Here is a 461,373-nt window from a genome sequence, read left to right as displayed (position 1 = left end):
GCTGAGCGGACGGCTGCACGAACTCCCGTACCAGTACGAGCATCTTCACAAGTATCGGCAGAATGCCTACGCCACCCCTGCTGGAATGTCCATTTTCTCTTCTGAGCGAGAAGATAGAAATGCTGGGCCCACGGCGAACGTCGTCAAGGAGATTCCTGGAACTTTTGTCGTCGATATGCACACGGGGCCAGACGGGGCCAAGATCGGCAAGGACGCGCTGACCGCTGATGAAGTGGGCGAACTCATCCTCGCCAACCCGGACTGGAAGAAGCCCACGCCGATCACCCTGTTCGGCTGTGATTCAGGCGCGTTGCCCGATGGTTTCGCCGCCCAGTTGTCCGCGAAGATCGGCGTCGAGGTGCACGCCCCCACGACTGGAATGTGGGTGGATAACAACGGAAACGCCTTTGCCACTTCCGGTCATAAAACCTACGATGGTGGTTACACGGCGGGGTGGCCGCCAAACGGGGATTGGCGCACTTTCAGTCCGGACGGCACCGTTGTGGAACGGCCAGGTCCTTATCCGCCGGGGCACACTCCGTCGTGGGGCGACAGCGTGCCTGGCAGCGCTCCGAAAACAGCCGTCTATCGTGGGTTCGAGCATGGTCCGGCTCCGGAGGACGGCATCGATATCCGTGCCGCCAAGCCCGACGGCCACACTCGACCCTCCGGCGAATCCGACCCGGACGCCCTGCCCCAGGGCCCATCGGCGCGGGCGCTCGACCACCAGGACGCGGGCACGCGGCGCTCACTCGCACGGGATAATGAGTCAGCGGCGATTCTGGCGCAGGCCGGATATCGCGTCGAGCAGAGCGCGGTCTTGGCCGGTCCGAAGAATCCGGATCTACTCATCGAAGGCAAGGCCTTCGACAATTACGCGCCCAGCGGAGACAAGCCGGCGAACATCGCCTCGGAAATCCAGCGGAAGGTCGAGCGCGGCCAGGCCGACCGCGTCGTCCTCAATGTGAGCGATAGCGCCGTCGACCTCGACAAGATGCGCGCCCAGCTCAACGACTGGCCGATCGCCGGGCTCAAGGAAGTCCTCGTCATCGACAAGAATGGCGAGATAACCGAGTTCTACTCGTCGGAAACGGCTGAATCGGCCCCTGCGACGGATGAGTCCGCCGACCCGGACCGGTCGGACGACTCGCAGCCGGAGGGCTACCTCGACGATCGCCCGGATGCCGACAGCGGCCCCGCGCCGGAGGACGACGAGCAGGCAGGCGACGAGCCGCAGGCAGGCCCGGACAGCCTGCCCGACGATCTCCGCCAGATTTACGACCACAGCACAGAGACCCCGGCGGGCCGTGCCTTCTACGGCCCGGACGACTCCGGGATGCGGTGGGCGGCGAACACGGTCATCCCCGACCCCGACCGGTACACCGTCGACGTCCACGCGAACGCGAACCACGCCGTGGTCGACGGCAAGCAGGTCACGCCGTCGCAGTTGGCGGCCATGGTCATGGCCGACCCGAATTACCAGCGCGGGCAGGCCGTTCGCCTGGTCGCCTGCGAGGCGGGACGCGACCCGGACGGTTTCGCCGCGCGGCTGGCCAGGGAACTCGGCGCGGACGTGCTCGCGTCCGACAAAAAGGTGTCCACCGGCTCCAACGCCAGGCCGCTGGCCACCGACACCTACATCGACCGGGACGGCAAGCCCCGCAGGACGGCGCCGCCCAATGGCCGTTGGCACACGTTCCATCCCGACGGCACGCGCACCGAATCCACCGGCGCTGACGGCTATCCGCCCCAGACGTCCACCCCGCACACCCCGCCCTCGGACGCCGCCGGGGAACGCCGAGACAGCCCCCACTTGCGACGCGACCCCGAAGCCGTCGACGTCCGGTCCACCACCGACGATCCGAACAGAGCCGACGAAACCACCCCCCAGTCCGACGACGACCGCCCCCCGTCGTCGGATGAGGACCCGGCCAACCGGCCACGCCCCGCGAACACCCTCGGCGACCTCCCGACAGCCGACGAGATCAAGGACTACCTGAGGCGCGAGAGCGTCCAGGACACCATCGCGCGGGCGAACGAGATCCAAACCACGGTCAAGGTCGACGGCCAGGAAATCCGGGTCGGCGACGCCATCGCCAAGATGCTGCCCCGGCACCCCGAAATGGTCCGGATGCTGCGCGAGGTCGGCTTCCTGGAAAACTCGCTGCTGACCCGCCCCGAAGCCCTGTGCAACCTCCTACGACACCCCAAGGCAATCGACGTCCTGGAAGACTGCGTCAACGAGGTCCGCAGCCACCCCGACGGCCCCCTGGCCCTCGCCGAAAAATACGAGAGCGACCCGAAACCCCCACCCGCCGTTCTCGAACCGAGCCAGGCGGAACTCTCGACCCGGACACGCGATCTAGTAAAGACGCTTGACGACGGCAGTTATCTGCAGCCCGCGTTCGATGACCTACCGGTGGATCATCCCGATTACCGAGATGAGTACCTGAACAAGTTGTATCGGGACTGGGAAACGAAGCAGGCGATGCTTCATGAGTTCGCCGCCGCGGTGGCAGCGGCGACCGGAGGAGACGCGTACTCCCGAAAAGAGCCAAAGAGTAAGATTCGCGCGAAAGACAAGCTTGGCGGTAAGGATCCCAGCAAGCTGGTCGACTTGGTTGGGTCGAAGATCCAATACGATTCTGTTGGTGAAGCTTATCGTGGGCTGTCCGCGGTAGTCGAAATGTCCGAACGTGACGACTCCAAAATCAAGGTCGTCGCGTTCGATGATCGGTTTGCCGCCCCACAGTCCAGCGGGTATCGTGACCTGCAGATGAGTGTTATTCTTAATTTGGGCAACGGTGAGCGTCATGTCGCCGAACTGAGGCTCCACTTGAAGTCCATTGATGAGGTCGCCGATTACGAGCACGCGCTGTTTGAAGTCCGCCGTGACTTCAAAGCGTTGGCCGCAGCCGAGGGGCGCGCGAACACAGCCGATGAGCGCGCCTTGATCGGTGCCATCCTGAATGTCGAACGGCTGCGGTTCGGGTACGCGTTCAAGGTCGGAAAAGGAAGTGTGCCGCAATGAGTGACGATATCGGACTTCCCATGTACTGGGAGTACCACGGCACTGCCTTCAAGCTGGAAGCCGGGCCGGAAGGGGAATGGGTGGGCTCGCTTCTCAACCCGGAAACGGGGTTGTTTGACAGGGACGACCGCCCGACTCTTGATTGTCTGTTCGCCACCACCACCAGTTACATCACCACGAAGCCGTTCGAGGAGTTCGTGTGGACATCTGAAAGGGTGAGATCGTACCACCTGACGGGTGATGGGCCGATATTCGCGCTGTATGACACGATCAAAGCCATCAGAGGGCAAGCCGAGGCCGAGAATCGGCGGTTGACCGGCGAAGAATTGGCCATGGTCAAATCTATCTATCGTCGGACGTTCACGATGTGGGAAGAGGAGCAGAAGCGACGCGAGGCTGGAGAGCCGCCGTCGTTCGAGGTGCGTCAGCTTCGGCCGTTTTGAAAGGATGAGTGCCGACCCCGGTGGGGGAGAGGCGCGAAGGTGGTCATGGAACGCCAGGAACCGTTGGATTCGCTCCAGCAACAGAATGTTCAGCAGCAGATCGCGGCGCTGCTGGTGGCCGGGCTGCCCGAGGGGTGGGAGCGGCTCGATGTGGAGTTTCGGGCGGTGGGGAACCACAGCGAGCTGAGTTGGCAGGCGTACGGGGCCAATGGTGTGCTGCTTTCCTGGAAGCCGCCCGCCCAGCTCGGCGCGGCGTTCGCCCGGCTTCGGGAGGCCATGCGGGCCCCGGGGGCGGGCAGCTGGTTCTCCGTGCTGTTCCGGCTCAAGCCGCCCGGTGACTACGAATCGTCGTTCAACTACAACGACGTGCCGCGCTGGCGCGATGAGCCCAGTGCCGCTGATTACGCGCTCGACCGGGACCTTTTTCCCCGGGACGCGGCGCGGACGCCGGAGTGGTTCAGCAGGCGAATCGAGGTGCTGCGCCGCAGGCAGTTCCGGGAAGCGCGGGTGTTCGACGCGCTGCCCACGGACATGCGGCCGGTGGTCGACCGGGCGCCGGTGCCCGCGGACGAGATCACGCCGGTTCTCAACTATCTTGAGAACGCGCCTTTCGTCCTTGTCGAACGTGGGTTCGAGGTGGACCTGATCGACGGCTCGCAAGGCCCTCCGGCCGCGCTCCGCACCGATGGGACCTGGATTTGGTCGACGGACGTGGCGTATTACCTGCGCAAGCACGGTATCCCCCCGGAACCGGACCTCGTCGCGCATATCCGACAGCAGGACTTCACCGTTCCCGCTGTCGATGAGGAAACCGTGCTGCACGCGGAAGCCGCCGTCACCGGGGTGGAGAAGGTCCAGCAGCTTGTCGAGTTTCGTTTCGACTACCAGGATGAGGTCCAGCTCGACAACCTGCGTCGGCGGCTCAACGAATACGGTGTCTCGCCCAACGCCTACCTGATCCGCAAACACGCCGACCTCTTCTGGTGCTTGGAACGCGTCGAGGCAGGTTGGCAAGTCGCCTACTACAAAGACGGGCAGCCAGTCGACCCGGTCGTCCACGAGAAATTCGCCACCGCGGCGGAGCACCTTCTCGGCAAGTTGCTCATCGACCCGGAGCGGGCCAGGGCCCGGGCCCCGAAGATCCGCCAGACCCAGGCCGTGCTGGACGACTGGCCGATCCAGCCCAGCGGTGGCGAGCCTCCGCTCACGCTGTACGCGGACAAGCGCATGATCGTGCTCGTCCCCGGCACCTACCTGGTGCGTTACGGTTCGCCTGCCGGAAACCTGACTTTCGCCGAGGGCACCGAGTTTCCCGCCACGTCCCTGCGCCAGGACTGGGCGGCCAGAGGACCCCGGAAGTACCGGGTGCAGCGGCCGCTGCAGGTGCTCACCGGCACCACGGTGCCCTGGCACGACCAGCCCGGCGGCGGAACCGCCTACCTGCTCCCACGTTCGGTCGACCAGCACCTGGGCGCGGGCAGCCTCGCCGAAGCCCAGTAGCCCGAGGATCACCATGGCCATCTCTTACAGTCTCGACATCGCCGCGACCGGGACGGCTGACGAGGTCGCGCGGGAGTTCCGCGACATGCTGAGCGAAGAAGACCACATGTCAATCGAGTCCAATGAGTGGTGGACCCGACACGCGCTCAAGATTCAGGTGCTGCCGGACAACCCTCCCGCCTGGAATCCCATTGTGACCGACCTGGGTTTTACCCCGTCGGTGTCGGTCGGGTTCCGGATGGCCAAGATGATCGATATCGCGCCGCAGCAGGACGACATGGTTCGCCTGGCGATCGGACTCCTGGGCCGCGTTCCCGGCGACGCCGTTCTGCATTCCGAGTTCGACCAGATCTGGCTGCTGCGCCGAGGCCGGGAACTGCTCCTGAGCGACCGGGACGACATCTGGCCACTGCACCGGCTCGCCCTGGCGCCGAGACCGTGTCGCAGAGCCGCACTGACTTTCGCAGACTGACGTGGACGGGACTGACATGACGACGAACATCGCGGTGTACGGCGACCAGGCCTACCCGTTCGAGCACGGCCCCGGCACGACCGCGTACCTGCCCCACGACCCCGCGGCCCCGCTGCACCCGGCCAACCCGGTGGTGGAACTGCCGGACGGCCGCCTGGTGGAACAGTTCCCGCTCTCGAAGCTGGAGTCGGTCTTCACGCTGGAAGTCTTCCAGCTTATGGATAAGCCGCTGAAACCTGATGAGCCGTTCCGGCGGGTTGTCCCACCGGAAATGGTGGACACGGGGGACCCGCAGACCGGCTACCTGGCTCCGGACGCGGAGACCAAGCTGGTCCAGGTCCGAAAGGCACCTCCGCCAGAGCGCAGGCGTCCGCACCTGTTCCCGCATGGCCTTCGCGGGGACGACACCATGCGGTGCGACCCGCAACCGGTGATTGATGCCGCCCACGCGGCGATCACCGCTCTGGCCCCGCCCAATTGGACGGCGCTGACGCTCGAGTGCGTGGCGACGATGCGGCGCATTGAAGTGGCAGCCACAGTCGCCTTTGTCAATGGCGAGGTCCGGTCGTGGGTGCCGCCTGCCATGGTGAGCCAGTGGCTGCACCGTATGCGGATGCGCGAATACAAGACCACCGTTGGCGTGTGGACCAGGTTGGCCTTGGAGTTCACCCCCGACGTCCCAGTGGTCACGCTCACCCGGGGATCAGCGGAAAAACTCGAATTTCTGCTGTCCTCGACTGTTCCCGACTACCACGACCGTTTGGAACTGGTCTGGGACGAGCTTCGCCTTTTGCCGACTATGCCACAGTGCATACATCCGAGGATGCTCGAAGATGTCATGCAGCTCGCCAGTATGCGCAACGCGGGTCAGATGTACGCGGCCGCTCATGACGAGGTGCCGCCGCCGGACCCAGGTGGGCGAACCGAAGCCGTGCGGCTCTTCGACGGAGTGGACTCCGCTGGCAAGCCGGTGTGGTACCGGCCGCGGGTGGGCTACAAGGAGCAGGACGCCGTCGTGCACTACCTTGAGCAGGCGCCGTTGGTTCTGTGGTCGCGTGGGATGACGAACGACGTGATCGCCGAGCAGGATGAGCCGACTGTCCCCTTGGGATTTCACACCGACGGCCGGTGGGTGTGGCCCAGCGCGGTGGCCTATTACCTGCGTGAGCACGGCATCCCGCCGGTGCTGGAACTGGTCGACCATATTCGGCAGAACCGCTACCAGCTTCCCGACGAGATCCCGCGGATCGCGCTGAGCCGGGCGGACGCGGTGGCGAAGGGGATTCCCTGGGACGAGTCCAGTGTGGACCAGGAGTTCGCCGATGCCATGAACCCGGTGTACGACACGATCGCGCGCTGCCAGACCAGTCCGCGGTTCTACTCGCTGGGGGAGCACAAGAACCCGGCGTGGTGTCTGGTGCGTGACGGAGACTGGTATTCCGTCTACTGGGCCGACGCGGAAGGCCTGGTGTACTCGCGGATGCGGTTCGGCGATGTCCGCAACGCCGCCGCGTACCTGATCGGGCAGTTGGAGTCCGGGAAGAGTTCTCTGGGGTGGGGGGCCGACGAGGAGATCCCGTGGTGGCAGTCGCCGACGGCGTCGCTGTCGGACGTGGACCCGCCGCTTTCCGACTTCCCCACGGTCATGTCGACGCGGGTGACGGATCTTGCCGTGTCGCGGTATGGCGCGATGGACGGCAATATGGTTTTCGCTCTCGACACGCCGCCCGAGCAGTGCGGGTATTCCTCTGAACAGGGGGAATTGGCGCACCACCGATACGTGCTCACGGGCGAGTGGTGGGTGATGACCGGCGTGTCGGCCGCTGGTGGGCGGATGTATCTGCTTCCCGGGTCGGTCATCGACCACCTGAGGTCAGGATTCCTGGAGGAAATCGCCGACGAGCGTGCCCCGGGCGTCGGAATCGGGCAGCCCGCCGCGGGCGATGGACAGTTCACCCCGGGGAACGGTCGGCCCGTGGCCGCAGCGCCCGAAGCAGGCGGCAGCCAGTCCACCCCGGGGAACGCGGGGCCAGTTCCGGACAATCCGGCCGCGGAAGGGGAGACCGGCCCGAACGCCGAGCCGCCCCTTCCGGAAGGGCACCCGGGGCTGCCGCCGGTCACCGACGCCGCGCGGGCAGAGGCGCGCAGGTTCGCCGGTGGCTGGCTGTGGTGCGCCGACCCGGACATCCACCCCGGATACATCGACGGCGCGCCGGACTTCACCCTGCTCGGCGCCTACAAGGTCGACGACGAGGGCAACCTGACCGGGGAGAAGTTCATCAACGATACCTACCGGCCTGGTCCGACGGCGCGGGGTTTCCCCGAGGCGCACTCGGAGTTCGAGTTCGTGCTCAACTACATCGCCGCCGGGTGGCTGCCGCAGGAGCGGATTCTTTCCACCGTCCTGGAAAACGACGTCATCGTGGAAACCGACGGCACCGGCGGCCTGCGCGTCGGAGTCCACCAGAATGGCACCCGGTTCCTGGTCGTCTGGTCGTCGCCGCAGCTTGTGCCGCAGTCCGCGCAGGCGCCGAGGGCGGTTCCGGGGCGCTCGCTGCTCCCGGTGCTGGCAGGCACGACCGTCGTGGTCAATCCGGACGCCGTGATGGGCATCGAAATCCCGGGCGACGACCTCATCGCCGCCGCCCGCTGACACGTCCGCTTTCCGTCGCCCGGATATCGCCGCGCCGCGATATCCGGGCGATTTGGCGTCGAGGCGCCGCCAATGATCATGATCGCGCACCACCTGGTGTTGTCGGCGGTCGGCGGACCAAGATCGAGATATCTGGTGGCGTGGAGACCCGCTTGCTGCCAATGGGTGAAAATGCCGCTGTCGCCTTCGCTGTGAGCTGCGATTTTGCCCTAAAGAGCGTCACCCTGTGCGATGTGTCACCTTCCAGCCGTCCGGACTCGCAGGTAGTTTCCAAAGCGGTAACGGGGGCTCTCTGCCGCTGCCCGGCCGCTGTCGATGGGGTTCGACGGCGCGTGTAGTCCGGGGTGGGGATTCAGGGATATCAAAGGGGGAACAGCCATGTCCGGGTGTGTCGCCGTGTCCTAGCGGTGTGGGGAAGAGCGATGCCGAATCGGTTTGTTCGCCGAATCGTGGCCAAGGCGCAACGCGCAGGTATAGGGGTATTAACTTGTCGGAAAACCAGGCGCTGCACGACTTGGGCAGCCTGATCGACCTCGCCCGCTCGCGGCGGGTCGACGTGTGGGAGCCGTGGCTGGCCAGGGAAGAGGACGACGGGCGGACGCGCGCCCACGCGCTCCTGCGCCTTCTGCACCACGGTGAGTCCGTGCCTGCCGCATCGGTCGACGGCGCGACGGTGCTCTCGCTGGTCCAGGCTGGTGTCTGCGAGGTGAACGGCGCCTTGTTGACACCGGCCAGGTTCCGCGTCACCGCCTTCCGCGGCCTGGTCGTCGCGGCGGACCGCGACTACGGGACCGGCGGGGACGACGTGCACGTCGGCAACGACTCGCTCCGCTACACCGCCGCGGTGCTGAACGCCGCGCCGCGCGGGCGGGTGCTCGACATCGGGTGCGGCTCGGGAATCGCCATGCTGGCCGCGGCCCGCACCGCGGACGAAGTGCTCGGAGTGGACATTCTGGACAGTGCGATGGCGGCGACCCGGGCCTCGGTCGCGCTCACCGGCCCGGCTGTCGGATGCCAGGCGATGCCGGGGAAGTTCCAGGATCTGGATATCGACGGCATCGACTGCGTCACGGCCAATCTGCCCGGCGTGCCGGTTCCGCCCGGCCTGGCCTATCCCGCCGCGGGCGCGGCGGGGGCGGATGGTCTGGACCTCATCCGCGCGTTCTGGGAGTGGTTCGCGGCGCGGTCCTCCGCGCGGCGGCTGGTGATGCGGTTCCAGTCTCTGGGCAGCGCGGCCGCGCCATCGGCGCTGCGGGAACTCGACCACATCCTGCCCAGCGGCGCCGATGTCACCGTCGTGACAGACTCGTCCGTGCCGGTGGTGGTGCGCAACGCCATCACCGCTGTGCGCGCCGCCCAACTCAACCCGGGGCGCACACTGTCCGAGGTGCTCGGTCTCCTGCAACGGGAATGCCTCGACCGGGGCGAAAACTATTACCACTGCTCGACTCTGTACGTGACGCGCGCGGGTTCCGGGGCCAGGAACCATCTTCCGTGCGGGGTTGACCACAAGCCGGACAGCCGCTACCGGGCGGGCACGGAGACGATCTCGGACGCGGGGGTCATGCTGGCTGCGGCGAACCGCCTGCGCGAGATGCCGGACGAGTTCTGGTCGGTGGACGGCGAGCGGACCATGAAATTGCTGGCGGACGACCTGGCCGAGGTGCGCGCGGAGTTGCGGAGCGGGACCAGTCCGGCGGAACTGGCCGAGAAGATGGGCGGCCCGGAGTCCCCGCTGCGGCAGGCCGCGCTGTGTCTGGCGGTGTCGCTGGTCGCCAGCGTCCTGCGCGAACGGAATGTGTTGGAACTTCGAGACGACGAGCCGACGGCGTCCGCCGGGTTCGGCTCGGTGTGGAAGTCGGTGCGCAAGCCATGACGGGAGCCTGGGAAGTGGTCGACTCGATCGACCAGGTGGCCGCCGCCGAATGGAACCGGGTGGTCTCCGGGGCGGGCGGGTCGGTTTTCCACAGCCACGAATGGCTCAGCTCCTATGAGAAGGCACCGCCCGCGCCGATGTTCGCCGCACGGCACCTGCTCTGGCGGCGCGACGGGGAAATCCGGGCGGTGGCGCCGATGTACGAGGTGGCCGAGGACCCGCACTACACCGGTTACGGTCCCGACTACGGGTTTGACCACGACATCCTCCGCACGCGGATGCTGGTGGGGCACTCCTGGTACTCGTACTTCAACGGGATCTGCTCGCTGGACCCGGCGGATATGGTCGCGCCCGGCCTGGTGGAGACCATGAGCGAGGTCGCGGAAGACCTGGGCAGCCCGCTCTACGGGTTTCCCGGCATCCCCGAAGGCGACCCGCTGTGCGGGGAACTCGCGGCGCGCGGGTTCACGCCGATGTACACCGAGGCCACCAGCGGCGTCGACTTCGTCGGCTCGGCGGACGAGCACGTGGCCGGGCTGCGGCCCAAGGTGCGCCGCGAGTTCGGCAGGCTGGTGCGCAAGGCCGAGTCGCTGGGCGTGCGGGTGAGCTTCGACATCGAGCCGGACCACCTCACGCGGTTCGCCAAGCTGGTGGAGGACGTCTGCGCCCGGCACGGCGTGCCGTCGATCAACCCGCCGGAGAGCCTGCGGAGCATCTTCACGCACCTGCGTGACCAGGTGCACTTCGCCACGGTGTGGAAGGACGACACGCTGCTCGGCGGTTTCGTGCTGCTGCACCACGATTCGACGCTCTACGCCTGGATCGCTGGCCTGAACTACGAGCACCACAAGGAATACGGCACCTACTACCTGCTCTACGCCCACACGCTGCGCCTGGCCGAGCGGCTGGGCGCGCGCCGGATCGAGATGGGCCGCAGCATGTACGGATTCAAGGTGCGCATGGGTTTCCATCCGCGTCTGCTGGTGTCCTGGTTCCGGGCGGGCACCGAGGCTGGGGCGGCGATCCTGGGTGAGGGCGCGGTCGTGCTGGGCCGCGCGGCCCGCACCCGGGAGCGGATCGCCGAGGCGTACCAGGCGAACAAGGACGTTCCGCCCGACGATGTCCTCGGCGCGCCCCGGTTCGCCGCGGCCGCGGCGGTGCTCGGGTGAGCGCTTGGTGGCGGCGGTGGCGGACCGCGCTGCTGGCCGGACTCGTGCTCGGCGTGCTTTTCGGCGTGGTGGAAGGCTTTTCCATCTTCTACACCGCGTTCGTGGTCGACCTGCGGCTGGACGCGGCCGACGCGTCCGGCATGTACGCGACCTATTTGCTGGCCAGCCTCGTGGCCGCGCCCGCGGCGGGCCGGGTGGTCGCGCGGGTCGGCGCGCGGCGGGTCATCGCGGTCATGTTCCCCGCCTTCGCGGTGGCGGTCTCCGCGTGCGCGGTGCTGGAAAGCCTGTGGCAGTTCTACCTGATCTACGTGCTGGTGCTGGCCACCGCGACGACCATGCTCGTGGTCGCGAGCCAGGTCCTGATCACCGCTTCCTACGACCGGGACCGAGGCAAGGCGACCGGGATCGCGTACGCCTGCCTCGGCATCGGTGACTTCGTGCTGTTCACCGTCTTGGGTTCGGTGGTGCAGGAGTTCGGCTGGCGCTCCGGCTATCTGGTCGGCGGGGGGTTCGCGCTGCTGGGCGCCGCGGTGTTCGTCTGGATGAGCCGGGGCGTCGGCGAGGCCGCGCCGGAGCGGGCGGCCGAGCCCGCGGTGGAGGCCGAGGAGCGGCCGCGCAAGCTGCCGTTGGCCAATCCCGTGCTGTGGCTGGCTTGCGCCGCCGCGTTGACAGCCAGCGTGACCGACTTCTTCACCTTCCAGACGATCGTTCCTTACCTGGCTTCGGAAGGCTGGGGGACGTCGTTGTCCGGCTTCCTGCTCGGGCTGACCGGGTTGAGCTACGCGGCCGGGCAGCTGGCGGGCGGGGCCATTTCCGACCGCTGGTCGCGGGAGCTGGTCGCGGCGGGCGGCGCCGCGGTGTTCGTGGTCGGGCTGGTCGTGCTGTGGGTGCTGCCCGCCCTGCCGCTGCTGGTGGGCACGATCGTGCTGCTCGGGTTCGCGGTGGGCGCGATCGTCGGCTGCCGTGTCGCCGCGGTGGGCGACCTGTTCGCGGGCCCGGGACTGAGCCGGGTGACCGGTCTCGTGCAGGTCGCCAGCGCGATCGGCTCGGCGTTCGCGACCTGGCTCGGCGGCCTGAGCTATTCGCTCAACGGCGACTACGCGCTGAGCTTCGTCGTCGCGGGCTGCTGCGCGGGCGTGTGGGTCGTGACGCTCACGCTGGCCGCGCCGCGCCGAGCCCGGCGGGAAAGTCTCAGGAGGACAGAGCCTGCCGTCGTCTAGCTACCGAGTCGGCAAACCTGAGGGGATCGCGCGTGGAAGTCGAACGGGATCACGGGCTCCACACCGGACGGATCGGTGTCGCGGAAGCCGTCGGCACGGACTGGGCGGCCTGGCGGGGCGCGGCCGACCTGGTGCGGGTCGTGGACCCGGCGCCGGAGTCGTGGCCCGCGCTGCTGCGGGCGGGGTTCGTCGTCAAGCCGGCCTGGATCACCTGGCTCGCGCCGGTCGGCGAGTCCGAGGCTGCGTTCCTGGACCGGCTTTCGGTCAACGAACGCCGAAACGTCCGCCTGGGCCTGCGGTTCGTCGCCGACCGCTGCATCGAACTGCGGACGGCCGCGCCGCTGGACGCCGAGTCCTTCGACGCCTTCCTGGGGCTGTACGACCGGCAGATCGCCGCGATGGCCCACGGCGTCCCGTTCGCCCGGCGGCAGCGGGCCGACCTGCTGGCCCGCGGCGAGGACTACGTGCTGGTGCAGGCGTTCGACGGAAACGTTCTCATCGGCTGCTGCGTGTGCTGGAAGCGGCCGGATGTGGCCACGCTGCAGATCCGGTTCGTCACCACCGCGCCGGACGGCAGGCAGAACCGGGTCGTGCGGGCCATGTACCTGCGGGTGTTCCAGATCGCCCGCGACCTCGGCTACCGCGACGTCTCCCTGGGCACCGACCCGGCCCTCTACGGGCACATCGCCAAGCCCGGGCTGTTCGGCTTCAAGAGCAGGCTGGGGTTCAGTCCCGTGCCCGCCCGGATGTTCGCCTCGGACGACGACCCCGACGAAGCGGTCCGGGTGCTGCGCCTGGGCACGCTGACCGATCCGTCGCTCGTGGTCTCCTATCACCTGTCCGAGGATCACGTCGAGCCCGTCGACGAGAAGACACCGCTGCGTCTGGAAGTCTTCACCGGAGATCCAGAAGTCGACACCACTCCGTTCCGCGCTGCTTTCCTTTCCGGGATAGGTGTGCGCCACCTGGTACGGCAAACCGGTGAATGATGCGTCACACCCCGAGGTTTCGTTCTTGTTTCTGATATTGTGGTTTCGCGAGTGTCGGGGATGGCACCATCAGGTAATCGCACTCGGCGGGTGGATCGGCGAAGTCCGGCGCTGAGTTTGCATCCAATTTTCTTTTCCTTCAGGGGGATTGCTGCGTCATGCGTACTGATTCGAGTGTCAAGCCCAGGGTGGAGACCGACGCCACCCACCCGTTCTGGCATCGGGACCAGCCCACGACCCGCGCGTTCCGGGTGGACCCCGACCACGCCGGGCTGCGCGCGGCGTTTCCGGGATCGTGGCGGCAGCTGGTCGAGGTCAAGGCGTTGCTGGACTGCTACGCGATGGTCGACTCCGGAATGCGCCATTCGGAAAGCGACAGCCGCGACAGCGTGCGGCTGGAGTTCGCCCGGCGCGTCGCGGGCCTGCTGTGGGCGGTCGCGGACATCGAGCGGCGGGCAGACCGGCCGGGACTAGCCGAGACGGTCGCCGACACCGCGGAGCTGTTCGCGATGTACGCCGCGACCGGCGAGTGGAAGCCGTTCGTCATCGAGCCGCCTGCGAGCGGGCAGCCGTGGTTCTACTGCGGTCGGCTCAGCACTTGGAGCCCACGGTCCACTTCGGACCCGCTGAGCCTGCTCATCGTGGTTCCCGACGACGCGCGCCAGCAGGTGCTCAGCCGCGCAGACCTGGCCTTCGACACCATGCACGCGGCCGCGGCGCAGGCGCTGGGCGGCCCGGCCGAACTCGCCGACGAGAAGCCGGACATGCACGTCGGGCAGTTGGTCCTCGCCGGTGGCGAGTCGGCGTTCGGGCACAAGAACTTCGCCCACTTCTTCCCGCTGGAGACCCCGGGCGCCTCGGTGCTAGGCACGGACTTCACCGTCGTGTTCGACAATGTGTTCCAGGAGCGGGTCAGCCAGTGCTCGCTGCCGCTGCTGCGCAAGGTGCTCGGCCAGGACTCCGGGCTTGCCGAGCACTCGCCCACCGCGCTGGTCGACAGCCTGCTGGTGTGGTTCCGGGGGCACGACCTCGGGCACTTCTGGCGCCGCGGCGCGCGTGTCGAGGACACCGGCGTCCGCGAGGAACTCGGCCCGTTCCTGGGGATGGCGCTGGAGGAGACCTACGCCGACTGCCACGGCCTCCTCGCCGCGGCCGAGCTGGTCGACCACACCACGCTCGGCGTGGCGTTCTGCGCCGAGCAGATCAGGTACCTGTCGCGGCGGGAAAGCGACTTCGCCGACAGCGTGGCCGCGACCCTGGAACTGGGCTGGCTCGCGCGGCGCGGGATCACGGTCCCGTCGGCGTCCGGGGCCTGGGTCGCCGAGGCGCTGCCCGCCCTCGCCGAACTCGTCCGCGTTCTCCACGCGACATTGTGGGAAGGGGACCGCAGCGGTCTCGACGAGATTTACGCCGCGATTTCCGCGGGCCGAGAGGCGGCGGCGCGGTTCGAATCCGACCTCGACTGCTACCCGACGGATCTCTCCTACGTTTTCGCCTGATTCGGCCTGAGTCGACCCGCGTGCCCTGGGGCGCGCGGGTCGATTCGCCGCGCCCGTGGGGTTTATGTGCCCAGGGCGGTGACTGCCGACGGCCAACGCTGTCACGCCCACACCGCGGGCGCCACGTCACGCACGAACAGCACGACCGCGAGCCCCGCGAACACCAGCGCGGAGACCCCGGTCAGCACAGCCTGCCCGCGAGCGCCGACGCGCTTGCCGGAGCGGGCCACCCCGTAGGCGATGGCGGCCTCCAGTCCCGAGGCGACCACGAACCAGGTCACGGTGAACACCGCCAGTCCCGGCCAGCCACCCAGTTCCTGCGCGCGCAGCATGGTGGGGGTGCCGGTCGCGACCCAGAACGTCCAGGTCAGCGGGTTCGCCAGGTTGCTGGCCACGCCCTTCCAGAACGCCCAGCCCTCGACCGGCTTCGGCGCGCCGCCGCGCCAGAGCATCCGGCTGTCGAACAGCGCCTGCGCGGCGAAGACGACGAACAGCAGCACACCGGCCAGGCCCACCCACATCCGGGCCGCCATGATCGCCGACAGCACCCACGCGAACGCCAGGGCTGGCAGCAGCAGGACCAGGTCGGCGGTCGCGGAGCCGAGGATGACCCGCAGGCTCGCGCCGAACCCGCGGGCAGCGGCCTCTTGGAGGATGGTGACGAAGATCGGCCCGACGGAGAGCGCCGCCCCCACACCGAGCAGCAGGCCCAGGCCCAGGATCTCGCCCATCACGCCTCGCTCTTCGACCCGGGTGCGGACGGCTCGGCCAGATGCGCGCCCCCGCGGATCTCCTTCACCGTCTGCAGGACGATCGACGACACCGTCCGGCTCACCCCGGGCAGCGCCCTGATCTCGGCGAGAAGAACCCGCAACTCTTGCGGCGAGCCGACGCGCACCTTCACCACGTAGCTGTCCTCGCCGTCCACGTCGTGGCATTCCAGGACCGCCCCGCTGCGCTCCACATAGGACTCGAACGGCTCCTGCTCGTCCGGCGAGGCCATGGTGCCCACCCGGATGAAGGCGACCAGTGCCTGCCCGAGGCTCTCGGGGGCGAGGATCGCGCTGTAGCCCTGGATCACCCCTTCGCTCTCCAGCCGCTTGATCCGCGCGTACACCGAGGGCCCGCTCAGCCCGACGGCCTTGGCCAGGGCAGCCTGCGTGCTGCGCCCATCCTCCTGGAGGAGCGTCAGAAGCCGCAGGTCGACATCGTCCAGCTGTGCCATGTAATCGTAAGTCCTTGCTTCTTGTAGCCTAACTATCGTAGTTAGAGATTCTACGGAACTTACAGGTTGTCGTGTCAAGGCTGTCTAGCTCACAGCAGTCGCGCCCAGGCCGCCGCGCGGCCTGGCGGCGACGCCCCGGAGCGCGGCGGCGTCCGACGGGGGTGGGCCGGGCAGGGGAACGATTGATGATCCGATGCAATCAGAGGGTGATCAATGAAAAGTCGACAATCGTTCGCGCCACGACAATGCGCTCATCTCCCAATGCCGCCCGTCAGTGAATGGCGGCGCCGAGGATGGATGACACGTCGGGGTGAAACCAGGCCGGTGGACCTTAGCGCGGTGTCGGGAACAGGCGTGGGGCGGTACCGTCCACCAGGGATGAAGGTCGGGATCACGACGTGGTGGGCCGACTCGACCGCGCGGTCCTTTATCGATGGCGTTCGCTGGCGAAGAGGGGGGCGAAAGGTGATGTCTATGTCCCGGACCTGGCCGGTATGGGCTCGCACGATGGTCTCACGCGGAATCTACTCTCGCCCCAGAACCAGCCAGGAGCGACTGCGTCGCGCGGTCGAGGGCAAGACAGTGCTGATAACCGGGGCGTCCCAGGGAATAGGCCGGGCGACGGCGTCCCGATTGGCCGCCGCCGGGGCTCAGGTCGTGCTCACCGCGCGGAACGAGTCGAATCTCCGGGAATTGGAGGAAGAGATCCGGGCCGCGGGCGGCGAGGCGGCCGCCTATCCTGTCGATCTTTCCCAGCCGGAGCTCATCGACGAGATGGTCGACAAGGTGTTGGCCAAACACGCCAAGGTCGACATCCTTGTCAACAACGCGGGGCACTCGATTCGCCGGTCCATCGACCTGTGTTACGACCGCTATCACGACTTTCACCGTATGACGGCGGTGAACTACCTGGGCCCGGTGAAGCTCACCCTGCGACTGCTGCCGGTCATGCGGGCCGCGGGCGCGGGCAAGATCGTCAACGTGTCGACGTTCGCGATCCGGACACCGCCTTTCCCCCGATGGGGCGGCTATCACGCCTCCAAGGCCGCGTTTGACGTGTGGCTGCGCGCGATCGGCCCGGAGATCCGCGCGGACGGTGTCCGGATCTGCTCGGTCTACATGGGCATGGTCGACACCGCGATGACCGCGCACACGCCCAGCCTGCACCGCCTGCCCACGCTCACTGTGGCCGACGCCGCCGGAATAGTGTGCGACGGGGCGGCGGGAAACCGGCGCGCGCTCGGCCCGTGGTGGTGTGCCCCGCTGGAGGCGGGATCGGTATTCGTCGGCCGCCCGCTCGACGCCGTGTTCAGCCGGTTGTACCAGCGCAGCAGTGACACCGACGCGGCTCGCCGCGCCATTCTCTGATTCCACCGCGGTGACGGAAACCGTGCGACGGACGTGCGCGGTGTGGCCAGACGCAGGCCTGAATGATTTCGCGAACAGCGCCGGGCATGGCGTGGGAAGAGGTGCCGATGAGTGAACCAGTCGCCATTGTGGGGTTTTCCTGCCGATTCCCGGGTGGTGTCACCAGTCTGGAGGCGCTGTGGTCGGCGTTGCGGGCGGCGCAGGACCTGGTCACCGAGGTGCCGCCGGACCGGTTCGACGCCGCGTACTTTCTGGACAAGAGCCCGCAGCGCCCGGGAAAGACGTACTCCGCGTTCGGTGGGTTCCTGCACGATATCGGTGAGTTCGACGCCGACTTCTTCCGGATTTCTCCTCGGGAAGCCAGTCGAATGGACCCACAGCAGCGGCTGGTGCTCGAAATGGCGGTGGAGGCCCTTGACGACGCCGCCATCGATCCTGACAGCGTCGCCGGTTCCGAGACCGGCGTGTTCATCGGCACCAGCGCCCCGGACTACGGCGGATTCCAGGGCTGCAAACCGGAGACCATCGACGCCTACAGCCCCAGCGGGATCGCGCTGAGCATCACCGCGAACCGGCTGTCGCACTTCCTGGACGCGCGCGGCCCCAGCATGGTGGTGGACACCGCCTGCTCGTCGTCCTCGGTCGCGCTGCACCAGGCGTGCGAGAGCCTGCGCCGGGGCGAGAGCGAGATGGCCCTTGCGGGCGGCATCCACCTGCTGCTCAGCCCGTTCAACTTCATCGGCTTCGCCAAGGCGCAGATGCTCTCGCCCACCGGCCGCTGCCAGACGTTCTCGGCCAACGCCGACGGGTACGTGCGCGCGGAAGGCGGCGGCGTGGCGGTCCTCAAGCCGCTGTCGGCGGCGCTGGCCGCCGGGGACCGCGTCCACGCGGTGCTGCGCGGCACCGCCATGAACAACGACGGCCGCACGATGGGGATCGCGCTGCCCAACGCCGAGGCGCAGGAGGCGCTGCTGCGCCGGTTGTACGACCGGTGCGAGATCGACCCGGGCCAGGTGGCCTACTTCGAGGCGCACGGCACCGGCACGCTGGTCGGCGACCCCGCCGAGTGCCAGGCGATCGGCCGGGCGCTGGGGGTGCGCCGCACGGCCGGGCCGCTGCCGGTCGGGTCGGTGAAGAGCAACCTCGGCCACCTCGAACCGGCGTCGGGGATGGCCGGGCTGGCCAAGGCGATGCTGGTGCTGCGCCACCGCGCGATTCCGGCGTCGCTGCACGCGACGCCGCTCAACCCCGAGATCGACTTCGCCGGGCTGGGCCTGGAGCCGGTCACCGACCTGCGCCCGCTGCCGGAGGCCGCCGATCCGGTGGTGGGGGTCAACTCGTTCGGGTTCGGCGGGGTCAACGTCCACGCGATCTTGTCCCCGCCGCCGTCCGCCGGTCCCGAGCCCGACCGGTCCCGCCCGCGCCACGAGATCGAGAGCGGCACGGGCGGGCAGGCGCTGCCGTTCATCGTGTCCGCGCGCGGCGCGGCGGCGCTGGCCGAGGCCGCGCGGCTGGCGGCCAAACGCCTCGCGGGCGCGGACGCCGCCGAGTTCCCCGATTTGTGCCACACCGCGGCCCGCCGGGCGCGGCACGAGCACCGCATGGTGGCGCTGGCGGCCACCCCCGCCGACGCGGCGGCCCAACTGGAGTCGCTGGCCGAGGGCGAGCCGGTGGCAGGCGCGGCCATGGCGCGCGGCGCGCACCACGGCAACGTGGCGTTCGCCTTCTCCGGCAACGGCTCGCAGTGGCCGGGGATGGGCGCGGCCCTGTGCGCGGAGAACCCGGTGTTCCGCGCCGCGGTCGAGGAGATCGACGCGGTGTTCGCGCCGCTGCTGGGCTGGTCGGTGCTCGCCGAACTGGGCGCGGCCGAGGGCACCAGGCGGGCGACGCTCACCGAGTTCGCCCAGCCGATGCTCTTCGTCCTCCAGGCCGGGCTGGTGCGGGTGCTCGCGGCCGAGGGCGTGGTCCCCGCCGCGGTGATCGGCTACAGCGTCGGGGAGGTCGCCGCGGCGTGGGCGGCGGGCGCGCTGGACCTCGCCGACGCGGCCCAGGTCCTCCTCGGTCGCAGCCGCGCCCAGGCGGCCACCGCGGCGGGCCAGGGCGCGATGGCCGCGGTCGGCCTGCCGCCCGCCGACGCGCGGGCCGTCCTGGCCAGGTACGGGGGCCTGCTGGAGATCGCCGCGATCAACGGCGACCGCGACGTCACCGTCTCCGGGGACACCGCCGCCCTGGCCGACCTCGAACGCGACCTCGCCGCAGACGAGGTCTTCGTCCGGCGGCTGGACATCGATTACGCCTTCCACAGTTGGCAGATGGACGCCGCCGAGCAGCCGCTGCGGGCGGCGCTGGCCGGGCTGCGGCCGACCGCGACCCGCATCCCGATGATCTCGACCGTGACCGGGCAGCGGGTCCACGGCACTGAACTCGACGGCGACTACTGGTGGCGCAACACGCGGCTGCCCGTCCTGTTCGGCGCGGGCGCCACAGCCCTGGCCGAGGAGCGCTTCGACGTCGTGGTCGAGATCAGCCCGCACCCGGTGCTCGGCAGCTACCTGCGCCGAGTGGCCACAGCCGAGGGGCACTCGGTGGTCCCGATCGCGGCCATGACCCGGCAGGGCGACGCGGCGAGCGTGGGCGCGACCGTCAGCGCCGCGGTGCTCGCCGCGTCTCCCCGGGCGGTCGTGGCCGAGCACTTCCCCCGGCTCGGCCGGGTGGTCGACCTGCCCGCGTACCCGTGGCAGCGGGAACGGCACTGGCACGGCGACCCCGCCTGGTGGCCCGGCGGCAGCGCCGAGCACCCGCTGCTCGGCCGCCGCGCGTCGGTGGCCGAGCCCACCTGGGAGGGCGAGATCGGGTCGACCCCGAGCGCGTGGCTGACCGACCACCGCATCGGCGAGGCCGTGGTGGTGCCCGCCACCGCGTACGTGGAGATGGCGCTGGCCGCGGGCCGCCGCGCGCTGGGCGCCTCGGTCGAGGTCGCGGACCTGCAGATCACGTCCGCGTTCGTGCTGCCCGGCGAGGAAGACGAGCCGCTGCCAAGGGTGCAGACCTCGGTGTCCGACGAGGACGGCGTCGTGCGGGTGGCCAGCAAACCGGTGGGCGACGGGCAGTGGCGGGTCCACGCCCGCGGCCGGGTGCGGCACCGGGGCGGGCCCGCGCCCGCGCCGGTAGACCTGCAGGCCGTGCGCGACCGGCTCGGCCACCGGCTGCCCGTCGCGGAGCACTACGACTACGCCGCCCGCGCCGGACTGAACTACGGGCCCGCTTTCCGGGTCGTCGATGACCTTCCCTACGACCCGGCGACCGGCGAGGTGCTGTCCGCCTACACCTATCCCGGCCCGGTCGACGGGTTCGAGGCGCACCCGGCCATCCTCGACGGCGCGCTGCAGGCGGTGCTGCCGCTGCTGCGCGAGGCCGCGCACGGGCAGGCGTTCATCCCGATCGGCGTCGGACAGGCCCGGGTCTGGGCCGCGCCGACCGCGGAGGGGTTCGCCCACGCCCGACTGCGCAGCCTGGGCGAGGTGGAGGCCGTCTTCGACGTCGACGTCCTCGACCAGGACGGCGCGGTCGCCGCGGAACTGCGCGAGTGCAGGCTGCGGCGGTTCCCGGTCGACAGCGCGGTGTCGGTCGAGCACGTCAGCACAACCCTGCGCGCCGCGTCGAGGGCGGACGACACCGCCCCCGCGCCGTTGCCGGGCACGCCCAGCGAACTCGTCCGCGCGGCGGGTCCGGAGCTGACCGCGTTGATCGGCTCGGACCCCGAGCCGGGAGACCACGTGGGTCTGGGCGAACTCGGTTGTCGGGTCAGCGCGCTTTTCGCCGTGGCGGCGTTTGTTCGGATTCTCGGGGAGGAGACGGTCGTCAGCGTGCGGACGCTGACCGAGAACGGGGTGTCGGCAGAGCACGCCCGCTTGGTGGCCTTCCTGGCCGGGTTCGCGGAGGACCACGGCCTGCTGCGGCGGCTCCCGGGGGAGGCGCAGGACCCGAGGTGGGTGGTCATCGAGCGGCCAGACCCCCTGGCCCTGTTCCGCGCCCGGCACGTCGAGCAAGGGGGTATGCTCGCCGACCTGACCCTGCGTGGCCGCAGCGGGTCGCACCTGGCCGACGTGCTCACCGGGAAACGCGATTCGCTGGAGATGCTGTTCTCCGGCACCGGCATCGACACCCTGGAGCACTACTACTCCGATTTCCCCCCGATGTCCGATGTGAACCACCGGGCCGCGATCCTGGTCCGCCACCTGGTGAGCGCCGCGCCGCCGGACCGGGTGCTGCGGGTGCTGGAACTGGGCGCGGGCACCGGCGGGACGACAGCCGCGGTGCTGCCGGTGCTGCCGCCGGACCGGACCCACTACGTGTTCACCGACATCTCGCCGGTGTTCTTCCCCCGCGCGCAGCACCGGTTCGCCGCCTACGACTTCATCGACTACCGCGCCCTGGAATTGAACCGCGACCTCGATGAGCAGGGGTTCGGCGCAGGCGCGTTCGACCTGGTCATCGCGAGCAACGTGCTGCACGCCACCAGCGACCTGCGCGAAGCCCTCGGGCAGATCCGGTCGCTGCTCGCGCCGGGCGGGTATCTCCTGGCGGCCGAAACGCACCGCCCGGACTTCCTCCTGCCGGTCTTCGGCCTGCTGCCGAGCGCGTGGCAGTTCACCGACACCGACCTGCGGCCCGACACGGCTTTCCTTCCGCACGACCGGTGGCCCGCGGTGATCGCCGACGCCGGGTTCGCCGACGTGATCCGGCTCGGCGCCGTGCAGCACTCCCACCCCGACGACATGTCGGTGCTGCTCGCCCAGCGCCCGCCCGGTCCGTCGCCCGTGCCCGACCTGCCTGAGGCGCCCGACCTCGGCTGGCTGATTCTCACCGAGGGCCCCGGCGAGGCGGACCTCGCCCAGGCGCTCGCGGCCAAGCTCGGCGCGACGGGGTCGCCCGTCATCGTGCAGCGGGCGCCTGACGACCCGGAGGACTGGACGCCGCTGCTGCCGGAGACAAGGAAGACGGTGTGTTACGTCGTCATCCTCGACGCCGACAGCGCCGAGGACGCGCCTGCCGCGACCGAGGCGACCGTCCGCAGGGCCATGACGCTCAAGGCCGTGAGCCGACGCTGCGCCGACCTGCCCGAGGGCCGCGACGCGCACCTGTACCTGGTGACCCATCCCAGTGGGGCGCTGCCGCACCCGGAGCGGCCGCACGCGCCGCTGCACGCCGCCGCGTGGGGCGTGGCCCGCACCCTCGCGAACGAGCTGCCCGACGTCGGAAACACCCGGATCTCGCTGCATCGCTCCGCGGACCCGGCCGCCGACGCCCACCGGCTCGCCGGGGAGCTGCTGGCCCCGCACGGCCAAGACGGCGAAACAGAAGACGAGATCGTGCTGGGCGAAGGCGGGCGGTTCGTGCCCCGGTTCGTGCCCACCGCGCCGCCCACCCGGGTGGTGGCCCCCGGGGACGATGTGCCGTACCGGATGGTGGTGCGCGACCACGGCATGGGGTTCGACGTCGGGTTCGCCGCGACGGTCCACCCCGATCTCGGGCCGGACGAGGTGCGTGTCGAGGTCCGCGCCGCCGCCCTGAACTACCGCGACGTGCTGTGGGCGCTGGGGATCGTGCCCGTGGACGCGCTGGAAGCCGGGTACACCGGGTCGATCGCGGGCGGGTCGCTGGGCATCGAGTGCGCGGGCGTCGTGGTCGAGGTGGGCAGTGCGGTGACGGAGGTCGTCCCCGGCGAGCGGGTGCTGGCCATCGCGCCCGCCGCGTTCGCCTCGCACCCGGTCACCAAGGCGGCCCTGGTGAAACGCATTCCGCCGCACCTGGGCTTCACCGAGGCAGCCACCTTGCCGGTCGCGTTCGCCACCGTCCACCACAGCCTCGGCACGATCGCCCGGCTCAGCGCGGGGGAGACGGTGCTCATCCACGGCGCGGCCGGGGGCGTCGGGCTGGCCGCCATCCAGCACGCCCGGCACGTCGGGGCGCGGATCATCGCCACCGCGGGCAGCGAGGAGAAACGGGACTACCTGCGGCTGATCGGCGTCGAGCACGTGCTGGACTCCCGCAGCCTGGAGTTCGTCCACCAGGTCCTGGACATCACCGACGGGGCCGGGGTCGACGTGGTGCTCAACTCCCTCGCTGGCGAGTACCTGCGGCGCAGCCTCGACCTGGTGCGTCCCTACGGCCGGTTCATCGAACTGGGCAAACGCGACCTCTACGAGAACAAGCGGCTGCAGATGCGCCCGCTGCGCAACAACGTCATGTTCGTCGGCGTCGACCTCGACCAGGCGCTGCTGACCCACACGGAGTTGGCATCCAACACGCTCGACCAGATCGTTCAGCGGATCGATGACGACGTCTACCATCCGCTGCCGCGGCGCGTCTTCCCCGCGAACCGGATCGCCGAGGCCTACCAGCTGATGCGCCATTCCCGGCACATCGGCAAGATCGTCATCGATTTCGCCCATCCGGTCACCGTCGAATGCCCGCCGCGGCCACCGCGCCTGTCGGCCGAGGGCACCTATGTGGTCACCGGCGGAACGGGCGGGTTCGGCGCGGCCGCGGCCGAGTGGCTGGCCGAGCGGGGAGCCAGGAAGATCGCCCTGGTCAGCCGCCGCGGCGCGCGGGCACCGGAGGCCGAGGAGACCATCGCCCGGCTCGCCGCCCGCGGCGTGGCCGCCCAGGCCCACGCGGTCGACGCCACCGACCCGGCCGCGGTCGCCGACCTGTTGTCCACTTTGGACAGCAGTGGCCATCCGGTGCGCGGCGTGCTGCACGCGGCCATGGTCCTCGACGACGACTTGCTGTGCGAACTGGACTCCAGCCGTTTCGCGGCGGCGTTGGCGCCGAAGCTCACCGCGGGGTGGGTTCTCGACGCTCTCACCCGCGACCGCGAGTTGGACCTGTTCCTGTCCTTCTCGTCGGTCGCGGCCGAAGTCGGCAACCTCCGGCAGGCCAACTATGTCGCGGGCAACGTGTTCCTGTCCGCGCTGGCCCGGCGCCGCCGTTCCCACGGCCTTCGCGGCTCCGCCGTGGCCTGGGGCGCCATCGGCGAGGTCGGCTCGGTGTCCCGCGACGCGGAGCTGAGCCGTTTCCTCGACCAGTTGGGGTTCCTGGCCATCAGCCCCGCCGACGCCCACGCGGCCCTGGACGCATTGGCCGAGGACCGGGACGCCGCGCCGATGGCGGTGCGCGCCGAATGGAACCGCGTCGCGCGGCTGATTCCCTGCCTGGAGACCTCGCCGCGGTTCCGGTATTTCAACTTCGGCGCCGTCACCGAGAACGACGAGCGGATCGAGGAGTTCCGCCGCGCCCTGTCCGGCGTGGGCAGCGCGGAGGAGGCGGCCGAACTGATCGAGAACGCGATCATCGCCCTCGTCTCCATGGTGTTGCAGATCCCCGCCGAGCGCGTCGACCGGGAACGCAGGCTCGACCAGTTGGGCATCGACTCGCTGATGGCCGCGGAATTGCTGGGAAAGTTCCGCGCGCACTTCGGCAACCAGCTCTCCCCGATGGACCTCATCGGCGGCGGCAACATCAGCAGCCTGAGCAGGCTGATCGTTCGCCGTCTCGGCAACGGCCTCGCCGCCCCGGTGGAAGGGGGTGCCAAGACCGGAGAATCCAGTGACAGCACCGATATCTCTGCTGTCTCTGAGATCACTGTCGTTTCACAGCCAGGTCCACTCGCGATTGCCCGGAACGCGGAAGTCGAACCGCGAAAGCCCGCGGCGACCGTGTCGGCGGAGGGATGAACTCCGCCCAGTCGTCACCTGGACCAATCCCACATTTTTCAGGAGGTAGTGATGAACCAAGCCGATGACCAACCGGGCGGCCTCAGGGTCAGAACAGCCCTGCTGGCCGCCGCGTTGGCCGCGGGAGCCGTGCTGGCCGGGGCCGCCACCGTGATCGGGTTTCCCGACCGGGCGCAGGCCGCCGCCGAGGCGACGAAGCCGAGGCTGGTGTGCAGCGGAACCGTGCAAGCCCAGTTCAGCCCCGCGGTCACCTCGATGCCCACGCAGGTCAGGGGCTCGGGCGTCGGGACGCTGGACAACTGCTATTCGCCCGACCATTCCGCGGACGGCCTGCGGTCGGCCAAGGTGGAGTTCACCGGTTCCGGGCGGGCAAGCTGCGTCCAACAGCGCGTCGACTCCGGTCAGGTGCGCATCACCTGGTACGCGAAAACCCAGCAGCACGGCCAGGTCGTGGGCACGACCGTGATCGAGAACATCGGCGAGCAGTCGGTGGACAACGACAACCAGGCCGCCCGGTACGTTTTCGCCGAGGCGAACGGCCAGGCGACCGAGGACAGCGCGGTCTTTCCCGGCGAGTTCGCCCGGGTCAGCGGAAACGCGCCCAACACCGGTCTGTGCCCGCTTTTCGGGATCAGCGAAGGAACGGGAACCGTGACCGCGGTTTTCGGGGCCTCGGCGTCCTGAGGGTGGTCTGATCTGTGCGAATGGTAAAAGGCGGTCCCCGGTTCCCGGGCGGTGTCCACGCCATGGTGCGCGCGCTCGGGACCGGGTCTGCCCGCCGCCCGAAACTGGTCGTCGGCCTGTGGGCCGCCGCGGTGCTGCTGTCGCTGACTCTGCTGCCCCACCTGTTCGGCGCCCTGGGCACGCTGCCGCTGCGGGTCGCCGACTCGGATTCGGCGGCGACCGGCCAGGTGCTCTCCCGGACCTTCCCGGAACTGGGCGACGAGCAGATGATCGTGGTTTTCCATTCGGAGGAAATCACGGCCCAGGACCCCGTTTTCCAGCTCGCGGTGTCGGCGGGCTCGGCCATGCTCCGCACGCAGCCCGGGGTCAGCGCCGTCCAGACCGACCCTCCGATGACCCGAGGGCACCTCGACCCGCGCACCGCATACGCGTTGGCAGGCCTCACCGGTGACGACAACGCGCGCGCGGCGGCGGTGCCCGCGCAGCAAGCGGCGCTGCGGCAAGCCACGGCGGAGGCGTCCCAGGGGAGGGTCCACGCGTCGCTGGTCGGCGTGTCATCGATCTTCGTGGACCTGCGCGACACCGACATGGCCGACCTGCGCCGGGCGGAAAGCGTCGCGCTCCCGATCGTCGCGGTGATCCTGCTGCTTGGCCTGGGCGCGGTCGGCGCGACGGCGCTGCCCCTGGTGTTCGGCGGCATGGTCGTCGCGGTCGGCGTAGGCCTGCTCTCGCTCGTGTCGTTCGCTGCGCCCACCAACACCCTGGTCCTCACCCTCGCCGTGATGACGGGCTGGGCGCTTGGCCTGGACTACGCCATTCTCATGCTGCTGCGCTACCGGCAGGAGATCAGAGCCCGCCGGACCCACGACGTGGCCATCGGCACCGCGACGGCCACCGCCGGGGTCACCGCGTGCATCTCCAGCCTGGCGATCGCCCTGTGCTCGTGCAGCCTGCTGTTCGTCAGCTCGGACATCTTCCGCGACTGCTTCATCGGCGTCATCATCGTCGCCGCGGTCACGGTGGCCGCGGCGCTGACCTTGATGCCCGCGTTGCTCGGGTTGGCGGGCCGCTGGCTGGACCTGGGAACACTGCCGTGGCGGCGGAAAAACCCGACAGGCGCGGGAGCGCGGTGGACGCGCTGGGCGCAGCACCTGATGCGGCACCCGTGGCGCTACCTCACCGCCGCGACCGCGGCGCTGGCGCTGGCCGCGGCGCCCGCGCTGGACTTCCGGCTGGGACTGGACCTCGACCGCCCGGCGATGGCCGCGACCGACTCGGGGCAGGGTTTCCTGCACATCGAAGAAGACTCACTGCCCGGACTCACCGCGGCGTCGCAGATCATGCTGCCGCGGCCCACTGGCACCCCCGCCCCGGACACCGCGCCGCTCACCGCCGCCCTGCTCGCCGACCCCCGCGTCGTCGACGTCCTGGTCCTGGACAACGGCGAGGACGCCACCTTGGTCAACGTGGTGCCGACCCTCCCCGTCGACTCACCGGACACGGCCGCGTTCGTCTCCTGGCTGCGAACCGTGGCACCCGCCCATGTGCCGCCCGATCAGCCGGTGGGCGTCACCGGCCCAGCGGCCACCGTGGCCGACCTCATCACCGAGGTCACCGGGAAAACGTGGTGGATCATCGGCTTCGTGCTGGTCATCTCGGCGCTCTTCCTGTTCCTCTGCTTCCGCAGCCTGGTGATCCCGCTCAAAGCCATCATGATGAACTTCCTGTCCGCCGCGGCCACCTTCGGCCTGCTGACCCAGGTCTACGAAGTCGACTCGACCGGAGTGCTCAACTTCTACCTGCCCGTGGTCACCTTCGTGACCCTGTTCGCGATCTCCATGGACTACGAGATGTTCCTCATGCGCCGCATCCAGGAGCACCACCGCGAACACGGCGACAACCGGACCGCGGTGGCCGAGGGTATGCGGCAGACGGCCCTGCCCATCACCCTGGCCGCGAGCGCCATGGTGACCGTCTTCGCCGCCCTGCTCACCGCCGACCGCATCGAGATCCGCCAGATCGGCTTCGCCCTCGCGGTGGCCGTCGCGATTGACGCGACGGTGGTCCGGTTGGTCCTGGTTCCGGTGATGCTGCGGCTGTTCGGGCGGTACAACTGGTGGCTTCCCCGGCCGTTGGCCCGGTTGTTCCGTGAGCCGGTGGCTGCGGAGTCTCTTGATGAGGTTCGGGATGTGCCTGTGCTGGGGGCTCGTTGATCTGTGACGGCTTCTGTGGTTCGTGGCTGCGGGGGCGTGGCTCTGTTGGGTTGGCTCGATGGGGTGGAGTGGTTTCTTTGGGGGTGAAGGAAGATCCCTGAACTCGCCGTGGTCGTGGGGCCGAAGGGTCCCCACCCGTCTTTCCCCGCGACGGGATCTTCCTTCGTAGGGGCCCCAAGGAACCACTCCACCCAATCGAGCACTTGGCGGGGCAGGCTCGGTTGGCAGGAGGCCCGGTGCTCTGCTCCACCCAATCGAGCACTGAGCGAGCCTAGGTTCGGCCTGGCGGGTGCTCTAAGGCATTCGGGGGTTATCGGGTGCGTGGGCCCAGGATGGGTTCGGACTCGGTCAGGCCGATTTCGCTGGGGGATTGGCGGTCGCCGAAGACGCGTTGGTGTTGTTTGGCGCGTAGGTCCAGGTGGGCTTCGGTGGGTTTGGGGAAGCCGTGGCGGGTGCGGGCCTCGGCGGGGGTGAGGGTTTCCTGGGGCGTTGGCGGGATGCCTAGTAGGACCGGGGCTAGGACGGGGACGGTTGAGGGGGACAACAGGTGCTGCGGCCAAGTTGAGCGGTGGGCTGCGGCGAAGGCCGCCGTTCATGCGCTGCCCGGGGCTCCGAACCAGTGGCGGGCGGCCGCGCGCAGCGCGTCCTGGTCGGGGTGGGCGTCGCTCGACGCCCACGCCACATGGGAGTCCGGGCGGAGCAGGAGCGCGGTGACGTCGGTGGCTTCGGTGACGTCCACGGTGTCGCTGTCCACGGTGGCGCGGACGACCTCGACGCCGTCGGCGCGCAGGCCGCCGGTTCCGGTGAGGTCGATCAGCAGCGGCCGCGCCTTCCTGGCCAGGTCGGCGAGGCGGACCACGCCGTCCGGGGTGCGCAGGTCGAGGTCGGGGGCGAGCAGGCCTGCGAGCGGGTGCGCGTCCTCGGCGACCGGGTAGCGGACGTCCGCGCCCGCGACCAGGTCGGCGATGGCCCGCGTGACGCCCGGCTGGGCCAGTAGCTCGCCGAACAGCAGGCGCAGGCCGGTGACGTCGTCGCCGGGGGCGAGCAGCGCCGCCTGGGCCCGCGCGTAGGTGACGGCCCGGTCGGCGGCCGGGCGGCGCTCGGCCTCGTAGGTGTCGAGGACGTCGGCTCCGCCGTTGACCGCCGCCGCGAGCTTCCACCCCAGGTTGACCGCGTCCTGCATACCGATGTTGAGGCCGGTGCCGCCGGCGGCGAAGACGTGCGCGGCGTCGCCGACGAGGAACACCCGGCCGTCCCGGTACCGGTCGGCGACCCGGGTGTTGCCGCCGTTGATCCTGCGCAGCGCGTGCGGGCAGGCACCGGGCGGCGGGCCGAGTGGGACGTCGGCGCGCAGCACCCGGCTGACGCTGGCCCGCATCTCGGCGAGCGTCATCGGCCCGTCGGTTTCCGGGGCGTCCCACTCGACGGTGGTGACCAGGGGCGGGTGGCCGGGGAGCGGCGCGTAGGAGAAACCGCCGTGCGCGGTGCGGATGGGGAGGAACGGCCGGATCGGGCCGTGGCCGGGCACGGTCAGCGCGCCGGTCGCCGGGTCGATCCAGTCCGCGGGCAGGGCGACGTGCGCGGTGCGGCTGGTGGTCCGGTCGTGGGTGACCCCAGGGAAGCCGATGCCTACCGCCTTGCGGACGGGGCTGTGCGCGCTGTCGGCGCCGACGACGTATCGGGCGCGTAGCTCGTAGGTTCCGGCGGGGGAGTCGACGGTGAGGGTGACGCCGTCCTCGTCCTGGGCGAGACCGGTGAACTCGTGCCCGCGGCGGATGTCGGCGCCGAGATCGTTCGCGCGTCGTTCCAGGACCCGCACGGTGGTCAGTTCGGGCACCGGGAGGGTGTGGACCGGGCTGTCCGCGACCATGCTGAGGTCGAGGGGCAGCGCGGCGAACATGAAGTAGCCGTTGTTGGGCCGCGGCGGGCCGGGTCGGCCGCTGAGCGCCTCGTGCAGCCCGCGCCGGTCGACCACGCGGACGACCTGCCCGACGAGGCCGTTCGACCGGGGCTCGTCGCTGGGTTCGGCGCGCCGCTCCAGCACGACCGGCCGGACGCCGCCCAGCGCGAGTTCGCAGGCGAGCATCAGCCCGTTGGGCCCGCCGCCGACGACCACCACGTCCACGGTGTTCCTCCTCGCGGCTCCGCTGGTCATCGCGGCCGGATCTGGTCGAAGACCGCGCGGAGCAGCGGCCCGAGCGGCTGGGCTGGGTCGCGCGACCAGTGGGTCAGCGCCGTGCCGAGCCCGGCGCTGACCATGGCGGCGACGACCTGCGGGTACAGGTCTTCCGCCGCGGTGCCCGTGCGGTCGGCGACGGCGACGGTCAACTCGTCCCGCGCCGCGGCGTGGGCGCGGAACACCTCGTGCTGGACCGCGGGCTCGGCGAGCAGTTTCCGCAGTGCCGCTGGATACCGGTCATCCGGTGGCGGCGTGGCCGCGCCCGGCGCCTGCTCGAACTGGCCGACGACCGCGTGGGTGAGCGCGTCCCAGAGCGGTTCGTCGGCGGGCCGTTCGCGCAGTGTCTCGGCGATGCGCTGCCCGCGCACGACATGCGTGGCGACGACGGCCTCCGCCTTGCTGGCGAAGTAGTTGCGGAACGTGCGCTCGGAGACGTTCGCCGCCGCGGCGATGTCCGCGACCGACACGGCGTCCAGCCCGCGTTCCAGTGCGAGCCGGATCGCCGCCTGACTCAACGCGAACCGGGTTTCCCGCTTCTTGCGTTCGCGCAAGCCGTCGTCGTCTGCCGCCATGCCGCCAGGCTAGCCGAACTTGCCGACCTTGCAAAGTTTCCTATTCGGAAAGTTTCAGCCCTGGCGGGACACCCGGACCATCTCCGGCCGCTCCACGACCTTGACGCGCTCGCGGCCGTGCGGCTCGCCGAGCGCGCGCTCGTAGGCGTCGAGGTTCTTCCAGCCCTGCCAGGTGGTGAACTCGATGCCGCGCTGGCGCAGAAACGTCACCACCGCGCTCGGGTCGGGCTGGGGCGCCGGGTGCAGGGTCGGGGCGTCGGCCAGCAGGGACGCCACCGTCTCCGACGAGCAGCCCTTGGTGTGGCCGATGAGGCCGATCGGGCCGCGCTTGATCCAGCCGGACACGTAGGCGCCGGGGACCAGGTCGTCGTCCATGTCCAGGACGCGGCCCTTGCTGTGCGGGACGGTGCCGGAGACGTGGTCGAACGGCAGGTCCGCCAGGTGCATGGACAGGTATCCGACCGCCCGGTACACCGCCTGGACGTCCCAGTCGTGGAACACCCCGGTGCCGCGCACGGAGCCGTCGCCGGTCAGTTCGGTGCGCTCGGTGCGCAGACCGGTGACCTTGCCGTCGGCGCCGAGAATGGCGGCCGGGGCGTGGAAGAAGTGCAGGTGCAGCCTGCGCGGGCGGTCGCCCACGTCGCGGATGGCCCACTCCTGCAGGGTCTTGACCACCATGTCGACCTGCTTGGAGCCGCGGATGGCGGCGAGCGAGCCCGCGTCGAACTCGATGTCGGCCGGGTCGACGATCACCTCGACCGTCGGCGAGTGGTCCAGTTCCCGCAGTTCCAGCGGCGTGAACTTGGCCTGGGCGGGCCCGCGCCTGCCGAACACGTGCACGTCGGTGACCGCGTTGGCGGCCAGGCCTGCGTGGACGTTGTCCGGGATCTCGGTGACCAGCATCTCCTCTGCGGACTTGGCCAGCACCCGGGCCACGTCCAGGGCCACGTTGCCCGCGCCGAGGACGGCGACCGAGCGGGCGGTGAGCGGCCAGTCGCGCGGGACGTCGGGGTGGCCGTCGTACCAGGAGACGAACTCGGCCGCGCCGTGGCTGCCGTCCAGGTCGACGCCCGGGATGTCGAGGGGCCGGTCGTCCACCGCGCCGGTGGCGAACACGACGGCGTCGTAGAACTGGCGCAGCTCGTCCAGTTTGAGGTCCGTGCCGTAGTCGATGTTGCCGAACAGGCGCACGCCCGGCTTCTCCAGCACGCGGTGCAGCGCGTCCACGATGCCCTTGATCCGCGGGTGGTCGGGCGCGACCCCGTACCGGATGAGGCCGAAGGGCGCGGGCATCCGCTCGAAGAGGTCGACGCTGACCTCGGCCCCGGACTTGACCAGAGCGTCGACGGTGTAGATCCCGGCGGGACCCGCGCCGACCACGGCGACGCGCAGGGGACGGCTCACCGGGCGCTCCTGGGGTTCTGGTGGAAGGAGGTCACGAAGGAAGGTTAAGGTAAGGCTAGCCTTAGTTGATACGTGATCCCGCTTACCAGGCCGCGCCAGGTGAGTCAGGCCGCCGCGGCGGTGACGTGCCGCAGGGTCGGCACACACGTCTCGAAGAGCGTGCCCGCCCAGTCCCGGGACAGGCGTTCCCCGACGCCGATCACGGACATGCCCGCGGCCTTGGCGGACGTGGCGCCCACGATCGTGTCCTCGATGGCGATCGCGTCGTCCGGGTGGATGTCGAGCAGGCGCAGGGCGGCCCGGTAGGGCTCCGGGGCCGGTTTGCCCGCGGTGACGTCGTCGGCGCTGATGAGAATGTTCGGGTCGGGAATCCCCAGCGAGCGCAGGCGGCGGGTGACGACGTGGCGGCTGCCGGAGGTGACGATCGCCGTGGCCCGCTTGGGGACGCTGCGGTAGAGCTCCAGCGCGCCGGGCATCGGCGGGGTGTCGGCGGCCAGTTCGTACTCGATGCGCTGGATCTCGCCCGCCTCGGTCTCCGGGTCCAGATGCGGCGCGGCCATCCGGACGAACTCGACGTCGGTGAGGGAGCGGGAGGCTTCGGCCAGGTTGTCCATGCCGATCCGCCTGCTGGCCGCCCAGTGGGTGACGGCCCGGTCGATGTGGTCGTGCGAGTCGGCGAGCACGCCGTCGAGGTCGAAGCAGACCGCGCGGCAGCGCAGTTCCAATGTGCCGATCCGGAGCAGGATGCCGGTGCGCTCGGAGGTCCCCAGGTTGTTGTTCATTCGACAGTCACACTCTTGGCCAGGTTGCGCGGGCGGTCGACGTCGCGGTCGAGAATGGTCGCGGTGTGGTAGGCGAACAGTTGCAGCGCCACGCCCATCACGATGTGGTCGAGCAGCGGGTGGATGGCGGGCAGCCGGATGGTGGTCGCGCCGAACTCGCAGGTCTGGTGCTGGGAGAACACGACGACGTTCCCGGCACGGGCCTGGATCTGCGAGACCAGGGTCGCGTCCTGGTTCCCGCTGTCGTCGTTGGCCGCCACCACCACTGAGACGTGCTCGGGGTCGACCAGCGCGAGCGGCCCGTGTTTGAGCTCGGAGGACTGGTAGGCCTCGGCGTGGATGTAGGAGATTTCCTTGATCTTCTGCGCGCCCTCGCGGGCGACCGGCCACGACGCTCCCCGGCCGAGGTAGTACATGCTCCGGTACGCGTGCACGGATTCCGCCGCCGCCCGGATCTCGGCGTCCTTGCCCGCCAGCAGGTCGGCGAGGATCGTGGGCAGGATCGGCAGCGCCAGGTCCAGTTCCAGCAATTCCGCTGATCTCGCGCCGTAGTCGGCGCGGGCCAGCCACGCCGCCAGGGCCAGCCCGGCGATCTGCATGTTGGTCACCACTTTGGTCGAGGCCACCGACACCTCCTTGTCCGCGCGCAGGTGGATCGACGCGCCGCTGTCGCGGTCGAGGCTGGAGCCGACGACGTTGACGAACGACAGCGTCTGCACCGGGTGGCGCCGCAGGTACCGGTGCGCGTGCAGGGTGTCCAGCGTTTCCCCGGACTGGCTGATGAGCACGTACAGGCAGTCCGGCTCGACCACCGGGCGCCGCTGGATGAACTCGGCCGCGGGTTCGGCCGCGGCCGGGACGCGCGCGAGTTGCTCCACAAAGGACGCTGAGACCTCGCCTGCGTAGTACGACGACCCGCACCCGAGGAAGCGGACTCGCTTGATGGACGGGCGGTCGAGCGTGGCGCTCCAGTCCGCGGGCGAGCCCGGGGCGATCGGCGAGAACAGCGCGGAGATCGCCGCCCGGGTAGTCCGCGGCTGGTCGTTGATCTCCTTGAGCAGGAAGTTGGGGTAGGAGCCCTTGCCCTGCCAGCCGGATTCGCGGCTCGCGGGCTTCCAGTCCCGCCCGGCGGGAACGGCGGTGGTGATGGTGACGACTTCGCCGTCGAGGACGTGCGAGTAGTGCGTGCACTCGCTCGCCAGCGCGGCGCGGTCGGAGGCGATGTGCACCGCGCGGCCGTCGACGCCGATCAGCAGCGGGCTGCCGTCCGCTGCGGCCACCAGCGTGCCGGGACGGTCCGCGGCGATGACCAGCACCGCGTAGTCCCCGTCGACGCGGGCGAGGGCCAGGCGCAGGGCCGTCTCGGTGTCCGCGCCCTGGCCGCGGTGCCAGGCGACCAGGTGGGCGAGGACTTCGCTGTCGGTGTCCGAGACGGCGCTGACCCCGAGGTCGTCGAGTTCGCCCCGCAGTTCGGCGATATTGCGGATGGTTCCGTTGTGGACGATCGCGATGGACGCGTCGTAGCTCAGGTGCGGGTGCGCGTTGCGGGTCGACGGCGCGCCGTGCGTGGCCCACCGGGTGTGCGCGATCCCGGACCCCGGAACGGGTTCCGGCGGCAGCGTGGCCGCCAGTGTGGCCACCGAGCCGACGGACTTGCGCACGTCGATCCCGCCTGCCGAGTGGATGGCCATCCCGGCCGAGTCGTATCCCCGGTACTCCAGCCGCTCAAGCGCCGTGGTCAGTGCCTGCCGGATGTCGTGGATTCCTGCTATTCCTGCGATTCCGCACATGTTCTCACTCGTTCTCGTGGTCAGGCCGGGAGTTCGGGAAGTGTCGATGCCGCGTGGTTGATCGGGAAGTACTCGGGGACCCGGAACGCCTCCGCGGCCGCGGTGCCGCACTGGAGGCCGCGGAGCCTGGCCTGTTTGACGACGTAGTCGAGGTAGTCCGTGCCGTCCGTGCACCGCAGCCAGTCGTTCTGGCTGCGGTGCGCGCGAAGCATGTCGAGCTTGGTGTCCAAGGTTTCCGAGATGTCGACCCAGCGCCGCGGGGTGGCGCCGACGAGCGCCAGAGTGTCCATATAGAACACAGCCGGGAGCGATTCGATCGCCGCGCTTTCGGTCCGTTGCAGTGGGGAAGCGGCGAGCTGGAGGCTGTTGAGCGCGATGGCCGACGCGGCCCGGTGGTCGGGGTGGTAGTCGTGGGGATCGGGGATGAACAGGATGTCGGGCCGGAACGCCCGCAGCACCTCGGCGAAGGCGATGCGGGTTTCGGGGCTGTCGAACAGGAATCCGTCCGGCTCCCCGAGCAGGAACAGGCGGGCGTCGAGCACGTCGGCGGAACGCCGGGCTTCCCGCGCCCGCACCGCCGCGATCTCCACCTTCTCTCCGTCAGGCGCGCCGAGGTCGCCGTTGGTCAGCACGCAGATTCCGACAGCGTGGCCGGTTCGCCGGTAGCGCGCGAGCGTGCCCGCGCAGAGGATTTCCACGTCGTCGGGGTGCGCGCCGACGGCCAGCACGTTCACGCGGGCACCGCCAGGCCGACCAGTTCGCCGAGGAAGCGCAGTTCGGCGTGGAAGTGCGAGTCCGGAAGGAAGTGGGCGCGAATCCGTTCCCGCGCCGAGGCGCCGATGGCTCGGCTCGTCTCGGGGGAGGTGATCAGCTCCGTGATGGACAGTCCAAAGTGGTCGTCGGGGTCGGGCAGGGCGACGGCGCGGCCGTATCGGGCATCGGGGATCTGCGTGGTGATGCCGCCCACGCGGGTCGCGACGACGGGTCTGGCCTTCCACAGCGCTTCGGTGACGGTCAAACCGAATCCCTCCGATCGGCTCTTCTGGGTCACGACCGCGGCGTGCCGCTGGGCCGCGTTGACCACCCGGGCGTTCGCCGCCGAATCCGCCGTCGGCAGGCAGCACAGCTGGACCCGGGACCGCACGGGATCGGGCAGCCGGTTCCAGTGCTCCAGGCACCGCCGGAAGTACTCGGCCGCTTCCGGGTCGTCGGCCACCCCGTCGACCTGCGGCCCGATGAGACTCAGGTAGGCGTCCGTCGCGGGCGCCACCGTCCGCGCGAAGCTGTCCATGACCCCGGCCATGTCCTTCACCGAGTCCCACCGGGACACCTGGACGACCATCGGGACCTCCGGCGCGGGCGCGGCGCCCTCCCGCACGACCAGGAGGCCCGGGACCCGGCCGGGGTCCCGCGCCCCGGTTCCCGCCAGCAGGCCCCACCCCGCCAGGAGAGACCGCGCCTGGCTCTGCGACAGCGCGTTGTTCTTCGCCGACATCGGATCGATGAACGGGGTGATGGCCGCGCTGGGCACGCCGCCCCCGCCCGCGAGCACCACGTCGCGGAAGTGCGGCTGGGTGGTGACGAGCCCACGTGCCCGGCGCAGGAACGGGGCGAGGAACGCGCTGGAGCGCACGGTGTGCTCGTTGGGCCGGTCCGCGCCGTTGTGCGCCCGCCACACGGGAATGGCGCCCAGGTCGGCGACGTGCTCGCACAGGCCCGCCGTCTGCGGGTCGTGCAGGACCACCACGTCCCCGGGCCGGACGTGCCGCCCCAGGTCGGCCGCGGCGTCCCGGCTGACCCGGCGGAACTGCTCGGCCTGCGCGACGCCGAGCGGCCCCCGGTCGCCCGCGACGCCGGAGATCCCGTTGTCGATGCGTTTGGTGGTGGTGAAGAAGCCGGTGTCCGCCTCGATGACGAGCCACCGGACGTCGATGCCCAGCGCGTGCCCGTAGCCCAGGATCGGCCTGAGCATCTCGGCGACCCCGCCGCCGTCCGAAGTGGAGTTGACGTGCCACACGGTGGGCATCGCGGCCGCCCACCTGGCTCCCGTGGCGTCCAGGCGGTCCGCGCGCTCACCGGTCAGGCAGGCGCGCAATCCGTCGAGCGAGTACTGCCCGACTGGCACTTCACGCAGGCGTGCCGAACTCATCGTTGCCCTCCTTGTCGCCTGCCGTCGGCAGGGTGGCTCACGTGCGCGCCGAGATGCCGGGTGGCCAGCGCGGTGGTCGCGGCGGCGGCCAGCCCGATGATCGCCAGGGTGGTCGTGAGGCCCGCTTCCTCGGCCACCACGCCGACGAGCGGCGGGCCCGCGAGGTAGGCGAGGTAGCCGACCGCGCTCACACTCGCGGTGGCGGTGGCGACCGCGTGCGGCATCCGCTCGGCGGCCGTGGCCATCGACAGCGGGAAGACCGGGCCGAGAGCCAGCCCGATGACCGACACCGCCGCGAACGCGCCGAGCGCGCTGGACTGGGTGAGTCCGACCGCCAGCGCGGTCGCGGTCGCCGCCGCCGACCAGTACAAGACGGTCCGCGCTCCGAAGCGGGCCACCACGGCGTCGCCGAAGGACCGGGACACGAACATGGCGACGCTGAACGCGACGACGGCCGCTGAGCCGAGGTCCACCCCGCCCGCGAAGTCGCGGGCGACCAGCAGCGCCGACCAGTCCGTGACCATGCCCTCCACGAGTAGCCCGCTGACGGCGATGGCCGCCACCGCGAGGGGGAGCGCCGCGATGCCCCGCAGGGGTGATGTGGCCGCGGCCGCGGTGTGCTCGCCTGCTCGGGGAGAGGTGCGCGGGAGCGTCGGCGCGGCGACGGCCAGGAGCACCAGGAGGATCACGGCCACCGTGGCGAAGTGGGCGAGGACGCCCGCGTCCAGGTTCGTGGCGAGCGTGCCGCCCGCGGCTCCGAAAAGGACACCGAGGCTGTAACCGCCGTGCAGCCGCGAGATCACCGACGGCCGGTCCGGGGTCTGCCGCTGGAACTCGATGCCCGCGGTGTTCATCGCGACGTCCAGGCACCCGCTGGCCGCCCCGAGCAGCATCAGCACGACGCCGAGGGACACCACGTCCCTGGCCGCCGCGATCAGCGGCAGGAGCCCGGCGAACAGCAGGCTGGAGATGACGCACAGCCGGCGGACGCTGACGAACCGCATCAGCCACCCGGTGCCCAGCAGAGCCGGGACCGAACCGGCGGCCACGCCGAACAGCGCGACACCGAGCGCGGCGTCCGACAACCCCAGGGCCGCCTTGACCTCGGGGATGCGCGGCGCCCAGCTGGCCAGCACCGCGCCGTTGAGGAAGAACACCAGCCACAAACTGGTGACGTGGTAGGTCGAGCGGGAAGTTTTCACCATCGGAGCGCCTCGCGGCCGCCCTGACGAGAATGTTCGACGGCCCCCGGACGGTCAGGAACCGCTGCGGCCCGAACCCGGGCCGCCCCTTCCTGCATTGATCACAACACACTTATTTCGCGTCCGCAAGCACTGTCCACTGGTGAACTGAGTCACCGCGGCGCCAGTGGTGAGAGCATAAAATAAGCGGCAAAGATGAACGGTGAGTTAACCACTGTGGACGGTGTGCGGCAATTCTCTCAGCTTGGAACGTTTGTCCGGATTTCCATGAACCCGGGTATGCTGGGGCACTTTTTTCCATGGCGGTTGAATATGGCGGCGCGCACGGGAGCCGCTGGTCCGGCGCGCGCCGCTGGGGTCTCGGCCGGTCTGGCGGATTCCGCTAAAGCAGTCCCAAATGGACATCGGCCGCCGGACTGGTGTTTTCAGTTTCTCGACATCGAACTCGACCGGTCCAGGCGGCCTGCCGCGCACGCGGGCGCGGTGCGGATGGTCTCACCGGAAACACCCCACCAGGAGGATGCTGTGGCCTGAATGCCCGCTCGCCGACACACGAAATCGCAACCAATTCGTACGGGTGATTCATCGTGCGGTTCCGAATGCGTTCACCGTCCGCGAAGGGATCGGGCGAGCGCCGCCGCGGCACGTGCCCCTCAGCCTGCCGCCAGCGTGGCGAGCCCAGGCCCGCCAAGCTCGTCCAGCGCCACGCGCCGCCCGGAGACGGCCAACAGCAGTGCCAGCGCCGCCCCGGTCACCGCCGGACCGTCCCCGATGGACAGGTCGGCGTCCGTCGCCGTCAGCCGGACGCGGGTGGTCAGTTCCTTGGCTCCGCCGAACGCGGCCGGGGTGCGGGCCTGCAGGCGCAGGGACCTGACCACGGCTTCCCGCGGGTAGGGGCGGGTGAGTCCCAGGGGCCTGCGGATGTCCTCGCCGTGGACGACCTCCTCGACCAGTCGGCTGTCCAGCGGCGCGGGCGGGGTCGACGTCCGCGCCGCCACCTCGCGCAGCCGCGCCAACGTCTCCCGGGGCGAGGCGCCGCGTTCGCGTGCCACCCCGCGCGTGTTCTGGCGGTCGAAGTCGAACCGCGCCCCGGCGAGGCCGAGCACGAACCCCAGGCGCGTCGTCCGGGCGGTGTCGACCAGGTGGGCGGCCACGTCGTGCACGGTCCATCCGGCGCACAGCGACGGCCGCTCCCACTGCTCGTCATCGAGACGGGCGAGGTCATCGATCAGCGCGGCGCGCTCCGCGTGCACCATCGGCCAGACATCTCCGCGCACGGCTTCCCCTTCGCTCGCCCGCGGGTTCGGTCAGCGGCGGCTCGCGGCGCGAGCCACCCGTCCGGGCGGGTGGGAACAGTGTTCACCGTGGATCGATGCGGCACGGCCTGTGGGGTCCCGAGCGGACTCGGGACCCCACAGGCCTGCTTGTCATTTCGGGTCGAGCACGAACACCGGGATCTGCCGGTCGGTCTTCTCCTGGTACTCGGCGTAGGGCGGGTAGGCCGCCACGGCCCGCTCCCACCACTGGGCGCGCTCGGCGCCGTCGACCTCGCGGGCGGCGTACTCCTTCGTCACGGTGCCGTCCTGCAGCGAGAACTCGGGGTGCGCCTTGATGTTGTAGTACCAGGTCGGGTGTCCGGCGGAGCCGCCGTTGGACGCCACCACCGCATACCTGCCCTCGTGCTCCACCCGCATCACCGGGGTGTAGCGCAGCTTGCCGGTTCTCGCGCCGCGCAGCGTGAGCAGCACGACCGGCGACCCGAAGACCTCGATCCCCTCGGTGGTCCCGGTCGCCAGGATCTTCTTGGTCTGGTCCTGCACCCAACTCGTCGGGCTGAACTCCACGGCTTGCTCAGACATGCTCACCCCCAACGCTTCCCGCGTCGCCGTTATTCCCGGGTGGACGTCGGAAGCCGCCGGTCGCCCTGGACGACCTCGGCCACGAAGCCCGCGATCTCGTCGAGGGCGGCGCGGCTCTCCGGCAGGACATGACCGAGCACCGGGAAGGCGTGGACCTGTCCCTGCCATACCTGCAGCCGGTACGTGACGCCCGCGGCTTCGAGCCGTTCGGCCATCAGCTCGGCGTCGCAGCGAAGGACCTCGTCCTCCGCGCACTGGATGAGCACCGGGGGAAGGCAAGCCAGGTTCCCGTTGACCGGTGACCGGAGCGGATCGATGTCCCCGGCGGGCGTCGCGGTGCACAGCCGGGCCACCCGGGAAAGCCGTCTGGCCGGGATGAACACGTCCGTGCGGGAGTTCGGATGGGCCTGCTTGACCTGGCAGTCGAAGTCCAGCCACGGCGACAGGCCGACCACACCGGCCGGGCGGTCCAGTCCGGCCCGCTCCGCCGCGAGGGCCAGCGCGAAGGCGAGGTGCCCGCCCGCCGAGTCGCCGACGCAGACGATCGAGCCGCCGTCGAACCCGCGGCCGACCAGCCAGCGGAACGCCTCGGTCGCGTCGGCCAGCGACTCGTCCAGGCATCCCTTCGGCAGGTGCCGGTATCGCACCGACAGCACCGGCAACCCGGTGCGCAGGGCCAGCCGTTCCACCACGCGCCGATGCGTGGCGAGCCCGCAGAAGACGAAGGCCCCGCCATGCAGGTACAGCAGCGCGGCCGAGGCGTTCGCGCTCCCGCGCGGCCGCACGAGCTCCGCCCGCCAGTGGCCACCGGCGACCCGCTCCACTTCGGTGGCGCGCAGCCGGGGAGTCGCCCGCAGGACCAGGTCCACCAGCGGCATCAGCTTCGACAGCGGGCCGCGCAGCGGCCACCAGGACATGGTCGGCCAGACGAAGACCCGGCACAGGACACGGATGAGCCTGGCCCGAAACCCCTGGCCACCGGGGCGGTACTCGTGCAACTCTCGGCCTCCCGCCAGTCCGGCGACCCGCGCGCCCGGCTCAACTCGGTGCACAAGTGTGCACTGACTGAAGTGAAGCACGCGTTCACCCGCCCGGACAACCGTGGAGAGCCCCGGCGAAGTCCGCCCGAAAAAAGTTCCGGCGGGATGTCGAGAACCCGGAAGCGGCGTCGTCCCTGGACCGAACGCGGCCATAATGGGCCCGCACCGCACCGAGGAGAACACCATGGCCAAGTACCTGCTGCTCAAGCACTACCGGGGCGCGCCCGCGGCGGTCAACGACGTGCCGATGGACCAGTGGACGCCGGAAGAGGTCTCCGCTCACATGCGGTACATGCAGGATTTCGCCGCCCGGCTCGAGAGCACCGGCGAGTTCGTCGACGGACAGGCGCTCTCCCCGGAGGGCACGTTCGTCCGCTACGACGGCGAGGGGCGGCCGCCGGTCACCGACGGCCCGTTCGCCGAGACCAAGGACCTGATCGCGGGCTGGATGGTGATCGACGTCGAGACCTACCAGCGGGCGATCGAGCTGGCGGGCGAGCTGTCCGCGGCTCCTGGCGCGGGTGGGAAGCCGATCCACGAGTGGCTCGAGGTGCGCCCGTTCTACGGCGTGACGTCGACCATCACGGAGTGACGCATGGTGGATGAGGCCCTGCTGCGGACCCTCACCCCCACTGTGATCGGTGTCCTCGGCCGCCGCGGAGCCGACTTCGCCGCGGCCGAGGACGCCGTGCAGGACGCGCTGGTCGAGGCCGTGCGGGTGTGGCCGGACGACCCGCCGCGCGACCCCAAGGGCTGGCTGGTCACGGTGGCCTGGCGCAAGTTCCTCGACGCGACCCGCGCGGACGCCTCCCGGCGGCAGCGCGAGGAACGCGTCGAGGCCGAGCCGGAGCCCGGCCAGGGGGAGGAGGCGGACGACACGCTCCAGCTGTACTTCCTGTGCGCGCACCCGTCGCTGACCCCGGCTTCGGCCGTCGCGCTCACGCTGCGCGCGGTCGGCGGCCTGACCACCCGGCAGATCGCGCGGGCCTACCTGGTGCCCGAGGCGACCATGGCCCAGCGGATCAGCCGGGCCAAGCGGACCGTCACCGGCGCCCGGTTCACCCAGGCCGGTGACGTCGGCACGGTGCTGCGCGTGCTCTACCTGGTCTTCAACGAGGGCTACTCCGGCGACGTCGACCTCGCCGCCGAGGCGATCCGGCTCACCCGCCAGCTCGCGGCCAAGATCGACCATGACGAGGTCGCGGGCCTGCTCGCGCTCATGCTGCTCCACCACGCCCGCCGCCCGGCCCGCACCGACGCCGAGGGCAGGCTCGTGCCGCTCGCCGAGCAGGACCGGAGCCGGTGGGACACCCGCCTGATCGCCGAGGGCGTCGACGTGCTCCAGGCCGCCCTCGCCCGCGACCGCCTGGGCGAGTTCCAGGCCCAGGCCGCCATCGCCGCGCTGCACGCCGACGCCCAGACCGCAGCGGAAACCGACTGGGTGCAGATCGTCGAGTGGTACGACGAACTGGTGCGCCTCACCGACAGCCCGGTGGCCCGCCTCAACCGGGCCGTCGCCGTCGGCGAGGCCGACGGCCCGCGAGCGGGTCTGGCCGCCCTCGCCGACCTCGACCCCGCCCTGCCCCGCTACACCGCCGTCGCCGCGTACCTGCGCGAACGCGACGGCGACGCGGCCACAGCGGCCCGGCTCTACGCCGAAGCCGCCCGAGCGGCCCCCAGCCTTCCCGAACGGGACCACCTCACGCGGCAGGCCGCCCGCCTCAACGCGCGACTCCGCGGCTGAGCGCGGCCGCGCCGGTCAGCGGTTCGGCGCGCCGGCGGTCGAATCCGAGGTGGCCGCGTCCGTCCGGTCCCGCAGGAGCCGCCAGCACAGATAGGCGCACAGGCCCATCGCGGGGGCACCGCCCAGCAGGGTGGCGGCGATGCCGAGCGGGGTCAGGTGTCCGGCGAGGTACAGCGGCGCCAGCACAGCGGTGGCGACGGCGTACTTCGCCAGGAAGATCGCCGTGCACAGCTGGTACCGCCGTCGCCGCGCGGGATCGCGGCGCCAGCCGGACCGTTCACCGCCTGCCGCCCCCAGCACCAACCCGATCACGGGCAACCGCACCAGCATGGACACCAGGAACACCGTGCCGCCGACCACCTGCGTGAGCACGGTCGGAAGATAGAAGTCGACCGCCTGCCCGGTGCTCCCGGCCAGCACCGCGGAGACCCCCACGACGACCAGCCCGACCGCCGCCTGCCAGTACTTCCGGTCGGTGCGCATCCTGGCCACCGCGAACACCGCCACACCGCCGACCGCCACCAGCGCGGACGTCAGCACCTGACCGGTCAGCAGATAGGCGACCAGGAACAGCACCCGGGACGCGACTCCCTCGGCGACCGTGCGCCAGCCACCCACCGCGGCGAACAGGGACAACGACTTCCGGGTCAGCACATCGAGGCTCACCGGACCACCGCCCGCTGCGTCGGTGCTCCGCTTGCCGACCTGCTCATGCGCCCGCCTTCGCCGCGACCGGGGGAAAGCTGGTCCGGCGCATCCAGTCCTCGTACGCGCCGATCGCGTCGAGCAGGTCACGTCTGCCCTGGTGCGCGTCGATCAGTGCGGCGCAGAGGTCGTGCGCGTCCCGCATCGCCAGGTTGCCGCCGAAGCCCGGGGCCGCGTGGATGGCGTCGCCGATGACCGTCACCGGACTGGGCCGCCACGCGGGCATCGGCGGGATCATCCCGATCCGCAGCGCGACCGTGACCTCCGGCCACGCCCCGGCGACGACCGACCGCAGAGCGGACGGCAGATCCCCGGCCAACTCCTGGGCCTGCCGCCACGCAGAACCAGGCCGCTCCCGCGTGCTGGGCAAGGCCCACATCACGTAGTCCTCGACGTCGGCGACCGCGCTGGGACACAGGGCGGGCAGCCACCGCCGCCGCGCGGCCGCCGGGGGCTCGGTGAACCGCAGCACGCCCAGCGCCATCACCGTGTCCCGCACCCGCACGCTCGCGGGGCTGTCGCCGATCAACTCGGGCAACCCGGTGTCGGCCACCGCCCGCAGCGGGGTCGCGCCCATCAGTATGCGCCGACCGGTGTCGACCACCCGCACGTGCGGCAGGTACTGGCGGCGGACCGCCGACCCGATCCCGTCCGCGCCGACCAAGACGTCCGCGGTGTCCATGCGGCCGTCGGCGAACCACGCCCGGACCGTGCCGTCGGCGCGCTCCTCGAACCGCGTGAACTCCGCCCCGAACCGGACCACGTCCGCCAGTCCGGTCAGCAACACCGCGCGCAGCAGCGGACGGTGGACCTGCCGACCAGGCCGCGTCCGATCCGCCACGCCGTCGCACATCCGAGCGCCTGCGACGGCGAGCGTCCCGTCCACCTCGGACAGTGTCAGCGTCCGCTCGCGCTGTCCGCCCATGGTGGCCTCGACCATCGCGGCGTGCGCGGGCGGCAGGCACGCCCGCAGCGCCGAGGCGCCCCGGTCGTCGACATGCAGGCTGACTCCCTGCGGGCGGCCCAGCGGCTCGTCTCGCTCGTGCACGACGACGTCGATTCCCGCTCCGCGCAGCCTGTGCGCCAGCGTCAGCCCGCCCAGGCCCGCGCCGACCACCATCACCCTCATCCCGCCAACCCCTTTCTTCATCACCCGATGAAGAACACTGTACGGCAAAACTCCACCAGGCGATGAAGTAAGCGGTGCTAGACTTCGGCGGCCATGACGGAACACGACGACCACCGCCGCCCCGGCCGCTGGCGGTCCGGCGCGGAGAGCAAACAGCGGATACTCCAGACCGCCCGCGACCTGTTCGGCCAGCACGGCTACCGCGGCACGACCGTGCGCGCGATCGCTGCCGCGGCGGGGGTCGACCCGGCGATGGTGTTCTACTTCTTCGGCACCAAACAGGGCCTGTTCGCCGCCGCCGTCGAGATGTCCGACACCGTCCCGCCCGCCATCGAGTCGATCTTCACCGCGGGCCTGGACGCCATCGGCGAGCGCATCGTCCGCACGCTCCTGGAGAACCTCGACAAGTCCGACCGCACCCCGCTGGTGATGCTCACCCGGTCGGCCCCCACCGACGACCGCTCGGAAACGCTGCTGCGCGAGTTCATCGACCGCGAGATCACCGACCGCGTCGCGGCGATGCTCGACGCGCCCGACGCCGCCCTGCGCGCGGGCATGGTCAACGTCCAGATCCTCGGCCTCGCCGTGGCGCGCTACATCGTGCGGATCGAGCCGATCGCGTCATCGCCCGTCGAGGACCTGGTCAGCCGGTTCGGCCCGCTCGTGCAGCACTGCCTGACCGGGCCGACACCACAGCCGGTCCCGACACCGACCCCTGTCGGCGCCTAGCGCGCGGTCGCTGCTTCACCTGCCGCGCTCAGCGGTGCGCCGCAGAGCGCGGTGGGTGAGTTCCTCGACAATGCGCCGCCAAGCCGGTGACGCCTCGGAGATCCGGGAAACGGCACGGCGCGCGGGTCCAGCGCGCGCAGCAGAATCCACGCGTCGCGTTCGAGCAGCACCCGGCGCTCGCTGATGCCGAGGCCGCGCATCCGGTCCAGGATGGCGACCACTTCGGGCGGCAGGAAAGCCGTTCGCCGCCCGCCAAATCGGCGATCCGGCGGCGGTATTCGGTGAGCTGGCCGATCCTGCGCCGCAGTTCGGCGTCGATGTCGGCGATGGCGGAGGCGAACTCGGTGGGCTGGGCGTGCAGCAGCGCGTCGATCCTGGCCAGCGGAACACCGGCGTCGGCGAGGGTCTTGATCCGGATGAGGTCCACCGCGGCCCGCGCGGGGTAGCGGCGGTAGCCGGAGGCGTCGCGCTCGGGCTCGGGCAGCAGGCCGACCTGGTGGTAGTGGCGGACGGCGCGCACGGTCACGCCCGCGGTCGCCGCGAGTTGACTGATCGTGAGCACCGTCCGCCTCTGGTCATGGGAAAGCCTGGCCGCCCCCGAGTCTAGGGATTGGCCACCCAGGTCAAGACGTCGCGGACCGCCTGGACAACGGCGTCGGGGCGGTCGAAGCAGAGCCGGTGGTGGAGAGTGTCGGAGAGAACGCGCTGCTCTCCGCGCGAGACCGCGTTCACCATGGCCGCGTCCATTCTCGTCCGGCCGTCCCGCATCTCCCGCGACGTCAGGGCCTCTTGGCCGGGGGCGACGCCCACCACGGTGAGAGCGACCAGCGGGACGTCCGGAATATCCGGCCCCGCCCGCAGTTCGGCGGCGAGGTCGGCCACCATCCCGCGCTCGGCGATCCCAGCGCGGATCCAGTCGTCACCGTCATGGGCGTCGATCAGGGGTTGCCGCACGTGCTCCGGATAGTCGGCGAGCAGTTCGCGGCGCATCTCGTGCAGGGCCGGGCGCATCTGCTGCAACCGCGCCACATCAGGCGACATCCGCTCGACCGCGTCAAGCCGCAGCGCGGGCGGCACGAACTCGTCCCAGTCGCGGTGGAGGCCGTCCAGCCAGACCAGCCCCGCCACATCCTCCGGATACAACTGCGCGAACCGGTGCGCGTAGCAGGCGCCGAGCGAATGCGGCGCGAGAACGTAGGGGGCGGCGATGTCCTGCGCCCGCAACACCTCGCGCAGTTCCGTGGCGACCGCGGCCGCAGTGCGCGGCGGCCGGAGGGGATCGCTGTAGCCCGTGCCACCGCGGTCGTACACCACCGCGGTGGTGAACTCCGAAACCCGTTGCTGCACACCGAAATAGTCCAGGCCGACCGCACCGGCCCCCGGCAGAAACACCACGGCAGGCCCGCCGCTGCCCACCTTGTGCGCGAAAACACGGCGGCCGCCGATCTCCTGAAACCCGCCGACCGGCGGCGTGAGCCGAGTCGGGGAAGCACTGTTGTCCATCACCCGCCCAGGTTCCACCCCTGACGCAGGGTCAGGGTCAACCAGCACAGCCCCCGGGTCTGGCATCCGACCACGGCGACACGCAGGCCCTGACCGGCGTCGACTCACCCACCACGACTGCCTCTACGAGAAAGCCTGTCGCCCCCCCGGTTCATCGCCGAGGGCAGCACCTGGTCGTATGTGCGGCTCAACCTCGCCGGTGCGCGGGAAACCACGGTGATGGCCGACGACTGCTTCGTCGACGTCGCCCGGGCCAACTTCCGGCGGACGCCAGGCGGCGTGATCCTCGGCACCGTCGGCCGAGGCCAGGGCTTCCACACCTACGACCAGCTCGATGACTGGTACCGGGGCGACCTGTGGGGCGGCGAGCGGGGGGTGTGGATGCACTGGTCCGTGCTCGGCCCGCCCTGCGGCGACTGACACACGGTCTCGCTGATCTGACTGGTTCGACGGCGGGCACGGCCGAGTGATCGACGGGCCCTCCGGCATCGGGGGGTGGAGGGACCCGTTTCTCGACCCACGTCGAAATACTCGCGCACCCGCACGGAAATCATAAGCCAGTCGATTCACCTGAATTGACCCGCGCTGCCGAGTGTCGGCGCGACGCCAATTGTGAGCGATGCTCGATTTCCTCTCGTGGACCCATGGTGGTCAAGTTCACCCGGTTGTCGGTGACGGCTACTGCGTTCGCGTGCCAAGGTGATCTGCTGCCCACCCGAGGCCTGGTGGGCGAGATCCATCGGTTTGGCCTGGGGGAGGGGCGGAAACGGTGCCGCACAGAACGCAGCCCGCTCGCGTGTCGGTCGGTGATTTGTCGGAAAAGCTGGCCAGGATCGCCGAGGACTGTGATTGGACGGCGCTTGAAGCCCTGTGCGACCAGCACATCCTCGCGGTGGAGGGCGAACTCGCCAATCGGCTGCTTTTCGTGCTCAGCCAGGTTCCGGACGAGGAGTTGCGCGCCCGCCCGCGCCTGATGTTCTCGTGGATCGGCGCCTACCACGCGATAAAACAGCCGCACGTCAGCGAACTCAGGCCATATCTGCGCCACTACACCGAGTTGGGCGCCCGCCTGGCGGCGACCATGGACATCGCGGGCGAGACGTCGGCGGCGACACTCGTCACGGTCGGCACCGCGGCGATGATCGGGCTGCGGATGCGCGGGGCGAGCGCCGAGGCCGAGGAACTGGGCGAGCGCCTGACGGCCCGCGCGGCCCGGCTCGGCGCGCTACCCGGCGCGGACGCGGAACCGCGCCCTGGATGGCTTGCCATGCAGCGCGGTCTGACGCGTTCGCTGATGGACGACTTCCCCGGCGCGGTGGAGCTGTACCGCCAGGCGTACGAGCGCGCGACGGCCGAGCCGGAAACAGCGGCCACCGCCCTCAACGCCGCCGCGAACCTCGCCATGATCTTCGGGCATCTCGGGCACGGCGACCTCGCCCGCCAGTGGCTGGACCGGATGCGCGGCTTCGAGTCGCCCTCGGAGCGGGTCCGGTTCCTGCTCACCGTGGGCGGGACGATCGCGCGGGGCTGGGACGCGCTGGACCGCTACGACGAGGCGAGCCTCGCGGACTGCCTGGCGACCACCGGGGACGGCACCAGGCAGCTGGAGGTCTGGCCGTTCGTGGCGGCGTTGTCGTTCGCGCACGGGCTGTGCTTCGGCGACACGGCGCTGTCGCTGGCCCAGTTGGGCACGCTCCCGCTCAGTCACGCGCCCGAACTTGTCGGGCAGGGCACCGCTTTCCGGGTGATCCGACGCGCCCACGTCGACCTGCTGATCGCCACCGGCCAGGCCACCCGGGCGCTGCGGCTGATCAAGGAGACCGACCCGAAGGGGTCCTGGCTCACCCTGCCCGCCGCCCGGCTCCGCCTGCTCAACGGCGAATACGAGGCGGTCCGCGCGATGGCGGCGCGCACGTCCTGGCACGAGACCACATCGCGCCGCGACGCCCGGCCGATGCTGCTGCTCAAGGCGGTCGCCGCGCTGCGGATGGGCGACGATGCGGAGGCCCGCAAGTCGCTCGTGCTGGTCCGCCGCGTGCGCCCGCCGGACGAGGTGCTCTCGCTCGCCGCGCTGCCGCCCGCCGACCGCGACGAGGTGATCCGGCTGGGCGAGCTTCCCCTGACCGACGCGGCGGCGCGGCGCCTGGCGCGGGCCCGGCCGGTGTTCCCCGACCGCGTCGAGCTCGTGGAGCTGACCAACCGGGAGCAGGTGGTCCTCGCCGAACTGGACGCGGGGCTGACCATCGGGGAGGTCGCGCGCAAACTCGTCGTGTCCGTCAACACCGTGCGCACACAGGTGAAAAGCGCCTACCGCAAGCTCAACGCGTCCAGCCGCGAGGGCGCTCTGATGCGGGCGTACGAACTTGGCGTGCTCTAACGGAAAAGTGTGGCGCCGAGGGGGCGCTGGTCGTCGAACCCCGGGAGTATCAGGAAACTGGCGCTGGCGGTGGTGGTGGTGAACGGCAGCAGCGCGTCGCCGTTGTCCATGCGGGTGAGGGTGCTGGTGAACGTCCGGATGTCGTTCTGGAAGCTGATGAAGAGCAGGCCGGGCGCGGGTTCGTCGATGCTGTAGGAGCGGCGCAGCATGAGGCCGACGCCGACCGTGGTGGGATGCGCCCGGCGGAGGTGGGCGTCCGCCGGGATGAGGTAGCGCCCGTCCGGCGTCTTGGCGCCGAGGTCGGGATCGGCGGCGATGGCGCCGCCGGAGAGGGGAGCGCCGGTGTCCCGGCGTCGGCCGAAAACCGCTTCCTGGGCGGCTACCGGCAAAGCGGCGAACCGCGGCAGGTCGAGTTCCATGCGGCGGAGCACGGCGATGGCGCCGCCCGCGACCGGGGCGGGCCCGGCCAGCCACAGGTCTCGTTGCCGCTGCTCGGTTGTGTGCGGGCCCACGATGCCGTCGATGAAGCCGAACACGTTCCGCGGCGCGGTGATGCCCTGGTCCACCGGAACGGTCGAGCCGCGGCGCGCGGACTGCCGCCAGCGTTCGCGTGCCCGGTCGCCTGCCTGGCCGAGCAGCGCGGCGGCGGCGATCGGGAGGACGACCGGGTCGCAGGCGCAGACCTGCACCAGCAGGTCGCCGCCGCGGGCGTGCGGAGCGATCCGCTCGCGGGAGAACTCCGGGAGATCCGTTGCGCCGGGCAGGGAAGGGTCCGCCATGCGCACCAGTCGGGGACCGATCCCGATCGTCACGGTGAGATCAGCTGGCGGCAAGCCCAGCAGCCGGGCGTCGGTCCCGGCGGTGAGCGTGCGGATGGCCGCGCCGAGTTCGGCCAACAGCGGGCCGACAGCCACGCCGTCGGCGAGGTCCGCCACCACGGCCAGCAGGTTGGGCTGGGCTTCCTGGGGGAGAATGATTCCCGCCTGATGCGGCCCGGTCGGCGGCACCGGCGCGATGGTCGCGGGGGCTTCGCCCCCCGGCTGGGCGGAACCCGGTTCGCACCCGGCGGTGAGGCCCGCGGCCAGCACGGCGGCGCCCGCACCGAGAAACGCGCGGCGGGACGGGTGGTCTTCGGCTCGGCGCACGGGTGGAGAGTGCCAGATTCGGTCTGCCGCAGGCGAATCCGGCGGCCATGCCAGACTGGGCCCATGCGTCGTTTCGGTCTTGCCATGATCGTGGCCTTGCAGGCGTTGGTAGTGGCCGGTTGCGGCGCGGACGACGCCGGATCGGGCAACGGCACTCGACCGGCGGGCGCGAACGTGACGATCCGGGTGCCCGCCGACGCCCCGACGATCTCCGCCGCGGTGTCCCTCGCCCAGCCCGGCGACCTCGTCCTGGTCGCGCCGGGCGAGTACCACGAGTCGGTCAAGGTCGACAAGGCTCAGATCACCCTGCGCGGCGAGTCCCGGGAGACGGTCGTCATCGACGGGCGGCTGCGGCAGCCCAACGGCGTCGTCGTCACCGCGCCCGGGGTGGCCGTGGAGAACCTGACCGTGCGGAACAACACGCAGAACGGCGTTCTGGTGACCGGTTCGGCGAAGGCGGCGACCGGAACCCCGGGGCAAGGCGGCTACGACACCGGCGACGAGCCGGTCACCTTCCTGCGGTCGTTCCTGGTCTCGCATGTGACGGCGACCCGCAACGGGCTGTATGGCATCTACGCGTTCTCCGCCCAGGACGGTGTCATCGAGCACTCGTACGCGTCCGGTTCGGCCGACTCGGGAATCTATGTCGGGCAGTGCAAGCCGTGTCGCATCGTGGTTCGGGACAACATCGCCGAACTCAACGCGGTCGGCTACGAGGGCACCAACGCCAGCGGGGACATGTACGTGGTCGGCAACCGCTTCGTCGGCAACCGGGTCGGGCTCACCACCAACTCCGACCACCAGGAGAAACTGCTTCCGCAGCAAGGCTCCCACGTCGTCGGCAACCTGATCGCGGCCAACCAGCAGGCATCGACCCCGGAACAGGCCGACGGCGGGTGGGGGATCGGCGTCGGCATCGACGGCGGCAGCGACAACCAGGTCGTCCGCAACCGGATCGACGGCAACGCCAACGCCGGTCTGGTGGTCACCGCGACCGCCGACATCCCGCCGAACGGCAACCAGATCGTGGACAACACCTTCACCGCCAACGGCGTCGACGTCGGCTGGACGTTCCCCACCGCCACCCAGGGAAGGGGAAACTGCCTGCGCGGCAACGATCTCGCGACGACGGCGCCCGCCCAACTCGCGACGACCGCGGCCTGCCCGGCCGCCGACCAGTCGCCATCGGGCACGTGGGCGAGCCCGAAGCCGCCGCGCGGCATCCCGTTCACCGAAGTCGCCGCGCCCGCCGCACAGCCCGGATTCCCGAATACCACCACCGGCGCCACCGCTGTTCCGGCCGTTCCCGCCCTGCCGGACCCCGCGAAGATCCCGCTGCCGTCGGCGTCGCTGCTGGCCGGTGGCGCGCTGGTGCGGGCTACCGCGTCGGGGTGACCCCGGGCGCCTGCTGGACCGGAACGTAGTCGTGGGTGTCGAAATCGATGACCACCGGTTCCGGCTCGGAGGCCACGTCGGCCTGAACCCGGTGCATGGCGCCGTCCGAGTCGACCCAGTAGCGGACGTTTCCCGCCGTGTCGGGCCTGGCGCTGGCGCCCGGCCCGGCCATGACGTCCACTTGGCGGCCGCGCACCTCGTCCTGGCCGATCCAGGCGGCGCCGTTCTGCGGCAGGAGTTCGGCGTTGTCCGGGCGGTCGCTGCCGAGACTGAGCGCGATGAGCAGGGAACTGTCCAGCGAACTGCCGGTGGTGCGCAGCGGACGGCGATGCCAGTCGGATTCGGGCGGTGTCGCGGGCAGTTCCGCTGGGGCGTCCGCCATCGGATGGACGAACACGGTGGTGGTGTTCCACTGGATCAGCCCGTCGCTGGACGTGTCGCGCCCAGTGCCGCGCACCAGCGCGTAGCCGAGTTTGGCCCGGTAGTCGACGGACCCGGTGATGACCAGTCCGCCAGAGGTGGTCGGCACGGTGATCGTCACCGCGCGGCCGCCCGCCTCGTGGTTGCGGAACCGCGCGATCGCCAGCCGGTTCACCTCGTCCGAGGTCAGCGCGCGCGGACCCGTGGGCCCGGCAAAGGGATCGATGACCAGGAGCGCGGTCACCGCGACCGCCGCGGCGGCGACCATGCCGATGACGACCGTCGCCCATCGCGGCCGCGACCATCGTGGAAGGCGTTGCCGCGCTTGCGTTCTCCGCACGCGGCGGAACGCTAACAGGGGCACGGATTCACCCCATGATTCACCCGGCCTTCCGGCCCAACCGGCGACGCCATTCTGGTTGTCTGTGACGGTTCACCACGACTTTCACAAGGGGACTGCGATGAGCCGGACAACCCGGACGCGGATGGGTCGACTGGCTTGGGTGGGTTTGGCCGGTCTGTTGCTGGCGGGCAGCGGCATGAGCGGGGCGACCGCGGGGACGGCCGCGGCGGCGGAGGCCGACGGCACGCTGACGGTCCAGGTGCTGCGGGACTTCTTCGGCACCGGCGTGATCAACACGACGATGGACGTGCCGCAGCAGGGAATGCGCGTCGATGTCTCCGATCCGGAAGGCAGACAGGTCACCGGAACCACGGATGCCACCGGAAAAGTCGTGGTGCCGCCGTCCACCGAGCTGACCGGCGGTCACTACCGCGTCGATGTCACTGTCCCAGCGCCCTACCGCGATTATCTGCGAGCGGCGCCCGCTTCGACGGCGGCCAACCACTTCGACAGCTTCACCACCTTCGTGGACGTGTCGGCGGGCAAGGACGACTCGGTGATCACCGGGGTCTGGAACCCCGCCCACTACGCGCTGCCGGATTCCCGATACTTCGTGCCGGTCCAGAACGGCGCGGGCGGGACGGACACCCGGGCTCTGGTGGCGTTCGGCGTGAACACCCGCGGCACGTGTCCCAACGATGTCGCCTGCCCGACCACGCTCGCCACCCAGGCGCAGGTGGGCACGACGTTCGGGCTGGCCTATGACAAGGACCAGCGCAGGCTGTTCCAGAGCGCGTTCGCCCGGCGGCACGCGTTGTACGGCCCGGAGGGCGGGGACGCGATCTACACCGTGCCGGTCGACGGCGGCGGCGCGCCCACCCTGTTCGCGAAGGTGCCGGGCGCGGCGGTCACGGCCCACGACACCACCAACATGATCAAAGACGCCGGGTTCACCAGCGCGCCCGGCAAGGAAAGCATCGGCGGCCTGGCCCTGTCGGAGGACGGCGCCACGCTGTACGCGCTGAACCTGCTGACCCGAACCCTGGTCAGCTTCGACGCCACCGGCGCCACCGCGTCGGAGCCCGCCGCCACGGTGCCGGTCCCGGACCCGGGCTGCGCCGCGCCCACCGACTGGCGGCCGTTCTCGGTCACCGCGCACGACGGCGCCCTGTACGTCGGTGGCGTGTGCAGCGCGGAAAGCACGCAGAACCGCGCGGACCTGAAAGCCGTCGTCTACACCTACGACGGCACGCAGTTCACCACAGTGCTGACCCAGACGCTGACCAATCTGCGCGGCGAAGTCCTCGCGGGCCGCACCAGCGACCAGACCCACCACTGGAACCCGTGGAACACCGACCTGGCGACCTGGGACAAACACGACACGGGCGGCGGCGCGGTGATCGATCCGCAGCCGCAGGTGGCCAGCCTGGCCTTCACCCGGGACGGGTCGATGATCCTCGGCTTCCGCGACCGGCTGATGGACGTAGTGGGCTGGGGCGGGCTGGACCCGCGGGCGGGTGACAACTCCACCGAGAACGGCTTCTCCGGTGGAGACATCACCATGGCCTGCGTCAATCCCGCGGGCGGATACTCCTGGGAGGGCACCGGAAACTGCCCCGACCACGACGAACTCAACGACGGCAGGCAAAACAGCGGCGTGGTCGAGTACTTCCCGGGCGACTACTTCTCCCAGCAGGGCCCCGCCGGGCTCGCCGCGCACCAGGAAGCCGCGCAGGGGTCGGTCGCCTACATTCCGCAGCAGCAGTGGGTCGTCAGCACGCAGATGGACCCGACCATCCACGTCGCGGCCGGTGGGGCGGGCTTCTACCACGTCGCCACCGGTGAGGGGCCGGGCAACAACCCGTCGGCCAACGCCTACGAGTTCGTCGGCCCGAACCAGAACGGCTTCGGCAAGGCCGGTGGGCTCGGCGCGATCGCGTACCAGGCGGCGAACGCGCCCATCCAGATCGGCAACCTGGTGTGGTTCGACGGCGACCGCAACGGCGTCCAGGACCCGGCCGACGTGCGGCTGCCCGGGGCGACGATCTCCCTGTTGGACTCCACCGGGAAGCAGGTCGCCACGACCAAGACCGACGCGGCGGGCGAGTACTACTTCGGCGGTGTCGGCGCGGCGTACGAACTCACGCCCGGCGCGAAATACACGTTGCGGTTCAACGTCTGCACCGCGGACACCAGCAAGGTCGCGGGCCAGCCGCCCGCTTCCGATCTCCGGTTCACGCTCTCGCTGACCGGCGGCGACCGGGTGCACGACTCGAATGTGGTCCCCCCGACCACCGGTGAACTGTGCGACGGGCAAGCACCCGTCACGGCCCCGGCCAACCCCGGAGAAGTCGACCACACGATCGACGCGGGTGTGCACATCCCAGCGCCGCCGACCACCACGCCGCCGCCCACGACCTCCGTGCCACCGACGACGACACCGCCGACGACCGCCGTCCCGACCACCCCGGCCCCGGCGGCCAAACCCCCGGGTTCGCTGGCCACCACCGGTGTTTCCGGCCTGCCGTGGGTGACCCTCCTCGGTGTCCTGGTCCTCACCGCGGGCGCGGCACTCGCCTTCGTGAGCAGGCAACGCCGAGCCAAGCAGGACTGAGCCACCCTCTGCCCGCCCGCGATTCCCAGCCTCGCGGGCGGGCAGACCCATGTCCCAGGCTGAACACATCCGCGTGGGGCTATTCGTCTGATTCCGCTGCCATCCGGCGGATGACGAGAGCGGCGCCGATGCGCTGCAGGTGCGCGGGATCCGCCGGGTCCAGGGCGGTCAGCGCGGTGGCCTTGCGCACCCGGTAGTCGACGGTGTTCGGGTGCACGTGGAGCCGGAGGGCCGTCTGCCGCCGATTGAGCCCGAGCCGCAGGTATGTCTCCAGGGTCACCAGCAGATCCGGGTGTTCGTCCAGTGGCGCGAGCAGGGCGCGCAGCGCGCCGCTCGCCGCGGTCGGCCTGGTCAACTGGTACTCCAGGAGAACGTCCGCCATCCGGTAGAAACCGGGGCCCCGGCCGAACACGCTCGCCAGTTCCAGGATCTCGCCGCCTTGGCGGACGGCTTCGGCGACGCCCGCGGGTTCGGCGAGGACCCCGGCCGCGGTCACCTCGACGCCGATGGCGCGGCTGAGCCGGGCGACGATCCGGGCGGCCGCGGGCCAGTCGTCGCCCGCGAGCAGCGCGGTCCCGCCGGTCGCGTCGAGGAGTGCGAGCACCGGCTCTCCGACCGCGTCCGCCAGCTCCTGGTCCGCCCGGTAGACCTTGCGCTGCGCGGCCATCGTGGCGTCCACGCCGGGCTCCGTCTCGTCATCGTGCGCGGCGAAAGCCAAGCGCAGCACCAGGTAGCGCGGCGCGAGCCGGAAACCGGCGCGGCGCGCGGGCTCCTCCAGGGGGTCGCCGCGCACCAGCGCGGACATCAAGGTGTGCCTGCGCTGCTGTTCGCCGCTGTCCATCCGGCGGCGCTCTTCGAGGTAGGCGGCCGCGGCGGCGGTGCTCGCGCCGTGCACGTAGCCCAGCACGAGTTCGGTGAACGCCAGCACGTGGTCGAGGTCGTCCGGCCGCGCGCCCGCCACCACCGCGCGCCACGCTTCGAGCATCCCCATGCTGTACGCGCCCATGACACCGTCCAGCGCCACGCCCTCTCCCGCGCGCCGGGCGGCGGACTCGGTGATGGGCCCGGACAGCTCCGCGGGCGACGGAGAGGCCCTGTCCCGCACGGATTCGGCGAATATCCGCAGGTTCTCCTCGGTGACCGCGGTGATGGTCTCGAACAGCTCCGCGCTCGAAAGCCGTTGGTAGGCGCCGATTTCCCGGCTGAACCGCTCCACCAGCCTGCGCGCCATCCGGCGCCGCTCGGCGAACAGCCACTGGTAGACCACCCGGCCGCCGATCGTGAGTGCCCCTTTGTCATCGATCACAACACTCGTCTACCACCATTGGCACGGCGACCAATATTCCGGGGGCCGGGCGCGGGTGGAGGATCAGCCGGACAGAGCGGTCAAGCAGGTCGTCCAAGGGGGACAAACCATGTCAATCAGGAACAAACGGCTGCTGCGGACACTGATCGCCGCGGCGATCACAGTGGCCTCGGTCACCTCGGTCGCGGTCGTGTCGCTGGGGAGCCAGGCGTCCGCGGCGGGCGGGCGGGACGAGCGGGCGACGTTCGTCGACGGGTGGGGGCAGCGCCTCGACTACGAGGTCCACCTTCCGCCGTCCCACCGCCCGGGCACGTCGCTGCCGGTGGTCGTCGCCCTCCACGGGTGCGGCATGACCGGGTACGAGGACAACTCGATGAAGGCCATGACCCGGTTCAACGACCTCGCCGACGCTCGCGGGTTCATCGTCGTCTACCCGACGCAGAACCGGTTCTGGAACGCCAAGGGCTGTTGGAACGGACTGGTCCCGGGCAACCAGAAACGCGGCAGCGGCGAACCGTCGCTGCTGGCGGGCGTGACCCAGGCCGTCGTCGCGAACTATGGCGCCGACGCCAAGCGGGTCTACGCCGTCGGCGCGTCCGCGGGCGCCGCGATGACCGTGGTCCTCGGGGTCACGTACCCGGACGTCTACGCCGCCATCGGCAGCCTCGCGGGCGGCGAGTACGCGGCCGACCGCGTCCTGCTGGCCGGGGTGGACAACGTGAGCCCGGTCGACACCGCCAAACTCGCCTACGCCCAAATGGGCCCGCGGGCCCGGCAGGTGCCCACCTTCGTCATGCACGGCACCGAGGACACCACCGTCAAACCGATCTTCGGCGACCGCCTGGTCACCCACTGGGCGGCCATTGACGACCTGGCGAACGACGGGCGGCTTGACGGCGACGTCGACGACGTCCCCGACTCCGTGCAGCGCGTGGCGAACCCCGGCGAGCACCCCTACGTCAAGACGGTCTACACCGACGCAACCACCCAGGACCGGCTGATCGAGAAGTACGTGGTCGAGGGACTGGCGCACAAGTGGCCCGGCGGCGGCGAAGGCGACTACGTCGACCAGGTCGGCCCCAACCTGAGCACCCTGGTGTGGGACTTCTTCAGCGGCCGCTCGCTGCCGTAGCTTCAGCCTTCGGCACTGGTCGACGTGTTCGGGGCGGACGACTTGGCGGCCGGACCAGGTCCCGATCCGCTCGACCGTGAGGCTCCCCCGGGGGAAGGGAACCGCGCCCCCGGCATCCAGCCACCGCTGGGTGCCGGGGGCGCGTGCGTGGTGCGAGACGACAAAACACCGGCCGGTCAAGCCACGCGAACCCTTCTTCGGGGCTGGAGCCCGCCGTTCGGAACGGCCGCGTACTACCTGAAATGGGCGGCGCATTCGCCCACGTCCCGATGTGATCCTTCGAGTCCACCCGTTCATGTGATTACCGGTCAGTACGCCGCTCTCGTCGCGAATGGTTCGGCAATGTCGGGTATTGACGGGTGTCAACGTGAGGGGGTCCCATGTTTGTCGTTCGATTCCACACGAACGAGTTCGTTCCGGATGATGTGGTCGCTTTGCGCAGCGCGGTCGACGGGTGGACCGTCGATGTGCCGGGGGTGTACCAGGACGGCGCGTGGACCTTCCGGCTTGACGAGGCGCGGTATGGGCCGGTGCTGGAGTTCAAGTTCGTGCTGGACGGCGCCACCTGGATGGACGGGCCGAATCTGGTCGTGCGGCCGGTCGCCGACGGGGCGGTGGAGTTCGGCGACGGGCAGGTGAGGTTCGTGCCGTTTCCCGCGGTGGTGACGGAGAACGGTGAGGTGCAGCAGCGGTTTTTCCGGCCGAATCATGACGGGCAGCGGGTGTACGACGTGATCGTGGTGGGGTCCGGCGTCGGCGGCGGGCTGCTCGCAGATCAGCTTGCCGACGCGGGAGCGGACGTGTTGGTGCTGGAGGCCGGGTCCTTGTTGTTCCCGACCCATGTGGCGAACCTGCCGCGGCGGCTGCGGGTGGGGAAGTTCGACAAGAGTGTGTGGGGGTTGTTTCCGGATTTCAGTATCAAGAACTACGACAACGTCGACGGCTCGGACTTCCAGGGCGCCCAGGCGTTCAACCTCGGCGGCCGGTCGCTGTTCTGGGGTGGGCTGATTCCGCGGATGGGCGCCTGGGAGTTGGCGGGCTGGCCGACCGCGGTCCGCGATTACCTGCTGGCCACCGGGTACCGCCTGGCTGAGGACGCGCTCAACCGCAACGGCCCGATCGGCTCGGCCTACCAGGAGAGCACCAGGCAGGCGCTGGCCCGCCTGCTGCCGGACTTCGACCACCTGGACGCCCCGGTCGCGGTGCAGTACCAGGGCTACACGCCGCTGTCGATTCCCGCCGGGATGTTCTCCACCGCGGACCTGCTGTGTGAGGACCGGCTGGTCGAGGACCCCGGGCAGCGGATTCCGACGATCAACCTCAACCACGCCGTGCACCGTGTGCTCACCGAAGGCGACCGGGCGGTCGGCGTCAGCGCCTACGACCTGCTGGCGCGCCAACAGCGGGAATACCGCGCGAACACCGTCGTGCTCAGTGCCGGAACCATCGAGTCGGCCAAGATCGCGCTGCTGTCCCAACTGGACGACCCGGCGGGCATGATCGGCCGAGGCATCACCGACCATCCCATCTGGTTCACCCACTTCTCGTTGCCCGCGGGCTCCCCGCACGCGGCCACCGACGCGTCGGCGAAGCTGTGGTCGCGGCACCGGGACACCAGCGTCGAGCAGCACCCGTACAACGTGGTCGTCGAACTCGGCGCGGATTTCAACCAGGGCCGCTACGTCGACCCGGACAACCTCGCCCGCCACCGGCAGCAGAAAGGCGACTCGACTCTCGGCGAGATCGTGTTCCTGTTCAACGCGCCACTCGTGGAGACCAACCGCCTGCGAGTCGTCGGGCCCCCGTCCGCGCCGGTGCGGGTCGACGTTCAACCGTGTCCCCTGGCCGCGGAACTGCTTGACGAGGTGCGAGCGATCGCGGCCACCGTGCTGAAGGGGATCGGCGCCGAACCGATCATGGGCGAGACCCTGGACCTGACCCAAGCCAAGCTTGGTGGTGTGGCCCACGAGGTCGGCACCCTGCGGATGGGCGAGAACGGCGACGGGGTGGTCGACGCCGACCTCAAGTTCCTCGGCTACGACAACCTCTACGCCTGCGACAACTCGGTGCTGCCGAGTTCCCCCGCCGCCAACCCCACGCTCACCCTGGCGGCGCTGAGCCTGCGACTCGCCCGCCACCTCTCGCGAGCGCGAGACTAGCAATTTCTGTGTTGGATGCGCTGGCAGACGGCACGTATGCTGTCGTATATGGAGTCGTCAACCTCCGTGTAGGCATATGCGTTCGCGTCACTGATCGGGCATTCGCCGTGACAGAAACTGTTTGCCCGCAGGTAATCGGAGTTGGCCTTCTCTCGTATGGTCGAGGTCAGCTGTTTCCGCAGATCGACGGGCAGGCTGTCGGAAATCACTATGACCGCGCCGGGAATGAGATCGGATTTCCACACGATGTCGACCTGGCCGGGTTGCAGCTGACCCCGTTCGATCATTTGCCTGTCGACCATCGTGTCGTAGGCGAAGCCCGCATCGCACTGATCGGCCACGACCGCGTTCACCACTGCTTCGTGGTCCACCTTGAAGATCGGCACGGTGTCTTCGAGCGGCCTGATGCCGATCTCGAGCAGTGCGGCGCTCGGGTACACATAGCCGGAGGTGGAATCGTCGTCGACGAAGCAGATCCGCCGCCCCCGGAAATCCGCGAGGTTTCTGATCCGCGAGCCGGTGCGGACAATGCCGTATGCGCGATACCCGGGTTTGCCTCCCTTCTCCGTTGTCTGCGCGGCGACCGGGATGATCGCTGGATTCTGCTGTTTGGCGCGCACGTAGGAAAACGGTGAGAGAGCGCCGATGTCGATGGTTCCCGCGCTCATCGCGTTGATCACCGCGTCGTAGTCGGTGCCCACCTGGGCGCGGATCGTCCTGCCGGTCTCCTTGCTCAGCATTTTGAGGACCGCTTGCGAGGGCACGAGCGGGACGTCCGCGAAACCACTCGGGGTCTCCGAGAAGATCAGCGGCTCCGGATAGGTGACCGGCGTTTCGTCCTCGGGGCCGCCTACGCACCCGGACACGGCGACAGTCAGCGCGATCAGGACTACGGTGCGGCGCGCGGGCCATTTCATGATCGATCGCTCCCCGGTCAGCAGGTCTCCCGATAAGGCAGTTCAGAAATATGGCGGGCCCACTCTTCGGGAGTCAGTCCTCCGTCGGCGATGGAACAGGCGTGCTCGGCCGCGTTGCCGAGGAGCGTGAGGTCCCACAGAATGGCTTTGTTGTCGGCGCCGCCGGTCGCCAGAATGTTCCCGTCCGATGAAAAGGCGAGCGACTTCACCGACATCCCGTGGCCTGCCAGCGGCTGCCCGAGCCGATAGGATCTGCCCGGATCCTGGATATCCCAGAGGATGACCGTGCCATCACCGCTACCGGCCGCCACCGTGTTCCCGTCCTCGGAAAGGGCCAGCGAGCTGATCGGCCTGCGATGTCCGGACAGGGGCTGCCCGAGGCGCCGCGGCTGGCTGGTGTCCCGGACATCCCAGAGCACCACCACGCCGTCGGCGCCACCGGTGGCGAGGATGTCCCCGCTCTTGGCGAACACCGCTGACGACACCAGGCCACTGTGGGCGACGAGCGGTTTCCCGAGTTGACGCGGCTGCCGAGGGTTGGTGATATCCCAGAGAATCACATCGTTGTCGGGGCCCGCGGTGGCGTCGATGTGCCCGGCTGGGGAGGTGGCAAGGGACATCAGCTGGCCGCGCACCTCCAGCGGTGCCTCGCCGACCGACTGCGGTTGGCGTGGATCGGTGATGTCCCAGTGGATCTCCTTGTCACTCGGACTGCTGGTGGTCAGGATGTTTCCGTTGAATCGGACCGATGTCACCGGGTTGTCGTGGCCGGTGAGTGGTTGCCCGAGTTGCCGGGGCCGGTTGGTGAGATCCCAGAGGATGGCGGTGCCGTCGTCGCTGCCGGTGATTACGGTGTTCCCGTCCGGGGCGAATGCCACCGAGGACACGCGGCTGTCATGGCCCATCAGGGGCTGCCCGATCCGCTCTGGCGCCGTCGGGTCGGTGACATCCCAGAGAATCGCTGTTCGGTCATGGCTACCGGTGATCAATCTGTCGCCGCTTTCGGCGAACGCCACCGACGACACCAGATCGTTGTGCCCGCTCAGCCGATCCCCGAGCCGGGTGGCCGCCGCCGGGTCGGTGACGTCCCACAATGCCGTCACGCCAATCGAACTGCCGATGGCGACAGTACGGCCGCTGGGCGCGAATGCCACCGACGTCACGGTGCCGGTGTCGTCGTTCAAGGGCTGCCCGAGCTGGACGGGATGGTCCCGCCGGGTGATGTCCCAGAGGATGGCGGTGCCGTCGTCGCTGCCGGTGACCACGGTGTTCCCGCTCGGAGCGAACACCACAGAAGACACCCTGCTGTGGTGCCCGTGGAGAGGTTCGCCGATCCGCCGAGGCACATCGAATGGATCGGTGACGTCCCACATCGTCGCGGTTCCGCTGGAACTGCCGACGGCCAGCACTTTCCCGTCAGGGGAAAACGCCACCGAGGTCACCGCGTCCTCAGTGGCATCGTCCCGAGCTTGGCCGAGACGGTTCGCCCGTTCCGGGTCCGTGACGTCCCATATCGTCACGGTGCCACTGGAACTGCCGATGGCCAGCACGCTCCCGTCACTGGAGAACGCCACCGAGGTCACCGCGTTCTGCGTGCGGTCGTCCAAGGGCTGGCCAAGCCGACGCGGATAGTGCGGATCGGTGACGCTCCAGAGGATCGTCGCGCCGTTGTTGCTTCCGGTGGCGACGATGTTCCCGCGTGGCGCGAACGCCACCGCGAGCGCGCCACCTTCGTCGCTTCCCGAGATAGCGCCCGCGTAGCGGGTGGTGAGCAGGGTCGTGACCAGGCTCGCGTTGGTCTCGGCGCTGGGATAGAGGTGTTGAGCGGCAACACCCAACCGCAACGCCAGTTGCGGTGAGCGGTCCCGGACCCCTTCAGCGAGTACCACAAGCCCGCGTGCGCTGGCACTGTCGCGCTGGTCTGTGGCGATGACGTACTGCCTGACGGCGAAGACGCTGGCGGCCACCGCCACCACCGAGAGAACGCCCAGTGAGGCGACACCGAGCCGACGGCGGAACCTTTCCCGTGCCCGTTTGGCCCTGCTCTGCCGCACGAACTCCTTTTCCGTCTGGTCGAACGCGACTTCCGAGCTGTGTTCCTGCTCCCAGGAGTTGACCTCGGCGAGTCTGCCGGGCGGATACAAGAGGTCGGGGTCTCGCTTGCCTTCCGCCCATCTCTGTGTGGCCGCGGTGAGCCGCTGGCGGATGAGCAGACCGGCGCGATCGGCGTCGGTCCACTGGCGAAGTAGCGGCCACTCCCGCAACAGTGCTTCATGGGTGATTTCGGCGTTGCTCTTGTCTGTTGTGATCAGGCGGGCCTGCTCCAACGCGGCCAGAACCGTTTTCGCGGCAGCCGAATCGCCGGACTCGTCGATCAACCTGTCCACCGCGACGCGCCGACGGGCAGGCGGTTCGGCGTCCTCGCCGATTTTCACCAGGCTGAGCAGGATTCCCCGGGCCACCCGCTGCTCGGCCGGGCTGAGGTTTTGGTATGTGGTGTCGGCGGTGGTGCGAATCGCGCCGCTGATGCCGCCGGCTTCCTCGTAGCCGGCGATTGTGAGTATGCCGTCGCGGCGTTGTTCCCAGGTGGCGTGCAACGCGTGGGAAAGCAGCGGCAGCTTCGCCGGGTTGTACACGGCTTCGTCAGCTCTGGCTTCTTTGTCGTCGAACTCGCCGACAATGCGGTCGACCAGGCCGGGTTCGAGGGCAAGACCCACGGCATGGCCGGGTTTCTCGATGACATCGCGGAGTTCGGCGGTGGTCATCGCCCCGAGCATGACCTGGCCGAACCGCAGGGCATCCACCAGCTCCGGGTATCTCGCGCAGTTGCCGAGCAGGTCCGCGCGCAGGCCCACCACCACCAACGCGGGCGCAGGGCGCTCGTCGCTGCTCGTCGACGCCGCGCAGAGGGCGTTGATGAACGTCTGACGGCGGCGTTCCTCCGCGCACAGCGTGAAGGTCTCCTCGAACTGGTCGACCACGATCAGCACTCTGGCCAGATCGCCGGGCGGCGTGTCGACCTCCCCGTTCTCACCGGCCAGGTCCGTGTGCAGCATGTCGGCCAGGGATGCGGGGTCGGACCTCAGGCGTTCGAGCACGCTGTCGGGTTCGTCCCCGATCCGGCCCGCGACCAGGTCGGCCAGCTTCTGGTCGGGCTGCGCGGTGGGGGTGAGCAGCAGGCGGGGCCAGCCGCGGGACCCTGGAACCGGAAACTTCCCCCGCCGGAACGCGGGCAGCAAACCCGCGCGCAGCAGCGAGGACTTTCCCGCTCCGGAGGGACCGGCCACGACGAGCGGCCCGATTCCGTCCATGCGCTCGACGAGACGGTGGAGCAATTCCCGTGTCGCTCTTTCCCGGCCGAAGAACCACTGTGCTTGGTCTTCCCGGAACGACGCGAGGCCGGGATAAGGGCAGTCCCCGCCGATAGCCTTCGCTGGCGGCGCCGCCATGGGCTGGTCGGCGCCCTGATGCGCCGGGTTCACGGCCAGCACGAGGTCCTCGGCGCCCTCACGGGCTTCGTAGCGGGGCTTCGGCAGTCCCTTCGCGGGAAGTACCCGTCGCAGATAGCGGGACACGTCGCGGAGGGTCAGTTCCCTCGGTTCCAGTGGCGCGCCGTTGCTGAGCAGGTTGATCAGTTCACCAGTGAAGGCCGTGTACGCCGCGCCCGGCGGGGCCAGCGCGATTTCGTCACGGCCCGCGGACGTGAGCACATACGTGCCGCTGATGTGGGCCATCGCGGTGACGTCCGCCATCGGGTCCCCCAGCGCGCCAACAGCCCTGCCGGAGAAGCAGCAGTCCAGGATCACCACGGAGGCGCGGGCGCGACTCTCCAGCACGCAGTTGCGGACCTGCGAATAGGGCAACGCGGTGATGCCGAGCCTGCTCGGGCGGCGGTCGGTGATCCGGGTGGCCAGATGCAGTTCCCCGCTGAGGCTGACCAAGCCGTGCCCCACGTAGTAGACGAGCAGCAGGTCTTCGGCCTGTTCGGCCTGTTCGGCCAGCGCGCTTCCCATCTCGGCAGGCGTCGCCTCGTCTATCACCATCCGCAGGTTCTGCTCGTCGAGACCACAGCACTCCACCAGCACCCGCCCGAGTTGGCGCACCGTCGTCTTGACGGCGTCGACGTTCGGGAGGTCCGTGTCCTGATCGTGGGTGCCCGTGCCCATGAGCACCACCCGGGTGCCCTGGGTGCTCAACGCGGTCACCCGTCCCCCTCGACGCTTCTGGCCGTGATCGTCACGTCCACCAGCCAGCACCCCCCCACATTCATCGCTGACTCAAGATTATGGCGGAAGCCGATGTGCGGTGCCGTTTCGCGCGGTCCGCGACCCAGACGCGCCGCGGCCGCCGGTCTGGCGCTCCAGCCAGATTTCGTGATCTTGGCTGGTCAGGGGCAGGTGGGGCTGACAACTTCGCGCCGACCTTCCGGTGCGAACTGCTATCACGGGCCGCGGTCAGCAGAAGGACATCGGATCGAGACTCCGCGCCTGATTTCGATCGGTTGTCACGGGTTCGCCAAGATACGAGGGGCTAGGCTTCTTGATGATTTTGTTGGTTTCCGGTCGGAGGGCTGCGGTGGAGCTGAGGATCAGGGTGTCGGGCGCGGATGCCGACGGGGTGCGGTCGCTGCGGGAGAGTTTGAGCTGGGAGGATGAGCTGCGTGGCCGCGTCGAGCTGGTCGAGGCGGCGCCGCGTCGGGGTGAGCTCGGTGTGGTTCCGGACGCGCTCGTGGTGGCGTTGGGCCCGGGGGTGGTGACCGCGGTGGTCAGTGTGGTGATCACGTGGATCAGGCATCGCAGCTATGACGTGGATGTCGAGATGACCCGGGCGGACGGGGCCAAGGTGGCGGTCTCGGCCAAGCGGGTGCGGGGCGCCAACTCCGACAGCCTTCGCGAACTTGTCACCGAGGCGGCCGCGACGCTGGATGGAGTCGCGGCGGAGGTGGACGGGTCTGCTCGCAGGCCTGCGGAAGACGTGGACCAGTGACGCCGGGCTGAACGGCTGGTGCGGATGGGCGTCCGGCGGCCCGGCATCCCATTCACGACTTCGGCAAGAACGCCTGCGCGGCTCGAACTGGCCTGCGCTCATGGAATTGTCCACTAAGGACTTCGTCGGCGCGGGTCTCGGCGGCCCGGTCCATGACCGAGCGGACTGTGCGACCGGGTGGTAAGCAGAATGTCCGAATCGGTTTCATGAAAGCTTTCGCGAGACGATGTGCGGGAAAACGCAGGCATGTGGATGAACATCACCCGAAATCTCGATCGGGGCTGAGGCCGTGCCGTGGCTTGTCTGCCGCCAGATGGCCGAACCTGCCCGCCCTTGTCGAAATCGCCCACTGTCGCTCTGTCGGAAAATTTCTGAAATGACCACGTCATAGTCTGCGGTTGGTTCACGCCAGTCTCCTATCGTGCGATCGGAGTGACGGTCGCAAGAGGACTACCTGTGTTGGGTTCGAGCAGGATAACTCCGACATGCCCGACGCACGCAGCCGGAGGTTGCGCATGTGTTCTGCCATCCTTGACCTCACCGAGGACACGTCATCCGTCGACCCGGACGAATATATCTCCGCGTTGATGAAGTGGCATTTCAGCGCCGAAACCGGGAGTCCGTACTGGCTGCGCCGCGCGCGGAGTCTCGATTTCGACCCCATCGTGGATGTGCGAACGTTCGCTGACCTCAGCCTGTTCCCCAACGTCATCAACGAATTCCGGGAAGTCCCGGTCGAAGACCTGATTCCGCGCGGCCTCCACGGCGTCGACCGGGAGGTCGCCGGGATCTTCGAAAGCGGCGGCACGACCGGAGCGCCGAAACGGTTCGTGATGTTCGACCGCTGGATGGACTTCGCGCTCGGCTGGGACGAGTTCCACTACGCCGATCTCGGCACCATGAACACCCTCGCCATCGCCCCCAGCGGGCCGCACATGTTCGGCGAGTTCGCGAGCAGGCGGGCCCGGCGCCACAACGGGGTGAAATTCACCGTCGACCTCGATCCCCGCTGGATCAAGCACCTCATCGCGCGCGGTGACACCGATGAAGCCGACCGCTACGCCGAGCATCTCATCGACCAGGCGGCGCACATCCTGACCACGCAGTCCGTCGGCATCCTGATCACCACACCGCCCCTTCTCGAACGCGTCGCGCGCCGCGACGACCTCGTCGAACTGGTTCGCGAGCACATCAGGTTCATCTGCTGGAGCGGCGCGCACATGGACGCCGATTCGCGCGACATCGTCAAGCAGGAGATCTTCCCGGGAATTCCGCTCAAGGGCCTGTACGGGAGCACCACGATCCTCGGGATGTCCCGCGAGCGGCCCGAGGAACGGCCGGACGGGTTGGCCGTGTTCGATCCGCCCAGCCCGTACATCGTGTTCCGGGTCGTGCGTCCCGAGACCGGCGCCGACGTCGAGTTCGGCGAGCGCGGGCAGGTCGTGATGAACCACCTCACCAAATACGCGCTGCTGCCCAACAACCTGGAGCGGGACACGGCGCTGAAGGTCGAGCCGCTGCCCGGCGCGCTGGGGTGCGCGGTCGCCCACGTCCGGCCGGTCACCACGTTCGACGACACCGCGGTCATCGAGGGGGTCTACTGATGGGCTCGCCCGTCTACATCGACGCGCTCGGACCGACCGGGCCGTACCGGTCGCGCGAACGCCTGCCGCTGACCTCGCTGTCCGGCGCGCGGATCGGCGAGATCAGCCAGGTGCCCGCGCTCTATGTGCGACGAACGCTCGCCGCGATGCGTGGCGCCCCGGTCGTGCCCGCCGCAGATCGGTTCGCCGCGCTGGAGAAGGCGGCGGACCTGTTCTTGACCGCGACCATCGGCGGTCTCGACCCCGAGGAATACATCCGACTGGTGTCGACCGCGTCCGGTGTTCCGCTCGGCGTTGTCCGGCAGTCGGTCGACTGGGTCGCGGACGTGCTTCGGTCCCAGCGCGACACGGTGGAGCTGGCGATGCCCCGCGGCGCGGTCGGCGACTGGCGGGATTCGCGGACGCTCGACGGGTCGGCGGTGTGGACCCGCCGCGGCGACCTGTTCGCGGTGCACGCGGCGGGCAACACGCCTGCCGTCCACGGGCTGTGGCCCGAGGCCCTCGCCTTGGGCTACAAGGTGGCGCTGCGTCCATCGACCCGAGAGCCGTTCACCGCGTACCGACTGGTCAGCGCCCTGCGCGAAGCGGGTTTCCCGCCGCTGGCGCTGACCCTGCTGCCGACCGACTACGCCGCCGCCGACGTGATCATCGCCGAGGCGGACTACGCGATGGTGTACGGCGGCCAGGACGTCATCGACAAGTACGCCGCCAACCCGCACGTGCTCCCGCAGGGCCCCGGCCGGTCGAAGATCCTGGTCACCGCGGATGTCGACTGGCGCGAGAAGATCGACATCATCGCGGGATCGGTCAGCCACCTTGGCGGCACCGCCTGCACCTGCGCCACCGCCGTGCTTGTCGAAGGCGATCCGGAACCCCTCGCCCGGGCGCTCGCGGAGAAGCTTCACGAGATCCCGAGCCTGCCCGCCGACCACCCCGACGCGATCCTGACCGTCCAGCCGACCGAGTCCGTCGTGGAGGTCGACCGCTACCTGCGCAAGGTGTCCGCGGACGCGCGGCCGTTCCTCGGCGGCGGCACCATCGTCGACGAGCTGCCCTCCGGCGGCTCGGTGCTGCGCCCGGCCGTGCATCTCGTTGATTCGAGCACGGCGCCGCAGCTCGACGTCGAACTCCCGTTCCCGTGCGTGTGGGTCGGCCCATGGCGCCCGGAGGACGGAATCGCGCCGCTGCGGGACACCCTGGTGCTCACCGCGATGACCACCCGCACGGACCTGGTCGACGCGTTGCTGGACGAGCCGTCGATCACCAACGTGTACCTGGGTGACAACCCGACGACCTGGCTCCGCCCGGGAATCCCGCACGACGGTTACCTGGGCGAGTTTCTCATGCGCACGAAGGGAGTCATCCGCACCGGCGTGTGACCACCCCGGTCCGTCGAGGTCGGTGTCCGGCCGCGTCGTGGCCCGCTGACTCGCGCTGTCGTCATGGGCCAGGTGGGGAGGGGAGCGGGTTACTCGCCCACGGAACGGCTCGAAGCCGCCTGGCGGGTTGACTCCTTGGTCAGGCGCCAGGCCAGGAAGGCGACCGTCGAGCGAACCACGACGTTCACCAGTGCGCCGGTGCCGCGAACGATGGGGGTGAAAGACGCCTTCCAGGACAGGGTGGTGCCGCCCTGTGCGTTCTCGGTGAAGGTGATGGTCGCCTGGTAGTCGCGGACCGGCACGATGCGGCCGACGAAGCGGTAGGAGAGGCGTTGCGCGGGGTCGAAAGCGGTGATCTCCTCGCGGATCAGGACCGGCCAGGTCCCGGTGGAGCGGATCGCGCCGACTCCGCCCGGGTTTGTGCCGGGGGAGCGTTCCCAGCGCGAGGACAGGATGAGCGGTCGCGCCCAGGTCTTCCACGTGGGGGCGTCGGCGAGGATGGCGAACACCACCGCCGGGGGCGCCGAATACCTCCGCCGAATGTGGTACCCGCACCGCTTCGTGCTTGTCATAGGGGCATCAGAACACGTTGTCGACCTTTAAGCCAGGGTGGGGCAGGGCTCCGGCGAAGTCGCTCACCGTGGATATGAGGGCACGGCTCGCATTGCTCAAGTGAGTGCGTAAAAGGGTGTCCCACGCGGGTCGGCCATGGCCTGGGTCTGGGTTTCCGGGGGCGTGCCACGGTGGTGGCGTCGGTCGAGTTCGATGAGGCCGACCGGGTTCTGGTGGCCGCGGCGACGATCATGCTCCGGGCCTCACGGGCGAGGCCGTCTATCGCTATCCCAGCGTTCAGTGGTGCGGTTCCGCTCTGGTGTGGCGAAGGTCCCTGCTTGTTCGGGACCTGCGCCAGGCTCGGGCAGGGCTTTCCACGGCATAGCGTCGGAAACGTGAAGCCAGGGAAGGGGAAAATCATGCTGGACTGCCAGATTGTGTCCCGGGCGGTGGTGACCGTCGGCGCGCGCGGCCTCGTGAGGCGCGGCGGAGTCCGCTGTGAACAGGAGATTTCAGCATGAATGACGTCACTGAGTCGAGTGTGGAGCGTTCGGTGTTCGTCGGGGTCGATGGTTCGGAGTCGGCTGGGCGGGTGTTGCGGTGGGCGGTTGCTGAGGCGGGCAGGCGGGGGACCGGGTTGGTGGTGGTCTCCGTGTACGCGTGGCCGGTGAGTGGGTATCCGGATGGGCTTGTCGTCGCTCAGGAGTTGCGTCGGGGGTTGCGGGCTCAGGCGGAGGAGACCGTGCGGGCGGCGGTGGCTGTGGTGGCCGGGGAGGCTCCGGGGTTGGCGGTGCGGGGTGAGGTGCGGGAGGGGGCTGTCGCGGCCCAGTTGATCGCCTGTTCCCGTGACGCCGGGGTGTTGGTGCTCGGGTCTCGTGGGCTGGGTGGGTTTTCGGGGCTGTTGCTGGGGTCTGTGGCGGTTGCCCTTGCCGCGCATGGGCATTGTCCGGTTGTGGTGGTGCGTGCTGAGAGTCGGGTGCCGTTGTCGGGTCGGGTGGTGGTGGGGGTGGATGGCGGGCCGGGGGATGACGATGTGTTGGCGTTCGCGTTCGCGCACGCGGCGGGGGCTGGGGCTGCGGTGGTCGCGGTGCACGCGTGGAGTGACACGACGATCGAGGTGGCGCATGTGGTGGAGCGGGCGGCGTTCGATTGGGGTGTGTTGGCGCGGCAGGCGCGGGACGCGCTTGTGGAGCGGTTGGGGCGGTGGCGGGCGAAGTATCCGGATGTGCCGGTCGAGTCGGTCGTTGCTCGGGAGCGGCCGGTGTGTTTGTTGTTGGATCAGGCGGTGGACGCGAGTCTGGTGGTGGTCGGCTCGCGGGGGCGGGGTGGGTTCGCGGGGTTGGTGCTGGGCTCGGTGAGCCAGGCCGTGGTCCGGCACGCGCCCTGCCCGGTCGCCGTCGTGCGGACCGAGCGGACCCGGGGAGACCAGTGATGCGCGTGAAGGCGGCGGCTCCGCAACCGGGTTCCCCGGGTGGCGGTGGGCGTTCGGACATGGTCACCGGGGCGCGGTGGGTGTTGCGCGGTGACGGCGGTGCTGTCGCGGTTCGGGAGCTGACCGGCGCGGACCGTGACGTGGTGGCCGCTCTGCACGCGGCGTTGCCGCCGGAGGACGACTACCTGCGGTTCTTCACTGTGTCCCGGTCTGTCGGCAGGCGGTATGCCGACAGTGTGCTGCCCGCCGACGACCGGCACCGCACGCTCGGCGCGTTCGCCGATGGCGAGTTGGTGGGCTGCGCGGGGTATGTGCTCCAGCCGGACGGGACCGCGGAGTTCGCCTTGGTCGTCGGGCACGGCGATCAGGCGCACGGGGTGGGGACGCTGCCGGTGGAGCAGTTGGTCGCGCTGGCCCGCGCGCACGGTGTGGCGACCTTCGTCGCCGACGTGCTCGCGACGGCAGGCGACGCGCCCGCTCGGGCGGGTGGCCGCGCGTGTCGGGCCGTGTCCACAGGGGAGCGCCGAGGTGGGACGAAGGTCCCTGGCGGATGGGGGCCGCGGCCGGTGTGCGCGCCGCGGGTGGTGGGGGAGTGTGGTGGGGAACTCCCGGAGGAGGAAACCATGCAGTCCGACTTTTCCCTTTCCCAGATCGATCCGTTGGTGGCTCAGGCATTGCGGGCCGCGGTGCGGGCGCCGTCGGTGCACAACACGCAGCCGTGGCGGTTCGTCGTGCGGGCTGACCGGGTCGATGTGCGGCTCGACCGGGACCGGGTGCTCGCGGTGGCCGACCCGGACGCCCACGAGGCTCGGCTGTCCTGTGGGGCGGCGGTGCTGAACATGCGCCTGGCCATCGCCGCGCGCGGCCGTGCCGCGGAGGTGGCGGTGCTGCCCGACCGGCTCGATCCGGACCTGCTCGCCGTGGTGCGTGTCGGCCTGCCGCGCCGGGCCACGGCAGCGGAGTCGGCGCTGGCTGGGGCGATCGAGCGCAGGCACACCAACCGCAGGCCGTTCCTGGACCGGGCCGTGCCGTTTCCGGTGCGCTCGGCCCTGGTCGCCGCCGCGTCCGCCGAGGGCGCGGGGTTGCGCGTCTTCGACCGGCCCGCGGACCTGGCCGCGGTCGCCGACATCGTCCGCCGGGCCGACCACGCGCAGAGCGAGGACGCCGCGCACGGGCGGGAGCTTCGGGCCTGGATCGCGGACGAGGGCCGCGCCGACGGTGTGCCGAGGTCGGCGATCGGGCGCGTGCCGTCGCGGGACAGCGTCTTGACGGTGCGGGACTTCGCGCCCCGGGACGCGGCCGGGGTCGTGTTCGAGTCCCGGCCGCTGGTCGCGGTGCTGACCACGGTCGGGGACACCCCAGGCGACCACGTGGTGGCGGGGCAGGCCCTGCAGCGGGTGCTGCTCGCGGCCGAGGCCGCCGGGCTGGCGGCCGCGCCGCTGTCGCAGCCGATCGAGGTGCCCGCGGCGCGCGCCGCGCTGCGGGCGGTGGTGGGCGCGGCGCCGCATGTCGTGCTGCGGCTGGGTTTCGGGTATCCGGGCGTGCCCACGCCGCGGCGTCCGCTCGCCGCCGTGGTGACCATTGTGGACGAAGCGCCGACCGATGTTCCCTTGGCGTAGGGGCCGTTCGGTCCGCGAGATCGGGTCCGTCGTCCCGGGCGGGGCGGCGCCAAGGGTGCGAGGCTGACCGGGTGGATGTGAACGAGGTGCTGCTGCCCGGTGTCGGGCTGCGCTATGAGTTCGTCAACCGGGACGGCGACCGGGTGGGCGTGGTCGCCCGCCGCGGCGGTGATTTCGAGGTCTTCGTCTACGCCGAGAGCGACCTCGACGAGGCGCTGCCGGTGTTCCGGCTCACCGGGGAGGAGGCCGAGGCGCTGGCGCAGATCCTGGGCGCCCCGCGGATCGCCGAGCGGTTCGCCGACCTCACCCGGGAGGTGCCGGGGCTCGCGGCGGGGCAGGTGGAGGTCGCCGCGGACAGCCCCTACGCCGGGCGGCCGCTGGGGGACACCCGGGCGCGGACCCGCACGGGGGCCTCGATCGTGGCGATCGTGCGCGCCGACGACGTGATCGCCTCACCCGGCCCGGCCGAGGTGCTGCGCGCCGGGGACGTCCTGGTCGTGATCGGCACGGACACGGGCATCGCGGGCGTGGCCACGCTGATCGCCCGGGGGTGAGCGGTGCAGGTCTCCGTCGCGCTGCTGCTGGAACTCGGCCTGGTCCTGCTCGCGCTGACCGTGCTCGGCGGCGTGGCCCGGTCCTTCGCGCTCACCCCGGTCCCGCTGTACCTGCTCGCGGGGCTCGCGCTCGGCGAGGGCGGCATCGCCCCGGTGCCCGCCGCGAACGGGTTCATCGACGCGGGCGCCTCGATCGGCGTCGTCCTGTTGCTGCTGACCCTGGGCTTGGAGTTCTCCCTGACGGAGTTCCGCTCCGGCGTGCGCAGGCACCGGCTTTCCGCCGCGGTAGACCTCGGGCTCAACGCGGTCCCGGGCGCGGTGGCCGGGTGGCTGCTCGGCCTGGACGGCGTCGGCGTCCTGGCGCTGGCAGGCGCCACGTACGTCTCATCGTCGGGGATCATCGCCCGGCTGCTGGCCGATCTGCGGCGGCTCGGCAACCGGGAGACCCCGGCCGTGCTGTCGGTGCTGGTCATGGAGGACTTCGCGATGGCCGTCTACTTGCCGCTGCTGGCGGTCCTGGCCGCGGGCGGCACCTGGTGGCAGGCCGCGGCGGGCGTGGCCGTGGCGGTCGGCGCCCTCGCGGTGGCCTTCGCCGCGTCCCAGCGCTGGGGCCACCACCTCGGGCGGCTGATCGCCCACCCGGACCCCGAGCAGTTGCTGCTGCGCGTCCTCGGCGTGACCCTGGTGGTGGCGGCGCTGGCCGAACTCGTCCACGCCTCGGCCGCGGTGGGCGCGTTCCTGGTCGGCCTGACCCTCACCGGCGAGACCGCCGACCGCGCCCGGATCGTGCTCGCCCCGCTGCGCGACCTGTTCGCCGCGGTCTTCTTCCTCGCCATCGGCTTGTCGATCGGCCTGGCCGACCTGCTGCCCGTGCTGCCCGTCGCGGCGGCGCTGGCCGCGGTCACCGCCGCCACCAAGGTGCTCACCGGCCGCTTCGCCGCCGCCCGCGAGGGCGTGGGCAGGCGCGGCCGGGTCCGGGCCGGGACCGCGCTCGTGGCCCGCGGCGAGTTCTCCATCGTGATCGTCGGCCTCGTCGGGGCCGGTCACGACGTGCTCGGCCCCGTGGTGACCGCCTACGTCCTCATCCTCGCCGTCGCGGGTCCGCTCCTGACCCGTTTCGCCGATTCGGGCAGGCGTCCGGCTCCGCCGGTCGCGCGTCGCAGGGCCCGACCGGAAGGGCACGCCCCAACGGGGGCATAAGCCGCCGAAGTGACTGTCCTGTTGGCAAACGCTTGTTGTCCTTTGTGGACAAAGGTCGAAAGTCCCTGCCCACACGGGGCGTCGGACGGTGTGTCGCGGGCGCGCGCGACGGGCACTCTGGGCACGGGTGGAAGCGGCGCTCGCCGCCGGACGCCGACTCGATCGAGGAGGAGCTGACCGATGAGCCACGACCACTGGGAGCCCGGCGAGGTCGCCGTCATCGCCGCGGCGATGAGCCGCGCGCCGTCGGTGCACAACAGCCAACCGTGGGCGCTGGAGTTGCGCGAGCGTGCCGCCGAGGTGCACGAGCGGGTCGACCTCGCCCTGCCCCGGCACGACCCGCTCGGCCGGGACCGGTTGATCTCCTGCGGCGCCGCCCTGACCAATGTGCGCCTGGCCGTGCGCAGGCTCGGCTACCGGGCGGAGGTGACCGAGTTCCCCGATCCGGGCAGGCCCGGCGAGGTGGGCCGGGTCGTCGCGGGTGCGCGCGCCGAGCCCACCGGCCGTGAACTCGCCCTCTACCGGGCCATCCGGGCCAGGCACAGCCACCGCGCCCGCTTCGGGCCGGAGCGCGTCGCCCCCGCCGTGCTGGGCGAGGTGGTCGACACCGTCGACGTCCCCGGAGTGGGCGTGCGGGCCGTGCGCCCCGAGGACGTGCCCGCGCTGGCGCACGTGCTGGTCTACAGCGCGTCCGTGGTCCAGCACGACCGCGCCTACCAGCGGGAGTTGGCCGCGTGGACCGCCAAGGGACACCAGACGGACGACGGGCTGGTCCCCGCGGCGGCCGGGACCCTGCCCTGGGCCGGGCTGGTCGACGAGCGCACCGCGCTGCCCGACGAGGACGTGCTTGGGCGGCGGCTGAGCGCGGAGACCGAGGTGCTGATCACCACGGTGGACGACGGTCCCGTCGACCACCTGCGCGCGGGCATCGCCCTGGAAGAGCTGTGGCTGGCCGCGACCGCGGCGGGCCTGGCCGCGTCCGTGATCACCCAGCCGCTGCACCTGCCCGAGGCCCGCGCGGGCCTGATCGAGCGCCTCGACCTGGCGGGCTACCCGCAGGCGCTGCTGCGCGTCGGACAGCGGACGGAGATCGCCGCGCCCAGTGCCCGCAGGCCGTTCACCGCCCTCATCAGCGGCCGGACGACGGCGGGCGCGCGATGAGCCGCGCGCACCCGGTGCGGCCGCCGGCCCTGGTCGCCGTGGACGGGTCCGACTCGGCGCTGGCCGCGGTCCGCTGGGCCGCGGCCGCCGCCCGGCGGCGCGGGCTGCCGCTGCGCCTGACGCACGCGGGCGGCGGCCATCTGTCGGCGGACCCGGGGGACCCGGGACTGCGGTCGGACTACCTGGACGCCCTGTCCTCGCGGGGCAGGCACGCGTTGCGGGAGGCGCAGGCCGCGGCCGAGCGGGCCGAGCCCGGTGTGGCTGTCACGCAGTCGCTGCGGCTCGGTGCGGCCGTGGAGGTCTTGGTCGAGGAGTCCGAGCAGGCCGCCATGGTGGTGCTGGGCTCCCGCGGCCTCACTGGCGCGAGTTCGGCAGCCCTGGGATCGGTGTCCGCCGCGGTGGCCGAGCGCGCCGACTGCCCCGTGGTCGTGGTCCGCGGCCCGGCACGGACCGAGGGGCCGATCGTGGTCGGGGTCGACGGGTCGCGCACGAGCGAGGCCGCCGTGGCGTGGGCCTTCGAGCAGGCGTCGCTGACCGGCGCCCCGCTGGTGGCCCTGCACACCTACAGCGACGTCGCGTTCCCCGGCCTGTGGGTCACGGTGCCGCTGAGTGTCGACTGGCACGCGGTGACCGGTCTCGAACAGCACCTGCTCGACGAGCGCATGGCCGGGTGGCAGGAGAAGCACCCCGATGTCGAGGTCCACCGGGTGGTCGAGCGCGACCGCCCGGTCCGGGCCCTGTTGGCGCGGGGCACGGCCGCCCGGCTGCTCGTCGTCGGCGCGCGGGGGCAGCACGCGCCCGCAGGGATGGGGCTGGGCTCGACCAGCCAGGCGCTGCTGCGCTGCGCGGACTGCCCGGTCGCGGTCGTCCACCCGCGGCCGCGATGAAAGCCCGGGGTGAGTCGCCTCCCCCAAGCGGCCCACCCGGCAGGCGCGAAAGTCCCGGCCGACTGGGGACCTGCGACCGCGTCGGCCGGGCGGTCGCGGGGCCTAGCGTGAAACTCGAAGAAAGGGGACCGCGATGCGAGCCCGTCAGATCATGTCCAGCCCCGTGGTCGCCGTCGGCCCGGAGGACACCGTCAAACACGCCGCGGCGCTGCTGGCCGAGCACGGCTTCACCGCGCTGCCGGTGACCGAGGACGACCGGCTCGTCGGCATGGTCACCGAGGCCGACATCGTGCGCGACCGCATCCCGGCCGACGCCCGGCGCGGGGCGGCCGGCCCGGTGGCCGCGCCGCGCACCGTCGCCGAGGTCATGACCACCCCCGCTGTCGCGCTCAGCGGCGGCGCCGATGTCGCCATGGTGGCGCGGGTGATGCTCGACGACCGGCACCGCAGTATGCCCATCGTCGACGGCGGGCGGGTCGTCGGCGTCATCACCCGGCGCGACCTGGTCCGCGTGCTCGCCCGCTCCGACGCGGAAATCGCCGCCGACGTGCGCAGGCACCTCGCCCGCTACGGCGGCCCCGGCCGCTACACCGTCGAGGTCCGCGACGGCGCCGCCACCGTCCTCGACCCCTACGACGACCCCACCGACCGCCACGTCGCCCGGGTGCTGGCCGAGGCCGTCCCCGGCGTCGTGCGCGCCGAAGTCCGAACCGAACTGGAGAATCCCGCATGACCGAGCAGCCCACCCCCACGTCCGCGCCCGTCCAGCGACCCGCCGCCGAGCCCACCGCCGACGTGACCGAGGAGCGCGCGCCGGAGACCGCCGGAGCACACGCCGCGGGCGAACCGGCCGGTCCGCTGCCGGTGCTTGTCGCCGTGGACGGCTCCGAGTCCGCGGCCCGCGCGCTGCGGTGGGCAGCCGCCGAGGCCGACCGCCGCGGCGCCTGGCTGCGCGTAATCACCGTCTACCCCTGGCCGATCACCGGCTACCCCGGCGGCCTCGTCACCGGGGGCGAACTGCACCGGGGACTTCGCTCCCAGGCCGAGGACACCCTGCACGCGGCCCTCGCCGCGGTCCGCGACCAGGCTCCCGGTCTCACCGTGCGCGGCGAGGTCCGCTCCGGGGACGTCACGCCCATCCTGGTCGCGGCCTCCCGCGAGGCCGCCCTGACCGTGCTCGGCTCGCGTGGGCTCGGCGGGTTCTCCGGCCTGCTGCTCGGTTCCACAGCCTCGGCGGTCATCGCGCACGGGCACAACCCGGTCGTCGTGGTGCGCGGCGAGGGGCCGGTCCCGGCCTCGGGCAAGATCGTCGTCGGGGTCGATGGCGGCCCCGGCGACGAGGCGGTGCTGGCCTTCGCCTTCGAGCACGCCGTCGAGACGGGCGCCGGTGTCGTCGCCGCGCACGCCTGGAGCGACAGCCTGCTCGACGCCGCCTACACGGCCGGGTACGCCGCCCTCGACTGGGGCGTGCTCGCCCAAGAGGCCCGCGACCTGCTGACCGAGGCGCTGGCCCCGTGGCGGGCCAAGTACCCCGACGTGCCGGTGGAGCCGGTCGTCGCCCGGTCCCGTCCGGCGCGGCTGCTGCTGGAGCAGGCCGCCGACGCCGCCCTGGTGGTGGTCGGCTCGCGCGGGCGCGGCGGGTTCACCGGGTTGGTGCTCGGCTCGGTCAGCCAGGCCCTCACCCGGCACGCGCCCTGCCCGGTCGCCGTCGTGCGCGTCGACCGGCGGGACTGACCAGCCGTTGTTTGGCATCGCTCGGATCGGGAAGACGCTGCTGGGGAAGATGACGGAGGATCTGGGATGTCCGAGGCACCACCGAGTTCGGCGCTGCGCGAGCTGTCGGAAGACGACCTGCTGGGCGACCGGCTGCGAGACGACGGGCTGAGCGGGGTGGACGCCTACTGGCGGGCGGCGAACTACCTGTCCGCGGGCCAGATCTACCTGCTCGCCAACCCGCTGCTGCGGGAGCCGCTGCGGCCAGAGCACATCAAGCCCCGGCTGCTGGGCCACTGGGGCACCACCCCCGGCCTGAACTTCGTCTACGCGCACCTCAACCGCGTGATCCGCGCGGGCGACCGGGACGTCATCCACGTGACCGGTCCCGGCCACGGCGGGCCGGGGACGCTGGCGAACACCTGGCTGGAAGGCTCCTACAGCGAGGCCTACCCCGAGGTGAGCCAGGACGAGCACGGGATGCGCGAGCTGTTCCGGCAGTTCTCCTTCCCCGGCGGGGTGCCCAGCCACGTGGCCCCGGAGGTCCCCGGGTCCATCCACGAGGGCGGCGAGCTGGGCTACTCCCTGGCCCACGCCTACGGGGCCGCGCTGGACAACCCGGACTTGCTGGTGGCGTGCGTCGTGGGCGACGGCGAGGCCGAGACGGGGCCGCTGGCGGCGAGCTGGCACCTGAACAAGTTCCTCGACCCGGCGCACGACGGGGCCGTCCTGCCGATCCTGCACCTGAACGGGTACAAGATCGCCAACCCGACGCTGCTGGCCCGCATTCCTCAGTCCGAGTTGGACTCGCTGCTGCGCGGCTACGGCTACGCGCCCCGCTATGTCTCGGGCAGCGACCCCGCGACGATGCACCGCGCCATGGCCGCGGCCATGGACTCGGCTCTGGCCGAGATCGACGACATCCAGCGGCGTGCCAGGTCTGGCCTCGACCGGCGGCGCCCGGTCTGGCCGATGATCGTGCTGCGCAGCCCCAAGGGCTGGACCGGTCCATCCGTTGTGGACGGTGTGCCGGTCGAGGGGACGTGGCGGGCGCACCAGGTGCCGCTGTCCGGGGTGCGGGAGCGGCCGGACCACTTGGCCGCGCTGGAGAAATGGCTGCGCTCCTACCGGCCCGAGGAGCTGTTCGACGCCTCCGGCGCTCCGGTCGAGCGGGTGCGCGCGATGGCGCCGACTGGCACGCGGCGGATGGGGGCGAACCCGCACGCCAACGGAGGGCTGCTGCTGCGGCCGCTGCGGCTGCCCGACTTCCGGGAATGCGCGGCCGAGGTCGCCGAGCCTGGCGGCACGACCGCGGAGCCCACCCGCCTGCTGGGCCGGTGGCTGCGCGAGGTCGCCCGGGAAAACGCCGGCTATCGCAACTTCCGCGTGTTCGGGCCGGACGAGACCGCGTCCAACCGCCTGGACGCGGTCTACGACGTCACCGACAAGCAGTGGCAGGCCGAGATCATCGACACCGACGAGCACCTCGCCGGGGACGGCCGGGTCATCGAGGTGCTGTCCGAGCACCTGTGCCAGGGCCTGCTGGAGGGTTACCTGCTCACCGGCAGGCACGGCTTGTTCAACTGCTACGAGGCGTTCATCCACATTGTCGACTCCATGTTCAACCAGCACGCCAAGTGGCTCAAGACCAGCGGGCGGCTGCCGTGGCGGCGCCCGGTGGCCTCGCTGAACTACCTGCTCACCTCGCATGTGTGGCGGCAGGACCACAACGGCTTCTCCCACCAGGACCCGGGTTTCATCGACCACGCCCTGAACAAGAAGGCGGAAGTCATCCGGGTCTACCTGCCGCCGGACGCCAACACGCTGCTGTCGGTGGCCGACCACTGCCTGCGCAGCCGCGACTACGTCAACATCGTCGTCGCGGGAAAGAACGAGACCCCCAACTGGCTGTCCATTGAGGACGCCGTGCTGCACTGCGCGCGGGGCGCGGGCATCTGGGACTGGGCGAGCTCCGACACCGGCGGCGAACCGGACGTTGTCCTGGCGTGCGCGGGCGACGCGCCCACCCTGGAAGTCCTCGCCGCCGTGTCGCTGCTGCGCGAGCACCTGCCGCGGCTGAAGGTCCGCGTCGTCAACGTCGTGGACCTGATGCGCCTGCAGCCCGCCACCGAGCACCCGCACGGGCTCACCGATCCTGAGTTCGACGCCCTGTTCACCACCGACAAGCCGATCATCTTCGCCTACCACGGCTACCCATGGCTCATCCACCGCCTGACCTACCGCCGCGCCAACCACGGCAACCTCCACGTGCGCGGCTACAAGGAGGAAGGGACCACCACCACGCCGTTCGACATGCTGGTGCTCAACGACATGGACCGCTTCCGCCTGGTCATCGACGTGCTCGACCGCGTTCCCGGCCTCGGCGTCGGCACCGCGAGCCTGCGGCAGGCCATGGTGGACAAGCGAAACCGCCACCACGCCTGGATCAGGGCGCACGGGGAAGACCTGCCCGAGGTCCGCCACTGGGCCTGGGTGAACTGAGCCCGCCATGGCCGAGCCCAACGCCGTGCTGGTCGTCAACGCGGGCTCGTCCAGCCTGAAAGTGCGCCTGCTCGACGGTGACAACGTGGTCGACTCGCTGGATCTGACCGACTGGTCCGGCACCGAGGACACCGCGGAACTGGAACGGTTTGTCGCGGCGCAGTCGGCCGTCGACGCCGTGGGGCACCGGATCGTCCACGGTGGACCGGATCTCACCGAACCGACGGTCCTCGACCAGAAGACGCGGGCGGCAATCGAGGCGCTGACCGAGCTCGCGCCGCTGCACCAGCCCCGCGGCGTGGCGGGCATCGACGCCGTGGCCAGGGTGCTGCCCGACACCCCGGCGGTCGCCTGCTTCGACACCGCCTTCCACACCACGATCCCCGCCGCGGCCGCCACCTACGCCCTGCCCCGGGAGTGGAACCAGCGGTGGGCCCTGCGCCGCTACGGCTTCCACGGCCTGTCCCACTCCTACGCCGCCCGCCGGACCGCGGAACTGCTCGGCAAACCCCTGGGAGAGCTGCGGATCGTCACCTGCCACCTCGGCGCGGGCGCCTCCCTGGCCGCCGTCGACGCGGGCCGGTCGGTGGACACCACCATGGGCTTCACCCCGTTGGCGGGCCTGGTGATGGCCACCCGCACCGGCAGCGTCGACCCCGGCCTGGTCCTGTGGCTGCTCAAGCACACCGGCCTGGACCTCGACGCGCTCACCCACACCCTGGAGTCCGAATCCGGCCTCGCGGGCCTCGGCGGCTCCGCCGACCTGCGCGAGATCCTGCGCCGCGCCGACACCGGCGACCCGGCCGCAACCCTCGCCTTCGACGTCTACCTCCACCGCCTCACCCGCGAGATCGCCGCCATGACCGCGAGCCTGCGCGGCCTCGACGCCCTCGCCTTCACCGGCGGCGTCGGCGAACACAGCCCCCGCGTCCGCGGCGCCGCGACAGAGGGACTGGCCTACCTCGGCATCCACGTGGACGCCTCGCGCAACACGGCCACCTCCGACGCCGACATCAGCACCCCGGACGCACCGGTCCGCACCGTGGTCGTCACCGCCCGCGAAGACATCGAAATCGCCCGCCACACCCGCGCCGCCCTGTCAGTCTGACGGTCGCACCCAGCGGAACTCTCGACCGACCCGATCAGGGCGTGATCCGGGCGTCCAGTGTCGTGGACAGCGTGCCGTCGCGGTGCAGCAGGAGCCGGGCCGCGTCGATCGCCTCCGGGGTGGTGGCGAAGACGCGGCCTTCCTCGGTCAGCCGGGTGATCACGTCCAGCGCCTCCAGCGGCTGGTGGTGCCCGTCGCGGATGCCCGAGAGGTAGACGGCGACGCCGCGGTGCTCAAGGCGCTCGATGACGTCCTTGAGCACCAGCGCGCCGGTCGCGTCGATGGTGGTGACCCGGGACATGCGCAGGATGAGCGCGGAAACCTGGGCGATGTCGGGCAGTTCGAGCAGGGCGCGGTGCGCCGCCGCGAAGAACAGCGGCCCGTCGATGCGGTAGGCGACGATGTGCTCGGCCAGCAGGGCGTGCTCCTCGTCGTGGGCGGTTTCCGCCAGGTCCGCGCCGAGGTCCACCTGGTCGAGGCCTGCCTGCCGCGCGACCGATCGCAGGGCCAGCGTGCCCGCGACGACCAGCCCGAGGATCACCGCGTAGACCAGGTCGAACACAACCGTGGCCACCGCGGTGAGGACCAGGACCGTCGCGTCGGCGCGGGTGGCCCGGGCCATCGCGCGGAGGCTGTTGAGCTCGACCATGCGGATCGCGGTGGCCAGCAGCACACCCGCCAGCGCGGCCACCGGGATGCGGGCCACCAGGGGAGCGGCGGCGTAGACGACGGCCATGAGGACGGCGGCGTGGGTGAGCGCGGCCAGCCGGGAATGCGCGCCCGCGCGCACGTTGACCGCGGTGCGGGCGATCGCGCCGGTCGCGGGCACCCCGCCGAACAGCGGGGCGACCAGGTTGGCCAGCCCCTGCCCGACCAGCTCCCGATCAGGGTCGTGTCGCTGGCCGATCGTCAGCCCGTCGGCCACCGCCGCGGACAGCAGCGACTCCAGGGCGGCGAGCGCCGCGACGGCCACCGCGGCGGGCAGCAGCGCGGAAAGCGCGGACGCGTCGAAGAAGGCGAACGACGGCGCGGGCAAGCCCGCGGGCAGGCTCCCGATCACCGCCGCCGAGTCCACCCGCAGGAGGTGGACGGCGACGGTCGCGGCGATCACCGCGAGAATCGAGAACGGAACGGTCGGCCGCCACCGGGCCCCGACCAGCATGGCCACCGCGACGGCCGCGGCCACTGCGAGCGCCGCCCAGTTCGGGGCGAGCGCGAACTGGCGCGCGGCAGTCCAGGCGACGGCCAGGACGTGGCCGCCGTCGTGGGCCGCCACGCCCAAGGCGTTCGGAATCTGCTGCAGGCCGATGACAGCGGCGATCCCGAGCGTGAACCCCTCCACCACCGGCGCGGGGAGATAGCGCATGTGCCGCCCCACCCTGGCGACGGCGAAGACCAGCAGCAGAAAGCCCGCGATGAGCCCGACGGTCAGCACGCCACTGGGGCCGTGGGCGGCGACGATCGGGACGAGGACGACAGTCATCGCACCGGTCGGCCCGGTCACCTGCAGCCGGGAGCCGCCGAAGAGCGCGGCCAGCGCGCCCGCGACCACGGCGGTCGCCAGCCCCGCCTGCGCGCCGAGCCCCGAGGCGACCCCGAACCCCAGGGCCAGCGGCAGGGCCACCACCGCGACGGTCAGGCCCGCCAGGAGATCGTGCCGGGGACGCTGCCGCATGGCGGCCAGGTCGGCCCGGGTCGGCAGCAGGGCGCGCAGCCGCCCGCCCGGCCAGCTCACGCCTTCGACTCCGCGTCGCGCAACTCGTCGAGCAGGGCGTACTGCCCGGCGAGCATTTCGGTGAGAATCCGTCGGGCCGCGCGCATGAGGTCGGCCACGTCGCCACCTGCCAGCGCGTACACCACGGTGGCGCCCTGCCGGGTCGCGCTGACGATGCCCGACCGGCGCAGCACCGCGAGCTGCTGGGACAGGCCCGGCGCGTCGATCCCGATCGCCGAGCGCAAGTCCCGCACGGCCATCGGACCGTCCTGCAGCAACTCCAGCACCCGGATGCGCACCGGATGGCCCAGCATCCGGAAGAACTCGGCTTTGGCCTGGTAAAGCGGGACCGGCACGGCATTCCTCGCACTCGCGTTCAGCGGCGAGTACCACCCCGCCGCACCCGCCGCCCACTGTGTAGGAAGTTGCGAAATTATGCAACTCCGTGTGACTTGGTGAGGCGGGAAGGCGGCGTCAGCCTCGTCGCCGCGTGACCGCGACCACCAGGGCGGGGACGGCGGCGACGGCGGTCACCGCGAGCACGTCGCTTCCGGTGAGGGGAGTGGTTCCCAGCAGGGCGGCCAACGGTGGGAACCACACGCCTGCCAGGTGCAGCGCGGCGGCCCCGGCCACGGCGAGGTCCAGGAAGCGCGGGCGGGTGCCGCGGGCGCGCAGGGCGACGGCGACGCCGAGTTGGGCCAGGCCGAGGCACACGAACACCATGCTCTGCCATGGCCTGCCGGTGTCCGCGGCCCACCAGCCCACCGCCAGGGTGGCCGCGGCGATCAGCGCCCCGGTCCAGCCCACCCGCCACCACAGTCCATTCAGGATCGACTCGCCCGGCGGGCGGGGTGGACGGCGCATCAGCCCCGGGTTGGCGGGTTCGGCGCCGATGGCGACGCCGGGCAGGCCGTGGGTGACCAGGTTGATCCACAGGATCTGCGCGGGCAGCAGCGGGACCGCCAGGCCCAGCAGCGGGCCGAGCAGCATCACCGCGATCTCGGCCGCGCCGCCCGCGAGCGCGTAGCGCAGGAAGGTGCGGACGTTGGCGTGGATGCGCCTGCCCTCTTCGATGGCCCCGGCGACCGTGCGCAGGTTGTCGTCGGTGAGCACGAGGTCGGCGGCCTGCCGGGCGACCTCGGTGCCGTCGCCGCCCATGGCGACGCCGATGTCGGCGCGGCGCAGCGCGGGGGCGTCGTTGACGCCGTCGCCGGTCATGGCCACGATGTGGCCGCGGCGCTGCCAGTCCTCGACAACGGCGAGCTTCTGCTCGGGCCGGATGCGGGCGTAGACCTGCGTCGCGTCCGTGCCGTCGCCCAGGTCGTCGCCGGTGGTCACCTCGGCGTCTGGTGCGGCGATGCCGACCCGGGCGGCGATGGCCCGGGCGGTGTCCGGATGGTCCCCGGTGATCATCAGCAGGTGCACGCCCGCCGCGCGGAAGGTCTCGACGACCTCGGCGGCGTCCGCGCGCGGCGGGTCGGTGATCGCCACCAGTCCGGCGAGCCGGGGAACGGCGGCGCCGACCTGGTCGGTCACGGCGAGCACCCGGTAGCCCGCCGCGGCCCACCGCCGGACCACCGCCCGCGCCGGGTCCTCGGGCGCCAGCAGGACTTCTGGCGCGCCCTTGGTCACCGCCAGCACGCCGCCGTCGGGGGTGGTGTGCGTGGTCGTCATGCGCTTGGCCGTGCTGTCGAACGGCACCTCCGCCACCCGGGGGTGCGCCGCCCGGATGTCGGCGACCGCCATGCCGTCCTTCGCGGCGACCACCAGCAGCGCCACCTCGGTCGGGTCGCCGACCGGCCGCCACTTTCCTTCGCCGTCCGGGGGCAGCAGATCGCCGTCGTTGCACAGCACCACGTCCCGCAGCAGGTCGGTCCGGCTTTCCCGCCCGCCGTCGCCCTGGACGGCGCCCACCGGGTCGTACCCGCTGCCGGTGGCGGTCGCCTCGCCGCCAGCGGGCGTCCACAGCCGTTCCACCTGCATCCGGTTCTGGGTCAGGGTGCCGGTCTTGTCGGCGGCCAGCACCGTGACCGAGCCCAGCGTCTCCACCGCGGGCAGCGCCCGCACCACCGCGGCCCGCCGCGCCATCCGGTGCGCGCCCAGCGCCAGCGCGAGCGTCACCACGGCGGGCAGCGACTCGGGCACCGCCGCCACCGCGAGGCTGATACCGGTCAGCGCGACCTCGGCGAGCGGTCGGCCCTGGAGCAGGCCCAGGGCGGCGACCAGGGCCGAGAGCACGACGGCGGTCAGGGCCAGCACCCGGCCCAAGGCGGCCAGTCTGCGCTGCAACGGGGTCGGACGCGGGCGCTGCGCGCCGATCAGGGCCGCGATCCGGCCGAGGGCGCTATCCGAGCCGGTGCGCGTGACCCGCGCCGCGCCGCGGCCGCGGGTCACCACGGTGCCAGCGGAAACCTGCCCGTCCGCCTTCTCCACCGGCACGGACTCGCCGGTGAGCGCGGCCTCGTCGACCTGCAACCGGTGCGCCGAGAGCAGGTCGCCGTCGGCGGGCACGATGTCGCCCGCCTCCAGCAGCACCACATCGCCGGGCACGACCTCGGCCGCGGGCAGCGTCACCGCTGCCCCGTCGCGCAGCACCCGCGCCGCGGGCGCCGAGAGCTGCCGCAGGGCCGCGAGGGCGCGTTCGGCCCGCAGCTCCTGCACCACGCCCACGGTGGTGTTCAGCACGATCACCAGCGCGATCACGGCCGTGTCGGTCAGGTCCCCGAGCGCAACCGCCAGCGCCATCGCGGCGAGCAGCAGCATGATCATCGGGTCGCGCAGCTGCGCGGCCACCCGGGTCAGCGCGCCGGGGCGGCGGGGCTCGGGAATGGTGTTGGCCCCGTGTCGGGCCAGCGCGGACTCGGCCTCGCCCGAAGTCAGGCCGACCGCGTCGTTCTCCAGTGTCGGATGCACGAATCCAGCATCGGTCGGCGCGCGCGGCGGCGACAGGATGCGAAAGGCGGCCGTGATCCGGCGATGGTCCCGGGCCACCGCCGCCGAAAGTCCCGAGCGCCTCGGTTTCCGGCCGCAGGTGCTCAGCCGTCGGGTTCCCGGTCGGGGACGAGCACCGCGGCGCCGTGCACCCGGTCGGCGGCGAGGTCGGCGAGCGCCTGGTTCGCCGCGCCGAGCGGGTAGGGCGTGGTGACCACGCGCAGGTGGTGTGTGCCCGCGAAGGCGAGGAAGTCGCGGGCGTCGGCGCGGGTGTTGGCGGTGACGCTGCGGATCTGGCGTTCCCGGAACAGATGCCGCTGGTAGTCCAGCGTCGGGATGTCGCTCAGGTGGATACCGGCGATGGCCAGGGTGCCGCCGCTGTCGAGGGCCGCCAGCGCGGGCGGGACCAGCTCCCCGGCGGGCGCGAACAGGATGGCCGAGTCCAGTGGCTCCGGCGGCATCTCCGCCGCGCCCGCCGCTGAGGCGGCGCCGAGGTCCATGGCCAGTTCGCGCGCTCGCTGGTCGCGGGTCAGCACGTGCACGACCGCGCCGCGGGCCAGGGCCACCTGGGCGGCCAGGTGGGCGCTCGCGCCGAATCCGTAGATCCCCAGCCTGCCGCCGGGCGGCAGTTCGGCGCGTTGCAGCGCCCGGTAGCCGATGATTCCGGCGCATAGCAGCGGCGCAAGTTCCTCGTTCGAGTACCCGTCGGGCAGCCGGTGGGCGAGCGCGGCCGGGACCGTGGCGTACTCGGCGTAGCCGCCGTCGGCGTCCCAGCCGGTGTAGGCCGAGGCGGGACACAGGTTCTCGGCGCCGCGCAGGCAGTAGCGGCAGTGCCCGCAGGTTCCGCGCAGCCAGGCCGCTCCCACCCGGTCGCCCACGGCGAAGAACCGTCCCGCTCCGGGGCCCGCCGCGACGACCTCTCCGACGATCTCGTGCCCGGGGACCACGTTCGGCCGGTGCACCGGCAGGTCGCCCTCGGCGACGTGCAGGTCGGTGCGGCACACGCCGCAGGCCAGGACCCGCAGCAGCACCTCGCCCCCGGCCGGGGCGGGCACCGGCTCGACGGACTCGGCGAGCGGACCGGACGTGATCGGTCGGGGCGCGCGCACCCGCCACGCGCACGTCCGGGGACGGTGGCTGCCCGCCGGATCAGTGGTCATGGCCGCCCGCCGTCAGGTGAACCGGGACGCTGCCCGAGCGCGGTCTCGCCGCCGCTGCCCGCTGTCCTCCCGCGACGGCCACGTGGGTGGCCGACGTGCTCTCACCGCGCTGTCTCCCGCGGCCGCAGCAGGTCGCGGACGTCGTGCGGGAGGTGGCCGAGCGCCTTGTCCACCTGTCCCGGGCTCATGCGCGCGGCCAGTCCGGCGCTGACCACCGCGGCGGTTCTCGGGACGTCCTGGGCGGAGACGCCCGCGTGCTGGGCGAACGAGGCGACGAAGCCCGCGGCGTCCAACCGGTGCGGCACGTGGTCGATGTTCCAGCCCTCGTAGAACACCCCGCGCAGCAGATCCGGCAGCTGCGCGCCGAAGTGGACGGCGGCCTGCGGGGTCAGCTGGTCGCGCACGGCGTGCAGCCACGCCCGAAGCGCTCGGTAGGCGAACTGCTCGTCTTCGGTGGGGAAGCCGTGCGCGACCTCTCGCAGCCACAGGTGCGCGGTCCGGGCGGCGTTGTCGAGCGTGGTGGCTTTGGATGCCGACATAGGTCCTCCTTGGTTCGGCGAATGTCGTGCCATGGTCGGGTTCGCGCGCCGCGAACACGGGCGCCGCCGCCGAAAGCCCCCGGGGAATCGGGACTTTCGCGGCTGCCCGGTGGCCAGAGTCATTCGGGATGGGCGCGGCCGACCTCGCTGGCGTCGCCTCCGCCCGGCTCTGCCCGGATGCCCGAAAGCACGACGACCGAAACCGGGGATGAGCCCAACATGATCGACAAGCCGGCCCCCAGGCCGCGGACCAGGTGGTGATAGTGCGCGGCCCGGTTGGTCAGCGCGCCCACTCCTGCCCGGGGTGGCGTTTGCCCGGTGGATTCCGCCGTGGGAGCCTCGGTTGCGGTGTGTCGCGGGTCGAGGGATGGAGTGTCGTGGAGGGTGTGGAGGCGGTGGGTCCGGGCGCTCGGGGGTTGTTGTCGGGGCTTCGTCTGGACGAGTTGCTGGGTGAGTTGCATGAGCGTCTTGGTGAGCTGATGGACACCCGGGACAGCTTGCAGGGCTTGTTGGACGCGGTGATGGCGGTCGGCGCGGGTTTGGAGTTGGATTCGACTTTGCGGCGGATCGTGGCGGCGGCGGTGAATCTGGTCGACGCCCGATACGGGGCGTTGGGGGTGTTGGGGGAGACCGGTGGGTTGGCCCGGTTCGTGAATGTGGGTATCGATGAGGAGCGTCGGGCGGTGATGGGGCATCTGCCCGAGGGTCGGGGCCTGTTGGGGTTGTTGATCGAGCATCCGGAGCCGATCCGGTTGGCGGATTTGACGAAGCATCCGGCGTCGGTGGGGTTCCCGCCGAATCATCCGCCGATGGGCAGTTTCCTGGGTGTGCCGGTGGTGATCCGGGACGAGGTGTTCGGCAATCTGTATTTGACCGAGAAGCGTGGTGGGGCGGAGTTCACCGAGGACGACGAGGCTGTGGTGCGGGCGTTGGCGTCGGCGGCGAGTGTGGCGGTGGAGAACGCGCGGTTGTTCGAGCGGTCGCGGGAGCGTGAGCGGTGGCTTTCGGCGGCGGCGGAGGTCAATGAGCGGTTGTTGGGTGGGGCGTCGCAGCGGGAGTCGCTGGATTTGATCGCGCGGCGGGTGCTGGAGCTGACCGCGGCGGATTGTGTGCTGATTCTGCTGGCCGAGGGGAGCACCGGTGAGCTGCTGCGGGTGGGGGCGGCGACCGGTGAGTTGGGGGAGCGGTTGACCGATGTGGAGGTCTCGGCCTTGGGGCCGTTGATCGGTGAGGCGACCGCGGCGCAGAAACCTCTGTTGGTGGGGGATTTGGGGTCGGAGGCGGTGGGGGGTCGGGTGGCGGATCTGTTGGGGCCGTGTGTGGTGGTTCCGCTGGCGGGCACGGGTGGGGTGTTGGTGGTGGCGCGGGAGAAGGGGGCGCCGCCGTTCCCGGCCGACCGGGCGCCATTGCTCGGCTCGTTCGCGGGGCAGGCGGCGGTGGCGTTGGAGTTGGCGGAGAAGCAGCGCGCGCAGCGGTTGTTGGATGTGTTGGCCGACCGGGACCGGATCGCCCAGGATCTGCATGACCATGTGATTCAGCGGTTGTATGCGACGGGGATGAGTCTGCAGGGGACGTTGCGGCGGATCGATGACCCGGAGGTGCGGTCGCGGGTGCACCGGTCGGTGGAGCAGCTGGACCAGACGGTGCGGGAGATCCGGACGTCGATCTTCGATTTGCAGGCGGTGGACGACTCGACGTCGTTGCGCAGGCGGATGCTGGACGCGGTGGCCGAGATCGGGGCGGATCACCCGGTGAGTCCGTCGGTGAGCATGTCCGGGGCGGTGGACACCTTGGTGCCCGCCGAGATCGGCGAGCACGCGTTGGCGGTTGTGCGTGAGGCGGTGAGCAACGCGGTGCGCCATTCGGGGGCGCGGGTGATCACGGTGTCGGTGTCGGCGGGCGACGAGCTGGTGGTGGAGGTGGCCGACGACGGTGTCGGTGTCGGCGAGCCCGCCCGGCGCAGCGGTTTGGACAACCTGGCCCGCCGCGCCGCCCAGTGCCAGGGAAGCAGCGAGATCGGCCCAGGGCCGGACGGTGTCGGCACCCGGGTCCGCTGGCGGGTGCCGCTCGGCTAGGACGGGCGCAGGGGCCTAGCGGTCGCGGCGGAGTTCGGCGGCGAGGACGGCGGCCTGGGTGCGGCGCTGCATCTTGAGTTTGGCGAGCAGGTGGGAGACGTAGTTCTTGACGGTTTTCTCGGCGAGGAACATGCGTTCGCCGATCTCGCGGTTGGTCAGTCCTTCGCCGATCAGCTCGAAGACGGTGCGTTCCTGGTCGGTCAGGGCGTGCAGGGGGTCGTCTTGGGTGCGTTCGCGGCGGATGCGGTCGAGCAGCGCGGAGGTGGTCTTGGGGTCGAGCAGGGAGCCGCCGGAGCCGACGGTGCGGACCGCGGCGACCAGGTCGGTGCCCAGGACCTGTTTGAGGACGAACCCGGAGGCTCCGGCGAGGATCGCGTCGAACAGGGCTTCGTCGTCGGCGTAGGAGGTGAGCATCAGGCAGCGCAGGTCGGGCATGGTCGAGCGCAGTTCGCGGCAGAGTTCGACTCCGGTGCCGTCGGGCAGGCGCACGTCGAGCACGGCCACGTCCGGTTTCGCGGCGGGCACCCGCACCAGCGCCTCGGCGACGGAGGCGGCTTCGCCGACGATGTCGATGTCGGGTCCGTCGAGCAGGTCGGCCACGCCGCGTCGCACGATCTCGTGGTCGTCGACCAGGAACACCCGGATACCCATCACGCCTCCCGCTCGCTGCTCACCCCGCCCACTCTAGGCCGGGCGCGCCGAGCGCGCGTGCGACCACCGGCCCGTCGGGCAGGGACCAAAGTCCTCAGCACGGGCGCGGTGTCCAGGCGAGCAGGTCGAAGACCTCGCGCAGGGGGCGGCGCGGGGTCACGGGCAGTGGCGGCGCGTCGGGCGCGGGCGTGCCCACCCGCAGGATCATCTGGGGCACGAGGTCGTCGAGGACGGTGGTGCGCAGCAGTTCGCGGGTGGCGGGGACCTCCAGCGCCTGGGTGATCGGGCAGGTGGCCAGCCGCAGGCCGGTGGCGGTGAGAAGCAGGGCGCTGGTGGCCTCGCCCGCCCGCAGCCGCGCGAGCGGGTCGTCCGCCGCCGTGCCCAGGACGAGCAGGGTGCCCGCGCCGTCCTTCGCGGCGCCGGAGAGCGACGGTGGCTGTTCCAGCTCAGGGGCGGAGAAGCGCCGGGTGATCAGGTCGCCGTAGCGGACCTGCCGGGGGGTGTGGCCTGCGGGCACACCGTCGGTGGACCCGGCGGGCCTGCCGGTCCACAGGGCCAGTTCGGTGGCGTATTCCGGGCGGGCGCGCTGGGCGCGGTCGGCGTCGGCGATCAGGGCCAGCAGCCTGCCGCGCGGTCCGGGGTCGGTGACCGCCCGGGTCACGGCGCCCTCGGCCGCGGCCGCCGCGCGCAGCACGGCGATGTGGCTGGTGGGCAGCGGCCCGGGGGTGTAGGCGCGGCGGTCGCTGCGCCTGCGGGTGATGGCCGCGGCGCGCACGATGTCGTCGTGGTCGGGTTCGCTCGGGGCGAGGTCGACCGTGGCGAGGTGGGTGGGGTCGCGGTCGGGCAGGTAGCGCACGGTGGGCGCCCAGCCGAACGCGGTGAACGCCACCCGCAGGTGGTGCAGGGCGATCCCGCAGCTGAGCATCAGGTCGCGGCCGTCGGGGTCGGTGGCGGGCAGCGCGCGGGCGGGGTCGGCGAACAGGTGCACCGACCCGCCGCCGATCCGCCACCGCCAGGGTTGGGTGTTGTGCACCGAGGGCGCGCACACGGCCAGCCGCAACGCGGCCAGCACCGTGTCCCGGTCCGGGAATCCCCCCGTCACTTCTTCGGGAACGTCGAACATCACGCACTTCCTCACTGCTTCCACACTTGCCGCTTCGCTCTGTCGCCTTACCAGCTTCCGTCGGCCACCAGGGCCGGTCACAGAGCGGAAGGTCCCGCAGAGCAGGGTCTCCGAAAGGGACCGGGTCCTTCGCCTTGTCAGCTCGGGCGGCGCGGGGCGAAGCCGGGCAGATAGGCCGTGACCTCATCGACCGGCCTGCGCGGGCTCGGCGGCAGCGGCTCGGCCGAGGTCGGCGCGTAGCCGACCCGCAGCACCAACTGCGGCACGCCCTGCCCGCCGAGAACCCGTTCCTGGATCAGCGCGCGGCTTTCCGGCACCTCCAGCGGCTGCGACAGCGGGCAGGTCGCCAGCCGCAGGCCGGTGGCCGCGAGCAGGATCGCGCTGGCCGCCTGGCCCGCGCGCAGCCGGGAGACGACGCTGTCGTCGGCGGTGGCCAGCACGAGCAGTTGGGCGGCGTCGGTTTCACCGGTCGGCGCGACCGTGAGTGTGCCGCCGGGGAACTCGCGCATCCGGATGCCGTCGTGCGTGACCGGCCAGCGGGGTGTGTCCGCCGCGGGCACGCCCTCGTGGCTTCCCCTGCCGCGCCCGGCCCACACCGCGAGTTCGGCGCGGTACGCCGGGTCGTCTTCCTGGGCGATCGCCGCCATGGCGATGGCCTGGGCCAGCCGGTGCCGGTCGAACGGGTCGGTCACCGGCACCGCCACCACGTCGTGGGCCGCGGCGTGCTCGACGAGCAGGTCGATGTGCCCGTCGGGAACCGGCCAGGACGAGTACCGCCGCCGGTCGGTGCGCCTACGGGTGACCGCCGCCGCCAGCGCCACCTCATCGTCGTCCGGGGTGTGCCGGTGTGGCTCGACCGCGGCCAAGTGGTCGGGGTCGGCGGGGTTGGGCGCCAGGACCGTTTCCGTGTCCCAGCCCAGGGCGGCGAAGGCCACCCGCAGGTGGTGCAGCGCGGCGCCGCAGCTGACCAGCAGGTCGCGGCCGTCCGGGTCGGTCGCCGGGACCTGCCGAGTCCAGTCGGCCATCAGGTGGACCGAGCGGTCCCCGAGCAGCCACCGCCACGGCTGCGTGTTGTGCACCGACGGAGCCCGGCAGGCCAGGCCCACCGCGTCGAGAACGGTCTGGTGGTCAGGATGTGAGCGGCCCATGACAGCCTTCCTTTCGATCGCGTCACCCCAGGCTGCCCCCAGCGGCCAAGACCGCGGCAGAGTCCAAGGAACGCGCCGGACAGGACCGAGGACCCCACGGCAGATGGCGTGTGCCGCGTCCGCCCAGGCTTTCGGTCCGGTCCACGGTGATGGTCACCCGGGCCGCCAGGCGCGAATCTCGTCCCAGTCGGGGAGCGGCGGGTCAGGACCCGGTGGCCATGGCTGGTCGAGCCTGCCCCCGAACACCGTCGGCCACGGCGCGCCCACCCGGGCCGCAACCACCCGCCGCGGGTGCCGCCCTGCCCAGCCGCTCTCGAAGAGTCAGACAGCGCGCCGCACCAGGTCCGCGGTCCAGTCGTGGACGAACCGCTTCGCCTTCGGCCGCCGCCGCGCGGCGGACCGGGCTGCGCCCCCGGAGGCCGTCGCCGTGCGGCTCGCGGGGATTGACTCAGGCGTGCAGGGTGGGCCGGTAGATGAGCTCTTGGATGTGACCGTCGAGCGTCCGGCTCTCGATCAGCTCGAGGTCGAAGTCCGCCGCATCCTTGAAGACCGGCTCCACCCCGGTGAGACCGGTGATCACGGGGAAGATTGTCAGCTGGACGCGATCGACCAGACCAGCGGCCATCAGCGCCCGGTTCATCGACAGGCTGCCGTGCGAGCGCAGCGGCACATCGGATTCCTCCTTGAGCCGGGCGACGACGTCGAGGGCGTCACCGCTCACCAGAGTGGCGTCCGGCCAGTCAAGGGGTCCTTCGAGCGTCGTCGACACCACTGTTGTCGGCATGTTCCTCATCTGCGTGTTCACCGGGTCGAGTTCCTTCAGTTCCCCGGTGCGCGGGCCCAGCATCTGCACGAACTGCCGAAAGGTGTTGGCCCCGAGGACCATCCGCTGCTTCTCGCGGTACAAAGCGAGGCGGTGGTCGAGAAACTCGGGACCTTGCTTGCCCCAGTAGCCGCCCCAGTCCCCGTCGCTGTTGTAGGAGGCGTAGCCGTCGAGGCTGGAGAAGACGTCGAAGGTGTAGGTAGCGGTCATGGTGCTCCTCGAAGGCGGAAGACAGGGCCAGCGATCGGCCGACCTATCCGACGAACGCTCTCGGTGCCGATCACCACGGCCACAAAATAGCCTGGAGGCGCACCCGCCCCTGCCGCCCGGGCTTGACCACGGGCACGACGGTCGCGGCGGGTCGGTGAGCCCACCAGAAGATCGAGTCCCACATCGAGGCGCGCCAGCACATCAGGCCGAACCGGCCGACACCACGGCTGGCGGCGCGGAGCCCGGTGATCAGGGGTTGGGCCGGTCGCGCGGTGGCTGGACGGCAAGCTGCACTTGGCGTGCGAGCAGGGCCGCAAACCGCTGTCGTTCCACCGCCGCGGCAAAGGTCGCGGCGGCGGGCGTCCACCGGTCTTCGACCGCGACGCCTGCGAGCAGCGCCACGCGGTGGAATGCGGCATCGACCAGCTCACACAACACCGAGCCGTCGCCACCCGATACGACAAGCTCGCCGTGCGCTACACCGCCACCATCCACAACGCCGCCATCCACATCGCCGCCATCACCATCTGGCTACGACAACTTTGAGACACGGCCCTAGGAGATCCGATGCGGCCACCCTTGGCCGAGCTGTTCCGCACGCCTGGGAGTGTGGACTGTCCCGAGGTAAGTGACTTCCGGTCACAGCGCTGAGGCGCGGCCTAGGACGATCGCGGCCCGGACGGCGGTTTCGGTGATGTCGCGGACGCGGCCGCCGTTTTCGACGGTGCTGGCGATCAGTTCGCGCAGGCCGCCGAGCAGGATTATCGCCATCTCGCGGGATGGGGGGTCGCCGTGGGCGGCGCGCCATTCGTCGGTGTCGGCGAGCGTGCGGACCATGGTGATGAACGCTTCCATGGTGTCGTGCTGCAGTTGGCGGGCCACGTCGCCGAGTGTGGGCACGTCGCGGATCCAGCTCACGATCAGTTCCGGTTCGCTCTCCACCCGGGTGATCCAGGCTTCGATGGCCTGCCGCACCTGGTGTTCCCAGGGCCGGGTCGGGTCGACGGCGGCCACGATCTGCCCGATGGTCTGGGCGGTGCTGTCCGCGACCAGTGCGAGCAGGCAGGCTTCGCGGCTGGCGAAGTGCTCGTAGAACGTGCGCCGGGACGTGCGGGCGCGGCGCACGATGTCGGCGACGGTCGTGTTGCGGTAGCCGACCGCCGCGATGGACTCGGCCAGCCCGTCGAGCAGGCGCCTGCGGAACGCGCTCGCCTCGCCGGACGAGGCGGGTTCGGCCTGCCCACGCCGCGTCGCTGTCACGGCCACCACCATATACCGGCCGGGGCGCGAGATCATTGCGCCGCTTGGTATGTCGGCGTACCATCCGGCGGTACATCGACGTACCAAAGGCGAGAAGGGTAACTGCTCAATGGCGACGACGACGCTTCCGCCCGGACCATCCGTCCCCAATCTCATCCAGGGCATGGCCGTGATGGCGGGCGGGCGCCGCACGATGCGCCGCCTGCGCGACCGCTACGGCGACGCGTTCACCCTCTGGATGCCGATCCTCGGCCCCACGGTGGTCGTCAGCGCACCGGCCGAGGTCCGGCAGCTTTTCCAGACACCCGCTGACGTCGCGGACTACCACGACGTGATGAATCTCGGACGCGTGCTCGGCCCCGGCTCGCTGTTCGCCCTTTCCGGCGCCGAGCACCGCGCGCAGCGCAAGCTGCTGGTCCCGCCGTTTCACGGCAGGCGGCTGCGCGCGTACGAGGCGATCGTCGAGGAGGAAACCCTCCGCGAACTGGCGTCCTGGCCGGAAAACGTCGCGTTCGCGTCCCAGCCGTCGATGATGCGGATCACCCTCAACATCATCCTGCGGGCGGTGTTCGGCGCGGACGGGGCCGAGTTCGCCCACCTGCGCGAACTGCTGCCGCGGGCGGTGACCTTGGGGTCCCGGCTGGCGCTGCTGCCCAGGCCCTCGGTCAACCTGGGCCGGTGGTCGCCCTGGGCGCGGTTGGACGCGTTGCGCTGCGAGTACGGCGAGATCATCGACCGGATGATCACCCGAGCCGAGGCCGACCAGCGGCTGGACGAGCGCGACGACGTGCTCGCGCTGCTGGTGCGGAGCCGCTACGAGGACGGCTCGGCCATGACGCGCGGCGACATCGCCGACGAGCTGATCACCATGCTGGCCGCGGGCCACGAGACGACCGCGACGACCCTGGCCTGGGTCGTCGAGCGGCTGCGTCGCCATCCCACCGTGCTGCGCGACCTGGTGGACGAGGTCGACGCGGGCGGCAGCACGCTGCGGGAGGCAACCCTGCTGGAGGTGCTGCGGACCCGGCCGGTGATCACGCAGACGCTGCGCCAGGTGAAGGCCGACAGCATGACGCTGGGGCGGTGGACGGTGCCCAAGGGGCACTCGGTGTTCGCCAGCATCGCGCTCATCCACGAGGACGACGCCGTCTTCCCGGACGCCCACCGCTTCGACCCCACCCGCTTCGTCGGCACGAAACCCGATCTGTACCAATGGGTTCCGTTCGGCGGCGGCCATCGGCGGTGCATCGGCGCCGCGTTCGCCACCATGGAGATGAACATCGTGCTGCGCACCATCTTGCGCGAGGTGACCCTGGTGCCGACCGCCGATCGAGACGAGCGCTGGCAGTTCCGCGGCATCGCGTACGCGCCGGGCCGGGGCGGGCGGGCGGTCGTGCGCAGGCGGACCGGCAGGCAGGCGCCTCAGTCGGTCGCGGCGACCGGAGGCCGGGCATGACCGAGCAGATCACCGATGTCGGGCCGGGCATCGCGCTGTGTTGGGAACGGATCGGCGACCCTGGAGCCGACCCGCTGCTGCTCGTCGCCGGGCTGGGCCAGCGACTGCACGCGTGGCCGACCGGCTTCCGCGCGGGATTGGCCGACCGCGGCTACCAGGTGATCCGGTTCGACAACCGCGACGTGGGCCGGTCGACCCACGCGGCATTCCCGCCGCCTTGGCCCGCCGCCACCTGGCCAGGCGCTGGTCGCCGGGGTAATACGACCTGACCGACATGGCGGGTGACACCGTGGGCCTGATCGACGCGCTCGGCTTCGCCGACGTCCACCTGGTCGGCGTGTCCATGGGCGGCATGATCGCGCAGACCGTCGCCGCGCTGACTCCGGCGCGAGTGCGGACGCTGACGTCGATCATGTCGACCACCGGGGCCCGCCGGGTCGGCAGGCCCGCCTGGTCGGCTTTGCGGCGCATGGGCGGTCGGCCACCGGCGACCCGGCAGGCTCACGCCGATCGGTTGGTGGGGATGTACCGGCACATCGGCTCGCACGGGTTCCCGGCGGTCCGCGCCTGCGCCGAACTGGCCTGGGAACGCGATCCCTCGGGCCAGGGGGTGGCCCGCCAGCTCGCCGCGATCGTCAAGTCCGGTGACCGGACCGCACGACTGGCCGCGATCGCCGCGCCGACCTTGGTGATCCACGGCGACCGCGACCGGATGGTCAACCCGACCGGTGGTGGCGCCACCGCCCGCGCGAATCCCGGCTCCTCATCGACCGCCACGTCCGCGGAGCCCACTCAGTCAAGGAGCGACGATGCCCCAACCGTCCCGTGAGATCGGCGGCAGGCCGGTCGTGGTCACCGGCGCCGCGTCCGGCATCGGCCGCGGCTTGGCCCAGCGCCTGTCGAAGTCGGGCTCGCCGGTGGCGATCGCCGACATCGACCGGTCGGCCTGAAGGAGACCGCCGAATCGTTGCGAGGCCCGGTGCTCACGCGGGTCCTCGACGTCCGCGACGCCGACGACCAACTCCGGTTCGCCGCCGAAGTCCGCGACTGGCTGCCCGCGCCGCTGGCCGCGGTCTTCAACAACGCGGGCGTCGCGGTCGCCTCGACCGTGCTCAACGCCGTGCCGGAGGACGACCAGTGGCTGTGGGACATCAACTTCCACGGCGTGGTCAACGGCACCCGCGCGTTCCTGCCGATCCTCGCCGCCCAGGGCAGCGGCGCGATCGTCAACACCTCCAGCGTGTTCGGCCTGGTCGGTATGCCTTACCAGAGTGCCTACTGCGCCGCGAAATTCGCCGTCCGCGGCTTCACCGACGCGCTGCGGCAGGAACTACGCGGCACCGGTGTCCGCGCCATCACCGTCCACCCCGGCGGCATCACCACCAACATCGTCCGCAACGCTCGTATGCGCGAAGACCCCGAGGGCCTCGGCCGGACCAGGGAACAGATGGCCGCCCAATTCGAGGCGGTCACGCTGACCTCGCCGGACAAAGCCGCGCGAATCATCGTGGCGGGCGTCGAACGCGGCAAGGCCCGCATTCTCGTCGGCCCGGACGCGTATCTGTTCGACGCGCTCTCCCGGATTTCCCCCACGCATTACTACGCCGTGCTTGGCCTGCTGCGGAATCGGTTGCGCGACCGCGCCGGGAAGGTGAACTGATGACCACGACCGAGCACGTCGACGTCCTGATCGTCGGGGCCGGGCTGTCCGGCATCGGCGCGGCGCGCCATATCCAGGAGGCGTTTCCCCGCCGTAGCTACACGATCCTGGAGGCCCGTGCGGCGATCGGCGGCACCTGGGACCTGTTCCGCTACCCGGGCATCCGGTCCGACTCGGACATGAACACCCTCGGCTACCGGTTCCGGCCGTGGACGAATCCGAAGTCGATCGCCGACGGGCCGTCCATCCTGCGGTACGTGCGCGACACCGCCGCCGAGGAAGGCATCGACCGGCACATCCGCTGCGGCCACCGGGTGATCCGCGCCGAATGGTCCACTCAGGACGCCCGATGGACGGTGGACGCCGTCCACGACGGCGTTCCGGTCACTTTCACCTGCCACTTCAAACAAACCAAAACCCCCACCAAGGACGGCAAGCCGGCCCCCGCCTACCTCAACCAGGAACCGTTCACCACGATCGTCGCGATCAACAAAACGGGCAACCAAGCCGACGACTGGGTGCAACGCGCCGTCAACGACATTCGTCGCGGACCATGGAGCCTGGTCGTCCTGCACGATCTGCCGACCGGAGCCATGCGCCACCTGCCGGAACAATGGGCGGATCGCGGTCAGCCGTTGCTCGGTGCGACCAGGGTTGTCAGCAGGCGGGGGAGCACCTGCGTGAGGTAGCGGTTGTCGGCCGTGTTGGGTAGTTCGTCGAGGATCGCCTGTTCGAGCATGGTCTCGTGCAGCCTGACGATCGTGACCACGCCGTGTGTGGTTCGACGGTCGGCCGCATGTCCAGCCTGGCGAGCATGTCGTTCAGGATCTCGGCGAGCGTGCCGTGAAAACGGCGCTCGGCGGCCTACTTGAAGGCATACTTCTCCACTGCGGTCTCTCTGGTTAGTGCGCCTTGGTGTGGGTCGACCCGAGTATGCCGAGCGCCGCCCACGCGCGTGGTGGACCGGCGGAAATGGGTAGTCTGCCCTTTCCTGGCGCGGGCACGGCTGCCATAGTCGGCGCGTGCCGGATGTGCGGGGATCGTTGACGCGGCAGTCGCTGCTGGTGGCTGGGGTGTGTCTGGTCGCGGACTCGGCGCTGTATCTGGCCCTGCGCGCCTCCGTCGACTGGGGCTGGCAGGGGTGGGCGCTGCACGGCGCGATCGTGCTGGCGGATCTGGCGCTGGTCGCGTCGGTGCGCCACAGCGGCGCGGTCGCGATCGGCCAGGCCACGCTGGGGCTGCTGGAGGCCCTGCTCTGGGCGCATGGCGCCGGGACGCGGGTGGCGGGCAGTTTCGGGTTCGCCGTGGCGACCTACCAGGCGGGCGCGTGGCTGCGGGGCAGGTGGGCGGTCGCGGTGTTCGCCACGCTGATTCTCGGCGAGCTGGGCAGGCACCTGGTCGCCGGGGACTGGGTGGTCCACCGGTGGCCCGCGTTGCTGGGGCTCGCGCTGGGTCTGGTGGTGCTGCCGTGGCTGGTCGGCCGGGCCACCACGACCAGGCAGACGTACCTGGCGGGCCTGGCGGCCGAGGCGGAGCTGGCCCGGCGGGACGAGCGCGCGGCGGTGCGGCGGGCGGTCGCCGAGGAGCGCGGCGCGGTGGCCCGCGACCTGCACGACGTGATCTCGCACTACGTCAGCGCCATCGCCATGCACGCCGGGGTGGCCAGGATGAGCCTGAACGGCACCGGCCCGACGCAGGCGGGGCAGTCGCTGAGCGAGGTCGAGTCGGCCAGCCGCGCGGCGATGGTGGAGTTGCGCCGGATGCTCGACCTGCTGCACGGTCAGGACATCGACGACTCGCAGCGCCAGCCGGGCCTGCACGGCATCGGGGACCTGGTGGACCGGGTCCGCGCGGCCGGGGTCGCCGCCCGCCTGACCCTGCGGGGCACACCGCCGCGGTTGCCGGAATCGCTGGACGTCGCGCTGTACCGAATCGCGCAAGCGAACCCGCATTTAGTTACTGTCTCGTGACCTGGGGATTCTCGCCCGAACCGCTCCCGGCCGCGTCGAGCGGGGAGCGGTTCGCGGCTGCTTGCGGCCCGGACACACGAGCGACGGGCTAGAGATCCGCCATGCTGTATAGCTCGGGAATGACGGTCGTTCGGTGAGGCGTGGTGAACCACTCTTGGCTGACGTGCACACCCATCACGTCTCCCAACAGGGCCAGGTACGGCGCTCGGGTCTCGTCCTGCGACCAGTCAACACGGTTGACCCACTCCGGCACGATCCCATCCCCGTCGCCGCCGAGCGAGACCGACAGCGCGTCGAACTGGGCTTCGATCTTGTGGCCGACCACGTAAAGGATGTAGTCGCCCCCCGTGGAACTCCACTTGACGCTGATGAACCGCCCGGATTCCCCGGTCACCTTCCGGGCGATCCGGGAATCACTTCCGTGAAACCCGTTGTTTTCGACAGCCACAACGAACTGGCCAGTCGTGAAGGTCTGCACATGGAACGGCTGACCGTCGTCAAACGAGTTGAAGGACTCGTCAAACGTCGCTATCTCCGATGTTTCAGGGGTGCCACCGTATGCGCGGATAACGTCATCCTCGGCAGTCCCGGCGACAATCGCCAGTGTGATAGCCGAGTACCGTTCATCGTTGATCCACTGGTAGGTCGCAGTGTCAAGCATGGTCATCCTTCGTATGGCCCGGTCGCTATGGACGCTGGATTTATGATGACGACCAGGTACTTATCGCCGTCAACCATCTTGTGTTTCTGATAGAATGAGCTGATCGTGCCGCCTTGTATGTTCTGCTCTCCGGTCGGGACTTCTTCGATCCGCGAACCCGTCCCGCCTTCTTCGGTTGATTTGAAGGGGAACTCGTCGCACGACCCAGCCTTTTTCGGGTCGTCGGACCGGATGGTTCGGGCGAACCTTCCGCATCCCGAAGCGCGGTAGTTCTGACGCTCCTTGTAGGACGCCTTCGTAAGCGCGGCCGTTTCCGGCCTGGATTCCCAGGCGAGTGTGATATTTCGGGCTATATAGGGCATCTTTGCCGCATCTATAGGTAGAACCTTGTCGTCGCCACAACGCTTATCGGCGGCAAGTTGTACCGCCGTGCAGGACTTCACTCGGCCGTGGAACTCAGGTGGCACCGCTACGCCTTGCGGTTCGCCGCCAGGGCTGGCGAAAATGTCCCCGATCTTGCTTCCAAGATCGGTCTCCGTCACGACGAAATACCCGCCGACCACTAGTAGGATTGGTAAGAGTATTCCGCCCTTGGTGCGCGTGGACATCCAGTACCCCCTCGCAGACTCTGGCTAGCCGACTATGTTCTTGACGACGGACGGGCCGGGAAAGTCGGCCGGTATGGCGTCCATCAGTACATGGTCCACGATTTCGCCGAACCAGTGACCAGAGTTGCGCCGCCGACCTATGACCTTGAATCCTGCTTTTTCGTATGCGCGGATTCCTGCGAAATTCGATGCGACTACGGACAAGTAGACGTTCCGTAGCGCTGTGACGTGAAAGCCGTAATCGAGAGTCAACCGGGTTGCTTCCGTGCCGATTCCTTTTCCGCGCCCTTCCTCGCCAATGAGGATGATGAACTCGCCGGTTCGGGTGCGGTTGTCCACAATAAGCTGACTCATGCCGACGGGGATTGGCTCGGAACCGGTCGTATCGTAGATCGTGAAATACGGGCTCCCGTCGCGTGACTGAGCATCGAACACACCCGCCCTGGTTTGTACGGTTTCGGCGTACTGCTGGCCGAATCCGAGCAAGGAACGGGGGTCGGTCTCCCAACGCCAGTAAAGGGGCACAAGATCGCGTAGGAACGGACCTAGGGCCGCTTTCTCGCCGCGTAGCCATAGGGTCGGCTCGCGGTCTGCGCTGGTGTCCGGGGTTGCGTCGCTAATTTTGACCATCTCCTGTGAGTTGTGCCGGGATAGTGCGTAGTGCGGTGTATCGGTGAGTTGATTCCGGTTCGGCTACGGGCTGGTCGTCAGTCTCTACCCATGCGTGTAGGCATATCGGATCAGCCGCCACACCGTGACACCAGGTCACCCGTTGGCGGGATACGGCGAGCATGAGCGCCACGGCGGCCGATTCTTCTAGGCAGGCGACCCGGCCCGGTGTCAACAGGCCGACTCGGCGGACCGCGTGGACGGCACGGCGTGCCTGATCGGTGCTGGCACAGGTGACCGTGCGTCGGGTGGCCCGGCTGAGTAGGTGCGTGATTCGGGCCATGCGGAACCGTGCGGGGCCGATGTGTTCAACGGCCAGGACGACGGCCAAGGCCAGCGCTGCCAGCGGTAGGGCGCGGTACGGCACGGACGGGATCGGGGTCCGTCCGGCGTTGACGGTCTGCGTTCCCCAACTCGGCGTGAGCGGCCGACCGGCCACGGGAGCGGGCCAGGGCCGGGGCCGGTCAGCCGCCGTCAGTAGACCCGCCCCGTGGAGCTGCCCGAGCAACGCCCGCGCGGACGCCCGGTCCATCGTCGTTGGGGTGTCGGGTTCGCCGGTCGTCGCCAGCTCGACCCACCATCGCGCGGCTTGACCGGTTAGCACCTTGACCGCCCCCGTCCGGTAGTCCAACAGCACTGTTGCCGGGCCTAGGTCGCACGCTGCGACGTGATCCGGCGCGCGGACGTATCGCGGAGTCACGCGGCCTCCCGAATGCTCTTGGCAGCTTCCCACGGCACGGCCGGGGCCGTGTCGATCGCCCGTAGCCAGACCTCAGCCGAGATGGCCGTTTCAAGCGCTCCGTACGCGGCCGGGACGCCGGCCGCCGCAAGCGGGATGATGCGCCGCAACACGGCCGGACTTGCTAGCCGTAGTTCGGCCAACCGTCCGTCTGCCATGTCCGTAACGGCGGCCAGGTTGGCGCGCAACCCTTGGTAGTAGTCCGGGGTCATGTCCCCTTTGGACACACGCCGTTTCAACGGTTCCGGGAACAGATCATCGAACGCGGCCCGCATGAGCGGCTTGTACTCGGCCGGGCCGCGTCGGTCGGCCAGCGGCACCGACAAACAGACGTCGATCAGCCGGGAGTCTAGAAACGGGTTGTGCAACGGAACGCCGGACCAGGCGGCCAACTCCACGTCCGCGCGGGCCGTGCGGCCCGTGGTCGCCATGACGGACGCCATGTGTTGTGTCGTGAAGTCCGGCCAATCGTCCCCGTCCGTCGAGCGGCCCGCGTTGATCGCCGACGACGCCAAGGCGGCCACCCGTTCCCGGAGTCCGTCCGTGGCCCACGACGGCGGGGACGCGGCCGGAAACCATGCCACGTCGCCGATAGCCGCCTGGCTGCCAAACTCGGCCAGGGATGTCAACACGGTGTCCAGCGCGTCCGTCCGCGTGGTGCGTGCGGTCCGCACGGCCGCGCCGAGCAACGGGAACACGGACCGCCGGGCCAGTCGCGCCCAACGCATCACGTCGGCCAGCGCCCGGCCGTATCGGCGGGTACGCACAAGATCAGCCAGGAACAGCGCCGGGGTACAGATCAAGGCGTCCCCGCCGTCGCCGGTCATGTGGCAGTCTGACGCGCGCCGCTCTCGCAACCATTCAAGCTGCGCACGGAACGAGGCGTAGCCGAGCGCGGACGGTGCCGGTTCGTCGGTGACCGGCACCCGGTCCAGTTCACCGAACGGCCGATGTTCGGCACCCAGCGGTAGCCATTGGTGGTCAATGCCCGGCATTCGACCCGCTAGGCGCGCATACGAGGCGTCACCCCCGGTCGTGATGCCGTCAGGGTGCAGGGTCACGCCGGTTACCGCGCGGCCGGGGTGCAACCGTTCGGCGGCCAACAGGACAAGGCTTGTCGAGTCGTACCCGCCGGACAGGTCGGCCGTAGGTGACTCGGCCACGTCCACCCGGAGAGCTACGGCCGCCGTCAGTTCGTGCCGTAGCCGGGCCACGTGGTCGGCGTGCCGGGGCCGGGGCCACCACACCCGTTGAGCGTCAACGGTTCCGTTGGCCGACACCGACACCCGGTGACCGGCTGGCAGGGCGGCAACGTTGGTGAAGGCGGATCGTCCGTCCACCAACGGAGACACGCCCCGTGCCGCCAACCATGCTGCCAACCAGTCCGGGTCAATGTGGTTGCCGGTCAACCCGGCCAGCGCGCGGGAACTGGACGACCAGTACACCCCGCCGTCCACGGTCAGCGTGTAGATCGGGCAGGCCCCGCCCACGTCGGTCCATATCGTCGTTCGGCCGTCGTCGTCGGCCGCCACGACGGTGTAACTGCCGGGCCAACGCCACGCCACGTCATCGGGCACCCCGTGAACCGCCAGCCGTGCCAGTTCGTCAGACGTCATGCCGCACGGGCCGAGCACGGCAAGAGAACGGCGACCGGTGCGTTTGGTGCGTACCTCGTGCGTAGGCCACCCCCCATGCAACCAACCGCCGCCCGGAACCGTTGGCCACAGATTCCGAACGCCGACCGGTACCCGTGGCGGCCCGGTCTTCCCGCTGAATCCTCCGAACCACAACACCCGTTCGTCTCCCTCGTATGAGAGCGGGCAACGGTGCCCGCCCCTGTGTGCGAGGCGGGCACCGTTGCGTCAGCTTCGGTCAGTTGTAGATGTGTCGCTTGGCTTCCTGCGTGGACCTTCCGCTGCCGAGGGTCAGCGCCGCCATGTCGCCCAGGTCCACGAGTTGACCCGAGCCCACCATTTCGGCCGATTCCATGTCAGGCACTATTACCTACCCTTCTCGATTTCGCGGCCGTAGCCGCCTGTACTTCCACACCCCAACGATGCCGAGTGTCGGGGCGAGTCTGCGGGTTCAACGTCAAGCCGGTTCATTTCCGCTCATTGCCTGTCCCACCGTCGGACGCCGAGATAGGGACGTACGCGGGGCACAAAGCGCGCTGTCTGCTCCGGGTCATCGTCTCGGATACGAGGTATTCGCGTGGTGGGGTAGTCATCCTCCGTGCGCGAAGGGGGTTGGGCGGGACGGTTAGCCGGATCATCGGCGTTTCCCTGTCGAACCTTGTCACGGATTTGCTGAACACTGAGCTTGCCAGACGGGACGTCCGAACGGGTGCGGCGTGTCTTGATTTCGGTTACGTCGTTTTGAAGTTCCAACCATTTGGCTCGCTTCTCCCGATGCCGCCGAATCCACAAGATCAGCCCGAGGATTCCGGCCACGACGAACAGGACACCAGCGCTACCCACCACTGACAATTGTAGCCACATCGGGTCATGGGTCGTCATTGGTTGGCCGTGTCGTGCTCATATGCCGCATCCCTAGCTAGCGGGCGGACGAGTTAATCCGGTCCCGACACGCCACGGCCAAAGCCTCATAAAGCACGGCGACGTCAGGCAGTCGCCAATTTACGGATTCAGGCGTGGACCACCACCGAACATTCACGCCGTTACCGGTCCGGGTCGGCGGGGCCGCTACCCACTTGCCGGGCGCAATGTTGGCCACTTCGCCAGGCGCAATGTCGAGGTCGTCAAACTGGATCGGCCCCGGCTGGAGGAGAAAATACGCCCGACCTTCGTCCGGCCGGTACATGACCGGCCCGGCGTTGTCGAGAAACGCCGTCGTTGCGAGCACATCTTGCGCCAGCTCGAATGCGACCGATACGAGGTTGAAAGCCTCACCGGTTAGCAACAGGACGGACGGCGCAAGGCGTGTGTCTGCGCTCCACCACCGAGTAACCGTGGCAACGTCCGCGCTGGCGAGGTTTCGCGCCACCCACGGACGCAAGCCGTTCGTGACTTTGAGCGTCGCCGGTACCACATAGCGACGACCATTCCACGTCGAGCCGGGCAGTACTGGCCATCCGTGCGCCGCGTACAGAACGGCGGCCTTCTCCTGCTCACTCAGCCTCTCCGTGGTCTGCTCGTTCAACCCGTGGTTTTCAACCGCCGTCGCGCTCATGGTGAGGCCCTTTCGCTCGGTCATGGGTGGCTGGTGACCAGCCCCAAGGGGAACGACACGTAAGAAACCGTGTCGGGGCTGGTCACCAGCCCGGCCTAAGACCGAGCGTCGGGGGATCTCGCGTCGGTATCAGGCCCTCAGCCGCACCACTGCGACTAGAACCAATCTCCTACAAACGCGAACGGATAGGCGAGAGGTGAACGATATAGCCAATCGGGATGACTTCACCGATAGGCACCGCATGATCAGAAGGCGCTATATGCTCGGCGTATCAGGCAGAGCGAAGCTCGGTGATGCGCTCGGCAAGCTCGCGCGCTTCTCCGCTACTCGGATGAAGGTTTGTGGCCTGCCGTACCCACGTGAGGCGATCCATGAGCCGAGTCGACCGCACGCTGTCGAGTCGCGGAAGAACGTCGGAAGCGGCACGAATCCCCTCCGTGACGTTGCCCGCGCGGAGGTTGTTTGCCGCTATCGCGATGAGGTCGGATGCGCGGGACCGGGCGTCCGACTCGTCGCGCATCTCGAAAGAACGGGAAGCGTGCTGTATTCCGAGGTCGGCAAATGACCTGTCATGGCCTGATAGTGCCGTGTAGGCCATACCGGAAATACCTTCAATCTCGGCGACACCCATAAAGTTTAGCCAAGTAGGGATGTCTTGTCCGTTGTCGCGCGATAGTTCGCCGGACGCATGTGCAAGCAAACTCTTAGTCTGCTCCGCATTGCCCATCTCCGCGTGAGCCCAAGCGGACACGGCAAGGTTCAAAGCCACAGCCCGATGAGAGTTGGCGTCCTGTGCCGACATTTGCCCGAGTTGAAAAATCTTCAGGGCGTTTTCTGGCTCCTTCTGGTGGAGATAAACCCGCCCCATTTGAAACAACACCTTTGAGGCTAGCGCGTGCTCTTTGCTCTCTTTGGCAAGAACGAGCGCGTTTGCAAAGTGGCGATTTGCCTGCTCATGCGCTCCCAGGTCAAAAGATACCCAGCCTGCTAGTGAGTGCATATCCGCAAGCGCAATGCGCAAGCGGTTTCGTACGTCATCGGCGGCCGGGGATTCCAGCATTCCCGTCGCCCATTCAAGGTGGCCGACCACGGCTGATTTGACAGCGCCCCCGCCGAATTGGTCGTCTTGCGCACGGAAGAACTGGACTGTCGTTTCAAGGTTGCTCACGTCGGCGTGCCCGATCCGGCCGGGCATCGGGGTTGCCTGGTGAAGAACCCGGATGCTGTCCAGCTCCGCGCCACTGAGACCCACTACGGCCGCCTTGGCGACCAGGCCGATAAAGCCCCTGCGTTCCACGTCGGATTCTCCTTCCGTCGGTCCCGCACAGGAAGCCACACGAGGGCTGTCGTACGCCAGTCCCATGAGCCCACGGGGGACGCCGAGTCCGTCAGCGATCCGGGACAGCACCTCGTACGCCATCACCTGACGGCCCCGCATGATCTCCGAGACTTCCGGTTGCGACTGTCCGGTGAGTGCCGCTATCCGCCGTTGGGAGACGCCATGCCGCTTGAGCTGCCGATATACGGTCCCGATGTCGCGGACGCGCAGCGCCGCGCGGGTCTCCGGTTCCTGCCACACCGAAGGATCAATGATCATTCGGGGGTCGTCCCCGGCCGTGTTCATGTGGGCTCCTTCACGCGCGATTGCTGCTCACGGTAGCCGATAGGGAACCCGGTGTGGCGACTATCAGGCGGGGGTGATAGGCGAAGCAGATCACCTAGGCATGTCGGTTTCACCGCATGGCCCCACTTGGCCGCTGGCGAATAGTCCATTTGGGGTGACCGTCAGCTACGGTACGTGTTCGGTTGTGCCGACCCGAGAGGGGCGAGCACTGGAGTCCCGCACCAGGCAGGTCAATAGATTTGTGACTCAGATCACATAACTATTGACTTGTGTTCTGTCGGTTCGGGCGTACCTTGGATGGTCCTAGATGGGTCGCTGGGTCGTGCTCCACTGCTGGAAGGGAGGTCTTCCGGGGCGCGGCGTGGTTGTTCATGTGGGCTCCGCTGGTTGTGTACCGGCTCGTGAAGGTTCCCGAAAGGGCCACGAGTGCCTGTGTCCCGGCGGTGCGCGGTACGACAGGGCACAACGCGCGATGCGTGCGAGTAGGGCGCATCGCAGACCGAGGTTGGGCGTGTGGCTCCGGCAGTGGGCTGGGCAGCGCTGGGTTGCCTCTTGGCGTGTGCCGTGGGCGGCTGTTGATCCCTTTCAGGTCGGCGTTGTCCGGCCGGATTCCCCTTGTGTTCTCCAACCGAATAGCGCACCGGGTGATGTGCGCCGACAGGTGACCTGTCGTCCGGTGAAACCACTACCAGATTTTTGCCGGTCAGGTCGGGTTTCGATGATGTTTGGTTTCCGATGGCGTGGTCATGGTGAGGCGGTCCCGTCTCGCCAGGATGAAAGGTGTCCTGATGACGGCTGTTGACGTGTGGGACGGCACCGATGGTGCCGATGATGGCGGGGAGATCGAGGATTTCACGCGGATTCCCTACCCGGATGCGTGGAACCGCGACCCCGAGGACGGCACGGACGGCACGTCCGGGTTGGAGGTGGACGGCGACGGGTTCGCGCGGGAGCTGCTGGACGCGGCGAACGCCTGGTATCGGGTGGTGGAGCTGCTGATCGATCAGGGTTTCGCGCCGGAGGACTGCGAGGCCGAGGTGGTGCGGCGGTGCGCGAAGGTGTCACGCGGTCAGCGCGCGCTGATGCGTGGGATAGCGCAAGAGGAAGCCGAGTACGGGCAGTTGGCGGCCGACGAGTCGGCGTGTGATTTTCCGTGGGGTCGGTTGTGCCCGGAACACGGTAAGACCCTGCGGGAAGGTCGCCGGGGCTGCTATTGCGCGTATGAGGGTTGCGAGCGGCGGTGGCCGGTCGGGTATTCGCGCGGTCATTGTGACCAACCGGCGGCCGTGCTTGTGGTGAGCGCGTTCAAGAACGGTGAATGGCGGTTGTGTGCCGAGCATCGGCGTTTGCACCCCGCCGGCCGGACCCCGCGCACGTTCCAGGCTTCCGCGCTCATGGTGGCCGGGCCGCCGGACGCGGCGTCCCCGGCGGTCGAGTCGGACAGCGACCGGCGCGACGGCTGATCAGCCCTGACCGGTGCCCGGCCCCGGCCCGGTGTGTCCGGGGCCGGGCACCGACCCAACCACGGCAAGGAGTTTCGACCATGAGCAACTACGCGGGCAGTGATGTTCGGCGGGACGCGGCGATGCCGCGCGGGTTCGCCCCGGAGGACGGTATGCCGGACGAGATCCGGCGTACGGAACGGTTGCGTGGCCGGGAAGTCGGCTACCGGCTGGCCGAGTCGCTGATCATCCACGGTGCCCCGGCTGAGGTGGCCGCGCTGCTGATCGCGGTCCCGCACGACGAACCCGACGCGGAGCGGAAGTGGGCCGTTCGTGTGGAGGATGCCGAACTGTGCGGCGACCGGCGGCGGTGCTCGATGCCGGTTCGCGGGTGCCGTCACCACGGTGACACGGTGGCGTGGCGGTACGGGGAATGGGTGTGCCGGGTGCCGAAGTGCCGGGGCCGGGTGGCCCGGCGGCTACAGCGTCGGCACTGCGACCTGTTGACCGTGGCGGTGATCGACTACCCGTCCGGCCATCAGCGGCGGGTGTGTGCCGGTCACCTGGCATCCGAACAGGCGGTGTGGGCTGAGGCCCCGGCGGAAACGCCCACCATCCGCGTGACGCCAGTGCCGACCGGCCCGGCCGCCGAGGCGGATACGGCCAGCACGGCCGGGGCCGCCGAGGTGCCGGGGCCGTCCCGGCTGACCGTGGTGGACGGCGGCCGGTGAGCACGCCGACGTTCGAGCCGTGGCGGTCAGCGGTCGGTGCCGGGTGGCGTCGATGGGTTCAGCGCGCGTCGGCGGCCGTGGTCGCCGGGGTGGCCGCGTACGCCTCCTACGACCATCAGGAGCTGTTCGCCCGCACGCACGGCGCGGATGGTGTCGCGGCTGCCGTGTGGCCGTTGTCGGTGGACGGGCTGGTGGTGCTGGCGTGCGTGGCGTTGCTGGACCCGGCGGTGGGCCGGGCGCGGCCGTGGTTGCGGTTGGTCGTGCGGGCCGCGTTCGTCGCCGGGGTCGGTATGTCGATGCTGGCCAACATCGCGGCGGGCACCACGGCCGGGGCGGGTGGCCGGTGGGACTGGGCCGGGGTCGCCGTGTCCGGGTGGCCGCCGGTCGCGCTGCTGCTGGCCGTGGAAATCCTCATGCACTCGCTGACCCGAGACGTCCCGGCCGAGACGAACGCCACGGCCGAGACGACACCCGGTGAGACCGAGACCGCGCCGAATGGTCCCGTTGCTCTCGTCTCGGTCGACGGGCCGCCGGTCGCGGCCGGGCGTGCGCGGGGCGACTCGGCGCGCGTCATGTGGGCGCACTACCAGGCCGCGCGCGCGGCCGGCCGCACCCCGACCGGCGCGGAACTGGACCGGATCGCGGGCACCCGTGACTACGGCCGCGCCGTGCTCGCGCGGTGGCGTCGAACCGGCCGCATCCCCGCCGATGCCCCGGCCGTCACGGCGACTGTCCCGGTTGACGACGAGACGACCACCTCAGATGTTTCGTCTCTTGTGGACGTTCGCAGTGCGGAGGGTGGGGGTGATTCCCAAGCCGCCGCCTGATCCCGGCGTGATTGTCACGCTTGCCTGACACCCGTCCCGCGAGACAAGAGCGGGACAACCCGAGACCTTCCGGGACGTCCCGAGCTGATCGTCTCTCGTGGACTTCGCGTGCCCGCTGGAAGGGCCTGTCTCGTGATTCGCGCCGCGCTGATCCCTGTCGGATCGCCGTCACACTGAAGGATTTCCCATTGTATCACAACAACGTTAGCATGGCCGCGGTGGCTCCGCGGGGCGCTCCCGGTGCGCCGGGCTCGTCCTGTTCGGACGTTCACGGCGTGGCCGCCTACCTGTGCGACCCGAGCGGGCCGTTCGGGTTCCTGTCGGCGGTGTCGTTCACGCTGTGGCGGTGGCTGCAAGTCTGGTGGCCGCTGCTGACGGTGGCCGCCGCGCTCGCCCTGGCCGCCGGGGCGCTGCTGGCCCGCGCGGTGCGCCTGGCCCGACGCAACGCGGCCGATGCCGCCCGGTGGGTGGAGATCACTCCGCCCGCGTCGCTGCCGCGCGATGGTGCCCCGGCCTGGTGGCGGTCACTGGCCGGGATGCTGCACCGCACCGCCCGGCGCGGCATCGACCCGCGTCACCTCGCGGTGGAGTTCGTCGCGGACGCGGACGGGGTGCGCGCCGGGGTGTGGGTGCCGCCTGAGTTGCCGGTACGACGGGTGGCCGAACTGGTCGGCCACGTCTGGCCCGGCGCGCGGGCACAGGTCACCGACCCTCCCCGCTGGACTGACACGGCCGGACCGGGCCGGGTCAGCGCGGCCGAGGTCTACCCGGCGGGTGGGCAGTGGGTGCCGCTGGCCGAACCGGCTACGCGGACGTCCCGGCCGGTGGAGGTCGGCACCGATGACGTGTTGCGCGGCCTGTTCTCCGCGTTGTCCGACTGCGGGCCGGGGGAACAGCGGTGCGTGCAACTGATCGTCACGCCGGAGTTCGCGACCGGTCGTCCTGGTGCGGCTGACCGGCCGTGGTGGCTGCGGGCCATCGCAGGCGGGTTCCGGTTGCTCGGGCGCGGCGTGCTCGGAGTGCTGGACCTGTTCACGTCCTCCCGTCCCAGCGGCGCCCCGACGGTGCGGACCGACCGGCCCGCACCCGACCCTGATCCGGTGATCGAGGCGGGGCGCCGCGCGATCACCGCCAAGAAGGCGCACGGCCCGCACCTGCGGGTGAGCGTGCGCGTCGTCCACCACACCGCCGCGCGGGGCTCCCGGCGTACTCGGCAGGGGCAGCGCCGGGTGGTGGCCGGGCTGGCGGGCGGGTTCGACCTGGCCGCGCCGCTGGCGACGTTCCGGCTGCACCGGGTCGGTGGCGGTGTCGGTGGTGCCCGGCGGGTGCTGGCGCTGGTCGATCAGCGGCGACCGGCCCGGCGGCGGTACCGGTTCGCGGTCACCATCACCGAACTGGCCGGGCTGTGGCACCTTCCCGCCGAACCGACCCAGTACGGCATGGCGGATGCGGTCGGCCGTGTCCGGCGGCCGTCCCGAGGACTGCCGCGCGTCACCCGGCGACGGCCCGGCGGCCGGGCGGATCAACGGCGGCCCGACGACGGGCGCGGCGGTCAGGGGGCGCGTCGTGACGCGGCCTGACCCGTACCGGCCCGCGCGGCGAGCTGCCCGCCCGGCACCCGGTGACCGTCCCGACCGGGCGGGTGACGCGGCGGCCGGACGGCCGGGCAGGTTGCGGCTGCCCCCGGCCGACCACCCCGCCCGGATGACGGCGAAACCGTTGGGGGTGGCCAACGACGGCCCGCCGGACGTAATCGGGCTGGCCGTCCCCGACGCCCGGCACCATCTCCACGTCCAGGGCGTGACCGGCACCGGGAAATCCACGTGGCTGGCCAACCTGGCGCTGTCCGAGGCCGACGCCGGGCGCGGCGTGGTGCTGCTGGACTGCCAGGGCGACCTGGCGCGGAACGTGCTGGACCGGCTCCCGGCCCGCTGCGGTGACCGACTGGTCATCCTCGATCCCGCCGAGACCGACGCACCGCCCGCGTGGAACGTCCTCGCCCCCGTGGGCACGGCGGGGGCGGATGACCTGGCGGGGCGGGAATGGGCCGCTGAGAACGTCGTCGGCGTGTTCCGGCGGCTGTACGCGGCATGGTGGGGACCGCGCATGGACGACGTGATGCGCGCGGCCTGTTTGACGCTGGCGCGGCGGCCGGGCTCCACCCTGGCCGACGTGCCGACGCTGCTCACCCATGCCGGGTTCCGGCGCGGTGTGCTGGACAAGCACGGCGAACCGGAGGGCATCGACGGGTTCTGGTCCGGGTTCGACCTGCTCTCTGATGGGCAGCGCGCCCAGGTGTGCGGGCCGATCCTGTCCCGGCTGCGCGGGCTGCTCGCCCGCCGGTTCGCCCGCGACCTGTTGGGGTCGGCTCGCTCGACCGTGAATCTCACCGATGTGTTGAACGGCGGGATTCTCATAGCCCGACTGGCGAAAGGAGAAATCGGGGAAGACACCGCCCGGATCGTCGGGTCGCTCCTGTTGTCCGGTCTGTGGGCGCACACCGTCCGCCGGTCCGCACTCCCGCCCGATGAACGGCCGGACGCGACCATCATTGTGGACGAATGCCACAATTTCCTGCACCTGCCCATCGGCGTGGACGACACATTGGCCGAAGCGCGCGGCTATCGCGTGTCATTGGTGCTGGCTCACCAGCATTTGGCACAGCTACCCAGTGACGTGCGGGAAGCGGTGGACGCCAACGCCCGGAACAAGGTAATTTTCACGGTGTCGCCCGACGACGCGGCCAAACTCGCCCGGCACGTCACCCCCTATTTCGAGGCAACCGACCTGGCGCGGCGACCAGGTTTCGAGGTCGTCGCACGGGTCGTCCACCACGGCCGCGACGTGCCGCCGTTCACTCTGGCCACCGAACCCCTACCGCCCGCCATCAGTGGCCGGGCCGATCGGCTCCGCGCGGCGGCCCGCACCCGGACCGGCCTGTCCCGCACCGAACGCGACGCCACGGCCGCATCCCGCAAGGTGGCCAGCAAACCCGGCGTAGCCGATCTGCGCGCCGATCTCCAACACCCGGCCGGTGCCCGTCCTCCTGGTCGCGGTGGCGGCGGTTCGGGCCGGGGCAGTTCCCCCGGCATCCCCGGTAGCAGCTTGCCCGGCATCTCCGGTGGCACCTTAAGACCTGCCGGGGGAACTGCCACCCCTGGCCGGGGCCTTTCCGCTGGTCACGACGACATGGAGGAACCATGGGGCGAACCCGACTGGCTACCGTAGCCACACCAAACAACCACACGGCAACACGGTCCACCATCACCATCACGACGGGCAGCGTGGCCGATGCGATCGACGCGGGCCGCCACCTCACCGACCGAGACCGGCGAGTCCTCGCCCTGCTCGCCGCACACCGCGTCCTGACCACCGAACAGATCACCCGCGTGGCCTTCACCAGCCACATCACCGCACAGCACCGCCTCGCCACGCTCACCAAGCGCGGCGTGCTGGCCCGGTTCCGCCGCTGCCTGCCGTCCGGCTCCCAGTCCTGGCGCTACACGCTCGGCGTGCTCGGCGTCATGATGAACGCTGCCCGCGCCGGTCGCTCCATTCCGCGACCGTCCCGCATCACCGAAACCATTCTTGCGCTCGCAGAATCACCCAAACTCGATCACCTGCTGGGCATCAACGACTTCTTCACCCGACTGCACAACCAGGCGAACAGGCGCGACGGATGCGCGTTGGTGGAATGGTGGTCCGAACGCAAGGTGGCTAAATCCGTGGGGGAACTGGTCCGCCCGGACGGCTACGGAGAATGGCAGGAATCCGGGCGTAACGTGCGTTTCTTTGTCGAATACGACAACGGAACCGAAACGCTGGAAAGGCTGGCAGGGAAGTTCGAGGGATACCGAAACCTCGCTATGGCCGGAATCAGTCACCCGATTCTGTTCATTTTCGCCGGCGTGACCCGGCAGAACAACTTTCACCGCATGGCGTCGGCCCGGTCCCGCGACCTGGCCGGGCTCAGCGTCGCCAGTACCGCCGTCACCGACATGACCACCGACACCGCCGGGGACGGCCCGGCCGGGCCGGTGTGGCTGCCGGTCCCGTCCAGCACGCGGCGACGCCTGATCGACCTACCCGCCCCGGCCACCCGGCCCCGCGCGGCGGCCTGACCACACCATGACACCCATACAAGGCGGGGCAGCACGCCGGGCACCGTGCCGCCGGACTCGCCACCGACCGTGCCCGGAAGGGAGCCGCCAGACGAACCGATCAGGCCCACCCACCCGCCGTCCAGCACAGGGGAGCCGCCATGCCGCCCCGGCCACGCCACACCAGCCCTGAGACCCGCTCTCGCCGCACACCGACCGCCCGCCGACACCTTCACCCACTACCCGATCCCACCCGCGCACAAGGCGCGTCACGACCGCCCACCCGGCCACCGGCCGCTACCCCGGCCGCCGGTCCGGGCACGTTCTCACGCGGACGCCTGCGCGCCTACCGCGACCTTGCCGGGCTCACCCGTGACCAACTGGCCACGAACACCCACCTACCCGTCGCGGTGATCATCGCTTACGAGGAAGGAACCGCCCAACCGACCGATGCCCACCTGTCCACGCTGGCCGATGCGCTGACCGTCACCACGGCCGAGTTCACCGGCCCGCCCGACGCTGACGACTCTTGGGAGTATTGGGGGCTGATCTGTGCCGCCATGCCACCGATGACCAGCGAGCAAATCGCGTCCGTCGCCGTCGTACTCCGCCGCATCGACCAGCAACGCCAGAACGCCGACACCAGACCGGACACAGCCCGGCCGGAAGCCGCGTAGAACCCGCCCCACACGAGTGAGGGGTGTTCCCGCCATGGTTGCGGGAACACCCCTCACTCGTGCTCGGGCGGGGCCGTTTGGCGTGGACCGGCGCGCGGTGGTCACTCGGCGTCGGCCGGGTTGTTCTCGTTTTCCTCCAAGCGCACGCGGGCCTTGTCGAACACGATCTTTCCGCGTGGCCCCGTGTAGCGGTCGATCACCAACCGGTCACGACCGAGCGCGTTCACGAACATGGCGCGCTTGTCCGGGACAAGGCCCGCGTTCCACTGGGCTATCAGGCTTTCCTTGCTCTGCGCTTCGGTCGGCCCGTCCGGGTTCCCACCGGACAGCGAGTCACGCTCAGCGTACAGACGGGCAAGGTCGGACACGAGCGGTTCGTTTGCCTCATCGAAAGCGTCCAGCGTCATCTTTCGCTTACCCAATCGTTCCGAAAGTCCGCGCTGCAATGCCTCACAGTCCGCGATTTCGGCGTTCACTTCGGCCAAGCGTTCCGCGACCTGCGATCGGGCCGCCGACACGGCTTGTGCGTGCCGCTTGTCCGATAGACGCGACACCACAAAGACCTTGATTTCCTCGTCAACGTGGCCAACGTCAATGAATACCTTCCCGCACCCGTACCGGTAGGTGGGGCAGTAGTAACGCGCACGCTGGGTGCCGTCCTTGTAGAACTTGCCCGTCTCCGGCCCGGCGGCCATCTTCGCGCCACAATTCCCGCACCGCAACAGGCCACTGCCGATATAGACCTGTCCGGGCTTACGGCCGCGCTTGCGTCCGGCGAACAACGCGCGCAACCGCTCATAGGTTCGCTGGTCCAAAATCGCGTCACCGGCCAGCCGCCCGGCTGTTTCCCCGTGATGCTCGATAACACCACCCAACGTCGGCCGCTGCATCGTGTCCCGAACGGTATTCGGCACCCAATCCCGACCGGCCGCCGTCAACAACCCGGCCGCGTTCCACTCCCGCGCGATCTTGGAATAATTGACCTCGGTCAACAGGTCCGCCGCCGCGTCCCTGATCGCTTGCCGTTCCCGCTCCACCAATTCAGCCGACACGTCCGGCTGATCGGCTTTCGTCTGGCCGGGGCCGGGCTTCCACGTCTGATCCTTGCCGGGGAACCCGAACCTGCGTGGACCGCCGGTCACCTTTCCCTGTTCCCGATAGGTGGAGAACCGGCGTTTGATCCGCCGAGACATGTCATCCGACGACTTGGCGGCCTGCGCAACCTCGATCCGCAAAATGAACCGGTCATCCGCGTTGGCAAGGTCACGCTCACCGTGCGCGGAAAACACCTTGAACCCGCGTTCGCCCAACTCGATCAGCTTTTCCAGGTCACGCGGCTGACGAAACAGGCGGTCGGTGTGCCACACCACGATCCCGTCAGATGCGCCGGACTCCACCCGCTCCAACAACTGTTCCCACCCCGGACGGCGCACCGTGCGCTTCCACGCCGACAGACCATCCTTCAGTTCCTCACCCAGCACCGCCCCCACCCGATCGATCACCTTCCGGTTGTCCGCCCACTGAGTCTCGATCTTCTCAATCTCACCGGTCTCCGGGACACGCGACAACCGGCCGTACGAGTCCAGAACCAACGGCCTGTCAGCGTCCTGACCAGCAGTAACCTTGCGTCGTGGTGTGCTCATGACTCCAGTATGTACATAAAAGTGGGGTCGCTCAGGAGACGCTGACCAACGCTCTGCGGCATGGCAGTTCGGGCGTCGTGGAAGTGGATTTGCTTTACCAGCCGGATCGGGTGGAATTGACCGTGAGCAACAACGCGACCGACAACGTCGTCGCCGCGTCGTCCGGCGCTCACCGCGGCCTGCGCGGCATCCGCGAGCGGGTCGCCCTGTATGGCGGTGACGTCACTTATGGGTCAGGCGCGGACGGCACGTCGTGGCAGACCCGAGTGCGCGTTCCGGTGGAGGCGTCATGACCATTCGCGTCCTGCTGGCCGACGACCACGCCATGTACCGCTCCGGGGTGCGCGCTCTCGTGGACGCGCAGCCCGGCCTGGAGTGCGTCGCCGAGGCCGCCGACGGGGAAGCCGCGGTCGCCGAGGCCGTGCGCAGCGCCCCTGACCTCGCCGTTCTCGACATCCGGATGCCGCGGCTGGACGGCATCGCGGCCACCGAGGCGATCCGCGCCGCGCTCGGGGAGCGCACCCGGGTCCTGGTGCTGACCACGCATGACCTGGACGAGTACGTCCACTTGGCACTGTGCGCGGGCGCGAGCGGTTTCCTGCTCAAGAGCGTCTCGCCGGAGGAGTTGGCCGCCGGGATGCGGGTGGTGGCCCGCGGTGACGCCCTCATCGACCCGTCGGTGACCCGCAGGCTCATCAGCCGGTTCGCCGCGGGCATCAAGTCCACCCCGGCGCCACCGGTGGAACTGGGCCAGCTCACCGCCCGGGAACGGCAGGTGCTCCTGCTCGTCGCGGAGGCGCTGAGCAACGTCGAAATCGCGGACCGGCTTTTCATCGGCGAGGAAACGGTGAAAACCCATGTTTCGCGCATTCTTGCCAAACTAGGGCTGCGCGACCGGGTGCACGCTGTGGTCTACGCCTATCGCGCGGGGCTGATGACCGAAAGCAACCGCACTTAAGTCCCTCTTGGGAGGGAGTGCCGTTCCCTCCGCGCGGGGACGTATTCGCCGATCCGGGCCGCTAGTTTTCCGGCTTATGGCGATCGAAGCGGCTCCTCGCAAGATGGGTTCTTGGCCTGCCATCAGATTGTTGTTGCTGCGGACTCATTTTTTGGCAGGTGTCTTCGTCGCCCCGCTGCTTATTGTCATCTTTGTGAGCGGTGTGCTGTGCGCGTTCGCTCCGCAGGTGGAGAACCTGGTGTACCACCGCGAACTGGTCGTTGACAACACCGGCGGCGTGGCCCGACCGCTGGCCGAGCAGCTGGCCGCCGCGCGGCAGGCGCATCCGACGGGAGCGCCTGCCACGGTCCGCACCCCGGATGCCCCGGACGGCACCACCGCGTTCGTGTTCCGCGTCGATGACCGGGTCGCCGACATCGTCTATGTCGATCCGTACACCGCGCAGGTCCGCGGCGAACTGGCGACCGTCGATGGCCGCACCCCGCTGGAGCAGTGGCTGCGCGACCTGCACGGCAGCCTGCACTTGGGCACTGTCGGCCGGGTGCTGGTCGAGGCGGCGAGCCTGTGGCTGGTCGTGCTGCTCGGCGGTGGCCTGGCGCTGTGGTTGGCCCGCCGTCGCCGGGAGCGCCGCGCCACCGGCGGGCGGTCGCGGCTGCGGGGATGGCACTGCAAGGTCGGCGTGGCGGTGAGCCTCGGCCTGCTGGCGCTGGTCGTCACCGGTGTCATCCGCTCGCCGTTCACCGGCGCCCGCACCGCGGGCCTGCTGGCCGAGCATCCGCCGGTTCCCCCGGTCGCCGCGTCCGGCCCGCCCGCTGTCACGCTGGACCAGGCGGTGGCCGCTGCGGGACTCACCGGCCCGCTCACCATCGACCTGCCCGCCGACGACCGCCCCTATGTGATCACCGAGCGCACCCACACCTGGCCGGTGCGCACGGACCGGGCCGTCGTCCATCCCGCCAGCGGCGACCTGCTCGCCGTCGACCGCCGCGCCGACCTCCCGCCCGCCACCGCCCTGGCCACGCTCGGCGTCCTCGCCCACAGCGGAGCCCTGTTCGGCCTGGCCAACCAGATCGTGGCGGCGGCACTGATGGTCGGCACTCTGTGCGTGATCGTGTGGGGATACCGGATGTGGTGGCGCCGCGGAGCCCGGCGCGGCGCGCCGGTCCGCCGGGGCGTGCTGCGCGCGATGCCCCCGCGCCCGCGCCTGATCACCGTGGCCGTGACCGCGGCTGTGTGCGTGGCGCTGCCCGCCTTCGGGCTCAGCCTGCTGGCCTTCCTGATCATCGACAGCGCTGTCGAGAGGGCCCGCCATCGGGCCCAGCCACCTGACCTCGCACGACAAACGGAAAAGGAAAGAAAATCAGATGCGCGCACGAATGCTCGCCTGCACAGCGGCCGCTGTGCTGACAGCCGCGGGCCTGGTGGCGTCGGGGGTGGCCAGCGACCCGCCCGAGGCGCAGGCGTCCGCCACACCGGAGGACTACAAGTCCGCCCAGCTCGTCAACACCTCCGTGGTGGACCGGAAGACCCTGCCTGACGGCCAGATCCAGGCCACCGTCCGGATCGGCCCGATCAAGGTCAAGCCGCACGACCCCGACGACGGCCACGACGACGGAGGCGGCCACGACCACGGCGGCATGGTCACCCCGATGCACGGGGGCATGGAACCCATGCACGGGGCCATGACGATCGCGTTCACCGCCGATCTGGTGAGCCTGTGTCCCCTCGGGTGCTACCTCACCAGCTTCGCGCCCGACCTGGTGTACCCGGACGGCAAGCGGGCGGACATGGACACCGGCGTGATGCTGCACCACTCGGTGTTCGGCCAGTGGGGCGGTCGGGACACGACCTGCGCGGGCACCCCGATCGGCAAGCTGTTCGGCAAGCGCTACTTCGCCTCCGGCAACGAGCGCTCCAGCGGCGCCATGGCGAAGGGCTACGGCGTCTTCAACCCGCCGCTCACGCTCAACATGGCCGAGATCGAGCTGATGAACATGACCGATCAGCCGAAGACCGTCTACCACACGGTCACCGTCACCTATGTTCCCTTGCTGGGGTCCCACATCAAGCCGGTCACTCCGGTGTGGATGGACCAGGACCTCTGCGGCGACTCGGAGTTCGAGGTGCCCGCGGGCGAGTCCCACCACACCACCGAGTGGACCTCGACCATCAGCGGCACCGTCAAGGCCGTCGGCGGGCACCTGCACGACGGCGGCGACAAGATCACCGTCTCCAACGGCACCACCAGCCAGGTCTGGTGCGGCATGACCGCCCAGTACGGCACCAAGCCCAGCTCCATGGGCCACCTCGACGCCATCACCCCCTGCGTCGGCCAGGACCTAGGCACCATCAAAAAGGGTGAGAAGATCCGCCTGGACAGCAGCTACCACATCAAGTACGCCGACAAAGGCGCGATGGCCATCTCCCTGGTCTACATCGCCGAGTCCTGACCTCCGCTGATCGCGCCGCCGCCGGGTGCGGAGTCAGAACCCGGTGGCGGCGTAGCGGCCGAACTCGGCGGGCGGGGCCACGTCGACGGCGCGGTCGGCGCAGATGTTCTCGGCGCTGAGCCGCTCGCCATTGCGTCAGGTAGAGCACCCTGCGGCCGGTCTCGCCGATGGCACGGGCAGGTGTCAACTGTCGACCGCCTCGGCCAGCGGATCTGTCGCTCTCACCCTCGGATGTTCGCTTCGCGAAGGCACCTTTTGCTGTGCTGGTGCTTGGCCGCTCCAAGGAGCAGGTCGGTGCAAGGCGCTACGGTGACCGGATGGGTTTCGTCGGCGGCATCGGCGAGACCTGGCTCGCCCTGACCTGGGCCCATCGCAACTTGCACCGTCTTCCCGACGGACAACTCGCCGTCGACTCGCGCGGCTTCAGCCCCGGCGAGCCCGCCACGCCGCGGACGTGCTCGTCCTCGCTGTCGACCGCGACCACCAACCCGCCTGCCTCGACGCCCATGCGACCGGACTACAAGGCCATCCTGTTGGTCCTGCAAGGATTCGCCGCCTTCCACCGCGGCGCGCCCAACGCCGCGATCGGACTCTTTCGCAGTGCACTGGGCATCGCCGAATCACCGGACCTGCGCGCCAGACTCGACGATCCTCGGCGCGTCGCTATGGCCCGGCTGCACCTGTCCCTAGTGGCCCCAGCACAAGAAGCGATTCACCTCGCAGCCGATGCCCTCGCCTGGTTCGCGGAGCGGGAATCGGTCAACAGCGCCAATCCCATTTGAGTCTGGGCCGCGCACTGACCGCGGCGCACCGCCGCACCGAAGCCGTCGGGCGACTGACTGTCGCCGTCGACAGGCTGCACGATGTGGGACGGCCCTTCGATGAGATCCATGCGCTGATAGCGCTGAGCGACTCGCTCGCGGGCGCGCTCACGTCGTCGCTGGCACCCACGGTCAGGCGGCGGTCGTCTCGGCCGGCCTGGCCGCCGGATCCGGTGGCGCCACCTCGGTCCACGCCGTGGCGCGGGCCGCCTGCTTTGGATCTGCGAGGAAATGGCGACCCCACCGCACCGCGACAACCTCGTGCCCCGCCTCTACCGGACTGCCCGCGCGAGCGACATCACCGCCCCCGAGCGGCCGCCGGGCCGCACCCCTCCGCGACAAAGCGAGCTGGACGACATCCAGTACCGGCTGCTGCTGGACGAGCGCGCGACCAACACGAGCTTCGTCGAGTCCGCGGACAGCGTCGGCCTCACCAGGACCGCCCCCACCACATTGGCCCTGTGGCGCGGGTCCTACTACATCGCGACCCGACACGCCCTCGACGGCGATTATCCATTCCCCGCTGGCCCACCTCACGCTCCACAAGGCGCTACTGGGTTCACCCGTCGCGGCGACCACCGCTCGACAGGCTGGCTGTCCGCCTACAACGAACTGCCATGACCAGCGCGTAGGGCCCGGACGAGCGACCCATGTGACATGGCGATCATGATCTTTTGGCTGCGAGTAGGGCAGTTGGCGGCGACTCATGCGACTACGTTCACACCCTGTCGGTTGAACGGGCGCCGCTCTTTTCGTGCACCGGTCCGGCCTTTGAACCCGTCGGGGGCTGTTCGCGAGGCGTGGTCGACGTCGTCAGGGTGAGCGCGATTCCCGCCGCCCCGACGCACAGCGCCGCCGCCGAGTAGCCCATCGCGTCGTAGCTCCCCAGGCTGTCCCGGAGCATCCCCGCGACCAGGGCCATCGCGCCCGCGCCGAGCTGGTGGGCGGCGTTGACCCAGCCGAACACCACCGGGCTGTCGTTGCCGTAGAGTTGGCGGCAGATGTGGATGGTCGGGGGCACGGTGGCGACGTCGATGAGCCCGTAGACCACGACCCACACGACCATCGAGGGGGCGACGGTCGGAGCCAGGGTCGACGGCAGCAGGAACAGCGCGATCGCGCGCAGCGCGTAGTACCCGAACAGCAGCAGCCGCGCGTCGACCCGGTCGGTGAGCCAGCCGGAGATGACGGTGCCGGTGGCCGAGCAGACGCCGATCGCGGTCAGCAGCCCGGCGGCGACGGTCATCGGCATGCCGTGGTCGTGCGCGGCGGGGGCGAAATGCGACCACATGATCCCGTTGGTCGAAGCCCCGCAGATGGCGAACGTGGCCGCGATGAGCCAGAACCGGCCGCCGCGCGCGGAACGGCCGAGCACGGTGACCGCCCGGCCCGCAGAACCCCGCGCGGGCGGCGGCTTGGGCTCGAACTCCTCGGCCCCATAGGGCTTGCGTCCCAGGTCGGCCGGGTGGTCGCGCAGCAGCAGCCACACCAGGGCCAGCACCACCGCCGCGGCCAGGCACAGCACGATCGGGGCCAGCCGCCAGCCCTTGTCCTCCACCACCCAGGCCAGCACCGGGAGGAAAGCCAGTTGACCCAGGTGGCTCGCGCCGGTCAGCGCGCCGGTGACCAGCCCGCGCCGCTTGACGAACCACGCGTTGGTGACGGTGACGGCGAAGGTCATGGTCAGCGACCCGCAGCCGAGCCCGACGAGCAGTCCCCAATAAAGGGTCAGCTGCCAGGCGGCGGTCATCACCGTGGTCAGCCCGGCCCCGAGCGCGATCAGCGCCAGCGCGGCGGTCACCACACGGCGGATGCCGAACCGGTCCATCAGGGCGGCGGCGAATGGGGCGGTCACCCCGTAGAGCACCATGTTCACCGCCACGGCGACCGAGATCGACGACCGGGACCAGCCGAAGTCCCGGTTGAGCGGGTCGACGAGCAGCCCAGGCACTGTGGTGAACGCCCCAGCCGCGACGATGGTCACCCCGGCGACGGCGGCCACCCACCACGCGCGGGCCGCGACAGGCGCGGCTTGGACGCGCTGTGCGGTCATCTCTCCTCCTTCTGCTTTGTCCTGTCCCACCCTGGTCGGCGCCGCGCGGACAGCCGAGTAGCCTGAAGGCCATCATGCGCGCAGATCGGGCCACACCGGCGTTCGCGGGGACCGCTCCGCACCGGGTCGCCGTCCTGGCCCGGCCCGGTTTGCTGCCGATGGAGCTCGGGATCGTTCTGCGCCTGTTCGGCCAGGCCCGATCGGCCGACGGCATGCGCCTGTACCAGGTGGCGACGTGCGCGCTGGAGCCCGGCGAGCTGCGCACCGACACCGACATCACGGTGAACGTCCACCATGGCCCGGAGGCGTTGGCCCTGGCTGACACGGTCGTGCTGCCCGCGTCCGACGAGGACTACGCACCCACCGAGGACTTGGCCCCGCGGATGGCGGAGGCCCTGTCCCGCATCCGCCCGGACGCCCGCATCGCCTCGATCTGCACGGGCTCGTTCGTCCTCGCGGCGGCGGGCCTGCTCGACGGTTTGCGCGCCACGACGCACTGGCGCTCCAGCGCCCTTTTCCGGGCCCTGTACCCGGGCGTGCGCTTGGACCCGGACGTGCTGTACACCGACGAGGGCCGGATCTTGACCGCGGCAGGTGTGGCGTCGGGGATCGACCTGTGCCTGCACATGATCCGCACCGACCACGGCGCGGCGGTGGCGAACGACGTGGCGCGCGGGACAGTGGTCCCGCCGCACCGGCCAGGCGGGCAGGCGCAGTACATCCAGCGGCCGATCCCGGACGAGGGGGAGTCCTCGACGGGGTCCACGCGGGCGTGGGCGGTGCAGCGCTTGGACCAGCCGTTGCGATTGCGCGACCTGGCAGAGCGGGCGGCGATGAGCGTGCGGACGTTCACCCGCCGTTTTCGGGACGAGGTCGGGCTTTCGCCCGCGGAGTGGCTGCTCCAGCAGCGGGTGGACCGGGCCCGCGCGCTGCTGGAGGAGACCAGCCACACGATCGACCGCATCGCGGCGGAGTGCGGCTTCGGTGCCGCGAGCTCCTTGCGCCGCCACTTCCACGCCGCGTTGGGCGTGTCCCCGGCGGCCTACCGGACCACATTCCGCGGTCCGGGCCCAAAGTAGGTCGCGGCAGCCGCGCTCGAAGTTCGTCAAAAGCCGCTACTCCGGCACGAAGTAGGAGACCGCCACCACCCTGCGCGGGAACGGGGCGTTGCTGGCGCCCGACCCCAGCACCAACGCGCAGTCCAGCACGAACGCGGTGACCGCGGGCCCCTCCAGGTCTGCGCGGCGCTGCCGGCGTGGGGTCAACTCCGTTTCGGCGCACCGTTTCACGTGGGCGTAGTAGCCCGAGGCCGACACGCCCAGCAGACGTGCCATGCGCCGGACCGCGACGCGTTCGCCCTCGGGCACGGCGATGCCGGTCACGCCGGCGATGTCGTCGGGGATGACGTACTCGGCCATCAGAGCGAATCGGGCCGGTTCTTCTGCATCGCGGCAAAGTACGCCGAGGCTTTTACCAGGAACGCGTTGTCCTTCTCCAGTTCGGCGACCCGCCTGCGCAACCGCTGCAACTCGACCCGCTCGGCCGCCTCCAGCGGCGCGTCCCTGTGGACCTCGGCCGCGGCGATCCGGCGCCGCTCGTCCTTGACCCAGACACTCAACATCCCGCTTCGATCCCCAACTCGCGGGCGACCTCACTGATCGTCCGACCGGAATCGATCACACGATGCGCAGCCTCGACCCTGTATTCAGCCGTGTACGACCGGCGCTTCGAGGAGGCATAAGCACATCCTTCCAGCAGAACTTTCGGTCCTGCTAACTCGATGCCCACAGCCTGGGGTGAACCTCAGTTGTCGGATCTGCCCCGCCGGTGCCCCAACGAACCGGCGCTGCACCCGCAGTGCTCGGCCTACACCACCGCGGCGTGCCCGATGGTCGGCGGGTGCCTCGACAGGTACCGGTCGGTTCCACTGCGGCTGGACGCCACCATGGCGCGCGGGCCGAGCCGTGGTTCGCGGTCTGGTTGCGCGAGTACCGGGTTGTCACTGACCACGGCAACCTCGCCGCCTCCTACGCCGGAACGTCTTCCGTTGCGGATTCGACCGGGCGTTGGGTAAATCCGTGGTCCTGTATGGAATTGTGTGTGAGCGGTCCGAGGTAGTGTTATTCTGCGGCTTTGGTCAGTCCGGAGCAGTCGAATCCACGTTGTTGCGGTTCTCTGAACTGAAGCTCTGGGGCCGCCCCCGGTTCCGATGAATGCTCGGTCAGCGGCCTGCGGGACGGCCGTCCGGGTCGACTATCTTGATGGTGCCGTCCTGCTCTCGCAGGGTCACGTCTGCGCGGTATTCACCTTCAGCTAGCGCGCCGACTTGACCCAGGCTGACCATGCGCACGATCTCGCCGTCGCGTTGGAAAACGAGGAGGTCGCCGTCCTGAATGTAGTCGCCGTCGTAGGTGCCGTCGCCTGTGATCTCGACGGGCCGACCCAACTTTTTTTCGATCGCATCGCCGGTCGCGGGGCCGATGAGGACGTGCACTGAGGTCCAGTCGCCGGGGGCCAGTTCCTTGAGCGGTCGGGAGCCGCCGGTTCGGGCCAGTTCGACGATCGCGGTTTCGAGTTCCACGTCGAATTCCACTGTCACTCCCGAGGTGTTCGCGCCGCATCCCGCCAGCAGTGCTAGCAGTGCGAGCAGAGACAATATCAAGCGCATGTCAGTATTGGTCCGGTTTCGCTGACGGTTTGCCGGGATCGCGGTCGTCGCCGCGCCCCGGGTTGTCCGTGGGCCATCGGTTGTTACTGGTGTCGCGGGTCTCGCCCGGGTTCACTTCGTTGGAGGGAACCAGGGTGTCGTTCTGGTCGATGACCACCATTTTGCCGTCCTTGACCGCTTGCTCGACCAGGGACGCCAACTCCTCGGGGCTGGCGTCGGGGTTGGCGCGCGCGATCTCGCGGCCGACCTCGTTGTTGTGCAGGTCCATGCCCACCGGGACGTGGTGGCTGGAGGGGTTCCGTTCGTGCGCGGTGGCGAACTCGCTCGCCCATTGCTCGCCGTAGCGCTGCGTCATCAGCGCATTCCAGTAGGCGTGCCGGAAGGCGTCCGCGTGCCCGTCGGTCAGGCCTTTGCCCTCGAACTTGCCCTGCGCGACATGCAGCGCGTCCTGCCGGATGTCGCCGAACTCCTTGAGCCCCATGAGTCCTTTGCGCGCCTGCAGGTCGTCGAGCATCGCCGCCTCGGACACGGTGAGCCGTTCCTGGGAGATGCCTCTCCGTTCCGCGATCCAGCGGGCCAGTCCGGTTGGCCACATGGTCGTTTCGTCGGTCTTGACCTGGTATTTGGCCAGCAGATCACGATGTCGCTGCTCATTGACGACGCGGTCTTCGCCCGCGTCCGCCGCTGCCGCCAGCGTCGTGGCTCCCGCGTCGTTGATCTCACCGGAGAGAATGCGCTGGAGCACGGAGTTCAACTCGGTGTCGATCGTGGCTGCTTGGCCTAAAATGTTCTGCACCTCTGCCTGCAAAGAAACGAAGGTGAAGAAGTCGCCTGCGTCCGTGGTTTCGACGACTTCTCCGTTGTCGATTCGATAGCCGTTTCTGGCAGCGTGTTCCTCGGTCGCCTCGACGCTGCGAATCAGGTCTCGCACAGACTGCTCGGTGTCATCAATGACCTTCACCGCAGCACCCAACCGGGCGGCGAGATCCTCAAGCGCTTGGCGACGGACACGGAGATCGCTCTCTGCGGCGTCCGCAGCATCCCCGGTCCACTCGGTCGGCTTGGCTCCGTCCAACTCATCCTGCAAGCCGACGACAACTTTGTTCTGCGCGGAAAGGTGGTCGCCCACCTGAGCGACCATGTCCGCCCGCCACTGCCTGATCTCCGACCACGTGGCCATCAGCGATTTCCCATCCCGCCGAAACCATGCGCGGTGGCGTCCTCTCGCGCCTGGTAATCATCAGCGGCCGAGGTCAGCGTGCTCGCATAGGAAGTCATGCCGTCGGCCCACGTCTTCGTGCTTGCGTCCCACTGCGGGCCAAGTTGGCCGGCGGTCCCAGCGGACTCCGTCCCCGGCAACGCCGCGGCAAGCTCCGCCACCCGGCCCAACTGCAACTCGCGCACGACATCCGCGGCCTGCCGCGCGGCCGCGGCCGCAGCGCGCAATGCCTCAGGATCAACCCCGAACCCCGTCATCTTCTTCCCCCTTCTTGCCGAGGGTATCAGCGTCACCACGAGTTGTAACCGTGATCGCCAGGACGCACCTCCGTGTCGATCCTCAACCGGTAGGGCCAGACGTGCTCGGTTGCTGGGCGACGCGACCCCTCTCACGAAGTCGTCACCCCTGTGACGGATCGGTCGGACACCGACCGACCTGCCGAAGGTCGGCGCATCGATCATCAAAACCACCACCGATGTACAGACCACCATGGTGGATCGTGGTAGCTGGATCGCTGTAGAGCACCAAGTCGCCGGGCAGCCTGGTCGACCCTCGTCGTCGCCAGACACTGCATATGCGCCGTTCGCGGGATTTCGATACCCGCCGCCGCATATGCCGCCTTCGTCAAACCCGAACAGTCGAGGCCACCCGTGACCTTGGTTTCCCCATTCGGTAGTTCAGCCAACTTGGCACCGTTGCCACCCCACACGTAGGGGAGGCCGAGTTGTCCATGAGCGTAGTTGATGGCGTGTAGTGCTGCGGGGCTGGTGGTTGTGTCGCCGCTGGTTTCTTGGGTGCTGCGGTATTGCTCGGCTGTGGTGAGGACTTTCGTCACGTACTACTCGGCATGGTTGTAGGCGAAGAGGTAACGGCGGCTGCATGGATCGCGTCCTGTGGGTTGTACCGGGAAAACGAAAGCGTGCCGTCTTGTTCAACGCAATGGAATACGCTATGGGGCGGGTTCACCACGATGCGCTTGTCAATCGCCTTCACTGGCTTGGGAACGACTCAAGCCACACGACTCCTTGATGCGGTACGTGTCCAAAAGACCAGTGGTGTGCGGTTGGTAGCCTTTTTCGCCGCCATGTACTACTCAGGAGCGCGGCCCGGTGAGGCGGTCAATCTGCGTGAGTCGGACCTGTTGATTCCCGCCGCCCGTTGGAACGAGAAGGAGCAGCTGTGGCTGCTACCGGTCGGGGTGGACGAGGACGGGGGAGAGTTGCCGCTGTCGGAGTCGGCCCCGGAGACCGGCGCGGCATGGAGTGAAGCCGGCGCCCGCCGCGATCGTCGTCAGCTCAAGCACCGTGAGAAGGGCGACACCCGTTCTGTGTCGTGTCCTCGCCCGCAAGGGGGCCCTGACCGAGGAGGAGTACGCCTCGCCCCTGGCTCGACGTGCCTGCCAGCTGCGCCACGCGGCCGTGTCGACCTGGCTCAACGCGGGAGTGTCGCCGCAGCAGGTGGCCGAGTGGGCAGGTCACTCGCTGGATGTGCTGTTCAAGATCTACGCGAAGCGCCTGTCCGGGCAGGAGGAGATCGCGCGCAAGCGTCTCAGGGAGGCCTACGAGACCGGCTGACAGGCTCCTGCCGAACTTGGGCACCCATTCGGCACAACCAGCCGTAGACAACCGGACACTGCCGGACACAACAAGAGCAGCCCCTGACCTGTTGTCGCAGGTCAGGGGCTGATCTCGTGTGATCACGAGGGGTGCCCCCGGTCAGAGTCGAACTGACACTGGACGGATTTTGAGTCCGCTGCCTCTGCCGGTTGGGCTACGGGGGCGTCGGGGCGACACTCTACGCGATCACGGTGGCGGGGTGTGCGGAGGTGTCCGCGTTGTGCGCGAGTGGGTGATGTCAGCGCGATCACGTCGGGAGATCGGTGGTGGGGGGCTACGCGGCGGTACGCTGCAAGCTCCTATTTCGCTGTACTACCCCTATAGGAGGACCCCGGTGACCGACCTGGCTACCGAGGCCCAGCCCGGCCCCCCTCCCCGTCGCGTCTTGGTCGCCGAGGACGAGGCGTTGATCAGGCTTGATCTGGTCGAGATGCTCCGGGAAGAGGGGTATGAGGTCGCGGGTGAGGCCGGTGACGGTGAAGAGGCTGTGCGGCTGGCCGGTGAGTTGCGGCCCGACCTGGTGATTCTCGACGTGAAGATGCCCAAGATGGATGGGATCGACGCGGCGACGACCATCGCGGGGGAGCGGATCGCGCCGGTGGTGATGTTGACCGCGTTCAGTCAGCGTGACCTGGTGGAGCGGGCTCGGGACGCGGGTGCCATGGCGTACCTGGTGAAGCCGTTCGCCAAGCATGATCTGGTGCCTGCCATCGAGTTGGCGGTCAGCCGCTTCTCCGAGTTGCAGGCGCTGGAGAGCGAGGTCGCCGGGCTGAACGAGCGGCTGGAGACCCGCAAGGTGATCGAGCGCGCCAAGGGGCTGCTCATGACCAAGCAGGGCCTCTCCGAGCCCGAGGCGTTCCGCTGGATCCAGCGCACCGCCATGGACCGCCGCACCACGATGAAGGCCGTCGCCGAGGCCGTGGTGGAGAACATCACCTAGGGCCGTGGCCGGAACGTCCCCCACCCGCCTGACAGCACCGCCGAGAAGACCCCGTACGAGCGTCTTCCCGCCTGCGCGACCAGACCACAGCGACGTTTCCGGCTCCAGCGCTAGACCACGGTGAACCGCGCCAGCACCGACGCCTTGGCTCCGTGCACGCCGAACACGCGCAGCTCGAGGGTGTGCTGGCCCGAAGCCAGGCTGGTCAGCGACATCGGCAAGGCGTACCGGCCCGCGGGCGCGCCCGAGGTGGGCAGGCCTGCGACGATGCGGCCGTCCAGCCACAGTTGGAACCCCTGCACGCCCTCAAGCCCGCCGGTGTCCCACTGCGGCGCGGCTCCGTCGAGGGCGACCGTCACCACGAGGCGGCCCTGGGCGGCGACCGTCGCCGTGGTCAGCGGCTTGCCCGCGGAGTCGCCGAGCTCGACGGCCGCCGTCGGCAGCGCGGGTGTGTCCGGGCGCTGGCGGCCGGTCCGGGCAGGCTGCGTCGTGGCGGGCGGGCCAGGGGCCGCGCTGGCGACGATCTCCAGGTAGCTCTCCTGGACCTGCGCGCCGTCGCCCGCGCCGGGCACGCGGACGACGAACGGGCTCAGCGAGTCCGGGCCGAGGGTGCCCAGCAGGGTCGGCGGCACATCCGCGACCACCGTCACCGCCGACCCGGCCGCCACCGGTGGGCCGGGCGCGGCGAGCCGGGCGGGCAACCGCCGCGCGCCCAGCTGCACCACCGCCCGCGCGGCGTCCATACCCGCGGACGTCGCCATCGTGACCACGACGCGCGCGGCCTGCGCGTCGGTCAGCGGGCGCCGCGAGATGCCCGACGCCGGGGCGGGCGCCTCGGGGGTCAGCACCTGGCGGGTGGCCACGTTGACCGGGACCTCGACCACCGGCGGCACCGCCGCGGGCGCGCCGCTGAACCCCGCCGCGGCCAGGTGCACCCGGGACCGCCGCCCGTCCGGGCCGCGGACGCCGACCAGGGCCGAGGCCTCCCGCCAGCGGGGCGCGACCGCCGCGGCGGCGACGACCCGGCCGTCCTGGGAGACCGTCACCCCGGCCACCGTGACCCGAAGCTCGAACAGGTGCAGCACGCCCGCGCCCCGGCGCGGCGGGGGAGCGGCCGCCGGAGCGGGCGGAGTCGGGTCCAGGTCCGCGCCGAAGTTGACCCTGGCCCCGGCGTCGTCCACGACCGCGCGGACCGTCCCGGCGGGCAGCGTCTGGTCGGGCCCCGCCGTCGCCGCGCCCCGCGCCGCGCCGACCCGGTCGGCAGGGCCGGGCACCAGGTCGAGAGTCAGCCGCCCGCCCGGGCCCGCGGCGTCGGTCAGTACCGCGAACCGGGCCAGCTCGCCGTTGTCCACCTCGGGTTCGAGCAGCCGCACGGGCTGGCGCGCGCGCAGCACCGCCTCGTCGGCGCCGCAGCCGAGGTCGACCGGCAGCCCGGTCTCCGCGACCCCTCGGCTGCCCAGGTCGACGCACCCCCGGTACCCGGACAGGTGCCACAGCGACCCCGGGACGTCCGCGCGCAGGCTCGTGTCGTCGCGGAACTCGTCGAACAGGCCGGTCAGGCCGTTCCGCCAGGCCGAGTCCCGCCGACCGGGGGCCTGCCGGGCGGTCGCGGGGGCGGAGCGGCGGCCGAACGGGTCGACCGAGCGCACCTCGATCCGGTACTCCTGTCCGTCGACCAACCCGTCGAGCTGGGTGTCCGGGGACGTGACCAGCCGGGTCGCCGCGGGCTGGCCGCCGCCTTCCCAGCGCACCTCGTAGCCTGCGGCGCCGCGCGCGGGGACGCCGCCGGGCACGCCGTCGGCCCACGAGAGCCGCAGTCGGCCGACTGCCGGAACGGCGATGAGGTCACGCGGAGTATCGGGCACTGCTGCGCCTGGCTCCGGCAGCACAATGTTGTCGGCGGCGAAACTGGTCACTCGTTCAGGCGGTGAAATCCGATCCGGCTCGGTATCGGGCCCGGCGGGTTCATTACCCGGAGTGCGCATGAGCGCGACCGTCACCGAGACGAGGAGCGCGGCCAACATCAAGGCCAGGACACCTTTCCGGTGGCCCGCGCTCAGCGGCGTCCAGCGCATCCGTGACTCACTGTAATCACCTGCTGCAAATGGCGTATCGCCTGGTCAGCGGTTTCGTTCGGCCTGTGAACACTATCGCGCACTTTCGTTGCAGTCTGGTCACGAGCAGCCCAGGCGCGTGACTGCGTCGCATTCGGTCACTACGTTCCGGCGCAACCCTCCAACAGGTATGAGGGCGAGGTTCGGCATGCTTACCGGCATTGTCCGGACAGAAGCGGAGAAGGGACATCACGTGCGAAACCAGACGGTGAAGGCCGCGGTGCTGGTCGCCGGCGCGTTGTTGCTCGCAGCCTGTGGCACCAACAAGACCGAGTCGGGCGCGGGCGGCGGCAACCAGGCCTGCGACGTGAGCAAGGGCAAGCTGGTCGTCGGCGTCATCGCTCCGCTCAGTGGTGAGTTGTCGGCGCTCGGCCTCGGCATCAAGAACGCCGCCGACCTCGCGGTGCGCGAAGCCAACAAGAAGTGCACCGTCAAGGGTTACCAGCTCGTCCTCGACGCCCAAGACGACCAGAAGAACCCGCAGCTCGGCGCGCAGGCGGCCACCAAGCTGTCGCAGGACCCCAACATCGTCGGCATCGTCGGCACCCTGAACTCCTCGGTCGCCCAAAGCGTCCAGCCGATCCTGCAGCCGAAGCGGATCGTGCAGGTCTCGCCCGCGAACACCAGCGACGCGCTGACCAAGGGCGACGCGTTCGCCACCGCGCCCGCGCGCAAGTTCGACAACTACTTCCGCACCTGCACCGTCGACTCGCTGCAGGGCCCGTTCGCCGCCAACTACATGGTGGAGAAGCTGGGCAAGAAGAACATCGCGATCGTCACCGACGGCCTCACCTACGGCGAGGGCCTCGCGGACGCGTTCACCAAGCAGGCGGAAAAGCTCGGCGCGAAGATCGTCACCCGGCAGAAGATCGGCGAGAAGGACAGCGAGTTCTCCGGCGCGATCGGCGTGATCAGCCCGTTCAAGCCGGACGCGGTGTTCTTCGGCGGCCAGTACCCGCAGGCAGGCCCGCTGTCCAAGCAGCTCAAGGACGCCGGTCTGGACGTCCCGGTGATGGGCGGCGACGGCATCTATGACGACAAGTTCATGGCACTCGGCGGCAAGGAGGGCGACCTGGCCACCTCCGTCGGCGCCCCGACCGAGTCGCTGGAGAGCGCCAAGACCTTCGTCGAAGCCTACAAGGCCGAGGGCTACAAGGAGCCGTTCAGCGCGTACGGCGCGTTCTCCTACGACGCGGCCAACGCGATCATCAACTCGCTGGAAACCGCCCTGAAGGGCGGCGACTGGAGCGAGAGCAAGCGCGAGGACCTGATCAAGGCCGTGGGCGCCTACCAGGCCCAGGGCGCGACCGGCGAGATCGCGTTCGACGAGTTCGGCGACAGCCGCAACAAGGTGCTCACCGTCTACCGCGTCTCGGGCGGCAAGTGGGACCCGGCTGAGACCGGAACCTTCTCGGGCTGACATCGTTAGGCGCTGTTGATCGACACGGCGGGGGTGGGCTACAGCCCGCCCCCGCCGCGTATGGAGGGTGGATAGTGACGACGCTGTTGCAACAGATCGCCAACGGCATCGCCTTGGGAGCCACGATCGGGCTGATCGCCCTTGGCTACACGATGGTCTACGGCATCATCCAACTGATCAACTTCGCGCACGGCGAAGTGTTCATGGTCGGCGCCTTCGGCGGCCTCGCCACCTACCGGTGGCTGCTGCCGGAGGGCATTCGAGGCGACTGGTACCTGTCGCTGCCCCTGATGCTGCTCGGCGGTGTCGTCGTCGCGGTGACGGTGGCCCTGCTCATGGAGAGATTCGCCTACCGCCCGCTGCGCAACGCGCCGAGACTGGCGCCGCTGATCACCGCCCTCGGCGTGTCGATCGTGCTGCAGGAGGCGATCCGGCTGTGGTTCCCCGACGCCGACGCCGCGCAGCCGTTCCCCAAGGCGTTCCTCGACGCGCAGATCAAGATCGGCCCGATCAGCCTGCGGGCGACGCAGCTGCTGCTGATCGCGGTCTCCATCGTGCTCTCGGTGCTGTTGCAGACCTACGTCAACCGGTCGAAGATGGGCCGCGCCATGCGGGCGACCGCGCAGGACCCGGACACCGCCCGGCTCATGGGCATCAACCCCAACCGGGTGATCGTGCTGACCTTCGCCATCGGCGCCGCGCTCGCGGGCGTCGCGGGCGTGCTCTACGGCATCGACATCACCAACGTCGACAACGCGATCGGGTTCCAGAACGGGATCTTCGCCTTCACCGCCGCGGTGCTCGGCGGCATCGGCAGCCTGCGCGGCGCGGTGATCGGCGCGTTCGTCATCGGCCTGATCAAGACGCTCGGCGGGCAGTACATGCCCGGCGGCACACAGTACGACTACGTGTGGATCTTCGTGGTGCTGATCCTGGTCCTGGTGTTCCGGCCGCAGGGCCTGTTCGGTGAGGCCGAAAGGGTGCGGGCATGAACATGGTCTCCTCGGTCCAGACCGCGAAGAAGCTGAGCGGCAGCCTGGTCCCCAGCCCGGCGGCGGCCAAGCCGCTGGCCGTGGTCGGCGGCGTCCTGGCGATCGTCGCCGCCCTGCTGCCCTGGGTCACTTTCCGGTTCAACGACGGTCCCTACCCGGAACTGGCCACCCTCCAGTTCTTCGACGCGCCGCTACAGGTGACCGGCTTCCGACTGCACCTGCTGCTCTTCGGGGTGGCCGCGGTCGCGGTCGCTCTCGTCCCGAAGGTCCCCGGCCGCGGCCGCGTGCTGCGCGCGCTCGGCTGGGGCGTGTTCGCGGTCTCCCTGGTCACCACCGTCTTCATCGTCGGCCTGGGCGGCGGTCTCGGCGCGGCCACCGCCGCGGACGGCGCGAGCGCGTTCGGCGGGATCGTCGGCGTCCTCGCGGGCCTGCTGCTGGTCCTGAGCGCGGCCGCGACGGGCGTCGGCGAGGTGCCGCGCTGGTCGACCGACGTGCCCAAGCCGGTCGCCTGGCTGGCGCTGCTGCTCGCCTTCGCCTGCGTGCTCTACCTGGTCTCGCTCACCCTCACCGCGGGCGGCCTCGGCGGCGCGTCCAACCCGTACGCCGGGCCGGTGTTCCTGGCCTTCCTCGGCATGGCGGGCGGGCTGCTCGGCGCGCTGAACGGCGTCGGCCTGGTCAAGTGGATCTCGGTGCTGTCCGAGCGGCACCGCGGGTTCTCCATCGTGGTGCTGCTGCTGTGCGCGCTGGCGCTGCCGCTGACCGAGGCGGGCACCGACTACTGGATGACCGTCGCGACGACCATCGGCGTGTACGCCGCGACCGCGATCGGCCTGAACGTCGTCGTCGGCCTCGCGGGCCTGCTCGACCTCGGGTACGTGGCGTTCATGGGCGTCGGCGCGTTCGTCGGCGCCAACCTCTCCGGCGCGGCGGCGGCCAAGCTCGGCATCACCCTGCCGTTCCCGGTGGCGGCGCTGGTCGCCGCGGTCATCGCGGGCATCATCGGCGCGATCGTGGGCTCCCCGACGCTGCGGGTCCGCGGCGACTACCTGGCCATCGTCACGCTCGCCTTCGGTGAGATCTTCACCCGGTCCGCGCAGAACGACATCGGCGGGCTGACCGGCGGGCCCAACGCCATCCCGGGCATCCCCGCGGTGTCCATCGGCGGCACCGCGTTCAACCAGCCGCTGGAGGTCGGCGGACTCGAACTGCCCGGCGGGGTGCTGTACTACTTCATGATCGTGCTGGTCGTCGGCGCGGTGATGGCGATCTTCGCCAACCTCAAGAACAGCCGGATCGGCCGGGCCTGGATCGCCATCCGGGAGGACGAGGACGCCGCCCGCGCCATGGGGATCAAGACCGGCCGGGCCAAGATCCTCGCCTTCCTCACCGGCGCGACCCTGGCCGGGCTCGCGGGCGCGATCTTCGCGCACAAACTCGGCACCGCCTCGTATGACAGCTTCAAGTTCCTGGAGTCGGTCACCCTGCTCGCCGCGGTCATCCTCGGCGGCATGGGCACCATTCCCGGCGCGGTCCTCGGCGCGGCGCTGCTGTTCGTGCTGCCGGAGAAGCTGCGCGAGTTCAGCGACTACCGGCTGCTGATCTTCGGGCTGGCGCTGGTGTTCATCATGCGGTTCCGACCCCAGGGCCTGGTGCCCGACCGGGTGCGCAGGGCCGAATTGGCGGGCGAGACCGCCGAGGGCAAATCCATCCAACAGGTCGAGGAAGCGCTGGTCGCCGAACAGGAATCCGTCGACCACGCGCCGGAGCGGGACGCCAAGGGAGACAGGTCATGACCGCGCTCGCGCAGGACACCGCGCACCCCGTGCTGGAGGCCCGCGGCGTCACCATGGTCTTCGGCGGCCTCACGGCGCTGAACGACGTGTCGCTGCGGCTGGACCGAGGCAAGATCGTCGGCCTGATCGGCCCGAACGGCGCGGGGAAGACGACGTTCTTCAACTGCCTCACCGGCCTCTACACGCCGACCAAGGGCACGGTGCTGCTGTCCGGCAGGCGGTTGGCGCCCGACCCGTCCGAGGTGACCATCGCCGGGGTGGCGCGCACCTTCCAGAACATCCGCCTGTTCCCCAACATGACCGTGTTGGAGAACGTCCTGGTCGGCAGGCACTGCCGGATGCGGCAGGGGCCGATCGCCTCGCTGCTGCACGGACCGTCGTTCCGCCGCGAGGAAAACGCCGCCAAGCAGCGCTCCCGGGAATTGCTGGCTTTCGTCGGCCTGGCCAGCGCCGAGGACGAGATCGCCCGCAACCTCCCCTACGGCGACCAACGCAGGCTGGAAATCGCCCGCGCCCTGGCCACCGACCCCAAGGTGCTGCTCCTCGACGAGCCGACCGCCGGAATGAACCCCCAGGAAACCGAAGCGGCCCGCCAGCTCATCTTCGCGATCCGCGACACCGGCGTGTCGGTCGTGGTGATCGAGCACGACATCAAGTTCATCTTCGGCCTCTGCGACTCGGTCTCGGTGCTGGTCCAGGGCGAACTCCTGGTCGAGGGCAGGCCCGAGGTCGTCCGCGCCGACCCCAGGGTCATCGAGGCTTATCTCGGCAAACCCCCGGAGGAAATCGAGTCCGAGACACGCGGGGCGGCCGAACAGGACAAGAGGGAAAAGCCATGAGCGAGCCTGCGAAGTGCGGCGAGTGGAGCCACCGACCTGGTGAGGTGGCCGCATGAGCCGGTTGTTGACGGTAAACGGCCTCAGCGTCGCCTACGGCGCCATCGAGGCCGTGCGCGACGTGTCTTTCGTCGTGGAGGAAGGCCAGATCGTCAGCCTGATCGGAGCCAACGGCGCGGGCAAGACCACCACCCTGCGCACCATCTCCGGCCTGCTGCGCCCGCGCGCAGGAGAGATCCGCTTCGACGGACAGCGCATCGACTCCCTGCCCGCGCACACCATCCTGGCGAAGGGCATCGCCCAATGCCCGGAAGGCAGGCGCACCTTCGGCAGGATGACCGTCGAGGAAAACCTGCAACTGGGCGCCTACACCCGCTCCGACGACAAGGTGGAAGCCGACATCCGCCGCGTCTACGAGCTTTTCCCGGTACTTGGTGAACGTCGCCAACAAAAGGCAGGCCTCTTCTCCGGCGGCGAACAACAAATGCTCGCCATCGGCCGGGCGATGATGTCGCGCCCCCGCCTGCTCATGCTCGATGAGCCTTCCATGGGCCTGTCGCCGATCATGACCCAGCGAATCTTCGACACCATCCGCGAACTGCAGGCCCAGGGCACCACCATCCTGCTGGTAGAGCAGAACGCCCTGGCCGCCCTGGCCCTATCCGACCGCGGATACGTCATCGACCTGGGCGCCACAACCCTCGAAGGCCCCGGCCCGGAACTCCTGGCCGACACCCGAGTCCGAGAGGCCTACCTCGGCGAAGGCTAGTTGGCAGGTCTGCCGTGTCCCCCAGACGATATTCGGGACACGGCAGACCTCCCAAGCGAAAACGTGCCTCTGTCCAACCGGCACAAACCTCAAGCCCCGGGTGCCCGATCCACGGCCACACAAGTCAGCCGAGCAGTACAGGTCCGCTTCTCATTCTCATCGGTGATCACGATGTCGAACGTCGAAGCGGTACGCCCCACATGCGACGGCGTGCACACAGCCGTCACCAGCCCGGCACGTGCGGCCCGGTGATGGGTACAGGACAACTCCAACCCCACCACCAGCTTCCCCTCCGGCGCGTTCAGCGCCGCCGCGATAGACCCCAAAGTCTCGGCAAGCACCGCGTTGGCCCCACCATGCAGCAGCCCATAAGGCTGCAAGTTCCCCTTGACCGGCATGGTCGCGACCATCCGCTCCGGCGACCAGTCGATGATCTCGATGCCCAGCTTGTCCGCCAGCAGTTGGTCGGCGATCTCCGGACTGATGCCGGGGAACCTGGCCGGATCGACAGTGCTCATGGGCCCTCCGTTGAGTGTCGGTGCTCCACCCTAGACTCGGACCGTGCCTGCGAAGACTGAGACCCGAGCCACAACCGCGACCGCGACCGCCACCCGCCGGTTGCTGCTCATCGACGGCCACTCCATGGCGTACCGGGCGTTCTTCGCGCTGCCCAAGGACAACTTCCAGACCGGCACCGGCCAGCACACCAACGCCGTCTACGGCTTCACCTCGATGCTGATCAACCTGCTGCGCGACGAGGCGCCCACCCACCTCGCGGTGTGCTTCGACGTCTCCCGGCAGACGTTCCGCAGTGAGGCGTACTCGGAGTACAAGGCCAACCGCAGTTCCAGCCCGGACGAGTTCAAGGGCCAGGTCAGCCTCATCGAAGAGGTCCTGGCCGCGCTGAACATCCCGAAGCTGGCCAAGGAGAACTACGAGGCCGACGACCTCATCGCCACCCTGACCACGATGGCCACCGCCGAGGGCTTCGACGTCGCCATCTGCACCGGCGACCGTGACGCGCTCCAGCTGGTCAACGGCAACGTCACGGTCCTCTACCCGGTCAAGGGCGTCTCCGAGCTGGCCCGGTTCACCCCGGAGGCGGTGCTGGAGAAGTACGGCGTCACCGCCGAGCAGTACCCCGACTTCGCCGCCCTGCGCGGGGACCCGAGCGACAACCTGCCCAAGATCCCCGGGGTGGGCGAGAAGACGATCACCAAGTGGATCCAGCAGTTCGGCTCGCTGGCCGAGCTGATCGACCGGGTGGACGAGGTCAAGGGCAAGGTCGGCGACTCGCTGCGCGCGCACCTGTCCGCGGTGATGCTCAACCGCCAGCTCACCGAGCTGGTGCGCGACGTGCCGCTGGGGGTCGAGCCGGACGAGCTGGCCGTGCGCGACTGGGACCGCGACGCCGTGCACCGGCTGTTCGACGAGCTGGAGTTCCGCGTCCTGCGCGACCGGCTGTTCGCCACGCTGTCCACCGCGCAGCCCGAGGCCGAGGAGGGCTTCGAGGTCACCGGCGGCGCCGTGGCGCCGGGGGAGCTGCCGAACTGGCTGGCCACGCACGCGCCGAAGGGCTCCCGGATCGGGCTGTCCTTCGGCGAGGTCCAGGTCGGCGTGTCCGGGCAGGCCGTCGAGCTGCGCTCGGTCGCGTTGGCCACCGCCGGGGGCGACGGCGTCTACGTCGACGTGACGACGCTGACCGAGGACGACGAGAAGGTCTTCCGCGCCTGGCTGGCCGACCCGGAGGTGACCAAGCTCGCCCACGACGTCAAGCGGTCCCTGCACGCGATCCGGCACCGGGGCTGGGAGCTGGGCGGCCTGACCATGGACACCGCGCTCGCCGCGTACCTGGTCCGCCCCGGCCAGCGCACCTTCACCCTGGACGACCTCGTGCTGCGCTACCTGCAGCGCGAGCTGCGCGTCGAGGACCAGGAGGGCGAGCAGCAGCTTTCCCTGTTGGACGAAGAGGGCGAGGACGACCGCAAGCTCGCCGCCGGGCAGATCCTGCGCGCCCGCGCGATCGCCGAGCTGGCCGACGCCCTGGAGAAGGCGCTGGACAACACCGGGCAGGCCCCGCTGCTGGCCGACATGGAGCTGCCGCTGCTGCGGGTGCTCGCCGAGCTGGAGGCCGTGGGCATCGCGGTCGACACCGAGCGGCTGGAGATCCTGGAGTCCGAGTTCGCCGCCCGCGTCCGCGACGCCGAGCGCGCCGCGTTCGACGTGATCGGCAAGGAGATCAACCTCGGCTCGCCCAAGCAGTTGCAGGTCGTGCTGTTCGACGAGCTGCAGATGCCCAAGACCAAGCGCACCAAGACCGGCTACACGACCGACGCCGAGGCGCTGACGACGCTGTACGAGCAGACACAGCACCCGTTCCTCGCGCACATGCTCGAACACCGCGACGCCACCCGGCTGCGGGTCACCGTCGAGGGCCTGATCAAGTCGGTGTCCGACGACGGCCGCATCCACACCACGTTCAACCAGACCATCGCCGCCACCGGCAGGCTGTCCTCGACCGAGCCCAACCTGCAGAACATCCCGATCCGCACCGAGGCGGGCCGCACCATCCGCGACGCCTTCGTCGTCGGCCAGGGTTTCGCGGAACTCCTCACCGCCGACTACAGCCAGATCGAGATGCGCATCATGGCCCACCTCTCCGGCGACGAGGCCCTGATCGAGGCGTTCAACAGCGGTTTCGACTTCCACGCCGCCACCGCCGCCCGCGTGTTCTCCGTCGCCCCGACCGAGGTCACCGGCGAACAGCGAGCCAAGATCAAGGCGATGAACTACGGCCTGGCCTACGGCCTCTCCGCCTACGGCCTGTCCCAGCAGCTGCGCATCACCACAGAAGAGGCCCGTGGCCTCATGACCGACTACTTCGAGGGCTTCGGCGGCGTCCGCGACTACCTCCAGGAGGTCGTGGCCCGCGCCCGCAAGGACGGCTACACCGAGACCATCTTCGGCCGCCGCCGCTACCTCCCCGACCTCACCAGCGACAACCGCCAACGCCGCGAGATGGCCGAACGCATGGCCCTCAACGCCCCCATCCAGGGCAGCGCCGCCGACATCATCAAGGTCGCCATGCTCGGCGTCCACCGGGAACTCAAAGCGGCCGACCTCCGCAGCCGGATGCTCCTCCAAGTCCACGACGAACTAGTCCTGGACATCGCCCCCGGCGAGCGCGACGAGGTGGAAACCCTCGTCCGCACCCAAATGGGCAGCGCCTTCCACCTCCGCGTCCCCCTGGACGTCTCAGTCGGCTTCGGCCGCTCCTGGAACGAAGCCGCCCACTGACAGACCGACGGCGGCGGCCCGCCGCGCGCTGTCGATGGTCATCGGGGCAGCACCGCCTGGCTGGTCATGGCCGCCGACATCGTGGTGAGCGCGCGGAGCACGGTGCCGATCCCGGCGTGGGTGTGCGGGGTGCGTCCGGCGGCGACGCGGTGGAACTGGGCGTTGTGGATGGCGAGTTGGAGGTAGCCGTCCAGCGGCCGGTAGCCGATCGGCCGCGGCCCCTGGGGCAGGAGGGGTTCGGGTTCCCCGGCGAGGATGCGGGCCGGGTAGTCGGGGACGAACGCCATGGGCCGGGCGATGCCGACCAGGTCGACCGCGCCGCCGCGGACGAGGTGTTCCATGGTGTCGCGGGTGCGCAGGCCGCCGGTGAGCATGAGCGGCACCTGGGTAAGTTCGCGGACTTTCGTGGCGTAGTCGGCGAAGTACGCTTCGCGGCCGGTGTGGTGGACGCCTTCCATGGCGGGTCCGGCGTAGTTGCCGCCGGTGATCTCCAGCAGGTCGATTCCGGCGTCGGCCAGCGCGGTGGCGACGTCGAGGGATTCGGCCTCGGTGAGACCGCCGTGCTGGAAGTCCGCGGAGTTGAGTTTGACCGAGATCGGTGTGCGCGGGCCGACGGCCGCGCGTACGGCGGTCACGGTGTCGAGCAGGGCGCGGCGGCGGCCCACGGCGTCGCGGCCGTAGCGGTCGTCGCGGGTGTTGGCCAGCGGCGACAGGAACTGGGAGAGCAGGTAGCCGTGCGCGGCGTGGATCTGCACGCCGTCGAAGCCCGCGGCGACGGCGAGTTCGGCGGTCCGGGCGTAGGAGCGGATCAGCGTCTCGATCCGGGTCGCCGTGAGTTCGCGGGGTTTGCGCAGGTTGTAGCCCGGGACGGGTTCGCGGCTGGCCGAGGGCGCGACGGGGCGGCGGGTGAACGGGACGGTGGCGACCCGGCCGGGATGGTTGATCTGCATCCACACCACGGCGCCGGGCAAGCGCCCCTACGCGCCGCGCATGGCGCCGGACCAGCGCCGGGAGCAACTGCTCGACACCGCCCTGGAAATCATCAACACCGCGGGCGTGGCCGCCGTGTCCGTCGACGCCGTCGCCAAGGCGGCAGGCGTGACCCGCCCCGTCGTCTACGGCCAGTTCACCGACGCCAACCACATCTTGCGCGACCTGCTGCGACGCGAAGGCGACCGCGCACTCGCCGAGGTCAACGCCACCCTGCCCGCGGACATCACCGACGCCGACCCCGTCGACACCTTCACCCACGTCGCCCACGGGTTCTTCACCGCCGTGGTCGCCAACCCCCAGCGCTGGCGCTCCATCCTGCTACCCGTCGACGGGATACCGCCCCCGGTCCGCACGCACAAACAACGGGCCGAAGCCACCATCCGGACCCGGTTCGCAGAGATCACCCGCTGGTTCCTCCGCGACCACCCCGACGCCGACACCATCGACGTCGACCTGCTCGCCCACCTGCTACTCAACGCCATGGAAGAAGGCGGCAGACTCGCCCTCAACGACCCCGACACCTACCCACCCGACCGCCTCACCGCCATGGCCCGATTCCTGGTGGAAACCTTCTTCCACCGCTTCCGCTGAAACAGCAGCCAGCACCACGATGAGCGTTCATAGGCAGTTAGGCAGGGAGCGGGGAGAGCAGGTAGGCAGGCAGGACACCCGTCCCCCACAAAGCCGCACCTGACCCCATCGAGCAGACCAGCCCAAGCACCCCCCACGGCCAGCCAGCAAACAAGTGCCCAAAGCCGGAATCTAGGCTGACCCGGTGGATGTCTACGAGGTCATCGGCCGCCGTCGCGACGTGCGGGCCGAGTTCACCGGCGCCGGGATCGACGACGACGTGCTCCAGCGGGTCCTGTCCGCTGCGCACGCCGCCCCCAGCGTCGGCATGTCGCAGCCCTGGGACTTCGTGCTGGTCCGCGACCCCGGCACCCGCGCCGAGTTCCACCGCCACGTCCACACCGAACGGGCCCGGTTCGCCGCAGGGCTCACCGGGGAACGCGCCACCACCTTCGACCGCATCAAGATCGACGGCATCCTTGAGTCCACCCTGTCCGTCGTCGTCACCTACGACCCCGAGCGCGGGTCGCCCGCCGTTCTCGGCAGGCACGCCATCGCGGACGCGGGCCTGTACTCGGTGTGCCTGGCCATCCAGAACCTGTGGCTGGCCGCGACCGCGGAGGGGCTTGGCGTTGGCTGGGTGAGTTTCTATCGTGAAGAGTATTTGCGTGACCTGTTGGGTATTCCGGCGCATATCCGCCCGGTCGCCTGGCTTTGTCTCGGCCCGGTCGAGCGGCTGCATGAGGTGCCGGATCTCGAACGGCACGGTTGGCGGAGCCGGATGCCGCTTGAGCAGGTCGTGCACCACGAGCGCTACACCCCGAGAGACGCGTGAGGCCGGGGCTGCCTGGCTGATCGGAAGTGGAGGCGGGCATGGCGACCAAACGGGCCCTGGTTCTCGGTGGCACCGGCATGTTGGCCGGGTGCACCGCCGCCCTGGTGGCAGACGGGTGGCACGTCGTCCTTCCCAGCCGCCGCTACGAACCGCTGACCACCGACCTCCCGGCTGACGACGACATCGGCCGCGCCCGGTGGGTGGAGGCCGACTGGTCCAGGCCGGACGACCTCGCCCGCCGCGCCGCCCGGGCGCTCGGCGGGCCCGCCGACCTGCTGGTCGCCTGGATGCACGGCCCCTGCCGGGTCCCGATGCTGCGCGCCGTGGAGCCGCTGCTGCGCCCGGACGCCCCGGTGATCGAGGTGCACGGCATCGGCGACCAGCGCGGCGCCCCGGACACGGTGCTCGCCAACCATCCCACCCAGCATGTCGTCCTGGGAGTGCGGCGGTACGCGGGCCGCACCCGCTGGCTCACCGCAGACGAGATCACCGACGGGGTGCTCGCCGGTCTGCGTCGGGCCCTCGCAGGCCGCGCGCCCGCCATCCAGCACGTCGGCGAGGCCCGCGCGCACGCCTCCTGACCCCGGCCGCACACTGGTGCGGTGTCCACGGGGGAGTACGCCACGGAGTTCGACGGCAGGCGCCGCAGGCTGTTCGGCCTCGCTTACCGCCTGCTCGGTTCGGCCGAGGAGGCCGAGGACGTCGTCCAGGACGCGTTCCTGCGGTGGCGCACGGCGGACCACGCGGGCGCGGTGGTCCGGTCGGTCAGGGTCAGGCCGCGGACACCGCCGCGATGGTCGCGTCCACCCAGTCGGTGACCGACTTCGGGGTCTTGGGGTCGAGGATGGTGGCGTGGTCGGCCTCGACCAGGAACGCGCGCGTCTTCTCCTCCCAGGCGAAGCCCGCGCACCGGACACCGGAGCCGACGGCGAAGACCATCGCGTGCATACGCAGGCCGAGCACCCCCGCCGCGCGCCCGACCACGGCCTTGGCCAGGGCGGGCGGAAGCTGCGGGCCGAGCACCGGCAGCGGGGCGCCGAGCCGGTCGGCCAGCTCGGCCGCGAGGGCGGCGTCCCGGCGGGCGAGACCAAGCCCGTGGTCGGCGTGGGTCGACAGGGCCAGCGCGGCCACGCTTCCGCCGTGCTCGCGCCAGCGGCGGGCGGCCAGCAGGCACGAGTCCGCCAGCGCGGCCATCTTCGCGGGGTCCGGCACTGCCTTGAGGGACAACAGGAGCAGCGGGGTCGAGGTGTCCACGCCCGCGCAGGCCAGCGCGCGGGCGGCGTGCTCGGGCGGCTCGGGGCGCAGCCGCAGCGCCAGGTCGCCGACATTCGGCACGTTCGCGCCAAGCGTCTCGGCGGACAGCCGGTCGCGCACGGTGACCCGGCCCAGTTCGCGCGCGGCGGCCCGCAGCCGTCGCGCGACCGCGGGCGGCATCCCCGGGTACGCGCCGATCGCCAGGTAGACGGTGTCCCGGCCCGCCGCCTTGGCCGCGTCGACCACCCAGGGCAGCAGCCGGACCAGCGGCGGCAGCCCGGCGCCGAACATGCCGCCGCCGACCACGAGCACCGCGTCGGACCAGCGCAGGCCACCGGCGAACGACAGCGCGGTCATCGGCCGGGACGGCACGCCGTGGGTCCACTCGACCAGCCGCGGGTTGCGCGAGAGCACGCTCACTTCGGTGCCGCGCGGCAGTTCCCCCAGCGCGCGGGCGAGCAGCGCCTCGTCGCCGGTGTCGCCGTTGCCGAAGTCGCCGACGACCAACACCCGGGCCGCCCGCCTGCCGCGGGCGCGTCGGTTGCCGAGTCCGGCCAGCTGGGCGCGCACGATCGCGCCCGGGTCGGTCAGCACTCGGGTGCTCCTTTCCTGGCCCTGCGCCAGTTTTTGGTGTGTCCGATGTGGATCGCCTGGTGCCCGCCGCTGGGTGAACTGGAGTATCCAGGCCGTTCTCGGCCGCTCGCCGCGGTTGGGGTGGGCGCTGTGCGCGGTCTCGAACAGGTGCGCCGCCGCACGCGGCAGCACCCCGGCGAGGTGGCTGCGCGGAAGATACCGCATACAGCAGGCGACGCTGGCAGGTGCGGTGGGAATCATATATTCAGCCGCGAGTCGACCTTATGACACTCCCGGGCGAATCCAAGAGGCTCGGAGTAAATCTTCTGTTACGTGCGGGCGGAATGATGTCCGGTCGAGAAAATGAACCATCCTTCATTTATTCGCACGGTTGACATAAACCTTCGGAACGCGTTGCGCGGGTGGCAAGACTTTGTTCAAAACCTCCTTGCGGGTGGCCGAAGTCTGGTAGTGGGCAGCGGTCCGCGGCGTGTTCGGTTCGCGGAGAGCGCTCCCAGACGGTCGCCGACAGCGCTGGCGAAGCGGGAGGTGGGAGCGGCGCGGGACAAGATCGAATTCTCTGGCCCGGCCCGAAACATGTCGGATGGTGAGCCTGCGTCACGGCGTGGATTGTCACGGACGGCTGTATGCGCATTCGTTGAATTCCGGTAAGTTGTGCCACCTTGGGCCGGGGGCATCTGGGAAAAGGTGGCACAGTGGAAACAAGACCCGACGAAGTCATGAGCGATATCGAGACTTTGATGTGGCGAGTCTACGGATACGTCCGGGAACGCGGCGTCCCGGTCCACGAAGGCGGCGCCAGCGTCGCGCAGGCGCTGTATCTGCGGGAACTCGCCCGGATGTCGAAGTCGCGGGTCGTCGCCGAAATCGGTTTCAACGTCGGTTTCTCCAGCCTGGCATTCCTGGAAAGCTCACCGGATGCCCGGGTGGTGTCCTTCGAGTTGGACAACCGCCGTTCGGTCGAACTCGCCAAGGAGTTCATCGACGCGAACTACCCGGGCAGACATGACTTAGTGGTCGGGAACTCCGTCGAGACCCTGCCCCGCTATCTGGAGACAATGCGCGAAGCCGCGGACCTCGTGTTCATCGACGGCGGCCACGACTACGAGGTCGCCGCGGCCGACACCCGCAACGCCCGCCGCATCGCCAAAGCGGGCGCGATCGTCGTCACCGACGACCTGATCCCCTGGTACCCCTGGGGCGTCGGCCCGTACCAGGCCTGGCAGGAGGCGGTCGACCTCGGCCTGATCGAGCCCGTCGAGTACTACGTCGACGGCGTGGCCGTCGCCGAGGTCACGGAACCGGGGGACCGGGCCTGGGGCGTCGGCCGCTTCCTCGGCGACCCCACAGCGTGATTTCGCAGGCTGAGACCACGGCCTGAAAGAACCTGAATCCGCGGCCTGGTTCGGCGGCCTGACCGCGGCCCGCGAGCGCACTCACGCGCGGCTTGGTCTACTCAACCGGCCCAGTCTCGGACGCCCGCGCTACGCGCCGCCGCCGCGCAGACCGCGCACCAGCATCAGCACCGAGTCGCGGACCTCGGCGCGGGTCTGCTCCGGGTGGAACACCTGCCAGTCCAGCGCGACCACGAGCACCGTGCCGAACAGCGCCGCCGACGCGGTCGGCACCGGCACGCCCTCGGGCAGCAGGCCCGCGTCGGCGAGCCGCCGAACCTGGGCGCGGATGATCATGGTGACCTGCTCCCGCAGCAGCGCCAGCGTTTGCTGCCACTGCCCCGGGGTCCGCCACAGCTCGCTGACCAGCAGTTGCGCGAACGCCGGGTACTCGGCGAAGAACCCGAGCATCCCGTCCACCAGCGCGGCCAGCGTGTCCGCGGCGTCGCCAGCGTCCTCGGCCGCGCGCAGCCGGTCGGCGAGCAGGTCGACCCCGTGCCGCAGCAGCGCGTCGATCAGGCCGTCCTTGCTGCCGAAGTTGTAGTACACGGTGCCCTTGGCCACCCCGGCCGCCGCGGCGATCTCGTCGACGGTGAGCCCGGCCATGCCGCGGGTGCCCGCGAGCCGCAGCGTCGCGTCGAACAGCTTCTGCTTGGCGCCGCCGGACTTCCCGGTCCGGGGGCTCACAGGACCAGTTCCGGCTTCAGCCGGGCCGGGGTCCACACCCGCTGTCTGCGCGCCGCGACCGTCGACACCACGAGCCCCCCGATCAGGTAAGCGACCAGCACGCCGATGTCGACGCCCAGCCCCGAAAGTGACCCACCGTAGAGCAGATGCCGCAGACCGTCGACCACGTAGCCCATCGGCAGCGCCTGGTGCAGCGGGATCAACGCGTCCGGCAGAGTCTGCCAGGGGAACGTGCCGCCCGCGCTGATGAGCTGCAGGATCAGCACGATCAGCGCGACGAACTTCCCGGCCGGGCCGAGGGCGGCGTTGAGCGCGTGCACGATCGCCACGAACGCCAGCGACGTCAGCACCAGGAAGCCCAGCGCGGCCACCGGCCGCGCCGGGTGGATGCCGATCAGCGTCGTCACCGCCGCGTACATCACCACGACCTGCGCGACGCCGAGCAGCGCCGGGGTCAGCCAGCCCGCGAGCGCGGTGCGCACCGCCGGGTGCCCGGCGGCCAGCGCCCGCGCCGACAGCGGCCGGACCAGCAGGAACAGCACGAACGCGCCGATCCAGGCGGCCAGGCCGAGGAAGAACGGGGCGAGCCCGGCGCCGTAGCTGCCCGCGCTGTTCTCCCCGACGGTCCGCACCGCCACCGGGTCGCCGATCGTGCGGGCGGTGGCGTCCCGCGTCGCGTCGTCGGGGTGCGGAATCTGGTTCAGGCCCGAGGTGAGGCCGTCGCGGAGCGAAACGCTGCCATCGGCGAGCGTCTTCGCGCCTGCCGCCAGCTTGTCGGTCCCCTCGACGGCGGCGCGCTCGCCGTCGCGCACCTCGATCGCCCCGTCGCGCAGCCGGACCGTGCCCGCGGCCAGTTCGCGGCCGCCGTCGGCGGCCTTGGCGATGCCGTCGGTGAGCGCGGGCGTCGCCGCGGCCAGCGTGCTCGCGCCGTCCGCCACCTTCTCCGCGCCGTCGGCCAAGGCGCGCAGCTGGGTCGCGGCCTCGCGCACCCGCGTGTTGGCCTGGTCGACCGGGGCGCGCAGGCCGCGCAGCTCGCCCTGGATCGCGGCGATCTGGTCCTCGGGCACGCCCGCCGCCCGCAGCCGGGCCGCGACCTGCTCGTCCACGGTGTCCAACCGGTCGACCAGGCCCTGCGCCGCGCCCGCCACCTCTTCGCCGGTCTTGGCCACCCGCTCGTTGCCGTCGGCGACTTGCCGCGCGCCCTCGGCCAGCGCGGCGGTCTGCCCGGGCAGGCCCGCGGTCTTCTCACGCAATGTGCCCAGGCCGGTGGACAGCTCGCCCGCGCCGGTCGCCGCCGTCGCGGCGCCATCGGCGAGCCGGGTCGCGCCGTCGAGCAGCCTGCGCTGGCCGCCCGCGAGTTCGGCCGCGCCCGCGTTCGCCTGGCCCGCGCCGTCCGCGAGCCGGGTCGCGCCGTCCGCGGCCTGGCGGGTGCGCTCGTAGACGGTGCCGAACCCGATCAGGAACTTCTCCGCCGCCTCGGCGCCCACCTCAGCCGCGACCGCCTTGCGGACCTCGCTGACCACCCGGTCGGCGATGGTGCCGACCAGGTAGTTGTTCGCGTCGTTGGTGGTCACGGTGATGAATCCCTGGCGCGGGGCGAACTCCCCGCTGGAGGACAGGGCGGCCGAGAAGTCCTCGGGCAGCGTCATGGAGAAGGTGTAGCGGCCGTCCCGCACGCCCGCCTCGGCATCGGCGGCGTCGACCTCGTGCCAGTCGAACGCCCCGGAGTCCCGAAGGTTGTCCGCGACCTCGCGGCCCGCGTCGAGCCGGGTCCCGTCGGCGGTGGTGACGCCGGTGTCCGCCACGACCAGCGCCGCCGGAATCCGGTCGAGCCGGTCGTAGGGGTCGGCGTTGGCGTAGAGGTACATCGATCCGTAGAGCAGTGGCACCAGGACCATGGCCAGCACCGCGAGCTTGGGCAGCGTGCCGGAGCTGATCCGGCGGAACTCGTTGCGGGCCAGGCGCAGCACGGTCATGTCAGGTTCTCCAACGGCAGGGTTTCCAGCGGGGCGGGCTGATCCGACTCGCCGAGCCGGGCCGGGGTCAGCGGGAGCCGGTGCGCCGCCGCGGTGCCGCACAGCACGACGACCGCGCGGCCCGCCTCGGCCTGGGCGAGCGCGGTCGGCCACCAGTCCCCGGGGTCGCCGCTGTGCCGATCGGGGGTGTCGAGCACCAGCAGCGCCACGCCCGGCCGCGCGGCGGCGAGCCCGGTCAGCAGGGCGACCCGGGCGGCGGCGGGCACCGTTTCGAACCGGGCGTCCGGGCTCAGCCCGTGCGTCTCGAGCACCCGGGCGACGGCGGCGCGCCGCGGCCGCGCGCCCGCCAACGCCAACTCCTCGGCCACCACGTCGGCGGTCCGCAGGTTCGGTTCGGGCGCGGTCACCGCGGGGGAGTCGACCAGGACCGCGTGCGCGCGCAGCGTCGCGGCGTCCGGGCTGACCGACCCGGCGGACGGCGAGATCCGGCCGGTCAGCGCCAACCCGAAGGCGGTGTGCCCGTCGTTCGGCTCACCCGCGACGACCGCGAGCCCGCCCGAGCCCACCCGCAGCGAGGTCGCAGCCAAGAGCGGGCCGTGCGCGCCCATGACCGCCACCCGGTCCGCGTGGACCTCCATACGCCACCTCCTTTGAACTGACCAGTCAGTACAAAAATGCGCCGGATGGTTGTCTTACGCAACCGGAGATGGAGTGATCTCGATGACCCGATGGAGGGAACTGTCCCGCGACCACCACCATCAGATGCCCGTGAACAGACAGGTGAAACTGTTGGTCGCGGGCCTCGTGTGCGCGCTGCTTCCCTACGCGCTCTTCCTCGGCATCACCCAGACCGTGGTCGTCAACGGCCAGGTCACCGTGGACAACCGCCTCGACATCGGCGGCGTCGTCGCGGGCGTGGCCGCGATCGCGATCGGGTGGGCGATGGCGATGAAGTGGGAGACCGAGGCCGACCGGGCGACGCACTGGCGGATCGCCGCGGCCGTCGTCGCCGCGCTGGGGGCGCTGCAAGTGCTGATCAGCGCGGACCTGCTCTAAGCGGTGGCTTAGCGCAGGGCGCCCGCCGGGCGGATCTCCCAGACCGTCCACAGCGGGCGGTAGCCCTGCCGCGCCCAGAACACCGGGGAAAGCGGGTTCGGCGGGTTGTAATAGAGGAACGAGCCCGCCGCGCCCACCAGTTCCGCGTGCACGACGTCCATCAGCGCCCGGCCGACGCCGGTGCCACGCGCCGATGGCGTCACCGACAGGCAGTTCACATAGCCCCAGCGGCCGTGCCGCACCCGGGTCTCTGCCCACGACCCGGGCGTCGAGTCGGTGTGCCAGCCCTCCGCGTGGCCGACGACCTCGCCGCCGCGCTCGGCCAGCCACACCGGGTCGCCCTGCTCCACATGCCGCAGCAGCGCCTCGCGCTTGATCTCCGCCGCCCCCGCCCGCAGGATCGCGCCGCCGACCCGCGAGGAGTACTCGACCTCGGCCATCGCCGAGGCCACCAGCGCGTCCAGGTCCGCGGGCCCCGCCGTCCGGACCTCGACGCCCGCCGAGCGGAACGGCCGCTCGGCCGGGCGGGGTGGCCGCACCGCCAGCACCGACAGCGGGACCATGCCGTGCGCCAGCAGCGCAGCGGTGGCCTCGGTGTCCCGGCTGGGCCAGTGGACCACGCAGGATGAGTCCCGGCCGGGAAAGACCCTGGCCAGCACCGTGGGCCAGCGGCGCAGCAGCGCGTCCATGCCCGCGCCGCCCACGGCGCCGAGCAGCGGGTGCAGTTCCCACACCTCCGTCGCCGACCACAGCGTCTGCGGGGTCCCCGGCGCCAGCGCCGTGCGGGTGAGCACGCCCGCGACCCGGCCGCCGTCGGGGAGGTCGGCGGCCAGCAGGTCGCCGGGCGGGGGCTCGACCGCGGCGGGCAGCAGCGGGTCGAGCCCGGCGAACCGGGCCGTCTGCGCGCGCAGCAGCCCGGCGGTCACCGGCGGCAGCGGAAGATCGCGGTTCCGGGGAACAGCGCGCCGCGCAACGGGCTCCACTGGCCCCACTCCTGGGTGTGCCCCTCCGGCCACTCGGGCTCGACCAGGTCGAACAGGTCGAAGCCCGCCGCGCTCAGCGCCCGCACGTAGTCGCCCAGCGTGCGGTGGTGCTCGACGTAGGTCGGCGTGCCCGCCGCGTCCACCTCCACATACGGGGTCCGGTCGAAATAGGACGAGGACACGCGCAGCCCGTCGGGGCCCGGGTCGTCCGGGAAAATCCACCGCATCGGGTGAGTGACGGCGAATGTCCACGTGCCGCCCGGCCGCAGCACCCGCGCCACCTCCCGGAACACCGCGCCGACGTCGGCCACGAACGGCACCGCGCCGAATGCCGAGCAGGCCAGGTCGAACGACTCGGCCGCGAACGGCAGCCGCTCGGCGTTGGCCCGCACCAGCGGCACGGCCACCCCGGTCGCCTGGTTGGCCGCCGCCGCGTAGCGCAGCATCCCGGTCGACAGGTCGAGCCCGACCACCCGCGCGCCGCGCTCGGCCAGCCACCGCGCGCACGGCGCCGACCCGCAGCCGACCTCCAGGATCTCGCGGCCCGCGACGTCGCCGAGCAGACCGGCCTCCGCTTCCCGCAGCCGCTCCGGGCACCACACGAAGTCGCTCACGCCGAGGAAGTCGCCGTGCTCGGCGTGGTAGTCGTCCGCGTCGGCGTCCCACCAGGCGATATTCGCCGCGACGGACTCCCGCGACCCCACCTCGACCCGCGCCACGGCCGTGGTTCCGAGAATCTTCTCCGCGCTGGTGCTGCTCGACACGCCGTCATCCTGTCAGCCGAACCGCCGCGGCGGCAGCGGGAGGTACCCCCGGGTTTGCCCGGTTCTCGCGGGGCCGCGTAGGATACATCCGCGCAGTGGTATCGCGCCGACCTGGGTTTCTGACCGCTGGGAATCGCCACAGGTCGCGCGGCGTTGGCGGTGTCTGGGTTTCCTGTTCTTCTGGGTGTCCGTCGGCGAGAAGATTCTGCCGCGCCCAGAACTGGATAAGCCCAACGACCCCAATCCGTACCGGAGCCACCTACCTAATGTCCACCGACACCACCATTGTCCCGGCTGCGTCCGCGCCGAAGCAGCAGGTCGCCATCAACGACATCGGGACGGAGGAGGAGTTCTTCGCCGCGATCGACGCGACGATCAAGTACTTCAACGACGGCGACATCGTTGAGGGCACGATCGTCAAGGTCGACCGGGACGAGGTCCTGCTCGACATCGGCTACAAGACCGAGGGCGTCATCCCCTCGCGCGAGTTGTCGATCAAGCATGATGTCGACCCCGCCGATGTCGTCAAGGTCGGCGACGAGGTCGAGGCCCTCGTTCTCCAGAAGGAGGACAAGGAGGGCCGCCTGATCCTGTCCAAGAAGCGCGCTCAGTACGAGCGGGCCTGGGGCACGATCGAGGCGCTCAAGGAGTCGGACGAGCCGGTCAAGGGCACGGTCATCGAGGTCGTCAAGGGCGGTCTCATCCTCGACATCGGTCTGCGTGGCTTCCTCCCCGCGTCCCTCGTGGAGATGCGCCGCGTGCGCGACCTGCAGCCGTACGTGGGCCGCGAGCTCGAGGCGAAGATCATCGAGCTGGACAAGAACCGCAACAACGTGGTGCTTTCCCGGCGCGCGTGGCTGGAGCAGACCCAGTCCGAGGTCCGCAGCGAGTTCCTCAACCAGCTCCAGAAGGGGCAGGTCCGCAAGGGCGTCGTGTCCTCGATCGTCAACTTCGGCGCCTTCGTCGACCTTGGCGGCGTGGACGGCCTCGTGCACGTCTCCGAGCTGTCCTGGAAGCACATCGACCACCCGTCCGAGGTTGTCGAGGTCGGCCAGGAGGTCACCGTCGAGGTCCTCGACGTCGACATGGAGCGCGAGCGCGTGTCGCTCTCGCTCAAGGCGACGCAGGAAGACCCGTGGCGCCAGTTCGCCCGCACCCACGCGATCGGCCAGATCGTGCCGGGCAAGGTCACCAAGCTGGTTCCGTTCGGCGCGTTCGTCCGGGTGGACGAGGGCATCGAGGGCCTGGTCCACATCTCCGAGCTGGCCGAGCGCCACGTGGAGATCCCGGAGCAGGTCGTGCAGGTCGGCAACGACGTCATGGTCAAGGTCATCGACATCGACCTGGAGCGTCGCCGGATCTCGCTGTCGCTGAAGCAGGCCAACGAGGGCTTCACCCCCGACACCGAGTTCGACCCGACCCAGTACGGCATGGCCGCCGAGTACGACGCCGAGGGGAACTACATCTACCCCGAGGGCTTCGACCCGGACACCCAGGAGTGGCAGGACGGCTTCGAGAAGCAGCGCGAGGAGTGGGAGCGCCAGTACGCCGAGGCGCACACCCGCTACGAGCAGCACATGAAGCAGATCGTCAAGGCCGCGGAGGCGGACGCCGCCGCCGAGGCCGAGGGCGCTGTCCCGGGTGCGACCACCGGTGCCGGTGGCGAGCAGAGCTACTCCTCCGCCGGAGCCGAGAAGCCCGCCCAGAGCGGCGGCACCCTCGCCAGCGACGAGCAGCTTGCCGCGCTCCGCGAGAAGCTGTCGGGCGGCGTGTGAGCTAGCCCCAGCGAGAACATCCGAAGGCCCCGCACTCCGGTGCGGGGCCTTCGGCCTGTCCAGGGCTCGGTTCCGGGGACAGGTGTTTCCTCGACGGCTTGATGGGGACGCAGGTCGTCGCGCACGGCAAAAACCATGGCGGTGTCTCGCCGGGTCAGCACACACCAACGCTGGGCGTGTCCCGTCGACACAACCCAGTAAGAGTCGCCTGCTTCGCGCTTACCGCGCGGCGATAGCCGGAAAGTGCGCTGTGGTCAGCCCGCGGTGGCGACGCGGCGCACCGTCGGAGCCCACGCGCGTTCTGCCGCGGCAGCGGCGGCGCGCCTGCGCAGGCCCGCCAGGCTGTGCCGGGCGGGCACCAGGATGGCGGACCACCAGGTTCGGCGGTACTCGGCGAGCGCGTCGGCCACCGGCCGATGCTCGATGCAGTGCACCAGGCCCGGCGAACCGAGCCGGTGCCTTCCCTGGTGCCGAATGTCGTGCATCGATTCCTCCGCTTGGGTGGTTGGCTGGCGACACCGTAGCCACTAAAGGCGAGAAAGCCGCGGAACGTCGCGGCGTGTCATCACCCACAAGAGGTAACTGTTCGGTCGCGATCGGACGATGGCTGGAAGAATGCCGATCATGTTGCGCATCGGCCTCACGGGCGGGATCGGCTCGGGAAAGTCCACAGTGGCCACACGGCTGGCCGAGCACGGCGCATTGGTCATCGACGCCGACCTGATCGCCCGCCAAGTCGTGGAACCCGGGACCGAGGGGCTGGCCGAACTCGTCGAGGCGTTCGGGGTGGGCATCCTCGCCGACCGGGCGCTTGACCGGGCCAAGCTCGCCGCGATCGCCTTCTCCGACGAGGCTTCGCGGCTGCGGCTCAACTCGATCGTGCACCCGCGAGTCGCCGCGCGGACCGCGGAACTGCTGGCCGAGGCGCCCGAGGACGCGGTGGTGGTGCACGACGTGCCGCTGCTGGTGGAGAACAAGATGGCCGCGCTGTATCACCTGGTGATCGTGGTCGACGCGCCCGTCGAGACCCGGGTCCACCGGCTGGTGCACTCCCGCGGGCTGTCCGAGGAAGACGCCCGCGCCCGGATCGCCGCGCAGGCCACCGACGAGCAGCGCCGCGCCGCGGCCGATGTCTGGCTGGACAACAGCGGTCCGCGCGACCAGGTGCAGGCCGCGGTCGACAAGCTGTGGGCCGACCGGCTCGTCCGGTTCGAGTCCAACGTCCGCCTGCACCGGCACTGCGACCGCGGCGCCCCCCGCATCGTCGCGCCCGACCCGGCTTGGCCCGCGCAGGCCGAGCGGATCCTCGCCCGACTGCGGCTGGTCACCGGCGACAAGGCGCTGCGCATCGACCATGTCGGCTCGACGGCGGTCCCGTGGCTGGCCGCGAAGGACGTCCTCGACTTCCAGATCGTGGTCCCGACCCTGGACTTCTCCCTCGACGGACCACTCGCCGCCGCCGGTTTCCCGCACCTGCCCGGTTTCGACGAGGACGCCCCGCATCCGCCGGACATCAAGCCGTACCTCAAGCGCACCCACGTCAGCGCCGACCCGGGGCGGTGGGCCAACGTCCACATCCGCAGGCAGGACTCGCCGTTCGCCCGGCTCACCCTGCTGTTCCGGGACTGGCTGCGCGGCGACTCGGTCGCCCGGCAGGAGTACGAGCGGGTCAAGCGCGGGCTCGCGGGCGACTTCGCGAACATCCCCGAGTACGGCACGGCCAAGGAACCGTGGTTCGCGGGCGCCGTCCCGCGCGCCGAGCAGTGGGCGGCGGGAACCGGCTGGCGGCTCTAGTCCTATCTAGTAGGGCGGCCAGACCTCGAAGATGTGCTTGAAGGCCAGCCACGACGACAGGTCGTGCCGGAACCGGCTGAGTTCTTCGAGGGTCTGGTGCACCGTGCACAGCGCGAGGTCCGCGTCGCCGACGCGCAGCACCTGGCCCGCGACGGCGGCGGCGAACTCCTCCGACCGCACGATCCGCGCGGCGGCCCCACCGGGCGCGGCCAGCCCGAGCAACAGGTCGGTCGTGCGCCAGTACCGCCCGTCCCGCATCACCCTGGCGGCGCTGAGCACGCTCGGGCCGCCCCTGGCGTGCCGCGAGCGCGGCTTCTGCTGGGTGAGCCGCAGGTTGAGGTGCGGCAACAGCCAGGTGACCTCGGTGTCGTAGAACGGGTCCTCCGGCGTGGGGCACTCCATGCGGAGACCCCAGCGCTCGACCTGGCAAACGCGGAGCGACCGGGTCATCCCGGAGGAGAAGCTGCGTACCGCTGTGACCGTGTCGACGATGTCGACCAGCTGCGGCGTAATGGCCGTGCCCACCGGGCTGAGGGTAGTCGCGGACGTGCTCTCAGTGATCATCAGGACCGATTCGTTATGTCACGAATCGTCACCGCCAAGATATCTTTCAGGTGAATTTACTCACCTTGGCGAGACCTGCGGTTGAGTTGATCCCGCACATTCCGCTAACGAATCCGCCACGGCGCGGGGATTCCGAGGCCCGCCAGCCACCGGTCGACGTCGTAGGCGGCGCGCGCGATCCCGTCGACGGCGTGGTGCGCGCGCTCCATCGCCCGCTGCGTCGTGGCGAGGTCGATCAGCCCGGCGCGGAACGCGGCCAGCAACTCGTCGGAGTCCTCGACCCACAGGTCGCGGCCGGTGCGCACGAGCACGTCGAGGTAGAGGTCCACGGTGCGCCACACCGGGCCGCCGGTCACGTCCACGACGTCGACGTAGAAGTCGTGGCCGAGGTCGACGCCCGGCCGCCCGCGCCACTTGGACACCCGCAGTCCCGGCTCGGGCAGCAGCAGCGACTCGAAGTAGGCGATCCGCTGGTGGCCCTTGACCGGCCGGGCCATGTAGAGCCCGTGCTCGGTCTCCCGGTACCGGTCGACCTTGCGCACGTATCCCTTCGGGTCGGTGTTGGTCATCGCGGCGACGTCGAACACCTCCACCTTGGGTGGGTGCACCTCGTGGTGCGCGTCGTCGCGGCGGGCGATCGGGACGGGTACCGGGAAGTTCGCGGCCATGCCGACATCGTGCCCACTCACCCCGACATCAGCCCAGCCTTTGTGGCGTGTTTTCGTCAACTGAACGGGTGAATCCCGCTAGGCTCCGGCGCCGACCCGGCGCGCCTGCCGTGGCCGGTTGTCCGGTCCTTCTGGACAGTCGCGGTCGGACACCACGGCCAGGACGGGCAGGCGCGTTGTCCCCACGGCCGCGGATGTGTGACTGCTGAGATGTTCGGAATACTTCGTCCCTGCCGCCACCGCCTGCGCGCCGACCTGGCGACGACCTGGCTGGCGCACCTGTGTGGGCTGTGCCTGGCGCTGCGCGACGACCACGGTCAGTTCGCCAGGACGGTGACCAACTACGACGGCCTGGCGATCTCGGCCCTGGTCGAGGCCCAGACCCCGGTCGCGGACCGGCGGATGGCGGGACCGTGCGCCCTGCGCGGGCTGCGGTCGGCCTCGGTCGCCGACGGCGCTGGCGCGCGCCTGGCCGCCGCGGTCTCGCTGGTGCTGGCCTCGGCCAAGGTGGGCGACCACGTCGAGGACCGCGACGGCGTCCTCGGCAGGCGCCCGGTCGCGGGGGCGGCCCGGCGGGTCGCCACCCGGTGGGCCCGCCAGGGCGCGGCGTCCGGCGACCGGGTCGGCTTCGCCACCGCCGTGCTGCTCGACGCCGTCGGCAGGCAGGGCGAGGTGGAGGCCGCGGTCCGGACCGGGATGTCGGTGCTCACCGCGACCGAGCCGACCGAGACGGCGACCGCGGCCGCGTTCGCCCACACGGCCACGCTCGCTGGACTGCCCGGCAACGAGGCCCCGCTGCGCGAGGCGGGGCGGCTGTTCGGTCGGGTCGCGCACCTGCTGGACGCGGTCGAGGACCTGGCCGAGGACGCCGCGACCGGCGCGTGGAACCCGCTGGCGGCCACCAGGACGTCGCTGGCCGAGGCCCGGCGGCTCTGCGACGACGCGGTCATGGGCGTGCGGCTGGCGCTGTCCGAGGCGAGGTTCCACGACGGCGCGCTGGTCCACGCGCTCCTGGTCCACGAGCTGGGCGCGGCGGTGCACCGCACTTTCCGGGCGCACGGTGGCCACCAGACTCCGCCGCCGGGCTGGCAGCGGCCAGCGCCGCCGCACCCGCCGGGGAGCCAGCCGACCCAGCCCCCTCCGCACGGTTACCCGCAGCCCGGTTACCCGCCCCACCAGGGACCGGGCTACCCGCCGCCCGGATATCCGCCGCCGGGGAACCAGCCGCCGGGTTACCAGTCACCCGGTAATCAGCCGCCTGGACCGCCACCTCCGCCGCACGACCACGGCGGGCGCGGCGGCGGTGGGCCGCACAAACCGTCCGGCTGCCTGTGCTACCGCTGGCCCAAGCTCGAAACGCCGCCCAAGAAGCGCAACATCATCCTCGGCTGCTTCGCGTGCCTCTACGAGTGCGGCACCTGCCAGGTGTGCTGCCGCGACCCGTACCCGGGCGCGTGGAGCGGGAAACCGCGCAGCTCATGGGACTGCGACTGCGGCGACTGCGGCTGCTGTGACTGCGGCTGCTGACCGCGCCCCCGGCCCGGTCGGAATTGTCGGTGGGCGGGCGTAGCCTCGTTTCGTGGCCTTCCCGACCGAGCACCCAGTACTGGCGCACTCCGAGCACCGACCCGTCAGCGACATCCCGCGCGCGGACGGGAAGTTCCGCATGGTCGCGGACTACCAGCCCGCGGGCGACCAGCCCGCCGCGATCGACGAGCTGGAGAAGCGCATTCGCGGGGGCGAGCAGGACGTCGTGCTGCTCGGCGCCACCGGCACGGGCAAGTCGGCGACCACGGCCTGGCTGATCGAGCGCGTGCAGCGCCCGACGCTGGTCATGGCGCCGAACAAGACGCTGGCCGCGCAGCTCGCCAACGAGCTGCGGGACTTCTTCCCGGACAACGCGGTCGAGTACTTCGTCAGCTACTACGACTACTACCAGCCCGAGGCGTACATCCCGCAGACGGACACCTACATCGAGAAGGACTCCTCGATCAACGACGACGTCGAGCGGCTGCGGCACTCGGCGACGATGAGCCTGCTGTCGCGGCGGGACGTGATCGTGGTGGCCTCGGTGTCGTGCATCTACGGTCTCGGCACGCCGCAGTCCTACCTCGACCGCTCGGTGGGGCTCAAGGTCGGCGGAGAGGTCGAGCGCGACCTGTTCCTGCGCGCGCTGGTCGACGTGCAGTACACCCGCAACGACATCGCGTTCGCCCGCGGCACTTTCCGGGTGCGCGGCGACACGGTGGAGATCATCCCGGCGTACGAGGAGCTGGCCATCCGGGTCGAGTTCTTCGGCGACGAGATCGACAAGCTGTACTACCTGCACCCGCTGACCGGCGAGATCGTCCGCGAGTGCGACGAGCTGCGCATCTTCCCGGCCACCCACTACGTCGCGGGCCCCGAGCGGATGGAACGCGCGATCGCGGGCATCGAGGCCGAGCTGGAAGAGCGGCTGGCCACCCTGGAGCGGCAGGGCAAGCTGCTGGAGGCGCAGCGGCTGCGGATGCGCACCAGCTACGACATCGAGATGATGCGCCAGGTCGGGTTCTGCTCGGGCATCGAGAACTACTCCCGGCACATCGACGGCCGCGGCGCGGGCACAGCGCCCGCCACCCTGATCGACTACTTCCCGGACGACTTCCTGCTGGTCATCGATGAGTCGCACGTGACGGTGCCGCAGATCGGCGGCATGTACGAGGGCGACATGTCCCGCAAGCGCAACCTGGTCGAGCACGGGTTCCGGCTGCCCAGCGCCGTCGACAACCGGCCGCTTACCTGGGAGGAGTTCACCCAGCGCATCGGGCAGACGGTGTACCTGTCGGCGACGCCCGGCCCGTACGAGATGGGCCAGGCGGGCGGCGAGTTCGTGGAGCAGGTCATCCGCCCGACCGGCCTGATCGACCCGGAGGTCGTCATCAAGCCGACCGAGGGCCAGATCGACGACCTGGTCCACGAGATCCGGGTGCGCGCGGAGAAGGACGAGCGGGTCCTGGTCACCACGCTGACCAAGAAGATGGCCGAGGACCTGACCGACTACCTGCTGGAGTTGGGCATCCGCGTCCGCTACCTGCACTCCGAGGTCGACACCCTGCGCCGCGTGGAACTCCTGCGCCAGCTTCGGCTCGGCGAGTTCGACGTGCTGATCGGCATCAACCTGCTGCGCGAAGGCCTCGACCTGCCCGAGGTGTCCCTGGTGGCCATCCTCGACGCGGACAAGGAAGGCTTCCTGCGCAGCGGCACCTCCCTGATCCAGACCATCGGCCGCGCCGCCCGCAACGTCTCCGGCCAGGTCCACATGTACGCCGACAAGATCACCGACTCGATGCGGCACGCCATCGATGAGACCAACCGCAGGCGCGCCAAGCAGATCGCCTACAACACCGAACGCGGCCTGGACCCCCAGCCGCTGCGCAAGAAGATCGCCGACATCCTCGATCGCGTGTTCACCGAGGCCGAGGACGACAACGCCCCCGTCCCCGTCGGCGGCTCCGGCCGCAACACCTCCCGCGGCAAACGCGCCGCGGGGGAGCCGGGCAACGCCCGCAGCGCGGGCATCGTCGGCGACAAGGACGTCAAGTCCATGCCCCGCGCCGAACTGGCCGACCTGGTCCAGCAGTTGACCGACCAGATGATGAACGCCGCCCGCGACCTCCAGTTCGAACTCGCCGCCCGCCTCCGCGACGAGATCCACGACCTCAAACGCGAACTCCGCGGCATGGACGCCGCGGGCATCCGCTGACCACCGAGCCCCCGGTTTGAAGCAGGCGGCGGCGCTTCGGGGGCCGCGAAGCCCCGGCCGCGGTGATCGCTCGGGCACACGCGGGCGATGCCGGTCATCCATGCCCGACCGGCCCATGCGGCCTTGTGTCGGTGATCCGCCGGGAGCCGGGTCTCCCTCAGGGCCGAGGGCCGCTCAGCCGTGCCCTGATCGAGTCGCGTCAGGCGCGGTGACCATGGTCGCGCGCCGCACCTGGACGCGGATGCTAATTCTATCCACGTAGAATTATTTCGTCAAACACCGGCGAACAGGGCCGTGACCGTGCCAACCTGAGATCAGGCCGGGCGCCCGCGAGCGGGTGGAAAGCAGGGGCCCAGGTAATACGAGATCGGTACAACCAGTGAGGGGTTGACATGCCGGGGTTCGAGGTTCAGCTTGAGCAGTTGCGGCGTGCAGGCAGGCACATCGCGGCCGCGGCGGAGAAGGCGGACACCGCGACGACCGGGGCGGGCGAGGCGGAAGTGCCCGCCGGGGAGCCCCGGCTCGGGTTCTTCGATGTGGGGGACTGGATCACCGGCGGCGGCCCGGCGCACGCGTTCGGGGACAACCTGGGGTTCGACGGCATCGCGTGGGCCTACCAGCAGCACGTCAGCGCTGTGCGCGACCAGTTGAGGCGGTTGCGCGAAAGCGCGACCGCGACGAGTGACGCGCTCGCCGCGGTGGTCAAGACCTATGAGAGCGCCGACCTCCGAGACGACTGACGGGCAGGACCCAAGTGGGACTATTCGACGACTTTCTGGCCGCCCAGGAGCGGGAGGCGTTGCTGGAGGGCATCCACGACGACCTGATCGAGCCCGCGAACCGAGCTCTCGACGCGTGCGACTACCTCCTGTACGCGACCATGCCCACCGTGGGGGTATTCGGGGAATTGCTCGATGAGCGCAAGCCCCGGGTCGCCGCGGTGTTCCGGCTCTTCTCGGAGACCGACATCGGCGGGCTGCAAGACCTCATCGACCAACTGGACCGGACCTGGCGGGAACTCGACCAAGGCACCCGGGTCGAGTTGGAAGAGGCGCAGCGGCTGCTCACCGACTGGAACGGGTCCGCGGCAGAGGAGACGAAGTACTATCTCGCTCGGTTGACCGAGGCGTTCGACCTCAGCGTGACCAACATCAGCGAGGTGGAGGGTGGCGTCGTCGCGGCACGGGAACTGATCGCGACCGCCCGCAACGACCTGACAACCCTGGCCGAGTCCTTCCACGACGCGGCCAAGCAGTACCACGAGAGCCAGAACCCGCCGGACGACAACCTCTTCGGCCGGGTGCTTGTCGCCGCGTTCGCCGGAGCCATCACCGGGTTGCTCACCGCCGGGGTCGGGGTCGGGGTCGCCGGAGCCGCCACGATCTCCTACGGCGCCGCCGCGGCGTCCTCGGCGGCGGGGGCGGCGATCACCACGGGACTGGAGGCGTCGATCACCGGCTCGGTCTCGGGCGACGACCCGCTGGCGATTCTGGAGTCGTTCCTGACCGAGGCGGACAAGCTCAAGTCCGGCACTCGCGACGCCGCCGACGAGCTCACCAGGGAGATCCAGCGCTACAGCGCCTCGCTGCCGGTGATCCCCGCGCCGCCGGATGTCAGCCCCGGCCCCACGTTCGACCCCGACCTGTTTCGCACCGACAACCTCACCGCGGGTCTGGAGGAATCGGTGCGTCGCGCCCAAGTGGACATTCCGCGGCGGGAAATCGTTGGCACCCAAGATGGTCAAGCCCAGCCGGGTGGTTCGGGGACGGTCGCCGATCGTCTCGATGGCGGCCCCGCCGAACCAACCGACGATCCCGATGAGGTCAACAGCCCTGACAGCGACAGCCCTGACAACGACAGCGCGGCGGCCGACAAGGCCGAGCAGCCGGAGGTGGTCGGCTGATCCAGGGCGACCCGGGGTCGCCTCAGGCCGAGCGCCAGGCAGCGAGATGGGCGTGCGTCTCGCGCAGAGCGTCGTGCGAAGAACGGTAAGCGGCGTAGAGGGAATCCAGGCGGTCGGCGTCGGGGGAGGGGTGGAACACGCGGTCGGCGGTGACTGTCGCCGCTGCTGCCGCCTCGACATCGGGGTAGATCCCGGCGGCGACCGCCCCCAGGAGGGCCGCGCCCAGGGCAGCGCTGTCGCGCACGCGCAGCCGTCCGACGGGGCGGCGCAGGATGTCCGCGTGGATCTGGGTCCACAGGTCGCTTCTGGCGCCGCCGCCGGAGAAAGCGACCGACGGCAGCGGCACACCGCACGCCCGTTCCACGCCCTCCAGGACGTGCCGGGCGGACATGGCCACGCCGGTGAGGACCGCGCGGGACAGGTCCGCCCGGGTCGTCGCCGTGTCGAGGCCGAGAAAGCTGCCGCGAACGTCGGGGTCCCATAGCGGCGCCCGTTCACCCTGAAGGTGCGGGGTGAAGACGACACCCGGCGCGCCCTCGGCCGCCGAGGCGAACACGTCGGTGACGCTCAGGCCCGTCACGCGGCTCCACCAGCGCACGGCATCGCCCGCCGCCTGGGTCGGTCCCGCGTGGACAGTGAGCCCGTCGCGGGGTGGGAAGCTGACAATTCCCGGCTCCCGGGCGGATTCCCGCGACGCGCCCGCCACGACGAGCGAGGTCCCGCAGGACACCATGGCCCGGCCCGGCTCGGTCGTGCGGGTGCCGAAGACCGCGCCGAACGCGTCCATCGTTCCCACGACCACAACCGCGGGAGCGAGTCCGAGCCCCGCGGCCTGACCCAGCGGCGCCTCCGGTTCCCTGATCTCCGGCAGTCTCTCCGCCAGCCCGTCCACGAGCCGGACGGCTTCGGGGAGATAGCCCGACGCCCCGGCCACCCGCACCCCCGACAGCCGGTCCGTCGCGATTCGCCCGGTCAGCTTCGCCGCGACGAAGTCCTTCGGGCTCAGCACCCACCTGGCGCGCGCCCACAGATCCGGTTCCATTCGGGCGAACCAGGCCGCCCGCGCCCCGACGAACGAGGCGTCGAGGACGATCGGGCCGCCCCAGATCCGGGTCTTCTCCTCGGCGGTGAACCGGGCGTCGAGGTCGCGGGCGAGGTCGGCGCAGCGCTGGTCCTGCCAGATGATCGCGGGTGCCAGCGGTGCCAGCTGCTCGTCCACGAAGACGTGGGTGTTCACCTGGCTCACGATCCCGACCGACCGCACCGCCCCCGGCGCCTGCCCGGCGAGGACCGCCCGGACGCCTGCGGCGCAGCCGTGCCACCAGTCCATCGGGTCCTGCTCCGCCCAGCCCGGCCGCGGGCGGCTGATCGGGTAGTCGGTCGAATGGGCGGCGACCGGACGTCCGTCCACAGTGAACACCGCGACCTTGACCGCCGTCGTCCCGACATCGATGCCCAGCAGCAGGGGGGAAGCCGTCACGGGTAACACCTATCAGGTGCGCGCGTGCGGTGTGAGCGGGTCCAGTGCGGCGATGGCGCCACCGGAGGTCACGGGACCGCCGGGGCCAGCCCGCCGGTGGTCGCGTCGCCGTGGACGAGGGCGCGGATGCTCGGGGTGACGACCGCGCCGACGATCGCGGCGACCACGAGCGCGGCCAGCCCGGTCAGCGTGGCCGCTGCGCCGAAGTGGGCGGCGAGCGGGCCGACCGCGATCTCGCCGAGCGGGATCGCGACGAACGAGCCCACCGCGTCGTAGGAGTACACCCGGGCCAACCGGTCCTGCGGCACGTTCTCCTGCAGCGACACGTCCCAGGCGATGCTGAACTGCTCCACGGCCATCCCGCCGACGAACATGGCCGCCAGCAGCGGGATGACCATCGGGGCGTGCGCGAGCACGAGCAGCGGCACCGCCTCGACCGCGATCAGCGCCGTGCCGAACAGCAGCGCGCGCCGGGGCTGCCACCGGCTCGCCACCATCCCGCCCACCAGGGCGCCGACGGTCTGCGCGCCGAGCACGAATCCCCAGGCGAGCCGCCCGATGGTGGCGTCGGCGATGGCCGGGCCGAGCACCTGGACGGCGCCGATCACCGCGGCGTTGACCACCATGAGCGCCACCACGACCGACCAGACCCAGGTGCGCGCGGTGAACTCGGCCCAGCCCACCCGCAGGTCGTGCCACGGCCGCGTCGGCTCGCTCTCGGCGACCTCCGGGGCCTTCACCCGCGCGTAGAAGAACGACGCGGCCAGGAACACCGCGGCCGTGCCCAGGATCGCCCAGCCCGGCCCGGCCAGCGCGGCCACCATGCCGCCGACCGACGCGCCCGCGATCATGGCGGTGTTGACGCCCATCCGCACGACCGCGTTGGCCTGCCGGATCATCCCCTCGGGCACGGTCTGCGGTGTCAGCGCCGACGCCGCGGGCAGCGACGCCGCGGACACGGCGCCGTTGACCACGCTCAGCACCACCAGCAGCCACACCGAGGCGAAGCCCAGCAGGACCGCGAGCCCGGTGAGCGCCTGCGACACCGCGGCTGCCAGGCTCGCGCCCTGCAGGATCACCCCGCGCGGCAGCCGGTCGGCCAGCACGCCGCCCATGAGCAGCAGCACCACGTTCGCGATGGACCGCGCGCCGACCACCAGGCCCAGCGCCACGACCGACCCGGTGAGGTCGAGCACCGCGAACGCGAGCGCCACCGGGGCCACCGCGTTGCCGATGTAGGTGGTTGTCCGGCCGATGGCCAGCCGCCGGAACATCGGCTCGCGCAGCGGCGCGAACATCCCCACCGTCGTCATCGGCGCCCGGTTCTCCTCACTCCGTGGTGTGCGTGTCTCCCGTTGCCTGCGTCGGGATGTCCATCTGGACCATCGAGATCGTGGTGCTCACCCGGACGGTCCCGGGCGTGCGCGGCGGCCGGGCCGCGTCCCGCAGCTGGTGGCTCAGGTCGCGGCCGCGGGCCACCAGGTCCTGCCAGACCTGCGGGTCGACCCACAGTTCCGCGTCGGTGAGCGCGGCCTCCGCGCCCGGCGCGGCACGCCTGCCGGGCACCGAGTCGTCCCCGGGGCCGCGCGGCGCGGCGACCGCGGGCGGGTAGTGCCGGTAGCGCTTGGCGAGTCCACCGCGGATGGGAACCTCCTCGACGATCTCGACCAGTCCCGCGTCGGCGAGCTTGCGCAGGTGGTAGCTGATGTTGGGCTGGCTGTCCTTGAGTTCCCTCGCCACTTCCGCCGCGCTCATGGCGCGGTCGCCGACCAGGCCCAGAATGCGCATCCGCAGCGGGTGCGCGAGCGCGCGCATCCCATGCAAAGTATTGCGTGAATCCCCCATGTCCATGATCCGAGTCTCTGAATCGGACCCGACCGTGTCAAATGACTATTGCGCGGTCACGGCGGAGTCGCCGGAATCGACCGCGTGGCGCGCGTCGAGGAAGCGGGCGATGTGCGCGGTCAGCCGCGCGGGCCGCAGGCGCAGCTCCACCGGGCTCTCCGCCTCGACGAACTCGGCGTCGACCAGTTCGCCCGCGAGCATGTGCGCGTCGCCGAACGGGTGGATGGGGTCGCGGCGGTGGCCGATGACCAGGCCGGGCACCTCGATCGCGGTCCGCAGCGACTTCGGCGGCGCGATCCGGCCGAAGAAGATGCCGTGCACCGCGGCCGCCATCGCGGCGGGCTCCTGGCGCAGGGTCTCGGCGACGACGTCGACCCACTGGTTGCCGCGCGGCACCCGGCCCGCCGCCCAGGCCACCGCGCGCACGGCCGAGGGCAGGAAGCGGGCGGTGAACAGCAGCGGGGTGAAGGCGAGCAGGCCCGCCACGATCGCGTTGTCCAGCACCGGCATCTCCACGACCATGCCGCGCAGCCGCCGCGGGGCGGCGACGGCGACCTCCAGGGTCACGTTCGCGCCGAGCGAGGTCCCGCCGACGACCGCGCGCTCCACGCCGAGGTGGTCGAGCAGGGCGACGACCTGCTCGGCCCAGATGCTCATCGAGTACCGCCAGGACTCGACCGGGCGGTCGGACTCGCCGTGGCCGAGCAGGTCGAGGGTGACCACCCGGTATCCGGCCGCGGCCAGCGAGCGGGCCAGCGGCGCGTGCATCCGCCGGGTCATCAGCTGGCCGTGGGTGAGGACGAGCAGGCGGTCGCCGCCGCCGAAGTCGGTGTAGCGCAGCGTGTGGCCCTCGAAGGTGAACGAGCCGGGGCGCTCCTGCGTCATGCTCGCGAGATTACCCGCGGCCACGCTTGGGAATCACGACGAGCGGTGCCTGCGCCGCCCGCTCGCCTCGGTCTGCTGGCCCGCCGGTTCAGCGGTGTCCTCCGCCGGTTCCTCGGCCGCGGCGCTCGCGCTCATCTCGCGCAAGAGCTCGTCGAAGATCGGCGTGGACATCACGCTCTGGCTTGCCATCCGGGGACTCCCATCGCTTCCGGGCTCAACGGTTCGGAACCTACCGCCCGCCACCGTCAAGCCAGCCCAACTTGGGCGCACACGTTCGGGGGAAACACCGTGTGCGGCGGTGACAGCTCGGGTAAAGGTCAGTGCTGACAAGATGTTACCGGTGGGTAATACTAGGCGAATGACCGAGAACCTGGTGTCCATGAAAGTCGACGTGGCCGACCACGTTGCGGAGGTGACACTGCTGGGGCCGGGCAAGGGCAACGCCATGGGCCCGGACTTCTGGCGCGAGCTTCCGGACGTGTTCAAGCGGATCGACGCCGACCCCGAGGCCCGGGCCGTCGTGCTCACCGGCGGCGGCGCGCACTTCTCCTATGGCCTCGACCTGCCCGCCATGATGCCCGAGTGGGGCGGGCTGCTCGGCGCCGACTCCCTCGCGGGCCCGCGTACCCGCTTCCTCGACGATATCCGCCGGATGCAGGACGGGATCACCGCGGTCGCCGCGTGCCGCAAGCCGGTGATCGCCGCGGTCAGCGGCTGGTGCATCGGCGGCGGGGTCGACCTGATCACCGCAGCGGACGTCCGGCTGGCAGGCGCGGACGCGAAGTTCAGCGTCCGCGAGGTCAAAGTCGCCATCGTGGCCGACATGGGCAGCCTGCAGCGGCTCGTCGGCATCGTCGGCGAGGGCCACCTGCGCGAACTCGCCCTGACCGGCAAGGACATCGACGCCGAGCGCGCCCTGCGCATCGGCCTGGTCAACGGCGTTTACCCGGACCAGGCGGCCCTGGTCGACGCGGCGCGCGCCATGGCGGCCGAGATCGCCGCGAACCCGCCGCTGGTCGTGCAGGGCACCAAGGACGTGCTCAACCTCGAACGCGAGCGCCGCGTCGCCGACGGGCTGCGCTATGTCTCGACCTGGAACGCCGCGTTCCTGCCCAGCCGCGACCTCGGTGAAGCCGTCGGCGCGTTCCTGGAGCGCAGGCCGCCGAAGTTCAAGGGGGAGTAGCGGCTGATTGGAACCCGCGTCGGTGGGCAATCCCCGGGTTGTACCCGAGTGGAAGGAACCGACATGGCAGTGCTCACCGACCGGAAGGTGGCGTTCCTGGTCGCCCCGGAGGGCATCGAGCAGGTGGAGCTGACCGAGCCGTGGAAGGCGATCCAGGAGGCAGGCGGCACGCCCGAGCTGGTGTCCACCGGTCCGGGGACCGTCCAGGCGTTCAACCACCTCGACAAGGCCGACACCTTCCCCGTGGACAGGACCGCGGCCGACGTCACCGCGGACGACTACGACGCGCTCGTGCTGCCCGGCGGCGTGGCGAACCCGGACTTCCTGCGCTCGGACTCCGACGCGGTCGCCTTCGCCAAGTCCTTCTTCGACACCGGCAAGCCCGTCGCCGCGATCTGCCACGCGCCGTGGACGCTGGTCGAGGCGGGCGTCCTGCGCGGCAGGCGGGTCACCTCGTGGCCGAGCCTGCGGACCGATCTGCGCAACGCGGGCGCGGAGTGGGTGGACGAGCAGGTCGTGGTGGACACCTCGGCGGACGCCCCGCTGGTCACCAGCCGCAAACCCGACGACCTGCCCGCGTTCTGCGCGACGATGGTGGAGACCTTCGCCGCGGAAAAAGTCGCTCCGTAACACCGTTTCGACAGGAGTGTGACAGCCGTGTGGCCCCCGCCGCCGCTGTGTGAACAGTGGTTGTCCACCGGTCAAGATTGGGCCAAAGGGGCTAACGCGACCGGCTTCAAGGCCGACACTGTTGTCGAGAGGGGATCACGAGATGAGCGACGACAACACCTGCCTGAGACCACTGTCCGCCCGGACGCTGCCCCGGCCGCACCTGCTTCCGACCGTGCCGTGCAGCGTGGTGTGGAGCGGCGGACACGCTTTCGTCCTGGAGCACACCGGGGGCGGCGCCCGCTGGGTCGGGCTCGACGCGTTCGGCAGGCCGTGCTCGATGAGCCCGGCCGCCCTCGAGCGCCAGGGCTGGTCGCGGCACCGCGACGACTGAGCCATAACCTTCCCCGCATGGCCGAAGCCGCGCGGGACCTGAGCCCACCACCGGATCGCATTTGGACGATCCCGAATCTGCTCAGCGTCCTGCGCCTCGCGGGCGTGCCGGTGTTCCTCTACCTGCTGCTCGGCCCTCGGGCCGACGGCTGGGCCATCGCCGTGCTGGGGTTCAGCGGGCTCACCGACTGGCTCGACGGCAAGATCGCCCGCTGGCTCAACCAGGCGAGCAGGCTCGGCGCCCTGCTCGACCCGGCCGCCGACCGGCTCTACACACTGGCCACGATCGTGGCGTTCGTGCTGCGCGACATCGTCCCGTGGTGGGTCGCGGCCGTCCTGGTCGGCCGCGACCTGCTGGTCGGCGCGTGCGTCCTGGTGCTGCGCCGCAACGGGTTCGCCCCGCCGGAGGTCACCTACATCGGCAAGGCCGCGACGTTCAACCTCATGTACGCCTTCCCGCTGCTGCTGCTCGCCCAGGGCGGCTCCGCGTTCGCGACCGCGGCGCGGCCGGTGGCCTACGCGTTCGCCCTCTGGGGCGTCCTGCTGTTCCTGTGGTCCGGGCTGCTCTACGTCGTGCAGACGCGGGCGGCCTTGCTGCGGCGGAACCAGGCGACCGCCGTTTAAGCTCTGCCCACCGCATCGGACACGTCCTCGAGAGGCGACCAGGTGATTCCCGAAGAACTCCGCTACACCGACGAACACGAATGGGTGGCGACCAAAACCGACGTCCTGGTGCGCGTCGGGATCACCGACTACGCCCAGCAGCAGTTGGGCGACGTGGTCTTCGTGCAGCTTCCCGAGGTCGGCGAGCGGATCGAGCAGGGCGGCCCGGCCGGGGAGGTCGAGTCGACCAAGAGCGTGTCGGAGATCTTCGCCCCGGTCGGCGGCGAGGTCACGGCCGTGAACGACGCCGTGGTCAACCAGCCGGAGCTGCTCAACGAGGACCCCTACGGCGAGGGCTGGCTGTTCGAGATCACCGTGGACGAGCCGGACGCCGTCGACGCGCTGCTCGACGCGGACGCCTATCAGGCGCTCACCGAGCCGTGAGACGATCTTGGCTCGGCACGCGCGGCCAAGGTGGGACCACCATCCCGGCTCCTGATCGCGCACGGTACGTTGGCACTGTTCAACGCAATTGACCAGCAGGAGGAGAGCTCAGGTGAGCACGAACGACGGGCCCGGCGTCCCGCCGGAGCAGTCTCCGGAGCGGACTTCGGTCTTCCGGGCCGACTTCCTCACCGAGGCTGAGGGCCGCGAGGCGGCTCCGGCCCCGGAGCCCGCGGTCGCGGGAGTCGACGCACTTCCGGCCGGATCGGCCCTGCTGGTGGTCAAGCGTGGCCCCAACGCGGGCTCGCGCTTCCTGCTGGACCGCGACACGACCAGCGCGGGTCGGCACCCCGACAGCGACATTTTCCTCGACGACGTCACCGTCTCCCGGCGGCACGCGGAGTTCCGCCGCGAGGGCGGGGAGTTTGTGGTGATCGACGTGGGCAGCCTCAACGGGACCTACGTCAACCGGGAGCCGGTCGACCAGGCCGTGCTCGCGGGCGGCGACGAGGTGCAGATCGGCAAGTTCCGCCTGGTGTTCCTCACCGGCCCCGGCGCGGGGGCCTAGGGATCACCGTGACGGCGGCCGGGCGGCCCGCGCGTGAGGGACTGAGTATCGGCGCGGTGCTGTCGCACCTGCGGCCGGACTTCCCGGACGTGACCATCTCCAAGATTCGCTTTCTGGAATCGGAGGGGCTGGTCAGCCCGGACCGCACGCCGTCGGGATACCGGCGGTTCACCGAGGCGGATGTGGCGCGGCTGCGCTTCGTGCTCGCGGCGCAGCGCGACCACTACCTGCCGTTGAAGGTGATCAGGGAGCAGTTGGCCCGGGCCGACAGCGGCGCTCCGGCGCCCCGGCTCGCGTCGGTGCCGGAGCCGGTCGCCGCTCCGGAGACCTTCGCGATGGCCGAGCGGGCCGCTGTGCGGCTGTCGCGGGACGAGTTGATGGCCCAGGCGGGCATCGACGCGCCCGCGCTGCTCGGCCTGGAGCAGTACGGCCTGGTCAAGGCCGATGCCGAGGGCCGCTTCCACGCGGACGCCGCGCCCATCGCCCGGACCGTGGCCGCCCTGGCCGAGTACGGCATCGAGCCCCGGCACCTGCGCGCGTTCCGCGCGTCGGCCGACCGCGAGGTCGGTCTGCTGGAACAGGTCGTCGCGCCGATGTATCTGCAACGCGATCCGGCGGCACGCGCCCGCGTCGACGAGATCGCCCACGATCTCGCGGCGTTGTCGGTGACCCTGCACTCGCTGTTGGTGAAAGCGAGCCTGCGCAGGGTGACGGGGAAATAGAATCCGCCCCATCGCGTTGCTCATTGTGATCTGATCAGCGTGGAATAGTCAGGCGTGGGGTCCGGATGGCGGGTAGCGTCGAAGCAGGCGATGAGCGATCCTCGATAGGACGGGACGCCGATGCCCCAGCGAGCGGAGGGAGGCGAGCCCGATGAGCGAGATGCGCGTCGTGGGTGTGCGGGTGGAGTTGCCCGCCAACCAGCCGATCTTGTTGCTGCGTGAGACCGAAGGAGAGCGGTACCTGCCGATCTGGATCGGATCGGTCGAGGCCACCGCGATCGCCCTCGAGCAGCAGGGGGTGCGGCCCGCGCGGCCGCTGACCCACGACCTGCTCAAGGACGTGATCGGCGCACTGGGCCGGGAGCTTGAACAGGTCAGAATCACCGACCTGCGCGAGGGCACCTTCTTCGCCGAACTGGTCTTCGACGGCGATGTGCGGGTCTCCGCGCGCCCCAGTGACTCGGTCGCGCTGGCGCTGCGGATCGGCGTGCCGATCCACGCGGAGGACTCGGTCCTGCAGGAGGCCGGGCTGATCATCCCGGACGAGCAGGAGGACGAGGTCGAGAAGTTCCGGGAGTTCCTGGACTCGGTCTCGCCGGAGGACTTTCGCGGCGCGGACACCTGAGTCACGCCGAGCGCGCCCGGCCGAGCCATCGGCCCGGGTTCGGCGCGCGAGTGCGACGCGCTCCCGCGCGTCGCGTTGACCTCCCCGCGCGCCCGTCTTACCGTCAGGGACGAGCGAATCGCGTCGGTGTGGTTCGGTTGCCGCACACACCGGCCGGTTTGCCCGGCCGACGGTTCCACAGCGGAACGGGCGGTCTCGTTCGCCGGTCATCGGTGGCCGGTCGAGGGGAGGCAGGCGTGTTCGAGGAAAGTCCCGTCGGGGCTGACGCCGGAGAGCAGGGCGAGCTGTTCCCGGACGCCTCACTGCCGGACGAGCTCGTCGGCTACCGGGGGCCCGCCGCGTGCCAGATAGCCGGGATCACTTACCGGCAGCTGGACTACTGGGCCCGCACCGGCTTGGTCGTCCCGACCGTGCGCAGCGCGCACGGCTCCGGATCGCAACGGCTGTACTCGTTCAAGGACGTCCTGGTCCTCAAAGTCGTCAAGCGCCTGCTCGACACGGGCGTGTCGCTGCAGAACATCCGCGTCGCCGTCGAGCACCTGCGCCGCAGGGGCGTGCGCGACCTGGCCAGGATCACGCTGTTCAGCGACGGCACGACGGTTTACGAGTGCACGTCGCCGGAGGAGGTCGTCGACCTGCTCCAAGGCGGCCAGGGGGTGTTCGGCATCGCCGTCAGCGGCGCCATCCGCGAGATCAGCGGGACCATTCACGATTTCCCCGCCGAGCGCGCGGACGGCTTGGAGATCGAGCAGCCGACCGAGGACGAGCTCACCCAGCGCCGCAAGGCCCGCAACGCGGGCTGACGACTAGGTCCGCCCTGGTTCGGGCAGGGTGTACGGGGTCGTCGTGGTGACCTGGGTGAATCCGACGCGTTCAAGGATCGGTCGGCTGGTCGGCAGGGCGTCCACCTGGAGGTAGCGCGCGCCACGAGCCTGGGCGCGGCGCGCGCGGTGGCTTACCAGCGCCCGGTAGACGCCTTTTCCGCGCCACTGGGGAATCGTGCCGCCGCCCCACAGGCCCGCGAAGTCGGTGCCCGGGTAGTACTCGGTGCGGGCCGCGCTTACCGGCGTGCCGTCAGCGGCCACGGCCAGCACGACGTCCATCGATCCGGTCGTGAGCGCGTCGCGCATCCGCGCCCCCAGCCAGGCGAAGTCCCCGCCGAACGACATCTCGTGCACCCGGACAGCGGCGGCGATTCCGTCCTCGTCGGACACCGCGACCAACGTGACGCCCGGGGGCGGCGCGAAGTCGGGCACCGCGGCCGCCTCCGCGACCATCACCGCCTCGTCGGGACCGGGTGCCAAGCCCGCCGCGACCAGCCGCCTCGGGAGGTCGGCGGGACGGTCGTGGTGGTAGTGCTTCCACTCGGCCGGACCGGCACTGGCCCGAAACCAGGCGACCACCTCGGCGATCACCTGGTCGGCGTGGGCGCTGTCCAGGTGATCACTGTCCAGGTGATCGCTGTCCAGGTCGGACCACAGCACCCCGGACCACCCGTGCGGTGTGCCCGCCACGTGCCGGGTCAGCCTGGCGGTGCGGACGACGGTCGTCCGGGCGTCCGCGGGCAGGTCGCGGCGCAGCTGCCGGTCGAGGGCGGCGAGCACGGTTTCCACGTTCAGCGGACTTTGTGTGGTCATGAACGCAGTCCACCGCGTGCCTGGACACGGGGGCAACCGAGATAGACTCGTCAGGTCGTCGCGAAACCCCACGCGGGAGAGTCCGAGCGGTCCACCGGCCGACTCGGCGCCGAAGGAGCAAATCCTCCCCGGAACCTCTCAGGCAAACGGACCGCGTGGTCGAGACGCCTCTGGAAAGCGAGTCTTCCGGCCACCGCCGGGCGACTCCGCCGAAGGTGCAAGTCCGGACAGGCCGGACGAAGCTCTCAGGCGCCTGTTCGCGGGCACGGACAGAGGGGGAGGGCCACGCGGGCGCCGTCGCCCGCCGTCAGGCCCGACCCCGAACGCCGGAGGACCCGCACCGATGACGACTGACCGGATTCCGCTCGCCGCGCTGGAACACGGCACCCCGTTCGCCGACCGGCACGTCGGCCCCCGGCCCGCCGAGCTGGCCCGGATCCTCGACGTCGTCGGCGTCGGGTCGCTGGAGGAACTGGCCCAGCACGCGGTGCCGGACTCCATCCGCGAGAGCGACCTGACCATCGACCTGCCCGATCCGGCCACCGAGGTCGGCGCGCTGGCCGAGCTGCGCGACCTCGCCGGGCGCAACCGGGTCCTGACCCAGATGATCGGCCTGGGCTACTACGGCACCGTGACCCCGCCGGTGATCCGGCGCAACGTGCTGGAGAGCCCCGCCTGGTACACCGCCTACACCCCGTACCAGCCGGAGATCAGCCAGGGCAGGCTGGAGGCGCTGCTCAACTTCCAGACCATGGTCGCCGACCTGACCGGGCTGCCGACGGCCAACGCGTCCATGCTGGACGAGGCGACCGCGGCGGCCGAGGCGATGACCCTGCTGCGCCGCGCGGGCCGGTCGAAGTCGAACCGGTTCGTGGTGGACGCCGACACGTTCCCGCAGACGATCGCGGTCGTCGAGACCCGCGCCGAGCCGCTGGGCATCGAGGTCGTGGTGGCCGACCTGGCCGAGGGGCTGCCGGTGGGCGACTTCTTCGGCGTCCTGCTGTCCTACCCGGGCGCGAGCGGCGCCGTGCGCGACCACGCCGCGCTCGTCACCGAGGCGCACGGGCGCGGCGCCAAGGTCGCCGTGGCCGCGGACCTGCTGGCGCTGACCCTGCTGCGCCCGCCCGGCGAGATCGGCGCGGACGTCGTGGTGGGCACCACCCAGCGCTTCGGCGTGCCGATGGGCTTCGGCGGTCCGCACGCGGGCTACATGGCCGTGACCAAGGGCCTGGAGCGCCAGCTTCCCGGCCGCCTCGTCGGGGTCAGCACCGACGCCGACGGCAAGCTCGCCTACCGGCTCGCGTTGCAGACCCGCGAGCAGCACATCCGCCGCGAGAAGGCCACCTCGAACATCTGCACCGCGCAGGTGCTGCTCGCGGTCGTCGCCTCGATGTACGCGGTCTACCACGGCCCCGAGGGGCTGCGCGCCATCGCGACCCGCGCCCACCGGATGGCCGCCGTCCTGGCGGCCGGGCTGCGCGCGGGCGGCGTCGATGTCGTGCACGGGGAGTTCTTCGACACCGTGCGCGTCAGCGTGCCGGGCCGCGCGGCCGCGATCGCCACGGCCGCCCGCGAGCAGGGCGTCAACGTGCACCTGGTCGACGCCGACCACATCGGCGTCGCCACCGACGAGACCACGACCCGCGACCACCTGCGCGCGGTGTGGACGGCGTTCGGCGTCTCCGACGGCCTCGATCCGGCCGACGCGGTCGACGCGCTCGACGCCGAGACCGCCGACGCCCTCCCCGGCGCGCTGCTGCGCAGGTCGGACTACCTGACGCACCCGGTGTTCGCGACGCACCGCTCCGAGACCGCGCTGCTGCGCTACCTGCGGTCCCTCTCGGACAAGGACGTCGCGCTCGACCGCAGCATGATCCCGCTGGGCTCGTGCACGATGAAGCTCAACGCGACCGCGGAGATGGAGCCCATCACCTGGCCCGCCTTCGCCGACCTGCACCCGTTCGCGCCAGCCGAGGACGCCGAGGGCCTGCTGCGGATCGTCGCCGACCTGGAGACCTGGCTGGCCCGGCTCACCGGCTACGACGCGGTCAGCCTCCAGCCCAACGCGGGCAGCCAGGGCGAGTTCGCGGGCCTGCTCGCGATCCGCGCCTACCACCGCGCCCAGGGCCACGGCGAGCGCGACGTGTGCCTGATCCCGTCGAGCGCGCACGGCACCAACGCCGCGAGCGCGGTCATGGCCGGGATGCGCGTCGCGGTCGTCAAGTGCGACGACTCCGGCAACATCGACATGGACCACCTGCGCGCCACCGTCGCGGAGCACAGCGCCGACCTGGCCGCGATCATGATCACCTACCCGTCCACGCACGGGGTGTACGAGGACACCGTGCGCGAGGTGTGCGCGCTGGTGCACGACGCGGGCGGCCAGGTCTATGTGGACGGCGCGAACCTCAACGCGCTCATCGGGCTCGCCCGCTACGGCCGGTTCGGCGCGGACGTCTCGCACCTGAACCTGCACAAGACCTTCTGCATCCCGCACGGCGGCGGCGGCCCCGGCGTCGGTTCGATCGGCGTGCGCGCGCACCTGGCGCCGTTCCTGCCCAACCATCCGATGCAGCCTGCCGCCGGTCCGGCCACCGGGGTCGGCCCGATCAGCGCCGCGCCCTGGGGCAGCGCGTCGATCCTGCCTATCTCCTGGGCGTATGTGCGGATGATGGGCGCCGACGGCCTGCGCCGCGCGACCCTGACCGCGGTCGCGGCGGCCAACTACGTCGCCCGGCGGCTCGACGAGCACTTCCCGGTCCTCTACACCGGCGCGGGCGGGTTCGTCGCCCACGAGTGCATCCTCGACCTGCGGCCCATCACCAAGGCCACCGGCATCACCGTGGACGACGTGGCCAAGCGGCTGGCCGACTACGGCCTGCACGCGCCCACGATGTCGTTCCCGGTCGCGGGCACGCTGATGGTCGAGCCGACCGAGAGCGAGGACCTGGCCGAGCTCGACCGCTTCTGCGACGCCATGATCGCGATCAAGGGCGAGATCGGGCGGGTCGCGGCGGGGGAGTGGCCGCTGGCGGACAACCCGCTGGCCAACGCCCCGCACACGGCCGCGTCGATCGCGGGGGAGTGGGACCACCCGTACACCCGCGCGGAGGCCGTGTTCCCGGCCGGGCAGGACGCGCGCAAGATCTGGCCCCCGGTGCGCCGCATCGACGGCGCCAAGGGCGACCGCAACCTGGTCTGCTCCTGCCCTCCGATCGACGCGTACAGCGGCTGACCTGGGCGTGCGGTCCCGCCAACGGGGACGGTGAGGGGCCGCGCGCCGTATCGGGAAGAAACCTGGGTACTCCGAGGTTGCCGCACATGACGAATCGATCCAGTGACCGGAGGAATCCGCTTCATGCCGAACGTCCCCAACGTCGCCCTCAACGACGGCACGACCATTCCGCAGATCGGGTTCGGGGTCTGGCAGGTGCCCGACGACGAGGTGACCGCCGCGGTGGCCACCGCGATCGAGGCCGGGTACCGCAGCATCGACACGGCCGCGATCTACGGCAACGAGGCGGGCACCGGCGCGGCCGTCGCCGCGTCCGGCCTGCCGAGGGAAGACCTGTACATCACCACCAAGCTGTGGAACTCCGAGCAGGGCTACGACTCGACCCTGCGCGCGTTCGACGAGAGCCTGGCCAAGCTCAAGCTCGACTACGTGGACCTGTACCTGATCCACTGGGCCGCCCCCGGCCGGGACGCCTACCTGGACACCTGGCGCGCGTTCGAGAAGATCCGCGCCGAGGGCCGCGCCCGCTCCATCGGCGTGTCCAACTTCCACGTGCCGCACCTGGAGCGGCTGCTGGCCGAGACCGGCACCGTGCCGGTGGTCAACCAGATCGAGCTGCACCCCAACCTGCCGCAGGCCGAGCTGCGTGCCTTCCACGCCGCCAACGGCATCGCGACCGAGGCGTGGAGCCCGCTGGCCCAGGGCAACCTGATCGCCGACCCGACGGTCACCGCCCTCGCCGACAAGTACGGCAAGTCGACCGCGCAGGTGCTGCTCCGCTGGCACATCCAGCTCGGCAACGTGGTCATCCCGAAGTCGGTCACCCCGGAGCGCATCCGGGCCAACATCGACATCTTCGACTTCGAGCTGGCTCCAGACGACATGGACGTCCTGGCCGGGCTGGAGAACGGCAAGCGCGTCGGCCCCAACCCGGACACGTTCAACGGCTGAGGCCCGACCGTCTCGGCGAGATCCCGGAACGCACACCGGGATCTCGCCGCGGTCGCGCTTCCCGCGTCAGCTCCGCCGGTAGCCGCGGTGGGCGGCGCAGGGGCCGCCGCCGGTCGCGATCGCGCACGGCTCGCCGTTCTTCTTCGGCGCGCCGCACTGGACCTCATGGTCGTGGACATGGCAGAGGCCCGACGGGCGCGCCGAGACGGCACACCGCCTTCCCTGCCGGGTGGTCGCACGGCACTGTCCACTGTCACCTGCCATGCCGCTGTCACTCGGCTGAGTGAACGACCGGGGCGGTCGAACCGCCTGCCGCTCCGGTGGCGGCTCGATGCCCGCCGTCCGCAGCGCGGCGTGCATCCCCGCTAGGGCGAGCCGGTCGGCGCGCTCGTTCTCGGGGTGGCCGCTGTGGCCCTTCACCCAGTGCCACTCGACCTCGTGCCGGGCCGCGGCCGCGGCCAGGCGCTGCCACAGGTCCACGTTGGCGACCGGCTTCTTCTCGCTGGTGAGCCAGCCGTTCGCCTTCCACTTCGTCACCCAGCCGGTGATGCCGCCGCGGACGTAGGTGCTGTCGGTGTAGACGTCCACCCGCGCCGGGCGGGTGAGCGTCTCCAGCGCCTGGATCGGGGCCATCAGCTCCATCCGGTTGTTGGTGGTCCGCTCCACCTCGCCGCCGCTGAGTTCCCGCTCGTGGCCGCCGTAGCGCAGCACAGCGCCCCAGCCGCCGGGACCGGGGTTGGGCACGCACGCGCCGTCGGTGTAGATCTCCACGACGCCCGGGTTCTCCCCAGCCACAAGCCGTCTCCCTACTCGCCGGTGATGTCCTCGGCCAGCCGCTTGGCCTCCTGCTCGGTGAAGTCGCCCGCGATCTGCACCGTCCCGCCGGTGATCGGCGACATGATCGTCGGCGCCGAGATGAGCTTGTCACCCACGACGATCGCGAGCCGCTCGTCCACGTGCGCGGAGGTCCAGTCGGCGAAGACCCGCGCGCTGTCGGATGGCAGCCGGATGGTCACGACCCACCCGCCGCCGTTCTCCCGCATGTCCTCGGCGACCACGTTCTCCAAGCGGGTGAAGTCGCCGATGGACGGGGCGAGCGTGTAGACCGCGCCGTCCGGGCCGACCAGCACGTCCGGCTTCGGCGCCGTGGAGACGCCCGGCTCGGGCTCGGCCACCGACAGGACCGGGCGTAACTCGACCGCGACCCGGGCCTGGACGGGCCCGCTGCCCAACCCGGGCGCATCGCCGGGCGCGCTGTCGCCACTGGTCTGCCCGGAGCATCCGGCCAGCACGACCAGGAACACCGTGACCAGGGCGCGGGCAAGGGGGTTTCGCTGCATGACGCGATCCTAGGAGGCAGGCGTCCCCGCCAGCAGCGACTCGCACACCCCGATCAGCGCCGCCCGCAGCGGCTCCGCCCGCCGCGCGAACTCCGACTGGGCGCGCACGTACTCCGCCCGCCCCCGCTCGGTCTCGATCGGCACCGGCGCGTACCCCAGGGCGCTGAGGTCGTACGGGCTGGCGCGCATGTCCAGCGCCCGCACGTCCACCGCCAGCGCGAAGCAGTCGGCGACCAGCTCGGACGGCGTGTACGGGTCGAGCTTGTAGGCGTGCTTGAACAGGTCCATGGTCGCGTGCAGACACCCCGGCTGCTCCAGCGCGATCTGCCCCTCCCGGGTGGGCCGCAGCGTGTTCAGCGGCCGCGCGGGCTCGGTGAAGAACCGGAACGCGTCGAAGTGGCTGCACTTGATGGTCTGCGACTCCACCACCGCGTCCGTGCCCGCCTGCCCAAGCCGCAGCGGCCAGTCAGCGTGCCGGATCTCGTCCTCGCTCAGCCGGTAGACCATCGCCCACTCGTGCAGCCCGAAACACCCCAGCCGAGGCGCCCGCGCCGCGGTGGCCGCCAGCAGGTCGCGCACGAACGCCGCCGTGCGCCGCCGCGCCTCGGGCATCCCCGCGACGTCGACGGTCACCCCGTCCTCAGTCTCGGTGTAGGCCTTCCACTTCAGGTACTCGCGCGCGGACGGCCCCGCCAGCGCCACCCCCGCCCCCGGGTGCCACCGCTCCAGGTGCGCGGGCCGGTGGCTGTAGTAGGTGAACAGGAAGTCGAGAACCGGATGCTTCTCCCCCCGCGACCGCCGAGCCTGGTGCGGTCCGGTCCACACCCGCACCCGCCTGCCATGCGCGTCCCGCCGCACATGCCACTCGGCCTCGCCCAGAACCTCAAGCCCCATCGCCGATGTGCGTCCCGTCGCGCACCGTGCCCACGTACTCCTCCACCAGGTCTTCCAGCGCCACCACTCCCAGCACCGTACGGTCAGCCGACACGGCCTTGGCGAGGTGGCTCTGCGCCCGCCGCAACGCGGCCAGCGCCTCATCGAGCCGGGAGTCGGCGGGCAACTCCGGCAGCCCCCGCACCCGCGACCACGGCACCCGGGCCCGGGGGTCCCCGTCAACCTGGTCAAGCACATCCTTGACGTGCACATACCCGTTGAGCGACCCATCAGGCATCCGCACCGGGAACCGCGAGAACCCGGTCTCACCCACCGCGGCCTCGACATCCCCCACGGTAGGCGGATGCGGCACGGTCTTGAGCTTCTTCAACGGCACCACCACCTCGGCAACCGTCCGCTCAGCGGACGAGAGCGTATTGGCCAGCCGCCGGTGCTCGGAGTCGTCGAGCAACCCCTCCCGCCGCGACTCGGCGATCAACGTCGCCAATTCATCCGGCGTGTACGCGCTTTCCAGCTCGTCCTTGGGTGTGACGTGAAACAGCCGCAGCACAGCGGTGGATACGGTGGTGAACAACCCCAACAACGGCCGCACCAACCGGCAAAACGCGAAATGAACCGGAACCAACGCCATCGCCGCTCCCTCGGGCCCCGCGATAGCCAGGTTCTTCGGCACCATCTCCCCAACCACCGTATGCAGCGTCACCACAACCCCGAGCGCGATCGCGAACGCCACCCCATGCACCACAGCGCCCGGCAGACCAAGCCCGCCAAGCGGCTGCTCCAGCAAACTCGCGATCACCGGCTCGGCAAGCGCCCCCAACCCCAGCGAGCACACGGTGATCCCCAGTTGCGCCCCCGCGATCAACAACGGCAGTTGCCGCCCCGCCTCAATCGCGACAACAGCCCGCCCCTTCCCCTCCCGAGCCAACGCCTCCAACCGATCCCGCCGAGCCGTGATAACAGCGAACTCCGCCCCAACAAAGAACGCGTTCCCCAACAACAACAGCACAGTGGCGACCAGAGCAAGGAAATCACTCACCGAGACACCCCCGCCCCGGACACACCAGGTGCCCACTGAGCCCCCACCCATGATCGCAAGTTATCCACAGCCCCGGCGCGCTCTCTTCCCCGCGCTGACCTGCGACGATAGGATGGATCAGGGACGGTCCCCCAGGGAGGGTGGGCTTTGCGGTGGGGGCTGCGGGGCGGCGAGAGGACCGAAACAGGACCTGTCCGCCAGGCCGCGCCACCCCATCGAGCCAACCCCCGAGAGCCAGCCCCCGCAGAAGCCCCCATCGAGCAAACCCCCACCCAAGTCCCCGAAAACCGAGTCCCACAGCTCACCGGACAGCCTCCTGCCAAGCAGGAACCCGAGCAACCCGCAACTCGGCAACCCGATGCCGGTCCATCCGCATGACAGTGACCCGCCACCCATCAACCCGGATCTCGTCATTCACCTCAGGAATCCGCCCCAACTGAGTCAGCACCAGCCCGGCCACCGTCTCGTACTCCCCGTCAGGCATCCGAAAACCGGTGGCCTCGGCAAGCTCATCCCCCCGCAGCAGCCCGGACACCATCCAACTGTCCCGCCCCAACGGCCGCACCGGATTGACCTCACGATCGTGTTCGTCGCGGACGTCCCCCACGATCTCCTCGATCAAGTCCTCCAGCGTGACCAGCCCAGCGGTGCCGCCGTACTCGTCCACCACCACCGCCACCTGTAGCCCTGACCCACGCAGCCGCTCCAGCAGCACGTCCCCGTCCAGCGTCTCCGGCACCGTCGGCACCGGCCGCACCAGCGACGAGACCCGAGTCGTGGCCCGCATCCCGGCGGGTACGTTGAACACCTGTTTCACGTGCACCACCCCGCGCACCTCGTCAAGATCGCCCCCGTGCACGGGGAACCGCGAGTGCCCGCTGGCCCGAGCCAGGGCCACCAGGTCCGCCACGGTCGCGTCCGCGCGCAGCGCCTGCACCTGCACCCTCGGGGTCATCAGGTCCTCGGCCGTGCGGTCGCCGAAGCGCAGTGACCGGCTGAGCAGGTTCGCGGTGCCCTTGTCGAGGGTGCCCAGCGCCTCGCTTGAGCGCACCAGGCTGCCTAGCTCCTGCGGCGAGCGGGCCGAGCGCAGTTCTTCCTGCGGTTCGACGCCCAGCCTGCGCACGGTCCAGTTCGCCGAGCCGTTGAGGGCGTGGATCAGCCAGCGGAACACCCGGGAGAACACCGCCTGGGGCCCGGCCACGGCGCGCGCGGTCGGCAGCGGCCGGGCGATCGCCAGGTTCTTCGGCACCAGTTCGCCGAAGACCATCGACAGCGAGGTGGCCACCAGCAGCGCGATCACCAGCGCGACCACGCCCGCCGCGCCCGAGGGCAGCCCGGTCCAGCCCAGCACGGGCTCGATCAGGTTGGCCAGGGCGGGCTCGGCGATGTAGCCGGTGATCAGGGTGGTGATGGTGATGCCGAGCTGGGCGCCGGAAAGCTGGAACGACAGCGTCCGGTGCGCCCGCTGGATCGCCAGCGCCCGCCGGTCGCCCACCTGCTCGGCGTGGTGGTCGACCTGGCTGCGTTCCAAAGTGGTCAGGGAGAACTCGGCGGCGACGAACAGCGCCGTGCCGAGGGTCAGCGCGATCACGGCCAGCAGGCCGAGAAGGCTGAGCAGGGGACCGGTCACCGAGCACCCCGCTCGGTTTCCGGGCCGATATGGTCGCCGGGACTCTCTCCCGGCCCGCTACTGCGCCCCGGGGACTGCGCCTTGCGCACGGACGGTGTGCTCCTCGAACTCCGGTGGACGTCCTCGAACCGGCCCAGTCTAGAGGGAGCCGAGCTCACCTGGGACCGGATGCGGGGCGTGCCACGCCGCACACCGACCCGGGTGAGCCGTCTGATGTGGGCGGGGGCAAGGAAAGCGCAATCGGACAATGCGGACTAACCGTCGCGGGTGTCCGGTTCGTCCCAGCGGGTCAGGCGGGCGGGGCCCAGTCCGGGTCGCGGCCGAGCAGGGCCACCAGCCGGGTCTGCGGGTCGGCGTCGGCAGGCACCTCCACCTCGTCGGCGAACAACGTGCCGCGCCACAGCGGGATCTGGTCGGTGAACTCGTCGAGCAGGGCGGTGGCCAGGGCGTCGCCGAGGTCGGGGGCCGCGCCTGCCGCCTTGGCCAGGTCCCAGCCGTGGGCGCTGAGGTCGAGGGTCAACTGCCAGCGGTACTCGCTCGCCGGGACGGTGGCGTAGCTCAGGTGCACCGGGCGCTCGTCGGGCACGTCCCGCCAGGCGCGCTGCGCCGCGGCCGACGCCGAGACCCACGCCGCGGCCGGGTCGGGTCCCAGGACGTCGCCGTCGTAGCGGTCGCCGACCTGCTCGACGGTCTCGCCCGCGACGGTGTGCGGCACCCAGAGCTGCTCGGACACCAAGTGGTTGACCAGGTCCCGCGTTGTCCACTTCGGACACGGTGTCGGCGCGTCCCACGCCTGCCCGACCTGGTGCACGGCCCGGTCGAAGACGTCGTGGGCGCGCGTGTAGGCCTCTCGCGGTTCCATGGCCCCAGTCCAGCAAAACCGCGGGCGCGCGGCCACTGGAACACCGGGGTTTCCGGCCGGTGGCGCGAACCCGCTAGTGCGTGCGGCGGTGGCGGCGGACGGTCTCCTCGACCAGGTCCAGCACCGGGTCCATGTCGTCGGCGGGCAGGCCCATGGCCAGGTGCGAGACGAGCCCTTCGAGCACCAGTTCCAGGAATCCGGTCAGGACGTCCACGTCCACGTCGTCGCGCAGGTTCCCGGCCTCGCGCTGGCGCAGCAGCCGCTCGCGGGTGGCGATGGTGAGCTGCTCGGAGCGCTCGGCCCAGCGGGCGCGGAACTCCGGGTCGGTGCGCAGCCTGCGCGAGACCTCCAGCCGCGTGCCCAGCCAGTCGGCCGGGTTCAGCGTCTCCCCGCCGCTGCCCGCCGGGGTCGACAGCAGGTCGCGCATCACCTGGACGAGACCCTGCTCGGCGACCACCTCGGTCATCCGCAGCACGTCGTCCTCGGCCAGGGCGAGAAACAGCGACTCCTTGTCGCGGAAGTGGTGGAAGATCGCCCCCCGGGACAATCCGGTAGCCTCTTCCAACCGGCGCACGGTCGCGCCCTCGTAGCCGTGACGTGCGAAACAAGACCGCGCGCCGTCGAGGATCTGGCGTCTGCGCGCGTCAAGATGGTCCTGGCTTACCCGTGGCACCCGACGATAGTCGCAGCAGGCATCGCGGGAAGCAATCCGTACGTACGTATTGGTTATCACTCCCCCCGGTGGCGGGCGGCCGCCGATTCACTCTGGTGCGGCTGTCGGTACCCGCGTGTAGCGTCGATTCGAGGCCATGAACCGGCATGGGAAGGGGTACTCCGCGGTGACTGCCCTGTTCGAGTCGGAAACGATGGAACCGGACCGCAGACGTTTGCGGGCCAGGGTGGAGGCCGAGGCCTATGTCGCCTCGGTGTGCTTCAAGCACGGCCCGCCGGAACTGCTCGGCGTCGAGTTGGAATGGACCGTCCACCACCGTGACGATCCCCGGCGGCCCCTCGACCCCGACCACATCGCCGCCGCGCTCGGTCCCCACACCCCGCGCACACTGCGCCCAGACAGTCCGCACCTGCCCCTCCCGTCCGGCTCCCCACTCACCCTTGAGCCCGGCGGCCAGGTGGAAATCTCCTCTCTCCCAGCGCCCGCGGTCGGCTCCTTGATCGACGCCGTTGCCACCGACCAGCGCTACCTCACCGACCTGCTGGCCCGCTCCGGGCTCGTCCTGGGCACCCAGGGCATCGACCCGCACCGCGCGCCGCGCCGCGTGCTGGACACCCCGCGCTACGCCGCGATGGAGCGCGCGTTCGCCCCCATCGGCCTGGACGGCATCACGATGATGTGCGCCACCGCCGGGCTCCAGGTGTGCGTCGACGTGGGGGAGCGGGGCGACGTCGTGGCCAGGTGGGCCGCGGTCAACTCGCTCGGCCCGGTTCTGGTGGCGCTGTTCGCCAACTCGCCGCGGCCGGGCTGGGCCTCGCAGCGCACCCGGACGGTCCTGGGCATCGACCCGTCCCGCGCCCGCCCGGTCCCGATCACCGACGATCCGGCGCTGACCTGGGCCAGACACGTGCTCGACACCCCATTGCTGTGCGTGCGAAGACCGCACGGCCCGTGGGACGCCCCCGCCGGGGTCACCTTCGCCGACTGGATCGCCGGGGCGCTGCCCCAGCCGCCCACCCTCGACGACCTCGACTACCACATCTCCACGCTGTTCCCGCCCGTCCGCCCGCACGGCTACTTCGAGGTGCGCTACCTCGACGCCCAGGACGGCATGGACTGGATCACCCCGACCGCACTGCTCGCCGGGCTCATGGCCGAGCCGGGCACGGTCGACGCGGTGGTCGAGGTCTGCGCCCCGGTCGCCGACCGGTGGCTCGACGCGGCGCGCCTCGGCCTCGCCGACGCGCCCATCGCGCTCGCCGCCCGGCGGGTGCTCGACCTGGGGGTCCCGGCCGTGGCACGGCTGGGGCTGCCACCGCAATCGCACGCCGCCGTCACCGACCACCTGACGCGGCTCATCGCGAAGACCACGACGAATGGGAGGAAGTCGTGACCAGCACCGAGGACCGGCTCTTGGGGCCGGAGCAAGTGCGTGCGCGGGTCGCCGAGCAGTTGCGCCGCTCCCGGGAGCGCAGCGACGCGCTCACCGACGCGGTGGACGACGACGACCTGGTCCGCCAGCACTCCAAGCTGATGTCGCCGCTGGTGTGGGACCTGGCGCACATCGGCAACCAGGAGGAGTTGTGGCTGGTGCGCGACGTCGGCGGGCGCGAGCCGGTTCGCGGCGACATCGATGAGCTGTACGACGCGTTCCAGCATCCCCGCGCGAACCGGCCCGCGCTGCCGCTGCTGCCGCCCGCCGAGGCCCGCGCCTACGTGCGCGAGGTCCGGGACAAGGTGTTCGACGTGCTCGACCGCAGCCCGCTGGAGGGCCGCAGGCTGGTCGAGCAGGGCTTCGCGTTCGGCATGATCGTCCAGCACGAGCAGCAGCACGACGAGACCATGCTGGCCACCCACCAGCTTCGGGTCGGCGCGCCGGTGCTGCACGCCCCGGACCCGGCGCCAGCCACCCCGCCCGCGCGGCGCGAGGTGCTGGTCCCCGCCGGGGAGTTCACCATGGGCACCTCCACGGAGCCGTGGGCGCTGGACAACGAGCGGCCCGCTTTCCGCACCCACGTCGACGCGTTCTTCATCGACACGGTGCCGGTCAGCAACGGCGACTACCTGGCGTTCATCGACGCGGGCGGCTACGACGACCCGCGCTGGTGGAGCGCGGCCGGGTGGGCGCACCGGCAGCGGGCGAACCTGGCCGCGCCCCGCTTCTGGTCCCGCGACGGCGACGGCTGGTCGCGGACCCGGTTCGGCGTCGTGGAGCCGGTCCCGCTGGACGAGCCGGTGGTGCACGTGTGCTTCCACGAGGCGGCGGCGTACGCGGCCTGGGCGGGCAAGCGCCTGCCCACCGAGCCGGAGTGGGAGAAGGCCGCCCGGTTCGACCCGGCCACCGGGCGCTCTCGCCGCTACCCCTGGGGCGACGACGACCCCGGGGCGGAGCACGCCAACCTGGGCCAGCGGCACCTGCGGCCCGCCCCGGTCGGCGCCTATCCCAAGGGCGAGTCGCCGCTAGGGGTGCGCCAGCTCATCGGCGACGTCTGGGAGTGGGTCGACTCCGGCTTCCAGCCGTATCCGGGGTTCGCGGCGTTCCCGTACCGGGAGTACTCGGAGGTGTTCTTCGGCGGCGACTACAAGATGCTGCGCGGCGGCTCGTTCGGCACCGACGCCTCGGCCGTGCGCGGCACTTTCCGCAACTGGGACCACCCCATCCGGCGGCAGATCTTCGCCGGGTTCCGCTGCGCGCGGGACGCGACGCCAGCCGAGGTGCGCTGAGGTATGTGCCGCCACTTGGGCTACCTCGGCCCAGCCGTGCCCCTGGCCGGGCTGATCCTCGACCGGCCGCACGCGCTGCTGCGCCAGAGTTGGGCCCCCGCCGACATGCGCGGCGGGGGCGCGGTCAACGCCGACGGCTTCGGCGTCGGCTGGTACACCGACGACGTCTCGCCCCCGGCCCGCTACCGCCGGGCGGTTCCACTGTGGACGGACGCGTCGTTCGCCTCGGTCGCGGCGGCGACGTCGAGCCACGCCGTCCTCGCGGCGGTTCGCTCGGCGACGGTGGGGATGCCGGTCACCGAGACCGCGTGCGCGCCGTTCACCGAGGGGCGGTGGCTGTTCAGCCACAACGGCGTGGTGCGCGGGTGGCCGGAGAGCGTGGCGGGCCTGGCCGCCGAACTGCCCACTGTCGACTTGATGACCCTCGACGCGCCGACCGACAGCGCCCTGCTGTGGGCGCTGGTGCGCCACCGGCTCCGCGCGGGCGCCGCTCCGGCGGACGCGCTGGCCGACGTGGTGCGCGCGGTCGCCGCGGTCGCCCCCGACTCCCGGCTCACCATGCTGCTCACCGACGGAACGACGCTCGCGGCGGTCACCTGGTGGCACTCGCTGAGCGTGCTCGAAGGCGCCGACTTCGTCGTCCTGGCCTCGGAACCGTGGGACGACGATCCACAGTGGACTTCCCTCGGAGACCGCCTCCTGGTCACCGCCACCCTGAACCCGGCCCCGGACGTGCGCGTGCGCGCCCTGCCGCCGGACCCCGACACTCCGAAAAGGACACCGATGACCGACCCCGTGGTGGAAGTGCACCTGCCCGAGGACCACGCGGCCCGCTCCCTGGCCGCCGACGCCAGGGCAGGCCTGTCCGCCTCCCCGAAGACACTGCCGCCCAAGTGGTTCTACGACGCCCGAGGCAGCGACCTCTTCGAGCAGATCACCCGCCTACCCGAGTACTACCCGACCCGCGCCGAACGCGAGATCCTGGCCGCCCGCGCCCCGGAAATCGCCACCGTGACCGGCGCGCACACCCTGGTCGAACTGGGCTCCGGCTCGTCGGAGAAGACCCGGCTGCTGCTGGATGCCTTGCGCGACAACGGGAGCCTGTCCCAGATCGTCGCCCTGGACGTGTCGGAGACGGCTCTGCGCGAGGCTGTTGGGGCGTTGGCGTCGGAATACGCTGATGTTCAGGTCACCGGTGTGGTCGGTGACTTCACCCAGCACCTTGGTCTGCTTCCCGGCGAACCGGCGCGGGTGGTCGCGTTCCTGGGTGGCACTATCGGCAATTTCCTTCCCGAGGAACGCGCTCAATTTCTCGCTGCTACCCGGGAGGTGCTGAAACCGGGGGAGTGGTTGCTGCTGGGGACCGATCTCGTGAAGGACGAGACCACTCTGGTTCAGGCGTACGACGACGCCGCTGGTGTCACCGCTGAGTTCAACCGCAATGTTCTGCATGTTCTCAACCGGGAGCTTGGCGCTGACTTCGATCCCGCTGACTTCGAGCACGTCGCGTGCTGGGACGCTGAGAACGAGTGGATTGAGATGCGGCTGCGAGCCAAGAAGGCGCTTACGGCCACCATCGCGGCTCTGGAGCTTGGTGTTGCCTTCGCTGAGGGCGAAGAGATGCGCACTGAGATCTCCGCCAAGTTCCGCCGGGATGGCGTGAGCGGGGAACTTGCCGCCGCAGGCTTCACGCTCGAACACTGGTGGACTGATGAGGCGGGGCGCTTCGCGCTGTCCTTGTCCCGGGCTGATTGATCGGTTGCGTTCGCGGGGCTGTCTTCGGGGTTTCCGAAGGCGGCCCCGTGGGGGTTGGCTGTGTTGGTTGGCTCGATGGGGTGGAGTGGTTTCTTCGGGGCCCCTACGAAGGAAGATCCCGTCGCGGGAAAGACGGGTGGGAAGCCTTCGGCCCCACGACCACGGCGAGTTCAGGGATCTTCCTTCACCCCCGAAGAAGCCACTTTACCCCATCGAGCACTGGGCGGGCGCGCGCTGGGTTGGCAGGGGGTCGGGTGCGTTGTTCCACATGAAGCGGGGGCCGTCCTGTGCCGGACGGCCCCCGCTTCATGTGTGGTGATGGTGGGTTAGCTGTTGACCATCTTTCGCAGGACGTACTGCATGATGCCGCCGTTGCGGTAGTAGTCGGCTTCGCCGGGGGTGTCGATTCGGACGACCGCGTCGAAGTCCACAGTGGAGCCGTCGGTGCGGGTGGCGGTGACCTTGACCGTGCGGGGGGTGGCGCCCTCGTTGAGGGTGGTGACGCCGGTGAGGTCGAAGGTTTCCGTGCCGTCCAGGCCCAGGGACGACGCCGTCTCGCCCTCGGGGAACTGGAGGGGGAGGACGCCCATGCCGATCAGGTTGGAGCGGTGGATGCGCTCGAAGGACTCCGCGATCACCGCGCGGACACCCAGCAGGGAGGTGCCCTTGGCGGCCCAGTCTCGGGATGAGCCGGAGCCGTATTCCTTGCCCGCCAGGACGACCAGGGGGATGCCTGCGGCGGCGTAGTTCTGGGCGGCGTCGTAGATGAACGCCTGTTCGCCGTTCGCGGTGAAGTCGCGGGTGTAGCCGCCCTGCACGTCGTCCAGGAGGAGGTTGCGCAGGCGGATGTTCGCGAAGGTGCCGCGGATCATCACCTCGTGGTTGCCTCGGCGGGAGCCGTAGGAGTTGAAGTCCTTGCGGTCGACGCCGTGCTCGGTCAGGTACTTGCCCGCGGGGGTGTCCGCCTTGATCGCGCCTGCGGGGGAGATGTGGTCGGTGGTGACCGAGTCGCCGAGCAGGGCCAGCACACGGGCGCCGGTGATGTCGGTGACCGGGGTCGTGGACATCTCCATGCCCTCGAAGTACGGGGGCTTGCGGACGTAGGTGGACTCCGGGTCCCACTCGAAGGTCTTGCCGGTCGGGGTGGGCAGCGACTGCCAGCGCTCGTCACCGGCGAACACGTCCGAGTAGCTGCTCGCGAAGCTCTCCGCGGACAGCGCGGCGGTGATCGTGTCCGAGATCTCCTGCGGGGTGGGCCAGATGTCGGACAGGTGCACCGGCTGCCCGTCGGACCCGATGCCCAGTGGCTCGGTGGTGATGTCGATGTCCATCGACCCGGCCAGCGCGTAAGCGACCACCAGCGGCGGGGACGCCAGGTAGTTCATCTTGATGTCCGGGTTGATCCGGCCCTCGAAGTTGCGGTTGCCCGAGAGCACCGACACCACGGCGAGGTCGGATTCCTGCACCGCGGCGGAGATCTCCTCCTGCAGCGGGCCGGAGTTGCCGATGCACGTGGTGCAGCCGTAGCCGACCAGGTTGAAGCCCAGCTTGTCCAGGTACGGGGTCAGGCCCGCGCGGTCGTAGTAGTCCATGACGACCTTCGACCCGGGCGCCAGGGTGGTCTTCACCCACGGCTTGCGCTCAAGGCCGCGCTCGACGGCCTTCTTCGCCAGCAGCGCCGCGCCGATCATGACCGACGGGTTCGAGGTGTTGGTGCACGAGGTGATCGCGGCGATGGCGACCGCGCCGTGGTCGATCTCGAACTCGGCGCCGTCCACGGTGACCTTGGTCGGCTTGCTCGTGCGGCCCTTGGCTCCCCGGGCGGCCGAGTGGTAGTCGTAGGGGGCGCCGTCACCGTTGCCACCCGCGCTGTAGGTGGGGGAGTCGCTGGCGGGGAAGCTCTCCTCGCTCGACTCGTCCACCGCGGACTTCGGCGCATCGGTGGCGTAGCTGCCCAGCGCCGCGCGGAACGCGCTCTTGGCGTCGGTCAGCTCGATGCGGTCCTGCGGGCGCTTCGGGCCCGCGATGGACGGCACGACGCTGGCCAGGTCGAGCTCCAGGGTCTCGGAGAAGACCGGCTCGACGGACGGGTCGTGCCAGAGCCCCTGCTCCTTGGCGTACGCCTCGACCAGGGCCACCTGCGCGGCAGAGCGGCCGGTGAACTTCAGGTAGTCGATGGTCTCCGCGTCGACCGGGAAGATCGCGGCGGTGGAGCCGAACTCGGGGCTCATGTTGCCGATGGTGGCGCGGTTGGCCAGCGGCACCGCCGACACGCCCGAGCCGTAGAACTCCACGAACTTGCCGACCACGCCCTGCTTGCGCAGCATCTCGGTGATGGTCAGCACCAGGTCGGTCGCGGTGGCGCCCGCGGGCAGCTCGCCGTGCAGCTTGAAGCCGACGACGCGCGGGATCAGCATCGACACCGGCTGGCCGAGCATCGCGGCCTCGGCCTCGATGCCGCCGACGCCCCAGCCGAGCACGCCCAGGCCGTTGACCATGGTGGTGTGCGAGTCGGTGCCGACCAGGGTGTCCGGGTAAGCTTGGCCGTTGCGGGTCATGACGACGCGCGCGAGGTGCTCGATGTTGACCTGGTGCACGATGCCGGTGCCCGGCGGGACGACCTTGAACTCGTCGAAGGCGGTCTGGCCCCAGCGCAGGAACTGGTAGCGCTCCCGGTTGCGCTCGTACTCGAAGTCGACGTTGCGCTCGAAGGCGTCCGGGCGGCCGAAGATGTCGGCGATGACCGAGTGGTCGATGACGAGCTCGGCCGGGGCGAGCGGGTTGACCTTCGCCGGGTCGCCGCCCAGCTGGGTCACCGCCTCGCGCATGGTGGCGAGGTCGACGATGCAGGGCACGCCGGTGAAGTCCTGCATCACCACGCGGCCGGGGGTGAACTGGATCTCCGTCGACGGCTCGGCCGCCGGGTCCCAGCTCGCCAGCGCGCGCACGTGGTCGGCGGTGATGTTCGCGCCGTCCTCGGTGCGGAGCAGGTTCTCCAGCAGGATCTTCAGGCTGTACGGCAGGCGCTCGGAACCCTCCACCGCGTCCAGCCGGAACACCTCGTACGAGGCGTCGCCGACGTTCAGCGTGGCACGGGCGCCGAAGCTGTCCTTACTCGGTGTGGTCACGTCCAACTCCAGTGGCGGCGCATGTCGGTTCGGGTAAGTCAGGTTCTCGCTGTGAGTCTCGCGCACGCCGCTGGGGAGCGCGTCAACGGCCTCACAGTCTAACAGTACGCTTGTCCTGTATAGCCCGACAAGACGCCACGCCGCATCGGAAATGTGATCCACCCCGTACCGGATCGCCCGCCCGCGCCCTGAAAACGCGTGTGTCCCGCCCTCCAGGTGCTCGGAGGGCGGGACACACGTGGGGCTGGTGCGCCTTACTTGGCCATCTTGACCAGGGCCTTCACGTCGGCCGCGTCGAGGCTCTTGAGCGCGGTGACCGCGACGTCGGTGACCGACCGGATGGGGCTGACGTACCACTTGCCGTCGACCTGGGTGGTGACCACGCCGGTGTTGGTCATCATGCCCTTGACCAGGTTGGTCAGCGCCTTCTTCGCGTCCGACTTCATCCGCGAGCCGCCGATCTCCTTGGCGAGGTCGTCGGCGCAGAACTGCTGCCGGTCGCCCTGGAACTCGGCGGCGTAGCACTCGCCGTCCTTGGTGACGCGGACCGTCTCGCCCTCTGCCTCGGCCACGACCTCGGTGAGCAGGACCTTGGTGGCGCCCTCGACGTCCTGGGTCTCGGTCTCCAGCTTGGTGATCTTCACGCCGCTGGGCCGCTCATTGCCGAGCATGTCCACCAGCACCGGGCCGACGTCGTGCAGCACGGCCATCTCGTCCGGCGGCAGCACCTCGATGACCTTGGTCAGGTCGGCGTCCAGCGCGGCGTCGGCGAGCTTGCGGACGGCAGCGCCGGGAGAGTCGGCGCCGTTGGCCGGAATCGACTGCTTCGGCCACTCCAGGTCCTCTTCGGCCAGGGCGTAGTCGGCGATCGTGTAGAACAGGCTCGGGTACCACTCGTCGTCGACCTTGACGGTCGCGATCCGGATCGGGTCGCCGCCGTTCTTCTTGACCTGCTCGGCGATGTCCACCGTCTCGGTCTGCCGCTCGCTGGGCAGGCCGCGCGGGAACGCCAGGTCGACGAACTCCTCGGTCAGCGGGAGCTTGCTCGTGTCCGAGCTGACTGTGACCTTGCCGCCGACCAGTTTGGTGATGGTCAGGTGGTCGTTGACCTTCTCCGCGCCCGCCTCGTCGAACTGAAGGTTCTCGGCCTTGAGCTCGAAGCCCTGGATCTTGTTCGGGTCGACGTCGGACTTGTAGACGTTCAGGTTCTGCAACTCCTTGGTGACCTCGGAGTTCAGCACCGTCATCAGGTCGCGCTCCGCCGGGGCCAGCCCGGTGAGCAGGCCAGCGACGTCGCCCTGGCCGATGGCGTTGACCAGGCTGGTGGCCGCCGCCGTCGGGCTCTCCGCGCCCGCCTGGGTGGAGCCGCGGTTGAGCGCCCACACGGTCACGCCCGCGCCCGCCGCGACGGCCAGCACCGCCACGACCGTGCCGATGATCAGGCCCTTGCGCTTCTTCGACGGCGCCTGCTCGGGCGGCATCGGGTAGCCGTATCCCTGGCCGCCGTATTGCTGCTGCTGGCCGTACTGCTGCTGGCCATAGCCCTGCTGGGCATATTCCGGCTGGGCGTATTCCGGCTGGCCCGGCGCCTGCTGTCCCCACTGCTGGGTGGGCTGCGGGCCGGTCTGCGGGTAGCCCTGCTGGGGCTGGCCCGGCTGCGGCTGAGCCGGGAAGGGGCCGCTACCCGGACCACCTTGCTGCTGATACGGGTCGTTCGGCTGCCACTGGCCGCCAGAACCTGGTGGATAGGTCACGGTTCCCCTCCTGCGATCCTGCTTGCGCTCCTGCGCCCGCTTACGACGATGCCCACGGCCCCCAGCACGACCAGCGCCGATCCGATCAACGTGACGATCGGTCCGGCGCCCGCGATGCCGAGCGGGCTGTTTCCGTCACCACGTTCGACGGTCGCACCACCGGAAACGGTTCCGGTGATTATCGCCGAGAGGACCCCGATCGTTGCGGCGATTCGGCAACAACCCAGGGCGTACGCGACGACACTGAGCGTGATCGCCGGGATGATCCCGAGCCAGGCGTAGAGCAGCAGCTCCAGCACGTCGCCCTCCAGGAAGCCGAGGGTCTTGATCACACCGACGACCTGGAAGCTGTCGCGCAGCACCGCCCCCGAGCGGAACCAGGGCAGGAACATCCCGGCGACCGTCAGCGCGACGCCGAGCACGGCCACCGCTGCGGGCGCCGCGACGCGCAGTCGTGAGCTTCGGGCGGGCACCGGACCATGCTCGCAGCCCCTCACGCAGGGCAGCACAGCGCCCTCGTCCGGGATGGCTAAACGTCCTTTATCGACACTTTCGGGTCGGCTCGCATACGCACAGTGTGCCGTTGGGCGAGTCGCGACACTGGTGCCGGTGTTTCCCTTGTTACGACTGGTAATTGGAGTGTCCTAAGTGGCACGCTCGCACCGTGGGAATTCCTGTGTCGACACGGAGGTGGGCGTCGTGACCGCTCGCGGATGGGCCCGGCTCGCGACCACGCTGGCCCTGGTCTGCGCGCTGGCGACCACCGGCGTCCCGGGCGTCGTGGCCGTCCCGCCACCACCGCCCAACCCCAGCGACGCCGAACTGGACGCGGGCCGCGCGGCCGCCAAGACCAAGGCGGGCGAGGTCGGCAGGCTGACCAGCAGGCTCGCCGAGGCCGAGGCCCGGCTGCTGCGGCTGCAGGCCGAGGTCGAGGCCGCGATGGAGGACGCCAACAAGGCGCTGGTGGACTTCGAGACCGCCCGCGCCGCCGCCGACGCGGCCAAGGCCGATGCCGACGCCGCCCACCGCGAAGCCGACGCCGCGGGCCAGACCATCGAGGAAGTCCGCGGGCAGCTCGACGAGTTCGCCGCGGGCAGCTACAAGCAGGGCACCACGGTCGGCTCCGTGTCCGCCTATATCGGGGCCAAGAGCCCGGAAGACCTGCTCGCCCGCGCGCAGCTGCTCAACGCCGTCAGCGGCAGCGAACTCGACGCCCTCGCGGCCATGGAGCGCGCCCGCACCGAGAAGGCCAACAAGGACTCCCGCGCCCGCGCCGCCCTCACCGAGGCCACCGAGCGCCAAGCCGAGGCCGAAGCGGCCAAGCGCGCCGCCGACGCGGCCACCGCAGCCGCGCACCGGGCCCGCCAAGGCCAGGTCGAGCAGACCCACGCCCTGGAGAGCACCCGCGCGGACTACGAGCGCCAGCTTGCCGCCGCCCAAGCCGCTGTCGGCGGCCTGGAGAACCAGCGGGAGCGCTACCAGCAGTGGCTCGCCGCCAAGCAGCGCGAGGACGAGCAGAACGCGCTGCTCGCCGCCCAGAACAGCGCCGCCAACTCCGCTCCGGCCGGGGCCGCTTCTGCCCCGCCGGGCGCCCGCCCCCCGAACTCGCGCCCCGGCAACCGCGCCCAGGTCGTGATCAACCGGGCGCTGTCCCAACTGGGCGTCCCCTACGCCTGGGGCGGCGGCAACGCCAACGGTCCCACCCGAGGCATCCGCGACGGCGGCATAGCCGACACCTTCGGCGACTTCGCCAAGGTCGGCTTCGACTGCTCCGGCCTGATGATCTACGCCTTCGCGGGCGTCGGCGTCCGCCTCCCGCACTACAGCGGCTACCAGTCCGCCGCGGGCCGCCGCGTTCCCCTGAACCAGATGGCCCCCGGCGACATGCTGTTCTGGTCCACCGGCGGCCGCATCCACCACGTCGCCCTCTACATCGGCAACGGCCAGATGGTCGAGGCCCCCTACTCCGGCTCCCGCGTCCGCATCGCCCCCGTCCGCTACGGCGGCATCGTCCCCCAGGTGACCCGAGTGCTCTGAGACCTGCCACCGCTCTTGGCCCGGATCTCATCGCGGTCGGCCTGTTTGGCCGTCTGCCGGACATCGACCACGTTCTGAACCGGCGCCAAGGTCTGGCCGGGATCAGGCGATAAGCAGGTGAAGGCCAAGCTCCGCGGTGTCAAGATCGGCGAGGTCGCGGTTGCGTTCTGCCCACTGTCCTGAGGCAAGGTCGGCACGGAGGCCGCGCACTACCCTCTGCTCGATATCCGGCCCGACTCTGGCCCAGATCGACAGCCCGCGACGGACGTTCTCATCCAAGTACGCCTCGGGCCTGCGCCAGTAGGCCTCCAAGAAGCCGTCGGCGCAGTCCCAGGGGATGGGCACCGGCTCCAGACGGGCTCCGATCGCGCAGGCCAACTCGGTCAGCGAAGGCCTGCGGACAAGGAGGTCCGCGACTTCGGGCAGATAGTCGCGAGTAAGCCAGAATCGCCGATGCCATCCGGTGTCAGTGGTGTCGTGCGTGAACACCACCACGCTGCGGGCCACGCGCCGCATCTCGCGCAAGCCCACGATCGGGTCCTGCCAGTGATGAATGGTGGAAATAGCCATCGCCGCGTCGAAGGACTGGTCATCGAACGGCAGGCTCTCGGCAGATCCGACCAGGCACGGCGCCGCGTCCGGGAGGCGCTGCGAGCGCATGAGCGCCGACGGCTCCACCGCAAGGACGTGGCGATCGGCGGGCTCGTACGAGCCGGTGCCTGCCCCCACATTCAAAACCGTCCGCGCATCGCCGAGAGCGGCCCAGATTCGCGCGGCGATCCGCGGCTCGGTGCGCCGCGTCGTGGTGTAAGTGGCTCCGATGGTGTCGTACAACCGCGTGCTGGACATGTCGCTGCCTCCCGTTGATCCGGTGTCATCTCGCCAAGTCCAGGATGCCGAATCGCTGGTCGCGCCAGATCTTGTGCGAGCGCTTTTCGGGGTATCCGGTGACTGTGGGAGCGGTGTCGTAGACGCGGGTGGCTTGTCCGCGCGGTCTGTAGCGCGCCCAGCCGGGGTTTCCCGTCGCGGCGAAGGACAGGTGTTCGGACCGCATCAGCGCGGACAGCCGCGAGGCCTGAGCCATGGCGGCCGGGCCCGCTTCTGTGAGTCCGGTGTCGATGTGGGCGGTGCCGAACACGAGCAGGGTGTCCAGGGCGTGGGAGGCGCCCGCTGGCCCGAATCCCCACCGGAGCTCGGAGAACCACACCCGCGCCCCGCCCGCGTGCGCTGCCTCGGCGACGTGGAGGGTGGGCATCCGGAACAGCCAGTCCGACAGAGCCGTCTCCCGCAGCTTCCGGGGAGGAAGGGACGGGTAGGCGGTCCGATAACGGCGTGCGCCCGGGGTCGGTGTCAGCCCGTCGACGAGTACGTCGACCTCGGCGTCGCCGATGTCGTCTAGCCGGTTGGCGAGCAGGCTGAACTCGTCGCGGGTGTGGCCGATGAGCAGGTCGACGTCGCGGGCCGCGCCATCGCCGAGACCGGCCCAGGGGGCCACGGGCAGGATGTCGCCGTCCACGACCGGGGAGAAGGGCGTGGGCGTGTGCGCGACGGCGCCCCACCGGCGGGCGCTCCGTGGGAGTCGGGCGGTCACCGTCGAGGCGGCTTGGACGAGATCATCAGGCGGTGTTTCGGCGAGGTCGCCGATTCGTGGTGGGCGGCCGAGTTCGGCACTGATCTCGGTAGCGATATCGGTGGCGAGAGCGGGAGAGAAATAGGTCCCCGGGATGCTCTGCAAGATGGCGCGGCGGAAGAGCCCGGTCGCCGCGGGCATCACCAGCAGGGCGGCTATCGAGCCCGCTCCGGCGGACTCGCCGAAAACGGTGACGTTCGCGGGGTCGCCGCCGAAGGCGGTGATGTTGTCCCGGACCCAGCGCAGCGCGGCGACCTGGTCGAGCAGCCCGCGGTTGTCGGGTGCGCCGTGGACGCGGGCGAAGCCCTCGAACCCGCTTCGATAGTGGGCACTGACCACGACCACGCCCGCCCTGGCCAGGGTCGCGCCGTCGAAGTGCGGATTGGCCGTGTCGCAGTGCAGGTATTTGCCGCCGCTGATCCACACGACGACCGGAAGCCCGGTTCGGCCGGGAGAAGGAGTCCAGACGGCGAGGTTCAGCCAGTCATCACCCGCGGTCGGGCGACCGGGCTGTGGTGGTGGCGGGCCGAACTCGGCGACCTCGCGGACACCGTCCCACGGAACGGGAGGGCAAGGGGCGGCGAACCGACGCGGCCCGACCGGTGGCGCGGCGAAGGGCACACCGCGGAACACGGCTACCCCGTCTTCCCAGGCGCCTCGGACTGTTCCGGCGGAGGTGTGCACCTGACTGGTCATGATCCACACCTTCGCATCGGCCGGGTGGACCCGACAACGCAGGTGCGGCGGGGCGAAGACAGCGATCAGAGAATGTCCCTGGCTGAAGCGGGAATCGAAGCGCTCCGGACATCGTCGGGTTTCGCGGACAGCTTCCACAGGCCAGCGTCCTGCTCGGGGCGATCGCGTAGTCGCGGACGCCTGCGGGCCGGAGCCCGGCGATGTCGCAGTCTTCGCGGTAGGCCCCGCCATGCCCGTCATTCCGGGTGAGGTCCCCGCCCGCACCTGGGTCGCCGCGCCCTGCTCTACGTCTTGATGCCGCCGAGGATGTTGCCTGCCTCGTCACGTTCGCCACGAGGCTGCCTACCGACGGTCGGAGCGGTCGCGGGATGTGTCTCCCCGCGGTGAGTTATCCCGGTGTCTGGGTGAGGTCGTCCGCCCCCGCGGGGCACACGCCCGCGGCCAGCCATCTCTCCCGCAGGTCCGCCGGAATGGTCAGCGCGGTCGACTGGCCGTTGGTGAGGGTGCGGACGCTGCCGCCGAGCAGGATGCTGCCCGCCTTGTCCAGGATTACCCGGGCGACCCGGTTGTTATCCTCCGAGCGCTCCAGGAACCGCACGATCCGGGTTCCCGCGCGCACCGCCCGGCCCCAGGCAAGGGAATGCGGCACGCCGAGCGAGTCCGCGACCTCCGGATTCACGACTTGGCGGACCATGGCGGCTGCCACGCCGTCGAAGGCCTTGCCCGGAATCATCTTCTCGTACAGGTCGAGCAGTTCCCTGGTGAGTTCGATCCCTTCGGACGAGCCCGCGTAAGTGGTCTCGACCAAGTCGGTGCTGATCCGCTGGGCCTCGGCCAGCGTCTCGGGCATGATCTCGGCGGGAATGCCGAGCATCGCGCCGGTCACCCGCCACACGTAGTAGTAGTTCTCGGCTTCCCGGTCCGTCACCGAGATACCCATTCTGCGCATTCCCTCGATCACCTGGACCGAGAAGATGAGCAGCGCGGCCAGCATGTCCAACTGGCAGATCGGCACGCCGTCCGCCTCGTCGTCCCACTGGGCCGACTCATCGATGAAATAGCGGACGGCGGCGTGGATCAGCCGCGTCTTCTGAATGGTGGGCACGAACGCCCCGCCGGAGCCGAACGGGTCGCGGCCCATCATGTTCAACACGAACTGCGAGGTCTCCGACAGCCGTCGGTGCGGCTGGTGCAGCCCGTGGGTCAGGGCCAGCACCCGCGACGACCTCGGCTGGGCGTAGCAGTTCACCATCGCGCCGTACGACAGCACCGAGGCCACGTGCACCCCGTCGTCCACGAAGAACTCGTACGCTTCGGCGATCCGGTCGAGATCGGCCCACGCAGGCGGGGCGTCGGTGGCGACGAGATAGGAGCGCACCGATTCGGGCAGGTTCTCCGGAATGGGTTGGTCGTTGTCGCGGAAATGGGCCAGGACGTCGTTCACGGCGCCGATCCGGCCGGAGGCGACCAGATCGGAGATCACCGCGTCGGCGAGCGGGTCCCCGACGAACTTCAGCGCCTCCAGCGCGTGGATGTCGTACATGTCATCGCCGCCCTTCCGCTGTCCCGTCGGGGACATTCCCTCCGGACGTGTCAGTCCAGCGTGTTTCGCGGCGGCGCACCACTCCGCGATCGGGTGATGAAGGAGCGGCCCGGTTCACCGTTCAGTGACGTGGCGAGACCGCGCGGGCGGTGAAAATCGGCGATCGGGGTAGACGCGCCATCTGGAACGTGGGGAAGCTGGGTCAAGGACGTGCCCCGCGCCGCCCCGGACACTGGGGGAGGCGGTGCCGGACGCCTGCGAGAGGGAGCACCCATGCCATCCACGCCGAACCCGGGTCCCGAGCTGATCAGCGACGAGGACCTGCGGAAGCTCACCGTCACCGAACTGACCCCGCACAACGCCACCATCACCCTGGTCGACTACGACCCGCGCTGGCCGGAGCTGTTCGCCCGGGAGGCCGACCGGATCACCGCCGCGCTGGGGCAGGCCGCGCTGCGCGTCGAGCACGTCGGGTCGACCTCGGTGCCGGGGCTGGTCGCCAAGCCGATCATCGACATCCTACTGGTCGTGCCCGACTCCGGCGACGAGTCCGGGTATGTGCCCGTGCTGGCGGAGGCCGGGTACGTGCTGCGCATCCGCGAGCCGGACTGGTTCGAGCACCGCTTGCTCAAAGGCCCCGACACCGACGTCAACCTGCACGTGTTCAGCGACGGCGCGGCCGAGATCGCCCGAATGGTGCGCTTCCGCGACTGGCTGCGGACCAACCCCGCCGACCGCGACCGCTACGCCCGCCGCAAACGGGAACTGGCCAAGAACACCTGGCGGCACGTGCAGCACTACGCCGACGCGAAGACCGCCGTGGTCACCGAGATCATGCGCCGGGCGGACGCTGCGGCGGAGTAAATCGCAGGCGGCGAGCGAGTGGAACGCCCTATCGTCGCTGCCGTGCTGGAACTCGGAAGCCGGGAGCGCAGGCAACCCGCCCCCACCCACGTCGTGTGGGAGTCGTTGACCGAGCCGCGCAGGCCATCGGCGCGCCCGTGGCTCGACCTGCTTCCCGATGAAACCGAACCGAACGTCCTCGACAGCGCCCACCCGCACCTGGTCGTGTGGTCGTCGCTGTGGCCAGACCGCCCGGACGACCGCATCCGCTTCGACCTGCGCCCCGTCGGCCAGGATTGCGGCCTGCGCTGGACCCTCACGACCACCGGCGAGCCGCCGAGCACCAGCAGGCTCGGACACCTGCGGTACCGCCTGAACCTGCTGGTCAACGACCGTCTGCGGCGGTCTTACGGGCAGTAGACGCTTGCGTGTGGTCCCGGGGTGGCCCTTCTGTCGAAGGTCCGTCGGAGGCGGGCCGGGGGCAGTTGCGGTTGACCGGGTGCCGGTGGGGTGGTCCGGGCGGCGATCAGGTGTCTAGTCGGGCAGGAGCGGCACCGACACGCCCGGGTCGTGGCCGAGCAGGGCTGCGCGGGTGACCGCTGCCGAGCCGAAGCGCTCGCGCAGGGTGTCCAGGGTCGCGTCGAGGTCGCCTGACGCGCGGCTGGGGAGCCGCTGCTGCATGTGGTGACGCGGTGTGCGGTTCGGGGAATGCGGCGGGTGCTGTTCTGGCTGGCGCTGCTGCCGACCCGGGGACTTTGGAGATCGCTGTCGCGGACGTTGCTGATCGACGGGTTGGCGTTGCTGAGATCCCGGCTGGGCGTCGAACTGGCCGACGAGGCCATCGCTCGTCCTCTACAAACTGGCAGGCTTGCTCTAGCGAAAGTCCGCCTTATGGCCCCGCGCGCGAGAATGGCGAACCGATGACCGACTCCCGTTTCTGGGACGCCCAAGCCGCCACGTTCGACGCCGAACCCGACCATGGCCTGCTCGACGCGGAAGTCCGCGCGGCGTGGGCCGAGGTGCTGCTGCCCGCGTTGCCACCCGCGCCCGCGCGGATCGCCGACCTGGGTTGCGGCACCGGAAGTGTGGCGCTGCTGTTCGCCGAGGCGGGTCACGACGTGTCCGGTGTGGACTATTCGGCGCGCATGATCGATGCGGCGATGGCGAAAACCGGCGCGGTCGCGTTCCACCAGGGCGACGCGGCCGACCCGCCGCTGCCATCGTCCACTTTCGACGTCGTGTTCGCCCGGCACGTGCTGTGGGCGCTGTCCGATCCGGACCGGGCGCTGGCCAGGTGGTGCGACCTCCTGCGGCCGGGGGGACGGCTCGTGCTCGTGGAAGGCCGGTGGCACACCGGGGCCGGGATCTCGGCCGCGGACTGCCGCGCTCTGGCTCTCCGGCACCGGAAACACGTGACGGTCCGGCAGTTGGACGATCCCCGGCTGTGGGGGAAGCCCATCTCCGACGAACGGTATCTGCTCGTCGGCCGTAGGCTCGCCGCATGACTGCATGGGCGGCGATCTTGCTCGCGGGCGGGCGTGGGGCCCGGCTCGGTGGGGCGGACAAGCCGGGACTGGTGATCGGTGGGCGCACCCTGCTGGACCGGGCCATCGCCGCCGTCGACGGGGCTGCGGCGGTGGTCGTGGTCGGTCCCCGGCGGCCGACCGCCGCGCCCGTGCGGTGGACGCGGGAGCGGGTGCCCGGCTCCGGGCCGGTCGCCGCGCTCGCCGCCGGGCTGGACGCGGTCGACGAGGTCGGACTGCCCGATGACGCGGTCGTCGTGGTGCTCGCCGCCGACCTGCCCTCGGTGTCCGCGGCGACCGTCGGGCGGCTCAGGGCGGCGGTCGCGAAGTCCGGCGCCGTCCTGATCGACGACGACGGCCGCGACCAGTGGCTGCTCAGCGCGTGGCGCCGGGACGCGCTGCGCGCGGTCCTTCCGGAGCACCCGGAAAACGCGGCGCTGGGCCAGGTGCTGTGCCTGCTTGGGCCTGCCCGGGTGGCCGACACCGACGGCTCTTCCGCCGACATCGACACGCCCGCCGATCTCGACGCGCACTCAAGTTCACAGGGCTCACACCGTCTCTGAGGTTGTCTATACCCCGGTGGATTGACCTTTTGATGAGGAGGATGCCGGTGACCGAGCCTGGGCAGGCCGAACTCGCGAGCGAGACGCCAACGACCACTCCGGCGCGGGACGCGCAGCTGCTCGAACGCACCGTGTTCGAGGTCAAGCGGGTGATCGTCGGGCAGGACCGCCTGGTCGAGCGGATGCTGGTCGGGCTGCTGGCTAAGGGGCACCTGCTGCTGGAGGGCGTGCCCGGCGTGGCGAAGACCCTCGCGGTGGAGACCTTCGCGCGGGTCGTCGGCGGATCGTTCTCCCGCGTGCAGTTCACCCCCGACCTGGTGCCTGCCGACATCCTCGGCACCCGCATCTACCGGCAGGGCAGCGAGCGCTTCGACGTCGAACTCGGCCCGGTGGTGGCCAACTTCGTGCTCGCGGACGAGATCAACCGCGCGCCCGCGAAGGTGCAGTCGGCGATGCTGGAGGTCATGGCCGAGCGGCACGTGTCGATCGGCGGGCAGACCTTCCCGATGCCCGACCCGTTCCTGGTGCTCGCCACGCAGAACCCGATCGAGAACGAGGGCGTCTACCCGCTGCCGGAAGCGCAGCGCGACCGGTTCCTGTTCAAGATCATCGTCGAGTACCCGACGGTGGAGGAGGAACGGGAGATCGTCTACCGGATGGGCGTCACCCCGCCGGAGCCGAGCCAGGTCCTCACCCCGGAAGAGCTCAAGCGCCTGCAGGGCGTCGCGTCGACGGTCTTCGTCCACCACGCCCTGGTCGACTACACCGTCCGGCTCGTGCTGGCCACCCGCACGCCTGCCGAGCACGGCCTCTCCGACGTCGCGGGCTGGATCGCCTACGGCGCCTCGCCGCGCGCCAGCCTCGGCATCGTCGCCGCGTCCCGCGCGCTCGCGCTGGTCCGCGGCCGCGACTACGTGCTGCCCCAGGACGTGGTCGACGTCGTCCCCGACGTCCTGCGCCACCGGCTCGTGCTCTCCTACGACGCGCTCGCCGACGGCGTGCCCATCGACCACATGATCTCCCGGGTGCTGCAGACCGTGCCGCTGCCGCAGGTCTCCGCGCGCCCGCAGGCCGCCGCGGGCCACGCGGCCCCCGCCGGGGTGAGCGGCAGGCCGTGAGCAGGCACAAGGCCGCCGAGGGCGAGCGCCCGAACTGGGCGCCGCCCGTGCTGCGCGGCGACCGGATGGAAGCGGGGCTGCGGCTGCTGGAGATCGACGTCCGGCGCAGGCTCGACGGCCTGTTGCAGGGCAACCACCTCGGCCTGGTCCCCGGGCCCGGCTCCGAGCCCGGCGAGGCGCGCCCGTACCAGCCCGGCGACGACGTGCGCCGGATGGACTGGGCCGTCACCGCGCGCACCACGGTCCCGCACATCCGCGAGACCGTCGCCGACCGGGAGCTGGAGACCTGGGTCGTGGTCGACCTGTCCGCGAGCCTGGACTTCGGCACCGCGGCCTGCGAGAAACGCGACCTGGCCGTCGCCGCTGTCGCCGCGATCGCGCACCTCACCCGGGGCGGCGGAAACCGGATCGGCGCGCTGATCGCCAACGGCGAGAAGATGATCCGCATCCCGGCCCGCGGCGGGCTCGCGCACGCGCGCGGCCTCGTCCGCAAGGTCGCCGAGACCCCGCGCGCCAGCGAGGGCGTGCGGGGCGACCTGGCGAACGCGGTCGAGCAGCTGCGCAGGCCGCCCCGCAGGCGCGGGCTGGCCGTGGTGGTCTCCGACTTCCTCGGCGAGACCGAGTGGCAGCGCCCGCTGCGCGCGCTGTCGCTGCGCCACGAGCTGATCGCCGTCGAGGTCGTCGACCCGCGTGACATCGACCTGCCCGACGTCGGCACCGTCGTCCTGGCCGACCCGGAGACCGGCAGGCAGCGCGAGGTGACCGCGTCGCCGCTGCTGCGCAAGGAGTTCCACGCGGCGGCCGCCGAGCACCGCGCCGAGGTCGCCAGCGGCATCCGGCGGGCGGGCAGCGGACACCTGGTCCTGCGCACCGACTCGGACTGGATCGCCGACATGGTGCGCTTCGTCGTCGCCCGCAAGCGCCGCTGGTCGGGGGGAGCGGCATGAGCTTCCGGAACTTCGCCGCGCCGTGGTGGTTCCTGCTGCTGATCGCGGTCGCCGCGCTGGCGGCGGGCTATCTGCTGGCCCAGCGCGCGCGGCGCAAGCGGACCCTGCGGTTCACCAACCTGGAACTGCTGGAAAAGGTCGCCCCGAAGCGCCAGACCTGGCTGCGGCACCTGCCCGCGGTGGTCATGGTGCTGGGCCTGCTGCTGCTGACCACCGCCATGGCGGGCCCGACAGCCGAGCAGAAGGTGCCCCGCAACCGCGCCACGGTCATCCTGGTCATCGACGTCTCCCTGTCGATGGAAGCCACCGACGTCGAGCCCACCCGGCTCAAGGCGGCCCAGGTCGCGGCGAAGTCCTTCGCCGAGGGGCTCACCCCGGGAGTGAACCTCGGCCTGATCACCTTCGCGGGCACCGCCACCGTCCTGGTCGCCCCCACCACCGACCGCGAGGGCGTGGGCAAGGCCATCGACAACCTCAAACTGGCCCAGTCCACCGCCACCGGCGAGGCCATCTTCGCCGCCTTGCAGTCGATCGAGGGCTTCTCCCAGGTGGTCGGCGGCCCGGAAGGCCCGCCCCCGGCCCGCATCGTGCTGATGTCGGACGGCAAGCAGACCATCCCCACCGAACAAGAGGACGACCCCAGAGGCTCCTTCACCGCGGCCAAGGCGGCGGCGGACAAGAAGGTCCCCATCACCACGATCTCGTTCGGCACCGCCGACGGCACCGTCGAGATCGAGGGCCGAGTCCAGTCGGTCGCCGTCGACGACGACGCCATGGAGGAAATCGCCGACCTCTCCGGCGGCGAGTTCCACAAGGCCGCCACCGCGGGCGAACTACGCCGGGTCTACGACACCCTGGGCGAGCAGATCGGCTACGAGATCAAGGAAACCGACGCCAGCAGACCCTGGCTGATGCTCGGCACCCTGGCGGTCTTCCTGGCGGGCGCGGCCTCCCTGACCGTCGGCCAACGCCTGCCGTAGCCGCCGCGGCGGCGGCCGACGTCCCGGCGGAAGCGGACGCCATCGTGCTACGGCCCAGTAGCAGGGGCAGCTAAGGGGGATGTCAGCGCAGACCGATAGCCTCGTCGCCGACGGCTTGGCGGGTAGATGGGACGGCGAATGGGACGGTCGGTACTGGTCACTGGCGGCAACCGGGGTATCGGGTTGGCCATCGCGCGGGCGTTCTCGGCGCAGGGGGACAAGGTGGCCGTCACCCACCGGGGAACCGCGGCGCCGGAGGGGTTGTTCGGGGTGCGGTGCGATGTCACCGACTCGGCTGCGGTGGACGCGGCGTTCACCGAGGTGGAGAACGCGCACGGGCCGGTGGAGGTCCTGGTGGCCAACGCCGGGATCACCGACGACACGCTGCTCATGCGGATGGACGAGGAGCAGTTCACCCGGGTGCTCGACGCGAACCTGACCGGGGCGTGGCGGGTCACCAAGCGGGCGACCCGCAACATGCTCAAGGCCCGCTTCGGCCGCATCGTCTACATTTCCTCCGTGGTGGGCCTGCTCGGCTCGCCCGGGCAGGTCAACTACGCGGCCAGCAAGGCCGGGCTGGTCGGCATGGCCCGGTCCATCGCCAGGGAACTCGGCTCGCGCGCCATCACCGCCAACGTGGTGGCGCCCGGGTTCGTGGCCACCGACATGACCGAATCCCTCACCGAGGACCGCAAGAAGCAGATCCTCGCCTCGGTCCCGGCAGGCCGCTACGCCACCCCGGAGGAGGTCGCCGCCGCGGTGACCTTCCTGGCCTCCGACAGCGCGGCCTACATCACCGGCGCGATCATCCCGGTCGACGGCGGTCTCGGCATGGGCCACTAGCAACACCACTCACCAACCACACGGAGGACACCCCAGCGATGACCGGACTGCTCGAAGGCAAGCGCCTGCTGATCACCGGCGTGATCACCGACTCGTCCATCGCCTTCCACGTCGCCAAGGCAGCGCAGGAGCAGGGCGCGCAGGTCGTGCTGACCGGCTTCGGGCGGCTGAGCCTGGTCGAGCGGATCGCCAAGCGGCTGCCCGAGCCCGCGCCGGTCATCGAACTCGACGTGCAGAACGACGAGCACCTGGCCACCCTCGCCGACCGCGTGCGCGAGCACGTCGACGGGCTCGACGGCGTCGTCCACGCGATCGGGTTCGCCCCGCAGTCCTGCCTGGGCGCGCCGTTCCTCGACGCGCCGTGGAAGGACGTCGCCGTGGCGCTGGAGGTGTCGGCGTACTCGCTGAAGTCGCTGGCCACCGCGACGCTGCCGCTGCTGTCGCCGGGAAGCTCGATCGTCGGCCTCGACTTCGACGCCCGGGTCGCGTGGCCCGCCTACAACTGGATGGGCGTGGCGAAGGCGGCCTTCGAGTCGACCAACCGCTACCTCGCCCGCGAGCTTGGCCCGAAGGGCGTGCGGGTCAACCTGGTCGCCGCTGGTCCGGTGCGCACCATGGCCGCGAAGTCGATCCCCGGGTTCGCCCAGCTCGAAGAGGCCTGGGGCGAGCGCGCGCCGCTCGGCTGGGACGTCAACGACGCCACCCCGGTCGCCAAGTCCGTCTGCGCGCTGCTGTCCGACTGGCTGCCCGCGACCACCGGGTCGATGGTCTGGGTCGACGGCGGCGTGCACGCCCTCGGAATGTGAGTTAGATCAGCGGTATGACCGATGCGTTGCTGTGGCTGTCCTTCGGCGGCCCCGAGTCCCCTGCCGACGTCCGGCCGTTCCTGGAGAACGTCACCCGGGGACGCGGGGTCCCGCCGGAGCGGCTGGACGAGGTGGAGAAGCACTACCAGCACTTCGGTGGCGTCTCCCCGATCAACCGGCTCAACCGGGAGGCCATCGACGCGGTGCGGGCCGAGTTGGCCCGCCAGGGGATGGACCTGCCGGTGTACTTCGGCAACCGCAACTGGCACCCGATGGCCGAGGACACCGTGGCCACGATGGCCGCCGACGGCGTCCGCAGGGCGCTGGTGTTCCCGACGAGCGCCTACGGCGGGTACTCGGCGTGCAGGCAGTACCACGAGGACATCGTCCGGGCCCGCGCCGCGACCGGCGACGGCGCGCCGGATCTGGTGAAGCTGCGGCAGTTCTTCGACCACCCGCTGTTCGTCGCGGCGTTCGCCGACGCCGTCCGCGCGGCCGCGGCGGACATGCCGCAGGACTACCGGCTGGTGTTCACCGCGCATTCCGTGCCGGACTCGGCCGATGTCGCGGCAGGTCCGCCGGACGAGGGCGGGCGCCGCTACTCCCGCCAGGTCGCCGAGGCCGCGCGGCTGGTGGCCCGGGAGGTCGGCGTCGCTGAGCACGACGTGGTGTGGCAGTCGCGGTCCGGGCCGCCGCATATCCCCTGGCTGGAGCCGGACATCGTCGACCACATCGAGGCGCTGCACGGGCGCGGCGTGCGCGCGGTCGTGGTGTGCCCGGTCGGGTTCGTCAGCGACCACCTGGAGGTGGTCTGGGACCTCGACACCGAGGCCGCCGAGAAGGCGGCGGAGCTGGGCATGTCCTTCGCCCGCGCCGCAACGCCCAACGGCGACCCCCGGTTCGCCGAACTGGTGGTGGAGCTGATCCGCGAGCACATCGACGGCGCCGAGCCCCGCAAGCTGTCGGACTTCCCGCTGGCGGGCTGCACGGCGAACGGCGCCCCGTGCGCGGTCGCCTGCTGCGAGGCGCCCAAGCGGCCCGTCCGGGCCTGACCGACTGTGACCGAACCGCCTGCCGAGCGCGGCGCGTACCACCACGGCGCGCTGCGCGCCGCGCTCACCGAGGCCGCCCTCGACATGCTGGACGAGGGCGGCCTGGCGCGGGTCACGGTCCGTGAGGTCGCGCGCCGGGTCGGGGTCTCGCCGGGCGCGCCGTTCCGGCATTTCGCCGACCGCCAGGCGTTGCTCACCGCGGTGGCCGAGCGCGTGCTGGCCGACTTCGGCGACTGGCAGCGGGCCGCCGTCGCGGGCACCGACCATTCCGCGTTCTACGCCTTCGGGCTCGCGTTCGTCCGCTACGCGGCGACTTATCCGCATCGGTTCGAGCTGCTCCGGTCGGCGGTTTATGGCCGGGAGCTGCCGGAGGCGCTGCGCCCGGGCATGGCCCAGGTCGGCGATCTCGCCACGGAGCTCATCGTGGCGGGCCAGCGGGCGGGGGAGCTGCGGCCGGGTGACCCGGACATGGTTCGGCTCGCCGCGCACGCGCTTGTCTACGGGCTTTCGCAGATGATCGTCGACGGTTTCCTGCCCGCCGAGAACGCCGAGCGGTTGGTCGAGGGCGCGTTGACGATCTTCGGCCAGGGCATCAAGGGCACGTCGGACTGAAATCGGCGGTTGTCAAGATCTTGACGGGAGGCCCGTACACCGATGTAATCGGCGCTTACATGGTGCGTGTGAGAGGGGTGTCCGTGAAGCTGTACGAGAAGCCGCTCGCTACCGGTGAGGTGATCGTCGACGCCGGAGCCGACGAGGTCTACCGGGTGATCAGCGATCCACCGGTGATGGCCAGGCTGGGAGAGGAGATCGCCGACGCGCAGTGGCTGGACGGGGCGGGGTCGGCGGCGGTGGGGGTCAAGTTCAAGGGGATCAACCGGAATGGTCGGCGGCGGTGGGACACCATCTGTGAGATCACTGACGCCGATCACGGGCGGCGGTTCGCCTATGAGGTGCGGACGTCGTTTCGGGTGCCGATCTCGCGGTGGCAGTACGACATCGAGCCGGTGGGGGACGGGTGCCGGGTGACGGAGACGAACTGGCTGCGGGCGCCGTTATGGTTTCTGCCGATCGCGATTCTGGTCACGGGGGTGCTGAATCGGATCGAGCATAACAGGGCGAATATCGCTACTACGTTGAATCGGTTGAAACAGCATCTGGAGTAGGTTGCTGGCTCTCCTGGGGCTGGCTGCTCTGGGCTGGCTTGATGGGGTGGAGTGCTGTTGGCAGGGGCGGGTGCGCTGCCTCGCCCGCATCGGGCGCCTGGCAGGGTCGGGTTCGGTCTGGCAGGAGCGGTTGACCTTGCTGCTCCACCCCATCGGGCATCTGGCGGCTTGAGGTGTGAGATTGGCAGGGGTTTGGGCTTGGAACGACCCAACGCCCCGGTGGGGGCCGGGGCGTTGAGGTGGGGAAGGGGTTGGGGGACAAGGGGTCAGGCCCGTAATCGGATGTCGTGGTGGTGGGTGGGGGCGATCGCTCGGGCGGGGAAAACCGCTGCTATGTAGGCGATCGCGCATTCCGGGCAGATCATGCGTTCGCTGGGGCGGTCGCGGTAGCGGGTGTCCACCGGCATGGCGCACAGGGCCACCCGGTAGTTCAGGAGGACCAGGTGTGTCCTGCCGCCGTAGGCATCGCTTATTCCCCAACATACTTCGCCGCGGGGGTCTTCTGTGGGGTTCATTCGATCACCTGTGGCCTGATTGGGAATGGTCCAGTCGGGTGTGCAGGCGCCTGCCGGATTCGCTCAAGATCACCATTCGGCAGTTGCGCAGGCGGGTCGAGCCGACGACTAGGTGGCCCGCGGAGACCAGTTCCCGCAACCTGGCCGCCAGCCTGCTCTCGACCGGTGCGCCGCGGTCGGTGACCTCATTGGTATCGGTCATCGCCAGGTCGCCGCGTTGGGCGCAGCGCAGGAGCACGAACCAGTCCCGGGTGCGCGCGGCCTCGTCTGGGGAGTGCCTGCCGCGGCGGAGCCAGATGTCCAGGAGGCGTTCGCCCGCTGAGGTGAGGCAGGCCCGGATCCAACCGTCGTGGGGGTCTGGCTCCGCGCAGCCGAAACCGATGAAACCGTCGCGGCGCAAGGTGAACAGGGCACTGACCATGAGCACGCCGAGATCGTCCGTGCGGTGCCGCAGGGCTGCGCCCGCGCCGTAGGCTCCGACCTCGCCGCGCGCCACCATCTGCAGTGCGTCCAGGTGGTTGGTGTCCAGGGCATGCGGTCGACCGGCGTGGTTCTGGTCGATGAGGTGAGCGGTCATGGTGTGACTCCGGTTACAGCGGTTGGTCCAGTGCGAACACTATGGGCCATACCAGGGCGCCGCCGCTATGCCGAACAGCCATAATGTCGTAATATGACAGGACCGAGCCGGTAACTTTGTTGCGGACATCCAGGTTTTTCATTCATCCGCCGATGCCGCCGCTTCGGATCGGAGCACTTTATCCTGCTGTCCGAGCACAAAAAATTCATCTCAGTATTTGGCACATTCGCACATGTCCGGTTCCCGCGGCCGAGTGGGCCGAGCGGTGCGCGGACAGCCTATCCCTGCCCCCGGGCCAGTTTCCCGCGGACATCGTCCTCCACCGCGTCGAGGTGCCGCAGCACCAGGGACAGGTAGTTCTCCAGGTCGGTGTCGGCCGCGACCCCGTCGGCGACGTCGGCGAGGCGCTGCGCGCCCAGTTCCATCGCCGTCAACGCCCGGGCGACCGCTTCCGGGGAGCGGCCCGGCTCCGCTCGGGCCACCAGGCACGCCAACCGGTAGACCGTGTCGACTATGCGTGCCGTGCACGCGACGACCGGATCGGCGTCCGGCGTGGCGATCGACCGGATGCGGATCGTGACCGCGGCCTCGCAGGTGCGCGCCAGCGCCGCCGCCTCGGGCGGGTCAGGTGGGTCGGGCGGTGGTGGCGGGCCATCGGGCTCCGGCTCGCTGGTGGGCTTCCGGGTTCTGCTCAGCATTGTCACCAGGGCGTTGGTCGTCACCACCAGCGCGGCGATCCCCGCCCCGACGCCCACTGCGAGCAGGCCGTTGTCGGTCTCGGCGAGGGTGACCGCGGCCATCAGCGGGCCGAGGACGGCCCCGACGGCGAGCCCGGTCGGCTCGCGCAGGTGCTTCCAGAGCCTCATGCGGTTCACAGTGTCATGTCGTCGGTGTGCGTTTCGTCTGGGGCGCTTCACAGATTGCTGAACGCGCTGACGAACACCTTCTCGATATCCGAGGTGTTCTGCTTCGCGTCATAGGACACCGCCCGCGAGTTCTCCGCGATCAGCCGCATCGTCTCGATATCCGCTTTCCGCCCGTAGGGGATGGTGAACACGCGCACGGAAGTCTCCTGCCTGCTCGCGTCGACCTTGGCCAGCAGCTCGGCCCGTGCCTGGTCGTTTCTCGGGGTGTTCTCCCCGTCGGACAGCAGCACGATGGCGTTGATTTTGGCCGGGTCCTGGGCGTCGGTCATCGCCTGGTGCGCGGCGGAGACGGTGTCGTACAGAGCGGTCTCCCCCTTGGCCGCCAAACCGTTGATCGTGTCGATAACCTGCTGCCGCACGTCCCCGACGCGGCCGATCGGGATTCGCTCGGTGTAGCCGGGGGAGGAGAAGGTCCACAGCCCGACTTCGTCCTCGATCCCCAACTGGGCGAGCCCTTTGACCGCCGCGGGCTTCATCCGTTCCAGCTTGCTCTGGGGCTTGTTTTCCAGGCTCTTGTTCGCCGGGTCGTCGGCGTCGTTCATCGAGCCGGACACGTCGAGGACCAGCAGCACTCTTGCCTTTTTCCGGGTCTCCTGGAACCCGGCCACCATCGCCTCCACCACGTCAGGGGCCGGGTTGGGGATCGGGGTGAGCGACTGGCGCGGGTCCACGCCGAGGTGGCGGCTGAGTTCGTCGGTCGGGTTCCGCGCGGCCGTGCCGTCGCGGAAGCCCGCCTTCCGGAGCGTGGCCCGCTGCGCCTCTTCGCCGAGGAACAGCCGGAAGTCCTCGGCGGCGGCCCGCTGTTCCTCGGTGGCCGAGGCCAGCACGATGTACGGGTGGTCGAACACGACCGTCCCGTCCTTCGGGTAGATCGTGGTGAGCTTGTTTTTCGGCAGCGCGCCCGGGTTGTCGAGCTTGTGCGGGTCGCCGTCGGGCACGCCCCGGTTGTACAGGTACGCCAATTGCTCCTGCAGCACGATCGCGCTGATGTAGGGGACGGGCTCCTGCTTGGCGTCTTCGGCGTAGAGAGTCTCCATGAACTTCGCCGCGTCGTCGCCGTAGCGCTCGACCGAGCTTTCGATGTTGTGGACGAAGGAGCGGACCCGGGCGTCGCGCACCGTGTCGACGGTGAGGCCGTTCTGCCCGGCGGCCACCGCCGCGCCGTGGAACGTCGCGATCGTCGCGCCGAGGCCGGACGAGGACAGCTCAGGGTTGTCCCGGCCGAGCTTGAACTTCCCCCATTCCGGGTGGCCCAGCGAACTCCAGCCGTCCGGGGCGGTGGCGAGGGTGAGCAGGTCCGCCCAGCCCGGGGCCGGGTTCTTCGCCCGCAGCGCGTCGGCCATCATCGACGGCATCGCCACCACGACCGGGCTGGACATCAGCGACGGGTTCGTCTGGGAGCGCACCACCGGGGACTTCGTCCGCGCCGCGAGCCTGCCCACCCACAGCGACGTGCTCGGCACCCACACCTGCGGCACCGGCGCCTTGGTGGTGTCCGCGTCCCAGGTGGTGGCCAGCGAGTCCATCGCGAGCCCGGAGGTCAGCCCGTGCACGGAGACCTTGGCGCAGCGGTTGCCCAGGATCAGCCTGCCCGTCCCGTTGTAGCGCTCGGCCATCTCGGCGAGCAGCTTGTCCTTCTCGGTGGACGAGCTCAACTCGACCGCCACGCACTCGCCCACCGCCTTCGGGGCGCTGTCCTCGGCGTCGTCCAGCGCGAAATACACGACCACGCTGGCCACGAGTCCCACGATGAGGCTCACGACCAGCGGGTTCGCGCCGCGTCGCGCCGGGGCCGGGTCGACCACGTGTCCTCCAAGAACCGTCGGTGGAAACAGCTGCCAGGATGTGCCGGACTAGTCACTCTCCGATGACTGATCGTCGGATTCGACCAAATCGTCAGTATCGAAGCTGAATCGAGACACGGTGCCCGCCCATCGGCGGTACGTGCCCGCGTCCGTTCGCAGGACGACCGCGCCGCCGATCCGCCGGAGCAGGTCCACCAGCGGGTCCCACGCGGGGTCGTCGGCGGCCAGGGCGGCGAGCACGTCGGTGATCGCCTGGTCGTCGGGGGTCTCGCGCAGCGCCAGCATCAGGGTCCGTGCCCGGTGCGGCGCCGTCACCGTCACCGCCAGCAGCACCAGCACCGCCTGATAGGCGCCCGCGCCGTGGCCCAGGTCGTCGCCGACGAACTCGTCCAACGCGTCCTCGGCGACGTCCGTGCGCACCAGCCGGTACAGGTTGACCAGCTTCTTCACCGCGCGCGGGGTGTCCAGCAGCGGGCGCAACCGCTTGACGAACGCGCGCTCCGCGTCGCGCAGCCGCAGCCGGTCCGGTGGGAGGCCATGCTGGGTCACCGGACCGCGCGGTGGCGCGGGCGCCTCCGGCTCGGGAGCGCGCTCGGGCGCGGCGGACACGCGGGCGGCGGCGGGTTCGCCGGTCCGCCGCGTGCTCGGCGCTTGCCGGTGGACGGTCAGCGTGCTCGACGGCGGCAGCAGCGCGTCGATCAGGGCGTCGGCCCCAGAACCCATGGGGCGCAACGCGAACGGGATCTGAAAGATCTTGTCCAGGTAATCCAGCGGCCGCGCGTCGTTGTCCTCGGCGTCGGCTCCCGGGAACAGCTCCCGCTGGTGCTGGGCGAGCGCCCGGCGCAGCCAGCGCGGGTCGACCGCGACGACCACGACGAACAGCGGCAGCGCGAGCAGCAGGTGCACGGCGGCCAGCACGTCGACCACCCGGTGCGGCGGGCAGCGGTCCAGGTCATCGATGTGCAGCACGATCCGCTCCAGCGGCCCGTCCGCCCGCTCGCCCGGCCGCCACTCGGCCAGCGCCTTGCGCATGTCGTCGCTGAGCGCGCGCAGATGCTCGTGCGCCTGACCCAGCACGCCCCGGTATTGCTCGAACCGCCCGGCCCGCACCGAGCGGATCAGCTCGTCCAGCCGCTCCGCCGGGTCCACCGCCGCCAACTCGGCCTGCGCCTTGGCGATCTCGGCGTCGAGGAGTTCCTTGCGCGCGGCGACCTTCTCGGTCAGCGAGCCGCGCGCGTCGGCCGCTGTCCGCCACGCTTCGGCCACCCACTTGACCACCGGCACGGCGGCGGCCACCACCGCGATCCCGGTCGCGACGAACGCCGCGAGCGCAGGCCCCCACAGGACCCAGGAGACAACGGCCGCGACGATCGCGACCGGCGGAATCCCCAACGCGACGGCGAGGCCGCCCCGGTCGCGGAGAACGGTGCGCTCACGCCACAGCAACCGCAGCAGCGCCGGGGAACGCAGCGTCGCCGCCAGGCCTTCGGTCCGCTTGACACGATCGAGTTCGGCCCCCAACTCGTCGCTGCGGCCGCGTAACTCCGTGAGCCGGGTCTTGGCGGCGGCGCGGGCCGCCGCGTCCGGCGAGTCGGCGGGCCGGTGGGCCAGGTTGGCGAAGAGGTGCTCCACCAGTCCGACCCACAGGTGGTCGTCGCTGTACTGCCAGGCGTTGAACGTCACTTGATGGACGTTCCCGACGTACGCGCCGTGCTCGGGGTTGTTGCGTGAAAGCTGGGCGAGAGTGTCCACCCGGCGGCGCAACTGGTGCAGGAAGCTGGACTTGCCCGACCCCCACGGCCCGAGCAGCGCGATCGACAGCGGCGGCACCGTCGCGCGGTCGGCGATGAGCGCGGCGAGCGTGTCGACGTCGCCCGCGAACCCGAGCAGGTCGTGCGCGCTGGCCTCGTCGTTGGTGACCCCGGCGCGCGGGCGCTCACGCGGCGGCCGGGTGAAGCCGGTCCCGGCGACCTGGTGTCCGGTGGCCAGGTCCCAGATCCGGATCGTGCCGTCGTCGCCGCCGCTGACCAGCCGCCGGTCGTCCGGGGCGACGAGCAGTGCCCGCACCCGGTCGACGTGCCCCTCCAGCACCATCGGCGCGTCCGGCTCGGCCATCGTCCAGACCCGGATGCCGCCGTCGGCGGCGCCAGCCGCGATCCGGCCGTCCGCGGTCGCGGTCACCGCATGAACGCTCGCGCCGTGCCCGGTCAGCGACTGTGGGACCGCCCCGTCCTCAGCGGCGAACACCCGGACGACTCCATCGGCGCACCCCGCGATGACCGACCCGTTCGGGGCGAAGGCGAGCGAGAGCGCCACCGCGTCGAGGGTGATCGCGGCGTCGGGGACGTACTGGCCGCCCACCCACCGCAGCACCCGCACCGCGCGGTCACGTCCGCTGGAGGCCAGCCGGTCGGCCTGGGGGCTGATCGCGACCGCCTGCACCCAGTCGTGTCGGCCGACTTCGCGGATCTCGCCTGTCCGCCCGGCCCGGATGGTGTCGTCCACACAGCCGATGACCAGCTGCCCATGGGCGGCATAGGCGGCGGTGTCCGCGTGCGGCAGGCGGCTTTCCTCCCGTGCGCCCTGCTCGACACCCGGCCGCCAGCGCCACTGCGTGCCGTCGGTGCAGAACCCGACGACGCCGTCATCGTCGCTGTCCAGCGCGCGGATCGCCGCCACCGGGCCGGTCAGCGTCGCCAGCGGCCTGCCGTCCTCGACGTTCCACACCCGCACCGCCAGGTCGTCCCCGCCGGTCACGAGCCGGCCGCCGTCGAGCAGCAGCGACCGGACGCCGCCCCCGTGCCCGGTCAGGGTGAGGGTGCGCGCGCCGGTGGCCACGTCGATGATCCCGACCCTGCGGTTCCCGCCCGCCGCCGCGATCCGCGTGGCGTCCATGGCCAGGGCGTGGATCCCGCCGGGTTCCACGGCGATGTCGACGGCTGTGTTCTCGGCGGGCCGCCAGTGCAGAAGCCTGCCGTCCTCGCCGGGGAAGACGACGAGTGACCCATCGGCGGACAACGCCACCGCCCGCACCGGCCCGGCCGTGCCCTGGAAGGTGTGCGTGACCTGGTTCCGTTCGGCGTTCCACACCCGGACCGCCCCGTCCGCCCCCGCCGAGGCCACGGTCCCGCCGTCAGCGCTGACCGCGACGGCGAGAACGCCGCCCGGATGGTCCGCGACCTTGTGCCGTGCTCCGACGGCGACGACCTCGCCGTTCTCCCCGCCAACGACAACTAGTCCACGCCCTGCCGACAGGGCGGTCGCCCCGCTGACGAGCCGGTTGGCATAGATGACTTGGTCATCGCTCCAGCCCCGGACTTCGCCGTTCGACTCGGCGAACCACACCTCGTCACCCCGGACGGCCGCGGCCGCCACCGGTTTCGACCACGGCTTGCGGACCAGCGTGCCGCCTGCGGTCCACGCACGCAGGCCGTCGACCCCGGCGGACACGATGTGCTCGCCCAGGAACGCGACCGCGCGCACGCCACCCGGGTGGGCGGCGATCACCAGCGGCGGCTCGTCCTCGGCCAGCGGCCAGACGCGCACCGTGCCGTCGTCGCCCCCGGTCACGGCACGAGTGCCGTCCGGGGACAGGGCGACGGCGCGGACGAGCCCCGGGTGGCCCGCGAACGGCTCGGCGTTGATCACCCGAGGCAGTATGCCGCGTCGGTCAGTGCTTGTCGGCGTGGTCGGAGAAGACGCGCACCGCTTCGTCCACCGCGGCCAGGCGCGCGACCCGGACCGCGTCGAACAGCGGGCGCAGCGCCTCGGCGCGCCTGCGGGCCGCCGACGAGGACAGGGCATTGCCCGGGGCGTCCTCGCCCGCCAGGTCCAGGATCGCGGAGACCTCGTTGGCGCGCTGCAGGACCCGCAGCGCGCGCGGCGGGGTGCCCTCCGGCCACGGCGCGGCCGAGCGGTGCGCGACGCGCGCGGTGATCTCCTCCCGCACCCCCGCCCGGTGCTTGGCCACCCCAAGCTCGGTCAGCACGCCCGCGGCGACCCGCATCGCGCCGGTCAGCTCGTGCTCGGCCTCGCCGAGGGGCACGTGCTCGGCTGCGGGCGCGTCGCCGATGTCGAAGACGGTCCACCGCAGCACACCGTCGGCGACCGGCTCCGGCACCAGCCCCAGCGGCGCGCCGTGCAGCACCACCGCCTCACCGGCGTGCAGGGCCGTCCCCGCGAACTCGCTGCGCCCGCCCAGCCCGCGCACGTCACCGGGGACGGGGAGCACCAGCCTGCCCCCGGTCACCTCGGCCCGGCGCACGGCCCCCAGCAGCGCGGCCACCTGGCCGCCAGCTTGCCCGCGCATCGGCACGTCGAGGGATTCGGCGGTCGCGGCGTCCACAGCGACCACATCGTGCAGTTCCGCCCAGTGGAGCAGTGCGTCCAGGACGTCGTCGGCGGCGGCGGATCCGTGCAACCAAGCCGAAACCCACACCGCGAATGTCGCACTCGGAGTTGACACGGGGACCGAGCGTACGCGACCCCCGCAAACCCGGTCGGGTCAGCTCCTGCCCGCGGGCCCCAGGGCGCGTTCGAGCAGGTCGCGGAACCGGTCGATGTCCTCGGTGCTGTCGAAGGCCCGACCGGGGATCGGGTGGAAGGCTCCGGAGTCGGCGCGCAGCACGAAGTTGCGCGGCGTCTCCGCCCAGCCCGCGAGATCGGCGAGGGTGATCTCGCTGTAGGCGGTGCCGTCGGCGGTCATCATCCTGACCATGCGTTCGTCCACGTCGGCGGTGACTGTCCGACCTGCCACGGGGTTGCGGCGGAAGGACAGGCGCACTCCTGCCGCTGGGAGCGCGGCGATCACCAGGGCGCAGGTGAGGCCGAAGATGCCCGGGGCGGTGAAGTCGAGGACCAGCAGGGCGGCGGAGAAGGCGCCGAAGGCGGCTGCGAACCAGGGAACCCAGCGGGCGAAGGGGACGGTTGCCCGGATTCCGTCCGCCCAGTCTGCTGGGGCTGGGTCCCAGCGCAGTCGGAGAGCCATGCTGCTCAACTTATCCGGTGGCTGGCTGTGGGGTCTGCTCGATGGGGTGGAGTGGTGTCGTCGGGCCCCTGCGAAGGAAGAACGCCGTGTGCAAGACGGGTGGGAAGCCTCGAACTCCGAGGAGTTGCAGCCGATGCATGATCCGGTTGCTCCTCGACGGCGACCCGATGCTCGGCCCGGCCGACACTTTCGAGCAGCGCGAATCGGTCTCCCTGGCCGTGCTGACCCTCATGGAGCGCCTGTCACCCCTCGAACGGGCCGTCTACCTCCTGCGCGAAGCGTTCTCCCACAGTCACGCCGAAATCGCCGAGATCCTCGACATCACCGAGTCCGCAAGCCAGCAGCACCTCCACCGGGCCCGGCACCGCATCGCCGCCGCGCGCCGCCGCGGCGAAGTCGACCCGGCATCCGCCCGCAGGATCGCCGAGGAATTCCTCGCCGCCGCCTCATCTGGCCGCACCGAACGGCTGGTGGCGCTGCTCACCGACGACGCGACCGCGATCTCCGACGGCGCAGGCCTGACCGAGGTGTTGCTGCGGTACGACGCTCCGCAGCGCATCGCCGCCGTGGCACGGGCCGGCCTCACACCCACACCCGCGAAACGGCGATTCATCGGCGGCACGCCGGCCGTCCACTACGCGCTCGTCAACCGCGGTCCCGCCATCCTCTTCGTGCTCGGCGACCGGGTCGTCGGCGCCGTGACGTTCGACATCGCAGGCGGCAAGATCGCATTCGTGCGCGGCATCGCCGCCCCCACCCGCTTGACCCGCCTCGCCGAAGCCTGGCGGCGGCACGAACCGGACGCACCCCTCATCACCCAGTGGTGACCCGCGGCCGACCGCGGCCAGGCGCAGTGCCCGTGCCGCGATGAACCCGCTCCCGGGTTTCGCACGCGCCACCAGTCGCGTGCGGACAGCGCAGCGGCTCACTGCCGTCACGCGCTGAGAGTCCTGCCAGTCACCAAGCCCGCACCTGCGGAGTGATCTGTCCTACACGCTGTCAGAACGTCCGTTCATGCGGTGTCTTGTGGTCGACCTTCCGGAAACGAGGGGAGACACCATGAGCAAGAACACCGAGGTGGTCGTGATCGGCGGTGGATACGCCGGTGTGATGGCGGCCAACCGTCTCACCCAGCGTCACGACGTGACCGTAACCCTGATCAACCCGCGCCCCACCTTCGTCCACCGAATCCGCCTGCACCAACTGGCGGCCGGGTCCGGCGACGCGGTCGTCGACTACCGAGATGTCCTGGCCGAGCGCGTCCGGCTGGTCGTCGACACCGCGACACGGATCGACGTGGCCGAGCGCGGCGTGGCGTTGGCGTCGGGCGGCACGGTTGGCTACGACTACCTGATCTACGCGGTCGGCAGTGGCAGCGCTGAACCGGGAGTGCCCGGAGGGACGGAGTTCGCCTACCCGATCGCCACCCTGGAGGAGGTGCGGCGGCTGCGTCCGGTCCTGGGCGCCGCACCCGCGACGGCCATGGTGACGGTTGTCGGTGCCGGGATGCTCGGCATCGAGGTCGCCGCTGAGTTGGCGGAGGCGGGCCGCACCGTGACGCTGGTATGCGGCGGGGTGCTCGGCCCGTACCTGCATCCTCGGGTTCGACGCTCGGTTGTGAAACGACTAGCCAAGCTCGGGGTGACGGTGCTCGGCGGCCCGGACGCGAAGGTGACGGCCCTGGCGCGCGATACCGTGCGGCTCGGTGGCGGCCGCGAGTTGCCGAGCGCGGTGACCATCTGGACCGCCGGGTTCGGTGTGCCGGACCTGGCCGTGCGTAGCGGGTTGAGCACCGACGCCGCCGGTCGCCTGCTCACCGACGAGACCTTGACCAGCGTGGACGACGAGCGCATCGTCGCGGCTGGGGACTCGGCGGCGCCGTCGGACCTGCCACTGCGGATGAGTTGCCAGGCCGCGAATCCGCTGGGCGCGCACGCCGCCGACACGGTGCTGGCCCGGATCGCCGGTGAGCAACCGGGACTGATCGAGGTGGGGTTCTTCGGCCTGTGCGTCAGCCTGGGGCGGCGCGTCGCCATCGTGCAGCTGGCCGCCAAGGACGACACCGCGAACAGGTTCTCCCTCGGTGGCCGCCTGGGCGGGAAGGTCAAGGAGAGCAGCTACACGGGCTTGATCGAACATCTGGCCCACGAAGCGCGCACGCCCGGTTGGTACACCTGGAAGTTCCGGGATGCCAAGCGCTGGCAGCGGCTGCAGACCGAGCGCGACAAGGCGCAGGCTCCGCGCTGAACGGGTACGTATCGATGGCCCGATCCGGTCGATCGTGAGCGGATCGGGGCTGTGTGCCGTGCGGCGAGAGGTGTCTCATTCTCGATCGCACCAAACCCGGCGGCTCGGCTCGGACGGCTACCAGTGAATGAGGACGTTGTGAATGTAAAGCGTGAAGGCGGCGGGCAACCGGGGGCCGGTCGTGACGGAGAGCATCCGGCTAGGGGCGACCACGCCACGGACCGGTCGACTGAGGTGTTCGTCGCCCACCGCAACCTGCTGTTCACCGTCGCCTACGAGATGCTCGGCTCGGCGGCCGACGCCGAGGACGTCCTGCAGGAGACCTGGCTGCGGTGGGTCGAGGCCGACGCGGGGCGGGTGCGCGACCAGCGCGCCTACCTGGTCCGGATCACGACCCGCCTGTCGCTCAACCGGCTGCGCACGCTGAAACGCCGCAGGGAGGCCTATGTCGGATCCTGGCTGCCGGAGCCGCTACTGACCGCGCCGGACGTGGCCGAGGACATCGAGCTCGCCGAGAGCGTATCGATGGCGCTCATGCTCGTCCTGGAGACACTGACGCCGACCGAGCGGGCCGTGTTCGTGCTGCGCGAGGCCTTCGGCATCGGCTACGACGAGATCGCGGCCGCCGTCGGCAAGACCCCCGCGGCCATCCACCAGATCGCCCACCGCGCCCGCCGCCACGTCGAAGCCCGCCAGCCGCGCCATGTGGTCACCCAGAGCCAGACCCGGGCCGCTCTGGCGGCGTTCCAGCGGGCGCTGGAAACCCGGGACCTTCAGGGTCTGCTCGATGTGCTCGCCCCCGAGGTCGTCGCCATCAGCGACGGCGGCGGCATCAAGCAGGCCGCGCCGCGGCCGATCACCGGCGCGGACAAGGTCGCCCGCTTCATCGTCGGCGGTCTCACCAAGACCGATGCCACGCTCACCGTTGGCCCGGCCGTGGTCAACGGCAGCCCGGCACTCGTTCTCCGCGTGAACGGCGAACTCGACGGTGTCATCGCGGTTCGCGTCGAGGACGCCCGCATCACCGGTCTCTACCACGTCCGCAACCCGGAGAAGCTGACCCGCGTCGAATCCGAAACCCCACTCACCCTGCGATGACACCGGTCGCGGACTGGCGCCCCTCAACCACGTCCGCGACCCGCAGAAGCTGACCCGCGCCGAATCCGAGGCCCCTCCGTTCACCCTGTGATGACCATCGGTGACGAAATGACACCGCGGCTCAGGCGGTGATGCGGGCAGTTCCTGTACCCGGCTGTGCACGTCAGCCCGCACCGCGACAACGGGTCTGGGCGTCTTTGTCGGGCTCCTGCCGAAGAGTCAGGGAGCCCGGCGCGCGGGATCGATCCTGGTGATGGTGCCGGTGGTCTTCAGAACTCGCCTGCGGGGGCAGGTGCGGACGGCAGGAGGCTCGGGTGGCCTTCGGGTGCGGCCGGCGGGTGGGGGATGACCTGCTTTGCGGGGCGTGGAGAGGGGTGGAGCGTGTCAGGATGCGGGTGTGAGCAAGCCCGCATGGTCCCGGTCCAGGTTGGAGCGGGTCGCGGAGAGTTCCACGGCTACGACACTGGAGTTGTTCTTCGACCTGGTGTTCGTGTTCGCGTTGACGCAGGTTACGGCGTTGATGGCGGACGATCCGACGCGGAGCAGTTTGGCGCGTGGCGCGTTGCTGCTGGCGGTCGTGTGGTGGTGTTGGGTTGGGTATTCGTGGTTGTCCAACCTTGTCAAAGCCGATGAGGGTCGTGCGCGCACGGCGATGTTGGGTGCGATGGCGGCCATGTTCCTCATCGCGATCGCTATTCCTGAGGCGTTTCACGACCTTGACGGTGGGTTGTCGGGGCCGGTGGTGTTCGCGTTCTGCTATTTCGTGGTGCGGGCGGTGCACCTGCTGTTGTTCTGGATCGCGGCGGCGCGTGATCCTGGGTTGCGGGTGCAGTTGGTGAAGTTCGGGGTGACGATGCTCGGCGACGCTGTTGCTCCTGGTCGCCTCCCAGACCAGTGGGACCGCGCAGACGTTGCTGTGGGTCGCGGCGGTGGTGGCTGACTACGGGGGGACGTTCGCCATCGGGGCGCGGGGTGGCGGCTCAACTCGGCTCGGCACTTCGCGGAGCGGCATGGGTTGATTGTGATCATCGCGCTGGGGGAGTCGATCGTGGCCATCGGGGTCGGGGTGCATCACCTGGCGATTTCCTGGCCGATCATTGTGGCGGCTGTTTTGGGGCTTACCGTTTCCGCGTGCTTGTGGTGGCGTATTTCGACACCCATGCGCTCATCGCTGAACGGGCGCTTGCCCGGGCCACTGGGGTCGCGCGGACGCGGTTGGCGCGGTCGGCGTTCTCGTTTCTGCATCTGCCGCTGATCGTGGGGGTGGTGATGCTGGCGCTGGGGCTCAAGAAGGTGCTCGGGTATGTCGGCGGCGCTGACGGGCACACCGCCGCCGACCATCTGCACGGGCCGCCCTTGTGGGAGCTGTTCGGGGGCACGGCGCTCTATCTGGTCGCCCACGCCGCCATCTCCTGGCGGTGCGCCCGCACCGTCAAGGTTCAGCGACTGGTGCTCGGGGCTGTTCTGGTCGCGATCACCCCGCTGATGGCGCTGGTGTCCGCGCTCGCCGCCGAGGAGCACGAAGAGCCAGCCGAGGGCAGCCACCGGCTGGCGTGAGGGCCCCTGGAGTCCACTCCACATCGACCGGTCGCCGGAATCTGCGTAACGTCGAGGAGTGACCGTTGTGAACATGCCCCCCGCCACCGCGCCCCGCACCGTCGGTGAGCTTCGCGCCCAAGGCCACGCGCCCAAGGCCGTCAAGGCCGAGATTCGGGACAACCTGCTGGCCGCCCTGCGCGCGGGGCGCGATCCGTGGCCGGGGATCGTGGGGTTCGGGCAGACCGTGCTGCCCCAGCTGGAGCGGGCGCTGCTCGCCGGGCACGACATCGTGTTGTTGGGGGAGCGCGGGCAGGGCAAGACCCGGCTGCTGCGGACCCTGGTGGGTCTGCTGGACGAGTGGAGCCCGGTCATCGAGGGCTCCGAGCTTGGGGAGCACCCGCTGGAGCCGATCACGCCGCGCTCGCTGCGGCTGGCCGAGGAACTGGGGGACGCGCTGCCGGTGGCCTGGCGGCACCGGTCCGAGCGCTACAGCGAGAAGCTGGCCACCCCGGACACCTCCGTCGGCGACCTGATCGGCGACGTCGACCCGGTGAAGGTCGCAGAGGGCCGCGCCCTTGGCGACCCTGAGACCATCCACTTCGGACTCGTCCCGCGCGCGCACCGGGGCATCGTCGCGGTCAACGAGCTGCCTGACCTCGCCGAGCGCATCCAGGTCGCGCTGCTCAACGTGATGGAGGAACGCGACATCCAGGTGCGCGGCTACACGTTGCGGCTGCCGCTGGAAGTGTTGCTGGTGGCCACAGCCAACCCCGAGGACTACACCAACCGCGGCCGGATCATCACCCCGCTCAAGGACCGCTTCGGCGCCGAGATCCGCACGCACTACCCGCGCAGCGTCGCCGCGGAGGTCGACGTGGTGCGGCAGGAGGCGGACCTGGTGGCCGAGGTCGGCGACCCGCTGCTGGAGGTGCTGGCCCGATTCGTGCGCAACCTGCGTGACTCATCGGCGATCGACCAGCGCTCCGGTGTGTCCGCCCGCTTCGCCGTGGCCGCGGCGGAGACCGTCGGCGCGGCCGCGCTGCGGCGCGCTGCGCTGATCGGCGAGGACCCGGCGGTGGCCCGGCCCATCGACCTGGAGTCGGTGCCCGCGGTGCTGCGCGGCAAGCTGGAGTTCGAGTCCGGCGAGGAAGGCCGGGAGACCGAGCACCTGACCCACCTGCTGCGCCGCGCGGTCGCCGAGACCGCCCGCGACCGGTTCGCCGGGCTCGACCTGGGGCCGCTGGTCGACGCGGTGGTCGACGGCCACCTGGTCGCCACCGGTGAGCGGGTGCCCGGCGCGGAGGTGCTGGCGGCGCTGCCGGAACTGCCGGTGCTGCACGAGGTCGCCGCCCGCCTGGACGTGAAGGCCACCGACTCGCCCGGCCGGATCGCCGCCGCGGTCGAACTGGCCCTGGAGTACCTGTACCTGAGCCGCAAACTCGCCAAGGACTCGTCCGACACCGCGGGAACGGCGGTGTACGGGCCATGACCGCGGACCGGTACCGCTACGGGCCCTGGCACGACGGCCCCGACCCGCTCGCGCCGCCGATCGACCTGCGCGAGGCGTTGGAGGCGCTGGGCCGGGACGTGATGGAGGGCTCGTCGCCGCGCGCGGCGCTGGAGGAACTGCTGCGCCGCGGCACCCGGGGCACGGCCGGGCTCGACGAGCTGACCCGGCGGCTGTGGGAGCGGCGGTCCCGCATCCAGCGCAGGCACAACCTCGACGGCACCCTCGGCGAGGTCCGCGAGCTGCTCGACCGCGCGCTGGCGGCCGAGCGGACCGCGCTGTTCCCCGACCCGTCCGACGACGCCCGGTTCCGCGAGGCCCAGCTCGACGCGCTGCCGCCCGGCACGGCCGCGGCGGTGCGGGAGCTCGCCGAGTACGACTGGCGTTCCCCGGAGGCCAGGGCGGCCTACGAAGAGATCCGCGACAAGCTCGGCCAAGAGCTGATGGAGTCCCGGTTCCAGGGCATGAAGCAGGCCCTGAACCAGATGCGGCCAGAGGACACCGAGCGCATCCGCGCGATGATGGCCGACCTCAACGAGTTGCTGCTCGCGCACCTGCGCGGCGACGACACGAAAGACCGGTTCGACCGCTTCATGCGCAAGCACGGCGAGTTCTTCCCGGAGAACCCCCGCACGGTCGAGGAGCTGATCGACGCGCTGGCCGCCCGCGCGGCCGCGGCGCAGCGGATGATGAACTCGATGAGCGCCCAGCAGCGCGCCGAGCTTTCCGAGCTGATGGCCAACGCGTTCGGCGATCCCCGGCTGGCCGAGCAGGTCGCCACCCTGGACGCGAACCTGCGGGCGCTGCGGCCGGGGGAGGACTGGACGTCCTCGGCCCGGTTCCGCGGCCAGGACCCGCTCGGCCTCGGCGAGGGCGCGCAGGCCATGGCCGACCTGGCCGAGCTGGACGCCCTGGCAGAGCAGCTGGCCCAGTCCTACCCGGGCGCCCGGCTGGAGGACATCGATCTCGAGGCGCTGCAACGCCAACTCGGCGACGAGGCGACCGTCGACGCCCGCAGGCTGGCCGAGCTGGAGCGCGAGCTGCGCGCGCAGAACCTGCTCGAACGCGGCCCTGACGGCTCGCTGCACCTGTCGCCCAAGGCTTTGCGCCGCCTCGGCGAGAACGCTCTGTCCGATGTGGTCGGCGCCCTGCGCTCCCGCCGGGGCGAACGCGACACCGCCCACGCGGGCGCCGCCGGGGAGCCGACGGGGGCCACCCGCGCCTGGGCCTTCGGCGACACCGAGCCATGGGACGTCTCCCGCACCGTGCGCAACGCGGTGCTGCGCACGGCTTCCGCGGGCGCAGGCGCGGTGCGCATCGACGTGTCCGATGTGGAGGTCGTGGAGACCGAGCGGCGGGCGCGGGCCGCGGTGGCCCTGTGCGTCGACACCTCCTGGTCGATGGTCCAGGATGACCGCTGGGTCCCGATGAAGCGCACGGCGCTGGCCCTGCACCACCTGATCAGCACCCGCTTCCGCACCGACGAGCTGGCGCTCATCACCTTCGGCAGGCACGCGTCCACAGTGGACATCGAGCGGCTGACCGCGCTGGAGGGCGTCTGGGAGCAGGGCACCAACCTGCACCACGCCCTGCTGCTGGCGGGCAGGCACCTGCGGCGCAACCCCGACGCCCGCCCCGTCGTCCTGATCGTCACCGACGGCGAGCCCACCGCCCACCTGGAACCAGACGGCGAGGCCGTCTTCAACTACCCCCCGACCCACCGCACCCTGCGCAAAACCCTGGCCGAAGTCGACGCCCTGGCCAAACTCGGCGCCTCGGTGACGGTTTTCATGCTCGGCGACAACCCCAGCCTGGCCGCCTTCGTCGACCTCGTCGCCAAACGCGGCGGCGGCCGAGTCGTCGCCCCCGACCTCGACGGCCTCGGCAGCGCCGTGGTCGGCGACTACCTCCGCACCAGGAGATCGCGCTAGGCGGCGGTCTGTCGATTGGCAGGGCACCATCTCGCCCTACGTGCTGTGGCCTGCCCGCCTCCAGCGCGCCGTAGCGGACTGTCGGCAGGCCACGGGGTCGGAAGCGGGCTCTGCCGTCGCTCCCACAGACCGCAGGGCAGCCGCTGGCCGGATCATCGCGCGGGTGAGCACACCCGCCACTGCCCGGCCTCCAGGACCAGCGGGTAAGTCCGCCGGTCGGTGCGGCTGGTGGAGCTGCTGGTGGCCAGCACCGTGAACGTGGGCGGGTCGGTGTTCTCCTCCACCCGTTCCAGGGTCATGCGGGGGTCGCCGCGCAGGTACAGCTCCCGTTCGCGGCCCTGGTCGCGTTCGCACAGGACGTGGCTCAGGGCGGCGGTGTCGGCGACGTTCACCGCGTCCACGAACTCGCGCACCGTCAGGCCCGGGGCGTCGGATTCCATGCGGAAGAACAGGTATCCGCCGACCGCGGCCGCCGCGACGAGGGCGGCCGCGGCCGTGAGGGCCTGCCACCGGCGTCGCCGGGGACGGGGGACGGGGCGGGTCGTGGGGGTGGGGCGGGCGCGCACCAGGCCCTGGTCGCCCGGCCAGGTCGCTTCCGGGGGTGGGACGCGGCGCTCGTTGAACTCCCGGCCCTCGTGGCGGACCAGGGTCGTCCACGCCTGCCCGTCCCAGTAGCGCTTCTCCACGCGCCGCTCCGGGTCGGGCTGCCAGCCCGGGGCGAGCACCTTCTCCACCTCGGCCAGCAGCGACGGCGGCAAGCCGGGGCGCGCCCGCAGCCGCACCAGCAGCCCCCACACGGCGGGCCGCTCGTGCTCGTCGCGCAGCCTGCCGCGCAACTCGTCGAAGATCTCCCGCAGGTCGGTCTGGTCGAGCCCGGGGTCGGCCAGCCGCTCGCGCAGCGGGTCGAGGTAGGGGACCGGCGGGTCCGGGGGCAGCGGATCGGGCAGCGGCGGCGCGGCGGGCAGCGACATCAGCGCTCGCCGCAGCTTCGTCAGCCGCTCCGGCCCGGCCAGGCCCGCCGGGTCGAACACCGGGGCGTCCTCCGCGTCCGGTGGCAGCGGCGCGGGCCGCACCGGGACCAGCAGCACCGGCCTGCGCAGTGCCCGCGCGTACCGGAGTTGGGCCAGGCAGCCGGGGGAGCGCACCGACGACGGGGAGACCAGCAGCACGAACACCGCGCAGCGCTGGAGGCGCTGGAGCACGCTTTCCCACCACCGGGGGCCGACCGGCTCGCCGCGGTCGAGCACCACCTGCCTGCCCAACTGCGCCAGGTCGGCGCGCAGCCGGGCCGCGGCGTCGCGATCAGGCACCGAGTGGCTGACGAACACGTGCATGGTTCAACTCCGCGGTCAGCGGCCGACGGCGCCCGCACCGATGTCGCGCACTCGCCACCCGCCATCCTCGTCGGTGGTCGGGAACCACAACAGTACAGATCGACTGCCCGCCGTGTGTGCCGCCGAAACCGTGAATCCGGATCACCGGACCTGCGTCGACAGCGCAGGCGCGCGGCGTGTCCGCCCGCGTCCGTTTCCGAAGTGCAGGCCGGTGGCTCGATCATGCCGCCAGGTTGCTCAGTCGCACAAGGTTTTTCGCCGCGTGGTCGCGAGCGCCGGACAGCTTTCCGACCCGCCCGTCGGAAAGCGGACCGCGCGGGCCGTAGGATCGCCTGCCTGGAAGCGTGCTCGCGTCGGGCTATCGCACCTGGTCGCCCGGCGAGCGGCGTCGCCTCGCCGAACGGCCCGTCGAGGTGGGGCGCCGCCTGCCCGGAGGGCGGCTCTGTCCGAAGTGGACTCAGCGTCGTGCGCGGCGGACAGTGGTTCCAGGACCGCGGTTTCATGAACCTCGGTGACAAAGAACAGTCCTGACCAGACCGGTGGAGGTGAGCCCGTGGACGACGCGGTCGCCGAGTTGCGCGAACAGTTCCGCGGCCCGCTGCCCGCCGCCGTCGAGTCGCTCGACCCGGCCGCGGCCCGCGATCTCGCCGCGGCGCTGCGGTCCGCGCGCCGCCGCCAGCGCGCCGAGTTGACCTCGGCCACCGACGAGTCCCTGCGCGCGCTGCCCCGGCCCTTGCGCGTCCTGGTGCGCCGGGTGATCGGCCTGTGAGCCCGCGCGCGGAGATCGCCAAGCTGGCCCGGCTGCTCGGCGAGGACCCCGAGCGGTTCGGCTACCTGGCGGACGTGCCCGAGGCCGATCTGCGCCGCGTCCGCGAACGGGCAACCGACGTGCTGTTCGGCGCCGACCGGGCGGTGTTCGAGCGGATCGCGGCGGCCAGCAGGCTCGTGCCCGCCGCGCTCACCGCGGCCATCGCGCAGCGGTCGTTCGGGCCGACGCTGTGCGCGCGGGTCGCGGCTGTGCTCGAGCCCGACCGCGCGCTCGACCTCGCGGGCAGGCTGTCGACCGGGTTCCTCGCCGACGTCGCCGCCCGGCTCGACCCCCGGCGGGTGGGCGCGGTGCTGACCCGGCTGCCCCCGGAGATGATCACCGAGGTCGCCCGCGAGTTGGCAGGCCGCGGCGACCACATCGCCATGGGCCAGTTCGTCGACAAGCTCTCCGCCGAGGCGCTGCGGGTGGTCGTCGCCACGCTGGACGAGGAGAACCTGTTGCGCGGCGCGGTGTTCAGCGAAAGCCAGGACCGCTTTCCCGCCCTGTTCGCCCAGATCGCCGACGACCGGCTGCCCGCGGTGGCGTCCGCGATGGCCACCGCGGACGACGAGTTCGCCCACGAGATCCTGCCGCTGCTCGCCTGCCTCGACACCGCGGGCATGACCCGCCTGGCGGCCGCCGTCGGCGACCTACCCGGCCCACCGCGCGCCCGGCTCGCCGCGGTGGCCGCCGCCACGGGTGTCCTGGACCGCCTCGGCCCGCTGTCCGCCGCGCTGGCCGACCGCTGATCACGCCGCGCCGAGGTGGCCCGCCAGGAAGTCCAGGGCGGCCGGGAGGCCGCTGGTCCAGTACGACCACTCGTGCGCGCCCTCCCGGGACAGGAACCGGTGCGGCACGCCCTTGCGGGTCAGCGCCAGGTGCAGGTCGACGTTGCCCTCGAAGAGGTCGTCGTAGGCGCCGCAGTCGAGGAAGTACGGGGCGCGGGACAGGTCCGCCGCCGGAGCGCGGTTGACGGTGTCGACCAGGTTCCAGTGGCGATAGCGCTCGTTGAGCCGGTCCGCGCCGACCAGGTTCGCGCCGATCATGCGCGAGTAGCGCCAGTTGTACCCGGCCATGTCGAGCGCGACGAGTTGCTCGTCGGTGCGGTGCCCGACGCTGAAGGCGAAGGCGGCGGCGAACATGCCGGGATTGCGGAAAGCGAAGGACAGCGCCCCGAACCCGCCCATCGACAGCCCGCCGATCGCGCGCGGGGCCGCGCCGCCCACCTGGTGCGCGGACTCGATGTTCGGGACGAACTCCTTGACGAACATGTCCGCGTAGGGGAAGGACCCCGTGGCGTCGTTGACGTAGTACCCCAGCGGCTGGTTCACCGACGGCTTGGACGTGTCCGGCCGCGCGTCGGGCATCACCACCGCCATCGGCGGGAGTCTGCGGCGCACGATGGCGCGGTCGAGGATGTCGGCGGCCCGGCCCGCCCGCAGCCACTCGGTGTTGTCCCCGCTCGCGCCGTGCAGCAGGTAGAGGACGGGCAGGCCGCGCGCCGAGATGTGGCCGGGCGGGAGATAGAGCGAGTAGAGCACGTCCGTGCCGAGCAGCTGGCTGCGCATCCGCAGGTTCTCCCGGACCCGCCCGCCCGCGGTCGCCCGCGCGGGGCTCACGCCCAACAGGACGGCCGACGCGGCGGTGGCGGCCGACAGCAGGGTCCGGCGGTTCATCGGCGCTCCCTCGGTGCGGATCACGGCACGCCGTGGCGTCGGGCGATGACGCCACGGTACCGTTGTTCGGCAATGCCGAACAACGGTCACGGGCAGTTCTCTCGATCAGGTGATACCCGCACAGAGCGGAACCATCAGGATCGTGAGCGCACCGGGCTTGCTCGCCGATCACCAGCGGCCGCGCGCGGTCAGGCCGCGTCGGCCTCGCGGACGACGCGGGCGCGAACGGCGCGCAGGACGTGGTGGTCGACGGTGGCGCAGTCGACCGACAGCCAGTCGCCCATGTCGCGCACGAAGTCCTCGGGCACCATCGCCGAGACGCCGAGGCCGGGTGTGTCGTCGGTGGTCACCTCGCCGTCGCGGCTGGGGTAGACCAGCAGCGCGCCGCGCACCTCAACACCGGGCAGGTGCTCGGCGAACGCGGCCACCGCGCCGAACAACTCCGTCGTGCCGCCGCGGAAGGGGTGGCCGTTGCGCCACAGCGAGCCGTCGTCGTCGATCTCGTAGTGGCCGGGCAGCCAGAGCTTCGACTCGACCAGCACCAGGCGGTGCCCGCACAGCACCGCGTGCTCGACGTCGGCGAACACCGACCCCGGCCGCGACAGGCCGTGGAAGACCCGCGCGCCAGGCAGTCGAGCCAGATAGTTGACCAGCAACTCGGCCGTCAGCCGTTCCCCGACCGGTTCTTCGTCAGCGACGCCGAACACGGTCCGCTCGCCGAACTCCGCCTCCGCGTCCCGGTGCGCCCGCACGGCCGACAGGTAGGACCGGGCCAGTCGGACCACCGCGGCGATCGCGGCCGCCAGCAGGGCCAGCCAGCAGACCAGCACCGCGGACGACAGGAAACCGGGCAGCAGCAACGGAACGCTCAACAGCACCCCGCCGAGCACGGCCGCCGCCGCGGGCGCGTGCCCAGGCGTGCGGACGTATCCGATGCGCGGCTGGTGCTTGGTCAGATGCCACCACGGCAGCGACGACGGCGGCACATCGCAGCCCGCGGGCACGAACGCGGGCTCGTCGCGGAACATCCGCCGCCTCGGCCTCGGCCGGGGCCGGGGGACCTCGACGGGGGCCGCGATCGGGCCCCGGTCGTACTCGGCGCGCTTCGCGCCGTCCGACAGCGTCTCGTAGGCCGATTTGAGCAACCGGAACGTGCCCGACGTGCCGCCCGCGTCCGGGTGCATGACCTTCGCCAGCGCCCGGAAAGCGGACTTGATCTCACCTGCCGAGGCGTCCCGGCGAACGCCCAGCAGCTCGTAGTAGTCGACGTCGTCCACCGGTCCCGTGCACCTCCTTGTCGCGCCGGACAACGGTAGCGAACCATGCCCCGGTCATGATCATCTACCGGGGCGGGCCAACGCGCGAGGGCCGCCCCCGCGCTGCGGGAGCGGCCCTCGGAGCGCCGTCTTCGGTTGGCTCTGACTCAGCCGTGCTGTCTTAGCTGGTGATGTCCTTGGTGCGGAAGCGGCGGGCGGCCAGGAGACCGAAGATCGCCGCGTAGGTGATCGCGGAGAACGCGCCGCGGGTCATGTTCGCCCAGTCGATGTCGGTGGCGATCAGGTCCGACCACGCGAAGCCGAAATGGGTCGGCAGGTAGTCCCGCAGCCCGCCCAGCGCCGTGATCTGGTCGAGGATCTGCGACAGGATCGCCACCAGCACCGTCCCGCCCACCGCGCCCAGCGGCGCGTCGGTCGACACCGACAGGAACACCGCCAGCCCGGCCACCCACAGCAGGTTGACCGAGATGTAGACGACCGCGAACAGCATGGCCACCAACGAGTCCGAGAACGCGATCGCATCCCCGGTCGGGCTCACCGCCTCGCCGGAGCCGTAGAAGACCACCCCGACGAGCAGCGCCACCGCGGGCAGCAGCGCCAGCGCGAACACCGACAGCAGGCCCGACGCGATCGCCTTCTGCCGCAGCAGCCGCTGCCGGGGGACCGGCATGGCCAGCAGGTACTTCAGGCTCGACCAGGACGCCTCCGAGGCGATCGTGTCGCCGAAGAACAGCGCCACGATCATCGGCAGCAGGAAGCTGCCCGCCGCGAACAGGACGAACACCACGAAGTTCGGCGCGCTGGCGGTGGCCAGGTCGACGAAGCCGCCCGAGCGCCGCCCGCTGGTGTCGGCGCCGAACTCGAACGCGCCCCACAGGATGAACGGCAGCAGCACCAGGAAGCCCAGCAGCAGCTGCGTCCGCCTGCGCCGCAGCTGCCGGACCAGCTCGACCCGCACCGGCAGCGTCCGGCCCGGCCGGAAGCCCGCCACCGAGCCGTCCGGCTCGAACGCGGTGGACTCCCGGCTGGCCGCGACCGCCATCTCATCGATCGCGGCCGGGTCGGTGTGGACCGTGCTCACCGATTCGCCCACCCGCACCGTGTCCGACGCCTTGTGCCCGTTCTCCGACTGTCGTGCCGATGACTTGCTCACGGCGCGGCCTCCTCTCCGACCAGCTGCAGGAACGCGTCCTCAAGGCGGCGCCGCGGCCCCGCCTGCTCGACCGCGACCCCGGCCCGCACCAGCACGGTCAGCGCCGTCGAGCGCGGTGTCCCGTCCAGGTTGGCGTGCACGAGGTCGCCCTCGATGGTCACGCCGTGCACGCCCGTCACGCCGCGCAGCGCCTCGGCCGCGGTCTCCGGGTCGTCCACCCGGAAGGTCGCCTCGCCGCCACCGGCCACGATGTCCTCGACCGCGCCCGAGGCGACGAGCTTGCCGCGGTGCATGACCACCACGCTGTCGCAGGTCTGCTCGACCTCGGCCAGCAGGTGGCTGGACACCACGACCGTGCGCCCGGTGGACGCGTAGCGGCGCAGCACGTCGCGCATCTGGTGGATCTGCGGCGGGTCGAGCCCGTTGGTCGGCTCGTCGAGCACCATCAGGTCCGGGAAGCCGAGCATCGCCTGCGCGATCGCGAGCCGCTGGCGCATCCCCTGGCTGTAGGTGCGGACCTTGCGGTCCACCGCCGCGCCCAGCCCGGCGATCTCCAGCGCCTCGGTGAAGTGCGCCCGTTCGAGCGGGCGGCCGGTGGCGGCCCAGTACAGCTCCAGGTTCGCCCGGCCGGACAGGTGCGGCAGGAAACCCGCGCCCTCCACGAACGACCCGATCCGCGACAGCACCGGCGCCCCGGAGTGGATCCGGTGCCCGAAGACCCGGATGTGGCCCTCGGTCGGCTGGATCAGGCCCATCAGCATCCGCAGCGTCGTGGTCTTGCCCGCGCCGTTGGGGCCGAGCAGGCCGAGGACCTGGCCGCGCTCCACCCGGAACGACAGCGAGTCCACCGCCTTGAGCCCGCCCGGGTACGACTTGGACAGGTTCTCGATGACCATCGGCACGTCGGCGAGATCGGGGTCGACGTCGTCGGCGCGCCTGCGCCGCACGAAGCCCCAGACCGCGGCGAGCGCGCACAGCCCGAGCACCACCGCGATGCCGATCAGCGGACCGGCGGGCGGCGCGCTGCTCGACCGCGTCCCCGGCACGACCGGGACCGAGAGCGAGGTGCCCGGCGCGACCGACACCCGGTAGGTGGCCGGTTGCGCGGGCGTGGCGTAGGACTGGTCGGTCGTGGACACGACCAGCTCGATCCGGTGGTCGGCCTCGATCGGCCGCACGATCCCCGGCAGCGACACCGTGATCTCGGCGGGCGAGCCGTCGGCGGGCAGTCCGGTCACCCGGAAAGCCGACACCGCCGACCCCGGCAGCGTCCGCACCCCGTCCGGCCCGAGGTCGTAGAGCTTGGCGAACAGCACCACGCCGTCCGGCGCGGGCGCACCGCCCACAGTGGACACCCGCAGCGTCGCCGTCGTGGCCCCCGCGATGAGCAGCTGCCCGGTCATCGGCGCGCTGACGAACCGCGCAGACTGGCCGGGCAGGTCGATCGCGACCCGTCCGGCGAGCTGCGACGAGCCGCTGATCACCGCGCCGAGCCCCGGCATACCGCTGATCGAGGCCGGGTTCCCGCCCGGCGGGTTGACCACGGTCTGCTCGTCGCCGGTGACCGCGACCGGACGCCGCTCGGTCGCCTGCCCGCCCGTCAGGCCGGGGTAGGCGGCCGCGGTGACCGTGCGCACCGACGGCGAGCCCTGGGCGCGCAGCGCGCCCCGCACCGCGTACTCGAACCCGGTGCCGGGGTCCTCGCCCTGGCCGCGCAGGTGGAAGTCGAACCAGTCGGCGATCTGCCCGCGCAACTCCGGGCCCGGCCTGCCGCCGTCGTGCCCGCCGGTGTACCAGACGACCTTGACCGGGGCGCCCGCCGCGCTGATCTGCCGCGCGGTGGCGTCGGACTGGTCGAGGCCGAAGAGGGTGTCCTGCTCGCCCTGCACCAGCATCGTCGGCTGGGTGATCTTGTCCGTCACCGAGACCGGGGACACCGAGCGCAGCAGTTCGACCGTCTGCTGGTCGGCGCGGCCGGTGGTCGCCACCTGCGCGTACGCCCGGCAGACCGCCTCGGTGAACCGGCCGCACGGGTCGGCGGTCTCGGCTGGCCTGCCGCCGCCCGGGACGCCCGCGGGGGCGGCGCCCGCGACCGCGCCGGTGTTGGCGTTCTCCCGGGTGCCCGGCTCGGTGGCGTCCGTGGTCGGGTTCGCCAGCCCGGCCGCGCCCATGCCCGCGGCGAAGAAGATGCCCGCCCAGGAGCGCTTGAACACCCCGTCCGCGCCGAAGGCGTTGGCCGCGGGCGACGCGCCCGGGGCCTGGGAGCCCGCCGAGTTCGGCAGCAGCGCCTGGCCGAGGTCGTTGTAGGTGATCAGCGGGGCCAGCGCGTCGACCCGCTTGTCGGTGCCCGCCAGCAGAAGCGACAGCGCGCCGCCGTAAGAGCCGCCGGTCACGCCTACTTTGGGGTCGTTCGGTCCGTCTTGGACGACCTCGGGCTGCTTGGCCAGCCAGTCGACCAGGCCCGCGGCGTCGGCTACCTCGTAGTCGGGCGAGTTCAGCGAGATCCGGCCCGCACTGCGGCCGAAGCCGCGCGCGGACCAGGCCAGCGCGACGAACCCGCGCTGGGCGAGTTCGCGGGCGTCGGACTCGACGCTCTCCTTGCTGCCACCGAACCCGTGCGCGACCAGCACCGCCGGGGCGGGGGTGCGCTCGGGAAGGTAGAGGGTGGTGTCGATCTTCACAGGCTCGTCGCGGGCTGGGCCGCTGAGCAGGTCGACGAACGCGTCACGGGTGCTCACCGGTGGCGGGTCGTCGCCGGTGTTCAGCCAGACAAGTCCGGCCGAGCCGACGGCGACGACGAGCAGTGCGGTGAGGGTTTGACGCGTGCGGAGGCGAGGGATCCTAGGCACGTCGACGACGGTATGCGACCGTTGCTGAGAGTGTTCCCAGCGGGTGAGCGGGCCGTCACGCACGCGTGCCTGTGACTTACCCCAACCCGGGTAAGGGAGGTGCCCGCTGGTGTGTTGTGCTGTGACAGGTAAGAATGACAGGTAAGCATCACTACGCAGTGAATGTGTCGGAGGGGAGTATTCCTTCGCACCGGTGTCGTCAGCACGGACCTGTCACGGGTCCCGGTGCCGGTGGCCGGATCGCATCCGGCGGAAGAGACCTCCGGTTGTCGGCGCGTGCCCGTACACCGGAGGTTTGATCGATGGTTGTCCCTGCCTGGGTTTGGATTGCCACGGTGGGCGGTCTGGTCGCGTTGCTCGCGATCGACCTGCTCGTCGTGGACCGCAAGCCGCACGAGGTCACGCTTGGCGAAGCGGGCCGCTGGGTGGCGTTCTACATCGCCTGCGCCATCGCCTTCGGCGGCGCGATCTGGGCGTTCTCCGGTGGCCAGTACGCGGGCGAGTTCTTCGCAGGCTATATCACCGAGTATTCACTTTCCGTTGACAACCTGTTCATCTTCCTGATCATCATGTCGGCGTTCCAGGTGCCCAAGATCCACCAGCACAAGGTGCTGCTGATCGGCATCGTGCTCGCCCTGGTGATGCGCGGCATCTTCATCGCCGTCGGCGCCGTCGCCATCGCCAAGTTCAGCTGGGTGTTCTACCTGTTCGGCATCTTCCTGATCTACACCGCGTGGAAGCTCTCCCGGCAGGGCCTCGGCGAAGACGAGGAGTACGAGGAGAACGGCCTCACCCGCTTCGCCCGCAAGGTGCTGCCGGTGACCGACTCCTACCACGGCGCCAAGACCGCCGTGAGGATCGACGGCAAGCGGTACTTCACCCCGATGCTGATCGTCATGATCGCCATCGGCACCGCCGACCTGCTCTTCGCCGTCGACTCGATCCCGGCGATCTTCGGGCTCACCAAGGAGCCCTTCCTGGTCTTCACCGCCAACGCGTTCGCGCTGATGGGCCTGCGGCAGCTGTACTTCCTGCTCGGCGGGCTGCTCAAGAAGCTGGTCTACCTCTCGGTCGGCCTCGCGGTCATCCTCGCCTTCATCGGCGTCAAGCTGGTCCTCGAAGCGCTGCACACCAACACGCTGCCGTTCATCAACGACGGTGAGCCGCTGCACGTGCCGACCATCGGCATCGGGCTGTCGCTGTCGGTCATCGTGGGCGTCCTGCTCGTCACCACGGTCGCGAGCCTGATCAAGTCGCGGCGCGTCGACGCCACCGGGAACGGCGACACTGGCGTGAGCGCCGACGAGGTGCCGGGGGAACTCGACGTCCTGGAGTCGGCGGAACCGGTCGAGAACAAGCGCTGACCCGGTCACGGTGAAAGCGGGCGCCCTCGCTGGCGCCCGCTTTTCTGTGACTAATGGGAATAACAAGCGCCCCTGACGGCGCCGAATGTTCCGGTACGGTCGTCTTCGTGCGCCCTGAGGACATCGAACTGCCTGCGGCGCCGGGTGCGCCCGCCCTGCACGGCGATCTGCTGCTCGTCGGCGTCACCGCCGCCGACCTCGCCGCGAACTCCTACCGGGGCGGTCTGCACCGCGTCGGCGTCGACGGCGGCGGGGCGAAGGAGTTCACCCGCGGTTTCCGGGACGTCGCGCCCGCGATTTCCCCGGACGGCACCCAGGTCGCCTTTCTGCGCAGCGACGGCCCGGCGGGCAAGCCCCAGGTGCACGTGATGCCGGTCGACGGCGGGGAGGCCCGCCCGGTGACCGCGCTGCCGCTCGGCGCGGGCGCGCCAGTGTGGGCGCCGGACTCGCGGCGCATCGCGTTCGTCGCCCGGGTCCCCGAACCAGGCCGCTACGGCACCGCGGCGGCCGACGGCGACACCCCGTCCGCGGACGAGGAGGCGCCGCGCCGCATCACCCGGCTCGACTACCGCTACGACGACATCGGTTTCGTGACCGACCGGCCCGCCCACGTATTCGTCGTGGACACCGCCGACCCCGCCGCGCGCCCGCGCAGGCTGACCGAGGGCCACGGCGAGCCCCTGAACCCGGCCTGGACTCCGACGGGCGAGCACATCCTGGTCGGCGCCAAGCGCGACTGGGGCGCCGAGGACACCCTGCGCGCCGACCTCTACGCCATCCCCGCCGACGGCGGCGCCCCGATTCTGGTGGCGCGCAGCGCGGGCACCGTCGAGCACCCCGTCATGGTCGCCGACGACACGGTCGCCTTCCTCGGCGAGGCTTTCGACGGCGTCGCGGCCGTGGCGCGCAACGTGGGGCTGTGGACGGTGCCACTGACCCTCGACGGCCCGCCCGGGGAACCGCGCAGGCTCACCGACGTCGAGACCGTGGACTGCGAACCGGACGCGGGCAGGCCGGTCGCCACCGCCTCCGGCGTGCTCGTGGCCGTCCGCAACCGCGGCGCGGTGGAACTGCGCCGCGTCGCGTCAGGCGCGGACGGCGCCACTCTGTCCGAATTGGCCCTGGTGGCCGGAGAACTGGCCGTGGTCAAGGGTTTCGCCGCCGACGGCGACCGCGTTGTGTGTTCGGTGTCCACTTGGGACACAGCAGGGGAGGTCGTCCTCGCCGAGGACGAGACCACCCGCAGGCTCACCGACTTCTCTGCTCCACTGCGCGCGAGGGGCCCGCGCCCCGTGGTCGAGATCAAGGCCTCCGCCCCGGACGGCTACGCCACCCACGGCTGGCTGGTCCTCCCGGAAGGAGACGGCCCACACCCGGTCATCCTGGTCGTCCACGGTGGACCGTTCAGGTACTACAGCTGGGGTTTTTTCGACGAGGCACAGGTCTACGCCGCCGCGGGCTACGCCGTCGTCCTCCCCAACCCGCGCGGCTCAGCGGGCTACGGCGAACGCCACGGCCAAGCCATCATCGGCGCACTGGGCACAGTGGACGTGGCGGACGTCCTGTCGGTCCTCGACGCCACCCTGGAACGCCCCGACCTCGACCCGACCCGCGTCGGCGTCATGGGCGGCTCCTACGGCGGCTGGATGGTCGGCTGGCTGGCCGCCCACCACGGCCACCGCTTCCGCGCGGCCTGGAGCGAACGCGCCGTCAATTGCTGGGAGTCCTTCGCGGGCACCTCCGACATAGGCTGGTGGTTCGCCGACGCCTACTGCGGCCCCACCCCCGGCGCCCGCACGGCCATGAGCCCCCTGACCCACGCCGACCGCATCAGCATCCCCTTCGCCATAGCCCACTCCGAACAAGACTGGCGTTGCCCTGTCGAACAGGCCCAACGCATGTACGTCAAACTCCACCGCAACGGCACCCCCACCCAACTCCTCCTCTTCCCCGGCGAAGGCCACGAACTAACCCGCTCCGGCACCCCCCGACACCGCAAACAACGCTTCGACGCCGTCCTGGACTGGTGGTCCCACCACCTGTAAACCCCCCGATGCGCCAAGTTGTCCACAGGCGAAGCTCCCCCTCTTCCCGGCGCTGACCTGCGGCGATAGGATGGATTCGGGACGGTCCCCCAGGGCGGGTAAGCTTTGGTGTGGGGTCGTGGGGCGGCGAAAGTCGGGCTTTGAGTGCGCGTTTGAGCGGGATGCTCGACGGGGCGGGACAGCGCACTCACCCACCTACCAACCGCACACAAGCTGCCAGAGCCGCCAGGTACTCGGTGGGTTGTTGGAGTGGCAAGCTTGCCTTTCTGCCAGCCGCACTGCCCCTGCCAGATGTTCGACGGGAGCGGAGCAGCACACCCGCCCCATCGAGCAAACCAACACAGCTAGCCAGCCAGGCAACTCACAGCAGCGTGTAGTTCAGATCCTCACACACCCGAGCCAACGGCAGATCCAACCCCGGATAATCCAACGGCAGCAACACATCCGGCGTAGTAGGCAGAGCAGTGCGCGCAGGCGGGTCCCATAAGCAGACCGCTGGCTCCCCGCCATCCATAGACGACCGGTACCACAGCCCGTCAAGATCAGGATATGCCGCGCGAATGGCCCGCGCCCACGCCTGCGTCATGATCTTGTTCCCGCTGCTGATCTCCTGCGAGGCCCCCGCGCGCGTCGGCCACAGTCCGGTGAGGTCAAGCAGCTTCAGTGTCCGCCGAGGCCGGAACACGACCAGATGCGGCCGCCGCGTCGTCCGGTCCACGACCAGTGTCTGCTGGAACACCTCCGCCACGCTTGTGCGCACGGTCAGCCCGAAATACAGCGCGCCGTGACCGGGTGCGGGCGCGGGCCCGCCGTCCGGGCCGAGGGGGTGTGGGTCGAAGCGGGCGTGCGGTAGTGGGCCGGTGTAGCGGAAGGAGTTCCAGCGCTGCCGGTGCGCGCCCGCCGCCGCGAAGACCCTTACCAGGTGGGTGCCGCTGTGCACGGCGAGGACGTCCTCGTCAACGCGCAGGAGGGGTTTGAGGACAGCAGGAGCAGGCGGCTGGGGAAGCCGTGCCATCGGGGAGTTGTCCAGTCGTCGGTATAGGTCAGGCGGGGGTGCCGAGCACCGAGGCCAGGGTGGCGACCTTGGTCGGGTCGCCCCCGGCGAGCAGCCACTGCCGTGGTGTGGCGGGCTGGTCGTTGATCCGCAGGTCGGGTTGCGGGGTGGTCATGAACGCGGCCACCACCAGCGGCGGCTGGTCGTCGGGGACAGCGGCCAGCACGGCCTCCAGGCCGGGCAGCACCCCGGCGGAGGTGAACTGCCACGCGGGCAGCCGCCAGCCGCCGCGGTCCTTCCAGCCCGCGAGCCTGCCCGCGGAGAGCCGGTGCCGGATGCGGCTGGTGTCGACGCCGACGGCGTGCGCGGCGGCGGAGACGGTCAGCGCCGAGTCGCGCAGGACGGCCTGGGCCGCCACGGCGCGGGCGCGGGAGTCGACCTCGTCCGCCCGGCGCGGGGTCAGGTCGAGGCCGACGTCGGAGAGGGTGTCGCGCTGCTCGGTGGAGAAGTAGTCGGCCGGGTCGGGCGTTGCGGGGGAGAGCCGACGCGCGGCGTCCTCCACGAGCTCCAGGAACTCGACCGGGCTGACTCTCAGGCCCGCTTTGGCGAGCAGGGTCTCCAGGGCGACTGTCATGCACCTAGAGTAGCCTGAATGTGCGGGTTCGTGCGCCTTTGTGTGAAAACTCACCTAGATCGACACGGACCGCACACACTCCAACACAAAGCGTTGTATCAGCATAGCTGCAACGTCTCCGCCATGCCATTACGTCCATCCGGTTATGAGCGGCGACTTACGCTGGTGGCCCCGTTCGGGTGTCGCCGTGGCGATAGCGGTGATCGGCGCGCCGAGAGCGCGGTCAGCGTGCTCGCCCAGCGCGGCTCGGCGCTGGTCCGGGTCGGCGGGGTCGGCGGTCTCGGTGTGGGGGAGCGCATCCAGTCGGTCCGCTTCCTCGGCCCCACCGCCCACGTGGTCACCTTCCGCCGCACGGACCCGCTCTGCACCGTCGACCTGAGCGACGCGGCGAATCCGAGGGTCACCGGCGCGCTCAAGATCACCGGCTACTCGGCGTACCTGCATCCGGTCGCCGACGGTCGGCTGCTCGGCGTCGGGCAGGAGGCGACCGATGAGGGCCGGGCCACCGGCACGCAGGTGTCGCTGTTCGACACCACCGGCGCCGAGGCGCGTCCGATCGCGCGCTATCATCGCCGGGAGGGTCTTCCGCGGTCGAGTTCGACCCGCACGCGTTCCTGTACCGGGCCGAACGCGGCCTGGTCGTGGTGCCGGTCGACGCGCGCGGCGGTCCGGGCCAAGGCGGCGCGCTGGTGCTGCGGCTGACCGGCGACACGATCACCGAGGCGGGCACGCTGACGCACCCGCGGCGAACCGGAGCCGACAGCGGTATCCGCCGGTCGTTGGTCGCGGGCGGGGCGCTGTGGACGCTGTCCGCGTCGGGTCTGCTCGCGACCGACCTCGACCCCCTGCGGCCGGTCGCCTGGGTGCCGTTCGCCTGACCCGGGCGGGCTGCCGATCCGGAGCCCGAGGTGGTCCCACCATCGGGCTCCGGAGCATCCGCGATGATCGATCGCGGTCGGCTGGCAAAGGACGCGCGGCGGACGGTGGCCCGCGGCGCTCATCCCTTTCGGTGAACCTGAGTGGCGTTAATCACTGTCCGGATTTTTCGGACGTTGACACTAATGGTCGAGTTGCTATTCATGCGGACTGGCGACACCCATTCCGGTGAATCGTCACGCAGAGTCAAATAGTTCGTCGGTTGTCGAAACCGTCGTGGAATTGCGCGCGCCGGTTCGCGGTGAAATCACAGCGCGAAGACCGAGCCGGTGGCCACCTCGAGCGCGCACCGGTTGGGGTGGACGCGCTCATGGGCGACGGGCCGGTTCTGCCAGAGTCCATTGGCGGTGACGACAAGCGGCGCGTACTCCATGGTGCAGGGGCGGTCCGGTCCCACGTTGAGTGCGTCGAAATCGCCGTCCACCTGCGCGATCGCCGCGCACGCCGCGGTCGCGCGGGGGTGCGAGCCACCCGTGGGGCCGCACCGCAGCACGGCGGTGGCCGGGGTTTGCCCCGGTGCGCCGACGGTCAGCGTGAGGTGGGTCTGCGCGCGCGGCGCCGCCGCGGCCGCCGGGGTCATGGCGGTTGCCGCCGCGACGGCGATGGCGGCGGCGAAGGTTCTTCTGAGCATCCTGGGTCACTCCTTCTCGGAGGGCTGATCACCCGCCGAATGGGTGTATGGGAGAATTCGTGCCCGACCGCGATCGGCGGCCGGGTCAATGTGAGCCTAGAACTCTCGGAATTGTTTTGCGGTCCGGGGCCTCTGGCGCCTGGGGCGCGCCCGATGCTATTCATGTCGCCGCGGTTGTCGACAAGATCGACTGCAAGCCGACTTCCTTAAGTGCCATCGGGTGAGAGGTCCTTTCTGTGGGCGGAATGACACGCGCGGCGAAGGCGACGCGGGACCGTTTGTCCGACCGGGTCGCGATCGGGATGTTGATCACGGCCTTTCCCCCCGACGAGGTCGACGCCGCCATCGACGCCGTTGGCGCCCGGGAGCAGCGTTCGCGCGCGCTGCCCGCCCGCACGATGGTCTACTTCACCCTCGCGCTCTGGCTCTTCGGCGGCGCCGGGTACGACGCGGTGCTCGCCCGGCTCACCGCGGGGATGCGCTGGGCCGGGGTGGACACCGGCGCGCGGTCCGCGCCCAGCACCGGCTCGATCACCAAGGCCCGCAAGCGGCTGGGCCCCGAGGTGATGCGCAGGCTGTTCCTGCGCCGGGCCGCGGCCGACCGCGCCGAGTGCTGCCGCTGGCGCGGCCTGCGCGTGTGCACCCTCGACGGCGGGTCGGTCGACATCCCGGACACCGCGGCCAACCTCGCGGCGTTCGCGCACTCCAGAGTGCGTCTGGCCGTCCTGGCCGAGCAGGACACCGGCGCGCTGCTCGACGTCACCGTCGGCTCCTGCCGCGAGGAACTCGGCGGCCGGGTGCTCGGCTCGCTGACCCCGGACACCCTGGTCGTGGCGCACCGGGCCGGACCGGGGCAGGACCTGTGGCGCACCGCGGTCGACCGGGGCGCCCAACTGCTCTGGCGGCCCCGCGCCCCGGTCGCCCTGCCCCGGCTGCACGTGCTGCCCGACGGCACGTTCCTGTCCCGCCTGCTGCCCGAGCGCGACCCGGTCGACGGCTCGCTCGCGGTGCGGGTGCTCCAGGCCGCCGACAGCGTCCTGGTGACCACGCTGCTGGACCCGGACGAGGCGCCCGCGGACGAGTTGGTCGCCCTGCACGCGACGCGCTGGCGGTTCGAGTCGCTGTTCGAGTCGCTGGAAGCGGGACCGGTCGCGCTGCGCTCCCAAGATCCGCATGGCGTCGCCCAGGAGTTGTGGGCGATGCTCTGCGTGTACCAAGCGGTGCATCCGTGGCGCGGTAAGGAAGCGATAATGTGGGCTGGTGCGCCGACCAGGCGCCCGTCCCGGGCCACGATGGTGGACCTGAGGTAGACGCGGCAGACGAGGAGGCCCGATGGCGACCGAGTCCCGGGTGGCGGTGATCGGCTACGGCCTGGCCGGATCGGCGTTCCACGCCCCGTTCATCGCCGCGACCGAGGGGCTGCGGCTCGCCGCCGTGGTCACCTCGGCCCCCGCGCGGGCCGCCGAAGTGGCCGCGCGCTATCCCGAGACCGTCGTCCTGGCGAGCGTCGACGACCTGTGGCGGCGCGCGGACGAGTTCGACTTGGTCGTGGTCGCGTCGCCGAACCGCTTCCACGTCGAGCAGGCCGAGGCGGCGCTCGCCGCTGGCCTCTCGGTCGTGGTCGACAAGCCGGTCGCGGCCACCGGGCGCGGCGTGCGCAGGCTGGTCGAGGCGGCCGACCAGGCCGGTCTGCTGTTCACGGTCTTCCAGAACCGCCGGTGGGACGGCGACTTCCGCACCGTCCGCCGCCTGGTCGATGACGGCGCCCTCGGCGTGGTCAACCGCTTCGAGTCCCGGTTCGAGCGCGCCGCGACGACCGTGCGGGCGGGCTGGAAGGCCAGCGCCGACCCCGCCGCGATGGCCAACATCGTCTACGACCTCGGCAGCCACCTGGTCGACCAGGCGATCGTCCTGTTCGGCGCGCCCGTGTCGGTCTACGCCGAGACCCGCACGCCGCGCGCGGAGGTGCCGGTGCCCGAGGACGCGACGGTGCTGCTGACCCACGCCTCCGGTGTCCGGTCGTACCTGCGGATGAGCAACGCCTCGATGCCGGTCGCGCCCCGGTTCGCCGTCGCGGGCCTGCGCGCGGGCTACCGGTGCTGGGGGCTCGACCCGCAGGAGAAGGCCTCCCGCGCGGGCATCGCGCCCACCGCCCCCGGTTTCGGGGTGTACCCGCGCCCGCAGTGGGGCGAACTGCTGACCGAGGCCGGGACGCAGACGGTGCCCACCCTCGACGGGGACTATCTGGCCTTCTACGGCGCGGTCTCCGCGTGCCTGCGCGGGGAGGGGCCGCCGCCGGTCCCGCCCGCCGAGTCGGTGACGCTGGTCGACACCATCGATGCGGCCATCCGGTCGGCAGGCAGCGGCAAACCCGTTCCCCTATAACGGCCCCTGCCCACTCCAGTCCCCGCCGCGACGCGCGCGGCCTTCCGCCCGGCGGTGGCTACCTTCGGCGTGGTCACGATGGCCGGAAACGGGTCGATGCGGAGCCAGTGGGCCGACCGCCGGACACGACCGTTCCCGACCGGGTGACCGTGGCTGACCGCTCGCCCGGAAGCGACCGCTTGCGGGCCCTGTCCTCGGCCCCGCACCCCGGCGCGGCCGCTCCCGGGCAGGAGGCCGCCCATCGGAAAGGCCGCCGTCCATGCGCACTGCCCTGCTCCGCCTCGCCACCGTCCTCGCGACGGCCGCGACCGGCGTCGCCCTCGGCGCGGGCGTGGCCGCACCGAAGGCGGCCACGCCAGTGGAGCAACCACTGGGACATGACGTACTACACCTGCGGCGGCTGCTGAGCCCGCCGGGGTCGGCGCGCTCCGGCCACCGGGGCGCGCCTGCTGTCCGGTGTGGACGGTCAAGGTCAAATTAGGGGACCCTAAGAAGCGGTCGGTTGTGGCTACGGTACGTTACTCGCCCATGACCGTCACGCGGCCCGACGCGGCTCCGAAAACCCGTGCGGGCACTGAGGTGTTCGACGAGCTGGAGTCGGAGGTGCGGCTGTACTGCCGCAAGTTCCCTGCCGTTTTCGCCTCCGCGAAGGGGAGCACGCTCGTCGCCGAGGACGGGCGGGAGTTCCTGGACTTCTTCTGCGGGGCGGGCGCCCTCAACTACGGTCACAACGACGACCGGGTGATCGCCAAGATGGTCGACTACCTGACCGCCGACGGCGTGCTGCACGGCCTCGACATGCACACCACAGCCAAACGCGCGTTCCTGAGCAGGCTTCGCGATGTGGTGCTGCGCCCGCGCGGGCTCGATTACCGCGTGCAGTTCTGCGGGCCGACCGGCACCGACGCGGTCGAGGCCGCGCTCAAGCTCGCCCGCAAGGCCACCGGCCGCCGTCCCGTCGTGGCGTTCACCGGCGCCTTCCACGGCATGTCCAACGGCTCGCTCTCGGTGACCGGGAGCCGGTCCGCCCGCCGCGGCTCCGGAGTGTCCTTTTCGGACACCACTTTCCTGCCGTTCGAAGACGGGCCCGCGGGCCGGTTCGACTCGATCGGGCTGCTGGAGCGCCTGCTGGACGACCCCAGCGGGGGCGTCGAGCCGCCTGCGGCGGTCGTGGTCGAGTCGCTGCAGATGGACGGCGGAGTCTACCCCGCGTCCGCGGGCTGGCTGCGCGACCTGCGCGCGGTCACCGCCGCCCGCGGCATCGTGCTCGTCTGCGACGAGATCCAGGCCGGGTGCGGGCGCACCGGCCGGTTCTTCGGCTTCGAGCACGCCGGGATCGTGCCGGACGTGGTGACGCTGTCGAAGTCGCTCGGCGGGGTGGGGATGCCGATCTCCCTGGTGCTGCTGCGACCGGAGCTGGACGTGTGGGCGCCCGGCGAGCACACCGGCACCTTCCGGGGCAACCAGCTCGCGTTCGTCGCGGGCGAGGCGGCGCTGGAACTGTGGGACCGCCCGGACTTCCTCGCCGCCCTGGCCGCCCACAGCGAGCGCATGGCGGGCTTCGCCGAGGACGTCGCAGCCGCCGACGCCGAGGTGCGCACGCGGGGCCGGGGCATGGTCGTCGGAATCGACACCCGCCGGACGGAGCGGGCGGCCGCGGTGCAGCGGCACTGCTTCGCGCACGGCCTGATCGTGGAGACCTGCGGCCGCGGCGGCGAAGTCGTCAAGGTCACCCCGCCGCTGACCATCGGCGGCGACGACCTGGAGCGCGGCTTGGCCATCCTGCTCGACGCGGTGCGCCGCACCGCCGGGCCGGTCTGAGCGTCATCCTTCGTCCAATTAGGACATTGGGGCTGCGCTCGACACGGCGTGGCTGCGCCCGGCCGCGTTCTGTACGAAGATCATGCCCATGGCTGACGACGTCGACCGCGGGCCGGTGCTGGTGCTGCTCCATGGACTCGCGGGCACCTCGGGAGTGTGGGCCGGGCTCATCGCGGAACTGGCCGAACGATGGCCTGGCACGCCGGTCGCGCCGGATCTCCCCGGCCACGGCCGGTCCGCGCCGCTGGACCGCTACTCCTTCGGCGGCATCGCCGCGCGCGTCGCGGCCGACCTCGACCCGACCCGGCCCGCGGTCGTGCTGGGCCACTCGCTCGGCGGTGTCGTGGCCCTGGCCCTCGCCTCGGGCTGGTTTGGCGTGCCGGTGACGGCCGCGGTCTGCCTGGGGGTGAAGGTGAGCTGGTCGCCGGACGACCTGGCCAAGGCCGCCGCGCTGGCCGGGAAACCGCCGAAGACGTTCGAGAACCGGGAGAACGCGGCGAGCTGGGCCCGCAAGCTGGCGGGCCTGCCCGCCGACTTCGCCGACTCGGTCACCCTGGGCCCGTCGGGCTGGCGGGCCGCGCTCGACCCGCGGGCGTTCGCCGTGGGCCGCCCCGACCTGCCGGGCTTGCTCGCCGCCGCGCGCTGCCCGGTGACCCTGGCGGCGGGGGAGCGGGACCCCATGTCGCCCGCCGAGCACCTGCGCGCCCTGACGCCGCACCCGGTGATCCTCCCCGGCCTCGGCCACAACGCGCACGTGGAGGACCCGGCCGCCCTGTGGCCGCTGCTGGAGCGTGTCCTGTAGATCACCAGCGCCCAGGCGGCCATGGAACGGCCCCGGAGCCTGCACACGACCGCCCTGTGGCGCACCCAAGAACCACGCGGATCACGAACCGCCCACCACGGTCCACGGGCTCGTCCTGGCCTCGCCGCACACCGGCCGCTGACACACCGGAGGCCGCCTTCGCCGACACTCGGTGGGAAGGCGGCCTCCGGCGCGGGTGACGGGTCAGCCCACGCTGATCAGGTCGACCACGAAGATCAGGGTCTCGCCCGGCTTGATGGCGCCGCCCGCGCCCCGCTGGCCGTAGCCCAGGTGCGGCGGGATGACCAGCCTGCGCCTGCCGCCGACCTTCATGCCCGCGACACCCCGGTCCCAGCCCGCGATGACCCGGCCGCCGCCGAGCGGGAAGCTGAAGGTCTCCCCGCGGTTCCAGGAGGCGTCGAACTCCTCCCCGGTGGAGTGGGCGACACCGACGTAGTGCACCGTCACCAGCTTGCCGGGGGTGGCCTCCGCGCCGTCGCCGACGGTGAGGTCCTTGACCTCCAGGTCCACGGGCGGGGCACCCTCGATCGGGTCGACCTCGGGCTTCTGCAAAGCCATGCTGCGCTCCTTGCTTACCGTGAATCAGTTCCGGATCATCCTCTCCCGGGGCCCATCCGGACGCGCGGCGACCCGCCGTTCGGCCGCTGTCCACACCGGAGTCACAGCAGATTTCCTTGGAATAGCTCGCCGGGTAACGCCGAACGGGCTCGTGGCGACTCTCTTAGCGCGGCTCTGTCACCCCCCGACGGCAGGGCCGCTTCTTCATGTCTCGGGGGCGTCCGCGCGAGATCGGCCATCGGTCCGACATCGAAACGCACCGTCACGTTCATGAACTGGTGCGCACTGCCGTGGGAATCTTCACTCGATCGTGAAACAGCGGTCACGCTGGGTCAACTGCCGGGGAGAGGACCACCTATGCAGACACGTCGTTGGACGCTCTTAGCCCTCTTGATCAGCCTGGCCACCGCCGTGGTGGCGCTCCAGATCCAGCCCGCGGCCACCGCCGCCACCCCGCTGACCGTCACCCAGGCCATCGCGCAGCAGAACGGCGCCGTCGCCACCGTGCGCGGGTACGTCGTCGGCCAGCCGACCGCGACCACGACCGTCGTGCGGTCCGACTTCCCCTCCGACTACGCGCTCGCCCTGGCCGACACCGCGGCGGAGACCAACACCTCGCGCATGGTCTACGTGCAGATCACCTCGGCGTTCCGCGCGTCCTACGGGCTCAAGACCAACCCGGGTCTCCTGGGCAAGCAGTTGGACGTCACCGGCGCCCTCAGCGCCTACTTCGCCCACCCCGGCCTGGTCTCCACCACCGCGTTCGCGACCGTCGGCGCCACCCCGACGACAACGACGACAGCGACCACCCAGCCGACCACCACCCAGCCGACCACCACACAGCCGGGCGACTACGACTCGACCTACTACCGGACGGCCATCGGAAAGAGCGGCGCCGAACTCAAGACCGCGCTGAACCAGATCATCCGCACCAACACCAAGCTCACCTATGACCAGGTGTGGAACGCGCTCAAGGCGACCGACGAGGACCCGAACAACCCGGCCAACGTCATCCTGCTCTACACCGGCCGTTCGCAGAGCAAGACCGGCAACGGCGGCGACCCCGACGACTGGAACCGCGAGCACGTCTGGGCCAAGTCGCACGGCGACTTCGGCACCGCGACCGGCCCCGGCACCGACATCCACCACCTGCGGCCTACCGACGTCTCGGTCAACGCCACCCGCGGCAACAAGGACTTCGACCTCGGCGGCTCCCCAGTGGCCGAGGCGCCCGGCAACTTCACCGACGCCGACTCCTGGGAGCCGCGCGACGCGGTCAAGGGCGACGTGGCGCGGATGATCTTCTACATGGACGTCCGCTACGAGGGCGGCGACGGGTACGTCGACCTGGAGCTCAACGACAGCGTCAACAACGGTGCCAGCCCCTACCACGGCCGCCGCTCGGTGCTGCTGCGGTGGAACGCCCAGGACCCGCCGGACGCGTTCGAGAAGCGGCGCAACCAGGTGATCTACGACAGCTACCAGCGCAACCGCAACCCGTTCATCGACCACCCCGAGTGGGCCCCGGCGATCTGGAACTGACGGCATCGGACTGACCGGGCGCGGCCCCGCCAGGACACCTGGCGGGGCCGCGCTCAGCCCAGGCGTGGTGTCAGGTCGGCCAGGTCGTCGACGAACCAGAAGTGCCTGCCCCGGTTGGCCTCGTGGACGAACGCGCGGAACGCCGAGCTGGCGGCCAGGTGCGCGGAGATGTCGCCGAGCACGGCCAAGGGCATCTGGTAGCCGACGAACTTGTTCACCACCTCTCCCGCGACCCGGGTGCCGAGCTGGAAGAACCGCTCGTCCAGCCGCTCGACCGGCAGCACGACCATGGCCGCGCCCCGGCCGTACGCGTCGCCGATGAGGTCGACCGCGTCGCGGTCGCTGGCCACCTTGGGGCCGTCCGCCGCGCAGACCAGGACGTCGGTGTCGCGCAGTCGGGTGATCGTGTCGGTCATGGTGTTCCCTCCGTGAGCGCGTGGACGAGTCGCAGCAGTTCGGCGGTGGTGGCGGCGCCGCCGAGGATCACGACCTTCAGGCTGGCGCGTTCCTCGTCGTAGACCGTCTGCAGCCGCAGCGGCGTGTCGCCCTCGCGGTAGCCGTTCACCGAAGCGGTCAGCGCGGTGCTCACCCGGCTCGCGTCCGCGCCGCTGATCGCGTCGATCCGCACGATGGTCGACACCTCGACGTGCCGGTGCCTGGGCACGTCCGGGGTCTCGACGGGCCTGCCGGTCAGCGCTTCCAGGTCCGCTCGCGCGATCCGGTACTGCTTGCCGATCCGGACCGCCTTGAGCTTGCCGTCGCGCACGTAGTTGCGGACGGTCCGCGGATGCAGGCCCAACCGGTCCGCGACCTGCTCGACGGAGAACATCTCCTGACTCAAAGCCCCTCCTCTTCCACACGCAAAGTACCGCATTTTCCGTCATCGTGTGGAAGATAAGGAGTGATTCATGGGTGTGAGGTGCCTTCCCGGAGCGGGAACCAGGGGGCGGAGACCGGCAGCGCGGCCCGGTCCCAGACGATGTGCCAGGGGCCGATGGGCTGCGAGAGCGTGGCCAGGGCGGGCGGCGAGATGGCGTCGAGGTAGTCGGACACGGCCCGCTCGTCGTAGTGCCTGCCGTCGACGGCCCGCAGCAGCATCCGCCATTCCGGCGTCCAGGTCTCCGACTCCGCCATGTCGTGCAGGTCTCGCAGCAGCGTCGGGTGGGTGCGCAGCGCCAGCAGCAGCGGCAGCGGCGAGCGGTTGCGGGGCGAGCGCAGCCGCATCAGCCAGCGCAGGAAGTCCATGGTGAAGTCAGCGGTCCAGTCCCGGCAGCGCATCCCGAGCACGGCGTAGGCCAGGTCGGCGACGTCGGCGGTCACCTTGAGCGGCACCGACTCCGGCGCGTCCAGGTCGGCGAACATCGGGGTCTCGCCGGGGCCGCGCATGGCCGCGGCCCACAGCCAGGAGACGATGTAGTCCACCCAGTTGTCGGTTTCCCGGCGCTGGCCCTCGTGCACCGCGTAGGTCAGCCCGTCGTGCAGGGCGTATCCGGTCCGCAGCCTGCGCTCCAGGTCCCGTTCCTCGCGGAGCCGGGCCTGCCGGATGTCGTCGAACCCGGCCAGGAAACCGGAGTCGACGGCGGCGGTCAGCACCCCCTCCCGGCACGAGATCGACGGGAGCATCGCCCGGTAGCCCTCGGCGTCGAGGCCCGCCTGCCACAGGCTCACCATCGACCGCCACTGCTCCATGGCGTCGCCCTCGGGCCACAGGTTCGCCAGCGGCACCCCCGCCCGGTCGACGTCGGCGGCCACCCGCAGCAGCACGAGGTTCGCCGAGTACGCCGCGAGCGCGCGGACGGTGTCCGCGGCCTGCGGGCGGTAGTCGGGGTAGCGGCTGGCCGGGCGGCGGTGCCGGTGGTCGGCGATCAGCAGGTCCAGCGTGCGGGCGATGTCGGCGCGCTCGTCCGCGTCCATCGCGGCCAGCCGGGCGCCGATGAACCCCAGCGTGGGCCGCTGGATGGCGAGCGTCTGGTGCGAGAGCAGCACGAACAGCAACTCGTCGTCCGGCTCGTGGAACCGGCGCCTGCCGAAGGCCCCCTCGGCGACCTCGGCCAGCACGTCCACCACCCGCGCCGCGGCCAGGTACTCGGCGAAGGTCGCGTGCAGGAACTCGTAGCTGCGCTGCACGGTCCCGGTGTTGGCCTCGGCCGAGTGCACGAAGAAGAACTCGCCCAGCAGCCGCTGCCCGGACGGCGACGGCTCGCCGAGACCGGCGAGGTCGGCGCTCAACTCGGCCTCGGTGATGGCGTGCTTGCCCCGGTTGAACATGCCCATCGCCGCGGTGGAAAGACGGCGAAGCTGGTCGTCCACCGCCACCGCCATCTCGGCTTCCGCCAGCGGCTGCCCGGCCTTCTTGGTGACCTCGCGGCGGGCGAAGGTGTCGAACAGGCGCTCGTAGAGGTCGGCCTGGGACAGGTCCTTGTCCGACAGCGCCACCTGCGGGTCGGAGTAGTACAGGGTCAGCATCATCAGCAGCAGCGGCTGCCCGGCCAGCTCGCGCTGGGCCAGGGCGGCCTCCGGGGGCATCCGCCGCGCCGGAGACGAGGTGTTGGCGGCGTTCCAGACCGCGATCCACTGCCGGATCTGGTCGTCGTCGAACTCCTCCAGCTTGACCACCGGCAGGCCATAGGGCAGGCGCACCCGGTCGGCGACCAGGGTCCGCGAGGTCACCACCACCGCGACCGGGCGGCCGAGAGCGGCCTCGACGCGCTGGAACTCCACGATCTCGTTGAGGTAGCCGCCGCGGTCGTGGGTCGTGGCCTGCAACAGCTCGTCGAGCCCGTCGAGCAGCACCACGCGGATCGTCTCCGCGCTCTGGTCCACCAGGTCTGGCCAGGACACCCGGCGGTTCGTGGCGAGGTCGAGCGCCTGCTGGATCTGGTCGGACACGGTCGTGTTCGCCTCCACCCGGCGCAGCGGCACCCGCACGACGGTGTAGGCGGACTCGGGCAGGCGCGCGGCCAGCACCTTGGTCAGCAGCGACTTGCCCGCCCCGGGGTGCCCGAGCAGCAGCAGCGGCAGCCGGGTGGACCCCGGGGTGCTGAAGTGCCGGGCCAGCAGCAGTTCCAGGTCGCTGCCGAACTCCACATCGTCCCACCAGCGCTCGTCGGCGAGCCGGGCCGTCCCGAAGGTCTCCACGGCGCGGAAGTGCGGGGTGAGGAAGATGTCGGCGACCGCGGGGAAGACCGCGTCGATGCCGTAGCCGTCGGCGTCGATGTCGATCACCGGCCGGGCGAGCTCGGCCTGGTTCACCTCCCACACGGTCCGGCGCGGGTCCCGGGCTGGTGTGTCCGCTGTGGACAGTGTGAGCAGGTCGGCCAGCCGGGCGAACGCGGTCCGGGTGGCCGCGTGCTCGGCGAAGGAGGCCCACAGGGCGAACTCCGGCACGGTCGCGGCCAGCTCCAGGTAGTACGACCGGTACCGGGACGTGACCAGCCGCTCGAAGCCGTCCGGGCTCGGCTCAACGCGCCGGGTGAGGTTCAACTCGGCCAGGAAGCCGCGCACCTCCCGGACCATCTGTTTGGCCCAGTGCGTCACGCCCGTCGCGGTCTCCTCGAAGCCGCCCAGCGTCGACGGGCACGGCACGGTCAGCCCGTAGAGCTGGCGCGCGGTCTCCTCGCCCCATCTCGGCGTCTCGCCCCCGGCCAGCAGCACCTTCTCCGCGTCGGTGATCTCGGCCTCGTCGTAGAGGTCGCGCATCTCCTCGCGCAGGGTGTCGAAGAAGGCGGCCAGCACGATGGTGGTGTGCGCGGCCACGACCAGTTCGTGCCGGGCAAGACCACCCGTGCGGGTGAGCCTGCCGGACACCGAGTCCAGGGCGTTGCGCAGCAGCCCGGCCGCTTCGTTCTTCTGGTCCACCCAGCCCCAGACCGCGCTGAACGCCGCGGCGGCCGGGGCCAGGCCCGCGGCCAGCACCGCCCCGCCGAGCAGCCGGTTCAGCCGGTCCAGCCAGGGACGATCGTGGTGGCCGAGGATCTGCAGGGCGCCGCGGAAGGTGATCGCCGGGTCACGTCGCACAGGGGACCCCCTAGAGATCGTCGGGGACGGGGAGCGGCCATGGCCGGGTGCTCGCCATGCCCCACCACAGATAATCCCGGGCCCTGGTCGCGGCGACGAGGTGCTGCCGGTCGCGCAGCTCCCGGAACTCCCGCTCGGCGCCGAGCCCGCTCCCGCCTCGCGCCGTCGTCTCGACCACCAGCACCGCCCGGAAGTCCAGGCCCTTGGCGTCGTGCACGGTGCCGAGCTTGAGCCGGTCGTCCGCCTCGCCGGTGTAGTCGGCCAGGAGCTGGAAGCCGATCCCCGCCGCGCCCAGGATGTCCCGGCAGCGGTCCAGGTCGCGGTGCTCGAACACGATCACCGCCGCGTCGCCTTCAGGCACCGGCAGGCTCTTGACCGCGGCGGTCAGGGCGGCGGGCAGCGCGTCCTCGCGCCCGCGCCAGCACTCCGTCCGCCCGCCCGCGTTCGCCGACTCGGCGTCCCGCAGCGCGATCACCGCGCCCTCGGAGTCGTCCACTTCGTTGGTGGCGTGCAGGTGCTGGGCGAAGCCGAGCACGTTCGCGCGGTTGCGGTAGTTCACCCGCAGCACCTCACCGCGCCCGGAAATGGGGATGCCCGCGTCCGAGAGCCGCCACCCGCCGGGGTAGACCTGTTGCTGGCCGTCGCCGAGCAGCAGCAGCCGGTTCGCCCCGTCGCCCGCGAGTTCGCGCAGCAGCCGCAGCCCCACCAGCGGCATGTCCTGCACCTCGTCGGCCACCACCGCCGCGTAGGACTCCTCCAGCGGGTCGCGCGCGAGTTCCCCCATGGCGCGGTCGATCAGGTCGTTGTGGTCGTGCAGCCCGTCTTCGGCCAGGTTCCCCTGGTAGCACTGGAAAAGCCGCCACACGTGCTCGCGCCGCTCGGCGTCCAGCCGCAGGCTCCGCCCCCGCCTGCCCGCCCGCGCGTAGTCGGCCAGGGTCGCGATGCCCCGCCCCTTGATCACCCGGTCGATCTCCGCCCGCCAGTAGTCCGGGTTCGGCTCAAGATCGGCCAACTCCCCCCGGTGCGCCTGCCATGCCCGGCAGAACGCGACCGCGACCCGTTGGTGCTGAACGACAAGGTCGTGCCCGCGCGAGCGCAGAAAGTCGCGCACCCAGGCGTGCAGGTTGGTGAACTCGACCCGGTCGGCCAACTCCGGCGCCAGCCTGCGGAACGAGGTCCGATGCACCTGCGGCAACGTCCGCACGACCGTGGTGAACAGCAGCGGCCCCACACTGCGCCGCGCGAGGTGCCGCAGCCGGTGCAGCGCGACAACGGTCTTGCCGGTCCCCGCCGGACCACTGATCCGCGCGGGCCCGCTGTAGTGGCGGCTCACGATGCCGTCCTGATTGGGGTGCAGAAACGCCAGCCACGTGTCAGCCGCCCCACCAACGGAACAGCCGACCTGATCGCCCGCCTCGCTCGGACAGACACGACGCAACCGGCGCAAACTCAGCCGGATGTAGTCGGGCAACTTGTTCTCGGCCTGGTCGGCGATGTCGTCCACCAGCCCCCGAGGCAGATGCGGCCCGTCCTGCGGGACCAACTCCGGCAGCCGCTCCTCATTTACCACCCGGCACAGATGCTGGTCCGGCGCGGGCGCCCCGTCCCCCGGCCGCACCACCACCAAGCTGATCGCACTGCGGACTAACAGATGCCCACCCTGGTCCCGAATCCCAGCGAACCGCCGCTCGGCCCGACGCAAGATCGCCCGCGCGGCCGACTCCGTAGGACACCCCGCCGACACCACCACCGCGAGCACACCCCCCGGCCCAACCACAAAGGCGTCCGCCCGCCCCTCACCCTGCCCCGGCCTGGCGAACACATGCCACCCGTCCGCCGTCCTCGCCACCAACGCGGCCAGAACCCTGCGATGCGCGGGCGGCAGACCCGGCAACGCCTGCCGGACCAGCTTCTCAGCCTGCCGCTCGTGCGCGCTGTGCCCCACTAGACCTCCTTAAATGACGGTGGGTAGTGAAGATATTCCGCTGCGCACTCAGGCGGTACCGGCCGAGCGGCGGTCACACGGATGCCACACCCGGCCACAAAGAACCAAGAGATTCACACCCCCGAACCCCAGGTTCCGGCCAAGACCGAATCCCCACCCCTCGACCCCAACCCCCGGCGTCGGCAATCCCCCTCACTCTCCGTACCGCCCCCAGTCTTCCCACTCACCCGGTCAGGCATTCCCACACTCACCAGGCTTCCCCACCGCAACCCCACGCACACCCACCCACCAGACAGCACCGGGCTGCGTTCACGCTCGGTGTGCGCAGAACAGCGAACCAACCTTCCTGTCAACCGCACCCGACCCTGCCAGGTGCTCAATGGGGGAGCGGCGAACCGGCCTTTCTGCCAGCCGCACCCATCGAGCAGACCCCACAAGCAACCCTCGGCCAACGCAAGTTCACATCCGAGCAGAAACCCCATCAAGCAGAATCGACAACCCCACCTCAAACGTCTCCCGAGCCTCATTTTCCATATAAGGCACAGTCTCATTCACCGGCTCACCAGCCCGCTCGGCCTCCAACCAGCAAATCTCCGGATAACGCTCAGCGAAATCCGGCGCAACCTCGGACAACAGCGGCGACCGCGCGTACCACCAGTCATCATCGGACAATCCGGTCGCCGCGGCAGCCTGCCGAGACTCGGCGCTCATCTGCGCCGCCCCTCGCACAAAGTGCGACAAGGTCCCCACCACGGACCGCACCTCCCGCCCGGAAAGCCCCGTCCCCCGCAGCGCCCGCAGCAGCGCCTCCAGCACGTCGAACTCATGCGGTCCCAGCACCGGCCGGGCCTGCGACACCGTCAACACCCACGGATGGCGCAGATAGAACGCCCACAAGTCCTCCGCCCAAGCGGTGACCGCGGCACGCCACGGCCCTCTGTAATCAGTGGCGAGCTCCGCGTGCGCCCGGTCGTACATCAAATCCACCAACGCGCTTTTGTCCGCCACATAGGTGTAGAGCGCCATCGCCGTGCACCCCAGACGCTCGCCGACCGCGCGCATCGACAGCCCGGCCATGCCCTCCGCGTCAGCGACCGCGATGGCAGCGTCCACGATCACGTCCACGTTCAACGCGGGCTTGGGGCCGGGGTGCCCGGCCGAGGAGTCGGGCGCGCGCCACAGCAGGGGCATTGACCTGCGTGGATCGCCCTGTGCGGCGAAAACCGCCATCGCACGTCTCCTTATCGCGTAAAGTAATCTCGGCAGCCAACACTTTACGCCGTAAGGATCGCACCTGATGCAGCCAGGCTCCATCCCCACCGCCGACAGCCACGACGTCATCCAGGTCCGCGGGGCCCGGGAGAACAATCTCGCCGACATCTCCCTCGACATCCCCAAGCGCAGGCTCACCGTGTTCACCGGCGTCTCGGGATCGGGCAAGTCCTCGCTGGTCTTCGGCACCATCGCCGCGGAGTCGCAGCGGCTGATCAACGAGACCTACACCGCTTTCGCCCAGTCGTTCATGCCGTCGCAGAGCCGCCCCGACGTCGACGCGCTGCACAACCTGAGCGCGGCGATCATCGTCGACCAGGAGCGGATGGGCGCCAACTCCCGCTCCACCGTGGGCACCGCGACCGACGCGCACACCATGCTGCGGATCGTGTTCAGCAGACTCGGCGAGCCGCACGTCGGTACGGCGACGGCGTTCAGCTTCAACAGCCCCGAGGGCATGTGCCCGGAGTGCGAGGGGATCGGCCGGGTCTCGGCCATCGATGTCGACCAGCTCGTCGACCGCGACCTGTCGCTCAACGAAGGCGCCATCACCGTCCCCAATTTCACCGTGAACACCTGGTACTGGCAGTCCTTCGCCCAGTCCGGCTTCCTCGACCCCGATGTGAAACTGCGGGAGTACACCCCGCGGCAGTGGGAGGACTTCCTCAACAAGCCAGCGACCAAGGTCAAGCACGGCACCTTCAACCACACCTACGAGGGCCTGCTCGTGAAGGTGCAGCGGCTCTTCCTCAGCAAGGAACGCGAGTCCATGCAGCCGCACATCCGGGCGTTCGTCGACCGGGCGGTCACCTTCGCCACCTGCGGGTCCTGCGGCGGCGCCCGGCTGAACCCGGCCGCGCTGTCGGCCAAGATCGATGGCCGCACCATCGCCGACTGCTCGGCCATGCAGATCAGCGACCTGGCCGCGTTCGTGGGCAAGATCGAGGACCCGTCGGTCGGTCCGCTGCTCAAGGTCCTGCGCGGCACGCTCGACTCGCTGGTCGAGATCGGCCTGGGCTACCTGAGCCTGGATCGTGAGTCCGGCACCCTTTCCGGCGGTGAGGCGCAGCGGGTGAAGATGGTGCGGCACCTGGGTTCCAGCCTCAGCGACGTCACCTACGTCTTCGACGAGCCGACGGTCGGTCTGCACCCACACGACATCGCCCGGATGAACGACCTGCTGCTTCGCCTGCGCGACAAGGGAAACACGGTCCTCGTCGTGGAGCACAAGCCGGAGGTGATCGCGATCGCCGACCACGTGGTCGACCTGGGCCCCGGCGCTGGCTCCGCGGGCGGGCACCTCTGCTACACCGGTGGCGTCCACGGGCTGCGCGAGTCCGACACGCTCACCGGCAGGCACATCGGGCACCGCGCCCGCCTGCGCGACCGGCCGCGCACGCCCACCGGCCGCATCGCCATCACCGGCGCGTCGCTGCACAACCTCAAGGACGTCGACGTCGACGTGCCGCTGGGGGTGCTGACCGTGGTCACCGGCGTCGCCGGGTCGGGCAAGAGTTCGCTGATCCACGGCTCGCTGTCCCAACGGGACGATGTGATCGTGGTCGACCAGTCGGCGATCCGCGGCTCCCGCCGCAGCAACCCGGCCACCTACACCGGCCTGCTCGACCCCATCCGCACCGCCTTCGCCAAGGCCAACGGCGTCAAGGCCGCCTTGTTCAGCGCGAACTCCGAAGGCGCCTGCCCGAACTGCAAAGGCATCGGGCTGGTCTACACCGACCTGGCGATGATGGCGGGCGTCGCGTCGGTCTGCGAAGTGTGCGAGGGCAAGCGGTTCACCGCGGAAGTGCTCACACACAAGTTGCGCGGCAAGGACATCAGCGAGGTCCTGGCCATGTCGGTGACCGAGGCGCGGGACTTCTTCACCATCGCCGCCGTCAGCCGAATCCTGGACCGCCTGGTCGACGTCGGCCTGGGCTACCTCAGCCTCGGCCAGCCCCTCACCACCCTCTCCGGCGGCGAACGGCAACGCCTCAAACTCGCGATCCGCATGGCGGAGAAGGGCTCCACCTACGTCCTGGACGAACCGACCACCGGCCTGCACCTCGCCGACGTCGACAAACTCCTGGCCCTCATGGACCGCCTGGTGGACGACGGAAACACCGTCGTGGTCATCGAACACCACCAGGCGGTCATGGCCCACGCCGACTGGCTGATCGACCTGGGCCCCGGCGCGGGCCACGACGGCGGCCAGATCGTCTTCACCGGCACCCCAGCCGACCTGGTGGCCACCTCGGATTCCCTGACCGCCCAACACCTCCGCGAATACGTGACCACCTGACCCGCACGGCCGGGGCAACAGCACCGCGACCTCGGTGAGGGCGTCCAGCACGTCGTCAGCGACGCCCCCGCCAACAGCCTCAGCCTCGGCGACGACAACGGTGTCGCCGTCTTGGCGAGACTGGTAGTGGTTTCCGGTGCAGTGGATATCCTGCGAAGAAACTCCGCACTTCACCACCGAGGCCGCGACCGCACTCGTGCGCGCCCTGCCCAGGTTCCGAACCGCCGCCCGCGCCGCCAATTCGTCGTGGTTCCGCCATCGTGGTGCCTCCTGAGTCGCCGCTGATGCCATCGTTGCAGCGGAGACGTCAGCGCGGATGCGGACAATCGCGCGCCAAGACCCTGAACGGGTAAAGCCGTCCTTGTCGTCCCGTGTAACAGCCAGCCTCAAGGAAAGCGACTCAACCAGGGTGGGAGGTACCGTGGGTGGTGCCCCGATCACGAGGAGCGGCCGTGGAGGGAATCGGTATTTTCGTCGACTTCGACGGTGAGCGGTTGGTCGTCCAATCCACCAACGCGGTGGGGAGGCTTGCCCTCGGCGCCGACCGGGTGGTTCTCGTCCCCGACGACTTGCTGACGCTGGCGATCCGGGACGCGGGGACGCTCAGCAACGGGCGGTTGGAGCTGGTGACGCGGGATGGGCGGCGGTACCGGCTGGACTTCACCCGATGGCAGCGGGAAGCGTTCGCCGGGTTGCACACCGCGCTTGCCGCCGCGCGCGGGGATGTCGTGATGCCCCGGCCGCGGGTGCCGGACGTGTCGGTGACGCTGAGGGGGCGCGGGTACTTCAGCCAGGAAGTGGTGGGGGAGACCCACCACGCGGGGGCGGTGGAAGGGCTCGCCGGGCAGACTCCCACCGGTGATCGCGAGTTCGTCGCCGAAGTGCGGCGGGAGCCGGAGAACCGGTACGACCCGAGCGCGGTCCGGGTGTCGGTCGAGGGGCAGGTGGTCGGCTACCTGCCGCGCGACGACGCGGCGGAGTACGGGGTCGCGCTGGACCGGATCGGGGGAGTGGGGTGGTGCCGGGCGCGGGTGTGGTGGCGGCGCGACGAGGCCGAGACCATCACCAGCGTGGCGCTTGACCTGGCCGAACCCGCTCTGCTGATCCCCCTCAACACCGTCGACGAGTCGGCGCGGCACCTGATGGTGCCACCGGGCAGGCCGTTCAAACTCAGTCGGCTCGGGGAGCACCTGGACGTGCTGGTCCCGTTGGTGCGCGGTGCCTATCTGCCAGGCAAGGCGTTGGTGGTGGGCAGTTTGCACGTGACCGAGCGTGTCGGGTCGCGCTCGACCAGCGAGGTGGTCACGGTGCGAGTCGACGGCCGCGAGATCGGCGAGGTGAGCAAGCAGACCTCCGCCAAGCTGCTGCCCCTGGTCGACCCCCTCACCGCGGCGGGCGTCACCTGCCACGCCGACGTGCATCTCATCGGCAACGCGCTCGCCGTGGAGGCGCGGTTGTTCATCACGCCGCCGGAAGAGCTTCCGCGCCTACGTCAAGCGGGTCCAACGGGAACTCCGGCACGGCTGACGACGCCGTGTGGCGACTTCTTCTCGTGCCGTGGCGCGCCCACCACAGTGGACGGCTTTGCGTTGTCGGGTCCCCGCTGATCTGCGAAGATTCGTCTTCTCACGACGAATGGAGCATCCGATGTCTTCACGTCTCAACCCGTACCTCAGCTTCGACGGAACCGCCCGCCAGGCCATGGAGTTCTACCGGGAGGTCTTCGGCGGCGACCTGGTCTTGAACACCTTCGGCGACTTCGGCGCCCAAGACTCCCCGGACGCGGACAAGATCATGCACGGCATGTTGGAAACCCCCAGCGGATACACGATCATGGGTGCCGACGTCCCCGAGGGGATGGCGCACAACCCCGGCGACACCATCACCGTCAGCCTCAGCGGCGACGACGAGGAGTTGCGCGGGCACTGGGAGAAGCTGTCCGACGGCGGCACCGTCTCGGTCCCCCTGGAGAAGCAGATGTGGGGCGACGAGTTCGGCATGTGCGTGGACCGCTACGGCGTCCCCTGGATGGTCAACATCAGCCAGCCGCAAGCCTGAGCCCCGACCCGCTGAGTAAAGCATGTTCACACCATGTCAAACATGCTTTGCTTTTGCCCGTGTCAAGTTTGCTTGACACGGGAGCGGTCGGGCGTTCGAAGAGAAGCGCGCGTGGATCATGCTGGTGGTGACGGTCGGCGCGTACGCGACCTATCTCGCCATCGTCCTGGGGAGTGTGGGCGGAGCGCCGTTCACCGAGGTGAGGTACGTGCCCGCGCTCCTGTGGACGGTCGGCGGCGCGATCGGGGCGGCGATCGCGCTCCAGGTCCTCGGCTCCGCGGCCAAGATCTTCGCCTACCACCGGGACTTCCAGTCGTGGTGAAACCGACCAAGGTCACCAACAGCATTCGGGCTCTGCGATTCGCCCAGGGGCAGATGACCCAGGCGGAATTGGCCGAGCGCGTCGGGGTCACCCGGCAGACCGTGATCGCCATCGAACAGGGCCGTTATTCGCCGTCCCTGGAAATGGCATTCCAGATAGCCCGCGTCTTCGGTGTCGCCGTGGAAGACGTGTTCCAGTATCCCCGCCAAGAAGGAGCAACGCCGTGAAGGCGATCGCGCAGGACACCTACGGCTCAACCGAAGTCCTCGAACTCAGGGATATCGACAGACCTGAGCCAGAACCTGCGCGGCCTGGTCTGCAGGGAACTCGGCGCCGACCTCCGAACCCTCGCCGAACACATCGACGCGGGCAGGCTCACCCCCGTCCTCGATCGCACCTACCCCCTGGCCGATGCCCCAGAAGCCATCGCCCACGTGCATAGCGGACAAGCCCGAGGCAAGGTCGTCATCACCGTGTGATCCGCCGCCGCGCGGCCAGCACACCGAACACAACCGCCCCGTGTCGCCGGCTATCTATCGACTGTCAATAGGTTCCCGGCTCACCAGCCGCGCGCTCGCCACTCGGCCAGATGCGGCCGCTCGGCGCCCAGAGTCGAGTCGTCCCCGTGGCCGGGGTAGAACCAGGTGTCGTCCGGCAGTTCGCCGAAGATCCGGGACTCCAGGTCGTCCATCAGGCTGTTGAAGTCCTCCGGGCCTGTTGTCCGTCCAGGACCGCCGGGGAACAGGGAGTCGCCGGTGAACAGGTGGGGGACGCCTTCGGGGTCGCGGTAGAGGAGGGCGATGGAGCCGGGGGTGTGGCCGCGCAGGTGGATGACATCACACGTGACCTCGCCCACTTCGATCGTGTCGCCGTGGGTGACGAGGCGGTCGGGGGGAACCGGGAGGGGGGCCGCGTCCGCGGGGTGGGCGATGGTGTTCGCGCCGAAGGCGCCCGCGACCGCGCCCAGGGCTTGCCAGTGATCGCCGTGCTGGTGGGTGGTGACGATGGTGCGCAGGGTGGGGCGGTCTTGGCCGTAGCCGATGACGTCGGACAACCGCTCCGGGTCGTTGGCCGCGTCGATCAGCAGGGCTTCGCGGGTGGCCGCGCAGGTGAGCAGGTAGGCGTTGTTGTCCATGGGGCCGACGGACACCTTGGTGATCGTCAGCGCGCCCAGGGTGCGGCGGGCGGCCGGGCCGCCGGGTTCGACATGGCCGGAGTAGTCGACAAGGTCCACGGTCGCTGACGGTAGTCTGCATGCCACCGCTTGTCCGCACCCAGGTCTGCGGGGCGCGCCGTGAGGCCCTACCCTGTTACCCGAGTGTGACCTGAAACGTGTGACCTGAAACGACCCCTGTCGCCCAACACCTGTGAGCTCGTGCAGACCACTGAGACAGCGAACCAGAAGCGGTCCCCGCGCAAGATCAGCTGGGACGTGATCCGGGTGCTGGCCGTGTATTCGGTCGTCATCCAGCACATCACCCACCAGTCGCCGATCAACCACGCCGAGTTGGGGCCGTACCCGTTCGTGCTTTCGCTGCAGTTCGGCGCGAGCACCCTGTTGGTGATCTCCGCCTTCTTCATCTGCGTGACCATCCGAAGAGGACGGACGGGGCGCTGGCTGTGGAGCAGGCTGGCCCGACTGCTGCCCGCCTACCTGGTGGCGGTGGTGGTCACCTACGGCGTCTCGCGCGCCGTCGCGCCCGCCTTCGGCTGGTACCTGCCCACCCACACCGATTTGCTGGCGAACCTGACCCTGGTCCAGGCGTGGTCGCCGCGGTTCCACTGGATCGACGCCTCGTACTGGACGCTTCCGGTTCAGGTCATGGCATTCCTGGTCGCGGCGCTGCTGTGGCCGAGGGGGTGGGTCCGCGGCGCCCGGATTCCGGTTCTGCTGTGGACGTTGCTGCTGACGCCGCTGGTGATCCGGTTCCTCTGGCGCCAGGACGACGCGCAGCAATGGGTGAAATCGGTGTTCGACGGGCTCGCCCTGCACCGTGTCGCGCTGTTCGGAGTGGGCGTGGCGATCTGGCTGTGGACCAGCAAACGCCTGTCCGGCAAGCACCTGGCGGCCTATCTCGTCGCCGCGCTGGTCGCCCAGGACGCGCATTCGTACTTTGTGGACACTCCGTCGACCATCGCGTTCGGGGTGATCCTGGCAGGCATCGTGGCCGCGGCGGGCGGGCCGGATTGGAACCTCCCCGGCCTGCGCTCGCTGGCCCGGCCGATCCGGTGGCTGGGCGGGATCTCGTTCGGGGTCTACCTGGTCCACCAGGAACTCGGTTTCGTGCTCGCCCGGTTCCTGCTCGACGCGGGCGTCGGGGCCTCGGGCAGGCTCGTCCTGTGCGTCGCGATGGCCGTGCTGCTCGGCTGGGCGATGACCGGGCTGGTGGAGCGGCCCGCGCACCGCTGGCTCACCGAGTCCGGGCCTGTCGTGTTGCGGCGCGTGCTGGCCACGCTCGCCGCGACCCGGGAGGCGATCCGCGAGTTGCCGCAGGTGCCCGCTCAGCCCCAGGCGGCTAGCTCCGGCGGCGTGCCCACCAAGTCCGTGCCGTCGCCCCGGCCGGTCAGCCAGCCCAGGACCGCCGTGGACGACCCGCTCAGCTCCCGCGAACTCGAGGGCGTGGCGATCGCCAGTTCCCAGGTCCGCTGACGCCCGTCGGGCAAGTTGGCGGCCAGGCGCAGCGACTCGCCGTCCGTGCGTGCCCGGTGCGGCCGCACGGCCAGGTCGAGTAGCCGGTCGAGGTGCGCGACCGGCACGTCGTCGAAGGTGACGCCCGCGTCCAGGTCGACCATGTGGTTCCACGCCTCGAACAGCGCCAGCTCGGGCACCTCGGCCGCGGGGAACCAGCGGCCGGACGGATGCATGATCTTGTTGTCCCAGTCCGAGTCGCCCAGACGTGTGATCGCAGTGTGAAAACGGTCACAGGCCGCGTAAAGATCCTCTCGGATCACCTGCGGAAGACGGTCCGCGCCCGCCTCGATGTCGGCGTCCCGGTCGGCGCGACTGGCGTACGCCGCGTGCTCGATCCCGGTCCGCGCCCAGGTCAGGAGGTTGACGAGCGCGTCGGCGTTGCGCGCGAGGTGGCTCACCACGTGCCCGCGCGTCCAGCCGGGCAGCTTGCTCGGCCCGGCGAAGTCGTCGTCGCCGAGACCGGCGACCCGCTGGCGCAGCACGACCCACGCCTCACGCACCGCCTGGTGTCCCGTCGCGGCCCGCGCCGCGCCGCTGGAGCGGCGCTGACCAGGCAGAGTCGGCTGGCCTACCGACGCGTTGGCGGCCGTGCCCGAACCACTCATGCTGACCCCCGGCCTCGTGGGAAGTGAACGGCAGCGATGTGCTCCGTCCCCAGCGTAGGCTTCTCTGGTTACTGGCGGGTACCGCTTCGCGGGTGCATAGCCGTTCCCGGCCCGTCGAGAATTGTCGGTGGCCCGTCCTAGCATGAGCGGTGCCATCGCCGTGGCCGCTCACCCAGCCAAGCAACCCGGCACCCCGCTGTCGCGCCCTGCTCGGCTGACGCGACGCCCGGCAGGCCAGCACGACCCACCAGCATCACCACAGCACCACCCAGCAGTGCGGCACCACCAAAAGCAGCACCACCCAAAAGCAGCACCAATTAAAGCGGCACTACCCAAAAACGCAGCACCGCCCAGAACGCGGCACCACCGAGCAGTACCGCCGCACCGCAGTACCCGCACAGCCTCGTCGCGGTGCGACCTCAGCCGTAGCACTTCACAAGAGAGCACTACCGAAGGGACTTCAGTGGCCGACCGCCTCGTCGTTCGCGGCGCCCGGGAGCACAACCTGCGCGGGGTCGACATCGACCTGCCCAGGGACAGCCTGATCGTGTTCACCGGCTTGTCCGGGTCGGGCAAGTCCAGCCTCGCGTTCGACACGATCTTCGCCGAGGGCCAGCGCCGCTACGTGGAGTCGCTGTCGGCCTACGCCAGGCAGTTCCTCGGCCAGATGGACAAGCCCGACGTCGACTTCATCGAGGGCCTCTCGCCCGCGGTCTCGATCGACCAGAAGTCGACCAGCCGCAACCCGCGCTCGACCGTCGGCACGATCACCGAGGTCTACGACTACCTGCGCCTGCTTTACGCGCGCGCGGGCAAGCCGCACTGCCCCACCTGCGGCGAGCCGATCAGCAAGCAGACCCCGCAGCAGATTGTCGACCAGGTGCTCGCCATGGAGAACGGCGTGCGCTTCCAGGTCCTCGCGCCGGTCATCCGCGGCCGCAAGGGCGAGTACGTCGACCTGTTCGCGAGCCTGCAGACCCAGGGCTACTCGCGCGCCCTCGTCGACGGCACCGCCTATTCGCTGGCCGACCCGCCGAAGCTCAAGAAGCAGGAGAAGCACCACATCGCGGTGATCGTGGACCGGCTTGCCGTGAAGGCAAGCTCCAAGCAGCGCCTCACCGACTCGGTGGAGACCGCGCTGCGCCTGGCCGACGGCCTGGTGGAGTTGGATTTCGTGGACCTGCCGGAGAACGACCCGCACCGGGTGCGCGGCTTCTCCGAGAACCTGGCCTGCCCCAAGGGGCACGCCCTCGGCCTGGAAGACCTGGAGCCGCGCTCGTTCTCCTTCAACTCGCCCTACGGCGCGTGCCCCGAGTGCACCGGCATCGGCGTGAAGAAGGAGGTCGACCCGGAACTGGTCGTCCCGGACGACGAGCTTTCCCTCGCCGACGGGGCGATCGCGCCGTGGGCGGGCGGGCAGACCGCCGAGTACTTCGTCCGGCTGCTCACCTCGCTGTCCGAGGCTCTCGGATTCCGGATGGACACCCCGTGGCGCAGGCTGCCCGCCAAGGCGCAGAAGGCGGTGCTGCACGGCGTCAACGAGCAGGTGCACGTCCGCTACAAGAACCGCTACGGACGCGAGCGGTCGTACTACGCGGCCTACGAGGGCGTCATCCCGTTCCTGGAGCGGCGCCAAGAGCAGACCGACTCCGAGTACATGCGCGAGAAGTACGAGGGCTACATGCGGGAGGTCCCGTGCCCCGCGTGCCGGGGCAGCAGGCTCAAGCCGGAGATCCTCGCGGTGACCCTCGAGCACGCCGAGCACGGCGACAAGTCGATCGCCGAGGTGTCGGCCATGTCGATCGGGGAGTGCTCGGCGTTCCTCGACGGCCTGACCCTGGGCAAGCGCGAGGCGATGATCGCGGGCGCGGTGCTCAAGGAGATCCAGGCGCGCCTGCGGTTCCTGCTCGACGTGGGCCTGGACTACCTCTCGCTCGACCGCGCGTCCGCCACCCTGTCCGGCGGCGAGGCGCAGCGGATCCGGCTGGCCACCCAGATCGGCTCCGGCCTCGTCGGCGTGCTCTACGTGCTGGACGAGCCGTCGATCGGCCTGCACCAGCGCGACAACCACCGGCTCATCGAGACGCTGACCCGGCTGCGCAACCTGGGCAACACGCTGATCGTGGTCGAGCACGACGAGGACACGATCCGCGCCTCCGACTGGGTGGTCGACATCGGGCCGGGCGCGGGCGAGCACGGCGGCAAGGTCGTGCACAGCGGCACGTTCAAGGAACTGCTCAAGAACAAGGACTCGCTGACCGGCGCCTACCTCGCGGGCCGCAGCGAGATCCCGATGCCCGCCGTCCGCCGGGGCATCGACAAGAAGCGGCAGCTCACCGTGGTCGGCGCGCGGGAGCACAACCTGCGCGGCATCGACGTGGCGTTCCCGCTCGGCGCGCTGGTCGCGGTGACCGGGGTGTCCGGGTCGGGCAAGTCCACCCTCGTCAACGACATCCTGGCCACCGTCCTGGCGAACAAGCTCAACGGCGCCCGGCAGGTCCCGGGCAGGCACACCCGGGTCAAGGGCCTGGAACACGTCGACAAGCTCGTCCAGGTCGACCAGTCGCCGATCGGCCGCACCCCCCGGTCCAACGCGGCCACCTACACCGGCGTGTTCGACCACATGCGCAAACTGTTCGCGTCGACCACCGAGGCGAAGGTGCGCGGCTACCTGCCGGGCCGGTTCTCGTTCAACGTCAAAGGCGGCCGCTGCGAGGCGTGCGCGGGCGACGGCACCATCAAGATCGAGATGAACTTCCTGCCGGACGTCTACGTCCCGTGCGAGGTCTGCAAGGGCGCCCGGTACAACCGGGAGACCCTGGAGGTGCACTACAAGGGCAAGACCATCGCCGAGGTCCTGGACATGCCCATCGAGGAGGCGGCCGAGTTCTTCGAGCCGATCAAGGCGATCCACCGGCACCTCAAGACGCTGGTCGACGTCGGCCTCGGCTACGTCCGGCTCGGACAGCCCGCGCCCACCCTGTCCGGCGGCGAGGCCCAGCGGGTCAAGCTCGCGAGCGAGTTGCAGAAGCGCTCGACCGGCCGCACGGTCTACATCCTCGACGAGCCGACCACCGGCCTGCACTTCGAGGACATCCGCAAACTCCTGGGCGTCATCAACGGCCTGGTCGACAAGGGCAACACGGTCATCGTCATCGAGCACAACCTCGACGTGATCAAGACCGCGGACTGGATCATCGACATGGGCCCAGAAGGCGGTTCCGGGGGCGGCATGGTGGTCGCCGAGGGCACTCCGGAGGACGTGGTGAAGTCCGAGGGCAGCTACACCGGGGAGTTCTTGGCGCACGTGATGTAACCAGGGCGAACGCCTCTGGACAGGGTGTATCCCGGCCCCCGAAACTCGCTCCTACCTCGTAGGCGCGGTCCGGCGCGCACAGGGACGAGGAGGACGACGACATGCCCGACCCCAGGCGACTCGACGCCCGGGTGCCACCGCCGCGCCGTGCCCTCCCGGCGCGGCTCAGTGGGCACGGTGTCGACGCCATGCGGGGCCGGGTGAACCAGGTGTGGGCCGGGGGCAGGCCGGTCGAGCGGACCGCCGAGAAGATCGGCTCGGCACGTGGGGTTTGATTCGACGCCGGTCCGCGCGGCCGAGCCGGCCTGCCTGGAGACGGCCGCCCTCGTCCGCGACCGGCTCCGGCAGGAGTTCGGGGACGAGGTGGCAGTCTTCGCAAGCCCCGGTCGTCCGCTCGCGCCGATCGTCCGGCTGGCGGTGGCGGTGGGGGAGAGCCGGGAGTTCGCCCGCTGGGCCCGCACCGCCAACCTGCGCGCCCTGACCGTCGTCCCAGGCGATGACACCGCCCCTGACACCGCCCCTGACACCGTCCTCGTCGGACCCCTTGCCATTCCCGGCGAACCGGGCTGCGCGGAATGCGCCCGCGCCCGCAGAGTCGCCGCCGCGGCCCGCAAGGCGACCTCGCCCGTCTGCTCGTCCGGAACGGGGGTGACGGCCGCCCCGGGCGTCCTGAAACCGGCGATCGCGCCCGCGCGGGCCAGCGACCCGAGCGCCGAGGACACCCGTCGGCTGGCCCCGGTGATCGCGGCAGGTGTTTCACCAGCCAAGGCGCCTGTGACGGTCGCTGACGACACAATGCGACTGGCCCCAGGGGGCGCGGACCCCGCGTCCGGTGCTCGGCAAGCGGCTTCGGTGGCACCGGAAAACGCCCGGAACCCGGCTCGGCCGCCGGACGACGCCGAGGACACAACCCGGGTCGACGCGGCAGTTGCCGGGGGCGCGGGCAAACCCGCCGCCGCTGCTTCGGGCGCCAGTGCGCGGATGCCCCACTCGGGCCCGGAGGACATGCGGGGCTCAGCGGGTGCGCAGGCGCGGGAATCCTCGGCGGAAAGCTCGCCGGTGCTGGACACCGCGGGGGCGGAGCGGGGCGGCGCGGCTGGGCGGGCGCTTGACCAGATTGTCGGCCTGGTGCGGGACATCCTGCGCGCGGACGCCCGCGACCTCATCGGCCACGTCGCCGAGGTGGGTGGGGCGGAGCCGGTGTGGCACCGGGTGATCCCGTTGCCCGCCTGCGATGTGTGCGGTGGCGCCACCGGTGACAGCGCGGTGGCGTTGCCAGAGGAAGGAGAAGACGACGACCCGGCGGCGCTGCTGGCGGCGCTCGCGGGCTGGGTCGACCCGGTGACCGGTGTCGTCCCCTGGATCGAGCTACGGCAGCCCCTGGGGGAGTCCGGCCCGCACACCGCCACCGCGGCGTCGCCGCACCTGCTCGACGCCGACGGGGTGCCGCGGGCGCTGCCGATCGGGTGGGGCAAGGGGATGACCCGGAGCGCGGCGATCAGGTCGGCGGTGGGAGAGGCGATCGAGCGGTACTCGGCGTCGCTGCCTGATTCGGACCGGTTGGCGTGGGCCCGGCCCGCAGACCTCGACGGCGAGATCCTGGACCCGCGCGAGTTCGCCCTCTATGAGCCGGAGCAGTACGCCGCCGCGGGATTCCCGTGCGTGCCGTTCGACCGGCGGGTGGACCACCCATGGGTGCGGGGCGCCTGGCTCGGGACCGACACCCCGGTCTGGGTGCCCGCCGTGTTCGCCTACCTCGCCATGACCGTGCTCCCCGAGCACGTGATCTGCCAGGGCACCTCCAACGGTCTCGCCGCGGGCGCCGACATCGACACCGCCGCCGTGCGGGCCACCCTCGAACTGGTCGAGCGCGACGCGATGATGGCCGCGTGGCTCACCGGGGAGCGCGGCCGGTTCGTGGAGTTGGACGAGACCCTGGACGACGACGTCCACGCGGTGATCGAGGCGCTGCAAGCCCAAGGGCCCTCGGTGGAGGTGTACCTGCTGCCCACCTCCACCTACGGCGCCACCGCCGTCGCGCTCGCCATCGGCGACGGCAGGCGCTGGCCCGGCGTCGCCCTCGGCCTCGGCGCCGACCGCTCGCCGCGCGCGGCCATCCGCGCCGCCGTGCTCGAACTCGCCCAGACCGCCCCGCACCTGGCGGCCCTGCTGCGCGAGCGCGCGCACCCGGTCCCCGCGCGGCCCCAGGGCGTGCGGGAGATGCTCGACCACGCCGCCTACTACTTCCCGGTCGAGCGCGTCGACGCGTTCGACCGGCTGCGCTGCGGGGGCACCTCGCGGTTGCGCGACCTGCGCGAGCCCGCCCTGGACACCTCCCTGACCGACCTGGCGGGCACCCTCGGCGCGGCCGGGGTCCGGGTGGCCGTGGTCGACGTGACCAGCGCGGACGTGGCGACCGGCCCGTTGCGGGTGGTCCGTGCGGTGAGCCCGGACCTGCAGCCGCTCAGCTACGGCCACGGCAACGACCGCGCGCTGGTCGCCCGGCTGCGCCGCCGCGGCGTCCGCACCCGGGCCCTGATCCATCCGGTCTGGTGATCAAAAGACGTTCACTCGCAGTCCAGGCCACCGTCACCGCGCAGGTCGAACACGGCAAGGCGACAGCACAGGACAACTAGCTGGAACCGGAAGGCCCCCAATAACCGACTGAACCGCCCGACCGGGGGCATCGGAAGGGCGGTTCAGCCGGTTCAACGACCATCACGGCCGTCGGCATAGGGGGTCACGTCTTCGGTTGCTGGTCTTCCGAGATCGGCTGCCCGTGCAGCCTGCGCTGCCGGGGGATGGCGACAGGTCCGGGGACCGGGGCGGTGTTCTGGCTGGGCGAGTGGTCGTCGGTCAGGGTGGCCTCGTCGAACGGGGCTTGGCCGGTGAGCACCAAGCCCGCCCGGCCGCGGTCGAACTGCTTGGTCCAGGTGCCGATGAGCACGGTGGCCACCGCGTTGCCCGCGAAGTTGGTCAGCGCCCGCGCCTCGGACATGAACCGGTCGATGCCCACGATCAGCCCGACGCCGTCGACCAGGTCGGGCCGGTGCGACTGCAGGCCGCCCGCCAGGGTGGCCAGGCCCGCGCCGGTGACCCCGGCGGCGCCCTTCGCGGCGATGACCATGAACAGCAGCAGCGAGACCTGCTCGCCCAGGGAGAGCGGGGCGCCGGTCGCGTTCGCCACGAACAGCGTCGCCATCGTCAGGTAGATCGCGGTGCCGTCGAGGTTGAACGAGTATCCGGTCGGGACGGTGATGCCGACGACGGTCCGGCTCACCCCCAAGTGCTCCATCTTGGCGATGAGCCGGGGCAGCGCGACCTCGGAGGACGAGGTCGACAGGATCAGCAGGAACTCCCGGCTCAGGTAGCGCAGCAGGGCGAACAGGTTGACCCGCGCCACCGCCCACAGCAGCAGCCCCAGCACCGCGACCACGAACACCACGCAGGTCGCGTAGAAGCCGAGCATGATCACCGCGAGGCTGCGCAGCGCCGCCACGCCGGTCTCGCCGACCACGGCGGCGATCGCGCCGAACGCGCCGACCGGCGCCACCCACATGATCATCGCCAGCACCCGGAACACAAGCCTCTGCAGGTGCCCGACGCCGCGCAGCACCGGCTCGGCCTTGGGGCCCATGGTCTGCAGCCCGAAGCCGACCAGCAGCGCCACCAGCAGCGTCTGCAGGACTTCACCCTCGGTGAACGCCGAGACGAGCGTCGTCGGGATGATGCCGAGGACGAACTCGATCGTGCTCTCGCTGCCCTGCGCGGCCTGCTCCTCGCCGCTGGCGCGCGCCGCCTCGGTGATCTGCAGGCCGTCACCGGGATGCAGGAGGTTGCCCACGACCAAGCCGATGACCAGGGCGATGGTCGACATGACCAGGAAGTAGCCCAGTGCCAGGCCGCCGACCTTGCCCACGGCCTTGGCCTTGGCCACCGCGCCGACGCCGAGCACGATCGTGCAGAAGATGATCGGGCTGATCATCATCTTGATCAGGGCGACGAAGCCCGTGCCCAGCGGCTTGAGCGCCGAGCCTGCCGAGGGGAAGAGCAGGCCGACGCCGACGCCGAGGACGACCGCGACGATGACGGCGAGATAGAGGTAGCGGGTCCGATCCTGGCGTGGGGACTTGGTAGTCGACACTGGGCCTCCGGGGAGGGGACCGCGACACCGCGATCCCGGATCGCCGCCGAGTCTCCTGGACCGCTGTGGCCCCGGTCACGATTGCGTTCATTACGTTCATGGGCGTCGGCCGTCACACTTACCGGCATGACCGGTCGCAGACAGTGGAGTTTGGCCCACCAGCTCTTGGTGCTCCAGGTGGTGATCGTCGGTGTGCTGGTGACCGGCGGCGCGATCCTGGTCTGGGTCGACGTCGCGGACCGGGCCGAGGAGTCCAGCGCGGCCACCGTGCGGACGCTGGCCAGGGCCATCGCGGACTCGCCGTCGGTCGTCGAGGCCGTCACCGGCCCGGACCCCAGCGGCGTGCTGCAGCCCTACGCGCACGCCGTGCTGGCCGACACCGGCGTCGACTTCATCACGATCATGGACGTGGAGGGCCTCCGCTACACCCACCCGAACTCCGCCATGATCGGCAAGAAGTTCCTGGGCAACACCGACGCGGCCCTGGCGGGCCAGGCGTTCACCGAGATCTACGAAGGCACCCTGGGGCCGTCGGTCCGCGCGGTTGTCCCGGTGTTCGACGTGGAGCGCCGAGTGGTGGCCCTGGTCAGCGCGGGAATCACGTTATCGGCGATCAACGAGCAGGTGGCCGAGCGGGTGATCCCTTTAATCGGCGTCGCGCTCCTGGCGCTGGCGGTCGGCGGGCTGGGGACCTACCTGGTCAGCAGGCGGCTGCGCAGGCAGACCGGCGGCCTCGCCCCGGCCCAGCTGACCCGGATGATCGAGTACCACGAGTCGATCCTGCACGCCGTCCGTGAGGGCCTGGTGCTGGTCGATTCCCAGCACCGGGTCACCCTCTGCAACGACGGCGTGCGGGCGCTGCTGGACCTGCCCGCCGACGCGGAGGGTCGTCCGGTCACCGAGCTCGGGCTGCCGGACGGGCTGGTCCAGCGGCTGCTCTCGGGCATAGAGATGCGCGACGAGCTGCACCTGACCGACACCCGAGTCCTGGTCGTCAACTCATCCACCGTGCGGTTCGACGGCCGCGTCCTGGGCACAGTGGTGACCGTCCGTGACCGCACCGACCTGCAAGCGCTCACCGGCGAGCTGGACACCGTGCGCGGCTTCGCCGAGTCGCTGCGCTCGCAGGCGCACGAGGCGGCCAACCGCCTGCACACCGTGGTCTCGCTGGTCGAACTCGGCCGCGCCACCGAGGCCGTCGAGTTCGCCACCGGCGAGTTGGCCATCGCGCAGCGGCTCACCGACCAGGTCGTCGCCGCGGTGTCCGAGCCGATCCTGGCCGCGCTGCTGCTGGGCAAGGCGGCCGACGCCAGCGAGCGCGGGGTGGAGTTGCTGGTCAGCCCCGACACCGAGATCGCCGACTACGCCCTCAACGACGAGGGCCCGGTGACCCCGCGCGACCTGGTCACCATCCTCGGCAACCTGATCGACAACGCCGTCGACGCCGCCGTCGAGGGCGCGGAGGCGCACCGCCCCCTGGTCGAGGTCTCCGCGAAGACCAGCCCCCGCGAACTCGTGCTGCGCGTCGCCGATTCCGGTCCCGGCATACCGCCGTCCGCCCTGGACGACGCCTTCCGCCGCGGCTGGTCGACCAAGGGCGGCGCGGGCCGGGGCCTCGGATTGGCCCTGGTGGGTCAAGCCGTCCGGCGGGCAGGTGGCACGATCGATGTCGGCCGCGATGTCGGCGCGGTGTTCACCGTGCGGCTGCCGGTGCGGATGGGGGAGCGCGGGTGATCAGTGTCCTGGTGGTGGAGGACAACCCGGTGGCGGCGGACGCCCACCGGCACTACGTCGAACGGGTGCCCGGCTTCCGGGTCGCGGGTGTGGTCCACTCCGGCCGCGACGCGCTGCGCTTCCTCGACGCGACCACCGTCGACCTGGTGCTGCTGGACCTGTACCTCCCCGACGGCCACGGCCTCGACGTCGTCCGCGCCCTGCGCGCCGCGGGCCGCACCGCGGACGTGATCACGGTGACCTCGGCCAGAGACCTGGCGATCGTCCGCGCGGCCGTCTCCGCGGGCGTCGTCCAGTACCTCCTCAAGCCCTTCACCTTCGCCACCCTGCGCGACAAGCTCAACGGCTACGCCAAGTTCCGCGCCCGCGTCAGCGGCCACGGCGAAGCGGCGGGCCAGGCGGAGGTGGACGAGGCCTTCGGCGCTCTCCGCAGCACCGAGAACCTGGCCCTCCCCAAGGGAATGAGCAGGCAAACCCTGGACGCCGTCATCGAAGCCGTCCGCACCTCCGACGGCGGCCTGTCCTCCGGCGCCGCGGCCGACGCGGTAGGCGTCTCCCGCGTCACCGCCCGCCGATACCTGGAATACCTGGCGGACACCGGTTTGGCCGCCCGGCGCCCCCAATACGGCGCCGTGGGCAGGCCCGAGGTCTGGTACCGCTGGGCAGGCTGACCCCCACGTCCAATGGGCAGCGCCCGCCAGGCCCTCACCCGGCGGGCGCGACAGCCCACTGCCTATTCACCAGGCGGCTTGGCGTACCCCTTCAAACCACCGAAGTCGATAATCGTGCAATCCTCGTCACCAAGGGTCCACGCGTCGTGACCGGGCGGAATGTGGACCGCGTCACCGGGCCCCACCTAACTTTCCCTGCCATCGTCCATGACCACCTTCATCCGCCCGGACAACACATAGCCGATGTGCTCCACCTGGCAGCTGTCCGTGCCCGCCAACGGCTTCACATCGTTCGACCACCGCCAGCCCGCCTCGAACGTCCCGAGGCCCACCGGTCTACTGTCCAGATTCACCAAGTCCACGTGACCGTGGTCGGGGAACGGGCGGACCTCATCAGGTGCTGTGAAGTTCTTGCTCTGCAACTCGCTCATCTGTGGCACTCGCTTCCACTGTGAGGAAATCCGGCGACCCCCTTCAGCCGCGCTGACACCAGAACAGGCACGGTAATAACGGCCAGCGCCTCCGACTAGGGCAGTTCTGCTCGGTACGCCCCGCTACCCCGCGTGTCCACTGTGGTCAAACCCCACCCGCCAGAGCACGCCCAAGCGAAACCACCCTGAGGAAACCACTCCACCCCATCGAGCCAACCCGGAGCAGTCGGACCACCAGAGCGGCAAGCGGTCTCAGAACACCGGCCCCGTGTACTTCTCCCCAGGCCCCTGCCCAGGCTCATCCGGAAACGCCGACGACTCCCGGAACGCCTTCTGCAGCGACTGCAACCCATCCCGGATCGGCGCGGCATGTGGCCCCAGGTACTCCACCGACGCCGTCACCAGCCCAGCCAAGGCGGTGATCAGCCGCCGAGCCTCGTCCAAGTCCCGATGCGGGCTGCTGTCCGGATCGGGATCAGCCAGCCCAAGGCGCTCGGCGGCGGCGGACATGAGCATGACCGCGGCCCGGCTGATCACCTCCACACTGGGAATATCAGCGAGGTCGCGGCTGTTCAAGTCAGTGTCGTCACCGGAAACAGACCCGGGCGTAGCGGAAGCTTCGTTCACGGTCTGCTACCCTTGCACGTGCGACCAGCCCCCGTTAGCTCGGGGGCGGCAAAGTGGAGCCCCCGCTCCCACCCGAGTCACCTTACGGCGGCCGGGTCCGGTTGCCAGGGCTTCGCTGTCGTGGGGTCATGGTGTCTCGACGCTTGTCGTCGGGCAATCGGTCGGAAGCGGGCCCCGTCTGCCACCAGGCAGCGGGGCTCGAAGCAGTTTTGGGGACCTCACGTGCCGCGCACGTCAGGCGAGTGACCGCATTCGCTTGGCGCGTCTGCCCGCCTGGGCAGACGAGGATCGCATACGGACCAAGGAGGCCCCATCAGCACGGAGACACGCATCAACGACCGCATCCGCGTGCCGGAGGTCCGACTCGTCGGACCCAATGGCGAGCAGGTCGGGATCGTCCGCATCGAGGACGCGCTCCGGCTCGCGCAGGAAGCGGATCTTGATCTCGTCGAGGTCGCACCACAGGCACGCCCGCCGGTTTGCAAGCTCATGGACTTCGGCAAGTTCAAGTACGAGAGCGCGCAGAAGGCCCGCGAGTCCCGGCGCAACCAGGTGCTCACCGTCATCAAGGAGCAGAAGCTCCGGCCGAAGATCGACTCCCACGACTACGAGACCAAGAAGCGCAACGTCGTGCGCTTCCTCGAGCACGGGAACAAGGTCAAGGTCACCATCATGTTCCGCGGCCGCGAGCAGTCCCGCCCCGAGTTGGGCTTCCGACTGCTGCAGCGGCTCGCCGAGGACGTGCAGGAGCTGGGCTTCGTCGAGTCGTCCGCCAAGCAGGACGGCCGTAACATGATCATGGTCCTGGCGCCGCACAAGAACGTGAAGCCGAAGCCGAAGGCGACCGCGGCGAGCGCGAACTCCGACGAACCGAGCGAGAGCTCCACCGAGGAGTGACCGGACCGGGGGCGGGACGTCCCCGGTCGAAGAACACCCCCCCGAATGCCGCCTTGGGCGCCAGTGGCCCCCGGGCGGCACGAGACGAGGATTGAACATGCCGAAGATGAAGACCCACTCCGGGACCTCGAAGCGCGTCCGGGTCACCGGCAAGGGCAAGCTTCGCCGCCAGCAGGCGGGTCTGCGCCACAAGCTGGAGAAGAAGCCGACGTCGCTGACCCGCAGGCTCTCGGGCACCGCCGAGGTGGCCAAGCCGGACGTCGCGCGCCTCAACAGGCTTCTCGGCCGCTGAGGCCACCCCACCCGATGACCACCCGGGCGCGGCGATCCACCGCGCCCACTAGATCGACAGGACGGACCCGTGGCACGCGTCAAGCGGGCGGTAAACGCCCAAAAGAAGCGCCGCACGACTCTCGAGCTCGCCAGCGGTTACCGCGGCCAGCGCTCGCGGTTGTACCGCAAGGCCAAGGAGCAGGTGCTCCACTCGCTCAACTACGCCTACCGGGACCGTCGTGCCCGCAAGGGTGACTTCCGCAAGCTGTGGATCCAGCGGATCAACGCCGCGGCCCGGCAGAACGGCATGAGCTACAACCGCTTCATCGAGGGCCTGCGGGTCGCCGGTGTCGAGGTCGACCGCAAGATCCTCGCCGAGCTCGCGGTGAGCGACCCGACCGCGTTCACCGCGCTGGTCGACCTGGCCCGCACGAACGCGGGGACCCAGGGCAAGGCCGCTTCCTGAGCACGCGCTCCCAGCGACCCGGGGCAGAGCCGTTCACCGAACGGACGCCCCGGGTCGCTGCCGCTCGGCACCTGACCCGCCGCCCGGGCCGGGAGAAGGCGGGCCGGTTTCTGGCCGAGGGCGCCCAGGCCGTGCGCGAGGCGCTGGCGCACGGGCGCGTGCACGAGCTGTTCGTGACCGAGGCCGCCGCCGCCCGCAACCAGGACCTGATGGTGCGCGCCGACGAGCGCGGGCTGCCGATCTCCGTGGTCACCGACAAGGCCGCGTCCGGCCTGTCGGAGACGATCACACCGCAGGGGATCGTCGCGGTGTGCGACCTGGTGGACCGGCCGCTGGCCGAGTCTCTGGCCGGGTCGCCGAGGCTGGTGGCCGTGCTGGTCGGCGTGTCCGACCCGGGCAACGCGGGGACCGTCACCCGGGTCGCCGACGCGGCCGGGGCCGGGGCCGTGCTGTTCGCGGGCGACACCGTTGACCCGCACAACGGTAAATGCGTGCGTGCGTCCACCGGCAGTGTTTTCCACCTTCCGATAGCGCGTTCCCGTGACATCGCCGAAGTGTTCGCCGCTTGCCGGGGGGCCGGTCTACGGCTGGTCGCCGCCGACGGCCACGCGACGGCCGATCTCGATGACGCGGTGGACGCGGGAGAACTCGCGGCTCCGACGGCATGGGTGTTCGGCAGCGAGGCCCACGGCCTCGCCGACGACGTCCTGTCCGCTGTGGACGCCGTGCTGAAGGTCCCGCTCTACGGCGCGGCGGAAAGCCTCAACCTCGGCACCGCCGCCGCCGTGTGCCTCTACGCCTCCGCGCGGGCCCAGCGCCGATAAACCCAGCGCCGGTTCAGCGGTCCAGGCGGGTCGTGAGCGAGCGGATGACGGGGTCGGTGTCGACGGGTTTCCCCTGTTCCTCCAGCGTCCGCGCCAGGGTGCCCAGGATGGCGCCGGCCACGGCCGCGTCCGACTCCTCGGTCACCAGGGCCGCCGCCCGCCGGGCGTCGGACTCCGCGCCCGCCGGGTCGTCCAGGTCAAGGCGCAGGCGGGCGGCGCGGCTGGCCAGGAACGCGTGCCAGTCGCTGTTGCCCAGGCAGACGGCGTACTCCTCGGCCAGCTGGTTCATGGACAGCGCCTCGGTGAACCGCTCGTGGTGGGCCAGCAGCGCGACCCGGAAGCCGACCACATCGGCCAACTGGTCCAGCGCGCCCGCCACCGAGTCGTCCGCGACCAGCGCCCCGGCTTCCTCCAGCGCCGCCATGCCCGCGGCCAGGTCGTCGAGGCCGGTCGCGTGCGCCAGCTTCACCAGCGACTCGCTGGCCGCGACCGGGGTGTCCGCGGCCAGCCAGTTGTCCGCCGACGCGCGGAACGCCGCCGCGGCCTCGGCATACTCGCCGAGTCGCAGCCGGGAGTCGCCCAGCTGGAACAGCAGGTGCCCGCGCAGGCCGTGGTCGTCGTCGGCCGAGGACGCGGCCACCGCGGCGAAGTGCGCTGCCGCGATCTCGTGCTCTTCGAGGTTGCGGCAGGCGAGCGCGAGCCGGTAGCGGATGTCGGAGACCGCCTCGGTGTAGTCGGCGGGCATCAGCCGCAGCGCCTCTTCCAGCGTCTCGGCGGCCTCCAGGTCCCGGCCGGTGGCCAGGTAGCCCGCCGACAGGTGCAGGCACGCCTGCGCCACCCCGCCCGGCGGCAAGTGCGTGCGCGCCTCGGCCACCGCGTCGAGCAGCACCGGCAGGTGCTCGCCCGCGATGCCCGCCTGGTCGACCAGGCTCGCGTACTGCATCAGCGCCTCGGCCACCCACGGGCCGGGGTAGGTGCGCGCCAGCGCCACGAACCGGTCGAACTGGGCCAGCGACTCCGTCACCCGCCCCAGGTTGGCCAGCAGCCGCGCGTGGTGCCCGCTCACCGCGAGCCGGGTCGACTCCGGCCACGGGCCGGTTTCCAGCTCCGCCACGATCGCCAGCGCGGCCTCCAGCTCACCCGCGTGGCCGTGGATCTCGGCGCGGGTGTTGCCGACCGCGCCCAGCCGCCGCGGGGCCCGCTCGGCCGCGATCCACTCCGCGGCGTCCACCTCGGCGTGCGCGGCGGCGACGTCGGAGCGCACCAGCAGGTCGGCCGCGGCCAGGTGCCCGCGCAGCGTGGCGACCGGGTCGTCCAGCCGCGCCGCGCCGAGCCGGGCGAGTTCGGCGTGCGCGGCGGCCCGGTCGGTTTCTTCCGCGGCGTCGAGCAGCTCGGCGAGGAAGGCGTGCAGGCGGACGGTGGCGGCGTCCTCGCCCGCCGCGGCCAGCCGGTCCAGCAGCGGCAGCAGCGCCTCGGCCAGCTCGGCTGGCGCGCCCCGCTGCACGAGCCAGACACGGTGCACGGCCAGCCGGGCGGCGAGACCGTCGGGCAGCACCGCGTCCAGGTCCGCGGGCAGGGTGGCCAGCAGCCGGGCTCCGGTGAACAGCTCGCCGTCGTCGAGGGCCGCGCACGTCCGCCGGGCCACCTCGACCGGGTCGCCGGGCGGTTCCGGCGCCGGGGTCGCCGCGGCGGGCTTGACCGCGGCGGTGGCGGGCACGGCCACCAGCACCGGCTCGGCGTCGGCCAGCGCCAGCGTGGCCGCGACCCGGCCGCTCACCGCGTTCGTCCCGTTGCGGCGGTCGAACTCCGCCGCCGTCGCCAGCGCGGTCGCGACGCAGTGCGCCCGCAGCGCCTCGCCGTCCATGCGCCGCTCGCCCAGCGCGAACGACAACGTCTCCCGGTCGGGCAGCCTGCTCAGCAGCAGCGCGGCCGCGGCGGCGAAGTCCTGGCCCACCTTCGGGCTCGGCGGGTCGGTGAGCACGTCGAGGTTGTCGGCGAGGATTTCCAGCCCGCGCGGCCCGTTGCCGGTGACCGCGCAGAACCGCAGGTGCGCGTGCAGCGCGGACTTGCCCTGCGGGGTGCCGCGCACGACCCGGTAGGCCAGCAGGTGCGCGCGGGCCGCCTCGGCGAGCCTCCCGGTGGCCAGGTAAGCCTCCAGCAGCGAGGTCAGCACCCCGTGCGGCTGCTCCGCGCACTCCGACGGGGCGTCGAGCACCGGCCGGGCGACCGCGATCGCGTCCTCGAACCGGCCGCGCGCGACGAAGTAGCCGACCTGGCTGTCCACCACGCACGCCGGGCAGTCGCTCATGTCGTCCGGCTCGGCGGCCCGCCACGCCGCGAAGTGCGCGTCCGCCGCGGCGGTGTCGCCGATGTGGTGGGCGAGCGCCCGCCGCTTGTCGTGCACGGGATGCGGCGAGTAACCGTGCAGCCGGTAGCGCTCTTCGAGCTGGTCCACCAGCGCGGCGATCTGCGCCAGGGTGAACCGGGGGTCGCCGAGCAGGCCGGTCGGCAGCCACTTGTGCATCCAGCTGAACTGGTGCACCGCCCACGGGTCGAACGCCTCCGGGGCACGCCGCTCGGCCGACCGCAGCCAGGCGAACGGGGTGAGCATCAGGTCGTACCGGCGGATCTCCCGGTAGGCGTTGATCAGGATCAGCCGCGCCGCCACGCCCAGCTCGACCAGCCCCGCGCCGTCCGCGGTGCGCACGGCGCGCTCCAGCGTCTCGCACTTCGACCGCCCGGCGGGCAGGTCGTCGGTCTGGTGCAGCAGGTGCGCCAGCCGCTCGCGCAGGTCGTCCGGGTCCGGCGTCGGCTCCGACACGGCGTGTTCCTTCCGGGGGAGTGGTCAGCGCCCGATGGCGCGGTCGAGCAAGTCCAAGAACGACCCGGTGAGCGCCGCGGTGTCCGCGGGCCGCAGCGGCCGGTGCGACTGGAGCAGCGCGTGCACGTAGAGCGCCCGCACGGCGGATTCCAGCAGCGCGGTGTCCGAGACCCCGGCCAGCCGCGCCACCAGCGGGTTGCGCGTGTTGAGCACCAGCGTCTGCGCGGCCCCGGAACCCGCGTCGACCAGCTGCCCCAGCATCTCGCTCCACAGTGGATCGGCGTCCGCGCGGGCGTCGGCCGCGTCCCGCCTGCGCGCCCCGTCGGCGTCGGCGACCAGCAGTCCGGGCAGCGACACCGGGTCGAACGCGCGCAGGGTCGGCTCGCAGTCGTGCGCGTCGAGCACCGTCGCCGCCGCGGCCATCGCGGCGGCCAGGGCGATCTCGGTCTCCGCGCTCGGGCGGCCGAGCGCGGCCAGCAGTTCGCGTGGGTCGACCCGGCGGGCGGTGTCCGGGCCGTCGCGCTCGGCCAGCCTGCGCAGCAGGTCGGTGTCGTAGGCGTAGCCCGCGTTGACCAGGCCGATGCCCTGCGCCCGCGCGACCGGCGCGAGCTGGCGGAACTCGTCCACGTCCTGGGTGTAGAGCACGGTCGGGTGCGTGCGGCGGAACTGGCGCAGCGGCAGCGCGCCGCGCGTGGTCTCGTACGGCAGCCACCGCTCGGCCAGCCGCAGCAGTTCGTCGTCGACCAGCGCGAGCGACTTGATCCCCAGGTGGTGCGCGGCGAGCAGCGCGCCAGCCCGGTCCGGCTCGGCAGCCTCCAGGCGCACCAGCCAGTCCCGCAGCCGGGCACCCAGCGCGTCGCGCACCGCGAGCAGCGTCTCGTCCTCGTAGAGCGCCTCGCGGCTCGCGGTGGGCCGCAGCGCCGAGGTGTCCACCACGCACCGCATGAAGTACGCCCAGTCCGGCAGCAGCCCCTCGACGGATGTGCCGACCAGCATCCGCTTGAGGTACACCCGGTGCGACTGCCGCCCGCCCGGGTGCGCTCCGGCGGGCAGCACGAACGCGGCCCCGGTCAGCCCGGCCGCGCCGAACTCCAGCGGCACCACGTCGAACGGCTCGAAGCCCAGGGTCTCCCGGCAGTACGCGGCCAGCCGCGCGCGGTGCCCGTCGACCGGCTCGCCCGCCGCGCGGGCCCACGGCAGCCCGTCCCCGCCCGCGACCACCCGGTGCCCGGAGCCGCCCACGACGCGCACCTCGTAGGGCAGCAGCGAGCCGAACTCCTCGGCCAGCGCCGCCACCGTGTCGTGCTCGGTCCAGTGGTCGCAGTCGCGGCGCGGGACCAGGGTCACCGTCGTGCCCACCGCCGCCCGCGCGGACTCGTCCACCTCGACGGTGTAGGTGCCGTCGCCGCGGGCGACCCAGGAGACCGCGGGCCCGCCGTGCGCCGACCGGCTCACCAGCCGCACCTCGTCGGCCACCAGGAAGCAGGACAGCAGGCCCACGCCGAACTGGCCGAGGAAATCCCGCCGGGCGAAGCCCAGTTCGTCCCGTTTGGACGTGCCGCCCAGCGTCGAGAGCAGCGTGCGCACCTCGGCCTCGGTCAGGCCGACGCCGCTGTCGCTGATTCGCAGGGTGCCGTCGCCGGTGCGCTCGGGGCACTCGACGACGATCCGGGCGGGCGCGGCCGGGTCGAGCAGCCGCCGCGCGGTGACCGCGTCGACCGCGTTCTGCAGCAGTTCGCGCACGTACACCCGGGGGCTGCTGTAGAGGTGGTGGCTGAGGAGATCGATGACGCCGCGCAGGTTGACGCCGAATGTCTGGGCCAAGGTGTACCTCTGCGCGGGAGACTGGGCGGGCGGGCGAAAAGGCGGCCACGGCACGATCGACCTGCCGGTGTCACCGTACATGTGTCCTGTTGGGCCGGTGTCCCCTTCACCCGCCCGTGCCAAGCCGTGCCGCCACATGGCGCAGCGGTCGCGCGGCGGTGCGGGACCGCCTGGACGGGCGTGCGCGGGCGACACGTTCGTCCGCGCACGTAACTCCATGCGGGCGCGGAGCGGGGATCACCTAGGATCGACCTGTTCACCCGGCCCGACCGGGTGTGCCGCCTGGCCGCCACAGGACCCCGGGGAGCTGTCCACCAACCATGTCCGGAGCCAACGACTCGTACGACCCCAAGGAGGTCGCGGCGCTCGCGCCGGACCTCCTCCAGGCCGCGGTCGAGAAGGCCAGCGAGGAGTTCTCCTCCGCGGCCGACCTCGACGCGCTGGCCGCGGTCAAGCCCGCGCACCTCGGCGAGAAGTCGCCGCTGCTGCAGGCCCGCCGCGAGATCGGGGCGTTGCCGCCGAAGGCGCGCGCCGAGGCGGGCAAGCGGGTCAACGAGGCCCAGCACCAGGTCAAGGCCGCCTTCGACGAGCGCCGCGCGCAGTTGCAGGCCGAGCGCGACGAGCGGGTGCTGCGGGACGAGGGCGTGGACGTCACCCTGCCGTGGGACCGGCAGCCCGTGGGCGCCCGGCACCCGCTGACGATGATCTCCGAGCGCATCGGCGACGTGTTCGTCGGCATGGGCTACGAGATCGCGGAAGGCCCCGAGCTTGAGGCCGAGTGGTTCAACTTCGACGCGCTGAACTTCAAGAAGGACCACCCGGCGCGCACCATGCAGGACACCTTCTACGTCGCGCCCGAGGGCTCCGGCCTGGTGCTGCGCACGCACACCTCGCCGGTCCAGGTCCGCGCGCTGATCGAGCGCGACCTGCCGGTCTACGTCGTCTGCCCCGGCCGCACGTTCCGCACCGACGAGCTGGACGCCACCCACACCCCGGTGTTCCACCAGGTCGAGGGGCTCGCCGTCGACAAGGGCCTGACCATGGCCAACCTCAAGGGCACCCTTGACGCGTTCGCCAAGGCGATGTTCGGCGAGCAGGCGCACGTGCGGCTGCGGCCGTCGTACTTCCCGTTCACCGAGCCCTCCGCCGAACTCGATGTGTGGTTCGCCGAGAAGAAGGGCGGCGCGGGCTGGGTCGAGTGGGGCGGCTGCGGCATGGTCAACCCGAACGTGCTCCGCGCGTGCGGAATCGACTCCGACGTCTACTCGGGCTTCGCCTTCGGCATGGGCCTGGAACGCACCCTGCAGTTCCGCAACGGCATCCCGGACATGCGCGACATGGTCGAGGGCGATGTCCGGTTCACCCTTCCCTTCGGCACGGAGGCGTAGTGCGGATCCCCGTCAGCTGGCTCGTCCAGCAGCTTGAGCTCACCGAGGACTACCGGGACCTGTCCGCCCAGCAGGTCGCGGACGCCTTCGTGCGGGTCGGCATGGAGGTCGAAGAGGTCAGCGAACTCGGCCCGGTCACCGGTCGGGTCGTGGTCGGCCGCGTCGCCGAGATCGAGGAGCTGACCGAGTTCAAGAAGCCCATCCGCTTCTGCACGGTCGAGATCGGCGAGCCAGAGGACCCAGACGACGCCGAGCCGGAGACCACCCAGGTCATCTGCGGCGCGACCAACTTCGTCGAGGGCGACCTGGTCGTGGTGGCGCTGCCCGGCGCGGTGCTCCCCGGCGGCTTCGCCATCTCCGAGCGCAAGACCTACGGCCGGGTCAGCCGCGGCATGATCTGCTCGGCGCGCGAGCTTGGCCTCGGCGACGAGCACGCAGGCATCCTGGTCCTGCCGACCGGCGAGGAAGCCGCGCCAGGCGACGACGCGATCGAGCTGCTCGGCCTGACCGACTCGGTCATCGAACTGTCGCTGACCCCCGACCGGGGCTACTGCTTCTCGCTGCGCGGCCTGGCCCGCGAGCTGGCCTGCGCTCTCGACGTGCGGCTGATCGACCCGGCCGCGATCGACGTGCCGGTCGCCGAGGGCGAGTCCGTCCCGGTGACGGTCACCGATCCGCAGGCCTGCCCCCGGTTCGTCGTGCGGCGGGTGACCGGGGTCGACCCGACCGCGCCGACGCCGTGGTGGATCCGCCGTCGGCTGATGCTCGCGGGCATCCGGTCGATCTCGCTGGCCGTGGACATCACCAACTACGTGATGCTCGAGCTGGGCCAGCCCATGCACGCCTACGACACCGGCAGGCTGCGCGGCGGCCTCACGATCCGCCGCGCCGAGCCGGGGGAGAAGCTCGTCACCCTCGACGACGTCGAGCGCGCGCTGGACCCCGACGACATCCTCGTGTGCGACGAGTCCGGCCCGATCGGGCTCGCTGGCGTCATGGGCGGGGCGAGCACCGAGGTCCGCGCGGAGAGCACGGACATCGTGCTGGAAGCCGCGATCTGGGACCCGGCATCGATCGCCCGCGCGGTCCGCAGGCACAAGCTGCCCAGCGAGGCGTCCAAGCGCTTCGAGCGCGTGGTCGATCCGGCGCTGCCGCCCGCCGCGCTGGAGCGCGCCGCCCGCCTGCTGCGCGAGTACGGCGAGGGCAGCATCCACCCCGGCCGCACCGATGTCGGCAATCCGACGCTGCCCGAGCCCGTGGTCATGCCGATGGACCTGCCCGACCGGGTCGCCGGAATCCGCTACCAGCGCGGCGTCACCGTGAGCCGGTTGCAGCAGATCGGCTGCCAGGTGGATATCGGCACCGCGGAGGACGGCACGCCGGTCGTCACCGCGGTCCCCCCAAGCTGGCGCGCCGACCTGAACCAGCCCGCGGACCTGGTGGAGGAGGTGCTGCGGCTGCAGGGCTACGAGACCATCCCGTCGGTGCTGCCAGCCGCCCCCGCAGGCTCCGGGCTCACGGCCGCCCAGCGCCGCAGGCGCCGGGTGTCGCGCTCGCTGGCCGAGCACGGCTACGTCGAGGTGCTGCCGTTCCCGTTCGTGTCCGGCGCGGTGTGGGACGCCTTCGGCCTCGCCCCCGACGACGCGCGGCGGCGCACCGTGAAGGTGCTCAACCCGCTGGAGGCCGAGCGCGCCGAACTGGCGACCACCCTGCTGCCCGGCCTGCTGGAAGCGGTGTCCCGCAACGTGTCCAGGGGCGCGCGCGACCTGTCGCTGTTCCACATCGGACAGGTTGTGCTCCCGCGCGCAGAGCAGGTCCCGATGCCCGAGGTCGGCGTCGCGGACCGGCCGAGCGACGCGGACATCGCCACCCTCAAGGCCGCGCTGCCCAACCAGCCGGTGCACGTCGCCGTCGTCCTCACCGGCAACCGGCAGCCGCCGGGCTGGTGGGGTCCTGGCGAACCGGCGAGCTGGGCGGACGCGGTGCAGGCGGCGCGGCTCGTCGCCGACGCCGCGGGGGTCGAGCTGACCGTGGAGAAGGGCGACCTGCCGCCCTGGCACCCGGGCCGCTGCGCCCGGCTCAGCGTCGGCGGCTTCCCGGTCGGCCACGCGGGCGAGTTGCACCCGAAGGTCGTCGAGGCGCTGGGCCTGCCGCAGCGCACCTGCGCCATGGAGTTGGACCTCGACCTGCTCCCGCTGGTCGAGCGCAGGCCGGTGCCGTCGGTGTCGCCGTACCCGCCGGTGCTGCTCGACGTCGCCCTCGTGGTCGACGCCGAGGTGCCCGCCGCCGAGCTGACCCGCACCCTGCGCGGCGGTGGCGGCGACTTACTCGAAGACCTGAGTCTGTTCGACGTGTTCACCGGCGAGCAGATCGGCGAGGGCAAGCGGTCACTGGCGTACTCGCTGCGTTTCCGCGCGCCGGACCGGACGCTCACTGTCGAAGAGGCCACCGCCGCCCGCGACACCGCGGTCGCGGCGGCGGCCGAGCGACATGGCGCCGCTTTGCGCGGCTGAGCCGAACAGACCACGATGATGGCGGGTGCCCAGGCGCCCGCCATCATTGTTTGACTCACCAGTGGCTCTATTCGATCCGGAAAACAGACTCGACCCGGAACCACGGTCAGCCGCTATCCCCACCGGACCTGATCCGCGCGGACGACCACGACGAAAAGGGGCATGAGTGAAGAAAATCGTGGCGGTAGCCGCCGCGGCCGTCGCCGTTGCCGCGGGTGCGGCCGTGGCGCCCACGGTGCTGGCCGCGCCGGAAACCAAGCCGAGCCAGGTGGCATACGACCCCGCGCCCATCGCCTGGGGCAAATGCGGGAGCCCGGTCTTGGCCCGGCGCGGCGCGCAGTGCGGTTTCCTGGAGGTCCCGTTGGACTACGCGCGGTCCGACGGACCCAAGATCAAGCTCGCGGTGTCGCGGATCAAGGCCAAGGTCCCCGCCGAGCAGTACCAGGGCGTCATGGTGACCAACCCGGGCGGCCCCGGCGGCTCAGGCGTGATGCTGTCGGTCCTCGGCGAGTTCGTGCCCAAGAAGGCGGGCCTGGCCTACGACTGGATCGGGTTCGACCCCCGTGGCGTCGGCGCCAGCCAGCCCGCCCTCACCTGCGCGGCCGACCACTTCGGGTACAACCGGCCGCCCTACGTGCCGTTCACCAGGGAATTGGAGCGGACCTGGCTGGCGCGGGCGGAGAAGTACGCCGCCGCGTGCGACGCCGCGGGCGGCGACCTGCTGGACCACGCCAAGACGACTGACACAGTCAACGACGTCGACGTCCTCCGCAAGGCGCTGGGACAGGAGCAGATCAACTACTACGGCTTCTCTTACGGCACTTACCTCGGGCAGGTCTACAGCACCGTCTACCCGGAGCGCGTGCGCCGGATGGTCCTCGACGGCAATATCGATGCCCGCAAGGTCTGGTACCAGGCGAATCTCGACCAGGACATCGCCTTCGACCGCAACATCAAGATCTACTTCGACTGGATCGCCAAGCACGACGCCGTTTACCACCTCGGCACCGACGGCGAGGACATCGAGCGGCTGTTCTACGCGGAGCAGAAGCGGCTCACCAAGGAGCCCGCGGGCGGCGTCATCGGCCCCGACGAGTTCACCGACATCTTCCTGCAGGCCGGGTACTACGTGTTCGGCTGGACGGATGTGGCGAGCGCGTTCTCCGCGTGGGTCAACGAGGGCGACTCCGCCGGGCTCAAGAAGCTCTACGACGACGTCTACGCGCAAGGTCCGGGTTCGGACAACAGTTACGCCATGTACCTGGCCACCCAGTGCACCGACGTCCAGTGGCCGACCAAGTGGAGCCGCTGGCGCGCCGACAACTGGCGGACCTTCCTGCGCGCCCCGTTCGAGACCTGGGGCAACGCCTGGTTCAACGCGCCCTGCCTGACCTGGGGCGCCGCGGCGGGCAAGCCGGTCGAGGTCGACGGGTCGAAGGCCCCGGCCATCCTGCTGATCAGCGAGACCCTTGACGCCGCCACCCCGTATGCGGGCAGCCTGGCGACCCGCGACCGCTTCCCGAAGGCGGCGCTCATCGAGGGCGTGGGCGGCACAACGCACTCCGGCTCGCTCAACGGCGTCGCCTGCGTCGACGACCAGATCGCCGACTACCTGGCCACCGGCAAGCTGCCTGCCCGCAAGCCGGGCCGCGGGTCGGACGGCCAGTGCGACCCGGTGCCCCAGCCGGACCCGGCCGCGCCCGGGTCCGCGCAGCAGCGCACCGCGGCCACCGACTCGGGTTCGGGCGACCTCACCCGCGCGGACCTCCAGCGGATCATCGTCGGCGGGCGCCGCTGAGGAGCCCGGCGGTCAGCCCAGGTGTTTGAGCGCCTCCCGGCGGGAGAGCGGTGACAGCCCGGGGTGGGTGTCCACGAAGTGGCGCACCCACCCCGGTTCCGTTTTCGCGAACTGGCGCAGCGCCCAGCCGATCCCCTTGCGCAGGAAGAAATCCGGGTCGTCCATTGTGGACTCGATAGTCGCGGCGAGCAGGTCGGTGTCGGTGTCGGCTTTGGCGCCGAGCTGGCAGATCACCGAGGTGCGCCGCTTCCACCGGTCCGGATCGTCCGCCCAGCTCCGCAGGATCGGCGTCAGCGTGTCCCGGTTGGCGCGTAACAGCGGCCCGACGTGGCGCGCGGCCAGCTCGTCCACGAAGTCCCACCAGGCTCCGGTGACGATCAGCTCTTCGTGCAGCGGCACCAGGTCGACCGCCACCCAGTGCGCGTACCGCTTGTGCCCCAGGAGATCGAGCGCCACATAACGTTCCTCCCGGAACTCGGCGCCACGCCACAGTCCGGTGACCGTGTCGAGCCACTGGCCCCGGTCGGCCACGGCGTGCTCGGCCACCAGGTCGCGCATCAGCGCCGCCCGCGCGGGCTTGGGAACGCCGCGAAACGGCATGTCCGACTTCATGTACCGCCGCATCTCCTGCGCCTTCGCCGGGTCCGCGACCTCGGCCAGGCCCCGGCGCGCCGCTTCGGCCAGTTCACCGTCCACACTGGGCAAGCTACTCCCGAGGGCCGACAGCGGCGGGACGCGAAACCGCCCCACCGGTGGGCCGGTGGGGCGGTTTCGTCGTCCGTGGCCCGATTCCGGGCCGCTCACGCCGCCTTGCCGCGCCTGTCGGTCAGACCGAGCAGGACCAGCGCGGCGGCGATGAGGACGATGTTCTTGAGGACGAACTCACCGGTGGTGGTGAGCAGTAGCGGATTTCCGTCGGTCATCACCAGCGTCGGAGCCTGGATGAACACGAGGAAGGTGCCCGCGAGGTGAGCCGCGGCGACGACCAGCGCCAGCCGCCGCGGCTTACCGATCAGCAAAGCCACCCCGAGCACGATCTCGAACCAGCCGAGAACGGGCATCAGCACGCTCTCGTCCAGCCAGGGCAGCGTGGCGTGCACGATATCGGCGACGGGTGAGTCGCCGGTCGCCTTCAGCGCGCCGAACCAGAGGAACACCAAGCCGAGCGAGATGCGCAGGGCGGGCAACGCGACCTGCCCCAGCACTCGCTCGACCCGGGACCATAAGCCTTCCGGCGATTCCGGTCTGCTTTCCTCGACCTCAGTGTGGTGTGTGATGGACATCGACAGCTCCCTGATCCGTGTGAGATTTCCTGACGCGGGGGAGTCGATGGAGAGGGCGGGGCTGCTGTCAGTCGCCGAGAGGGTTGAGCAGATCGGCCTTGCCCTCGAAGGCGAACAGCAGCAGATCGGTCATTCGGAAGGTGTTCTTGTCCGGGCCGAGCGTGGGCCGCCACGACGGCTCGCGGACGATGGAGATGCGGCTTCCCTCCATGGAGCGGTGGAAGACCTCGGCGACAATGCGGCCGCCGACCGCGCCGAGCTTTCCGTTGGTGAACTCGGCTTCCCGCAGGATGTAGAACCACAACGGGGTCGCCGTCGTGATCGCCGCTTCCTGCTCGTCGGTGAGCGGGCCGAGATCCGCGCCCTGGTTGCCCTGCAGAATCTGCTCTGCGGTCAACGGCTCGACACCGAAGAATCGCGCCATCTGCTGCCCGCTCGCCAGGCGGACCATGTTCGCCCGGGTCAGGTTGCGGAAAGCGAGGTTGCGCTGAATCGCGGGGAATGTCGTGCCGCGGCCGTCGAAGGTGCCCGCGGGCAACTGCGTCAGCGGGTCGACCAGCAGGCTGTCGATCCGCTTGGTCACGTTTCCACCGTCGAGGGCGGCCGGAGCCGCCAGGTCGGGACGGCCCGCCTCGGTGAAGTCGAAGAGCCTGCGGAAGTCCGCGATCCAGTTCGTCGGCAGCCGGTCCAGCGTCCCCGAGTTCGGGTCGTCCAACTGCTCGACGGTCGAACCAGGCTGGAAGTTGCCGCTGGTGCCGGTGAAGGTGAACAGCGCCAGCAGTGAGGCGATGCCGCCCGGTCCGCTGCTGCGGAACACCCGGTTCCACTGGTAGGCGCCGCGGACCATGCTGTGGCCCAGGCGGTAGGCCGCGACCGCGAACTCGATCGGCATCGTCGGGCGCAGTCCGCGCGGGAACCCGCCGCGGCCGGGCGCCTCGAAGAAGCGGCGGCCGTTGGCGAACACGTCGTCCACGATCGCCGGGTCCACGATGCGCGGCAGGAAGTCGGTGCGCAGCATCCACTGGTAGTGGCGCACGACCTGCTCCCGGGCCATCTCGAACAGCCGCCGCTCGGAGACGCCCTTGAGGGCCAGATCGTCCACAACGCGGTTGTGGAACCGGATGAACGCCAGGTGGGTCTGGGCGACCACCAGGTTCTCGTCGTTGCGGGTGTCGGGGATCAGCGGCTTGCGCCGGTCCGCGCGCGTCCCGGTGTTGCCGCCGACCCGAGGCAGGTCGAAGCCCTCCAGGTCTACGTTGACCCGGTCGTCCGGGAACGCCACCGCCGCCGTCGTGCCGATCTTGAGCTTCACGCCGTCCGCGGCGTAGAACCTGCGGTCGTCCCGGTCGGTGGGGCCGCGGCCGTACACCGAGTCCAGGTCGAGCGCGGGCGAGCGGCCCTGCATCAGCTCGTCGAGGTTGACGTCCTCGCCAAGCTGCGACTCGGTCCGGTCCAGGGTCAGGTCGTGGTCGACGAACTGGCCGAGGTAGGTGAATCCCGCCGGGACCGCCGGGTCGTCCGGCTGCGGGACCGCGGCGGTGATGGCGGTGGCCAACGCGACCCTGGTCGCCTCGTCGGTCTGCGGGCCCTCGGGGCCGAGCCGGGAGAAGCGGAAGCGCCGCAGCTCCTCGGCGGTCGAGGGCTGCGAGGCCGTCGGCTCGCCGTTGGCGTCGAACTCGAGCACTCCTTCGCCGACGACGAAGAAGCTGTCGCGCCCGTGTTTTCTCATAAAACCCCCATCATCAATTCTGGGCACGCCGAATAAGCGCTGCCCAGAGCGCGTCCTATTTCTGCCGCGAGGATGGCAATCGGAGACACTGGGATACGCGACCGACGGTGTGCGGCCTTTCCCGGTTGAATGCCTGAAGAGTCCGGTTTCCTCCCCAGGAAACCGGTCCTTCCCCCTTGCTAAATCCTCCCGATGCCAAATCGTACCAAAAGTTGCGGGGAGGCGTCGGGCATGTTAGGCGATGGCTTGATTCCGCCGGCTTCCGTTGCCCGCTATCCGGCGCGGCCGGTCGGCGGCCGGAGGCGCGACAGCCGCAACGCGGCGTCGACAAGGTCGGTCCGGTCGAGCGTGCCCACCTCGGACAAATCGACCCACGCCGCCATGTCGGTGGAGCCGTTCTCCTCGAAGCGAAGCTCACCGCCGGTGATCCTGCCCGAGTACACCACCCGCAGGCCGTGCCAGTCGGTCGCGACGCCGTCCCGGCTCAACGCCTTGCGCAGACCGGTGCGCAGGAAAGTGCGCCGCACGGTGTCGATGCCCAGCAGCGCCTCGATCTCCACCTGGTAGCCGGTCTCCTCGGCCACCTCGCGGACCGCGGCGTCCAGCGGGTCCTCGCCGTGATCGATGCCGCCGCCGGGCAGGGTCCACTTCTTGCCGGTGCGGCCGACCCAGCGGGCCAGCAGGACCTTCTCCTCCTCGACGCACACGGCGTAGGCCGCCACCCGCATCGACCGCTTCACCGCGCCCCCAGGCGCCGGACGGCCTTCGCGCGGATCCCTTCCGGCAGATCGTCCGCCGCGAGCAGCCGGGGGAGCAGGTCCGGTTCAAGGGTCAACGCACGGAACGCCAGCCCGATCGTGACCCCGTGCGCGGGCCGGTCGACCACCTCGACCGGGTCGCCCGCGCGCACCGCCCCCGGCCGCAGCACCTTGAAGTACGCGCCGGGCGCCGCGGCCTCGGTGAAGGTCTTGACCCACCCCTGGCGGTCCAGCCACACCGCGAACGTCCGGCACGGCACCCGCGGCACGGTCACCCGCAGCAGCAGGTCGTCCCCGATCCGCCACCGCTCGCCGATCACCGCGCCGGTCACCTCCAGCCCGCGCGTGGTCAGGTTCTCCCCGAACGACCCGGAGGTGAGCGTCCGGCCCAGTTCCGCTTCCCAGTGGTCGAGGTCTTCGCGCGCGTACGCGTAGACGGCCTGGTCCGGGCCGCCGTGGTGCTCCGCGTCGCAGATGGCGTCGCCGAGCAGCCCGCTGGCGCCGCGCGCGGCCGGGGCGGACACCTCGACCGGGTCGTCGACCGGGCGCTTGTCGATGGCGCTGACCCCGGTCTTCGCGGTGATCGGCCGGGGAACGCCGACGTTGACGGACAGGACCCGCGGTGGCTCGATCATCACGCCCTCGAACCTACCGGCCACGGGCACGCGCTGGTAGCGCGCTTATGCTGTCTACCTGTGTCGAACGCTCCCATGATCGCCCCCAGCATCCTGTCCGCCGACTTCGCCCGCCTCGCCGACGAAGTCGCCGCCGTCAAGGGCTCGGACTGGCTGCACGTCGATGTGATGGACGCGCACTTCGTGCCGAACCTGACCCTGGGCCTGCCGATCGTGGAAGCTCTGCTCAAGGTGACCGACATCCCGATGGACTGCCACCTGATGATCGAGGACCCCGACCGCTGGGCCGTCGGGTACGCCGAGGCGGGCGCGCACAACGTCACAGTCCACGTCGAGGCGGCCGCCGACCCGGTCAAGATCGCCAGGGACCTGCGCGCGGCGGGCGCGAAGGCCGGTCTGTCGATCAAGCCCGGCACGCCGCTGGAGCCGTACATCGAGGTCCTCAAGGAGTTCGACACCCTGCTGGTCATGTCCGTCGAGCCCGGCTTCGGCGGGCAGAGCTTCATCGCCGACGTCCTGGACAAGGTCCGCACCGCGCGGAACCTGGTCGACACCGGCCACCTCAGGCTTCTCGTGGAGATCGACGGCGGCATCAACGCCGACACCATCGAGCAGGCAGCCGAGGCGGGCGTCGACTGCTTCGTCGCGGGCTCGGCCGTCTACGGCGCCGGTGACCCGGCCAAGGCCGTCGCCGCCTTGCGCGACCAGGCCCGCAACGCCAACCACCGCTTCGCCTGACGCGCGGGCGCACCGCGGGCGGGCTCGGGCGCGACCGGCGGTTTCGGCGGTCTCACCGGAGTTCGCGGCAGGCCTGGGGGACCGGTCGGGGCACGACGGGCGGCTGCGAGGGAATCGCCGGGTCCTGCGAGACTGTCAGGTGTGGAGGAAAGCCTGGCCGCGGTGATGCGGACCGCGGTCGCGCGTGCCGAGCAGGCGCGCGGACGGACCAGTCCGAACCCACCCGTCGGCGCTGTCGTGCTGGACGCCGACGGCCAGGTCGCCGGACTGGGTGAGACGCAGCCGCCGGGTGGCCCGCACGCCGAGGTCGTCGCCCTGCGCGCGGCGGGGGAGCGGGCCAGGGGCGGCACCGCGGTGGTCACCCTGGAGCCCTGCGCGCACTTCGGGCGGACGCCCCCGTGCACCGCGGCGCTGCTGGACGCGGGCGTCGCGCGGGTGGTCTACGCGGTGTCCGACCCGCACGCGGCCGCGGCGGGCGGTGCGAAGGTCCTCGCCGACGCGGGCGTGGCCGTCACCGGCGGGCTCTTGGCAGAAGAGGTCGCCCGCGGGCCGCTGCGCGCCTGGCTGCACCACATCCGCACCGGCCGCCCGCACGTCACCTGGAAGTACGCCGCGACCCTGGACGGCCGGGTCGCCGCAGCCGACGGCACCAGCCGCTGGATCAGCTCCGCGGTGTCCCGCGCCGAGGTCCACGACCTGCGCCGCAAGGTCGACGCGATCATGGTCGGCCGCGGCACCGTGCTCGCCGACGACCCCGCGCTGACCGCCCGCGCCGAGGACGGAACACCCGCGCCCCGGCAGCCGTTGCGGGTAGTCGTGGGACACGGAGACCTGCCCGCCGGGGCGAAGGTGCTCGACGACGCGGCCGAGACGCTGCGCGCGCGCACCCACGACCCCGCCGAGGTGCTGACCGAACTCGCCGCCCGCGGTGTGGTCGACGTGCTGCTCGAAGGCGGCCCGACGTTGGCTGGCGCGTTCGCCGAGGCGGGCGCGATCGACCGGGTCCTGGCCTACGTCGCGCCGGTCCTGCTCGGCGCCGGGCCTGTGGCGTTGGGCGCATCGGGCGTGTCGACCATCACCGGGGCGCACAAGTTCGCCGTCGAAGAGGTCACCATGTGCGGGCCGGACGTGCGGATCTCCGCCGTGCCGTCGCGGAACCAGCGGAACTAGAGGAGGAGCCGGTGTTCACGGGCATCGTCGAGGAGCGCGGTGAGGTCGTCGCCGTGCGGGACCTCGCGGACGCCGCGCGCGTCACCATCGCGGGGCCGCTGGTCACCAGCGACGCCAAACAGGGCGACTCGATCGCGGTCAACGGGGTCTGCCTGACCGTCGTGGAACTGGGCGACGGCTCGTTCACCGCCGACGTCATGCGCGAGACGCTGGTCCGCAGCAGCCTCGACAAGGTCGCCGAGGGCGACGTGGTCAACCTGGAGCGCGCGGCGGCCGTCGGCCAGCGCTTCGGCGGCCACATCGTGCAGGGCCACGTCGACGGCACCGGCGCGCTGCTCTCCCGCGAGCCGTCCGAGCACTGGGACCTGGTCCGGATCAGCCTGCCCGCGCACCTCGCGCGGTACGTCGTGGAGAAGGGCTCGATCACCGTCGACGGCGTGTCCCTTACCGTTGTCGAGGTAGGACCCGACTGGTTCACCGTGAGCCTGATACCCGAGACGCTCCGGGCGACCACGCTCGGCGTCCGCGCACCTGGCGACAAGGTCAACCTCGAGGTCGACGTCATCGCCAAGTACGTGGAGAAGCTGGCAGGTCCGCACCTGGCCGCCCCGCCCCGGGGGGACACTGGGGACAGCACCGAGCAACAGGAGACCCCGGGTGAGTGACTTCGCCGCCATCGAGCGCGCCATCGCCGACATCGCCGCAGGCAAGGCCGTCGTCGTCGTGGACGACGAGGACCGCGAGAACGAGGGCGACCTGATCTTCGCCGCCGAGAAGGCGACGCCGGAGCTGCTGGCCTTCATGGTCCGCTACACCTCCGGCTACGTCTGCGTCCCGCTGCCCGAGTCCGTCTGCGACCGCCTCGACCTGCCGCCGATGTTCCACACCAACCAGGACGCGCGCGGCACCGCGTACACCGTGACCGTGGACGCCCGGGAAGGCGTGAGCACCGGCATCTCCGCGGCCGACCGCGCGCACACCATCCGGCTGCTCGCCGACGAGGCGTCGACGGCCAAGGACTTCAACCGGCCCGGCCACGTCGTCCCGCTGCGCGCCAAGGAGGGCGGCGTGCTGCGCAGGCCCGGCCACACCGAGGCCGCCGTCGACCTGGCCAGGATGGCCGGGCTCGGCCCGGCGGGCGTGCTCTGCGAGATCGTGTCGCAGAAGGACGAGGGCGACATGGCCCGCTACGACGAGCTGCAGGTCTTCGCCGCCGAGCACGACCTCGCGCTGATCACCATCGCCGACCTCATCGCCTACCGCAGGCGCACCGAGAAGCAGGTCGCGCGGGTCGCCGAGGCCCGCATCCCGACCGCGCACGGCGTCTTCCGCGCGGTCGGCTACGACAGCCTCTTGGACGGCATCGAGCACGTCGCCCTGGTCTACGGCGACATAGAGGACGGCCAGAGCGTCCTGGTCCGCGTGCACTCCGAGTGCCTCACCGGCGATGTCTTCGGCTCGCTGCGCTGCGACTGCGGCCCGCAGCTCGACGCCGCCCTGGAGGCCGTCGCCGCCGAGGGCCGCGGCGTCGTGCTCTACATGCGCGGCCACGAGGGGCGCGGCATCGGCCTGATGCACAAGCTGCAGGCCTACCAGCTCCAGGACGACGGCGCGGACACCGTGGACGCCAACCTCGCGCTCGGCGTGCCCGCCGACGCCCGCGACTACGGCACCGGCGCGCAGATCCTGGCCGACCTCGGCGTGAAGTCGATGCGGCTGCTGACGAACAACCCGGCCAAGCGGGTCGGCCTGGAGGGCTACGGGCTGGCCGTGGTCGACCGGGTGCCGCTGTCGGTCTGGCCGAACCCGGAGAACCTGCGGTACCTGCGCACCAAGCGCGACCGCATGGGCCACGAGCTGGGCAACCTGGAGCACTACGATGCCAGCGCCAGCGGCGTGGGCGGGGAGGACAAGGCGTGAGTGGCGAAGGCAGGCCGACGCCGGGGGTGCCCCGGTGCGAGGGCATCCGGCTGGCCGTCGCGGCCACCAAGTGGCACGCGGCCATCACCGACAAGCTGCTGGAACGCGCGCTCGTCGCGGCGGGCGACGCGGGAATCGATGAGCCGACCGTGGTCCGGGTGCCCGGCGCGGTCGAGCTTCCGGTCGTCTGCCAGGAACTGGCCAAGCACCACGACGCCGTGGTCGCGCTGGGCGTGGTGATCCGCGGCGGCACCCCGCACTTCGAGTACGTTTGCGACGCGGTCACCGCTGGCCTCACCCGGGTCTCGCTGGACGAGTCGACCCCGGTGGGCAACGGCGTGCTGACGGTCAACACCGAGGAACAGGCGCTCGACCGGTGCGGCCTGCCGGACTCCACCGAGGACAAGGGCTACGAGGCGTGCGCCGCGGCGCTGGAGACCGCCCTGGTGGTGCGCGGCGTGCGCCAGCCGTGGACCGAGCGGGGCTTCCAGTGACCGCGCGCCCCCGCAAGGTCCGGTTCGTCTCCGCCGTGTTCGCCGTGGTGTTCGTCGCGGTGTTCAGCGTGGTCGCCGTGCTGCTGCGCAACACGCCGACCGGCGTCTACTTCCAGCTCTCCGACCAGATCGCCATGGTGGGCATCGGCGTGCTGCTGGCCTGCGGGGCGCTGTGGCTCACCCGGCCCAGGGTCAGCGCGGACGCCGAGGGTGTGACGGTGCGCAACCTGCTCGGCAGCACCCGCTACCCTTGGTCGGTCGTCCAGTCGGTGAGCTTCCCCGACGGCGCGGCGTGGGCCAGGCTGGAACTCCCCGACGACGAGTACGTGCCGATCATGGCGGTCCAGTCGATCGACGGCGAACGCGCTGTCACCGCCATCCGGGAACTGCGCAAACTCCACCGCGCGCAGTGGCACCCCGAGTCCCACCCGGAGTAGCATCGCCAGTATGAAACTCAGCGTGAGCCTCCCGGAGGACGACGTCCGATTCATCGACGAGTACTCGTCGCGCATCGACGTGTCCAACCGCTCATCGGTGATCCAGATCGCCATCGGTCTCTTGCGCGAGTCCTCGATGCGCGACGAGTACGCCCAGGCGTTCGACGAGTGGGAAGCCTCAGGAGAAGCGGAGATCTGGGCCGCCACCGCGGGGGACGGCCCGGCCGATGCGCCGAGGTGACATCCACCTGGTGGACCTCGACCCCACCCTCGGCTCGGAGTCGAACAAGGTCCGCCCCGCCGTCATCGTGAGCAATGACGCCGCCAACCAGGTAGCCCTGCGCACCGGCCGCGGCGTGGTGACCGTCGTCCCGATCACGTCCAACACCAGTCGCGTCTTCCCGTTCCAGGTCCTGCTCCCCGCCGTCGACTGCGGCCTCGTCACCGACTCGAAGGCCCAAGCCGAGCAGGTCCGCTCCATCGCCACGGCCCGCCTCCGCCGCCGCCTCGGCCGCGTCCCGCCTGCCCTGCTGGCCCGCCTGGACGACGCCCTGCGAACCCATCTGGGGCTCTGAGGCTCCCGGTCCGCTTTCGCCTCCCGTGGTTCCCTTCGGGTGTGCGCGGGCAGCGCTCACCTCGCTGAGGTCCGCCAGATCGCCTCGCGTCACGGGTGCGCCACACTGTCGTCTGGCGCTTCGGGTCTTTTTCCTGGCAGGTCCGATATCCGTGACCTGCCTCGATGCCTTTTCGGACGCCCGGGAGACCGAATGGCATCGTTAATTGCGCGTATCGGGTGAACCGTCCCGCGCCCGTTCGCGTAGCCCTCGGTGTAACCCTGTTCTCTCCCGTTCCCGAGGAGGCTAGGCGTGACTGCTGTCGACACCATCACAACCGACCCGACACCGTCCGTGCACCCCGAACCGCACTCCCGCAGGCAGGTCCTCTGCGGCCTGGCGGTGGCCTTGGTCGCCCCCGCCGCGGTCGTCGCGGCGTGCGGCAGCGACACCGGTTCGGCCCCCACCACCACGACCACCGGCGGCGGCGCACCCGGTTCGGCCACCCAGGGCGGCGGTGCCCTCACGGCACTGGCCGACGTCCCCGACGGCGGCGGTGTCCTGGTCGACGGGCCTTCCGGCAAGAAGGTCCTGTTGGTGCGCTCCGGCTCGACCGTCAAGGGCCTCGACCCCACCTGCCCCCACAAGGGTGTCACCGTGGCCGCTCCCGTGGGTGGCACCATCACCTGCCCCGCCCACAACAGCACCTTCGACGGCGCCACCGGCGCCCTCAAGGGCGGCCCGGCCACCACCGGCCTCAAGGAAATCCCGGTCAAGGTGGACGGCGCCAACGTCGTCCTCGCCTGACCGGCGCTTTACCCAGCACCCGTCGGTGGCCTCCGAGACAATCGCGCTCTCGGAGGCCACCGCCTTTTCTCAGGAACGGTTCTCGACCTTTCCGGAATCCCTGGGCAGGGATGCGCAATCGGCTGATGGTGGTTCCCGGGGAACTTCCGCCCCGCGACCGCTGTGTGCCACGTATCATCTGTGGCTACTTCCCGAGAAGCGGACGCCGTCCTGTCATGATCTTCCCCATGTCTGAGGGGTACGCATACCAGGTTCCGGCCATGGACCTGGCCCGGGATTCGATCGCTCGCAGCGCAGGCCACAGGGGCAGCATGGCTGATTACTGTGCCGGACACCCAGAGGGGCGAACCGCGGTCCCTTGCTGACGATTGGGACAACCCCGCCAAGGCCGCGGCGGGCGTGCAGGTGGCTCTGGACAACGTCAACGAAGCGCTAGCCGAAACCTGGGAGGGCTCGGCGCACCAGGCCTGCCACGTCCACATGAACACGCGGAATTGGACAAGGCCCGCCGCGATATGGTCGAGACGATGACTTCCCCGCGGAAATCAGTGGGCCGGCTTGGCGACGATGTGCGCCGCGAATCGGCGCGGTTCGCTGGGACAATTCGCTGGGGACAAGGAGCGAGCGGCCGATGAGCGGGAGTTCGCCGAGGCAGCCAGGCGGGGCGCCCTTGGCGCGGACATGCGACCTCTCCAGACCTGGATAGACGCGGGGGAGGTCACCTGGGACGCCGTGGTCACCGGCCAGGCGGACCCTGCCCTCACCGCCGTCGCGCTGCGGGCAATGGCGGGCTCAGGGACGCCATCGAGCGCGCCGACGATTCTGGACCTGCTTCTCAGTCTCCCCACGTCGCGGCGCGGGCGGGGGTGGACCTTGATCGTCCTCGGTCCCATCGGCGCCGCGCCTGCCGCGGCCGCGGGACCGCTGGTGGGCGCTGATTGGCGTCATCCTGCTGACGGCGGCGGTGGTGAGCTTCGCCCTGCCGCGGTCAGCGGTGTGACCGACCACGGCGGAACCGGATCGCCCGACGCCGGGCGACGAGGCGGCGGTGTCGTCGCCGACGGCTCGCGTTGATGGGCTGCTGTCTCCGACGCCACGTTCCGGAAGCGTCGGGAGCGGGTGGCGACCCGACACCCTGGGTTGTCGGTGCTCGGCCGTAGGGTTGTCGGTGTGGCCGACCCGTCCACCTACCGACCGTCTCCCGGCACCATCCCGGACGCGCCTGGCGTGTACAAGTTCCGTGATCCTGGTGGCCGGGTCATCTACGTCGGCAAGGCGAAAAGCCTGCGGGGCAGGTTGAACTCGTACTTCGCCGACGTCTCTTCCCTGCATCCGCGCACCCGGCAGATGGTGACCACCGCGGGCGCCGTCGAGTGGACCGTGGTGTCCACCGAGGTCGAGGCGTTGCAGCTGGAGTACAACTGGATCAAGGAGTTCGACCCCCGGTTCAACGTCCGCTACCGCGACGACAAGTCGTACCCGGTGCTGGCCGTGACGATGCACGAGGAGTACCCGCGGCTGCATGTCTACCGGGGGCCGCGCAAGAAGGGGGTGCGCTACTTCGGGCCGTACGCGCACGCGTGGGCCATCCGCGAGACACTTGACCTGCTGTTGCGGGTGTTTCCGGCGCGCACCTGCTCTGCCGGGGTGTTCAAGCGGCACGGCCAGATCGGGCGGCCGTGTCTGCTCGGCTACATCGACAAGTGCTCGGCGCCCTGTGTGGGCAAGGTCGACGCCGATGAGCACCGGGCGATCGTGGACGACTTCTGCGACTTCCTCTCCGGCAAGACCGACGCGATGGTGCGCCGGTTGGAGAAGGAGATGGCCGCGGCCTCCGACGCGTGGGAGTTCGAGCGGGCCGCCCGGCTGCGCGACGACGTTGCCGCGCTGCGGCGCGCCATGGAGAAGCAGGCCGTCGTCCTCGGCGACGGCACCGACGCGGACGTGGTGGCCTTCGCGTTCGATGAGCTGGAAGCCGCCGTGCAGGTGTTCCACGTGCGCGGTGGGCGGGTCCGCGGCCAGCGCGGGTGGGTGATCGACCGCATCGAGGACGCCGACGAGGAAACCCCGGTCTCCGGTCTGGTCGACCGGTTTCTCAGCCAGTTCTACGGCGACCAGGCCGAGATTGCCGAGACGGACGGCAGTCCGGTCCCGCGCGAGGTCCTGGTGCCGGAGCTGCCTGAGGACGCCCCGGCCATCGCTGACTGGCTCAGCGAGTTGCGCGGGTCGCGGGTGCGGTTGCGGGTGCCGCAGCGCGGCGACAAGCGGGCGCTGATGGAGACCGTGGAGCGCAACGCCAAGGAGGCGTTCACCCAGCACAAGCTGCGCCGCGCGGGCGACCTGACGGCCCGCTCGGCCGCGCTGCAGGAGTTGCAGGACGCGCTGGGGCTCGACACCGCGCCGCTGCGCATCGAGTGCGTCGACATCAGCCACATCCAGGGCAGCGACGTCGTCGCCTCGCTCGTGGTGTTCGAGGACGGCCTGGCGCGCAAGTCCGAGTACCGGCGCTTCGCCATCCGGGAAGCGGCAACCGAAGGCGACGTCGCCTCGATCGCCGAGGTGGTGCGCCGCCGGTTCGCCCGGTACGCGGGGGAGTCCGGCCAGCGGCAGGACCCGACCCCGGGGATCGACCCGGAGACCGGCAAACCGCGCCGCTTCGCCTACCCGCCGAACCTGCTGGTGGTCGACGGAGCCGGACCGCAGGCCAACGCCGCCGCCGACGTCCTCGCCGACCTCGGCGTCACCGACGTCGCGGTGATCGGGCTGGCCAAGCGTCTGGAAGAGGTGTGGCTGCCCGCCGACCCGGAGCCCGCGATCCTGCCGCGCACCAGCGAGGCGCTGTACCTGTTGCAGCGGGTGCGTGACGAAGCCCACCGGTTCGCGGTCGCCTACCACCGGCAGAAGCGGTCGAAGCGGCTGACGACCTCGGCGCTCGACGACATCCCCGGCCTCGGCCAGACCAGGAAGTCGGTTCTGATCAAGCATTTCGGCTCGCTGAAGCGCCTGCGGGCGGCGAGCATCGACGAGATCGGCGAGGTGCCCGGCATCGGCCCGGGCACCGCGCAGGCGGTGCACAGCGCGCTCGCGGGAGACTCCCCGGGCGCAGGGAGGCAGAGGGAGATCAGTGAGTGAGCCTGCGAGCGGACCAGTGACACAGCGCGTTGGCGAGCGGAGCCACCGATCTTGTGAGGTGGCTCGATGAGTAGCGAACAGGCCGGGCCCGGTATCGAGGTCGCGGTAGTCACCGGACTGTCGGGCGCGGGACGGAGCACGGCGGCGAAGTGTCTGGAGGACCTGGGCTGGTTCGTCGTGGACAACCTGCCGCCGGAGCTGATCTCCACCATGGTCGAGCTCGGCTCGCAGGCCAGGGGGGCGATCACCAAGGTGGCGGTCGTGATGGACGTGCGCAGCCGCGCGTTCACCGAAGACCTCTCCGCCATCATCAAGGACCTCGACGCCCGCGGCTACCGGCCGCGCGTGCTGTTCCTGGAGGCCACGACCGAGGTCTTGGTCCGCCGCTTCGAGCAGGTCCGCCGGGGCCACCCGCTGCAAGGCGAGGGCAGGCTGATCGAGGGCATCGCCAACGAGCGCTCGCTGCTCATGCCGCTGCGCGAAGAGGCGGACCTGATCCTGGACACCTCCACGCTCTCGGTGCACCAGTTGCGCGCCAAGATCGAGGACGCGTTCGGCACCGAGTCGAGCACCGGCACCCGGGTCACCGTGCTGTCCTTCGGCTACAAGTACGGCCTCCCGATGGACGCCGACCTGGTCATGGACGTGCGCTTCCTGCCGAACCCGTTCTGGATCCCGGAACTCAAGGACCAGACCGGCCGCGACACCGACGTGCGCAACTACGTGCTCAGCCAGGAGGGCGCGGACGAGTTCCTCGACCGCTACCACGACCTGCTGCGCCTGATCGGGGCCGGTTACCGCCGTGAGGGCAAGCGCTACCTGACGCTGGCCGTGGGCTGCACGGGCGGCAAGCACCGCAGTGTCGCGATTTCCGAAGAGCTCTCCCGCAGGCTCGCGGACGAGGACGGCATGGCGGTCAAGGTCGTGCACCGCGACCTGGGGCGCGAGTGACCGGGCGGGGGCATCGGACGGGTGAGGTGGCTCGGTGAGCGAGTCGTTGACGCGGTGCGTTGGCGCGCGGAGGCGCCGAACGAGTGAGGGGGTTCGGTGAGCGACCCGGTGGACCGGCCGCTGCGCGCGGTCGCCCTCGGCGGGGGCCACGGCCTGCACGCCACGCTCAGCGCGCTGCGGCGGCTCACCGACGACGTCACCGCGGTGGTCACCGTCGCCGATGACGGCGGCTCGTCCGGGCGGCTGCGCCGGGAACTTGGCCTGCTTCCGCCGGGCGATCTGCGCAAGGCGCTCACCGCCCTGGCCGGATGCGACGACCAGCCGTGGCGGGAGGTGTTCGAGCACCGCTTCGGCGGCTCCGGCGCCCTCGCGGGCCACGCGGTGGGCAACCTGGTGCTGGCGGGCCTGCTGGAGGTGGTCGGCGACCCGGTCGCCGCCCTCGCCGAGGCCGCGCGGCTGCTCGGCGTCACCGGGCGGGTGCTGCCGATGTCCACTGAGCCGCTGGACATCGAGGCCGACGTGACCGGGCTGGAGGAAGACCCGACCACGGTGCGCCGCATCCGCGGGCAGGTCGCCGTGGCCACCACCCCCGGCCGGGTGCGCCGCATCCGGCTGCTGGGCGCCACCCGCCGCACCGAGCGCCCCTCGGCCTGCCCGGAAGCGGTCGCGGCCGTCCTCGACGCCGACGTGGTGCTGCTCGGTCCCGGGTCCTGGTTCACCAGCGTCCTGCCGCACCTGCTGGTCCCCGAGTTGCACGACGCCATCGTGCGGACCGAGGCGACGCGGGTCGTCGTGTTGAATCTTGTCCCCCAACCGGGGGAAACTGCGGGCTTCTCCCCGGAACGGCACCTCGACGTTCTGTCCGAGCACGCGCCCCGGCTGCGGGTGGACGCGGTCATCGCCGACGCCGACTCGGTTCCCACGCCGGACCGGCTCCGACGTGCGGCTGCCGTTCTCGGGGCGGACATGTGGCTCGACGGGATCGCGGCCGGTCCGGTCGCGGGCAGGCACGATCCCGACGCGCTCGCGGCGAGCCTGCGCCGGGCGATCACCTCGGTGAGGGGACGCTGAGCCGATCACGCCGTCGTGATGGGATGTACCTGAGGACATGCCCTAGCTGGGCCGGAGAGGAGGACCCGTGGCGATGACCGCCGCAGTCAAGGACGAGCTGAGCAGGCTCGCGGTGTCCAAGACCTGTTGCAGGCGCGCCGAGGTGTCCTCGCTGCTGCGCTTCGCGGGCGGACTGCACATCGTGGCGGGCCGGGTCGTGGTCGAGGCCGAGTTGGACACCGGGTCGGCGGCGCGGCGGCTGCGCAAGGAGATCCACGACCTGTACGGCCACCACGCCGACGTGCATGTGATCACCTCCGGCGGGCTGCGCAAGGGCACCCGGTACGTGGTGCGCGTGGTCAAGGACGGCGACGGCCTGGCCCGGCAGACCGGTCTGCTCGACCCGCGCGGCCGACCGGTGCGCGGGCTGCCCGCGCCGGTGGTGTCCGGCGGGGTCTGCGACGCGGAAGCCGCCTGGCGGGGCGCGTTCCTCGCGCACGGCTCGCTCACCGAGCCGGGTAGATCGTCCGCGTTGGAGATCACCTGCCCCGGCCCGGAGGCCGCGCTGGCCATCGTCGGCGCGGCGCGGCGGATGGGCATCCAGGCCAAGTCGCGCGAGGTGCGCGGCGCCGACCGGGTGGTCGTGCGCGACGGCGACGCCATCGGCGCGCTGCTCACCCGCCTCGGCGCGCACTCCAGCGTGCTGGCCTGGGAGGAGCGCCGGATGCGCCGCGAGGTGCGGGCGACCGCCAACCGCCTGGCCAACTTCGACGACGCCAACCTGCGCCGCTCGGCCCGCGCCGCGGTCGCCGCGGCCGCGCGAGTGCAGCGGGCGATGGAGATCCTGGGCCCGGACGCCCCGGAGCACCTGACCGCGGCGGGGGAGTTGCGGCTGCAGAACAAGCAGGCGTCGCTGGAGGAACTGGGCCAGCTTTCCGAGCCGCCGATGACCAAGGACGCGGTGGCGGGCCGGATTCGCAGGCTGCTGGCGATGGCGGACAAGCGCGCCAAGGACCTCGGCCTGCCCGACACCGAGTCGGCTGTCACCGCCGACATGCTTGACGCGGACGCCTGACCAGCGCGAACACCGCCGCGGTGATCGCCGACCGACTCTTGGTGAGCACGGTAAGTCACCCACCACAACCTTGATTGTGACCTGGGTCTCATTCGGTATCTGCCGCCCCCGTCGGCGCCTCTTCTCTATCGGGAGCGCGGGCGCCGCTTGGGGGAGGGGCGCCCGCGGGGGGAAACGGAGTGGAGTCCGCCCGGCGTGGGGGCAGGCGGACTCCACTCCGTTGTCATATCCCGGGTTGCCATGTCCCGGGTTGTCATGTCCCGGGTTCGTCACCGATCGGGTTGTCATTCCCGGTTGTCACTACGGCCCGTCCGGCGGCGTGGTTGTCGTCCGCCGCTGGGAGTCTCCGGAAAATCCTCGGCGATCTTGTTCGAGCGAGACAATCCGTCCGCCTTCGGGACTTGCCACTGGCGGTCACCGTCATGATCTGATTCGATAAAGAGACCCCGCTGACCTCCTGACCTGCGAGTGGCCGCTTGGACGCTAGGGTTCGTGGGTAGGCGGAAAAATCTTGGGCCCCAGGGCCCGTTACTACGAGTCGCAACGAGGAGACACAGGTGACGGTTCGCGTAGGTGTCAACGGTTTCGGTCGGATCGGTCGCAACTTCTGGCGGGCCGTGCAGGCAAGCGACCACGACATCGAGATCGTGGCCTTCAACGACCTCGGTGACGTGGCGACCATGGCCCACCTGCTCAAGTACGACAGCATCCTCGGCCGGTTGCCGCAGGAGGTCTCGGTGACCGACGAGGGCATCAAGGTCGGCGACCAGACCATCAAGGCGCTCGCCGAGCGCGACCCGGGCAAGCTGCCCTGGAAGGACCTCGGCGTCGACGTCGTGGTCGAGTCCACCGGCTTCTTCACCAAGGCCGCCGACGCGCGCAAGCACGTCGACGAGGGCGGCGCGAAGAAGGTCATCATCTCCGCGCCCGCCAAGGGCGAGGACCTGACTGTCGTCCTCGGCGCGAACGAGGACAAGTACGACGGCTCGCAGACCGTGATCTCCAACGCGTCCTGCACCACCAACTGCCTCGCGCCGCTGGCGAAGGTGCTGCACGACGCGTTCACCGTCGAGCGTGGCCTGATGACCACGATCCACGCCTACACCCAGGACCAGAACCTGCAGGACGCCCCGCACTCGGACCTGCGCCGCGCCCGCGCCGCCGCGCTCAACATCGTGCCCACCTCGACCGGCGCGGCCAAGGCCATCGGCCTGGTGCTGCCCGAGCTCAACGGCAAGCTCGACGGCTACGCGCTGCGCGTGCCGGTGCCGACCGGCTCGGCCACCGACCTGACCGTCACCCTGGGCCGCGAGGTCACCCTGGACGAGGTCAACGCCGCCTACAAGGCCGCGGCGGACGGCCCGCTCGCGGGCATCCTGCGCTACAGCACCGACCCGATCGTGTCCTCGGACATCGTCACCGACCCGGCGTCGTGCATCTACGACGCGCCGCTGACCAAGGTCACCGGCAACCAGGTCAAGGTCGTCGGCTGGTACGACAACGAGTGGGGCTACTCCAACCGCCTCGCGGACCTGACCGCTCTCGTCGCCTCCAAGCTCTGAGGACCGCCCCTGTGAAGACTCTCGACGACCTGCTGGCCGAGGGGGTGACGGGTCGGCGCGTGCTCGTGCGCGCCGACCTCAACGTCCCCCTCGACGGCGACACCATCACCGACGACGGCCGCGTGCGCGCGTCGCTGCCCACGATCAGCGCGCTGAGCCAGGCGGGCGCGCGGGTCGTTGTCGCGGCGCACCTGGGCAGGCCCAAGGGCGCGCCGGACGCGAAGTACTCCCTCGCCCCGGTCGCCAAACGGCTCGGGGACCTGCTCGGCTCGCCGGTCGCGTTCGCCGCCGACGTGGTCGGCCCGTCCGCGAAGTCCACTGTGGACGCGCTCGCCGACGGCGGTGTCGCGCTGCTGGAGAACGTGCGCTTCGACGCCCGCGAGACCAGCAAGGACGCCGCCGAGCGGGGCGCGCTGGCCGACGAGTTCGCCGCGCTGGCCGACGCGTTCGTCTCCGACGGCTTCGGTGTCGTGCACCGCGAGCAGGCCTCGGTCTACGAGATCGCGACCAAGCTCCCGGCGTACGCGGGCGGTCTCGTGCTCGCCGAGGTCGAGGTGCTGCGCACGCTCACCGGCGAGCCGAAGCGGCCGTACGTGGTGGCGCTGGGCGGCTCGAAGGTCTCCGACAAGCTCGCGGTCATCTCCTCGCTGCTGCCCAAGGTCGACGCGATCCTGGTCGGCGGCGGGATGTGCTTCACGTTCCTGGCCGCGCAGGGCCTCGGCGTCGGCGACTCGCTGCTGGAAGCCGACATGATCGACACCTGCAAGCGGCTGCTCGCCGAGCACCCGGAGAAGATCGTGCTCCCGGCGGACGTGGTCATCGCCGACGACTTCTCCGCCGAGGCGAACACCCAGACCGTGCTCGCGGCGAACATCCGCGAGGGCTGGAAGGGCCTCGACATCGGCCCGATCACCGTCGAGCGCTACGGCGAGATCCTCGCCGGCGCGGGCACGGTGTTCTGGAACGGCCCGATGGGCGTGTTCGAGCTGGCCCCGTTCGCCGACGGCACCCGCGGTGTGGCGCAGGCGATCGTCGACTCGTCGGCGTTCTCCGTGGTCGGCGGCGGCGACTCCGCGGCCGCCGTGCGGCTGCTGGGCCTGCCCGAGGACGGGTTCTCGCACATCTCGACCGGCGGCGGCGCGTCGCTGGAGTACCTGGAGGGCAAGCAGCTCCCCGGCGTCGCGGTGCTGGAGGGCTGAGCCATGGCACGACAGGTCCTCATCGCGGGCAACTGGAAGATGAATCTGAACCACCTTGAGGCGATCGCCCTGGTGCAGAAGATCTCCTTCTCGCTGCCGGAGAAGTACTTCGCCAAGGTGGAGGTGGCCGTGCTGCCGCCGTTCACCGACATCCGGTCGATCCAGACCATGGTCGACGGCGACAAGCTCCTGATCCGCTACGGCGCGCAGGACATCTCGCGGTACGACTCGGGCGCCTACACCGGCGAGGTCTCCGGGCCGATGCTGGCGAAGCTGGGCTGCACGTACGTGACGGTCGGCCACTCCGAGCGCCGCGAGTACCACAACGAGACCGACGAGCTGGTCAACGCGAAGGTGAAGGCCGCCCTCAAGCACGGGCTCACCCCGATCCTGTGCCTGGGCGAGCGCGTCGAGGTGCGCGAGGCGGGCGAGCACGTGCCGCACTGCACCGAGCAGGTCATCGCCGGGCTCAAGGGACTCAAGGCCGAGCAGGTGGCCAAGGTCGTCATCGCCTACGAGCCGGTGTGGGCGATCGGCACCGGCAAGGTGGCCACCTCCGCCGACGCGCAGGAGGTCTGCGCCGCGCTGCGCAAGACCCTGTCGGACAAGTACGGCGACGACGTCGCCGCCACCGTCCGCGTGCTCTACGGCGGCTCGGTGAAGTCCGGCAACATCGGCGAGCTGGTGGCCCAGGAGGACATCGACGGCGCCCTCGTTGGCGGCGCGAGCCTGCAGGCCGACGAGTTCACCAAGCTGTGCGCGCTGGCCGCGGGCGGTCCGCTGCCGTAAACGGCCCGCTGCCGCACTGGTCCGTGACGGCCCTTCCCACCGGGTCCGCCCTGGTGGGAAGGGCATTCGTCATTCTTGGGCGTGCAGCTGCACGTGCGGACGACTTTGGCGTGCGCGGTGGCGGCAAATCTGGTAAGCGCCATCGGCGTGGCGCGCCGGGGCGGTGGTCGTGGATACCAACATCACCAGGTAACCTGTGACTTCAATCGTTCGACAGCGAGGATGACATGGTTCTGACCCTGCAGATCGCCCTGATCGTCACCAGCCTGCTGCTGATTCTGCTGGTGCTGCTTCACCGGGGTCGCGGTGGCGGCCTCTCCTCGCTGTTCGGCGGCGGTATGCAGTCCAGCCTGTCCGGCTCCAGCGTGGTCGAGAAGAACCTCGACCGGGTGACCCTGTTCGTCGGTGCGGTCTGGATCATCTGCGTCGTCGGTCTCGGTCTGCTGATCAAGGTCGGCTGATCCGGCTTCCGCCGGAAGGCGGGTCCAAGGTGTCGACAGTGACGCGGCGTGGTCAAGGCGCCGTGTAACCACGTGGTGGGGGTGTGAACATCAATGGCCGGTGGTAACGCGATCCGGGGTACCCGGGTCGGTGCTGGTCCCATGGGTGAGTCCGAGCGCGGCGAGTCCGCGCCTCGGCAGCGGGTGTCCTACTGGTGCGCGAACGGACACGAGTCCCGTCCGTCGTTCGCGCTGGACGCCGAGAAGCCGGAGTCGTGGGACTGCCCGCGCTGCGGCCTGCCCGGCGGCCTCGACGAACAGGCGCCGCCGAAGGCGCCCCGCAACGAGCCGTACAAGACGCACCTGGCTTACGTGAAGGAGCGTCGTTCCGACGCCGACGGCGAGGCCATCCTCGCCGAGGCGCTGGCCAAGCTCCGCGCCCGGCGCGAGGGCTGACCCAGCCCGGCGCAAGCGTCTCTCGGGCCCCGCTCCCACCAGGAGCGGGGCCCGAGGTGTCTTCAGAGGCCCTGTCCCGAAGTGCCGGTGCTCCGGGACAGGACCTAGTTCGCCAGGGGGTACCGGGCGCGCACCGAGAACCCGCCCTCCGAGGTGGGGCCCGCGTCGAAGCTGCCGCCCAGCAGGCCCGCGCGTTCCCGCAGGCCGAGCAGCCCGTGTCCGCCCGAGGGCAGGCCGGACGACCGGGTGCTGGGCCGGTCGTTGCTGACCTCCACCACGAGCACGTTCTCCCGCGTCTGCACCCGCACCGACGCCCGCGAGCCAGCCGCGTGCTTGCGCACGTTCGTCAGCGCCTCCTGGACGGTGCGGTACGCCGCCCGCGAGACCGGCGCGGGCAGCCGCTCCGGCGCCGCGTCGATCGCCAGCGCCACGGCGACGTCGGAGCCGTGCACCAGGTCGCTGATCTCCTCGACGCCCGGCTGCGTGTCGCCCTCGTCCCCGCCGGAGCGCAGCACGCCCACCAGTTCCCGCAGCTCTTCGAGGGTGCGGGTGCTCAGCGTGCGGATCGTCTCGGCGGCGTCGCGGGTCTCATCGTCCTGGCAGCCCACCTTGAGCGCGCCCGCCTGCATCGCGATGAGCGTGACCTGGTGGGAGACCACGTCGTGCATCTCGCGGGCGAGCTTGGCGCGCTCTGCGGAGCGGACGGCGGCGGCGTGCAGCCGCTGCTCCCGCTCCCGGCTGCGGGCGAGCTGCCGGATGCGGGTCGCGAGTTCGTGCCGGAGCGAGATGAGCATCCCGATCGCGACCGGCATCCCGGCGACGAGCACCCCGTACAGCGCGTCGAGGAAGTGCTGGCGCCAGGTCAGGGCCAGGAACTCCGACCACGGCCACAGCACGAACCGGGACAGCCACACCAGCACGGCCCCGGTGATCGTGCGCCAGTCGAGCAGGCGCCGCCTGGCCAGCGTGCCGAGCGCGATCATGGCCGCGAGCTGGGCCCAGCCCGCGAAGAAGCCCGGGATGGTGAGCAGCACGGCCAGGAACGGCACGTGCCTGCGCAGCAGCATCGCCGGGACCGCCGCCCAGGACAGCCAGATCGAGTAGCCGGGCGCGTTCTCCGGGATGACCAGCCAGACGTCGAGGACGGCCACGACGACCGCCAGGACGTCGGACGAGATGGCCCGCGCGCGGCGGTTCGCGCGCAGCGCGGCGTACCAGCTCGGCACCCGCCGCCGGGGTTCGCTCGGGGTCGCGGCGGGCACGAGGTCGTCCGGGGAGAGCGCTGGCGCGGCCACGGCGGCACCTCCTTGTTCTCCGCCGGTGCTGGACTCGGGCTGTTCGTGCAGCTCAGGCCGGTCGTGTGCGCCCGCTCGCCGCTGGGGCACACCGTCCCGGGTTGTAGCATTCTTGCGGTCCTGGGCAGGCCTGCGCTGTCGCTGTGGCATGAATCGCCCTTCCTGCGGCGATGTGCTGCACGGTGCTCGTCACCAATGAAGACAGACTTCGCCCTGGTCGGGACGAGGTGTGCCGAACTTCTGTGCGAGAGCAAATCCACAGTAGTCGCTTTGTGTTCAGGGAAAGGAGTCCGCGGATGCGCACGCTGATCATCGACAACTACGACTCCTTCACCTACAACCTCTACCAGGCGCTCGCCGCGATCGACGGCGCCCGGCCGACGGTCGTGCGCAACGACGAGGACTGGGACCTCGGCGAACTGGCCGACTTCGACAACGTGGTGATCTCCCCGGGGCCCGGCCACCCCGGCGTGCGCCGCGACTTCGGCCTCAGCCGCGCCGTGCTCGCCGCGGCCCGCCAGCCGCTGCTCGGCGTCTGCCTCGGGCACCAGGGCCTGTGCCTGCTGGCGGGCGCGCGGATCGCGCACGCACCCGAGGTCCGGCACGGCAGGCTGTCCGCGGTCCACCACTCCGGGACCGACCTGTTCGCCGGGCTGCCCTCGCCGCTGCGGGTCGTGCGGTACCACTCCCTCGCGGCCGAGGACCTGCCCGACGACCTGGTGGCCACCGCGTGGAGCGACGACGGCGTGCTCATGGGCGTCCGCCACCGCGACCGGCCCGCCTGGGGCGTGCAGTTCCACCCGGAGTCGGTGGCCACCGAGCACGGCCGTGACCTGCTGGCGAACTTCGCCGCGCTGACCCGGCGCTGGTGGGCGGAGCGCCCACGGGAGACCGTGGTCGCCGCGTCCGCCCCGCCGATGCCCGCCCCGCCCGAGCCCGTCGCGCAGGCGGCCCGCGTGCTCGTCAAGCGGCTGACGGTCGCCGTCACCGCGGAAGAGGCGTTCGACGCGCTCTATCGCGACTCGCCTCACGCGTTCTGGCTGGACAGCTCGGCGGGCGGCGGCTTCTCCTTCCTCGGCGACGCGAGCGGCCCGCTGGCCAGGGTCGCCGCGGCCGACGTGTGGACGGGCACGGTCACCGTCACCTCCGCCGCGGGCGTCGAGGTCGTCACCAGCGACTTCCTCGGCTGGCTCGACGCCGACCTCGCCGCGCGCCGGGTGGTCGTGCCGGACCTGCCGTTCGACTTCGCGCTCGGCTGGGTCGGCTACCTCGGGTACGAGCTCAAGGCCGAGTGCGGCGGCGCCAAGGCCCACCGGGCGGCCGACCCCGACGCGCAACTGGTCTTCGCCGACCGCGCCGTGGTCTTCGACCACGCCACCGGTGAGGTCTACCTGCTCGCCCTCGCTGGGGACGAGCCCGCCGCCCGCGACTGGCAGGCCGCCACCGCCGCCCGCCTCGTCGCCCTCGCCGCCCATCCCGCGCCCACCGCCCCGGTCACACCGGGCGTGGTCGCGGGGGAGTTGACCCCCCGCCACGACCGGGCCGACTACCTGGCGATGGTCGCCCGCTGCCAGGTCGCGATCGATGACGGCAACACCTACGAGGTGTGCCTCACCAACGAGCTGACCGCCCCCGCCGCCGTCGACGTCTGGCAGACCTACCGCTACCTGCGGCGTGCCAGCCCCGCGCCGTTCGGGGCGCTGCTGCGCTTCGGCGACCTGTCGGTGCTGAGCACGTCCCCCGAGCGGTTCCTGTCCGTCTCGGCGACCGGCGCGGTCGAGTCCCGCCCGATCAAGGGCACCCGCCCGCGCGGCCGCACCCCCGAGGAAGACGAGGCGTTACGCCATGACCTGGCCACCGACGAGAAGGACCGCGCCGAGAACCTGATGATCGTCGACCTGGTCCGCAACGACCTGGGCGTCCACGCCGAGGTCGGCTCGGTGCACGTGCCCGCCCTGTTCGAGGTCGAGACCTACGCGACCGTGCACCAGATGGTCAGCACGATCCGCGCCCAACTCGCCGAGGGAATCTCGGCGGTCCGGTGCGTGCGCGCGGCTTTCCCCGGCGGCTCGATGACCGGCGCCCCCAAGGTGCGCACCATGGAGATCATCGACCGGCTGGAACGCGGCCCCCGCGGCGTCTACTCCGGCGCGATCGGCTTCTTCTCCCTGACCGGCGCGGCAGACCTGAGCATCGTCATCCGCACCCTGGTCGTGCGCCCCGGCTCGGTCTCCTTCGGCGTCGGCGGCGCGGTCATCGCCCTGTCGGACCCGGCGGGGGAGTTCGAGGAAACCGCCGTGAAGGCCACCACCATGCTCACCCTGCTCGACGCCGAGTTCCCCGGCCGCGTCCCAGCCACCGGCCGTTAGCCCGGGCTGGTTCGCGGCCTTCCGCCGACCGCTCGCCCCTGCCGCCTGACCCGCTTCGGTGCGGCCGCTAGCCCGGCTGCGGGTCGGGGTGTCCGGCTGTTTCGCGGCTTGGTCGTTCACTCGTCCGCCAAGCCGCTTGGCCTGCTCTGGTGCGGCCGCTTGCCTGGCTCTCGGTCCGGTTGTCCGGCCGATCTCGGCCCGGCCGTTCACCTGGCCGTTCACTCAGCCGTCATGGCCTGTCCCCTTCCGGTTGCCACCATCCCGCTATGACCCGATCCCTGTTAGCCCGGGCGGCCGCGGCGGCGCTCACCTGCGTGCTCGCCGCGCCCCTGACCGCCGCGGCGGCTGAGGCCGACCACCGCCCGCACGCGTTCGACCTGCAAGCCCACCGCGGCGGCCTCGGCTTGCGCGTGGAGAGCAGCCTCAGCGCCTTCGGCAACGCCCTGCGGCTCGGCGTGAGCACCCTGGAACTCGACGTCCAGATCACCGAGGACGGCCAGGCCGTGGTCACCCACGACCGCAAGGTCGACGCCCGCAAGTGCCGCGACACCACCCCCGCGACCCCCGGCGACGCCGAGTACCCCTACGTCGGCAAGTTCGTCCACACCCTGACTCTCGCCCAGGTCCGCACCCTCGACTGCGGCTCCGTCCGGCTTTCCGACCGCCCGGATCAGGAACTGGCCCCCGGCTCCCGAATGCCATTGCTGCGCGACGTGTTCGCCCTGACTCGCCGCTACGGCGCGACCGACGTCCGTTTCAACATCGAGACCAAGGTCGAAGCAGGCGCCCCGCACGAAACAGCCCCACGCGAGCAGTTCGTCCAGATCACCGCCCGCGAGATCGAAGCGGCCGCGATGGGCAACCGGGTGAGCATCCAGAGTTTCGACTGGGGCGCCCTGATGCGGATGCGCCAGATCGCCCCCCGCCTCCCCTTGGTCGCCCTGACCAACCACGACTTCCTCCAAACCGGCAAAGACGGCGCGTCTCCCTGGCTGGGCGGCCTGGACATCGACGATTTCCACGGCGACCCCATCGCGGCCATCAAAACCTTCGGCGCGACCACCTTCTCCCCGGTGCACGGCTTCCCCCAGGGCGGCTCGGTCCAAGACCCCGCCTACCGCCCCTATGTGACCGCCGAAATGGTGCGCCACGCGCACCGCAACGGCATCAAGGTCGTCCCCTGGACCGTCAACGACGTCCCCACGATGACCAAACTGATCAACGACGGCATCGACGGCCTCATCACCGACTACCCGGACCGCCTCCGGACTCTGTTGGCCCAGCGCGGATTCCGCCTCCCCAAGGCATACGCGTCACCATTCGACATCCAGGGCCACCGAGGCGCCCGCGCAGTGCGCCCGGAGAACACCCTGGCCGCTTTCCGCTACGCGCTGGCAAACCCCGATGTGTCCACTCTGGAGTTGGACACCGGAATCACCGAAGACGGCCACGTCGTAGTCCTCCACGACCGCACGGTCAACGCCTCCCACTGCGTCGACACCGCCCCGGCCACCCCCGCTGATCCAGAGTTCCCCTACGTGGGCAAGCGAGTCCACGACCTCACGTTGGCCCAACTCAAAACCATCGACTGCGGCTCCAAAACCCTCCCGGAGTTCCCCGAACAGGTAGCCGCCCCCGGAGAACGCATCCCCACCCTCACCGAGGTCTTCACCGCTGTCCGCGCAAGCGGCCGCCCCGACATCCGCCTGAACATCGAGACGAAGGTCAGCCCAACCGCCAACGACACAGCCCCCTACGAGGTGTTCACCCGCAAGGTCGTCACCGAAATCACCCGAGCGGGCTTCACCTCTCGAACCACCCTCCAGTCCTTCGACTGGCGCACCATTATCTTGGCCCGCAAACTGAACCCAAGCCTGGAAACCGTAGCCCTGATCTGGCAGTACGGCCCAGCAGAATGCAAAACCCTGGCAGACGAATGCTCCCTACAAGCCATCTACGGCGACCCGACCACCAAGAGTCCCTGGACCGGCGGCCTGGACTGGTGGAAGAGCCAAGACCTGGCGAAGCTGGTCCGCCAATCCGGCGCAACCACAGTCTCGGCCAACTGGCAGGTCCACGACCCAAACCAGTCCACAGTAGACAATGAAGACTGGTACCTACGCCAAAACCCGGCCTACTTCCACGCCCCCGACGTCCAAGGCCTACACCGCAAACACCTCAAGGTCATCCCCTACACCGTAAACGACGAACCAACGATGAACCGAGTCATCACCCTAGGCGTCGACGGCATCATCACCGACAACCCAGACCTCCTAGTCCGCGTAGCCAAACTCCACGGCCTACGCTGACCCGCCTACCAAGAGAGGGGCTGGCTGCCAGCCCCTCTCTTGATAGCGGTGCAGCACACCGAGGACCTACCAGGCCGCACGCAAGGCTGCCAGGTGCCAGATGGGCCAAGAAGCAAACCCGAGCATCTGCCAGGCAGAACCAGCGCCCGCCCAGTGCTCGATGGGGTGGAGTGGTTTCTTTGGGGGTGAAGGAAGATCCCTAAACTTGCCGTGGTCGTGGGGCCGAAGGCTCCCCACCTGTCTTTCCCGCGACGGGATCTTCCTTCGTGGGGGCCCCGAAGAAACCACTCCAGCCCATCGAGCAAACCAACACAACCCCAGCCGCACCCCTCAAGCAGCAGCCGAATCCAGTAGCCACAGAGTCCGCGACCGCCCCCGAGCACCAGCAGCCGGAAGCGCGACCTCGTCAGCCCCAGCCAACGCCTGAGCCACAGCGGAAGCCTTGCTCGCCCCCGTAGTCATCAGCCAAATCTCGTCAGAATGACGAGCAGCGCCCAGCGTCAAACTCACCCGAGTAGGCGGCGGCTTGGGGCAGTCCCGAACCCCCACCACCGCCCGCTCAGTCTCATGAACAGCAGGCGAGTCAGGGAAAACCGACAGCGTGTGCCCTTCCTCCCCAACCCCCAGCAGACACACATCAAACGTCGGCACAGCGGCCCCAGAAGCGCAGCCCGCGAGCACCGACGCATAAGCAGCGGCGGCAGCGTCCGGATCATCACCGTGAACGCCATCCGAAGCCGCCATCGGAAAGACCCGGGCAGGATCAACCGGCACATGGTCGAGCAACGCGGCCCGAGCCTGGGTCTCGTTCCGCTCCGGGGCCCCAGCGGGAAGGAACCGCTCGTCCCCCCAGAACAGATCCACCCGCGACCAGTCCACGGCGTCCCGGGCAGGACTCACCCGCACCTGCTCCAACACGGCGATCCCAGTCCGCCCACCGGTAAGCACCAGCGACGCCGACCCCCGTGCCGCCTGCACGTCCACCAGTCGGGTCACCAGACGCGCCGCGGTGGCGGCCGCGAGCAGACCCGCGTCCCGGTACACCACCACCTCAGGCGAGCTCATGACCCGCCCTTGCCGGACTTGGACGCCGTGGCCTTCCCGGTGGCCGTTTTCGCGCCGGTCCGCGCGGCCACGGTCTTCGCGGGGGACTTGGCCGCGCCCGACTTCGCCGCTGACTTGGCCCGAGTAGCCGGATCGGCGCCATTGCCCGCCGCCACTGCCTTCGCCTGAGCCGCCGACGGCTTGGGTTCCCCGGTGGGCAAAGCCGCCTTTCCGGCGCCTGCCCGCCCGGACGACGCCCGCCCGCGCACGATCTTCGACAGCCCCTTCAGCGTCGCCTCGTAGGGCTCGTCCGGATCAAGCCGCCGCAACTCCTCGGCCAGACAGTCCCGAATCTCCCGCCGCTGGAGAGCGACGCGCCGAGCAGGCTGCCCAGGCTGGGTCAGCGTGCCGACCTTCCCGTCCGGCCGCTCCAACTCGATCGAGCCCGACCGGCGTTCCAGCGCGACGGAGACGATGCCCTCGCCGTTGGTCGCCTTCACCCGCTTCACCGGAATCCGCAGCCGCGCCGCCAGCCATCCCGCCAGCAGGTCGGTCGACGGCGAGTCGGCCTCGCCGGTCACCGATGCCCCGGTCACCTTCTCGTACGGGGGCAGGTCCAGCGACGCCGCCAGCACAGCCCGCCACAGCGTCAGCCGGGTCCACGCGAGATCGGTGTCGCCAGCGGCGTAGTGCTTCTGGCGCACCTCCAGCGCCCGGATCGGGTTGCGCTCGGCCGCCGAGTCGGTGATCCGCCGCTGCGCGAGCCGCCCGATGGGGTCGTCCGCGGGCCGCGGGGGCGCCTCGAACGGCCACCACGCGACCACGGGCGCGTCGGGCAGCAGCAGCGGGATCACGCACGTCGCGCCCTCGTCGGCCAGCGCGCCGTAGAGCCGCAGCACGACGACCTCGCTGGCGCCCGCGTCGCCGCCGACGCGGATCTGGGCGTCGAGCCGGGCCGCGGCCTTGCGCGCGCCCCTGGCCACCACGATCACCCGGCACGGGTGCTCCCGGCTGGCGTCGTTGGCGGCGTCGATCGCGTCCTCGGTGCGCGCCCCGTCGTCGGTGACGATCACCAGGGTCAGCACCCGCCCGAGCGCGGTCGCGCCGCCCTGCTCGCGGATCTGGACAAGTTTGGAATTGACGTGTGATGTCGTGGTGGACGGCAGGTCAATGATCACGGTCGCCTCCTGTGTCCGCGCGGGACACCCGCACCCGGTCGGCGCCCCCGATCAGGGAGCAATTGTGGATCACGGTCGCCTCCAATGACGGCCGGTGCGGGACATCATCGCGTCCGCGGACTCCGGGCCCCAGGTGCCCGCCGGGTAGCTTTCCGGCTTGCCCGCCGACTTCCAGTACTTGAGGACCGGTTCCAGGATCTCCCAGGACAGCTCGACCTCCTGGTTGACCGGGAACAGCGACGGCTCGCCGAGCAGCACGTCGAGCAGCAGCCGCTCGTAGGCCTCCGGGGACGACTCGGTGAACGCGTGGCCGTAGCTGAAGTCCATGGACACGTCGCGCACCTCCATCGAGTTGCCCGGCACCTTGGACCCGAACCGCATGGTCACGCCCTCGTCCGGCTGCACCCGCACCACCAGGGCGTTCTGCCCCAGTTCCTCGGTGGCGGTGTCGTCGAACGGCAGGTGCGGCGCGCGCTTGAACACGACCGCGATCTCGGTGACCCGCCGCCCCAGGCGCTTGCCGGTGCGCAGGTAGAACGGCACGCCTGCCCAGCGCCGGGTGTTCACCTCCAGGGTGATCGCGGCGAAGGTCTCGGTGGTGGAGGTCTTCGCGAAGCCCTCTTCCTCCAGCAGGCCGAGCACCTTCTGCCCGCCCTGCCAGCCGCCGGTGTACTGCCCGCGCGCCGAGGTCTCGGCGAACGGCCCGACCGGCTTGGTCGCCTCCAGCACCTTGATCTTCTCGGTGCGCAGCGCCCGGGGCTGGAACGAGACGGGCTCTTCCATCGCGGTCAGCGCGAGCAGTTGCAGCAGGTGGTTCTGGATGACGTCGCGCGCGGCGCCGATGCCGTCGTAGTACCCCGCGCGGCCGCCGAGGCCGATGTCCTCGGCCATGGTGATCTGCACGTGGTCGACGTAGTTGGCGTTCCAGATCGGCTCGAACAGCTGGTTGGCGAAGCGCAGCGCCAGCAGGTTCTGCACCGTCTCCTTGCCGAGGTAGTGGTCGATGCGGAACACCGCGTCCTCGGGGAAGACGTCGTTGACGATCTTGTTGAGCTGCCGGGCGCTGGCCAGGTCGTGCCCGAACGGCTTCTCGATGACCACCCGGCGCCACTCGTCCGGCCCGGTCGCCTTGGCCAGGCCGGAGCGGGCCAGCTGCTTGGTCACCACCGGGAACGCGCCGGGCGGGATGGACAGGTAGAACGCGTGGTTGCCGCTGGTGCCGCGCAGCTTGTCGAGCTCGGCGACGGTCTCGGCGAGGTGGTCGAACGCGGCGTCGTCGTCGAAGGTGCCGGAGACGAACCGGAACCCCTCGGCGAGCCGGTCCCACACCGCCTCCCGGAACGGCGTGCGGGCGTGCTGCTTCACCGCCTCGTACACGACCTGGCCGAAGTCCTGGTCGGCCCAGTCGCGGCGGGCGAACCCGACCAGGGAGAAGCCCGGCGGCAGCAGGCCGCGGTTGGCCAGGTCGTAGATCGCGGGCATGAGCTTCTTGCGGGACAGGTCGCCGGTGACCCCGAAGATCACCAGGCCGCACGGCCCCGCGATGCGCGGCAGGCGCTTGTCGCGCTCGTCGCGCAACGGGTTGATCCAGGTGCGGGTCACCGACCCACCTCCGCGAGACTCGTGACCAGGTGCGCCAAACCGGCGGCGCGGTCGGTGAAGTGCAGCCGCAGCACGGGCCTGCCGTGCTCGGCCAGGACCTGCCCGTCGCCGAGCGCCTGCGCGGTCTGCAGGACGCCGAGGGTGTACGGGCGGTCGGGGACGGCCAGGTCGTCCTCGACGGCTCCGGTGATCTGCAGGAACACGCCGTTCTGGTGGCCGCCCTTGTGGTACTGCCCGGTGGAGTGCAGGAACCGGGGGCCCCAGCCGAACGTGGTCTGCAACCCGGTGCGGCGGGCGATCTCCGGGCGCAGCAGCACCGCGGAGGCGTCGTCGAGCCGGTCGAGATAAGCCTGCACCGACAGGTAGCCGAACCGCGGCGCGGCGGCGAACAGCGCGTGCAGCGCCCCCGCGAGCGTGTCGGTTCCCTCCGGCAGCAGCCCCTCGGTGGCGTGCACATCGATCGGGCCGTCCACAAAGGACGGCTCGGCCGCCGCGCCGTCGCCGGGGGAGTCCAGCAGCGCGCGCGCCGCCTTCTTCGCGGCCTCGACGTCGGGCTGGTCGAACGGGTTGATGCCGAGCAGCCTGCCCGCGACCGCCGTGGCGTACTCCCACAGCAGCATCAGCCCGCCCAGGCTGCCGGACGTGCCCAGCGTGGCCCCGCCGGTGGGGGAGCCGATCGCGACGGCGGTGGCGTCCTCTCCGGCGTCGGCGAATCCGGGCGCGGTCGGGCTTTCCACGACCACCGGCAGCAGGCCGGTGCCGTTCTTGCCGGTGGACTCGGCCACCAGTTGCTCGGCCCAGTCGCCGAAGCCCTTGATCCCCGAGTCGGTGTCGGCGAGGACGACCTTCTCCGCGCCGCGCGCGTGCGCCGCGCTCAGCGCGGCGGCCAGCACCAGCGCCGGGTTGTCCTCGGTGTCCGCCGCGAGCACGGTCGCCGCGGCGGCCGCCTCGTCCAGCAGCGCGCCGACGTCGGCGCCCGCGAGCCCGGCGGGCACGAGGCCGAACGCGGTCAGCGCGGAGTAGCGGCCGCCCACGTTCGGGTCGGCCTGGAAGATCCGCCGGTAACCGGCCTCGGTCGCGGTCTTCTCCAACGGCGAGCCGGGATCGGTGACCACGACGATCCGGGAGGCGGCGTCGATGCCCTCATCGGCGAAGGCGGCAGCGAACAGCCGCCGGTGGCTGTCGGTCTCCACAGTGGACCCCGACTTGGATGACACGACGAGCACGGTGCGCGTCAGGTCGCCCGCGAGCGCGTCGGCGACTTGGCCGGGGTCGGTCGTGTCCAGCACGACCAACGGCGTCCCTGCGGTGTTGGTGATGACCTCGGGGGCCAGCGACGAGCCGCCCATGCCCGCCAGCACCACCCGGTCGACGCCCTCCGCGCGCAGTTCCGCGCGGAGGGCGTCGATCTCGGCGAGCAGTGGGCGGGAGGTCTCGGGCAGCGTCGTCCAGGACAGCCGGATGGCGGACTCGGATTCCGCCTCCGGCCCCCAGAGCGTCGGGTCCTGCCCGGTGAGTTTCGACGCCACCTGGTCGGAGACCAGTTGCCGGACAAGCGGAGCGGCCTCCTCGGTGAGCCGCTGATCGACAATGGTTACTGCGACATCTCCGGGGTGCTCTGCCATGTGCGGCGTCAGCCCTCTCCTAGGTTCCCGAACTCAGCTCTTGGCTTTGTCGAGTTGCCCGCGGACCGTGTCGAGCAGTTCGGTCCACGACTTCTCGAACTTCTCCACGCCCTCGGTCTCGAGCGTGGCGTACACGTCGTCGACATCGATTCCGGCCGAGGAGAGCTTGTCGTAGACCGCCTTGGCCTCGCCCGCCGTGCCCGTCACCGTGTCACCGATGATCTTGCCGTGATCGGCGACGGCGTGCAGGGTCTTCTCCGGCATTGTGTTGACTGTGTCGGCCACGACCAGTTCGTCCACGTACAGGGTGTCCGAGTAGTCGGGGTTCTTCACCCCCGTGGAGGCCCACAGCGGACGCTGCGGGCGCGCGCCGTCGGCGGCCAGCGCCGCCCAGCGCTCGCTGCCGAACACCTCCTGGTAGGCGGCGTACGCCAGCCGCGCGTTGGCCACAGCGGCCTTGCCGCGCAGCGCCTTGGCCTCGTCGGTGCCGATGGCGTCGAGGCGCTTGTCGACCTCGCTGTCCACCCGGGACACGAAGAACGACGCGACCGACGCGACCGACGCGAGGTCGTGCCCGTTGGCCTTGGCTTGCTCCAGACCCGCCAGGTAGGCGTCCATCACCGCGCGGTAGCGCTCGACGGAGAAGATCAGCGTGACGTTGACGCTGACGCCCTCGGCGAGCGTGCGGGTGATCGCGGGCAGGCCTTCCAGCGTGGCCGGGATCTTGACCAGCAGGTTGGGCCGGTCGACGGTCTTCCACAGGTCGAGCGCCTCGGCCGCGGTGGCCTCGGTGTCGGCCGCGAGCCGAGGGTCGACCTCGATGGACACCCGGCCGTCGATCTTGTCGGTGGCCGCGAAGGTGCTGCGGAACAGGTCGCACGCGTTGCGCACGTCCGTGGTGGTCAGCTCGCGGACGGCCGCGTCCAGCGTCGCGTCGCGCGCGACCAGGTCGCGCACCTGCGCGTCGTAGGCCTCGCCGTCGGACAGCGCCGCCGCGAAGATCGTCGGGTTGGTGGTCACGCCGACCACGTGCTTGTCGCGGATCAGCTCCGCGAGGTTGCCCGAGGTCAGGCGCTCACGGGACAGGTCGTCCAGCCAGATCGATACTCCGGCGTCGGACAGGGCCTTGAGGATGTCTGTCACTGCTGGCCTCCAGTCGCGGTGATGGAGCGGCGGGCCGCCGCAACGACGGCCTCGGTGGTGATGCCGAACTCGCGGAACAGGGTCTGGTAGTCGGCGGACGCGCCGAAGTGCTCGATCGAGACGATCTCACCGGCGTCGCCTGCGAACCGGTGCCACGGCTGGGCCACGCCCGCCTCCACGATCACGCGCGCCTTCACCGACGGCGGGATGACCGAGTCGCGGTAAGCCTGGTCCTGCGCGTCGAACCACTCGACCGACGGCATCGACACCACGCGCGTCGGGATGCCCTCGGCCTCCAGGACCTCGCGCGCCTCGACCGCGATCTGCAGCTCCGACCCGGTGCCGACGAGCACCAGCCGGGGCTCGCCGCCGGTGGCGTCGGCCAGCACGTAGCCGCCCTTGGCCACGTTCTCGCTCGCGAGCTCCTTGGTGCCCGCGAGCACCGGGAGGTTCTGCCGGGTCAGCGCCAGGGCGACCGGCTTGTCGTGCTGGGACAGGGTCGCCTTCCACGCCGCGGCGGTCTCGTTGGCGTCGCCGGGGCGCACCACGACCAGGCCCGGGATCGCCCGCAGCGCGGCCAGGTGCTCGATCGGCTGGTGCGTCGGGCCGTCCTCGCCGAGGCCGATCGAGTCGTGCGTCCACACGTAGACGACCGGCAGGCCGCTCAGCGCGGCCAGCCGCACCGCCGGGCGCATGTAGTCGCTGAACACCAGGAACGTCCCGCCGTACGGCCGGGTCGGGCCGTGCAGCACGATGCCGTTGAGGATCGAGCCCATGGCGTGCTCGCGGACGCCGAAGTGCAGCGTGCGGCCGTACGGGGTGGCGTTCCAGTGCTTGGTCGCCGCGGAGGGCGGGCCGAACGAGTCGGCGCCCTTGATCGTGGTGTTGTTGCTCTCGGCCAGGTCGGCCGAGCCGCCCCACAGCTCCGGCAGCAGCCCGCCGATCGCGTTGAGCACCTCGCCGGACGCCTTGCGGGTCGCCAGGCCCTTGGGGTCCGGGTCCCAGCTCGGCAGCGCCTCGGCGAAGCCCTCGGGCAGCTGGTAGGCCTGCGCCCGGTCCAGCAGCGCCTTGCGCTCGGGGTTGCTCCGCGCCCAGGTCTCGAACGCCTGCTCCCACTCGGCGCGGGCGGCCTTGCCGCGCTCGCCGACCTTGCGGGCGTGCGCGAGCACGTCGGCCTCGACCTCGAAGGTCTTCCCCGGGTCGAAGCCCAGGATCTTCTTGACCGCGGCGACCTCGTCCTCGCCGAGCGCGGCGCCGTGCGCCTTGCCTGTGTTCATCAGGTTCGGCGCGGGGAAGCCGATGACCGTCCGCAGCAGGATGAACGACGGGCGGGCCGTCTCCGCCTTCGCCGCCGCCAGCGCGTCGAGGATGCCGGTGACGTTCTCGCCGCCCTCGACCACCTGGACGTGCCAGCCGTAGGACTCGTACCGCTTGGCGGTGTCCTCCGACAGCGCGATCGTGGTGTCGTCCTCGATGGAGATCTTGTTGTCGTCGTAGATGACGGTCAGGTTGCCCAGCTCCTGGCGACCCGCGAGCGAGGACGCCTCGGAGGTGACGCCCTCCTCGATGTCGCCGTCGGATGCGATGACGAACACATGGTGATCGAACACACTCTCCCCGGGCGCGGCGTCCGGGTCGAACAGCCCGCGCTCGCGGCGCGCGGCCATCGCCATGCCCACGGCAGAGGCGAGCCCCTGGCCGAGCGGGCCGGTGGTGATCTCCACACCCTTGGTGTGGTTGACCTCCGGGTGGCCTGGGGTCTTCGAGCCCCACGTGCGCAGCGCCTGGATGTCCTCGATCTCCAGGCCGTAGCCGGAGAAGAACAGCTGCAGGTACTGGGTGAGGCTGGAGTGCCCTGCCGAGAGCACGAACCGGTCGCGGCCGATCCAGTGCGGATCGCTCGGGTCGTGCCGCATGACCCGCTGGTAGAGCGTGTAGGCCAGCGGCGCGAGGCTCATCGCGGTGCCCGGGTGGCCGTTGCCCACCTTCTGCACGGCGTCCGCGGCGAGGACCCGGAGCGTGTCGACCGCGCGCTTGTCGAGGTCCGTCCAGTCCTCGGGAAGCGACGCGCGGGTGAGTTCGGACAGATCTGCTGGCACTTCACTACTGACGGACACGGACTTGAGCTCCCACTTCCACATCTGGCGGTTCGTGGCGCACAGTCTTCCTTATCGGGGTCTAGATCGATCCCGCAGGCGGTGACCTGGCCCGACCCGCATGTCATCCCTGGTCCACTGGTCAGCGTAGTCCGCCCGGGTCGGCGGTGTGATCTCCGACCGACACGGGGTGGCACCCGCCACCCGATACGGGTACCCCGATACGGCGCGGTTAACATTTGCCACTGCGTCGCGGCTTCTGCCGCAGGCGCGAAATCGACCGCAGTGACCGGGGTCTCACCAGGTCACGGCTGACCTGAGGAGCGAGATGTCGTCGGTGATCCCAGTGCCCGTCGACACCGTTCCGGCGTCATCTCCGAGTCGCGCGGATGTCGTCAAGGCCTATGTGGCGCTCACCAAGCCGCGCATCATCGAGTTGCTGCTCGTCACCACCGTGCCCGCGATGATGCTCGCCGCCCGCGGCATCCCCTCGCCGTGGCTGGTGCTCACCACGCTGCTGGGCGGCACGATGGCCGCGGGCAGCGCCAACGCGCTCAACTGCGTGGTCGACGCCGACATCGACGCGGTGATGAAGCGCACCAGCAATCGTCCGCTCGCCCGGCATGTGGTGCCCACCCGGAACGCTTTGGTGTTCGGGGTCGTGCTCGGTGTGCTGTCGTTCGCCTGGCTGTGGACTACGACGAACTTCCTCGCCGCGGCTATGGCCGTCGGCGCGATTCTGTTTTACGTCTTGGTCTACACGATGATTCTGAAGCGGCGGACGTCGCAGAACATCGTGTGGGGCGGCGCGGCCGGATGTATGCCGGTGGTCATCGGGTGGTCGGCGGTGACCGGGGATGTGACGTGGCCCGCGCTGGTGATGTTCGGGGTGATCTTCTTCTGGACGCCGCCGCATTTCTGGGCGCTGGCGATGAAGTTCCGGGATGACTACGCGGCCGCCGGTGTTCCGATGCTTCCGGTCGTGGCCACGCCGCAGCATGTGGCCAAGCAGATCGTTGTCTACTCGTGGGTGATGGTCGCCTGGACGCTGCTGCTCGTTCCGGCGACTGGGTGGGTGTACGCGGGGTTCGCTCTGCTGGCTGGGGCGTGGTTCCTGGTCTTCGCTCACCGGCTGTATCGGGCGGTTCGCCGGGGGAATCCTGGCAACCCGATGACGCTGTTCCATCTGTCGAACAGCTATCTGACGCTGGTGTTTGTGGCGCTTGCTGTTGACTCGGCGTTGTCGTTGCCGGTTACTGGGTGGCCGTTCTAGCTGCTCGCGTGGTGCTTGCGGGGTCTGCTCGATGGGGTGGAGTGGTTTCTTCGGGGCCCCTACGAAGGAAGATCGCCGTGTGAAAGACGGGTGGGAAGCCTTCGGCCTCACACGTGCGAAGCCAGCTTAGCGATCTTCCTTCTCCCCCGAAGAAACCACTCCACCCCATCGAGCACCTGGCAGCGTTGGGTGCGGTTGGGCAGGGGGCGGGTGTCCTTGGCGGGTGTCCTTGCTGCTCTACCCCAGCGAGCACCTGGTGGCTTTGGGGTGCGGTTGGCAGGAGTGCTTGGGGCCCTGGGGCGGTCAGGGGCCTACTGCGGTGAGTAGGCGTTCTACTGTGGGGTCGTCTAGGGATTCCTTGATGCACTGCCACAGTTCGAGGTTTGCGGTTGCCCAGCGTGAGTAGTTGGCTGCGGCTTCGGGGGAGTAGAAGTAGAAGCCTTCGTCGTGGACGTTGCGTTGTTCGCCGACGATCTTGTTGGCTAGTTCGCGGAGGGTTACGCCGTTTTCGGCGAGGTACTTGTGGGCCAGGACCACTGGGGTGACCGGTAGGGCCTTGAACAGGGTGTCCGCGTCGCTTAGGGCTTGGGCTTCCAGGGAGATGTCGCGGTGGCGGGTGCGCATCTCGGCCTCGTCGACCAAGGCGTCGATCCAGTTCGTCACTTCGGGGGAGATGTGGGCGTCGGTGAGGATGGTGCGGCGGAGGCCGCTGCCCGCCGCCGCGGTCGAGTTGCGGCGGACCAGGTAGTTGACGTCGTGGACCAGGGCCGCGGTTTCGACCACCGAGACGTCTGAGCCGTTGAGGTGGGCGAACTCGGTTGCCTTGTCGCGGACGAAGCTGACGTGGTGCCACCCGTGGAAGGGCAGCTTTTGGGCGTAGCGCTCGCACAGGGCGCGAACACGCTGCTCTACCTGCTTGACGGCGGTGGGGTGCACCGCGCCGATGGTGGATGTGGACATGCCGACCCCTCCCGATCCCGCGCGTTTGGACAGACGGGTGGGGCGATGGTAGTTCGTTTCAGATGCGCCTGGTCAGCTCTTCGAGCCGGGACTCGACGGGGACGTGGCGGTGGCCGATGTGGGTGTCCGGGTCGTAGGACAGGCTCCACGGGGTCACCGGGCGGGACTTGACCAGGAAGGTCATGGTGCCGTCGACGGCGCGCGGAATGCGGTGGAACTGGTCTGCCAGCATGATTCCGGAGGCGCCGGTCTCACAGTCGGTGCGGTGGGTGAGCTTGGCCGCCGAGATCAGGCCGGTGTCGGGGTCGACGGTGGCGTCGAACCGCTCATGGCGGTAGCCGCCGTGCAGGATCACCGTGCAGAAGTGGTACCGGTGGTTGTGCACGGAGTCGGCGTAGCCAGGGCGCCAGTCTTGCTGGGGTTTGTACTCGTGCAGCCAGAAGGTGAACGGCTCGTCGGGGTTGTCGCGCAGGCACCACGCGAAATGCGTTGTCGTCTCGCGGGAGCGTTCCACCAGGGCGGCGGCCTTGGCTGGGCCAAGGTCCAGCAGGTGCCTGCGCAGCACCGACCGCAGGCCGGGGCCGTCGACCCAGGTCTCGACGCCCGCGTGGGCCGCGGTCCACCGCCTGCGGGTGAGATCGATCTCGCGCATCCGCTGTGCTAGCTCGGAGAGCGCTGGGACGGGCGAGGACACGGTTATCAGCTCCCGAGCTGGGCTTTGGCGGAGAACTCCTGCCGGAAGGCGTGGAACTTGCCCTCCAGCTCGCGGAACTGCTCCTCGGACAGGGTGGCGCCGGTCACTTTCGCGAAGTGCGCCAGGAATTCCTCCCGGCTGGTGTCCGGGGTGAGCACGAACCGGCGCGCGTCGCGCGCGGCGCGCAGCCGGGCGAACTCGGCGCGCTGCATGTCGTAGATGAACGAGCCCTCGGAGAACCGCAGCGTGCGCGGGTACAGCGTCGGAGCGCCCGCGACCGCGCTGTAGAGGGTGATCCAGACGCTGTCGTCGAACAGCTCCACCCGGTCCAGCGGCGGATCGCCGATCACCGTGACGTCGACCGAGGTGCACCGGCTGCGGGCCAGATACAGCCCGACGAGCCCGATCCGGATCTCCTCGTGCAGCGTGGCCTGGATCTTCTCGTAGTCGGCGTCCGCGCCCTGGTGGCGGGCGAGGTACCGGGCCCGGCCGCTGATGGCGGTGCGTTCGCACGGGTCGGCGACCACCGCGCGCACCTCCCATTCCGCGTGCGAGAGCAGCAGCCGCACGGCCGCGTAGCGCCCGGAGAAACCGCGGAACAGAAACTGCCGGGAGTCGCGCAGGTCGGCCATCATGAGCGCGTTGAACACCGGGTCGGGGTCGGTGGTCGCCTCGAAGACGTGGGTGGGGAAGAACTCGCTGTTGAGGGACCGGTATTCCGCGGACAGCTCGTGCAGCGCCCGCCTGCTTTCCTCGATGAGCGGGGTCACCATCGCCCGGCGGGTGGCACTCGTGGTGATCAGCGTCTGACCGAACCCCACCACAGCGGAAACCATGGTCCCGGTGCTCAACGTGGTCAGCAGCGTCTTGCCCGTCCCAGCCGCGAGACCACTCGACACCCACATCGACGCGCCCGAGACCACGAGCAGGATCAGCAGCAACAGCCCGGTGCGGGTCCAGAACAGCTCCTGGATCGGATGGGTGCGGAGACCCTTGGCGTCCGAAGACACGGCAGGTCACCTCCTCGGCGGTCCCGAGCAGTCGCTGCTATCCGTGTCCACTCGGGCGCGCGCGGTTAGTTTACCGATCTTCAGTCGATCGTGAAATGCGGAGAACGGGTGAGACCACAGGCGGGTGCGGCCAGGGAAACCACCCCACCTAAGCTCGCTCACCATGCGCAACGTCGGCAAACTCATGATCGCGGTGGCGACGGCGACGAGCCTCGCCGCCTGTGCCAACTCCGAGCAGGCCTCCACCGTGGACCCCGGCAGCGGCCGCTCATCCGCCACCATCAAGCCTCTGCCCAGCACCACCAGCAGCACCCCACAACCCAACGGCGGCGACGTCTCCACGGCGGTCGAATGCACAGCCGCCGACTTCAAGATCGACGGCGCGGCCAATTCCAAGCCGAAGATCACCCTCCCCGCCAACTGCTCCCCACCCAAGGCGATCCTGAGCGAAGACCTCATCGCGGGCACCGGCCCCGAGGTCAAGGCAGGCGCGACCCTGGTCACCCACTACGTCCTGGTCACCTGGTCCGACAGGGCGGAAAAGGACACCTCCTGGGGCGGTAACCCCTTCCCCCTGGAAAACGTGGGCCAAGCAGGCGTGATCGACGGCTGGAACGAAGGCCTGATCGGAATGAAGCAGGGCGGCCGCAGGCTCCTGGTCGTTCCCCCCGACAAGGGCTACGGCCCCGGCGGCAACGGCATAGCCCCCAACGAAACGCTCGTCTTCGTCGTAGACGCCGTCCAGGTCACCTGACCACGATTCCCCACCGGCCAGTCCACACCCGGCCAATAACCAGTGCAGGCAAGAACCCCGCTCCCACCGAGTGCGCCTGCCCCTGCCAGGCACACTCGGTGGGAGCGGCGGTCCAGCACACCTACCCACCGGCCAACCGCTCCAAACTGCCAAGTCCTCGACCGGAGCAAACCAGCACACCCGCCCACCTGCCAGGCCGAACCGACGCCCACCCCATCGAGCAACCCCACGAAAGCAAGCACCTACGGAATCAGCAAAAGCTTCCCAGCGGTACGCCGCCCTTCAAGATCCTCATGCGCCTGCCGCGCCTCCGACAACGAATACCGACCCCCGATCCGGACATCCAACGCCCCAGAAGCAACAGCCCCGAACAACTCCCCGGCCCGCCACCGCAACTCCTCAACGGTAGCCGTGTAATCCCCCAACTTGGGCCGGGTCAAAAACACTGACCCAGCGGCATTGAGCCGCTGCGGATCCACCGGCTCAACCGCCCCACTGGCCGCCCCGAACAAAACCAGCATCCCCCGCCGCCGCAATACCGACAGACTCCCGGCGAACGTGCTCTTCCCCACCCCGTCATAAACGGCCGCAACACCCTCGCCCCCAGTGAGCGAACGAGTACGGGAAACGAAATCCTCCGAGGTGTACCGGATCACCTCGTCCGCCCCCGCTGCCCGGGCCAACCGCTCCTTGTCCGCGGTGGACACCGTGCCGATGACCCGCGCCCCACGGGCCTTCGCCAACTGCACCAGCAGCAGGCCGACCCCACCGGCCGCCGCGTGCACCAGCACCGTCTCGCCCTCGGCGACCGGGTACGTGGAAGCGACCAGGTAGTGCGCGGTAAGCCCCTGGAGCATCAGTGCCGCGGCTATATCGTCGGTCACCTCTGACGGCACCGGAACCGCGGCCGCCGCCTTCACCACAACCTGCTCGGCGTAGCTCCCCGACGCGTCCGCCCACGCCACCCGGTCGCCCACCGCGAACCCGGAAACCTCCGGGCCCACCGCGCCGACCGTGCCCGCGCCCTCCAGGCCCAGCCCGAACGGGAGGGGGAGCGGATACAGACCAGCCCGGTGATAGGTGTCGATGTAGTTGACCCCGGCCACCGCGACCCGCACGAGCAACTCGCCCGGACCGGGTGAGCGGATCTCGGTCTCGGTGTACTCCAGGACCTCGGGCCCGCCCGCCTTCGACACCACCACTGCCTTGGCCACAGCGGCCTCCTCCCACCTGTGTTTCTTTCGCCGCCAAGCATGCAGCAGTGGCGCCGATCACGGTGGACGGGTGAGCCCGGGGTCGAGGTCCTAAGCTCGGACCGTGGCAGACGAGAACACCCCCCAGCAGGTCCCCGCGCAGGCTCTGAAGGCGACGATCGCCTTCGTCAAGGCGCATGGCAAGCCGGCGCGCGCGGTCGTGGAGAACATCGGCCGCAAGGGCGCCCGAGTGGTGCTCGTCGGCGGCGACGGCGCGCTGGGCGACGTGCTTGTCCCCAGCCCGGCGACCGGCGAGGCGCTGGTCGAGAAGATCGACGGCCTCGAACTGTCCGACTGGGACCGCGACGCGGTCGCCGCGACCAAGATCGGCGCGGCGCACCGCAAGAAGATGGCCGCCCGCACCCGAGGCTGACGTTCCCGCGAGGCGGTGGCCGCAGGCCGCCGCCTCGCGCGTTTTCCAGGTCTGGGCTGTGACGTTTTAGACGGCGACGACGTTTCAGACGGCGACCGCGCGCGGCACGTCGATCTCGGTCGTGCCGATCGGGCGTTCGCGCGTCGCGCACCACAGGCTGGTTGTCGCCACGATGACCCCCATGGCGCCCAGCACGTGCAGGGACACCAGGAGTTCCGGCACGCCGGTCCAGAACTGGACGAAGCCCAGGCCGCCCTGGGCGAGCACCACGGCCACCAGGATCAGGTAGCGCCGCCACAGGCTCCGCGTCGCCGGGCCAGTGCGCAGCAGGAAGCCCGCGGCGACCAGCATCGCCAGGTACCCGAACATGAACCAGGCGTGCACGTGGGCCAGCGTCTCCACCGGCAGGCCTAGCCGGGGGGTGTCCGGGTCGCCCGCGTGCGGGCCCGCGCCGGTCACCATCGTGCCCGCGACCAGCAGCCCGCCCAGCACGGCGATCGAGGCCAGCAGCAGGCCCGGCAGCGCGCGCGGGCCGAGGGGGACCGGCGGCTCGTCGCCTTCGTCGACGGCGTGCACCAGCAGCACGGCCAGCCACACCATGACCGTGGACGCCAGGAAGTGCACCGCGACGGTCCACCACAGCAGGTCGAACCGGACGGTCAGCCCGCCCACGATCGCCTGCACGACCACGCCGAGCGGCATCGCCAGGGCCAGCCGCAGGTAGTGCCGCCGGTGTGGCCTGGTGAGGTAGGCCAGCGCGAACGCGGCGATGGCGATGAGGCCGACGATTCCGGTCAGCAGCCGGTTGCCGAACTCGATCCACTGGTTCAGCGCGGCGAACTCCGGGTGGTCGACCGGCACGAGGCTGCCGGGCTGGCACTGCGGCCACGTCGAGCAGCCGAGCCCGGAGCCGGTCACCCGGACCACGGACCCGGTGACGGCGATCAGCGCCTGCGTGACGACCACCGCGACCGCGACCGCGCGCTGGGCGCGCACGCTCGGGCTGGGCAGGCGGTCGATGCGGGACTTGAGTGTTTCCAGCGGCACCCGCTGATGCTAAGCGGAGGAAACTGAGAGGCCGGAAGCGGTTGCCTTTTAGCGTGCGCTGGCTCTCACCGCGCGCTGATCAAGGAAAATGTGGCCATGTTCGCGAAATGCCTCCACGCAGCGATCACAGCGCACTACACTGCGTGTCGGAAGGCGAACTCCCCCATCGCCTTCCCCAGGCTACCGCCGGACGGCTCGATCCCCCCACGACCCGTCCGGCGGTAGCGTCCTCCCCGCGGGGCGAAATCTATACTCCGCGAGTAGGGGTTTCAACAGTAGTGCAATGTCCGGTGCGGGTTCGCGACACGTGTCGAACACCACCGGGAGGGGGCGACATGGACGGCGGGAACACCCTGGCCGAGAAGCTGAACCGCTTGGTGACGACCGTGCACCCGGCGGGACGCGGGCCGTTCACCAACGAGGAGATCGCCGCGGCCATTCGCGGCGAGCAGGGGATCGAGGTCTCGCACAGCGCGATCTCGGCGTGGCGCAGAGGCGCGCGCGACAATCCGAGCTTCCGGCATCTGGAGGCCCTGGCGAAGTTCTTCGGCGTCCCCATCGGCTATTTCTCCGACGACGCCGAGTCCGCCCGCATCGATGAGCAGCTCGACCTGGTCGCCGCGTGGCGCGACGCCCAGGTCCGCGCCATCGCGATGCGCGCGGGGGAGCTTTCGGAGGCGGGCCGGGCGGCGATCCTGGAGATGACCAACCGCGTGCGCGAGATCGAGCGGTCCGCGGGAAAACCAGCGGAGCGGCCGTGAGGTCTGTGCTCGACCGCGTGCGCGCCTGCCGCGACTACCGGCGGCTGCGTGCCCGCGTGCGCGCACTGCTCGCCGAGATCGGCGTTCCCCGGCCGTGGGACCTGGCCGAGTTCTGCGACCGGGTGGCCGCCCACCGCGGCCGTCCCATCCACCTGGTCCCGGCGCCGCTGCCGCCGGGCGCCCCGGACGGCGCCTGGCTCGCCGGGCCGACCGTCGACGTGATCGTCTACGACCGCGACTCGCCCGCCCTGCGCGCCGAGCACATCGTCTGCCACGAGCTTGGCCACATGCTCCTCGGCCACCAGGGCGCCCGCCCGGGTCCAGAGTTGACCCCGGACGTCTCGCCGGACCTGCTGCGCCGCATGGGCGTGCTGCACAGGGGCGCCTACGGCTCTTACAACTCCAGGTGCGAGCAGGAAGCCGAGGTCGCCGCGTCGCTGATCTGGAAGCTCGCGGGCCGGTCGCTGCTCGCCCCCCGGCGCGCGCTGGCCCCGGCCGACGCCGCGGTGGTCGACCGGTTCGGCGAGGCCATGGAACGCTTCCGGTGATGTCGCCGGAAGCGCTGCACCTGCTCATCATCGCGGTCGTCGGGCTGGCCCTGGCCTACAAGTCGGTCGACCTGCTCCGCCGTCCTCGGCCCGCGCTGCTGGCCCTGTGCGTCGCGCTGCTGGCGCTGGTCCTCGCGCTGGTCCTGGGCTACGCGCCGGTGGGCGGCGTGCTCGACCGGGCCGTGCCCGGCCTGGGCTGGATCGCGCAGCACGAGATCGTGTTCGCGGGCCTGTTCGCTTTGCAGGTCTTCCTCGTCTGCTCCACCCACGCCCCGGAGCGGCGGCCCCGGGCGGTCGCCGGACGGGCGGTGGTCATCACCGCGGGCATGGTCGGGCTGATCGGCGTGTGGACGGTCGCGCAGTCGGCGGAGGCGCCGGACTGGGCGGCGGTGCGGTGGGCGGAGCAGCCGTGGTCGGCGACGGCGAACCTGGTGTTCGTGGCCTGGGTCGCGGTGTCGCTGGTCCTCAACTCGCGCCTCACCGCGCACTGGGCGCGGCTGGCCGACCGCCCGTGGCTGCGCCGGGGCCTGATCGTGTTCACCGCGGGCGGGTGGCTCTCGGTCGTCTGGGCCGGGCACCGGATCGTCTACATCGGGACCGCCGTCATGGGCGCGCGGCTGCCGTGGGACCAGCGGTTCGCGGAGTTGGTGCTGCTCGCGATCGGCCTGTGCACCGGGATGGTCGGCATCACCCTGCCCGCGTGGGCGCCCCGGGTCGCGGCCCTGCGCCAGTGGCTGGCCCACTACCGCTCCTACCGCAGGCTGGCCCCGCTCTGGGACGCCCTGCGCCGGGCGACGCCGTCGATCGCGCTGGCCTCGCCCGCCCCGTGGTGGCACATGGAGTACCGGCTGTACCGCAGGGTGATCGAGATCTGGGACGGCCGCGCCGCCCTGCGCGGGCACATCGCCCCAGCCGCCCACGCCACCCCGGAAGCCGAGGCAGCCGCCCTGCGCGCCGCCTTGGCCGCCAAGCTCGAAGGCCGCCCGCCAACCGCGGCGCCCCCGCCGGAGACCCGCCCGGGAAGCCGGGTCCTCGCCGACGAGGTCGCCTGGCTCGAACGCGTCGCAGCGCACTGGCCAGGCCCGGCCGGATCAGCGCGGCGTACCGCCGGCCAAGATCGAGCCTCTTAGGCCCTTCACACGAGCTTGGTCGTCCGGGTCGCCAGGAGTCCGGCGGCCGCGCCCCAGACGACCAGGGTGAGCACTGAGGACAGGGCGGGGGCGGAGCCGTCGGCCAGGGTCTGGGTGAGTGCGTCGGTGAGGGCCGCGGAAGGCAGCAGCCGCACCACGTCCGCCATGCCCGGGGGCAGCGAGTCCGCCGCGACCACGATGCCGCCCGCGAGCAGCAGCACGAACCACACCACGTTCGCCAGCGCCAGCACCACTTCGGCCTTGAGCGCGCCGCCGAGCAGCACGCCCAACGCGCCGAAAGCCAAGGCGCCCAGCACGACCAGCAGCACCGTCCACAGCAGACCGACGCCGGACGGCGACCAGCCCAGCAGGACCGCGCCCGCGGCGAGCACCAGCAGTTGCACGGTCACCACCGCGAGGCAGCCCAGCACCCGCCCCGCCACCAGCAGCCAGCGGGGGAGCGCGGTCGCGGCGAGGCGCTTGAGGACGCCGTAGCGGCGGTCGAAGCCCAGGGCGATGGCCTGGCCGGTGAACGCCGACGACATGACCGCCAGCGCGAAGATCCGCGGGGTCACCGAGTCGACCCTGGGCTCGGGCATGGCGATGATGTCGAGCAGGCTCAGGCCGACCAGCAGCGCCAGCGGGATCAGCAGGGTCAGCAGCACCTGCTCGCCGTTGCGCAGCGTCAGCATGGTCTCGGTGCGCGCGTGCGTGATCAGCATGCGCGGCGGGCTGCCCGCCCCGGGGGCCGGGGTGAAGGTGCCCGGGGCGAACCGCCCGGCCTCGGTGGTCACGAGCGCAGCTCCCGTCCGGTCAGTTCCAGGAAGACGTCCTCCAGGCTGCGTCTGCCGACCTGGAGTTCCTCGGCCAGCACGCCTTGCTGGGCGCACCACGCGGTCACCGTGGACACGACCTGAGGGTTGACCGTCCCGGCGACCAGGTACCAGCCCGGCGTCGGCTCGGACACCCGGCAGCCCTCGGGCAGCGCGGCCACCAGTAGGGCCGGGTCGAGGCCGGATTTCGCGCGGAACCGAAGCTGCTGCTCGTGCGGGTTGTCCGCGGTGAGGTCGCTCGGGCTGCCCTCGGCGACCACCCGCCCGTGGTCGATGATGACCACGTGGTCGGCCAGCGCCTCGGCCTCCTCCATCAGGTGCGTGGTCAGCAGCACGCTCACCCCGTCCGCGCGCAGCGCGTGCACCAGCTCCCACACCAGCCGCCGGGCCTGCGGGTCCATGCCCGCGGTCGGCTCGTCGAGGAAGACCAGCTCGGGGCGGCCGACCAGCGCGCAGGCCAGCGACAGCCGCTGCTGCTGGCCGCCGGAGAGCCGCTTGTAGGGGGTGCGCGCGCAGCCGCCGAGGCCGAGCACGTCGATGAGCCACACCGGGTCCAGCGGGTCGGCGGCGCAGGCCGCGACCAGCGACAGCATCTCGGCGGCGCGGATGCCCGGGTACGCGCCGCCGCCCTGGGGCATCACGCCGATCCGCGGGCGCAGCCGCTCGCCGTCGGTCGCCGGGTCGAGGCCGAGCACCCGGACCTCGCCGGAGTCGCGGCCGAGGAAGCCCTCGCACACCTCGACGGTGGTGGTCTTGCCCGCGCCGTTGGGACCGAGCAGCGCCAGCACCGCGCCGCGGTCGAGCCGCAGGTCGAGCCCGTCGACGGCCGTGGTCGCCCGGTAGGTCTTGACCAGGCCGGACACCTCGACGGCGGGCGCGTTCACGACTGGGAAGCCTAAGGCGTGCCCGACGTCACGGCGTCGGCGGGAGTCGGCTGCGCGCGCGGCACGTGCCGCCAGAGGGCGGCGACGGCGATGGCGGTGACGATCACGGCGCCGATGTAGGCGTATGGCAGCACGAACACCCGCCCGTCGAAGGTGGCCCCGGTCGGGGCGAGCGCGACCGCGAGCCCGGCGCTCACGATCATCGCCGCGGTGCGGAACCGGGTGTTACCCGCGGCCGCGGCCAGCGGCACCGCTGCCCACAGCAGGTACCACGGCTGCACGGTCGCGCCGAACACCAGCACCGCGCCGAGGCCGACGCCGAGGCCGGTGAGCGGCCGCAGCTTCCAGCGGAAGCTGTCCAGCAGCAGCTTGGCCGCGATCAGCGGCCCGATCACCGCGCCGACCAGCCTGCTCACGGTGATCGCCGCGTCGATGTGGTTGCCCAGCCCGAGCAGGATGCCCAGGCCGCCCGCGCCGAAGCCGAGCGCGGTCATCGGGGCCATCCAGCTCTTGATGGTGGCCGCGGTGTTCAGCGTGCTCACCCAGCCGTAGCCCAGGCCGCTGCCCAGCGACGCGGCGGTGAGCACCACGCCGAACACGACGCCGAGCCCGCCCGCCACGGCGAACAGGTGCTTCCACCGGCCGCCCATCCGGCGCGCGATCATCACCCCGAGGAAGCCCAGCGCCAGCGCGGCCGGGATCTTCACCGCGGCGCCGAGCGTGATCACCGCCGCGCCGATGGCGTACCAGAGCAGTTCGCCCCGCTGCCAGGGCGGGAACGGCCCGTCCGGGGTCACCCTGGGCATCCTGCTCAGCGCCAATTCGAAGCCGACCAGCATCAGCCCGATCGCCAGCGCCTCGTTGTGCACGCCCACGACCAGGTGGAACAGCACCAGCGGGTTCGCAGCGCCCAGCCACAGCGCGCTCACCGGGCTCACGCCGAACCGGCGCGCCAGCCTCGGCAGCGCCCACACGATCATCGCCAGGCCGACCAGCGCGACCAGTCGGTGCGCGGCGACGCCCATCACGACGTGGTCGCCGGTCAGCCAGCTCACCGCCCGGCCCACGCTGAGGAACAGCGGCCCGTAGGGCGACGGCGTCTCCCGCCACATCGTGGGCACGCCCAGCGTCAAGGGGTGGTTGACGCCGAGCGCCGTCGCCGGGCCGACCGTGTACGGGTCCTGGCCCATCGCCGCGATCTCGCTCTGCGCCAGGTAGCTGTAGACGTCCTTGCTGAAGCTGGGCACGGTGAACACCAGCGGCGCGATCCACATCACCAGCGTCCTGGCCATCTGCGGCACCGACACGACCCGCGCCCGCCCCGGCCGCGACAGCCTGCCCAGCCCGAGCCAGGCGAGCACGATCATGAACACGCCGGTGAACGCGAACGCCAGCGACACCGTGGTCATCCGGCTGAACAGGCCCAACACCGGAATCTGGAAGACCGGATTGAACACCGGGGCCGCGCCTGCCCCGAGCGAGCCGATCATCAGCAGCAGCGACCCGACCGTCCCGAACCGGCGCACGGCGTCAAGCTGTCGACGCTCCACCTCGTCCAGCGGGCCCGACTCGCCGTCCGGCCACTGACGCGCCACGCGCCGCTCCGTTTCTCCCGCCACCACGTCGGGAAGGGTAGCGGCAGCCCGAGGCCGCCAAGCCGAGCACGAGCGATCATGCTCGGCGGCGGGCGGTGTCCGGCCGGTCGTCGGGACGGGCCGCGAGCCCAGGCCGACCGCGGTGCACAATGTCCCCCGTCGATCGCCGAGGACGCCCGCGAACGGCCGTGACGTGAGCCCGGTCACCGGTGTGACCTTCGTCTTTGCTGTCTCGAAAGAAATAAGACACACTTGTGTTGTGAAAAAGACCGCCCTCGCTCCACGAGCCTCGGAGGAGACCGTCACCGGTCCCGCCGCGGCCGGGCAGCAGGCCGACGGCCGCACCCGCCAGGGCGTGGCCAGGCTGCTGCTGGAGCAGGGGCCGGTCACGGCGGTCGCGATCGCCGAGGCGCTGGGACTGAGCCCCACCGCCGTCCGCAGGCACTTGGACGCGCTGGTTGCCGACGGAGAGGCGTACACCCGTGACGCCCCCCGCCTCGGCCACCGCGGCCGCGGACGCCCGGCCAAGCTCTTCCTGCTCACCGAGGCCGGTCGGTCGCGGTTCGGGCACGCCTACGACGACCTCGCGATCTCCGCGCTGCGCTTCCTCGCCGAAAGCGGGGGGGAGCAGGCGGTCCGCGCGTTCGCCGAGCGCCGGGTGGCCACTCTGGTCGACCGGCACCGCGACGCCGTGACCGCGCCGGGAGACCCCGCGGCGCGGGCCGAGGCACTGGCCTTGGCCCTGACCCGCGAGGGCTATGCCGCGTCGACGCGCAGCGTCGGCGCGGGGGAGCAGCTGTGCCAGCACCACTGTCCGGTGGCGCACGTCGCGGCGGAGTTCCCCCAGCTGTGCGAGGTCGAGACGGCGGCGTTCGCCGACCTGCTCGGCACCCACGTGCAGCGGTTGGCCACCATCGCCCGCGGCGACGCCGCGTGCACAACCCACGTCCCCCACGCGCCTGCCGACCAGGCCGCCGCCGGGGACGAGCCGCCTCCCGGCACCACCGCACCACCCGTTCCGGATGGAGGGAAGTCCCTATGACTGCCGCTGCCGAGCAGCGCACCACCACGCCCCAGCCGCTGACCCAGGAAGAGACCCTGGAGACTCTCGGCCGCTACGAGTACGGCTGGGCCGACTCCGACACCGCGGGCTCGACCGCCCAGCGCGGGCTGTCCGAGGCCGTGGTTCGGGACATCTCGGCCAAGAAGAGCGAGCCGGAGTGGATGCTGGAGTCGCGCCTCAAGGCGCTGCGACTCTTCGACCGCAAGCCGATGCCCAGCTGGGGCGCCGACCTCTCCGGCATCGACTTCGACAACATCAAGTACTTCGTGCGCTCCACGGAGAAGCAGGCCCAGTCCTGGGAAGACCTGCCCGAGGACATCAAGAACACCTACGACAAGCTGGGCATCCCCGAGGCGGAGAAGGCCCGCCTGGTCTCCGGTGTCGCCGCCCAGTACGAGTCCGAAGTGGTCTATCACAAGATCAACGAGGAGCTGGAGAAGCAGGGCGTCATCTTCCTCGACACCGACACCGCGCTCAAAGAGCACCCGGAGCTGTTCGAGGAGTACTACGGCTCGGTGATCCCGCACGGGGACAACAAGTTCTCCGCGCTCAACGGCGCCGTGTGGTCGGGCGGCTCGTTCATCTACGTGCCCAAGGGCGTCCACGTCGAGATCCCGCTGCAGGCCTACTTCCGGATCAACACCGAGAACATGGGCCAGTTCGAGCGCACCCTGATCATCGTCGACGAGGGCGCTTACGTGCACTACGTCGAGGGCTGCACCGCGCCGATCTACTCCTCGGACTCGCTGCACTCCGCTGTGGTCGAGATCGTGGTGAAGAAGGGCGGCCGCTGCCGCTACACGACCATCCAGAACTGGTCGAACAACGTCTACAACCTGGTCACCAAGCGCGCCAAGGCCGAAGAGGGCGCGACCATGGAGTGGATCGACGGCAACATCGGCTCCAAGGTCACCATGAAGTACCCGGCGGTGTTCCTGATGGGCGAGCACGCCAAGGGCGAGGTCCTCTCGATCGCGTTCGCTGGCGAGGGCCAGCACCAGGACGCGGGCGCCAAGATGGTCCACCTCGCGCCGCACACGTCCTCGACGATCATCTCCAAGTCGGTGGCCCGCGGCGGCGGCCGCACCTCCTACCGCGGCCTGGTCCAGGTCAACAAGCGGGCGCACCACTCGAAGTCCACGGTCAAGTGCGACGCGCTGCTGGTCGACACGATCAGCCGCTCGGACACCTATCCCTACGTCGACATCCGCGAGGACGACGTGTCGATGGGCCACGAGGCCACGGTGTCCAAGGTCAGCGACGACCAGCTGTTCTACCTGATGTCGCGCGGCCTCACTGAGGACGAGGCCATGGCCATGATCGTGCGCGGCTTCGTGGAGCCCATCGCGCGCGAGCTGCCCATGGAGTACGCCCTCGAGCTGAACCGCCTGATCGAACTGCAGATGGAAGGGGCCGTCGGCTAAATGACGACCGCTGTTGTTGTTCCCGAGGCCTCCCGCGCGGAGTGGTTCACCTCGTTCGACGTCGAGGCGTTCGAGCAGCCCTCCGGCCGTGAGGAGATCTGGCGCTTCACGCCGATGAAGCGGCTCGCCGGTCTGCACACCGGCGCGGCCGCGACCGGCGCGGCGTCGGTCGATGTCGACGCGCCCGCCGAGGTGACCGTCGAGACGGTGGACCGCGCCGACGCCCGGCTCGGCGCGGGCGGCGTGCCCGCCGACCGGGTCGCCGCGCAGGCCTACAGCTCCTTCACCGCCGCGACGGTGCTGACCGTGGGCAAGGAGGTCGTCGCGTCCGCGCCGACCACCGTCACCATCACCGGCCCCGGCGCGGGCAAGCTCGCCTACGGCCACCTGCAGATCCGCGCGGAGCGCTTCGCCGAGGCCGTCGTGGTCCTCGACCACCGCGGCTCCGGCGTCTACGCCGACAACGTGGAGTTCGTCCTCGACGACAGCGCCAAGCTGACCGTGGTGTCCATTCAGGACTGGGCGGACGACGCGGTGCACGTCTCGGCGCACCACGCCAAGATCGGCCGCGACGCGCGCCTGCGGCACACCGTGGTCACCCTCGGCGGCGACGTCGTGCGGGTCTCGCCCACGGCGGCCTTCGCGGACAAGGGCGGCGAGGTCGACCTGTCCGGGCTGTACTTCGCCGACGCGGGCCAGCATTTCGAGCACCGCACGTTTGTCGACCACGCGGTCCCCAACTGCACATCCAACGTGACCTACAAGGGCGCGCTGCAGGGCCAGGACGCGCACACCGTGTGGATCGGCGACGTGCTGATCCGCGCGGCCGCCGAGGGCACCCAGACCTACGAGCTCAACCGGAACCTCCTGCTCACCGACGGCGCCCGCGCCGACTCGGTGCCGAACCTGGAGATCGAGACCGGCGAGATCGCGGGCGCGGGCCACGCCAGCGCCACCGGCCGCTTCGACGACGAGCAGCTGTTCTACCTGCAGGCGCGGGGAATCCCGGAGGACCAGGCCCGCCGCCTGGTCGTGCGCGGCTTCTTCCACGAGCTGCTGATGAAGATCCAGGTCCCCGAGGTGCGTGAGCGCTTGGAGGCCGCGATCGAGGCCGAACTGGAAGCCGTCGGAGCATGACACCCGTTTGCGCGCTGTCCGAACTGGACGACGGCAAACCGCGCGCCGTCGAGGTAGGCGGTGTCGCCGTCGTGCTGGTGCGCCAAGGCGACGAGGTGCACGCCCTGCGCGACGAGTGCTCGCACGCCGCGTTGGCGCTGTCCGAAGGGGAGCTGGCGCGCAAGGGGCTGGAGTGCTGGCTGCACGGGTCGTGCTTCGACCTGCGCACCGGCGCTCCCTCCGCGCCGCCCGCGACCGAACCGGTCGACGTGTACCCGGTGTCCATTGTGGACGACCAGGTGCACGTCGATGTCACCACCACACTCAACTGACTTTTAGGAAACAAGCGCAATGGCCACGTTGGAGATCAAGGACCTGCACGTCTCGGTGAGCACCGACGACGGCCCCAAGGAGATCCTCAAGGGCGTCGACCTCACCGTCAAGGCGGGCGAGACCCACGCGATCATGGGCCCGAACGGGTCCGGCAAGTCCACCCTGTCCTACGCCGTCGCCGGCCACCCCAAGTACGAGGTGACCTCCGGCTCGATCACCCTCGACGGCGAGGACGTGCTGGCGATGAGCGTGGACGAGCGCGCCCGCGCGGGCCTGTTCCTCGCCATGCAGTACCCGGTCGAGGTGCCTGGGGTGTCGACGTCCAACTTCCTGCGCACCGCGGCCACCGCGATCCGCGGCGAGGCCCCGAAGCTGCGCCACTGGGTCAAGGAGGTCAAGGAGTCGATGAAGGAACTCGACATGGACCCCGCCTTCGCCGAGCGCAGTGTCAACGAGGGCTTCTCCGGCGGCGAGAAGAAGCGCCACGAGATCCTGCAGCTCGCCCTGCTCAACCCGAAGATCGCGATCCTGGACGAGACCGACTCCGGCCTCGACGTCGACGCGCTGCGCGTGGTCTCCGAGGGCGTCAACCGGTTCAAGGCCTCCGGGGAGGCGGGCGTGCTGCTGATCACCCACTACACCCGCATCCTGCGCCACATCGCGCCGGACTTCGTGCACGTGTTCGCCGGCGGCCGCATCGTCGAGTCCGGCGGCCCAGAGCTGGCCGACCAGCTCGAGTCCGAGGGCTACGTGAAATACGCGGGCATCCAGGAAGCCGCGAGCGCTTCCTGACGTTGCACCGGGTAGAGCTTCCCTGAGACGAACAGACTGAGACAGACAGGAGGTGCCGGTCAGGTGACCACCGCGACATCGCCGCTGGACGTCGACGCCGTGCGCGCCGACTTCGCCATCCTCGGCCGCACTGTCCGCGACGGCAAACGGCTGGTGTACCTGGATTCCGGTGCCACGTCGCAGCGGCCCCGACAGGTCCTCGACGCCGAGCGCGCGTTCCTCGAACAGCACAACTCGGCCGTCCACCGCGGCGCGCACCAGCTCGCCGAGGAGGCCACCGACGCCTACGAGGACGCCCGCGCCCGGATCGCGGCCTTCGTCGGCGCCGAGCCGGGGGAGCTGGTGTTCACCAAGAACGCCACCGAGGGCATCAACCTCGTCGCGTACGCCATGGGCAACGCGGCGTCCTCCGGGCCGGAGGCGGCCCGGTTCGTGCTCGGCCCCGGCGACGAGATCGTGGTCACCGAGATGGAGCACCACGCGAACCTGGTGCCCTGGCAGCAGCTCGCGCAGCGCACCGGGGCGACCCTGCGCTGGTTCGGCGTCACCGACGACGGCAGGCTCAATCTGTCCGAACTGGACTCGCTGGTGACCGAGCGGACCAAGGTCGTCGCGTTCACCCACCAGTCCAATGTGCTCGGCACGGTCAACCCGGTCGACGCGCTGGTCGCGCGGGCCCGCGCGGTGGGCGCGCTGACCGTGCTCGACGCGTGCCAGTCGGTGCCGCACTCCGCGGTCGACTTCCCCGCGCTGGGGGTCGACTTCGCGGTGTTCTCCAGCCACAAGATGCTCGGCCCGTACGGGCTCGGCGTGCTCTACGGGCGCCGCGAGCTGCTGGAGACCATGCCGCCGTTCCTCACCGGCGGGTCGATGATCGAGATGGTCGAGATGGCCAAGTCGACCTTCGCGCCGCCGCCGCAGCGGTTCGAGGCGGGCACGCCGATGACCTCGCAGGCGGTCGCGCTGGCCGCCGCGGTCGACTACCTGTCCGTGCTCGGCATGGACCGGGTGGCCGAGCACGAGCACGAGCTGACCGTGGCCACCCTGCGCGGCCTCGCCGAGATCCCCGGCATCCGGGTCCTCGGCCCCACGCTGGACGCCACCGGCGAGGTCGCCGCGCGCGGCGGCGCCGTGTCGTTCGTGGTCGAGGGCATCCACCCGCACGACGCGGGCCAGGTGCTCGACGACCAGGGCATCGCGGTGCGTGTCGGGCACCACTGCGCGTGGCCGCTGCACCGGCGGCTGCGGGTGCCCGCGAGCGTGCGGGCGAGCTTCTACATCTACAACGACCTCGCCGACGTCGACGCGTTCCTCGCCGGAGTGCGGGCGACGCAGGCGTTCTTCGGGGCGGTGTGATGCAGCTTCAGCAGATGTACCAGGAGATCATCCTGGACCACTACAAGAACCCGCATGGCCGCGGCCTGCGCGACCCGTTCGACGCCGAGTCCTTCCAGGTCAACCCGACCTGCGGTGACGAGGTCACGCTGCGGGTGAAACTCGACGGCGCGACCGTGGCGGACGTGTCGTACGAGGGCCAGGGCTGCTCGATCAGCCAGGCCTCGACCTCGGTGTTGACCGACCTGGTGGTGGGCAAGCCGGTCGCGGAGGCGTTCACGAAGCTGGACGCGTTCGTGGAGCTGATGCAGGGCCGGGGCAAGGTCGAGCCGGACGAGGACGTGCTGGAGGACGGCATCGCCTTCGCGGGCGTGGCCAAGTATCCGGCGCGCGTGAAGTGCGCCCTGCTGGGCTGGATGGCTTTCAAGGACGCGGTGGCCCGCGCCGAAGGAGTGACGACATGAGTGACGAAGAGATCCAGCGCGGCGCGGCGGGTATGCCGGACCAGGCGCCCCGAGCCGACGTGGCCACGTTGGATGACGTGGAAGAGGCCATGCGCGACGTGGTCGACCCCGAACTGGGCATCAACGTGGTCGACCTCGGCCTGGTTTATGACATCCGGGTCGAGGACGACAACACGGCCACGATCGACATGACGCTGACGTCGGCGGCCTGCCCGCTGACCGACGTGATCGAGGACCAGACCCGCACCGCCCTGACCGGCGGCGGCCTGGTGAACGACTTCCGGATCAACTGGGTCTGGATGCCCCCGTGGGGCCCGGAGAAGATCACCGACGACGGCCGCGAGCAGTTGCGCGCTCTCGGGTTCACCGTTTGACGGAAGATCCCGCACAGAACGGTTGATCACAGCGAGGCCGCTTTCCCCACGTTCCGCGTGGTGAAAGCGGCCTCGGTCTTTCTCGGCGCCCTCATCCGCCAGTAGACCGCTTTGCTCTCTCCCGCTTGCGGGTCTCCCATCTGCCACCTCACCTCTTCTGTGGTATCGAAATCGTCATTTCCATAATTGGTATCAAGATAATGGATGGGTGAAGCCTTGGGAGAAGGGTCAAGGTGGGGGGTGGTAGTCACAAAGGACGCAACGGAAGCGAGGGGGCGGAAGTCCGGAGGTGGGGCGCAAGGATGCCTTTGTCGGTGGCGGTGGTGATCGACTTCTGTTCCCATGGGGTGGTGCCCCGACCCACTCGTGACCAGCTTGCCTCGGCCAAGGACCGGACCATCGCCGACGTGCTCGCGCCGGGCTTGGACGTCCTGTTCTGCGGAATCAATCCCGGGCTCTACTCCGGTGCCACCGGTCACCACTTCGCCCGGCCGGGGAACCGGTTCTGGCCCGCGTTGCACCTGTCCGGCTTCACCCCGCGCCTCCTGCGGCCGGATGAGCAGGACCTGTTGCCCACCTTCGGTTTGGGCGTCACCAACCTGGTCGCGCGGGCGACCGCGCGGGCGGACGAACTCGGGGTCGCGGAACTGACCGCGGGCGGTGAACGGCTGTGCCGGGTCGTCGCCGAATACTGTCCTCGGGTGGTGGCGGTGGTCGGGGTGACCGCCTACCGCACCGCGTTCGGCGTCCCCAAGGCCGCGATCGGCCCCCAGTCCGAGCTGATCGAGTCGGCACGGGTGTGGGTCTTGCCGAATCCGAGCGGACTTAACGCGCACTACCAGTTGCCTGATCTGGCGGCCGAGTTCCGAGGGTTGCGGGAGTCCCTGTTCTGACGGCCGTGTGCCCGAATCCGGGCAGGAAAGTTGCGTCAAGAGGTTGTCTGCTGCCACTGTCGGCACCCGTGACCGAGTCGCCGCCGCCGGACCTCGTTCGGCACGTCGTCGGGACCACCGGGCTGCCGCCCGCGGTCGCGGCGCGGGTCGTCGCCGACGTGATCGGCTATTTCGGGGAGACGGCTGAGGCCTATGTCCGCCGCAGGCACGCTGAGCTGCGGCGCAAGCAGTACCGCAACGCGCAGATCTGGAGTGCGCTGGCGGCCGAGCTCGCCGCCCGGCCGGTGGCCGCGCCCGAGCTGTCCGAGCGCCAGTTGCGGCGCATCGTCTACGGCTGAGTTGTCCAGGGCCGATCGTTTCGAGGCAGGAGAGTGTATGTGCGGGATCGTCGGGTACGTGGGGGCCAAGGCGGCCACCCCGGTGCTGGTGGAGGGGTTGCACCGGCTGGAATACCGGGGGTACGACTCGGCTGGTGTCGCGGTGGTGCGGCGGGGGCGGATCGCGGTCACCAAGGCGGCGGGCCGGGTGCAGGAGCTGCGTGACCGGCTCGCCGAGTCGGCGCCCAACGCGGCGACCATCGGGATCGCGCACACCCGCTGGGCCACCCACGGGGAGCCATCGGACCGCAACGCGCATCCGCACCTGGACGCCGACGGCCGGATCGCCGTGGTGCACAACGGGATCATCGAGAACGCCGAGCAGCTGCGCGCCCGGCTCGCCGCGGAGGGCGTGGCCCTGGTGTCCGAGACGGACACCGAGGCGCTGGCCCACCTGATCGCCGCCGAGATCGAGACCGGCTCGCTTGAGGACGCGGTCCGGTCCGCGCTGCGCCACGTCGAGGGCACCTACGGTCTGGTCGTGCTGGACCGCACCCGCCCCGACGAGCTGGTGGTCGCCCGCAACGGCAGCCCGATCGTCCTGGGCATCGGCGACGGCGAGATGTTCGTTGCCTCCGACGTCGCGGCCCTGGTGCACCACACCCAGCGGGTGGTGTTCCTCGATGACGGCGAACTCGCCACCGTCCGCGCCGGTGACTATCGAACCTCCACTTTGGAGGCCCGGCGCACCAGCAAGCAACCCACCACAGTGGACCTCGCCGCCGACGACTACGAACTGGGCGGCCACCCCGACTTCATGCGCAAGGAGATGGCTGAGCAGCCCGAGGCCGTCGCCCGCGCCCTGCGCGGCCGCCTCGACGAGCGCTTCGCCACCGCCCACCTCGGCGGCCTCGGCTTGGACCCGATGGCCCTGCGCGCCGTCCGCAGGGTCAAGTTCCTCGGCTGCGGCTCGGCCTACTACGCGGGCCAGATGGGCGCGACCCTGGTCGAGGAACTGGCCCGCATCCCCGCTGACGCCGAACCCGCCTCGGAGTTCCGCTACCGCAACCCGGTAGTCGACCCGGACGCCCTGTACGTGGCGATCAGCCAGTCCGGCGAAACCCTGGACACTTTGGCCGCCGTCCAGGAGCTGCGCCGCAAGGGCGGCCGGGTGATCGGCGCGGTCAACGTCGTCGGCAGCGCCATCGCCCGCGAATGCGGCAGCGGCGTGTTCCTGCACGCGGGCCCGGAGGTGTCGGTGGCCTCGACCAAGGCGCTGACCAACATGACGGTCTCCTTCGCCATGCTCGGCCTGCTGCTCGGCCGAGTCCGCGACCTCTCCGCCGCGTCCGGCCAACGGATCGTCTCCGGCCTGCGCGCCCTGCCAGCCCAGATCGAGGAGATCCTGACCGAGGACGCCCGGGTCCAACAGGTCGCGAAACGCCACGCCCACGCCCGCCACATGTTCTTCCTTGGCCGCGTGCGCGGCTGGCCAGTAGCCCGCGAAGGCGCCCAGAAGCTCAAGGAAATCTCCTACGTCCACGCCGAGGCCTACCAGTCGGCTGAACTCAAACACGGCCCCTTGGCCCTCATCGACGCGGACATGCCCAGCGTGGTCGTCGTCCCCCACGACGAGCTGCTGGCCAAGAACATCGGCACCATGGAACAGATCCGAGCCCGCGGCGGCCCGGTTATCGCCGTCACCAACGCCGAGATACCAGAAGGCCTGGCAGACGAGGTGATCCGAGTCCCACGCGGCGAGCCCGAACTGGACCCCATCCTCCTGACCATCCCCCTGCAACTACTGGCCTACCACATAGCCGCGGAACTAGGCCGCGACATCGACAAGCCCCGCAACCTCGCCAAGAGCGTGACCGTGGAGTAGCGCCTGCTCTGATGGGGTGGCTGGCTTCTGCGGGTGGCTGGGTTGCGGGGTCTGCTCGATGGGGTGGAGTGGTTTCTTCGGGGCCCCTACGAAGGAAGATCCCGTCGCGGGGAAAGACGGGTGGGGAGCCTTCGGCCCCACGACCACGGCGAGTTTAGGGATCTTCCTTCACCCCAGAAGAAACCACTCCACCCCATCGAGCACCTGGCGAGCGTAGGTGCTGCCTGGCAGGAGGGCGGGTTGGCTCCGGGCGCCTTGGCCAGGTTGACGGGCGGGCTGACCCGGGCGCTGGCCTGTTAGGTAGGCGGCTTGCCTGGTAGGCGGGGCGTGGTTTGCGGGGGAGTCAGCCTGCGACGTGGAGGGCGTGGCGGGGCGGGGCCGGGGCTGGGCCGGGGCGGCCGCGCAGGATTTCGACTCGGTCGGTGCCTGGCCTGCCGAGCACCCAGCTCGACCCGTGCACCGCCTTCGCCTGCTTCTTCAGTGGTGCCAGCAGCCGGGAAGCCTCCCGATACGAGGACACCGACCGCACCCCGCACACCAGCGAGGCCAGCGACACGCTCACCGGCATTCCCTCGGTCATCCACGGCCGGTCCACCAGCCGCGACGCCAGTGCCGCGATCTCGTCCAGGTCCGCCACGATCAAGAAGTCGTCCCCGCCCACGTGCGCGACGCGCGTGCCTGGCAGTTCGCGGGCCGCGTCGGTGAGAGCGCGTCCGATGGAGCGGATCAGGTCGTCGCCCGCGGCGAAGCCGACCGTGTCGTTGACCGCCTTGAACGAGTCGACGTCCAGCCAGGCCACCACGAACATCTCCAGCCGCTCGATGCGGCGGTCGATCTCGCGGTCCACCGACTCGCTGCCCGGCAGCCGGGTCAGCGGGTTGAGGGCGGCGGCCTGCTCGATCTTGGCTTCGGCGACGCCGCGGACGACCTCGGTCAGGCGGACCACGCCGATGCACACCTCGTCGGCGTCGACGACGATCACGTCCTCGCCGGAGCGTTCCCAGTCGGCGTCGCTGACCATCTCCAGCAGTTGCAGGCCGGTCGCGTCGGCGTGGATGACCCGGGGGCTGTCGGCGTGCCGGGCGGCGGGCTTCTTCGCGTTCAGCGCGTGGCCGTAGGGGCCGGTGACGGCGATCAGGAAGCGGCTGCGCTCGACGCTGTAGACCGGCCTGCCCTCGGAGTCGACCAGCACGACGCCGTTGACCGAGGGCTGCTCGGCGAGGGTGTCGCGGACCTCTTCCGCCGTGGCGTACTCGGGCATGGTCGTCGCGGGGCGCAGGAAGTCGGCAACCAGGGGCACCTGCGAGGGGACCCCGCCGGTGTGGGTGCTGAGTTCGATGATCTCGGCGACCGGGCGGGGCAGCGGCAGTGAGATCCCGTTGCCCTCGCTGGCGCCGCAGAGCAGGTTGCCCTGCGCGAGGCGCACACCCAGCCGGTTGAGGCACAGCAGCTGGTCCTCGGCCTCGACGCCGACGGCGGCCAGCCGGGTCCCGGTGCGGGTGCAGTACTGCGCGAGGGATTCGACCACGGCCAGGCTCGCGGTGTCGTCGGGCAGCCCGTTGATCAGGTGCGCGTCGATCTTGACCAGGTCGGGGCGGACGTCGACCAGCAGCGACAGCGGCAGGTCGCCGTCGCCGACGGAGTCGAACGCCAGGCGGTATCCCTCGTGCCGCAGCCGGGCCAGCCCGTTGACCAACTCCGCGCGGTGCACCCGGCTGAACGGCGGGGTGATCTCCAGGACGAGGTCCCTGGGCTGCCTGCCGGTCTGGGCCAGCGTGGGCCGCAGGAACCGCATCAGGTCGTCCGGGGTGGTCGCGGTGGCGGCGACCAGGTTCAGGTGCAGCGGCAGGTCGCCCTCGCCTGCGGCGAGGACCGCGCGGCAGGCCAGCGAGATGTCGGTCTCGATGAGCTTGCCCGCTTTGCCCGCGGCCCTGAGCAGGTCGTAGATCCCACCGGATTTCGGTCGGGCCAGCGCCTCGACGGCGACTGGCTCGCCGGTTCGAGTGCTGAGCAACGGCTGGAACGCGAAGTCGACGTCCGGCACCACGGTCACACCGATATCGTGCATGGTATTGGCGATAATGGAAGCCGTTGTCACCATCTGTTCATCTAGCTGTGTGGCGGATAACGGCGTTCCGCTGACCTGCGGCAATCTGGTCACTTACCGCCGAGTTAGGGCCAGCTTCGCGCGAATTTCCCACGGGGAACTCCGGAAGAGCGCGGCCATGGCGGCGGCCGTACCGCGTACGTCTTCTCGGCCGCTGAGATAAGCCCGCTGGAGATCGTCGGGCAGGGCGAAGAACGCGTCGAAGAACGCGGGCGTCCGATCGGGCGGCAGCGCCAGCAACGCGCGCAGCCCGCGCTGCCGCAGCACGTGCACGGCTCGCGCGGCGGGCGGCCAGACCGCCGCCCGTGCCGCCGCCGCGGCCGCCCGCGCGCCCCGGGTGGCCGCGATCGCCTCGGCCACCTTCGGCGCGGTCGCCAGCGCGTCGCCCACGCTGTAGCCGGTGGCCGGGTGGACCATCCCCGCCGCGGCGCCGAACGGCACCGACCCTCGGTGCCACAGCGGCGTCGGCCCGATGTCCAGGGCGAACCGCACCCGCTCGACGGCCAGCGGCGCAACGGCCGAGCCCAGCCGGGCCGCCAACCGCGCCCGCAGTTCGGCGAACCCGAGCCCCGGCCGACGGGCCAGTGAGGTCTCCTCCACCAGGACCCGATCGCCCGGGAGCGGCACCGCGTAGAGAAACGTCGGCGGCGCGCTCCAGTCCATGAACACCGCCTCTCCCGGCGCCACCAGTCGGCCGACCGCCGTCGCGGGCAACACCATTCCGTAGGCGGTCTGCTCCACCCGGAGCCCGAGCGGGGGACCACCGGACACCACCCGCCGCGCGCCGCTGGCGTCCACGACCACCCGGCAGGCCACCCGCCCACCCGACGCCAGCGCGACCGTCGCCCCACGCGCCCCGAACTCGGCCCCGACCACCTGGTCCGCCCTGACCTGAACCGGCCCCCGAGCGAACGCGGCCAACACCGAGGCGTTGTCCAATACCGCGTACCCGCGAGCCAGCGTCCGCCCAGCCGCCCGCACCGCAGAGGCCTGGACTGTCCGCGCTCCAGTCGGCAGGGCGGCGCGCTGGTCGTCCCACAGGCCGTAGGTGGCGGGCCAAGCGGCGTACGGATCGCGGTCGACGACCAGCACGTCCAACCCGCGCCGAGCGCAGGCGTCGGCGACCGCCCAGCCTGCGGGCCCGGCCCCGATCACCACGACATCCATCCCGCGATCCCACCACGGCCCCGTCCCGTGGGCTGGGCTGGGCGTCGGGAACAAAACGCAGCCACCCGCAGAAGCCCACCCCATCGAGCCAACCAACACAGCCCAGCCCCGCACCTGCCCGTAGGTGAGACCGCCCTAGGCTCGGGCTCATGGTCGACCACTTGCGACAGCGCGAGTCCCGGCGGGACCGGGGAGCCGGGAGCGCTGATCTCGCCGCCAGCCCCTTCCGGGTCGACCGGGACCGGATCGTCGCCTCGCCGTTCTTCGCGCGGCTCGGCGGTGTGACCCAGGTGGTCAGCGCCAGCGGGTCGGGTTTGTTGCACAACCGGCTCACGCACAGCCTCAAGGTCGCCCAGGTCGGCCGGGCCATCGCCGAGCGGTTGGTGTCCGATCCGGACCTGGCGCCGTTGCTGGAGGATCTCGGCGGCTGCGATCCCGATGTGGTCGAGGCCGCGGCTATCGCGCACGACCTCGGGCATCCGCCGTTCGGCCACCTCGGCGAGCAGGTGCTCGACCGGCTCGCGCGGCACCGGTTCGGGCTGCCGGACGGGTTCGAGGGAAACGCGCAGAGCTTTCGGATCGTGACCACCACTGACACCCGGGGTCCGCTCGCGGCGGGCCTCGACCTCACCGCGGCCGTGCGGGCGGCGATGCTCAAGTACCCGTGGACCCGCTTGTCGCACCCCGCGCCGCACCCGCGCGACCTGCCCGACCCGCCGCGCGGCGCGGCCGAGCCACGGGACGCGCCCGGCACCGGGTCGAGCAAGTTCTCCGCTTATGTCACCGAGTTGGACGACCTCGCCCAGGCCAGGGTCCCGTTCGACGGGCGGGTCGAGCAGTGGCAGCAGACCGTCGAGGCGTCGGTCATGGACAACGCGGACGACATCGCCTACGCCATCCACGACCTGGAGGACTTTCACCGCATCGGCGTGCTGCAGCACGCCCCGGTGTCGGCGGAGCTGGGCCAGTGGGAGGCCGAGCGGGCCGAGTTCGCCGCGCTCGACACCGCGGAGCTGTCCGCGCGCCAGCGCAAGCCCGGCCAGTCCCTGGAGACCCTGCGCAGGCGCCTGCACACCCGCGACTCCTGGATGTTCGACGACGACGCGTTCGCCGCCGCGGTTTCCCGGGTCCGCGCCGAACTGGTGGACGACCTGCTCGCCGCCCCGTTCGACGGCTCGGTCGCCGCGGAGCAGGCCTTCGGCCGGTTCTCCTCCGGCTGGACCGCCCGGCTGGTCGCCGGTGTGCACGTCGTGGCGAACCCGTCGACCCGCTCCGGACACGTGCTGCTGGGCAGGCGGCAGTGGCACGAGGTGCAGGTGCTCAAGTTCGTGCACCGCCGGTTCGTGCTGCTGCGCCCCGACCTCGCGCTGCACCAGCGCGGCCAGGCCCGCCTGCTCACCAAGCTGGTCGAGGCGCTGGAACAGTGGCTGGGCGACCGCTACGAGGCCGACCGCCTGCCCCGGCGCCTGCACGACCTGGTGGAACTGGCCCGCGTCGAGTACACGGACTTGGCCGAGCACCAGCCCGAAACCCTGATCGGCGCGACCGGGGAGGCGACCCGGGGACCGGCGGCCGTGTCGTCGCTGGCCAAGGGCCGCGCGGTCATCGACTTCGTCGCCTCGCTGACCGACGCCCAAGCCGCCTCGCTGCTGGAGGCCCTGTCCGGCCGAACCGGACAGTTCTGGTCGGACGCGTTCGTGCTGTGACCGCCGACTCGGAGCTGGGGAGGCTTGGTGGAAGGTGATCAGGTGTCGCGGTGGGACGGTAAGCGTGGCGCGGAAGGCGGCGGTGTGGCGAAGAGCCGAACGGTAAGAGCGGTGCGTCGGTGAGCAAGGCCAGGGCGGTCGCGGGCGGCGGGCGGGCGGTCGAGGTCCCGGCGGAGCGGCTGTCCGGGTGGTTCGACCGGTTCGCCGAGCGGCACGGCGGCGTCACGCGGACGGAGCTGGGGCCGAGCGAGGTCGTCGTGGCGGCGGCCGACGGGGCGACGGCGACCGCGGCGGTCCCGTTCCCGCCGTTGGCGGAAGCGACGGGGGAGCCCGTCGCGGCGTTGGTCCGGCACTTGGCGCTGCCCCGCCGGGTGGGGCTGCTGCTGGTGCGGCTCGGCGGGCACAGCGTCGGCGTCGCGGAGGCGGGCCGGGTCGTGGTCTCGCGGACGGACCGCACGCTCGTCCACGGCCGCAGCGCGGCGGGCGGCTGGTCGCAGAAGCGGTTCGCCCGGCGTCGGGAGGGGCAGGCGCGGCACGCGCTGGACGCGGCCGCCCGGGACGTCGCCGAGGTGCTCGGCGCGCGTGTGTCCGAGTTGGACGCCGTGGTGCTCGGCGGCGACCACAAGGCCCTGGAGACCCTGCGCGCCGACCGGCGGCTGGCGCCGGTGTTCGCCTTGGCCCAGCCCCGAGTCCTGGACGTGCCCGACCCCCGGCGCGTGGTGCTCGACGAGGCCGCCACCCGGGCGTTCTCCGTCGAGATCGTGGTCCGCGACCCCGATTGACCCAGGCCACGCACAGCGCGGACACAGGTTCAAGGCGCATCGTGTACCCATGAGCGACAAACCCAGGCCCGACGACGGGCCGCAGCCGACGCAGCCCCTTGCCTCGCCGAGCCCCGACGACACCCCCGCCGCGACGTCCCAGGACGACGCCGCGACCCCCGCACGGCAGGCAGCCGACCCCCAGCCCACGACGCGAGCCGATTCCCCGGCCACGCCCGACGCCCCAGCGGCCGCCGAGACTTCCGCCGCGGCGGCGGGCCCGGGCGCCGCTTCCCAAACCGCGGGCGGTCAGGGCGTTCCGCCGGTCCCGCCGCAGGCGCCACCGGCCCAGCCCGCTCGGCCCCGGCGCACGGTGAGCCTGCTGGTCGCGGCGCTGGTCGGCGCTGGTCTCCTCGTCGCGGGCGGCGTGGCGGGGTACTTCATCGGGGACGCGGGCGACCGCCGTCCCGGGTACACCCGCTTCGAGCACATCCGGGGCGGCGTGCCCGACGGCGTGCGCCCGGACCGGCCTGGCGACGCCCGCCCGCCGTGGGGCCGCGGCCCATGGCACGAGCCAGCGCCCGCCCCGTCGACCACGACGACACCGGCACCCACGACGACGCCCAGCCCCACGGCATAACCACCGGGGACACAGGTAGGCCGCGGGGGACGGAAGCCGAGGGCCCCGGGGCCACTAGGACGCCCCACGGCGTGGTCGGCCCAGGTTTTCCCGTGGCCGCGAGACGCCCACGGCAGCGCGGCGAGGACGTCAGCCCAGGGTGCCGGTGGCCAGCAGGCCGCCGTCGACCCGGACGGTCTCGCCCGAGATCCAGGCCGCCTGGTCCGAGGCCAGGAACGCCACCAACCGGCCCACGTCCTCCGGCTCGCCGAGGCGCTTGAGCGGGTACGCGTCCGCCGCGTCGGTCTCACGGTCGGTGTAGAGGGCTTCGGCGAAGCGCGTCTTGACCACCGCGGGCGCCACGGCGTTCACCCGGATGCGCGGCCCAAGCTGCCACGCGAGTTCCTCGGTGAGCCGGATCAGCGCCGCCTTGCTCGCCCCGTACGCCGCGATCACCCCGGAGGACCGCAGACCGGCCACCGACGCGATGTTGATCACCACGCCGCCGTGCTCTGCCATCCACGCCCGGTACGCGAGCTGCACGAACCCGAGCGCGGCCACCACGTTCGTGTCGAAGATCTTGCGGACCGCGGTCAGGTCGGCGTCCATCAGCGGGCCGTACACCGGGTTGATCCCGGTGTTGTTGACCAGCACGTCCAGCCCGCCGAACTCGGCGACGGTCCGCTCGACGACAGCCGCGCGGTCATCGTCCTGCCCGGTGTTGCCCGCGACGGGCAGCACGCGCGCGCCCGGCACCGCGGCGCGGATGTCGTCCGCCGCGGTGTCGAGGGCGTCCTGCTTGCGCGCGGAGATGGCGACCGCGGCCCCGCCGCGGGCGAGTTCGGTGGCGATGGCCAGGCCGATTCCCCGGCTGGCGCCGGTAACGAGCGCGGTCTTCCCGGTGAAAGTCATGCCGAGACTTTAGCTAAGCGAGCGCTTAGTATCGAACGGGGGCAAAACCGGTGGCGGTCCCTGCGTAGACTGGGCCTTGTGCTCCTCATCGACTGATGCGCAGGCGGGCTCGCGAGCCACTGCTCGTGAGCGCATCACCCCTGCCCACGACCACGCTAGCGACGGAGCCTTCACTTGATCACCGCCACCGATCTCGAACTGCGCGCGGGTTCGCGCATCCTGCTGTCCGACGCGACCCTGCGCGTCCAGGCGGGCGACCGCATCGGACTGGTCGGCCGCAACGGCGCCGGGAAGACCACCACGCTGCGCGTCCTCGCTGGCGAGGGCGAGCCCTACAGCGGCGACCTGCGCCGCTCGGGCGAGCTGGGCTACCTGCCGCAGGACCCGCGCGAGGGCGACCTGTCGGTCACCGCGAAGGACCGGGTGCTCTCCGCGCGCGGGCTCGACGAGCTGCTGCGCGAGATGGAGAAGGCGCAGACGGCCATGGCCGAGCACGCCGACGAGAAGGTCCGCGACGCCGCCGTGCGCAAGTACGGCCGCCTGGAGGAGCGCTTCTCCTCGCTGGGCGGGTACGCCGCCGAGAGCGAGGCGGCCCGCATCTGCTCCAACCTCGGCCTCGCCGACCGCGTCCTGGCGCAGCCGCTGCGCACCCTGTCCGGCGGACAGCGCCGCCGGGTCGAGCTGGCCCGCATCCTGTTCGCCGCGTCCGAGGCGGGCGCAGGTGGCGGCGCGGGCACGATCCTGCTGCTGGACGAGCCGACCAACCACCTCGACGCCGACTCGATCACCTGGCTGCGCGGCTTCCTCCGCGGCCACAGCGGCGGGCTGATCGTCATCAGCCACGACGTGGAGCTGCTCGCCGACGTGGTGAACAAGGTCTGGTTCCTCGACGCCATGCGCGGCGAGGTCGACATCTACAACATGGGCTGGCAGCGCTACCTCGACGCGCGGGCCGCGGACGAGAAGCGCCGCAGGCGCGAGCGGGCCAACGCCGAGAAGAAGGCCTCGGTCCTGATGGACCAGGCCAACAAGATGCGCGCCAAGGCCACGAAGGCCGTCGCGGCGCAGAACATGATCAAGCGCGCGGAGAAGCTGGTGTCCGGCCTGGACGAGGTCCGCCAGGCCGACCGGGTCGCCAAGATCCGCTTCCCGGAGCCCGCGCCCTGCGGCAAGACCCCGCTGATGGCCGAGGGCCTGAGCAAGTCCTACGGCTCGCTGGAGATCTTCTCCGGCGTCGACCTGGCCATCGACAAGGGCTCCCGGGTCGTCATCCTCGGCCTCAACGGCGCGGGCAAGACCACGCTGCTGCGCCTGCTCGGCGGTATGGAGAAGCCCGACTCCGGCGCCGTCGTCGCGGGCCACGGCCTGCGGCTGGGGTACTACGCGCAGGAGCACGAGACGCTGGACCACTCCGCGAGCGTGTGGACCAACATCCGGCACGCCGCCCCGGACACCCAGGAGCAGCAGCTGCGGTCGCTGCTGGGCACGTTCCTGTTCACCGGCGAGCAGTTGGACCAGCCCGCGGGCACGCTCTCCGGCGGCGAGAAGACCCGTCTTGCGCTCGCCGGGCTGGTCTCCAGCGCGGCCAACGTGCTGCTCCTGGACGAGCCGACGAACAACCTCGACCCGGCCAGCCGCGAGCAGGTCCTCGACGCGCTGCGCCGCTACACCGGCGCCGTCGTCTTGGTTACACACGACCCCGGTGCGGTGGAAGCACTGGAACCCGAGCGGGTGATCCTTCTCCCAGACGGCACCGAGGACCACTGGTCAGCGGAGTACCTCGAACTCGTTCAGCTCGCCTGAAATTGGCCGTTTTGCTGGGATCTTGTATTCCGTCATCACGCTGAGTCCCGACTTGGCTCCTCCGGCGTGAACGAAGGATCTCTCACTTTTTTCGCCATCTCGTCTGGCATTCCGCGCCACCGTGTTCGATCATTGCGGCGGTAGGGGTCATCCGTGGCCCCCACCACTCGCGACGGAAGGCGGACAACGTGGCTGACCTCAAGAAAGGCGCGCGGATCACCGGTGCCACGCGCGACAAGCTTGCCACTGACCTGAAGAAGAAGTACGAGAAGGGAGCCAGCATCCGGGCGCTCGCGGAAAGCACAGGCCGCTCCTACGGTTTCGTGCACAGAGTGCTCTCGGAGTCCGGTGTGACCCTGCGCGGACGCGGCGGCGCGACGCGCACGAAGAAGAAGTAGCCAACCCAACCCGACTGCACCGGTTCAGAGTGGACATCACGTCGGTCGCGACGCCTCCGCCGCGCTGTCCACACCGGAATCGAACGCCGAAACAGGTTCTCCGGTCTGCTCCCGCGCGGCAGGCGTGAACGCGATCATCGCGCCGAGCAGCGCCACCGGGTAGACCAGATATCCCCATCGGGTGGCTGGTGCCAACGCGATCGCGGCGCCAAGTCCCGTCGCGACGCGCAGCATGGCGTCCGCCGGTGTCTCAGGTGGACGCAGGGTGACCCACGCGGCCACGGCGCAGGCCGCCAGTCCCAACAGGACTAGAGCGGCGGTGTGGCCCGCGGGGCCGATGCTTGCGACCAGGTGCCCCGGCAATGGGCTCGACGCGGGGGAACTGGCCCGGCCGAGCCCGACCGGGAACTTGACGACGTGCTCGACGAACGCGGCCGGATCGGCGGCCAGGACCGGCAGCACGATCGCCACGCCCACCGCGCCCAGCGCGCAGGCGAACGCGGCGAACGCGCGGCTGCCCCGGGTCGCCAGCACACCGACGGCCAGCACGGCCGCGGCGGGCAGGGCGGTCAGCTTCATGGTCACCAGCACCGCGCACAGCGCGCCGCTCCAGGCCGGACCGGTGCGGTAGGCGAGCACGCCCGCCAGGACGATCAGCGCGATCACCGCCACGTCGTCTCCCGCGACCGTGAGGGTGAGCGCGGTGAGTGGGCTGACGACGGCCAGATGCGCGGCGCGCACCGGCACCGCAGGCCTGCCCAGCAGGTGCCAGGCCGTCCCGATCGCCGCCACGCTGACCAGCAGGAACATCACCCGTGAGTCGGTGAGCGGGTGGTCGCCGAACCATGCCCGGGGAAAGCCGAACAAGGTCATGGACGGCCCGTATGGGGTGTAGTCGTCCGCGTGCGGCGCGCGGTTGAGGGTGTCGAGGTCGAGGTAGGGCGTGCCGTCGGCGAACAGCGCGCGCGCCGAGCGTTCGATCACCCACACCTCGGGCTGGGCCGGGAACGACCATGGCCACGGCCCCCACACGAACGACGGCGCCCGTCGGAACACCAGGACCAGCATCGGCACGACCGTGCCCGCTGCCCACGCCACCCACACGGGGGTCCACCGCGACCCGCGGCCGGTCAGTGAGATCCGGGCTGTGAGCGCGAACGCGGCCAGGTAAGCCGGAGCGGCGAAGTTGCCCCACATCCGGTAGCCGTAGAACTCGGAGGCGAAGGCGGTCACCAGGGCGGCGACAGCGGCCACCGCGTAGAGCGCCAAGTCGAGCCGCAGTGCCCACCCACGCCGCATCCCCGGCCGCCCTCCCCGTTGCCCGGTCCGCAGGCTACCCAGCCCGCCGCGCGCCCCTCGTGCGCGGGGCACCGGCTGTGCGCGGCCTCTCCCTGGGGAAGTTGTCACACCCCTGTGGTGTTCTAGTGGGGTCAGGTGAGCTTTCGGACCGAGGGGAACGACGTGGACAGCCCGCGCAGACTCATGGCAGGCGCGATGAAGGCCGCCGACATGCCCAAGGGGCTGCGCAAGGGCACCGTGCGCCGGGTGTTCCGGTTCAGCGCCCGGCACCGGCCGCGGCTGGTGGTGTTCCTGCTGCTCACGGTCGTCTCGGCGGTGCTGGCGGTCACCTCGCCGCTGTTGGCGGGCCAGGTGGTCGACGCCATCGTCAACCGCGAGGGCGTGTCGGTCGTCGTGTGGCTCGCGGTCGGCATCGCCGGTCTGGCCATCGTGGGCGCGGGCCTGGGCGTGGCCGAGCGCTGGCAGTCGGCGCGGATCGGCGAGGGGCTGATCTACGACCTGCGGCGCGCGGTGTTCGAGCACGTGCAGCGGATGCCGGTCGCCTTCTTCACCCGCACCAGGACCGGCGCGCTGGTCAGCAGACTCAACAACGACGTCATCGGCGCTCAGCGCACCTTTACGTCCACTTTGTCCGGTTTGGTCACGAACGTGATCCAGTTGGTCCTCTCGCTCGCGGTGATGATGACGCTGTCCTGGCAGGTCACCCTGCTGGCGCTGGTCTTGTTACCGGTCTTCGTCCTGCCCGCGCGCCGCATGGGCCGCCGGATGGCCGACCTCCAGCGCGAGGCGGCGGGACTGGCCTCGGCCATGACGACCCAGATGACCGAGCGGTTCTCCGCGCCCGGGGCGACCCTGGTGAAGCTGTTCGGTCGACCTCAAGTAGAGGTTGAGGAATTCGGCGCCCGCGCGGGCCGGGTGCGCGATATCGGCGTGCGCACGGCGATGGCCACCCGCTGGTTCATGACCAGCCTGCAACTGGTGTCCGCGCTGGCCCAGGCCCTGGTCTACGGCCTCGGCGGCTACCTGGCGCTGACCGGCGAGCTGGCGCCCGGCACGGTCGTGGCCCTGGCCCTGCTGCTCACCCGCCTCTACACGCCGCTGACCGCGCTGGCCAACGTCCGGGTCGACGTGATGACCGCGCTGGTGTCGTTCGAGCGCATCTTCGAGGTCCTCGACCTGCCGCCGATGATCGCCGAGAAGCCGGACGCGCGGAACACGCCCGCCGGGCCGGTGTCGGTCGAGTTCGATGACGTCCGCTTCGGCTACCCGGCCGCGGACAAGGTGTCGCTCGCGTCGCTGGAAGAGGTCGCGGTGCTGGACCAGCGCGGCGGCCAGGAGGTGCTGCACGGGGTGTCGTTCCGCGCCGAGCCCGGTCAGATGGTCGCCCTGGTCGGCCCGTCCGGGGCGGGCAAGTCGACCATCGCCGCGCTGGTGCCCCGGCTCTACGACGTGGACGCAGGCGCGGTCCGGCTGTCCGGGGTGGACGTGCGTGACCTGTCCTTCGCCGCGCTGCGGTCGACCGTGGGCGTCGTCACCCAGGACGGCCACCTGTTCCACGACACCATCCGCGCGAACCTCGCCTACGCCCGCCCGGACGCCACCGACGCCGAGATCCACGAGGCGCTGCGCCGCGCCCGCCTCGCCGCGCTGGTCGAGTCCCTGCCGGACGGGCTGGACACGGTGGTGGGGGAGCGCGGTTACCGACTCTCCGGCGGCGAACGTCAGCGGCTGACCATCGCCCGGCTCCTGCTCGCCCAGCCCAGGGTCGTGATCCTGGACGAGGCCACCGCCCACCTGGATTCCGAGTCGGAGGTGGCGGTGCAGGAAGCCCTGGCCCACGCCTTGTCCGGGCGGACCGCGCTGGTGATCGCGCACCGGCTGTCCACTATCCGCGCCGCTGACCTGATCTTGGTCGTGGAGGCGGGTCGGGTGGTCGAGCGCGGCACTCACGACGAACTGTTGGCCACCAGCGGCCGGTACGCGGACCTGTACCGCACCCAGTTCGCCCACGAGGACGCCGTCGCCTGAGGAGTCGGACCGGTCCCGGATCAACTCCAGCATCTGGCCAGCTCCGACGGCGACCTGGCCACCGACGTCATCGACCGCCTGTCCCCGGAGCGAATCGGCGACCTCGTCGTCCTCGACCCGGCGGATGAGCGGGTCGGTGGCGCTCGACCCGCTGGCAGAGGCGACCGAGTTGGGGCGTGCGGATCGGCGAAGCGCTCAAGGCCACGCTGGTGCTGCTGGGCGGACAGTTCCGGCATCACTTCCGACCGAGAAGTGCCTGCCGTGGTGCTTCACCCGCGCGCTCACCTCGTCGCCCGCCCGGCCCCACAAGCGTCAGCGCCGCGCGGTCGCGTCGAACGCGGACAGGGCCGCGCGGACGGTGAGCAGGTCCTCCTGTCGGGTGAAGTCGAGCCCGCTCAAGGTGGCGATCTTGCGCAGCCGGTAGTCCACGGTGTTGGGATGCACGAGCAGGCGGGTGGCCGTCTGCCTGCGGTTGAGGCCGGTGGTGAGGAACGTGCGCAGCGTGAGCAGCAGTTCGGGTTTCGCCGCCGCCGGGGCGAGCAGCGCGGCGAGTTGGTCGCGCGCGGGGCTGGGCCGGGTGAGCTGGTACTCCAGCAGCAGGTCGGACAGGCGGTAGACGCCCGGCGGCTTGTCGAACACGTCCGCCACCTCGCGCAGCTCACCGGCCAGCCGCGCGGCCGCGGCCACCTCCTTCGGCTCCGTGGGCGCCACCGCCGCGACGATGTCGGCCCCGGCCGCCCTGGAAAGCCGCGCGACGAGGGCGTCGAGCCAGGTCCAGTCCGCGGCGGACAGGTCGGCGGGCGGCACGTGGTAGGGGACGAGGGCGAGCCCGCCGTCGATCGACAGCGCGGTCAGCGCCGGTTCCCGGGTGAGCCGGTTCAGCTCGGACCGCAGCCTGCGCAGCTTCCGCCGGGCGGCCACCGACCGGTCGACGTCCTGGCGGTCCTCGTCGGGGTGCGCGCCGACCGTCATTCCGAGCACGAGGTAGCACGCGGGCAGCTTGATCCCGGCCCAGTCGGCGACCTCGTCCGCGGGCTGCCCGTCGAGCAGCGCCGAGAGCAGTGACTGCCGGGCGTCGTGCTCATCACCGAACGACGACCGGCGCTCATCGAGATAGCCCGCGGCGACCACGCTGCTGACCAGAGCCAGGTAGTCGAACAGGAGTCGATGCGCGGCGAAGACCGAGGCCATGTCCTCCGGACCGGCCGCGGGTTCCATGATGTCGAGGCAGCACTGCGTTCCGCAGTAGTAGGCCGCGATCACCGCCTCGATCGGCAGCCCCTCCTCGGCGCGCTTGGCCGCGGACTCGCGGACCTCGGTCAACTCGCTCGGCCCGGGCAGCCGGCCGTCGCGCAACAGCTCGCTGAACCCGCGGATGGTCTGCTCCACGATCGTCCGCACGTCCCCGTCCAGTTCCTCCGCGGGGAGCCGGTTGTAGATCGGGAGCCGGTCGACCAAGCGGTCGATCACCGCGGTCGTGAGGGCGGGCAGCGCGACCGTCAGCCGTTCGTGCAGCGAAGTTCCACCGAAGGTGATCGCGTTGGCGTTGGGCGCTGTCACAACGGCCCTCCATGATGTTTGGGGGAACTTCCAGCTCACCGTCCTGGCTGTGCCCCGCACCATATGACGACCCGGTTACCGATTGGTAGCCCCCAACAAGCGTGGAGGTACAGATGCGGGTACGAGGACCGATCGCCGTGGCGGCGGCCGCGGCGACCGCGGCCGGGCTGATGCTGACCTGGGGCCCGGGCGCCCAGGCCGCCGACCCCCTGAAGTACGTCGCCCTCGGCGACTCGGCCGCGGCGGGCCCGCTGATCCCGAACCAGACCTCCCTCGCCTGCCTGCGCTCCGACCGGAACTACCCCGCGGTGGTCGCCAAGACCCTCGGCGCGACCCTCACCGACGTGTCCTGTTCCGGCGCGGAGCTCACCGACTTCAGCGTCAAGCAGTCCCCGTCCGTGCCCCCGCAGTACGACGCGCTCACCGCGGACACCGACCTGGTGACCATCACCATCGGCGGCAACGACGTCGACCTGGTCACCCGCGCGCTGACCTGCATCAACCTCCTACCCGAACCGATCGGTTTCTCCTGCGCCGACCGCTTCACCGCGGGCGGCAAGGACGCCATCGCCGCCGCGATCACCGCCTGGACGCCCAAACTCGGCGCCGCCCTGGACGAGATCCACACCCGCGCCCCCAAGGCCGAAGTGGTCGTCGTCGGCTACGGCACCTACATCAGGAACAACGGCTGCTACCCCACCCAGCCGATCTGGGCCCGGGACGCCAACTACATCCAGGGCTCGATCAACAAACTGAACGCCACCCTCCGCGCCCAAGCCGAAGCCCACGGCGCCACCTTCGTCGACATCGCCGGCGTCTCCGTAGGCCACGACACCTGCGCCGCGCCCGCCGACCGCTACCTGGAGGGCCTGTTCCCCACCAGCCCCGCAGCCCCCCTCCACCCCAACGCCACCGGCATGGCCGCCTTCGGCGCGGCGGTCGCCGCAGCCGTGACCGCAAACAGCCACCAGTTCTAACCCCCCTGCCTTGTCCCGAAGACCTCCCTTCGGGACAAGGCAGCCACCCACAGGGCTTGTTTCTCCACAGCCCCGGCCTGCCACCCCGCGGCGAGTTATCCACAGCAGAGCCAGTCCCACTATCGGGCCGTTGTGGACATGGCAGGGACGGTTCGGTGCCTTTTGTGGGACTGCTGACCAGGTCCGCCGCCACGAAGCCGACCGGCAGGCATCTATCTACGCCTGCTCCCCGGCCAGGCACCGCCGCCACCCGTGCTCGCCAGGCCGGCTTGCCGCCAAGTCCCGAACATGCCTGCCCACTGCGAACTGGTAGGCCCACCCACCAGACCTGCCCGGCGCTAACCCGAGCACCTGCCAGTCGCACCCAAGGCTGCCAGGTGCTCGATGGGCGCGGGACAGCACACCCGCCCCCTGCCAGCCGTACCCGGCCCCCAGGTGCGATGGGTCAAGAAGCACTCCATCCATCGAGTAAACCCCGCAACCCAGCTCCCACAGAAGCCCGGGCAACACAAGTCACCCCAGCTGCGGAATCCGATCACCATACTTCTCCAGAAGCGCGGCGTTAGCCGCGTCCCCACCCTCCACATTGGAGCTTCGCCACAACGGAAGCGAATACCCGTCCGCGGTGGCCTTGTCGAACACCCTGGCCAGCACCTGATTCCACAGATACACTGTGCTCAAAGTGGACAGTGAAGCCGTAACCGGATTCTCATCCGGATAACTCACATCCCCAGGTCCAGTCAAAGTGTCCAGCACGATCGTCGCATTGACCGCCAATTTCGTCCCAGCCCGTGTCGGGGCCTCCGCCGACGCCTCAGTGGATGTCACCGCCACCACTGGGCATCCGGACTCAAGCGCCGTCACCGCCATTTCCACCGGGTAATGGTTGATCCCCGAGTTGGAAAAGATGACCAACACCTCATGCCCGGACAGCGGAACCATCCCGAACACCGACCGGGCCAGCCCCGGCCGCCGTTCCGCCGCCGTTGCCCGTCGGGTGCCTCCGAAGACCTGGAGTTCTTCGGTGAACAGTGGCCGCACGCAGGCCAGGCCGCCTGCCCGGAAGAAGGTCTCCGCGACCGCGGCAAGCGAGTGGCCCGCGCCCGCTGTCAGCACCAAACCCTCGGCGCGGACGCAGGCCAGGACGAGGTCGGACACGTCGTCGAGGGCGTCGGCGTTGTGGTCGCCCACTTCGGCGAGATGGGCCAGGACCTGGTCGCCGTAGGCGTCTTCGGGCATGGTGCCTCCTTGCGTGTGGTGGGTCAGCGAAGGTCTTCCGGTCGGTCGGCGTCGGCGCCGTCGGCGATGTCCTCGCAGGGCACGTCGGCCACGGGGTGGCGGGCCAGGTAGGGGCGGGCGCCGGTGTCGCCGTGCGCGGCGGCGGCGACGCCCGCCCAGTGCGCGCGGCCGATGAGGACGGGGTGCCCGGGGACGCCCGCGTAGGTGGCCCGCGCCAGCGCGTGGGGGGTCGCCAGGGCAGCGAGCCTGCGGACGGCCGCCGCGGTCACGCCGGGGGTGTCCACGGGCAGCACGATGACGGCCACGACCGCACCCAGCGGTGAGGACCCGGCGGCGGAGGGCCGGTCGGGGTTAGCCACGGTGGTGGGTGATTCGGGCACGTTCCTGGTGCCTGGCGTCGTTGTGTCGGGTTGTGGAGAGGGGGCGGCGGCGGAGGGCCGGTCGGGGTTGATCACTGTGGCGGGCAATTCGGGCACAGCACCTGGCGACGCCGGGTCAACCCGCGGTGGGGACTGCGTGCCGGGGTGTCTGACCACGACCGTCGCGGGCAATTCAGGCACATCGGCCGCGCCCAGCGCGGCCAGGCCTACCCGCAGCGAGGACCCCATGCCGGAAGCCCAGTCAGGATTGATCACGACCGTCGCGGGCAGCGCGGGCACCTCGGGCGCGCCCGCGCCGAGCACCACGACCAGCGGCGCGCAGCCCGCCTCGGCGAGGGTGGCCAGGGCGTGCTCGACCAGCAGGCCGCCGCGGTAGGGGGCCAAGGCCTTCGGCATACCGAACCGCCTGCCCCCGCCCGCGGCGAGGAGCAGGCCCGCCACGCCGGAGGCCGCCATGTCCAGAGCCTAGAGGCGACTACCGCAGATGATCGAGTAGCAGACCTGTCACAAGATCGGGAGTTTCCTCGGGAAGCCAGTGCGAGGCGTCCTCGACCATCTCGAACCGGTACGGCCCGGTCACCCACTTCCCGCAGCTCAGGGCCGCTGTCGAGCCGATGGCGGGGTCCTCGGTGCCCCACACGTGCATCGTCGGCGTCGACACCGGGTCGGGCAGGACGTTCCACCGCGTCGCCCGGAACCAGCTGAGGGCCGCGGTGAGCGCGCCGGGCTCGGTGAGCCTGCCGACGTACTCCGCCACCGCTGACGGCGGGATCTTCCACTCGAAGATTCGGCGCAGGGCCGCCGCGTCGTCGGCCAGCAGTCGCCGCTCGGCCGTGCGCTCCTTGAACAGGGAGAGGTGCTGCGATCGCAGTTGCTGCTCTTCGTCCTCGCGGAGGGCGGCGGCCATCGCGGCGGGGTGCGGGGCGGACACCGCCGTGAGCGTGCGCAATCGCTCCGGGTGCGCCGCGGCGGTGTGCCAGCCCACGACAGCGCCCCAGTCGTGGCCGACCAGGTCGAACTCCGCCCAGCCCAGCGCGTCGGCGACGGCCAGCACGTCGCCGACCAGCTCGTCCACCCGGTAGTCGACGGCGTCGATCGGGCGCACGGCGGGGGAGTAGCCGCGCTGGTCGACCGCGACCGCGTGCAGACCGGCGTGGCCCAGCACCGCGACCTGGTGCTCCCACGCGATCGCCGCCTGCGGGAACCCGTGCAGCAGCAGCACCGGCGGGTCGCCGGGGGAGCCCGCGGCGAGCGCGTCGAAGACGCCTGCCGCGGTGGTGATCTGGATGTGGTCGGTCACGCACGGCAGGCTACCGAGGGCGACCGACACCGGGCCGCGGCCGGGCGGTGCGCGAAGATTGCGGCGTGAACCAGACCGAGCCCACACCGGGGATCAGGGTCTACGGCCCGCGCGCGGACGTCCGGGCGGTGGTGCTCGTGCTGCACGGCGGCCGTGAGCGCAGCCGGGAGCGGGTGACCCGCCGCCAACTCGCCTACCTGCGGATGGTGCCCTTCGCCTGGGACATCGCGCGCAAGGGCGCCGGCCAGGGGATCGCGGTGTGGCTGCTGCGCAACCGCTACCGCGGCTGGAACGGCCCCGATCCCGACGCCGTGGCGGACGCGCGGTGGGCGCTGGCGGAGATCCGCCGCGCGCACGGCGACGTGCGGGTCGTGCTGGTCGGGCACTCCATGGGCGGGCGGGTCGCGCTGCGCGTCGCGGGCGACGAGTCGGTGGTGGCGGTGTGCGCGCTGGCCCCGTGGACCAAGCCGCACGATCCGGTCGAGCACCTCGCGGGCCGCACCGTCCTGATCGCGCACGGCCTGCTCGACCAGACGACCGACCCGGAGCAGTCTTACGGCTTCGCCAGCCGCGCGAAGGCCGTCACCGACCGGGTGGCGCGCTTCGACGTGCCCGGCGAGCGGCACGCGATGCTGCGCAAGGCCGACAAGTGGACCCGGCTGGTGACCGGTTTCGTCCTCGGTGTCCTCGACACCCGGCCGATCGACCCCGTCATCACCGACGCCCTCGGGCGGCCCGCGCCGGACGGGTTACGGGTTCCGCTCTAGCGGATGACAGTTGTCCATAGAGGACAAAACGACCAGGTGCGCCGGGCCGGGTCGAGTGATCATCTGGCGGGCCTGCCCCTTACCGTGTGCGCGGGACGCGGCAACCTAGGGCGTCGTCCCGCGTCTTCACAGGAGAAGTGGGAGAATCCCACGGGAGAGGGAGCGGTGTTCGTGACGCGCGAGGTTGGTGGACTCCGATGAGCTACGGACACAATCCCGGATCGCCGGGCTACCGCCCCACCCGCCGGATGGAGCGGCCCCAGGTCGCCCAGCGGCAGCAGCGGTACGACCCGCGCCGTCCGCCGCCGCCCCCGCCGGGGCGCGGTCCCGGCGGGCCGCCGCCGCGGGGGTTCGGCCAGCGGCCGCCGCGCCGCAAGAAGCGGTTCGGGCGGATCGCGCTCATCGTGGCGCTGGTCATCGTGGCGCTGGTCGCCGGGCTGTGGATCTATCTGGAGTCCTCGCTCAAGCGGGTGGCCGCGCTCGGCGACTACGAGGGCAGGCCCGCCGCGGGCGCGGGCGCCAACTGGCTCATCGTGGGCTCCGACAGCCGCGCGGACCTGTCCGCGGAAGACGAGGAGCGGCTGGCCACCGGCGACGCCAAGGGCCAGCGCACCGACACCATCATGCTCATGCACATCCCGGACAACTCGACCAAGCCCACGCTGGTCTCGCTGCTGCGTGACTCCTATGTGGACATTCCGGGCAAGGGCAAGAACAAGCTCAACGCCGCCTACGCCTTCGGCGGCTCGCAACTGCTGGCCAAGACGGTGGAGTTGAACACCGGCCTGCGTCTCGACCACTACGTCGAGATCGGCTTCGGCGGCTTCGCCGACGTGGTCGACGCCGTGGGCGGGGTCGACATGTGCCTGGCCAACCCGATCGACGACCCGCTGGCCGGAATCAACCTGCCCGCGGGCTGCCAGGAACTCGACGGCGCCTCGGCGCTGGGCTATGTCCGCACCCGCAAGGGCCCGCGCGCCGACCTGGACCGGGTGATCCGCCAGCGCGAGTTCATCGGCGCGCTCACCGACAAGGCCACCAACCCGGGCACGCTGCTCAACCCGTTCCGCCTGTTCCCGCTGCTTTCCGCAGCACCAGACGCGGTCACCGTGGACGAGGACGACCACCTGCACAACCTGCCCAGCCTCGCCTTCGCCATGGGCGCCGCGGGCGACGGCGGCCTCACCACCACCACGGTTCCCATGGGCGGCAGCAAAAGCGTCCGCGGTGTCGGCTCGGTGATCCTCTGGGACGCCGCGAAATCCAAGAAGCTGTTCGAGGCCCTGCGCACCGACGCGGAAGTCCCCGCGGACGTCATCGTCGGCCCACCGGCGTAGCCCGCCACCGCCGAACGCCGCTCCCAGCCGGGGGCGGCGTTCGGCTTTGCTATCGTCGCTTTCAGTGACGGCACTGGGACGGAGAACGCATGGCCAAGCGAGCGCAGTTGGCGCGGATGCGAAAGGCCGCGGGATACACCCAGGAAGGCCTTGCCGAGGCACTGAATGTCGACCGCACAACCATTATCCGGTGGGAGGCAGGCCAAGGGGAGCCGTTGCCGTTTCTGTGGCCGAAGTTGGGGAAGCTGCTGTCCGTCAACCGACGCGACCTCCTCAACCTGTTGGCCGAGGGGACCATGGGTATCCAGAATCCCCAAGTGCAGCACGAAGTGGCGGCGATGAGGGCAGTTCTTCCGGAGGTCGAGTCCGTCAATCCTGGCGATGGGATTCTCGACCATGTGCGGCGGAGTCAGCAGGACTGGCTCACCGTGCGGCAAGCGCCGGGAGTGCGTGGGCGGGAACTGAGTGAGCTGGCCGCGTGGCTTTACCCGCGTCCCCTCCGCGCTCCTGGCGGGCATGTCCTGACCGGTGCCGGGTGGCTGTTGGACGAGCCGATCGATCTCGGCGCGGTTCGCCTGTGCTGGGCCGAGGCTCCGGAGCCGCCCGCCTTCCCCGCTGACCACGTGCTGCCGCTGACCGACCGGGGGGAGCGCTATCTGGGCTACAGCAGGGCGGTCCGCGACCTCGTGCGTCCGCGCCTGCTGGAGAACCGGCCGAGTTTCCGCCTGACCGGTGTCGCCACCGCGGGTGGGTTCGCGTTGTCATTCGGACTCACGACTTTTTTCGCTGTGTACGACGTGAAACAGGCCGTTGCCCACGAGTTCAAAGCCGCGTGGCTGCGGTCGAACGGGGACCTGCCCGACTGGGACGACCTTCCGTTGCGGCGCGCTATCGGCAGTCCCTTCGATCCCGAGCGGCTGCTCATGTCGCCCGGCATTTCCACGCTTACCATTCGTCGCGATCGCCGTGGTGAGCACACTTTCGTTCTGCACGAGCGTGACGGTGGGAAAGTGGCGGACGGCGGCGGGCTGTGTCATGTCGCGCCCGCAGGAGAGTTTCAACCGTCCTCCGCGGACCCAGCGCAGGTGGCCAACGACTTCTCCTTGTGGCACAACATCATGCGGGAGTTCTCGGAGGAGTTCCTCGGCAACCCTGAGCACGACGGCAGCGCTGCGCGATCGATCGACTACACCACCGATGAGCCGTTCCGGGACTTCACCATGGCTCGGGAGCAGGGGCGGTTGCGGCTTTGGCACTACGGGTTGGTGATCGAGCCGCTCGAACTGGGCGTGGGGCAGTTGACGGTCGCGGTGGTCGATGGCCAGGTGTTCGACCGGATCTTCGCCCGCCGGGTGGGGGCCAATGACGAGGGGCGGTTTGTCGGTGGGCGGGACGTGCCGTTCACCGACGAGGCGATCGACCGGTTGGAGCCGAGGTTGTCGTCGAGCGCGGTGACGCTGCTGCGGTTGGCGTGGCGTGACCGGCGCAGGCTCCTGGCTGATGACTGAGCGAGTTCGTAGCGTGGGTACGTCGCCCGATTTTCGTGTACTGCCAGCACTTTCGAGAGGTGTCGGTCAACTGTCGGTTACGCCCTGGCGATCTTGGGGTAGGTAACCAGTACCCGAGGAAGCACCAAACACGAGCCCGCTTCGGTGGGCGGATGGGAGGTTTACCGATGGGCACGCCGCGCATCGCCAGGGGAGCCGTCGCCAGGGGAGTCATCTCTGTGGCGGCGTTGATCGGAGCGGGCGGGATTCTCGCGGCTCCGGCCGCGAGCGCGCAGGCAGCGGCGCCATGTGGGCCGCGGGCTGCCGCCTGTATCGACCTGAGTGACAACGCGGCCTGGTTGATGGACAACGGGACGGTGACCTACGGGGCCGTGCCGATCACCACCGGCAAGCCGGGCTACGAGACGCCGCCCGGGACGTTTTCGGTGACGTACAAGGACATCGACCACTGGAGCAAGGCGTACGACGCGCCGATGCCGTATTCGGTGTTCTTCACCACCAGTGGGATCGCCTTCCACGAGGGCAGCCTGCGGGAGCAGTCGCACGGGTGCGTGCACCTCTCGCCGGAAGCGGCCAAGGCGTTCTTCGACGGGTTGACCCCCGGCGACGTCGTCGAAGTCGTCCCATGAGGCACGCGGGACAGGGAGCCTTCACCGCGAAGGCTCCCTGTCGTCTCGGCGTGGGTCTTCTCAGCGGGAGGGCTATCCGAGGCACGCGGTCAGCGCCGCCACCAGTTGGTCCACCTCCCGCAGGAGGATGCCGTGTTCGGATCGGGAATGAACCCCCGACCAGTGGCGCGGGTCGTTCGGAAACGGCGAAGGCCGCCCCAGGGCGGACCTGGGGCGGCCTTCGCGCGGGAGCGCGGAACTCAGGCGGCGGGGTTCTCGCGGTTCCGCAGGACCTCCAGCGCCCGGTCGGCGTGCACGGTGAAGCGGAACTCGCTCTTGATCGCTTCGAGGATGGCTCCGTCGGTGTCGATGACGAAGGTCTTGCGCTTGGTCAGCAGCGGCCCGAACCGGCGGCGCACACCGAACGCGGTGGCGACCGCGCCGTCCGGGTCGGAGAGCAGCGGGTAGTCGAAGGCGTTGACCGTGGCGAACTTGGCCTGCTTGTCGACCTGGTCCGGGCTGATGCCGACCCGGTGCGCGCCGACCTCGGCGAACTCGGCGGCCAGGTCGCGGAAGTGGCAGCTTTCCGCGGTGCAGCCGGGGGTCATGGCGGCCGGGTAGAAGAACAGCACGACCGGCCCGGTGTCCAGGAACTCGCGCAGGGCGCGCTCCTTCCCGGTCTGGTCCGGCAGGGTGAAGTTCGGCGCGAGGTCTCCGGGCTTCATCGGGGCACTCCTCGGTACGGGGGGCGGAACCGGCACGCGGTCAAGTACAGACCCCACCAGAGGCGCAGGGCGCCGCGGCGGCCGGGGTGGCCGGTTTGCCGAAAGGGTGGTCGCGCGGCGGCGCGAGATGGGAGCATCGGCGGCGTGGATGTGCTGGCGACGACGGGCGGCCGCCTCGCGCGGGTGGCGAGCGAGGTGTTCTCGCCCGCGGTCGTCGTGCTGGTCCTGCCGCTCGCCGTGGCCTGGTCGGCCACCGGTCACGACCTGGGCCAGACCGTGCTGTGGGGGCTTGAGGTGGCGCTGTTCTCCAGCGTCCTGCCGATGGTGTTCATCGTGCGCGGCGCCCGCAGGGGCCGGTGGGACACCCACCACGTGCGCGACCGCGAGCACCGCCTCTTACCGCTGACCGTCGGCCTCGCCTCCACCGCGGTAGGCATCGCGATCCTGGTCCTGGGCAACGCGCCGCGCGCTGTGCTGGCGCTGTCGCTGTCGATGTTCGCGACGCTGGTGGTGTGCATCGCGGTGACCCGCTCGTGGAAGGTGTCGCTGCACGCCGCGGTGGCCGGGGGAGCGGTGGCGATGGCGGCCCTGCTCTACGGCTGGTGGGCGCTGGCGCTGCTGGCGCCCCTGGTGCTGGTCTGCTGGTCGCGAGTCGTGCTCGGCGACCACACCGTGGCGCAGGTGCTGGTGGGCGTGCTCCTGGGCCCGGTGGTCGGCGGCGCCGTGTTTCTGCTGGTCAGCGGGTAGATAGCAGGCGGTGCCGAGTTCGTCGGCTTCGGTGGCGGTCGACACCGTGGATGCCGTTGCGGGTGTGCTCGGTTGCCGGTCAGCGGCTGGTCAGCCGACGGTGCGGCTGCGGCCGCGGAACTCGGCGACGACCTGGTCACCCCTGGTGACCGTCACGTCGTAGACGCCGTTGCGGCCGTAGCGGGTGCGCTCGGCGGCCCGGGCGACCAGCACATCGCCCAGGTGGACGGCGGCGACGAAGGTGATGTCCGCGCCCGCGGCGACGGTGACCGGGCCGTGGCTGTTGCACGCGCAGGCGAAGGCGGTGTCGGCCAGCAGGAACACGTAGCCGCCGTGGCCGATCCCGTGCCCGTTGACCATGGTCTCGGTGACCGTCATGCGCACCTCGGCGTGCCCGACGCCCGCCGAGGTCAGCGTGATGCCCAGGGCGGCGGAGGCTGTGTCGTCCGTCATCATCCTGGCTACGGGTTCCGGGGTCATGACCCACCTCGATACGGTCGTGTCACGGCCATCGTAGGCGGGTGGCCTGGACCGGCCGACCATCGGGTACTTGCACATCCGATAGTAGGAAGTAAGACTATTTCTTGTCGCCGATGCAGCCGATCGGCCCGACCGCGCTCCCACGGAGGCCACCGATGTCCGCAGAGTTGCACCGACCGGCGCACCCGGTCCGGTTCGTCACCGCGGCCAGCCTGTTCGACGGACACGACGCGGCGATCAACATCATGCGCCGCATCCTGCAGTCCCAGGGCGCCGAGGTGATCCACCTCGGGCACAACCGCTCGGTCCGCGAGGTCGTCACCGCCGCCATCCAGGAGGACGTGCAGGGCGTCGCGATCAGCGCCTACCAGGGCGGGCACGTCGAGTACTTCAGCTACCTGGTGGAACTGCTGGCCGAGAACGGCGCGGGCCACATCAAGGTGTTCGGCGGTGGCGGCGGCGTCATCGTCCCCGACGAGATCAAGCTGCTGCACGCGCGCGGCGTGGCGCGGATCTTCTCCCCGGAGGACGGCCAGACCCTCGGCCTCGCCCGGATGATCAACTCGATGATCGAGGCGTGCGACGTCGACCCGGCCGAGGCCGCGCCCGCGGCCAAGGACGCGCTGCTGGCGGGCGACCACGCCGCGCTCGCGCGGACCATCACCCAGATCGAGGCGGGCACGCTGTCCGACGAGGTCCGCGACGCCATCGCCGGGGTCGACCGGGTGGTGCCCGTGCTGGGCATCACCGGCACCGGCGGGTCGGGCAAGTCCTCGCTGACCGACGAGCTGGTGCGCAGGCTGCGCGTGGACCAGCAGGACAAGCTGCGGGTTGCGGTCATCGCCGTCGACCCGACCCGGCGCCGGGGCGGCGGCGCGCTGCTCGGCGATCGCATCCGGATGAACTCCCTCGACGGGCAGGCGGTTTTCTTCCGCTCGCTGGCGACCCGGGGCGCGGGCTCCGAGGTGCCCGACGGGCTGGCCGAGGTCATCGCGGCGTGCAAGGCGGCGGGCAACGACCTGGTGATCGTGGAGACCCCCGGCATCGGCCAGGGCGACGCGGCGATCGTGCCGTTCGTCGACACGTCGCTGTATGTGATGACCCCGGAGTTCGGCGCGGCCTCGCAGCTGGAGAAGATCGACATGCTCGACTTCGCCGATGTGGTCGCGATCAACAAGTTCGAGCGGCGCGGGGCCGAGGACGCCCGCCGCGACGTCGCCCGGCAGCTGGTGCGCAACCGGGAGGCGTTCGGGAAGTCCTGGGAGGACATGCCGGTCTTCGGCACCAGCGCGGCCACCTTCAACGACGACGGCGTCACCGCGCTCTACCAGGAGCTGCGCGGGCTGCTCGCGGACAGGGGGGTCCCGTTCGCCGAGGGCGTGCTGCCGCGCGTCGAGGGTCGGGTGTCCACTTCGGCCGCGACGGTCGTGCCGCCGCAGCGAGTCCGCTACCTGTCCGAGATCGCCGAGACCGTGCGCGCGTACCACCGCAAGACCGACGAGCAGGTCGCCGCCGTGCGCGAGCGGAGCGCGCTGGCCACCGCCCGGGACGCGCTGAGCGCCGCCGGATCGTCCACAGAGGACATCGAGCGACTGGTCGCGGAAGCCGAGCGCCGCGTGGAGCGCGACACCGCCGACCTGCTCGCCCAGTGGCCTGCCACGGCGGAGCAGTACCGCGCCGACGAGCTCGTGGTGAAGGTGCGCGACAAGGAGTTGCACACCCAGCTCTGGCGGGCCACCCTGTCCGGCAGCCGCGTTCCCCGCGTCGCGCTGCCGCGCTTCGATGACGAGGCAACGCTGCTTCGATTCCTGCGCAAGGAAAACCTGCCCGGCCGGTACCCGTTCACCGCCGGGGTGTTCCCGTTCAAGCGCGAGGGCGAGGACCCGGCCCGCATGTTCGCGGGCGAGGGCGACGCGTTCCGCACCAACCGCCGGTTCAAACTGCTGTCCGAGGGCAACCCGGCGACCCGGCTGTCCACCGCGTTCGACTCGGTGACCCTCTACGGCCGCGACCCCGACACCCCGCCGGACGTCTACGGCAAGATCGGCACGTCCGGGGTCTCCATCGCGTCGCTGGACGACATGAAGGCGCTCTACGACGGCTTCGACCTGACCGCGCCCACCACGTCGGTGTCGATGACCATCAACGGCCCCGCGCCGACGATCCTGGCGTACTTCCTCAACACCGCGATCGACCAACGCGTCGACGCCTTCGTCCTGGAGCACAATCGGCAGCCGACGCCAGATGAGCACGCGGAACTCGCGGCGTGGGCGCTGGCCAACGTGCGCGGCACCGTGCAGGCCGACATCCTCAAGGAGGACCAGGGGCAGAACACCTGCATCTTCTCCACCGAGTTCAGCCTGCGGATGATGGCCGACATCCAGGAATGGTTCATCCGCAACAAGGTCCGCAACTTCTACTCGGTGTCGATCTCCGGCTACCACATCGCCGAGGCCGGGGCGAACCCGATCAGCCAGCTCGCCTTCACCCTGGCCAACGGCTTCACCTATGTGGAGTCGTACCTGGCGCGCGGCATGGACATCGACGACTTCGCGCCGAACCTGTCGTTCTTCTTCTCCAACGGCATGGACGCCGAGTACTCGGTGATCGGCCGGGTCGCCCGCCGGATCTGGGCGGTGGCCATGAAGGAGCGCTACGGCGCCGCCGAGCGGTCGCAGAAGCTCAAGTACCACGTGCAGACCTCGGGCCGCTCGCTGCACGCGCAGGAGATGAACTTCAACGACATCCGCACCACCTTGCAGGCCCTGTGCGCGCTGTACGACAACGCGAACTCGTTGCACACCAACGCCTACGACGAGGCGATCACCACCCCGACCGAGTCGTCGGTGCGGCGCGCGATGGCGATCCAGCTCATCATCAACAAAGAATGGGGCCTCTCGGCGAACGAGAACCCGTTGCAGGGCTCGTTCATCATCGACGAGCTGACCGATCTGGTCGAGGAGGCCGTGCTCACCGAGTTCGACCGGATCTCCGACCGCGGCGGCGTGCTTGGCGCGATGGAGACCGGCTACCAGCGCGGCCGCATCCAGGACGAGTCGATGCTCTACGAGCACCGCAAGCACGACGGCTCGCTGCCCCTGATCGGCGTCAACACCTTCCTGCCGCCCAAGGGCGAGGAAGACGAGGTGTTCGAGATCGAGTTGGCCCGCGCCACCGAGGACGAGAAGCGCTCCCAGGTCGAGCGGACCCGGGCGTACCAGCAGCGCCACCGCGCGGAGGCGGAAACCGCGCTGGCCCGCCTGCGGGAGGTCGCCGCCACGGACGGCAACGTGTTCGAGGTCCTGATGGACGCTGCCCGGGTCTGCACGCTGGGCCAGATCACCGAGGCGTTCTTCGAGGTGGGCGGCCAGTACCGGCGCAACGTCTGACCCGGCGCCGCGGTGTCTCGGCCGGACACCGCGGCGCCCCGGTTGTCAGGCGAGGTCGGCGAACGGCTGCGGGTAGCGGAACGTCCCGCGCATCTCGGGCCGGTAGGCGGTCAGCGGGCGGACCTGGAACGCGGGCGCCCAGTCCGGGACCTCGGGTTCGACGCCGAACTCGGCGGCGGGCCGGAACCCGAACCGCGGGTAGTACTCCGGGTGTCCCAAAAGGACGACCAGCGCCTCGTCCCGCGCGTCGGCCGCCGCGAGCACGGCGTGCATCAGCCCGCTGCCGACCCCGTGGCGCTGGTACGCCACCCGCACGCCGAGCGGCCCCAACGCGACCGCGCTTTGCCCACCTGGCAGCAAAAAGCCGCGCGAGGCGGTCACCTGACCGACGATGAGACCGTCGATCTCCGCGACCAGACACAGCGGCGCCAGCCAGGCATCGCTCGCCCGCAGGCTGTCCACCAGCCCTGGCTCTACCGGCTGGCTGTCTGGGTACAGCCCGGCGAAGGCGTCGGAATGCACCTGCGTCACCGCACGCTCGTCACCGCTTATCTCACGTCGAATCAGCACGCCCCATCGTCGCACCGCGCTCGCGGTTCGCGCGCGCCCTTTAGGTCGATAGCGGCTCACCGTCGAGACACAGTGGACAGTCAGACGAAGGCCAGACGGCGGTTTCGAGTTGGGTGAGCCAGATTTGGTCCACGCCCAGCCGGGGGCCGACCTGGGGGCCGGTGGGCGCGCACACGAAGACACTGGCGAGCGCGGCGGTCACCGCGCCCCGGTCGGCCAGTGCGCGGACGGTGGCCTCGGTCGCCGACCCGAGGTTGACCGCGTCGTCCACCACGACGGCGCGGGCGCCATCGACGTCGAGCCCGGCGGGCACGGTGTAGCGCGGGCCAGCCGCGTCGACGGTGCGGGTGGTGTAGGCGAACCGGGCGCCGAGCGCGGCGGCGACCCACTGCGCGAGGAACGCGCCGCCATCGAGCGGGCCCACGACCAGGTCCGCGCCGAATCGGGCGAGGCGGGGCGCCAGCGCCTCGGCCGCGGCGCGGACGCGGGCCGGGTCGGTGATCAGCCGGTCGAGGTCGAGCCAGGTGTCGCCGTGGTGGCCGGACTCGAAGGCGAAGTGGCCGTGGCGCAGAAGGGGCCGCATGGCTGGGTGACCTCGCGAGGTAGTGGTGGCCGTTCGACCACCTTTGCGGACGAGTTAATCATCCGACAACAGTCACTTTAGTGAAGTTCATCATGATCGCCCAATGACAGTCACGGAACTGTGTCAGGACGCGGGCGCCGCGGGCGCCCGACTGGTCGGCCTCGGCTCCTACCGGCCGCCCACGGTGGTCGGCAGCGCGGAGATCGCCGCCCGATTCGGGCGGACCGGGGACTGGATTCAGGAGCGCACGGGCATCGTGTCCCGACGCTTCGCGACCGACGAGACGATGGCGGAGATGGCGGTCCTGGCCGCTGAGAAGGCGCTGGCGCAGGCCGGGCGGGACGCCGCGGGGGTGGATCTGGTGGTCGTGGCGACGTGCAGCGCGAAGGGGCCGCTCCCGCTGTACGCCGCCGGGGCCGCCGCGGCGCTGGGGGCGCGGGCCGCCGCGGCTTTCGACCTCAATGCCGCGTGCGCGGGGTTCTGCTACGCCCTCGCGGTCGCCGCCGACGCGGTGCGGGCCGGGTCGGCGCGGCGGGCGGTGGTGGTGGGGACGGAGAAGATGTCCGTCTGGGTCGACCCGGCAGACCTCGGCACGTCGATCATCTTCGCCGACGGGGCCGGGGCCGCGGTGATCGAGGCCGCCGACGAGCCGGGTATCGGCCCGATCGTGTGGGGCAGCGACGGCTCGGCCGACGCCGCCGCCCTGATCCACATTCCGGACGGCGGACTGATGCGTATGCAGGGGCAGGCGGTGTTCCGGTGGGCCACCACCGAGATCTACCCGGTCGCGCTGCTGGCGTGCGAGCGCGCGGGCGTCGACCCGAAGGACCTGGTCGCGATCGTGCCGCACCAGGCCAATCTCCGCATCGTCGAGGCGCTGGCCCGCAAGATCGATGCCCCGAAAGCGGTCGTGGCCCGGGATGTGGTCACCTCCGGCAACACTTCGGCCGCGTCGATCCCGATGGCGATGGACCGGCTGCTCGCCGAGGGCGCCGAGCCGGGTGGGTTGGCGCTGCTGGTGGGCTTCGGCGCGGGCCTGTCGTACGCGGCTCAAGTGGTGCGGATGCCGGAGAGCCCGGGATCACTGTCAGTCCTCAGTGGATAGTGTCGCGGATGAAGTCCCGGTACCAGTAATAGGAATCTTTCGGCGTGCGCTTCTGGGTGGCGTAGTCGATGTGGACGAGGCCGAAGCGCTCCCGGTAGCCCGCCGCCCACTCGAAGTTGTCGGTCGCCGCCCACACGAAGTAGCCGCGCACGTCCGCGCCGCCTGTGATTGCCTGCTCCAGCGCGCGCAGGTGAGCCTCGTGGTAGGCGATCCGCGCCGGGTCGGGCACGCGCCCGTCCACCGGGTCCGGGTCGTGGTAGGAGCAGCCGCTTTCGGTGATATACAACGGAGGTGTCGCGTCGCCGTAGCGGTCGGCGAACATCGCCACGGTCTCCCGCAGCCCCTCGGGGATCACCGGCCAGCCGAAGTCGGTCGTGGGATACCCGCTCAGCCGCCGGGGTTCGAAGGGCAGGTCGGGCGGCAGCAGCCCGGCCACCGCCGGATCGGACCCGTTCTTCGACGGCGCGCCGACCAGGGTCGGCTGGTAGTAGTTGATCCCGTACCAGTCCAGCGGCGTCGAGATCACCTTGAGGTCTTCCACGACCGGGCCGGGCATCGCCGCCGCCAGCTCGGGGGCGGGATAACGGCCGAGCAGCAGCGGATCGGCGAACAGCCAGTTCACCAGCGTCGCATACGACCGCGCCGCCATGGTGTCCGCTTCGGACTCCGACGCCGCCCACACCGCGCCGTGGTGGTTGGCCACACCGATGTTCGAGCAGCCCGCCGCGCGCAGCGCGCCCACGGCGAGACCGTGGCCGAGCAACTGGTGGTGCACCGTCGGAAGCGCGGCCAGACCGAGGTTCCGCCCCGGCGCGTGGTTGCCCAGCGCGTAGCCGAACATCGTCACCACGACCGGCTCGTTGAGCGGCATCCACAGCCGCACCCGGTCGCCGAGCCGTTGCCCCACAACGGATGCGTAGTCGGCGAACCGGTGGGCGGTGTCCCGGGTGAGCCAGCCCCCGTTGTCCTCCAGGTATTGCGGAGTGTCCCAGTGGAACAACGTCGCCGCGGGCGCGATCCCGGCCGCGCACAACTCGTCCACGAGCCGGTCGTAGAAGTCCAGCCCCTCGGAGTGCACCGTCCCATCCGGCACGACCCTCGGCCACGCCACCGAGAACCGGTACGCGCCGACGCCCAGATCACGCAGCAGCGCCACGTCTTCCCGGTAACGGTGGTAGTGATCGGCGGCCACCGCGCCGGACTGGCCGTCCCGGATTCGACCGGGCTCGGCGCAGAACGTGTCCCACACCGAGACGCCGCGCCCGCCCTCGGTGACCGCCCCCTCGACCTGGTAGGCGGACGACGCCGCACCCCACAGGAACTCCGGCGGGAACGGCATCGTGGGGGGTCCTCCTGTCGAAACGCTATGGAGATCCGGGGGTGAACTCGCGGGGACGGTGGCGCAGGCCGAGCAGCCACTGCACCGCCTGCTCGCAGCGGGCCGCGGCGAAGCCGTCGCCGAAGGGGTTGTCCGAGGGCGGGGCCGTGCGCAGTTCCATGCCGCTGAGCAGCAGCTTCTCGGTGATCCGGGCGATGACGGCGCGGTCGGCTCCCGCCGTCCACGGGTAGCCGGGGCGCGGCGGCTCGGCCCAGGCGGTCACCTCGCCGCCGACCACGAGGGTGGGAACGCCGAAGCTGGGGGCCTGTTCGGCGAGGATGTCCGAGTCGGTCACCGCCGCCGCGGCCACCGACAGCAGGCAGACCAGTTCGGGCTGGGGGAGCGGGTCGGTGATCGTGACCCGGACCAGCCTGCCGAGCATGTCGTAGGCGCGGTGGCGCAGGGCGCTGTCGCGGGGGACGGGCAGCACCACCTCCAGGTCCGGGTTCGCCAGCACCAGGTCGGCGACCCCGTGCAGCACGTGCGTCGCCGTCTCCGACCGCCAGCGGGCCGCGTCGAGCACGACCAGCACCAGCCTGCAGTGGCCTGCGACGACGGTGTCCTCCACCAGTTGCACCCGGTCGTCGGTGTGGCGCTCGTGCCGGTCGAGGGCCTCGAACCCGGCGTCGACGGCCGTGCTGCCCACCGTCACCACCTTCGGCCCGGTGTGGCGCTCGTCGGCGAGGTTGGCCGCGGTGTCCGGGGTGGCCGCGAGGTGCAGCGAGCACACCTGGGCGATCAGCTTGCGGTGGCCCTCCTGCGGAAACGGGGCGGTGAGGTCGTAGGACCGCACGCCCGCGTCGAGGTGCACCACCGGAATCTGCCGCCAGAACGCGGCCATGGTCGCGCTGAACGCGGTCGCCGAGTCGCCCTGCACCACCACCGCGTCCGGCCGCCGGTCGGTGAAGGCGTGGTCGAGCCCGGCGAGCAGTTGCGCCGCGGCGCGCGGGATTTCCTGGCCGTCGCGGGACAGCTCGACCAGGATGTCCGCGGCGAGGCCGAATGCGGACAGCGCCGCGGTGGCGGCGGGCGCGTCGTCGCCGCAGGCGAGCACGACCGGCCACACCTGCCGACGGGCGCGCATCGCGGTGGCCAGCGGAGCGAGCTTGACGGCGGCGGCGGCGTCCCCGGCGACGAGGCAGACCTCCGGCGCGCGACCGGACGGGAGCGGGGCGGGCAGCGGGACCAAGGTGTTCGGCACGGCCACACCCCCTCCGCGACACCGGAGCGAGCGATTCGCGGCCCCGGTTTCCCTCGTGCACTGCGGTATAGCGCGAGACCCCCGCGACGTTACCCCCGGCCGAATCAGCGCACATTTCGACACGCCGAAACCCGCGCTGGCCCGCAAATGCGAGGGTGACAGCGCGCAGCCGCGCCACCCGGTCAGGTGTTACTGCGGTGGGTGTTCTGCAATCGGGTCGCGTAGACCGCGGCCTCGGTGCGCCGGTCGAAGCCGAGCTTGTGCAGCAGCGTGGAGACGTAGTTCTTGACCGTCTTCTCGGCCAGGTACAGCGCGCCCGCGATCTGCCGGTTGGTCATGCCCTCGGCGATCAGGTCCAGGATCTTGCGCTCCTGCTGGCTCAGGCTGCGGTAGCGGGGGTCCTCGACGCGCCCGGCGCGCAGCCGCTCCAGCACGGTCGCGGTGACCCCGGCGTCGAGCAGCGACCCGCCGCCTGCCAGCGTCCGCACCGCCGAGACCAACTCGCCGCCGCTGACCTGCTTGAGCATGTACCCCGCCGCGCCCGCCATGATCGCGCCGAACAGGGCCTCGTCGTCGGAGAACGAGGTGAGCATCAGGCACGCGGGCGGCGGCTCGACCACCGAACGCACCTCCCGGCACACGCTCACCCCCTCCCCGTCGGGCAGTCGCACGTCGAGGATCGCGACCTGGGGCCGCACCGCGGGGATGCGTGCCAGCGCCTGCCCGGCCGTGGCCGCCTCGCCCACCACGTCGATGTCCGGCTCGACCTCGAGAAGCTGGCGCAACCCGCGGCGGACGACCTCGTGGTCGTCGAGCACGAACACGGAAATACTCATTCACACGCCTCCTGGCCTCGCGTCCCGGCCGAGGGCAGCGGCACCGCCCAGTCGACCCTGGTCCCGCCCGGCTCGGGCGAGTCGATCTCGCAGTCTCCCCGCCAGCGGCGGGCCCGCTGGACCATGTTCGCCAGCCCGCTGCGGTGTCGGATGCTCGGCGGCAGTCCGCGGCCGTCGTCGCGCACCAGCAGCCCCAGCCGGGTCGCCCCGCGGTCGACCGACACGGTGACCGCGACGCCGCCTGCGCCCGCGTGCCGCACCACGTTCGACAGCGCCTCGCGCAGGGTGGCGATCAGGTCGAGCGCCACGTCCGCTGGCACGACCGAGTCCAGCGGGCCCTCCAGCCGGACCGTCGGCTCGAACCCCAGCGAGACCGTCGCGTCGGAGATCGCGCGCAGGATTTCGCCGCGCAGGCTGTAGGGGCCGTTCGCGGGCTGCTGGAGGGAGAAGATGCTGCGCCGCACCTCGCGGATCGTCTGGTCGATCTCGTCGGTGAACCCGGCCAGCCGCTCGGCGGCGTCCGGCCCGGTCGCGCGCTTGAGGCCGTGCAGCCCCAGGCCGATCGCGAACAGCCGCTGGATGACCAGGTCGTGCAGGTCGCGGGCGATCCGGTCGCGCTCCTCGTAGAGCGCGAGCCGCTGCCGGTCCTGCTGGGCGTCGGCGAACTCGATCGCGAGCGCGGCGTGCGTGGCGAAGTCGGTGATCATCCGCAGGTCGTCGTCATCGAAGCGGGCCGCGCCCCGCCCGCGGGCGACCATCAGCACGCCGGTGGTGTGCTGGCCCGCGGTCATCGGGACGAACATGGCCGGTCCGAGCGCGTCGATGCCTTGGGGCAGGCGGTGGAAGGTCGCCACCGAGCGGGTCGCGCTCGCCTCGACCACCTCGGTGAGCACCCGGGGCCTGCCGGTGCTGAACACGTCGCCGGTGATGCTTTCGACAATCGGCAGCCGCAGGCCGGACAGCTCATCGCGCAGCACGCCGTCGACGCCGCGGATGAGCATGTGCTCCGGCCCGGACGGCCCGGCGACGAACGCCAGCGCCGCGGCGGGCACCTCCCGGGCCCGGCGCACCAGCAGGTCCAGGCCCTCCGCCTCGCCCGCGGTCGTCCGCAGCACGGCGGTGACCTCGGTGGTGGCCCGCAGCCACCGCTCCCGCCTGCGGCTGAGGTCGTAGTGCCGGGCGTTCTCGATCGCCATGCCCGCCGCGGCGGCCAGCGCCACCACCACGTCCTCGTCCTCCTGGGTGAACGCGCATCCGCCGATCTTCTCGGCCAGGTAGAGATTGCCGAACACCTCGCCGCGCGCCCGGATCGGCACGCCGAGAAACGAGCCGACCCCCGCGAGCCGCCCCGGCACGGTTCGCCCCGGCTCGGGCCGCCCTGGCTCGGCCCGCGCGGCCGCGTCGGTGCGGTCGGCGTCGGCCGGGCCGGTGCTGGTGGGCTTGGTGAGTTCGGCGAGGGCGGAGAAGTCGGTGTCGGCGGGGGCGGGAAGCCGCAGCGGCCGGTCGGTCACCAGGCTGAGGACGGCCTTGGCCCGCGCGGGCAGCGCGCCGCCCGCGCGGGCGAACTCCACGAGGGCGCCGTCCTGGCCGAAGGTGTCGAGCGCGCCGTAGCGGGCGCGGCTGAGTTCGCAGCCCGCTGCGACGATCCGGCGCAGCACGTCGGGCAGCGACAGGTCGCTGGCCACCGACAGCACGGCGTCGAGCAGGTGGCGCATCCGCTCCTGGGAGACCTCAGCGGCGGCGGCGCGGTCGACCAGGCCGCGGAACAGGTTGTTCCGGTGCGGAGCGTGCGGGTCGTCGGCAGGCCTGCCGTCCCGGCCGCCCGGTTGGTCCGCACCTGTCTCCAGCACGGCGTCCACCGCTTTCTCGGTCGAGTCTCGCGGCACGTGTTCGCCCGATGTCATGGCTCGCCCGCGTATTCCTCTTCCCTGCCCCGATCGGTGCGTCGAGCGTCCTCGTGTTCCGCGCCCAGCGCAAGGTCAGACCGGACATCTCACCGCAATGCCCGCGATGTGGGGGCCTCCCCTTCTGGTGGCCTAGTTGGTGAGCACCTCGCCGGAGGGGACCGAGAACCGGCCGGAATGGCCTTTTCCACAAGGGCGTCACGCCGTGCCGGGCACAATCCAGCGCAATGTCCACCGTCCCGGTCCGCCACGCAGAATCGTGCGGGAAAGCGGCGCGACGTCGATACGCCAGAATGCCGACGGATCGGCGCCGAGCGCGTGTATGAGCGCCGCTTTCACCACCGCCGGATGGGTCACCGCGACCGTGCGCGGCGATTCGGTCGGCCGGTCGTCCAGCCAGCGGCCGACCCTGGCCACCAAGTCCACAACGGACTCGCCGCCATGCGGCGCGGCCCTCGGGTCGGTCAGCCACCTGGTCAGCTCGTCCGGCTCGGCCACGGCCAGCTCGTCGAGCGCGTGCCCGCGCCAGCGCCCGAAATCGGCGTCGCGCAGGCCCTCGTCCGGCTTGGCGAGCAGGCCCAGCGCGGCAGCGGTCTGCGCGCATCGCAGGGCCGGGGCGCACAGCGCTTCGTCCACTTGGCCCAATGGGGGTCCGGCAGTCGCAGCAGCGACGGCGTTGCGCTCAAGCGGCTCGTCGGCGGGGAAGGCCGCCGCGCGCGTCGCCGCGGTCGCCCCGTGGCAGACCAGAATCAGCCGCGCGCTCATGAGGCCACCTCACAAGATCGCCGCGACACCCCTGACCTGTCCACCGGACGATCCCACCGTCCGAACGGCCGCGTTGACAGTGCCACGCGAACTCCCATACGTTTCCTAGTCGACCCTGATGGTAGAAGGAAGCCGGTGTGACTCCGGCACGGCCGCGCCACTGTGATCGGCCCCGGCACCCCCCGGGACCGAAGTCAGACCCTTCACCGTCGTCCGCTCCACCGATTGGGCCGCGTGAAGCCCTGAGGAGGCAGTCCATGACGCAAGCCGTCGCACTCCCCACCCCCATCCCCGTGAGCATCCCCGTCCGGCAGATCCTGCCGTACGCGGTTTTCACCGGGATCATCTCCCTGCTGGCGCTGTACTTCGTCGGCGCGGAGCAGGGCGCCCTCGCGATCTTCGAGGGCACCTACGTGCACGAACTGGTTCACGACGCCCGGCACCTGCTGGGTTTCCCGTGCCACTGACCGAGAACGCGACAGCCCCGACCACGTTGACCGTTCGGTCGCTGTTGGTGTGGGGGTTGCTCGCGGGACTTGTCGGTGGTGTGCTCGCTTTCGGCTTCGCGTTCGTGTTCGGGGAGCCGTCGGTGGACACCGCCATCTCGATCGAGGAAGCCGGGGCTGATTCCGGGCACAGCCATGGCGAGGCCGCGGCGCATGAGCCCGCCGAGGAAGAGGAAGTCAGCCGGGCATTCCAGTCCACTGGCGGACTTGGAATCGGCACGGTCGCCTATGGCCTCGGGCTGGGCGGGCTTTTCAGTCTGGCGTTCGCGTTCGCCTATGGCCGTATCGGTCCGCTCACGCCGCGGGCGACCGCGGTGGCCTTGGCTGGGCTCGGGTATGTCGCGGTGGTCTTGGTTCCGTTCCTGGCCTACCCGGCGAACCCGCCTGCGGTGGGCAATGGGGAGACCATCGGTGACCGGACCGTGCTGTTCTTCGGCATGATCGGGATCTCGCTGGTCGCCGTGGTCGGAGCGATCTTCGCCGCGCGGGCGCTCACGCCGCGGGTCGGCGGATGGGGCGCGACCGTGGCGGCTGGGCTCGGGTATCTGGTCGTGGTGACCGGTGTGGCCAAGCTGCTGCCCACGTTCCAGGAAGTCCCCGCCGGATTCCCCGGGAATGTGCTGTGGGAGTTCCGGATCGCTTCCCTGGGCACTTCAGCGGTGCTGTGGGCGGGGATCGGGATCGTGTTCGCGGTGCTGTTGCATCGGGGGCTGTCCCGGGCGTGACCTGGTCGCGAAGGCCGCCTTCTGGGTTTCCCGGGGGCGGCCTTCGCTGTTGGCAGGGAAGGCTCGCTCGACGAGCGAGCCTAGACGCGGCCTCGGCAGGCCGCGGTGAAAGCCTGGATGGCTTCGGGGTTTCCAGCGGGGTGAGTGTGCAGATAGGACGCGTGCAGTCCACCTTGGACGAAACCCTCGCGGCGGATGGCGCCCTCGTGGTCACGCCAGATCCACGCTGGAGTCTCACCGTGGGCGGGCATGGTGTGGGTGCGGTGGAACTCGTGGCCGGACACCCGGGTTCCCTCCGGGTGCAGGGGGGATGTGCCCGCGGCTACCGCGTCTCGATAGCCGAGCAGGAGGCGCGGTGACATAGCCGCTTCTGCGTCGAGCACTCCGCACATCGGCTGCCCGTCCAGTTTGGTCACCAGGTAGAGCAGTCCGCCGCATTCGGCGTGCACTGGGGCGCCGGAGCGGGCCAACGTCGCCACCTCGTTCCGTAGCGGCTCGTTGGCGGACAAGGCTTCCGCGTGTGCCTCCGGGAATCCCCCTGGCAGCACCAATCCCGCTGTGCCTTCGGGGAGCCGGTCGTCGCGGATGGGGTCGACGATGGCGACCTCCGCGCCCGCCGCGCGGAGTAGTTCGGTGTGCTCCGCGTAGCCGAAGGTGAATGCCGGGCCGCCCGCCACCGCGATCACGGGCCGCCCCGCTGTTGGCTTGACCTCGTCTTTCGGGTTCCATTGTGGACCGTCGAAAGCTGGTGCCGAACGGGCCACCTGGACCACGGCGTCCACATCGACTGAGGCCGCTACCAGATCCGCCATCGCCGCTACCGCACGTAGTGCCGGTGTGCCGTGTTCGGCCGCCGGGATCAGGCCCAGGTGGCGGGACGGGACGTCCACCTCGGCCGCGCGCCGGACCGAGCCCAGCACCGGGAGGCCGACGTCCGCGCAGGCCTCCCGGAGCACCTGCTCGTGGCGGTCCGAGCCAACCTGGTTGAGGATCACACCCGCCATTCGCACGCCTGGCCGGTAGGAGCGGAAACCGTGCAGCAGGGCCGCCAGGCTGGTGCTCTGGCCTCGGGTGTCGACCACCAGCAGGACCGGGGCGTCGATCAGCTCGGCCACGTGCGCGGTCGAGCCGAATCCGCCCGCGTTCACCTGGTGGCCGATTCTGCCGTCGAACAGGCCCATGACGCCTTCGACGATGGCGGTGTCCGCGCCGCGTGCGCCGTGGCGGAACAGCGGGGCGATCCGGTGTTCTCCGACCAGAACCGGGTCCAGATTCCGGCCTGGGCGCCCGGCGGCGAGAGTGTGGTAGCCGGGGTCGATGTAGTCCGGGCCGACCTTGAAGGGGGCCACTCGGTGGCCGTGGCGGCGCAGGGCCGCCATGAGGCCGGTGGCCACAGTCGTCTTTCCGCTGCCCGAACCTGGTGCGGCGACAACCAATCTGGCTACCACTCGATGCCCTTCTGGCCCTTGTGGCCCGCGTCCATCGGGTGTTTCACCTTGGTCATGTGGGTCACCAGGTCGGCGGCGTCCACAAGGGACCGCGGCGCGTCCCGGCCGGTGATGACGACGTGCTGGTGGCCGGGGCGGTCGGCGAGGGTCGCGATCACCTCGTCGGTGTCGATCCAGCCCCACTTGAGGGGATAGGTGAACTCGTCCAGGACGTAGAGGCCGTGGCGTTCGTCGGCGATGCGGCGGGCGATCTCGGCCCAGCCTTCGCGGGCGGCTTCCGCGTGGTCGTCCTCGGTGCCTGACTTGCGCGACCAGGACCAGCCCGCGCCCATTTTGTGCCACTCGACCGGGCCGCCTTCGCCGGTCTGGTCGTGCAGCCTGCCCAAGGCGAGGAAGGCGGACTCCTCGCCGACGCGCCACTTCGCGGACTTCACGAACTGGAACACGCCGATCGACCAGCCCTGGTTCCAGCCGCGCAGCGCCAGGCCGAACGCGGCGGTCGACTTGCCCTTCATCTCACCGGTGTGGACCACGACCAGCGGACGGTTGCGCCGCTGGCGGGTGGTGAGGCCGTCTTCCGGGACGACGGCGGGTTTTCCTTGTGGCATCGTGAATCCCTTACGCGGCGCGGGCGGCGCGGACGACACCCGCGACCGAGTCGGCGGACAGTTCTTCCAGGCGCAGACCGGTTCCGCGCAGCGCGACGGCGAGCGTGTTCGCCAGACCGAGGCGGACGGGACCGCTCTCGCAGTCGACCACCACGCTGGCGATACCGTCGCCCGCGAGCAGGGAAGCTGCCCGAAGCGAATCGCGGACCGGGTTGCTTCCGTTGCGGGACAAGGGAACCGTTGCGCGGCCGTCGGTCACCACGACCAGCAGCGCGCGCCTGCGCGGGTCGCGCAGGCGTTCGGTCGCCAGGGTTTTGCGGGCGCGCATGAGCCCGTCGGCCAGTGGCGTGCGGCCACCGGTCCGCAGGTGTCGCAACCGGGCCACGGCCGCCTCGACCGAGGACGTCGGCGGCAGCGCCAGCTCGGACTCCGCGCCGCGGAACGTCACCAGCCCCACTTTGTCGCGCCGCTGGTATGCGTCGCGCAGCAGGGAGATCACCGCGCCGGTCACCGCCGACATCCGCTTGCGCGCCGCCATGGACCCGGACGCGTCGACCGCGAACAGCACCAGGTTCGACTCCCGGCCCTCCCGCACCGCGTGCCGGACGTCGCCGGACCGCACCAGCAGCCCCGGCCCGCTGCGGCCCCGGTCGCGCTGGAACGGCGCGGCCGCGATCAGCGTGCCGACCAGATGCACCCCGGACCCCTGCGTCGCCGACGAGCGCAACGCCCGCCCGGCCCCGCCACGCGACCGCGACCGCCTGCCCGGAGCCCCTTCGCCCACACCGTCGATCTCCAGCACCCGCGCCCGAAACGCTTCGTCTGGCGCGACGGACGTACCCTCGGCCAGGTTCCCCGAGCCCAGGCCGCCCGGTCCTTGGCCGTCGCCGCCTTGGCCGCCGTCGCCCTCGCCTGCCGCGCCCCGGCTGTCCTTGCCTTGGCCGCCGTTGCCCGAGCGGTCCTTGTCCCAGCGGTCGTCACCGCCGCCGTTGCCGGAGCGGTTGTCGCCCCAGCCGCTGTCATCCCAGCGGTCGTTGTCCCAGCGGTCCATGCCCCGGCCGCGGTTGTCCTGGCCGAACTCGCCGGGTCCTTGGCCGTCGTAACTCCGTCCGCCGTTCGCCCCTAGCGAACCGTTCACCCCGTCCGGTGAATCCCCCCAGTTGTCCACCGCCGAGTTATCCACAGGCCGTTGCCGCGCCCCGTTTTCGTCGGTGCTCCCCGATAGACTGGACCGGGGATGGCCCCCTGGGAGGGTGGGCTCTGTGTGGGGGGCGTCGGGGGTGCCGGGCTGGGGGTTGTCGCGCTGGTCGCAGGCGGATTCGGGGGTGGGGGCGCCGCCGGTGGGGCCGTCGGGGTCGGGGTCTCGGTCGGCTTCTTGGGCGGCGTGGCGTAGGGCCTGTTCCAGATGCGCCTGTTCGATGCCGGGCTGGTCGAAGGGGTCGCGGCGCCTGCGGTGGGGGAGGGCCAGGCGGGCGGAGACGGCGACGTCGATTTCCTCCACGGCGGTTGATCCGCGCCAGGCGGCGTGGGCCATGGCGGTGCGGGCCAAAACCAGGTCGGCGCGCATTCCGTCGACGTCGAACGCGGCGCAGACGGCGGCTATTCGGCGTAGCTCCGAGTCGGGGAGCGCCACCTCGGGGAGGGCCTTGCGGGCGGCGACGATCTTGGCGGCCAAGTCGGCGTCTGCGCTGGACCAGCGGGCGGCGAAGCCCGCCGGGTCGGCCTCGAAGGCGAGCCTGCGGCGGATCACCTCCGTGCGCGTGGTGACGTCGCGCGCGGCCCGCACCTCGACGGTGAGGCCGAACCGGTCGAGCAGCTGTGGGCGCAGCTCGCCTTCCTCCGGGTTCATGGTGCCCACCAGCAGGAACGCCGCCGCGTGGGTCACCGACACGCCCTCCCGCTCGACGTGCGCGCGGCCCATCGCGGCGGCGTCGAGCAGCAGGTCGACCAGGTGATCGTGGAGGAGGTTCACCTCGTCGACGTAGAGCACGCCCCGGTGCGCGGCGGCCAGCAGGCCGGGCTGGTACGCGCGAACCCCCTCGGTCAGCGCCCGTTCCAGGTCGAGCGAGCCGATCAACCGGTCCTCGGTCGCTCCCACCGGCAACTCCACGAGCCGCGCGGCGCGGGTGTCGGACTCGGCCCCGACGTGCGGGCCGTCCGGGCAGCGCGGGTCGGGCACGGCCGGGTCGCAGGAGAACCGGCACTCGGCCACCACGTCGGCCTCGGGCAGCAGCGCCGCGAGAGCACGCACGACCGTCGACTTCGCGGTCCCCTTCTCACCGCGCACCAGCACACCGCCGATCCCGGGGTGCACGGCGTTGAGCAGCAGGGACAGCCGCAGGTCGTCATGTCCGACGACGGCGGAGAACGGGTAGCTCATCGGCGGTCACCGGTTTTCGGTGCCAGGACAGGCAAAGGCTGCACGCCGCGATCCTCACTCCGGGTCCGCGCCCGGGTCGGTCTCCGGCAGGGCCGAGTGTCCTGGCTCCCGGATCGTCGCGCCGCTCCGGCCTTCCCAGGGCAACGCCCCGGTGGCACGCGGGGGAGTGGCGCTCCCCGGTCACAGTGGCGGGACCGCACCGGACTCGCACCGGTTTCCTCGCTCACCCTGCTTGGTCGTCTGGCATCGTCGCAGATCGCGGCCCGCGCACCAACCACTGGTCAGGTGTTTACCGGCACACGTGGGACCACAGATCTCCTCGGCACCGCCTCATCCCGGTCGCAGCCGCCGTCGTCGTCCGCGACGGCAAGGGTGGTTCCGACGGCAGTGTGCCGCGGGTCAGCGTCCGGCTTCGCCTCGCTCGTCACCACGGCCAAGGACGGCGCCCTGGCCTGAGGCACCCGGCGTCTAGTGTGTCCGTCCGTGGTGACTGTGGTGGGTATCGGAGCGGACGGCTGGGCGGGACTCGCGCCCGGCGCCCGGGCGGCGCTGGACGCGGCTGAGGTCGTGGTCGGCGGCGCCCGCCAACTCGCCCTGCTGCCCCCGACCGTGACAGCCAAGCGGCTCCAGTGGCCGTCGCCGCTGGTGCCCGCGATCCCCGGGATCCTGGCCGAGCACGCCCACCAGGCGGTGTGCGTGCTCGCCAGCGGGGACCCCATGTTCCACGGCATCGGCACCACCCTGCGCCGGTTCACCGACGTCCGGGTGCTGCCGCAGCCGTCGTCGGTGTCGCTGGCCTGCGCCCGGCTCGGCTGGGCGGTCGACGCCGTGGACGTCGTGAGCGCGGTCGCCCGCCCCCTCGACCGGCTCAACGCCTTTCTGCACAACGGCAGGCGCGTGCTGGTGCTGAGCGAGAACGCCCGCACCCCGGCCGCCGTCGCCGCCCTGCTGCGCGAGCGCGGCTTCGGCAAGAGCACGCTCACCGTGCTGACGGACCTGGGCGGGCCGAGTGAGCGGATCGACACCGGGACCGCCGCCGCCGACTTCGCCGCCGAGGTGGGCGACCTGAACATCGTCGCCGTCGAGTGCGTCGGCGCGCGGCACCTGCCCCGCACCCCCGGCCTGCCCGACGGCGCCTACGAGCACGACGGCCAGATCACCAAACGCGAGATCCGCGCGGTCACCCTCGCCGCGCTCGCTCCTGAGCCCGGTCAGCTTCTGTGGGACGTGGGCGCGGGGTCGGGCAGCGTGGGGATCGAGTGGTCGCGGACCCATCCGGCGTGCCGGGCCGTCGCCGTCGAGCCGCGTCCCGAGCGCGCCGACCGCGTCGAGCGCAACGCGGCGGCTCTCGGGGTGCCGGAGTTGCGCGTGGTCCGGGGCGCGGCGCCGGTCGCGCTTTCCGGTCTGCCCGCCCCGGACGCGGTGTTCGTGGGCGGCGGCGTGACCGTGGACGGGGTGCTTCCGGCGTGCTGGGCGGCGCTGCGGCCCGGCGGCCGGATCGTGGTGAACGCGGTGACGATCGAGTCCGAGCAGCTGGTCACCCGGTGGCACGCCGAGGTCGGGGGTGAGCTGACGCGCCTGTCGGTCAGCCGTGCCGCGCCGCTCGGCGGGTTCACCGGGTGGCGCCCGATGATGCCGGTCACCCAGTGGGCGGCCACCAAGGAGGACACATGACGGTGCGGTTCATCGGGGCGGGACCCGGCGCGGCCGACCTGATCACCCTGCGGGGGCAGCGAATCATCGCCGCCTCGCCGGTCTGCCTCTACGCGGGCGCCCTGGTGCCCGACGAGTTGCTGGAGGCGTGCCCGCCGGGGGCGCGGAAGATCGACACGGCCAACCTGACCCTGGACGAGATCGTCGCCGAAATGCTCACCGCCCACGCCGAGGGGCATGACGTGGCGCGGCTGCACTCCGGCGACCCGTCGGTGTTCAGCGCCATGGCCGAGCAGATGCGCCGCCTCGACGCGGCGGGCGTGCCCTACGACGTGACGCCTGGTGTGCCCGCCTTCGCCGCCGCCGCCGCGTCGCTGCGGCGCGAGCTGACCGTGCCCGCCGTCGGCCAGACCGTGGTGCTGACCCGCACCTCCGCCCGCGCGACGCCGATGCCGCCCGGCGAAGACCTGGCCACGCTCGGCCAGAGCCGGGCCACCGTGGTGCTACACCTTGCGGTGCAACGGATTGACGAGGTGGTCGCGGAACTGGTGCCGAACTACGGCTCGCACTGCCCGGCCGCCGTCGTCGCCTACGCCTCGCGGCCCGACGAGGTGATCCTGCGCGGCACGCTCGCCGATATCGGCGACCAGGTTCGCGCGGCCGGGATCAAGCGCACTGCGGTGATCATCGTGGGCCGGGTCCTCGACCCGGACGGCTTCTGTGAGAGCCACCTGTACTCGGCCGCGCGCGAGCGTCAGTGAGCGCGGCCCACGATCGTCCCGGCGCGGTCGATCACCACCACATCCACCGCGATTTCCGCGCCCCGCAACACTTCGACCGCTGCTTGCCGGGCTCGCTCGGCCACCGCGTCGCCGAGTGGGACGTCCGCGGCCTCGGCCAGCCGCAGCGCCTCCAGGGCGGTGTTGCCCTCGGCGATCCGCTCAGCCAGGTCGGCGTCACCGCCCGCGGCGAGCGCGGTGTCGGCCAGCTTGCGCAAGTCCACTTGGGACCGTCCGGAGTGCAGGTCGAGATGGCCGTCGGCGAGCTTGGACAGCTTGCCGAACCCGCCCGCGATCGTCAGGCGCGGCACGGGATGTCGGCGCAGGTACTTGAGCACCGCGCCCGCGAAGTCGCCCATGTCGAGCAGGGCGTCCTCGGGCAGCCCGTAGAGGGCCGTCACGGTCTTCTCGGACGTGGAACCGGTGCAGCCGGCGACGTGCCGGTAGCCCGCCGCGCGGGCGACGTCGATGCCGCGCCGGATGCTGTCGATCCAGGCCGAGCACGAGTACGGCACGACCACGCCGGTGGTGCCCAAAATGGACAGTCCGCCGAGGATGCCGAGCCGGGGATTCCAGGTCTTGCGGGCCAGTTCTTCGCCGTTGTCGACCGAGATCTCCACGATCACATCGCCGGTCCCGTTGTGCGAAGCGGCCACGGCGGCCACGTGCTCGCGGATCAGCTGGCGGGGAACGGGATTGATCGCGGGCTCGCCGACAGCCAGCGGCAACCCCGCCTTGGTGACCGTTCCCACCCCGGGGCCCGCGCGGAAGGCCACGCCCGTCCCCGGTTCGCCGTGTCGGACCGTGGCGCGGATGAGCGCGCCGTGCGTGACGTCCGGGTCGTCGCCCGCGTCCTTGACCACACCGGCCATGGCGGACTCGGCGTCCAGCGACTCGACCGCCAGCGCGAACGCGGGCGTCTGTCCTTTGGGGAGGGTGATGCCGACCGGATCGGGGAACTCGCCGGTGAGCAGCGCGGTGTAGGCGGCCGTGGTCGCCGCGGTCGCGCACGCCCCGGTCGTCCAGCCATAGCGCAGCCCTTCCGGCGTGCGTCGTTCTCCGGTCATGGCACCAGCGTGAACGATGGCCGCCGCCACACGGCAGCGGGGGTGCGGTCGTGAAGGTGCTGGTGCTCGGCGGGACCGGTGAAGCGCGGGAGTTGGCCGCCGCTCTGCACGAGCGGGACATCCAGGTGATCTCGTCGCTGGCGGGCCGCGTGCGCGATCCGAGGCTGCCGGTCGGCGAGGTGCGGATCGGGGGATTCGGCGGGCCAGCGCGGCTCGCCGAGTGGCTGGCGGACGAGGGGATCGACGCGGTGGTCGACGCCACGCACCCGTTCGCCGAGCGGATCAGCTTCTCGGCTGCCGATGCGGCGCGGGCGGCGGGCGTGCCGTCGATCATGCTGCGCAGGCCGGGGTGGGCGTCCCGGCCGGGGTGGCACTGGGTGTCGGATCTGGCCGAGGCCGCCGTTCGGATCGAGTCGCTGGGGAAGCGGGTCTTCCTGACCACCGGGCGGCAGGGGCTGGCCGCGTTCGCCGAGTCGCCGCTGTGGTTCCTGGTGCGGTGCGTCGACCCGCCGGACCCGCCGATGCCCGCGCGGACCCACCTGGTGCTCGACCGGGGACCGTATTCGGTGGATGGCGAGCTGGCGCTGATGCGTGCGCACCGGGTGGATGTGCTGGTCACCAAGGACAGCGGCGGTCCGCTGACGGTCGCCAAGCTCGACGCTGCCGAGCGGCTGGGGCTACCGGTGGTGGTCGTTCGCAGGCCGGACATTCCGGACATTTCGGTCGTGGAGACAGCGAGCCATGTTCTCGGCTGGCTGACGCGAGCCGTACCCCCGTCGACGCCGACCCCCGACGGTTAGCCTGGCCGGACAGGACCTGACGGAAGGGGGAACGGGCATGATCGCGGCCGAGACCGCCGCCCGGCTGGCGCGCTGCGCCGCGGCCATGGAGGTCGCCGACCCGCCGCGCGCGGGCACCATCGCCTTCCACGGCGACGTGCCTGACGGCGATCTGGGTGACCTGGTCGTCGCCGCTCCCCGCGGTGACACCGTCGAGGCCGTCACCGTCGCGGCGATGCGGTTGTCGGTCGCCGACGCGATCCCGGTCCTGACCCGGGCCCGCCGCGACCCGGCCGCCCACCCCGCCGCCGCGTTCTGGGGCGCGGTCGTCCTCGTCGCACTGCAACTGGTCGCGCGCGGCCGGATCGTGCCCGGGGTGTCACCGGGCGGATTCGACGCCTGGCGGGCCGGACCGCTCGACGCGGCCGACGCCGAACGGCTGCGCGAACTCGCCGCCGCGATGCCCGCCGAGGCGCGCGCGATCCCGCTGCCCGACCGCGACCCCCTCGAACTGCCCGACGCGCACACTCTCGTCCGCGCCTTCGTGGACGCCGTGGCCGACGGGATGCCCCGCACCGCCGCCGCGCCGCTCGCGACCGGGAGCCCGCTGTTCGCCTCCCGCGCGCCGAACCGGGTGCCGCACCTGCGGGCGTGGTCCGACGAGCTGTCCGCGGGCATCGACGCGGGCGTGCGGGTCTCGCTGCGGCTCGAAGTCGCGGGCGGCTACGCCGAGGGCGCCTTCCACGCCGTCGTCCAGGCGCACTCGCTCGCCGACCCGGCCGTGGTGGTCGACGGGGGGGAGCTGTGGGAGCGCACCGACCACGGCCTCGGCGCGAGTGCCCGCGTCGAGCTGACCCGCGCCCTGCGCCGCGCCGCCCGCACCTGGCCGGTGCTGGACCGGCTGCTGTTCCAGGGTGTTCCCGACCGGCTGGTCCTCGAGGACGCCGAGGTCAACGACCTGTTCGGCCAGGCTCCCCGGCTCGCGGCCGCCGGGGTCGATGTGCACTGGCCGCGCGATCTGCTCGGCACGCTCACCGCGCGGGCGGTGGTCGGGCGGTCCGACTCGCCGCCGTCCGATATGCGCTCGGTGCTCGGTGGCGACGGCCTGCTGTCGTTCGACTGGCAGCTCGCGCTCGGCGACCAGCCGCTGACCCGCGCCGAACTCGACCGGCTCGCCGAGGCGCACCGGCCGGTGGTGCGGCTGCGCGACCAGTGGGTGCTGGTCGACCCGGACCTGGCCCGCAAGGCGCGCGACCGCGAACTCAAGCCGATCACGCCGCTGGAAGCCCTTGGGGTGGCGCTCACCGGGTCGACCGAGGTCGACGGGCGCGCCGTCGAGGTCGTCGCCGATGACTGGCTGGAGGCGCTGCGGGCTCGCATCGCCGATCCCGATGGCGGCGCGGAGCCGGTCGAGCAGCCTGCCGCGCTCGCCGCGACCCTGCGCGATTACCAGCTTCGCGGCCTGCGCTGGCTTGCGCGGATGACGTCGTTGGGCCTCGGCGGGTGCCTCGCCGATGACATGGGTTTGGGCAAGACAGTCACGTTGATCGCCCTGCACTTGCATCGACAGGCCGATGTGGACACTGCTGGCCCGACGCTCGTCGTGTGCCCCGCTTCGCTTCTGGGAAACTGGGAACGGGAGATCCGGCGGTTCGCGCCGGGTACCGCCGTCCGCCGATTCCACGGTGCCGCCCGTTCCCTTGACGGCGCCACGGATGGCTTTGTCCTCACCACCTACGGCACGATGCGGCTCGACGCGGAACGGCTCGGCGGGCACCGCTGGGGTCTGCTCGTCGCCGATGAGGCGCAGCACGTGAAAAACCCGTCTTCTGGGACGGCGAAGGCATTGCGGGCCATCCCGGCGGGCGCCCGCGTCGCTCTCACCGGTACTCCTGTCGAGAACAATCTGTCCGAGCTGTGGGCGGTTCTCGACTGGACCACTCCCGGACTGCTCGGCACACTCGGGCATTTCCGCACCCGCTGGGCCAAGCCGATCGAAGCCGACCACGACGACGCCACCGCCGACCGCCTGGCGCGGCTCGTGCGGCCGTTCCTGTTGCGGCGCCGCAAATCCGACCCCGGCATCGCCCCGGAACTGCCGCCCAAGACCGAAACCGACCAGCCCGTGTCGCTCACCCACGAGCAGGCCGCGCTCTACACGGCCGTCGTGCGCGAGACCATGACCGCCATCCGCGAGGCCGACGGCATGGCACGCCGCGGCCTGATCATGAAGCTGCTGACCGCCCTCAAGCAGATCTGCAACCATCCCGCGCAGTATCTGAAGGAACCCAAAGCCCGGCTCACCGGCCGCTCCGGCAAACTGGAACTGCTGGACGAGTTGCTGGACACCATCCTGGCCGAAGACGGCGCTGTCCTGGTCTTCACCCAGTACGTCACGATGGCCCGGCTTCTGGAGCGGCACCTGCGCGACCGCGGTGTCCCGACCGGGTTCCTGCACGGCGCGACTCCCGTGCCGCGCCGCGAGAGCTTGGTGAAAGAGTTCGGAGAAGGCGCTTTCCCTGTGTTCCTCCTGTCGGTGAAGGCCGCGGGAACCGGCCTGAACCTCACCCGCGCCGACCACGTGGTCCACTACGACCGCTGGTGGAACCCGGCCGTCGAGGACCAGGCCACCGACCGCGCCTACCGGATCGGCCAGACCCGGCCGGTCCAGGTGCACCGCCTCATCGCCGAAGGCACGGTGGAGGACCGCATCGCCGAAATGCTGCGGTCCAAACGCGACCTGGCCGACGCCATCCTCACCGCGGGCGAAGCCGCCCTGACCGAGTTGACCGACGCCGAACTGGCCGACCTGGTGGAACTGCGAGGCACCCGATGACCGCGCGCGGCTTCCCCGCCTTCCCACCGTCTCGCGGCCCCGGCTCGTTCGCGAAGTCCTGGTGGGGCCGCGCCTGGGTCAAGGCGGTCGAGGACACGGCGCTGGACGAAGGCCAACTCCGCCAAGGCCGCAAGTACGCCCGCACCGGTTACGTGGGCGCGATCACCGTCAGCCCCGGCCTGTTGTCGGCCACGGTCCGCGACTACGAAGACGACACCAGCTACCAGACGTTGGTGCGCCTGGAACCGTTGTCCGACACGGAATGGACCCGATTCCTGGGCCAGGTGGGCGCCCAGGCGGGCCACATCGCCGCGCTTCTCGACGGCGACATGCCAGCGGACCTGGTGGACGCCGCCGCCGACGCGGGCGTCCGCCTGCTGCCCGAAATCGGCGACCTGGACCCGGAATGTCCTTGCCCTGGCTGGGAACTGCCGTGCAGGCACGCCGCGGCTCTGTCGTACCAGGCGGCTTGGCTGCTGGACGCCGACCCGTTCATCCTCCTGCTGCTGCGCGGCAAAGGCCAACAGGAACTCTTGGCCGCTCTCCACGGCCTGTCGTCCCCCGACACCCCAGGCACCCCGGCCGCGGCCGCCTTCGCCCAGCCCCCACACCCGCTCCCCGCCCCGCCCCCGTCCGTCCCCGCCGCCGAGGGCGCAGACCCGCTTCCCGGGTCCCCGGACCCGATCGGCGTGGCGCTGTCGGTCCCCGCCGCGGAGGGAATCGACCCAGCCGCCCTGGAACTCCTCGCCACCGACGCCGCGACCCGCGCCCGCCAGTGGTTGACCGGCGACATCACCGACCTCCCACGCTGGCCGGACACCGTCCGCTACGCCGCCACCTACCCCGCGACAACCGACCGCCTTCGCCAACGCCACCCCACCCTCGACCGCGCCGTCGCCGCCTGGCACACCGGCGGCTGGGCCGCCCTGGAAGTCCTCGAAACCCCCTGGACCCCGCCCCGAGCCGACCTGGCCCGAGCCCACGACGCCTTGACCAATTCCTGGGAGGACGCCCCGCCAGAGATCACCACCTGGCGAAACCACTGGACAATCGGTGAAGTCCAACTCCGCTACGGCAAAGACGGCCGCTGGTACCCCTACCGCACCTCCTCCGGCGAATGGTGGCCCGCGGGCCCACCACAACGGGATATCGCCTCGGCCCTGCTGTCGGTGCTGAGCTAACCCGGCAGTTCTACGCTCTGCGCCCGTCTGTCGCACGGGGCGCCTCTCGCTCCGGCTGACACCACTGGCCGGATCTCATCGCGCCTACGGGTGCGCCGCGGGCGCTGAGCGTGAACTATCTCACGCGCCGTCCTCGACGAGCCCTGATTCCGGAGCGGATCACTCGAAAGTGGCTAGATCGTCAGTGTGAACCGATAAGGTGGCAGTGACTTACAGTGGCCCGTGCGGGTCCGTCGTCCACTTACGAGTGCCCGAGGAGGCCGCGGATCGATGCCCCGCGTACTGCTCGCCCCTTCCTACGGCAATCCCAAGTCGAAAAAGCGCTATCCTTCTCAAGGGTTTGCCAATTTTTCGGGATCGGGTGGCAATCCGGAACGCGACAAAATGACTGAAAGCTCCGTTCACGCCTACAGTCTTGTGAGCGGCGCTTTCGTTCGCGAACCCGCTCCTGACTGGCGCCGAGAGTACATGCTTCCGGTGTGGCGCGGGGTGTCGCGTGGCCAGTTCTGAATGGGACGGAGCAACGCTCCGCGCTTCCTACGGGGATGACTACCGGGAGCGGCGTGACGGATTCGCGTCGGCGGCGTATGACGGCGACTGGAAGACTGTCCTGGAGGAACTTGCCAAGTCTCCAACGCTGATCAACGCCTGGCGTCCGGGCGGTGCCAGTTGGTACACGCCGGTGCATCAGGCGGCCTGGCACGGTGCGGACCCCGAGATCATCCGTACGCTGGTCAGCCATAACCCGTGGCTGACTCTGCGCACAGCCTCGGGCGATCGGCCACTCGATATCGCACTGCGCGGAGGGCACGCGCACCTTGGCGGTCTGCTGATGCCAGTGATCCGCAATCCCGTGCCTACCGACGTGCTGGCCGCCCTCCAGAAGCACTTTCACGACCTTGTCCGCGAGCGCGCGGCCAGCTTGGTCGACAAGCATCAACTGCGGTTGCCCGAACTCGACCCGCTGACCGAACTCGCCGACGGCAGGATGTCGTTTCCGGTGCCTGGGATGTATGGCGGTTTCTACTACGTCCTGCAGGGGCTGGAACTTGAGGTCAAGAGTTGGTCGCGAGTGGTCGGCGGTTCAGGGCAGACTCACCGGATCACGGTTGACGGATACTGGATGACCGAGTCAGGTTATGTTTGACCGACGCACCGATTCGCTTGTGCGGCACCGACTCATCGGCGATTCCCGTGTGCCAGTGCGGCGCCGAGGCCGCGTTCCAGCCACCCGAAGAACGCCGGGTAATCGGCCTTCACGCTGAGCCGCACCAGGCGGCCATCCGGGGCTGTGGTCATCCGGCCGATCTCGTCCAACACCACCCGTTCACGCGCCAGCTCCACGTACGGCAACCGCAGCGCGGCGGCCAGGGCGAGCGCGTCGTGCTGGATCGTGCCGGGGTGGAAACGCTCGAACCACCGGTCCATGTGCGCCGCCAGCAATCTCGCCCACGGCGGCGCCTCCGGATGGGTGAGACGGCGATGCGGCGCGCCGTCGCGGTGGATCTCGATCTTCGGAGTGAACGTCGTGTCCGACAAGACCAGGCTTGGCACCCGGGCCGCGCGCACCAGAGTCGCCGCCGCGGCGGGGTCCACCCGGAAGTTGTGCTCCGCCCGCTTCGGATCGCGGTACCGCAGCGCCCCACCCATCTGAGTCACGGTCAACCGGTTGGCCAGATCCGGCCGCGTCGCAAGCACCTCCGCAAGATTCGACGCGGGCCCGAGCCCCGCCCACCGCACCGGCCCCTCTGCCTCCGCGCACACCTTGGCGACGGCGTCCACGACCCCACCGGGCTGGTCAGGCACCGCGTCGGGAACGAGTCCGTCCACACAGTCGAGCCGGGTGTTGCCCAGATCCGCCCCCGCCACCACCGGCACGTCCGCCCGCCCCACCAGGTCCAGCAGCAACCGCGCGAACCGCGCCCGCCGCCCGCCCAGTTCGTCCACCGTCGTCACCAGCGCCAGCGACGGCTCGGCGGCGGCCAACACCAACGCGACCGCGTCGTCCGGATCACCCCCGGCGTCGGTGTCCACGATCAGCGGCGCACCCGTCCGCGACGGCTCACCCGACTCCATCGGGCACTCACGCCCACGGCACGGTTCGCCACCGCCCATATCGTCCGCCGTCCAGTCTCTGGTGATCACCCAAAGCGTCCCACCACCACCTGCGCTCCTGGCCACCGGCTGGTGGAACAGGCCGAACACCGACCTCGTCGGCTAACCGATCGCCAACAGGGGAGGCTCAGCCCAGATCTACCGATTCGGGTGCCTGCTCCGTGGCGGGGTTCTCGTGCGCGGGCCCGACGACCGCGACCGGGCAGGGGGAGCGGTGCACTACCGCGTGGCTCACTGAACCGGTCACGAGCCTGGTGAGCGCGCCGCGTCCGTGGCTTCCGACGACCAGGAGCCGGGCGTCCGTGGCTTCCTCGAGCAGGGCGTGCGCGGGGCGGTCGGTCTTGTGCAGGGCACGCACCGGCACGGTCGGGTAGTCGTCGCTCCAGCGTCGGAGCTGGTCGTTCACCAGGAGTTCCGCCGCGTCGATCGGCCGGTTGTCGCCCTCGGCGCGGAACAGGGCCGAGAGGACCGCGTCGATCGGGCGGTCGGACCACGCGTGCACCGCCACCAGTTCGGCGCCGTGGCGGGCCGCGTGGTCCAAGGCGAAGCCCAGCGCGCGCTCACTTGTGGGTGACCCGTCCACACCGACCACCACCGGCCCCGTGGCATGGGACGCGCCGCGGACCACCACGGTCGGGGTGTCGGGCGACCGGACCAGCGTGGTGGCGGTGGACCCCAGCAGCGCCCCGGCGGCTCCGCTGGCGCCAGAGGAGCCCAGCACGAGCAGCGTGGCGGCGGTGTCGTCGACGAGCGCGGCCAGCAGGCGCACCGGCGGCCCGTCCAGCAGCACCGGCACAACCTCAAGCCCCGGGTGCGCGTCCCGGGTCTCGTCGGCGGCCTCGGTCAGCTCGGTGTTCGCGGCGTTGCGAAGCAGGTCCTGGTCGAAGGCGAAATCGTGGGTGACGGTCATCGGGAACCCGGTGACCGGCCACTGCGGTTCCACGACCCGCGCGACCACCAGCGGGCGGGCGCGGTTCCCGGCCTCCGCCGCTGCCCAGGCCACGGCGTCGCGCGAGCCCGTCGAACCGTCGTAGCCGACGACGACGGCTCCGGTGGTCAAGGCGGTCATCGCGTTCCTTCCGGTGTGGGTGGGGCCGTGCTGGCGTCGAGCACGTCCAGGACCAGCAGCGGGACGCCTTGCTGGCAGGTCGTCGCCATCTCCGGCCGGGGGCGGCCGCGGACAGTGACCTCGCCTGACTCGGGCAACCGCTCCCGCGCGCCCAGCAGCAGATACGTCTGGCCGCCATCGGTCAGGAGCAGGCACCCCGGCTCGATCCCGTGGCTCACCCGTCCGCGCAGCGTGAGCACGTCCGCGGCGGTCTCCGACGTCGCCGGGACCGTGCTGCTCGGGCTCGGGGGCGCGCTCGGGGGATCGTCGGACATCCCGCACGCGGACAGCACGAGAACGCAGAGCATGGCCACGGGCAGCGGTCCACCGCCCGGACGCCGAAAGCCGTCGCGCTCTGCCACGAGCAAGGAGTACCCCAGCGCGTGACAGTGACTCCACGGAGAAGATCACATCCGCGCAACAGTCGCGAGGGCGGCTCTCGTCGGCGAACTCGTTCGACTATCCCCAGTTGGAGAGGGAGAAGGTCATGGTTCCCGGCCTAGGAGATGATGTTGTCCGCTCGCCGTTGCCCACCCCTGGTGGACACCGCGACAGTCCGCCGGTTGCTCGCCGCGCGGTTTCCGGCGTGGGCCGGTTTGCCGGTTTCGCCCGTGCCTTCCGGTGGCTGCCCGGCGTGAGCCTGGCCGACGGCGAGGTGCGCGACCCGCGGGACACGGCCGTCGCGGTCGATGACGCCGCGTGGGCCCGCGGGCGCGGCTGGGCGCTGTCCTTCGCGACGATCGCCCTGTCCGCCAACTGCTCACCACGCGCAGGGTGCATGAATACCGGGGGAACCGAGGGATAGGGCGCCGAACCGCAGGGTAGCCCTGGGGTTGTCCGCTTGGTCTGCCCGAGGAGTCCCAGTGGCGCTCACCCAGTCAGCGACGCCGGTCCCGACTCGTCCGTACCCGGTACGGCGTGCCCCGCGCGGGTCGGCGTTGCTGGCGCTGATCCGCACGACCGATCACAAGCAGATCGGAATCCTGTACCTGACCACGTCGTTCGCGTTCTTCCTCGCGGGCGGCCTGATGGCCCTGCTGATGCGCGCGGAGCTTGGCGTGCCCGGGCTCCAGTTCCTCTCGCTGGAGCAGTACAACCAGCTGTTCACCATGCACGGCACGGTGATGATGCTGCTCTACGCCACCCCGAACGTGTTCGGGTTCGCCAACTACGTGCTGCCCCTGCAAATCGGGTCACCGGACGTGGCGTTTCCCCGGCTCAACGCGATGTCCTACTGGCTGTACCTGTTCGGGGGAATCATCACCATGGCGGGGTTCGTCACGCCCGGCGGCGCGGCCGATTTCGGCTGGTTCGCCTACACACCGCTGTCCACCAGTGCCCACTCACCCGGACCGGGGGGAAACCTGTGGGCGGTGGGGCTCATCATCGGGGGCTTGGCGACGATCCTCGGGGCGGTCAACATGCTCACCACGATCGTGTGCCTGCGTGCCCCGGGGATGACGATGTGGCGGATGCCGATCTTCACCTGGAACATCCTGTTCACCAGCGTCCTAGTGCTGCTGGCGTTCCCGATTCTGACCGCGGCCCTGTTCGGCCTGCTCGCCGACCGGCTGATCGGCGCGCACGTGTTCGACGCCTCCGGCGCGGGGGCCATCATGTGGCAGCACATGTTCTGGTTCTTCGGCCACCCCGAGGTCTACATCGTGGCGCTGCCGTACTTCGGGATCGTCAGCGAGATCATCCCGGTGTTCAGCCGGAAACCGTTGTTCGGCTACAAAGCGCTGGTCTTCGCCACGATCGGGATCATGGCGCTGTCGATGACGGTCTGGGCGCACCACATGTTCGCGACCGGCGCGGTCCTGCTGCCGTTCTTCGCCTTCCTGTCGTTCATGATCGCCGTCCCGACCGGCATCAAGTTCTTCAACTGGATCGGCACGATGTGGCGCGGGCAGCTCACCTTCGAGACACCCATGCTGTTCACCCTCGGATTCCTCGTCACCTTCCTGCTCGGCGGGCTCACCGGCGTGCTGCTGGCCGCGCCCGCGATCGACTTCCACGTGCACGACACCTATTTCATCGTCGCGCACTTCCACTACGTCCTGTTCGGCACGATCGTGTTCGCCACCTTCGCGGGGATCTACTTCTGGTTCCCCAAGATGACCGGCCGCTTCCTCGACGAGGGACTGGGAAAACTTCATTTCTGGACCACATTCATCGGATTTCACCTCACTTTTCTCGTGCAGCACTGGCTCGGCAACGCGGGAATGCCCCGCCGCTACGCCGACTACCTCCCCGGCGACCAGTTCGCCCTGATGCACGCCGTCTCCACGATCGGCGCCTTCGTCCTCGGCGCGTCGGTGCTGCCGTTCATCTGGAACGTCATCCACAGCTACCGCTTCGGCGAGCCGGTCGACGCCGACGACCCCTGGGGCTACGGCAACTCCCTCGAATGGGCGACCAGCAGCCCGCCCCCTCGGCACAACTTCACCGAACTTCCCAAGATCCGCTCTGAGCGCCCAGCCTTCGAACTCCACTACCCGCACATGGTCGACCGCTTCCGGGAAGAGGCAGTCGTCGGCGGCCGTCGCCCCGCCGCGCCTTCGGAAGTCCTCGCAGCGGGAACCCAGCCGGACGACCAGGGCGACCAGGACGACCAGGACGATCCACGAGCCAAGTGACCGCTCAGGGCGCGGGTTCGGTTCCCGAGGTGACCCGGTAGTAGGTGTCGCCGTGGCGGAGGAGGACCGCGCCGTCGTCGGTGCCGGGTTTGGCGACGGCTTGCCAGCCCGCGCGGCCGGTGCCCCAGACGGTGCCCGAGGTGATGATGTCTCGTCGGGGCAGGCCGGTGGCGCCGCCGCCGACGACGGTGCCTGCCGGGTCGACGACGAGGACGCAGGCGGCCTGTTCGCCGTTGATCATGGCCCAGCCGCTGATGTCGGTGTCGCCGGTGACGCCGCCGGGGGTCTCGATGTGGCCGACGGTGGTGGTTCCCGCGCCGGGACCGGGGAGGTCGCGGACCGTGGCGAGGTCGATGTGGTGGCCGAGTTCGGGGCCGCCGCAGCCGAGGGTGAAGTCGTCGGTGAAGGGGTAGACGCGCAGGGTTCGCAGGATGCCGATGTGGCCGGGGTAGGCGTAGTTCCTGCTGATCATGTGGGGGGCGTCCAGGCGCATGGCGACGGCGAGGGTGGGAGTGAAGGGGTACTGGCGGCGGGTTTCGGCGGCGTTGCCGGTGCCGATGCCGTAGCTGGCCAGGGCGACGGCGAGGGTGATGGGGACGGCGTGGGCGCGGACGGTTCGGGGGCCGCGGCTGAGGGCGAGGACGAGGACGGCGGCGGTGAACAGCAGGGACAGGGCGGCGTAGCGGGGCGCGAGTCCTTCAGCCGTGCCGTAGCCGCCGCGGCTGACGCCGATCATGGCGGCGGCGATGGCGGTGTGCGCGGCCAGGCCTGCCCAGCCTGCGTCGTGCGGGCGGGTGGGTTCGGCGGGGCGGAGCCGTTCTGCGGCGAGGGTGGTGGCGATGGCGGCGAGGATGGCGGCGGTCAGGGCGCCGGCGAGGATCGCGAGGTCAGGTGAGGCGCTGGACCAGATTTTGCCGAGGGTTGCCAGGGTGGTGGCCAGCAGGGTGTCCGCGCCGATGACGTCAGGTCTCTTGGGGCCGGTGCCGCCGGGAGCGAGCAGCCAGAGCGTGGCGGTGACGGCGCCCGCGATCGCGGGGACGAGCAGGCGCCACCGGGAGTCGCGGCGGAGCCAGGCGACGAGGACGAGGGCGGCCCAGACGGGCAGCCCGGTTCCGTGGCCGAGGCAGGCCAGCGCCCCGAAGACGGTGGCGGGGAGAGTTCTGCCGTGGTGGGCGAAGGCGATGGCGATCACGGCGGGGGTGAGGCCGAGCAGCCACCACGCGCCCATCATGCCGATGCCGAAGTAGGTGATCGCGGCGGAGGAGAACACCAGGGCGGACAGCCCGGCCAGGACCGCGACCCTGGTGCGGCCGGTGAAGCGGGTGCGGAGCATGGCGGCCATCGCGGCGAGGGCGGCCAGGGACAGCAGCACGGTGAACACCCCGAGGGCCTGGTTCGAGCCCGCGAAGAGCCTCGCGTCCAACCAGTAGACGATGCTGACCAACTCCATGGGCTGGCCCTGCATGAGCGTGGTGGTCTTGGAGATGTCGAAGGCCCCGTCCGGGCGCGTGGTCATCCCCAGCACAAGCCAGAAGTCGTTGAAGTTCAACCGCGGCGCCCGAAACACCTCGGCGAGGGCCAGCAGGACCGGCACACCCCCCACCACCCACAGCGCCCCGAGCACCACCCGTTCCCGCCACGCCGGGGCGGCGATCTCGGTCCTGGCGGTGCGCTGATCGGTCGACATGAGGCCTCCGGGTCCGTCCTGCTGCGTTCTCTGAGAGTCGGCGGACACCCTCGCCCCGCACAGACAGGGAATCGACACCACGACCACGAACGTGACAACCTCGCACCACTGTGCGAGGAAGAACATGTCCACCCAACTCACCACGACCCCGGCACAGGTTCTCAACACTCAGAGATCGTCACCCGGTCACTGACGGACCTGGCTCGCGGCGTTTCTGGCCGTGCGACCTGGGTGGGTATCACGTTGGCCGGCGGTCCCGAGTCATACGGAACGTGAAGTAGTCGACCCTCCAGTCGTCCTTCTCCAAGTGTTCTTGAGCGATGATCTCTGTCCTGAAATCCGCCTGGTCGGCCAGGTGCGTCAGGTAGGGCAGGTCGCCGGAGGTGCCGAAGAAGATCAGCATTCTGCCAGTCGGGGTGAGGTGCCGCTTCGCGGCGGCGAAGAACTCGGTCATCGCGCGGTAGTTCTCGTCTGTCATGGCGACCTCGAACTGGTCCCGAGGGGCGAACCACCGGAATGGAGGGTCGAAGACAATCAGGTCGAATCTGCCGTCGACATCGCTGAACACGTCGCTGTGGCGGACCTCGATCCGATCCGCGACACCATTGCGCTCGGCATTTCGCCGGGCCGCCTCGACCGCGTGCGGGTTGATGTCGACCGCCAGGACGTCGGCGGCTTGCGAGGCCGCCAGGATGGCGTTGACACCGCTTCCGGTCCCCATGTCGAGAACGCGGTCGCTTTCGCGGACCTCGGCCAGGACAGCCTCGCCGAGAAGATGGGACACGCGCGTGATCGGCATGATCTCGGGCGGGATTGCCAATGTCCTGCCCAGGTAGGTGACCGTTTGGTCAGAACGGGCTTCCGCCTTCCCGGTGTTGTAGGCGCTCTCATGCCATTGGCGGATGCGCTTGGCATGGTCCTCGGTGATCATCGGGGTGTAGCTGGCAGCGTCGGCTGGACGCTTCGGCGGTGGGCCAGTCTCGGTCATGTCGGCACCTTATGCAGCCGATCAGATTGTCGCTGGCGGTGGCTGGTTCTGCCGGGGCGATGGCGCGTCAGGTGAAGTCGACCGGGGTTGCGGCGTTCATCAGGCCGATCATGCCGGAGACCAGGCGCATCTGGTCGACGGTGCGGATGTCGGCTTCGACCAGGCGGGGGGAGCAGACCAGGATGGCCACCGCCTGGGCCCGGGAGAGAGCGACGTTCAGGCGGTTGCGGGACAGGAGGAAGTCCAGGCCGCGGGGGAGGTCCACCGCTGACGACGAGGTCATGGTCGTGATCACGACGGGGGCTTCCTGGCCTTGGAAGCGGTCCACGGTGCCGACTCGGACGCCGGGGAAGCCCGCACGTTCCAGTTCCCCTGCCACTGTGCGGGTTTGGAGGTTGTACGGGGCCACGACGAGGATGTCCTCGTCGCCTAGGGGGCGGGTGGTTCCCTGGTCGGTCCAGGTTCGGTTGTGCAGGGCCGCCACGATCTTGGTCACGGCGGCGGCTTCTTCCACTGACCGGGTGGTGTTGGCGTGGTGGTTGACTTCGGCCAGGTAGAGGCCGGAGGGGACGCCTTCGATGCGGCGGTCGGCGGTGCTGGGGTGGGCATGGAGCAGGCCCGCGTAGGACAGGTGGGACACGGGGGCGCAGACGGCCGGGTGCATTCTTCGGGTTTGGTCGAGGAAGTAACCCAGGTTCGCGGGAATGACATCGGCGTCGCCGACCAGGTGGCCGAGTGCCGATGAGTCGCTGCCGGGCGGGTGGGTGCCCTGCACGACCTGCGGGAGTTGTTGGGGATCGCCGAGCAGGACAAGGTTTTTGGCCGCGGTGGACACCGCGAGGGCGTCGGCCAGGGCGAACTGGCCTGCCTCGTCGATGACGAGGACGTCGAACGGGTGGGCGCGCACCGAGTTGTTGGCGAAAGTCCACGCTGTGCCGCCGACGAGGTGGCCGGTGTCGTGTTCGGTCCGCCATTTGGCCAACTGTGGGTAGGACTTGGGCTGGTCCCAGGCGCTGTCGGGGTCGGGGACCTTGGCCTGCTTGGCGCAGGGGAGGTCCGGCGCCGCGGACAGGGCCGCGGTCAGGACGTTCTCCACGGCCTTGTGGCTGGTGGAGGTGACGGCGACGGTTCTGCCCGCGCGCACCAAGTGGGCGATCAGCTTTCCGGCCAGGTAGGTCTTGCCCGCGCCCGGCGGGCCTTGCACGGCCAACGTCGAGCCGTCGAGCGCGTCGACGGCCTTGATCACGGTGTGCACCAGGTCGTCGGTCGCCGGGGGGAGTGGTTTCCCGCCGCGGAGCCGGGGTGGTGAGCCGCGGAGCAGGTCGATCCCCGGGTGTTCGGGGAGAGCGGGGAGTCCGTCCACAACGGACTGGGCGAGGTCGGCGATGGCCTCGTCCTTGGGCGTGGGCCGCACCGGCTCACCGGGGAGGACCGCCAGCGGGCGGTCGTCGGTGATCTCGTCGGGTTTGCAGCTTTCCTCGACGGTCAGGCGGTCGGTCGACGCGGAAGTGACCACGGCGTTGCGGTGAGTGCCCGCATAGCGGAGCCGCACCTGGTCGCGGGGGGAGAACAGGTGCGGTTGGTCGGCGGCGCAGACGATGTGCACGGTCCGCTTGGCGGTGCGCACGCGACCTGTCGGGGCCACCCAGGGCTCGGCGCGCACCGAAACCGGGACCGCGCAAGCGGTGTCGGCTTCCAAGTCGGTCAGCGGCGCGGAGAGTTGGCGGAAGAAATCCCACCACGCGGGGTTGGTCTCCCGCCGGTGGTAGCCGACCGCGGCCGCGAGCAGCGCGCGGGCCCGCTCGTCTGGACCGAAGTCGGCCGGGTTGTCGGGAAGTCCGTCCAACAGCGGGTCGACCAGCGCGGCCATGCGGGCGGCCCGCTCAGCTCGGCGCTCGGCGGCCAAATCCTCTTCGGTCTGTCTTAACAGGACGTCCATATCGGACTCGTCGGCAGGCTTGGCAGGGTCGATACCCGCTTCGGCGCGGACCTTGTGCAGGTACTCGAACAGGCGGAGCGTGGAAACGCAGTCGTACTCGTTGTAGTCGGCCACTTCCCGCAGCACGGCGGCGGCCTTCTCGGTATCGCCGAGTTGGGTCAGGGTCAGGTAATCCTCGTACGCCTCGATGCTGGACGCGGCGTTCTTGACCTCGCCCGAGCGAGCCGAGGGCATGTAGAGGGGTTCGAGGTCTTTGATGGAATAAGACCGTTGCGACACTCGCAATGCCTTGCGCACCACGGCATAGAGGTCGATCAGCGCGCCCTCGCGCAGCAGGCTGTCGACGGCTTCCTCGCGGGTGCCGTGCACGGCGGCCAGCCGCTTGAGCGCGGTCACCTCGTACGGGGCGTAGTGGTAGATGTGCGAGCCGGGGTGCGCGGCGAGCCGGTCGGTCGCGAAGTCGACGAACCGCTCGAAGGCGTGTTTCTCCTGGGCCCGCGAGTGCGCCCAGAACGGGGTGAAACGCGGCCCGCCGTCAGCGGTGACCGCGCCGAACAGGTACTCGATCCCGCCGCCGTCGAGCGCGTACGGATCGCCTTCCATGTCGAAGAAGACGTCGCCCGGGCTCGGCTGCGGCAGTTCCGCCAGCGCGGTCGGATCGATGATCTCGTAGGCGACCTCGCCGGTGCGGTCCTGCCGGACCTGGATCGCGGCCTGCGCCCGCAGCGCCGCGAACGACCCCTCGGTCATGTCCTTGGGCCGGTCGTCGGGGCCCGCGGCTGCCAGCGCGTCGATGGTTCCCATCCCCGCGTCGACCAGCTTGCGCCGCTGGCCCGAGCGCATACCCGCGACCAGGGACAGGTCCCGGTCGGTCTCCCGCCCGGACGCGCAGTGGGCGGCGAACCCGCAACTCGCGCACGCGGGCCGCGGATCGGCCCACAGCCGGTCGGGAAGCCGCGGCTCCCGCCGCAGGAGCCGCGCGCGCAACCGGTGCAGCAGCGGCAGGAAGTCCGCCACCCGCAGCGTCCGCGTGCTGCCGTCGCCGAGCAGCAGGTGCATGTTCGGCCCCGCGGGCCACCCCGCGCGCCGCAGCGCGTCGGCGTAGGCGGCCACCTGGAGCACCGCGGCGGGGCGGGCGTGCCGGGCGAGTTTGGTGTCGTGGACCTCGTAGCGCCCCTCGGCGTCCCGCAGCAGGAAGTCGGCCCGGCCGCGGAACTCGCCGTCGTCGAAAGCGGCCTGGTAGATCACCGGGGCGCCGGAGGCCAGCGCCTCCTTGGTCGCCGCGACAGCGTCCGCGCCGAGATCGATCTCGATGACCGCGTGCCGCTCCTGCCGCAGCCGGGACAGGGTCGCCTGCTCGTGCGCCCGGCCGTGCTTCACCGCGAGCCGGTCGCCGCCCCGGTCCGGCCGAGGCGCCCCGGGCAATCCGGCGGCGAACGCCTGGTTCAGGACACTGCGGTGCTCACATTCCAGCAGATCGGCGAGATCGGTCGGTGTGAACATCGCCGAGCAGTCTCGCACGCGGTGATCGCCGTCCCGCCCAACCGCACCCCGACACGCCGACGGCGTTCTGTCCACGCTCGGGCCGTGGGGTCGACCTTCGATCAGTCGGCATCCGCCCGGATCGGGTCGCTATCGATTGGAGAGGTTGTGGTCACCGGATTCAGGGTGGATCTCATCTGGAGAACCCTGTCCTGGAGCAGGTGCCCGCCTGCTCGGCGGCGAAGGAGAACGCGTTGACCCGCGACTCCGACCTGCCGGAGTTCCAGGCCCAGCAGGCAGCCCAGGGTCAGGCGCAGGGTCGAGCCCGCCGCGTTGCCCCGGAAGTGCTGTCTCACCGGGCCGCGGATCTGCCGCGGTGCGACGCCCACATACAGCAGACGGCCCCCGTCCAGGGACTCGTGCGGGGCGGAAGTGAAATGCCAGCCGTAGACACCGGGCACGGCGGGCACCGGCGACGGGCGGACATGGACCTCGTCCCGTGTCCAGAGGCGTTCGGGTCGCCGCAACCGCGCGATGATCGTCTGCGCGTCGGGGGTGGTGCCGCTCATCAGGACAGTGTGCTTGCCGAGGATGGCTTGGTCACAACCTGAAAACGGTATGGGTCGCGGCGGGCGATCACCGGATGGAATGCGGGTTCGCCACACTATCGGGTGTACAAGCTCCGAATCTTTGCACTGTGGCTACCGCTGGAACCAGCATCTAAGAACATGATAGTGACAAACGACAGCGCACGCGCTGACTTCGAGAAGCTGCGGAATACCGTCGGGCGGGTCGATCCCCGGGAATTGGACGCGCTGTGGCCGCGTCTCCCGGTTGTCAGGGTGGAGGAGATTCTCGGGCTCTGGCGCGGCACGCCGCTGGAGACCGGGCACAAGCGGCTGGGGTATTTGCGCGAGATTTCCTGGTTCGGGAAGCACTTCGTCGCCCCGATGGACGCGAAGCCGTTGATCTGCCACGCCGCCGATGGGTCGCTGCGGTCGGAGCCCGCGGACGGTGGGGAGGCCAGTCTGTGGATGGCCGAGTACCGCGGTGAGTTGACCGCGACGATGGTGTACGACCGGATGCCGCTGCTGGACCACTTCAAGGCCGCCGGTCCGGACACGTTGCTCGGTGTCATGAACGGCAAGGACACGGACTTCGTGTCCGACGACGGGCACCGTTTGTACTTCATCCTCGACCGGGCCTGAGCCGACCACGCGGCGGGTGGACCCGTCGCGGCGGGCGGGTGGGGGCTCGGGCATTCTGGGGCGCGGTGGAACCGTGGCGGGGCCTGGCGCGTCGCAGGGGTGCCGCGGCGGCGGGTCGAGGAGAGGAAGGCGTCCATGGCGGGACGAGGTTCCGAGCCGACCGAGGAAGACGGGCCGCTGTTTCGCGAGGCCTATCGGCAGGCCGACGCGGTGGACCGGGCCCAGACCCCCGGGGACCGTCGCAAGGCGATGGCCGGGTTCGCCCCGCGGGCGCTGGTGGCGCTGGCCGAGGGGTTCCTGCGGGACGCGCTGAAAACCGGAGCAGTGGTGTTCTCGGTGATCGTCGCGGTGATGGCGGCGACCTCCGGTGACGCGGTGTGGGCGGCGGCGGGGATCGTGTCCGGTGTGGTCGGCGTGGGACTGGTCGCGGTCGCCCTGATCCGGCACTGGTCGTTCGGCAGGCAGTGGGCCGTCATCGCCGTGGTGATCGCCGTTCAGGCGGCGTACATGATTCTGTTCTGGAAGACGCACTGATTGGCGGCGCGATGACAGATGTGACGGTGGAGCTGAGTGACCTGCGGGGGTGGGCCGCGCAGACCGGGCGCGGGTCCGCCGACCTCGGCGCGGCGCACGGGTACGCCAGTTCCCATATCGCTGACGCCGACTTCGGCGCGATCCTGGAGCTGATCACCGGCGACTACGCCGCGCTGCTGCCGAAGATGCACGGCATCCTGGAGAGCGACAGCTCCGGCATGGGCCAGGAGCAGCGGGCGCTCAGCGCGAGCGCGGACGCCTACCAGGATGCCGACCGGCAGGGCCGCGACCGGTTCGTCGAGCTCGGTGGCTCCGGCGCCCTGCACGCCTCCGACGACGGCGTCGCCAACGGCTTCGAGGACGGCGTCACCGCGCAGACGAAGCTGACCACGCCGAGCACGGCCAACATCACGCTGCCCGAGGTGTCCTTCGGGTGGATCCTCGACAAGGTCTGCGAGCTGGTCATCTGGGTCGGTGGCCCGGACCCGCGCGAGTACGTCACCAAGTGGATCGCAGGCGACGTCAACAAGGCGACCATGCAGGCGATCGCGTGGGAGTGCGTCGCCGCCTGCGTCGAGGCGGTCGAGGCGAACCTCAAGTCGGGCAGCGCGGCGATCGCCCGGACCTGGATGGGCCCGGCGTCGGCCGCGTCGGCGACGCAGATGGGCAAGTGGAGCGCCTGCCTGGTCGACCAGGCCGCCAAGATGCGCCAGATGTCCGCGCACCTGAAGTCCATGGTCGACCAGGCGGTCAAGATGGCCCAGGTCGTGGTCGACATCATCAAGACCGTGATCGACGTCGTCTCCGCCGGGCTGAGCAACGCGGCGATTCCCCTGTACGGGCAGTGGAAGCTGATCAACTCGGTCAAGCAGGCCATCACGATGATCAATAACGCGCGCAAGGTCATCACCGTGTTCTGGGACGTGCTCAAGCTGGTCGTGGACACGATCAAGATGTGCGCGTCCGCCTTCAACGCCGAGTCGCTGCCGCCCGCCCCGGCCACCGCGCCCGCGCCGACCCCGGCGGGGGTGGGCGGATGATGCCGGGCGCTGAGGACCGCATCCAGGCGGCCATCGCCGAACTCGACGCCGTGATCGGCCGGGCGCAGGAGGACCTGTACCGGTTCCAGCGGGCGAACGAGCCGACCCGGGAGGAACTGCAAGCCCTGCAGGACGCGGCGCGGCGCGGCGAACTCGGCGACGACATGCGGGAACTCGCCCGGCGGGTGGAGAGCGGCCAGGACTCCTGGCGCGCGATCTTCGCGGGCGAGTCGCCCAACGCGAACCTGTTGCGCGGCCACCTCGAACGGATGGCAGAGGAGAACCGGGAGGCGATCTCCACCGCCCTCGCCGAGGACGAGACGTTCGACCCGTTCGCGCCCAGCCCCGACCTCTGAGCCGCCGCTACTCGCAGCCGACGCCGTCTTTGTTGTGGTCGAGGCCGTAGATGTCGCGGCCGATGACGCGGACGGGGCCCGCGACGTAGGCCGGGCCGTTGCCGGTGCCGCCCGCGCAGTCGACGTCGCTGGCGACGGGGACGCAGCCGCTGTAGTTGGGGTCGCACTTGGACTGCGGCGCGGGCTCGGCCGCTGGCGGCGGCGGGGCCTGGGTGGCGGGCTTCGTGGTGGTGGCGGCCTTGCGGGTGGTCGTCTTCGGCGTGGTGGTCAGCGGCGTGGTGGTCAGCGGGACCGCGGGCTCGGGGGCGGCGGGGGCGATCGTTGTGGTGGTCGGGGCCGGGGTGGTGGTCGTGGTGGCCTGAGTCGTGGTGGCCCGGCTGGTCGTGGTCGGCTGGGCGGCGGTGGTCGTGGTGGCGCGGACCTGCGCGGAGGTGGACGAGGGGGACTCGTCGTCGTTGGCGATGGCGGCGACCAGCGCCACGGCGATCACCGCGGCGGCGATCCAGGCGGGACGCGCGGAGCCACGACGGCGCTGCTGGGGAACGGCGGGCATGGGCGTCGCGGCATACGGCTCCCGCGGCGGCACGGGCGGCATGTCGGCCACCGGACCGGCCGGGGGCGGCACGACGCAGGCGCGCTCGGCGTCGCGGGGCAGGCGGAGGACGAGTTCCAGGCCCCTCGGTCCGGACTGGATGGTCGCCGCGCAGCCCGGCCTGCCGCCCGCGTCCGTGACCTGGGCGACGAGGGCGCCGTAGCGCTGCGACATCAGGTGGGTCAACTCGCCGACGCGGCGTCCGTCGAGGCGCACCTCGATGGCGGGCTTGCCGCGGTGCTTCCCTGAGCCCACAACGCACCGGCCCAACTCGACAGCCACCTGCCGCTGCGATCCCGGGGCCACCGGGTAACGGGCCAACACGGACTGATGGTGTTCCTCGCGGGTGACCGCGACGGTCACCTCGGCCGCCAACATGACCAGACCGGCCGACGAGTTCTCCACCATGTCGCACTCCAGACGCTCAACGGGATCTGCCAGTGCATCGGCGAATCGGCGGAGGCGTTACCGGGAGGTGAATCGGGCCGTCCCAGATGGCTGTCCGTTGTGGCTTTACCGCGACCCGGAGCGCTGATAGCGCAGCAGGACGACTCCGCTGCCGAAGGTTCGGGTCTCGATGAGTTCGAGGCTGGTCATGGTGTCCGCGTCGCGGAAGAGGCGGTGGCCGCGGCCGATGAGGACCGGGTGGACATAAAGCCGGTACTCATCGATCAAATCAAGGTCGCGGAACGTGGCGGCGAGGTTGGCGCCGCCCAGCGCGAGGTCGCCGCCGGATCGGGCCCGCAACGCCCGGACCTCCTCGGCGACCACCTCGCGTTTGATGGTCGTGCTCCACTCCGCTTGCCGGAGGGTCCTGGAGAACACGATTTTCGGCGTTTCCCGCCAGATCCTGGCGAACTCGGCCTCGACGTGGCCGGTGGCGGGATCAGCGTCGGCGGTGGGCCAGAAATCGGCCATCAGCTCATAGGTGACGCGACCGTCGAGAAACGCGCTCGCCGTCTTGAGGTATTCGTTGAAATGCCGGTGCAACTCGTCGTCGACCAGGTGCCAGTCGATTTCCCGGTTGGGGCCCTCGAAGAAGCCGTCGGCGGACACCGACATCGCCAAGACGATTTTTCCCATCACGGTCCTCGCTGAGGTCGTCCCGTCAGTGCGGGCGACGTTACTCCTGGTCGGCGGGCCGCTGCCGCGGAATCGTGGCGAACCAGGCCCGGACCTCGGCGCTGAGCCGGTCGCGGACGCCTTCGGCGGGGTCGTAGTAGGCCGCGTAGGCCTCGGCGAACCATTCCCTGGGGGTCGAGAACTGGTAGTTGGACAACGCGTGCTGTCTGCGCTGAGCGGTGGAGTAGCTGACCCAGGTGTCGTAGTGGTCGACGTGGAAGGTGCGGCCGTCGACGTCCAGGATGGGGGCGCCGCCGTCGTCCAGGGTCCAGGGTTGGGCCAGGGCCAGCCGCACGAAGCGGAGCACCAGGGCGCTGCGCTCGGCGTGGGCCGCGGCGTCCAGGTGCGGCTGGTAGCGGGCGAGGAAGCGGTGCAGCCTGCTCTCGTTGCCCGCGGCGTTCTCCCGCGCGGACCGGGGGCGCAGCAGCCCGGACAGCGTTGTGACCGCTTGCCGGTGGCCCGCCGGGTTGACCGTGTGCAGGCCCGCGCGGGTGAGGACGGCTTCGGCGACCTCGTCGAGGTCGAGCCCGTTGTCGTAGGTGCGCCAGCCGCCGAAGCGTTCCTCGCCCGCCAGGTCGCGCTCCCAGGCGACCATCAGGTCCACCGAGTGCCCGACCTCGTGCCGCACGGTCCACTCGACCAGGTTGCCGTGCGCGAGCGCGTCGGAGGTCCCGCCCATCACGTGCCGCTCGCCCCGGCCGATGCCCAGCGCGCGGTCGCCGCCGCGGCTCACGCCTTCGTAGCCGGAAAGCGCGCCCCGGTCCATCTGCCCGCGCTGCCACGCGCTGCTGCGGTTGAGCCGCGCGTAGAGCCACTGCGGCGCGCGGACCCCGCCCGCGAGCACCGGGCGCACGATGGCCACGGTTTGCTGGTCCTCGCGGTACTCGCTGGTGCTGCCGTCCTGGTTGTCGTCCATCTCGATCGCGAGAAGGTGCTCGTTGTCCCTCAGGTCCGACAACGGCAGCTCCCGCAGCGCCGCGTCGATCTGGTCGAGCATCGCGTTGGTGAAGTGCGCCCCGCCGCCCGGCCCCGGCCCGATCCGGATGCCGTAGGTCGCGCTCATCGCCTGTTCACGCGCCACCGCCCCGCGGGGCCGCCCCGGTGTCTCGACCCGCTGCACGGTGGGCCGGTCGGCGAGCATGTCCGTCACGGCGGCGTTGCCCGCGGCCCGCTGCAGCGCCAGGATTCGCGTGGCCGCGGAGTTCTGGTGCTCCCGCGAGGTGCGCTGTTCCTCCCTCGGCTCCTTCGACCGGCCTTCCCGCCTGTGCGCTTTCATGCCCCTCCTTGGCTGGACGATCGCCTTCCAGCCTTGGGCAGGACGAGAACGCCCGGAACGGCCGCCTGGGCATCGGTAGGGCAGACCGGCTGCCCGGTCAGGTCGCCGAGGGTGAGCCAGAACCCTTCGACGTCTACCGGGTCTGCCGCGGCAGGTGGGCCAGGACCAGGCCCACCGACGCGATGATGACGTTCTGCAGCGCGGCTTGCAGCCCGTTCCACTGCTGGGACTGCCACATCAGGAACCACTCGCCGCCGATGACGATGAAGCCCAGGCCGAACAGGGCCAGCATCATGACCCAGCCCGCTGTCGCCCACTGCCGGGCGACGGTGTCCTGGCGGCGGAAGAACTGGACTGTGGCGGTCGCCAGCACGAGGGCGGTGAGCGCCTCCCACACGATGATCCCGATGTACGCGGCGGTGGCCGCCCACGGCGCGGTGATCGCCCGCCACATCGTGTTCGGCGACCCGAACGTGGTGTCCATCGCCAGCACGTGGATGACGAACGCCTCGTTGGTCGGGTAGTCGGTGGTGTTGTTGACGGCGACCAGCAGCAGGTAGATCGCCGTCAACAGGGTCATCAGCGTGACGGCCGTCCGCAGGCCGCCCAGCCGGGAGATCACGCGCATACGGCCACCGTACCGCTACGGGTAGTGCCTCGGGGTGAACACGACCTGGCTGCCGTCCCCGCGCTCCACCGTCCGGGTCTGCGACGAGCCGACCAGCACCAGGCACCGCATGTCCACAGTGGACGGATCAAGGTCGGCGAGGCGCAGGACGCGCACGCTCTCGGTCGGGCCGCCGACGTCGCGGCCGATCACCACGGGGGTGTCCGGGGAGCGGTGGCGCAGCAGCAGGTCGCGGGCCTCGCCGAGCTGCCAGGTGCGGGTCTTCGACGCCGGGTTGTAGATGGCGATCACCAGGTCCGCCGCGGCCACCGCGTCGAGCCGGGCGGTGATGACCTCCCACGGCTTCAGCCGGTCCGACAGCGAGATCACGCAGAAGTCGTGCCCGAGCGGCGCGCCGACGCGGCTGGCGACAGCCTGGGCCGCGGTCAGGCCGGGCAGCACCCGGACGGGCACGTCCTTCCACTGCGGATCGGTCGCCACCTCCAGCACCGCCGCGGCCATCGCGAACACGCCCGGGTCGCCGGAGGAGACCACCGCGACCCGGCGGCCGCGCTTGGCCAGGTCCAGGGCGAACGCGGCGCGCTCGGCCTCCACCTGGTTGTCCGAGGCGTGCCTGCGCTGGCGCGGGTTCGGTGGCACCCGGTCGAGATAAGTCTTGTATCCCACCAAGTCGTCGGCGACCGCGAGGGCTTCCTGCGCCTCCGGGGTCAGCCACGGCCGCCCGGCCGGTCCGGTGCCGACGACCACGACCTCGCCTTCGCCCGGCGTAGCGGATTCTCGCTCCACTGTGGACGCGACGCCGTCGTTGACCGGGCTTGGCAGCAGCGCCAACGAGAAGTACGGCACCGTGGACGGGTCCACTTCGGACAGCGGCAGGCTGCGGCCCTGGTCCCAGGTCGCCCGCTCGACATACAGCGCGCGGTCCAGCTTGCCCGCCGCCGCGAACGCGTCGCGGACCTTGCCGAACGTCCGGCCCAGCTTCAGCACCGCTGCGGAGTCCGTGCTCGCCAGGTGCCGCGCCAGGTCCTCGGCTGGCAGCGTCCCCGGCAGCACGGTCAGCACTTCCTCGCCCTCGACCAGCGGCCTGCCCAGCACCGCCGCCGCGGCGCTGACCGAGGTCACACCGGGGACGACCTCGGTGCGGTACCGGTCGCACAGCCGCTTGTGCATGTGCATGTAGGACCCGTAGAACAGCGGGTCGCCCTCGGCGAGGACCACCACGTCGCGGCCCGCGTCGAGATGCGCGGCCAGCCGCGCGGCGCTGTGCTCGTAGAACTCGGCGATGGCGCCCGCGTAGCCGCCGGGGTGGTCGGTGGTCTCGACGGTCAGCGGGTAGATCAGCTGCTCTTCGATCTGCCCGTCGCGCAGATACGGCGCGGCGACGCCGCGCGCGATGGACCGGCCGTGCCGGGCGCTGTGGTAGGCGATCACGTTGGCGGCGGAGATCAGCCGGGCGGCCTTGACGGTCACCAGGTCGGGGTCGCCGGGGCCGAGGCCGACGCCGTAGAGGGTGCCGGTCATTCTTCCTCGCTCGCGATCGCGTTGACCGCGGCGACGGCCATGGCGCTGCCGCCGCGCCTGCCGCGCACGACCAGGTGCGGGATCGGGAACGCGGCGAGCGCGTCCTTCGACTCGGCCGCGCCGATGAACCCGACCGGCAGGCCGAGCACGGCGGCGGGCTTGGCGGCGCCCGCGTCGATCATGTTCAGCAGCCGGAACAGGGCGGTCGGCGCGTTGCCGATCGCGACGACCGCGCCGTCGAGGCGGTCGCGCCACAGCTCCAGGGCCGCGGCGCTGCGGGTGTCGCCCAGTTCCTCGGCCAGGGCCGGGACGCGCGGGTCGGACAGGGTGCAGATCACCTCGTTGTCGGCGGGGAGCCGCTTGCGGGTGATCCCGGAGGCGACCATGTGCGCGTCGCACAGCACCGGCGCGCCCGCGAGCAGCGCCGCGCGCGCCGCGGCGACGACGTCGGGGGAGTAGGCCACGTCCCGCACCAGGTCGACCATCCCACAGGCGTGGATCATGCGGACCACCACGCGCGCCACGTCCGTGGGCAGCCCCGACAGGTCGGCCTCCGCGCGGATCGTGGCGAACGAGCGGCGGTAGATCTCCGCGCCGTCCCGGATGTAGTCGATCACTGTTGCTCCTGCCTTCTCCCCGCGGCCACCATGGCCGCCTGGTCGCCGGGCGTCGCCCGGCCCCCGACGAGGTAGCCGTCCTCGGTGGCCACCACGTCGAGCACATCTCCCGCAGGCCGCCCGCACCGCCGGGCGCAGCCCGACCAGTGCACCGGCCGCCCCGGCCCCGCGGGCATTCCCAGCGCGGCCGACCGCACGTCGGCCAGCGCCTTCGCGCACCCCGGCCGCCCGGCGCAGGCGGTCACGCCGATGCCCGGCGCGGCCGGGTCGGTCACCAGCCCGGCGGGCAGCGGGCCACGCCCGCGCGCCACCAGGCCGCGCCACGGCGTGAGCACCACGTCGCCGAGCGCGGACGCCTGCTCGCCGGTGAGCCGCCCCAGCGGCGCGACCGCGCCAAGACCCGGTGTGCCGTCGGCGAACTCGACCGGCCCGAGCGGACCGACCGACGGCGGCGCCCCGATGGCCACCCGCTCGTCGCTCGCGCCGAGCGCGGCGGCGATCTTCGCCACATCCGGCCCGAGTTCGGCGATCCGCCACTGCTCGGCGCGCAGTTCCAGGAACGCCGCCGCGGCCGCCAGCATCGCGGGCACGACCTCGCCCGGCCCGAGCCGCACGCCGAAGTCCCGGCCACCCAACAGCAGCGCCACCTGGTCGCCGACCGGCAGCGCCGCCACGTCCGCGCCCAGCCACGCCACATCCCCGCGCCCGTCATCGAGGACGAACAGGAACCGGCCGGGAAGCCCCGCCAGCTCCGGTCTCGCGCACAGCGCCTCGTCCAGCGCCGCCGCCTGCTCCACCGGACCCAGCGGGGAGGCCATGATGTTGCGCACTTTCTCGTGCGTCAGCGACGGCAGCAGCCCGACCTCGGCCAGCCGCGCGGCCAAGTCGACCTCCGCCCCGAGGGCCAGCCCGCGCACTTGCAGGTTGGCCCGGGAGGTCAGTTCCAGCGTGCCGTCGCCCAGGTCGGCGGCCGATTCCGCGACGGCGGCAAGCTGCTCGGCACGCAGCAGACCACCGGGAACCCGGATGCGCGCCAGCCCGCCGTCGGCCGCCCGGTGCACGTCGAGCGCGCCCGGGCAGGCGTCGGCGCCCGTTCGGCGCTGGGAGGAAGGCACCGCTCGAATATAGGGTGAGCCCGACACAGCGATGGCATGTGGAGGAAGCCGGTGCGATTCCGGCGCGGTCCCGCCACTGTCACCGGGGAGCGAGCCCTGAGATCGGCCACGGCGCGAGCCGGAAGGCCAGGGGGAGCGGCGATCCGGAAGCCAGGACACTCCGGCCGTCGCGACCCACGACCCGGGGCGAGGACCCCAGGAAGGGCCTCATGATCCTGCTCTTGTCGACCTCCGACACCGACCTGCTCTCCGCGCGCGCCAGCGGCGCGGACTACCGGCTGGCCAACCCGGCCCGGCTCCCGCTGGACGAGCTGCCCGCCCTGCTCGACGGCGTGGACGTGGTGATCGTGCGCCTGCTCGGCGGCCGCCGGGCCTGGGAGGACGGCCTGGACGCGCTGCTCGCGGGCCCGCGCCCGGTCGTGGTGCTCGGCGGCGAGCAGGCCCCGGACGCCGAGCTGATGGAGTGCTCGACCGTGCCCGGCGGCGTGGTCGCCGAGGCGCACCGCTACCTGGCGTTCGGCGGCGCGGACAACCTGCGTGAACTTTTTCACTTCCTGTCCGACACGCTGCTGCTGACCGGCGAGGGCTTCGCGCCGCCCGCCGAGCTCGCCCCGTGGGGACACCTGGAGCGCACGCCCAAGCGCACCGAGGGTCCGCGAGTCGGCGTGCTGTACTACCGCGCCCACCATCTCGCCGGGAACACCGCGTTCGTCGAGGCCCTGGCCTCGGCGGTCGAAGACGCGGGCGGCCAGGCCGTCCCGGTGTACTGCGCCTCGCTGCGCACCGCCCCCGCCGAGCTGCTCGACGTCCTGGGCACCCTCGACGCGCTGGTCGTCACCGTGCTCGCCGCGGGCGGCACGCTCCCGGCCGCCGCGGGCGCGGGCGGCGACGACGGCGCGTGGGACGTCGGCGCGCTCGCCGACCTGGACATCCCGATCCTGCAGGGCCTGTGCCTGACCTCCAGCCGCTCGGATTGGGAGGACAGCGACGACGGCCTGTCCCCGCTGGACACCGCGACCCAGGTCGCCGTCCCGGAGTTCGACGGCCGCCTGATCACCGTCCCGTTCTCGTTCAAGGAGCAGGACCGCGACGGCCTGTCGGTCTACGTGCCCGACCCGGAGCGCGCCGCGCGGGTCGCCGGGATCGCGGTCAAACACGCCGCCCTGCGGCATGTGCCGCCCGCCGAGCGCAAGATCGCGCTGATGCTCTCGGCGTACCCGACCAAGCACTCCCGCATCGGCAACGCCGTCGGACTCGACTCCCCGGCCAGCGCCGTGCGGCTGCTGGTCGCGCTGCGCGAGGCGGGCTACGACATCGGCGAGCTGCCCGGAGTGGACGCGGGCGACGGCGACGCGCTGATCCACGCGCTCATCGAGGCGGGCGGGCAGGACCCGAACTGGCTCACCGAGAAGCAGCTTTCCGGCAACCCGGTCCGCATCCCCGCCGCCGAGTACCGCGCCTGGTACGACACGCTGCCCGCCGAGCTGCGCGAGTCCATGGAGCGGCACTGGGGCCCGGCGCCCGGCGAGCTGTTCGTGGACCGGTCGCGGAACCCGGACGGCGAGATCGTGCTGGCGGCCCTGCGCGCGGGCAACGTCGTGCTCATCGTCCAGCCGCCGCGCGGCTTCGGCGAGAACCCGGTCGCGATCTACCACGACCCGGACCTGCCGCCGAGCCACCACTACCTCGCCGCCTACCGCTGGGTCGCGGCGACCTTCGGCGCGCACGCGATGATCCACCTCGGCAAGCACGGCAACCTGGAATGGCTCCCCGGCAAGAACCTGGGGCTGTCCTCGGCCTGCGGGCCCGACGCCGCGCTGGGCGACCTGCCGCTGATCTACCCGTTCCTGGTCAACGACCCGGGCGAGGGCACCCAGGCCAAGCGGCGCGCGCACGCGACCCTGGTCGACCACCTGGTGCCGCCGATGGCCCGCGCGGAGAGCTACGGCGACATCGCCCGCCTGGAGCAGCTGCTGGACGAGCACTCCAACATCGCGGCGATGGACCCGGCGAAGCTGCCCGCGATCCGCGCGCAGATCTGGACGCTGATCCAGGCCGCCAAGCTCGACCACGACCTCGGCCTGGACGACCGCCCGCACGACGCGGAGTTCGACGACTTCCTGCTGCACGTCGACGGCTGGCTGTGCGAGATCAAGGACGTGCAGATCCGCGACGGCCTGCACACCCTGGGCGACCCGCCGGTCGGCGCGGCCAGGGTCAACCTGGTCAACTCGATGCTGCGCGCCCGGCAGATGTGGGGCGGGCAGGCCGCCGCGCTGCCCGGCCTGCGCGAAGCGCTGGGACTGGCGGAAGACGGCTCGGAAAGCCGCACCAAGACCGACGAGATCGACGCGGTGGCCCTCGCCCTGGTCCAGGCCATGGAGGACCACGACTGGCGGCCTGACGACGTTCGGCAGGTCACCCAGGACGTTCTGGGCGCGGAGAATGACGCCGTGGTCGAGGTGCTGACCTTCGCCGCCGTCGAGGTCGTGCCCCGCCTGGCCAAGACCACCGACGAGATCGGCAACATCCTGCACGCCCTCGGCGGCGGCTACGTGCCAGCTGGCCCCAGCGGCTCGCCGCTGCGCGGCCTGGTCAACGTGCTGCCCACCGGCCGCAACTTCTACTCGGTCGACCCGAAGGCCATCCCGAGCAGGCTCGCCTGGGAGACCGGCTCGGCCATGGCCGACTCGCTGGCCGCCCGCTACCGCAAGGACACCGGCGAGTGGCCGCGCTCGGTCGGCCTGTCGGTGTGGGGGACCTCGGCGATGCGCACCGCGGGCGACGACATCGCCGAGGTGCTTGCCCTGCTGGGCGTGCGCCCGGTGTGGGACGAGGCGTCGCGGCGGGTCAGCGGGCTGGACGTGATCCCGCTCGCCGAACTGGGCCGCCCGCGCATCGACGTCACGGTAAGGATTTCCGGCTTCTTCCGGGACGCTTTCCCGCACGTGGTCTACCTTCTCGACGACGCCGTGCGGCTCGTCGCCGGGCTGGAAGAGTCCGAAGAGGACAACTACGTGCGCGCCCATGTCCTGGCCGACAACGACAAGGACGAGCGCCGCGCCACGACCCGCATCTTCGGCTCCAAGCCCGGCGCGTACGGCGCCGGGCTGCTGCCGCTGATCGACAGCCACAACTGGCGCGACGACCGCGACCTCGCCGAGGTCTACGCGGTGTGGGGTGGCTTCGCCTACGGCCGCGACCTCGACGGCGCCGCCGCCCGCGCGGACATGGAGTCGGCGTACCGGCGGATCAACGTCGCCGCGAAGAACGTCGACACCCGCGAGCACGACATCGCCGACTCCGACGACTACTTCCAGTACCACGGGGGGATGGTCGCCACGGTCCGCGCGCTCACCGGCAAGGCGCCCGCCGCCTACATCGGCGACAGCACCCGGCCCGACGCCGTGCGCACGCGCTCGCTGGCCGAGGAGACCAACCGGGTGTTCCGCTCCCGCGTGGTCAACCCGCGCTGGATCGAGGCGATGCGCAGGCACGGCTACAAGGGCGCGTTCGAGCTTGCCGCCACCGTCGACTACCTGTTCGGCTACGACGCCACCACCGGCGTCGTGGCCGACTGGATGTACGACAAGCTCGCCCAGACCTACGCGCTGGACCCGGAGAACCGCAAGTTCCTCACCGAGTCCAACCCGTGGGCCCTGCACGGCATCGCCGAGCGCCTGCTGGAGGCCGCCGAGCGCAAGATGTGGGCTGAGCCCGACCCGGCGACCCTGCGGCGGCTCCAGGAGCTGTACCTGCAGGTGGAGGGCGACATCGAGGCGGGCTCGGAGTAGCGGAAGCTGTGCTGACAAGGCTGTGCAGAAGATCAAGACTGGTGCCCGCGCCCGCGCGGGCACCAGTCTTGATCACATGCTGCCCTCCGGAGTCCTTGTCCCCCTCGTCACCCCGTTCACCCCGGACGACCGCGTCGACCGGGACGCCGTCGCCCGCCTGGCCCACGAGGCGCTGACCGACGGCGCTGCCGGGCTGGTCGCGCTCGGCACCACGGCCGAGGCGGCCACGCTCGACACCGCCGAACGCGCGGCCGTACTCGACGTGTGCCGTTCCGTCGCCCGGGAGCACAACGCGCCACTGGTCGTGGGCGCAGGCTCCAACGACACGGCTGCGACCGCCCGTGCCTTGGCCGCCCTGCCCTCGGATATCGCCGCCGCGCTGGTTGTCGTCCCGCCGTTCACCCGACCGTCGGTTGACGGCGTGGTGGCGCACTTTCGGGCGCTCGGCGCGGCCAGCCCCGTTCCCCTGGTCGTCTACAACGTGCCCTACCGCACCGGCCTCACCCTTGACGCCGGGACGGTGCTGCGCGTCGCCGCCCTGCCCGGGGTCGCCGCCACCAAGCACTCCGTCGGCGCTGTCGACCCGGACACGGTCGCCCTGCTGGCCCGCCGCCCGGCCGGGTTCGGCGTCTACGCCGGCGACGACATCCTCGCCTCGCCGCTGCTGGCCCTCGGCGCGGACGGCGGCATCCTGGCCTCCGCGCACGTCCATACCGGCCGGTTCGCCGATCTCGTCTCCGCGTGGCACAACGGCGAGGTCGACCGGGCCCGCGCCATCGGCCACCGGCTGGCGGCGCTGTCCGCCGCGCTGTTCGCCGAGCCCAACCCGGTCGTGGTCAAGGCCGTGCTGCACGCCCAGAGCCGCATCGGCACCCCCGCCGTCCGGCTGCCGTTGCTCCCCGCGAGCCCGGCCGCCACGGCCACGGCGATGGTCCACGTTGATCGACTCGCCCAGGATTGATCGCTGGTCGTGCGGGGTACCCACCGGTCCGACGCCACACCCACCACGGAGGACCGATGTCCGCAGACGTGATCGAGCTGATCATGGCCGACCACCGCCGCTTCGAGGAGCTGTTCCGCCTGCTTCGGGACCGCACCAGCGACCGCGCCAAGGTGCTCGACGAACTCGCCCACCTGCTCGTCGCGCACGCCGAGGCGGAAGAGGCCGAGGTGTACCCGGCGCTGCGCCGCTACAAGGACATCCCCGACGGCGAGGTCGACCACGGCCGCGAAGAGCACGCCGAGGGGCACCAGGCCCTGCTCGCGCTCATGGAAATCGAGGACACCGAGGCCGACGCGTGGGAGGACGCGCTGGAAGAGCTGGTCACGGCGATCAACCACCACGTCGACGAAGAGGAGCGGACCATCCTCAACGACGCCCGCGAGAACGTCGCCGACAGCAGGCGGGCGGAACTGGGGGAGCGGTTCGTCACCGTCCGCGACGAGCGGATCAAGGCGGGGTGCGGCGAACTGGCGCACGTGCGCGAGGTGGCCGAGCAGACCAAGGACCGGATCGACGACTGAGAGGACGAGACGATGATCCTGCGCAGGCTGGCCCGGCCGATGCTTGCCGCGATCTTCATCAGCGGCGGCGTGAACGCCCTGCGCGCGCCAGAGGCGCACGCCGAGGCGGCGAAACCGTTCCTGCACGACGCCATGGGCAAGGTCGGCGACAAGCTGCCCGAGCAGGTGCCCACCGACCCGACGACCCTGGTCAAGATCGACGGCATGGTGAAGGTGGGCGCGGGCCTCGCGCTCGCGTTCGGGCGGTTCCCGCGCCTGGCCGCGCTGCTGCTGTCCGGGAGCCTGGTGCCGACCACGTTGGCCGCGCACCGGTTCTGGGAGGAGAAGGAGCCAGAGCGGCGGCAGGAGCAGCAGATCCACTTCGTCAAGAACGTCGGCCTGCTCGGCGGGCTGATGCTCGCCGCCGCCGACACCGCGGGCAAGCCCTCGCTCGGCTGGCGGGCCAGGCGGGCGGGCCACGTGCTCGGCGAGCACGCGCACGAGTTCGGCGAATGGGCGCAGGACACCACCCACACCGTGGGGGCCGCGCCGAAGAAGGCCAAGAAGGCGCTGCGAAGCGTGCTGCCCGGCTGATCCGGACGGCGCGACGGAATCTCCGGGGTCAGGATTTCGTCCACTCAGGTGGATAGGTTGGACGAAATCGCTCCCTTGGAGGTTGTCCGTGAGCCGTGCCGAGCAGCCAGTGCCCGCCGAGTCCGCGATCAGGCGCGCCCTGCGCCGGGCCCGCGACGGCGCCGCGCTCGACCAGGTGGAGGCCGAGGTCCTGCTGCACGCGCGGGGCGAGCGGTTGGCCGACCTGTTCGACACCGCGTCCAGGGTCCGCGACGCGGGCTTGGTCGCGGCAGGTCGGCCCGGGGTGATCACCTACTCGCGGAAGGTGTTCATCCCGCTCACCCGGCTGTGCCGTGACCGTTGTCACTACTGCACTTTCGCCACGGTCCCGCACCGGTTGCCCGCGCCGTTCCTGAGCCCGGACGAGGTCCTGGAGATCGCCCGGCAGGGCGCGGCCATGGGGTGCAAGGAGGCGCTGTTCACCCTGGGCGACCGCCCCGAGGACCGGTGGGCGGCCGCCCGGGAGTGGCTGGAGGCCGAGGGCTACCCGGACACGCTGTCCTACGTGCGCGCGATGGCCATCCGGGTGCTGGAGGAGACCGGCCTGCTGCCGCACCTCAACCCGGGTGTGCTGGGGTGGACGGACTTCCAGCGGCTCAAGCCGGTCGCGCCGTCGATGGGCATGATGCTGGAGACCACCGCGGACCGGCTCTGGTCGGAGCCCGGCGGCCCGCACTACGGCTCGCCGGACAAGGAGCCCGCCGTGCGGCTGCGGGTGCTGGAAGACGCTGGCCGCTCGGCCGTCCCGTTCACCACCGGGGTGCTGATCGGCATCGGCGAGACCCTGGCCGAGCGCGTCGAGTCGCTGTTCGCCATCCGCAAGGTCGCCCGGCAGTACGGCGGCGTGCAGGAGGTCATCATCCAGAACTTCCGCGCGAAGCCGGACACCGCCATGCGGGCCATGCCCGACGCCGAGGCCGAGGAACTGGCCGCGACCGTGGCGGTTGCCCGGGTCGTGCTCGGCCCCAAGACCCGCCTGCAAGCCCCGCCGAACCTCATCGGGTCCGAGTTCGGCCTGCTGATTCGCGCGGGCATCGACGACTGGGGCGGGGTGTCGCCGCTGACCCCGGACCATGTGAACCCGGAGCGCCCCTGGCCGCACATCGACCTGCTGGCCGAGGAGACAGCGCGGGCGGGCTTCCGGCTGGCCGAGCGGCTGACGATCTACCCGGAGTACCTGCTGGCGGGCGAGCCGTGGCTGGACCCGAGGCTGAGCGCGCACGTCGCCGCGCTCGCCGATCCGGCGACCGGGCTCGCCAGGGAGGACGCGGTCCTGGTCGGCAGGCCGTGGCAGGAGCCGGAAGTGGCGCTGGTTGAGGCAGGTCGCACCGACCTGCACACCGCGATCGACGCGGAAGGCCGCACGTCCGACCGCCGCGACGACTTCGACTCGGTATATGGCGATTGGGACGAACTGCGCGCACAGGTGGCCAAGGGCACGGGATCGCTGACCGGCGCGGGCGGGGCGCTGCGACCGGAGTTCGCCACCGCTCTTCGCCACGCCGAGCGCGACCCGGCCAGACTGTCCGACGCGGACGCCCTGGTGCTGCTCTCGGCCGGGGCGGGCGCGGAGATCGAAGCCCTGGCCGCGCTGGCCGACGCGATGCGCCGGGACGCGGTGGGCGACGACGTGACCTACGTGGTCACCCGCAACATCAACTTCACCAACGTGTGCTACACCGGGTGCCGGTTCTGCGCCTTCGCCCAGCGGCGCACCGACGCGGACGCCTACACCCTCTCGCTCGACCAGGTCGGCCAGCGGGCCGAGCAGGCGTGGGAGGTCGGCGCGACCGAGGTGTGCATGCAGGGCGGCATCCACCCGGACCTGCCGGGCACCGCGTACTTCGACATCGCAGCCGAGGTCAAGAAACGCGCCCCCGGGCTGCACGTCCACGCGTTCTCGCCGATGGAGGTCGTCAACGGCGCCAGCCGGACCAATCTGTCCATCAAGGACTGGCTGACCCAGGCGCGGGAGTCCGGTGTGGACTCGCTGCCGGGGACCGCGGCGGAAATCCTGGACGACGACGTCCGCTGGGTCTTGACCAAGGGCAAACTTCCCACGGCCACGTGGATCGAGGTGGTGACCACGGCGCACGCGCTGGGCATCCCCACGACCTCGACCATGATGTACGGGCACGTGGACACCCCCGCGCACTGGGTGGCGCACCTCAAGCTGATCGGCGAGATCCAGGACCGCACCGGCGGCTTCACCGAGTTCGTGCTGCTTCCCTTCGTGCACACCAACGCCCCGCTCTACCTGGCGGGCATCGCCCGCCCCGGCCCGACCCGGCTGGAGAACCGCGCGGTGCACGCGCTGGCCCGGATCCTGCTGCACGGCCGCATCCCCAATATCCAGACGAGCTGGGTGAAGCTTGGCGACGACGGCGTCGTGGACGTGCTGCGCGGCGGGGTGAACGACCTCGGCGGCACCCTGATGGAGGAGACCATCAGCCGCATGGCGGGCAGCGACAACGGCAGCTACAAGACCGTCGCCGACCTGGAGGCCCTGGCCACCGCCGCCGGACGCCCGGCCCGGCAGCGGACGACGACCTACGGCGAGGTCCCGCGGGAGCGGCTGGCCACGGCGCGCGAGAACGACGGGGTGTGGAAGCCGAACCTGCTGCCGCTGCTGGGCACCTGACGCCCAGCCGCGCGGGCCGACGCCGCGGACGTGCGCGGCCGGGGCGTCGGCGCTCTCGCCGTCCATGCGGTCTCACTCGGACGGATCAACCCGGACGGGCTGGGGTCACCGGGGCGCCCACCTGCCCTGTCGTCGCGACTCGGCCGCTGATCACTGACGCACCTGGCTCCGCTGGGGGGTGATGCCGTGTAGTTAGCGGCGGCAGTGATCCACCACGGGTAGTCCGTACGCCGTCCGGCGCGGGGTAGATCACCCGGTCTAGTAATTGACAGGACAACTAAATACGCTCTACGGTCGGGTCGTTAATCCGTTAACCACACCGCGGCGGACGGGTGTCGCGGAGGATGGCGACGGGAACCCGCCAGTGGACAGGGCGCACCGCCTTCCGCTGGGCGACGCAAGTGCGGCGGCGAGGGCCTGCCCGCCACAGCGAACGGAAGGGGAGACCCCGGACATGCCATTGTCCGACGACCAGGTCGCCGAGTTGGCCGCCGCGCGTGACCGGCTGCGGGCGAGCGCGCTGCGGGCGAAGGCCGACCGCCCGGTCAGTCCGGCGCGCGGCATCCACCACACCGCCCTGCTGTCCGGCGACGTGCGCCGGACAGTGGAGTTCTACCAGGGGATTCTCGGGTTTCCGCTGACCGAGATGTTCGAGAACCGGGATTACCGGGGCTCCACCCACTTCTTCTTCGACGTGGGCAACGGCAACGCGGTGGCGTTCTTCGACCTGCCGGGGCTTGACCTCGGCCCCTACGCCGAGGTGCTGGGCGGCCTGCACCACCTCGCGATCTCCATGGAAACCGGGCAGTGGCTGGCCGCGCGGGCGCGGCTGGACGCCGCGGGCGTGGACTACCTGGAGGAAAGCGGAACCTCGGTGTACTTCAAGGATCCTGACGGCGCGCGGATCGAGCTGATCGCCGATCCGCTGGGCGAGATGTACGGAGAAGTGGTGGTATGACTCGGCACCTTGTGTCCGAAGTAGACATTCGGCGGTCCGCGGACCGGTTCGCCACCGAAATCGGCTGGCTGGACTCGAAGCACTCGTTCTCGTTCGGTAGACATCGAGACCCGACCAACACGCACTTCGGCCTGCTCCTGGTCAACAACGACGACGTGGTCACCCCCGGCGCGGGCTTCGAGACGCACCCGCACCAGGACATGGAAATCGTCACCTGGGTCCTGCGCGGCGCCCTCGTGCACCAGGACTCCGAGGGGCACAACGGCATCATCTACCCCGGGCTGGCGCAGCGGATGAGCGCGGGCACGGGAATCCTGCACTCGGAGAAGAACGACTCCTGGCGCCTCTCCGGCGGCCCCGAGCACGCCGACCCGGTGCACTTCGTCCAGATGTGGGTCGTCCCGGACGAGGCGGGCAAGGCTCCCGGCTACGAGCAACTGGAGATCGACGCGGAACTGCTCGCGGGCGGCCTGGTCCCGGTGGCATCGGGAATGGACAAGCACATGGGCGAGGCGGCCATCCGCATCGGACAGCGGCACGCCGCGCTGTACGCCGCGCGCCTGGCCCCGCACGGCACGGTCACCCTTCCGGACGCGCCGTTCGTGCACCTGTTCGTGCCCAAGGGAACCGTGTCCCTGGAGGACGGCGGACCACTGGACACCGGGGACGCCGCACGGCTGACCGCGACCGGGGGACAACGGGTCACCGCGGGCGCGGAGGGCGCCGAGATCCTGGTCTGGGAAATGCACGCGGGCGTCCGGATGGGCTGAGGCGCGCGGCCCACGAAGGAGAGCCCCGTCGTCGGTCTGAACTGCTTCCCGGGAGTTGGACTGAGAAATCGGTTTCAGCTCCCGGGGAGCAGTCGTATCTTGGCGGGCGAGGCGGCCACGGAGTTGGCCGCCGAGTTGGATCTGCTTTGGCTGTTTCCCAAGATGGCGGCGGTGCTGCACCACGCTGGCGCGGGCACCACCGGGGCGGGCGTGCCTGCGGTGCCAGTGCCGACGCTGGGCGATCAGCCGTTCTGGCCCCGCAGGCTGGCGGGCCTGGGCGTCAGTCCCGGCCACATGCCGATGAGCGAGCTGTCCGCCGACCGGCTCGCCGACCTGATCGCGCGGGCCGTCACCGACCGCTCTCACCGCGTGCGTGCCCGAGCATTCGCCACGCGCGTCGACGCCGAAGACGGCTCGGGTGCGATCGCCCAAGCCGTGGAACGGGTTTCCGCCGACCGGTAAGCGGCTCAGCGGTGGGCTAAGACGTTGAGCACGTGCCCGTCCGGGTCCCGGACGAAGAAGCGTCGCACGCCCCATGGTTCGTCGGTCAGCGGGTGCACGATCTCCGCGCCCGCCGCCACCGCGGCCGCGTAGGCCGCGTCCACGTCATCGACCTCGACGGAGGCGGCGGGCGTCACCGGGGCGGTCGCGTCGTGTGTCATCAGGCTCACCTGTACCCCAGGCCGGTCGGGGTCGGCGAGGGTCACGATCCACCCCAGATCCATGACCACCCGCAGGCCGAGAACAGCCGTGTAGAACGCCTTTGCCCGGTCCAGCGCCGCGCTCTTCAGATCCGGGACGACTCGCATCACTGCCATGACCGGATCGTCCCACCAGGACACGACAATTCTGGCCCCACTCACCTAGCCAGTTGGGGCGCGTGGCCTGGCCGCCCGGACATGGTGCCCAGTCATCGCCCACACCAGATGATGTGGCGGGTGACGGGCACCGCATCCGCAGTCCCAGCGAACGTGGAGAAACAGGGTGAGCGGACCGTCAGAGCCCTGCCCCGCTGGTTCTCTCGCACCGGGCGGCACCGCACCAGCGTTCGGCACCTGATCGCGGCGATCAGCCCCAAGCGCCTGGTGACATCATCGCTACAACGGCGACGGTGGCCAAGCAGCACGGGGTCGGCCTGGGAATCGTGCGCGAGGCGGTGACGCGACTGGCCGAGCAGGGGCTCGTAGTGGCCGAGCCGCAACTCGGGTTCCGGGTGCCGCTGCTGTCCCTGGCAGACCTGACCAGCGTCCGGGTGGACATTGAGACCCTGGCGCTGCGCCGGTCGATCGCCCATGGCGGCCTCGCGTGGGTGTCGCGGGTGGTCGCCGCGCGGCACATCGTGGAGCGGGTCCGGAAAACACGCGTTGACGGGCGTGGCCGCCACCTGACCGTCGCGTGTTCCCGTCGGGACAGTGGTGGCTTCGCCCGACGGGGCTGCGATGAGGGGCTACCGTGCGATGACCTCCGCCAAACGGGAGAACCCCTCGTCGCCGTGGTCGGGAATCGCGGAGCGGGCGATGTCCAAAGCAGCGGCCAATACCGAGGTGTCCAGCCCGTGGCGGCGGCTCGCGCGCAGGATGTGGGCCATGCCCGCGGCGGCTGAGCGGAGCGAGGACTGCTCGCCAGGGTGCTCGCCGTCGTCCACCTCGCCCGCGAGCTGCCCGGTGAACACGGGCAGCAGGGACATGACGTCTTGGGCGTGCGGGGCGAGGTCCCTGGCCTTGACCCCCTCCGCGCGCGCCAGGGCGAAGGCGTGGACCAGCCCGGACATCGAGGTCCAGAACACGTCCAGCAGCGCCATGTCGTACGCGGCCGCGCGGCCGGGGTCGGCGCCGAGGTAGGTGGCGGTTCCGCCGATGCTCGCGAGCGCGTCGCGGTGCCGGTCGAAGGTGTCCTCTGGGCCGCTGTAGAGGACCCGCGCCGACGGCTCGCCGATCGTGATCGTCGGCGTCATGATCGAGCCGTCGAGGTAGTCGAAGCCGCTGGCCCAGGCTGCCAGGTCCCGAACCTGCTCGGGCTCGTCGGAGGTCAGGTTCACCAGGGTGCGGCCGCGCAGCGCGTCGACGGCTGGTTCGATGATCGCGCGCACGGCGGCGTAGTCGATGACGCACACGATCACCAGTGGGCTCGCCGCGATCGCAGCGGCGGCGCTGTCCGCGAGCCGGGCTCCGCGCGCCACCACGGCTTCCGCTTTTCCAGGGCTGCGGTTCCACACGGTGGTCGGGTGGCCCGCGGCGAGGAAGGCGCCTGCGAGCGCCTGCCCCATCGGGCCGAGGCCGAGCACCGTGACGGGAGTGGGTTGAGCTGTCATGGTGACCACGCTAAACCTTGACACCGGTGTCAAGGTCAAGCCGCGATAGCGTGGGACACATGCGAATCGGGGAGTTGGCCCGGCGGGCCGGAGTCAGCGAGCGCGCGCTGCGCTACTACGAGCGGCAGGGCCTCGTGCGGCCCGCCCGCTTACCCAGCGGCTACCGTGAGTACGTCGACGCGGACGTCACGACCGTCCGCCACATCCGCACCCTGCTCGCCGCGGGACTGTCCACCACGATGATCGCCGAGGTCCTGCCCTGCATGGTCGACCTCGGCGACGGCTTGGCTCCGGGATGCCCGGAGCTGCTGCCCCACTTCGAGGGCGAGCGCGACCGGATCAGCGCGGCGATCCGCGAACTGGAGACCGCGCGCTCGCTGCTGGAGAAGGTCATCGCCGCCACGCCGCCCGCGGCCGACGACCCCGCCCTGTCCGCCCCGCGGTGGTCGCAGGGCGGACAAGGGGAGACCCGTTACCGGCCCCGGCCGCAGTGGCGTGGCATCCGCCAAGGCCTTCGTCAGCCACCCGTGAGCGGAACGGCGGCCGGACAGGCTAGTTTGCCCAGGTGAGTCTCCTCGATGAAGTGGCCGAGCGCGATGGTTGGCGATGCTGGGTGTGCGACGAGCCGGTCGACGCCGACATGTCGGTGAACGACCCGCGTGGCCCCAGCGTCGACAGTCGGACCGCCGACCGGAAGGCCAAGGTCGCCGAGCGGCTCGCGCACCGCGGGTGCAACACCCGCAAGGGCGCGGTCAAGGTGGCCATCGACTGGCCGGCCCGGCTGTACGTGGTCGAGCCAGCGCCGCTGATCACCGTCGCTGGGCGGCTGGAGCGCAAGGGGGGCCGCGAGATGGTGGCCCGCTGTCCCACCGAACAGGACGCGCGTGCGGCGGCGGATTGGCTGGTGGACCGGTTCTCCCGGCTCGTGCCTGGGCTGCCGGTGAGCGCGAACGTCGAGGCGGGTGGCGGCCAGTTCCTCGTCATCCTGGCTGCCAACCGCCGCTGAACCGGGCACACCCACGCCGAGCCGAACCATCGGCCCGACTTCTCGACATCGACAGCTGTGGCCCGTCAGCACACCAGGAAGTCGGTGGTTGGGCATGTGGCGGATGTCGTCGCCGCGCACGAGGTCCGGGCTTGGCGCACTGGGCTAGCACTTCTCGGTGGTGAGTGACGCGGACATGTCGCGCTTCGGCCACGGTCCGGCCGGTCCAGTGGTGTTCTTGTGGACTCCGAGTTCGCCCCAGAGCCCGCGGTAGCCGTACCAGGGCTGGTCTTTGACGTTGAGCAAGCTGGTCGCCGCGTCCCAGGCGAAGCCCTTCCCAGTGTGGTCCGATGTTGGGCACAGGGTGGGATATTCGTCTATGAAAGGATAGGACGCGTGGGAGCCTTTCGCGCTGAAAACCTCAGCGTGGGTGCCGGATTTCGCCATGTCGTTCCACGGCTTGGAGCAGGCCGGGCCGCCGTGTTTCGCGAAGGCGACCCCGACCGGCCGGTCGCCGTCGATCTGGACCGCGACGCGTTCCCAGTCACCTTCGTGGCGCAAGTTCGGTGAGGCACCAATGTGAAAGTCGTTGTAGGGGTAGAAGAACCAGTACAGGTACGCGCTGAGCCGGCCGTCCTTCTGCGGTCGGAAGCGTCGCCAGGGAAGTTCTTCTCCTCGGGATGCAGCCACCGTGGGCGCGAAGCGCAGCGCCATTTCCTGGGTGCCAGGCGGGCTTGCCGGTGGGGTGCCGAGCTGCGGGGGAGTCCACAAACCACGGACGTGGGCGCTGAGCTCGGCCCGCTTCTCGCCTTCCACCAAGGTGAGTGGCTTGTCTTCCTCGCCCCGGCTGGGTCCGAGGCTGCTCCCGGCGCCGATGTCGAGCACGGTGTCGAAGTCGCGTTCGTCGGTCCGCGCCCATTCGGCCCGTCGTGACGCCATTGGGTGTGCGCGGACTTCTCACCGCACCGCGGTCCGCTCAGTCCGCCGTAAGCGCACGACCAGGTCCACGCGGCCGTTCGCAGGGTTCCGTCCGCTGCCCACCAGAGGTGGTCACGGCCGCTGTTCCAGGCGTCTTCTGCGACATCCGGTGTCGTCTGCCGCAACTCCTGGTCGCTGGTCCGCACCTGCTCGGCGGGACTGGCGGGGTCGAGCCAGAACACGTCGGCCACCGCGGTCATCGCGCCGGATGAGCCGGTGGTGGCGTAGGCGAACAGCGGCCCGCCCACCAGCCGCGCGGGGTGAACGCGGTGTCCGCCACCTGGCCGACCTTGCCCGCGTTCGTCTTCGCGCCGGTGGCCGGTTCGATGATGATCAGTTCGCTCTCGTCGCGGGCGCCGGTCTCAGTGATCTGGAACGTCACCAGCCGGTCACCGGCGCCTGCGATGGACGAGGCGCCCTTGTGCAGGGTCAGCGGGCCATGGGCCTTGAGGGTGGCGAGGTCGAACACCTTCAGCTCGGTCGCGCCGTATTCCGCCGCCGCGTACACCTTCCTGGCCGCGACCGCGACGTCATAGCAGGTGCAGGCGGCTTTGGCGATCGCACCGGTCCTGGCGTCGATCGAGACCACCTGCTCGCCCGCGATGGCCGCGAACCGCGAACCGTCCGGGGCCCATTCCGCTCGCTGGCCCGCGTCCGCGGCGAGTTCGGCGACCTGGGCGTCCGCGCGCATCAGCCGGAGCCTGTCCTTCTCCCCGATCGACAGCGGCATGGCGAACGCCGACACTACGTCGAAGGTCTCCTGGCCCGCCACGGCGTCGAGCAGGGTCCTGGCCATGGCCTCCACCGCGGGCCTGCTCGCGCCGACGTGCCTGGGCGTGAACGCGCGGCTCCTGGTCGGGGACCACCGTGTCCGAGTGGATCTGCGTGCCCTCGCCGAGGATCACGCCGTCGCCGGGGCGCGCGCACGGTGCGCTGCCCGATGCGGACCGGGTGCGCCCGCCACCCGACGACGATGCCGTTCTCCAACACCGCCGAGTGGTTCCGATCTCCACCACGCCATCGTGCGAGCGGACGACCAGCCCCTGGGCCAGGTGCGTGCCCGCGCCGGCGCGCATGTCGCCGAGCAGGACAGTGGACCCGGCCACCGTCGCGGCGGGCTGGTCCGGCGTCGCCCGGTTGAGGCTCACGTCGGTTCCTCGGCGGCCTCCGGCTCCGGACGGGGGCGGAGGAAGACCACGCCGGACTCGAGATCCAGCGGGCCGGGGTCCTGCTCCTGGCCGGTACCGGAGTCCTCGTCGCTGACCTTGCGAAGCTTCGGACCGGGCACCAGTTCACCGAACGTCGCCATGCCACCCACTGTAGGCCGGTCGGTCACCGCGCTCACCGGATTCGCCGAGAACGGCGCGCTCGGCCGCCGACCCTCGGCAGCTGATCGTCAAGGGGGACACCGACCACCACGACGGGGTGCTCAACGCAGGTAGTCGTACTCGATGCCGTCCACCGCGCATCGTGATCAGCGATGCGTGCTGGGCTCGGCAGAGGCTGACGTGGGAGTGCGCTAGTCCACGGTCAGCTCGCCCCGAGCATCGTCAAAGCCAGTTCCGCGTAACGCTTACCCAACTCCGCGGGTGCGGGCCGGAAGTCCGGCGTGTACCACCGCGCGACATCGATGGCCAGCGACAGGATGGCCCTGGCCGCGATCCGGACGTCGGCCACCCGGAACACCCCGGCGCGCACACCCTCGTCGATGAGGGCACGCACCACCGCCTCGGTCTTGCGCCGCAGGGAGGCCACCACGGCGTAATCGGCCGCTGACAGCGCCGACAGCTCGTACTGCACGATCCGGGCGATTCGGTGTTTGGTGGCGTGCCAGCTCACGAACTCCGCGACCAGCGCGCCCATCCGCTCGGTCGGACTCCCCGGCCCGGCGAACGCCGCCTCCACCATCGCCAGCGCCCGCTCATGGCCGCTGCGGCTGATCGCGAACAACACCGCCGCCTTCGACGGGAAGTGCACATACAGCGCCGCGGGGCTCATCCCCGCCGCCGTCGCGATGTCCCGGGTGGTCGTGGCGTGGTACCCGCGGGCGGCGAAGGCGTCGACCGCGGCGGCCATCAGCCGCCGGGCCGCGTCGGGTCTGATGTCCGGCCAGAGGTCGCCGGGCAGGGGTTCGGTCATCCGGGCAGGTCTACCAGTGGCGCGAGAACGGCCCGGTGCCGCCCCGGGGTGCCGAGGGCGATCTCGTCGGCCTTGGCGCGCTTGAGGTACAGGTGCGCCGGGTGCTCCCAGGTCATGCCGATGCCGCCGTGCAGCTGGACGCACTCCTCGGCGGCGTGCACCGCGACCGCCGCGCACAGCGACTGCGCCACCGACACCGCGATCGGCGCGTCCTGGTCGCCTGCCGCCAGCCGGTCGGCGGCGTACCGGGCCGCGGCACGGGCCAGCACCAACTCCTGCCACAGGTCGGCCAGCCGGTGCTTGAGCGCCTGAAAGGACCCCACCGGCCTGCCGAACTGGTAGCGCTCCTTGAGGTAGGCGACCGTGGTGTCCAGGCACCACTGCGCGACCCCGACCTGCTCGGAGGCGAGCACGCCCGCACCGGTGAGCAACGCCGCATCGACAGCCGCCGCCGCGGAGCCGGACACCCGGACCGACGCGGCCCCGGAGAACTCGACGTCGGCGACCGGGCGGGTCAGGTCCAGCGACACCACCGGCGTCACCCGCGCCGCGCCCGCCTCGACCAGGTGCAACCCGTCGTCGGCGGGCACCACCAGCAGATCGGCCACGGCCGCGTCGGCGACGGAGCGGACCGTCCCGACCAGCCCACCGCCCTCGGCCCGCACCGACGGCAGCGGCGATCCCGGCCACGCCGACAGCGGAACCACCAACGCGGCCGTCGCGTCGCCCGCGGCCAACTTCGCCAACGCCGACCGCGCGTGCTCGTCGTCGGACACCCGCAGCAGCGCGGCCGTCGCCAGCACAGCGCTGCCCAGGAACGGCACGGGCGCCACCGACCGGCCGAGTTCCTCGGCGACCACGGCCGTCTCGCGGTAGCCCGCGCCCTGCCCGCCCAGGCTTTCCGGGACGTGCAGCGACGTCACCCCGAGGTCGGCGGCCAGGGTGCGCCACAGCCCGAGGTCGTGCGGTTCGGCGCTTTCCACGCGGCCGAGCACCGCGGCCCCGTCCGCCCGGTCGGCGAGCAGGTCGCGCACGCTGGCCCGCAGGTCGTCCTCGACGTCGGTGTAGAGCAGGTTCGGCTCGCTCATTTGGGCAGGTCCTTCCACGGCACGTCCTTGTCGACCCTGGGTTCCGAGGGGAGGCCGAGAATCCGCTCGGCGATGATGTTGCGCAGGATCTCCGATGTGCCGCCCTCGATGGAGTTGCCCTTCGCCCGCAGGTAGCGGTAGCCCGCCTCACGACCGGTGAAGTCGACCAGCTCCGGGCGCCGCAATGTCCAGTCGTCGTAGCGCAGGCCGTCCTCGGCGAGCAACTCGACCTCGAAGCCGGACAGCGTCTGCGCCAGCCGGGCGAACGCCAGCTTCATCGCGGAACCCTCCGGCCCCGGCGACCCCGCGGCGAGCTGTTGGCGCAACCGTGTCCCGGCCAACCGCAGAGCCTCGGACTCGACCCACAGCTTCACCAGCCGGTCGTGCGCCTCCGGGGTGCGCCGCTCCGGGTTGGCCCGCCAGGCGTCGGCCACGACGCCGATCATGCCGCCCTCGCGCGGCACCGGCCGCCCGCCGATGGCGACCCGCTCGTTCATCAAGGTGGTCTGCGCGACCCGCCAGCCGTCGCCGACCGCGCCGAGCCGGTGCGCGTCCGGAATGCGGACCTCGGTCAGGAAGACCTCGTTGAACTCGGCCTCTCCGGTGATCTGCCGCAGCGGCCGCACCTCGACGCCGGGATCGGTCATGTCGCACACGAAGTACGTCATGCCCGCGTGCTTGGGCACGTCCGGATCCGTGCGGGCGACCAGGATCGCCCACCGCGCGGTGTGCGCGGTGGAGGTCCAGACCTTCTGCCCGGTCACCACCCAGTCGTCGCCGTCGCGGCGGGCGCGGGTGCCCAGCGCCGCCAGGTCCGAGCCCGCGCCCGGCTCGCTGAACAGCTGGCACCACACCTCCTCCCCGGTCCACAGAGGACGCAGGAAGCGCCGCTTCTGCTCGTCGGCGCCGAAGGCGAGGATGGTCGGCGCGGCCATGCCCAGCCCGATGCCGATCCGGCGGGGGTTGTTGTCCGGCGCGCCCGCCTTGGCGAGTTCCTCATCGACGATCCGCTGGTCGCCCCGGGCCGCGCCGAGACCGCCGAGCCCGACCGGGAAGTGCACCCAGGCCAGACCCGCGTCGAAGCGGGCGCGCAGGAACTCCAGCCGGTCCGTCGTGGCCGGATCGTGCGCGGCGAGCAGCGCCGCCACCCGCTCGCGCAACTCCTCGCTCATGACTCGGCCCGTCCCGGGACGAGCAGCACCACGGCTTCCGCGACACAGCCGGGCTTGGCAGCGCCCTCGATCTCGATGGTGTGCTTGAAGACCACCTGGAAGCCCTGGGCGACCTCGGTGACCTCCAGCAGCTCCGCGCCGAGTCGGATCCGCGCGCCGACCGGAACGGGGTTGGGAAAACGCACCTTGTTGAGCCCGTAGTTGACGCCCATGATGAAGCCGTCGAAGCGGTAGACACCACTGCCCAGCATCGGCAGCAGCGACAGGGTCAGGTAGCCGTGTGCGACCGTGCCGCCGAACGGGCCCTTCGCGGCGCGCTCGGCATCGACGTGGATCCACTGGTGGTCGCCGGTGGCGTCGGCGAACCGCTGGACCCGTTCCTGGGTGACCTCCAGCCAGTCGCCGTAGCCCAGGTGCTTGCCCTTGGCCTCGGTGAGGGACTCCGGTCCGGTGAAGATGTGCATGTCAGTCCTTCGGTCCGCCCGCGACGTAGATGACCTGGCCCGAGACGAACCCGGCCTCTTCGCTGACCAGGAACGACGCCGTCGCCGCGATGTCCTCGGGCTGCCCGACCCGGCCCACGGGGATCATCGACGCCGCTCCGGCCTTGAAGTCCTCGTACGGCACGCCGACCCGCGCCGCGGTGGCCGCGGTCATCTCGGTCTCGATGAACCCGGGCGCGATCGCGTTGGCGGTGACGTTGAACTTGCCGAGTTCGATGGCCAGCGTCTTGGTGAAGCCCTGCAGACCCGCCTTGGCCGTGGCGTAGTTGGCCTGGCCGCGGTTGCCCAGCGCGGAGGTGCTGGACAGGTTCACGATCCGGCCGTACTTCTGCTCGGTCTGGTGCCGCTGCACCGCCCGGGTCATCAGGAACGAGCCGCGCAGGTGGACGTTGATCACCGCGTCCCAGTCGTCGTCGGTCATCTTGAAGACGAGGTTGTCGCGCAGGATGCCCGCGTTGTTGACCAGCACGGTCGGCGGGCCCAGCTTCTCGGCGACCTCGGCCACGGCGGCCTCGACCTGCTCGGTGTCGCTCACGTCCGCGCCGACCGCCAGGGCTGTGCCGCCATCGGACTCGATGGCCTTGACGGTGTCGGCGCAACTCGCCGCGTCCAAGTCGACCACGGCGACGGAAAAGCCGTCGCGGGCGAGACGCTTGGCCACGGCGGCGCCGATGCCGCGGGCTGCGCCGGTGACGATGGCGGTGCGGGGTTGGGACACGGGTTCCTCCGAGATCGACCGGTGGGACGGGAGCTAAGCAAGCGCTTAGGAAGTTACTCGCGGTTTGTGTGGCTGTCCACAGCGGGATTGGGCTCCGATCAGAACTCGAAGCCTCCCGGTTTGCCGTTGCGGTCGGCGATGAGGCCCGCGAGCGTCGCGATCGCGATCTCGGGAGGCGTGCGGGAGCCGATGTTGAGGCCGATCGGCCGGTGCACCCGGGCGATGTCGGACTCGGGCACGCCCAGCGCGCGCAGGGCCGGGACGTGGGGCGGGGGATGCCTCGGATTGCCCATGACGCCGATCCACCGGGCGTTCGACCGCAGTGCCGACTGGACGAGGGCGCCGAGTTCGGGGCGGTGATGGTCGGTGACCACGAGATCCGCGTGCTCGCCGAGGTCCGCGGGGACCCCGGTCAGGACTGTCACATCGGTCGCGGCGACCCGCGCTCGCTGGGGTTCCACGAGAAGCGTCTTGTAGCCGAGGTCGGCGCCATAGCGCAGCAGGTACTCGCCGACGGCTGTGGCGAAGACGACGACCAGCGTCTTCACGGCGGTGCCGGAAGTGGGAGCGCCATGGGCCATGGTGCGGGAATCGGTGCTCATGAGGGCAGTGTCGTCCAACTCGGCCGCCAGTGCATCACCTGATGTGGTTAAAGCTTTGAACTATTTTCCTTGATACGGTTCGGTGAAGACGGAGGTGGACCTGATGGACATCGTCGATCGGCTGTTGCTGGCCAGGCTGCAAGTGGACGCGACGACCCCGTACGCGACGCTCGGAGAGGAAGTCGGACTGTCCGGCGCGGCGGCGCACGAGCGGGTGCGCAAACTGCGTGAACGCGGGGTGATCCGACGAACCACGGTGGATGTGGACCCAGGCGCCGTCGGCAAGGCGGTGCTGGCTTTCGTGATGATCGAGGCCAACACCTGGATGGGCGGGCCGGAGACGAACGCGGCATTGCGCGCGCTGCCCTGGGTGGAGGAGGCGCACATCGTCGCGGGCGGCGCCTCGGTGCTGGTCAAGGTCCGTGCCGCGGGCACGGCGGAGTTGCAAGACGCCTTGCGGGAGATCTTCGACTTAGACGGGGTCACCGGGACTCAGACGATCGTCGTGCTGGAGACCTTCTTCGAGCGCCCGGTGGCCGTTGATGCGTGAGCGATTGCCGTACACCGGCATGACTTTGGACCGTGCGGGCGGTTGTCGGGCGGACGCGGCGTTCTTGGCCAGGATGCGCGAACATCCCGCGGCACGCGCGATCGTGCTGTGGCGCGACCGCTGCCTGGTCCGGGGTGGTGCGCCGGTGGCGGTGGGCGTGTCGGACGACGCGGTCTTCCTGGGTGTGGGGGAGGAGCGTGACCGTGCGGACGCCGAACACGACGCCGCCCGTGGTCGCCCACAGTCGACGCAGGGCGGGGCTGTTGCCGGTTCGGGGCCGTTGTTCGCGGTCGACCTGTCCGAACTGGACGATGCAGGCGCGTTGGCCGTCGCGGACGCGGACGACGTGGTGGACGTGCGGGCGCTGTTCCCGAAACTCAGCGCCGAGGCGTCGGCGCGGTTGGCGTACGCGCGCGGATTGTTGCACTGGCGGCGGAACCAGCGCTTCTGCGGTGCGTGCGGATCGGCGGCGCGGGAGAGCCACGGCGGGCACGTCCGACTGTGCGTCGGGTGCGGCAAGGCGCTGTTCCCGCGGATCGAGCCCGCGGTGATCGTGCTGGTGGAGTCCGGAGAGCGGTGCCTGCTCGGTCGTCATCGCGGGGCGGCCGGGTTCTCGACCTTGGCGGGCTTTGTGGAAATCGGTGAGAGCGCGGAGGACGCGGTCCGGCGGGAGGTGGTCGAGGAAACGGGGGTGGTGATCGGGGACGTGGAGTACCTGGGCTCGCAGGCGTGGCCGTTCCCGGCGGGGCTCATGCTCGGGTTCCGGGCGGTGGCCTTGACGGAAGAGATCGAGGTGGACCGGGAGGAACTGGTGACGGCACGGTGGTTCACGCGGTCCGAGGTCGCCGAACTCGACCGTGGCCGCGGTGACTCGATCGAGGCGTTCCTGGTCGACACCTGGATGGCGAATGGACGACGGTGAACACGTCCCGTGTCCCTGCCTTCGATGAACCTGTTCGCTCCGGCATGGGTTGGGAACTTGGTCTTCTTGCCGCCGCGGCGGGCTACTCGTGTCTCTGAATTGGTCACGGTTCGGGTAACCGAAAGTCGGAGCAGGTTCCGGGTTGGGCAGACGCGGCCGAGGTGCAACGGACGCGGGCCGAGCTGGGTGGTGGGGGCGAGGACCGGGGTCTGGATGTGAGGTTTGGTGCGTGAGGGCTGGGCTGGCTGGGGGTTGGCGGGAGGGCGGGAAGGGGGTGGGCTGCGGCGAGTTGCCTGTCTCGGTTGGGGAATCAGGCCGGGCAGGCGAACGCCCCCTGGCCGAGGACGGCCAAGGGGCGTTCGCCTGCTAGAGACTCAGCTCTTAGGGAGACTTAGTGATGGACGTGCCTGCGACCGTAGAAGCCCGCGGTGATGGCGACGCCGATCGCGGCTAGGCCGACCTGGAAGACAATCTCGATCCAGTCGACACCCTTGGTGGTGCCCACGCCGACGGCGTTGGCCAGGGCGGTGCCCAGGAACGCGGCGACGATACCGACGACGATCGTCAGCCAGATGGGCAGCGACTGCTTGCCGGGGACCACCAGACGTCCCAGGGCGCCGACGATCAGACCGATGATCAACGCTGTGAAGATGCCGGTGACGGTCATGCCTTCTCCTTGATTCGGTTGGGTTCGACCATGGAGTACCCCGGGTGGGCGTCACTCAAGCGGGCTGATCGGAAATGAGCCGGTCACCAGCACGGATGCGATCACTAGTGCGCAGACCACCCGCGCCCGGCCGCCTTACGCTGCCGCGTATGGCGCAACGGGTGTGTTTCACACTCCAGGTCGATCCCGGCCGGGTCGAGGAGTACCGCGAGCGCCACCGGGAGGTGTGGCCGGAGATGCGCGCCGCCTTGGCCGCGGCCGGGTGGCGCAACTACTCCCTGTTCCTCCGGGCGGACGGGACGCTGATCGGCTATCTCGAGTGCGACGACTTCGACGCCGCTCGCGCCGCGATGGCGCGCACGGAGGTCAACGCGCGGTGGCAGGCTGAGATGGCGGGGTTCTTCCGCGCGCTCGACGGCGCCCCCGACGAGGGCATGGTGCCGCTGCCCGAGGTGTTCCACCTGCCCTGACTGTCCTGTGTGGAGGGTGCGATGAGCGAGATCAAGGCCGCGCTTGCCGAGCAGCGGATCGAGACCCCGTCGTGGGGCTATGGCAACTCCGGCACCCGGTTCCGGGTGTTCCCGCAGCCCGGAGTGCCGCGCGACCCGTGGGAGAAGATCGACGACGCGGCGACCGTCCACCGGTTCACCGGCGTCGCCCCCACCGTCTCCCTGCACATCCCCTGGGACGCCGTGGACGACTACGCCGCCCTCGCCCGGCACGCCGAGGACCGTGGCGTGGCCATCGGGGCGATCAACGCCAACGTGTTCCAGGACGAGGCCTACAAACTCGGCAGCGTCGCCAACCCCGACCCGGGGGTGCGGCGCAAGGCGGTCGACCACCTGCTCGACTGCGTCGAGATCATGGACCGCACCGGCTCCCGCGACCTCAAGCTCTGGTTCGCCGACGGCCTCAACTATCCCGGCCAAGACGACCTGCGCGCCCGCCAGGACCGGCTCGCCGAGGCGCTGGCCGAGACCTATGCGCGACTGGGGGAGGGGCAGCGGCTGCTGCTGGAGTACAAACTGTTCGAGCCCGCCTTCTACACCACCGACGTGCCCGACTGGGGCACCGCGTTCGCCCACTGCCTGGACCTCGGCCCGCGCGCGCAGGTCGTCATCGACACCGGCCACCACGCGCCGGGGACGAACATCGAGTTCATCGTCGCGTTCCTGCTCCGGGCCGGGCGGCTGGGCGCGTTCGACTTCAACAGCCGGTTCTACGCCGACGACGACCTCATGGTCGGCGCGGCCGACCCGTTCCAGCTTTTCCGGATCATGCACGAGATCGTGCGGGCGGACGCGCTCACACCCGCCGCCGGGATCGCGTTCATGCTCGACCAGTGCCACAACATCGAGCCGAAGATCCCCGCGGTGATCCGTTCGGTGCTGAACGTGCAGGAGGCCACCGCGAAGGCGCTGCTGGTCGACGCGGCCGCGCTCGCCAAAGCCCAGCAGGAAGGCGACGTGCTCGGCGCCAACGCCGTGCTGATGGACGCCTACAACACCGATGTGCGCCCGCTGCTCGCCGAACTGCGCGCCGACCAGGGACTCGACCCCGACCCGGTGGCCGCTTTCCACCGCTGCGGATACGCCGCGCGGGTCGCGGCAGAGCGGGTCGGCGGCGAGCAGGCGGGCTGGGGCGCGTGAGAGGGGAACCGGAGATGACCCATCCCGAGGTCGCGGCGCTGCTGGCCCGGGCCAACCGGCTCGGCGCGGACCCGCGCAACACCAACTACGCGGGCGGCAACGCCTCCGCCAAGGGCAAGGCCGAGGACCCGGTGACCCGGGAACCGGTGGACCTGCTGTGGGTCAAGGGTTCCGGCGGCGACCTCGGCACCCTGACCGAGGCCGGGCTGGCCGCGCTCCGCCTCGACCGGCTGCGGGCGCTGGCGGACACCTGTCCCGGCGTCGAGCGCGAAGACGAGATGGTCGCCGCGTTCGACTACTGCCTGCACGGCAAGGGCGGCGCGGCACCGTCGATCGACACCGCCATGCACGGCCTGCTCGACGCCGCGCACGTCGACCACCTGCACCCGGACGCGGGCATCGCCTTCGCCACCGCCGCCGACGGCGAGGCGCTGACCAAGGCGTGCTTCGGTGACCGGGTCGCCTGGGTGCCCTGGCGGCGGCCCGGTTTCCAACTCGGCCTGGACATCGCCGCCGTCCGCGCGGCCAACCCGGCCGCGATCGGGGTGATCCTCGGCGGGCACGGCATCACCGCCTGGGGCGAGACCAGCGCCGAGTGCGAGGCGAACTCCCTGGAGATCATCGCCCGCGCCCAGGCATACCTCGACGAGCACGGCGCCGCCGAGCCGTTCGGCGCGGCGATCCCCGGCTACGCGCCGCTGCCGACCGCCGAGCGGCACGACCGGGCGGCGGTGCTGGCCCCGGTCGTGCGTGGCTTGGCGTCCACCGACAACCGGCAGATCGGCCACTACACCGACAGCGACGTCGTCCTGGACTTCCTGGCCCGCGAGAAGCACCCGGCGCTCGCGGCGCTCGGCACGTCCTGCCCGGACCACTTCCTGCGCACCAAGGTCCGCCCGCTTGTCCTCGACCTGCCGCCGACCGCCCCGATCGAGGACGCCATCGCCCGGCTGCGTGAACTGCACGCCGCCTACCGTGACGACTACCGCGCCTACTACGACCGGCACGCCGACCCCGACAGCCCGCCGATGCGCGGAGCCGACCCGGCCATCGTGCTGGTGCCCGGGGTCGGGATGTTCAGCTTCGGCAAGGACAAGCAGACCGCGCGCGTCGCGGGCGAGTTCTACGTCAACGCGATCAACGTGATGCGCGGCGCGGAAGCGGTGTCCGCCTACGCGCCGATCGAGGAGCGCGAGAAGTTCCGCATCGAGTACTGGGCGCTGGAAGAGGCCAAGCTGCACCGGATGCCCCCGCCGAAACCCCTGGCGGGCCGGGTGGCCCTGGTGACCGGCGGCGGCTCCGGGATCGGGCGGGCCATCGCGCGCAGGCTCGCGGCCGAGGGCGCCTGCGTCGTCGTCGCCGACCGGGACGCGGAGTCCGCCGAGCGGGTGGCGAGGGAGATCGGCGCGGTCGCGGCCACCGCGGACGTGACCGACGAGCACGCCGTCGCCGCGGCATTCCAGCGCGCCGCGCTCGCGTTCTGCGGCGTGGACCTGGTGGTCAACAACGCCGGGCTGTCGATCTCGAAGTCGCTGCTGGACACCACAGCCGCCGACTGGGACCGCCAGCACGACGTGCTGGCCAAGGGCTCCTTCCTGGTCTCCCGAGAAGCGGCGCGGCTGCTGATCGCGCAGGGCATGGGCGGCGACATCGTCTACATCTCCAGCAAGAACTCCGTGTTCGCCGGGCCGAACAACCTCGCCTACGGCGCGGCGAAAGCCGACCAGGCGCACCAGGTCCGGCTGCTGGCCGCCGAACTCGGCGAGCACGGAATCCGGGTCAACGGGGTCAACCCGGACGGCGTGGTGCGCGGGTCCGGGATCTTCGCGGGCGGCTGGGGCGCCCAGCGCGCTGCCGTGTACGGGGTGCCGGAAGAGGAGTTGGGCGCGTTCTACGCCCAGCGCACCCTGCTCAAACGCGAGGTGCTGCCCGAGCACGTGGCCGCGGCGGTGTTCGCGCTGACCGGCGGCGACCTGTCGCACACCACCGGGCTGCACATCCCGGTCGACGCGGGCGTGGCCGCCGCGTTCCTGCGATGAGCACCGCTGTCGCCGCGGTCGACCTCGGGGCGTCCAGTGGCCGGGTCATGGTCGGCCGGGTCGAGCCGGACCGGCTCACCCTGGCCGAGGTGACCCGGTTCCGCAACGGCGCGATCCGGGTCCACGACACGCTGCACTGGGATGTCCTGCGGCTCTACCGGGGCGTTCTGGACGGTCTGCGCGCCGCCGGGCCCGGCATGGCCAGCGTCGGCATCGACTCCTGGGCGGTCGACTACGGCCTGTTAGACGAGACCGGCGCGCTTATCGGCAACCCGGTAAGCCACCGCGACGACCGCACCCGCGAGATCGCCCCGCGCCTGCGCGACGCCATCGGCGCGGACACGCTGTACGAGACGACCGGCTTGCAGTACCTGCCGTTCAACACCCTCTACCAGTTGGCCGCCGAACCCCGTCTCGCGCGGGCCAGCACGCTCCTGCTCATCCCGGACCTGCTGACCTACTGGCTCACCGGCGACCTCGGCACGGAGTACACCAACGCGAGCACGACGCAGCTGCTCGATATCCACACCGGACAGTTCTCGCCCACGCTGCTCGCCCATGTGTCGGCGCGTCCGTCGCTGTTCCCGCCGCTGCGCCAGCCCGGCAGCGGTCGCGGCGACCTGCTGCCGCACGTGCTCGCCGCGACCGGGTTGTCCGACCGGCTGCCGGTGACCGCGGTCGCCTCGCACGACACCGCGTCGGCCGTGGTCGGTGTGCCCGCGGCGGGGGAGCGCTTCGGCTACGTCTCGTGCGGCACGTGGTCGCTGGTCGGGATCGAGCTGACCGCCCCCGTGCTCAGTGCCGAGAGCCGGGCGGCGAACTTCGCCAACGAGGGCGGCGTCGACGGCACCGTCCGGTACCTGCGCAACGTCATGGGACTGTGGCTGCTGCAAGAGTGCAGGCGGGTGTGGGCGGGCGTGCCGCTCGACGCGCTGCTGGCCGAGGCGGCGGCCCACGCCGGGTTCGGCGCGGTCGTCGACCCCGACGACGCGGTGTTCCTGCCGCCGAACGAGGCGGGCGCGGACATGCCGACCAGGATCGCGGACTACTGCGCCCGCACCGGCCAGCCCGTTCCACGCACCCCCGGCGAGATCACCCGGTGCGTTGTGGACAGTCTCGCCGCCGCTTACCGGCGCGCGTTGGACGACGCGCGCCGACTGTCCGGCCGGGACATCGACGTCGTGCACATCGTCGGCGGCGGGAGCCGCAACGCGCTGCTGTGCCAGGCGACGGCCGACGCGTGCGGGCTGCCGGTCGTGGCCGGACCGGTCGAGGCGGCCGCCCTGGGCAACGTGCTCGTGCAGGCCCGGGGCATCGGCGCGCTGCCGGGCGACCTGCCCGTCCTGCGCGACCTGGTGCGCCGCACCCAGCCGCTGCGCCGCTACCGGCCGCGCAACGCCTCCGCCGTGGCCTGATCGGCCGGGAAGAACGACTCGATGGCCAACTCGGCGACGGTGATGTCCAAGGGCGTGCCGAACGTGGTCACCGTGCCGAAGAACGCGAGTTCGGCGTCCCGCGTGCGCAGCCGCAGCGGCACCACGACGTCGGCGGCGTGCTGGTCGATCTCCGGTTCCGGCTGCGCGCACGGGTAGGCCGACAGCTCGTCGTGCAGCGCGGCCAGCTTCTCGTCCGCGGTGAGCGTGATCTGCCCGCGCAGCCGGGCCAGCAGGTGCGCCCGCCACTCGCCGAGGTTGACGATGCGCGGCGCGAGGCCGTCGGGGTGCAGGCTGATCCGCAGCACGTTCGCGGGCGGCGCGAGCAGACCGGGCGCGACGCCCTGGAGCAGGGCCCGCAGGCTGTCGTTCGCGTCGACCAGATGCCAGCCCCGGTCCACGGCGACCGCCGGATAAGGCTCGTGTCCGGTGAGGACCTGGCGCACGGCGGTCCGAACCGCGGTCATCCGGGGCGAGTCCAGCGCGGTTCGGCTGTAGACCGGCGCGTACCCGGCGGCCAGCAGCATCTGGTTGCGCTCGCGCAGCGGCAGCCCGAGGATGTCGGACAGGTGCAGCACCATCTCCCGGCTCGGCGCCGACCGGCCGGTCTCCACGAAGCTCAGGTGCCGGGTCGAGACCTCCGCCTGCAAAGACAGGTCGAGCTGGCTGAGCCTGCGGTGCTCGCGCCACTGACGGAGCAGCGCGCCGACCGAGCGCTCGGGTGCGTACGCCATGGTCATGGCTCGACGCTACGGACCGGCACGACGAACGGCGATTACCTCGTAGGTAAAGCACACTTGGCGTATGCGCTTCGCGGACCGACCCGAAGCGGGCCAGATCCTCGCCGCGCGGCTGGAGCACCTGCGCGAGCGGGACCCGGTCGTCCTCGGCCTCCCGCGCGGCGGCGTCCCGGTCGCCGCAGCGGTCGCCGACCGCCTCGGCGCGGACCTCGACATCGTGTTGGTCCGCAAGATCGGCGCGCCCGGCTCCCCGGAACTGGCCATCGGCGCGGTGGGCGAGGGCGGTGTGGTCGTGCGCGCTCCGGAGGTCCTGGCCATGCTGGAGCTGTCCTGGTCGCAGGTCAAGCCATCGATCGAGCGGGCGAAGGCCGAGCTGCGCCGCCGCGCCGATGTGCTGCGCGGCCCGGCAGAACCACGCGACCTCACCGGGCGAACCGTCGTCGTGGTCGACGACGGGATCGCCACCGGTTCCACGGTCGCCGCGGCGGTCCAGGTGGTCCGCCATCTCGGCGCCGCCCGCGTGGTCCTCGCCGTTCCGGTCGCCCCCGACGCCATCCTGGGGCACCTGCGTGCCATCGCCGACGAGTTCGTCTGCGTGCACACCCCGAGCGACTTCGGCGCGGTCGGCCGCTGGTACGGCGACTTCACCCAGGTCACCGACGCCGAGGTGCGGGCCATCCTGGCCAGCTGAGCCGTCACTCGACGCGCAGGCTCGCGTCGCGCACGGCCGGGCCGAGCACCTCCAGGATGCGGCGCATCGACGGCGGCGGGTTCCGCAGCACCAGGTGGCTGTCCTCGGGCAGGGTCCTGGCCACCCGCAGCAGAGTGATCACTCCGGACACATCGATGAAGTCCAGTTCGGCCAGGTCGAGGTGGACATCGCCGGAGGCCTGCCTGCACAGGGCGAGCAGCAGTTGCTCGAAGTCCGGCCGGTTGCTGAGGTCGGCGTGGCCGGTGAGGCGGGTGGGTCCGCCGGGGGTGGGCGCGGCGTCCACATCGGGCCTGGAGCGCGACGGGGGCGGCGACTGCTGGTCAGTGATAGCGGCCACCGCCTCCAAAGCGACGGTGGCGCGGGCCGCCGGGCGGCGTCGCGACGTCGTGCACGGCCCACCTTCCCAGCGGCGTCGGAACCGAGTGGACGGGAGCCTACGCGGGACCGACGCCGCTGTCCCAGGTCCAAAGACCTCACCCGAGCGGCAGGCTCAGGTCGTACACCGTCTCACCGCCAATCGTGACCGCGGCGAAGTTCTCCTGCGCCCAAGTCGAGATCTCGCCACCGCCGCTGCGGGTCATGCCACCGGGAACGTAGTAGCGCACCTGCCCGGCGGCGACATAGGACTGGAACTGGGCCAGGGTCGGCGCCGGGTCCCCGCCGGAGAACCCGCCGATCGGGATGATCGGGCGGCCGCTGGCCAGCTGCAGACTCGCCGCGCCCTGGGAGCCGGTGCTGGCCGCCGCCCAGGTGCCGGTCGTCGCGCGCAGCGCCGCCACCATCTCCGGGCTGACCTCGATGCCCATCCGGCCGGTCGTCATGGCGCCGTCCGCGCCCACGGGGCCGGACATCGGAAGCGACCCGCTGTGCGGGACCGCCGTGGTGGCCAGGGTGTACGCGGCCGTCCCGCCGAACCCGGCGACCAGCGCGGCGACCGCGACCGCGGCGGCGGCCCGCCGGAACTGGTGCGCGCCGACCACGACCGCCGTGCTCGCCGCCACCCCGACCGCCGCGACCACCCAGCGCAGCCACGGCAGCCACTCGCCGTCGCGGGCGAGCAGGACGAAGCCCCAGCCGGTCGCCACCGACACCATCGCCGCCAGCACGATCCGGGCGGGCGCGTGGTCGCGGCCCCGCCACAGCTCCCGGCAGCAGACCGCGACCAGGGCGGCGATCGCGGGCGCCAGCGCCACCGCGTAGTACGGGTGCGCGGTGCCCTCCATGTGGCTGAACACCGCCGCGGTCACCACCAGCCAGCCGCCCCACAGCACCAGCGCCGCCCTGGTCCGGTCGGTGCGCGGGGCGCGGCGGGTGAACCACAGGCCCGCGACCAGCCCGATCAGCGCCGTCGGCAGCAGCCAGGACACCTCGGAGCCGAACGAGGCGCCGAACATGCGGAACCACCCGGTCTCGCCGCCGAACCCGGTGTTGCCCGCCGCGGGCGGCGCTATGCCGTTGCCGAAGATCCGCCCGAGCCCGTTGTAGCCCAGGGCCAGGTCCAACTCGCTGTTGTCGGCCGACCCGCCGATGTAGGGCCGCGACGCCGCGGGCCACAGGTCGGCGACCGCGATGAACCAGCCCGCCGACACGACCACCGCGACTGCCGCGCCCGCGAGGTGCAAGAGCCGCTTGCCCAGGCCCGTCGGAGCGGCGAGCAGGTAGACCAAACCGAACGCCGGTAGCACGAGGAACGCCTGCAACATCTTGGTCAAGAACCCGAACCCGACAGCGGCGCCCGCGAGCAGCAGCCACTTCGGACTCGCCTGCTCCACCGCCCGCGCGGTGCAGTACGCGCCCGCCACCAGCAGCAGCACCAGCAGCGCGTCGGGGTTGTTGAACTTGAACATCACCGCGCCCACCGGGGTGAGCGCGAGCCCGGCGCCCGCCAGCAGGCCCGCGCCCGGCCCGGACCAGCGGCGGACCGTCGCGTGCAGCAGCCACACCGCCGCCACGCCCGCGAGGGCCTGCGGCACGAGCATGGTCCACGCCGAGAAGCCGAAGATCCGCCCGGACAGCGCCATCAGCCAGATCGCCGCGGGCGGCTTGTCCACGGTGATCGTGTTGCCGGGGTCGAGGGAGCCGAAGAACAGCGCCTTCCAGTCCATGGTTCCCGCCTGCGCGGCTGCGGCGTAGAACTGGTTCGCCATGCCGGTCGCGCCGAGGTCCCACAGGTACAGCAGCGCGGCCGCGGCGAGCAGCGCGAGGAGAGCGGGCCGTTCCCAGCGCGGGGCCGGGGACGCAGGCGCGGCGGCCTGCGGGGCGGGCCGGGGCAGGGTGGCGGTCATCGGGACGACTCCAGGGTCGGTTCGGTCGCGCGGCGGAACACCCAGCCGCGCAGCAGGAGGAAGCGCAGGACGGTGGCCAGCAGGTTCGCCGCGACCAGGACGACCACCTCGGTCGCCCGGCCCGGCACGGTGAGCCCGTGCAGGAGCGCGAGCGCGCCGCTGGTCAGCCCGAGGCCGAGGAAGAACACCAGCAGCCCTTGGAACTGGTGCTTGGCCGCGCCCGCGGCGCCGCGCACGCCGAAGGTGAGCCGCCGGTTGGCCGCGGTGTTGCCGACCGCGGTCACCAGCAGCGCCACCAGGTTCGCCGCCTGCGGGCCGACCTGGCCGCGCAGCAGCACATACAGCACCAGGTACGCGAGCGTGCTCACCACGCCGACGGCGGCGAACCGCACGACCTGGCGGGACAGTCCGCGCGGGACCCCCGGCGGGTCCGCGCCGATCGCGCCCCGGGCAAGCTGCCCGCGCAACTGGGCGATCGGCACCCGCCCGGTCACCAGCCCGCGGCCGAGGCGGGCGATGCCACGCAGGTCGGCCAGCGCGGTGGCGACGATATCGACGCGGCTGTCCGGGTCGTCCACCCAGTCCACCGGCACCTCGTGGATGCGCAGCCCCGCGCGCTGGGCCAGCACCAGCAGTTCGGTGTCGAAGAACCAGCCGGTGTCGGCGATGTGCGGCAGCAGCGCCCGCGCCACGTCCGCGCGGATCGCCTTGAACCCGCACTGCGCGTCGGAGAACCGCGCCGCGAGGGCGCCGCGCAGCAGCAGGTTGTAGGCCCGCGAGATCATCTCCCGCTTCGGCCCGCGCACCACCCGGGCGCCCCGGGCGAGCCTGCTGCCGATGGCGACGTCCGAGTGCCCGGAGATCAGCGCGGCCACCAGCGGCGAGAGCGCGGCCAGGTCGGTCGACAGGTCGACATCCATGTAGGCCAGCACCTCGGCGTCGGAGGCGAGCCAGGTCGTGTGCAGCGCCCGGCCCCGCCCCTTCTGCTCCAGCCGCACGGCCCGCACCTCGGGCAGCTCCCCGGCCAGCCCCTGCGCGACGGCCCACGTGCCGTCGACGCTCGCGTTATCGGCGACGGTTATCCGGAACCGGTAAGGGAAGTGGGCGTCGAGGTGGGCGTGCAGGCGGCGCACACTCGGTTCGAGGTCGCGCTCCTCGTTGTACACCGGCACGACCACGTCGAGCACAGGAGCGGGTCCGGTAGTGCTAACCGGAGCGCGGACAGCCAACGGCAGGGAAATCTCGGTCGCGGTCATGGTCCCGACGATCGGGCCCGGCGCTGGGCGGTCCGTGTGTCCAGCCTGTGCGCCCGCTGTGGGCTTCACCGGCTCAGGTCGTACAGGGTGACCCCGTCGACCGTGGTGCTGTCGTAGTTCGCCTCGACCCAGGCGCTGATCTCCCAGGACGCGTCGCTGCCGCTGTCGGCGGGCAGGAGCGTGCCCGCGATGAACCAGTGGACCCGCCGCTCGGCGACCAGCCGCTGGAACTCGTCGAGGGTGGGCGCCGGATCGGTCCCGTTGAACCCGCCGACGGCGAGCACCGGAACCCGGGCGCCAAGCTGGTATCCGGCCGCGTTGTTGGACCCGACCACGGCCGCGGCCCACCGGTATTCCTCCGCGCCCGCCGCGAGCACCCCAGCCACCTCGGCGGTCGGAGTCGGCGCGCCCAGCAGTCCACCGAACCCGCCGCCACCCCCTCTGCCGCCTCCCGGCCGCATGGCGGTCGCGTCAGCAGGCCCAACCGAGGGCAACGCCCCCGAATGCGGCACGGCGGCCGTGGCCACCGAATACGCCGCGGGCGCCATCAACGTGACAACGAGCGCGCACACCCCCACTCCCCGCCCGAACGCGGCGGGCAGCACGGGCAGCAACACCGCCAGCGCGGCCACCACCAGCCCACCGAACAGCACCAGCGGCCGCAGCCACGGCAGCCACTCACCCTCCCGCGCCAGCAGCAGCGAAGCCTCCACCGCCGTCACCGCGATCCCCGCGGCCAACACCCCCACGACGGCGGGCTCGGTCCGCCGCCGCCACGCCACAACCGCCCCGATCCCAACCAGGGCAGCGACAGCGGGCGCCAACGCGACCGCGTAATAGGAGTGGATGATCCCGTCCATCTGGCTGAACACCACCCCGGTCACCACCAGCCACCCACCCCACAGCAGCAGCCCCGCCCGGGTCAGGTCGGTCCGCGGCGCCCGCCGGGTCAGCCACAGCCCACCCGCCAGCGCGAGCAGCGCGGCGGGCAACAGCCAGGCGATCTCACTTCCCATCTCGTCGTCGAACAGCCGGGTCCACCCCGGCTGCCCCCACCCCGCACCCCCACCGACACTGCCGACCTCGTCCCCGGTCAACCGCCCCAACCCGTTGTAGCCCAAGGCCAGTTCCAGCACGCTGTCGGTCTGCGACCCACCGATGTAGGGCCTGCTCCCCGCCGGAACCAACTCCACAACCGCGACCCACCAGCCCCCCGCGACCACCAACGCGCCCAACGCACCCCCCAAATGCGCGATCCGCCTACCCACCCCCACCGGCGCCGCAACCAAATAAACCAACCCGAACGCGGGCAAAACCAAAAACGCCTGCATCATCTTGGTGAGAAACCCGAACCCCACCGCCACCCCCGCGAGCATCAACCACCCAAAACCGGGTTTCTCCACTGCCCGCACAACGCAATAGCCCCCCGCGACAAGCAACAAGACCAACAACGCGTCCGGATTGTTGAACCGAAACATCAACGCCGCCACCGGCGTCACCGCCAACGCGGCCCCCGCCAACAACCCGGCTCCCGCGCCAAACCACCGCCGCACCGCCGCGCAAAGCAGCCACACCGCCCCCACCCCGGCAAGCGCCTGCGGCAGCAACACACTCACCGGGTGCAGCCCGAACACCCGCACCGACAACCCCATCAACCACACCGACGCAGGCGTCTTGTCAACGGTAATCCCACCTGCGGAATCCGTGGCGGCAAAAAACAACGCCGACCAACTCTCCGCCCCAGCCTGAGCAGCGGCGGAATAATAGGCATTAGCCCACCCGGATTCCCCAAGCCCCCACAGATAAAGCACAGCGGCCCCCACCGCCAAGGCCCCAACCGCAACCCGCTCTCTTCGCCCCCGCCCCACCCCGACAACGGACAAGGAAGGCGCCACACGCTCCACAACGACTGTCATGCGGCAACACTCCAGGCCCCAGCTTTGCGCCCCGTGTGCCCCACCTGTGCGCTCGCTGTGCGCCCCTCACCTACAAACCGACAAGCAACCGCCCACCCCGAACCTGCTCTCCTGCCAACGAAGCCCGACCCCATCGAGCCGACCCGCCCGAACAAATCCCGCGAATTCAGCCCTCAGCAGCCGGAAGCCGCACAGTAAACGCCGTCGACCCAGGCGAACTGTCCACGTCAACCACCCCATGATGCGCCTGCACCACAGCCAACACGATCGCCAACCCAAGCCCGGTACCCCCCTGAGCCCGCGACCGAGACCCATCCCCCCGAGCGAATCGCTCAAACACCTCAGGCAACAGATCCTCAGGAATCCCCGGCCCGTCATCAGCGACAGTCAGCACGACCTCATCCCCAGAACGAGCAAGCCGCACCGTAACCGTCGTGCCCGCCGGAGTATGCGTCGAAGCATTGGCCAGCAGATTTCCCAACACCTGATGCAACCGAGCCTGGTCCCCGACCGCGAGAACCGGCTCAGCGGGCAGATCAAGCTGCCACCGATGACCGGGACCAGCGACCTGGGCATCGCCCGCCGTGTCCAGAACGAGCCGAGAAAGATCGACCGTCTCATAAAGCAGCGGCCGCCCGGAATCCAGCCGAGCGAGCAGCAGCAGATCCTCGACCAACGCCGTCATCCGCTGAGCCTCGGACTCCACCCGGGAAACCGCGTGCGCGATATCCGGTGGCACCTCGTCCCCCCGCCGCCGCGCCAGCTCGGCGTATCCGCGAATCGCGGCCAGCGGCGTCCGCAGTTCGTGGCTGGCGTCGGCGACGAACTGCCGCACCCGGGTCTCGCTGGCGTGTCGCGCGCTCAACGCGTTGCCGATGTGCCCGAGCATCCGGTTCAGCGCCGAGCCGACCTGCCCGACCTCGGTGCCGGGGTCCGTGTCCGCCTTGGGCACCCGGACCGACAGCGCCACCTCGCCCTGGTCCAGCGGCAGTTCCGCGACGCGGCGCGCGGTCTCGGCCATCTGGTCCAGCGGCCGCAGGGTCCGGCGCACGATCACCGCGCCCGCCGCGCCCGCCACGGTCAGGCCGAGCAGGGAAACCCCGCCCAGCACGAGCCCGGTGGTCCACAGTGTCTGGTTCAGCGCCTCGGTCGGGAGCCCGGTGATGACCACCCCGCCTTGCGCGGTCGGCACCGCCATCAACCGGTACTGGCCGAGTTCGCCGAGGTCGCGGTCGTGCGCCCTGCTGTCCACCGGAAGCGCGGCGAGGACCTTGTGCAGGTCGGCGGGGATGGCCAGGCTGCGGCCGGTGGGCGGCTGACGCATCGCGCTGAGCACCACGCCGCGGTAGATCGAGGCGTTGAGGGTGCCGGGGCCCTGGCCGGGGGCGTCGATCGGCGGCCTGCCCGGTGGGCCCGGCATCGGGCCGCGGATGACGTACTCGGCCGCGCGGGTGCTGGCGTCGGTGAGCTGCCCGTCGAGCTGGCGGATCAGGAACGCGCGCAGACCCACCAGCGTCACCACGCCGATGATCAGGCAGACCAGCGCCAGCAGCACCAGCTGCTCGGCGATGAGCCTGGTGCGCAGCGAGAGCGTCCGGCTTGGCCGTGTCCCGCGCGCGGCGGATCTATCCGGCGGGCTTGAGGACATATCCGGCGCCCCGCATCGTGTGGATCATCGGCTCCCGTCCGGCGTCGATCTTCTTGCGGAGGTAGGAGATGTAGAGCTCGACGATATTGGCCTGTCCGCCGAAGTCGTAGTTCCAGACCCGGTCGAGGATCTGGGTCTTGCTCAGCACCCGGCGCGGGTTGCGCATCAGGAACCGCAGCAGCTCGAACTCGGTCGCGGTCAGCGTGATCTCCGTGCCGCCGCGGAACACCTCGCGGGTGTCCTCGTCCAGGGTGAGGTCGCCGACTACCAGCGCCGCGCCCGCGTTCGCCTCGGTGACGCCGGTGCGGCGCATCAGCGCGCGCAGGCGCAGCACGACCTCTTCGACGCTGAACGGCTTGGTCACGTAGTCGTCGCCGCCCGCGGTGAGCCCGGCGATGCGGTCCTCGACGGCGTCCTTGGCCGTCAGGAACAGCACCGGCAGCGAGTCCGCCTCTGCGCGCATCCGGCGCAGGACCTCCAGGCCGTCGAAGTCGGGCAGCATGACGTCGAGGACTACCGCGTCGGGCTTGAACTCGCGGGCGGTGCGGACGGCGGTGGCGCCGTCGAGGGCGCTGCGCACGTCCCACCCCTCGTAGCGCAGCGCGAGGGTGACCAACTCGGCGAGAGTCGGCTCGTCGTCGACGACGAGGACGCGGACGGGCTGGCCATCGGGCCTGCGCAGCTCTGGGCGGGTGTTCACCGGCATGGTCTCATCGTGCGGCGCGGGCGTGGGCCTTGCCTGTGCCGAACCTGTGCGCGGGCTGTGACATCAGGGCCATCGGGGACATCAGGGCCATCGGGGGAGCGGGCGGGACAGGTCATAGCCGACGCCAACCGGGCGCACAGGAAGCGCACAGGCTGGGCCGCGACGGTTGCGCTACCGGCGGCACGAGGCCCCGGTGGACGTACGGAGGAACCATGACCGAGCAGCCCGCGCGGCCCGCCGACCAGCAGCAGCCCGCCTGGGGTGGGCCGGTGCCGGAGCGGACGCAGCCGAGGTGGTCGGTGAAGAAGACCGCGGTGGCGGCCGCGGTCGCGGTGGGCATCGCCGTCGGCGGCGGCTTCGCCGTCTACGCCGCGAGCGGCGCGGTCGCCGACACCCGGGGCAGGCCCGGCGGCGGCATGATGATGGTCGGCCCCGGCGCGATGAACGCCCTGCACGGCGAACTCGTCGTCGCCGACGGCAAGGGCGGCTACACCACCCAGGTCATCCAGACCGGCGAGGTGACGGCGCTGAGCGACACGTCCGTGACGGCCAAGAGCGAAGACGGCTACACCAAGACCTACACGATCGACGCCGACACCGTCCGGTCCTCGGTCAAGACCGGCGACAAAGTCATGATCACCGCGACGCCCGAGGGCGACACCGCCACGGCCGACTCGATCACCGACGCCACGGCGGCGCGCCGGGGCGGCCCGATGGTGCGGCAGGGCGGTCCCGGCGGCGCCCAGCCGACCGGCTGACGCGGTCACTTGTCGACCGGGTCCACCACTTTGGAGGCCGCGGTGATGATGGCCCACAGTGGACTGCGGGTGCGCTCGTAGTAGACCCGCCGGTTGGCGGGCTCCCGGTGCTCGGTGAGCATGCCCAGGTCGACCAGCCTGGTCAGCTCCACCCCGCAGGCGCTCTGGGCGATCACCGTCTTGGGCGGCTCGGACTGGAAGAACCGCGGCCCGGCGTGCTGGTGGATCCACAGCGCGAGCCGCAGCCTGCTGGGCCTGCCGAACAGCAGCCGTCCCACGTCACCCGCGTCCATGTGATCGCTCCTGACTTAGCGCTAGGCGAAATCAGGTATCAAGATAGCGTCCGATGATCGACTTGTCGAGGGCGCGTCACCGGAAGGGGTGAGGCGATTGCGGGAAGGGGAGGTTCGGTGCGGAGCGGATAATAGGTGAGAACGCCCGATTAGAGATGATATTCACCGAGATGAGTGGATTTTTTCGACGCGAGTGATCGACATTCTTTACGACGCGTACGCGCGGGATCGCTGAGTGAAATCAGCGAACGCCGCGCGGCCGGAACTGAATGCTGATCCTCGGGCCGACCGGCCGGGTCGTCTTCGGGATGGCGTGCTCCCAGGTGCGCTGGCAGGACCCGCCCATCACCAGCAGGTCGCCGTGGCCGACCGGGAACCGCAGCGTCTCCCCGCCGCCCCGGGGGCGCAGCAGCAGTGGGCGGGGAGCGCCGACCGAGACGATCGCGACCAGCGTGTCCTCCCGCGCGCCCCGGCCGGTGTTGTCGCCGTGCCAGGCCACGCTGTCCCGGCCGTCGCGGTAAAAGCACAGGCCAGCGGTCGGTAAGCGCTCTTGGTAGTGGGCTTCGAGCGCCGTGCGGGCGGTGGCCAGCAGCGGGTCCGGCAGGGGCGCGCCCTCGCCGTAGAAGCTGAGCAGGCGGGGGACTTCGACCACCGAGTCGTACATCCGCCTGCGCTCGGCCTGCCACGGCACCCGCTCGGCAAGTCGGGTGAACAGGTCGTCCGCGCCGTGCAGCCAGCCCGGCAGCGAATCCACCCACGCGCCCCGGTCGAGGGACTTTCGCTCGATCTTGGTGAGCGGGCCGACACCGTCGCCGTCGTCGAGCAGGGAGCCCTGGAAAGCGATCGTCATGCCCACACCGTACCTCGAACAGGTGTTCTAATTTAATCCTTCTCGGCAAAAATCTGTCACACTGGCGAGTGGCGACGTCGACTCCTCCCTCATGATTCCCAAACCTTGGCAGGTCCTTGGTAGGTCGACGCGGACATATAGCCGAAGGCCTATGTTTCGTGTCGTCGTGATCGGGGTAGTCGCCCTCGCCGGATCCGCGCCCGCCGGAGAATCGAGGTACCCCCTGATGGCCATCACCGCCGCGCCCACCCACATGCCGGTGACCCTTCCCGTACGCCCTCTGCCCGCAGCCACCCCCGAGCCGGAACGACTGGGAGCCCGGTTGCAGGCCGCGATCGCCCGCGCGCTTGCCCGGCCGTCCGCCGCCGAGGCGGAACTGCGGGCCGGTCTCGCGTGGACGGCCGCCCGCGGCGAGACCTGCCGCATCACCGGCCCGGTCGGCGACGTCCGCCGGGCGATCGAGGCGCTGCGCGCCGATGACGCCGCTTCCGCGCGCGTCGCGCTCCGCGACGCCTTGATCGGGCTGCGCGACGCGCCGTTCGTGCCCGTGCCCAGGGCCGAGCCGCGCACGCCGCGGCGTCGGTCCAAGTGAGACTCGTTTTCCTCACTCGGTCGAGTGGAGCGGGGCCCGCCGATTCGGCTCCAGGCCGCGGATCGGGCAATCTCAGAGGACTGGCTCAACGAAGCGCCGGATCTGGGAGATGCATATGACACGGCAACTGGACGCGCCCCCCTTCCCGGGATCCCCCTCCCCGGGCCTCGACCTCCGTCACGCCGTCGACGCCGCGCTGGCGGCGCTCATCACGCCGCTGACGCCCGCCTCGGCTCGGGTGCTGGCCGACGACCTGCTTGGCGCGCTGGCGCGGACAGCCGCCACCGGCGACACGTGCCTGGTCCTCGGCGCGGCCGAGGCGGTCGCGGTCGCCCGGGTGAACCTGGTGGCCGGTCAGGAGCCCGCCGCCCGCGCCGCGCTGGTGCGGGCCCGCGGGCTGCTCGACCGCAGAGACCGCTGACCGGCGGGCGGGACACGCCGTTCCAACGTCGGAACGGTAGGACCGCTCAACGGCCGATCGTCATCGTGGTCGCGGCTGTCGCCAGCAGGGACAGCAGCTCCTTCAACGGCGTCCCGGACAGCCGGTCTCGCCAGTCGTCGGCCGCACCCGTCAGCCGCACCCCGGCAGGCGACGTGACGACCGAGGTCAGCCGCAGGCCCGTGGGCAACTCGGGAACGGACACCCCGATCGGCCGCACGCCCCGCGGCAGCCGCACCCGCGCCCCCGCGACCCGCACGGCCGCGGGCGTCAGCCACACCCGCCCGTCCTCGACGGCGAGCACCGTCTCCACCGCACCCGGCCACCGCCCCCACGACACCACCGGCGCCTCCGCGAACCGCACCCGCACCCCCGGACGGGCCGCGGCCACCAGCGCCGCGGCCACCTCCGCCGCGATCTCCACCTCGACGCGCACCGACTCGGCGGTCACCGCCGTCGACATCGGCCCGGCGAACCGCAGATCGCGCCAGGTCACCACCAGTCGGGACAGCGGGACCCCGGGCCACCCGACATCCTCAGCCACGAAGCGCACCGCGTCCACCCGCCCCTGAGCGAGCCGAAGGGTGTCACTGTCGCTGCGCACATCGACCACGTTCATCGGCACGTCGTGCCCAGCAGCGCGCACAGTGATCCGCTTACCCTGCAACCGATCCGCCGTCACCCGCACCGCCGCGTCCAGCACCCCCGCCGGACTCGTGGGCACCCCATTGAACACTCCGGAAGAGAACAGAGCAGAAGGAAACAGAGCAGAAGGAAACAGCGCCCGCCCCGCCGACAGCACAGCGTCCAACCCGCGCCCCGGGAACCAGCCGTCGAACGAGCCGCTCACCAGGCCACCTCACCTATGCCGATCACCGGGCACCCTCACCTGGTCAAGTGGCCCCACCTGCCAACCAACCCCGACCCTGCCAGACGCCACACGGATGAAGCGAAGGAGCACACCACCCTCCTGTCTCCTGACAGGCCGTGCCCATGGGCATCCCGCGCCCTCCTGCCAACCGAAGCCGTACCCGGCCCTGCCAGGTGCCAGATGGAGCAGGACAGCACACCCACTCACCTGCCAACAGCACCCGGCCCGCCCAGTGCTCGATGGGAGCGGTGCACCAAACCCGAGCATCTGCCAGGCAGTACTGGCCCTGCCCAGTGCTCGATGGGGTGGAGTGGTTTCTTCGGGGGTGAAGGAAGATCCCTGAACTCGCCGTGGTCGTGGGGCCGAAGGCTCCCCACCCGTCTTTCCCACGACGGGATCTTCCTTCGCAGGGGCCCCGAAGAAACCACTCCACCCCATCGAGCAGACCACCAACCCCAGCCCCCGCAGAAGCCCGCTAGAAACCAGCCAGCATCACCGCTTGCGACGCAACCGGGACACCGCCGTCCGAGCCCGCTCCCGGTTGCGCGGGTCGGCAGCGATCCCGCGCGCCTTCTCAGTCAGCGCCTTGCCCTGCGGGCCGCGCAGGAACCCCTTGATCCGATCCAGCAATCCAGCCACAGTCTTCTCCTTCGTCCGTTTCGCGCACGCCCGATTTCGCTCAGCGGGGACATACCCGGCATCCGCCCACGCCAACCAGCGTTCATGAACCGTGGCCGAACCGACGCGCACGGCTTCGTCGTGTGATCCCACCTCAGCGCGCGTCCCATGAGCGCGAGATCGGGACACGGTTAGGATCTGTCGACTGAATTCCTCCAGGCCATGGGAGCCGGTGTTGCATGGATGCTGTCGTGGCATCGCGGGAGTTGGTGCGGGTCCTGCTGGTCGAAGACGATCCGGGTGACGCGCTGCTCGTGGAGGAACTCCTCGCCGAGGTGAACGCGCCGTTCCGGCTCACCAGGGCGCACTCGGTGCGGGAGGCGGAGCCGCTGCTGGCAGGCCAGGACTGCGTGCTGCTCGACCTCGGCCTCCCCGACGCCAGTGGGCTGCAGGCGCTGCGCCAGTTGGA

At 70.9% G+C, this 461,373-nt stretch carries 414 protein-coding genes, 1 tRNA gene, 9 pseudogenes and 3 riboswitches (2 of these 427 running past the window's edge); of the genes and pseudogenes, 234 read left to right on the top strand and 190 right to left on the bottom strand.

From position 1 onward, the window contains the following. The 10 genes from BLS56_RS30345 to BLS56_RS02800 all read left to right on the top strand — a co-directional run. Positions 1-3,031 carry the 3' portion of a CdiA C-terminal domain-containing protein gene (locus BLS56_RS30345; protein ID WP_175482632.1) on the top strand. Its footprint begins 581 nt before the window's first position, so 3,031 of the gene's 3,612 nt are visible here — the last part of the coding sequence; its start codon lies off the left edge, out of view; the stop codon is at positions 3,029-3,031. After that, positions 3,028-3,474 carry a hypothetical protein gene (locus BLS56_RS02840; protein WP_091447885.1) on the top strand — a complete coding sequence of 149 codons (447 nt, stop codon included), beginning with the start codon at positions 3,028-3,030 and terminating at the stop codon, positions 3,472-3,474. Before BLS56_RS30345 ends, BLS56_RS02840 begins: the two co-directional genes overlap by 4 nt. A 45-nt stretch (positions 3,475-3,519) precedes the next feature. After that, positions 3,520-4,974, top strand: a complete 1,455-nt coding sequence (locus BLS56_RS02835; protein ID WP_139190475.1) for a TNT domain-containing protein — start codon at positions 3,520-3,522, stop codon at positions 4,972-4,974. Positions 4,975-4,987: 13 nt separating this feature from the next. Continuing rightward, complete coding sequence (locus tag BLS56_RS02830) at positions 4,988-5,446, top strand: SitI3 family protein (protein WP_091447883.1); 459 nt, start codon at positions 4,988-4,990, stop codon at positions 5,444-5,446. Between the two features lie 16 nt (positions 5,447-5,462). Beyond that, a complete protein-coding gene (locus BLS56_RS02825; RefSeq protein ID WP_139190474.1) occupies positions 5,463-8,099 on the top strand; it encodes a hypothetical protein in 2,637 nt (878 codons plus the stop codon). Positions 8,100-8,586: 487 nt separating this feature from the next. Next, a complete protein-coding gene (locus BLS56_RS02820; RefSeq protein ID WP_091447879.1) occupies positions 8,587-9,975 on the top strand; it encodes a methyltransferase domain-containing protein in 1,389 nt (462 codons plus the stop codon). Then, positions 9,972-11,144, top strand: coding sequence for a GNAT family N-acetyltransferase (locus BLS56_RS02815; RefSeq protein WP_091447877.1), 1,173 nt, complete (start codon positions 9,972-9,974; stop codon positions 11,142-11,144). The genes BLS56_RS02820 and BLS56_RS02815 overlap by 4 nt, the downstream gene beginning before the upstream one ends. Beyond that, complete coding sequence (locus tag BLS56_RS02810; protein WP_091447876.1) at positions 11,141-12,364, top strand: MFS transporter; 1,224 nt, start codon at positions 11,141-11,143, stop codon at positions 12,362-12,364. The genes BLS56_RS02815 and BLS56_RS02810 overlap by 4 nt, the downstream gene beginning before the upstream one ends. Before the next feature lie 32 nt (positions 12,365-12,396). Further along, complete coding sequence (locus BLS56_RS02805) at positions 12,397-13,353, top strand: GNAT family N-acetyltransferase (RefSeq protein WP_091447875.1); 957 nt, start codon at positions 12,397-12,399, stop codon at positions 13,351-13,353. Between the two features lie 158 nt (positions 13,354-13,511). Then, positions 13,512-14,852 (top strand): hypothetical protein, encoded by a 1,341-nt coding sequence (locus BLS56_RS02800; RefSeq protein ID WP_139190473.1) that lies wholly within the window; start codon positions 13,512-13,514, stop codon positions 14,850-14,852. Between the two features lie 101 nt (positions 14,853-14,953). On the opposite strand, the gene BLS56_RS02795 is transcribed toward BLS56_RS02800, so the two are convergent. Both BLS56_RS02795 and BLS56_RS02790 read right to left on the bottom strand, forming a co-directional pair. Next, positions 14,954-15,583, bottom strand: coding sequence for a LysE family translocator (locus tag BLS56_RS02795; RefSeq protein WP_091447872.1), 630 nt, complete (start codon positions 15,581-15,583; stop codon positions 14,954-14,956). Continuing rightward, positions 15,583-16,077 (bottom strand): Lrp/AsnC family transcriptional regulator, encoded by a 495-nt coding sequence (locus BLS56_RS02790; RefSeq protein WP_091447870.1) that lies wholly within the window; start codon positions 16,075-16,077, stop codon positions 15,583-15,585. Before BLS56_RS02790 ends, BLS56_RS02795 begins: the two co-directional genes overlap by 1 nt. A gap of 507 nt (positions 16,078-16,584) precedes the next feature. On the opposite strand from BLS56_RS02790, the gene BLS56_RS02785 reads away from it, so the two are divergent. The 4 genes from BLS56_RS02785 (at position 16,585) to BLS56_RS02770 (ending at position 28,081) form a co-directional block, all read left to right on the top strand. Then, positions 16,585-17,445 carry an SDR family NAD(P)-dependent oxidoreductase gene (locus BLS56_RS02785; RefSeq protein WP_175482631.1) on the top strand — a complete coding sequence of 287 codons (861 nt, stop codon included), beginning with the start codon at positions 16,585-16,587 and terminating at the stop codon, positions 17,443-17,445. A gap of 107 nt (positions 17,446-17,552) precedes the next feature. Beyond that, complete coding sequence (locus BLS56_RS32690) at positions 17,553-25,184, top strand: type I polyketide synthase (RefSeq protein ID WP_175482630.1); 7,632 nt, start codon at positions 17,553-17,555, stop codon at positions 25,182-25,184. A gap of 51 nt (positions 25,185-25,235) precedes the next feature. Next, the gene (locus BLS56_RS02775; RefSeq protein ID WP_091447865.1) at positions 25,236-25,868 is read left to right on the top strand and encodes a hypothetical protein; all 633 of its coding nucleotides are present in this window, start codon (positions 25,236-25,238) and stop codon (positions 25,866-25,868) included. A gap of 20 nt (positions 25,869-25,888) precedes the next feature. After that, a complete protein-coding gene (locus BLS56_RS02770) occupies positions 25,889-28,081 on the top strand; it encodes an MMPL family transporter (RefSeq protein ID WP_091447864.1) in 2,193 nt (730 codons plus the stop codon). 592 nt (positions 28,082-28,673) lie between these two features. On the opposite strand, the gene BLS56_RS02765 is transcribed toward BLS56_RS02770, so the two are convergent. From BLS56_RS02765 to BLS56_RS02715, 11 genes are all read right to left on the bottom strand, one after another. Beyond that, positions 28,674-30,236: an FAD-dependent monooxygenase gene (locus tag BLS56_RS02765; protein WP_091447862.1), complete on the bottom strand. Its 1,563-nt coding sequence runs from the start codon at positions 30,234-30,236 to the stop codon at positions 28,674-28,676. After that, positions 30,233-30,832: a TetR/AcrR family transcriptional regulator gene (locus BLS56_RS02760; RefSeq protein WP_091447860.1), complete on the bottom strand. Its 600-nt coding sequence runs from the start codon at positions 30,830-30,832 to the stop codon at positions 30,233-30,235. The genes BLS56_RS02765 and BLS56_RS02760 overlap by 4 nt, the downstream gene beginning before the upstream one ends. A 54-nt stretch (positions 30,833-30,886) precedes the next feature. After that, positions 30,887-32,236 (bottom strand): FAD-dependent oxidoreductase, encoded by a 1,350-nt coding sequence (locus BLS56_RS02755; protein ID WP_091447858.1) that lies wholly within the window; start codon positions 32,234-32,236, stop codon positions 30,887-30,889. Positions 32,237-32,340: 104 nt separating this feature from the next. Next, positions 32,341-33,018, bottom strand: a complete 678-nt coding sequence (locus tag BLS56_RS02750; RefSeq protein ID WP_091447857.1) for an HAD family hydrolase — start codon at positions 33,016-33,018, stop codon at positions 32,341-32,343. Further along, positions 33,015-34,808, bottom strand: a complete 1,794-nt coding sequence (glmS, locus tag BLS56_RS02745; RefSeq protein ID WP_091447855.1) for a glutamine--fructose-6-phosphate transaminase (isomerizing) — start codon at positions 34,806-34,808, stop codon at positions 33,015-33,017. The genes BLS56_RS02750 and glmS (BLS56_RS02745) overlap by 4 nt, the downstream gene beginning before the upstream one ends. 20 nt (positions 34,809-34,828) lie before the next feature. Further along, positions 34,829-35,542: a PIG-L deacetylase family protein gene (locus BLS56_RS02740; RefSeq protein WP_091447853.1), complete on the bottom strand. Its 714-nt coding sequence runs from the start codon at positions 35,540-35,542 to the stop codon at positions 34,829-34,831. Beyond that, positions 35,539-36,957 (bottom strand): glycosyltransferase, encoded by a 1,419-nt coding sequence (locus BLS56_RS02735; protein ID WP_139190470.1) that lies wholly within the window; start codon positions 36,955-36,957, stop codon positions 35,539-35,541. Before BLS56_RS02735 ends, BLS56_RS02740 begins: the two co-directional genes overlap by 4 nt. Next, entirely contained in the window at positions 36,954-38,162 is a 1,209-nt protein-coding gene (locus BLS56_RS02730; protein ID WP_091447849.1) for an MFS transporter, read from the bottom strand. The genes BLS56_RS02735 and BLS56_RS02730 overlap by 4 nt, the downstream gene beginning before the upstream one ends. A 650-nt stretch (positions 38,163-38,812) precedes the next feature. Next, positions 38,813-39,436, bottom strand: coding sequence for a maleylpyruvate isomerase family mycothiol-dependent enzyme (locus BLS56_RS02725; RefSeq protein WP_228771297.1), 624 nt, complete (start codon positions 39,434-39,436; stop codon positions 38,813-38,815). A gap of 150 nt (positions 39,437-39,586) precedes the next feature. Next, entirely contained in the window at positions 39,587-40,018 is a 432-nt protein-coding gene (locus BLS56_RS02720; protein WP_091448748.1) for a nitroreductase family deazaflavin-dependent oxidoreductase, read from the bottom strand. 29 nt (positions 40,019-40,047) lie between these two features. Continuing rightward, positions 40,048-41,016: an alpha/beta hydrolase gene (locus BLS56_RS02715; RefSeq protein ID WP_175482629.1), complete on the bottom strand. Its 969-nt coding sequence runs from the start codon at positions 41,014-41,016 to the stop codon at positions 40,048-40,050. A 226-nt stretch (positions 41,017-41,242) separates the two neighbouring features. Here BLS56_RS02715 and BLS56_RS02710 point away from each other — a divergent pair, with 226 nt between their 5' ends. Both BLS56_RS02710 and BLS56_RS02705 read left to right on the top strand, forming a co-directional pair. After that, positions 41,243-41,650, top strand: a complete 408-nt coding sequence (locus BLS56_RS02710; protein WP_175482628.1) for a YciI family protein — start codon at positions 41,243-41,245, stop codon at positions 41,648-41,650. Between the two features lie 6 nt (positions 41,651-41,656). After that, positions 41,657-42,802 (top strand): RNA polymerase sigma factor, encoded by a 1,146-nt coding sequence (locus BLS56_RS02705; RefSeq protein WP_091448745.1) that lies wholly within the window; start codon positions 41,657-41,659, stop codon positions 42,800-42,802. Positions 42,803-42,817: 15 nt separating this feature from the next. On the opposite strand, the gene BLS56_RS02700 is transcribed toward BLS56_RS02705, so the two are convergent. Beyond that, complete coding sequence (locus BLS56_RS02700) at positions 42,818-43,468, bottom strand: DUF3159 domain-containing protein (protein WP_091447837.1); 651 nt, start codon at positions 43,466-43,468, stop codon at positions 42,818-42,820. 43 nt (positions 43,469-43,511) lie between these two features. Further along, positions 43,512-44,636, bottom strand: coding sequence for an FAD-dependent oxidoreductase (locus BLS56_RS02695; protein WP_175482627.1), 1,125 nt, complete (start codon positions 44,634-44,636; stop codon positions 43,512-43,514). 93 nt (positions 44,637-44,729) lie between these two features. On the opposite strand from BLS56_RS02695, the gene BLS56_RS02690 reads away from it, so the two are divergent. Beyond that, positions 44,730-45,365 carry a TetR/AcrR family transcriptional regulator gene (locus tag BLS56_RS02690; protein ID WP_091447834.1) on the top strand — a complete coding sequence of 212 codons (636 nt, stop codon included), beginning with the start codon at positions 44,730-44,732 and terminating at the stop codon, positions 45,363-45,365. Between the two features lie 28 nt (positions 45,366-45,393). On the opposite strand, the gene BLS56_RS02685 is transcribed toward BLS56_RS02690, so the two are convergent. Together BLS56_RS02685 and BLS56_RS02680 are read right to left on the bottom strand one after the other, a co-directional pair. Continuing rightward, positions 45,394-45,927, bottom strand: a complete 534-nt coding sequence (locus BLS56_RS02685; RefSeq protein WP_228771296.1) for a MerR family transcriptional regulator — start codon at positions 45,925-45,927, stop codon at positions 45,394-45,396. Positions 45,928-45,968: 41 nt separating this feature from the next. Beyond that, entirely contained in the window at positions 45,969-46,868 is a 900-nt protein-coding gene (locus BLS56_RS02680; protein WP_091447831.1) for an alpha/beta fold hydrolase, read from the bottom strand. Positions 46,869-47,048: 180 nt separating this feature from the next. Here BLS56_RS02680 and BLS56_RS02675 point away from each other — a divergent pair, with 180 nt between their 5' ends. Continuing rightward, the gene (locus BLS56_RS02675) at positions 47,049-47,288 is read left to right on the top strand and encodes a hypothetical protein (RefSeq protein ID WP_091447828.1); all 240 of its coding nucleotides are present in this window, start codon (positions 47,049-47,051) and stop codon (positions 47,286-47,288) included. 376 nt (positions 47,289-47,664) lie between these two features. Continuing rightward, positions 47,665-49,245 carry a helix-turn-helix transcriptional regulator gene (locus BLS56_RS02670; protein ID WP_091447825.1) on the top strand — a complete coding sequence of 527 codons (1,581 nt, stop codon included), beginning with the start codon at positions 47,665-47,667 and terminating at the stop codon, positions 49,243-49,245. Here BLS56_RS02670 and BLS56_RS02665 read toward each other — a convergent pair. Then, entirely contained in the window at positions 49,242-50,390 is a 1,149-nt protein-coding gene (locus BLS56_RS02665; protein ID WP_091447823.1) for a Dyp-type peroxidase, read from the bottom strand. The genes BLS56_RS02670 and BLS56_RS02665 overlap by 4 nt on opposite strands. Before the next feature lie 63 nt (positions 50,391-50,453). On the opposite strand from BLS56_RS02665, the gene BLS56_RS02660 reads away from it, so the two are divergent. After that, a complete protein-coding gene (locus tag BLS56_RS02660) occupies positions 50,454-51,785 on the top strand; it encodes a right-handed parallel beta-helix repeat-containing protein (RefSeq protein WP_091447820.1) in 1,332 nt (443 codons plus the stop codon). Here the strand turns inward: BLS56_RS02660 and BLS56_RS02655 are convergent. Then, positions 51,769-52,545 (bottom strand): hypothetical protein, encoded by a 777-nt coding sequence (locus BLS56_RS02655; protein ID WP_228771295.1) that lies wholly within the window; start codon positions 52,543-52,545, stop codon positions 51,769-51,771. The genes BLS56_RS02660 and BLS56_RS02655 overlap by 17 nt on opposite strands. A gap of 163 nt (positions 52,546-52,708) precedes the next feature. Between BLS56_RS02655 and BLS56_RS02650 the strand changes: the two genes are divergently transcribed. Beyond that, a complete protein-coding gene (locus BLS56_RS02650; RefSeq protein ID WP_228771294.1) occupies positions 52,709-55,162 on the top strand; it encodes an SdrD B-like domain-containing protein in 2,454 nt (817 codons plus the stop codon). A gap of 79 nt (positions 55,163-55,241) precedes the next feature. On the opposite strand, the gene BLS56_RS02645 is transcribed toward BLS56_RS02650, so the two are convergent. Further along, a complete protein-coding gene (locus BLS56_RS02645; protein ID WP_091447815.1) occupies positions 55,242-56,468 on the bottom strand; it encodes a PucR family transcriptional regulator in 1,227 nt (408 codons plus the stop codon). A 109-nt stretch (positions 56,469-56,577) separates the two neighbouring features. On the opposite strand from BLS56_RS02645, the gene BLS56_RS02640 reads away from it, so the two are divergent. After that, the gene (locus BLS56_RS02640; RefSeq protein ID WP_091447813.1) at positions 56,578-57,600 is read left to right on the top strand and encodes an extracellular catalytic domain type 1 short-chain-length polyhydroxyalkanoate depolymerase; all 1,023 of its coding nucleotides are present in this window, start codon (positions 56,578-56,580) and stop codon (positions 57,598-57,600) included. A gap of 380 nt (positions 57,601-57,980) precedes the next feature. Next, on the top strand, positions 57,981-59,759 hold the full coding sequence (locus BLS56_RS30340; RefSeq protein WP_139190469.1) for a GMC oxidoreductase: 1,779 nt from the start codon (positions 57,981-57,983) through the stop codon (positions 59,757-59,759). On the opposite strand, the gene BLS56_RS02630 is transcribed toward BLS56_RS30340, so the two are convergent. Together BLS56_RS02630 and BLS56_RS02625 are read right to left on the bottom strand one after the other, a co-directional pair. Next, positions 59,756-60,676 carry a phosphate/phosphite/phosphonate ABC transporter substrate-binding protein gene (locus BLS56_RS02630; protein ID WP_091447811.1) on the bottom strand — a complete coding sequence of 307 codons (921 nt, stop codon included), beginning with the start codon at positions 60,674-60,676 and terminating at the stop codon, positions 59,756-59,758. The genes BLS56_RS30340 and BLS56_RS02630 overlap by 4 nt on opposite strands. A gap of 17 nt (positions 60,677-60,693) precedes the next feature. Further along, positions 60,694-64,842 carry a caspase, EACC1-associated type gene (locus tag BLS56_RS02625; protein ID WP_139190468.1) on the bottom strand — a complete coding sequence of 1,383 codons (4,149 nt, stop codon included), beginning with the start codon at positions 64,840-64,842 and terminating at the stop codon, positions 60,694-60,696. A gap of 427 nt (positions 64,843-65,269) precedes the next feature. On the opposite strand from BLS56_RS02625, the gene BLS56_RS02620 reads away from it, so the two are divergent. The 3 genes from BLS56_RS02620 to BLS56_RS02610 all read left to right on the top strand — a co-directional run bounded on the left by BLS56_RS02620 (position 65,270) and on the right by BLS56_RS02610 (position 68,645). After that, positions 65,270-65,662, top strand: a complete 393-nt coding sequence (locus BLS56_RS02620) for an effector-associated constant component EACC1 (protein WP_139190467.1) — start codon at positions 65,270-65,272, stop codon at positions 65,660-65,662. A 515-nt stretch (positions 65,663-66,177) separates the two neighbouring features. Further along, on the top strand, positions 66,178-67,266 hold the full coding sequence (locus tag BLS56_RS02615; RefSeq protein WP_091447805.1) for an acyl-CoA synthetase family protein: 1,089 nt from the start codon (positions 66,178-66,180) through the stop codon (positions 67,264-67,266). Further along, positions 67,266-68,645 (top strand): aldehyde dehydrogenase family protein, encoded by a 1,380-nt coding sequence (locus tag BLS56_RS02610; protein WP_091447803.1) that lies wholly within the window; start codon positions 67,266-67,268, stop codon positions 68,643-68,645. Before BLS56_RS02615 ends, BLS56_RS02610 begins: the two co-directional genes overlap by 1 nt. A gap of 89 nt (positions 68,646-68,734) precedes the next feature. Here BLS56_RS02610 and BLS56_RS02605 read toward each other — a convergent pair whose 3' ends face one another. Then, positions 68,735-69,217 (bottom strand): SRPBCC family protein, encoded by a 483-nt coding sequence (locus tag BLS56_RS02605; RefSeq protein WP_091447801.1) that lies wholly within the window; start codon positions 69,215-69,217, stop codon positions 68,735-68,737. Between the two features lie 497 nt (positions 69,218-69,714). On the opposite strand from BLS56_RS02605, the gene BLS56_RS02600 reads away from it, so the two are divergent. The 10 genes from BLS56_RS02600 to BLS56_RS02555 all read left to right on the top strand — a co-directional run bounded on the left by BLS56_RS02600 (position 69,715) and on the right by BLS56_RS02555 (position 81,373). Next, a complete protein-coding gene (locus BLS56_RS02600) occupies positions 69,715-70,629 on the top strand; it encodes a universal stress protein (protein WP_091447799.1) in 915 nt (304 codons plus the stop codon). Then, the gene (locus BLS56_RS32875) at positions 70,629-72,248 is read left to right on the top strand and encodes an Acg family FMN-binding oxidoreductase (protein ID WP_324187490.1); all 1,620 of its coding nucleotides are present in this window, start codon (positions 70,629-70,631) and stop codon (positions 72,246-72,248) included. Before BLS56_RS02600 ends, BLS56_RS32875 begins: the two co-directional genes overlap by 1 nt. A 71-nt stretch (positions 72,249-72,319) precedes the next feature. After that, the gene (locus BLS56_RS02590) at positions 72,320-72,802 is read left to right on the top strand and encodes a cation:proton antiporter regulatory subunit (protein ID WP_091447797.1); all 483 of its coding nucleotides are present in this window, start codon (positions 72,320-72,322) and stop codon (positions 72,800-72,802) included. Positions 72,803-72,805: 3 nt separating this feature from the next. Further along, positions 72,806-74,002, top strand: coding sequence for a cation:proton antiporter (locus BLS56_RS02585; protein WP_091447796.1), 1,197 nt, complete (start codon positions 72,806-72,808; stop codon positions 74,000-74,002). Between the two features lie 180 nt (positions 74,003-74,182). Next, positions 74,183-75,163 (top strand): Acg family FMN-binding oxidoreductase, encoded by a 981-nt coding sequence (locus tag BLS56_RS02580; RefSeq protein ID WP_091447794.1) that lies wholly within the window; start codon positions 74,183-74,185, stop codon positions 75,161-75,163. Next, positions 75,160-76,050: a universal stress protein gene (locus tag BLS56_RS02575; RefSeq protein WP_091447792.1), complete on the top strand. Its 891-nt coding sequence runs from the start codon at positions 75,160-75,162 to the stop codon at positions 76,048-76,050. The genes BLS56_RS02580 and BLS56_RS02575 overlap by 4 nt, the downstream gene beginning before the upstream one ends. A gap of 133 nt (positions 76,051-76,183) precedes the next feature. Next, positions 76,184-76,783: a CBS domain-containing protein gene (locus tag BLS56_RS02570; RefSeq protein ID WP_091447790.1), complete on the top strand. Its 600-nt coding sequence runs from the start codon at positions 76,184-76,186 to the stop codon at positions 76,781-76,783. Next, positions 76,780-77,784: a universal stress protein gene (locus BLS56_RS02565; protein WP_091447789.1), complete on the top strand. Its 1,005-nt coding sequence runs from the start codon at positions 76,780-76,782 to the stop codon at positions 77,782-77,784. Before BLS56_RS02570 ends, BLS56_RS02565 begins: the two co-directional genes overlap by 4 nt. Before the next feature lie 66 nt (positions 77,785-77,850). Continuing rightward, on the top strand, positions 77,851-80,265 hold the full coding sequence (locus BLS56_RS02560; protein ID WP_091447787.1) for a phosphoketolase family protein: 2,415 nt from the start codon (positions 77,851-77,853) through the stop codon (positions 80,263-80,265). Between the two features lie 7 nt (positions 80,266-80,272). Continuing rightward, complete coding sequence (locus BLS56_RS02555) at positions 80,273-81,373, top strand: acetate/propionate family kinase (protein WP_091447784.1); 1,101 nt, start codon at positions 80,273-80,275, stop codon at positions 81,371-81,373. A 34-nt stretch (positions 81,374-81,407) separates the two neighbouring features. Here BLS56_RS02555 and BLS56_RS02550 read toward each other — a convergent pair whose 3' ends face one another. The 6 genes from BLS56_RS02550 to BLS56_RS31190 all read right to left on the bottom strand — a co-directional run bounded on the left by BLS56_RS02550 (position 81,408) and on the right by BLS56_RS31190 (position 88,010). Then, positions 81,408-83,048 (bottom strand): SulP family inorganic anion transporter, encoded by a 1,641-nt coding sequence (locus tag BLS56_RS02550; RefSeq protein WP_091448736.1) that lies wholly within the window; start codon positions 83,046-83,048, stop codon positions 81,408-81,410. Between the two features lie 56 nt (positions 83,049-83,104). Beyond that, positions 83,105-83,443, bottom strand: a complete 339-nt coding sequence (locus tag BLS56_RS02545) for an ArsR/SmtB family transcription factor (protein WP_091447782.1) — start codon at positions 83,441-83,443, stop codon at positions 83,105-83,107. Between the two features lie 118 nt (positions 83,444-83,561). Beyond that, positions 83,562-86,000, bottom strand: coding sequence for a cation-translocating P-type ATPase (locus BLS56_RS02540; RefSeq protein ID WP_175482626.1), 2,439 nt, complete (start codon positions 85,998-86,000; stop codon positions 83,562-83,564). A gap of 122 nt (positions 86,001-86,122) precedes the next feature. Then, positions 86,123-87,178, bottom strand: coding sequence for a zinc-binding alcohol dehydrogenase family protein (locus tag BLS56_RS02535; protein WP_091447777.1), 1,056 nt, complete (start codon positions 87,176-87,178; stop codon positions 86,123-86,125). Positions 87,179-87,279: 101 nt separating this feature from the next. Beyond that, positions 87,280-87,717: a DUF2267 domain-containing protein gene (locus BLS56_RS02530; protein WP_091447775.1), complete on the bottom strand. Its 438-nt coding sequence runs from the start codon at positions 87,715-87,717 to the stop codon at positions 87,280-87,282. Between the two features lie 119 nt (positions 87,718-87,836). Then, a complete protein-coding gene (locus BLS56_RS31190; RefSeq protein WP_175482625.1) occupies positions 87,837-88,010 on the bottom strand; it encodes a hypothetical protein in 174 nt (57 codons plus the stop codon). Between the two features lie 186 nt (positions 88,011-88,196). Between BLS56_RS31190 and BLS56_RS02525 the strand changes: the two genes are divergently transcribed. Beyond that, entirely contained in the window at positions 88,197-89,792 is a 1,596-nt protein-coding gene (locus BLS56_RS02525; protein WP_091448734.1) for a sensor histidine kinase, read from the top strand. Positions 89,793-89,807: 15 nt separating this feature from the next. Here BLS56_RS02525 and BLS56_RS02520 read toward each other — a convergent pair whose 3' ends face one another. The 4 genes from BLS56_RS02520 to BLS56_RS02505 all read right to left on the bottom strand — a co-directional run bounded on the left by BLS56_RS02520 (position 89,808) and on the right by BLS56_RS02505 (position 93,747). After that, positions 89,808-90,443, bottom strand: a complete 636-nt coding sequence (locus BLS56_RS02520) for a response regulator (RefSeq protein ID WP_091447772.1) — start codon at positions 90,441-90,443, stop codon at positions 89,808-89,810. Positions 90,444-90,537: 94 nt separating this feature from the next. After that, positions 90,538-91,566, bottom strand: coding sequence for an Acg family FMN-binding oxidoreductase (locus BLS56_RS02515; RefSeq protein ID WP_091447770.1), 1,029 nt, complete (start codon positions 91,564-91,566; stop codon positions 90,538-90,540). 137 nt (positions 91,567-91,703) lie between these two features. Then, positions 91,704-92,714, bottom strand: a complete 1,011-nt coding sequence (locus BLS56_RS02510; protein ID WP_091447766.1) for an Acg family FMN-binding oxidoreductase — start codon at positions 92,712-92,714, stop codon at positions 91,704-91,706. A 448-nt stretch (positions 92,715-93,162) separates the two neighbouring features. Continuing rightward, a complete protein-coding gene (locus BLS56_RS02505; protein WP_091447764.1) occupies positions 93,163-93,747 on the bottom strand; it encodes a dihydrofolate reductase family protein in 585 nt (194 codons plus the stop codon). A gap of 294 nt (positions 93,748-94,041) precedes the next feature. Here BLS56_RS02505 and BLS56_RS02500 point away from each other — a divergent pair, with 294 nt between their 5' ends. Next, positions 94,042-94,293 (top strand): hypothetical protein, encoded by a 252-nt coding sequence (locus BLS56_RS02500; protein ID WP_228771293.1) that lies wholly within the window; start codon positions 94,042-94,044, stop codon positions 94,291-94,293. Between the two features lie 93 nt (positions 94,294-94,386). Here the strand turns inward: BLS56_RS02500 and BLS56_RS02495 are convergent, their stop codons facing one another. Beyond that, positions 94,387-95,007 (bottom strand): TetR/AcrR family transcriptional regulator, encoded by a 621-nt coding sequence (locus BLS56_RS02495; RefSeq protein WP_228771292.1) that lies wholly within the window; start codon positions 95,005-95,007, stop codon positions 94,387-94,389. A gap of 49 nt (positions 95,008-95,056) precedes the next feature. Here BLS56_RS02495 and BLS56_RS02490 point away from each other — a divergent pair, with 49 nt between their 5' ends. The 7 genes and pseudogenes from BLS56_RS02490 to BLS56_RS02470 all read left to right on the top strand — a co-directional run bounded on the left by BLS56_RS02490 (position 95,057) and on the right by BLS56_RS02470 (position 100,093). After that, positions 95,057-96,463, top strand: a complete 1,407-nt coding sequence (locus BLS56_RS02490; RefSeq protein ID WP_324187489.1) for a cytochrome P450 — start codon at positions 95,057-95,059, stop codon at positions 96,461-96,463. Further along, positions 96,460-96,732 (top strand): alpha/beta fold hydrolase, encoded by a 273-nt coding sequence (locus BLS56_RS32015; protein ID WP_228771290.1) that lies wholly within the window; start codon positions 96,460-96,462, stop codon positions 96,730-96,732. The genes BLS56_RS02490 and BLS56_RS32015 overlap by 4 nt, the downstream gene beginning before the upstream one ends. Before the next feature lie 5 nt (positions 96,733-96,737). Next, positions 96,738-97,292, top strand: coding sequence for an alpha/beta fold hydrolase (locus BLS56_RS02485; RefSeq protein WP_228771289.1), 555 nt, complete (start codon positions 96,738-96,740; stop codon positions 97,290-97,292). After that, complete coding sequence (locus BLS56_RS32010; RefSeq protein ID WP_228771288.1) at positions 97,273-97,413, top strand: SDR family NAD(P)-dependent oxidoreductase; 141 nt, start codon at positions 97,273-97,275, stop codon at positions 97,411-97,413. Before BLS56_RS02485 ends, BLS56_RS32010 begins: the two co-directional genes overlap by 20 nt. Before the next feature lie 29 nt (positions 97,414-97,442). Next, complete coding sequence (locus tag BLS56_RS02480) at positions 97,443-98,123, top strand: SDR family NAD(P)-dependent oxidoreductase (protein WP_228771287.1); 681 nt, start codon at positions 97,443-97,445, stop codon at positions 98,121-98,123. Further along, a pseudogene (locus BLS56_RS02475) lies at positions 98,123-98,527 on the top strand (NAD(P)-binding protein); the annotation flags it as partial. The gene BLS56_RS02480 and the pseudogene BLS56_RS02475, both read left to right, overlap by 1 nt. Before the next feature lie 618 nt (positions 98,528-99,145). Then, positions 99,146-100,093: a sensor histidine kinase gene (locus tag BLS56_RS02470; RefSeq protein ID WP_091447755.1), complete on the top strand. Its 948-nt coding sequence runs from the start codon at positions 99,146-99,148 to the stop codon at positions 100,091-100,093. Positions 100,094-100,181: 88 nt separating this feature from the next. Here the strand turns inward: BLS56_RS02470 and BLS56_RS02465 are convergent, their stop codons facing one another. The 8 genes from BLS56_RS02465 to BLS56_RS02435 form a co-directional block, all read right to left on the bottom strand. Beyond that, a complete protein-coding gene (locus tag BLS56_RS02465) occupies positions 100,182-100,754 on the bottom strand; it encodes a DUF6461 domain-containing protein (protein WP_091447750.1) in 573 nt (190 codons plus the stop codon). Between the two features lie 2 nt (positions 100,755-100,756). Then, complete coding sequence (locus tag BLS56_RS02460) at positions 100,757-101,362, bottom strand: NucA/NucB deoxyribonuclease domain-containing protein (protein ID WP_091447748.1); 606 nt, start codon at positions 101,360-101,362, stop codon at positions 100,757-100,759. Between the two features lie 24 nt (positions 101,363-101,386). After that, complete coding sequence (locus BLS56_RS02455) at positions 101,387-101,992, bottom strand: GNAT family N-acetyltransferase (RefSeq protein WP_091447745.1); 606 nt, start codon at positions 101,990-101,992, stop codon at positions 101,387-101,389. Further along, positions 101,979-102,563 carry a lasso peptide biosynthesis B2 protein gene (locus BLS56_RS02450; protein WP_228771379.1) on the bottom strand — a complete coding sequence of 195 codons (585 nt, stop codon included), beginning with the start codon at positions 102,561-102,563 and terminating at the stop codon, positions 101,979-101,981. Before BLS56_RS02450 ends, BLS56_RS02455 begins: the two co-directional genes overlap by 14 nt. Before the next feature lie 164 nt (positions 102,564-102,727). Beyond that, the gene (locus BLS56_RS02445) at positions 102,728-104,563 is read right to left on the bottom strand and encodes an albusnodin/ikarugamycin family macrolactam cyclase (RefSeq protein ID WP_091447741.1); all 1,836 of its coding nucleotides are present in this window, start codon (positions 104,561-104,563) and stop codon (positions 102,728-102,730) included. 79 nt (positions 104,564-104,642) lie between these two features. Further along, on the bottom strand, positions 104,643-104,759 hold the full coding sequence (locus BLS56_RS30335; RefSeq protein ID WP_139190466.1) for an albusnodin family lasso peptide: 117 nt from the start codon (positions 104,757-104,759) through the stop codon (positions 104,643-104,645). Between the two features lie 564 nt (positions 104,760-105,323). Next, on the bottom strand, positions 105,324-105,983 hold the full coding sequence (locus BLS56_RS02440) for a bifunctional DNA primase/polymerase (RefSeq protein ID WP_091447739.1): 660 nt from the start codon (positions 105,981-105,983) through the stop codon (positions 105,324-105,326). Between the two features lie 247 nt (positions 105,984-106,230). Next, positions 106,231-107,583 (bottom strand): helix-turn-helix domain-containing protein, encoded by a 1,353-nt coding sequence (locus BLS56_RS02435; RefSeq protein ID WP_091447737.1) that lies wholly within the window; start codon positions 107,581-107,583, stop codon positions 106,231-106,233. Between the two features lie 788 nt (positions 107,584-108,371). Between BLS56_RS02435 and BLS56_RS02430 the strand changes: the two genes are divergently transcribed. From BLS56_RS02430 to BLS56_RS02405, 6 genes are all read left to right on the top strand, one after another. Continuing rightward, positions 108,372-109,046, top strand: coding sequence for a hypothetical protein (locus tag BLS56_RS02430; RefSeq protein WP_139190465.1), 675 nt, complete (start codon positions 108,372-108,374; stop codon positions 109,044-109,046). 80 nt (positions 109,047-109,126) lie between these two features. Further along, positions 109,127-109,756: a hypothetical protein gene (locus tag BLS56_RS02425; RefSeq protein ID WP_091447732.1), complete on the top strand. Its 630-nt coding sequence runs from the start codon at positions 109,127-109,129 to the stop codon at positions 109,754-109,756. Beyond that, the gene (locus tag BLS56_RS02420; RefSeq protein ID WP_091447730.1) at positions 109,753-110,583 is read left to right on the top strand and encodes a DUF2637 domain-containing protein; all 831 of its coding nucleotides are present in this window, start codon (positions 109,753-109,755) and stop codon (positions 110,581-110,583) included. Before BLS56_RS02425 ends, BLS56_RS02420 begins: the two co-directional genes overlap by 4 nt. Positions 110,584-112,029: 1,446 nt before the next feature. Then, positions 112,030-113,811, top strand: a complete 1,782-nt coding sequence (locus tag BLS56_RS02415; RefSeq protein WP_175482624.1) for a type IV secretory system conjugative DNA transfer family protein — start codon at positions 112,030-112,032, stop codon at positions 113,809-113,811. 56 nt (positions 113,812-113,867) lie between these two features. Continuing rightward, positions 113,868-114,704, top strand: a complete 837-nt coding sequence (locus BLS56_RS02410; protein WP_175482623.1) for a replication-relaxation family protein — start codon at positions 113,868-113,870, stop codon at positions 114,702-114,704. A 140-nt stretch (positions 114,705-114,844) separates the two neighbouring features. Next, positions 114,845-115,360, top strand: coding sequence for a helix-turn-helix domain-containing protein (locus tag BLS56_RS02405; RefSeq protein ID WP_091447723.1), 516 nt, complete (start codon positions 114,845-114,847; stop codon positions 115,358-115,360). Positions 115,361-115,461: 101 nt separating this feature from the next. Here BLS56_RS02405 and BLS56_RS02400 read toward each other — a convergent pair whose 3' ends face one another. Further along, a complete protein-coding gene (locus tag BLS56_RS02400; RefSeq protein ID WP_091447719.1) occupies positions 115,462-117,003 on the bottom strand; it encodes a recombinase family protein in 1,542 nt (513 codons plus the stop codon). Between the two features lie 122 nt (positions 117,004-117,125). Here BLS56_RS02400 and BLS56_RS31185 point away from each other — a divergent pair, with 122 nt between their 5' ends. The 6 genes from BLS56_RS31185 (at position 117,126) to BLS56_RS02380 (ending at position 121,853) form a co-directional block, all read left to right on the top strand. Beyond that, positions 117,126-117,296, top strand: coding sequence for a hypothetical protein (locus tag BLS56_RS31185; protein WP_175482622.1), 171 nt, complete (start codon positions 117,126-117,128; stop codon positions 117,294-117,296). Then, entirely contained in the window at positions 117,293-117,961 is a 669-nt protein-coding gene (locus BLS56_RS02395) for a response regulator (protein ID WP_091447716.1), read from the top strand. Before BLS56_RS31185 ends, BLS56_RS02395 begins: the two co-directional genes overlap by 4 nt. Positions 117,962-118,037: 76 nt before the next feature. Further along, on the top strand, positions 118,038-119,498 hold the full coding sequence (locus tag BLS56_RS02390; protein WP_091447715.1) for a PepSY-associated TM helix domain-containing protein: 1,461 nt from the start codon (positions 118,038-118,040) through the stop codon (positions 119,496-119,498). After that, entirely contained in the window at positions 119,395-120,411 is a 1,017-nt protein-coding gene (locus BLS56_RS31180) for a hypothetical protein (RefSeq protein WP_175482620.1), read from the top strand. Before BLS56_RS02390 ends, BLS56_RS31180 begins: the two co-directional genes overlap by 104 nt. Before the next feature lie 317 nt (positions 120,412-120,728). After that, positions 120,729-121,193 (top strand): hypothetical protein, encoded by a 465-nt coding sequence (locus BLS56_RS02385; RefSeq protein ID WP_091447710.1) that lies wholly within the window; start codon positions 120,729-120,731, stop codon positions 121,191-121,193. A gap of 270 nt (positions 121,194-121,463) precedes the next feature. Further along, the gene (locus BLS56_RS02380) at positions 121,464-121,853 is read left to right on the top strand and encodes a hypothetical protein (RefSeq protein WP_091447707.1); all 390 of its coding nucleotides are present in this window, start codon (positions 121,464-121,466) and stop codon (positions 121,851-121,853) included. Positions 121,854-121,950: 97 nt separating this feature from the next. Here BLS56_RS02380 and BLS56_RS02375 read toward each other — a convergent pair whose 3' ends face one another. Then, complete coding sequence (locus BLS56_RS02375; protein ID WP_091447705.1) at positions 121,951-123,285, bottom strand: MFS transporter; 1,335 nt, start codon at positions 123,283-123,285, stop codon at positions 121,951-121,953. Between the two features lie 74 nt (positions 123,286-123,359). On the opposite strand from BLS56_RS02375, the gene BLS56_RS02370 reads away from it, so the two are divergent. Next, a complete protein-coding gene (locus tag BLS56_RS02370) occupies positions 123,360-124,364 on the top strand; it encodes a GlxA family transcriptional regulator (RefSeq protein ID WP_091447703.1) in 1,005 nt (334 codons plus the stop codon). Positions 124,365-124,400: 36 nt separating this feature from the next. On the opposite strand, the gene BLS56_RS02365 is transcribed toward BLS56_RS02370, so the two are convergent. The 7 genes from BLS56_RS02365 to BLS56_RS32005 form a co-directional block, all read right to left on the bottom strand. Further along, positions 124,401-124,703 carry a hypothetical protein gene (locus BLS56_RS02365; protein WP_091447700.1) on the bottom strand — a complete coding sequence of 101 codons (303 nt, stop codon included), beginning with the start codon at positions 124,701-124,703 and terminating at the stop codon, positions 124,401-124,403. Further along, positions 124,703-124,906, bottom strand: coding sequence for a hypothetical protein (locus BLS56_RS32960; RefSeq protein WP_091447697.1), 204 nt, complete (start codon positions 124,904-124,906; stop codon positions 124,703-124,705). The genes BLS56_RS02365 and BLS56_RS32960 overlap by 1 nt, the downstream gene beginning before the upstream one ends. Beyond that, complete coding sequence (locus BLS56_RS02355) at positions 124,900-125,073, bottom strand: transposase (protein WP_091447694.1); 174 nt, start codon at positions 125,071-125,073, stop codon at positions 124,900-124,902. The genes BLS56_RS32960 and BLS56_RS02355 overlap by 7 nt, the downstream gene beginning before the upstream one ends. A 433-nt stretch (positions 125,074-125,506) precedes the next feature. Beyond that, on the bottom strand, positions 125,507-125,878 hold the full coding sequence (locus BLS56_RS02350) for a hypothetical protein (RefSeq protein WP_091447692.1): 372 nt from the start codon (positions 125,876-125,878) through the stop codon (positions 125,507-125,509). A 76-nt stretch (positions 125,879-125,954) separates the two neighbouring features. Continuing rightward, the gene (locus BLS56_RS02345; RefSeq protein WP_091447689.1) at positions 125,955-127,133 is read right to left on the bottom strand and encodes a DUF6973 domain-containing protein; all 1,179 of its coding nucleotides are present in this window, start codon (positions 127,131-127,133) and stop codon (positions 125,955-125,957) included. After that, positions 127,133-127,429 carry a hypothetical protein gene (locus tag BLS56_RS02340; RefSeq protein ID WP_091447686.1) on the bottom strand — a complete coding sequence of 99 codons (297 nt, stop codon included), beginning with the start codon at positions 127,427-127,429 and terminating at the stop codon, positions 127,133-127,135. Before BLS56_RS02340 ends, BLS56_RS02345 begins: the two co-directional genes overlap by 1 nt. A 203-nt stretch (positions 127,430-127,632) precedes the next feature. Then, positions 127,633-127,881, bottom strand: a complete 249-nt coding sequence (locus BLS56_RS32005) for an NlpC/P60 family protein (protein ID WP_228771378.1) — start codon at positions 127,879-127,881, stop codon at positions 127,633-127,635. Between the two features lie 595 nt (positions 127,882-128,476). Here BLS56_RS32005 and BLS56_RS02330 point away from each other — a divergent pair. Further along, complete coding sequence (locus BLS56_RS02330) at positions 128,477-128,746, top strand: site-specific integrase (RefSeq protein WP_228771285.1); 270 nt, start codon at positions 128,477-128,479, stop codon at positions 128,744-128,746. Positions 128,747-128,878: 132 nt separating this feature from the next. Here the strand turns inward: BLS56_RS02330 and BLS56_RS02325 are convergent. Then, positions 128,879-128,952, bottom strand: a tRNA-Leu gene (locus tag BLS56_RS02325). A 170-nt stretch (positions 128,953-129,122) separates the two neighbouring features. Here BLS56_RS02325 and BLS56_RS02320 point away from each other — a divergent pair. After that, the gene (locus tag BLS56_RS02320; protein ID WP_091447682.1) at positions 129,123-129,728 is read left to right on the top strand and encodes an ANTAR domain-containing response regulator; all 606 of its coding nucleotides are present in this window, start codon (positions 129,123-129,125) and stop codon (positions 129,726-129,728) included. A 110-nt stretch (positions 129,729-129,838) separates the two neighbouring features. On the opposite strand, the gene BLS56_RS02315 is transcribed toward BLS56_RS02320, so the two are convergent. Then, positions 129,839-131,644, bottom strand: a complete 1,806-nt coding sequence (locus tag BLS56_RS02315) for a hypothetical protein (RefSeq protein WP_091447679.1) — start codon at positions 131,642-131,644, stop codon at positions 129,839-129,841. Positions 131,645-132,035: 391 nt separating this feature from the next. Between BLS56_RS02315 and BLS56_RS02310 the strand changes: the two genes are divergently transcribed. From BLS56_RS02310 to BLS56_RS02290, 5 genes are all read left to right on the top strand, one after another. Continuing rightward, entirely contained in the window at positions 132,036-133,262 is a 1,227-nt protein-coding gene (locus BLS56_RS02310; protein ID WP_228771284.1) for a branched-chain amino acid ABC transporter substrate-binding protein, read from the top strand. Positions 133,263-133,336: 74 nt separating this feature from the next. Beyond that, positions 133,337-134,254: a branched-chain amino acid ABC transporter permease gene (locus tag BLS56_RS02305; protein ID WP_091447676.1), complete on the top strand. Its 918-nt coding sequence runs from the start codon at positions 133,337-133,339 to the stop codon at positions 134,252-134,254. Continuing rightward, on the top strand, positions 134,251-136,047 hold the full coding sequence (locus tag BLS56_RS02300) for a branched-chain amino acid ABC transporter permease (protein ID WP_091447674.1): 1,797 nt from the start codon (positions 134,251-134,253) through the stop codon (positions 136,045-136,047). The genes BLS56_RS02305 and BLS56_RS02300 overlap by 4 nt, the downstream gene beginning before the upstream one ends. Next, positions 136,044-136,886, top strand: a complete 843-nt coding sequence (locus tag BLS56_RS02295) for an ABC transporter ATP-binding protein (RefSeq protein ID WP_091447672.1) — start codon at positions 136,044-136,046, stop codon at positions 136,884-136,886. Before BLS56_RS02300 ends, BLS56_RS02295 begins: the two co-directional genes overlap by 4 nt. A 52-nt stretch (positions 136,887-136,938) precedes the next feature. Continuing rightward, positions 136,939-137,652: an ABC transporter ATP-binding protein gene (locus BLS56_RS02290; protein ID WP_091447669.1), complete on the top strand. Its 714-nt coding sequence runs from the start codon at positions 136,939-136,941 to the stop codon at positions 137,650-137,652. Positions 137,653-137,741: 89 nt separating this feature from the next. Here the strand turns inward: BLS56_RS02290 and BLS56_RS02285 are convergent, their stop codons facing one another. Next, positions 137,742-138,170: a hotdog fold thioesterase gene (locus BLS56_RS02285; protein WP_091447667.1), complete on the bottom strand. Its 429-nt coding sequence runs from the start codon at positions 138,168-138,170 to the stop codon at positions 137,742-137,744. Positions 138,171-138,213: 43 nt separating this feature from the next. On the opposite strand from BLS56_RS02285, the gene polA reads away from it, so the two are divergent. Beyond that, positions 138,214-140,949 carry a DNA polymerase I gene (gene polA / locus BLS56_RS02280; RefSeq protein WP_194957320.1) on the top strand — a complete coding sequence of 912 codons (2,736 nt, stop codon included), beginning with the start codon at positions 138,214-138,216 and terminating at the stop codon, positions 140,947-140,949. 38 nt (positions 140,950-140,987) lie between these two features. Here the strand turns inward: polA and BLS56_RS02275 are convergent, their stop codons facing one another. Beyond that, positions 140,988-141,899 carry an oxidoreductase gene (locus tag BLS56_RS02275; RefSeq protein ID WP_091447664.1) on the bottom strand — a complete coding sequence of 304 codons (912 nt, stop codon included), beginning with the start codon at positions 141,897-141,899 and terminating at the stop codon, positions 140,988-140,990. On the opposite strand from BLS56_RS02275, the gene BLS56_RS02270 reads away from it, so the two are divergent. From BLS56_RS02270 to BLS56_RS02255, 4 genes and pseudogenes are all read left to right on the top strand, one after another. Then, positions 141,889-142,533, top strand: a complete 645-nt coding sequence (locus tag BLS56_RS02270; RefSeq protein ID WP_091447661.1) for a TetR/AcrR family transcriptional regulator — start codon at positions 141,889-141,891, stop codon at positions 142,531-142,533. The genes BLS56_RS02275 and BLS56_RS02270 overlap by 11 nt on opposite strands. Before the next feature lie 184 nt (positions 142,534-142,717). After that, a complete protein-coding gene (gene bluB / locus BLS56_RS02265) occupies positions 142,718-143,347 on the top strand; it encodes a 5,6-dimethylbenzimidazole synthase (RefSeq protein ID WP_091447658.1) in 630 nt (209 codons plus the stop codon). Between the two features lie 38 nt (positions 143,348-143,385). Then, a complete protein-coding gene (locus BLS56_RS02260) occupies positions 143,386-143,928 on the top strand; it encodes a Rossmann-fold NAD(P)-binding domain-containing protein (RefSeq protein ID WP_091447655.1) in 543 nt (180 codons plus the stop codon). 21 nt (positions 143,929-143,949) lie between these two features. Next, a pseudogene (locus tag BLS56_RS02255) lies at positions 143,950-144,087 on the top strand (sigma factor); the annotation flags it as partial. 31 nt (positions 144,088-144,118) lie between these two features. Here the strand turns inward: BLS56_RS02255 and BLS56_RS02250 are convergent. After that, entirely contained in the window at positions 144,119-145,399 is a 1,281-nt protein-coding gene (locus BLS56_RS02250) for a polysaccharide pyruvyl transferase family protein (protein WP_175482618.1), read from the bottom strand. Between the two features lie 491 nt (positions 145,400-145,890). On the opposite strand from BLS56_RS02250, the gene BLS56_RS02245 reads away from it, so the two are divergent. Continuing rightward, positions 145,891-146,550 (top strand): O-methyltransferase, encoded by a 660-nt coding sequence (locus BLS56_RS02245; RefSeq protein WP_139190462.1) that lies wholly within the window; start codon positions 145,891-145,893, stop codon positions 146,548-146,550. A gap of 129 nt (positions 146,551-146,679) precedes the next feature. On the opposite strand, the gene BLS56_RS02240 is transcribed toward BLS56_RS02245, so the two are convergent. Genes BLS56_RS02240 through BLS56_RS02230 form a run of 3 tightly spaced genes read right to left on the bottom strand, consistent with a single transcriptional unit; the run spans position 146,680 to position 149,890 of the window. Then, complete coding sequence (locus tag BLS56_RS02240; RefSeq protein ID WP_091447650.1) at positions 146,680-147,276, bottom strand: TetR/AcrR family transcriptional regulator; 597 nt, start codon at positions 147,274-147,276, stop codon at positions 146,680-146,682. Beyond that, on the bottom strand, positions 147,273-149,252 hold the full coding sequence (locus tag BLS56_RS02235; protein WP_091447647.1) for a YhgE/Pip family protein: 1,980 nt from the start codon (positions 149,250-149,252) through the stop codon (positions 147,273-147,275). Before BLS56_RS02235 ends, BLS56_RS02240 begins: the two co-directional genes overlap by 4 nt. Continuing rightward, the gene (locus BLS56_RS02230; protein WP_091447646.1) at positions 149,249-149,890 is read right to left on the bottom strand and encodes a hypothetical protein; all 642 of its coding nucleotides are present in this window, start codon (positions 149,888-149,890) and stop codon (positions 149,249-149,251) included. The genes BLS56_RS02235 and BLS56_RS02230 overlap by 4 nt, the downstream gene beginning before the upstream one ends. A 124-nt stretch (positions 149,891-150,014) precedes the next feature. Here BLS56_RS02230 and BLS56_RS02225 point away from each other — a divergent pair, with 124 nt between their 5' ends. After that, on the top strand, positions 150,015-150,308 hold the full coding sequence (locus BLS56_RS02225) for a hypothetical protein (RefSeq protein WP_139190461.1): 294 nt from the start codon (positions 150,015-150,017) through the stop codon (positions 150,306-150,308). An 8-nt stretch (positions 150,309-150,316) separates the two neighbouring features. Here the strand turns inward: BLS56_RS02225 and BLS56_RS02220 are convergent, their stop codons facing one another. Next, the gene (locus BLS56_RS02220; protein WP_091448729.1) at positions 150,317-151,234 is read right to left on the bottom strand and encodes a GNAT family N-acetyltransferase; all 918 of its coding nucleotides are present in this window, start codon (positions 151,232-151,234) and stop codon (positions 150,317-150,319) included. Continuing rightward, on the bottom strand, positions 151,231-152,055 hold the full coding sequence (locus tag BLS56_RS02215) for a class I SAM-dependent methyltransferase (RefSeq protein ID WP_091447639.1): 825 nt from the start codon (positions 152,053-152,055) through the stop codon (positions 151,231-151,233). Before BLS56_RS02215 ends, BLS56_RS02220 begins: the two co-directional genes overlap by 4 nt. A gap of 266 nt (positions 152,056-152,321) precedes the next feature. Here BLS56_RS02215 and rpsA point away from each other — a divergent pair, with 266 nt between their 5' ends. Beyond that, positions 152,322-153,830, top strand: coding sequence for a 30S ribosomal protein S1 (gene rpsA / locus BLS56_RS02210; protein WP_091447636.1), 1,509 nt, complete (start codon positions 152,322-152,324; stop codon positions 153,828-153,830). A gap of 254 nt (positions 153,831-154,084) precedes the next feature. Here rpsA and BLS56_RS02205 read toward each other — a convergent pair whose 3' ends face one another. After that, positions 154,085-154,315, bottom strand: a complete 231-nt coding sequence (locus tag BLS56_RS02205; RefSeq protein ID WP_091447634.1) for a hypothetical protein — start codon at positions 154,313-154,315, stop codon at positions 154,085-154,087. A gap of 139 nt (positions 154,316-154,454) precedes the next feature. Here BLS56_RS02205 and coaE point away from each other — a divergent pair, with 139 nt between their 5' ends. Then, a complete protein-coding gene (gene coaE / locus BLS56_RS02200; protein ID WP_091448727.1) occupies positions 154,455-155,624 on the top strand; it encodes a dephospho-CoA kinase in 1,170 nt (389 codons plus the stop codon). 6 nt (positions 155,625-155,630) lie between these two features. Here coaE and BLS56_RS02195 read toward each other — a convergent pair whose 3' ends face one another. After that, positions 155,631-156,149, bottom strand: coding sequence for a hypothetical protein (locus BLS56_RS02195; protein WP_091448724.1), 519 nt, complete (start codon positions 156,147-156,149; stop codon positions 155,631-155,633). Positions 156,150-156,292: 143 nt separating this feature from the next. Beyond that, positions 156,293-156,856: a DUF402 domain-containing protein gene (locus tag BLS56_RS02190; protein WP_091447632.1), complete on the bottom strand. Its 564-nt coding sequence runs from the start codon at positions 156,854-156,856 to the stop codon at positions 156,293-156,295. A gap of 210 nt (positions 156,857-157,066) precedes the next feature. On the opposite strand from BLS56_RS02190, the gene BLS56_RS02185 reads away from it, so the two are divergent. The 4 genes from BLS56_RS02185 (at position 157,067) to BLS56_RS02170 (ending at position 162,501) form a co-directional block, all read left to right on the top strand. Further along, positions 157,067-158,383, top strand: a complete 1,317-nt coding sequence (locus BLS56_RS02185) for a DUF5685 family protein (RefSeq protein ID WP_091447630.1) — start codon at positions 157,067-157,069, stop codon at positions 158,381-158,383. A 52-nt stretch (positions 158,384-158,435) separates the two neighbouring features. Then, positions 158,436-160,598, top strand: a complete 2,163-nt coding sequence (uvrB, locus tag BLS56_RS02180) for an excinuclease ABC subunit UvrB (protein ID WP_091447627.1) — start codon at positions 158,436-158,438, stop codon at positions 160,596-160,598. A gap of 392 nt (positions 160,599-160,990) precedes the next feature. Further along, entirely contained in the window at positions 160,991-161,338 is a 348-nt protein-coding gene (locus tag BLS56_RS02175; protein ID WP_091447624.1) for a hypothetical protein, read from the top strand. Between the two features lie 14 nt (positions 161,339-161,352). After that, on the top strand, positions 161,353-162,501 hold the full coding sequence (locus tag BLS56_RS02170) for a hypothetical protein (protein ID WP_091447620.1): 1,149 nt from the start codon (positions 161,353-161,355) through the stop codon (positions 162,499-162,501). Positions 162,502-162,523: 22 nt separating this feature from the next. Here BLS56_RS02170 and BLS56_RS02165 read toward each other — a convergent pair whose 3' ends face one another. The 5 genes from BLS56_RS02165 to BLS56_RS31175 form a co-directional block, all read right to left on the bottom strand. After that, on the bottom strand, positions 162,524-163,981 hold the full coding sequence (locus BLS56_RS02165) for a xylulokinase (protein WP_228771283.1): 1,458 nt from the start codon (positions 163,979-163,981) through the stop codon (positions 162,524-162,526). Between the two features lie 68 nt (positions 163,982-164,049). After that, on the bottom strand, positions 164,050-165,294 hold the full coding sequence (locus tag BLS56_RS02160) for an MFS transporter (protein ID WP_091447617.1): 1,245 nt from the start codon (positions 165,292-165,294) through the stop codon (positions 164,050-164,052). A 16-nt stretch (positions 165,295-165,310) separates the two neighbouring features. Further along, positions 165,311-165,796, bottom strand: coding sequence for an ArsR/SmtB family transcription factor (locus tag BLS56_RS02155; protein WP_228771282.1), 486 nt, complete (start codon positions 165,794-165,796; stop codon positions 165,311-165,313). 75 nt (positions 165,797-165,871) lie between these two features. After that, positions 165,872-166,711 carry an alpha/beta fold hydrolase gene (locus tag BLS56_RS02150; RefSeq protein WP_091447611.1) on the bottom strand — a complete coding sequence of 280 codons (840 nt, stop codon included), beginning with the start codon at positions 166,709-166,711 and terminating at the stop codon, positions 165,872-165,874. 33 nt (positions 166,712-166,744) lie between these two features. Next, positions 166,745-166,900, bottom strand: a complete 156-nt coding sequence (locus BLS56_RS31175; RefSeq protein WP_175482617.1) for a hypothetical protein — start codon at positions 166,898-166,900, stop codon at positions 166,745-166,747. A 169-nt stretch (positions 166,901-167,069) separates the two neighbouring features. Between BLS56_RS31175 and BLS56_RS02145 the strand changes: the two genes are divergently transcribed. From BLS56_RS02145 to BLS56_RS02105, 9 genes are all read left to right on the top strand, one after another. Continuing rightward, positions 167,070-167,894 (top strand): crotonase/enoyl-CoA hydratase family protein, encoded by an 825-nt coding sequence (locus BLS56_RS02145; RefSeq protein ID WP_091447609.1) that lies wholly within the window; start codon positions 167,070-167,072, stop codon positions 167,892-167,894. A 63-nt stretch (positions 167,895-167,957) separates the two neighbouring features. After that, a complete protein-coding gene (locus tag BLS56_RS02140) occupies positions 167,958-168,524 on the top strand; it encodes a type 1 glutamine amidotransferase domain-containing protein (protein WP_091447606.1) in 567 nt (188 codons plus the stop codon). Between the two features lie 142 nt (positions 168,525-168,666). After that, on the top strand, positions 168,667-168,897 hold the full coding sequence (locus BLS56_RS02135) for a hypothetical protein (protein WP_228771281.1): 231 nt from the start codon (positions 168,667-168,669) through the stop codon (positions 168,895-168,897). 17 nt (positions 168,898-168,914) lie between these two features. Then, positions 168,915-169,520 (top strand): CDP-alcohol phosphatidyltransferase family protein, encoded by a 606-nt coding sequence (locus BLS56_RS02130; RefSeq protein WP_091447605.1) that lies wholly within the window; start codon positions 168,915-168,917, stop codon positions 169,518-169,520. A 42-nt stretch (positions 169,521-169,562) separates the two neighbouring features. Continuing rightward, a complete protein-coding gene (gcvH, locus tag BLS56_RS02125) occupies positions 169,563-169,943 on the top strand; it encodes a glycine cleavage system protein GcvH (RefSeq protein WP_091447602.1) in 381 nt (126 codons plus the stop codon). A 112-nt stretch (positions 169,944-170,055) separates the two neighbouring features. Next, entirely contained in the window at positions 170,056-170,511 is a 456-nt protein-coding gene (gene garA, locus BLS56_RS02120; RefSeq protein WP_091447598.1) for a glycogen accumulation regulator GarA, read from the top strand. 8 nt (positions 170,512-170,519) lie between these two features. After that, positions 170,520-171,233, top strand: a complete 714-nt coding sequence (gene ftsR, locus BLS56_RS02115; protein WP_091447595.1) for a transcriptional regulator FtsR — start codon at positions 170,520-170,522, stop codon at positions 171,231-171,233. Between the two features lie 151 nt (positions 171,234-171,384). Next, on the top strand, positions 171,385-171,858 hold the full coding sequence (locus BLS56_RS02110) for a bifunctional nuclease family protein (protein WP_091447592.1): 474 nt from the start codon (positions 171,385-171,387) through the stop codon (positions 171,856-171,858). 236 nt (positions 171,859-172,094) lie between these two features. Beyond that, positions 172,095-172,661 carry a MerR family transcriptional regulator gene (locus BLS56_RS02105; protein ID WP_091447589.1) on the top strand — a complete coding sequence of 189 codons (567 nt, stop codon included), beginning with the start codon at positions 172,095-172,097 and terminating at the stop codon, positions 172,659-172,661. A 3-nt stretch (positions 172,662-172,664) separates the two neighbouring features. On the opposite strand, the gene BLS56_RS02100 is transcribed toward BLS56_RS02105, so the two are convergent. After that, positions 172,665-173,495, bottom strand: a complete 831-nt coding sequence (locus tag BLS56_RS02100) for a GNAT family N-acetyltransferase (protein ID WP_228771280.1) — start codon at positions 173,493-173,495, stop codon at positions 172,665-172,667. A 63-nt stretch (positions 173,496-173,558) separates the two neighbouring features. Next, positions 173,559-173,659, top strand: a riboswitch (glycine riboswitch). Positions 173,660-173,838: 179 nt separating this feature from the next. Between BLS56_RS02100 and gcvP the strand changes: the two genes are divergently transcribed. Together gcvP and BLS56_RS02090 are read left to right on the top strand one after the other, a co-directional pair. Continuing rightward, entirely contained in the window at positions 173,839-176,730 is a 2,892-nt protein-coding gene (gcvP, locus tag BLS56_RS02095; RefSeq protein WP_091447587.1) for an aminomethyl-transferring glycine dehydrogenase, read from the top strand. 123 nt (positions 176,731-176,853) lie between these two features. After that, positions 176,854-177,681 (top strand): aldo/keto reductase, encoded by an 828-nt coding sequence (locus BLS56_RS02090; protein ID WP_091447585.1) that lies wholly within the window; start codon positions 176,854-176,856, stop codon positions 177,679-177,681. Positions 177,682-178,020: 339 nt separating this feature from the next. Here BLS56_RS02090 and rnhA read toward each other — a convergent pair. The 7 genes and pseudogenes from rnhA to BLS56_RS02055 all read right to left on the bottom strand — a co-directional run. Then, positions 178,021-178,452, bottom strand: a pseudogene (gene rnhA, locus BLS56_RS32000) (ribonuclease HI); the annotation flags it as partial. 35 nt (positions 178,453-178,487) lie between these two features. Next, the gene (locus BLS56_RS02080; protein ID WP_091447581.1) at positions 178,488-179,021 is read right to left on the bottom strand and encodes a SecDF P1 head subdomain-containing protein; all 534 of its coding nucleotides are present in this window, start codon (positions 179,019-179,021) and stop codon (positions 178,488-178,490) included. A 9-nt stretch (positions 179,022-179,030) separates the two neighbouring features. After that, positions 179,031-179,915: a 3-methyladenine DNA glycosylase gene (locus BLS56_RS02075; RefSeq protein WP_091447578.1), complete on the bottom strand. Its 885-nt coding sequence runs from the start codon at positions 179,913-179,915 to the stop codon at positions 179,031-179,033. Next, positions 179,905-180,954 carry a hemolysin family protein gene (locus tag BLS56_RS02070; RefSeq protein ID WP_091447577.1) on the bottom strand — a complete coding sequence of 350 codons (1,050 nt, stop codon included), beginning with the start codon at positions 180,952-180,954 and terminating at the stop codon, positions 179,905-179,907. The genes BLS56_RS02075 and BLS56_RS02070 overlap by 11 nt, the downstream gene beginning before the upstream one ends. Positions 180,955-181,255: 301 nt before the next feature. Beyond that, positions 181,256-182,584, bottom strand: coding sequence for a hemolysin family protein (locus BLS56_RS02065; RefSeq protein WP_091447575.1), 1,329 nt, complete (start codon positions 182,582-182,584; stop codon positions 181,256-181,258). Positions 182,585-182,873: 289 nt separating this feature from the next. Then, positions 182,874-183,446, bottom strand: coding sequence for a TIGR03086 family metal-binding protein (locus BLS56_RS02060; protein ID WP_091447573.1), 573 nt, complete (start codon positions 183,444-183,446; stop codon positions 182,874-182,876). Between the two features lie 73 nt (positions 183,447-183,519). Then, a complete protein-coding gene (locus BLS56_RS02055; RefSeq protein ID WP_091447571.1) occupies positions 183,520-184,119 on the bottom strand; it encodes a TetR/AcrR family transcriptional regulator in 600 nt (199 codons plus the stop codon). Positions 184,120-184,312: 193 nt separating this feature from the next. On the opposite strand from BLS56_RS02055, the gene egtA reads away from it, so the two are divergent. The 4 genes and pseudogenes from egtA (at position 184,313) to egtD (ending at position 188,598) form a co-directional block, all read left to right on the top strand. Next, on the top strand, positions 184,313-185,512 hold the full coding sequence (gene egtA / locus BLS56_RS02050; protein ID WP_091448716.1) for an ergothioneine biosynthesis glutamate--cysteine ligase EgtA: 1,200 nt from the start codon (positions 184,313-184,315) through the stop codon (positions 185,510-185,512). Continuing rightward, entirely contained in the window at positions 185,509-186,843 is a 1,335-nt protein-coding gene (gene egtB, locus BLS56_RS02045; RefSeq protein WP_091447568.1) for an ergothioneine biosynthesis protein EgtB, read from the top strand. Before egtA ends, egtB begins: the two co-directional genes overlap by 4 nt. A 3-nt stretch (positions 186,844-186,846) precedes the next feature. Next, positions 186,847-187,551: pseudogene (gene egtC / locus BLS56_RS31995) on the top strand (ergothioneine biosynthesis protein EgtC); the annotation flags it as partial. A 75-nt stretch (positions 187,552-187,626) separates the two neighbouring features. After that, positions 187,627-188,598 (top strand): L-histidine N(alpha)-methyltransferase, encoded by a 972-nt coding sequence (egtD, locus tag BLS56_RS31990; protein ID WP_228771374.1) that lies wholly within the window; start codon positions 187,627-187,629, stop codon positions 188,596-188,598. 326 nt (positions 188,599-188,924) lie between these two features. On the opposite strand, the gene BLS56_RS02035 is transcribed toward egtD, so the two are convergent. The 3 genes from BLS56_RS02035 to BLS56_RS02025 form a co-directional block, all read right to left on the bottom strand. After that, the gene (locus tag BLS56_RS02035) at positions 188,925-191,726 is read right to left on the bottom strand and encodes an aconitate hydratase (RefSeq protein WP_091447563.1); all 2,802 of its coding nucleotides are present in this window, start codon (positions 191,724-191,726) and stop codon (positions 188,925-188,927) included. A 254-nt stretch (positions 191,727-191,980) separates the two neighbouring features. Then, positions 191,981-193,480, bottom strand: a complete 1,500-nt coding sequence (locus tag BLS56_RS02030; protein WP_175482616.1) for a flagellar basal body protein FliL — start codon at positions 193,478-193,480, stop codon at positions 191,981-191,983. Beyond that, positions 193,477-193,953, bottom strand: a complete 477-nt coding sequence (locus BLS56_RS02025) for a hypothetical protein (protein WP_139190460.1) — start codon at positions 193,951-193,953, stop codon at positions 193,477-193,479. Before BLS56_RS02025 ends, BLS56_RS02030 begins: the two co-directional genes overlap by 4 nt. A 226-nt stretch (positions 193,954-194,179) precedes the next feature. Here BLS56_RS02025 and BLS56_RS02020 point away from each other — a divergent pair, with 226 nt between their 5' ends. Beyond that, positions 194,180-195,517 carry an NlpC/P60 family protein gene (locus BLS56_RS02020; RefSeq protein WP_091448714.1) on the top strand — a complete coding sequence of 446 codons (1,338 nt, stop codon included), beginning with the start codon at positions 194,180-194,182 and terminating at the stop codon, positions 195,515-195,517. A gap of 102 nt (positions 195,518-195,619) precedes the next feature. Here BLS56_RS02020 and BLS56_RS02015 read toward each other — a convergent pair whose 3' ends face one another. The 3 genes from BLS56_RS02015 to BLS56_RS02005 all read right to left on the bottom strand — a co-directional run bounded on the left by BLS56_RS02015 (position 195,620) and on the right by BLS56_RS02005 (position 199,386). Next, positions 195,620-196,366 carry a class I SAM-dependent methyltransferase gene (locus BLS56_RS02015; protein ID WP_091447559.1) on the bottom strand — a complete coding sequence of 249 codons (747 nt, stop codon included), beginning with the start codon at positions 196,364-196,366 and terminating at the stop codon, positions 195,620-195,622. A gap of 25 nt (positions 196,367-196,391) precedes the next feature. Then, positions 196,392-197,843, bottom strand: a complete 1,452-nt coding sequence (locus BLS56_RS02010; RefSeq protein WP_091447557.1) for a carboxylesterase/lipase family protein — start codon at positions 197,841-197,843, stop codon at positions 196,392-196,394. A 388-nt stretch (positions 197,844-198,231) separates the two neighbouring features. Then, positions 198,232-199,386, bottom strand: a complete 1,155-nt coding sequence (locus tag BLS56_RS02005; protein ID WP_091447554.1) for an oxygenase MpaB family protein — start codon at positions 199,384-199,386, stop codon at positions 198,232-198,234. A 273-nt stretch (positions 199,387-199,659) separates the two neighbouring features. Between BLS56_RS02005 and BLS56_RS02000 the strand changes: the two genes are divergently transcribed. Continuing rightward, positions 199,660-200,250 carry a GrpB family protein gene (locus BLS56_RS02000; protein WP_091447551.1) on the top strand — a complete coding sequence of 197 codons (591 nt, stop codon included), beginning with the start codon at positions 199,660-199,662 and terminating at the stop codon, positions 200,248-200,250. Positions 200,251-200,292: 42 nt separating this feature from the next. After that, positions 200,293-200,649 (top strand): hypothetical protein, encoded by a 357-nt coding sequence (locus tag BLS56_RS01995; RefSeq protein ID WP_091447549.1) that lies wholly within the window; start codon positions 200,293-200,295, stop codon positions 200,647-200,649. A gap of 114 nt (positions 200,650-200,763) precedes the next feature. Here the strand turns inward: BLS56_RS01995 and BLS56_RS31170 are convergent, their stop codons facing one another. Continuing rightward, positions 200,764-200,910, bottom strand: coding sequence for a hypothetical protein (locus tag BLS56_RS31170; RefSeq protein WP_175482576.1), 147 nt, complete (start codon positions 200,908-200,910; stop codon positions 200,764-200,766). Between the two features lie 36 nt (positions 200,911-200,946). Here BLS56_RS31170 and BLS56_RS31985 point away from each other — a divergent pair, with 36 nt between their 5' ends. The 11 genes from BLS56_RS31985 to BLS56_RS01945 all read left to right on the top strand — a co-directional run bounded on the left by BLS56_RS31985 (position 200,947) and on the right by BLS56_RS01945 (position 209,227). After that, on the top strand, positions 200,947-201,153 hold the full coding sequence (locus tag BLS56_RS31985; protein WP_228771279.1) for a hypothetical protein: 207 nt from the start codon (positions 200,947-200,949) through the stop codon (positions 201,151-201,153). Continuing rightward, positions 201,150-201,734 (top strand): class I SAM-dependent methyltransferase, encoded by a 585-nt coding sequence (locus tag BLS56_RS01990; protein ID WP_091447547.1) that lies wholly within the window; start codon positions 201,150-201,152, stop codon positions 201,732-201,734. The genes BLS56_RS31985 and BLS56_RS01990 overlap by 4 nt, the downstream gene beginning before the upstream one ends. Then, complete coding sequence (gene mobA, locus BLS56_RS01985) at positions 201,731-202,315, top strand: molybdenum cofactor guanylyltransferase (RefSeq protein WP_091447544.1); 585 nt, start codon at positions 201,731-201,733, stop codon at positions 202,313-202,315. The genes BLS56_RS01990 and mobA overlap by 4 nt, the downstream gene beginning before the upstream one ends. A 41-nt stretch (positions 202,316-202,356) precedes the next feature. Then, positions 202,357-203,433 (top strand): AAA family ATPase, encoded by a 1,077-nt coding sequence (locus BLS56_RS01980; protein ID WP_091447542.1) that lies wholly within the window; start codon positions 202,357-202,359, stop codon positions 203,431-203,433. 65 nt (positions 203,434-203,498) lie between these two features. After that, the gene (locus tag BLS56_RS01975) at positions 203,499-204,380 is read left to right on the top strand and encodes a DUF58 domain-containing protein (protein ID WP_175482675.1); all 882 of its coding nucleotides are present in this window, start codon (positions 203,499-203,501) and stop codon (positions 204,378-204,380) included. Continuing rightward, complete coding sequence (locus BLS56_RS01970) at positions 204,377-205,360, top strand: VWA domain-containing protein (RefSeq protein WP_091447537.1); 984 nt, start codon at positions 204,377-204,379, stop codon at positions 205,358-205,360. Before BLS56_RS01975 ends, BLS56_RS01970 begins: the two co-directional genes overlap by 4 nt. Before the next feature lie 138 nt (positions 205,361-205,498). Beyond that, the gene (fabG, locus tag BLS56_RS01965) at positions 205,499-206,203 is read left to right on the top strand and encodes a 3-oxoacyl-[acyl-carrier-protein] reductase (protein WP_091447534.1); all 705 of its coding nucleotides are present in this window, start codon (positions 205,499-205,501) and stop codon (positions 206,201-206,203) included. Between the two features lie 38 nt (positions 206,204-206,241). Then, on the top strand, positions 206,242-207,009 hold the full coding sequence (gene fabI / locus BLS56_RS01960) for an enoyl-ACP reductase FabI (RefSeq protein ID WP_091447531.1): 768 nt from the start codon (positions 206,242-206,244) through the stop codon (positions 207,007-207,009). A 14-nt stretch (positions 207,010-207,023) separates the two neighbouring features. Then, positions 207,024-208,061, top strand: a complete 1,038-nt coding sequence (locus BLS56_RS01955) for a ferrochelatase (protein WP_091447528.1) — start codon at positions 207,024-207,026, stop codon at positions 208,059-208,061. Positions 208,062-208,067: 6 nt separating this feature from the next. After that, positions 208,068-208,673 (top strand): TetR/AcrR family transcriptional regulator, encoded by a 606-nt coding sequence (locus BLS56_RS01950; RefSeq protein WP_228771278.1) that lies wholly within the window; start codon positions 208,068-208,070, stop codon positions 208,671-208,673. An 83-nt stretch (positions 208,674-208,756) separates the two neighbouring features. Then, the gene (locus BLS56_RS01945; protein ID WP_324187487.1) at positions 208,757-209,227 is read left to right on the top strand and encodes an SRPBCC family protein; all 471 of its coding nucleotides are present in this window, start codon (positions 208,757-208,759) and stop codon (positions 209,225-209,227) included. A gap of 266 nt (positions 209,228-209,493) precedes the next feature. Here the strand turns inward: BLS56_RS01945 and BLS56_RS30325 are convergent, their stop codons facing one another. From BLS56_RS30325 to BLS56_RS01915, 7 genes are all read right to left on the bottom strand, one after another. Next, the gene (locus BLS56_RS30325; protein ID WP_139190459.1) at positions 209,494-209,742 is read right to left on the bottom strand and encodes a hypothetical protein; all 249 of its coding nucleotides are present in this window, start codon (positions 209,740-209,742) and stop codon (positions 209,494-209,496) included. Between the two features lie 4 nt (positions 209,743-209,746). Then, the gene (locus BLS56_RS01940; protein ID WP_091447525.1) at positions 209,747-210,319 is read right to left on the bottom strand and encodes a hypothetical protein; all 573 of its coding nucleotides are present in this window, start codon (positions 210,317-210,319) and stop codon (positions 209,747-209,749) included. Positions 210,320-210,597: 278 nt separating this feature from the next. Then, positions 210,598-211,185 (bottom strand): hypothetical protein, encoded by a 588-nt coding sequence (locus BLS56_RS01935; protein WP_091447522.1) that lies wholly within the window; start codon positions 211,183-211,185, stop codon positions 210,598-210,600. A gap of 47 nt (positions 211,186-211,232) precedes the next feature. Further along, positions 211,233-213,050 (bottom strand): VWA domain-containing protein, encoded by a 1,818-nt coding sequence (locus BLS56_RS01930; protein WP_091447519.1) that lies wholly within the window; start codon positions 213,048-213,050, stop codon positions 211,233-211,235. A gap of 48 nt (positions 213,051-213,098) precedes the next feature. Then, complete coding sequence (locus BLS56_RS01925) at positions 213,099-216,698, bottom strand: P-loop NTPase fold protein (RefSeq protein ID WP_091447516.1); 3,600 nt, start codon at positions 216,696-216,698, stop codon at positions 213,099-213,101. 22 nt (positions 216,699-216,720) lie between these two features. Next, entirely contained in the window at positions 216,721-217,515 is a 795-nt protein-coding gene (locus BLS56_RS01920) for a hypothetical protein (RefSeq protein ID WP_091447514.1), read from the bottom strand. A 39-nt stretch (positions 217,516-217,554) separates the two neighbouring features. Continuing rightward, entirely contained in the window at positions 217,555-218,037 is a 483-nt protein-coding gene (locus BLS56_RS01915) for a YcxB family protein (RefSeq protein WP_091447511.1), read from the bottom strand. Between the two features lie 146 nt (positions 218,038-218,183). Between BLS56_RS01915 and BLS56_RS01910 the strand changes: the two genes are divergently transcribed. The 6 genes and pseudogenes from BLS56_RS01910 (at position 218,184) to BLS56_RS01880 (ending at position 226,359) form a co-directional block, all read left to right on the top strand. After that, positions 218,184-218,864 (top strand): sigma factor-like helix-turn-helix DNA-binding protein, encoded by a 681-nt coding sequence (locus BLS56_RS01910; RefSeq protein ID WP_228771277.1) that lies wholly within the window; start codon positions 218,184-218,186, stop codon positions 218,862-218,864. A gap of 232 nt (positions 218,865-219,096) precedes the next feature. Next, complete coding sequence (locus BLS56_RS01905) at positions 219,097-220,284, top strand: NAD(P)/FAD-dependent oxidoreductase (protein ID WP_091447509.1); 1,188 nt, start codon at positions 219,097-219,099, stop codon at positions 220,282-220,284. A 138-nt stretch (positions 220,285-220,422) separates the two neighbouring features. Then, the gene (locus BLS56_RS01900; protein WP_091447507.1) at positions 220,423-221,382 is read left to right on the top strand and encodes an RNA polymerase sigma-70 factor; all 960 of its coding nucleotides are present in this window, start codon (positions 220,423-220,425) and stop codon (positions 221,380-221,382) included. Between the two features lie 364 nt (positions 221,383-221,746). Beyond that, positions 221,747-222,939, top strand: a pseudogene (locus BLS56_RS32955) (low temperature requirement protein A). 73 nt (positions 222,940-223,012) lie between these two features. Then, on the top strand, positions 223,013-224,410 hold the full coding sequence (locus tag BLS56_RS01885; protein WP_091448712.1) for an ATP-binding protein: 1,398 nt from the start codon (positions 223,013-223,015) through the stop codon (positions 224,408-224,410). Beyond that, positions 224,407-226,359, top strand: coding sequence for a vWA domain-containing protein (locus tag BLS56_RS01880; protein WP_091447502.1), 1,953 nt, complete (start codon positions 224,407-224,409; stop codon positions 226,357-226,359). The genes BLS56_RS01885 and BLS56_RS01880 overlap by 4 nt, the downstream gene beginning before the upstream one ends. Positions 226,360-226,511: 152 nt before the next feature. Here BLS56_RS01880 and BLS56_RS01875 read toward each other — a convergent pair whose 3' ends face one another. After that, complete coding sequence (locus BLS56_RS01875; protein ID WP_091447500.1) at positions 226,512-227,693, bottom strand: toll/interleukin-1 receptor domain-containing protein; 1,182 nt, start codon at positions 227,691-227,693, stop codon at positions 226,512-226,514. A 553-nt stretch (positions 227,694-228,246) separates the two neighbouring features. On the opposite strand from BLS56_RS01875, the gene BLS56_RS01870 reads away from it, so the two are divergent. Together BLS56_RS01870 and BLS56_RS01865 are read left to right on the top strand one after the other, a co-directional pair. Continuing rightward, the gene (locus tag BLS56_RS01870) at positions 228,247-228,462 is read left to right on the top strand and encodes a hypothetical protein (protein WP_091447499.1); all 216 of its coding nucleotides are present in this window, start codon (positions 228,247-228,249) and stop codon (positions 228,460-228,462) included. Beyond that, positions 228,459-229,250 (top strand): hypothetical protein, encoded by a 792-nt coding sequence (locus tag BLS56_RS01865; protein WP_091447498.1) that lies wholly within the window; start codon positions 228,459-228,461, stop codon positions 229,248-229,250. Before BLS56_RS01870 ends, BLS56_RS01865 begins: the two co-directional genes overlap by 4 nt. On the opposite strand, the gene BLS56_RS01860 is transcribed toward BLS56_RS01865, so the two are convergent. The 4 genes from BLS56_RS01860 to BLS56_RS01845 form a co-directional block, all read right to left on the bottom strand. Continuing rightward, on the bottom strand, positions 229,251-230,177 hold the full coding sequence (locus BLS56_RS01860; protein WP_091447495.1) for an alpha/beta hydrolase: 927 nt from the start codon (positions 230,175-230,177) through the stop codon (positions 229,251-229,253). A 188-nt stretch (positions 230,178-230,365) separates the two neighbouring features. Further along, entirely contained in the window at positions 230,366-231,454 is a 1,089-nt protein-coding gene (locus BLS56_RS01855; RefSeq protein WP_091447494.1) for a J domain-containing protein, read from the bottom strand. Positions 231,455-231,614: 160 nt separating this feature from the next. Beyond that, entirely contained in the window at positions 231,615-232,496 is an 882-nt protein-coding gene (locus BLS56_RS01850; protein ID WP_091448710.1) for an ABC transporter permease, read from the bottom strand. Between the two features lie 107 nt (positions 232,497-232,603). After that, complete coding sequence (locus tag BLS56_RS01845; RefSeq protein WP_091447491.1) at positions 232,604-235,456, bottom strand: alpha/beta fold hydrolase; 2,853 nt, start codon at positions 235,454-235,456, stop codon at positions 232,604-232,606. Between the two features lie 302 nt (positions 235,457-235,758). Between BLS56_RS01845 and BLS56_RS01840 the strand changes: the two genes are divergently transcribed. Together BLS56_RS01840 and BLS56_RS01835 are read left to right on the top strand one after the other, a co-directional pair. Continuing rightward, positions 235,759-236,820 (top strand): TerC family protein, encoded by a 1,062-nt coding sequence (locus BLS56_RS01840; RefSeq protein WP_091447488.1) that lies wholly within the window; start codon positions 235,759-235,761, stop codon positions 236,818-236,820. Positions 236,821-236,927: 107 nt separating this feature from the next. Next, positions 236,928-238,865 (top strand): S9 family peptidase, encoded by a 1,938-nt coding sequence (locus tag BLS56_RS01835; protein ID WP_091447485.1) that lies wholly within the window; start codon positions 236,928-236,930, stop codon positions 238,863-238,865. Between the two features lie 361 nt (positions 238,866-239,226). Here the strand turns inward: BLS56_RS01835 and BLS56_RS01830 are convergent, their stop codons facing one another. Next, entirely contained in the window at positions 239,227-239,880 is a 654-nt protein-coding gene (locus BLS56_RS01830) for an RES family NAD+ phosphorylase (RefSeq protein WP_091447483.1), read from the bottom strand. Positions 239,881-239,908: 28 nt separating this feature from the next. Continuing rightward, complete coding sequence (locus BLS56_RS01825; protein WP_091447481.1) at positions 239,909-240,493, bottom strand: DNA-binding protein; 585 nt, start codon at positions 240,491-240,493, stop codon at positions 239,909-239,911. 123 nt (positions 240,494-240,616) lie between these two features. Between BLS56_RS01825 and BLS56_RS01820 the strand changes: the two genes are divergently transcribed. Both BLS56_RS01820 and BLS56_RS32685 read left to right on the top strand, forming a co-directional pair. Beyond that, complete coding sequence (locus BLS56_RS01820) at positions 240,617-241,195, top strand: beta-propeller domain-containing protein (protein WP_175482613.1); 579 nt, start codon at positions 240,617-240,619, stop codon at positions 241,193-241,195. After that, positions 241,108-241,371, top strand: a complete 264-nt coding sequence (locus BLS56_RS32685) for a beta-propeller domain-containing protein (protein ID WP_267463895.1) — start codon at positions 241,108-241,110, stop codon at positions 241,369-241,371. Before BLS56_RS01820 ends, BLS56_RS32685 begins: the two co-directional genes overlap by 88 nt. A 305-nt stretch (positions 241,372-241,676) precedes the next feature. Here the strand turns inward: BLS56_RS32685 and BLS56_RS01810 are convergent, their stop codons facing one another. Further along, on the bottom strand, positions 241,677-242,060 hold the full coding sequence (locus BLS56_RS01810; protein ID WP_091447475.1) for an SSI family serine proteinase inhibitor: 384 nt from the start codon (positions 242,058-242,060) through the stop codon (positions 241,677-241,679). A gap of 245 nt (positions 242,061-242,305) precedes the next feature. Between BLS56_RS01810 and BLS56_RS01805 the strand changes: the two genes are divergently transcribed. The 4 genes from BLS56_RS01805 to BLS56_RS01790 all read left to right on the top strand — a co-directional run bounded on the left by BLS56_RS01805 (position 242,306) and on the right by BLS56_RS01790 (position 247,068). Further along, the gene (locus BLS56_RS01805; RefSeq protein ID WP_091447473.1) at positions 242,306-243,370 is read left to right on the top strand and encodes a transposase domain-containing protein; all 1,065 of its coding nucleotides are present in this window, start codon (positions 242,306-242,308) and stop codon (positions 243,368-243,370) included. A gap of 22 nt (positions 243,371-243,392) precedes the next feature. After that, positions 243,393-244,445, top strand: coding sequence for a Gfo/Idh/MocA family oxidoreductase (locus BLS56_RS01800; protein ID WP_091447471.1), 1,053 nt, complete (start codon positions 243,393-243,395; stop codon positions 244,443-244,445). A 528-nt stretch (positions 244,446-244,973) separates the two neighbouring features. Next, entirely contained in the window at positions 244,974-246,266 is a 1,293-nt protein-coding gene (gene ectB, locus BLS56_RS01795; RefSeq protein WP_091447469.1) for a diaminobutyrate--2-oxoglutarate transaminase, read from the top strand. A gap of 88 nt (positions 246,267-246,354) precedes the next feature. Continuing rightward, the gene (locus BLS56_RS01790; RefSeq protein ID WP_091447467.1) at positions 246,355-247,068 is read left to right on the top strand and encodes an alpha/beta fold hydrolase; all 714 of its coding nucleotides are present in this window, start codon (positions 246,355-246,357) and stop codon (positions 247,066-247,068) included. Positions 247,069-247,272: 204 nt separating this feature from the next. Here the strand turns inward: BLS56_RS01790 and BLS56_RS01785 are convergent, their stop codons facing one another. Continuing rightward, a complete protein-coding gene (locus BLS56_RS01785) occupies positions 247,273-247,647 on the bottom strand; it encodes an FKBP-type peptidyl-prolyl cis-trans isomerase (protein ID WP_175482611.1) in 375 nt (124 codons plus the stop codon). Between the two features lie 270 nt (positions 247,648-247,917). Between BLS56_RS01785 and BLS56_RS31980 the strand changes: the two are divergent. Both BLS56_RS31980 and BLS56_RS31975 read left to right on the top strand, forming a co-directional pair. Further along, a pseudogene (locus tag BLS56_RS31980) lies at positions 247,918-248,403 on the top strand (DUF6359 domain-containing protein); the annotation flags it as partial. Further along, on the top strand, positions 248,392-249,189 hold the full coding sequence (locus BLS56_RS31975) for an endonuclease I family protein (RefSeq protein WP_407640481.1): 798 nt from the start codon (positions 248,392-248,394) through the stop codon (positions 249,187-249,189). The pseudogene BLS56_RS31980 and the gene BLS56_RS31975, both read left to right, overlap by 12 nt. 53 nt (positions 249,190-249,242) lie before the next feature. On the opposite strand, the gene BLS56_RS01775 is transcribed toward BLS56_RS31975, so the two are convergent. The 5 genes from BLS56_RS01775 to BLS56_RS01755 form a co-directional block, all read right to left on the bottom strand. Further along, positions 249,243-249,605 carry a DUF4180 domain-containing protein gene (locus BLS56_RS01775; protein ID WP_091447462.1) on the bottom strand — a complete coding sequence of 121 codons (363 nt, stop codon included), beginning with the start codon at positions 249,603-249,605 and terminating at the stop codon, positions 249,243-249,245. Beyond that, a complete protein-coding gene (locus BLS56_RS01770; RefSeq protein WP_228771276.1) occupies positions 249,602-250,030 on the bottom strand; it encodes a helix-turn-helix domain-containing protein in 429 nt (142 codons plus the stop codon). The genes BLS56_RS01775 and BLS56_RS01770 overlap by 4 nt, the downstream gene beginning before the upstream one ends. A 65-nt stretch (positions 250,031-250,095) precedes the next feature. Beyond that, positions 250,096-253,206: an NACHT domain-containing protein gene (locus tag BLS56_RS01765; RefSeq protein WP_091447458.1), complete on the bottom strand. Its 3,111-nt coding sequence runs from the start codon at positions 253,204-253,206 to the stop codon at positions 250,096-250,098. Between the two features lie 10 nt (positions 253,207-253,216). Then, positions 253,217-255,151 carry a UvrD-helicase domain-containing protein gene (locus tag BLS56_RS01760; RefSeq protein ID WP_091447456.1) on the bottom strand — a complete coding sequence of 645 codons (1,935 nt, stop codon included), beginning with the start codon at positions 255,149-255,151 and terminating at the stop codon, positions 253,217-253,219. Between the two features lie 459 nt (positions 255,152-255,610). Further along, on the bottom strand, positions 255,611-256,381 hold the full coding sequence (locus BLS56_RS01755; RefSeq protein WP_091447453.1) for a TetR/AcrR family transcriptional regulator: 771 nt from the start codon (positions 256,379-256,381) through the stop codon (positions 255,611-255,613). 67 nt (positions 256,382-256,448) lie between these two features. On the opposite strand from BLS56_RS01755, the gene BLS56_RS01750 reads away from it, so the two are divergent. From BLS56_RS01750 to BLS56_RS01725, 6 genes are all read left to right on the top strand, one after another. Continuing rightward, positions 256,449-258,722, top strand: coding sequence for an ATP-binding cassette domain-containing protein (locus BLS56_RS01750; RefSeq protein WP_175482610.1), 2,274 nt, complete (start codon positions 256,449-256,451; stop codon positions 258,720-258,722). Positions 258,723-259,174: 452 nt separating this feature from the next. Further along, positions 259,175-260,329: an HIRAN domain-containing protein gene (locus tag BLS56_RS01745; protein WP_091447451.1), complete on the top strand. Its 1,155-nt coding sequence runs from the start codon at positions 259,175-259,177 to the stop codon at positions 260,327-260,329. A 40-nt stretch (positions 260,330-260,369) separates the two neighbouring features. After that, positions 260,370-260,780: a VOC family protein gene (locus BLS56_RS01740; protein ID WP_091447449.1), complete on the top strand. Its 411-nt coding sequence runs from the start codon at positions 260,370-260,372 to the stop codon at positions 260,778-260,780. A gap of 127 nt (positions 260,781-260,907) precedes the next feature. Then, the gene (locus BLS56_RS01735; protein ID WP_407640469.1) at positions 260,908-261,102 is read left to right on the top strand and encodes a hypothetical protein; all 195 of its coding nucleotides are present in this window, start codon (positions 260,908-260,910) and stop codon (positions 261,100-261,102) included. Beyond that, positions 261,096-261,329: a helix-turn-helix transcriptional regulator gene (locus tag BLS56_RS01730; RefSeq protein WP_091447443.1), complete on the top strand. Its 234-nt coding sequence runs from the start codon at positions 261,096-261,098 to the stop codon at positions 261,327-261,329. Before BLS56_RS01735 ends, BLS56_RS01730 begins: the two co-directional genes overlap by 7 nt. Before the next feature lie 51 nt (positions 261,330-261,380). Continuing rightward, positions 261,381-261,581 (top strand): zinc-binding dehydrogenase, encoded by a 201-nt coding sequence (locus BLS56_RS01725; RefSeq protein WP_091448705.1) that lies wholly within the window; start codon positions 261,381-261,383, stop codon positions 261,579-261,581. Between the two features lie 80 nt (positions 261,582-261,661). On the opposite strand, the gene BLS56_RS01720 is transcribed toward BLS56_RS01725, so the two are convergent. Continuing rightward, positions 261,662-262,336, bottom strand: coding sequence for an MBL fold metallo-hydrolase (locus BLS56_RS01720; RefSeq protein WP_091447441.1), 675 nt, complete (start codon positions 262,334-262,336; stop codon positions 261,662-261,664). A gap of 141 nt (positions 262,337-262,477) precedes the next feature. Between BLS56_RS01720 and BLS56_RS01715 the strand changes: the two genes are divergently transcribed. After that, positions 262,478-263,752: an acyltransferase family protein gene (locus BLS56_RS01715; RefSeq protein WP_091447439.1), complete on the top strand. Its 1,275-nt coding sequence runs from the start codon at positions 262,478-262,480 to the stop codon at positions 263,750-263,752. Here the strand turns inward: BLS56_RS01715 and BLS56_RS31965 are convergent. Next, a pseudogene (locus BLS56_RS31965) lies at positions 263,719-264,399 on the bottom strand (maleylpyruvate isomerase N-terminal domain-containing protein); the annotation flags it as partial. The gene BLS56_RS01715 and the pseudogene BLS56_RS31965 sit on opposite strands and share 34 nt — an antisense overlap. 463 nt (positions 264,400-264,862) lie before the next feature. Here BLS56_RS31965 and uvrA point away from each other — a divergent pair. From uvrA to BLS56_RS01700, 3 genes are all read left to right on the top strand, one after another. Next, positions 264,863-267,715: an excinuclease ABC subunit UvrA gene (uvrA, locus tag BLS56_RS01705; protein ID WP_091447435.1), complete on the top strand. Its 2,853-nt coding sequence runs from the start codon at positions 264,863-264,865 to the stop codon at positions 267,713-267,715. Positions 267,716-267,816: 101 nt separating this feature from the next. Beyond that, on the top strand, positions 267,817-267,990 hold the full coding sequence (locus BLS56_RS31160) for a hypothetical protein (RefSeq protein WP_175482609.1): 174 nt from the start codon (positions 267,817-267,819) through the stop codon (positions 267,988-267,990). After that, positions 267,980-270,271: a YcaO-like family protein gene (locus BLS56_RS01700; RefSeq protein WP_091447432.1), complete on the top strand. Its 2,292-nt coding sequence runs from the start codon at positions 267,980-267,982 to the stop codon at positions 270,269-270,271. Before BLS56_RS31160 ends, BLS56_RS01700 begins: the two co-directional genes overlap by 11 nt. 184 nt (positions 270,272-270,455) lie before the next feature. Here BLS56_RS01700 and BLS56_RS01695 read toward each other — a convergent pair whose 3' ends face one another. Further along, complete coding sequence (locus tag BLS56_RS01695; protein ID WP_091447429.1) at positions 270,456-271,859, bottom strand: cation:dicarboxylate symporter family transporter; 1,404 nt, start codon at positions 271,857-271,859, stop codon at positions 270,456-270,458. A 126-nt stretch (positions 271,860-271,985) separates the two neighbouring features. On the opposite strand from BLS56_RS01695, the gene BLS56_RS01690 reads away from it, so the two are divergent. Together BLS56_RS01690 and BLS56_RS01685 are read left to right on the top strand one after the other, a co-directional pair. Continuing rightward, positions 271,986-273,593 carry an ATP-binding protein gene (locus tag BLS56_RS01690; protein WP_091447427.1) on the top strand — a complete coding sequence of 536 codons (1,608 nt, stop codon included), beginning with the start codon at positions 271,986-271,988 and terminating at the stop codon, positions 273,591-273,593. Continuing rightward, a complete protein-coding gene (locus BLS56_RS01685) occupies positions 273,590-274,264 on the top strand; it encodes a response regulator (RefSeq protein WP_091447425.1) in 675 nt (224 codons plus the stop codon). Before BLS56_RS01690 ends, BLS56_RS01685 begins: the two co-directional genes overlap by 4 nt. Before the next feature lie 185 nt (positions 274,265-274,449). On the opposite strand, the gene BLS56_RS01680 is transcribed toward BLS56_RS01685, so the two are convergent. Both BLS56_RS01680 and BLS56_RS01675 read right to left on the bottom strand, forming a co-directional pair. Beyond that, a complete protein-coding gene (locus BLS56_RS01680; RefSeq protein WP_228771275.1) occupies positions 274,450-274,695 on the bottom strand; it encodes a cupin domain-containing protein in 246 nt (81 codons plus the stop codon). A 252-nt stretch (positions 274,696-274,947) separates the two neighbouring features. Further along, entirely contained in the window at positions 274,948-275,322 is a 375-nt protein-coding gene (locus tag BLS56_RS01675) for a DUF1844 domain-containing protein (protein WP_091447423.1), read from the bottom strand. A gap of 273 nt (positions 275,323-275,595) precedes the next feature. Here BLS56_RS01675 and infC point away from each other — a divergent pair, with 273 nt between their 5' ends. The 4 genes from infC (at position 275,596) to BLS56_RS01655 (ending at position 277,782) form a co-directional block, all read left to right on the top strand. Next, on the top strand, positions 275,596-276,219 hold the full coding sequence (infC, locus tag BLS56_RS01670; protein ID WP_091447421.1) for a translation initiation factor IF-3: 624 nt from the start codon (positions 275,596-275,598) through the stop codon (positions 276,217-276,219). Positions 276,220-276,316: 97 nt separating this feature from the next. Further along, a complete protein-coding gene (rpmI, locus tag BLS56_RS01665) occupies positions 276,317-276,511 on the top strand; it encodes a 50S ribosomal protein L35 (protein ID WP_091447419.1) in 195 nt (64 codons plus the stop codon). A gap of 69 nt (positions 276,512-276,580) precedes the next feature. After that, on the top strand, positions 276,581-276,958 hold the full coding sequence (rplT, locus tag BLS56_RS01660) for a 50S ribosomal protein L20 (RefSeq protein ID WP_091447417.1): 378 nt from the start codon (positions 276,581-276,583) through the stop codon (positions 276,956-276,958). Next, positions 276,955-277,782 carry a TrmH family RNA methyltransferase gene (locus BLS56_RS01655; RefSeq protein ID WP_091448703.1) on the top strand — a complete coding sequence of 276 codons (828 nt, stop codon included), beginning with the start codon at positions 276,955-276,957 and terminating at the stop codon, positions 277,780-277,782. Before rplT ends, BLS56_RS01655 begins: the two co-directional genes overlap by 4 nt. A 13-nt stretch (positions 277,783-277,795) precedes the next feature. Here the strand turns inward: BLS56_RS01655 and BLS56_RS01650 are convergent, their stop codons facing one another. Together BLS56_RS01650 and BLS56_RS01645 are read right to left on the bottom strand one after the other, a co-directional pair. Beyond that, a complete protein-coding gene (locus BLS56_RS01650; protein WP_091447416.1) occupies positions 277,796-280,603 on the bottom strand; it encodes a hypothetical protein in 2,808 nt (935 codons plus the stop codon). A gap of 24 nt (positions 280,604-280,627) precedes the next feature. Beyond that, the gene (locus BLS56_RS01645) at positions 280,628-282,427 is read right to left on the bottom strand and encodes an HSP90 family protein (protein WP_091448702.1); all 1,800 of its coding nucleotides are present in this window, start codon (positions 282,425-282,427) and stop codon (positions 280,628-280,630) included. Between the two features lie 320 nt (positions 282,428-282,747). Between BLS56_RS01645 and pheS the strand changes: the two genes are divergently transcribed. The 3 genes from pheS to BLS56_RS01630 all read left to right on the top strand — a co-directional run bounded on the left by pheS (position 282,748) and on the right by BLS56_RS01630 (position 288,126). Then, positions 282,748-283,815: a phenylalanine--tRNA ligase subunit alpha gene (gene pheS / locus BLS56_RS01640; RefSeq protein ID WP_091447414.1), complete on the top strand. Its 1,068-nt coding sequence runs from the start codon at positions 282,748-282,750 to the stop codon at positions 283,813-283,815. Beyond that, positions 283,815-286,328, top strand: coding sequence for a phenylalanine--tRNA ligase subunit beta (gene pheT, locus BLS56_RS01635; protein WP_091447413.1), 2,514 nt, complete (start codon positions 283,815-283,817; stop codon positions 286,326-286,328). The genes pheS and pheT overlap by 1 nt, the downstream gene beginning before the upstream one ends. A gap of 166 nt (positions 286,329-286,494) precedes the next feature. After that, on the top strand, positions 286,495-288,126 hold the full coding sequence (locus BLS56_RS01630; protein WP_091447410.1) for an alpha/beta hydrolase: 1,632 nt from the start codon (positions 286,495-286,497) through the stop codon (positions 288,124-288,126). A gap of 12 nt (positions 288,127-288,138) precedes the next feature. On the opposite strand, the gene BLS56_RS01625 is transcribed toward BLS56_RS01630, so the two are convergent. The 5 genes from BLS56_RS01625 to BLS56_RS01605 form a co-directional block, all read right to left on the bottom strand. Continuing rightward, a complete protein-coding gene (locus BLS56_RS01625; protein ID WP_091447408.1) occupies positions 288,139-288,822 on the bottom strand; it encodes a DNA alkylation repair protein in 684 nt (227 codons plus the stop codon). 104 nt (positions 288,823-288,926) lie between these two features. Beyond that, entirely contained in the window at positions 288,927-289,409 is a 483-nt protein-coding gene (locus BLS56_RS01620) for a DoxX family protein (protein WP_091447406.1), read from the bottom strand. Between the two features lie 67 nt (positions 289,410-289,476). After that, positions 289,477-291,138, bottom strand: coding sequence for a peroxidase family protein (locus BLS56_RS01615; protein WP_091447403.1), 1,662 nt, complete (start codon positions 291,136-291,138; stop codon positions 289,477-289,479). Between the two features lie 272 nt (positions 291,139-291,410). After that, positions 291,411-291,878 (bottom strand): NUDIX hydrolase, encoded by a 468-nt coding sequence (locus tag BLS56_RS01610; RefSeq protein WP_091447401.1) that lies wholly within the window; start codon positions 291,876-291,878, stop codon positions 291,411-291,413. After that, entirely contained in the window at positions 291,875-292,531 is a 657-nt protein-coding gene (locus tag BLS56_RS01605; protein ID WP_091448700.1) for an MOSC domain-containing protein, read from the bottom strand. Before BLS56_RS01605 ends, BLS56_RS01610 begins: the two co-directional genes overlap by 4 nt. Before the next feature lie 75 nt (positions 292,532-292,606). On the opposite strand from BLS56_RS01605, the gene rpe reads away from it, so the two are divergent. The 19 genes from rpe to BLS56_RS01510 all read left to right on the top strand — a co-directional run bounded on the left by rpe (position 292,607) and on the right by BLS56_RS01510 (position 309,305). Next, positions 292,607-293,269 (top strand): ribulose-phosphate 3-epimerase, encoded by a 663-nt coding sequence (rpe, locus tag BLS56_RS01600; protein ID WP_175482674.1) that lies wholly within the window; start codon positions 292,607-292,609, stop codon positions 293,267-293,269. 165 nt (positions 293,270-293,434) lie between these two features. Further along, entirely contained in the window at positions 293,435-294,439 is a 1,005-nt protein-coding gene (ribD, locus tag BLS56_RS01595; RefSeq protein WP_091448698.1) for a bifunctional diaminohydroxyphosphoribosylaminopyrimidine deaminase/5-amino-6-(5-phosphoribosylamino)uracil reductase RibD, read from the top strand. 11 nt (positions 294,440-294,450) lie between these two features. After that, the gene (locus tag BLS56_RS01590; RefSeq protein ID WP_091447398.1) at positions 294,451-295,104 is read left to right on the top strand and encodes a riboflavin synthase; all 654 of its coding nucleotides are present in this window, start codon (positions 294,451-294,453) and stop codon (positions 295,102-295,104) included. After that, complete coding sequence (locus tag BLS56_RS01585; protein ID WP_091447396.1) at positions 295,097-296,359, top strand: bifunctional 3,4-dihydroxy-2-butanone-4-phosphate synthase/GTP cyclohydrolase II; 1,263 nt, start codon at positions 295,097-295,099, stop codon at positions 296,357-296,359. Before BLS56_RS01590 ends, BLS56_RS01585 begins: the two co-directional genes overlap by 8 nt. Continuing rightward, positions 296,356-296,853 carry a 6,7-dimethyl-8-ribityllumazine synthase gene (gene ribH, locus BLS56_RS01580; RefSeq protein ID WP_091447394.1) on the top strand — a complete coding sequence of 166 codons (498 nt, stop codon included), beginning with the start codon at positions 296,356-296,358 and terminating at the stop codon, positions 296,851-296,853. Before BLS56_RS01585 ends, ribH begins: the two co-directional genes overlap by 4 nt. Beyond that, entirely contained in the window at positions 296,850-297,290 is a 441-nt protein-coding gene (locus BLS56_RS01575; RefSeq protein ID WP_228771274.1) for a PH domain-containing protein, read from the top strand. Before ribH ends, BLS56_RS01575 begins: the two co-directional genes overlap by 4 nt. A 10-nt stretch (positions 297,291-297,300) precedes the next feature. Next, positions 297,301-297,531, top strand: a complete 231-nt coding sequence (locus BLS56_RS01570; protein WP_091447391.1) for a ribbon-helix-helix domain-containing protein — start codon at positions 297,301-297,303, stop codon at positions 297,529-297,531. Beyond that, the gene (locus tag BLS56_RS01565) at positions 297,518-297,865 is read left to right on the top strand and encodes a type II toxin-antitoxin system PemK/MazF family toxin (RefSeq protein ID WP_091447389.1); all 348 of its coding nucleotides are present in this window, start codon (positions 297,518-297,520) and stop codon (positions 297,863-297,865) included. The genes BLS56_RS01570 and BLS56_RS01565 overlap by 14 nt, the downstream gene beginning before the upstream one ends. A 291-nt stretch (positions 297,866-298,156) precedes the next feature. Then, positions 298,157-298,651, top strand: a complete 495-nt coding sequence (locus BLS56_RS01560) for a Rieske (2Fe-2S) protein (protein ID WP_228771273.1) — start codon at positions 298,157-298,159, stop codon at positions 298,649-298,651. A gap of 681 nt (positions 298,652-299,332) precedes the next feature. Continuing rightward, positions 299,333-299,725 carry a hypothetical protein gene (locus BLS56_RS01555; protein ID WP_139190455.1) on the top strand — a complete coding sequence of 131 codons (393 nt, stop codon included), beginning with the start codon at positions 299,333-299,335 and terminating at the stop codon, positions 299,723-299,725. Positions 299,726-299,821: 96 nt separating this feature from the next. Further along, a complete protein-coding gene (gene uvrC, locus BLS56_RS01550) occupies positions 299,822-301,783 on the top strand; it encodes an excinuclease ABC subunit UvrC (RefSeq protein ID WP_091447383.1) in 1,962 nt (653 codons plus the stop codon). 66 nt (positions 301,784-301,849) lie between these two features. Continuing rightward, complete coding sequence (gene rapZ / locus BLS56_RS01545) at positions 301,850-302,734, top strand: RNase adapter RapZ (RefSeq protein ID WP_091447382.1); 885 nt, start codon at positions 301,850-301,852, stop codon at positions 302,732-302,734. A 120-nt stretch (positions 302,735-302,854) separates the two neighbouring features. After that, positions 302,855-303,805: a gluconeogenesis factor YvcK family protein gene (locus tag BLS56_RS01540; protein WP_091448695.1), complete on the top strand. Its 951-nt coding sequence runs from the start codon at positions 302,855-302,857 to the stop codon at positions 303,803-303,805. Positions 303,806-303,872: 67 nt separating this feature from the next. Further along, entirely contained in the window at positions 303,873-304,859 is a 987-nt protein-coding gene (whiA, locus tag BLS56_RS01535) for a DNA-binding protein WhiA (RefSeq protein WP_091447379.1), read from the top strand. A gap of 557 nt (positions 304,860-305,416) precedes the next feature. After that, positions 305,417-306,421, top strand: a complete 1,005-nt coding sequence (gene gap / locus BLS56_RS01530; RefSeq protein WP_091447376.1) for a type I glyceraldehyde-3-phosphate dehydrogenase — start codon at positions 305,417-305,419, stop codon at positions 306,419-306,421. 11 nt (positions 306,422-306,432) lie between these two features. Then, complete coding sequence (locus BLS56_RS01525; RefSeq protein ID WP_091447374.1) at positions 306,433-307,620, top strand: phosphoglycerate kinase; 1,188 nt, start codon at positions 306,433-306,435, stop codon at positions 307,618-307,620. Between the two features lie 3 nt (positions 307,621-307,623). Beyond that, complete coding sequence (gene tpiA, locus BLS56_RS01520) at positions 307,624-308,409, top strand: triose-phosphate isomerase (RefSeq protein ID WP_091447371.1); 786 nt, start codon at positions 307,624-307,626, stop codon at positions 308,407-308,409. A 227-nt stretch (positions 308,410-308,636) separates the two neighbouring features. Beyond that, positions 308,637-308,870, top strand: a complete 234-nt coding sequence (gene secG, locus BLS56_RS01515) for a preprotein translocase subunit SecG (protein WP_091447368.1) — start codon at positions 308,637-308,639, stop codon at positions 308,868-308,870. A gap of 93 nt (positions 308,871-308,963) precedes the next feature. Further along, positions 308,964-309,305, top strand: a complete 342-nt coding sequence (locus tag BLS56_RS01510; RefSeq protein WP_091447367.1) for an RNA polymerase-binding protein RbpA — start codon at positions 308,964-308,966, stop codon at positions 309,303-309,305. Positions 309,306-309,409: 104 nt separating this feature from the next. On the opposite strand, the gene BLS56_RS01505 is transcribed toward BLS56_RS01510, so the two are convergent. Beyond that, positions 309,410-310,600, bottom strand: a complete 1,191-nt coding sequence (locus BLS56_RS01505) for a sensor histidine kinase (RefSeq protein WP_324187485.1) — start codon at positions 310,598-310,600, stop codon at positions 309,410-309,412. Between the two features lie 296 nt (positions 310,601-310,896). Here BLS56_RS01505 and pabB point away from each other — a divergent pair, with 296 nt between their 5' ends. The 3 genes and pseudogenes from pabB (at position 310,897) to BLS56_RS31955 (ending at position 315,278) form a co-directional block, all read left to right on the top strand. Next, on the top strand, positions 310,897-312,969 hold the full coding sequence (gene pabB, locus BLS56_RS01500) for an aminodeoxychorismate synthase component I (protein ID WP_091447363.1): 2,073 nt from the start codon (positions 310,897-310,899) through the stop codon (positions 312,967-312,969). Positions 312,970-313,235: 266 nt separating this feature from the next. Continuing rightward, positions 313,236-314,279 (top strand): annotated as a pseudogene (locus BLS56_RS31960) (glycerophosphodiester phosphodiesterase family protein); the annotation flags it as partial. 15 nt (positions 314,280-314,294) lie between these two features. Beyond that, complete coding sequence (locus BLS56_RS31955; RefSeq protein ID WP_267463893.1) at positions 314,295-315,278, top strand: glycerophosphodiester phosphodiesterase family protein; 984 nt, start codon at positions 314,295-314,297, stop codon at positions 315,276-315,278. A 330-nt stretch (positions 315,279-315,608) separates the two neighbouring features. On the opposite strand, the gene pgl is transcribed toward BLS56_RS31955, so the two are convergent. The 6 genes from pgl to tkt all read right to left on the bottom strand — a co-directional run bounded on the left by pgl (position 315,609) and on the right by tkt (position 323,969). After that, a complete protein-coding gene (gene pgl / locus BLS56_RS01490) occupies positions 315,609-316,343 on the bottom strand; it encodes a 6-phosphogluconolactonase (protein WP_091447357.1) in 735 nt (244 codons plus the stop codon). Next, the gene (opcA, locus tag BLS56_RS01485; RefSeq protein ID WP_091447355.1) at positions 316,340-317,500 is read right to left on the bottom strand and encodes a glucose-6-phosphate dehydrogenase assembly protein OpcA; all 1,161 of its coding nucleotides are present in this window, start codon (positions 317,498-317,500) and stop codon (positions 316,340-316,342) included. Before opcA ends, pgl begins: the two co-directional genes overlap by 4 nt. A gap of 69 nt (positions 317,501-317,569) precedes the next feature. Then, positions 317,570-319,102 carry a glucose-6-phosphate dehydrogenase gene (gene zwf / locus BLS56_RS01480; RefSeq protein ID WP_091447353.1) on the bottom strand — a complete coding sequence of 511 codons (1,533 nt, stop codon included), beginning with the start codon at positions 319,100-319,102 and terminating at the stop codon, positions 317,570-317,572. Continuing rightward, the gene (locus tag BLS56_RS01475) at positions 319,099-320,727 is read right to left on the bottom strand and encodes a glucose-6-phosphate isomerase (protein ID WP_091447351.1); all 1,629 of its coding nucleotides are present in this window, start codon (positions 320,725-320,727) and stop codon (positions 319,099-319,101) included. Before BLS56_RS01475 ends, zwf begins: the two co-directional genes overlap by 4 nt. A gap of 33 nt (positions 320,728-320,760) precedes the next feature. Next, complete coding sequence (gene tal, locus BLS56_RS01470) at positions 320,761-321,870, bottom strand: transaldolase (RefSeq protein WP_091447349.1); 1,110 nt, start codon at positions 321,868-321,870, stop codon at positions 320,761-320,763. Then, the gene (gene tkt, locus BLS56_RS01465; RefSeq protein WP_407640468.1) at positions 321,867-323,969 is read right to left on the bottom strand and encodes a transketolase; all 2,103 of its coding nucleotides are present in this window, start codon (positions 323,967-323,969) and stop codon (positions 321,867-321,869) included. Before tkt ends, tal begins: the two co-directional genes overlap by 4 nt. A 325-nt stretch (positions 323,970-324,294) precedes the next feature. Between tkt and BLS56_RS01460 the strand changes: the two genes are divergently transcribed. Next, a complete protein-coding gene (locus BLS56_RS01460) occupies positions 324,295-325,239 on the top strand; it encodes a heme o synthase (protein ID WP_091447344.1) in 945 nt (314 codons plus the stop codon). A 303-nt stretch (positions 325,240-325,542) separates the two neighbouring features. Here BLS56_RS01460 and BLS56_RS01455 read toward each other — a convergent pair whose 3' ends face one another. Genes BLS56_RS01455 through BLS56_RS01445 form a run of 3 tightly spaced genes read right to left on the bottom strand, consistent with a single transcriptional unit; the run spans position 325,543 to position 327,903 of the window. Further along, positions 325,543-326,199 carry an HD domain-containing protein gene (locus BLS56_RS01455; RefSeq protein WP_091447342.1) on the bottom strand — a complete coding sequence of 219 codons (657 nt, stop codon included), beginning with the start codon at positions 326,197-326,199 and terminating at the stop codon, positions 325,543-325,545. Between the two features lie 58 nt (positions 326,200-326,257). Then, positions 326,258-326,902, bottom strand: coding sequence for a hypothetical protein (locus BLS56_RS01450; RefSeq protein WP_175482673.1), 645 nt, complete (start codon positions 326,900-326,902; stop codon positions 326,258-326,260). Continuing rightward, a complete protein-coding gene (locus BLS56_RS01445) occupies positions 326,899-327,903 on the bottom strand; it encodes a hypothetical protein (protein WP_091447339.1) in 1,005 nt (334 codons plus the stop codon). The genes BLS56_RS01450 and BLS56_RS01445 overlap by 4 nt, the downstream gene beginning before the upstream one ends. Before the next feature lie 163 nt (positions 327,904-328,066). Here BLS56_RS01445 and BLS56_RS01440 point away from each other — a divergent pair, with 163 nt between their 5' ends. Continuing rightward, positions 328,067-328,657: an FKBP-type peptidyl-prolyl cis-trans isomerase gene (locus BLS56_RS01440; protein ID WP_091447335.1), complete on the top strand. Its 591-nt coding sequence runs from the start codon at positions 328,067-328,069 to the stop codon at positions 328,655-328,657. A 242-nt stretch (positions 328,658-328,899) separates the two neighbouring features. On the opposite strand, the gene BLS56_RS01435 is transcribed toward BLS56_RS01440, so the two are convergent. Continuing rightward, positions 328,900-329,871 carry a quinone oxidoreductase family protein gene (locus BLS56_RS01435; RefSeq protein WP_091447332.1) on the bottom strand — a complete coding sequence of 324 codons (972 nt, stop codon included), beginning with the start codon at positions 329,869-329,871 and terminating at the stop codon, positions 328,900-328,902. A gap of 103 nt (positions 329,872-329,974) precedes the next feature. Between BLS56_RS01435 and BLS56_RS01430 the strand changes: the two genes are divergently transcribed. Beyond that, positions 329,975-330,283: a hypothetical protein gene (locus tag BLS56_RS01430; protein ID WP_091447329.1), complete on the top strand. Its 309-nt coding sequence runs from the start codon at positions 329,975-329,977 to the stop codon at positions 330,281-330,283. Positions 330,284-330,367: 84 nt separating this feature from the next. On the opposite strand, the gene BLS56_RS01425 is transcribed toward BLS56_RS01430, so the two are convergent. Next, the gene (locus BLS56_RS01425; protein WP_091447326.1) at positions 330,368-331,330 is read right to left on the bottom strand and encodes a COX15/CtaA family protein; all 963 of its coding nucleotides are present in this window, start codon (positions 331,328-331,330) and stop codon (positions 330,368-330,370) included. Between the two features lie 335 nt (positions 331,331-331,665). Between BLS56_RS01425 and BLS56_RS01420 the strand changes: the two genes are divergently transcribed. The 3 genes from BLS56_RS01420 to BLS56_RS01410 are packed head-to-tail and all read left to right on the top strand — an operon-like array spanning position 331,666 to position 333,769. Continuing rightward, positions 331,666-332,091 (top strand): helix-turn-helix domain-containing protein, encoded by a 426-nt coding sequence (locus BLS56_RS01420; protein ID WP_091447324.1) that lies wholly within the window; start codon positions 331,666-331,668, stop codon positions 332,089-332,091. Further along, positions 332,088-332,639, top strand: coding sequence for an ImmA/IrrE family metallo-endopeptidase (locus BLS56_RS01415; RefSeq protein WP_091447321.1), 552 nt, complete (start codon positions 332,088-332,090; stop codon positions 332,637-332,639). The genes BLS56_RS01420 and BLS56_RS01415 overlap by 4 nt, the downstream gene beginning before the upstream one ends. Further along, entirely contained in the window at positions 332,639-333,769 is a 1,131-nt protein-coding gene (locus BLS56_RS01410; RefSeq protein ID WP_091447318.1) for an MAB_1171c family putative transporter, read from the top strand. Before BLS56_RS01415 ends, BLS56_RS01410 begins: the two co-directional genes overlap by 1 nt. Positions 333,770-333,774: 5 nt before the next feature. Here BLS56_RS01410 and BLS56_RS01405 read toward each other — a convergent pair whose 3' ends face one another. From BLS56_RS01405 to mptB, 3 genes are all read right to left on the bottom strand, one after another. Next, complete coding sequence (locus BLS56_RS01405; protein ID WP_091448692.1) at positions 333,775-334,491, bottom strand: ABC transporter permease; 717 nt, start codon at positions 334,489-334,491, stop codon at positions 333,775-333,777. 68 nt (positions 334,492-334,559) lie between these two features. Beyond that, on the bottom strand, positions 334,560-335,486 hold the full coding sequence (locus tag BLS56_RS01400; protein ID WP_091447314.1) for an ABC transporter ATP-binding protein: 927 nt from the start codon (positions 335,484-335,486) through the stop codon (positions 334,560-334,562). Positions 335,487-335,497: 11 nt separating this feature from the next. Then, entirely contained in the window at positions 335,498-337,081 is a 1,584-nt protein-coding gene (gene mptB / locus BLS56_RS01395) for a polyprenol phosphomannose-dependent alpha 1,6 mannosyltransferase MptB (protein ID WP_228771272.1), read from the bottom strand. 259 nt (positions 337,082-337,340) lie between these two features. Here mptB and BLS56_RS01390 point away from each other — a divergent pair, with 259 nt between their 5' ends. From BLS56_RS01390 to glmS (BLS56_RS01340), 11 genes are all read left to right on the top strand, one after another. Beyond that, positions 337,341-338,123 carry a helix-turn-helix transcriptional regulator gene (locus tag BLS56_RS01390; protein ID WP_175482607.1) on the top strand — a complete coding sequence of 261 codons (783 nt, stop codon included), beginning with the start codon at positions 337,341-337,343 and terminating at the stop codon, positions 338,121-338,123. Continuing rightward, positions 338,120-339,568, top strand: coding sequence for a Fe-S cluster assembly protein SufB (gene sufB, locus BLS56_RS01385; protein WP_091447309.1), 1,449 nt, complete (start codon positions 338,120-338,122; stop codon positions 339,566-339,568). The genes BLS56_RS01390 and sufB overlap by 4 nt, the downstream gene beginning before the upstream one ends. Continuing rightward, positions 339,569-340,705: a Fe-S cluster assembly protein SufD gene (gene sufD / locus BLS56_RS01380; protein WP_091447307.1), complete on the top strand. Its 1,137-nt coding sequence runs from the start codon at positions 339,569-339,571 to the stop codon at positions 340,703-340,705. It abuts the gene before it with no gap. Then, positions 340,702-341,016, top strand: coding sequence for a non-heme iron oxygenase ferredoxin subunit (locus tag BLS56_RS01375; protein ID WP_091447305.1), 315 nt, complete (start codon positions 340,702-340,704; stop codon positions 341,014-341,016). The genes sufD and BLS56_RS01375 overlap by 4 nt, the downstream gene beginning before the upstream one ends. Before the next feature lie 19 nt (positions 341,017-341,035). After that, positions 341,036-341,809 carry a Fe-S cluster assembly ATPase SufC gene (gene sufC / locus BLS56_RS01370; protein ID WP_091447302.1) on the top strand — a complete coding sequence of 258 codons (774 nt, stop codon included), beginning with the start codon at positions 341,036-341,038 and terminating at the stop codon, positions 341,807-341,809. A 63-nt stretch (positions 341,810-341,872) separates the two neighbouring features. Then, on the top strand, positions 341,873-343,165 hold the full coding sequence (locus BLS56_RS01365) for a cysteine desulfurase (protein WP_091447300.1): 1,293 nt from the start codon (positions 341,873-341,875) through the stop codon (positions 343,163-343,165). Continuing rightward, positions 343,165-343,608: a Fe-S cluster assembly sulfur transfer protein SufU gene (gene sufU, locus BLS56_RS01360; RefSeq protein ID WP_091448690.1), complete on the top strand. Its 444-nt coding sequence runs from the start codon at positions 343,165-343,167 to the stop codon at positions 343,606-343,608. Before BLS56_RS01365 ends, sufU begins: the two co-directional genes overlap by 1 nt. Next, positions 343,605-343,982, top strand: a complete 378-nt coding sequence (locus tag BLS56_RS01355) for a metal-sulfur cluster assembly factor (protein ID WP_091447297.1) — start codon at positions 343,605-343,607, stop codon at positions 343,980-343,982. Before sufU ends, BLS56_RS01355 begins: the two co-directional genes overlap by 4 nt. Positions 343,983-344,329: 347 nt before the next feature. Next, entirely contained in the window at positions 344,330-344,875 is a 546-nt protein-coding gene (gene mug, locus BLS56_RS01350) for a G/U mismatch-specific DNA glycosylase (RefSeq protein ID WP_091448689.1), read from the top strand. A 68-nt stretch (positions 344,876-344,943) separates the two neighbouring features. Further along, positions 344,944-345,213, top strand: a complete 270-nt coding sequence (locus BLS56_RS01345) for a hypothetical protein (RefSeq protein WP_091447295.1) — start codon at positions 344,944-344,946, stop codon at positions 345,211-345,213. Between the two features lie 37 nt (positions 345,214-345,250). Next, positions 345,251-347,077, top strand: coding sequence for a glutamine--fructose-6-phosphate transaminase (isomerizing) (glmS, locus tag BLS56_RS01340; RefSeq protein WP_091447292.1), 1,827 nt, complete (start codon positions 345,251-345,253; stop codon positions 347,075-347,077). Positions 347,078-347,420: 343 nt separating this feature from the next. On the opposite strand, the gene BLS56_RS01335 is transcribed toward glmS (BLS56_RS01340), so the two are convergent. Both BLS56_RS01335 and BLS56_RS01330 read right to left on the bottom strand, forming a co-directional pair. After that, the gene (locus BLS56_RS01335) at positions 347,421-349,145 is read right to left on the bottom strand and encodes a bifunctional diguanylate cyclase/phosphodiesterase (protein ID WP_175482605.1); all 1,725 of its coding nucleotides are present in this window, start codon (positions 349,143-349,145) and stop codon (positions 347,421-347,423) included. Positions 349,146-349,238: 93 nt separating this feature from the next. Beyond that, on the bottom strand, positions 349,239-350,351 hold the full coding sequence (locus BLS56_RS01330) for an FAD-dependent oxidoreductase (protein WP_091447287.1): 1,113 nt from the start codon (positions 350,349-350,351) through the stop codon (positions 349,239-349,241). Between the two features lie 149 nt (positions 350,352-350,500). On the opposite strand from BLS56_RS01330, the gene BLS56_RS01325 reads away from it, so the two are divergent. The 3 genes from BLS56_RS01325 to BLS56_RS01315 all read left to right on the top strand — a co-directional run bounded on the left by BLS56_RS01325 (position 350,501) and on the right by BLS56_RS01315 (position 353,458). Then, a complete protein-coding gene (locus tag BLS56_RS01325; RefSeq protein WP_091447282.1) occupies positions 350,501-352,057 on the top strand; it encodes a deoxyguanosinetriphosphate triphosphohydrolase family protein in 1,557 nt (518 codons plus the stop codon). Positions 352,058-352,176: 119 nt separating this feature from the next. Then, positions 352,177-352,839, top strand: coding sequence for an acVLRF1 family peptidyl-tRNA hydrolase (locus tag BLS56_RS01320; RefSeq protein WP_091447279.1), 663 nt, complete (start codon positions 352,177-352,179; stop codon positions 352,837-352,839). Positions 352,840-352,888: 49 nt separating this feature from the next. Next, complete coding sequence (locus BLS56_RS01315; RefSeq protein ID WP_091447277.1) at positions 352,889-353,458, top strand: hypothetical protein; 570 nt, start codon at positions 352,889-352,891, stop codon at positions 353,456-353,458. A gap of 129 nt (positions 353,459-353,587) precedes the next feature. On the opposite strand, the gene BLS56_RS01310 is transcribed toward BLS56_RS01315, so the two are convergent. Continuing rightward, a complete protein-coding gene (locus BLS56_RS01310; protein WP_091447275.1) occupies positions 353,588-354,349 on the bottom strand; it encodes an SDR family oxidoreductase in 762 nt (253 codons plus the stop codon). A 174-nt stretch (positions 354,350-354,523) separates the two neighbouring features. Between BLS56_RS01310 and BLS56_RS01305 the strand changes: the two genes are divergently transcribed. Together BLS56_RS01305 and BLS56_RS01300 are read left to right on the top strand one after the other, a co-directional pair. After that, the gene (locus tag BLS56_RS01305; RefSeq protein ID WP_091447272.1) at positions 354,524-356,152 is read left to right on the top strand and encodes an ABC-F family ATP-binding cassette domain-containing protein; all 1,629 of its coding nucleotides are present in this window, start codon (positions 354,524-354,526) and stop codon (positions 356,150-356,152) included. Positions 356,153-356,340: 188 nt separating this feature from the next. Beyond that, the gene (locus BLS56_RS01300; protein ID WP_026425090.1) at positions 356,341-356,550 is read left to right on the top strand and encodes a helix-turn-helix domain-containing protein; all 210 of its coding nucleotides are present in this window, start codon (positions 356,341-356,343) and stop codon (positions 356,548-356,550) included. Positions 356,551-356,586: 36 nt separating this feature from the next. Here the strand turns inward: BLS56_RS01300 and BLS56_RS01295 are convergent, their stop codons facing one another. Next, positions 356,587-357,849, bottom strand: coding sequence for a glycosyltransferase family 87 protein (locus BLS56_RS01295; RefSeq protein ID WP_091447271.1), 1,263 nt, complete (start codon positions 357,847-357,849; stop codon positions 356,587-356,589). Between the two features lie 183 nt (positions 357,850-358,032). On the opposite strand from BLS56_RS01295, the gene BLS56_RS01290 reads away from it, so the two are divergent. Next, positions 358,033-359,877 (top strand): ABC transporter ATP-binding protein, encoded by a 1,845-nt coding sequence (locus tag BLS56_RS01290; RefSeq protein ID WP_407640480.1) that lies wholly within the window; start codon positions 358,033-358,035, stop codon positions 359,875-359,877. 312 nt (positions 359,878-360,189) lie between these two features. Here BLS56_RS01290 and BLS56_RS01285 read toward each other — a convergent pair whose 3' ends face one another. Next, the gene (locus BLS56_RS01285; protein ID WP_228771271.1) at positions 360,190-361,437 is read right to left on the bottom strand and encodes a PucR family transcriptional regulator; all 1,248 of its coding nucleotides are present in this window, start codon (positions 361,435-361,437) and stop codon (positions 360,190-360,192) included. A gap of 113 nt (positions 361,438-361,550) precedes the next feature. Here BLS56_RS01285 and BLS56_RS01280 point away from each other — a divergent pair, with 113 nt between their 5' ends. Beyond that, positions 361,551-362,414 (top strand): SGNH/GDSL hydrolase family protein, encoded by an 864-nt coding sequence (locus BLS56_RS01280; protein ID WP_228771270.1) that lies wholly within the window; start codon positions 361,551-361,553, stop codon positions 362,412-362,414. A 513-nt stretch (positions 362,415-362,927) separates the two neighbouring features. Here BLS56_RS01280 and BLS56_RS01275 read toward each other — a convergent pair. The 3 genes from BLS56_RS01275 to BLS56_RS01265 are packed head-to-tail and all read right to left on the bottom strand — an operon-like array spanning position 362,928 to position 365,333. Continuing rightward, a complete protein-coding gene (locus BLS56_RS01275) occupies positions 362,928-363,653 on the bottom strand; it encodes a sugar isomerase domain-containing protein (RefSeq protein WP_091447262.1) in 726 nt (241 codons plus the stop codon). 23 nt (positions 363,654-363,676) lie between these two features. Further along, on the bottom strand, positions 363,677-364,489 hold the full coding sequence (locus BLS56_RS32950; RefSeq protein WP_091447261.1) for an NTP transferase domain-containing protein: 813 nt from the start codon (positions 364,487-364,489) through the stop codon (positions 363,677-363,679). 19 nt (positions 364,490-364,508) lie between these two features. Continuing rightward, a complete protein-coding gene (locus tag BLS56_RS01265; protein ID WP_091447258.1) occupies positions 364,509-365,333 on the bottom strand; it encodes an alpha/beta fold hydrolase in 825 nt (274 codons plus the stop codon). Between the two features lie 65 nt (positions 365,334-365,398). Here BLS56_RS01265 and BLS56_RS01260 point away from each other — a divergent pair, with 65 nt between their 5' ends. From BLS56_RS01260 to BLS56_RS01245, 5 genes and pseudogenes are all read left to right on the top strand, one after another. Then, positions 365,399-366,100: an alpha/beta hydrolase gene (locus tag BLS56_RS01260; RefSeq protein ID WP_228771269.1), complete on the top strand. Its 702-nt coding sequence runs from the start codon at positions 365,399-365,401 to the stop codon at positions 366,098-366,100. A 197-nt stretch (positions 366,101-366,297) separates the two neighbouring features. Then, complete coding sequence (locus BLS56_RS01255; RefSeq protein ID WP_091447255.1) at positions 366,298-367,437, top strand: LCP family protein; 1,140 nt, start codon at positions 366,298-366,300, stop codon at positions 367,435-367,437. Positions 367,438-367,526: 89 nt separating this feature from the next. Next, a pseudogene (locus BLS56_RS32680) lies at positions 367,527-367,637 on the top strand (helix-turn-helix domain-containing protein); the annotation flags it as partial. A 423-nt stretch (positions 367,638-368,060) separates the two neighbouring features. Beyond that, positions 368,061-368,945 carry a hypothetical protein gene (locus BLS56_RS31945; RefSeq protein ID WP_228771396.1) on the top strand — a complete coding sequence of 295 codons (885 nt, stop codon included), beginning with the start codon at positions 368,061-368,063 and terminating at the stop codon, positions 368,943-368,945. A 167-nt stretch (positions 368,946-369,112) separates the two neighbouring features. Continuing rightward, entirely contained in the window at positions 369,113-369,574 is a 462-nt protein-coding gene (locus BLS56_RS01245; protein ID WP_091447250.1) for a L,D-transpeptidase, read from the top strand. Between the two features lie 239 nt (positions 369,575-369,813). Here the strand turns inward: BLS56_RS01245 and BLS56_RS01240 are convergent, their stop codons facing one another. Further along, the gene (locus BLS56_RS01240; RefSeq protein WP_091447248.1) at positions 369,814-370,278 is read right to left on the bottom strand and encodes a peroxiredoxin; all 465 of its coding nucleotides are present in this window, start codon (positions 370,276-370,278) and stop codon (positions 369,814-369,816) included. 144 nt (positions 370,279-370,422) lie between these two features. On the opposite strand from BLS56_RS01240, the gene BLS56_RS01235 reads away from it, so the two are divergent. After that, positions 370,423-371,025, top strand: a complete 603-nt coding sequence (locus BLS56_RS01235; protein ID WP_228771268.1) for a hypothetical protein — start codon at positions 370,423-370,425, stop codon at positions 371,023-371,025. Between the two features lie 90 nt (positions 371,026-371,115). On the opposite strand, the gene paaI is transcribed toward BLS56_RS01235, so the two are convergent. After that, positions 371,116-371,481, bottom strand: coding sequence for a hydroxyphenylacetyl-CoA thioesterase PaaI (gene paaI / locus BLS56_RS01230; protein WP_091447245.1), 366 nt, complete (start codon positions 371,479-371,481; stop codon positions 371,116-371,118). 179 nt (positions 371,482-371,660) lie between these two features. On the opposite strand from paaI, the gene icmF reads away from it, so the two are divergent. Then, on the top strand, positions 371,661-374,894 hold the full coding sequence (gene icmF, locus BLS56_RS01225) for a fused isobutyryl-CoA mutase/GTPase IcmF (protein ID WP_091447243.1): 3,234 nt from the start codon (positions 371,661-371,663) through the stop codon (positions 374,892-374,894). 45 nt (positions 374,895-374,939) lie between these two features. On the opposite strand, the gene BLS56_RS01220 is transcribed toward icmF, so the two are convergent. Further along, positions 374,940-375,425: a GNAT family N-acetyltransferase gene (locus tag BLS56_RS01220; protein ID WP_228771267.1), complete on the bottom strand. Its 486-nt coding sequence runs from the start codon at positions 375,423-375,425 to the stop codon at positions 374,940-374,942. 79 nt (positions 375,426-375,504) lie between these two features. Beyond that, entirely contained in the window at positions 375,505-376,047 is a 543-nt protein-coding gene (locus BLS56_RS01215) for an orotate phosphoribosyltransferase (protein WP_091447237.1), read from the bottom strand. Positions 376,048-376,150: 103 nt separating this feature from the next. Here BLS56_RS01215 and BLS56_RS01210 point away from each other — a divergent pair, with 103 nt between their 5' ends. Further along, the gene (locus BLS56_RS01210; RefSeq protein ID WP_091447235.1) at positions 376,151-377,152 is read left to right on the top strand and encodes a beta-ketoacyl-ACP synthase 3; all 1,002 of its coding nucleotides are present in this window, start codon (positions 376,151-376,153) and stop codon (positions 377,150-377,152) included. On the opposite strand, the gene BLS56_RS01205 is transcribed toward BLS56_RS01210, so the two are convergent. From BLS56_RS01205 to BLS56_RS01185, 5 genes are all read right to left on the bottom strand, one after another. Beyond that, positions 377,142-378,491 (bottom strand): GH1 family beta-glucosidase, encoded by a 1,350-nt coding sequence (locus tag BLS56_RS01205; protein WP_091447232.1) that lies wholly within the window; start codon positions 378,489-378,491, stop codon positions 377,142-377,144. The genes BLS56_RS01210 and BLS56_RS01205 overlap by 11 nt on opposite strands. A gap of 25 nt (positions 378,492-378,516) precedes the next feature. After that, positions 378,517-379,731: a UDP-N-acetylglucosamine 2-epimerase gene (locus BLS56_RS01200; protein WP_139190454.1), complete on the bottom strand. Its 1,215-nt coding sequence runs from the start codon at positions 379,729-379,731 to the stop codon at positions 378,517-378,519. A gap of 182 nt (positions 379,732-379,913) precedes the next feature. Then, positions 379,914-380,567, bottom strand: a complete 654-nt coding sequence (locus BLS56_RS01195; RefSeq protein ID WP_091447226.1) for a response regulator — start codon at positions 380,565-380,567, stop codon at positions 379,914-379,916. Further along, a complete protein-coding gene (locus tag BLS56_RS01190) occupies positions 380,564-382,471 on the bottom strand; it encodes a sensor histidine kinase (protein WP_091447223.1) in 1,908 nt (635 codons plus the stop codon). The genes BLS56_RS01195 and BLS56_RS01190 overlap by 4 nt, the downstream gene beginning before the upstream one ends. 198 nt (positions 382,472-382,669) lie before the next feature. Further along, positions 382,670-383,236 (bottom strand): histidine phosphatase family protein, encoded by a 567-nt coding sequence (locus BLS56_RS01185; RefSeq protein ID WP_091447219.1) that lies wholly within the window; start codon positions 383,234-383,236, stop codon positions 382,670-382,672. A gap of 257 nt (positions 383,237-383,493) precedes the next feature. Here BLS56_RS01185 and BLS56_RS01180 point away from each other — a divergent pair, with 257 nt between their 5' ends. Together BLS56_RS01180 and BLS56_RS01175 are read left to right on the top strand one after the other, a co-directional pair. Next, entirely contained in the window at positions 383,494-383,703 is a 210-nt protein-coding gene (locus BLS56_RS01180) for a CbtB domain-containing protein (protein ID WP_091447216.1), read from the top strand. Continuing rightward, on the top strand, positions 383,694-384,467 hold the full coding sequence (locus tag BLS56_RS01175) for a CbtA family protein (protein ID WP_228771266.1): 774 nt from the start codon (positions 383,694-383,696) through the stop codon (positions 384,465-384,467). The genes BLS56_RS01180 and BLS56_RS01175 overlap by 10 nt, the downstream gene beginning before the upstream one ends. A gap of 80 nt (positions 384,468-384,547) precedes the next feature. On the opposite strand, the gene BLS56_RS01170 is transcribed toward BLS56_RS01175, so the two are convergent. From BLS56_RS01170 to BLS56_RS01160, 3 genes are read right to left on the bottom strand one after another with little or no spacing between them, the layout of a single operon-like run. Next, on the bottom strand, positions 384,548-385,915 hold the full coding sequence (locus BLS56_RS01170; RefSeq protein ID WP_091447213.1) for a cobyrinate a,c-diamide synthase: 1,368 nt from the start codon (positions 385,913-385,915) through the stop codon (positions 384,548-384,550). Further along, positions 385,909-386,523, bottom strand: coding sequence for a cob(I)yrinic acid a,c-diamide adenosyltransferase (gene cobO / locus BLS56_RS01165; RefSeq protein ID WP_091448680.1), 615 nt, complete (start codon positions 386,521-386,523; stop codon positions 385,909-385,911). Before cobO ends, BLS56_RS01170 begins: the two co-directional genes overlap by 7 nt. A 10-nt stretch (positions 386,524-386,533) precedes the next feature. Further along, positions 386,534-388,903: a magnesium chelatase subunit D family protein gene (locus BLS56_RS01160; protein WP_091447209.1), complete on the bottom strand. Its 2,370-nt coding sequence runs from the start codon at positions 388,901-388,903 to the stop codon at positions 386,534-386,536. A gap of 95 nt (positions 388,904-388,998) precedes the next feature. After that, positions 388,999-389,123, bottom strand: a riboswitch (cobalamin riboswitch). A 275-nt stretch (positions 389,124-389,398) separates the two neighbouring features. On the opposite strand from BLS56_RS01160, the gene cbiE reads away from it, so the two are divergent. Continuing rightward, positions 389,399-390,577: a precorrin-6y C5,15-methyltransferase (decarboxylating) subunit CbiE gene (gene cbiE, locus BLS56_RS01155; RefSeq protein ID WP_228771265.1), complete on the top strand. Its 1,179-nt coding sequence runs from the start codon at positions 389,399-389,401 to the stop codon at positions 390,575-390,577. Beyond that, positions 390,574-391,317, top strand: a complete 744-nt coding sequence (gene cobM, locus BLS56_RS01150; RefSeq protein ID WP_091447205.1) for a precorrin-4 C(11)-methyltransferase — start codon at positions 390,574-390,576, stop codon at positions 391,315-391,317. The genes cbiE and cobM overlap by 4 nt, the downstream gene beginning before the upstream one ends. Here cobM and BLS56_RS01145 read toward each other — a convergent pair. Then, positions 391,311-392,402, bottom strand: coding sequence for a cobalt-precorrin-5B (C(1))-methyltransferase (locus BLS56_RS01145; RefSeq protein WP_091447202.1), 1,092 nt, complete (start codon positions 392,400-392,402; stop codon positions 391,311-391,313). The two genes, cobM and BLS56_RS01145, sit on opposite strands and share 7 nt — an antisense overlap. A 50-nt stretch (positions 392,403-392,452) precedes the next feature. On the opposite strand from BLS56_RS01145, the gene BLS56_RS01140 reads away from it, so the two are divergent. From BLS56_RS01140 to BLS56_RS30315, 5 genes are all read left to right on the top strand, one after another. After that, positions 392,453-393,202: a cobalt-precorrin-6A reductase gene (locus BLS56_RS01140; RefSeq protein ID WP_175482603.1), complete on the top strand. Its 750-nt coding sequence runs from the start codon at positions 392,453-392,455 to the stop codon at positions 393,200-393,202. Between the two features lie 37 nt (positions 393,203-393,239). Beyond that, a complete protein-coding gene (locus BLS56_RS01135; protein WP_091447199.1) occupies positions 393,240-396,017 on the top strand; it encodes a DEAD/DEAH box helicase in 2,778 nt (925 codons plus the stop codon). Continuing rightward, complete coding sequence (locus BLS56_RS01130; RefSeq protein ID WP_091447197.1) at positions 396,014-397,198, top strand: SWIM zinc finger family protein; 1,185 nt, start codon at positions 396,014-396,016, stop codon at positions 397,196-397,198. Before BLS56_RS01135 ends, BLS56_RS01130 begins: the two co-directional genes overlap by 4 nt. A gap of 270 nt (positions 397,199-397,468) precedes the next feature. Next, positions 397,469-397,708, top strand: a complete 240-nt coding sequence (locus BLS56_RS30320; RefSeq protein WP_139190453.1) for a hypothetical protein — start codon at positions 397,469-397,471, stop codon at positions 397,706-397,708. Next, positions 397,695-398,345 carry an ankyrin repeat domain-containing protein gene (locus tag BLS56_RS30315; RefSeq protein ID WP_139190452.1) on the top strand — a complete coding sequence of 217 codons (651 nt, stop codon included), beginning with the start codon at positions 397,695-397,697 and terminating at the stop codon, positions 398,343-398,345. The genes BLS56_RS30320 and BLS56_RS30315 overlap by 14 nt, the downstream gene beginning before the upstream one ends. 32 nt (positions 398,346-398,377) lie before the next feature. On the opposite strand, the gene BLS56_RS01120 is transcribed toward BLS56_RS30315, so the two are convergent. The 3 genes from BLS56_RS01120 to BLS56_RS01110 all read right to left on the bottom strand — a co-directional run bounded on the left by BLS56_RS01120 (position 398,378) and on the right by BLS56_RS01110 (position 400,783). Beyond that, positions 398,378-399,274, bottom strand: coding sequence for a nucleoside hydrolase (locus BLS56_RS01120; RefSeq protein ID WP_091447192.1), 897 nt, complete (start codon positions 399,272-399,274; stop codon positions 398,378-398,380). 166 nt (positions 399,275-399,440) lie between these two features. Continuing rightward, positions 399,441-400,382 carry a universal stress protein gene (locus tag BLS56_RS01115; protein WP_091447190.1) on the bottom strand — a complete coding sequence of 314 codons (942 nt, stop codon included), beginning with the start codon at positions 400,380-400,382 and terminating at the stop codon, positions 399,441-399,443. Continuing rightward, positions 400,379-400,783, bottom strand: coding sequence for a hypothetical protein (locus BLS56_RS01110; RefSeq protein WP_139190451.1), 405 nt, complete (start codon positions 400,781-400,783; stop codon positions 400,379-400,381). The genes BLS56_RS01115 and BLS56_RS01110 overlap by 4 nt, the downstream gene beginning before the upstream one ends. 224 nt (positions 400,784-401,007) lie before the next feature. On the opposite strand from BLS56_RS01110, the gene BLS56_RS31155 reads away from it, so the two are divergent. Continuing rightward, positions 401,008-401,226, top strand: coding sequence for a hypothetical protein (locus BLS56_RS31155; RefSeq protein ID WP_175482602.1), 219 nt, complete (start codon positions 401,008-401,010; stop codon positions 401,224-401,226). 58 nt (positions 401,227-401,284) lie between these two features. Continuing rightward, the gene (gene ctaD / locus BLS56_RS01105) at positions 401,285-403,060 is read left to right on the top strand and encodes an aa3-type cytochrome oxidase subunit I (RefSeq protein ID WP_091447185.1); all 1,776 of its coding nucleotides are present in this window, start codon (positions 401,285-401,287) and stop codon (positions 403,058-403,060) included. A 4-nt stretch (positions 403,061-403,064) separates the two neighbouring features. Here the strand turns inward: ctaD and BLS56_RS01100 are convergent, their stop codons facing one another. The 4 genes from BLS56_RS01100 to BLS56_RS01085 all read right to left on the bottom strand — a co-directional run bounded on the left by BLS56_RS01100 (position 403,065) and on the right by BLS56_RS01085 (position 409,725). Beyond that, positions 403,065-404,747 carry a hypothetical protein gene (locus tag BLS56_RS01100; RefSeq protein ID WP_091447183.1) on the bottom strand — a complete coding sequence of 561 codons (1,683 nt, stop codon included), beginning with the start codon at positions 404,745-404,747 and terminating at the stop codon, positions 403,065-403,067. 238 nt (positions 404,748-404,985) lie between these two features. Then, entirely contained in the window at positions 404,986-405,735 is a 750-nt protein-coding gene (locus BLS56_RS01095) for a methyltransferase (RefSeq protein WP_228771264.1), read from the bottom strand. Positions 405,736-405,802: 67 nt separating this feature from the next. Continuing rightward, complete coding sequence (locus BLS56_RS01090; RefSeq protein WP_091447180.1) at positions 405,803-409,177, bottom strand: TM0106 family RecB-like putative nuclease; 3,375 nt, start codon at positions 409,175-409,177, stop codon at positions 405,803-405,805. A gap of 101 nt (positions 409,178-409,278) precedes the next feature. Next, positions 409,279-409,725 carry a GIY-YIG nuclease family protein gene (locus BLS56_RS01085; protein ID WP_228771263.1) on the bottom strand — a complete coding sequence of 149 codons (447 nt, stop codon included), beginning with the start codon at positions 409,723-409,725 and terminating at the stop codon, positions 409,279-409,281. Between the two features lie 165 nt (positions 409,726-409,890). Here BLS56_RS01085 and BLS56_RS01080 point away from each other — a divergent pair, with 165 nt between their 5' ends. The 4 genes from BLS56_RS01080 to BLS56_RS01060 all read left to right on the top strand — a co-directional run bounded on the left by BLS56_RS01080 (position 409,891) and on the right by BLS56_RS01060 (position 412,294). Further along, positions 409,891-410,364: a DUF4334 domain-containing protein gene (locus BLS56_RS01080; RefSeq protein ID WP_228771262.1), complete on the top strand. Its 474-nt coding sequence runs from the start codon at positions 409,891-409,893 to the stop codon at positions 410,362-410,364. 135 nt (positions 410,365-410,499) lie between these two features. Further along, positions 410,500-410,898, top strand: coding sequence for a hypothetical protein (locus BLS56_RS31150; RefSeq protein ID WP_175482601.1), 399 nt, complete (start codon positions 410,500-410,502; stop codon positions 410,896-410,898). Between the two features lie 11 nt (positions 410,899-410,909). Then, on the top strand, positions 410,910-411,938 hold the full coding sequence (locus tag BLS56_RS01065) for a hypothetical protein (protein ID WP_139190450.1): 1,029 nt from the start codon (positions 410,910-410,912) through the stop codon (positions 411,936-411,938). Continuing rightward, positions 411,935-412,294 carry a hypothetical protein gene (locus tag BLS56_RS01060; protein ID WP_139190449.1) on the top strand — a complete coding sequence of 120 codons (360 nt, stop codon included), beginning with the start codon at positions 411,935-411,937 and terminating at the stop codon, positions 412,292-412,294. Before BLS56_RS01065 ends, BLS56_RS01060 begins: the two co-directional genes overlap by 4 nt. Before the next feature lie 7 nt (positions 412,295-412,301). Here the strand turns inward: BLS56_RS01060 and BLS56_RS31145 are convergent, their stop codons facing one another. The 7 genes from BLS56_RS31145 to BLS56_RS01025 form a co-directional block, all read right to left on the bottom strand. Next, entirely contained in the window at positions 412,302-413,294 is a 993-nt protein-coding gene (locus BLS56_RS31145) for a ubiquitin family protein (RefSeq protein ID WP_175482575.1), read from the bottom strand. Positions 413,295-413,399: 105 nt separating this feature from the next. Then, positions 413,400-413,969 (bottom strand): dihydrofolate reductase family protein, encoded by a 570-nt coding sequence (locus BLS56_RS01050; RefSeq protein ID WP_091447168.1) that lies wholly within the window; start codon positions 413,967-413,969, stop codon positions 413,400-413,402. A gap of 40 nt (positions 413,970-414,009) precedes the next feature. Then, a complete protein-coding gene (locus BLS56_RS01045) occupies positions 414,010-415,284 on the bottom strand; it encodes a hypothetical protein (RefSeq protein WP_091447165.1) in 1,275 nt (424 codons plus the stop codon). A 133-nt stretch (positions 415,285-415,417) separates the two neighbouring features. Continuing rightward, positions 415,418-415,912 carry a DUF2165 domain-containing protein gene (locus tag BLS56_RS01040; RefSeq protein ID WP_091447162.1) on the bottom strand — a complete coding sequence of 165 codons (495 nt, stop codon included), beginning with the start codon at positions 415,910-415,912 and terminating at the stop codon, positions 415,418-415,420. Positions 415,913-415,927: 15 nt separating this feature from the next. Further along, the gene (cobJ, locus tag BLS56_RS01035; protein ID WP_091447160.1) at positions 415,928-417,433 is read right to left on the bottom strand and encodes a precorrin-3B C(17)-methyltransferase; all 1,506 of its coding nucleotides are present in this window, start codon (positions 417,431-417,433) and stop codon (positions 415,928-415,930) included. Beyond that, positions 417,430-418,050 (bottom strand): precorrin-8X methylmutase, encoded by a 621-nt coding sequence (locus BLS56_RS01030; RefSeq protein ID WP_091447158.1) that lies wholly within the window; start codon positions 418,048-418,050, stop codon positions 417,430-417,432. Before BLS56_RS01030 ends, cobJ begins: the two co-directional genes overlap by 4 nt. After that, on the bottom strand, positions 418,047-419,165 hold the full coding sequence (locus BLS56_RS01025; protein ID WP_091447156.1) for a hypothetical protein: 1,119 nt from the start codon (positions 419,163-419,165) through the stop codon (positions 418,047-418,049). Before BLS56_RS01025 ends, BLS56_RS01030 begins: the two co-directional genes overlap by 4 nt. Positions 419,166-419,207: 42 nt before the next feature. Further along, positions 419,208-419,325: riboswitch (cobalamin riboswitch) on the top strand. Between the two features lie 49 nt (positions 419,326-419,374). On the opposite strand from BLS56_RS01025, the gene cobN reads away from it, so the two are divergent. From cobN to BLS56_RS00985, 8 genes are all read left to right on the top strand, one after another. Then, positions 419,375-422,959 carry a cobaltochelatase subunit CobN gene (gene cobN / locus BLS56_RS01020; RefSeq protein WP_091447153.1) on the top strand — a complete coding sequence of 1,195 codons (3,585 nt, stop codon included), beginning with the start codon at positions 419,375-419,377 and terminating at the stop codon, positions 422,957-422,959. 76 nt (positions 422,960-423,035) lie between these two features. Further along, the gene (locus BLS56_RS01015; RefSeq protein ID WP_091448672.1) at positions 423,036-423,920 is read left to right on the top strand and encodes a dihydrodipicolinate synthase family protein; all 885 of its coding nucleotides are present in this window, start codon (positions 423,036-423,038) and stop codon (positions 423,918-423,920) included. 56 nt (positions 423,921-423,976) lie between these two features. Further along, positions 423,977-424,483: a hemerythrin domain-containing protein gene (locus BLS56_RS01010; protein WP_091447150.1), complete on the top strand. Its 507-nt coding sequence runs from the start codon at positions 423,977-423,979 to the stop codon at positions 424,481-424,483. 12 nt (positions 424,484-424,495) lie between these two features. Next, positions 424,496-425,056 (top strand): DoxX family protein, encoded by a 561-nt coding sequence (locus BLS56_RS01005; RefSeq protein WP_091447148.1) that lies wholly within the window; start codon positions 424,496-424,498, stop codon positions 425,054-425,056. A gap of 88 nt (positions 425,057-425,144) precedes the next feature. Beyond that, a complete protein-coding gene (locus tag BLS56_RS01000) occupies positions 425,145-427,736 on the top strand; it encodes a bifunctional FO biosynthesis protein CofGH (RefSeq protein ID WP_175482600.1) in 2,592 nt (863 codons plus the stop codon). Between the two features lie 454 nt (positions 427,737-428,190). Beyond that, positions 428,191-428,694, top strand: coding sequence for a VOC family protein (locus tag BLS56_RS00995; protein ID WP_091447143.1), 504 nt, complete (start codon positions 428,191-428,193; stop codon positions 428,692-428,694). After that, a complete protein-coding gene (locus BLS56_RS00990; RefSeq protein WP_091447141.1) occupies positions 428,691-429,464 on the top strand; it encodes a pirin family protein in 774 nt (257 codons plus the stop codon). The genes BLS56_RS00995 and BLS56_RS00990 overlap by 4 nt, the downstream gene beginning before the upstream one ends. 99 nt (positions 429,465-429,563) lie before the next feature. Then, complete coding sequence (locus BLS56_RS00985; protein WP_091447138.1) at positions 429,564-429,926, top strand: glycosyltransferase; 363 nt, start codon at positions 429,564-429,566, stop codon at positions 429,924-429,926. Positions 429,927-429,931: 5 nt separating this feature from the next. On the opposite strand, the gene BLS56_RS00980 is transcribed toward BLS56_RS00985, so the two are convergent. Both BLS56_RS00980 and BLS56_RS00970 read right to left on the bottom strand, forming a co-directional pair. Further along, positions 429,932-430,282 (bottom strand): VOC family protein, encoded by a 351-nt coding sequence (locus BLS56_RS00980; RefSeq protein ID WP_091447136.1) that lies wholly within the window; start codon positions 430,280-430,282, stop codon positions 429,932-429,934. Positions 430,283-430,911: 629 nt separating this feature from the next. Next, a complete protein-coding gene (locus BLS56_RS00970; RefSeq protein WP_091448670.1) occupies positions 430,912-431,775 on the bottom strand; it encodes an NAD(P)-dependent oxidoreductase in 864 nt (287 codons plus the stop codon). 59 nt (positions 431,776-431,834) lie between these two features. Here BLS56_RS00970 and BLS56_RS00965 point away from each other — a divergent pair, with 59 nt between their 5' ends. Both BLS56_RS00965 and BLS56_RS00960 read left to right on the top strand, forming a co-directional pair. Further along, entirely contained in the window at positions 431,835-432,344 is a 510-nt protein-coding gene (locus tag BLS56_RS00965) for a MerR family transcriptional regulator (RefSeq protein WP_091447134.1), read from the top strand. Next, positions 432,341-432,781, top strand: a complete 441-nt coding sequence (locus BLS56_RS00960; protein ID WP_091447131.1) for a hypothetical protein — start codon at positions 432,341-432,343, stop codon at positions 432,779-432,781. The genes BLS56_RS00965 and BLS56_RS00960 overlap by 4 nt, the downstream gene beginning before the upstream one ends. Before the next feature lie 144 nt (positions 432,782-432,925). Here the strand turns inward: BLS56_RS00960 and BLS56_RS00955 are convergent, their stop codons facing one another. The 9 genes from BLS56_RS00955 to BLS56_RS00920 all read right to left on the bottom strand — a co-directional run bounded on the left by BLS56_RS00955 (position 432,926) and on the right by BLS56_RS00920 (position 439,960). Beyond that, positions 432,926-433,699 (bottom strand): hypothetical protein, encoded by a 774-nt coding sequence (locus BLS56_RS00955; protein ID WP_091447130.1) that lies wholly within the window; start codon positions 433,697-433,699, stop codon positions 432,926-432,928. Positions 433,700-433,934: 235 nt separating this feature from the next. Further along, positions 433,935-434,534, bottom strand: a complete 600-nt coding sequence (locus tag BLS56_RS00950; protein ID WP_091447127.1) for a hypothetical protein — start codon at positions 434,532-434,534, stop codon at positions 433,935-433,937. Positions 434,535-434,882: 348 nt separating this feature from the next. Further along, positions 434,883-435,047 (bottom strand): hypothetical protein, encoded by a 165-nt coding sequence (locus BLS56_RS31140; protein WP_175482599.1) that lies wholly within the window; start codon positions 435,045-435,047, stop codon positions 434,883-434,885. A 221-nt stretch (positions 435,048-435,268) separates the two neighbouring features. After that, positions 435,269-435,877 (bottom strand): TetR/AcrR family transcriptional regulator, encoded by a 609-nt coding sequence (locus BLS56_RS00945; RefSeq protein ID WP_091447125.1) that lies wholly within the window; start codon positions 435,875-435,877, stop codon positions 435,269-435,271. Then, positions 435,874-436,965 carry an acyl-CoA dehydrogenase family protein gene (locus BLS56_RS00940; RefSeq protein WP_091447123.1) on the bottom strand — a complete coding sequence of 364 codons (1,092 nt, stop codon included), beginning with the start codon at positions 436,963-436,965 and terminating at the stop codon, positions 435,874-435,876. Before BLS56_RS00940 ends, BLS56_RS00945 begins: the two co-directional genes overlap by 4 nt. After that, on the bottom strand, positions 436,962-438,137 hold the full coding sequence (locus BLS56_RS00935) for an acyl-CoA dehydrogenase family protein (RefSeq protein WP_091447120.1): 1,176 nt from the start codon (positions 438,135-438,137) through the stop codon (positions 436,962-436,964). Before BLS56_RS00935 ends, BLS56_RS00940 begins: the two co-directional genes overlap by 4 nt. After that, the gene (locus tag BLS56_RS00930) at positions 438,134-438,601 is read right to left on the bottom strand and encodes a MaoC family dehydratase (protein ID WP_091447117.1); all 468 of its coding nucleotides are present in this window, start codon (positions 438,599-438,601) and stop codon (positions 438,134-438,136) included. The genes BLS56_RS00935 and BLS56_RS00930 overlap by 4 nt, the downstream gene beginning before the upstream one ends. Before the next feature lies 1 nt (position 438,602). Continuing rightward, a complete protein-coding gene (gene fabG, locus BLS56_RS00925; RefSeq protein WP_091447114.1) occupies positions 438,603-439,358 on the bottom strand; it encodes a 3-oxoacyl-ACP reductase FabG in 756 nt (251 codons plus the stop codon). Between the two features lie 98 nt (positions 439,359-439,456). Further along, positions 439,457-439,960, bottom strand: coding sequence for an XdhC family protein (locus BLS56_RS00920; RefSeq protein WP_091447111.1), 504 nt, complete (start codon positions 439,958-439,960; stop codon positions 439,457-439,459). A 103-nt stretch (positions 439,961-440,063) separates the two neighbouring features. On the opposite strand from BLS56_RS00920, the gene BLS56_RS00915 reads away from it, so the two are divergent. Beyond that, on the top strand, positions 440,064-440,510 hold the full coding sequence (locus BLS56_RS00915) for an Lrp/AsnC family transcriptional regulator (RefSeq protein WP_228771261.1): 447 nt from the start codon (positions 440,064-440,066) through the stop codon (positions 440,508-440,510). A gap of 19 nt (positions 440,511-440,529) precedes the next feature. Beyond that, a complete protein-coding gene (gene nudC, locus BLS56_RS00910) occupies positions 440,530-441,432 on the top strand; it encodes an NAD(+) diphosphatase (RefSeq protein ID WP_228771260.1) in 903 nt (300 codons plus the stop codon). Between the two features lie 391 nt (positions 441,433-441,823). Here the strand turns inward: nudC and BLS56_RS00905 are convergent, their stop codons facing one another. Continuing rightward, on the bottom strand, positions 441,824-442,099 hold the full coding sequence (locus tag BLS56_RS00905) for a GlsB/YeaQ/YmgE family stress response membrane protein (protein WP_091447106.1): 276 nt from the start codon (positions 442,097-442,099) through the stop codon (positions 441,824-441,826). 149 nt (positions 442,100-442,248) lie between these two features. On the opposite strand from BLS56_RS00905, the gene BLS56_RS00900 reads away from it, so the two are divergent. Genes BLS56_RS00900 through BLS56_RS00885 form a run of 4 tightly spaced genes read left to right on the top strand, consistent with a single transcriptional unit; the run spans position 442,249 to position 447,202 of the window. After that, positions 442,249-442,569 carry an L-rhamnose mutarotase gene (locus BLS56_RS00900; RefSeq protein ID WP_091447103.1) on the top strand — a complete coding sequence of 107 codons (321 nt, stop codon included), beginning with the start codon at positions 442,249-442,251 and terminating at the stop codon, positions 442,567-442,569. Between the two features lie 21 nt (positions 442,570-442,590). Further along, the gene (gene rhaI / locus BLS56_RS00895; RefSeq protein ID WP_091447100.1) at positions 442,591-443,748 is read left to right on the top strand and encodes an L-rhamnose isomerase; all 1,158 of its coding nucleotides are present in this window, start codon (positions 442,591-442,593) and stop codon (positions 443,746-443,748) included. Positions 443,749-443,762: 14 nt separating this feature from the next. Next, entirely contained in the window at positions 443,763-445,787 is a 2,025-nt protein-coding gene (locus BLS56_RS00890; RefSeq protein WP_091447098.1) for a bifunctional aldolase/short-chain dehydrogenase, read from the top strand. Then, complete coding sequence (locus BLS56_RS00885) at positions 445,784-447,202, top strand: rhamnulokinase (RefSeq protein WP_091447095.1); 1,419 nt, start codon at positions 445,784-445,786, stop codon at positions 447,200-447,202. Before BLS56_RS00890 ends, BLS56_RS00885 begins: the two co-directional genes overlap by 4 nt. On the opposite strand, the gene BLS56_RS00880 is transcribed toward BLS56_RS00885, so the two are convergent. After that, positions 447,169-447,954: a helix-turn-helix domain-containing protein gene (locus tag BLS56_RS00880; RefSeq protein ID WP_407640479.1), complete on the bottom strand. Its 786-nt coding sequence runs from the start codon at positions 447,952-447,954 to the stop codon at positions 447,169-447,171. The two genes, BLS56_RS00885 and BLS56_RS00880, sit on opposite strands and share 34 nt — an antisense overlap. A 70-nt stretch (positions 447,955-448,024) precedes the next feature. Here BLS56_RS00880 and BLS56_RS00875 point away from each other — a divergent pair, with 70 nt between their 5' ends. Next, on the top strand, positions 448,025-448,651 hold the full coding sequence (locus BLS56_RS00875; protein ID WP_091447088.1) for a phosphoribosyltransferase: 627 nt from the start codon (positions 448,025-448,027) through the stop codon (positions 448,649-448,651). A gap of 4 nt (positions 448,652-448,655) precedes the next feature. On the opposite strand, the gene BLS56_RS00870 is transcribed toward BLS56_RS00875, so the two are convergent. From BLS56_RS00870 to BLS56_RS00845, 6 genes are all read right to left on the bottom strand, one after another. Next, on the bottom strand, positions 448,656-449,009 hold the full coding sequence (locus tag BLS56_RS00870; protein WP_175482598.1) for an STAS domain-containing protein: 354 nt from the start codon (positions 449,007-449,009) through the stop codon (positions 448,656-448,658). Positions 449,010-449,145: 136 nt separating this feature from the next. After that, the gene (locus BLS56_RS00865; protein WP_091447084.1) at positions 449,146-450,957 is read right to left on the bottom strand and encodes a glycosyltransferase family 39 protein; all 1,812 of its coding nucleotides are present in this window, start codon (positions 450,955-450,957) and stop codon (positions 449,146-449,148) included. Next, complete coding sequence (locus tag BLS56_RS00860; protein ID WP_091447081.1) at positions 450,954-452,213, bottom strand: glycosyltransferase; 1,260 nt, start codon at positions 452,211-452,213, stop codon at positions 450,954-450,956. The genes BLS56_RS00865 and BLS56_RS00860 overlap by 4 nt, the downstream gene beginning before the upstream one ends. A 65-nt stretch (positions 452,214-452,278) precedes the next feature. Further along, entirely contained in the window at positions 452,279-453,865 is a 1,587-nt protein-coding gene (locus BLS56_RS00855) for a glycosyltransferase family 39 protein (protein ID WP_228771259.1), read from the bottom strand. 430 nt (positions 453,866-454,295) lie between these two features. Continuing rightward, the gene (locus BLS56_RS00850; protein WP_091447075.1) at positions 454,296-455,777 is read right to left on the bottom strand and encodes a sensor histidine kinase; all 1,482 of its coding nucleotides are present in this window, start codon (positions 455,775-455,777) and stop codon (positions 454,296-454,298) included. Further along, entirely contained in the window at positions 455,755-456,483 is a 729-nt protein-coding gene (locus BLS56_RS00845) for a response regulator transcription factor (RefSeq protein ID WP_091447072.1), read from the bottom strand. The genes BLS56_RS00850 and BLS56_RS00845 overlap by 23 nt, the downstream gene beginning before the upstream one ends. A gap of 212 nt (positions 456,484-456,695) precedes the next feature. Here BLS56_RS00845 and BLS56_RS00840 point away from each other — a divergent pair, with 212 nt between their 5' ends. After that, complete coding sequence (locus tag BLS56_RS00840; RefSeq protein WP_091447070.1) at positions 456,696-457,241, top strand: hypothetical protein; 546 nt, start codon at positions 456,696-456,698, stop codon at positions 457,239-457,241. Between the two features lie 5 nt (positions 457,242-457,246). On the opposite strand, the gene BLS56_RS00835 is transcribed toward BLS56_RS00840, so the two are convergent. Both BLS56_RS00835 and BLS56_RS00830 read right to left on the bottom strand, forming a co-directional pair. Continuing rightward, entirely contained in the window at positions 457,247-457,534 is a 288-nt protein-coding gene (locus BLS56_RS00835) for a hypothetical protein (RefSeq protein WP_091447067.1), read from the bottom strand. A gap of 241 nt (positions 457,535-457,775) precedes the next feature. Beyond that, entirely contained in the window at positions 457,776-458,384 is a 609-nt protein-coding gene (locus BLS56_RS00830) for an alpha-ketoglutarate-dependent dioxygenase AlkB (protein WP_091448666.1), read from the bottom strand. A gap of 226 nt (positions 458,385-458,610) precedes the next feature. On the opposite strand from BLS56_RS00830, the gene BLS56_RS00825 reads away from it, so the two are divergent. Together BLS56_RS00825 and BLS56_RS00820 are read left to right on the top strand one after the other, a co-directional pair. Beyond that, positions 458,611-458,976: a hypothetical protein gene (locus BLS56_RS00825; RefSeq protein ID WP_091447065.1), complete on the top strand. Its 366-nt coding sequence runs from the start codon at positions 458,611-458,613 to the stop codon at positions 458,974-458,976. Between the two features lie 115 nt (positions 458,977-459,091). Further along, entirely contained in the window at positions 459,092-459,397 is a 306-nt protein-coding gene (locus tag BLS56_RS00820; protein WP_091447062.1) for a hypothetical protein, read from the top strand. Positions 459,398-459,443: 46 nt separating this feature from the next. On the opposite strand, the gene BLS56_RS00815 is transcribed toward BLS56_RS00820, so the two are convergent. Both BLS56_RS00815 and BLS56_RS31135 read right to left on the bottom strand, forming a co-directional pair. Continuing rightward, positions 459,444-460,265 carry an LmeA family phospholipid-binding protein gene (locus BLS56_RS00815; RefSeq protein ID WP_139190448.1) on the bottom strand — a complete coding sequence of 274 codons (822 nt, stop codon included), beginning with the start codon at positions 460,263-460,265 and terminating at the stop codon, positions 459,444-459,446. Between the two features lie 513 nt (positions 460,266-460,778). Continuing rightward, positions 460,779-460,925: a hypothetical protein gene (locus tag BLS56_RS31135; protein WP_175482597.1), complete on the bottom strand. Its 147-nt coding sequence runs from the start codon at positions 460,923-460,925 to the stop codon at positions 460,779-460,781. Positions 460,926-461,143: 218 nt separating this feature from the next. On the opposite strand from BLS56_RS31135, the gene BLS56_RS00810 reads away from it, so the two are divergent. After that, on the top strand, positions 461,144-461,373 hold the 5' end (the start) of the coding sequence (locus BLS56_RS00810; protein WP_175482596.1) for a PP2C family protein-serine/threonine phosphatase. It continues 955 nt past the right edge of the window; only the first 230 of its 1,185 coding nucleotides appear in the window; it begins with the start codon at positions 461,144-461,146; its stop codon lies beyond the right edge, outside the window.

It is taken from the genome of Actinokineospora iranica (assembly GCF_900101685.1).
Taxonomy (GTDB): Bacteria; Actinomycetota; Actinomycetes; order Mycobacteriales; family Pseudonocardiaceae; genus Actinokineospora; species Actinokineospora iranica.
Note: the sequence above shows the minus strand (reverse complement) of the source record. Positions and strands in the feature narration are given on the sequence as shown.

Coding starts and splice junctions, on each gene's coding strand:
- BLS56_RS02300 (WP_091447674.1), top strand. CDS start 134,251: ATGAACATGGTCTCCTCGGTCCAGACCGCGAAGAAGCTGAGCGGCAGC.
- BLS56_RS01775 (WP_091447462.1), bottom strand. CDS start 249,605: ATGACCGACACGATCACCCGACTGCGCGACACCGACGTCCTGGTCTGC.
- BLS56_RS32950 (WP_091447261.1), bottom strand. CDS start 364,489: ATGGCGGCCTCCGGCGTGGCGGGCCTGCTCCTCGCCGCGGGCGGGGGC.
- BLS56_RS02080 (WP_091447581.1), bottom strand. CDS start 179,021: ATGCAGCGAAACCCCCTTGCCCGCGCCCTGGTCACGGTGTTCCTGGTC.
- rpsA (WP_091447636.1), top strand. CDS start 152,322: ATGTCCACCGACACCACCATTGTCCCGGCTGCGTCCGCGCCGAAGCAG.
- BLS56_RS02625 (WP_139190468.1), bottom strand. CDS start 64,842: ATGGGCACGGGCACCCACGATCAGGACACGGACCTCCCGAACGTCGAC.
- BLS56_RS01180 (WP_091447216.1), top strand. CDS start 383,494: ATGACGCAAGCCGTCGCACTCCCCACCCCCATCCCCGTGAGCATCCCC.
- BLS56_RS02565 (WP_091447789.1), top strand. CDS start 76,780: ATGACCGAGCAGCCCACCCCCACGTCCGCGCCCGTCCAGCGACCCGCC.
- BLS56_RS02395 (WP_091447716.1), top strand. CDS start 117,293: ATGACCATTCGCGTCCTGCTGGCCGACGACCACGCCATGTACCGCTCC.
- BLS56_RS00920 (WP_091447111.1), bottom strand. CDS start 439,960: ATGAGCACCGATTCCCGCACCATGGCCCATGGCGCTCCCACTTCCGGC.
- BLS56_RS02060 (WP_091447573.1), bottom strand. CDS start 183,446: ATGGAACCGCGAGAGGCCTACACGCGCGCCCACGACGTCTTCGACCGG.
- BLS56_RS02490 (WP_324187489.1), top strand. CDS start 95,057: ATGTCGGCGTACCATCCGGCGGTACATCGACGTACCAAAGGCGAGAAG.
- BLS56_RS01095 (WP_228771264.1), bottom strand. CDS start 405,735: ATGACCGAGACTGGCCCACCGCCGAAGCGTCCAGCCGACGCTGCCAGC.
- BLS56_RS02460 (WP_091447748.1), bottom strand. CDS start 101,362: ATGTCCACGCGCACCAAGGGCGGAATACTCTTACCAATCCTACTAGTG.
- rapZ (WP_091447382.1), top strand. CDS start 301,850: ATGAGTAGCGAACAGGCCGGGCCCGGTATCGAGGTCGCGGTAGTCACC.
- BLS56_RS00845 (WP_091447072.1), bottom strand. CDS start 456,483: ATGCCGGTGAACACCCGCCCAGAGCTGCGCAGGCCCGATGGCCAGCCC.
- BLS56_RS00995 (WP_091447143.1), top strand. CDS start 428,191: ATGCCATTGTCCGACGACCAGGTCGCCGAGTTGGCCGCCGCGCGTGAC.
- BLS56_RS01885 (WP_091448712.1), top strand. CDS start 223,013: ATGCCCCCCGCCACCGCGCCCCGCACCGTCGGTGAGCTTCGCGCCCAA.
- BLS56_RS02770 (WP_091447864.1), top strand. CDS start 25,889: ATGGTAAAAGGCGGTCCCCGGTTCCCGGGCGGTGTCCACGCCATGGTG.
- sufC (WP_091447302.1), top strand. CDS start 341,036: ATGGCCACGTTGGAGATCAAGGACCTGCACGTCTCGGTGAGCACCGAC.
- BLS56_RS02005 (WP_091447554.1), bottom strand. CDS start 199,386: ATGTACGACATCCACGCGCTGGAGGCGCTGAAGTTCGTCGGGGACCCG.
- BLS56_RS31140 (WP_175482599.1), bottom strand. CDS start 435,047: ATGGCGACGTTCGGTGAACTGGTGCCCGGTCCGAAGCTTCGCAAGGTC.
- BLS56_RS01975 (WP_175482675.1), top strand. CDS start 203,499: ATGGAAGCGGGGCTGCGGCTGCTGGAGATCGACGTCCGGCGCAGGCTC.
- BLS56_RS02550 (WP_091448736.1), bottom strand. CDS start 83,048: ATGCGGCAGCGTCCCCGGCACGATCTCCTGGCGGGCCTGACCGTCGCG.
- BLS56_RS02605 (WP_091447801.1), bottom strand. CDS start 69,217: ATGACAAGCACGAAGCGGTGCGGGTACCACATTCGGCGGAGGTATTCG.
- BLS56_RS31150 (WP_175482601.1), top strand. CDS start 410,500: ATGGCGGGACGAGGTTCCGAGCCGACCGAGGAAGACGGGCCGCTGTTT.
- BLS56_RS02750 (WP_091447857.1), bottom strand. CDS start 33,018: ATGAACAACAACCTGGGGACCTCCGAGCGCACCGGCATCCTGCTCCGG.
- BLS56_RS02790 (WP_091447870.1), bottom strand. CDS start 16,077: ATGGCACAGCTGGACGATGTCGACCTGCGGCTTCTGACGCTCCTCCAG.
- BLS56_RS02110 (WP_091447592.1), top strand. CDS start 171,385: ATGAGCGAGATGCGCGTCGTGGGTGTGCGGGTGGAGTTGCCCGCCAAC.
- BLS56_RS02285 (WP_091447667.1), bottom strand. CDS start 138,170: ATGAGCACTGTCGATCCGGCCAGGTTCCCCGGCATCAGTCCGGAGATC.
- BLS56_RS02275 (WP_091447664.1), bottom strand. CDS start 141,899: ATGCAGATCAACCATCCCGGCCGGGTCGCCACCGTCCCGTTCACCCGC.
- BLS56_RS02345 (WP_091447689.1), bottom strand. CDS start 127,133: ATGGCCACGTGGTCGGAGATCAGGCAGTGGCGGGCGGACATGGTCGCT.
- BLS56_RS02555 (WP_091447784.1), top strand. CDS start 80,273: ATGGCCGAGCCCAACGCCGTGCTGGTCGTCAACGCGGGCTCGTCCAGC.
- mobA (WP_091447544.1), top strand. CDS start 201,731: ATGACTGCATGGGCGGCGATCTTGCTCGCGGGCGGGCGTGGGGCCCGG.
- BLS56_RS02580 (WP_091447794.1), top strand. CDS start 74,183: ATGAGCCACGACCACTGGGAGCCCGGCGAGGTCGCCGTCATCGCCGCG.
- BLS56_RS01850 (WP_091448710.1), bottom strand. CDS start 232,496: ATGGCGGTCGCGGCCAGCCGGGAGTCCACCGCGTTCGAGCCGGACGGC.
- nudC (WP_228771260.1), top strand. CDS start 440,530: ATGACTTTGGACCGTGCGGGCGGTTGTCGGGCGGACGCGGCGTTCTTG.
- BLS56_RS01005 (WP_091447148.1), top strand. CDS start 424,496: ATGATCCTGCGCAGGCTGGCCCGGCCGATGCTTGCCGCGATCTTCATC.
- BLS56_RS01825 (WP_091447481.1), bottom strand. CDS start 240,493: ATGACAGTCGCCCTGGAGACCCTGCTCGCCAAAGCGGGCCTGAGAGTC.
- BLS56_RS01290 (WP_407640480.1), top strand. CDS start 358,033: ATGGCAGGCGCGATGAAGGCCGCCGACATGCCCAAGGGGCTGCGCAAG.
- BLS56_RS02660 (WP_091447820.1), top strand. CDS start 50,454: ATGCGTCGTTTCGGTCTTGCCATGATCGTGGCCTTGCAGGCGTTGGTA.
- BLS56_RS02380 (WP_091447707.1), top strand. CDS start 121,464: ATGGCGACCCCACCGCACCGCGACAACCTCGTGCCCCGCCTCTACCGG.
- BLS56_RS02455 (WP_091447745.1), bottom strand. CDS start 101,992: ATGGTCAAAATTAGCGACGCAACCCCGGACACCAGCGCAGACCGCGAG.
- BLS56_RS01135 (WP_091447199.1), top strand. CDS start 393,240: ATGATCGCGGCCGAGACCGCCGCCCGGCTGGCGCGCTGCGCCGCGGCC.
- BLS56_RS01755 (WP_091447453.1), bottom strand. CDS start 256,381: ATGGCGGTTTTCGCCGCACAGGGCGATCCACGCAGGTCAATGCCCCTG.
- BLS56_RS01315 (WP_091447277.1), top strand. CDS start 352,889: ATGAGCGACAAACCCAGGCCCGACGACGGGCCGCAGCCGACGCAGCCC.
- BLS56_RS01010 (WP_091447150.1), top strand. CDS start 423,977: ATGTCCGCAGACGTGATCGAGCTGATCATGGCCGACCACCGCCGCTTC.
- BLS56_RS00865 (WP_091447084.1), bottom strand. CDS start 450,957: ATGACCGCCACCCTGCCCCGGCCCGCCCCGCAGGCCGCCGCGCCTGCG.
- pabB (WP_091447363.1), top strand. CDS start 310,897: ATGCGCACGCTGATCATCGACAACTACGACTCCTTCACCTACAACCTC.
- BLS56_RS02230 (WP_091447646.1), bottom strand. CDS start 149,890: ATGGAGGTCCACGCGGACCGGGTGGCGGTCATGGGCGCGCACGGCCCG.
- BLS56_RS32960 (WP_091447697.1), bottom strand. CDS start 124,906: ATGTTGAGTGTCTGGGTCAAGGACGAGCGGCGCCGGATCGCCGCGGCC.
- BLS56_RS01120 (WP_091447192.1), bottom strand. CDS start 399,274: ATGGAGTCGGGTGAGCCGTCGCGGACGGGTGCGCCGCTGATCGTGGAC.
- BLS56_RS01280 (WP_228771270.1), top strand. CDS start 361,551: ATGCGGGTACGAGGACCGATCGCCGTGGCGGCGGCCGCGGCGACCGCG.
- BLS56_RS01325 (WP_091447282.1), top strand. CDS start 350,501: ATGGTCGACCACTTGCGACAGCGCGAGTCCCGGCGGGACCGGGGAGCC.
- BLS56_RS02385 (WP_091447710.1), top strand. CDS start 120,729: ATGGGTTTCGTCGGCGGCATCGGCGAGACCTGGCTCGCCCTGACCTGG.
- BLS56_RS02450 (WP_228771379.1), bottom strand. CDS start 102,563: ATGGACCGGGCGTCCGCGCGGGCGTTGCTCGGGCAGCTCCACGGGGCG.
- BLS56_RS00855 (WP_228771259.1), bottom strand. CDS start 453,865: ATGGGGTTGTCGGTGCGGGTGTTCGGGCTGCACCCGGTGAGTGTGTTG.
- BLS56_RS01185 (WP_091447219.1), bottom strand. CDS start 383,236: ATGAGCGCGCGGCTGATTCTGGTCTGCCACGGGGCGACCGCGGCGACG.
- BLS56_RS02795 (WP_091447872.1), bottom strand. CDS start 15,583: ATGGGCGAGATCCTGGGCCTGGGCCTGCTGCTCGGTGTGGGGGCGGCG.
- BLS56_RS01955 (WP_091447528.1), top strand. CDS start 207,024: ATGACCGATGCGTTGCTGTGGCTGTCCTTCGGCGGCCCCGAGTCCCCT.
- BLS56_RS02425 (WP_091447732.1), top strand. CDS start 109,127: ATGAGCAACTACGCGGGCAGTGATGTTCGGCGGGACGCGGCGATGCCG.
- BLS56_RS01195 (WP_091447226.1), bottom strand. CDS start 380,567: ATGAGTATTTCCGTGTTCGTGCTCGACGACCACGAGGTCGTCCGCCGC.
- BLS56_RS02630 (WP_091447811.1), bottom strand. CDS start 60,676: ATGAAATGGCCCGCGCGCCGCACCGTAGTCCTGATCGCGCTGACTGTC.
- BLS56_RS01615 (WP_091447403.1), bottom strand. CDS start 291,138: ATGAGAAAACACGGGCGCGACAGCTTCTTCGTCGTCGGCGAAGGAGTG.
- BLS56_RS00850 (WP_091447075.1), bottom strand. CDS start 455,777: ATGTCCTCAAGCCCGCCGGATAGATCCGCCGCGCGCGGGACACGGCCA.
- BLS56_RS02235 (WP_091447647.1), bottom strand. CDS start 149,252: ATGACCGTGCTGCGCCTGGCCCGCAACGAGTTCCGCCGGATCAGCTCC.
- BLS56_RS02185 (WP_091447630.1), top strand. CDS start 157,067: ATGTTCGGAATACTTCGTCCCTGCCGCCACCGCCTGCGCGCCGACCTG.
- BLS56_RS00890 (WP_091447098.1), top strand. CDS start 443,763: ATGACCCATCCCGAGGTCGCGGCGCTGCTGGCCCGGGCCAACCGGCTC.
- rhaI (WP_091447100.1), top strand. CDS start 442,591: ATGAGCGAGATCAAGGCCGCGCTTGCCGAGCAGCGGATCGAGACCCCG.
- BLS56_RS30335 (WP_139190466.1), bottom strand. CDS start 104,759: ATGGAATCGGCCGAAATGGTGGGCTCGGGTCAACTCGTGGACCTGGGC.
- BLS56_RS02720 (WP_091448748.1), bottom strand. CDS start 40,018: ATGTCTGAGCAAGCCGTGGAGTTCAGCCCGACGAGTTGGGTGCAGGAC.
- BLS56_RS02825 (WP_139190474.1), top strand. CDS start 5,463: ATGACGACGAACATCGCGGTGTACGGCGACCAGGCCTACCCGTTCGAG.
- ribD (WP_091448698.1), top strand. CDS start 293,435: ATGCGGACCGCGGTCGCGCGTGCCGAGCAGGCGCGCGGACGGACCAGT.
- BLS56_RS00900 (WP_091447103.1), top strand. CDS start 442,249: ATGGCGCAACGGGTGTGTTTCACACTCCAGGTCGATCCCGGCCGGGTC.
- BLS56_RS02435 (WP_091447737.1), bottom strand. CDS start 107,583: ATGAACACGGCCGGGGACGACCCCCGAATGATCATTGATCCTTCGGTG.
- BLS56_RS01275 (WP_091447262.1), bottom strand. CDS start 363,653: ATGCCCGAAGACGCCTACGGCGACCAGGTCCTGGCCCATCTCGCCGAA.
- BLS56_RS32875 (WP_324187490.1), top strand. CDS start 70,629: ATGCGCGTGAAGGCGGCGGCTCCGCAACCGGGTTCCCCGGGTGGCGGT.
- BLS56_RS01555 (WP_139190455.1), top strand. CDS start 299,333: ATGCGACCTCTCCAGACCTGGATAGACGCGGGGGAGGTCACCTGGGAC.
- BLS56_RS02465 (WP_091447750.1), bottom strand. CDS start 100,754: ATGCTTGACACTGCGACCTACCAGTGGATCAACGATGAACGGTACTCG.
- BLS56_RS01160 (WP_091447209.1), bottom strand. CDS start 388,903: ATGAGCTACCCGTTCTCCGCCGTCGTCGGACATGACGACCTGCGGCTG.
- BLS56_RS01605 (WP_091448700.1), bottom strand. CDS start 292,531: ATGATCGAGCCACCGCGGGTCCTGTCCGTCAACGTCGGCGTTCCCCGG.
- BLS56_RS02730 (WP_091447849.1), bottom strand. CDS start 38,162: ATGGTGAAAACTTCCCGCTCGACCTACCACGTCACCAGTTTGTGGCTG.
- BLS56_RS02390 (WP_091447715.1), top strand. CDS start 118,038: ATGGCGATCGAAGCGGCTCCTCGCAAGATGGGTTCTTGGCCTGCCATC.
- egtA (WP_091448716.1), top strand. CDS start 184,313: ATGGAACCGGACCGCAGACGTTTGCGGGCCAGGGTGGAGGCCGAGGCC.
- BLS56_RS00980 (WP_091447136.1), bottom strand. CDS start 430,282: ATGGCAGTGATGCGAGTCGTCCCGGATCTGAAGAGCGCGGCGCTGGAC.
- BLS56_RS02190 (WP_091447632.1), bottom strand. CDS start 156,856: ATGGCCGCGAACTTCCCGGTACCCGTCCCGATCGCCCGCCGCGACGAC.
- BLS56_RS31145 (WP_175482575.1), bottom strand. CDS start 413,294: ATGGTGGAGAACTCGTCGGCCGGTCTGGTCATGTTGGCGGCCGAGGTG.
- BLS56_RS31160 (WP_175482609.1), top strand. CDS start 267,817: ATGCCCGACCCCAGGCGACTCGACGCCCGGGTGCCACCGCCGCGCCGT.
- BLS56_RS02340 (WP_091447686.1), bottom strand. CDS start 127,429: ATGACGGGGTTCGGGGTTGATCCTGAGGCATTGCGCGCTGCGGCCGCG.
- BLS56_RS02150 (WP_091447611.1), bottom strand. CDS start 166,711: ATGACGCAGGAGCGCCCCGGCTCGTTCACCTTCGAGGGCCACACGCTG.
- cobN (WP_091447153.1), top strand. CDS start 419,375: ATGATCCTGCTCTTGTCGACCTCCGACACCGACCTGCTCTCCGCGCGC.
- pgl (WP_091447357.1), bottom strand. CDS start 316,343: ATGAGCTCGCCTGAGGTGGTGGTGTACCGGGACGCGGGTCTGCTCGCG.
- BLS56_RS30320 (WP_139190453.1), top strand. CDS start 397,469: ATGCCCCGCGTACTGCTCGCCCCTTCCTACGGCAATCCCAAGTCGAAA.
- BLS56_RS32690 (WP_175482630.1), top strand. CDS start 17,553: ATGAGTGAACCAGTCGCCATTGTGGGGTTTTCCTGCCGATTCCCGGGT.
- BLS56_RS01830 (WP_091447483.1), bottom strand. CDS start 239,880: ATGGCACGGCTTCCCCAGCCGCCTGCTCCTGCTGTCCTCAAACCCCTC.
- BLS56_RS01570 (WP_091447391.1), top strand. CDS start 297,301: ATGAAACTCAGCGTGAGCCTCCCGGAGGACGACGTCCGATTCATCGAC.
- BLS56_RS01090 (WP_091447180.1), bottom strand. CDS start 409,177: ATGTTCACACCGACCGATCTCGCCGATCTGCTGGAATGTGAGCACCGC.
- BLS56_RS01690 (WP_091447427.1), top strand. CDS start 271,986: ATGACCGGTCGCAGACAGTGGAGTTTGGCCCACCAGCTCTTGGTGCTC.
- BLS56_RS02175 (WP_091447624.1), top strand. CDS start 160,991: ATGCCGGGGTTCGAGGTTCAGCTTGAGCAGTTGCGGCGTGCAGGCAGG.
- BLS56_RS00915 (WP_228771261.1), top strand. CDS start 440,064: ATGGACATCGTCGATCGGCTGTTGCTGGCCAGGCTGCAAGTGGACGCG.
- BLS56_RS00955 (WP_091447130.1), bottom strand. CDS start 433,699: ATGGCGTCACGACGGGCCGAATGGGCGCGGACCGACGAACGCGACTTC.
- BLS56_RS01565 (WP_091447389.1), top strand. CDS start 297,518: ATGCGCCGAGGTGACATCCACCTGGTGGACCTCGACCCCACCCTCGGC.
- BLS56_RS02160 (WP_091447617.1), bottom strand. CDS start 165,294: ATGACGACGGTGGGGATGTTCGCGCCGCTGCGCGAGCCGATGTTCCGG.
- BLS56_RS02535 (WP_091447777.1), bottom strand. CDS start 87,178: ATGACCACTGATCCGGCGGGCAGCCACCGTCCCCGGACGTGCGCGTGG.
- BLS56_RS01065 (WP_139190450.1), top strand. CDS start 410,910: ATGACAGATGTGACGGTGGAGCTGAGTGACCTGCGGGGGTGGGCCGCG.
- BLS56_RS00840 (WP_091447070.1), top strand. CDS start 456,696: ATGACCGAGCAGCCCGCGCGGCCCGCCGACCAGCAGCAGCCCGCCTGG.
- BLS56_RS02830 (WP_091447883.1), top strand. CDS start 4,988: ATGGCCATCTCTTACAGTCTCGACATCGCCGCGACCGGGACGGCTGAC.
- BLS56_RS02835 (WP_139190475.1), top strand. CDS start 3,520: ATGGAACGCCAGGAACCGTTGGATTCGCTCCAGCAACAGAATGTTCAG.
- BLS56_RS02400 (WP_091447719.1), bottom strand. CDS start 117,003: ATGAGCACACCACGACGCAAGGTTACTGCTGGTCAGGACGCTGACAGG.
- BLS56_RS00820 (WP_091447062.1), top strand. CDS start 459,092: ATGACACGGCAACTGGACGCGCCCCCCTTCCCGGGATCCCCCTCCCCG.
- BLS56_RS01785 (WP_175482611.1), bottom strand. CDS start 247,647: ATGGCTTTGCAGAAGCCCGAGGTCGACCCGATCGAGGGTGCCCCGCCC.
- BLS56_RS31170 (WP_175482576.1), bottom strand. CDS start 200,910: ATGCAGCAGCGGCTCCCCAGCCGCGCGTCAGGCGACCTCGACGCGACC.
- BLS56_RS01040 (WP_091447162.1), bottom strand. CDS start 415,912: ATGCGCGTGATCTCCCGGCTGGGCGGCCTGCGGACGGCCGTCACGCTG.
- BLS56_RS02775 (WP_091447865.1), top strand. CDS start 25,236: ATGAACCAAGCCGATGACCAACCGGGCGGCCTCAGGGTCAGAACAGCC.
- BLS56_RS02570 (WP_091447790.1), top strand. CDS start 76,184: ATGCGAGCCCGTCAGATCATGTCCAGCCCCGTGGTCGCCGTCGGCCCG.
- BLS56_RS02430 (WP_139190465.1), top strand. CDS start 108,372: ATGACGGCTGTTGACGTGTGGGACGGCACCGATGGTGCCGATGATGGC.
- BLS56_RS02250 (WP_175482618.1), bottom strand. CDS start 145,399: ATGCGGTATCTTCCGCGCAGCCACCTCGCCGGGGTGCTGCCGCGTGCG.
- glmS (WP_091447855.1), bottom strand. CDS start 34,808: ATGTGCGGAATCGCAGGAATAGCAGGAATCCACGACATCCGGCAGGCA.
- BLS56_RS00825 (WP_091447065.1), top strand. CDS start 458,611: ATGGCCATCACCGCCGCGCCCACCCACATGCCGGTGACCCTTCCCGTA.
- BLS56_RS01410 (WP_091447318.1), top strand. CDS start 332,639: ATGTCGCCGGAAGCGCTGCACCTGCTCATCATCGCGGTCGTCGGGCTG.
- BLS56_RS01510 (WP_091447367.1), top strand. CDS start 308,964: ATGGCCGGTGGTAACGCGATCCGGGGTACCCGGGTCGGTGCTGGTCCC.
- BLS56_RS01015 (WP_091448672.1), top strand. CDS start 423,036: ATGCTGCCCTCCGGAGTCCTTGTCCCCCTCGTCACCCCGTTCACCCCG.
- BLS56_RS02640 (WP_091447813.1), top strand. CDS start 56,578: ATGTCAATCAGGAACAAACGGCTGCTGCGGACACTGATCGCCGCGGCG.
- fabI (WP_091447531.1), top strand. CDS start 206,242: ATGACCGGACTGCTCGAAGGCAAGCGCCTGCTGATCACCGGCGTGATC.
- BLS56_RS01335 (WP_175482605.1), bottom strand. CDS start 349,145: ATGCACGATATCGGTGTGACCGTGGTGCCGGACGTCGACTTCGCGTTC.
- BLS56_RS00950 (WP_091447127.1), bottom strand. CDS start 434,534: ATGGCCAGGACCCTGCTCGACGCCGTGGCGGGCCAGGAGACCTTCGAC.
- paaI (WP_091447245.1), bottom strand. CDS start 371,481: ATGATGACGGACGACACAGCCTCCGCCGCCCTGGGCATCACGCTGACC.
- BLS56_RS00940 (WP_091447123.1), bottom strand. CDS start 436,965: ATGAGCGAGCCGAACCTGCTCTACACCGACGTCGAGGACGACCTGCGG.
- cobJ (WP_091447160.1), bottom strand. CDS start 417,433: ATGACCGGCACCCTCTACGGCGTCGGCCTCGGCCCCGGCGACCCCGAC.
- BLS56_RS02515 (WP_091447770.1), bottom strand. CDS start 91,566: ATGTTCGACGTTCCCGAAGAAGTGACGGGGGGATTCCCGGACCGGGAC.
- BLS56_RS00830 (WP_091448666.1), bottom strand. CDS start 458,384: ATGACGATCGCTTTCCAGGGCTCCCTGCTCGACGACGGCGACGGTGTC.
- cobM (WP_091447205.1), top strand. CDS start 390,574: ATGACGGTGCGGTTCATCGGGGCGGGACCCGGCGCGGCCGACCTGATC.
- BLS56_RS02365 (WP_091447700.1), bottom strand. CDS start 124,703: ATGGCCGAGTACGTCATCCCCGACGACATCGCCGGCGTGACCGGCATC.
- BLS56_RS02100 (WP_228771280.1), bottom strand. CDS start 173,495: ATGACCACACAAAGTCCGCTGAACGTGGAAACCGTGCTCGCCGCCCTC.
- BLS56_RS02615 (WP_091447805.1), top strand. CDS start 66,178: ATGTGTTCTGCCATCCTTGACCTCACCGAGGACACGTCATCCGTCGAC.
- pheS (WP_091447414.1), top strand. CDS start 282,748: ATGTCCGGAGCCAACGACTCGTACGACCCCAAGGAGGTCGCGGCGCTC.
- BLS56_RS30325 (WP_139190459.1), bottom strand. CDS start 209,742: ATGAACCCCACAGAAGACCCCCGCGGCGAAGTATGTTGGGGAATAAGC.
- BLS56_RS02710 (WP_175482628.1), top strand. CDS start 41,243: ATGGCCAAGTACCTGCTGCTCAAGCACTACCGGGGCGCGCCCGCGGCG.
- ectB (WP_091447469.1), top strand. CDS start 244,974: ATGACCGTCACGCGGCCCGACGCGGCTCCGAAAACCCGTGCGGGCACT.
- BLS56_RS01880 (WP_091447502.1), top strand. CDS start 224,407: ATGACCGCGGACCGGTACCGCTACGGGCCCTGGCACGACGGCCCCGAC.
- BLS56_RS02485 (WP_228771289.1), top strand. CDS start 96,738: ATGGCGGGTGACACCGTGGGCCTGATCGACGCGCTCGGCTTCGCCGAC.
- BLS56_RS01740 (WP_091447449.1), top strand. CDS start 260,370: ATGTCTTCACGTCTCAACCCGTACCTCAGCTTCGACGGAACCGCCCGC.
- BLS56_RS01375 (WP_091447305.1), top strand. CDS start 340,702: ATGACACCCGTTTGCGCGCTGTCCGAACTGGACGACGGCAAACCGCGC.
- BLS56_RS01255 (WP_091447255.1), top strand. CDS start 366,298: ATGAGCTACGGACACAATCCCGGATCGCCGGGCTACCGCCCCACCCGC.
- BLS56_RS00935 (WP_091447120.1), bottom strand. CDS start 438,137: ATGAGCGAGGAGTTGCGCGAGCGGGTGGCGGCGCTGCTCGCCGCGCAC.
- BLS56_RS01935 (WP_091447522.1), bottom strand. CDS start 211,185: ATGAGGCTCTGGAAGCACCTGCGCGAGCCGACCGGGCTCGCCGTCGGG.
- BLS56_RS01240 (WP_091447248.1), bottom strand. CDS start 370,278: ATGAAGCCCGGAGACCTCGCGCCGAACTTCACCCTGCCGGACCAGACC.
- BLS56_RS01145 (WP_091447202.1), bottom strand. CDS start 392,402: ATGACCGGAGAACGACGCACGCCGGAAGGGCTGCGCTATGGCTGGACG.
- BLS56_RS01460 (WP_091447344.1), top strand. CDS start 324,295: ATGTCGTCGGTGATCCCAGTGCCCGTCGACACCGTTCCGGCGTCATCT.
- BLS56_RS01420 (WP_091447324.1), top strand. CDS start 331,666: ATGGACGGCGGGAACACCCTGGCCGAGAAGCTGAACCGCTTGGTGACG.
- BLS56_RS02075 (WP_091447578.1), bottom strand. CDS start 179,915: ATGGGGCTTGAGGTTCTGGGCGAGGCCGAGTGGCATGTGCGGCGGGAC.
- BLS56_RS02415 (WP_175482624.1), top strand. CDS start 112,030: ATGCGGTCGGCCGTGTCCGGCGGCCGTCCCGAGGACTGCCGCGCGTCA.
- BLS56_RS00905 (WP_091447106.1), bottom strand. CDS start 442,099: ATGACCGTCACCGGCATCTTCACAGCGTTGATCATCGGTCTGATCGTC.
- BLS56_RS02370 (WP_091447703.1), top strand. CDS start 123,360: ATGCGCGCAGATCGGGCCACACCGGCGTTCGCGGGGACCGCTCCGCAC.
- BLS56_RS02155 (WP_228771282.1), bottom strand. CDS start 165,796: ATGCGCGCGCTCGCGCACCCGCTGCGGATGCGCATTCTGGGCCTGGTC.
- BLS56_RS30340 (WP_139190469.1), top strand. CDS start 57,981: ATGTTTGTCGTTCGATTCCACACGAACGAGTTCGTTCCGGATGATGTG.
- BLS56_RS00835 (WP_091447067.1), bottom strand. CDS start 457,534: ATGGACGCGGGTGACGTGGGACGGCTGCTGTTCGGCAGGCCCAGCAGG.
- BLS56_RS01620 (WP_091447406.1), bottom strand. CDS start 289,409: ATGTCCATCACACACCACACTGAGGTCGAGGAAAGCAGACCGGAATCG.
- BLS56_RS02130 (WP_091447605.1), top strand. CDS start 168,915: ATGGCCGAAGCCGCGCGGGACCTGAGCCCACCACCGGATCGCATTTGG.
- gcvP (WP_091447587.1), top strand. CDS start 173,839: ATGACGACTGACCGGATTCCGCTCGCCGCGCTGGAACACGGCACCCCG.
- rpe (WP_175482674.1), top strand. CDS start 292,607: ATGATCGCCCCCAGCATCCTGTCCGCCGACTTCGCCCGCCTCGCCGAC.
- tpiA (WP_091447371.1), top strand. CDS start 307,624: ATGGCACGACAGGTCCTCATCGCGGGCAACTGGAAGATGAATCTGAAC.
- BLS56_RS02295 (WP_091447672.1), top strand. CDS start 136,044: ATGACCGCGCTCGCGCAGGACACCGCGCACCCCGTGCTGGAGGCCCGC.
- fabG (WP_091447534.1), top strand. CDS start 205,499: ATGGGACGGTCGGTACTGGTCACTGGCGGCAACCGGGGTATCGGGTTG.
- BLS56_RS02405 (WP_091447723.1), top strand. CDS start 114,845: ATGCCGCCCCGGCCACGCCACACCAGCCCTGAGACCCGCTCTCGCCGC.
- BLS56_RS02090 (WP_091447585.1), top strand. CDS start 176,854: ATGCCGAACGTCCCCAACGTCGCCCTCAACGACGGCACGACCATTCCG.
- BLS56_RS01800 (WP_091447471.1), top strand. CDS start 243,393: ATGGCGACCGAGTCCCGGGTGGCGGTGATCGGCTACGGCCTGGCCGGA.
- BLS56_RS01115 (WP_091447190.1), bottom strand. CDS start 400,382: ATGACCGCCTTGACCACCGGAGCCGTCGTCGTCGGCTACGACGGTTCG.
- sufB (WP_091447309.1), top strand. CDS start 338,120: ATGACTGCCGCTGCCGAGCAGCGCACCACCACGCCCCAGCCGCTGACC.
- BLS56_RS02520 (WP_091447772.1), bottom strand. CDS start 90,443: ATGGGTATCCGGGTGTTCCTGGTCGACGACCACGAGATCGTGCGACGC.
- glmS (WP_091447292.1), top strand. CDS start 345,251: ATGTGCGGGATCGTCGGGTACGTGGGGGCCAAGGCGGCCACCCCGGTG.
- BLS56_RS02760 (WP_091447860.1), bottom strand. CDS start 30,832: ATGGCGGCAGACGACGACGGCTTGCGCGAACGCAAGAAGCGGGAAACC.
- rpmI (WP_091447419.1), top strand. CDS start 276,317: ATGCCGAAGATGAAGACCCACTCCGGGACCTCGAAGCGCGTCCGGGTC.
- BLS56_RS01130 (WP_091447197.1), top strand. CDS start 396,014: ATGACCGCGCGCGGCTTCCCCGCCTTCCCACCGTCTCGCGGCCCCGGC.
- sufD (WP_091447307.1), top strand. CDS start 339,569: ATGACGACCGCTGTTGTTGTTCCCGAGGCCTCCCGCGCGGAGTGGTTC.
- BLS56_RS01905 (WP_091447509.1), top strand. CDS start 219,097: ATGAGCAAGAACACCGAGGTGGTCGTGATCGGCGGTGGATACGCCGGT.
- BLS56_RS02525 (WP_091448734.1), top strand. CDS start 88,197: ATGGACACCCGGGACAGCTTGCAGGGCTTGTTGGACGCGGTGATGGCG.
- BLS56_RS01810 (WP_091447475.1), bottom strand. CDS start 242,060: ATGCTCAGAAGAACCTTCGCCGCCGCCATCGCCGTCGCGGCGGCAACC.
- BLS56_RS02510 (WP_091447766.1), bottom strand. CDS start 92,714: ATGGGCCGCTCACATCCTGACCACCAGACCGTTCTCGACGCGGTGGGC.
- sufU (WP_091448690.1), top strand. CDS start 343,165: ATGCAGCTTCAGCAGATGTACCAGGAGATCATCCTGGACCACTACAAG.
- BLS56_RS02765 (WP_091447862.1), bottom strand. CDS start 30,236: ATGACCAGCGGAGCCGCGAGGAGGAACACCGTGGACGTGGTGGTCGTC.
- BLS56_RS01475 (WP_091447351.1), bottom strand. CDS start 320,727: ATGGCAGAGCACCCCGGAGATGTCGCAGTAACCATTGTCGATCAGCGG.
- BLS56_RS01440 (WP_091447335.1), top strand. CDS start 328,067: ATGCGCAACGTCGGCAAACTCATGATCGCGGTGGCGACGGCGACGAGC.
- BLS56_RS01355 (WP_091447297.1), top strand. CDS start 343,605: ATGAGTGACGAAGAGATCCAGCGCGGCGCGGCGGGTATGCCGGACCAG.
- BLS56_RS32015 (WP_228771290.1), top strand. CDS start 96,460: ATGACCGAGCAGATCACCGATGTCGGGCCGGGCATCGCGCTGTGTTGG.
- BLS56_RS01455 (WP_091447342.1), bottom strand. CDS start 326,199: ATGTCCACATCCACCATCGGCGCGGTGCACCCCACCGCCGTCAAGCAG.
- BLS56_RS00930 (WP_091447117.1), bottom strand. CDS start 438,601: ATGCACATCTTCACCGGACCGGAGTCCCTCACCGAGGCCAAGGGCAAG.
- BLS56_RS02505 (WP_091447764.1), bottom strand. CDS start 93,747: ATGACCGCTACCTACACCTTCGACGTCTTCTCCAGCCTCGACGGCTAC.
- BLS56_RS00945 (WP_091447125.1), bottom strand. CDS start 435,877: ATGACCGAACCCCTGCCCGGCGACCTCTGGCCGGACATCAGACCCGAC.
- BLS56_RS02290 (WP_091447669.1), top strand. CDS start 136,939: ATGAGCCGGTTGTTGACGGTAAACGGCCTCAGCGTCGCCTACGGCGCC.
- BLS56_RS02575 (WP_091447792.1), top strand. CDS start 75,160: ATGAGCCGCGCGCACCCGGTGCGGCCGCCGGCCCTGGTCGCCGTGGAC.
- BLS56_RS01970 (WP_091447537.1), top strand. CDS start 204,377: ATGAGCTTCCGGAACTTCGCCGCGCCGTGGTGGTTCCTGCTGCTGATC.
- BLS56_RS01990 (WP_091447547.1), top strand. CDS start 201,150: ATGACCGACTCCCGTTTCTGGGACGCCCAAGCCGCCACGTTCGACGCC.
- BLS56_RS02610 (WP_091447803.1), top strand. CDS start 67,266: ATGGGCTCGCCCGTCTACATCGACGCGCTCGGACCGACCGGGCCGTAC.
- BLS56_RS02260 (WP_091447655.1), top strand. CDS start 143,386: ATGGCGACCAAACGGGCCCTGGTTCTCGGTGGCACCGGCATGTTGGCC.
- BLS56_RS02690 (WP_091447834.1), top strand. CDS start 44,730: ATGACGGAACACGACGACCACCGCCGCCCCGGCCGCTGGCGGTCCGGC.
- BLS56_RS00875 (WP_091447088.1), top strand. CDS start 448,025: ATGCGCTTCGCGGACCGACCCGAAGCGGGCCAGATCCTCGCCGCGCGG.
- icmF (WP_091447243.1), top strand. CDS start 371,661: ATGTCCGCAGAGTTGCACCGACCGGCGCACCCGGTCCGGTTCGTCACC.
- BLS56_RS01100 (WP_091447183.1), bottom strand. CDS start 404,747: ATGTCGACCGATCAGCGCACCGCCAGGACCGAGATCGCCGCCCCGGCG.
- egtD (WP_228771374.1), top strand. CDS start 187,627: ATGACCGACCCCGTGGTGGAAGTGCACCTGCCCGAGGACCACGCGGCC.
- BLS56_RS01790 (WP_091447467.1), top strand. CDS start 246,355: ATGGCTGACGACGTCGACCGCGGGCCGGTGCTGGTGCTGCTCCATGGA.
- BLS56_RS02680 (WP_091447831.1), bottom strand. CDS start 46,868: ATGGACAACAGTGCTTCCCCGACTCGGCTCACGCCGCCGGTCGGCGGG.
- BLS56_RS01680 (WP_228771275.1), bottom strand. CDS start 274,695: ATGAGCGAGTTGCAGAGCAAGAACTTCACAGCACCTGATGAGGTCCGC.
- BLS56_RS01050 (WP_091447168.1), bottom strand. CDS start 413,969: ATGGGAAAAATCGTCTTGGCGATGTCGGTGTCCGCCGACGGCTTCTTC.
- BLS56_RS00965 (WP_091447134.1), top strand. CDS start 431,835: ATGCGAATCGGGGAGTTGGCCCGGCGGGCCGGAGTCAGCGAGCGCGCG.
- BLS56_RS02800 (WP_139190473.1), top strand. CDS start 13,512: ATGCGTACTGATTCGAGTGTCAAGCCCAGGGTGGAGACCGACGCCACC.
- BLS56_RS02205 (WP_091447634.1), bottom strand. CDS start 154,315: ATGCACGACATTCGGCACCAGGGAAGGCACCGGCTCGGTTCGCCGGGC.
- BLS56_RS02140 (WP_091447606.1), top strand. CDS start 167,958: ATGGCAGTGCTCACCGACCGGAAGGTGGCGTTCCTGGTCGCCCCGGAG.
- BLS56_RS01215 (WP_091447237.1), bottom strand. CDS start 376,047: ATGCGGCCCCTTCTGCGCCACGGCCACTTCGCCTTCGAGTCCGGCCAC.
- BLS56_RS01205 (WP_091447232.1), bottom strand. CDS start 378,491: ATGCCGTTCCCGCCGGAGTTCCTGTGGGGTGCGGCGTCGTCCGCCTAC.
- BLS56_RS01805 (WP_091447473.1), top strand. CDS start 242,306: ATGACACGCGCGGCGAAGGCGACGCGGGACCGTTTGTCCGACCGGGTC.
- BLS56_RS01860 (WP_091447495.1), bottom strand. CDS start 230,177: ATGAACCGCCGGACCCTGCTGTCGGCCGCCACCGCCGCGTCGGCCGTC.
- BLS56_RS02560 (WP_091447787.1), top strand. CDS start 77,851: ATGTCCGAGGCACCACCGAGTTCGGCGCTGCGCGAGCTGTCGGAAGAC.
- BLS56_RS32010 (WP_228771288.1), top strand. CDS start 97,273: ATGCCCCAACCGTCCCGTGAGATCGGCGGCAGGCCGGTCGTGGTCACC.
- BLS56_RS01875 (WP_091447500.1), bottom strand. CDS start 227,693: ATGCACGTGTTCGTCAGCCACTCGGTGCCTGATCGCGACGCCGCGGCC.
- BLS56_RS01045 (WP_091447165.1), bottom strand. CDS start 415,284: ATGAAAGCGCACAGGCGGGAAGGCCGGTCGAAGGAGCCGAGGGAGGAA.
- BLS56_RS01840 (WP_091447488.1), top strand. CDS start 235,759: ATGGTTGTCCCTGCCTGGGTTTGGATTGCCACGGTGGGCGGTCTGGTC.
- BLS56_RS00880 (WP_407640479.1), bottom strand. CDS start 447,954: ATGGCGTACGCACCCGAGCGCTCGGTCGGCGCGCTGCTCCGTCAGTGG.
- BLS56_RS02530 (WP_091447775.1), bottom strand. CDS start 87,717: ATGTCGGCATCCAAAGCCACCACGCTCGACAACGCCGCCCGGACCGCG.
- BLS56_RS00990 (WP_091447141.1), top strand. CDS start 428,691: ATGACTCGGCACCTTGTGTCCGAAGTAGACATTCGGCGGTCCGCGGAC.
- BLS56_RS02695 (WP_175482627.1), bottom strand. CDS start 44,636: ATGAGGGTGATGGTGGTCGGCGCGGGCCTGGGCGGGCTGACGCTGGCG.
- BLS56_RS00860 (WP_091447081.1), bottom strand. CDS start 452,213: ATGACCGCGACCGAGATTTCCCTGCCGTTGGCTGTCCGCGCTCCGGTT.
- BLS56_RS01405 (WP_091448692.1), bottom strand. CDS start 334,491: ATGCTGATCACGCACGCGCGCACCGAGACCATGCTGACGCTGCGCAAC.
- BLS56_RS01915 (WP_091447511.1), bottom strand. CDS start 218,037: ATGGCTCTCCGACTGCGCTGGGACCCAGCCCCAGCAGACTGGGCGGAC.
- BLS56_RS02135 (WP_228771281.1), top strand. CDS start 168,667: ATGAGCGACGACAACACCTGCCTGAGACCACTGTCCGCCCGGACGCTG.
- BLS56_RS01085 (WP_228771263.1), bottom strand. CDS start 409,725: ATGAGCGGCACCACCCCCGACGCGCAGACGATCATCGCGCGGTTGCGG.
- BLS56_RS02840 (WP_091447885.1), top strand. CDS start 3,028: ATGAGTGACGATATCGGACTTCCCATGTACTGGGAGTACCACGGCACT.
- BLS56_RS01980 (WP_091447542.1), top strand. CDS start 202,357: ATGCCGGTGACCGAGCCTGGGCAGGCCGAACTCGCGAGCGAGACGCCA.
- BLS56_RS00885 (WP_091447095.1), top strand. CDS start 445,784: ATGAGCACCGCTGTCGCCGCGGTCGACCTCGGGGCGTCCAGTGGCCGG.
- BLS56_RS31175 (WP_175482617.1), bottom strand. CDS start 166,900: ATGGCAAGCCAGAGCGTGATGTCCACGCCGATCTTCGACGAGCTCTTG.
- BLS56_RS02225 (WP_139190461.1), top strand. CDS start 150,015: ATGCCCGTGAACAGACAGGTGAAACTGTTGGTCGCGGGCCTCGTGTGC.
- BLS56_RS01295 (WP_091447271.1), bottom strand. CDS start 357,849: ATGCGGCGTGGGTGGGCACTGCGGCTCGACTTGGCGCTCTACGCGGTG.
- coaE (WP_091448727.1), top strand. CDS start 154,455: ATGTTGCGCATCGGCCTCACGGGCGGGATCGGCTCGGGAAAGTCCACA.
- BLS56_RS01310 (WP_091447275.1), bottom strand. CDS start 354,349: ATGACTTTCACCGGGAAGACCGCGCTCGTTACCGGCGCCAGCCGGGGA.
- BLS56_RS02015 (WP_091447559.1), bottom strand. CDS start 196,366: ATGTCCAGCACGCGGTTGTACGACACCATCGGAGCCACTTACACCACG.
- BLS56_RS02010 (WP_091447557.1), bottom strand. CDS start 197,843: ATGACCAGTCAGGTGCACACCTCCGCCGGAACAGTCCGAGGCGCCTGG.
- BLS56_RS02815 (WP_091447877.1), top strand. CDS start 9,972: ATGACGGGAGCCTGGGAAGTGGTCGACTCGATCGACCAGGTGGCCGCC.
- BLS56_RS01190 (WP_091447223.1), bottom strand. CDS start 382,471: ATGACATCGGGCGAACACGTGCCGCGAGACTCGACCGAGAAAGCGGTG.
- BLS56_RS02145 (WP_091447609.1), top strand. CDS start 167,070: ATGACCGAGAACCTGGTGTCCATGAAAGTCGACGTGGCCGACCACGTT.
- BLS56_RS01820 (WP_175482613.1), top strand. CDS start 240,617: ATGCCATTACGTCCATCCGGTTATGAGCGGCGACTTACGCTGGTGGCC.
- BLS56_RS02600 (WP_091447799.1), top strand. CDS start 69,715: ATGAATGACGTCACTGAGTCGAGTGTGGAGCGTTCGGTGTTCGTCGGG.
- BLS56_RS02440 (WP_091447739.1), bottom strand. CDS start 105,983: ATGACCGAGCGAAAGGGCCTCACCATGAGCGCGACGGCGGTTGAAAAC.
- BLS56_RS01330 (WP_091447287.1), bottom strand. CDS start 350,351: ATGGATGTCGTGGTGATCGGGGCCGGGCCCGCAGGCTGGGCGGTCGCC.
- BLS56_RS01060 (WP_139190449.1), top strand. CDS start 411,935: ATGATGCCGGGCGCTGAGGACCGCATCCAGGCGGCCATCGCCGAACTC.
- BLS56_RS02375 (WP_091447705.1), bottom strand. CDS start 123,285: ATGACCGCACAGCGCGTCCAAGCCGCGCCTGTCGCGGCCCGCGCGTGG.
- BLS56_RS00970 (WP_091448670.1), bottom strand. CDS start 431,775: ATGACAGCTCAACCCACTCCCGTCACGGTGCTCGGCCTCGGCCCGATG.
- BLS56_RS01940 (WP_091447525.1), bottom strand. CDS start 210,319: ATGACCGCTCACCTCATCGACCAGAACCACGCCGGTCGACCGCATGCC.
- secG (WP_091447368.1), top strand. CDS start 308,637: ATGGTTCTGACCCTGCAGATCGCCCTGATCGTCACCAGCCTGCTGCTG.
- BLS56_RS02000 (WP_091447551.1), top strand. CDS start 199,660: ATGCCATCCACGCCGAACCCGGGTCCCGAGCTGATCAGCGACGAGGAC.
- BLS56_RS01245 (WP_091447250.1), top strand. CDS start 369,113: ATGGGCACGCCGCGCATCGCCAGGGGAGCCGTCGCCAGGGGAGTCATC.
- BLS56_RS02735 (WP_139190470.1), bottom strand. CDS start 36,957: ATGAGTTCGGCACGCCTGCGTGAAGTGCCAGTCGGGCAGTACTCGCTC.
- BLS56_RS01750 (WP_175482610.1), top strand. CDS start 256,449: ATGCAGCCAGGCTCCATCCCCACCGCCGACAGCCACGACGTCATCCAG.
- cobO (WP_091448680.1), bottom strand. CDS start 386,523: ATGCCACAAGGAAAACCCGCCGTCGTCCCGGAAGACGGCCTCACCACC.
- BLS56_RS02785 (WP_175482631.1), top strand. CDS start 16,585: ATGGTCTCACGCGGAATCTACTCTCGCCCCAGAACCAGCCAGGAGCGA.
- BLS56_RS01210 (WP_091447235.1), top strand. CDS start 376,151: ATGACAGTCACGGAACTGTGTCAGGACGCGGGCGCCGCGGGCGCCCGA.